The organism is Lentzea kristufekii (assembly GCF_033949925.1).
Taxonomy (GTDB): domain Bacteria; phylum Actinomycetota; class Actinomycetes; order Mycobacteriales; family Pseudonocardiaceae; genus Lentzea; species Lentzea kristufekii.
The window spans coordinates 1-456,191 of record NZ_JAXAVV010000003.1 but is presented as its reverse complement, the minus strand read 5'-3'; the positions used below and the strand labels follow the sequence as shown (position 1 = coordinate 456,191).

453 protein-coding genes, 5 tRNA genes, 5 pseudogenes and 1 riboswitch (1 of these 464 running past the window's edge) are annotated in these 456,191 nt (G+C 68.5%); of the genes and pseudogenes, 243 read left to right on the top strand and 220 right to left on the bottom strand.

Features of this window, described 5'->3' with window-relative positions; genetic code table 11:
- The 3 genes in view from SK571_RS09090 to SK571_RS09080 are tightly spaced (each overlapping or abutting the next) and all read left to right on the top strand, a layout consistent with a single transcriptional unit that may run on beyond the window.
- A protein-coding gene (locus tag SK571_RS09090; RefSeq protein WP_319983559.1) for a fumarylacetoacetate hydrolase family protein crosses the window boundary here: on the top strand, nt 1-835 show its 3' portion. It extends 329 nt beyond the left edge of the window; only the last 835 of its 1,164 coding nucleotides appear in the window; the start codon falls outside the window, past its left edge; its stop codon occupies nt 833-835.
- Nucleotides 835-1,467: an IclR family transcriptional regulator gene (locus SK571_RS09085; RefSeq protein ID WP_266036527.1), complete on the top strand. Its 633-nt coding sequence runs from the start codon at nt 835-837 to the stop codon at nt 1,465-1,467. Before SK571_RS09090 ends, SK571_RS09085 begins: the two co-directional genes overlap by 1 nt.
- On the top strand, nt 1,464-2,609 hold the full coding sequence (locus SK571_RS09080; RefSeq protein WP_319983558.1) for a VWA domain-containing protein: 1,146 nt from the start codon (nt 1,464-1,466) through the stop codon (nt 2,607-2,609). Before SK571_RS09085 ends, SK571_RS09080 begins: the two co-directional genes overlap by 4 nt.
- Here SK571_RS09080 and SK571_RS09075 read toward each other — a convergent pair.
- Nucleotides 2,606-3,058, bottom strand: coding sequence for a hypothetical protein (locus tag SK571_RS09075; RefSeq protein WP_319983557.1), 453 nt, complete (start codon nt 3,056-3,058; stop codon nt 2,606-2,608). The genes SK571_RS09080 and SK571_RS09075 overlap by 4 nt on opposite strands.
- Nucleotides 3,055-3,489 (bottom strand): hypothetical protein, encoded by a 435-nt coding sequence (locus tag SK571_RS09070; protein ID WP_319983556.1) that lies wholly within the window; start codon nt 3,487-3,489, stop codon nt 3,055-3,057. Before SK571_RS09070 ends, SK571_RS09075 begins: the two co-directional genes overlap by 4 nt.
- A 60-nt stretch (nt 3,490-3,549) precedes the next feature.
- Here SK571_RS09070 and SK571_RS09065 point away from each other — a divergent pair, with 60 nt between their 5' ends.
- The 4 genes from SK571_RS09065 (at nt 3,550) to SK571_RS09050 (ending at nt 7,574) form a co-directional block, all read left to right on the top strand.
- Nucleotides 3,550-4,362, top strand: coding sequence for a DUF2470 domain-containing protein (locus SK571_RS09065; RefSeq protein WP_319983555.1), 813 nt, complete (start codon nt 3,550-3,552; stop codon nt 4,360-4,362).
- Between the two features lie 73 nt (nt 4,363-4,435).
- On the top strand, nt 4,436-5,134 hold the full coding sequence (locus SK571_RS09060; protein WP_319983597.1) for a CPBP family intramembrane glutamic endopeptidase: 699 nt from the start codon (nt 4,436-4,438) through the stop codon (nt 5,132-5,134).
- A 147-nt stretch (nt 5,135-5,281) separates the two neighbouring features.
- Nucleotides 5,282-6,469: an arginine deiminase gene (locus SK571_RS09055; RefSeq protein WP_319983596.1), complete on the top strand. Its 1,188-nt coding sequence runs from the start codon at nt 5,282-5,284 to the stop codon at nt 6,467-6,469.
- Between the two features lie 544 nt (nt 6,470-7,013).
- Nucleotides 7,014-7,574, top strand: coding sequence for a ferritin (locus SK571_RS09050; RefSeq protein ID WP_319983554.1), 561 nt, complete (start codon nt 7,014-7,016; stop codon nt 7,572-7,574).
- Between the two features lie 69 nt (nt 7,575-7,643).
- Here the strand turns inward: SK571_RS09050 and SK571_RS09045 are convergent, their stop codons facing one another.
- From SK571_RS09045 to SK571_RS09015, 7 genes are all read right to left on the bottom strand, one after another.
- Nucleotides 7,644-8,777 (bottom strand): RNA polymerase sigma factor, encoded by a 1,134-nt coding sequence (locus SK571_RS09045; protein WP_319983553.1) that lies wholly within the window; start codon nt 8,775-8,777, stop codon nt 7,644-7,646.
- A 3-nt stretch (nt 8,778-8,780) separates the two neighbouring features.
- On the bottom strand, nt 8,781-9,188 hold the full coding sequence (locus tag SK571_RS09040) for a YciI family protein (protein ID WP_319983552.1): 408 nt from the start codon (nt 9,186-9,188) through the stop codon (nt 8,781-8,783).
- Between the two features lie 99 nt (nt 9,189-9,287).
- Nucleotides 9,288-10,097 (bottom strand): hypothetical protein, encoded by an 810-nt coding sequence (locus tag SK571_RS09035; RefSeq protein WP_319983551.1) that lies wholly within the window; start codon nt 10,095-10,097, stop codon nt 9,288-9,290.
- 3 nt (nt 10,098-10,100) lie between these two features.
- Complete coding sequence (locus SK571_RS09030) at nt 10,101-10,625, bottom strand: SigE family RNA polymerase sigma factor (RefSeq protein WP_319983595.1); 525 nt, start codon at nt 10,623-10,625, stop codon at nt 10,101-10,103.
- Nucleotides 10,626-10,712: 87 nt separating this feature from the next.
- Complete coding sequence (locus SK571_RS09025) at nt 10,713-11,048, bottom strand: DUF952 domain-containing protein (protein WP_319983550.1); 336 nt, start codon at nt 11,046-11,048, stop codon at nt 10,713-10,715.
- A gap of 39 nt (nt 11,049-11,087) precedes the next feature.
- Nucleotides 11,088-12,023, bottom strand: coding sequence for a DUF5926 family protein (locus tag SK571_RS09020; RefSeq protein ID WP_319983549.1), 936 nt, complete (start codon nt 12,021-12,023; stop codon nt 11,088-11,090).
- A 27-nt stretch (nt 12,024-12,050) separates the two neighbouring features.
- Entirely contained in the window at nt 12,051-12,791 is a 741-nt protein-coding gene (locus tag SK571_RS09015; protein ID WP_319983548.1) for a glycerophosphodiester phosphodiesterase family protein, read from the bottom strand.
- 89 nt (nt 12,792-12,880) lie between these two features.
- Here SK571_RS09015 and SK571_RS09010 point away from each other — a divergent pair, with 89 nt between their 5' ends.
- Both SK571_RS09010 and SK571_RS09005 read left to right on the top strand, forming a co-directional pair.
- Nucleotides 12,881-14,068 carry a cytochrome P450 gene (locus tag SK571_RS09010; RefSeq protein ID WP_319983547.1) on the top strand — a complete coding sequence of 396 codons (1,188 nt, stop codon included), beginning with the start codon at nt 12,881-12,883 and terminating at the stop codon, nt 14,066-14,068.
- Between the two features lie 207 nt (nt 14,069-14,275).
- On the top strand, nt 14,276-15,961 hold the full coding sequence (locus SK571_RS09005; RefSeq protein ID WP_319983546.1) for an MSCRAMM family protein: 1,686 nt from the start codon (nt 14,276-14,278) through the stop codon (nt 15,959-15,961).
- Here the strand turns inward: SK571_RS09005 and SK571_RS09000 are convergent.
- The 11 genes from SK571_RS09000 to SK571_RS08950 form a co-directional block, all read right to left on the bottom strand.
- Nucleotides 15,958-16,968: a glycerophosphodiester phosphodiesterase gene (locus SK571_RS09000; RefSeq protein WP_319983545.1), complete on the bottom strand. Its 1,011-nt coding sequence runs from the start codon at nt 16,966-16,968 to the stop codon at nt 15,958-15,960. The genes SK571_RS09005 and SK571_RS09000 overlap by 4 nt on opposite strands.
- A 66-nt stretch (nt 16,969-17,034) precedes the next feature.
- Nucleotides 17,035-17,940: a DUF4328 domain-containing protein gene (locus tag SK571_RS08995; RefSeq protein WP_319983544.1), complete on the bottom strand. Its 906-nt coding sequence runs from the start codon at nt 17,938-17,940 to the stop codon at nt 17,035-17,037.
- Between the two features lie 2 nt (nt 17,941-17,942).
- Nucleotides 17,943-18,281 (bottom strand): rhodanese-like domain-containing protein, encoded by a 339-nt coding sequence (locus tag SK571_RS08990; protein ID WP_319983543.1) that lies wholly within the window; start codon nt 18,279-18,281, stop codon nt 17,943-17,945.
- A gap of 59 nt (nt 18,282-18,340) precedes the next feature.
- Nucleotides 18,341-19,246, bottom strand: coding sequence for a hypothetical protein (locus tag SK571_RS08985; protein ID WP_319983542.1), 906 nt, complete (start codon nt 19,244-19,246; stop codon nt 18,341-18,343).
- Complete coding sequence (locus tag SK571_RS08980; RefSeq protein WP_319983541.1) at nt 19,246-19,737, bottom strand: SigE family RNA polymerase sigma factor; 492 nt, start codon at nt 19,735-19,737, stop codon at nt 19,246-19,248. Before SK571_RS08980 ends, SK571_RS08985 begins: the two co-directional genes overlap by 1 nt.
- 119 nt (nt 19,738-19,856) lie before the next feature.
- Nucleotides 19,857-21,449: a solute symporter family protein gene (locus SK571_RS08975; protein ID WP_319983540.1), complete on the bottom strand. Its 1,593-nt coding sequence runs from the start codon at nt 21,447-21,449 to the stop codon at nt 19,857-19,859.
- On the bottom strand, nt 21,446-21,796 hold the full coding sequence (locus SK571_RS08970; protein ID WP_319983539.1) for a DUF485 domain-containing protein: 351 nt from the start codon (nt 21,794-21,796) through the stop codon (nt 21,446-21,448). Before SK571_RS08970 ends, SK571_RS08975 begins: the two co-directional genes overlap by 4 nt.
- Nucleotides 21,797-22,054: 258 nt before the next feature.
- A complete protein-coding gene (locus SK571_RS08965) occupies nt 22,055-23,854 on the bottom strand; it encodes a sodium/solute symporter (RefSeq protein ID WP_319983538.1) in 1,800 nt (599 codons plus the stop codon).
- 1 nt (nt 23,855) lies between these two features.
- Nucleotides 23,856-24,284 carry a hypothetical protein gene (locus tag SK571_RS08960; protein WP_030480300.1) on the bottom strand — a complete coding sequence of 143 codons (429 nt, stop codon included), beginning with the start codon at nt 24,282-24,284 and terminating at the stop codon, nt 23,856-23,858.
- Complete coding sequence (locus SK571_RS08955; protein WP_266036481.1) at nt 24,281-25,147, bottom strand: LytR/AlgR family response regulator transcription factor; 867 nt, start codon at nt 25,145-25,147, stop codon at nt 24,281-24,283. Before SK571_RS08955 ends, SK571_RS08960 begins: the two co-directional genes overlap by 4 nt.
- A gap of 63 nt (nt 25,148-25,210) precedes the next feature.
- On the bottom strand, nt 25,211-26,071 hold the full coding sequence (locus SK571_RS08950; protein ID WP_319983537.1) for a S49 family peptidase: 861 nt from the start codon (nt 26,069-26,071) through the stop codon (nt 25,211-25,213).
- 98 nt (nt 26,072-26,169) lie between these two features.
- Between SK571_RS08950 and SK571_RS08945 the strand changes: the two genes are divergently transcribed.
- Complete coding sequence (locus tag SK571_RS08945; RefSeq protein ID WP_319983536.1) at nt 26,170-26,337, top strand: hypothetical protein; 168 nt, start codon at nt 26,170-26,172, stop codon at nt 26,335-26,337.
- 233 nt (nt 26,338-26,570) lie between these two features.
- Here the strand turns inward: SK571_RS08945 and SK571_RS08940 are convergent, their stop codons facing one another.
- Nucleotides 26,571-27,833, bottom strand: a complete 1,263-nt coding sequence (locus tag SK571_RS08940; protein WP_319983535.1) for a sensor histidine kinase — start codon at nt 27,831-27,833, stop codon at nt 26,571-26,573.
- Between the two features lie 111 nt (nt 27,834-27,944).
- On the opposite strand from SK571_RS08940, the gene SK571_RS08935 reads away from it, so the two are divergent.
- The 3 genes from SK571_RS08935 to SK571_RS08925 are packed head-to-tail and all read left to right on the top strand — an operon-like array spanning nt 27,945 to nt 30,623.
- Nucleotides 27,945-28,652: a (Fe-S)-binding protein gene (locus tag SK571_RS08935; protein ID WP_319983594.1), complete on the top strand. Its 708-nt coding sequence runs from the start codon at nt 27,945-27,947 to the stop codon at nt 28,650-28,652.
- Complete coding sequence (locus SK571_RS08930; RefSeq protein ID WP_319983534.1) at nt 28,634-30,052, top strand: LutB/LldF family L-lactate oxidation iron-sulfur protein; 1,419 nt, start codon at nt 28,634-28,636, stop codon at nt 30,050-30,052. The genes SK571_RS08935 and SK571_RS08930 overlap by 19 nt, the downstream gene beginning before the upstream one ends.
- Nucleotides 30,045-30,623, top strand: coding sequence for a LutC/YkgG family protein (locus SK571_RS08925; RefSeq protein WP_319983533.1), 579 nt, complete (start codon nt 30,045-30,047; stop codon nt 30,621-30,623). Before SK571_RS08930 ends, SK571_RS08925 begins: the two co-directional genes overlap by 8 nt.
- Here SK571_RS08925 and SK571_RS08920 read toward each other — a convergent pair.
- The 4 genes from SK571_RS08920 to SK571_RS08905 form a co-directional block, all read right to left on the bottom strand.
- On the bottom strand, nt 30,620-31,066 hold the full coding sequence (locus tag SK571_RS08920) for a hypothetical protein (RefSeq protein ID WP_319983532.1): 447 nt from the start codon (nt 31,064-31,066) through the stop codon (nt 30,620-30,622). The two genes, SK571_RS08925 and SK571_RS08920, sit on opposite strands and share 4 nt — an antisense overlap.
- A gap of 34 nt (nt 31,067-31,100) precedes the next feature.
- Nucleotides 31,101-31,967 (bottom strand): Fpg/Nei family DNA glycosylase, encoded by an 867-nt coding sequence (locus SK571_RS08915; protein ID WP_319983531.1) that lies wholly within the window; start codon nt 31,965-31,967, stop codon nt 31,101-31,103.
- Between the two features lie 15 nt (nt 31,968-31,982).
- Complete coding sequence (locus SK571_RS08910; RefSeq protein WP_191302239.1) at nt 31,983-32,420, bottom strand: DUF983 domain-containing protein; 438 nt, start codon at nt 32,418-32,420, stop codon at nt 31,983-31,985.
- 94 nt (nt 32,421-32,514) lie between these two features.
- Nucleotides 32,515-33,834, bottom strand: coding sequence for a sigma-70 family RNA polymerase sigma factor (locus SK571_RS08905; protein WP_319983530.1), 1,320 nt, complete (start codon nt 33,832-33,834; stop codon nt 32,515-32,517).
- Between the two features lie 159 nt (nt 33,835-33,993).
- On the opposite strand from SK571_RS08905, the gene SK571_RS08900 reads away from it, so the two are divergent.
- The 3 genes from SK571_RS08900 to SK571_RS08890 all read left to right on the top strand — a co-directional run bounded on the left by SK571_RS08900 (nt 33,994) and on the right by SK571_RS08890 (nt 35,134).
- Complete coding sequence (locus SK571_RS08900; RefSeq protein ID WP_319983529.1) at nt 33,994-34,392, top strand: DUF7674 family protein; 399 nt, start codon at nt 33,994-33,996, stop codon at nt 34,390-34,392.
- 33 nt (nt 34,393-34,425) lie between these two features.
- Nucleotides 34,426-34,501: transfer RNA gene (locus SK571_RS08895), tRNA-Gly, on the top strand.
- Between the two features lie 204 nt (nt 34,502-34,705).
- The gene (locus tag SK571_RS08890) at nt 34,706-35,134 is read left to right on the top strand and encodes an OsmC family protein (protein ID WP_285636284.1); all 429 of its coding nucleotides are present in this window, start codon (nt 34,706-34,708) and stop codon (nt 35,132-35,134) included.
- Here SK571_RS08890 and SK571_RS08885 read toward each other — a convergent pair.
- The gene (locus SK571_RS08885; RefSeq protein ID WP_319983528.1) at nt 35,109-36,155 is read right to left on the bottom strand and encodes a cytochrome P450; all 1,047 of its coding nucleotides are present in this window, start codon (nt 36,153-36,155) and stop codon (nt 35,109-35,111) included. The two genes, SK571_RS08890 and SK571_RS08885, sit on opposite strands and share 26 nt — an antisense overlap.
- Before the next feature lie 57 nt (nt 36,156-36,212).
- On the opposite strand from SK571_RS08885, the gene SK571_RS08880 reads away from it, so the two are divergent.
- Genes SK571_RS08880 through SK571_RS08865 form a run of 4 tightly spaced genes read left to right on the top strand, consistent with a single transcriptional unit; the run spans nt 36,213 to nt 40,494 of the window.
- Nucleotides 36,213-39,002 carry a BTAD domain-containing putative transcriptional regulator gene (locus SK571_RS08880; RefSeq protein ID WP_319983527.1) on the top strand — a complete coding sequence of 930 codons (2,790 nt, stop codon included), beginning with the start codon at nt 36,213-36,215 and terminating at the stop codon, nt 39,000-39,002.
- A 39-nt stretch (nt 39,003-39,041) separates the two neighbouring features.
- The gene (locus SK571_RS08875) at nt 39,042-39,671 is read left to right on the top strand and encodes a hypothetical protein (RefSeq protein ID WP_319983526.1); all 630 of its coding nucleotides are present in this window, start codon (nt 39,042-39,044) and stop codon (nt 39,669-39,671) included.
- Nucleotides 39,672-39,699: 28 nt separating this feature from the next.
- Nucleotides 39,700-40,092 (top strand): contact-dependent growth inhibition system immunity protein, encoded by a 393-nt coding sequence (locus SK571_RS08870; RefSeq protein ID WP_319983525.1) that lies wholly within the window; start codon nt 39,700-39,702, stop codon nt 40,090-40,092.
- A 45-nt stretch (nt 40,093-40,137) separates the two neighbouring features.
- The gene (locus SK571_RS08865) at nt 40,138-40,494 is read left to right on the top strand and encodes a septal ring lytic transglycosylase RlpA family protein (protein ID WP_319983524.1); all 357 of its coding nucleotides are present in this window, start codon (nt 40,138-40,140) and stop codon (nt 40,492-40,494) included.
- Here SK571_RS08865 and SK571_RS08860 read toward each other — a convergent pair.
- A complete protein-coding gene (locus tag SK571_RS08860; RefSeq protein WP_319983523.1) occupies nt 40,475-40,825 on the bottom strand; it encodes a hypothetical protein in 351 nt (116 codons plus the stop codon). The two genes, SK571_RS08865 and SK571_RS08860, sit on opposite strands and share 20 nt — an antisense overlap.
- Nucleotides 40,826-41,006: 181 nt before the next feature.
- Nucleotides 41,007-41,675: a peptide-methionine (S)-S-oxide reductase MsrA gene (msrA, locus tag SK571_RS08855; protein WP_319983522.1), complete on the bottom strand. Its 669-nt coding sequence runs from the start codon at nt 41,673-41,675 to the stop codon at nt 41,007-41,009.
- Nucleotides 41,676-41,799: 124 nt separating this feature from the next.
- Here msrA and SK571_RS08850 point away from each other — a divergent pair, with 124 nt between their 5' ends.
- The 6 genes from SK571_RS08850 (at nt 41,800) to SK571_RS08825 (ending at nt 51,544) form a co-directional block, all read left to right on the top strand.
- Complete coding sequence (locus SK571_RS08850; RefSeq protein WP_319983521.1) at nt 41,800-42,423, top strand: hypothetical protein; 624 nt, start codon at nt 41,800-41,802, stop codon at nt 42,421-42,423.
- The gene (locus SK571_RS08845) at nt 42,420-43,463 is read left to right on the top strand and encodes a hypothetical protein (RefSeq protein WP_319983520.1); all 1,044 of its coding nucleotides are present in this window, start codon (nt 42,420-42,422) and stop codon (nt 43,461-43,463) included. The genes SK571_RS08850 and SK571_RS08845 overlap by 4 nt, the downstream gene beginning before the upstream one ends.
- A complete protein-coding gene (locus tag SK571_RS08840; protein ID WP_319983519.1) occupies nt 43,460-44,554 on the top strand; it encodes an acyltransferase family protein in 1,095 nt (364 codons plus the stop codon). The genes SK571_RS08845 and SK571_RS08840 overlap by 4 nt, the downstream gene beginning before the upstream one ends.
- Entirely contained in the window at nt 44,551-46,917 is a 2,367-nt protein-coding gene (locus tag SK571_RS08835; protein WP_319983518.1) for a glycosyltransferase, read from the top strand. Before SK571_RS08840 ends, SK571_RS08835 begins: the two co-directional genes overlap by 4 nt.
- A 69-nt stretch (nt 46,918-46,986) precedes the next feature.
- On the top strand, nt 46,987-48,120 hold the full coding sequence (locus tag SK571_RS08830; RefSeq protein ID WP_319983517.1) for a hypothetical protein: 1,134 nt from the start codon (nt 46,987-46,989) through the stop codon (nt 48,118-48,120).
- Between the two features lies 1 nt (nt 48,121).
- Nucleotides 48,122-51,544, top strand: coding sequence for a glycosyltransferase (locus SK571_RS08825; RefSeq protein WP_319983516.1), 3,423 nt, complete (start codon nt 48,122-48,124; stop codon nt 51,542-51,544).
- Here SK571_RS08825 and SK571_RS08820 read toward each other — a convergent pair.
- Nucleotides 51,541-52,812, bottom strand: coding sequence for a glycosyltransferase family 2 protein (locus SK571_RS08820; protein ID WP_319983515.1), 1,272 nt, complete (start codon nt 52,810-52,812; stop codon nt 51,541-51,543). The genes SK571_RS08825 and SK571_RS08820 overlap by 4 nt on opposite strands.
- The gene (locus SK571_RS08815) at nt 52,809-54,032 is read right to left on the bottom strand and encodes a hypothetical protein (protein ID WP_319983514.1); all 1,224 of its coding nucleotides are present in this window, start codon (nt 54,030-54,032) and stop codon (nt 52,809-52,811) included. Before SK571_RS08815 ends, SK571_RS08820 begins: the two co-directional genes overlap by 4 nt.
- Before the next feature lie 355 nt (nt 54,033-54,387).
- Between SK571_RS08815 and SK571_RS08810 the strand changes: the two genes are divergently transcribed.
- On the top strand, nt 54,388-54,762 hold the full coding sequence (locus SK571_RS08810; protein ID WP_319983513.1) for a hypothetical protein: 375 nt from the start codon (nt 54,388-54,390) through the stop codon (nt 54,760-54,762).
- A gap of 9 nt (nt 54,763-54,771) precedes the next feature.
- On the opposite strand, the gene SK571_RS08805 is transcribed toward SK571_RS08810, so the two are convergent.
- A complete protein-coding gene (locus SK571_RS08805; RefSeq protein ID WP_319983512.1) occupies nt 54,772-54,951 on the bottom strand; it encodes a DUF397 domain-containing protein in 180 nt (59 codons plus the stop codon).
- Between the two features lie 17 nt (nt 54,952-54,968).
- Nucleotides 54,969-55,781 (bottom strand): helix-turn-helix domain-containing protein, encoded by an 813-nt coding sequence (locus tag SK571_RS08800; protein ID WP_319983511.1) that lies wholly within the window; start codon nt 55,779-55,781, stop codon nt 54,969-54,971.
- A 395-nt stretch (nt 55,782-56,176) separates the two neighbouring features.
- Between SK571_RS08800 and SK571_RS08795 the strand changes: the two genes are divergently transcribed.
- Both SK571_RS08795 and SK571_RS08790 read left to right on the top strand, forming a co-directional pair.
- A complete protein-coding gene (locus tag SK571_RS08795) occupies nt 56,177-56,521 on the top strand; it encodes a hypothetical protein (protein WP_319983510.1) in 345 nt (114 codons plus the stop codon).
- A gap of 87 nt (nt 56,522-56,608) precedes the next feature.
- Nucleotides 56,609-56,821 carry a hypothetical protein gene (locus SK571_RS08790; protein ID WP_319983509.1) on the top strand — a complete coding sequence of 71 codons (213 nt, stop codon included), beginning with the start codon at nt 56,609-56,611 and terminating at the stop codon, nt 56,819-56,821.
- 2 nt (nt 56,822-56,823) lie between these two features.
- Here SK571_RS08790 and SK571_RS08785 read toward each other — a convergent pair whose 3' ends face one another.
- Nucleotides 56,824-58,605, bottom strand: a complete 1,782-nt coding sequence (locus SK571_RS08785; protein ID WP_319983508.1) for a gamma-glutamyltransferase family protein — start codon at nt 58,603-58,605, stop codon at nt 56,824-56,826.
- A 335-nt stretch (nt 58,606-58,940) separates the two neighbouring features.
- Between SK571_RS08785 and SK571_RS08780 the strand changes: the two genes are divergently transcribed.
- Nucleotides 58,941-59,699: an SDR family NAD(P)-dependent oxidoreductase gene (locus tag SK571_RS08780; protein ID WP_090006670.1), complete on the top strand. Its 759-nt coding sequence runs from the start codon at nt 58,941-58,943 to the stop codon at nt 59,697-59,699.
- Between the two features lie 162 nt (nt 59,700-59,861).
- On the opposite strand, the gene SK571_RS08775 is transcribed toward SK571_RS08780, so the two are convergent.
- Nucleotides 59,862-61,505 (bottom strand): TM0106 family RecB-like putative nuclease, encoded by a 1,644-nt coding sequence (locus SK571_RS08775; protein ID WP_319983507.1) that lies wholly within the window; start codon nt 61,503-61,505, stop codon nt 59,862-59,864.
- A gap of 83 nt (nt 61,506-61,588) precedes the next feature.
- Here SK571_RS08775 and SK571_RS08770 point away from each other — a divergent pair, with 83 nt between their 5' ends.
- The gene (locus SK571_RS08770; protein WP_319983506.1) at nt 61,589-62,023 is read left to right on the top strand and encodes a DUF6474 family protein; all 435 of its coding nucleotides are present in this window, start codon (nt 61,589-61,591) and stop codon (nt 62,021-62,023) included.
- On the opposite strand, the gene SK571_RS08765 is transcribed toward SK571_RS08770, so the two are convergent.
- Nucleotides 62,001-63,650: a BCCT family transporter gene (locus SK571_RS08765; protein ID WP_319983505.1), complete on the bottom strand. Its 1,650-nt coding sequence runs from the start codon at nt 63,648-63,650 to the stop codon at nt 62,001-62,003. The genes SK571_RS08770 and SK571_RS08765 overlap by 23 nt on opposite strands.
- Before the next feature lie 59 nt (nt 63,651-63,709).
- Here SK571_RS08765 and SK571_RS08760 point away from each other — a divergent pair, with 59 nt between their 5' ends.
- From SK571_RS08760 to SK571_RS08745, 4 genes are all read left to right on the top strand, one after another.
- Nucleotides 63,710-64,225: a hypothetical protein gene (locus tag SK571_RS08760; protein WP_319983504.1), complete on the top strand. Its 516-nt coding sequence runs from the start codon at nt 63,710-63,712 to the stop codon at nt 64,223-64,225.
- 70 nt (nt 64,226-64,295) lie between these two features.
- On the top strand, nt 64,296-65,006 hold the full coding sequence (locus tag SK571_RS08755; RefSeq protein ID WP_319983503.1) for a YcnI family copper-binding membrane protein: 711 nt from the start codon (nt 64,296-64,298) through the stop codon (nt 65,004-65,006).
- On the top strand, nt 65,003-65,530 hold the full coding sequence (locus SK571_RS08750) for a copper resistance CopC family protein (protein WP_319983502.1): 528 nt from the start codon (nt 65,003-65,005) through the stop codon (nt 65,528-65,530). Before SK571_RS08755 ends, SK571_RS08750 begins: the two co-directional genes overlap by 4 nt.
- A complete protein-coding gene (locus SK571_RS08745) occupies nt 65,527-66,546 on the top strand; it encodes a copper resistance D family protein (RefSeq protein WP_319983501.1) in 1,020 nt (339 codons plus the stop codon). Before SK571_RS08750 ends, SK571_RS08745 begins: the two co-directional genes overlap by 4 nt.
- On the opposite strand, the gene SK571_RS08740 is transcribed toward SK571_RS08745, so the two are convergent.
- A complete protein-coding gene (locus SK571_RS08740) occupies nt 66,539-67,372 on the bottom strand; it encodes a LysR family transcriptional regulator (protein WP_319983500.1) in 834 nt (277 codons plus the stop codon). The two genes, SK571_RS08745 and SK571_RS08740, sit on opposite strands and share 8 nt — an antisense overlap.
- Nucleotides 67,373-67,459: 87 nt before the next feature.
- On the opposite strand from SK571_RS08740, the gene SK571_RS08735 reads away from it, so the two are divergent.
- Nucleotides 67,460-68,179 (top strand): SDR family oxidoreductase, encoded by a 720-nt coding sequence (locus SK571_RS08735; protein ID WP_319983499.1) that lies wholly within the window; start codon nt 67,460-67,462, stop codon nt 68,177-68,179.
- A 91-nt stretch (nt 68,180-68,270) separates the two neighbouring features.
- Here SK571_RS08735 and SK571_RS08730 read toward each other — a convergent pair whose 3' ends face one another.
- Together SK571_RS08730 and SK571_RS08725 are read right to left on the bottom strand one after the other, a co-directional pair.
- Complete coding sequence (locus SK571_RS08730; protein WP_086664898.1) at nt 68,271-68,552, bottom strand: hypothetical protein; 282 nt, start codon at nt 68,550-68,552, stop codon at nt 68,271-68,273.
- Between the two features lie 153 nt (nt 68,553-68,705).
- Entirely contained in the window at nt 68,706-70,088 is a 1,383-nt protein-coding gene (locus SK571_RS08725) for a helix-turn-helix domain-containing protein (protein ID WP_266036404.1), read from the bottom strand.
- 191 nt (nt 70,089-70,279) lie between these two features.
- On the opposite strand from SK571_RS08725, the gene SK571_RS08720 reads away from it, so the two are divergent.
- Both SK571_RS08720 and SK571_RS08715 read left to right on the top strand, forming a co-directional pair.
- The gene (locus SK571_RS08720; RefSeq protein ID WP_093595003.1) at nt 70,280-70,570 is read left to right on the top strand and encodes a hypothetical protein; all 291 of its coding nucleotides are present in this window, start codon (nt 70,280-70,282) and stop codon (nt 70,568-70,570) included.
- 13 nt (nt 70,571-70,583) lie between these two features.
- On the top strand, nt 70,584-70,943 hold the full coding sequence (locus SK571_RS08715; protein ID WP_030480258.1) for a hypothetical protein: 360 nt from the start codon (nt 70,584-70,586) through the stop codon (nt 70,941-70,943).
- A gap of 246 nt (nt 70,944-71,189) precedes the next feature.
- Here SK571_RS08715 and SK571_RS08710 read toward each other — a convergent pair whose 3' ends face one another.
- From SK571_RS08710 to SK571_RS08700, 3 genes are read right to left on the bottom strand one after another with little or no spacing between them, the layout of a single operon-like run.
- Complete coding sequence (locus tag SK571_RS08710) at nt 71,190-71,969, bottom strand: SDR family NAD(P)-dependent oxidoreductase (protein ID WP_319983498.1); 780 nt, start codon at nt 71,967-71,969, stop codon at nt 71,190-71,192.
- Nucleotides 71,969-73,129, bottom strand: coding sequence for an MFS transporter (locus SK571_RS08705; protein ID WP_319983593.1), 1,161 nt, complete (start codon nt 73,127-73,129; stop codon nt 71,969-71,971). Before SK571_RS08705 ends, SK571_RS08710 begins: the two co-directional genes overlap by 1 nt.
- A gap of 40 nt (nt 73,130-73,169) precedes the next feature.
- On the bottom strand, nt 73,170-74,417 hold the full coding sequence (locus SK571_RS08700; RefSeq protein WP_319983497.1) for a GH1 family beta-glucosidase: 1,248 nt from the start codon (nt 74,415-74,417) through the stop codon (nt 73,170-73,172).
- Nucleotides 74,418-74,530: 113 nt separating this feature from the next.
- Between SK571_RS08700 and SK571_RS08695 the strand changes: the two genes are divergently transcribed.
- Entirely contained in the window at nt 74,531-75,145 is a 615-nt protein-coding gene (locus SK571_RS08695; RefSeq protein ID WP_319983496.1) for a TetR/AcrR family transcriptional regulator, read from the top strand.
- Here the strand turns inward: SK571_RS08695 and SK571_RS08690 are convergent.
- Entirely contained in the window at nt 75,142-76,323 is a 1,182-nt protein-coding gene (locus SK571_RS08690) for an amino acid deaminase/aldolase (protein WP_319983495.1), read from the bottom strand. The genes SK571_RS08695 and SK571_RS08690 overlap by 4 nt on opposite strands.
- An 86-nt stretch (nt 76,324-76,409) precedes the next feature.
- On the opposite strand from SK571_RS08690, the gene SK571_RS08685 reads away from it, so the two are divergent.
- Nucleotides 76,410-77,690: a D-arabinono-1,4-lactone oxidase gene (locus SK571_RS08685; protein WP_319983494.1), complete on the top strand. Its 1,281-nt coding sequence runs from the start codon at nt 76,410-76,412 to the stop codon at nt 77,688-77,690.
- Here SK571_RS08685 and SK571_RS08680 read toward each other — a convergent pair.
- From SK571_RS08680 to SK571_RS08665, 4 genes are all read right to left on the bottom strand, one after another.
- Entirely contained in the window at nt 77,687-78,343 is a 657-nt protein-coding gene (locus SK571_RS08680) for an NAD(P)H-binding protein (protein WP_319983493.1), read from the bottom strand. The two genes, SK571_RS08685 and SK571_RS08680, sit on opposite strands and share 4 nt — an antisense overlap.
- Nucleotides 78,344-78,357: 14 nt before the next feature.
- Complete coding sequence (locus SK571_RS08675) at nt 78,358-78,975, bottom strand: hypothetical protein (RefSeq protein WP_266036389.1); 618 nt, start codon at nt 78,973-78,975, stop codon at nt 78,358-78,360.
- A 315-nt stretch (nt 78,976-79,290) separates the two neighbouring features.
- On the bottom strand, nt 79,291-80,076 hold the full coding sequence (locus tag SK571_RS08670) for an NADP-dependent oxidoreductase (protein ID WP_406601956.1): 786 nt from the start codon (nt 80,074-80,076) through the stop codon (nt 79,291-79,293).
- Between the two features lie 115 nt (nt 80,077-80,191).
- Nucleotides 80,192-80,274: transfer RNA gene (locus SK571_RS08665), tRNA-Leu, on the bottom strand.
- A gap of 127 nt (nt 80,275-80,401) precedes the next feature.
- Between SK571_RS08665 and SK571_RS08660 the strand changes: the two genes are divergently transcribed.
- The 7 genes from SK571_RS08660 to pknB all read left to right on the top strand — a co-directional run bounded on the left by SK571_RS08660 (nt 80,402) and on the right by pknB (nt 90,082).
- The gene (locus SK571_RS08660) at nt 80,402-81,661 is read left to right on the top strand and encodes a DUF3662 and FHA domain-containing protein (RefSeq protein WP_319983491.1); all 1,260 of its coding nucleotides are present in this window, start codon (nt 80,402-80,404) and stop codon (nt 81,659-81,661) included.
- A 50-nt stretch (nt 81,662-81,711) separates the two neighbouring features.
- Nucleotides 81,712-82,173, top strand: a complete 462-nt coding sequence (locus SK571_RS08655) for an FHA domain-containing protein FhaB/FipA (RefSeq protein ID WP_319983490.1) — start codon at nt 81,712-81,714, stop codon at nt 82,171-82,173.
- Nucleotides 82,170-83,591, top strand: coding sequence for a PP2C family protein-serine/threonine phosphatase (locus tag SK571_RS08650; protein ID WP_319983489.1), 1,422 nt, complete (start codon nt 82,170-82,172; stop codon nt 83,589-83,591). Before SK571_RS08655 ends, SK571_RS08650 begins: the two co-directional genes overlap by 4 nt.
- Nucleotides 83,592-83,594: 3 nt before the next feature.
- The gene (locus SK571_RS08645; protein ID WP_319983488.1) at nt 83,595-85,067 is read left to right on the top strand and encodes an FtsW/RodA/SpoVE family cell cycle protein; all 1,473 of its coding nucleotides are present in this window, start codon (nt 83,595-83,597) and stop codon (nt 85,065-85,067) included.
- A complete protein-coding gene (locus SK571_RS08640) occupies nt 85,064-86,536 on the top strand; it encodes a peptidoglycan D,D-transpeptidase FtsI family protein (protein ID WP_319983487.1) in 1,473 nt (490 codons plus the stop codon). Before SK571_RS08645 ends, SK571_RS08640 begins: the two co-directional genes overlap by 4 nt.
- Nucleotides 86,536-88,026, top strand: a complete 1,491-nt coding sequence (locus SK571_RS08635; RefSeq protein WP_319983486.1) for a serine/threonine-protein kinase — start codon at nt 86,536-86,538, stop codon at nt 88,024-88,026. The genes SK571_RS08640 and SK571_RS08635 overlap by 1 nt, the downstream gene beginning before the upstream one ends.
- Before the next feature lie 118 nt (nt 88,027-88,144).
- Complete coding sequence (gene pknB, locus SK571_RS08630; RefSeq protein ID WP_454780180.1) at nt 88,145-90,082, top strand: Stk1 family PASTA domain-containing Ser/Thr kinase; 1,938 nt, start codon at nt 88,145-88,147, stop codon at nt 90,080-90,082.
- Between the two features lie 61 nt (nt 90,083-90,143).
- On the opposite strand, the gene SK571_RS08625 is transcribed toward pknB, so the two are convergent.
- Nucleotides 90,144-90,785 (bottom strand): aminodeoxychorismate/anthranilate synthase component II, encoded by a 642-nt coding sequence (locus SK571_RS08625; protein WP_319983484.1) that lies wholly within the window; start codon nt 90,783-90,785, stop codon nt 90,144-90,146.
- Nucleotides 90,786-90,862: 77 nt separating this feature from the next.
- On the opposite strand from SK571_RS08625, the gene SK571_RS08620 reads away from it, so the two are divergent.
- Both SK571_RS08620 and SK571_RS08615 read left to right on the top strand, forming a co-directional pair.
- On the top strand, nt 90,863-92,206 hold the full coding sequence (locus SK571_RS08620) for an FAD-dependent oxidoreductase (protein ID WP_319983483.1): 1,344 nt from the start codon (nt 90,863-90,865) through the stop codon (nt 92,204-92,206).
- A gap of 100 nt (nt 92,207-92,306) precedes the next feature.
- Entirely contained in the window at nt 92,307-92,732 is a 426-nt protein-coding gene (locus SK571_RS08615) for a hypothetical protein (RefSeq protein ID WP_319983482.1), read from the top strand.
- 395 nt (nt 92,733-93,127) lie between these two features.
- Here the strand turns inward: SK571_RS08615 and SK571_RS08610 are convergent, their stop codons facing one another.
- Together SK571_RS08610 and SK571_RS08605 are read right to left on the bottom strand one after the other, a co-directional pair.
- A complete protein-coding gene (locus SK571_RS08610; RefSeq protein ID WP_090006645.1) occupies nt 93,128-93,283 on the bottom strand; it encodes a hypothetical protein in 156 nt (51 codons plus the stop codon).
- Complete coding sequence (locus SK571_RS08605) at nt 93,283-94,443, bottom strand: class E sortase (protein ID WP_319983481.1); 1,161 nt, start codon at nt 94,441-94,443, stop codon at nt 93,283-93,285. Before SK571_RS08605 ends, SK571_RS08610 begins: the two co-directional genes overlap by 1 nt.
- Before the next feature lie 212 nt (nt 94,444-94,655).
- Here SK571_RS08605 and crgA point away from each other — a divergent pair, with 212 nt between their 5' ends.
- Nucleotides 94,656-94,922, top strand: a complete 267-nt coding sequence (gene crgA, locus SK571_RS08600; RefSeq protein ID WP_030465604.1) for a cell division protein CrgA — start codon at nt 94,656-94,658, stop codon at nt 94,920-94,922.
- A gap of 234 nt (nt 94,923-95,156) precedes the next feature.
- Nucleotides 95,157-95,552 (top strand): PH domain-containing protein, encoded by a 396-nt coding sequence (locus SK571_RS08595; RefSeq protein WP_319983480.1) that lies wholly within the window; start codon nt 95,157-95,159, stop codon nt 95,550-95,552.
- Nucleotides 95,553-95,559: 7 nt separating this feature from the next.
- On the opposite strand, the gene SK571_RS08590 is transcribed toward SK571_RS08595, so the two are convergent.
- Entirely contained in the window at nt 95,560-96,477 is a 918-nt protein-coding gene (locus tag SK571_RS08590) for a rhomboid family intramembrane serine protease (RefSeq protein WP_319983479.1), read from the bottom strand.
- Nucleotides 96,474-97,022 (bottom strand): peptidylprolyl isomerase, encoded by a 549-nt coding sequence (locus tag SK571_RS08585; protein WP_319983478.1) that lies wholly within the window; start codon nt 97,020-97,022, stop codon nt 96,474-96,476. The genes SK571_RS08590 and SK571_RS08585 overlap by 4 nt, the downstream gene beginning before the upstream one ends.
- 93 nt (nt 97,023-97,115) lie before the next feature.
- Between SK571_RS08585 and SK571_RS08580 the strand changes: the two genes are divergently transcribed.
- Nucleotides 97,116-97,682 (top strand): hypothetical protein, encoded by a 567-nt coding sequence (locus SK571_RS08580; RefSeq protein ID WP_319983477.1) that lies wholly within the window; start codon nt 97,116-97,118, stop codon nt 97,680-97,682.
- Between the two features lie 237 nt (nt 97,683-97,919).
- On the opposite strand, the gene SK571_RS08575 is transcribed toward SK571_RS08580, so the two are convergent.
- A complete protein-coding gene (locus SK571_RS08575; RefSeq protein ID WP_319983476.1) occupies nt 97,920-98,453 on the bottom strand; it encodes a DUF2020 domain-containing protein in 534 nt (177 codons plus the stop codon).
- Between the two features lie 108 nt (nt 98,454-98,561).
- Between SK571_RS08575 and SK571_RS08570 the strand changes: the two genes are divergently transcribed.
- Nucleotides 98,562-98,954 (top strand): DoxX family protein, encoded by a 393-nt coding sequence (locus SK571_RS08570; protein ID WP_319983475.1) that lies wholly within the window; start codon nt 98,562-98,564, stop codon nt 98,952-98,954.
- 66 nt (nt 98,955-99,020) lie between these two features.
- Here SK571_RS08570 and SK571_RS08565 read toward each other — a convergent pair.
- The 11 genes and pseudogenes from SK571_RS08565 to dnaA form a co-directional block, all read right to left on the bottom strand.
- Nucleotides 99,021-99,093 (bottom strand) — tRNA-Ala (locus SK571_RS08565).
- A 40-nt stretch (nt 99,094-99,133) separates the two neighbouring features.
- Nucleotides 99,134-99,253, bottom strand: a pseudogene (locus SK571_RS08560) (DLW-39 family protein); the annotation flags it as partial.
- 123 nt (nt 99,254-99,376) lie between these two features.
- Nucleotides 99,377-99,450 (bottom strand) — tRNA-Ile (locus SK571_RS08555).
- Between the two features lie 70 nt (nt 99,451-99,520).
- Nucleotides 99,521-100,504, bottom strand: coding sequence for a DUF3566 domain-containing protein (locus SK571_RS46345; RefSeq protein WP_406601955.1), 984 nt, complete (start codon nt 100,502-100,504; stop codon nt 99,521-99,523).
- Nucleotides 100,505-100,538: 34 nt separating this feature from the next.
- Complete coding sequence (gene gyrA / locus SK571_RS08545) at nt 100,539-103,082, bottom strand: DNA gyrase subunit A (RefSeq protein WP_319983474.1); 2,544 nt, start codon at nt 103,080-103,082, stop codon at nt 100,539-100,541.
- A gap of 49 nt (nt 103,083-103,131) precedes the next feature.
- Nucleotides 103,132-105,102: a DNA topoisomerase (ATP-hydrolyzing) subunit B gene (gene gyrB, locus SK571_RS08540; RefSeq protein ID WP_319983473.1), complete on the bottom strand. Its 1,971-nt coding sequence runs from the start codon at nt 105,100-105,102 to the stop codon at nt 103,132-103,134.
- A gap of 227 nt (nt 105,103-105,329) precedes the next feature.
- Nucleotides 105,330-105,863 carry a DciA family protein gene (locus SK571_RS08535; protein WP_319983472.1) on the bottom strand — a complete coding sequence of 178 codons (534 nt, stop codon included), beginning with the start codon at nt 105,861-105,863 and terminating at the stop codon, nt 105,330-105,332.
- A 118-nt stretch (nt 105,864-105,981) separates the two neighbouring features.
- On the bottom strand, nt 105,982-107,088 hold the full coding sequence (recF, locus tag SK571_RS08530) for a DNA replication/repair protein RecF (protein WP_319983471.1): 1,107 nt from the start codon (nt 107,086-107,088) through the stop codon (nt 105,982-105,984).
- 5 nt (nt 107,089-107,093) lie between these two features.
- Nucleotides 107,094-108,008: a phosphogluconate dehydrogenase (NAD(+)-dependent, decarboxylating) gene (gene gnd / locus SK571_RS08525; RefSeq protein ID WP_319983470.1), complete on the bottom strand. Its 915-nt coding sequence runs from the start codon at nt 108,006-108,008 to the stop codon at nt 107,094-107,096.
- 43 nt (nt 108,009-108,051) lie between these two features.
- Entirely contained in the window at nt 108,052-109,176 is a 1,125-nt protein-coding gene (gene dnaN / locus SK571_RS08520; RefSeq protein WP_090006636.1) for a DNA polymerase III subunit beta, read from the bottom strand.
- Between the two features lie 775 nt (nt 109,177-109,951).
- Nucleotides 109,952-111,550, bottom strand: coding sequence for a chromosomal replication initiator protein DnaA (dnaA, locus tag SK571_RS08515; RefSeq protein ID WP_319983469.1), 1,599 nt, complete (start codon nt 111,548-111,550; stop codon nt 109,952-109,954).
- A 347-nt stretch (nt 111,551-111,897) separates the two neighbouring features.
- Between dnaA and rpmH the strand changes: the two genes are divergently transcribed.
- The 8 genes from rpmH to SK571_RS08475 all read left to right on the top strand — a co-directional run bounded on the left by rpmH (nt 111,898) and on the right by SK571_RS08475 (nt 118,411).
- Nucleotides 111,898-112,041 (top strand): 50S ribosomal protein L34, encoded by a 144-nt coding sequence (gene rpmH / locus SK571_RS08510; protein WP_030465619.1) that lies wholly within the window; start codon nt 111,898-111,900, stop codon nt 112,039-112,041.
- Nucleotides 112,042-112,067: 26 nt separating this feature from the next.
- A complete protein-coding gene (gene rnpA / locus SK571_RS08505; RefSeq protein WP_090006634.1) occupies nt 112,068-112,409 on the top strand; it encodes a ribonuclease P protein component in 342 nt (113 codons plus the stop codon).
- Nucleotides 112,406-112,663, top strand: coding sequence for a membrane protein insertion efficiency factor YidD (yidD, locus tag SK571_RS08500; RefSeq protein ID WP_030480223.1), 258 nt, complete (start codon nt 112,406-112,408; stop codon nt 112,661-112,663). Before rnpA ends, yidD begins: the two co-directional genes overlap by 4 nt.
- A 5-nt stretch (nt 112,664-112,668) precedes the next feature.
- Nucleotides 112,669-113,697, top strand: coding sequence for a membrane protein insertase YidC (gene yidC, locus SK571_RS08495; protein ID WP_319983468.1), 1,029 nt, complete (start codon nt 112,669-112,671; stop codon nt 113,695-113,697).
- Nucleotides 113,698-113,727: 30 nt separating this feature from the next.
- Nucleotides 113,728-114,291, top strand: a complete 564-nt coding sequence (locus SK571_RS08490; protein WP_319983467.1) for a Jag family protein — start codon at nt 113,728-113,730, stop codon at nt 114,289-114,291.
- Between the two features lie 1,536 nt (nt 114,292-115,827).
- A complete protein-coding gene (gene rsmG, locus SK571_RS08485; RefSeq protein ID WP_319983466.1) occupies nt 115,828-116,475 on the top strand; it encodes a 16S rRNA (guanine(527)-N(7))-methyltransferase RsmG in 648 nt (215 codons plus the stop codon).
- A 95-nt stretch (nt 116,476-116,570) separates the two neighbouring features.
- Nucleotides 116,571-117,446, top strand: a complete 876-nt coding sequence (locus SK571_RS08480) for a ParA family protein (RefSeq protein WP_245983842.1) — start codon at nt 116,571-116,573, stop codon at nt 117,444-117,446.
- Nucleotides 117,443-118,411, top strand: a complete 969-nt coding sequence (locus tag SK571_RS08475; RefSeq protein ID WP_319983465.1) for a ParB/RepB/Spo0J family partition protein — start codon at nt 117,443-117,445, stop codon at nt 118,409-118,411. Before SK571_RS08480 ends, SK571_RS08475 begins: the two co-directional genes overlap by 4 nt.
- Nucleotides 118,412-118,499: 88 nt before the next feature.
- Here SK571_RS08475 and SK571_RS08470 read toward each other — a convergent pair whose 3' ends face one another.
- On the bottom strand, nt 118,500-119,444 hold the full coding sequence (locus SK571_RS08470) for a D-alanine--D-alanine ligase family protein (RefSeq protein ID WP_319983464.1): 945 nt from the start codon (nt 119,442-119,444) through the stop codon (nt 118,500-118,502).
- A gap of 16 nt (nt 119,445-119,460) precedes the next feature.
- Nucleotides 119,461-120,777 carry an aminotransferase-like domain-containing protein gene (locus SK571_RS08465; RefSeq protein WP_319983463.1) on the bottom strand — a complete coding sequence of 439 codons (1,317 nt, stop codon included), beginning with the start codon at nt 120,775-120,777 and terminating at the stop codon, nt 119,461-119,463.
- A 134-nt stretch (nt 120,778-120,911) separates the two neighbouring features.
- Here SK571_RS08465 and SK571_RS08460 point away from each other — a divergent pair, with 134 nt between their 5' ends.
- Nucleotides 120,912-121,544 (top strand): GNAT family N-acetyltransferase, encoded by a 633-nt coding sequence (locus SK571_RS08460; RefSeq protein ID WP_266036318.1) that lies wholly within the window; start codon nt 120,912-120,914, stop codon nt 121,542-121,544.
- A 58-nt stretch (nt 121,545-121,602) separates the two neighbouring features.
- Here the strand turns inward: SK571_RS08460 and SK571_RS08455 are convergent.
- The 10 genes and pseudogenes from SK571_RS08455 to SK571_RS08410 form a co-directional block, all read right to left on the bottom strand.
- Nucleotides 121,603-122,822, bottom strand: a pseudogene (locus tag SK571_RS08455) (IS30 family transposase).
- Between the two features lie 75 nt (nt 122,823-122,897).
- Entirely contained in the window at nt 122,898-124,037 is a 1,140-nt protein-coding gene (locus SK571_RS08450) for an N-acetylmuramoyl-L-alanine amidase (protein ID WP_319983462.1), read from the bottom strand.
- 220 nt (nt 124,038-124,257) lie between these two features.
- A complete protein-coding gene (trxA, locus tag SK571_RS08445; protein ID WP_319983461.1) occupies nt 124,258-124,587 on the bottom strand; it encodes a thioredoxin in 330 nt (109 codons plus the stop codon).
- 33 nt (nt 124,588-124,620) lie between these two features.
- Entirely contained in the window at nt 124,621-125,601 is a 981-nt protein-coding gene (trxB, locus tag SK571_RS08440) for a thioredoxin-disulfide reductase (protein WP_319983460.1), read from the bottom strand.
- Nucleotides 125,602-125,678: 77 nt separating this feature from the next.
- On the bottom strand, nt 125,679-126,428 hold the full coding sequence (locus SK571_RS08435; RefSeq protein WP_319983459.1) for a hypothetical protein: 750 nt from the start codon (nt 126,426-126,428) through the stop codon (nt 125,679-125,681).
- Entirely contained in the window at nt 126,425-127,042 is a 618-nt protein-coding gene (gene sigM / locus SK571_RS08430; protein ID WP_167976507.1) for an RNA polymerase sigma factor SigM, read from the bottom strand. Before sigM ends, SK571_RS08435 begins: the two co-directional genes overlap by 4 nt.
- A gap of 79 nt (nt 127,043-127,121) precedes the next feature.
- Nucleotides 127,122-128,639 (bottom strand): protein kinase family protein, encoded by a 1,518-nt coding sequence (locus tag SK571_RS08425; RefSeq protein WP_319983458.1) that lies wholly within the window; start codon nt 128,637-128,639, stop codon nt 127,122-127,124.
- Between the two features lie 37 nt (nt 128,640-128,676).
- Complete coding sequence (murJ, locus tag SK571_RS08420) at nt 128,677-130,326, bottom strand: murein biosynthesis integral membrane protein MurJ (RefSeq protein WP_319983457.1); 1,650 nt, start codon at nt 130,324-130,326, stop codon at nt 128,677-128,679.
- On the bottom strand, nt 130,323-132,620 hold the full coding sequence (locus SK571_RS08415) for a DUF6049 family protein (protein ID WP_319983456.1): 2,298 nt from the start codon (nt 132,618-132,620) through the stop codon (nt 130,323-130,325). The genes murJ and SK571_RS08415 overlap by 4 nt, the downstream gene beginning before the upstream one ends.
- Entirely contained in the window at nt 132,617-133,132 is a 516-nt protein-coding gene (locus tag SK571_RS08410; RefSeq protein WP_266036302.1) for an NUDIX hydrolase, read from the bottom strand. Before SK571_RS08410 ends, SK571_RS08415 begins: the two co-directional genes overlap by 4 nt.
- 42 nt (nt 133,133-133,174) lie before the next feature.
- On the opposite strand from SK571_RS08410, the gene SK571_RS08405 reads away from it, so the two are divergent.
- Complete coding sequence (locus tag SK571_RS08405) at nt 133,175-134,611, top strand: CCA tRNA nucleotidyltransferase (RefSeq protein ID WP_319983455.1); 1,437 nt, start codon at nt 133,175-133,177, stop codon at nt 134,609-134,611.
- Between the two features lie 81 nt (nt 134,612-134,692).
- On the top strand, nt 134,693-134,962 hold the full coding sequence (locus SK571_RS08400; RefSeq protein ID WP_319983454.1) for a LuxR C-terminal-related transcriptional regulator: 270 nt from the start codon (nt 134,693-134,695) through the stop codon (nt 134,960-134,962).
- On the opposite strand, the gene SK571_RS08395 is transcribed toward SK571_RS08400, so the two are convergent.
- The gene (locus SK571_RS08395) at nt 134,891-136,231 is read right to left on the bottom strand and encodes an MFS transporter (RefSeq protein WP_319983453.1); all 1,341 of its coding nucleotides are present in this window, start codon (nt 136,229-136,231) and stop codon (nt 134,891-134,893) included. The genes SK571_RS08400 and SK571_RS08395 overlap by 72 nt on opposite strands.
- 238 nt (nt 136,232-136,469) lie before the next feature.
- Between SK571_RS08395 and SK571_RS08390 the strand changes: the two genes are divergently transcribed.
- A complete protein-coding gene (locus tag SK571_RS08390) occupies nt 136,470-137,048 on the top strand; it encodes a YqgE/AlgH family protein (RefSeq protein WP_319983452.1) in 579 nt (192 codons plus the stop codon).
- Nucleotides 137,049-137,075: 27 nt separating this feature from the next.
- Here SK571_RS08390 and SK571_RS08385 read toward each other — a convergent pair whose 3' ends face one another.
- Complete coding sequence (locus tag SK571_RS08385) at nt 137,076-137,480, bottom strand: SdpI family protein (protein WP_256334710.1); 405 nt, start codon at nt 137,478-137,480, stop codon at nt 137,076-137,078.
- A 250-nt stretch (nt 137,481-137,730) separates the two neighbouring features.
- On the opposite strand from SK571_RS08385, the gene leuS reads away from it, so the two are divergent.
- Nucleotides 137,731-140,508, top strand: a complete 2,778-nt coding sequence (gene leuS / locus SK571_RS08380) for a leucine--tRNA ligase (RefSeq protein ID WP_319983451.1) — start codon at nt 137,731-137,733, stop codon at nt 140,506-140,508.
- Nucleotides 140,509-140,529: 21 nt separating this feature from the next.
- On the opposite strand, the gene SK571_RS08375 is transcribed toward leuS, so the two are convergent.
- On the bottom strand, nt 140,530-141,144 hold the full coding sequence (locus SK571_RS08375) for a TetR/AcrR family transcriptional regulator (RefSeq protein WP_319983450.1): 615 nt from the start codon (nt 141,142-141,144) through the stop codon (nt 140,530-140,532).
- A gap of 92 nt (nt 141,145-141,236) precedes the next feature.
- On the opposite strand from SK571_RS08375, the gene SK571_RS08370 reads away from it, so the two are divergent.
- The gene (locus SK571_RS08370; protein ID WP_319983449.1) at nt 141,237-142,097 is read left to right on the top strand and encodes an SDR family oxidoreductase; all 861 of its coding nucleotides are present in this window, start codon (nt 141,237-141,239) and stop codon (nt 142,095-142,097) included.
- Here the strand turns inward: SK571_RS08370 and SK571_RS08365 are convergent.
- Complete coding sequence (locus tag SK571_RS08365) at nt 142,090-142,809, bottom strand: TetR/AcrR family transcriptional regulator (RefSeq protein WP_319983448.1); 720 nt, start codon at nt 142,807-142,809, stop codon at nt 142,090-142,092. The two genes, SK571_RS08370 and SK571_RS08365, sit on opposite strands and share 8 nt — an antisense overlap.
- Before the next feature lie 112 nt (nt 142,810-142,921).
- On the opposite strand from SK571_RS08365, the gene SK571_RS08360 reads away from it, so the two are divergent.
- A complete protein-coding gene (locus tag SK571_RS08360) occupies nt 142,922-145,045 on the top strand; it encodes an MMPL family transporter (RefSeq protein WP_319983447.1) in 2,124 nt (707 codons plus the stop codon).
- Here SK571_RS08360 and SK571_RS08355 read toward each other — a convergent pair.
- Both SK571_RS08355 and SK571_RS08350 read right to left on the bottom strand, forming a co-directional pair.
- Nucleotides 144,976-145,932 carry a YVTN family beta-propeller repeat protein gene (locus SK571_RS08355; RefSeq protein WP_319983446.1) on the bottom strand — a complete coding sequence of 319 codons (957 nt, stop codon included), beginning with the start codon at nt 145,930-145,932 and terminating at the stop codon, nt 144,976-144,978. The two genes, SK571_RS08360 and SK571_RS08355, sit on opposite strands and share 70 nt — an antisense overlap.
- Nucleotides 145,933-146,177: 245 nt before the next feature.
- Nucleotides 146,178-148,196, bottom strand: coding sequence for a DUF2339 domain-containing protein (locus SK571_RS08350; protein ID WP_319983445.1), 2,019 nt, complete (start codon nt 148,194-148,196; stop codon nt 146,178-146,180).
- Nucleotides 148,197-148,298: 102 nt separating this feature from the next.
- On the opposite strand from SK571_RS08350, the gene SK571_RS08345 reads away from it, so the two are divergent.
- Genes SK571_RS08345 through SK571_RS08325 form a run of 5 tightly spaced genes read left to right on the top strand, consistent with a single transcriptional unit; the run spans nt 148,299 to nt 153,377 of the window.
- Nucleotides 148,299-149,264 (top strand): LacI family DNA-binding transcriptional regulator, encoded by a 966-nt coding sequence (locus SK571_RS08345; RefSeq protein WP_319983591.1) that lies wholly within the window; start codon nt 148,299-148,301, stop codon nt 149,262-149,264.
- Complete coding sequence (locus tag SK571_RS08340; protein ID WP_319983444.1) at nt 149,261-150,670, top strand: sugar ABC transporter ATP-binding protein; 1,410 nt, start codon at nt 149,261-149,263, stop codon at nt 150,668-150,670. Before SK571_RS08345 ends, SK571_RS08340 begins: the two co-directional genes overlap by 4 nt.
- Complete coding sequence (locus SK571_RS08335) at nt 150,667-151,572, top strand: ABC transporter permease (RefSeq protein WP_319983443.1); 906 nt, start codon at nt 150,667-150,669, stop codon at nt 151,570-151,572. Before SK571_RS08340 ends, SK571_RS08335 begins: the two co-directional genes overlap by 4 nt.
- Before the next feature lie 30 nt (nt 151,573-151,602).
- Nucleotides 151,603-152,517 (top strand): substrate-binding domain-containing protein, encoded by a 915-nt coding sequence (locus tag SK571_RS08330; protein ID WP_319983442.1) that lies wholly within the window; start codon nt 151,603-151,605, stop codon nt 152,515-152,517.
- Complete coding sequence (locus SK571_RS08325; protein WP_319983441.1) at nt 152,514-153,377, top strand: ribokinase; 864 nt, start codon at nt 152,514-152,516, stop codon at nt 153,375-153,377. Before SK571_RS08330 ends, SK571_RS08325 begins: the two co-directional genes overlap by 4 nt.
- A 1-nt stretch (nt 153,378) precedes the next feature.
- On the opposite strand, the gene SK571_RS08320 is transcribed toward SK571_RS08325, so the two are convergent.
- Nucleotides 153,379-154,434, bottom strand: a complete 1,056-nt coding sequence (locus SK571_RS08320; RefSeq protein WP_319983440.1) for a right-handed parallel beta-helix repeat-containing protein — start codon at nt 154,432-154,434, stop codon at nt 153,379-153,381.
- Nucleotides 154,435-154,591: 157 nt separating this feature from the next.
- Between SK571_RS08320 and ptsP the strand changes: the two genes are divergently transcribed.
- Nucleotides 154,592-156,223 carry a phosphoenolpyruvate--protein phosphotransferase gene (gene ptsP, locus SK571_RS08315; RefSeq protein WP_319983439.1) on the top strand — a complete coding sequence of 544 codons (1,632 nt, stop codon included), beginning with the start codon at nt 154,592-154,594 and terminating at the stop codon, nt 156,221-156,223.
- 240 nt (nt 156,224-156,463) lie between these two features.
- Here ptsP and SK571_RS08310 read toward each other — a convergent pair whose 3' ends face one another.
- The 11 genes from SK571_RS08310 to macS form a co-directional block, all read right to left on the bottom strand.
- Nucleotides 156,464-157,303, bottom strand: a complete 840-nt coding sequence (locus SK571_RS08310; RefSeq protein WP_319983438.1) for a LysR family transcriptional regulator — start codon at nt 157,301-157,303, stop codon at nt 156,464-156,466.
- The gene (locus SK571_RS08305; RefSeq protein WP_319983437.1) at nt 157,300-158,310 is read right to left on the bottom strand and encodes a hypothetical protein; all 1,011 of its coding nucleotides are present in this window, start codon (nt 158,308-158,310) and stop codon (nt 157,300-157,302) included. The genes SK571_RS08310 and SK571_RS08305 overlap by 4 nt, the downstream gene beginning before the upstream one ends.
- Nucleotides 158,295-158,768 carry an RNA polymerase sigma factor gene (locus SK571_RS08300; protein WP_319983436.1) on the bottom strand — a complete coding sequence of 158 codons (474 nt, stop codon included), beginning with the start codon at nt 158,766-158,768 and terminating at the stop codon, nt 158,295-158,297. Before SK571_RS08300 ends, SK571_RS08305 begins: the two co-directional genes overlap by 16 nt.
- Nucleotides 158,769-158,797: 29 nt before the next feature.
- Nucleotides 158,798-158,965, bottom strand: coding sequence for a DUF397 domain-containing protein (locus SK571_RS08295; RefSeq protein WP_319983435.1), 168 nt, complete (start codon nt 158,963-158,965; stop codon nt 158,798-158,800).
- Nucleotides 158,966-158,978: 13 nt separating this feature from the next.
- Nucleotides 158,979-159,812: a helix-turn-helix domain-containing protein gene (locus SK571_RS08290; protein ID WP_319983434.1), complete on the bottom strand. Its 834-nt coding sequence runs from the start codon at nt 159,810-159,812 to the stop codon at nt 158,979-158,981.
- Nucleotides 159,813-159,896: 84 nt separating this feature from the next.
- A complete protein-coding gene (locus SK571_RS08285) occupies nt 159,897-161,075 on the bottom strand; it encodes a glycine C-acetyltransferase (RefSeq protein WP_319983433.1) in 1,179 nt (392 codons plus the stop codon).
- Complete coding sequence (gene tdh / locus SK571_RS08280; protein WP_319983432.1) at nt 161,075-162,106, bottom strand: L-threonine 3-dehydrogenase; 1,032 nt, start codon at nt 162,104-162,106, stop codon at nt 161,075-161,077. The genes SK571_RS08285 and tdh overlap by 1 nt, the downstream gene beginning before the upstream one ends.
- A 36-nt stretch (nt 162,107-162,142) precedes the next feature.
- On the bottom strand, nt 162,143-163,597 hold the full coding sequence (locus SK571_RS08275; RefSeq protein WP_319983431.1) for an SDR family oxidoreductase: 1,455 nt from the start codon (nt 163,595-163,597) through the stop codon (nt 162,143-162,145).
- A gap of 113 nt (nt 163,598-163,710) precedes the next feature.
- Nucleotides 163,711-164,247, bottom strand: coding sequence for a DUF1707 SHOCT-like domain-containing protein (locus SK571_RS08270; RefSeq protein WP_406601953.1), 537 nt, complete (start codon nt 164,245-164,247; stop codon nt 163,711-163,713).
- Nucleotides 164,244-164,906, bottom strand: coding sequence for a response regulator transcription factor (locus tag SK571_RS08265; RefSeq protein ID WP_319983429.1), 663 nt, complete (start codon nt 164,904-164,906; stop codon nt 164,244-164,246). Before SK571_RS08265 ends, SK571_RS08270 begins: the two co-directional genes overlap by 4 nt.
- On the bottom strand, nt 164,903-166,063 hold the full coding sequence (macS, locus tag SK571_RS08260) for a MacS family sensor histidine kinase (protein ID WP_319983428.1): 1,161 nt from the start codon (nt 166,061-166,063) through the stop codon (nt 164,903-164,905). Before macS ends, SK571_RS08265 begins: the two co-directional genes overlap by 4 nt.
- 116 nt (nt 166,064-166,179) lie before the next feature.
- Here macS and SK571_RS08255 point away from each other — a divergent pair, with 116 nt between their 5' ends.
- Entirely contained in the window at nt 166,180-167,382 is a 1,203-nt protein-coding gene (locus SK571_RS08255; RefSeq protein ID WP_319983427.1) for a GGDEF domain-containing protein, read from the top strand.
- Here the strand turns inward: SK571_RS08255 and SK571_RS08250 are convergent.
- The gene (locus tag SK571_RS08250; protein WP_319983426.1) at nt 167,379-168,530 is read right to left on the bottom strand and encodes an AI-2E family transporter; all 1,152 of its coding nucleotides are present in this window, start codon (nt 168,528-168,530) and stop codon (nt 167,379-167,381) included. The two genes, SK571_RS08255 and SK571_RS08250, sit on opposite strands and share 4 nt — an antisense overlap.
- A gap of 81 nt (nt 168,531-168,611) precedes the next feature.
- On the opposite strand from SK571_RS08250, the gene SK571_RS08245 reads away from it, so the two are divergent.
- From SK571_RS08245 to SK571_RS08235, 3 genes are all read left to right on the top strand, one after another.
- On the top strand, nt 168,612-170,789 hold the full coding sequence (locus SK571_RS08245) for a translocation/assembly module TamB domain-containing protein (protein ID WP_319983425.1): 2,178 nt from the start codon (nt 168,612-168,614) through the stop codon (nt 170,787-170,789).
- A gap of 150 nt (nt 170,790-170,939) precedes the next feature.
- On the top strand, nt 170,940-171,716 hold the full coding sequence (locus SK571_RS08240) for a hypothetical protein (protein ID WP_319983424.1): 777 nt from the start codon (nt 170,940-170,942) through the stop codon (nt 171,714-171,716).
- A gap of 192 nt (nt 171,717-171,908) precedes the next feature.
- Nucleotides 171,909-174,923, top strand: a complete 3,015-nt coding sequence (locus tag SK571_RS08235; RefSeq protein ID WP_319983423.1) for a beta strand repeat-containing protein — start codon at nt 171,909-171,911, stop codon at nt 174,921-174,923.
- Nucleotides 174,924-175,012: 89 nt separating this feature from the next.
- Here SK571_RS08235 and SK571_RS08230 read toward each other — a convergent pair whose 3' ends face one another.
- Both SK571_RS08230 and SK571_RS08225 read right to left on the bottom strand, forming a co-directional pair.
- On the bottom strand, nt 175,013-175,381 hold the full coding sequence (locus SK571_RS08230) for a nucleotidyl cyclase domain-containing protein (RefSeq protein WP_319983422.1): 369 nt from the start codon (nt 175,379-175,381) through the stop codon (nt 175,013-175,015).
- A 58-nt stretch (nt 175,382-175,439) separates the two neighbouring features.
- Entirely contained in the window at nt 175,440-175,571 is a 132-nt protein-coding gene (locus SK571_RS08225; protein WP_319983421.1) for a hypothetical protein, read from the bottom strand.
- 383 nt (nt 175,572-175,954) lie between these two features.
- On the opposite strand from SK571_RS08225, the gene SK571_RS08220 reads away from it, so the two are divergent.
- Nucleotides 175,955-176,107, top strand: a complete 153-nt coding sequence (locus SK571_RS08220) for a hypothetical protein (RefSeq protein ID WP_319983420.1) — start codon at nt 175,955-175,957, stop codon at nt 176,105-176,107.
- Between the two features lie 208 nt (nt 176,108-176,315).
- Here SK571_RS08220 and dnaB read toward each other — a convergent pair whose 3' ends face one another.
- From dnaB to SK571_RS08190, 6 genes are all read right to left on the bottom strand, one after another.
- Entirely contained in the window at nt 176,316-178,274 is a 1,959-nt protein-coding gene (gene dnaB, locus SK571_RS08215; RefSeq protein WP_406601960.1) for a replicative DNA helicase, read from the bottom strand.
- Between the two features lie 666 nt (nt 178,275-178,940).
- Nucleotides 178,941-179,396, bottom strand: coding sequence for a 50S ribosomal protein L9 (rplI, locus tag SK571_RS08210; RefSeq protein ID WP_319983418.1), 456 nt, complete (start codon nt 179,394-179,396; stop codon nt 178,941-178,943).
- 17 nt (nt 179,397-179,413) lie between these two features.
- Nucleotides 179,414-179,653 (bottom strand): 30S ribosomal protein S18, encoded by a 240-nt coding sequence (gene rpsR / locus SK571_RS08205; RefSeq protein WP_030480165.1) that lies wholly within the window; start codon nt 179,651-179,653, stop codon nt 179,414-179,416.
- 58 nt (nt 179,654-179,711) lie between these two features.
- On the bottom strand, nt 179,712-180,224 hold the full coding sequence (locus tag SK571_RS08200; protein ID WP_084401535.1) for a single-stranded DNA-binding protein: 513 nt from the start codon (nt 180,222-180,224) through the stop codon (nt 179,712-179,714).
- A gap of 29 nt (nt 180,225-180,253) precedes the next feature.
- A complete protein-coding gene (gene rpsF / locus SK571_RS08195) occupies nt 180,254-180,628 on the bottom strand; it encodes a 30S ribosomal protein S6 (protein WP_266036222.1) in 375 nt (124 codons plus the stop codon).
- Nucleotides 180,629-180,729: 101 nt separating this feature from the next.
- Nucleotides 180,730-181,662, bottom strand: coding sequence for a hypothetical protein (locus SK571_RS08190; protein WP_319983417.1), 933 nt, complete (start codon nt 181,660-181,662; stop codon nt 180,730-180,732).
- A gap of 131 nt (nt 181,663-181,793) precedes the next feature.
- Between SK571_RS08190 and SK571_RS08185 the strand changes: the two genes are divergently transcribed.
- From SK571_RS08185 to SK571_RS08175, 3 genes are read left to right on the top strand one after another with little or no spacing between them, the layout of a single operon-like run.
- The gene (locus SK571_RS08185) at nt 181,794-182,564 is read left to right on the top strand and encodes a deoxyribonuclease IV (protein WP_319983416.1); all 771 of its coding nucleotides are present in this window, start codon (nt 181,794-181,796) and stop codon (nt 182,562-182,564) included.
- Between the two features lie 23 nt (nt 182,565-182,587).
- On the top strand, nt 182,588-183,964 hold the full coding sequence (locus tag SK571_RS08180) for a glycosyltransferase family 87 protein (protein ID WP_319983415.1): 1,377 nt from the start codon (nt 182,588-182,590) through the stop codon (nt 183,962-183,964).
- 19 nt (nt 183,965-183,983) lie between these two features.
- Entirely contained in the window at nt 183,984-184,991 is a 1,008-nt protein-coding gene (locus tag SK571_RS08175; RefSeq protein WP_319983414.1) for a GDSL-type esterase/lipase family protein, read from the top strand.
- Here the strand turns inward: SK571_RS08175 and SK571_RS08170 are convergent.
- The 3 genes from SK571_RS08170 to SK571_RS08160 form a co-directional block, all read right to left on the bottom strand.
- Nucleotides 184,903-186,516 (bottom strand): glycosyltransferase family 87 protein, encoded by a 1,614-nt coding sequence (locus SK571_RS08170; protein WP_319983413.1) that lies wholly within the window; start codon nt 186,514-186,516, stop codon nt 184,903-184,905. The genes SK571_RS08175 and SK571_RS08170 overlap by 89 nt on opposite strands.
- A 95-nt stretch (nt 186,517-186,611) precedes the next feature.
- A complete protein-coding gene (locus SK571_RS08165; RefSeq protein WP_319983412.1) occupies nt 186,612-187,058 on the bottom strand; it encodes a hypothetical protein in 447 nt (148 codons plus the stop codon).
- Nucleotides 187,055-190,945 carry a GDSL-type esterase/lipase family protein gene (locus SK571_RS08160; protein WP_319983411.1) on the bottom strand — a complete coding sequence of 1,297 codons (3,891 nt, stop codon included), beginning with the start codon at nt 190,943-190,945 and terminating at the stop codon, nt 187,055-187,057. Before SK571_RS08160 ends, SK571_RS08165 begins: the two co-directional genes overlap by 4 nt.
- 395 nt (nt 190,946-191,340) lie before the next feature.
- On the opposite strand from SK571_RS08160, the gene SK571_RS08155 reads away from it, so the two are divergent.
- The 3 genes from SK571_RS08155 (at nt 191,341) to SK571_RS08145 (ending at nt 193,216) form a co-directional block, all read left to right on the top strand.
- On the top strand, nt 191,341-191,766 hold the full coding sequence (locus SK571_RS08155) for a peptidase inhibitor family I36 protein (protein WP_319983410.1): 426 nt from the start codon (nt 191,341-191,343) through the stop codon (nt 191,764-191,766).
- 80 nt (nt 191,767-191,846) lie between these two features.
- Nucleotides 191,847-192,737 carry a hypothetical protein gene (locus SK571_RS08150; RefSeq protein ID WP_319983409.1) on the top strand — a complete coding sequence of 297 codons (891 nt, stop codon included), beginning with the start codon at nt 191,847-191,849 and terminating at the stop codon, nt 192,735-192,737.
- A gap of 56 nt (nt 192,738-192,793) precedes the next feature.
- Complete coding sequence (locus SK571_RS08145) at nt 192,794-193,216, top strand: hypothetical protein (RefSeq protein WP_319983408.1); 423 nt, start codon at nt 192,794-192,796, stop codon at nt 193,214-193,216.
- Nucleotides 193,217-193,282: 66 nt separating this feature from the next.
- On the opposite strand, the gene SK571_RS08140 is transcribed toward SK571_RS08145, so the two are convergent.
- Nucleotides 193,283-195,724 (bottom strand): transglycosylase domain-containing protein, encoded by a 2,442-nt coding sequence (locus tag SK571_RS08140; protein WP_319983407.1) that lies wholly within the window; start codon nt 195,722-195,724, stop codon nt 193,283-193,285.
- 407 nt (nt 195,725-196,131) lie between these two features.
- Nucleotides 196,132-196,530 carry a DUF5318 domain-containing protein gene (locus tag SK571_RS08135; RefSeq protein ID WP_030480154.1) on the bottom strand — a complete coding sequence of 133 codons (399 nt, stop codon included), beginning with the start codon at nt 196,528-196,530 and terminating at the stop codon, nt 196,132-196,134.
- Between the two features lie 164 nt (nt 196,531-196,694).
- Here SK571_RS08135 and SK571_RS08130 point away from each other — a divergent pair, with 164 nt between their 5' ends.
- Nucleotides 196,695-197,231, top strand: a complete 537-nt coding sequence (locus tag SK571_RS08130) for a PadR family transcriptional regulator (protein WP_030480153.1) — start codon at nt 196,695-196,697, stop codon at nt 197,229-197,231.
- Between the two features lie 31 nt (nt 197,232-197,262).
- On the top strand, nt 197,263-198,348 hold the full coding sequence (locus SK571_RS08125) for an inositol-3-phosphate synthase (RefSeq protein ID WP_319983406.1): 1,086 nt from the start codon (nt 197,263-197,265) through the stop codon (nt 198,346-198,348).
- Between the two features lie 42 nt (nt 198,349-198,390).
- On the opposite strand, the gene SK571_RS08120 is transcribed toward SK571_RS08125, so the two are convergent.
- Nucleotides 198,391-199,125 carry an SDR family NAD(P)-dependent oxidoreductase gene (locus tag SK571_RS08120; RefSeq protein ID WP_319983405.1) on the bottom strand — a complete coding sequence of 245 codons (735 nt, stop codon included), beginning with the start codon at nt 199,123-199,125 and terminating at the stop codon, nt 198,391-198,393.
- 94 nt (nt 199,126-199,219) lie between these two features.
- Between SK571_RS08120 and SK571_RS08115 the strand changes: the two genes are divergently transcribed.
- Nucleotides 199,220-199,801 (top strand): hypothetical protein, encoded by a 582-nt coding sequence (locus tag SK571_RS08115; RefSeq protein ID WP_319983404.1) that lies wholly within the window; start codon nt 199,220-199,222, stop codon nt 199,799-199,801.
- Here the strand turns inward: SK571_RS08115 and SK571_RS08110 are convergent.
- Nucleotides 199,750-200,379 (bottom strand): HAD family hydrolase, encoded by a 630-nt coding sequence (locus SK571_RS08110; RefSeq protein WP_319983403.1) that lies wholly within the window; start codon nt 200,377-200,379, stop codon nt 199,750-199,752. The two genes, SK571_RS08115 and SK571_RS08110, sit on opposite strands and share 52 nt — an antisense overlap.
- Before the next feature lie 67 nt (nt 200,380-200,446).
- Between SK571_RS08110 and SK571_RS08105 the strand changes: the two genes are divergently transcribed.
- The 5 genes from SK571_RS08105 to SK571_RS08085 all read left to right on the top strand — a co-directional run bounded on the left by SK571_RS08105 (nt 200,447) and on the right by SK571_RS08085 (nt 207,178).
- Nucleotides 200,447-201,613 (top strand): MFS transporter, encoded by a 1,167-nt coding sequence (locus SK571_RS08105; RefSeq protein ID WP_319983402.1) that lies wholly within the window; start codon nt 200,447-200,449, stop codon nt 201,611-201,613.
- Nucleotides 201,614-201,677: 64 nt separating this feature from the next.
- On the top strand, nt 201,678-203,702 hold the full coding sequence (locus SK571_RS08100) for a PhoX family protein (protein WP_319983401.1): 2,025 nt from the start codon (nt 201,678-201,680) through the stop codon (nt 203,700-203,702).
- Between the two features lie 129 nt (nt 203,703-203,831).
- Nucleotides 203,832-205,931 carry a PhoX family protein gene (locus SK571_RS08095; RefSeq protein ID WP_319983400.1) on the top strand — a complete coding sequence of 700 codons (2,100 nt, stop codon included), beginning with the start codon at nt 203,832-203,834 and terminating at the stop codon, nt 205,929-205,931.
- Between the two features lie 121 nt (nt 205,932-206,052).
- Complete coding sequence (locus SK571_RS08090) at nt 206,053-206,592, top strand: DUF3455 domain-containing protein (protein ID WP_319983399.1); 540 nt, start codon at nt 206,053-206,055, stop codon at nt 206,590-206,592.
- A gap of 139 nt (nt 206,593-206,731) precedes the next feature.
- Complete coding sequence (locus SK571_RS08085; protein WP_319983398.1) at nt 206,732-207,178, top strand: DUF3455 domain-containing protein; 447 nt, start codon at nt 206,732-206,734, stop codon at nt 207,176-207,178.
- Here SK571_RS08085 and SK571_RS08080 read toward each other — a convergent pair.
- A complete protein-coding gene (locus SK571_RS08080) occupies nt 207,151-208,326 on the bottom strand; it encodes an MFS transporter (RefSeq protein ID WP_319983397.1) in 1,176 nt (391 codons plus the stop codon). The two genes, SK571_RS08085 and SK571_RS08080, sit on opposite strands and share 28 nt — an antisense overlap.
- Before the next feature lie 12 nt (nt 208,327-208,338).
- On the opposite strand from SK571_RS08080, the gene SK571_RS08075 reads away from it, so the two are divergent.
- Together SK571_RS08075 and SK571_RS08070 are read left to right on the top strand one after the other, a co-directional pair.
- A complete protein-coding gene (locus tag SK571_RS08075; RefSeq protein WP_319983396.1) occupies nt 208,339-209,016 on the top strand; it encodes an SDR family oxidoreductase in 678 nt (225 codons plus the stop codon).
- Nucleotides 209,017-209,061: 45 nt separating this feature from the next.
- Nucleotides 209,062-209,493, top strand: a complete 432-nt coding sequence (locus SK571_RS08070) for a hypothetical protein (protein ID WP_319983395.1) — start codon at nt 209,062-209,064, stop codon at nt 209,491-209,493.
- A 346-nt stretch (nt 209,494-209,839) separates the two neighbouring features.
- Here SK571_RS08070 and SK571_RS08065 read toward each other — a convergent pair whose 3' ends face one another.
- The 5 genes from SK571_RS08065 to SK571_RS08045 form a co-directional block, all read right to left on the bottom strand.
- Nucleotides 209,840-211,153 carry an amidohydrolase family protein gene (locus tag SK571_RS08065; protein ID WP_319983394.1) on the bottom strand — a complete coding sequence of 438 codons (1,314 nt, stop codon included), beginning with the start codon at nt 211,151-211,153 and terminating at the stop codon, nt 209,840-209,842.
- A gap of 429 nt (nt 211,154-211,582) precedes the next feature.
- The gene (locus tag SK571_RS08060; protein ID WP_319983393.1) at nt 211,583-212,746 is read right to left on the bottom strand and encodes a sensor histidine kinase; all 1,164 of its coding nucleotides are present in this window, start codon (nt 212,744-212,746) and stop codon (nt 211,583-211,585) included.
- A 295-nt stretch (nt 212,747-213,041) separates the two neighbouring features.
- A complete protein-coding gene (locus SK571_RS08055) occupies nt 213,042-214,148 on the bottom strand; it encodes a nitric oxide synthase oxygenase (RefSeq protein ID WP_319983392.1) in 1,107 nt (368 codons plus the stop codon).
- A gap of 132 nt (nt 214,149-214,280) precedes the next feature.
- Nucleotides 214,281-214,925: a tRNA (guanosine(46)-N7)-methyltransferase TrmB gene (trmB, locus tag SK571_RS08050; protein ID WP_319983590.1), complete on the bottom strand. Its 645-nt coding sequence runs from the start codon at nt 214,923-214,925 to the stop codon at nt 214,281-214,283.
- Nucleotides 214,926-214,993: 68 nt separating this feature from the next.
- Nucleotides 214,994-215,398, bottom strand: coding sequence for a hypothetical protein (locus SK571_RS08045; RefSeq protein ID WP_319983391.1), 405 nt, complete (start codon nt 215,396-215,398; stop codon nt 214,994-214,996).
- A 260-nt stretch (nt 215,399-215,658) separates the two neighbouring features.
- Here SK571_RS08045 and mycP point away from each other — a divergent pair, with 260 nt between their 5' ends.
- Complete coding sequence (gene mycP / locus SK571_RS08040; protein ID WP_319983390.1) at nt 215,659-216,801, top strand: type VII secretion-associated serine protease mycosin; 1,143 nt, start codon at nt 215,659-215,661, stop codon at nt 216,799-216,801.
- On the opposite strand, the gene SK571_RS08035 is transcribed toward mycP, so the two are convergent.
- From SK571_RS08035 to SK571_RS08025, 3 genes are all read right to left on the bottom strand, one after another.
- Nucleotides 216,767-217,669, bottom strand: a complete 903-nt coding sequence (locus SK571_RS08035) for an ABC transporter ATP-binding protein (RefSeq protein ID WP_319983389.1) — start codon at nt 217,667-217,669, stop codon at nt 216,767-216,769. The two genes, mycP and SK571_RS08035, sit on opposite strands and share 35 nt — an antisense overlap.
- Nucleotides 217,670-217,762: 93 nt before the next feature.
- Complete coding sequence (locus SK571_RS08030) at nt 217,763-218,524, bottom strand: hypothetical protein (RefSeq protein WP_319983388.1); 762 nt, start codon at nt 218,522-218,524, stop codon at nt 217,763-217,765.
- A 5-nt stretch (nt 218,525-218,529) separates the two neighbouring features.
- Entirely contained in the window at nt 218,530-219,441 is a 912-nt protein-coding gene (locus tag SK571_RS08025; RefSeq protein ID WP_319983387.1) for an ABC transporter ATP-binding protein, read from the bottom strand.
- 130 nt (nt 219,442-219,571) lie between these two features.
- Between SK571_RS08025 and SK571_RS08020 the strand changes: the two genes are divergently transcribed.
- Nucleotides 219,572-220,006 (top strand): PPOX class F420-dependent oxidoreductase, encoded by a 435-nt coding sequence (locus SK571_RS08020; RefSeq protein ID WP_319983386.1) that lies wholly within the window; start codon nt 219,572-219,574, stop codon nt 220,004-220,006.
- Here SK571_RS08020 and SK571_RS08015 read toward each other — a convergent pair.
- The gene (locus SK571_RS08015) at nt 220,003-220,791 is read right to left on the bottom strand and encodes an HAD family hydrolase (protein WP_319983385.1); all 789 of its coding nucleotides are present in this window, start codon (nt 220,789-220,791) and stop codon (nt 220,003-220,005) included. The genes SK571_RS08020 and SK571_RS08015 overlap by 4 nt on opposite strands.
- A gap of 159 nt (nt 220,792-220,950) precedes the next feature.
- On the opposite strand from SK571_RS08015, the gene SK571_RS08010 reads away from it, so the two are divergent.
- The 4 genes from SK571_RS08010 to SK571_RS07995 all read left to right on the top strand — a co-directional run bounded on the left by SK571_RS08010 (nt 220,951) and on the right by SK571_RS07995 (nt 223,345).
- The gene (locus SK571_RS08010; RefSeq protein ID WP_319983384.1) at nt 220,951-221,325 is read left to right on the top strand and encodes a hypothetical protein; all 375 of its coding nucleotides are present in this window, start codon (nt 220,951-220,953) and stop codon (nt 221,323-221,325) included.
- Nucleotides 221,326-221,434: 109 nt separating this feature from the next.
- The gene (locus SK571_RS08005) at nt 221,435-221,962 is read left to right on the top strand and encodes a TetR/AcrR family transcriptional regulator (protein ID WP_319983383.1); all 528 of its coding nucleotides are present in this window, start codon (nt 221,435-221,437) and stop codon (nt 221,960-221,962) included.
- Nucleotides 221,962-222,441, top strand: coding sequence for a pyridoxamine 5'-phosphate oxidase family protein (locus SK571_RS08000; RefSeq protein WP_319983382.1), 480 nt, complete (start codon nt 221,962-221,964; stop codon nt 222,439-222,441). Before SK571_RS08005 ends, SK571_RS08000 begins: the two co-directional genes overlap by 1 nt.
- A complete protein-coding gene (locus SK571_RS07995) occupies nt 222,425-223,345 on the top strand; it encodes an SDR family oxidoreductase (protein WP_319983381.1) in 921 nt (306 codons plus the stop codon). The genes SK571_RS08000 and SK571_RS07995 overlap by 17 nt, the downstream gene beginning before the upstream one ends.
- On the opposite strand, the gene SK571_RS07990 is transcribed toward SK571_RS07995, so the two are convergent.
- Both SK571_RS07990 and SK571_RS07985 read right to left on the bottom strand, forming a co-directional pair.
- Nucleotides 223,342-223,998, bottom strand: a complete 657-nt coding sequence (locus SK571_RS07990) for a response regulator transcription factor (RefSeq protein WP_319983380.1) — start codon at nt 223,996-223,998, stop codon at nt 223,342-223,344. The genes SK571_RS07995 and SK571_RS07990 overlap by 4 nt on opposite strands.
- Nucleotides 223,999-224,007: 9 nt before the next feature.
- Nucleotides 224,008-225,183 (bottom strand): sensor histidine kinase, encoded by a 1,176-nt coding sequence (locus SK571_RS07985; protein WP_319983379.1) that lies wholly within the window; start codon nt 225,181-225,183, stop codon nt 224,008-224,010.
- Between the two features lie 116 nt (nt 225,184-225,299).
- Between SK571_RS07985 and SK571_RS07980 the strand changes: the two genes are divergently transcribed.
- Both SK571_RS07980 and SK571_RS07975 read left to right on the top strand, forming a co-directional pair.
- The gene (locus tag SK571_RS07980) at nt 225,300-225,968 is read left to right on the top strand and encodes a hypothetical protein (protein ID WP_319983378.1); all 669 of its coding nucleotides are present in this window, start codon (nt 225,300-225,302) and stop codon (nt 225,966-225,968) included.
- On the top strand, nt 225,965-226,333 hold the full coding sequence (locus SK571_RS07975) for a GntR family transcriptional regulator (protein WP_319983377.1): 369 nt from the start codon (nt 225,965-225,967) through the stop codon (nt 226,331-226,333). Before SK571_RS07980 ends, SK571_RS07975 begins: the two co-directional genes overlap by 4 nt.
- On the opposite strand, the gene SK571_RS07970 is transcribed toward SK571_RS07975, so the two are convergent.
- Entirely contained in the window at nt 226,318-226,767 is a 450-nt protein-coding gene (locus tag SK571_RS07970; protein ID WP_319983376.1) for a hypothetical protein, read from the bottom strand. The two genes, SK571_RS07975 and SK571_RS07970, sit on opposite strands and share 16 nt — an antisense overlap.
- A 54-nt stretch (nt 226,768-226,821) precedes the next feature.
- On the opposite strand from SK571_RS07970, the gene SK571_RS07965 reads away from it, so the two are divergent.
- The 3 genes from SK571_RS07965 to SK571_RS07955 are packed head-to-tail and all read left to right on the top strand — an operon-like array spanning nt 226,822 to nt 230,503.
- Nucleotides 226,822-228,324: a dynamin family protein gene (locus SK571_RS07965; protein ID WP_319983375.1), complete on the top strand. Its 1,503-nt coding sequence runs from the start codon at nt 226,822-226,824 to the stop codon at nt 228,322-228,324.
- A complete protein-coding gene (grpE, locus tag SK571_RS07960) occupies nt 228,321-228,686 on the top strand; it encodes a nucleotide exchange factor GrpE (protein ID WP_319983374.1) in 366 nt (121 codons plus the stop codon). The genes SK571_RS07965 and grpE (SK571_RS07960) overlap by 4 nt, the downstream gene beginning before the upstream one ends.
- Nucleotides 228,683-230,503, top strand: a complete 1,821-nt coding sequence (locus SK571_RS07955; protein WP_319983373.1) for a dynamin family protein — start codon at nt 228,683-228,685, stop codon at nt 230,501-230,503. The genes grpE (SK571_RS07960) and SK571_RS07955 overlap by 4 nt, the downstream gene beginning before the upstream one ends.
- On the opposite strand, the gene SK571_RS07950 is transcribed toward SK571_RS07955, so the two are convergent.
- On the bottom strand, nt 230,465-230,596 hold the full coding sequence (locus tag SK571_RS07950; protein ID WP_319983589.1) for a DUF397 domain-containing protein: 132 nt from the start codon (nt 230,594-230,596) through the stop codon (nt 230,465-230,467). The two genes, SK571_RS07955 and SK571_RS07950, sit on opposite strands and share 39 nt — an antisense overlap.
- Nucleotides 230,597-230,653: 57 nt before the next feature.
- Nucleotides 230,654-231,490: a helix-turn-helix domain-containing protein gene (locus SK571_RS07945; RefSeq protein WP_319983372.1), complete on the bottom strand. Its 837-nt coding sequence runs from the start codon at nt 231,488-231,490 to the stop codon at nt 230,654-230,656.
- A 123-nt stretch (nt 231,491-231,613) separates the two neighbouring features.
- Between SK571_RS07945 and SK571_RS07940 the strand changes: the two genes are divergently transcribed.
- From SK571_RS07940 to SK571_RS07925, 4 genes are all read left to right on the top strand, one after another.
- Nucleotides 231,614-231,841, top strand: coding sequence for a hypothetical protein (locus tag SK571_RS07940; RefSeq protein WP_319983371.1), 228 nt, complete (start codon nt 231,614-231,616; stop codon nt 231,839-231,841).
- Between the two features lie 43 nt (nt 231,842-231,884).
- Nucleotides 231,885-232,571 (top strand): DUF6802 family protein, encoded by a 687-nt coding sequence (locus SK571_RS07935; protein ID WP_319983370.1) that lies wholly within the window; start codon nt 231,885-231,887, stop codon nt 232,569-232,571.
- Between the two features lie 311 nt (nt 232,572-232,882).
- Nucleotides 232,883-234,694 carry a phosphoenolpyruvate carboxykinase (GTP) gene (locus tag SK571_RS07930; protein WP_319983369.1) on the top strand — a complete coding sequence of 604 codons (1,812 nt, stop codon included), beginning with the start codon at nt 232,883-232,885 and terminating at the stop codon, nt 234,692-234,694.
- A gap of 75 nt (nt 234,695-234,769) precedes the next feature.
- Nucleotides 234,770-234,979 (top strand): hypothetical protein, encoded by a 210-nt coding sequence (locus SK571_RS07925; protein WP_319983368.1) that lies wholly within the window; start codon nt 234,770-234,772, stop codon nt 234,977-234,979.
- 285 nt (nt 234,980-235,264) lie between these two features.
- Here SK571_RS07925 and SK571_RS07920 read toward each other — a convergent pair whose 3' ends face one another.
- The 5 genes from SK571_RS07920 to SK571_RS07900 all read right to left on the bottom strand — a co-directional run bounded on the left by SK571_RS07920 (nt 235,265) and on the right by SK571_RS07900 (nt 240,119).
- Entirely contained in the window at nt 235,265-236,107 is an 843-nt protein-coding gene (locus tag SK571_RS07920; RefSeq protein ID WP_319983367.1) for a septum formation family protein, read from the bottom strand.
- A complete protein-coding gene (locus SK571_RS07915; protein ID WP_319983366.1) occupies nt 236,104-237,351 on the bottom strand; it encodes a hypothetical protein in 1,248 nt (415 codons plus the stop codon). The genes SK571_RS07920 and SK571_RS07915 overlap by 4 nt, the downstream gene beginning before the upstream one ends.
- Nucleotides 237,352-237,422: 71 nt before the next feature.
- Entirely contained in the window at nt 237,423-239,060 is a 1,638-nt protein-coding gene (gene mctP, locus SK571_RS07910) for a monocarboxylate uptake permease MctP (RefSeq protein WP_319983365.1), read from the bottom strand.
- The gene (locus tag SK571_RS07905) at nt 239,060-239,326 is read right to left on the bottom strand and encodes a DUF3311 domain-containing protein (RefSeq protein WP_319983364.1); all 267 of its coding nucleotides are present in this window, start codon (nt 239,324-239,326) and stop codon (nt 239,060-239,062) included. The genes mctP and SK571_RS07905 overlap by 1 nt, the downstream gene beginning before the upstream one ends.
- 106 nt (nt 239,327-239,432) lie before the next feature.
- Nucleotides 239,433-240,119, bottom strand: coding sequence for a GntR family transcriptional regulator (locus SK571_RS07900; protein ID WP_319983363.1), 687 nt, complete (start codon nt 240,117-240,119; stop codon nt 239,433-239,435).
- A 96-nt stretch (nt 240,120-240,215) separates the two neighbouring features.
- Between SK571_RS07900 and SK571_RS07895 the strand changes: the two genes are divergently transcribed.
- On the top strand, nt 240,216-240,995 hold the full coding sequence (locus tag SK571_RS07895; protein ID WP_319983362.1) for a LamB/YcsF family protein: 780 nt from the start codon (nt 240,216-240,218) through the stop codon (nt 240,993-240,995).
- Between the two features lie 229 nt (nt 240,996-241,224).
- Here the strand turns inward: SK571_RS07895 and SK571_RS07890 are convergent, their stop codons facing one another.
- The 8 genes from SK571_RS07890 to SK571_RS07855 all read right to left on the bottom strand — a co-directional run bounded on the left by SK571_RS07890 (nt 241,225) and on the right by SK571_RS07855 (nt 253,319).
- Complete coding sequence (locus tag SK571_RS07890; protein ID WP_319983361.1) at nt 241,225-242,124, bottom strand: ROK family protein; 900 nt, start codon at nt 242,122-242,124, stop codon at nt 241,225-241,227.
- A gap of 11 nt (nt 242,125-242,135) precedes the next feature.
- Nucleotides 242,136-244,304, bottom strand: a complete 2,169-nt coding sequence (locus SK571_RS07885; RefSeq protein ID WP_319983360.1) for an NEW3 domain-containing protein — start codon at nt 244,302-244,304, stop codon at nt 242,136-242,138.
- A 53-nt stretch (nt 244,305-244,357) separates the two neighbouring features.
- Nucleotides 244,358-246,466, bottom strand: a complete 2,109-nt coding sequence (locus SK571_RS07880; protein ID WP_319983359.1) for a hypothetical protein — start codon at nt 246,464-246,466, stop codon at nt 244,358-244,360.
- A gap of 9 nt (nt 246,467-246,475) precedes the next feature.
- On the bottom strand, nt 246,476-247,243 hold the full coding sequence (locus SK571_RS07875) for an amino acid ABC transporter ATP-binding protein (protein WP_319983358.1): 768 nt from the start codon (nt 247,241-247,243) through the stop codon (nt 246,476-246,478).
- Entirely contained in the window at nt 247,240-248,037 is a 798-nt protein-coding gene (locus SK571_RS07870) for an amino acid ABC transporter permease (RefSeq protein WP_189157426.1), read from the bottom strand. Before SK571_RS07870 ends, SK571_RS07875 begins: the two co-directional genes overlap by 4 nt.
- A gap of 70 nt (nt 248,038-248,107) precedes the next feature.
- On the bottom strand, nt 248,108-248,926 hold the full coding sequence (locus tag SK571_RS07865) for a basic amino acid ABC transporter substrate-binding protein (protein ID WP_319983357.1): 819 nt from the start codon (nt 248,924-248,926) through the stop codon (nt 248,108-248,110).
- 241 nt (nt 248,927-249,167) lie between these two features.
- A complete protein-coding gene (locus SK571_RS07860; protein WP_319983356.1) occupies nt 249,168-251,822 on the bottom strand; it encodes an MGH1-like glycoside hydrolase domain-containing protein in 2,655 nt (884 codons plus the stop codon).
- Between the two features lie 78 nt (nt 251,823-251,900).
- Complete coding sequence (locus SK571_RS07855; protein WP_319983355.1) at nt 251,901-253,319, bottom strand: M20/M25/M40 family metallo-hydrolase; 1,419 nt, start codon at nt 253,317-253,319, stop codon at nt 251,901-251,903.
- Between the two features lie 354 nt (nt 253,320-253,673).
- Here SK571_RS07855 and pdhA point away from each other — a divergent pair, with 354 nt between their 5' ends.
- The 4 genes from pdhA to SK571_RS07835 all read left to right on the top strand — a co-directional run bounded on the left by pdhA (nt 253,674) and on the right by SK571_RS07835 (nt 258,720).
- The gene (pdhA, locus tag SK571_RS07850; RefSeq protein ID WP_319983354.1) at nt 253,674-254,870 is read left to right on the top strand and encodes a pyruvate dehydrogenase (acetyl-transferring) E1 component subunit alpha; all 1,197 of its coding nucleotides are present in this window, start codon (nt 253,674-253,676) and stop codon (nt 254,868-254,870) included.
- The gene (locus tag SK571_RS07845; RefSeq protein WP_319983353.1) at nt 254,870-255,895 is read left to right on the top strand and encodes an alpha-ketoacid dehydrogenase subunit beta; all 1,026 of its coding nucleotides are present in this window, start codon (nt 254,870-254,872) and stop codon (nt 255,893-255,895) included. The genes pdhA and SK571_RS07845 overlap by 1 nt, the downstream gene beginning before the upstream one ends.
- Before the next feature lie 14 nt (nt 255,896-255,909).
- Complete coding sequence (locus SK571_RS07840; protein ID WP_319983352.1) at nt 255,910-257,304, top strand: dihydrolipoamide acetyltransferase family protein; 1,395 nt, start codon at nt 255,910-255,912, stop codon at nt 257,302-257,304.
- Nucleotides 257,305-257,418: 114 nt separating this feature from the next.
- Complete coding sequence (locus tag SK571_RS07835; protein ID WP_319983351.1) at nt 257,419-258,720, top strand: helix-turn-helix domain-containing protein; 1,302 nt, start codon at nt 257,419-257,421, stop codon at nt 258,718-258,720.
- 15 nt (nt 258,721-258,735) lie between these two features.
- Here the strand turns inward: SK571_RS07835 and SK571_RS07830 are convergent, their stop codons facing one another.
- From SK571_RS07830 to SK571_RS07820, 3 genes are all read right to left on the bottom strand, one after another.
- Nucleotides 258,736-259,893: an acyltransferase family protein gene (locus SK571_RS07830; RefSeq protein WP_319983350.1), complete on the bottom strand. Its 1,158-nt coding sequence runs from the start codon at nt 259,891-259,893 to the stop codon at nt 258,736-258,738.
- A gap of 105 nt (nt 259,894-259,998) precedes the next feature.
- Nucleotides 259,999-261,213: an acyl-CoA dehydrogenase family protein gene (locus SK571_RS07825; RefSeq protein ID WP_319983349.1), complete on the bottom strand. Its 1,215-nt coding sequence runs from the start codon at nt 261,211-261,213 to the stop codon at nt 259,999-260,001.
- 10 nt (nt 261,214-261,223) lie between these two features.
- On the bottom strand, nt 261,224-261,853 hold the full coding sequence (locus tag SK571_RS07820) for an SCP2 sterol-binding domain-containing protein (RefSeq protein WP_319983348.1): 630 nt from the start codon (nt 261,851-261,853) through the stop codon (nt 261,224-261,226).
- A gap of 98 nt (nt 261,854-261,951) precedes the next feature.
- Between SK571_RS07820 and SK571_RS07815 the strand changes: the two genes are divergently transcribed.
- On the top strand, nt 261,952-262,590 hold the full coding sequence (locus SK571_RS07815) for a TetR/AcrR family transcriptional regulator (RefSeq protein WP_266036061.1): 639 nt from the start codon (nt 261,952-261,954) through the stop codon (nt 262,588-262,590).
- On the opposite strand, the gene SK571_RS07810 is transcribed toward SK571_RS07815, so the two are convergent.
- A complete protein-coding gene (locus SK571_RS07810; protein WP_406601952.1) occupies nt 262,579-263,340 on the bottom strand; it encodes a MaoC family dehydratase in 762 nt (253 codons plus the stop codon). The genes SK571_RS07815 and SK571_RS07810 overlap by 12 nt on opposite strands.
- Nucleotides 263,340-264,575, bottom strand: a complete 1,236-nt coding sequence (locus SK571_RS07805; protein WP_319983345.1) for a 3-oxoacyl-ACP reductase — start codon at nt 264,573-264,575, stop codon at nt 263,340-263,342. Before SK571_RS07805 ends, SK571_RS07810 begins: the two co-directional genes overlap by 1 nt.
- A 53-nt stretch (nt 264,576-264,628) precedes the next feature.
- Here SK571_RS07805 and SK571_RS07800 point away from each other — a divergent pair, with 53 nt between their 5' ends.
- On the top strand, nt 264,629-265,834 hold the full coding sequence (locus tag SK571_RS07800; RefSeq protein ID WP_319983344.1) for an acetyl-CoA C-acetyltransferase: 1,206 nt from the start codon (nt 264,629-264,631) through the stop codon (nt 265,832-265,834).
- A gap of 76 nt (nt 265,835-265,910) precedes the next feature.
- Nucleotides 265,911-266,171 (top strand): hypothetical protein, encoded by a 261-nt coding sequence (locus SK571_RS07795; protein ID WP_319983343.1) that lies wholly within the window; start codon nt 265,911-265,913, stop codon nt 266,169-266,171.
- 5 nt (nt 266,172-266,176) lie between these two features.
- On the opposite strand, the gene SK571_RS07790 is transcribed toward SK571_RS07795, so the two are convergent.
- Together SK571_RS07790 and SK571_RS07785 are read right to left on the bottom strand one after the other, a co-directional pair.
- Entirely contained in the window at nt 266,177-266,356 is a 180-nt protein-coding gene (locus SK571_RS07790) for a hypothetical protein (protein ID WP_319983342.1), read from the bottom strand.
- On the bottom strand, nt 266,356-266,970 hold the full coding sequence (locus tag SK571_RS07785; RefSeq protein ID WP_319983341.1) for an SIMPL domain-containing protein: 615 nt from the start codon (nt 266,968-266,970) through the stop codon (nt 266,356-266,358). Before SK571_RS07785 ends, SK571_RS07790 begins: the two co-directional genes overlap by 1 nt.
- Before the next feature lie 154 nt (nt 266,971-267,124).
- On the opposite strand from SK571_RS07785, the gene SK571_RS07780 reads away from it, so the two are divergent.
- The 5 genes from SK571_RS07780 (at nt 267,125) to SK571_RS07760 (ending at nt 271,487) form a co-directional block, all read left to right on the top strand.
- The gene (locus SK571_RS07780; RefSeq protein WP_319983340.1) at nt 267,125-268,318 is read left to right on the top strand and encodes an ATP-binding protein; all 1,194 of its coding nucleotides are present in this window, start codon (nt 267,125-267,127) and stop codon (nt 268,316-268,318) included.
- 159 nt (nt 268,319-268,477) lie between these two features.
- The gene (locus SK571_RS07775) at nt 268,478-268,624 is read left to right on the top strand and encodes a hypothetical protein (protein WP_169746017.1); all 147 of its coding nucleotides are present in this window, start codon (nt 268,478-268,480) and stop codon (nt 268,622-268,624) included.
- A 229-nt stretch (nt 268,625-268,853) separates the two neighbouring features.
- The gene (locus tag SK571_RS07770; RefSeq protein WP_319983339.1) at nt 268,854-269,705 is read left to right on the top strand and encodes an NAD(P)-dependent oxidoreductase; all 852 of its coding nucleotides are present in this window, start codon (nt 268,854-268,856) and stop codon (nt 269,703-269,705) included.
- A 52-nt stretch (nt 269,706-269,757) separates the two neighbouring features.
- Nucleotides 269,758-271,128 carry a S28 family serine protease gene (locus tag SK571_RS07765; RefSeq protein WP_319983338.1) on the top strand — a complete coding sequence of 457 codons (1,371 nt, stop codon included), beginning with the start codon at nt 269,758-269,760 and terminating at the stop codon, nt 271,126-271,128.
- A 14-nt stretch (nt 271,129-271,142) separates the two neighbouring features.
- Nucleotides 271,143-271,487, top strand: a complete 345-nt coding sequence (locus SK571_RS07760) for an NTP pyrophosphohydrolase (protein WP_319983337.1) — start codon at nt 271,143-271,145, stop codon at nt 271,485-271,487.
- Here SK571_RS07760 and SK571_RS07755 read toward each other — a convergent pair.
- Nucleotides 271,484-272,257 (bottom strand): HAD family hydrolase, encoded by a 774-nt coding sequence (locus tag SK571_RS07755; RefSeq protein WP_319983336.1) that lies wholly within the window; start codon nt 272,255-272,257, stop codon nt 271,484-271,486. The genes SK571_RS07760 and SK571_RS07755 overlap by 4 nt on opposite strands.
- Nucleotides 272,258-272,278: 21 nt before the next feature.
- A complete protein-coding gene (locus tag SK571_RS07750) occupies nt 272,279-272,941 on the bottom strand; it encodes a TetR/AcrR family transcriptional regulator (protein WP_319983335.1) in 663 nt (220 codons plus the stop codon).
- Between the two features lie 97 nt (nt 272,942-273,038).
- Here SK571_RS07750 and SK571_RS07745 point away from each other — a divergent pair, with 97 nt between their 5' ends.
- Nucleotides 273,039-273,956, top strand: a complete 918-nt coding sequence (locus tag SK571_RS07745) for an SDR family oxidoreductase (RefSeq protein WP_319983334.1) — start codon at nt 273,039-273,041, stop codon at nt 273,954-273,956.
- 27 nt (nt 273,957-273,983) lie between these two features.
- Nucleotides 273,984-274,652, top strand: coding sequence for a dienelactone hydrolase family protein (locus SK571_RS07740; protein ID WP_319983333.1), 669 nt, complete (start codon nt 273,984-273,986; stop codon nt 274,650-274,652).
- Here the strand turns inward: SK571_RS07740 and SK571_RS07735 are convergent.
- Nucleotides 274,649-275,701, bottom strand: coding sequence for an NAD(P)-binding domain-containing protein (locus tag SK571_RS07735; protein ID WP_319983332.1), 1,053 nt, complete (start codon nt 275,699-275,701; stop codon nt 274,649-274,651). The genes SK571_RS07740 and SK571_RS07735 overlap by 4 nt on opposite strands.
- A gap of 78 nt (nt 275,702-275,779) precedes the next feature.
- On the opposite strand from SK571_RS07735, the gene SK571_RS07730 reads away from it, so the two are divergent.
- The 3 genes from SK571_RS07730 to SK571_RS07720 all read left to right on the top strand — a co-directional run bounded on the left by SK571_RS07730 (nt 275,780) and on the right by SK571_RS07720 (nt 277,111).
- The gene (locus SK571_RS07730) at nt 275,780-276,301 is read left to right on the top strand and encodes a hypothetical protein (RefSeq protein ID WP_319983331.1); all 522 of its coding nucleotides are present in this window, start codon (nt 275,780-275,782) and stop codon (nt 276,299-276,301) included.
- A 63-nt stretch (nt 276,302-276,364) separates the two neighbouring features.
- Nucleotides 276,365-276,673, top strand: a complete 309-nt coding sequence (locus SK571_RS07725) for a pentapeptide repeat-containing protein (RefSeq protein ID WP_319983330.1) — start codon at nt 276,365-276,367, stop codon at nt 276,671-276,673.
- A 12-nt stretch (nt 276,674-276,685) separates the two neighbouring features.
- On the top strand, nt 276,686-277,111 hold the full coding sequence (locus SK571_RS07720; protein ID WP_319983329.1) for a DUF4259 domain-containing protein: 426 nt from the start codon (nt 276,686-276,688) through the stop codon (nt 277,109-277,111).
- Here the strand turns inward: SK571_RS07720 and SK571_RS07715 are convergent.
- Nucleotides 277,104-277,676, bottom strand: a complete 573-nt coding sequence (locus SK571_RS07715) for a PIN domain-containing protein (RefSeq protein WP_319983328.1) — start codon at nt 277,674-277,676, stop codon at nt 277,104-277,106. The two genes, SK571_RS07720 and SK571_RS07715, sit on opposite strands and share 8 nt — an antisense overlap.
- A 3-nt stretch (nt 277,677-277,679) precedes the next feature.
- Nucleotides 277,680-278,171, bottom strand: a complete 492-nt coding sequence (locus SK571_RS07710; protein ID WP_319983327.1) for a helix-turn-helix domain-containing protein — start codon at nt 278,169-278,171, stop codon at nt 277,680-277,682.
- 46 nt (nt 278,172-278,217) lie between these two features.
- Between SK571_RS07710 and SK571_RS07705 the strand changes: the two genes are divergently transcribed.
- The 4 genes from SK571_RS07705 to SK571_RS07690 all read left to right on the top strand — a co-directional run bounded on the left by SK571_RS07705 (nt 278,218) and on the right by SK571_RS07690 (nt 283,313).
- On the top strand, nt 278,218-280,077 hold the full coding sequence (locus SK571_RS07705; protein WP_319983326.1) for an NHL domain-containing thioredoxin family protein: 1,860 nt from the start codon (nt 278,218-278,220) through the stop codon (nt 280,075-280,077).
- A 36-nt stretch (nt 280,078-280,113) separates the two neighbouring features.
- Nucleotides 280,114-280,407, top strand: coding sequence for a GroES family chaperonin (locus SK571_RS07700; protein WP_084401587.1), 294 nt, complete (start codon nt 280,114-280,116; stop codon nt 280,405-280,407).
- A 283-nt stretch (nt 280,408-280,690) separates the two neighbouring features.
- Nucleotides 280,691-282,475, top strand: a complete 1,785-nt coding sequence (locus SK571_RS07695; protein ID WP_406601959.1) for a VanW family protein — start codon at nt 280,691-280,693, stop codon at nt 282,473-282,475.
- A gap of 46 nt (nt 282,476-282,521) precedes the next feature.
- Nucleotides 282,522-283,313: a DUF1206 domain-containing protein gene (locus SK571_RS07690; RefSeq protein WP_319983324.1), complete on the top strand. Its 792-nt coding sequence runs from the start codon at nt 282,522-282,524 to the stop codon at nt 283,311-283,313.
- Here the strand turns inward: SK571_RS07690 and SK571_RS07685 are convergent.
- Nucleotides 283,303-283,749, bottom strand: coding sequence for a hypothetical protein (locus SK571_RS07685; RefSeq protein ID WP_319983323.1), 447 nt, complete (start codon nt 283,747-283,749; stop codon nt 283,303-283,305). The genes SK571_RS07690 and SK571_RS07685 overlap by 11 nt on opposite strands.
- A gap of 172 nt (nt 283,750-283,921) precedes the next feature.
- On the opposite strand from SK571_RS07685, the pseudogene SK571_RS07680 reads away from it, so the two are divergent.
- A pseudogene (locus SK571_RS07680) lies at nt 283,922-284,953 on the top strand (Cmx/CmrA family chloramphenicol efflux MFS transporter); the annotation flags it as partial.
- A gap of 67 nt (nt 284,954-285,020) precedes the next feature.
- Here the strand turns inward: SK571_RS07680 and SK571_RS07675 are convergent.
- Both SK571_RS07675 and SK571_RS07670 read right to left on the bottom strand, forming a co-directional pair.
- Nucleotides 285,021-286,856 carry an acyl-CoA dehydrogenase gene (locus tag SK571_RS07675; protein ID WP_319983321.1) on the bottom strand — a complete coding sequence of 612 codons (1,836 nt, stop codon included), beginning with the start codon at nt 286,854-286,856 and terminating at the stop codon, nt 285,021-285,023.
- A 239-nt stretch (nt 286,857-287,095) separates the two neighbouring features.
- Complete coding sequence (locus SK571_RS07670; protein WP_319983320.1) at nt 287,096-287,734, bottom strand: response regulator transcription factor; 639 nt, start codon at nt 287,732-287,734, stop codon at nt 287,096-287,098.
- A 242-nt stretch (nt 287,735-287,976) separates the two neighbouring features.
- On the opposite strand from SK571_RS07670, the gene SK571_RS07665 reads away from it, so the two are divergent.
- Entirely contained in the window at nt 287,977-289,485 is a 1,509-nt protein-coding gene (locus SK571_RS07665) for a sodium:solute symporter family protein (RefSeq protein WP_319983319.1), read from the top strand.
- Here the strand turns inward: SK571_RS07665 and SK571_RS07660 are convergent.
- On the bottom strand, nt 289,445-289,807 hold the full coding sequence (locus SK571_RS07660; RefSeq protein WP_319983318.1) for a hypothetical protein: 363 nt from the start codon (nt 289,805-289,807) through the stop codon (nt 289,445-289,447). The two genes, SK571_RS07665 and SK571_RS07660, sit on opposite strands and share 41 nt — an antisense overlap.
- Before the next feature lie 117 nt (nt 289,808-289,924).
- Between SK571_RS07660 and SK571_RS07655 the strand changes: the two genes are divergently transcribed.
- The 3 genes from SK571_RS07655 (at nt 289,925) to SK571_RS07645 (ending at nt 294,473) form a co-directional block, all read left to right on the top strand.
- Nucleotides 289,925-290,341 carry a hypothetical protein gene (locus SK571_RS07655; protein WP_319983317.1) on the top strand — a complete coding sequence of 139 codons (417 nt, stop codon included), beginning with the start codon at nt 289,925-289,927 and terminating at the stop codon, nt 290,339-290,341.
- 92 nt (nt 290,342-290,433) lie between these two features.
- Nucleotides 290,434-290,733 carry a hypothetical protein gene (locus SK571_RS07650; protein WP_319983316.1) on the top strand — a complete coding sequence of 100 codons (300 nt, stop codon included), beginning with the start codon at nt 290,434-290,436 and terminating at the stop codon, nt 290,731-290,733.
- A 194-nt stretch (nt 290,734-290,927) separates the two neighbouring features.
- Nucleotides 290,928-294,473, top strand: coding sequence for a tetratricopeptide repeat protein (locus tag SK571_RS07645; protein WP_319983315.1), 3,546 nt, complete (start codon nt 290,928-290,930; stop codon nt 294,471-294,473).
- A 68-nt stretch (nt 294,474-294,541) separates the two neighbouring features.
- Here SK571_RS07645 and SK571_RS07640 read toward each other — a convergent pair whose 3' ends face one another.
- The 4 genes from SK571_RS07640 to SK571_RS07625 form a co-directional block, all read right to left on the bottom strand.
- Nucleotides 294,542-294,913: a hypothetical protein gene (locus SK571_RS07640; RefSeq protein WP_319983314.1), complete on the bottom strand. Its 372-nt coding sequence runs from the start codon at nt 294,911-294,913 to the stop codon at nt 294,542-294,544.
- 159 nt (nt 294,914-295,072) lie between these two features.
- Entirely contained in the window at nt 295,073-295,441 is a 369-nt protein-coding gene (locus SK571_RS07635; protein WP_319983313.1) for a roadblock/LC7 domain-containing protein, read from the bottom strand.
- 47 nt (nt 295,442-295,488) lie between these two features.
- A complete protein-coding gene (locus SK571_RS07630) occupies nt 295,489-296,178 on the bottom strand; it encodes a hypothetical protein (protein ID WP_319983312.1) in 690 nt (229 codons plus the stop codon).
- Between the two features lie 392 nt (nt 296,179-296,570).
- Nucleotides 296,571-296,644, bottom strand: a tRNA-Gly gene (locus tag SK571_RS07625).
- A gap of 74 nt (nt 296,645-296,718) precedes the next feature.
- Here SK571_RS07625 and dcd point away from each other — a divergent pair.
- Nucleotides 296,719-297,300 (top strand): dCTP deaminase, encoded by a 582-nt coding sequence (gene dcd / locus SK571_RS07620; protein WP_266035997.1) that lies wholly within the window; start codon nt 296,719-296,721, stop codon nt 297,298-297,300.
- Here dcd and SK571_RS07615 read toward each other — a convergent pair.
- Complete coding sequence (locus SK571_RS07615) at nt 297,297-298,277, bottom strand: cation diffusion facilitator family transporter (RefSeq protein WP_319983311.1); 981 nt, start codon at nt 298,275-298,277, stop codon at nt 297,297-297,299. The genes dcd and SK571_RS07615 overlap by 4 nt on opposite strands.
- A gap of 212 nt (nt 298,278-298,489) precedes the next feature.
- Here SK571_RS07615 and SK571_RS07610 point away from each other — a divergent pair, with 212 nt between their 5' ends.
- From SK571_RS07610 to SK571_RS07600, 3 genes are all read left to right on the top strand, one after another.
- Nucleotides 298,490-299,041, top strand: a complete 552-nt coding sequence (locus SK571_RS07610) for a MarR family winged helix-turn-helix transcriptional regulator (RefSeq protein ID WP_319983310.1) — start codon at nt 298,490-298,492, stop codon at nt 299,039-299,041.
- A 157-nt stretch (nt 299,042-299,198) separates the two neighbouring features.
- Entirely contained in the window at nt 299,199-300,473 is a 1,275-nt protein-coding gene (locus SK571_RS07605) for an LPXTG cell wall anchor domain-containing protein (protein WP_319983309.1), read from the top strand.
- A gap of 34 nt (nt 300,474-300,507) precedes the next feature.
- A complete protein-coding gene (locus SK571_RS07600; RefSeq protein ID WP_319983308.1) occupies nt 300,508-300,888 on the top strand; it encodes a phage holin family protein in 381 nt (126 codons plus the stop codon).
- A 59-nt stretch (nt 300,889-300,947) separates the two neighbouring features.
- On the opposite strand, the gene SK571_RS07595 is transcribed toward SK571_RS07600, so the two are convergent.
- Nucleotides 300,948-303,209, bottom strand: coding sequence for a (Fe-S)-binding protein (locus SK571_RS07595; RefSeq protein WP_319983307.1), 2,262 nt, complete (start codon nt 303,207-303,209; stop codon nt 300,948-300,950).
- Nucleotides 303,210-303,353: 144 nt separating this feature from the next.
- Between SK571_RS07595 and SK571_RS07590 the strand changes: the two genes are divergently transcribed.
- The 9 genes from SK571_RS07590 (at nt 303,354) to SK571_RS07550 (ending at nt 310,536) form a co-directional block, all read left to right on the top strand.
- Nucleotides 303,354-303,677 (top strand): DMT family transporter, encoded by a 324-nt coding sequence (locus SK571_RS07590; protein ID WP_258946500.1) that lies wholly within the window; start codon nt 303,354-303,356, stop codon nt 303,675-303,677.
- 14 nt (nt 303,678-303,691) lie between these two features.
- The gene (locus SK571_RS07585; RefSeq protein ID WP_319983306.1) at nt 303,692-304,264 is read left to right on the top strand and encodes a TetR/AcrR family transcriptional regulator; all 573 of its coding nucleotides are present in this window, start codon (nt 303,692-303,694) and stop codon (nt 304,262-304,264) included.
- A gap of 4 nt (nt 304,265-304,268) precedes the next feature.
- Complete coding sequence (locus tag SK571_RS07580) at nt 304,269-304,823, top strand: hypothetical protein (RefSeq protein ID WP_319983305.1); 555 nt, start codon at nt 304,269-304,271, stop codon at nt 304,821-304,823.
- A gap of 82 nt (nt 304,824-304,905) precedes the next feature.
- The gene (locus SK571_RS07575) at nt 304,906-305,748 is read left to right on the top strand and encodes a DUF4097 family beta strand repeat-containing protein (protein WP_319983304.1); all 843 of its coding nucleotides are present in this window, start codon (nt 304,906-304,908) and stop codon (nt 305,746-305,748) included.
- Between the two features lie 184 nt (nt 305,749-305,932).
- A complete protein-coding gene (gene dnaK / locus SK571_RS07570) occupies nt 305,933-307,804 on the top strand; it encodes a molecular chaperone DnaK (protein ID WP_266035976.1) in 1,872 nt (623 codons plus the stop codon).
- The gene (gene grpE, locus SK571_RS07565) at nt 307,801-308,421 is read left to right on the top strand and encodes a nucleotide exchange factor GrpE (RefSeq protein WP_319983303.1); all 621 of its coding nucleotides are present in this window, start codon (nt 307,801-307,803) and stop codon (nt 308,419-308,421) included. Before dnaK ends, grpE (SK571_RS07565) begins: the two co-directional genes overlap by 4 nt.
- A 17-nt stretch (nt 308,422-308,438) precedes the next feature.
- Nucleotides 308,439-309,602, top strand: coding sequence for a molecular chaperone DnaJ (gene dnaJ / locus SK571_RS07560; RefSeq protein ID WP_319983302.1), 1,164 nt, complete (start codon nt 308,439-308,441; stop codon nt 309,600-309,602).
- A gap of 5 nt (nt 309,603-309,607) precedes the next feature.
- Complete coding sequence (locus SK571_RS07555) at nt 309,608-310,036, top strand: heat shock protein transcriptional repressor HspR (RefSeq protein ID WP_266035970.1); 429 nt, start codon at nt 309,608-309,610, stop codon at nt 310,034-310,036.
- Nucleotides 310,033-310,536: a hypothetical protein gene (locus SK571_RS07550; protein WP_319983301.1), complete on the top strand. Its 504-nt coding sequence runs from the start codon at nt 310,033-310,035 to the stop codon at nt 310,534-310,536. Before SK571_RS07555 ends, SK571_RS07550 begins: the two co-directional genes overlap by 4 nt.
- On the opposite strand, the gene SK571_RS07545 is transcribed toward SK571_RS07550, so the two are convergent.
- Complete coding sequence (locus tag SK571_RS07545) at nt 310,518-311,417, bottom strand: SDR family oxidoreductase (RefSeq protein WP_319983300.1); 900 nt, start codon at nt 311,415-311,417, stop codon at nt 310,518-310,520. The genes SK571_RS07550 and SK571_RS07545 overlap by 19 nt on opposite strands.
- Nucleotides 311,418-311,500: 83 nt before the next feature.
- Between SK571_RS07545 and SK571_RS07540 the strand changes: the two genes are divergently transcribed.
- Nucleotides 311,501-312,070, top strand: coding sequence for a TetR/AcrR family transcriptional regulator (locus SK571_RS07540; protein ID WP_319983299.1), 570 nt, complete (start codon nt 311,501-311,503; stop codon nt 312,068-312,070).
- A 296-nt stretch (nt 312,071-312,366) separates the two neighbouring features.
- Here SK571_RS07540 and SK571_RS07535 read toward each other — a convergent pair whose 3' ends face one another.
- Both SK571_RS07535 and SK571_RS07530 read right to left on the bottom strand, forming a co-directional pair.
- The gene (locus SK571_RS07535; protein ID WP_319983298.1) at nt 312,367-313,584 is read right to left on the bottom strand and encodes a serine hydroxymethyltransferase; all 1,218 of its coding nucleotides are present in this window, start codon (nt 313,582-313,584) and stop codon (nt 312,367-312,369) included.
- A 13-nt stretch (nt 313,585-313,597) separates the two neighbouring features.
- Nucleotides 313,598-313,682, bottom strand: a riboswitch (ZMP/ZTP riboswitch).
- 5 nt (nt 313,683-313,687) lie between these two features.
- Nucleotides 313,688-314,791, bottom strand: coding sequence for an FAD-binding oxidoreductase (locus SK571_RS07530; protein WP_266035960.1), 1,104 nt, complete (start codon nt 314,789-314,791; stop codon nt 313,688-313,690).
- A 317-nt stretch (nt 314,792-315,108) separates the two neighbouring features.
- On the opposite strand from SK571_RS07530, the gene SK571_RS07525 reads away from it, so the two are divergent.
- Together SK571_RS07525 and SK571_RS07520 are read left to right on the top strand one after the other, a co-directional pair.
- A complete protein-coding gene (locus SK571_RS07525; RefSeq protein ID WP_319983297.1) occupies nt 315,109-315,756 on the top strand; it encodes a pyridoxamine 5'-phosphate oxidase family protein in 648 nt (215 codons plus the stop codon).
- A gap of 163 nt (nt 315,757-315,919) precedes the next feature.
- The gene (locus SK571_RS07520) at nt 315,920-317,620 is read left to right on the top strand and encodes an MDR family MFS transporter (RefSeq protein ID WP_319983296.1); all 1,701 of its coding nucleotides are present in this window, start codon (nt 315,920-315,922) and stop codon (nt 317,618-317,620) included.
- Here SK571_RS07520 and SK571_RS07515 read toward each other — a convergent pair.
- Nucleotides 317,518-317,901 carry a VOC family protein gene (locus tag SK571_RS07515; protein ID WP_319983295.1) on the bottom strand — a complete coding sequence of 128 codons (384 nt, stop codon included), beginning with the start codon at nt 317,899-317,901 and terminating at the stop codon, nt 317,518-317,520. The two genes, SK571_RS07520 and SK571_RS07515, sit on opposite strands and share 103 nt — an antisense overlap.
- A gap of 156 nt (nt 317,902-318,057) precedes the next feature.
- On the opposite strand from SK571_RS07515, the gene clpB reads away from it, so the two are divergent.
- Nucleotides 318,058-320,640 (top strand): ATP-dependent chaperone ClpB, encoded by a 2,583-nt coding sequence (gene clpB / locus SK571_RS07510; RefSeq protein ID WP_319983294.1) that lies wholly within the window; start codon nt 318,058-318,060, stop codon nt 320,638-320,640.
- Nucleotides 320,641-320,703: 63 nt separating this feature from the next.
- Here the strand turns inward: clpB and SK571_RS07505 are convergent, their stop codons facing one another.
- Nucleotides 320,704-321,735, bottom strand: coding sequence for an aldo/keto reductase (locus SK571_RS07505; protein WP_319983293.1), 1,032 nt, complete (start codon nt 321,733-321,735; stop codon nt 320,704-320,706).
- Between the two features lie 111 nt (nt 321,736-321,846).
- Between SK571_RS07505 and SK571_RS07500 the strand changes: the two genes are divergently transcribed.
- The 7 genes from SK571_RS07500 (at nt 321,847) to SK571_RS07470 (ending at nt 326,462) form a co-directional block, all read left to right on the top strand.
- Nucleotides 321,847-322,668 (top strand): helix-turn-helix transcriptional regulator, encoded by an 822-nt coding sequence (locus SK571_RS07500; RefSeq protein ID WP_319983292.1) that lies wholly within the window; start codon nt 321,847-321,849, stop codon nt 322,666-322,668.
- Nucleotides 322,669-322,754: 86 nt separating this feature from the next.
- Entirely contained in the window at nt 322,755-323,489 is a 735-nt protein-coding gene (locus SK571_RS07495) for a type III secretion system chaperone family protein (protein ID WP_319983291.1), read from the top strand.
- Nucleotides 323,490-323,801: 312 nt separating this feature from the next.
- Entirely contained in the window at nt 323,802-323,924 is a 123-nt protein-coding gene (locus SK571_RS07490; protein WP_319983290.1) for an LPXTG cell wall anchor domain-containing protein, read from the top strand.
- 49 nt (nt 323,925-323,973) lie between these two features.
- Nucleotides 323,974-324,747, top strand: a complete 774-nt coding sequence (locus tag SK571_RS07485; protein WP_319983289.1) for an SDR family NAD(P)-dependent oxidoreductase — start codon at nt 323,974-323,976, stop codon at nt 324,745-324,747.
- 37 nt (nt 324,748-324,784) lie between these two features.
- The gene (locus SK571_RS07480) at nt 324,785-325,099 is read left to right on the top strand and encodes a hypothetical protein (RefSeq protein ID WP_319983288.1); all 315 of its coding nucleotides are present in this window, start codon (nt 324,785-324,787) and stop codon (nt 325,097-325,099) included.
- Nucleotides 325,096-326,013, top strand: a complete 918-nt coding sequence (locus SK571_RS07475; RefSeq protein WP_319983287.1) for a WXG100 family type VII secretion target — start codon at nt 325,096-325,098, stop codon at nt 326,011-326,013. The genes SK571_RS07480 and SK571_RS07475 overlap by 4 nt, the downstream gene beginning before the upstream one ends.
- Nucleotides 326,010-326,462: a hypothetical protein gene (locus SK571_RS07470; protein WP_319983286.1), complete on the top strand. Its 453-nt coding sequence runs from the start codon at nt 326,010-326,012 to the stop codon at nt 326,460-326,462. The genes SK571_RS07475 and SK571_RS07470 overlap by 4 nt, the downstream gene beginning before the upstream one ends.
- A gap of 6 nt (nt 326,463-326,468) precedes the next feature.
- Here the strand turns inward: SK571_RS07470 and SK571_RS07465 are convergent, their stop codons facing one another.
- The gene (locus SK571_RS07465; RefSeq protein WP_319983285.1) at nt 326,469-327,020 is read right to left on the bottom strand and encodes an LURP-one-related/scramblase family protein; all 552 of its coding nucleotides are present in this window, start codon (nt 327,018-327,020) and stop codon (nt 326,469-326,471) included.
- A 65-nt stretch (nt 327,021-327,085) separates the two neighbouring features.
- Between SK571_RS07465 and pyrE the strand changes: the two genes are divergently transcribed.
- Genes pyrE through SK571_RS07445 form a run of 4 tightly spaced genes read left to right on the top strand, consistent with a single transcriptional unit; the run spans nt 327,086 to nt 329,834 of the window.
- On the top strand, nt 327,086-327,640 hold the full coding sequence (gene pyrE, locus SK571_RS07460; RefSeq protein WP_319983588.1) for an orotate phosphoribosyltransferase: 555 nt from the start codon (nt 327,086-327,088) through the stop codon (nt 327,638-327,640).
- Nucleotides 327,641-327,699: 59 nt separating this feature from the next.
- Nucleotides 327,700-328,068 (top strand): DUF2784 domain-containing protein, encoded by a 369-nt coding sequence (locus SK571_RS07455; protein WP_319983284.1) that lies wholly within the window; start codon nt 327,700-327,702, stop codon nt 328,066-328,068.
- Nucleotides 328,028-328,711 (top strand): TrmH family RNA methyltransferase, encoded by a 684-nt coding sequence (locus SK571_RS07450; protein WP_319983283.1) that lies wholly within the window; start codon nt 328,028-328,030, stop codon nt 328,709-328,711. Before SK571_RS07455 ends, SK571_RS07450 begins: the two co-directional genes overlap by 41 nt.
- A 25-nt stretch (nt 328,712-328,736) precedes the next feature.
- A complete protein-coding gene (locus SK571_RS07445; RefSeq protein WP_319983282.1) occupies nt 328,737-329,834 on the top strand; it encodes a glycoside hydrolase family 76 protein in 1,098 nt (365 codons plus the stop codon).
- Here SK571_RS07445 and SK571_RS07440 read toward each other — a convergent pair.
- Nucleotides 329,824-330,555 (bottom strand): sugar phosphate isomerase/epimerase family protein, encoded by a 732-nt coding sequence (locus SK571_RS07440; RefSeq protein ID WP_319983281.1) that lies wholly within the window; start codon nt 330,553-330,555, stop codon nt 329,824-329,826. The genes SK571_RS07445 and SK571_RS07440 overlap by 11 nt on opposite strands.
- Nucleotides 330,549-331,526, bottom strand: a complete 978-nt coding sequence (locus SK571_RS07435; protein ID WP_319983280.1) for a LacI family DNA-binding transcriptional regulator — start codon at nt 331,524-331,526, stop codon at nt 330,549-330,551. Before SK571_RS07435 ends, SK571_RS07440 begins: the two co-directional genes overlap by 7 nt.
- Before the next feature lie 34 nt (nt 331,527-331,560).
- Here SK571_RS07435 and SK571_RS07430 point away from each other — a divergent pair, with 34 nt between their 5' ends.
- Genes SK571_RS07430 through SK571_RS07415 form a run of 4 tightly spaced genes read left to right on the top strand, consistent with a single transcriptional unit; the run spans nt 331,561 to nt 335,635 of the window.
- Nucleotides 331,561-332,406: a PfkB family carbohydrate kinase gene (locus SK571_RS07430; RefSeq protein WP_319983279.1), complete on the top strand. Its 846-nt coding sequence runs from the start codon at nt 331,561-331,563 to the stop codon at nt 332,404-332,406.
- Nucleotides 332,370-333,005, top strand: coding sequence for a nucleoside/nucleotide kinase family protein (locus SK571_RS07425; protein WP_045315649.1), 636 nt, complete (start codon nt 332,370-332,372; stop codon nt 333,003-333,005). Before SK571_RS07430 ends, SK571_RS07425 begins: the two co-directional genes overlap by 37 nt.
- Nucleotides 333,006-333,051: 46 nt before the next feature.
- A complete protein-coding gene (locus SK571_RS07420; protein ID WP_319983278.1) occupies nt 333,052-335,172 on the top strand; it encodes an ATP-binding protein in 2,121 nt (706 codons plus the stop codon).
- Nucleotides 335,173-335,218: 46 nt separating this feature from the next.
- Complete coding sequence (locus SK571_RS07415) at nt 335,219-335,635, top strand: peptidase inhibitor family I36 protein (RefSeq protein WP_319983277.1); 417 nt, start codon at nt 335,219-335,221, stop codon at nt 335,633-335,635.
- A gap of 4 nt (nt 335,636-335,639) precedes the next feature.
- On the opposite strand, the gene SK571_RS07410 is transcribed toward SK571_RS07415, so the two are convergent.
- On the bottom strand, nt 335,640-336,308 hold the full coding sequence (locus tag SK571_RS07410) for a DedA family protein (protein WP_319983276.1): 669 nt from the start codon (nt 336,306-336,308) through the stop codon (nt 335,640-335,642).
- 156 nt (nt 336,309-336,464) lie between these two features.
- On the opposite strand from SK571_RS07410, the gene SK571_RS07405 reads away from it, so the two are divergent.
- Complete coding sequence (locus SK571_RS07405; protein WP_319983275.1) at nt 336,465-337,835, top strand: FAD-binding oxidoreductase; 1,371 nt, start codon at nt 336,465-336,467, stop codon at nt 337,833-337,835.
- On the opposite strand, the gene SK571_RS07400 is transcribed toward SK571_RS07405, so the two are convergent.
- Both SK571_RS07400 and SK571_RS07395 read right to left on the bottom strand, forming a co-directional pair.
- Entirely contained in the window at nt 337,836-339,266 is a 1,431-nt protein-coding gene (locus SK571_RS07400; RefSeq protein ID WP_319983274.1) for an amidohydrolase family protein, read from the bottom strand.
- A gap of 65 nt (nt 339,267-339,331) precedes the next feature.
- A complete protein-coding gene (locus SK571_RS07395; protein WP_319983273.1) occupies nt 339,332-340,180 on the bottom strand; it encodes an alpha/beta hydrolase in 849 nt (282 codons plus the stop codon).
- A 106-nt stretch (nt 340,181-340,286) separates the two neighbouring features.
- On the opposite strand from SK571_RS07395, the gene SK571_RS07390 reads away from it, so the two are divergent.
- Nucleotides 340,287-340,871 carry a TetR/AcrR family transcriptional regulator gene (locus SK571_RS07390; RefSeq protein ID WP_319983272.1) on the top strand — a complete coding sequence of 195 codons (585 nt, stop codon included), beginning with the start codon at nt 340,287-340,289 and terminating at the stop codon, nt 340,869-340,871.
- A gap of 35 nt (nt 340,872-340,906) precedes the next feature.
- Here SK571_RS07390 and SK571_RS07385 read toward each other — a convergent pair whose 3' ends face one another.
- The 5 genes from SK571_RS07385 to SK571_RS07365 form a co-directional block, all read right to left on the bottom strand.
- Nucleotides 340,907-341,629 (bottom strand): DedA family protein, encoded by a 723-nt coding sequence (locus tag SK571_RS07385; RefSeq protein ID WP_319983271.1) that lies wholly within the window; start codon nt 341,627-341,629, stop codon nt 340,907-340,909.
- Nucleotides 341,630-341,646: 17 nt separating this feature from the next.
- Nucleotides 341,647-341,841, bottom strand: coding sequence for a hypothetical protein (locus SK571_RS07380; protein ID WP_319983270.1), 195 nt, complete (start codon nt 341,839-341,841; stop codon nt 341,647-341,649).
- Between the two features lie 4 nt (nt 341,842-341,845).
- Entirely contained in the window at nt 341,846-342,997 is a 1,152-nt protein-coding gene (gene nagA, locus SK571_RS07375) for an N-acetylglucosamine-6-phosphate deacetylase (protein WP_319983269.1), read from the bottom strand.
- Nucleotides 342,997-343,905 carry an ROK family protein gene (locus tag SK571_RS07370; protein ID WP_319983268.1) on the bottom strand — a complete coding sequence of 303 codons (909 nt, stop codon included), beginning with the start codon at nt 343,903-343,905 and terminating at the stop codon, nt 342,997-342,999. Before SK571_RS07370 ends, nagA begins: the two co-directional genes overlap by 1 nt.
- Before the next feature lie 141 nt (nt 343,906-344,046).
- A complete protein-coding gene (locus tag SK571_RS07365) occupies nt 344,047-344,610 on the bottom strand; it encodes a SigE family RNA polymerase sigma factor (RefSeq protein WP_319983267.1) in 564 nt (187 codons plus the stop codon).
- A gap of 40 nt (nt 344,611-344,650) precedes the next feature.
- On the opposite strand from SK571_RS07365, the gene SK571_RS07360 reads away from it, so the two are divergent.
- The gene (locus SK571_RS07360; protein ID WP_319983266.1) at nt 344,651-344,929 is read left to right on the top strand and encodes a YciI family protein; all 279 of its coding nucleotides are present in this window, start codon (nt 344,651-344,653) and stop codon (nt 344,927-344,929) included.
- Nucleotides 344,930-345,059: 130 nt separating this feature from the next.
- On the opposite strand, the gene SK571_RS07355 is transcribed toward SK571_RS07360, so the two are convergent.
- Both SK571_RS07355 and SK571_RS07350 read right to left on the bottom strand, forming a co-directional pair.
- Nucleotides 345,060-345,911, bottom strand: a complete 852-nt coding sequence (locus SK571_RS07355; protein WP_319983265.1) for an SDR family oxidoreductase — start codon at nt 345,909-345,911, stop codon at nt 345,060-345,062.
- A 45-nt stretch (nt 345,912-345,956) separates the two neighbouring features.
- Nucleotides 345,957-346,883, bottom strand: a complete 927-nt coding sequence (locus SK571_RS07350; RefSeq protein ID WP_319983264.1) for an aldo/keto reductase — start codon at nt 346,881-346,883, stop codon at nt 345,957-345,959.
- A gap of 37 nt (nt 346,884-346,920) precedes the next feature.
- On the opposite strand from SK571_RS07350, the gene SK571_RS07345 reads away from it, so the two are divergent.
- A complete protein-coding gene (locus SK571_RS07345; RefSeq protein WP_319983263.1) occupies nt 346,921-347,703 on the top strand; it encodes a TIGR03620 family F420-dependent LLM class oxidoreductase in 783 nt (260 codons plus the stop codon).
- On the opposite strand, the gene SK571_RS07340 is transcribed toward SK571_RS07345, so the two are convergent.
- Nucleotides 347,693-347,977, bottom strand: a complete 285-nt coding sequence (locus tag SK571_RS07340; RefSeq protein WP_319983262.1) for a DUF427 domain-containing protein — start codon at nt 347,975-347,977, stop codon at nt 347,693-347,695. The genes SK571_RS07345 and SK571_RS07340 overlap by 11 nt on opposite strands.
- A 157-nt stretch (nt 347,978-348,134) precedes the next feature.
- On the opposite strand from SK571_RS07340, the gene fbaA reads away from it, so the two are divergent.
- A complete protein-coding gene (fbaA, locus tag SK571_RS07335; RefSeq protein ID WP_319983261.1) occupies nt 348,135-349,169 on the top strand; it encodes a class II fructose-bisphosphate aldolase in 1,035 nt (344 codons plus the stop codon).
- A 50-nt stretch (nt 349,170-349,219) separates the two neighbouring features.
- On the opposite strand, the gene SK571_RS07330 is transcribed toward fbaA, so the two are convergent.
- Nucleotides 349,220-350,053 (bottom strand): SDR family oxidoreductase, encoded by an 834-nt coding sequence (locus tag SK571_RS07330; RefSeq protein ID WP_319983260.1) that lies wholly within the window; start codon nt 350,051-350,053, stop codon nt 349,220-349,222.
- Nucleotides 350,054-350,137: 84 nt separating this feature from the next.
- Between SK571_RS07330 and SK571_RS07325 the strand changes: the two genes are divergently transcribed.
- On the top strand, nt 350,138-350,518 hold the full coding sequence (locus SK571_RS07325; RefSeq protein ID WP_258946458.1) for a winged helix-turn-helix transcriptional regulator: 381 nt from the start codon (nt 350,138-350,140) through the stop codon (nt 350,516-350,518).
- Here the strand turns inward: SK571_RS07325 and SK571_RS07320 are convergent.
- A complete protein-coding gene (locus tag SK571_RS07320) occupies nt 350,489-351,613 on the bottom strand; it encodes a hypothetical protein (protein WP_319983259.1) in 1,125 nt (374 codons plus the stop codon). The genes SK571_RS07325 and SK571_RS07320 overlap by 30 nt on opposite strands.
- A 273-nt stretch (nt 351,614-351,886) precedes the next feature.
- Between SK571_RS07320 and SK571_RS07315 the strand changes: the two genes are divergently transcribed.
- Together SK571_RS07315 and SK571_RS07310 are read left to right on the top strand one after the other, a co-directional pair.
- The gene (locus tag SK571_RS07315; protein WP_319983258.1) at nt 351,887-352,297 is read left to right on the top strand and encodes a DUF3151 domain-containing protein; all 411 of its coding nucleotides are present in this window, start codon (nt 351,887-351,889) and stop codon (nt 352,295-352,297) included.
- A 425-nt stretch (nt 352,298-352,722) separates the two neighbouring features.
- Entirely contained in the window at nt 352,723-353,886 is a 1,164-nt protein-coding gene (locus SK571_RS07310; protein WP_319983257.1) for an FUSC family protein, read from the top strand.
- 159 nt (nt 353,887-354,045) lie between these two features.
- Here the strand turns inward: SK571_RS07310 and SK571_RS07305 are convergent, their stop codons facing one another.
- Together SK571_RS07305 and SK571_RS07300 are read right to left on the bottom strand one after the other, a co-directional pair.
- A complete protein-coding gene (locus SK571_RS07305) occupies nt 354,046-354,675 on the bottom strand; it encodes an HNH endonuclease family protein (RefSeq protein WP_319983256.1) in 630 nt (209 codons plus the stop codon).
- A 105-nt stretch (nt 354,676-354,780) separates the two neighbouring features.
- A complete protein-coding gene (locus tag SK571_RS07300) occupies nt 354,781-355,389 on the bottom strand; it encodes a hypothetical protein (protein ID WP_319983255.1) in 609 nt (202 codons plus the stop codon).
- 110 nt (nt 355,390-355,499) lie between these two features.
- On the opposite strand from SK571_RS07300, the gene SK571_RS07295 reads away from it, so the two are divergent.
- Nucleotides 355,500-356,789, top strand: coding sequence for an adenylosuccinate synthase (locus tag SK571_RS07295; RefSeq protein ID WP_030477761.1), 1,290 nt, complete (start codon nt 355,500-355,502; stop codon nt 356,787-356,789).
- On the opposite strand, the gene SK571_RS07290 is transcribed toward SK571_RS07295, so the two are convergent.
- Nucleotides 356,782-357,630 carry a hypothetical protein gene (locus tag SK571_RS07290; protein WP_319983254.1) on the bottom strand — a complete coding sequence of 283 codons (849 nt, stop codon included), beginning with the start codon at nt 357,628-357,630 and terminating at the stop codon, nt 356,782-356,784. The two genes, SK571_RS07295 and SK571_RS07290, sit on opposite strands and share 8 nt — an antisense overlap.
- Before the next feature lie 147 nt (nt 357,631-357,777).
- Here SK571_RS07290 and SK571_RS07285 point away from each other — a divergent pair, with 147 nt between their 5' ends.
- From SK571_RS07285 to SK571_RS07275, 3 genes and pseudogenes are all read left to right on the top strand, one after another.
- Nucleotides 357,778-358,593, top strand: coding sequence for an ABC transporter permease (locus tag SK571_RS07285; RefSeq protein ID WP_319983253.1), 816 nt, complete (start codon nt 357,778-357,780; stop codon nt 358,591-358,593).
- Nucleotides 358,478-358,927 (top strand): annotated as a pseudogene (locus SK571_RS07280) (ATP-binding cassette domain-containing protein); the annotation flags it as partial. The gene SK571_RS07285 and the pseudogene SK571_RS07280, both read left to right, overlap by 116 nt.
- Complete coding sequence (locus SK571_RS07275; protein ID WP_319983587.1) at nt 358,920-360,113, top strand: LLM class flavin-dependent oxidoreductase; 1,194 nt, start codon at nt 358,920-358,922, stop codon at nt 360,111-360,113. The pseudogene SK571_RS07280 and the gene SK571_RS07275, both read left to right, overlap by 8 nt.
- Before the next feature lie 71 nt (nt 360,114-360,184).
- On the opposite strand, the gene SK571_RS07270 is transcribed toward SK571_RS07275, so the two are convergent.
- Together SK571_RS07270 and SK571_RS07265 are read right to left on the bottom strand one after the other, a co-directional pair.
- Nucleotides 360,185-361,267: a glycerophosphodiester phosphodiesterase gene (locus SK571_RS07270; RefSeq protein WP_319983252.1), complete on the bottom strand. Its 1,083-nt coding sequence runs from the start codon at nt 361,265-361,267 to the stop codon at nt 360,185-360,187.
- A gap of 66 nt (nt 361,268-361,333) precedes the next feature.
- Nucleotides 361,334-362,890: a Na+/H+ antiporter gene (locus SK571_RS07265; protein ID WP_319983251.1), complete on the bottom strand. Its 1,557-nt coding sequence runs from the start codon at nt 362,888-362,890 to the stop codon at nt 361,334-361,336.
- Between the two features lie 20 nt (nt 362,891-362,910).
- On the opposite strand from SK571_RS07265, the gene SK571_RS07260 reads away from it, so the two are divergent.
- From SK571_RS07260 to SK571_RS07240, 5 genes are all read left to right on the top strand, one after another.
- A complete protein-coding gene (locus tag SK571_RS07260) occupies nt 362,911-363,171 on the top strand; it encodes a UBP-type zinc finger domain-containing protein (RefSeq protein ID WP_319983250.1) in 261 nt (86 codons plus the stop codon).
- 113 nt (nt 363,172-363,284) lie between these two features.
- Nucleotides 363,285-365,174 (top strand): TRAP transporter permease, encoded by a 1,890-nt coding sequence (locus SK571_RS07255; protein ID WP_319983586.1) that lies wholly within the window; start codon nt 363,285-363,287, stop codon nt 365,172-365,174.
- Nucleotides 365,164-366,141 carry a TAXI family TRAP transporter solute-binding subunit gene (locus tag SK571_RS07250; RefSeq protein ID WP_319983585.1) on the top strand — a complete coding sequence of 326 codons (978 nt, stop codon included), beginning with the start codon at nt 365,164-365,166 and terminating at the stop codon, nt 366,139-366,141. The genes SK571_RS07255 and SK571_RS07250 overlap by 11 nt, the downstream gene beginning before the upstream one ends.
- A gap of 16 nt (nt 366,142-366,157) precedes the next feature.
- The gene (gene purD / locus SK571_RS07245; RefSeq protein ID WP_319983249.1) at nt 366,158-367,414 is read left to right on the top strand and encodes a phosphoribosylamine--glycine ligase; all 1,257 of its coding nucleotides are present in this window, start codon (nt 366,158-366,160) and stop codon (nt 367,412-367,414) included.
- Nucleotides 367,411-368,319: an ADP-ribosylglycohydrolase family protein gene (locus SK571_RS07240; protein ID WP_319983248.1), complete on the top strand. Its 909-nt coding sequence runs from the start codon at nt 367,411-367,413 to the stop codon at nt 368,317-368,319. Before purD ends, SK571_RS07240 begins: the two co-directional genes overlap by 4 nt.
- Here the strand turns inward: SK571_RS07240 and SK571_RS07235 are convergent.
- Complete coding sequence (locus tag SK571_RS07235) at nt 368,309-369,157, bottom strand: AraC family transcriptional regulator (RefSeq protein WP_319983247.1); 849 nt, start codon at nt 369,155-369,157, stop codon at nt 368,309-368,311. The two genes, SK571_RS07240 and SK571_RS07235, sit on opposite strands and share 11 nt — an antisense overlap.
- A gap of 10 nt (nt 369,158-369,167) precedes the next feature.
- The gene (locus SK571_RS07230) at nt 369,168-369,347 is read right to left on the bottom strand and encodes a hypothetical protein (protein WP_319983246.1); all 180 of its coding nucleotides are present in this window, start codon (nt 369,345-369,347) and stop codon (nt 369,168-369,170) included.
- Between the two features lie 489 nt (nt 369,348-369,836).
- On the opposite strand from SK571_RS07230, the gene SK571_RS07225 reads away from it, so the two are divergent.
- The 9 genes from SK571_RS07225 (at nt 369,837) to SK571_RS07185 (ending at nt 377,320) form a co-directional block, all read left to right on the top strand.
- Nucleotides 369,837-370,289 (top strand): hypothetical protein, encoded by a 453-nt coding sequence (locus SK571_RS07225; protein ID WP_319983245.1) that lies wholly within the window; start codon nt 369,837-369,839, stop codon nt 370,287-370,289.
- Nucleotides 370,290-370,291: 2 nt separating this feature from the next.
- Nucleotides 370,292-370,882 (top strand): DUF3558 domain-containing protein, encoded by a 591-nt coding sequence (locus SK571_RS07220; RefSeq protein ID WP_319983244.1) that lies wholly within the window; start codon nt 370,292-370,294, stop codon nt 370,880-370,882.
- 9 nt (nt 370,883-370,891) lie between these two features.
- On the top strand, nt 370,892-372,193 hold the full coding sequence (locus SK571_RS07215) for a hypothetical protein (RefSeq protein WP_319983243.1): 1,302 nt from the start codon (nt 370,892-370,894) through the stop codon (nt 372,191-372,193).
- Between the two features lie 23 nt (nt 372,194-372,216).
- Nucleotides 372,217-372,954: an ESX secretion-associated protein EspG gene (locus SK571_RS07210; protein WP_319983242.1), complete on the top strand. Its 738-nt coding sequence runs from the start codon at nt 372,217-372,219 to the stop codon at nt 372,952-372,954.
- Between the two features lie 135 nt (nt 372,955-373,089).
- On the top strand, nt 373,090-373,395 hold the full coding sequence (locus tag SK571_RS07205) for a hypothetical protein (RefSeq protein ID WP_319983241.1): 306 nt from the start codon (nt 373,090-373,092) through the stop codon (nt 373,393-373,395).
- A gap of 1 nt (nt 373,396) precedes the next feature.
- A complete protein-coding gene (locus SK571_RS07200) occupies nt 373,397-374,563 on the top strand; it encodes a transglycosylase SLT domain-containing protein (protein WP_319983240.1) in 1,167 nt (388 codons plus the stop codon).
- Between the two features lie 605 nt (nt 374,564-375,168).
- Nucleotides 375,169-376,299 carry a pyridoxal phosphate-dependent aminotransferase gene (locus SK571_RS07195; protein ID WP_319983239.1) on the top strand — a complete coding sequence of 377 codons (1,131 nt, stop codon included), beginning with the start codon at nt 375,169-375,171 and terminating at the stop codon, nt 376,297-376,299.
- Nucleotides 376,300-376,406: 107 nt separating this feature from the next.
- The gene (locus SK571_RS07190; RefSeq protein WP_166049133.1) at nt 376,407-376,556 is read left to right on the top strand and encodes a hypothetical protein; all 150 of its coding nucleotides are present in this window, start codon (nt 376,407-376,409) and stop codon (nt 376,554-376,556) included.
- Between the two features lie 38 nt (nt 376,557-376,594).
- Nucleotides 376,595-377,320, top strand: coding sequence for a potassium channel family protein (locus SK571_RS07185; RefSeq protein WP_319983238.1), 726 nt, complete (start codon nt 376,595-376,597; stop codon nt 377,318-377,320).
- Here the strand turns inward: SK571_RS07185 and SK571_RS07180 are convergent.
- Together SK571_RS07180 and SK571_RS07175 are read right to left on the bottom strand one after the other, a co-directional pair.
- The gene (locus tag SK571_RS07180; protein ID WP_319983237.1) at nt 377,264-377,860 is read right to left on the bottom strand and encodes an HAD-IA family hydrolase; all 597 of its coding nucleotides are present in this window, start codon (nt 377,858-377,860) and stop codon (nt 377,264-377,266) included. The two genes, SK571_RS07185 and SK571_RS07180, sit on opposite strands and share 57 nt — an antisense overlap.
- Nucleotides 377,861-378,802, bottom strand: coding sequence for a threonine aldolase family protein (locus tag SK571_RS07175; protein ID WP_406601958.1), 942 nt, complete (start codon nt 378,800-378,802; stop codon nt 377,861-377,863).
- A 183-nt stretch (nt 378,803-378,985) separates the two neighbouring features.
- Here SK571_RS07175 and SK571_RS07170 point away from each other — a divergent pair, with 183 nt between their 5' ends.
- From SK571_RS07170 to SK571_RS07140, 7 genes are read left to right on the top strand one after another with little or no spacing between them, the layout of a single operon-like run.
- Complete coding sequence (locus tag SK571_RS07170) at nt 378,986-379,504, top strand: SigE family RNA polymerase sigma factor (RefSeq protein WP_319983236.1); 519 nt, start codon at nt 378,986-378,988, stop codon at nt 379,502-379,504.
- Nucleotides 379,505-379,527: 23 nt separating this feature from the next.
- On the top strand, nt 379,528-380,202 hold the full coding sequence (locus SK571_RS07165; RefSeq protein ID WP_319983235.1) for a hypothetical protein: 675 nt from the start codon (nt 379,528-379,530) through the stop codon (nt 380,200-380,202).
- A gap of 27 nt (nt 380,203-380,229) precedes the next feature.
- Nucleotides 380,230-380,811, top strand: coding sequence for a TetR/AcrR family transcriptional regulator (locus tag SK571_RS07160; RefSeq protein WP_319983234.1), 582 nt, complete (start codon nt 380,230-380,232; stop codon nt 380,809-380,811).
- A gap of 57 nt (nt 380,812-380,868) precedes the next feature.
- On the top strand, nt 380,869-381,402 hold the full coding sequence (locus tag SK571_RS07155) for a SigE family RNA polymerase sigma factor (protein ID WP_266035830.1): 534 nt from the start codon (nt 380,869-380,871) through the stop codon (nt 381,400-381,402).
- On the top strand, nt 381,399-382,157 hold the full coding sequence (locus SK571_RS07150) for a hypothetical protein (protein WP_319983233.1): 759 nt from the start codon (nt 381,399-381,401) through the stop codon (nt 382,155-382,157). The genes SK571_RS07155 and SK571_RS07150 overlap by 4 nt, the downstream gene beginning before the upstream one ends.
- Nucleotides 382,158-382,182: 25 nt before the next feature.
- Entirely contained in the window at nt 382,183-383,601 is a 1,419-nt protein-coding gene (purB, locus tag SK571_RS07145; RefSeq protein ID WP_319983232.1) for an adenylosuccinate lyase, read from the top strand.
- A gap of 2 nt (nt 383,602-383,603) precedes the next feature.
- Complete coding sequence (locus SK571_RS07140) at nt 383,604-384,392, top strand: MOSC domain-containing protein (protein ID WP_319983231.1); 789 nt, start codon at nt 383,604-383,606, stop codon at nt 384,390-384,392.
- On the opposite strand, the gene SK571_RS07135 is transcribed toward SK571_RS07140, so the two are convergent.
- Nucleotides 384,389-384,826 (bottom strand): hypothetical protein, encoded by a 438-nt coding sequence (locus tag SK571_RS07135; protein ID WP_319983230.1) that lies wholly within the window; start codon nt 384,824-384,826, stop codon nt 384,389-384,391. The genes SK571_RS07140 and SK571_RS07135 overlap by 4 nt on opposite strands.
- 88 nt (nt 384,827-384,914) lie before the next feature.
- On the opposite strand from SK571_RS07135, the gene SK571_RS07130 reads away from it, so the two are divergent.
- On the top strand, nt 384,915-385,790 hold the full coding sequence (locus tag SK571_RS07130; protein ID WP_319983229.1) for a phosphoribosylaminoimidazolesuccinocarboxamide synthase: 876 nt from the start codon (nt 384,915-384,917) through the stop codon (nt 385,788-385,790).
- 50 nt (nt 385,791-385,840) lie between these two features.
- Entirely contained in the window at nt 385,841-386,491 is a 651-nt protein-coding gene (locus SK571_RS07125) for a DUF2334 domain-containing protein (protein WP_319983228.1), read from the top strand.
- Here the strand turns inward: SK571_RS07125 and SK571_RS07120 are convergent.
- Complete coding sequence (locus SK571_RS07120) at nt 386,454-387,077, bottom strand: MBL fold metallo-hydrolase (RefSeq protein ID WP_319983227.1); 624 nt, start codon at nt 387,075-387,077, stop codon at nt 386,454-386,456. The two genes, SK571_RS07125 and SK571_RS07120, sit on opposite strands and share 38 nt — an antisense overlap.
- Before the next feature lie 264 nt (nt 387,078-387,341).
- On the opposite strand from SK571_RS07120, the gene SK571_RS07115 reads away from it, so the two are divergent.
- Nucleotides 387,342-388,268, top strand: a complete 927-nt coding sequence (locus SK571_RS07115) for a trypsin-like serine peptidase (protein ID WP_319983226.1) — start codon at nt 387,342-387,344, stop codon at nt 388,266-388,268.
- On the opposite strand, the gene SK571_RS07110 is transcribed toward SK571_RS07115, so the two are convergent.
- On the bottom strand, nt 388,252-389,232 hold the full coding sequence (locus tag SK571_RS07110) for an NAD-dependent epimerase/dehydratase family protein (protein WP_319983225.1): 981 nt from the start codon (nt 389,230-389,232) through the stop codon (nt 388,252-388,254). The two genes, SK571_RS07115 and SK571_RS07110, sit on opposite strands and share 17 nt — an antisense overlap.
- A gap of 104 nt (nt 389,233-389,336) precedes the next feature.
- The gene (locus SK571_RS07105) at nt 389,337-389,522 is read right to left on the bottom strand and encodes a hypothetical protein (protein ID WP_319983224.1); all 186 of its coding nucleotides are present in this window, start codon (nt 389,520-389,522) and stop codon (nt 389,337-389,339) included.
- A gap of 627 nt (nt 389,523-390,149) precedes the next feature.
- On the opposite strand from SK571_RS07105, the gene purS reads away from it, so the two are divergent.
- From purS to purL, 3 genes are read left to right on the top strand one after another with little or no spacing between them, the layout of a single operon-like run.
- Nucleotides 390,150-390,389 (top strand): phosphoribosylformylglycinamidine synthase subunit PurS, encoded by a 240-nt coding sequence (gene purS / locus SK571_RS07100; RefSeq protein ID WP_030477798.1) that lies wholly within the window; start codon nt 390,150-390,152, stop codon nt 390,387-390,389.
- On the top strand, nt 390,386-391,057 hold the full coding sequence (gene purQ / locus SK571_RS07095) for a phosphoribosylformylglycinamidine synthase subunit PurQ (RefSeq protein ID WP_319983223.1): 672 nt from the start codon (nt 390,386-390,388) through the stop codon (nt 391,055-391,057). The genes purS and purQ overlap by 4 nt, the downstream gene beginning before the upstream one ends.
- The gene (gene purL, locus SK571_RS07090; RefSeq protein ID WP_319983222.1) at nt 391,054-393,312 is read left to right on the top strand and encodes a phosphoribosylformylglycinamidine synthase subunit PurL; all 2,259 of its coding nucleotides are present in this window, start codon (nt 391,054-391,056) and stop codon (nt 393,310-393,312) included. Before purQ ends, purL begins: the two co-directional genes overlap by 4 nt.
- A gap of 60 nt (nt 393,313-393,372) precedes the next feature.
- Here purL and SK571_RS07085 read toward each other — a convergent pair whose 3' ends face one another.
- Nucleotides 393,373-394,167, bottom strand: coding sequence for a lysozyme (locus tag SK571_RS07085; RefSeq protein ID WP_319983221.1), 795 nt, complete (start codon nt 394,165-394,167; stop codon nt 393,373-393,375).
- Nucleotides 394,168-394,209: 42 nt separating this feature from the next.
- The gene (locus tag SK571_RS07080) at nt 394,210-395,049 is read right to left on the bottom strand and encodes an aldo/keto reductase (protein WP_319983220.1); all 840 of its coding nucleotides are present in this window, start codon (nt 395,047-395,049) and stop codon (nt 394,210-394,212) included.
- A 78-nt stretch (nt 395,050-395,127) separates the two neighbouring features.
- Here SK571_RS07080 and SK571_RS07075 point away from each other — a divergent pair, with 78 nt between their 5' ends.
- On the top strand, nt 395,128-396,021 hold the full coding sequence (locus SK571_RS07075; RefSeq protein WP_406601951.1) for a LysR family transcriptional regulator: 894 nt from the start codon (nt 395,128-395,130) through the stop codon (nt 396,019-396,021).
- Between the two features lie 871 nt (nt 396,022-396,892).
- Here SK571_RS07075 and SK571_RS07065 read toward each other — a convergent pair.
- A complete protein-coding gene (locus tag SK571_RS07065) occupies nt 396,893-397,759 on the bottom strand; it encodes a pentapeptide repeat-containing protein (protein WP_319983219.1) in 867 nt (288 codons plus the stop codon).
- A 71-nt stretch (nt 397,760-397,830) separates the two neighbouring features.
- Here SK571_RS07065 and SK571_RS07060 point away from each other — a divergent pair, with 71 nt between their 5' ends.
- From SK571_RS07060 to SK571_RS07050, 3 genes are read left to right on the top strand one after another with little or no spacing between them, the layout of a single operon-like run.
- Nucleotides 397,831-398,643: an SAM-dependent methyltransferase gene (locus SK571_RS07060; protein WP_319983218.1), complete on the top strand. Its 813-nt coding sequence runs from the start codon at nt 397,831-397,833 to the stop codon at nt 398,641-398,643.
- Between the two features lie 60 nt (nt 398,644-398,703).
- Nucleotides 398,704-400,869: a putative bifunctional diguanylate cyclase/phosphodiesterase gene (locus SK571_RS07055; RefSeq protein ID WP_319983217.1), complete on the top strand. Its 2,166-nt coding sequence runs from the start codon at nt 398,704-398,706 to the stop codon at nt 400,867-400,869.
- A gap of 20 nt (nt 400,870-400,889) precedes the next feature.
- Nucleotides 400,890-402,686 (top strand): glycoside hydrolase family 15 protein, encoded by a 1,797-nt coding sequence (locus tag SK571_RS07050; RefSeq protein WP_319983216.1) that lies wholly within the window; start codon nt 400,890-400,892, stop codon nt 402,684-402,686.
- Here the strand turns inward: SK571_RS07050 and SK571_RS07045 are convergent.
- The gene (locus SK571_RS07045; protein WP_319983215.1) at nt 402,683-405,322 is read right to left on the bottom strand and encodes a glycosyl hydrolase 2 galactose-binding domain-containing protein; all 2,640 of its coding nucleotides are present in this window, start codon (nt 405,320-405,322) and stop codon (nt 402,683-402,685) included. The genes SK571_RS07050 and SK571_RS07045 overlap by 4 nt on opposite strands.
- A 150-nt stretch (nt 405,323-405,472) precedes the next feature.
- Between SK571_RS07045 and SK571_RS07040 the strand changes: the two genes are divergently transcribed.
- The 5 genes from SK571_RS07040 (at nt 405,473) to SK571_RS07020 (ending at nt 410,363) form a co-directional block, all read left to right on the top strand.
- On the top strand, nt 405,473-406,066 hold the full coding sequence (locus tag SK571_RS07040; protein WP_319983214.1) for a DUF3558 domain-containing protein: 594 nt from the start codon (nt 405,473-405,475) through the stop codon (nt 406,064-406,066).
- 123 nt (nt 406,067-406,189) lie between these two features.
- On the top strand, nt 406,190-406,564 hold the full coding sequence (locus tag SK571_RS07035) for a hypothetical protein (protein ID WP_319983213.1): 375 nt from the start codon (nt 406,190-406,192) through the stop codon (nt 406,562-406,564).
- A gap of 15 nt (nt 406,565-406,579) precedes the next feature.
- Nucleotides 406,580-407,860, top strand: coding sequence for a hypothetical protein (locus SK571_RS07030; protein WP_319983212.1), 1,281 nt, complete (start codon nt 406,580-406,582; stop codon nt 407,858-407,860).
- Nucleotides 407,857-408,663: an ESX secretion-associated protein EspG gene (locus tag SK571_RS07025; protein WP_319983211.1), complete on the top strand. Its 807-nt coding sequence runs from the start codon at nt 407,857-407,859 to the stop codon at nt 408,661-408,663. Before SK571_RS07030 ends, SK571_RS07025 begins: the two co-directional genes overlap by 4 nt.
- A gap of 56 nt (nt 408,664-408,719) precedes the next feature.
- Nucleotides 408,720-410,363 carry a glycosyl hydrolase family 28-related protein gene (locus tag SK571_RS07020; protein WP_319983210.1) on the top strand — a complete coding sequence of 548 codons (1,644 nt, stop codon included), beginning with the start codon at nt 408,720-408,722 and terminating at the stop codon, nt 410,361-410,363.
- On the opposite strand, the gene SK571_RS07015 is transcribed toward SK571_RS07020, so the two are convergent.
- Entirely contained in the window at nt 410,358-412,058 is a 1,701-nt protein-coding gene (locus tag SK571_RS07015; protein ID WP_319983209.1) for an FtsK/SpoIIIE domain-containing protein, read from the bottom strand. The two genes, SK571_RS07020 and SK571_RS07015, sit on opposite strands and share 6 nt — an antisense overlap.
- Entirely contained in the window at nt 412,055-413,596 is a 1,542-nt protein-coding gene (locus SK571_RS07010) for a type VII secretion protein EccC (protein WP_319983208.1), read from the bottom strand. Before SK571_RS07010 ends, SK571_RS07015 begins: the two co-directional genes overlap by 4 nt.
- Before the next feature lie 90 nt (nt 413,597-413,686).
- On the opposite strand from SK571_RS07010, the gene SK571_RS07005 reads away from it, so the two are divergent.
- A complete protein-coding gene (locus SK571_RS07005; protein WP_406601957.1) occupies nt 413,687-414,034 on the top strand; it encodes a sterol carrier family protein in 348 nt (115 codons plus the stop codon).
- On the opposite strand, the gene SK571_RS07000 is transcribed toward SK571_RS07005, so the two are convergent.
- Complete coding sequence (locus SK571_RS07000) at nt 414,031-416,001, bottom strand: alpha/beta hydrolase (RefSeq protein WP_319983206.1); 1,971 nt, start codon at nt 415,999-416,001, stop codon at nt 414,031-414,033. The two genes, SK571_RS07005 and SK571_RS07000, sit on opposite strands and share 4 nt — an antisense overlap.
- Nucleotides 415,998-416,321: a type VII secretion target gene (locus SK571_RS06995; protein WP_319983205.1), complete on the bottom strand. Its 324-nt coding sequence runs from the start codon at nt 416,319-416,321 to the stop codon at nt 415,998-416,000. The genes SK571_RS07000 and SK571_RS06995 overlap by 4 nt, the downstream gene beginning before the upstream one ends.
- A 94-nt stretch (nt 416,322-416,415) precedes the next feature.
- Between SK571_RS06995 and SK571_RS06990 the strand changes: the two genes are divergently transcribed.
- From SK571_RS06990 to purM, 7 genes are all read left to right on the top strand, one after another.
- Complete coding sequence (locus tag SK571_RS06990; RefSeq protein WP_319983204.1) at nt 416,416-417,162, top strand: maleylpyruvate isomerase N-terminal domain-containing protein; 747 nt, start codon at nt 416,416-416,418, stop codon at nt 417,160-417,162.
- Nucleotides 417,162-417,479 (top strand): hypothetical protein, encoded by a 318-nt coding sequence (locus tag SK571_RS06985; RefSeq protein ID WP_319983203.1) that lies wholly within the window; start codon nt 417,162-417,164, stop codon nt 417,477-417,479. Before SK571_RS06990 ends, SK571_RS06985 begins: the two co-directional genes overlap by 1 nt.
- The gene (locus SK571_RS06980; RefSeq protein WP_319983202.1) at nt 417,479-417,799 is read left to right on the top strand and encodes a hypothetical protein; all 321 of its coding nucleotides are present in this window, start codon (nt 417,479-417,481) and stop codon (nt 417,797-417,799) included. Before SK571_RS06985 ends, SK571_RS06980 begins: the two co-directional genes overlap by 1 nt.
- Nucleotides 417,799-417,963: a hypothetical protein gene (locus SK571_RS06975; RefSeq protein ID WP_319983201.1), complete on the top strand. Its 165-nt coding sequence runs from the start codon at nt 417,799-417,801 to the stop codon at nt 417,961-417,963. The genes SK571_RS06980 and SK571_RS06975 overlap by 1 nt, the downstream gene beginning before the upstream one ends.
- Nucleotides 417,963-418,325, top strand: a complete 363-nt coding sequence (locus SK571_RS06970) for a hypothetical protein (RefSeq protein ID WP_319983200.1) — start codon at nt 417,963-417,965, stop codon at nt 418,323-418,325. The genes SK571_RS06975 and SK571_RS06970 overlap by 1 nt, the downstream gene beginning before the upstream one ends.
- 97 nt (nt 418,326-418,422) lie before the next feature.
- Nucleotides 418,423-419,928 (top strand): amidophosphoribosyltransferase, encoded by a 1,506-nt coding sequence (gene purF / locus SK571_RS06965; protein WP_090066113.1) that lies wholly within the window; start codon nt 418,423-418,425, stop codon nt 419,926-419,928.
- 30 nt (nt 419,929-419,958) lie between these two features.
- The gene (gene purM / locus SK571_RS06960; RefSeq protein WP_319983199.1) at nt 419,959-421,020 is read left to right on the top strand and encodes a phosphoribosylformylglycinamidine cyclo-ligase; all 1,062 of its coding nucleotides are present in this window, start codon (nt 419,959-419,961) and stop codon (nt 421,018-421,020) included.
- 70 nt (nt 421,021-421,090) lie between these two features.
- Here purM and SK571_RS06955 read toward each other — a convergent pair whose 3' ends face one another.
- Nucleotides 421,091-421,642, bottom strand: coding sequence for a hypothetical protein (locus SK571_RS06955; protein ID WP_319983198.1), 552 nt, complete (start codon nt 421,640-421,642; stop codon nt 421,091-421,093).
- Between the two features lie 110 nt (nt 421,643-421,752).
- On the opposite strand from SK571_RS06955, the pseudogene SK571_RS46340 reads away from it, so the two are divergent.
- Together SK571_RS46340 and arfB are read left to right on the top strand one after the other, a co-directional pair.
- Nucleotides 421,753-422,211, top strand: a pseudogene (locus tag SK571_RS46340) (SigE family RNA polymerase sigma factor); the annotation flags it as partial.
- 705 nt (nt 422,212-422,916) lie between these two features.
- Entirely contained in the window at nt 422,917-423,345 is a 429-nt protein-coding gene (gene arfB, locus SK571_RS06945) for an alternative ribosome rescue aminoacyl-tRNA hydrolase ArfB (RefSeq protein WP_319983196.1), read from the top strand.
- Here the strand turns inward: arfB and SK571_RS06940 are convergent.
- Nucleotides 423,328-423,999, bottom strand: coding sequence for a response regulator (locus SK571_RS06940; RefSeq protein ID WP_319983195.1), 672 nt, complete (start codon nt 423,997-423,999; stop codon nt 423,328-423,330). The two genes, arfB and SK571_RS06940, sit on opposite strands and share 18 nt — an antisense overlap.
- A complete protein-coding gene (locus SK571_RS06935; protein ID WP_319983194.1) occupies nt 423,996-425,534 on the bottom strand; it encodes a sensor histidine kinase in 1,539 nt (512 codons plus the stop codon). The genes SK571_RS06940 and SK571_RS06935 overlap by 4 nt, the downstream gene beginning before the upstream one ends.
- A 130-nt stretch (nt 425,535-425,664) precedes the next feature.
- Here SK571_RS06935 and SK571_RS06930 point away from each other — a divergent pair, with 130 nt between their 5' ends.
- The 3 genes from SK571_RS06930 to SK571_RS06920 are packed head-to-tail and all read left to right on the top strand — an operon-like array spanning nt 425,665 to nt 428,663.
- Complete coding sequence (locus SK571_RS06930) at nt 425,665-426,633, top strand: Bug family tripartite tricarboxylate transporter substrate binding protein (protein WP_245983175.1); 969 nt, start codon at nt 425,665-425,667, stop codon at nt 426,631-426,633.
- Nucleotides 426,630-427,148, top strand: coding sequence for a tripartite tricarboxylate transporter TctB family protein (locus tag SK571_RS06925; RefSeq protein WP_319983193.1), 519 nt, complete (start codon nt 426,630-426,632; stop codon nt 427,146-427,148). The genes SK571_RS06930 and SK571_RS06925 overlap by 4 nt, the downstream gene beginning before the upstream one ends.
- Nucleotides 427,149-428,663 carry a tripartite tricarboxylate transporter permease gene (locus tag SK571_RS06920; protein ID WP_319983192.1) on the top strand — a complete coding sequence of 505 codons (1,515 nt, stop codon included), beginning with the start codon at nt 427,149-427,151 and terminating at the stop codon, nt 428,661-428,663.
- A gap of 45 nt (nt 428,664-428,708) precedes the next feature.
- Here SK571_RS06920 and SK571_RS06915 read toward each other — a convergent pair whose 3' ends face one another.
- From SK571_RS06915 to SK571_RS06895, 5 genes are all read right to left on the bottom strand, one after another.
- Entirely contained in the window at nt 428,709-429,218 is a 510-nt protein-coding gene (locus tag SK571_RS06915) for a BTAD domain-containing putative transcriptional regulator (protein WP_319983191.1), read from the bottom strand.
- Entirely contained in the window at nt 429,215-429,481 is a 267-nt protein-coding gene (locus SK571_RS06910) for a hypothetical protein (protein WP_319983190.1), read from the bottom strand. Before SK571_RS06910 ends, SK571_RS06915 begins: the two co-directional genes overlap by 4 nt.
- 382 nt (nt 429,482-429,863) lie before the next feature.
- Complete coding sequence (locus SK571_RS06905) at nt 429,864-430,226, bottom strand: hypothetical protein (protein ID WP_319983189.1); 363 nt, start codon at nt 430,224-430,226, stop codon at nt 429,864-429,866.
- Between the two features lie 318 nt (nt 430,227-430,544).
- On the bottom strand, nt 430,545-432,038 hold the full coding sequence (locus tag SK571_RS06900; RefSeq protein WP_319983188.1) for a CoA-acylating methylmalonate-semialdehyde dehydrogenase: 1,494 nt from the start codon (nt 432,036-432,038) through the stop codon (nt 430,545-430,547).
- Nucleotides 432,039-432,053: 15 nt separating this feature from the next.
- A complete protein-coding gene (locus SK571_RS06895) occupies nt 432,054-433,166 on the bottom strand; it encodes a LacI family DNA-binding transcriptional regulator (protein WP_319983187.1) in 1,113 nt (370 codons plus the stop codon).
- A 134-nt stretch (nt 433,167-433,300) separates the two neighbouring features.
- Here SK571_RS06895 and SK571_RS06890 point away from each other — a divergent pair, with 134 nt between their 5' ends.
- The 11 genes from SK571_RS06890 (at nt 433,301) to SK571_RS06840 (ending at nt 444,619) form a co-directional block, all read left to right on the top strand.
- Nucleotides 433,301-434,431, top strand: coding sequence for a Gfo/Idh/MocA family protein (locus SK571_RS06890; protein ID WP_319983186.1), 1,131 nt, complete (start codon nt 433,301-433,303; stop codon nt 434,429-434,431).
- A gap of 2 nt (nt 434,432-434,433) precedes the next feature.
- Nucleotides 434,434-435,294 (top strand): TIM barrel protein, encoded by an 861-nt coding sequence (locus SK571_RS06885; RefSeq protein WP_319983185.1) that lies wholly within the window; start codon nt 434,434-434,436, stop codon nt 435,292-435,294.
- A 14-nt stretch (nt 435,295-435,308) separates the two neighbouring features.
- A complete protein-coding gene (locus SK571_RS06880) occupies nt 435,309-436,292 on the top strand; it encodes a sugar ABC transporter substrate-binding protein (RefSeq protein ID WP_319983184.1) in 984 nt (327 codons plus the stop codon).
- Nucleotides 436,293-436,307: 15 nt separating this feature from the next.
- Nucleotides 436,308-437,357, top strand: a complete 1,050-nt coding sequence (locus tag SK571_RS06875) for an ABC transporter permease (RefSeq protein ID WP_319983183.1) — start codon at nt 436,308-436,310, stop codon at nt 437,355-437,357.
- Nucleotides 437,354-438,124 carry an ATP-binding cassette domain-containing protein gene (locus SK571_RS06870; RefSeq protein WP_319983182.1) on the top strand — a complete coding sequence of 257 codons (771 nt, stop codon included), beginning with the start codon at nt 437,354-437,356 and terminating at the stop codon, nt 438,122-438,124. The genes SK571_RS06875 and SK571_RS06870 overlap by 4 nt, the downstream gene beginning before the upstream one ends.
- On the top strand, nt 438,121-439,053 hold the full coding sequence (gene iolC, locus SK571_RS06865) for a 5-dehydro-2-deoxygluconokinase (RefSeq protein WP_319983181.1): 933 nt from the start codon (nt 438,121-438,123) through the stop codon (nt 439,051-439,053). Before SK571_RS06870 ends, iolC begins: the two co-directional genes overlap by 4 nt.
- The gene (locus SK571_RS06860; RefSeq protein ID WP_319983180.1) at nt 439,050-439,955 is read left to right on the top strand and encodes a Cgl0159 family (beta/alpha)8-fold protein; all 906 of its coding nucleotides are present in this window, start codon (nt 439,050-439,052) and stop codon (nt 439,953-439,955) included. The genes iolC and SK571_RS06860 overlap by 4 nt, the downstream gene beginning before the upstream one ends.
- A complete protein-coding gene (iolB, locus tag SK571_RS06855; RefSeq protein ID WP_319983179.1) occupies nt 439,952-440,839 on the top strand; it encodes a 5-deoxy-glucuronate isomerase in 888 nt (295 codons plus the stop codon). The genes SK571_RS06860 and iolB overlap by 4 nt, the downstream gene beginning before the upstream one ends.
- Complete coding sequence (iolD, locus tag SK571_RS06850) at nt 440,836-442,689, top strand: 3D-(3,5/4)-trihydroxycyclohexane-1,2-dione acylhydrolase (decyclizing) (RefSeq protein ID WP_319983178.1); 1,854 nt, start codon at nt 440,836-440,838, stop codon at nt 442,687-442,689. The genes iolB and iolD overlap by 4 nt, the downstream gene beginning before the upstream one ends.
- Before the next feature lie 51 nt (nt 442,690-442,740).
- A complete protein-coding gene (locus SK571_RS06845; RefSeq protein WP_319983177.1) occupies nt 442,741-443,541 on the top strand; it encodes a pentapeptide repeat-containing protein in 801 nt (266 codons plus the stop codon).
- Nucleotides 443,542-443,623: 82 nt separating this feature from the next.
- Nucleotides 443,624-444,619, top strand: a complete 996-nt coding sequence (locus tag SK571_RS06840) for an NADH:flavin oxidoreductase/NADH oxidase (RefSeq protein ID WP_319983176.1) — start codon at nt 443,624-443,626, stop codon at nt 444,617-444,619.
- 73 nt (nt 444,620-444,692) lie between these two features.
- On the opposite strand, the gene SK571_RS06835 is transcribed toward SK571_RS06840, so the two are convergent.
- Entirely contained in the window at nt 444,693-444,881 is a 189-nt protein-coding gene (locus SK571_RS06835) for a DUF3073 domain-containing protein (RefSeq protein WP_030477845.1), read from the bottom strand.
- 173 nt (nt 444,882-445,054) lie between these two features.
- Here SK571_RS06835 and SK571_RS06830 point away from each other — a divergent pair, with 173 nt between their 5' ends.
- Nucleotides 445,055-445,915 carry a hypothetical protein gene (locus SK571_RS06830; RefSeq protein WP_319983175.1) on the top strand — a complete coding sequence of 287 codons (861 nt, stop codon included), beginning with the start codon at nt 445,055-445,057 and terminating at the stop codon, nt 445,913-445,915.
- Here SK571_RS06830 and SK571_RS06825 read toward each other — a convergent pair.
- From SK571_RS06825 to SK571_RS06805, 5 genes are read right to left on the bottom strand one after another with little or no spacing between them, the layout of a single operon-like run.
- Nucleotides 445,858-447,039 carry an MFS transporter gene (locus tag SK571_RS06825; protein ID WP_319983174.1) on the bottom strand — a complete coding sequence of 394 codons (1,182 nt, stop codon included), beginning with the start codon at nt 447,037-447,039 and terminating at the stop codon, nt 445,858-445,860. The genes SK571_RS06830 and SK571_RS06825 overlap by 58 nt on opposite strands.
- A gap of 43 nt (nt 447,040-447,082) precedes the next feature.
- On the bottom strand, nt 447,083-447,652 hold the full coding sequence (locus SK571_RS06820; RefSeq protein WP_266035715.1) for an RsiG family protein: 570 nt from the start codon (nt 447,650-447,652) through the stop codon (nt 447,083-447,085).
- A gap of 60 nt (nt 447,653-447,712) precedes the next feature.
- On the bottom strand, nt 447,713-448,537 hold the full coding sequence (locus SK571_RS06815) for a BKACE family enzyme (protein ID WP_319983173.1): 825 nt from the start codon (nt 448,535-448,537) through the stop codon (nt 447,713-447,715).
- An 18-nt stretch (nt 448,538-448,555) separates the two neighbouring features.
- Nucleotides 448,556-449,617 carry a CAF17-like 4Fe-4S cluster assembly/insertion protein YgfZ gene (gene ygfZ / locus SK571_RS06810; protein WP_319983172.1) on the bottom strand — a complete coding sequence of 354 codons (1,062 nt, stop codon included), beginning with the start codon at nt 449,615-449,617 and terminating at the stop codon, nt 448,556-448,558.
- A complete protein-coding gene (locus SK571_RS06805; protein WP_090009080.1) occupies nt 449,614-450,057 on the bottom strand; it encodes a Fur family transcriptional regulator in 444 nt (147 codons plus the stop codon). The genes ygfZ and SK571_RS06805 overlap by 4 nt, the downstream gene beginning before the upstream one ends.
- A gap of 27 nt (nt 450,058-450,084) precedes the next feature.
- Here SK571_RS06805 and SK571_RS06800 point away from each other — a divergent pair, with 27 nt between their 5' ends.
- Nucleotides 450,085-450,927: an aminodeoxychorismate lyase gene (locus SK571_RS06800; RefSeq protein WP_319983171.1), complete on the top strand. Its 843-nt coding sequence runs from the start codon at nt 450,085-450,087 to the stop codon at nt 450,925-450,927.
- Nucleotides 450,928-450,931: 4 nt separating this feature from the next.
- Here the strand turns inward: SK571_RS06800 and SK571_RS06795 are convergent, their stop codons facing one another.
- The 5 genes from SK571_RS06795 to SK571_RS06775 form a co-directional block, all read right to left on the bottom strand.
- Nucleotides 450,932-453,466 carry a glycosyl hydrolase family 18 protein gene (locus SK571_RS06795; RefSeq protein ID WP_319983170.1) on the bottom strand — a complete coding sequence of 845 codons (2,535 nt, stop codon included), beginning with the start codon at nt 453,464-453,466 and terminating at the stop codon, nt 450,932-450,934.
- An 84-nt stretch (nt 453,467-453,550) separates the two neighbouring features.
- Nucleotides 453,551-454,402 (bottom strand): 5-oxoprolinase subunit C family protein, encoded by an 852-nt coding sequence (locus SK571_RS06790; RefSeq protein ID WP_319983169.1) that lies wholly within the window; start codon nt 454,400-454,402, stop codon nt 453,551-453,553.
- The gene (gene pxpB, locus SK571_RS06785) at nt 454,399-454,986 is read right to left on the bottom strand and encodes a 5-oxoprolinase subunit PxpB (RefSeq protein WP_319983168.1); all 588 of its coding nucleotides are present in this window, start codon (nt 454,984-454,986) and stop codon (nt 454,399-454,401) included. The genes SK571_RS06790 and pxpB overlap by 4 nt, the downstream gene beginning before the upstream one ends.
- A gap of 55 nt (nt 454,987-455,041) precedes the next feature.
- Nucleotides 455,042-455,194 (bottom strand): hypothetical protein, encoded by a 153-nt coding sequence (locus tag SK571_RS06780; protein ID WP_319983167.1) that lies wholly within the window; start codon nt 455,192-455,194, stop codon nt 455,042-455,044.
- Nucleotides 455,195-455,289: 95 nt separating this feature from the next.
- Nucleotides 455,290-455,901 (bottom strand): FABP family protein, encoded by a 612-nt coding sequence (locus SK571_RS06775; protein WP_266035700.1) that lies wholly within the window; start codon nt 455,899-455,901, stop codon nt 455,290-455,292.
- Nucleotides 455,902-456,191: the final 290 nt, after the last annotated feature.

Here is a 456,191-nt window from a genome sequence, read left to right as displayed (position 1 = left end):
CTCCAGGCACCACGCGGAGAACGTCGGCAGGATGTTCCGCCCCGACGGCGACGCGCTCACGCCGAACTGGACGCACCTCCCGATCGGCTACCACGGCCGCGCGGGCACGGTGTACGTCTCCGGCACGGAGATCGTCCGCCCGAACGGCCAGAAGCGCGGCAGCGACGGCCCGAAGTTCGGACCGTCGGAGCGCCTCGACATCGAGGCAGAGGTCGGCTTCGTCTGCGGCGGCCCGCAGGCGGCCAAGGTGTCCACCAGCAGGGCCGCCGAGCACGTCTTCGGCGTCACGCTGGTCAACGACTGGTCGGCGCGCGACATCCAGGCCTGGGAGTACCAGCCGCTCGGCCCGTTCCTGGCCAAGTCGTTCGCCACGTCGATCGGCGCGTGGATCACGCCGCTGGAGGCGTTCTCAGTTGCACGCGTCCCGACGCCGCCGCTGCCGAACAAGCTGCACGACTACCTGACGTGCGATCAGCCCTGGGGCCTGGACATCACGATCACCGTGGAGCTGAACGACACGATCGTCGCGCGGCCTCCGTTCCGCGAGATGTCGTGGTCATTTGTGCAACAGCTGGCGCACATGACGGTGAACGGCGCTACGGTGCGCCCAGGTGATCTGTTCGCCTCCGGCACGGTCTCGGGACCGGAGAAGGACGAGCGCGGCTCGTTCCTCGAACTCAGCTGGGGTGGCAAGGAACCGTTCAAGCTCGACGACGGCTCCACGAGGTCTTTCCTGGAGGACGGCGACACGGTCAAGCTGACCGCGACCGCCCCCGGTGAAGGCGGCTCGGTGGTCGGACTCGCCGAGGTGGTGGGAACAGTTCGGAGTGCGTGATGGTCGGAGCGACGAAGGAGAGCTCGCTGACCCTGGAAAGGGGTCTGGCGCTGCTCCAGGCGGTCGCTGAGGCGGAGTCCGAGGCACCGTCGATCTCGGAGCTCGCCAACGCCATCGGCGCGTCCAGAGCGGCCGTGTACCGGCTTCTCGTGCCCCTGCAGGCGCGCGGTCTCGTGCGCCGCGAGGGCTCGAAGGTCAGGCTCGGCCTGGGCGTGCTGCGCCTCGCCTCCAACGTCCTCCCCCAGCTGCGCATGGCGGCCAACCCGGCGCTGCGCGAGCTCGCCGAGAAGGTCGGCGCCACCGCACACCTCACGGTCGCGGACGGCACCGAGGCCCAGGCCGTCGCCGTCGTCGAACCGTCGTGGACCGCTTTCCACGTGGCGTACCGGGTGGGTTCCCGCCACCCGGTGCACCGCGGGGCGGCCGGCAAGGCCATCTCGCATCCCGGCGAGCCGTGGGTCGTCTCGGCCGGTGAGCTGCAGCCGAACGCGTACGGCGTCGCGGCGCCTGTGCGCGGCGTTCCCGGCCTCAGGGCGTCCGTCGGTGTCGTGGCGCTGGAGAAGCTCGATGCGAACGTCGTAGGCCCTCACGTCGTGCGTGCGGCCGAAGAAGTGGCGGCCGCGCTCAAATGACCGAAGAGCGGCTACGGCGCTGGCGGTTGCTCCTGGGTCCGAGCGCGGAAGACGTGTCCGAGCTCGGCGAGGACGACCAACGGCGCGATGGCGCGCTCACGGGTCTGTACGGCGGCGGCGGTGATCGCGGTGCCGGCCTCGGCGCCAGTTCCCCGCAGCTGCACCGCTGGCTCGGCGACGTCCGCAAGTACTTCCCCACCTCCGTCGTGCAGGTGATGCAACGCGACGCGGTCGAGAAGCTGGGCCTCAAGCAACTGCTGCTCGAACCCGAGCTGCTGCAGTCGGTCGAGCCGGACGTGAACCTCGTCAGCACCCTGCTGCAGCTCTCGCGCGCCATCCCCGCCCGCACCCGCGACACCGCGAAAGCCGTGGTGCGGAAGGTGGTCGAGGACATCGAGAAGCGCCTGACGGACCGGCTGGTCGAGGCCGTCCGCGGCGCGGTCGACAGGTCGCGGCGCACCAGGAGGCCGCAGCTGCAGGACGTCGACTGGGCGACGACGATCAAGGCGAACCTCAAGAACTACCAGCCGCAGCACAAGACCGTGATCGTCGAGGACCTGATCGGGCACCGCAGGCGCAGCCGGACCGCGGCGATGCGGGACGTGATCCTGCTGGTCGACCAGTCGGGCTCGATGGCGGAGTCCCTGGTGCACGCGGCGGTGCTGGGTTCGGCGCTCGCGAGCATCCGGTCGGTCTCGACGAAGCTCGTCGTGTTCGACACCGAGGTCGCCGACCTGACCGACCAGCTCAGCGACCCGGTCGACCTGCTGTTCAGCGCCCAGCTCGGCGGCGGCACGGACATCAACCGCGCGGTCGCCTACGCGCAGACGCAGGTGCGCAGGCCCACCGACACGGTGCTCGTGATCATCAGCGACCTCTACGAGGGCGGTTCGGAGAGCGAACTGCAGCGCCGCGTCCGCGAGCTGGTGGCGAGCGGCGTCACGGTCGTGAACCTGTTGGCGCTCAGCGACTCCGGCACGCCCGCCTACGACCACGAACTGGCCGCGAAGCTGCACGCCCTGGGAGCGCCCGCGTTCGCCTGCACCCCGGACAAGTTCCCCGAACTGCTGGCGGCCGCGCTGCGCAAGGACGACCTCACGCAGTGGGCCGAGGCCGAAGGCATCGCGACGGGCGGCCGTTAGCGGTCGATGACCCGGCCGCGGGTGAGGAACGCGAGCCCGCGCGTCATCGCGACCACGCGCCCGCGGTCGTCCGGACCGGCGATCCACATCCGCCCGGTGTGCCGCACGAGGATCCGGGCCCGTTCGGGGAGTTCGGGCAGCCGCAGGTGCTTCTCCGAGTCCTCGACCCGCAGGTACGCCTGCCGCCCGATGCGCCGGCCCGGCACGAAGCTCACCGACACCGGACGCCACGGGAACCGCTCGATCAGCTCGAGGGTGCCGCGGCGGGTGAGGAAGTGCCGCAGCCCCGGCGCGGCGAGTTCCAGGACCACGGGCACGGACAGCACGATGAGCCAGATCCAGCCGATGAAGAGCACGACGCCGAGCGCGGCGAGCGCGAAGAAGATGTGGCCGACCGCGCGGCGGTCCGCCCGCGCGAGGCAGGTGTCGCTCCAGTTCTCGATGATCATCTCTGCACACGCGCCGGGATCAACCGCGGTACTCCTCGGAACGTGACGAAGGTGTTCCCGGCGGAATCCGGTGGCACGAACCACACACGCCGGTGACGTGCGATCCGTCCGCGAAGGAGAGGACCGACGCTCAAGGTCAGCAACAGAGGCGGCGACGACAACACGACCAGACGCCCTCCTTCCCACTTCACATGGGCGAAATGCCACGGTTCGCCTTCCGGTAAACGCACCGGACGCTTACGTGTCACCCACCAGAGCACGGCCGCGGCGAAGAAGAGCAGCACCAGCGCCACCGGTGAGGACCAGGACCACACCAGTACCAGCACGAACTGGAGCGCGAAGGCCGCGCCCGCGAGCACCGTCCACACCAGGGCACGACGACTCGCCCGGTCCACGCAGTGCCGGGTCCACCGATCGTCGAGCGCCGTCACCTCGGTGGACGGCTTGTTGGGCACGACCACGCGTCCAAGGTACAGGTGGTGCTTCCCTTGATGAGCAAAGCTAAGTTAGGCTTGCCTAACCTTCGAGGAGGTGCAGCGGTGACCGACACCCAGATCAAGCGCCCGCCGGCGCCGCACGCCGCAGAGCGCGCTCGCACGATCGCGGCTCGCCACGGTTCTGCCGCACTGCTTCCTCAGTCCGGATCGCGCACCAGCCCGTTGTTCCACCACGTGCACCCGTGCGGGACCACGATCTTGCTGCTCGCCGATGAACACCCGCTGGTCGGGCAGCTGTGGCAGACCCCGCGGACCGAGGTGACGGCGATGCTGGAGATCGCCGACCAGGCGCCCGTGCAGCTGCGCGAACCCGTGCGCGGCCTGCTGTGGCTCACCGGCTGGGTCTCCGCGCTGGACGGCAAGGAGGCGCGCGAGCAGATTCTCGCCATCGCCGACGTGCGGCCGGACCACCGGCTGCTCGACGCGGGCCACGGCGCTTCGGTGCTCAGGCTCACACCCGCGTCGATGGTGATCGCGGACGCCGAGGGCACCTCGTCGATCAGGCCGGAGCAGTTCGCGAGTGCGAGGCCGGACCCGTTCTGCCGCAACGAGGACAACTGGCTGCGGCACCTGGAGGCCGCGCACCGCGACGTCGTCGGCCAGCTCGCCCGCCACCTGCCGGAGGAGCTGCGGACCGGCACCGTGCGGCCGCTCGGGCTCGACCGGTTCGGGTTGCGGCTGCGGGTCGAGGCGGAGTGCGAGGACCACGACGTGCGGATCGCGTTCTCCAAGCCGGTCAGCACGCCGCAGGAACTCGCCGTGGAGCTGCGGCGGTTGATGGGCTGCCCCTTCCTGTCCCAGAGGTAGCGTCTGGCTGGTGACCTTGATCCCCGCCGAAGAGAAGCGCGGTTACCAGCTCGAACTGCTGATCGTCTTCAGCATGACGCTCGGGCTGTCCGGCCTGCGCAGTCTCGTGCGGCTGATCGACAGCCTGCTGCAGCCGACGCCGCTCAACCAGCAGTCCGTCGCGATCAACGTCCCGCAGGCGCGCGCCGACCTGCTGGACCTCGTGGCCCAGCTGCTGGGCGTGCTGCAGCTCGCCGCGTGGGGCGGCATCGGGCTGTACCTGTTGTGGCGCACGGGGATCAAGCTGCGCGTCATCGGACTCGACGGCACCCGCAAGCTCGCGGACTCGCTGGGCGCGCTGGGACTGGCCGCGATCATCGGCATCCCCGGGCTGGCGTTCTACTTCGCCGCCTGGGCGCTCGGGCTGAACCTCGCCGTCCAGCCGTCCACTCTGGACAACCAGTGGTGGATGAGCCTGGCGCTGATCCTCGCCGCCGCCGGCAACGCGTGGGCGGAGGAGGTGCTCGTCGTCGGGTACCTGATCACGCGGCTGCAGCAGCTGGGCTGGCGGCAGTACACGGCACTGTTCGCGGCGGCCGTGCTGCGCGGCTCGTACCACCTCTACCAGGGCTTCGGCGGGTTCGTCGGCAACCTGGTCATGGGGCTGGTCTTCGGCCTCTACTGGCAGCGGACCAGGCGGCTGTGGCCGTTGGTGATCGCCCACACGATCCTCGACGTGGTCGCGTTCGTGGGCTACACAATGTTGCGCGGCAAAGTGAGCTGGTTGCCTTAATGATTAGGGGTATGAACGTAAATTCACACCCCATTCGTTGCGTTTTGGAGCTCTGGAGCGACGATTTGTGCTGTTCAGGGTTACGCTCGATCGGTGACTGCGCACACGATCGCTGAGACCGAAGCACTTCCGGACGCCGCACCCCGTGTGGACAGTGAGGTGGGCCCGTTGCGCACGGTGCTGCTGCACCGGCCGGGCAACGAGCTCAAGAGGCTCACCCCGCGCAACAACGACCAGCTGCTGTTCGACGGCGTGCCGTGGGTCGGCAGGGCCCAGGAGGAGCACGACGCGTTCGCCGCGACGCTGACCGCCAAGGGAGTCGAGGTCCTGCTGCTGGCCGACGTGCTGGTGCAGGCGCTGGAGGACAACCGCGCGCGCATCGCGGGCATCCACAGCGCCGTCAACGAACGCCGCCTGGGCATCGACCTGGCCGACGCGCTGCGCAGCCACCTCACGTCGCTCGACGCACCGACGCTCGCGCAGGTGCTGATGACCGGCATGACGTTCGAGGAACTGCCGGCCGCCGAGGGCGCGTCGCTGGTGCGCAAGATGCACCTGCCGATCGACTTCGCCGTCGACCCGCTGCCGAACCTGCTCTTCACCCGCGACTCGTCGGTGTGGGTCGGCGACCGCGTGGCCATCACGTCGCTCGCACTGCCCGCGCGTGACCGCGAGACGACGCTGACCGACCTGATCTACGCCTACCACCCGCGGTTCCGCCGCACGGGCCGTGCGTACGGCGCGCACTCGGCACCGCTGGAGGGCGGCGACGTGCTGCTGCTCGCACCCGGCGTGATCGCCATCGGCGTCGGCGAGCGCACCACTCCGGCGGGCGCGGAGTCGTTCGCGCGCTCCGCTCTCGCGGACGGCCTCGCGCACACGGTGCTGGCGGTGCCGATCGCGCAGGAACGGGCCACGATGCACCTCGACACCGTCTGCACGATGGTCGACCGCGACGCCGTGGTGATGTACCCGGCGATCAGCGACGCGCTCACCGCCTACCCGCTGCGGTCCGACGGCGACGGCGGCGTGCGGGTGGACGGCCCGGTGCCGTTCCTGGAGGCCGCGGCCGAGGCGATGGGCATCGAACGGCTGCGGGTGATCGACACCGGCCTCGACGTCGTGACCGCCGAGCGCGAGCAGTGGGACGACGGCAACAACACCCTCGCGGTGGCTCCCGGTCTCGTCGTGGCGTACGAGCGCAACGTCGAGACGAACGCGCGCCTGGAGGACGCGGGCGTCGAGGTGCTGCGGATCGCCGGTTCGGAACTGGGCTCCGGCCGCGGCGGCCCCCGCTGCATGTCGTGCCCGATCGACCGCGCACCATTGGTCTAGTAGAGCGTCGCGGCTAAGTTGTGCTCCGTTGAGCAGGGCAGAGGGCTGGGCGGTGTGGTCGCTCGTTACCGAAAGCCCCGAATGGTCGCGCTCTCACGCACATTTGCCGCCGAGTTGGCGGCAGAAAACTGCCGGCGCAATCGTTTGCTGATCACCTCAAGTACCGCCAACCGTGCAGGTGACAGCCATGAGAGCGCGATCTTCATGATCGAAGCCCGGCCACCTGCCGGCGTCCCTCCCGCTCGTCACTAATCCAAGAGTTAGCCGCGACGCTCTACTAGTGGTGCGACTCGGAACGTTGGCGAGGTAATCCACGCTCAGCAGGGCGCCTCGCGGCGCCGCCCCCACGCCCCCGTACAACCAGTACGAGGACGTGGGGGCGACACCACGATGCACCCGTCTGACCGCGAATTCCCCCGGCAACCTTCCGAGCCACACCACTAAACCGTTAGGAATGCCTAACCTTTGTTTGGATTACCTTTCCAAACAAAGGTTAGCTTTTCCTCGAATGCAAATGACCGCGTTTTGGGTTAACGTACTCCTCATGGCCTCGAACGTGAAGAAGATCCTGTCCGGAAAGTCGAACTTCCACGAGCTGCTGCGCGCTCAGATCGGCAACGAGTTCTCCGCTTCGCAGCAGTACATCGCACTCGCCGTGTGGTTCGACAACGAGGACCTGCCGCGCCTCGCGTCGCACTTCTACAAGCAGGCCCTCGAAGAGCGCAACCACGCCATGATGATCGTGAAGTTCCTGATGGACAACGACATCGCGGTCGCCATTCCCGGCGTCGAGACGCCGATCAACGAGTTCAAGTCCCCGCGTGAGCTCGTCGCCTTGGCCCTGAGCCAGGAGCAGCAGGTCACCGACCAGATCATCGCGCTCGCGAAGGCCGCCCGCGAGGAGAGCGACTACATCGGCGAGCAGTTCATGCAGTGGTTCCTGAAGGAGCAGGTCGAGGAGGTCTCCTCGATGAAGACGCTGCTCACGATCATGGACCGCGCGGACGGCAACATGTTCTACGTGGAGACGTTCCTCACCCGCGAAAGCGTCGGTGACGAGGGTGGCGACTCCAGCGCTCCGACCGCCGCCGGGGGCACGATCTGATTTTTTCTTCGCACGATTGAGTGCCTGATCACAAAGGACCGCCTGACCCGTTCGGGGCAGGCGGTCCTTTCAGTTGTTGAGCCGGGCGGCCTGCCGGGTGAGGAATTCCCGTTCGGCTAGGTTCGACGCTTTCCCGGCGGCCTCGGTGTAGAGCTTGGCGGCCGTTTGCCGGTCACCGTCGCGCTCGTGGAGGTAAGCCGCCACGGCCGAGTAGCGGGGAAGCGTTTCGTTCAGTTCCGCCAACGCTTTCAGCCCGGCGCGCGGTCCGTCCGCCTCGCCCACGGCCACCGCGCGGTTCAGCCGGACGACGGGACTGTCCGTGAGCGCGAGCAGTTCGTCGTACCACTCGACGATCTGCACCCAGTCGGTCTCCTCGGCCGCGGGCGCGTCCGCGTGCAGTGCCGCGATGGCCGCCTGCGCCTGGAACTCCCCCAGCCGGTCCTGCGCGAGCGCCGCCTGCAGGATCTCGACGCCCTCGGCGATCAGCGTCGTGTCCCACCTGCCGCGGTCCTGCTCGGCGAGCGGCACCAGGCTTCCGCCCGCCGTGGTCCGGGAGGCACGGCGCGCGTGGTGCAGGAGCATGAGCGCGAGCAGGCCCGCGACCTCGGGGTGGTCGATCGCGGCCGCGAGCTGACGGGTGAGGCGGATGGCCTCGGCGGCCAGGTCGAGGTCACCGGAGTAGCCCTCGTTGAACACCAGGTAGAGCACGCGCAGCACGGTCGCGACGTCGCCGGGCTGGTCGAGCCGGACGTCGCCGACCGTCTTCTTGGCCCGGCTGATGCGCTGGGCCATCGTGGCCTCCGGCACCAGGTAGGCCTGCGCGATCTGACGGGTGGTCAGGCCGCCGACGGCCCTGAGTGTGAGCGCGACGACCGACGACGGCGTGAGCGACGGATGCGCGCACAGGAAGTAGAGCTGCAGCGTGTCGTCGGTGTCCGGCGCGAGCCCCTGCTCGGGTTCGGCGTCGACGAGGTCCTCACGCCGGCGCCGCGCCGTCTCCGCCCTCGTGGCGTCGAGGAACCTGCGCCAGGCCACCGTGACCAGCCAGCCTTTCGGATCCCGCGGCGGATCCTCCGGCCACACGCGGACGGCCTCGACCAGCGCGTCCTGCACGGCGTCCTCGGCCGCCGCGAAGTCAGCCCCGCGGCGGACGAGGATGCCCAGCACGGCCGGCGTGAGGCTCCTGAGCAGTGCCTCGTCCACTTCTCACTCCGTGATCGTCGGCGCGTGACCGTAGAACGGGCGGATCTCCAGCCACTCGTGGATCGGCTTGCCGTCCTTGCCGGGTGCCGCCGACAACTCCGCCGCCAGTTCGAGCGCGCGCTCGTAGCTGTCGGTGTCGATGATCATCCAGCCCGCGATGAGGTCCTTCGTCTCCGCGAACGGGCCGTCGGTGACCGGTGGCCGTCCCTCGCCGTCGTAGCGGACCCAGGTGCCCTCCTGCGCGAGCGCCCGCTCGTCGACGAACTCCCCGGTGCCCCTGAGCTTGTCCGCGAAGTCGTTCATGTACTTGATGTGCGCCGAGATCTCGTCCTGGCTCCACTGGTCCATGGGGACGTCGTTGATCGGGGCAGGCGCGCCGCGGTAGTGCTTGAGCAGCAGGTACTTGGCCATCTCGGTGATCTCCCTCGGTGCTGTCGCGACCCATCATGGCCGCTTTCACCACCGGGGACGGAGCCGGAACGGCGTTCTCGACATCGCCGAGCGTCTCGTTCAGACCGAGGAGCAGTCGTTGTCGGCAAGGCGCATCCGGACCACGGTCACCGTGGCGGAGTCGGTCTCGAAGACGTACACCCACCGGGGTGTCGCGGCCATGGGCACGATGACGTTGGAGCCGCTCAGCGTGGCGTTCGGGTAGGCCGTCCTCACGGCTTCGACCGTGGAGCCGGCGCCGACCTTCTTGGGCGTCTTGGCGGGAGTCGCGAGCGTCATCCGCACGATCCCCTTGACCGGTGAGACCACCACGGCGTCGGAGTCCGGCACCGACTGCGTGGCGTACGCCTTGCACCGGTTCTCCGGGTCGGCGGGGCTGCTCGGCACGACCAGCGATCCGGTCTTCAGCGCGTCCGCCTCCGACATCCCCAGCGCGAGCGATCCGTAGATGCCCGGCTGTGCGTCCGGCGTGGCCGGCGGTGGCGGGGTGGTGCTCTTCTTCCCCGTGCTCCCCGGGTTGGTGTTGGTGCCGGGATTGCCGACGCTGGAGTTCGGCGGCGGGTTGGTGGTGACCGTCGGGGCCGAGGGGACCGTGCTGGCCGAGATCGGCGGCGGGGACGTCGAGGTGCTGGGCGCGGCGGTCTGCAGGACCGGACCGGCCTGGTCGTTGGGGTTCGGCAGCCGGAGGTCGACGAGGCCGAGCCCCACGCCCGCCATGGCCACCACTCCGAACGCACTGGCGACGGCGGTGCGGCGCCGCCGGCGGCGGTCCGCACCGCGAACGACCGAGTCGGCCACCTCCGGCGCCACCTGGACGTCCAGCCGATCGTCGCTGAACAGCCTGCGCAGATCGTCGTCGAGGGCATCCACCGGTCAGTCCTTTCCCAGGCGTGTCCGCAGACTCGCCATCGCCTTGCTGCTCTGGCTCTTCACGGTGCCGCAGGAGATTCCGAGCGCGTGGGCGATCTCCGCCTCGGAGAGGTTCTCGTAGTAGCGCAGCACGACCACCGCGCGCTGCCGTGGCGGCAGGGCCCGCAGTGCTTGCCAGAGCGGTTCGTTTTCGAGCCTGTTCAGCTCGGGGGGTACGACACCGGAGTCCGGGAACTCCGCCACGAGACTCTCACGGCGACGGCGGCGCCAGATGCTGATGTGCGTGTTGGCCATCGCCCGCCGGACGTAGGCGAGCGGGTCGTCACCCTTGCGTTGCACGGTCGCCCAGCGGGAGCCGACCTTCTCCAGCACCGCCTGGACGAGGTCGCACGCGTCGTGCGGGTTACCGGTCAGCGCGTGGCCGTATCGCAGGAGGCCGGGCATGGAGACGCGCACGAACTCGGCGAAGTCCCCCACGGCTTCCGCGCTTTCCCCGCCGCTTTCGGCGGCCGACACCCGTCTCAGCACCGCCGTCACGGCGCACCCCCTCCCCGAACCAGCGAACTGGCCCCGAGGAGTCCACGCCCGAACACGCCGGACGGTTGCCTCACTCAATCACAGAACGGCAACGGCCTCCGGCAGAACGAACGAACCGTCTGCCTGGACGGGGAAGTCGTGCACCTCGGCCACCGCGGCGACCGGGATCGGTCCGTAGACGTGCGGGAACCACAACGGCGAGTCCGGCACGGCCTCCCACCGCACCGGCACGTCGAGCAGCTTGGGGTCGATGACGAGCAGCAGCAGCCCGCTCTGCCCGTGGAAGAACTTCCCGGCCGTCACGTGCACGACTCCCCGATCGGAGCAGTGCACGAAGTCCTCACCGGCGGGCGCGATCGAGCCGGCCGACCGGGCAGCTGCCCAGTCGGCCGTCGAGATGATGTGCAGCAGCACTTATCCACAGCTCCTTGTGGACAACCCTGTGGACAGGGTTCAGCGAAGCGTGATCTGACGACCGCGCAGGCCGTCGCGGGCGCGGCGCTCGGCGTCGGACAGAGGCTCGTCGGAGGCGAGGGCCTCCAGCAGGCGCTTGCCCAGTGCCTCGGCGGGCTCGGCCCACTCGCGGGCGTGCATCTCGCGGTCGAGGTCCCAGACTGGCACAAGCAGGCCGTGCGCGCGGAACGAACCGGCGTAGCGCGAGCCCTCGCCGAGGTCGAGCTCACCGCGGGCGGCCAGCCTGGCCATCGCGGGCAGCAACTTCTCCTCGGGCTCCGGACGGACCCAGCGCAGGTGCGCCTTGTCGCCGGCGTCGACCCAGTAGGCGGCCTTCACACCGGGGGCGTCGAGGCGCTCGGTCGGCAGGATCGCGGCGTTCGCGCGCTCCAGGGACAGCGCCACCTCACCGGTCGGCTCGGTGCCCTCCGGCATCCACCAGATGAAGTCGGTGTGCAGCACGGGCGTGATGTCGGCCTCGGGGTCGAGCAGGTCCTGCAGGCGGACGGGGTCCTCGTTGTTGTCGGGGCCCACCACCGGCAGCACGTCACCGGTCTTCGCGTGCTGCGCCCACCGCAGCGCCCGCGCCAGGTCGCGGCTGATGTCGCCGGACCGCGTCTGCACCTGCAGGCCCACGAACGGCACGTCGTCGCCGCGGATCAGACCGGCGGCGGCCATCGGCAGCACGGTGGCGAGCGTGACCTCGCGGCCCTCCTTGACCGGCAGCTTCACGATCGCGGAAGGTACGAACTCGCGCAGCGCGATCAGCTCGCACTCGGCGGCCAGGCCCTCGAACGGCCGGGACACGATCACGTCCGTCGCGCCGCCGGGCGCGCCGTGGCAAGCCTTGTAGCGCTTGCCGGACCCGCACGGGCAGGGCTGCTTCGGGTTGATGCCGTCCTTCGGTGCGTCCTTGACCGCGGTCCGCTTGGCCACCTTGGCCCTCCTCGTGCTCAGGCTTGTCTAGGTGGCCAAATTAGCCGTCAGCAGGCGGCGGGTGTTCGCCGGGGCATTGGTCGCGAGGTAGCGGACCCCCAGGTCACGGCACAGCGCGACGTCCTCGGCTCCGTCCACCGTCCACACGTAGGTCTCGTGGCCCGCGCGCCTGGCCCGATCGACGTAGCCGGGGTCGTTGCGCAGCACGTGCACGCCCGGCCCGGTGTAGTCGGCGAACGACGGCAGCGCACCGCTGCGGTACCGGCCCAGGCGGTCGAGGAGCAGCACCGTGCGGATGTCCGGGGCCTGCTCGCGGAACGCCTTCACCGCCGTCGGCGAGAACGACATCATGACGATCTGCGAGTTCAGCCCGTGCCTCTTCAGCGCCTCGGCGAGCTTGCGTTCGACCTCGTTGCGGTACCGGACCGGGTGCTTGGTCTCGACGAAGAGCTCCGCGTTCGTGCCCTTGACCAGCTCCAGCAGCTCGTCGAGCACCAGCAACCCGGCCGGCTGGCCGTGGCGGTGCCAGCTGCCGTAGTCGAACTTCTTCAGCTCGTCGAGCGTGAGAGCGCTGACCGTGCCACGGCCGTTCGACGTGCGGGCGAGCGTGCGGTCGTGCACACACACGAGCTCGCCGTCCCTCGACAGCCGGATGTCGCACTCAAGGCCGTCAGCGCCTTCTTTGAGCGCGAGCTCGTAGGCGCCGATGGTGTGCTCGGGACGGTCTGTGGACGCGCCGCGGTGCGCGACGATCGCAGGCTGCTGCACACCCCGAACGATAGTTCCTTGGCAACAATTTGAGTCATCAATCAAATCGACGTGGACGAAACACGGATCGCGACCTACCGTCCCGCCTTGTGACGTTCGACCAGCGTGATCCCGCGTTCATCGCCGACCCGTACCCGGCCTTCGCCGCCCTGCGCGAAGCCGGTGAGGTGCATCACCACGAGCAGATGGGCGTCGCTGTCGCCGTCTCGCACGCCGCCTGTTCGGCGGTCCTGCGGCACCGCTCGCTCGGCCGGATCTGGTCGGACGTGAAGCCGGTCGAGCAGTTCATGGCCTTCAACCTGCTGCACCGCAACTCGCTGCTGGAGAACGAGCCGCCCACGCACACGCGCCTGCGCCGCCTGGTCGCCGCCGCGTTCGGCCGCGGTCACGTCGAGCGCCTGCGCCCGTGGGTCGCCGACCTGGCCGACAAGCTCGTCGACGAACTCGTCGCCAAGATCGAGGACAACGGTCAGGCGGACCTGCTGGCCCACGTCGCCGCGCCGCTGCCGGTCGAGGTGATCGCGGAACTGCTCGGCGTGCCCGGTGAGGACCGTTACCTGCTCCAGCCGTGGTCGAACGCCATCGTGAAGATGTACGAGTACGGCCTGCCCGCCGACCAGCAGGCCCTGGCCGAACGCGCCGCCACCGAGTTCGTCGCCTACCTGCGCGAGCTGATCGCGTTGCGCCGCGTCTCCCCCGGCAACGACCTGGTGTCGGACCTCGTCGCCGTTACCGACACCGACGGCGCGAGACTCACCGAGGACGAACTCGTCGCCACCGCTGTGCTCCTGCTGATGGCGGGCCACGAGGCCACGGTCAACGTCATCGGCAACGGCGTCTACGCCCTGATGCAGCACCGTTCGCAGTGGGAACGCCTCTCCGCGGAGTTGATGCCCACGGCCGTGGAGGAACTCATCCGCTACGACTCGCCGCTGCAGCTCTTCGAACGCACCGCCACCGAACGCGTGGAGATCGCCGGCCACGTCGTCGAACCCGGCGAGAAGATCGCCGCCCTGCTCGGCGCCGCCGCCCGCGACCCGCTGGTCTTCGAGAACCCGGACGTCCTCGACATCGGCCGCGAGAAGAACCAGCACCTCGGCTTCGGCATGGGCATCCACTACTGCCTGGGCGCGCCGCTGGCCCGCATCGAGGTGGAGGCGGCGCTGTCCTCGTTGCACCGCAAGCTTCCCGGCGCGGTGCTGGCCGAGGAACCGAACCGGCGCGCGGAGTTCGTGATCCGCGGCCTGCACTCGCTGCCCCTCGGCAACGGAGCGTGACCGGCTGACCCGAGCACTTCGGCCAGTACATCGGCCTTGAATGAGTCAGTGGGTGGGCGGTTCACCCACCGGTGTGCCTACCCTGACGACTCGGCCTCGCTCGACCGTTGATAGCGACTCTCCCGCCCGGCCGTCCACCCGTCCATCTGGACGTCGGCGCACGGGGCGGGGGCCGCAGCAGACGTCCCAGCGCACCGGAGACCAACCATGCGCAGACGTTTGATGATCGCGGGCGCCGCGGTGTCCGCATTCGTGCTCGGCCTGCTCGGTCCGGCAGGCGTCGCGTCCGCCGGCCCGGTCGGAGTCGCCGCCGGGTTCGAGGACGACGACGCCAACCTCGCCCCGCAGGCACCGATCAACTTCGACTGGAACAGCTTCTCGCCCGCCACCTGGACGGGCACCGCCGGCACGAGAACGGCGAGCAAGGTCACCTCCGGCTGGACCTTCACGGGTCTGGAGGACCGGCAGGCGACCACCACCGACTCCGGTTTCGCCGGCGGCACCAAGCAGGACAACGTCTGTCCGGCCGTCGGCACGCAGAAGGCGTCCAACAAGGACGATCTGAAGCGCGTGTACGTCGCGAGCAAGACCGTGGGCGGCAACGTGTTCCTGACGCTCGCATGGGTCCGCATCCCGCAGAACACCACGTCGCCCTCGGCGCACATCGCGTTCGAGTTCAACAAGGGCACGACGTCCTGCGGCGCGTCCGGGCTCGTGCAGCGGACCGCGGGTGACATGTTGATCGTCTACGACTTCGAGGGCGGCGGCACACCGGTGCTGGAGCTCTCGCGCTGGATCACGTCCGGTTCATGCGAGGTCGGCAGCAACTCCCCGCCGTGCTGGAACGTCGCGACCACCCTGTCCAGCGGCGTCGCGGAGGCGGCCGTGAACACCGGTGGCACCCCGCAGGACACCGTCGCGCCGACGACCGAGACGCTCGGCCTGCACGAGTTCGGCGAGGCCGGCATCAACCTGACCGCCGCCGGCGTCTTCGCACCCGGCGTGTGCGAGGGCTTCGGCAAGGCCTACGCGGTCAGCCGCAGCTCAGGCCAGTCCTCGACCGCCCAGATGAAGGACCTGGTCGGGCCGGGCAACGTCAACATCCGCAACTGCGGTTCCGTCGCCGTCACCAAGCTCGGCAGCGACGGCGGCAGCCAGGCCGGCGCCGTCTTCACGCTGTACTCCGGCACCGGAACCGGCGGCACGGTGGTCGGCACCTGCACCGTGCAGGCGAGCGGCTCGTGCACCCCGCAGTTCGCCGAGCTGCCCGTCGGCACGTACACCCTCGACGAGACAACGGTTCCCGCCGGGTACGACAAGGACCCGACGCTGCCGTTCTCGTTCAGCGTCGCGGCCGGCGAGAGCAAGGCGCTGACGTTCACCGACCCGGCACGACCGGCGACCGCGAACGTGCGGAAGACCGACGACGCCGGAGCCGCGGTACCTGGCGCCGTCTTCACCCTCTACACAGGCGCCAACACCAGTGGCACCGCGGTCGGCACCTGCACCACGGACGCCGCAGGCGTCTGCCAGCCGCCGTTCACCGGCCTGGCCGCGGGCACGTACACGATCGACGAGACGACCACACCCACCGGCTACGCGAAGGACAGCTCACTTCCGCTGACCTTCACCGTCGTCCGCGGTGAGACGAAGAACCTCGCGTTCACGAACCCGAGGACCTTCAAGGTGATCGTGCTCGTCTGCCGCGAGGCCGGCAACACGCTGCACCCGAGCCCGGTCACGATCGACGGCCAGGCCGCGGGCAACACGCTGTCCTCGGCACAGGCGACCACCGCCGGCTTGAGCGAAGCCGCGCTGTGCGGCATCGCGACCGGTCAGCGCGGCGGCCTGCAGGCCGGCAACCACTCCGCCAGCCCGATCGGCATCAGCTAGCGCTTCGGATAGCGCTTGGGGAGCTTGAACCCGCGCTCCTTCACGACGGTGCGCAAGCGGTCCGGGTAGTCGGTGATGATGCCGTCCACCCCGTCGTCGATCAGCTTGTGCATCGTCGCCGGGTCGTTCACCGTCCACGGGATCACCTTCAGCCCGTGGCGGTGGGCGTCCGCCACGAGTTCCTTGGTGGTGAACGGGACGTAGCCCGGGTCGCCGACCTTGCCGTTCTGCGGGTTGCCGTGCACCGGTGACAAGGCCTTGGCACCGAAGCTCTTCACCGCCTTCGCCACGCTGCCGCCGAAGTCGGCGAGTTCGAGACCGCCCGTCCACGGCGAGCCCGGCCGCAGCATCTCCGGCTGCGTCAGCGCCACCAGCGGAATGCGCGGCTCGACCTCGCGCAGCCGCATCAGGGTGCCCCAGTCGAAGGACTGGACGGTGACGTTCGGCATGAAGCCCGAGCGGCGGATCTCGCGGACGGCGCGTTGCACGAACTGCTCGCGCGGCGCGGTCTCGTGCGGGGCCGCGGCCTCGACCTTGGTCTCGATGTTGAAGCGGATGCCCCAGGCGCGGTGCCTGCGCGCGAGGTCGAAGAGTTCCGCCAGGGTCGGCATGCGGGCGCCCGGCGAGAGTTCCTGGTCCGGGTACTGCGACCACCTCGTGCTGCCGCAGTCGAGCGTCCGCACCTGGGCGAACGTCAGGTCCTTCACGTACTTGCCGGCGTAGGGGAACTCGGGGTCGCCGGGGAACGCGGGCGCGGTGTCGAGGCACTTCGCCGGGTTCGTCCTGCGGTCGTGGGTGATGACTTCGCGGCCGTCCCTGGTGATCTGCAGGTCGAGTTCCAGGGTCGTCACGCCGAGTTCGAGTGCCTTGCCGAACGCCTTGAGCGTGCTCTCGACGGTCAGGCCGATGCCGCCGCGGTGGGCCTGGAGGTCGAAGTCCCGGTGGTGTGCCTGGGCGGCGCCTGGTGTGAGCAGCGCGATCACCAGAGCCCCGATGAGTGTCCGCATTCCTCCAACCTGGCACTCAGCGGGGAACGCGGGAAGGTCCGCCAGGGCGAACGTCGCCTGAACAGATCAGCGGGGCGAGCCGGACGCGCGGACCGAGCGCAGCGGCGGCTGGGGGGCGTCCTTGACCTCCACCACGCGCATCAGCCGGACGGACGCGGCGTCCACCGGCAGCAGCAGGGTGGTGATCCGGCGGACGACCAGTGCCGACGTCACCGCGACACCGGCGAGCAGCAGGTCGGCGAACGCGTGCAGCAGCACGCCGTCCGCGAGGGCCTGGGTGCTGGAGCGGAACGACCACAGGACCACGACCACGACCATCACCCCGGAGCCGGCCCAGAGACCCCACCACCAGCGCAGGAGCTTCGACGGGGTGGGACGTTCGCCGGCCGGCCTGCGGGCCACGGCGTGTTCGAGCTCGGCCAGCACCGAACCGGGCACCACGAGGTTCACGCCGGGCACGATCAACCCGATCAGCACGTCCCGGTCCGGGCGCGAGGGCCCGTAGCCCACGAGCGTCGCGGCCACGTTCCGCGCCCGCCGCACCCACAGCATGCTGAGGATCAGCGCCAGGAAACAGCCGCTGATCGTGATCGCCGAGGAGGCCACCACCATGGCGTCCGAGGCGCTCACGACCCCGGCCGACAACGCACCGAACCGGCTCAGCGCGACCAGCACGTAACGCCAGATCTCCGAGCACGCCGCCCACACGGCCACGGCGGCGAGCAGCCACAGCGAGTTCTGCGCGGTCCGGCCCAGCCGGCGCACGCCGTCGACGGAGTCGGCCTGCTCGACCGTGCCGGGCACGGCCGTGGGCCAGCGCCACGCGAGCAGCGGGAAGCCCCAGCGCGGCGGGACCGGGTAGTTCGGGGGGCCACCGTAGGACGGCCGCTGCGACCGGTGCGACGGCTGCGGGTACGCACCGGGTGGCGGAGTCGCCACCCAGTCCACGCGCATCGGCTGCAGCGGTTGCACGATCAGATGACCTCGGGTGCCATGCCGTCGGTGCCGCCCTCGAGCGGACGACCGGCTGCCTCCCAGTGCTGCATGCCGCCCTCGACGTTGACGGCCTCCCAGCCGTTCTCGTTGAGGTACTGGGTGACGCGGGCGGAACGCCCACCGGCACGGCACACGACGTAGAGCTGCACGTCGTTCGGCACCTCTCCGAGCCGGGCACCGATCTCGCTCATGGGGACGTGCAGCGCGCCGGGTGCGTGGCCGGCGTCCCACTCGTCCTGCTCACGCACGTCCAGCAGGACGGCGCCCTCGGGCAGCTGCACCGGCACGCCGGCGATCTCCACGCTTGGAACAGTCACGCCGTAGATGTTCCCATGCCGGAGGTTGCACTCACGTGAACCTCCGGCACGGGACACCCTCAGGCCACCTCCGCGATGGCGGGCCCGAGCCTCGAGAACTGCTCGTCGGTCAGCGGCATGGTCGCCCGGCCTGCACCGGTGCGCTCCCAGTAGCCCTCCTGCGCCGCGGGACGCAGGTCAGCGCTGCCGTAGTTGGCCAGATCCAGCTGCAGCATCAGGCCGTCCGGCCGGAACACCTCCATGACCTGCAGGAGCGTCTGGAACGGCTCCGCCGCGCGCACGCTGTGGAGCTGGACGATCGTGCCGTCCGGCAACGTGGTCCGGTACGGCGGCGCGCAGTCGCCGGAGGTCCAGAGGTTGTCGTCGGCGTACTCGAGCGGTGTGCCCGCGAACCTGCCCAGGCTCAGCCGGACGCTGCCCGTACCACCGGCATCGGTCAGGTCGACCGAGTAATCCAGGGCCGGCGCCTTGTCGAGCCTGGGCGACAGGTCGCTGACCCGCATTTCCGGCAGCTGCGCGCGCACGGTGCCGATCCACTTCTGGACGAATTCGTCCGTCGGCTTCACTCCCCCGACGGGCACCTTCATCGCCCACTTCCGCTGCCCGATGTTGCACCGCGGCATCGAGATGATCGCCCGTCCGGGGGGAGGTGGTGCGGTGGACGCGGGCGAATACGTCCCGTACGGCGTCTGCGGTGGCGTGTTGACCCGCGGCCAGGTCAGCGCGTGCTCCACGGTCGCCGGGCCCGCGTCCGGCCGGTCCGCCTGCCGTGGTTGCGGCGCGGCCTGGTTGAGCGTCGCGGCGCCGAACCCGATGCCCGCGACCACCGCGACCACGCCGAGCGCCGCCCCGACGCGCTGGGCGAACACCCTGCGGCGACCGCGCCTGAGCACGGTGTCCAGCGTGGTCGTCGGGGGCGGGGCGGGAACGTTGAGAGCTCCGCGCAGCTTCTCTTCGATGTCCATCAGGCACTCTCCGAATTCACCGGCTCGCCGTACGCCTCGCGGAGCGTCGCCAAACCCCTGGCTGTCTGACTTTTGACGTTGCCCACCGAACAACCGAGCTCTGCCGCGGTCTGCTCGATGGACAGGTCGTGCACGAACCGCAGCACGACCGCGGCGCGTTGTTTCGGCCCCAGCTGCTGCAGCGCCGCGTTCAACCGGGCGTCCGGATCGGTGAAACCACCGCCGACGCCGTGTTCCGGCAGGTCGGCGACAGGGCGTTCGCGCTCTCGGCCACGGCGCCTGCTGTCGAGGAACAGACGCGTCACGATGGTGCGGACGTATCCCTCCGCCGTTTCACGCCTGATGCCCGGCCATTTCGCATACGCCTTCACGAAAGCGTTCTGCGCGAGTTCTTCCGCCTCCGACCAGTCGCCGCACAGCGCATACGCCGTGCGCCGTGCCCAGTCGAATCTGCTCGTGAAGAACTCCGAGAACTCCTCGTCTCGTCGCACTCCGGTCCCCCAAGCTCGTGCCGCGTTCGCAGTGAGTACGCGGACAGCACCGGCAGGGTTGCACAACACGAAGAACGGGCCGCCCCCGTGAGGGACGGCCCGTTCTCGTCGAACAGGAACTAGTGCGCGACGGCCTTCTCGGCGCCCGCACCGGTGAGGGAGCGAACCTCCATCTCGGCCTGCTTGACGGGGTCGGCCTTCTCCTTGGACAGGATCGTGCCGACGTAGCCGAGCAGGAACGCGACGGGGATCGACACGATGCCGGGGTTCGACAGCGGGAAGAGCGCGAAGTCGGCGTTCTTGAACATCGAGGTCGGCGAGCCGGAGACGGCGGGCGACAGGACGATCAGGGTGATCGTGACGACCAGACCGCCGTAGATGCTCCACAGCGCGCCCGAGGTGTTGAACCTCTTCCAGAACAGCGAGTAGAGGATCGTCGGCAGGTTCGCCGAGGCCGCGACCGCGAACGCCAGCGCCACGAGGAACGCGATGTTCTGGCCGTTGGCGACGATGCCACCACCGATGGACACCAGGCCGATCACGATCGCGGTGAGGCGGGCGACCTTGACCTCGGAGTCCTTGTCCTCCTCCTTGCCCTTCTTGATGATGTTGGCGTAGATGTCGTGTGCGAACGACGCCGACGCCGTGATCGTCAAGCCCGCCACGACCGCGAGGATCGTCGCGAAGGCGACGGCCGCGATCAGGCCGAGCAGGATCGGGCCACCCAGTTCCAGCGCGAGCAGCGGAGCGGCCGAGTTGGCCTTGCCGGGCGCCGCGTTGATCGCGTCCGGGCCCACGAGCGCGCCGGCGCCGTAGCCCAGGACCAGGGTGAACAGGTAGAAGATGCCGATCAGCCAGATGGCCCACACGACCGAGCGACGGGCTTCCTTCGCCGTCGGCACGGTGTAGAAGCGCATCAGGATGTGCGGCAGACCCGCGGTGCCGAGCACCAGGGCCAGCGCCAGCGAGAGGAAGTCCAGCTTGCTGGTGCCGGTCTTGCCGTACTGCAGGCCGGGGCCGAGCAGCTTCTCGCCCGCCTTCGGCGCGGCGTCGACAGCGGCGCCGAGCAGGGACGAGAGGTTGAAGCCGTACTTGCCGAGCACCCAGACGGTCATGATGCCGGCACCGGCGATCAGAAGCACCGCCTTGATGATCTGCACCCAGGTGGTGCCCTTCATGCCGCCGATGAGGACGTAGGCGATCATCAGGGCGCCGACCACGGCGATGACGAGGGCCTGGCCACCGGCGCCCGTGATGCCGAGCAGCAGGGCGACGAGACCACCGGCACCGGCCATCTGGGCCAGCAGGTAGAAGAACGAGACGGCCATCGTCGACGTGGCAGCGGCCGCGCGGACCGGACGCTGGCGCATCCGGAAGCTCAGCACGTCGCCCATCGTGTACTTGCCGGTGTTGCGCAGCAGCTCGGCGACCAGCAGCAGCGCGATGAGCCACGCCACCAGGAAGCCGATCGAGTACAGGAAGCCGTCGTAACCGTTGAGGGCGATGGCGCCCGCGATGCCGAGGAACGACGCGGCCGACAGGTAGTCACCCGCGATCGCGATGCCGTTCTGCGGACCGGTGAAGGCACGACCGGCGGCTAGGTAGTCGGCAGCGGTCTTGGTGTTGCGGCTCGCCCGGATGACCACGAAGAGCGTGATCAGGACGAAGACACCGAAGATGCTGATGTTGAGGATCGGGCTGGACTCGTTCACTTGCCGTCTCCCTCGATCTCGTTGCGGAGCTTCTCCGCCAGCGGGTCGAGGTTCTTGTTCGCGTGCCGCACGTACAGCGTCGTGATGACGAACGTCGACACGAACTGCAGCAGACCGAAGATGAGCCCGACGTTGATGTTGCCGAACACCTTGGTGGACATGAAGCCGTGCGCGTAGTCCGCCAGCAGCACGTACAGCAGGTACCAGGCGAGAAACAGGCCGGTGACGGGAAATACGAACTTGCGCAGTCGGTGCTTCAGCTCGATGAAGTCATCGCTCGCTTGGACATCGACCCACTGTTGCGCGTCCGGGGCCGACTCAGACGGGGTGTGGTCAACGGAGCTCACAGTCCCCTCCTCGCGGTACTCGTCGTAGGTGTCAGCAACGTGACGTGCACGTAATGCCTCCAGGTGCGGTCTGTTCTTGGTCCGAGACCGTATGGAGACTTGAGTCACTCAGGTAAGTCCCCGATCGTGCCGTTGCGCCCAGCAGTCGGGTGATGCGACGAACGGTCAGTATGCGTAGACGAACAGCACTGTGCGTGACCTTGTTCACCGTTCACCGATTCGAGTGACCAATTTTCACCCATTTGAAACGGTGACTACCTACCGTGTCCGACCAGCTCCCCTGCGCTTGTCGTCCGCCAGGCGGGCCTTCTCCTCGGCGGTCCCGAAGCGGGCGATGGAGCGGTCCTGGATGAAGCCCAGCGGGTCCGGCGCGTGCAGCCGGAGCAGGATCTGGCTGACGTCCGTCGGCACCCGTCTGCGGGTCGCCTTGCTGACCACGATCATGATGACGAACGCGGCCGGCACGGTGATCAGCGCAGGCTGGGTGATGAACCCGGGCGCCCAGCGGCCGGTGTAGGAGCTCACGACGCTGACGACCTGAGCGGTGATGACCATGCCGCCACCGACCACGAGGCCGCAGACGGCGCCGACCCACGTGAGTCCTCGCCACCAGATGCCGAGGACCAGAAGCGGGCAGAACGTCGACGCCGCCAGGGCGAAGGACATGGCCACGGTCAGTGACGCGTCGGAGCGCGGCAGCAGCAGGGCAAGACCGATCGCGACGAGTCCGGTGAACACGGTCGCCCACCGGAAGTCACGAACCTTGCCCGGCATGATGTCCGTCGAGACCACCCCGGCGACCGACACCACGAGTCCCGACGAGGTCGACAGGAACGCCGCGAACGCGCCCGCCGCGACGATCGCACCGACGATCTGACCGCCCAGGTTCGGCAGCATCGTCTCGGGCAGCATCAGCACCGCCGCGTCGGTCTTGCCGTTCACCAGCAGCTGTGGCAGGTAGAGCCGCGACAGCACGCCCAGCACCGTCGGGAAGATGTAGAACAGGCCCAGCAGGTAGAGCACGTGCAGCGCCGTGCGGCGGGCCGCCTTGCCGTCCGGGTTGGTGTAGAAGCGGACCAGGACGTGCGGCAGGCCCATCGTGCCGAGGAAGGTCGCGAAGATCAGCGAGTACGTCTCGATCAGCTCGGAGATGCCGCCTGTCTGCGGCCGCGTCCAGTCGAAGTTGCTGGTCGGCGAGCCCTCGACCACCGGCACCGGGCTGCCCGCCTTGAACTCCATCGTCGTGCCGGGGCTCAGCTCGTAGACGCCGCGGCCCCAGAACACCGCCCCGTCCGCGTTCCTGCCGTCGATCTGGCCGCGCACCTCCAGCGTCAACGGCTCGTCGACGCGGACCTTCACGACCTGCTCGGCGATGGTGACCGACTCGGCCTTCGGGAACCGGACCACGCCGTCGTCGCTGATCGGCTGCGTGCCGCGGTCCGGCGAGGCCAGGAACACCACGAAGAGCACGAACGTGGGCGCGGCGATCGCGAAGAGCTTGCCCCAGTACTGGAACGCCTGCACGAGCGTGATCGCGCGCATGCCGCCGCCCAGCACGTTGATCACCACGATGACCGTGACGATCAGGCCGCCGAACCACGCGGGCAGGCCGGTGATCGTGGTCAGCGTCAGGCCGGCGGACTGCAGCTGCGGCACCAGGTACAGCACGCCGATGCACACCACGAAGAACGTGCTGAAGTGCCGCACGTTCGCCGAGCCGAGCCGGGCCTCGGCGAAGTCCGGCAGCGTGTACGCGCCCGACCTGCGCAGCGGCGCGGCCACGAAGAGCAGCAGCGCGAGGTAGCCGGCGGTGAAGCCGACCGGGTACCAGAGCGCGTCGACGCCGTCCTTGAGCACGAGTCCGGCCACACCGAGGAACGACGCCGCGGACAGGTACTCGCCGGAGATCGCGGCGGCGTTGCGGGTGGCCGGGATCGCGCGGCGCGCCACCAGGAAGTCCGGGGTGGTGTTCGCCTTGCGCGACCCGACGTAGCCGAGCAGGAACGTCACGACCGCAACGGCGACGATGGCGCTGAGGCTGTAGATGGTGGCGTTCACGTCAGCGGTCGACCATGTTCACGAAGTCGCGCTCGTGCCGTTCGGCCTGCCTGCGGAAGACCCACCCGACGCCGTAGAGGATCGGGAAGGGCGCAAGACCGAGCACGAGCCACGGGATGGGAATACCGAGGATCTTCAGTTCCCCGATCGAGGGAACCAGGTAGAAGGTGATCGGAAGCAGGCACATCCCGATCAGGACGGCGAACGCGAGCCCGAACGCGGACTTGAGCTGCTGCCGGATGAGGTCCCGGACCAGCTTCTCACCGACGCTGGTCTGCTCTTCCAGCTCGATGATCGTTCGTAACGCCTTGCCGCTCTTCTTCGTGGAGTCCGCGAGCACGACCCTGCGGCGGCGAGGCCTGCTGCCCTGCTCGCCGAGCCAGGCCTCCCGGGCGGGTGGCTCGGGCTTTCCCGCGTCGTGCCTGCTCACCAGCCGCTCTTCGGCGGTCGCACGATCCGTTCCTTGAGCTCCTTGGTGTGCCGGCGGCTCACCGGGAGCTCCTTGGCACCGTCACCGGTGCCGATGACGACCGCGTAGCCGTTCGCCGTCATCCGCAGCTCGCTCACCAGCGGCAACGCCACCAGGTACGAGCGGTGGATGCGCACGAAACCCGCGTTCGCCCAGCGTTCTTCGAGCTGCGCGAGCGGGATGCGGACGAGGTGGCTGCCGTCCTGCGTGTGCAGGCGGGCGTAGTCGCCCTGCGCCTCGACGTACCGCACGGACGCCCGCGGCACGAGCTTGATGGTGCCGCCGAGCTCGACGGGGATGACCTCGTCGTCGGTCGGTTCGGCGGGGTTCTGCGCGGCCGGGCCCGACGGGTTCGCCGGCGCTGCCGTGCGGCCCACCCGGTCCGCGACCCGCGAGATCGCCTTGAGGACGCGCTCCTCGTTGATCGGCTTGTTGATGAAGTCGAGCGCGCCGACGTCGAACGCCGTGACGAGCGCGTCTCGTTCCTCAACGCCTGTCACGAAGACGAGCGCGGGCGGATACCGGAACGCACTGAGCACCCGCGCGAGGTCCATTCCGGACAGTCCGGGCATGTTGATGTCCGCGAACACCGCGTCGACCGGCGGCAGGCCGGCCTTGGTCCGCGCCATGACCTCCTGCTCGTAGTCACCCCTCAGGATGCGCAGAGCCTCGGCGGCGTCGAATGCCGTGAGGACGCGCCTGATGTGAGGGCTGCTCTCGAGCAGGAACTTGATCTCGCTCAGGCCAGGAGCCTCGTCATCGACTGCGAGGACGAGGAGACCGGCGTTGTCTTGGGTACTCACTGTGTCGGGCATCTTGCCCATCAATGTGCGGTCATGTCTACGCCGGGGTAGGTCTCGACACGCCCTGTGAAACCGAACTGATGCTCACAGCCCGAATCGGGACCAGCGAGCACGTTCCTCGACACTCGCCAGCACCTGCGCCACGAGATCGCCCGATCGGGTGGACGCCCCGGTCAGTCCGAGCTTGGCCAGCAAGGGCTTGCGCGGCTCCGCGATCGTGAGCTCGGCGTCCGGGAAGCGCTTGGCGATGACGGTCCGGATGGTGCCGATGCCGTCGATCAGGCCGAGCTGCTGGGCCTTGGTGCCGGTCCAGATCTCACCGCTGAAGAGGTCTTCCTCGCTCTTGAGCTTGGCGCCGCGGCGTTCGGTGACCCACGCCTTGAACTGCTCGTGCAGATCCGCGTGAAGGCCCTTCAGCCACTCGACGTCCTCGGGCTTCTCGGCCTGGAACGGGTCGAGCCGGACCTTGTTCTCGCCCGCCGTGTAGACGCGGCGCTCGACGCCGGCCTTGTCCAGCAGGCCGTTGAGCCCGAACCCGGCGCTCACGACACCGATGGAGCCCACGAGAGAGGTGCCGTGCGCGTAGATCTCGTCACCAGCGCAGGCCAGCCAGTAACCGCCGGACGCCGCCACGTCCTCGCAGAACGCGAGCACCGGCACGTGCTTCTTCGTGGCGAGCTCACGGATGCGCTCGGCGATCAGTGCGCTCTGGGTGGGCGCGCCGCCAGGAGAGTTGATGAGCAGGGCCACGGCGATCAGGCGCTCGTTGTCGAACGCCCGGTTGATGGCCGACTCGACGTTCTGGAGGTTGATCGTGTTGCGCGCGACAGGCGAGGACTGCGGGGTGATGACCCCGTGCAACCGCACCGCCGCGACCACCGGCGGCCGCTCACCCCGGTCCATGACCCTCGGGAGCCGGGCCGCGATCTTGTCCGTGACGCTCATGTACTCGACAGTACGTGCGTTTCGCGGACACGCGGGAGCCCAACTGCGCTGTCGGTTGCTCCCGCGTGACCTGGAACACAAGATGCTAGGTTCGGGTTGTGACGTTCAACCCGATCCGCTGGCTCGAACGGTATGTCGAGTGGTGGGACGACCGGGGCAGGCAGAACGCCGCCGGGCCGACGCCGATGCACATCTACTGGATGTGGGTGAGCTGGAGCGTGTGCGCCGTCGTGCTGATCACGACTTTGGCGGTCGCCTCTCGCTGAGCCGGGTGCTCGTCAGCACTTGCAGCTGCTGAACCCCTTGGCGGTGCACTTGATGCAGACGCGGACGCGCTCGGGTGCTTGTTGTTCCTGCACTGGATGTGGCCTTTGCTCCCGGCCGGCCCCTGGTTGCTCAAACGGCCGGCAGTTCATTGGTCAACACCACAATCGGCACGTTCCACGCCGGGGTTGAGCATGATTGACCTTGCAACTTCTCACCCGGCCATCAGTGCAGGTCAGGCGCGGATTGCTGGTTGCTCCGCCGTCATCGGCTCGTCGGTCATCTGAGAACCGATGTTCAGGTTCGGCAGCACGTTGCGGGCGAACTTCGGCACCTTCAGGATGACCTTGGTGCCCGCGTTCGGCGCCGTCTCGACGACCAGCGCGTACTCGGCGCCGAACACCGTGCGCATCCGGTCGTTGATGTTGCCGATGCCGACGTGCGCGCCGGTCTGGTGGGCGTCCTTGATGTCGTCGAGGCGGTCGGGGTCCATGCCGACGCCGTCGTCCTCGACGCTGATCAGGGCCTCGCTGCCGTTGTCCTCGGCGGTGATGGTGAGCATGCCGCCGCCGGGCTTCTTGGCCAGGCCGTGGCGCACCGCGTTCTCGACCAGGGGCTGCAGCACGAGGAACGGCAGGACGACCTGCAGGACCTCCGGGGCGATCCGCAGCCGGACGCTCAGTCGCGCGCCGTAGCGGGCCTGTTCGATGGTCAGGTAGCGATGGATGTTGGTCAACTCATCGGCGAGGGTCGTGAACAAGCCGTCGGTGCGGAACGAGTAGCGCGTGAACTCCGCGAACTCCTGCAGCAGCTCACGGGCGTGCGACGGGTCGGTGCGGATCAGCGAGGAGATCGTGTTCAGCGCGTTGTAGACGAAGTGCGGCGAGATCTGGGCCCGCAGGGCCTTCACCTCGGCCTGGGCGAGCGCCTGGCGCTGCTTCTGGACGACTTCGAGTTCGAGCTGGGTCGAGACGAAGCGGGCGGTCTCCTCGGCCATGCGGATCTGGCGCTTCGAGGCGACGCCGGAGACCACGATCAACGTGCCGGCGACGTCTCCCTCGACGACCAGGGGCACCACGACGACGCTGTGCAGTGAGCACGGACCCTGCAGCTCGCAGCCGAGTTTGCGGTGGTCGACGTGCTCCTTGTGGCAGTTGTTGATGGCACGGGCCACCGTGTCGCGCAGGTACTCGTAGTGGTCGTTCGCGCCGCCGTCCCACGACAGGACGGTGCCCTCTTCGTCGGTGATGGCGACCGCGACGCACCGCAGCATCTCGCGCAGGTGGGGCGTGGCCTTGTCGGCGGCCTCCTGGGTCAGGCCCGCGCGGAGGTCGCTCGACGCCTTGGACATGCGGTCGAGCATGTCCATCACAGCATCCTCGACGGAGGTGCTGACTCGTCGAGCGCGGCACAGCATCACGAAGAGGCCCAGAACGGCCAGGGTCGCGATGACACCGAGCACGGCGCGCTCGGTCAACAGGTCGCCCACGGTGCACATGCTGTGCTGTGGGGCACCCCTATAGCAAGAGGCGCGCCCGGCGTACCCCCGTACGGTCCACCGGCCCGGGTAGACATCCGATGAATTTGGGGAGAGGGTGTGCCCGTGAAAGTGGCACTGTTCGCGACCTGCCTGACGGACACGTTCTTCCCGGAGACGGCCCGTGCCGTGGTGCGTCTGCTGGAGCGGCTCGGCTGTTCGGTTGAGTTCCCGCTCGACCAGACGTGCTGCGGCCAGATGCACTTCAACACCGGCTATCGGGAGCATGCGAAGCCGTTGGCCCGCAAGTACACCGACGTCTTCGGAAGTTACGACTACGTGGTTGCGCCATCCGGGTCATGCGCCGGCATGGTCCGGGAGGTCCATCCCGCCCTCGGTGAGTCCCCGCCGCGGACGTTCGAGCTCGCGGAGTTCCTGGTCGACGTGCTCGGTGTGACCGACGTGGGCGCCTGGTTCCCCCACCGGGTCACCTACCACCCCACCTGCCACTCGCTGCGCATGCTGGGTGTCGGCGACAAGCCGTTGGCGCTGCTCAGGGCCGTGAAGGCACTCGATCTGGTGGAACTGCCGGACTCCACGCAGTGCTGCGGCTTCGGCGGCACGTTCGCGGTGAAGAACGCCGAGACGTCCACGGCGATGCTCGCGGACAAGATGCGGTGCGTGCTCGACACCGGTGCCGAAGTGCTGTCCGCCGGTGACAACTCCTGCCTCATGCACATCGGAGGCGGGCTCTCGCGGCTGCGCGCGGGCGTGCGGCCGGTGCACCTGGCGGAGATCCTGGCTTCGACGGAGGAGGACCCGTGGCTCGCAACCCGGTGACGTGGCTGGGCAGCCCGACGTTCCCCAAGGCCGCGAAAGAGGCCTTGCAGGACACCCAGCTGCGGCAGAACCTGCGCAGGGCCACCGGCACCATCCGGGGGCGCAGGGAGGCCGCGGTCGCCGAGATGACCGACTGGGAGATGCTCAGGGTCGCCGGCGAGCAGATCAAGGACGACGTCCTGGCGCGCCTCGACACGCTCCTGGTCCAGCTGGAGGAGTCGGTCACGGCCCGCGGTGGCGTCGTGCACTGGGCGCGGGACGCCGAAGAGGCGAACCGGATCGTGCTCGACCTCTGCCGCGCCGAACAGGCGGACGAGGTCGTCAAGGTCAAATCCATGGCCACGGCCGAGATCGGGCTCAACGAGGCCCTCGAAGCCGGTGGCGTGCACGCGATCGAGACCGACCTCGCCGAGCTGATCGTGCAGCTCGGCGACGACCGGCCGTCGCACATCCTGGTGCCCGCGATCCACCGCAACCGCTCGGAGATCCGCGAGATCTTCCAGCGCCGCATGGGGGTCGAGGTCTCCGACGAACCGGCGGACCTCGCCGAGGCGGCGCGGGTGTACCTGCGCGAGAAGTTCCTGACCACCAAGGTGGCCATCTCGGGAGCGAACTTCGCCGTCGCCGACACCGGGTCGATCGTGGTGCTGGAGTCCGAGGGCAACGGCCGGATGTGCCTGACGCTGCCGGACACCCTGATCACCGTGATGGGCATCGAGAAGCTCGTGCCGACGTGGCAGGACCTCGAAGTCTTCCTGCAGCTGCTGCCCCGCTCGTCCACGGCGGAACGGATGAACCCGTACACGAGCGTGTGGACCGGCGTGACCCCTGGCGACGGCCCGCAGCGGTTCCACCTCGTGCTGATCGACAACGGCCGCACCGCGACGTTGACGGATTCCGTCGGGCGCCAGGCACTCCGGTGCATCCGCTGCTCGGCGTGCCTCAACGTCTGCCCCGTCTACGAACGCACCGGCGGCAAGTCGTACGGCTCGGTCTACCCAGGACCGATCGGCGCGATCCTGACGCCGCAGCTGGTCGGCGACCTGCACGACCCGCAGGCGGCCTCACTTCCTTTCGCCTCTTCGCTGTGCGGCGCCTGCTTCGAGGTCTGCCCGGTGCGGATCGACATCCCGACCGTCCTCACGCACCTGCGCGCCGAGGTCGTGGAGGCCAAGGGACGTACGGCGGAGTCCGTCGCGATGGCGGCCGCCGCGTGGATGTTCAGGGAGGCCTCGCGCTACGAGAAGGCGCAGAAAGCCGGTGCCCTGGCGCGGTTCCTGGCCAGGGACGGCAAGATCACGTCACTGCCGTGGCCGGGGTCGAGGTGGACGTCCTCCCGCGACGTGCCCGCACCGCCGGCCGAGTCGTTCCGCTCCTGGTGGAGGAAGAACCGTGGCTAGCGCACGAGAAGAGATCCTTCAGCGCATCCGCGACGCGAAGGTGCCGCCCGCCCGGCCTGTCGTCCGCGGCTACAACCAGACGGGGCCCGGCGGCATCGAGCTGTTCGCCGAACGGGTCGCCGACTACCGCGCGATCGTGCACGTCGTCAGCGATGTGCCCGAAGCTCTGGCTTCCCTCAAGGGCAAGAGGATCGTTGCGCCCCAGGGCGTTCCGGAAGAGTGGCTGATCGACGGCGTCACCTGGCTGCACGAACCGCTCACGATCGACGAGCTCGACCAGGCCGACGGTGTGCTCACCGGGTGCGCGGTCGCGATCGCCGACACCGGCACGATCGTGCTGGACGGCAGCGAGGGCCAGGGACGCCGCGCGCTCACCCTGCTGCCCGACCACCACCTGTGCGTGGTCCACCAGGACCAGATCGCGGCGTCGGTGCCGGAGGCGTTGCAGCGGCTGGAATCGACGCGGCCGCTGACGTTCATCAGCGGTCCGTCGGCGACGAGCGACATCGAACTCAGCCGGGTGGAGGGCGTGCACGGCCCTCGCACCCTTGAGGTCCTCATCGTCACCTAGCCGCAGTGGACTCCGACGGCGTCCTTGATGGCCACCTCGTCGTAGTAGTAGGTGATCGCGCGGATCGTCACGCACTTGCCCTTGGCGTACACCTTGACCGGCCCGGCGTAGTACTGGAACTTGCCGGAGTCGAAGTCGTTGTTGTAGCCGGGACGGTTGTTGTCGTCCTCGCGGAAGTCCTGGTTGTACATGGAGATGCTGGCCTGGTGCTTGAACTGCGAGTAGTAGGCCGTCTTCACGTTGGCCGCGCAGTTGTAGCCCGTGCTGGAGTTGTAGTAGAGCCGGATCGTGCTCAGGTGGTTCGGCACGCGCGACATCACCTTGTAGGTGTCGATCAACGTGCCGGTGCACCCGTACTCGGCAGCGTGGGCGTTCATCGGCGCGAGAAGGAGGGCCGCGGCAGCGGCCGTCACGACGGCGACGGCTTTCCTCAGACGTGTCATGAGCACAGGCTGAGGAACGCCGGTTAAGCCGTGGTTATTTGAGCAGGCGCGACAACCGGCGGTCGGCCAGCGGCTTGCCGCCGGTCTGACACGTCGGGCAGTACTGGAACGCCTTGTCCGCGAACGACACCTCACGAACCGTGTCACCGCAGACCGGACACGGCAGCCCCGTGCGCGCGTGCACCCGCAACCCCGACCGCTTCTCGCCCTTCAAGCGCGCGGCGTCCTGCCCGACGGACCGTGCGACCGCATCGGTCAGGGTCGTGAGCATCGCCTCGTGCAGGTGGTCGAGCTGCTCTGAGTTGAGCTTGCCCGTCGTCGCGTACGGCGAGAGCCGCGCCATGTGCATGATCTCGTCGGAGTAGGCGTTACCGATGCCCGCGATCAAGCTCTGGTCCGTGAGCGACGTCTTGAGCCGCTCGGTCCGCTTGTCGAACAGGTCTTCCAGCTGCGTGCGGGTGATCCCCAACGCGTCGGGGCCCAGCCTGGCGACGCTCGCGATGGTCTTCGGGTCGCGCACGATCCACGCCGCGAGGCCCTTCTTCGTGCCCGCTTCCGTCAGGTCGAACCCCGGCCCCTGGCCGGGTGGACCGAGGTGGACGCGCAACGCCAGCGGCCCACGGCCCTGCTTGGGCGGTGGCGCGGACATGGTGTCGGCCCAGCGCAGCCAGCCGGCACGGGCGAGGTGCACGACCAGGTGCAGGCCGTCCGCGACCTCCAGGTCGAGGTGCTTGCCGTGCCGGTGCGCGGCCACGACCTCCTGGCCGTGGAGCGCGGTCCACGGCGGGTCGAACGTCTTGAGCACCTGGAGTGATGCGACGTCGACGCGGTGCACCACACGGCCCACCGCGTTCTCACGCAGGTGGTGGACCAGTGCTTCTACCTCGGGTAGTTCGGGCACCGGTCCAGTGTCGCATCAGTCGACGGGTTGCAACGGGCCTTCGACGTCCGGCAGCGAGTGCATCTCGATCGTCCTGGCGACCCTGGAGGCCTCCTGACGCACCGCCATCGGGCCGCGAACGGACCCGATCCACCGCTCGGGTGGCAGCTCGTCGGCCGTGGCCTTGCTCTCCGCGACCAGCGTGTGCGGGCGGCGCAGCGCCCAGCGGACCGGGAAGAAGGCGAACAGGAAGATCAGCGCGAGGATCAGCCACGCCGGCACGACGACCTGCTCCGGCGTCCAGGCGATCAGCACGACCACCATCACGACGAGCATGCCCGCCATCATGATGCCGGGCAGAGCACCGCCGCTGACGTCGTGTTCGAAGTCGTCGGACTCCACCGGGTTGCGCCACTCGATGCGGCTGTGGACCGTCCACATCCGCCCGTCCGCACCGCGCACCAGCCGCGTCATGTACCCGTCTCCCACGCTCGGTCGGTCTTGGTGAAACCGTACCTGGCGCGGGCAGAGCCTTGTGGGTGAACTCGCCGGACCTTGATCGTCACCGTCAGTTCAGGCGCGGCTCTGTCGGGTAGAGCGTGGCCGTCGTGACCGTGGTCCGCGGCGACGAGCACGGCGCCGAGGACGGCGACGGCGGTTCGGACGACGTCGACTGCACGTTGAGCGACTTGACGTCACGCGACGTCGTCGACGCCGTGCTGACCAGGCCGGACGAATCCGATGACTCGACGATCGTCTCGGCCCGCTCGACCGGCGGGTCCTGGCGCTGCTCGCTGGTCGGCGGCGGCACGGACGAGGCGGTCCTGCGCACGGTCTCCTGGCGCTGCTTGCCGGGGTTGACCACGTTCTCCTGCGGCTCGACCCGCTGCTGCTCGGGAGCGGGCGGCTGGGCCACCACGAGTTCCTGGCTGTGCTCGGAGCTCGACGACCCGGACGTCTCCATGGCGATCACCGGGTTCTGGTCCGGCTGCAGCACGGCGACACCCGCGGCGCCGTTGAACACGGCGGCCATCGTCCCGAACAGGCCGACGGTCGCCACGCTCGCCGCCGCGACCGCCAGCTTCGCCTTGGTCAGGAACACCTTCCCGGCGAACGCGAGCCCCAGCGCCGACGGCACGATCAGGTACGCCGCGCTGGCGCGCAACGTCGCACAGACCTCGTTCAGCTCGGTGTAGAGCTGGGTGCAGGCGGAACAGGTGTCGAGGTGGGCGCGGATCCGGCGTTCCTCGACGCCCTGGACCCCGCCCGCGGTGTAGGTGCCGAGCTTCGACCGGATCGCCGCGCACGACGAACGCCCGTCGTCGGCCGCGAGGTGGGCCTGCAGGTACGCCGCACGCAGCCCCTCGCGCGCACGGCGGGCCAACGCCGACATGGCGTTCGGCGAGAGTCCGAAGTGCGGTGCCACGGAGGCCGGGCGCTCGCCCTCGACCTCGACGCGCCACAGCACGACCCGCCAGCGTTCGGGCAGGCTGGAGAAGGCCCTGGTGATGAGGTTGTGCTCGGCCCTGCTGTTCGCGTTGTCGCTCACCGGCTCGACGCGACGACCCAGCTCCTCGTCCTCCACCGGCACGTCACGGCGCCGCCCGCTCCACTCCCACGCCACACGGCGCGCGACGGTGAGCAGGTAGGTGCGCACGTGGTCGGTGGGCCCGCTGCCGCGGCGGATCGCCTGGAGCATGCGGAAGAACGATTCAGCGGTGAGGTCGTCGGCCTCGGCCGCCTCCCGGACGTGCCTGAGAGAAAAACGGCGGATCGCGTCCGCATGCCGGGAGAACAGTTCGCCGTAGGCCGAGTCGTCTCCCTCGCGCACCCTGGCGAGCAGGTCCCGGTCGACCTCGTTCTCGTCGACCATCACAGGCTTCAACATGCCACAAGGGGCCAGAACTGCTCCTCAACGAGAACAGGTCGATATACAAGACCATCCGTTCGGCGTGGGCTGATCAGCGCAACGCAATCGGTGACAGGACGGTCACAGGTGGGCGTCGGACGGTCGGCGCGACAAGATCGAGCGACTATCGTCACGCACGTGGTGGACTGGCGAGAACGTGCTTCGGCCTTGGTGCCGGAACTCCGGGCTGTCGCCGAAACCGAGGAGTGGTCCTGCCACGTCTTCTTCTCCGAGCTGTCCCAGCTGGCGCAGGAAGCGCATCGCGAGCAGGACGACGAGGTGCTGCGGCGCGCGTACGGCTTCGCGCACTGGTGCTTCCACCAGCCGGAGCAGTTCCTGGAGAACGCGGCACTGGTCAGCTTCTACGAGCACGTGTTCGACGACTGGGACCTCCGCGAGGAGGTGGCCGCGTGGCTGCCGGTCGACGTGCTGCCCAAGGTGCGGGCGTTGTGGGAGTGGCGCTGGCCGAAGGAGCAGTTGGACGAGGTAGATCAACTGCTGGCCGGTTTGGAACCCCCCTCGCAAGACGCTGTCTAAGGCCTGTTGTATAGTTCTCTCCCGTAAGGCAGTGCGGATGTAGCGCAGTTGGTAGCGCATCACCTTGCCAAGGTGAGGGTCGCGAGTTCGAGTCTCGTCATCCGCTCCACTCAGGGAAGGCCCATGCTCATGGAGAGCATGGGCCTTCTTCGTTTCGCCATGATGTTGGGGTGGGGACGACCCCCCAACCCCCCGGCGCGGTTGTCGAGGTTCACGCGGTTCTCGAGGTGATCTCGGGGCCCGCCCGTGAAAAGGTGGTCCCAGACCGCTCGAATCAACCTGATCGAGCCCGTTCGACAAGGACCTGGAGATCATGGCCATCAAGCAGACGGCAAACGCTCACTGGGAAGGCTCCCTCGTCGAGGGCAAGGGAAACGTCAGCCTCGCCACCTCCAACAGCGGCAGCTTCGACATCGACTGGAAGGCGCGCGCCGAGGAGGCGGGCGGCAAGACCAGCCCCGAGGAGCTCATCGCCGCCGCACACTCGTCCTGCTACTCGATGGCGCTCTCGCACGGCCTGACCGGCGCGGGCACGCCGCCCACCTCGATCGACACCAAGGCCGAGGTCTCGTTCCAGGCGGGCGTCGGCATCACCGGCATCCACCTGACCGTCCGCGCCAACGTGCCGGGCCTGTCCCAGGAGGACTTCGTCGCGGCCGCCGAGGGCGCCAAGGCGAACTGCCCGGTCTCCAAGGCGCTCGCGGCCGTCGAGAACATCACCCTCGACGCTGCCCTGGTCTGAACCGCAGCTCCGCAGGCCCGTGACTGATCAGGTGCCTGCGGTAGCGCACGTCGCCGGGCTGCTCGGCCACCTCGGACGAGCGGTCGAGCAGCTCGTCGGCGACGATCCGGCCCTCCAGCCGTGCCAGCTGGGCGCCCAGGCAGTAGTGCGGCCCGTGCCCGAAGCCGAGGTGCCCTGGCACGGACGGCCTGCCGGGGTCGAAGTCCTCGCCGAACACCTTCGGGTCGCGGTTGCCGGCCGCGTAGTCGAGGAACAGGTGCTCGCCCTCCTCGATCCGCATCCCGCGCGTGGTCACCGGGCACGTCGCCGTCCGGAAGAACCCGATGAACGGCGGGTCGAGCCGCACCACCTCCTCCACCACGCCGCCCAGCCGCCGTTCCTTCGCATTGAGCCGCAGGAACGTGCTGGCCAGCATGTTCGTCGTCGAGTCGGTGCCGGCCACGACGATCGCGAGGCACAGCGACAGCCGTTCCTGCTCGGACAGCTGCCCGCCCCGGAACGCGTCCGAGCGCGCGAAGTAGGCGCAGAACTCGTTCATCCCGGCGAAGTACGAACCGAGCGCGCGCTCGCTGACCTCCTCACCGCTGGTCAGTTCCAGCACGGGTGCCACGAACTCCCGGAACAGCGGGAAGTCCGCTTCGGGAACGCCGAGCACGTCACCGACGACTCCGAGCGCGAACGGTGCGGCGAACTCGCTGACGAACTCTGCTTCCGCCGGTAGTCCGTCGAGCAGCGTCCTCGCGCGTTCCCTGATTGAGTCAGCCATTTGGCGCACGGCCGTTGGGGTGAATTTCTGATTCGCCGCCGCGCGAATTCGGGCATGCCTCGTGCCGTCCGCCGCATTGAGCGACGACATCAATTCGAGTAATCGCCGCTGCTCCGGCGGCAGCAGCGCCGCCACGGCCGCGACCTGCGGTCCTGCCATGTTCCGGGAGGAGAACGTCACCGGATCAGCCAGCACGGCACGCAGGTCGGCGTATGCGGTGACGCGCTTGGCGTTGATTCTCGGGTCGAATTCCATTGCGCTATCTTTGCGCGGTTCCGGCCTTTGTCGGGGGCTGACGACAGGACCAACAACGTGATCATCCGCCTGCTCGGGCCGCTCGAACTCACCGGCCCGAACGGAGCAGTTCAGCTCAGCAGTGCGGGACAGAGAACCCTCGTGGCACGGCTGGCGCTGAACCCAGGTGAAACGGTGCCGAGGAGTGCGCTCGTGGACGCGCTCTGGTCGGACGAGGTGCCGGCGTCCGCCACGAAGACCCTGCACAGCCTGCTCGCGCGCCTGCGCGGTCAGATCCGCGACGCCGGGCTGGGCGAGCTGATCACCACCCGTGAGCCGGGCTACGTGCTGAACGCGCCTGCGGACACGGTCGACGCCGCACGGTTCGAGGCGCTCGTCACAGCAGCGCGGCACAGCGACGAGCCGTTGACGTCCGCGAAGATGCTGCGCGAAGCCCTCGCGTTGTGGACGGGCGATCCGCTCGCGGACTGCCGTCCCGGCGAGTGGACGCGGCACGAGTCCGCGCGGCTCATCGACCTGCGGATGGACGCGACCGAGGAGCTGATGGAGGCATCGCTCGCGCTCGGCGAGCACGCCGCGGTGGCGCCGCTGGTCAACGCGCTCGTGGAGCGGCATCCGTTCCGCGAACGGCTGTGGGAGCAGCTGATGATCGCGCTCTACCGGTCCGGGCGGCAGGCCGAGTCGCTGGCCGCGTTCCAGCGGGCGCGCAGCGTCCTGGTCGACGAGCTCGGCATCGAGCCCGGGCCCCGGCTGCGCGACCTCGAACAAGCGGTGCTGACCGCCGATCCTCGCCTCGACCTGCCGGAGCGCACGCCGGTCGTGGTGCGCGGCAACCTGCCCGCCGACCGGTCGAGCTTCGTGGACCGCCCGGAGACCGCGCACGTCGCAGACCTGATCAGGAAGCACCGGCTGGTCACCCTGACCGGCGTCGGCGGGGTGGGCAAGACGCGGCTCGCGATGCACGTGGCGCGCGGCGAGCAGCCACCGGACGGCGTGTGGCTGGTGGAGCTCGCGGCGTTGCGCGACAGGGCTCTCGTGCCGCACACCGTCGCCGAGGCGCTGGGCGTCGTGGACCAGACCGGGCGCGGGCAGCTGAGCGTGCTCACGGAGTTCCTGGCCGGCAAGGACGCGTTGCTGGTCCTGGACAACTGCGAGCACGTCGTGGACCACTGCGCGGTGCTGGTGGACACGCTGCTGCGAGTGGCACCGAACCTCCGTGTCATCGCCACGTCCCGGCGCGCGCTGCGCGTCTACGGCGAGCAGGTCATGTCCGTGGCGCCGTTGTCCGTGCCTTATCCGGCGGCGACGTTGTTCGCCCAACGTGCTGATGCGGCGATTCCCGGCTCGTTCGTCATCACGGCGGCGAACGAGCAGGCCGTCAGCGACCTGTGCCGGCGGCTGGACGGCATCCCGCTGGCGATCGAGATGGCGGCGATGCGGGTGCGCGCGCTGACTCCGGCGCAGCTGCTGGAACGGCTCGACGACAGGTTCCGGGTGCTGACCGACGGCGGGCGGACCGCGTTGCCGCAGCACCAGACCCTGCTCGCGACGATGGAGTGGAGCTTCGACCTCTGCTCACCGCGCGAGCAGCTGCTGTGGGCGCGCGCGTCGGTGTTCGCCGGCAGTTTCGACATGGCCGCGGCGGAGGCGGTGTGCTCGGACGACTCGCTGACCGCGGACTTCATGTTCGACGCGGTCGACGGGCTGGTCGACAAGTCCGTGCTGCTGCGCGAAGAACGCGCGGGCGTGGCGCGCTACCGGTTGCTGGAGACCATGCGTCAGTTCGGGCAGACGCGGTTGCGTGCGGGCGATGAAGAGCCACGGCTGAAGACACGCCATCGTGACTGGTACGCAGGCGTTGCCCTGCAAGGAGAACGGGCCTGGTTCACGCCCCGGCAGGCAGCGACCGTCGCGGCGATGGCGGCCGAACGCGGCAACCTGCGGGCGGCGCTGGAGCACTCGCTGACGACGCCGGGCGAGGCGGACTCGGGACTGCGGCTGGCGGCGACGCTGTGGTTCTACTGGGTCGGCTGCGGGCGGTTCGCCGAGGGACGGCACTGGCTGAACTGGGCGCTGTCCCTGGAGACCGAGCCGTCACGGGCGCGCTGCAAGGCGTTGTGGGTCACCGGGTACCTGGCGACGTTGCAGGGCAACACCTCCGCGGTGCCGGCGTTGCTCGAGGCCTGCCGCGCCGAGGCCGCGGCGCTGGGAGACGAGGACGCCGACGTCTACGCGACCTACGTGCAGGGCGCGGCGGCGGTGTTCGACGACGACCTGCCGCTGGGCGCGAGGCTGCTGGCCGAAGCCGATCGCAGACATGCCGAGCTCGGGCACATGGACAGCAACGTGGTCATGGCGCGGGTGGCGCTGGCGATCACCGTGGCGTTCGGCGGCGAACTCGACCGTGCGGCGGAGATCTGCACCGAGGCACGGGTCGTGTGTGAGGAGAACGGCGAGCTGTGGGCGCGCGCGTTCGCGTTGTACGTCCTGGCTTTCGTGGCGATGGGACGTGGCGACATCGCCGAGGCCCGCGAGCTGGCCATGTCTTCGTTGCGCATCAAGGAGAAGTTCAACGACCTGCTGGGCATCGCGGTGTCGGTGGAGCTGCTGGCGCTGATCTCGGTGGTCACCGGGTCCGCGTCGCACGCCGCGTTGCTGCTGGGCGGCGCGGACCGGGTGTGGCAGTCGGTCGGGTTGCCGCTCTTCGGGTCGGCGAACTTCGCGGCGTCGCACGACCGGTGCGTGGCGTTGTGCCGGCAGGCGTTGGGACCTGAGCTGTACGAGGAGCACTTCTCGCGCGGTGCGGCGATGACCGTGCCCGCAGTGGTCGCGGCCGCGCAGTCGTGACGCAGGTTCCGCGCAGCCGGGCACCGGGACGCTGTGCGGATGAGGACCAGCGTTCGCACACCTGACGCGGGAACCGTCGAGGAAGTGCTGAAACTCGCAGCCAGGGCACCGTCGTTCGGCATCGTTCCGCCGTGGCGATGGCGGAATGGCAACGAGTGTCTCGAGCTCGTGACCACACGCACGGACCAGACGGCGTTGCTCGCGTGCGGTGCGGTGCTGCACCACATGCGGGTCGCGTTGTCGGCGATGGGCTGGGACTGCCACGTGCTGCGGTCTCCTCAGCCGGACGGCCAGGTCGCGTCGGTGCACCCGCGCTGGGAACTGGACCCGTTCTCGTGCGAGGTGGCCTCCGCGGCGGCGATCTCGTTGCGCAGGGCCGATCCGCGTCCCTACCTGGGCGACGAGGTGCCGGACTCGGCGCTGACGTGGCTCCTGCACGCCGCCCACGCGGAGAACTGCGAGCTGGAGCTGGTGGCACGGCGCAGCGGGGTGCTGTTGCGGATGCTCGGGCACGACTGGCTGAGCGTGGGCGAGGCGGTGAGCGCCGTGCTGCTGGCGTCGACGGTGTGGGGTCTGGCGTCGCAACCGTTGCTGCACGAGGGCGAGGTGCTCGTCCGCGTGGGCTGGCAGTCGCCCAATGCCGAACCGTTGCCTCAGTCGGCCCGCTAGCGACTCCCTTTGCGGGGACTATGGGTGCGTGGACCGGGACAGAACGCTGGCGCACCTCAGCGAGGACGACTGGGGCAGGCCCGACTCGTCGTCGACCCAGCTCTACCGGGACCTGTGTGCGTTGCGCGATCTGCCGGTGAGGCAGCTGACGCCGACGTCGTTGCACCTGCTCGTGACGCACCAGGTGGGCCTGGACGTGACCGCGCTGCTGGCGCTGGAACACGTGGAATGCGACCCGTTGCGATCGGTCGCCCTGTACCCCGGTGACCTGCTCGCCGCTCTACTGAGAGTAGATCACTCGTTCTGGACCGATCACCCAGCGTTGCTGTCCAGGATGTCCGCTTTGCTTGATCGACTGCGCACCCTGCCGGACGGCGACTGGCACCTGCTGGTGTCCGCGGCCGAGCAGTTCCCCGGTTAGGCGCGCATTAGGCGGCTCTTTGCCGGTGCGTGAGTTGCTTGCACCATGGCAAAGACCCTCGCGGCGGCCGGCCTCACGCTGGCCTCTCTCGCCGCCACCGCTGTGCTCTTCTCCCCCGTGGCTTCTGCCGAGACCTGCAAGGCTTCCTACTACTCGGGCGGCGGGACGACCGCCAGCGGCGAGCGCTTCGACCCCAACAAGCTGACGGCCGCGCACAAGACCCTGCCGTTCGGCACCAAGGTCAAGGTGAAGAACCGCTCCAACGGCAAGACGGTGACCGTGCGGATCAACGACCGAGGCCCGTTCATCACCGGCCGCTGCGTCGACCTGACCCCCAAGGCCTTCAAGACGATCGCCCCGCTGTCACAGGGCGTAGTGGGCGTCACAGTGACAAAGGTGTGAACGAGTAGAAAAAGACCGGTTTGCTTGACCCAATCGAGTGAACGAGATAGTCAATCCGGGTGTTCGCGGCGATGAGTGGGCCTGCCAGGCTTGCAACCGGAGCGTTGATCGGCGCGGTCGTCGCGGCATTTTGCGTGCTGGGGACGTATGTCGGATCGCTCGTGGCGAGCGATCCGACCGGGCCGGACAGCGACGTTCCGGCCCGCGTTTCACTCATCAACACGCCTTCGCTGCTTCCCACGGAATCCGAACCTCCGTCACAGACAGTGGCGTCCAGCTCATCGTCCGCACCGTCGTCGAGCACCAAGACGACGACCACAACAACCACCACGACGACAACCGCGACAACGACAACAACTCAGGCGCCGCCGGCCGTGACGACGACAACGACCACGCGACCGCGGCCACCAACTACGACGACGACCACCACACGTCAGTGCGGTCTCATCTTCTGCTGATCAGGCAGTCCTGCGTCGTCCGAACATCGCGGTAACCGCTTTCAGCCTTGCGGCTCACTGCTCCGCGAGCTTCAGCCCCACCGGGCACGACACACCGGTGCCGCCCAACCCGCAGTAGCCGTAGGGATTCTTGGCGTCGGACAGGTACTGCTGGTGGTAGTCCTCCGCGTAGTAGAACTCCTTCAGCGGCGCCAGCTCCGTGGTGATCACCCCGCGCCCGGCCTCGCTCAACGCCCGCTGGTACACGGCCGCGGAAGCCTCGGCGGTGACCCGCTGCCCTTCGTCGGCGTACAGGACCACCGACCGGTACTGAGTGCCGATGTCCGCGCCCTGCCTCATGCCCTGCGTCGGGTCGTGGCCCTCCCAGAACACGCGCAGCAAGTCCTGGAACGGCAGCGCGGAGGGGTCGAAGACGACGAAGACGACCTCGGCGTGACCGGTGCGGCCCGAGCAGACCTCTTCGTAGGTCGGGTTCGGGGTGACGCCGCCCGCGTAGCCGACGGCCGTGGACCAGACACCGGGTGTCTGCCAGAAGAGCCGTTCGGCGCCCCAGAAGCAGCCCAGTCCGAATACCGCGGTGCGGTGGCCGGAGGGGAACGGTGGCGTAACGCGACGGTCCGGGAACACCGCGTGAAATTCGGCCACGGTGATCGGGTCCGGACGGCCTGGCAACGCGTCGGCGTCCGTCACCCGGTGGGCTTTGTCTCGACCGAACAGGGCCATGACCTGCATTGTATGGATCAGCCGGCTCCGATGTGACTTGGCACATGAAAGCATCCCAATCAGGCACCAAAGCAACTGACGATCAGCGAGAATTTCCGGACCGTCGTTTGCTGGGGGTTCTGTCATGTCCGCTCGCGCCCGCCGAGCCGTGCCCGTCGTGGCCGTGCTCGCGCTGCTCGTCGCCATCGGCGCGGGAGCCTGGGCGATCTGGGGAGACGGCTCCGGGAACGCCTATGCCAGCGATGTCGTGACGACTCCGGACCCGACGCCTCGGTTGCCGTACGTCGAGGCCACGGACCCACTGGTGGCACCGCCCGGCGACATCGCGTTCAAGAAGACCGGCCGCACGGACATCTTCGAACGTGACACCTTGTTGTCCGAGGACGAGCTCGAGATCGCCCGGGCGACCGGCGTCGCCAAGATCGACGCACGCGTGACCAGGCTGACGGACGGCACGGTGCTGGGCGTCTGGAGGTTCACGCTCCGGGACGGCGCGAACCCGTTCACCGCGCTGGACGAGTTCGACGGGCTCTACAAGCGCGGCAACCACCAGCTCGTCCCCGGTGGGGACGACGTCCTGCTCCGCCGTTTCGTCAACGAGGACCAAAGCGCGGTCTACCACGCGCACTACGTCCGCGGCCGGGACGTGCTGCGCGTGGACGGCTACGGTCCCAGCGCCGCGGACCAGGTCATGAACCTGCTCGAGCGGCAGCTCGCCCACTCCCCGGCGGAAGCCGAGCCGGAATGATCTCGACCGGGACCGCCGTGGCGCCGGGCGCCGAGGCGACACAGGTGCCGAGATCCGGCGTCGTACTGATCCGCGCGATCGCCGCTGTCCTCGTTTTGCACGGCTTTCTCGTCGGGTTGTGGACGACCCAGCACGACATCCGTCTCGGCTACCTCGACGCCGTGCGGCACGTGCTCAACCGGCCGCTGGGCATCGGCGAGGACTTCGGCGTGTTCGCCGTCATGCTGTTGCTGACGACCGGTGGCTACCTCGCACAACTCGACCGCGCACCGCTGCGGTGGCAACTGGTGCGCGGCTACCTCCCGGTCGGCGTCAGCTCGGTCCTCGCCACGATCGTCGCGGCGCTCGGCGCGCAGATCTGGACCGTTCCCCTGGCGCCGATGACCGACGTCCTCGCGGCCGCCGGCAACGTCACGCTCGTCAGTCACCTGGTGAACGAAGTCCAGCTGCTCGTGCCGCTGGCCTGGTTCGTGCTGCTCCTGCTGGCCGGCACCGCGGCCGCGGCGGTGATCAACGAGTACCGCGGCCTGGCGATGCTGGTCGTGCCTCTCGGGCAGATCGTGCTGTCGGCGGCCGTGGTCGCCATCGCGCCGGACAGCCGGCTGGCCGGGGTGATCGTCTTCTTCCCCCTGGTGGCCGTGGGACAGCTGATCGCACTCGCTCAGCGGGCAGGGCTCAAGACGGGATTCGTGGTCGCGTCCGGGTTCCTGAGCGTGTTCGTCATGGTGATGCTGCAGACGCTCAAGCCCGAGTTCGCCCGGTGGTGGTACCCGGTCCCGGCAGTGTTCACGATGCTGCTGGTCGGACTGGGTGTCGTGTTCAGCGGTGACCTGGCCGCACGACTCACGGGCCTCCGCGTGGTGCGCTGGCTCAGTGACCACGCCGTCTGGCTCGCCCTGCTCCAAGGCGTCGTGGGATACGCGGTGCTGGACGTGCTCGGCGGGTTCTTGCCCGTCGGCGTGGCGCTGGTGGTGGCGGTGGTCGCGACTGGTGCGGTCGCGTCGGCCTGCCATCGGCTCGTGCGGCGAGTACCAGCATGAGCAACAAGCCGGGATACATGCCCGGACTCGATTTCGTCCGCGTCGTCGCGTCGGTCGCCGTCGTCTACCACCACTACGCGGACTGGATCCACCTCGATCGCGAGCAGTACGCCACCGCCAACGAGGTCAACTCGCTCCTGGTCGACACCCTGCACCTGAACCCCACCCTCGGGTTCGCGGGCGTGGCGGTGTTCCTGCTGATCAGCGGCATGGTGATCACCGGAGCGTCGTTCCGGGAGAGCGGTCCCGAGTTCCTGGCGCGGCGGACGGTGCGGCTGCTTCCCGCGTTGTGGGTCGCGGTGTTCATCGCCTGGTCCGTGGTCAGTCTGGGGCTGCTGCCGGCCACTCTGCCCGCGGACTTCGACGACCTCTTCCTGAACGCGTTCCTGGTCAACTACCTGGTACCGGGGACGTCCGAGGTGCTCGGCATCGACTGGACGCTGGCACTCCAGTTCGTCTTCTACTTCTACGTCATCGCGACCATGCCGCTGCTCAGGCGCTGGCCGTGGGTGCCGCAGGCCGTCGCGGTCACGCTCGTGTCGGTGCTGATCTCCGTCGTGCCGCCCGACGGCGGGCCGCCGTTCAGCTTCCTTCGCCAGGTGGCGACGTTCCTCCCCGTGCTGTTCATCGGCCAGCTGATCGCACTCGTGCGGTCGGGGAGACTGCCGATGCTCGCCGGTGTCACTCTCGGCGCGATGCAGTACCTGCTGTTCATCCGGGCGGACCTGACCAGCGAGACCTGGCCCGGGAACGGTGAGGCTTATCCGCGTACGCTCGCCATCCTGTTGATCGTGGTGTTGCTGGCCAGCCGAGCCGACGGAAAGCTGGTGCGGGCGCGGTGGGTCGCGGTGGCCTCCAAGCGCACGTACGGCATCTACCTGCTGCACATCCCGGTCGGCATCCCGTTGCGTCGCCTGATCACCCCGTTCACCGGATACTGGCTGGCCATGTGCATCGCGATCGTCGTGGTGCTCATCGCGACAGAGCTGATGTACCGCTTCGTGGAGACTCCGGTGGAGCAGTGGTACCGAAAGCGGACGAAGGCACGCAGCACCAGACCGGCCATTGGTCAGGGGAACCGAGGGACATGAACGCGGTCGCATGCACGATCACCAGGGAGAGCGGGCTGCCGCTGGCGACGGTGCTCGCCCGGTCCTACCTGGCGCACCACCCCGGCAGCCGGTTCGTCATCGCCGTGCTCGACGCCGAACCCGGTGCCCGCTCCGAGGACGGCATCACGTTGCTGGGTCCGGGTGCGATGGGGGTGCCGGAGGACGACTACTTCAGCCTGGCCACCGCCTATCCGCCGGAACAGCTCGCCGAGGCGCTGAAGCCGTTGTTGCTGCGGGAGCTCCTTCTCGACGCCGACATCGCCGTGCACCTCACGTCGTCGAGTTTCGTGCTGGCGCCGATGGACGACCTGCTCACCGGTGAGCACTCGCTCGTGGTCTCGCCGCACTTCCAGCAGCCTTTCGACGACGTGAAGTCGGACGAGGGCCGGCTGGTCGGCACCGGGGTGTTCGACCCCGGTTTCGTCGTGGTCTCGCAGGGTGCGGCGGAGTTCCTGGACAGCTGGGCGGAGGCCGTCCGGACCTTCCACGCGATCGACCTCGGGCGTGCCGTGTGGGCCGACCAGGCGTGGTTCGACCAGGCCGTGAGCCAGCGGGCGCACCACGTGGCGCGCACGACGGCCGGGGTCTGGAACGCCTTCGAACGGCAGGCCGGCGCCGGTACGCAGGTGATCGACCTGCTCGGGTTCGACGCGACCAGGCCGTGGCTGCTGAGCACGCACCTCGCCGGGCGTCCGCGCACGTTGCTCTCCGCGCGTCCCGACCTGGCACCGGTGGTGGCCCGCTACGCCGCGGCGCTGACCGATGCCGGGTTCATCGCGCCGGAGGACGTGGCGCCGTCGTGGCTGAGCGAGCTCAGCGACGGCACCAAGATCACGCCGTTGCTGCGCGCGATCTACCGGAAGGCCTCGGCCGAGGACGACGAGCAGCCGCCGCACGCGTTCAGCGGCAAGCCGTTCCGCGACTGGCTGACCGAGCCCGAGCTCGGGACGCTGAACCGGTGGGCCGCCGCGATCTGGCGCGACCGGGCCGACCTGCGCGGCTACTACAACGACGCGGCCAACCCCGGCTACCTGGACTGGCTGCGGGCGTTCGGGGTGCCGGCGGGCGACCTGCCCACCTGGGCGATCCCGGCGCCGCCCGCGCCGATCGCGCCCGCGAACGACGAGCTCGGCGTCAACCTGCTCGGTCACCTCACCGCGGTGCTCGGCGTCGGTGAGCTGGGCCGGTCGCTGCACGACGCGCTCGCCGCGGCGAACGTGCCCACGGCGTCCGTGATCGAGGACGAGTTCGTGGTCAACGAGCTCGGCATCGACGCCCCGGAGGACGTCAGCAGGCCGCGGTTCCCGGTCAGCGTCCTCTGCGTGAACGCCGACCTCACCCAGGCAGTGCTGCGGGCACACCCCGAGGTCGCCGAGGGCCGGCACAAGATCGGCGTGTGGTCGTGGGAGCTCGACGAGTTCCCCGAGTCGATGCACGTCTACGACAGCCTCGACGAGATCTGGACGATCAGCGAGTTCTGCCGCGAGGCGATCGCCGCGCACACCACCAAGCCCGTGAAGGTGTTCCCCATCCCGGTCAAGGACCGGGCAGCGGTGTCGAAGAAACCGGGCGGCCGCACCAGGTTCCTCTTCGCGATGGACTTCAACAGCGTCTTCAAGCGCAAGAACCCGCTCGGCACCATCGAGGCGTTCCGGCGCGCCTTCCCCGGCCGCGACGACGTCGAGCTGGTGCTGAAGGTGATCAACGGCAAGCAGCACGTCCCGGCCGCCGAGCAGCTGCGGGCCGCCGTCGCGCTGGACGACCGGATCACGTTGATCGAGAAGTACCTGTCCGCGCAGGAACTGCACGAGCTCTACGAGAACAGCGACTGCTACGTGTCGCTGCACCGCTCGGAGGGTTTCGGCTTCACGGTCGCCGAGGCGATGTCCATGGGCATCCCGGTGATCAGCACCGACTACTCCGGCACGGCCGAGTTCCTGGACCCGGTGAACTGCTGGCCGGTGCCGTACGAGATCGTTGAGGTCGGACCGGATGCCGCGCCGTATCCGCCTGGCGCGCACTGGGCCGAACCGGATCTCGACGCGGCCGCACAGGCCATGCGCGAGGTCGCGGACGATCCGGCACGAGCCGCCGCACGAGGGCTGGCCGCGCGGGACCATCTGCGTCGCACGCGCAGCACCGAAGCGGCAGCGAAATGGATCGAGGACCAGGTCGGGAACGCGTTGCAGGCCTGGCGGGAGCTCTCTCACCCGGCCCCGGCCGTCGTTCCCGAACCGGAACCGGCGGCAGGGCGAGGTGTGTCACCGGTTCTGCGCAAGGCGATACTGCGGGTGGTCAGTCAGGTCGAGCGTTATAGGTCATCCGGACCAACGGTCCGATAGGCCGGATCACGACTTGGCGGTTGGCCGGTCAGCCCTCAGGCAGGACATGCACAATGGCCGGGTTCGCACATGGAGAAAGGGGCTGTCAGCGTGAACTGGCAGGACGAACTGCGCAAGCTGGACGACGAGCTTGCGAGCGGCCGGATCTCGGCTGACGACTACCGGGTTCGCCGCGACCAGGTGCTGTCCTCCAGCAACGCGGGCGGCCAGCAGGCTCCCGGACAGCAGCGCTGGCAGGCCCAGCCGCCGTCGGCGGGGCCCGCGACCGGTTCCCAGGCGACCCAGTACATCGCTCCGGTCGGCGAGCCGCCGAAGCCGCCGAACCCCGACGCCACGCAGGTCGTGACGCCGCGGCCGCCCGACGCCGACCGCACGCAGGCCGTGCCGAGCGCGGGCATGGGCCAGCCGAACTACGGCCCTCCCTCTCCCGCTCACGGTTTCCAGCAGCCCGGGCCTCCCCCGCCGCCGTGGCAGGTCAGCAGCGACCAGGCACCGCCGTGGCTGACCCAGTCGAACGACAGCTGGTCGCGCTCGGGGCCCGAGGTGTTCGACGAAACCTCGTCGGGCAAGGGCAAGAAGGTCTTCGCGATCATCGGCGTGGTGCTGGTCGTCGCGCTGATCGGTGGTGCCGTCTGGTGGTTCGGCCTGCGGGAGGGCTCCGGCGGTGGCGGGAACACGACCGCCGCCTCGACGGCGACGACCTCCACGACCACCAAGCCCAAGACCCCGCTCGAACTGCTGCCGGCGGCTCCCGGCACGGCCGACCCGAACAACGGTGAGGCGACGGCGGAGAAGCTGGTCACGGCCGGCTTCCTGACCGCGGACGACGCCGAGGCGCTGACCACCGCGGGCGTGCAGAAGATCGCGTTCAAGGGTGGCAAGGAGGACGCGTTCACCTACCACGCCGAGGTGTTCGAGACCGACTCCCCGGAGAAGGCGACGAAGCTCGCGACCGATCTCGCCGAGGCGGCGGGCAGGTCCGGCATGGTCGAGGGCGCTCGTGGCGCACTGCCCGCGAAGTCCAACGTGCTCCAGCTGATCAAGCCGAAGCAGAGCGGCTCGTACCTGGTCGTGTACGCGACCGGCAAGCAGGTCGTGCGCGCGATGACGGTCCAGGAGCCCATCGGCGACTCGGACACCGACCTGATCAGGAAGTTCCAGGAGTACAGCGTCGCGGTGTCGAAGAAGTTCCCGACCTCCTGACATGAGCAACGACGTCGTCGACTACGCGGACGGCGCCGAGGACGCCGTTCTCGAACGGCTCCGCGCGGCGGCGGACGTCAGCGCCGGTTCGGCTGAGCTCGCCACGAACCTGGGTGGTTCGTGGGAGCTCAGCTACCACTTCTCACCGCAGCGGCTCGGGCTGCTCGCGCCCCTGGACATCCGGCCGGGGCAACGGGTGCTCGACGTCGGCTGTGGAAGTGGCGTCCTGAGCCGCGCCATGGGTGAGGCGGGCGCGGAGGTCGTCGGTGTCGAGGGCGTGCCGTTGCGCGCGGCCGCGGCACGGGAGCGGTGCCGCGACCTGCCGGGTGTGCGGATCGTCGACAGCCCTGCCGTGGAGCTGAGCAAGCACGGGACGTTCGACCTCGCGATGGTCTGCGGGGTGCTGGAGTACTGCGATCCCGAGCAGCTGCTGGGTGACGTCGCCGAGGCGCTGGACACCGATGGTGCGCTGGTGCTGGCGATCGAGAACCAGCTCGGGCTCGGGTACCTGCTCGGCCGGGCGGAGGACCACCGCGGGAAGTCGTGGGTCGGTCCCGCCGGCTATCCGGGCTCCGGCGCGCGGACGTGGAGCAGGCAGCGGCTCGGCGAACTGCTCTCCGCCGCCGGCTTCACCGCCCAGCGCTGGCTGGCGCCCTACCCGGACTACAAGATCCCGCGGATCGTCGTGGACGCGTCGCTGCACGAGCGTCCCGACGCGCCCGAACTGCTCGACAAGCTCGTGCGCGACCCGCTGCAGGGCGCGTTCGGCGGCACCGTCGGCGCGGTCGCCGGCAGGCTGCCGCACCGCCTCGCCGTCGCGGACGGGTTCGGCATGGCGGTCTCGCCCTCGTTCCTCGTGATCGCGGCACGCACGCAGGAATCCGTCGACCGGACCATGCGGCCGGGCCTCGCCTGGATGGTCAACAACGGCAGGTTGCCGCAGTGGCGCCGTTCGCGGACGCTCACCGGCGACCTCGACCTGGTGATGGCCGACGGCCGCGAGAGCGCGGCGGGATGGCTGCGCCAGGTGCTCGTCGAGCGCGATCCGGTGCTACCGGGTGTCGCCCTGGACAGCCTGCTGCTCGACGCCTTGGCGGACAACGACCTCACCGGTCTGCGCGACCTCCTGGAGCGGTGGCGCCAGTACTGCACGGTGGACGCGCGACCTGCCACCGGCGCGGACGTGCGCCACCCGTTCCTGCCCGGCCGCGAGGGCGTCGCGGTGCTGCCGCCGGACTGCCTCGACGTGCACCCAGGCAACTTCATCGTCGCGGACCACGGGACGTACCACCGGATCGACCTCGAATGGCAGGCCGAGTCCGGAGTGGACTCCGAGCTGGCGCTCGTGCGGGCGCTGCTGGAGTTCGCCCGCGAGGTCCACCGCAGCGGCGCCGCGCACCCGTGGCCCGCGGAGTGGTCGATCCGCCGGCTCACCGAGGAGCTGACCGCGCTCGCCGCGCTGCCCGCCCCGAGGTGGGACGACCTGCTTCCGGCCGAGGCGACGTTGCAGGAACTGGTCAGCGGCACACCGGCAGACGAGGTGCTCGCCGCGTTGCGCAGCGAACTCGACGTGCCCGGCAGGCCGAGGCTCTGGGAAGGACCCGCGCTCACCGAACTGCAGGACGCCGCAGCCTCGGTGCCGCACCTGCACGCACAGGCAGCGGAGCTGAACGCGCGAGCGGTCGAACTGACCGAGCAGCTGCACGAACGCGGCGAGGAACTGGAGAAGCTGCACGAGCAGTCGAACTCGGCCGCCGCCGCGTTGCGCGAGGAGATCGGCCGGCTGGACGACCTGGTCGGCAACTCGTTGATGGAACTCGCCGACACCGACGCGCGACTCTCCGAGCAGACGGCGCTGGCCGAGCGGCTCGCCCAGGAGAACGCGGAACTGCGGGCACGCCTGGACAAGCTGGACTCGTCGTCCATCGTCCACATCGGACGCGACTACGTCTGGCCCGCCGCCCGTGCGGTGCGCGGCACGCGTGACCTCCTGCTCGGCAGGGGCGGCGAGGAGACCGACGCGGTGCTGCGCCGGCTGGGCCCGATCGCACCGCTGGTCGGTGGCCGGGTCCGCGAGGTGAGCAAGCACCAGCGCGCCGAACGGATGCGCTACGAGGTCGCGGTGCCCGCGGACGAGGTCGTGGTCGGCCGCGGCCAGGTCGTCGAACTCGAAGGCACGGCCGTGCACGAGGACCTGCCCGTGCACGCCGTCGCCGTCCGCGCCGACGGCAGGACCTGGCCCGGCACGACCGGCCATCCCGGTAACGGGATCCGGCTGCGCGTGCCGGTGCGCGCACGCACGTCACCGGGTTCCATCGCGCTCGAACTCCTGGTGACGCTGGCGGACGGCACGGTCTTCCGCGGCGACCTGCCACCGTTGCGCGCCCGTCCACAGTCGACGGTGGAGCGCGTCGAGGCGGTCTGGCCCGCCACCGGGCCGAAGGTCGCGATCTGCCTCGCCACCTACAACCCGCCGCGGCACCACTTCGCCGCCCAGCTCGACACGATCCGCGCGCAGACCCACCAGAACTGGGTATGCGTCATCAGCGACGACAACTCGGACGAGGCCGGCCGGGCCACGTTGCACGACGTGGTGGGCGACGACCCCCGGTTCGTCGTGGTCGAGCACGACCGGAACGCGGGCTTCTACGGCAACTTCGAGCGCGCGCTGCAGATCGTGCCGGCGGACGCGGAGTTCGTCGCGCTGTCCGACCAGGACGACCTGTGGGACGCCGACAAGATCGAGACGTTGCTCGCCGAGTTCGCCGACCCGTCGGTGCAGCTGGCGTACGCCGACATGCGGCTGGTCGACGACAACGACAGGGTGATCGCCGAGAGCGTGTGGACCGGCAGGTCGCGCCAGAACACCGACCTGGAGCAGTTGTTGCTGCTCAACACGGTGACGGGCGCCGCGAGCATGGTGCGCGCGGACGTGCTGGCCGAACGCATGTTGCCGCTGCCGCCGAGCACCCCGGCGTCGTACCACGACCAGTGGCTCGCCGCCTGCGCGCTGTCGATCGGCCGGATCGCGTTCGTCGACCGGGCGCTGCACTCCTACCGCCAGCACGGCGCGAACGTCACCGGCTGGCAGGTGCCCCGCCTCGCCGACGGCCTGCCCGGGCTCAAGGGACTGGCCAGGTACGCGCTCGGCCTCGACCAGGACTCGTTGGCGCACAAGCAACCCGAGCTCGACCACATCGTCGAGCACGAGACCCGCCGGATCGCGCAGTTCGCGACGGTGCTGCTGATGCGCAACCACGACCTCATGTCGCCGGAGGCGGTCCAGCAGATCTCGCGGCTGACCACGGCCGAACGCAGGCTGTGGCCGTTGGTGCGCCTGGCACTCGAAGGCGACCGCCCGGACACGGCAGGTGCCGAACGGAGGCTGCTCGCGGCCGCCTTGTTGCGGCGCGCCCAGCGCTAACGGGACTTCGCAGGCGCCAGACCGCAGTCGACGAGCACGTCGTCCAGACCGTCGTCCGCACGCACGACGGTCTGCGCCCACTCCTCGGCGCTCGCGAGCCGCGCACGTTCGACACCGGCCCGGATCGCGTCCTCGCGCTTGCGGTCCCGTGCGTACTTCTTCTCCCAGGAAACGTGCGGCAGGACGTCCAGGCGCAGCACCCGGACGGCCTGCGGCTGCCACTCGGTGATCTCCACCGCGGCCGTGCCGGGGCCGAGCGCGATGACGACGTCGTAGAGACCGACGCGCTCACGGCTCCACGGCTCGGGTTCGGCGCCGGACACGACCTCGATGCCCTCCGGCCGCCAGTCGTGCTCGGGTTCCTCCGGCACGAACAGCGTGACGGCGGCCTCGTGGTCACGGTCCCTGAGCTCGGTGAGCAGGGCCGCGTCGGGCTCCTCCTCGCCGGCGACCACCAGGATCCGCGCGGTCGTGGGGCGGTCGCGCAGCCACCAGAGCCGGTGGGTGTGCTCGTGGATGCCCAGCGACGGCGGGCGGGTCGCCAGGTCGTCGGCGTGACGACGGCGGAACACCTCGCGGTTGATGTCGGAGAGGCGTTCGGCCGTGGCCGTCGAACTCGTGCCGTGCCGGACGTGCAGCACCCGTGACGCGGGCTGGACCCACACCTGCCAGCCGTGCCGGCGCAGCATGAACTGCAGATCGGTGTCCTCGTAGTAGGCGATGTGGTACTCCGGCGAGAACCCGCCGACCTCGTAGAACGCCTTGCGCCGCATGACCAGGCACGCGGCGGAGGCGTAGTCGACGACGCGGGGGTAGAACGAGTCGACGTCGTACTGCCCGTCGCCCCAGCCCCTGCTGTACGCGTCACCGCCGAGGAGACTGCCCGCCTCCTGAACCCGTCCGTCCGGGAAGACCATCAGCGGTGCGACCGCGGCGGCCTCAGGCTTGCCGTCGAGGAACTCGAGCAGCGGCGGCAGCCAGCCCTCGGTCACCTCGACGTCGGCGTTGAGGAAGCAGACGAACTCGGTGCCCGCGTGCTCGACGCCCACGTTGCACCCGGCGCCGAACCCGAGGTTCTGGCTGAGCCGGATCACCGTGGCTGATTCGAGGTTCTCCTGCAGCCACTGCCCGGTGCCGTCGGGCGACGCGCTGTCGACGACCACGACCTCGTAGGGCTCGTCGGTGTGCTCGGCGAGGACCTCCAGGCAGCGTGCGGCCATCGGCCCGCCGCCGTAGGTGACCAGGACGAACGTGACGCGGGGGTTCACCGGCCGCGCAGCTTTCCGTAGACGACGCGCGGCAGCCGTGACCACCGGTAGAGCTTGGTGGAGCGCATCGCCGCCAGCTCGGCCCGTTCCGCGGCCAGCGCGGCGAGCACGTCGCGGTGCCGCTCGGCCAGGTCGGCGTGCAGCCGTCGCTCCGTGGCCAGGTCGGGCCCGATGTCGCCGCTGCGCAGGAGCATGTGCTCGACGAGCGCCTCCCGTTCGGCGATCAGCCGCGCGTGCAGCTGCCGGTGCGCCTTGCGCAGCGCCCGGTTCTCCGCGGCGAGCAACGCGATGCGCGGCTCGACGGCACCGGTCTTGGCGAACGCCTCCTCGGCCAGCCGGGCCACGGCGTTGAGGTGCTCGTCCAGCAGCCGGACCGCCTTGGCGGACCGCTCGACCTTGAGCGCCCGCCGCATGGCCGTGACCAGCCTGCTCGGGGTGGTGACGATCTGGTCGGGACTGCCGAACTGCTCGACGGCCTGCCGGTCTGCGCCCTTCGGGTCGAACAGCACCCACGTCCGGCCAAACGCTTGCGCGGCCGCCGCCACGTGTTCGTCGCAGGCCACCACCGCGGCCGCGTTCGCGATCACGGCCAGCCGGTCCTCGACGACGGCGTCGTGCGGCATCGCCGGCCAGCTGGACTCCTCCGGCTCGACGCCGGTCGGCAGCACCACGACGTGGTCGATGGCGAGCAGTTCGGCGGCCTTGGCGACGGCGGGCCTGAGCCGGGCGAGCGGCGTGGTCGCGGTGACGTGCAGGACCAGGTACCGGTGCTCAGGCAGTCTGCCGAGCTGCTGGAGGTGCTGCACGCGAGCGGTGAGGACCTCGGGCTCGACCAGCCGGTCGGCGAGCACCCCGAGGTTCGGCACGACGTCGGGACCCTCGTCCCGGGTCGAGAGCACCTCGATGCCGGTCCGGCCCCCCGACTTGACGGCGACCCCGACCGCGCGACCGGGCAGTTCGGAGATGTCGAGCGGCTCGGACAGCGACACGACGATCAGGTGGAAGTCGTCGGGGCCCACCGAACTGACCGGTGTCGCCCCCAGCCCGCCGTCGGCGCGATGCGAATGCTCCCTGCGCGCGAGCGCGGTGATGCGCCAGTCACCCAGCCGGTCACGCAGCTCCCGTTCGAGGACGCGCACGGGCAGCTGGTCGCCGAGCCCGTCCAGCTCGGTGCTGCACAGCAGGCCGAGTGCTCCCCCGACGGCGGTTTCTTCACGCACCGTCCTGACTCTACTGGCCTGACCTCGCGCAGAACGGCGAGTCGGCAAAGGTGCAACCCACAACGCGTGCTACACGTCTAATACGGGTGTAGGAGCCACTCGGAGGCGACACATGTTGATCACCGTGACATTAGTCACATTGGCTGGTTTGGCGTTCTTGGTGCGAACCGTAGCGGTGCTCCAGGCCGTTTCCTCTACCAAGAAGGCCAACGATTACCCTGCGCCACAAGCGTCTGCCAATTGAGATACTCGTTCGGAGTACGTCTTACGGCAGAACGTTGCCTTACCGTACGATCCTTTTGGGTCGTATGACTGATCAGTCACCCGAAGGGGACCTCACAGGGGTAGGTGCGCCATGGACCACGCACTGAACAAGGTCATCGAGCTGCGCGAGAGTGGCTTTCAGTTCCTCCACCTGAGGGACGACGCCGGGCAGCTCGACCGCATCATGGCGTTCAAGCAGCGCAGAGGCTTCATCGACTCGATCCTGTTCTGGTCGGAGACCGAGGCGCGCGCGGGACGTCTTCCCGCGGTTCGCGACTCGGCTCGCCCGGCACAGGCCGTGTGGATCTACGAGGGCCCGCTGATCGAGGCCGTGGACAGGCTGCTGGACCTGCCTGAACCCGGCTCGCGCAACGCTCCCTCGCTGATGAAGGCGACGGCCTCGGACCTGGCCGTCGTGACGACGCTGCCGTTCAAGCTGAAGCTGCCGCCGGGGGCCATCGCCTAGGCCGGCCCGTCAGTTCTCTTCCAGGTCGCCGCGCTTCACAGCGCTGATGAACGCTGCCCAATGGGGCGCGGTGACTTCAGGACTCGTCTGGTTCTTGGAGTCGCGCACGCGCGCGACTGAGCCGGTCAGAGCAATCTCGACGCAGCTTCCGTTTCCGCCGTTGTTGCTGCGGCTGCTCTTGCGCCACACAACAGACACTTCGACCCCTACCTCTCGGCAGCCAGCCTCTCGATCCACGCTGCGGACTCCTCGTGAGTCAACGCCAGCTTCGAGAGGTGCCTGAAGTTGAGGATAGTGGCCTTCACGCGTGCTGGATCGTCGATGTGAAGCGATCCGCCGACGTGCTCGACGTAGAGGATCTTCGGGTCTCCGCTGTACGGGAAGTCCAGCAGGTTGAAGCCGCCGTTGTGTCCGTCATGCAGTCCTGCTGTGTCCAATACGACCTGAATCGTGACGTTCGGTAGCAGGCCGGCCTGGTTGATGTGGAGAAGTTGATCGCGGTCCGCATAGCGGAGCGCCGCCTCGGTGATGATCGCGTGGTAGGAGATCCGTTTGTCACCGACAAGACGCTTCTGCCGCCGCTCGCGTATGGCGATCTGGTCATCGATCCACTTCTTCGACCGCTGAGCGCGCGACCCGGCGAACAGCGTCCGCATGTACCCCTTGCTCTGAATCATCCCCGGGATGTAGTTCGGCTGGAACTCCCGAACCGCCGAGGCGTCGTGTTCCAAACTGATGTAACCCTGATCCTCCAGGCGGTACTGCTTCCACCAGCCCTTCTCCTTGGCCAGTTTCCACATCTCCAGGTAGGGCTCCGACTCGTCGCCGATCACGCCGTAGACATCGAGCATCGTGCGCGGAGCGTGGATGTCCGGCACCTGGCCGTTCTCAATGCGACTGAGCTTCGGAACGTTGTAGTCGATCCGGTCGGAAGCCTCGCGCTGACTCAACCCGGCTCGCTCGCGCAGCAGCTTGAGCGCCTCGCCGAGGCGTCTCTGCCGGAACGTGGGTTCAGCCACGGTCCAAACGTTACGGGCAAGATCCGGAATTTGAGATTCTCACTCGTCGAGTGCGGTGAGGAACGTCCTGGTCATGGACCACTTCCACCGCATCGAGTACCACCGCCGCCTCCCGGACGGCGCAATGGTGCTCGAGCACACCGAAGAGGTCGTCGACCACGGTTGGTACATAAGAAAAGGCGGCGACTGGCGGCGCCGGTACACGCTGGAGTGCGCGTGCGACTTCATGTCCAGGGCCGGAACGAAACCGGGGCTCTACGCGATATCCGTGTGGCGGGGCGCGGATCGGGTTTGCACGACCACTGTGCGCTGGCGCCCCCTAAAGGATGAAGAACTTCCCTCGCCTGAGTTACGCAGCTTGATGTAGAGGGTCCGAACACGACACGTTCGCGCCTATGAACCTCAGGAAGACCGTCGCGGGGGCCGCTGTTGCCCTCGGCAGCGCTACCGTCATGCTCGGCCTGGGTGGTATCGCCAACGCGGACACCGGGTCCGCCGCCGTTCACACCGCGCCCGACCTCGGTGGCCAGCTGGGCGACATCGCCAGCGTCAGCGACCTCGCGTCCGTGAACACCGCCGACGCGACCGGCAAGATCCAGGCCATCAACGCGCAGGACCTCGACGCCAACGCGCTGGTCGAGAACGTCGACGCCGGTGCCACCGGTCTGCCGGCCTCCACGCTGCTCGGCCTGAACGAGCCGAACGGTGTGCCGACCGGCGCCGCGTCCGTCGACATCTGATCTGACCAGACCTTCCTGGCCGGGGCGGCGCCCGATTCCCTCCCCCTCGAATCGGGCGCCGTCCCACTTTTCTCGGAGCGGAAAGCCTTGAGCATCAAGAAGATCGTCGCCTCCGCCGGCATCGCCGCTGGTGCGATCGCCGCGATGGCCGGCACCGCGAGCGCCGCGCCGCAGCTGCCGGACGTCGACCCGATCGGCAAGGTCAGCGAGCTCGGCGACAGCGCCGGTGTCAGCACGCTGCACAACTTCGGTGGCAACGTGGAGATGATCCACGACGGCACCAAGATCATCGGCGGCTAGAACTACCGGCCTGCCGCATAGCCCTGGGCGCCGCGTGGATTCGCGCCGGCGCGCAGGAGTCCGTCGGAGGCGTCCCTCGCCACGGCGGACATGCGGCCCAGGGTCCACTCGCCGGCGTCCACGACCTGGTGGCCACGCGATCGCAACGCATCCAGGACGTCCGCGCCGGCGCGGGACTCGATGACGAGTTCGCCCGGCGTCCAGGCTCGCGGGTAGAACGAGCTCGGGAACGCGTTCGAGTGCCACATCGGCGAGTCGATCGCCTCCTGGAGGTTCAGGCCCGCCTGGAGCGCCAGCCAGAAACCGAGCTGCCACTGGTCCTGCTGGTCGCCGCCGGGAGTGCCGAACGCGAGTGCCGGGCGGCCGTCGCGCAGCGCCATCGACGGCGACAGGGTGATCCGCGGACGCTTGCCGGGAGCCAGTGAGTTCGGCAGACCCTTGTCCAGCCAGAACATCTGGGCGCGGCTGCCCAGGCAGAAGCCGAGCGACGGAATCGTCGGCGACGACTGCAGCCAGCCGCCGGACGGCGTCGCGGAGACCATGTTGCCCCAGCGGTCCACGACGTCCACGTGCACGGTGTCGCCGCGCGTCACGCCGGAGCGTTCCACGGTCGGCTCGCCGATCGCGCCCGTCGGGTCGGCCAGCAGGGTCGACGTCCCGCTGATGATGTGGTCGGGCAGCAACGGTTCCCGGCCGTCGGGTGAGCCGGGCCGGAGTTCGAACGAAGCCGTGGACGAGATCAGCGCACGGCGTTCTGAGGCGTACGAGCGTGACAGCAGCGTCTCCAGCGGCACGTCCGGAACGTCGCCGTACCAGGCCTCGCGGTCGGCGAACGCCAGCTTCGCGGCCTCGACGGCGAGGTGCACGGTCTCGGCCGTGGGCTTGCCGTCCACATAGGACAGGTCGTAGCCCTCCAGCAACCGGAGCTGCTGCGCCAGCACGGGTCCCTGCGTCCACGCGCCGGCCTTCACCAGCGACCACTCGCCGAAGTCCGCGACGAGCGCGTCCTCGTAGGAGGCCTCCCACGACGCCATGTCGGCACCGGTGAGCACACCCGCGTGGTCACGCCCGGAGTCGTCGCGGAACTCCGAACGGCAGAACTCGTCGATCTGCGCGGCGACGAACCCCTGCGACCACGCCCGGCGCGCGGCCTCGATCTGCGCCTCGCGATCGGCACCGGCGGCCTCGGCGGCGGCCAGCAGCCACTCCCAGGTGTCGGCGAGCCTGGGGTTGCGGAACCGGCCGCCGGGAGCCGGCAGGACGCCGTCGGGCATCCACTGCGCGGCGGACGTCGGCCAGTGGTCGCGGAAGAGGTCCGAGACCATTCCGATCGTGTGGGCGGCACGTTCGACGAGAGGGAAGCCGTCACGGGCGTAGCCGATCGCCCGGTCGAGCACCTCACGCAAAGTCTTGGTGCCGTGGTCACGCAGAAGGGTGAGCCACCCGTCCCACGCGCCCGGCACGGTCGCGGCCAGCAGTCCACTGCCCGGGATCAGCGACAGCCCCAGATCGGTGTAGTGCTCGATCGACGCTCCGGCCGGCGCCACGCCCTGCCCGCAGAGCACCTGAGGGGCCGCGCCGGCGGCCGAGAAGATGATCGGCACCTCGCCGCCGGGGCCGTTGAGGTGCGGTTCCACGACCTGCAGGACGAATCCCGCGGTCACGGCGGCGTCGAAGGCGTTGCCGCCGTCCTCCAGCACCGCCATGGCCGACGCGGAGGCCAGCCAGTGGGTCGATGCGACCATGCCGAAGGTGCCGACGAGTTCCGGGCGCGTGGTGAACACCCCATAAAGGTACGCGAGGCTAACTATTTTGCGTGACTCCAAGTGACCTACACCCCAGGCCCGAACGGAGCAGACCCTGATCCCCGTACGACTTTGGTCGTAGCGGACCGTGACAGATCTCCTACCAGAGGTCTACCGACGCGGACGATGTTTCGAACACCGTCGAACGGCACAGTTCTACACATGGGAATTCTGGGAATCGCGACGATCTTCATCGGCCTCGCGCTCGTGGCAGCGGTGCCGTTGGTGGCCCTGCTCCACTGGACCGACCGTTGAGTTCCAGGTAACGAGCGTTAACCTCCTCGCGAGCAGTTCGCTTCGAGGAGGATGAAGGCATGGAGATCTCGGGTACCGCGGCCATCGTCACCGGTGGCGCGTCCGGCCTCGGCGGCGCGACGGCACGCGCGCTGGCGGCGCGTGGAGCGCAGGTGTTCGCTCTCGACCTGCCCAGCGCCATCGCGAACGCCGACGCGATCGAGAACGTCACCTACCTGGCCGCCGACGTGACCTCGGGCGAAGAGGTCCAGGCCGCCGTCGACACCGCCGCGGGCTCCGGCGCCCCGCTGCGCATCACGGTGAACTGCGCGGGCATCGGCCCGTCGTCCCGCACCGTCGGCAAGACCGGCCCGCACGACCTCGACCTCTACCGCAAGATCATCGAGGTCAACCTGATCGGCACGTTCAACGTCCTGCGCCTGGCCGCCGCGGCCATGGGCAAGACCGAGGAGCTCGAGCACGGCGCGCGCGGCGTCATCATCAACACCGCGTCGATCGCCGCGTTCGACGGCCAGATCGGCCAGGTCGCCTACGCCTCGTCCAAGGGCGGCGTCGTCGGCATGACCCTCCCGGCCGCCCGCGACCTGAGCAACGTCGGCATCCGCGTGCTGACCATCGCGCCCGGCATCGTCGACACCCCGATGCTCGCCACGGTCTCCGACGAGTTCCGCGCGGGTCTCGCCGCCGGCATCCCGTTCCCGAAGCGCCTGGCCCAGCCGTCGGAGTACGCGCAGCTCGCGCTCTCGATCATCGAGCACGACTACCTGAACGCAGAGGTCATCCGCATGGACGGCGCTCTGCGCATGGCGCCGCGCTAGCGCGGCGATCGCTAACCGTTGCCGCGTTTGCCGCCGGTCAGACGGGTGCATCACGGCGCCGCCCCCCGCCCCTCATATCGGGCATATGGGGGGCGGGGGGGGCGGTGTCGTGAGGTGCCCTGCTGATCGCCGGCAAACGCGGTGACGATTGCGATCGCCGCGCTAGAGGTCTCCGGCAAAGGGCAAGCGGGTCATCGCGTCCGAGGTCATCCACTCGCGCAGGCGGTGGGTGGCCCGGACGTCGTCCTCGTTGTACCAGAGCAACCGCTGTCGCTGATCGACGTCGAGCTCGTCGCCGTTCATCCCGACCGCGGACCGGTACCAGCGCATGGAGTTCTCGCCACCGGCCTCGGGATCACGCCACGAGAACCCGGCGGCCGGCGCGATGACCTTCAGGCCCTTGCCGTGCGCGCACAGGAACTGCTCGCGGACGATCCCGAACAGGTCCACCCACGAGTCGGACCCGATGAACTCCTTGATCTGCGCGACCGTCGGGATTCCCGGCTTGCCGGCGAACCGTTCCGCCGACGCCAGCAGCCAGCGGTTCTCCGCCAGCTCGTTGTAGCAGTAGGCGCGGAACGACAGCCCGCGCGCCTTGGCCCGCAACCGGATCCCGGTCAGCCAGGTCCAGAACTCGGCGAACGAACGGGCCTCGTCGTCGCACGGCAGCGCGTCCCACGTCACGAACGCGCGGTAGCCGTGCTCCTCGTCGATGTCCTTTCCGGACAGCAGGCAGCCCCACATGTACGCGCCGAGGTCGCCGAAGCTCTCCATGTCGACGTCGACCTCGACGTCCGCGCGCGGCACGTTCATCTCGGGCACCCGGCGCACCAGCGTCAGGTCGCGCAGCCACGCCCGCGCCAGCACCACGGCGTCGCCGAACGGCATGCCGACGAGCTGGACCGGGCCTTCCGCCGACGGGTCGAGCTCGGCCAGCTTGTCCACAGTGGACAGGCCGATCTTGCGCAGCGCCACCGCGTCCTCGCCGCGCACGACGAGGCTGACGTCCCTGCCCTGCTTCAGGTCGCGGTCGCACGTCGGCCACCACGGGCACGTCTTGCAGTCGACGATCCGCGACGGGCGGGCCAGCGGGTCGTTCTCGTTCGCGGCCGCCAGCGCCACGGCCAGCCGATCGCTGAACCGGGCGTCGTACTCGGCCAGCGCGTTGCGGCCGCCGGGCCACGTCGGCGCCTCGAGGTCGTGCCACAGCACGACGTCGGCGTCCATGCCGATCACACCACCGGTGGCGCGCCCGTTGCGCGCGTAGCCGGCGGCCTGCAGCTGCCGTTGCGCGTGGGCCAGCCGCAGCTGGTCACGGGGCTGGGGACGGACCTTGCGGTGCGGGTCCGTGCGGCTGCCGTCGGGCAACGGCATCGTCAACGGGCTCGTGCGAGCGCCCTGGCCGGGATCGGTGATCTTGTGCCGGACCACCAGCACCGGCACGTAGCCGGTGGAATCCTTGACCAGCAGGTCGATTCCACCTCGACGGCCGCCGCGCGGGTCACGGGGCAGCGCGGCGCCCCAGATGTACTGCGCGCCCATCTCCATCGCGGCGAGCGTCACGCGTTCGCGGTCCGCGCTGCGCACGTCGGGTCCGCTCGGCACCTCGAAGAGGTTCGAGCCGACGATCCGGCCGAGCGCGTCCGCCACCGCGCGACGGTGGTTCGCCGCGTCCGCTTTCCGTTGTTCCGAAGCCGGATCCGGCGCCGCCTTGGGAGCGTCGCGCATTTCCGGATCGTTTTCGAGGTGCACCCGCCGCCGACAACGAGTGACCACGCCGGCGTCTAGCTGCACCTGGGAAGTCACAGGATGCAGGGTATGTCGCGCGTCGGGGAGATGTGTCGGCAACCTGGGCAGTAAGTTTCACGTGACGGAGGAGGTGTACCCGAATGGCGCGCAAAGCGAAGGCCGGCTTCACGCCCGGCCGAGCCAAGAACCTGGTCGGTGTCGCGAAGGTGGTGGCGCCCGCGCTCATTCCGGTGCTGGCTCCGGTGATCGCCCGCGGAGCTGGGGTTTTGAGCGAGCAGTACGACCGGTACCGGGCGCGCAGGCTCGGCATCGACGTCGCGGACATCGGCAAGTACTCCGGATACGGCGCCCGGCTGCACGCGCGAATTGTCGGCTTTTCGGAGTCGCTGGAGACATTGCGTGCGACAGATTCCGATTGGGTTTCGAAGACCGAGGCCCGGCTGACGCAGTTGCTCGCCGCCGTCCGCGCGTCCGAACGCATGCCGACGGCCCGGCGCAAAGCAGCGCACCGGGCCGTCGGGACTGATCTGGAGGTCCTGGAGCAGGAGTTGCTCAGGCGCCTGAACGTGCGGTGACCTCCGGCGTCTTGCCGGTCACCTCGGCCACGGCCTTGACCGCCGCCTCCTCGACCACCTGACCGGGGTCGAGGTGCGCGGTGACCTCCTCCATCACCTCGGCGACGCGCTCCTCACGCCTGATCATCGGGTCGGAGCGCAGGTCCTTGGCCAGCGAGACGCACAGCCCGACCATGACGACCATGAACGGCAGCGCCGCGATGATCGTCAGGTTCTGCAGCCCTGTCAGCGCGTTCGACCCGCCGACCAGCAGCATGACCGCCGCGACGGCACCGGTCAGCACACCCCAGAAGATCACCACCGGCTTCTTGGGCCGGATGGTGCCCTCCTGCGAGAGCGTTCCCATCACGATGGACGCGGCGTCGGCACCCGACACGAAAAAGATCGCCACCAGGACCATGACGATCACCCCGGCGATTCCCGCGAGCGGGAACTGTTCGAGCAGAGAGAAGAGCTGCGACTCGGGCGTCGACTGACCGGCGAGATCCACGCCGTTGCGCTGCTCGAAGATCGCAGTGCCGCCCAGGATCGCGAACCACACCAGAGACACCGCGGACGGCACCATGATCACGCCGGCCACGAACTGCTTGATCGTGCGGCCACGCGAGATCCGCGCGATGAACATGCCGACGAACGGCGTCCACGAGATCCACCACGCCCAGTAGAAGATCGTCCACCCGGACATCCACGTCTCGGTCGCGTCGCCACCGGAGGCGGCGGTCCGGCCTGCCATGTTCGCGAGCTCGCGGAAGTAGTCGCCCAGCGCGGTCGGCACCAGGTTCAGGATGAAGACCGTCGGGCCGACCACGAACAGGAACAGCGCCAGCACGACGGCCAGCACCATGTTGATGTTCGACAGCCACTGGATGCCCTTCGCGACACCCGAGACGGCGGACGCGACGAAGGCCACGGTCAGGATCGCGATGATCGCGACCAGCACGCCCTTGCCGACGCCACCGGCCCAACCGGCGGCCTCCAGCCCGCTCCCGATCTGCAGGGCGCCGAGGCCGAGGGAGGCGGCCGAGCCGAACAGGGTCGCGAAGATGGCCATCACGTCGATGGCGCGGCCCCAGCCCGACGCGGCACGACGGCCCAGGAGTGGCGTGAACGCCGAGCTGATCAGCGAGGACCTGCCGCGGCGGAAGCTGCTGTACGCGATGGCGATGCCGACGATGGCGTAGATCGCCCACGGGTGCAGCGTCCAGTGGAACAGCGTGGTGGCCATCGCGGTTTCGAGGGGATCACCCTCGGTGCCGGGCGGCGGTTTGACGAAGTGGGTCAGCGGCTCGTTGACGCCGTAGAACATGAGGCCGATGCCCATGCCGGCGCTGAACATCATCGCGACCCAGGACACGGTCTTGAACTCGGGTTTCTCGTCGTCCTGGCCGAGCGGGATCTTCCCGTACCGGCTGAACGCGAGCCACAGGGCGAAGACCACGAACCCGGAGGCCGAGATCACGAAAGCCCATCCCAGGTTCTGGATGATCCAGCCGAGCGCGGCCTTCGAGGCGGCGGCCAACGAGTCTGTTCCTACGATTCCCCAGGTCACGAACGCAAGCGTGAGACCTGCGGCAACGCCGAACACAACCCGGTCGGTACGGCCCGGCCTGTCGCATTGAACGGTCATGCGGCCCGTGGTACCCGGTCATGGACCTGTCCAAACTCCTCCGATTACCCTCAAGCCTCGTGAGCACACGGACGAGTGAGTTGCGCACCCTTCGGGGTGGCGCGCTCGCGTTGACGTCCGCCGCGCTCACGATCACCGCCCACGGGCTGGGCGGCGGCGAGCTCTCCGAGTTCATCCACGCGTTGCCGCTGGTGGTGCTGATCGCGTTCGCGGCGGCGTCACTGGCCGACAAGCGCACCGGCAGGCTCTCGGTCATCGCCGGCCTCGGCACGGCCCAGCTCGCGCAGCACCTGCTGCTGACCTGGGTCAACCACGAGCACAACAACACGCTCACCGGCCGGATGTTCGTGGCGCACCTCGTCGCCGCGACGCTGACCGGCATCCTGCTGTTCCACGCCGAGAACGCCCTGTTCAGGCTGATCGCCGCCGTCACCCGCCTGATCCCCCGCAGGCTCACGCCGCTGCCGGTCACGACGCCGGTGCGGACGTTCACCAGCACGCCGTACGTCCAGAACGCGCACCACCTGGAACTGTCGCGTGCGAACGGGCGGCGCGGCCCGCCCTGTGACTCCTGATCATCCGCATCCCTCTGCAGATCCCTTTGGCATCAGGAGCCACAACTTCATGTCGACAAATCGATTTGGCGTGCGCACGCTCGCCGTCCTCGCCGTTGCCGGAATCGCCGTCCTCGGCACCCCGACCATCGCGTCGGCGCACGTCAGCGCCCAGCCCGCGGAGTTCACCCAGGGCGGCCGCGCGACGTTCGCGTTCCGCGTCCCGAACGAGCGCGACAACGCCGGCACCACCAAGATCGAGGTGACGCTGCCGCAGGACACGCCGCTCACGTCGGTGCGCACCAAGCCGCTGACCGGCTGGAAGGCCGAGGTCGTCAAGGGCAAGCTCGACAAGCCCGTGACGATCGCCGGCAAGGAGGTCACCGAGGCGTTCACCTCGATCACCTGGACCGCGGAACCCGGCACGAAGATCGGGGTCAACGAGTACCAGGAGTTCTACGTCGCCCTCGGCACCCTCCCGGAGAAGGACACCCTGCTGCTGCCGACCAAGCAGACCTACGAGAACGGCGAGGTCGTGGACTGGAGCCAGGCTCCCGGCGCCGACGGCAAGGAGCCGGAGCACCCGGCGCCCGCGCTGAAGCTGGCCCCGAAGAAGGCCGGCGACGACGGCCACGGTGGCCACGGCACGACCCCGGCCGCCAACGGCACCGACACGCACGAGGCGTCCGCTGCCGGTTCCGACAAGACCGCCCGCTACCTCGGTGGCGCCGGTCTAGCCGTCGGCGCGCTCGGCCTGGGCTTCGGTGTCGGTGCGATCCTGCGTTCGAGGCGCAAGGCATGAAGCGCGCTCTGATCGCGTTCCTGTTCGCTGGTGCGGCCGTGCTCGTCACGGCCGCCCCCGCGGCGGCGCACAACGCACTGATCGCCAGCGACCCGAAGGACAAGTCATCGCTGGAGGCCGGTCCCTCGACGGTCACGCTGACGTTCGACCAGGACGTGCAGGGCGGCCAGGGGATCAACACGATCTCGGTGGTCGACTCGAACGGCGGCCACTACGAGGTCGCGGGCGACCCGACGATCAAGGACACCACGGTCTCCGCGAAGGTCAACGCCCTGGGCAAGGCCGGTGAGTACAAGATCGGCTACCGCATCCTGTCCGCGGACGGGCACCCCGTCTCCGGTGAGCTGACGTTCACGCTCACCAAGGACGGCACGGGCACGCCCACCGCGCCGGCGAACAACGCCGCGTCCGGTGACTCGGGTTCGAGCGACGGTCTGCCCATCTGGGTCTGGATCGCCGGCGCCGTGGTCCTGCTCGGCGGTGGCGTGTTCTTCGCCCTGCGCGGCGGAGGCGCGAAGGCATGAGCGACGTCCGGACCGCCGCCCCCACCCACTACCGCGTGCTCGCCGGACTCGTGTTCGGCGCACTCGGAGGCATCGCGCTCGGCCTCGTGCTGGCACCACCCGTCGTGGTCGCCGGGGTCGTCGACGCCGGGGCGGCGGTCCGGTACGGCCTGCCGATCACACGGGTGCTGCTCGACGTCTCGGCGACGATCGTCGTCGGGCTGTCGATCCTGCCGAAGCTGCTCGGCTTCGACCGGCCCACGCACACCGAACCCGTCATGCGCATCGCCCGGCCGGTCGCGGTCGTCGCCGCCGCCGTCTGGGTGATCACCGCCCTGATCGCGATCGTCCTGCAGGCCGCCGAGCTGCGGCCGGGCAGTGACGTCAGCATCGGCAACGCGATCGACTACATCGCGAACGTCGGCGCCGGCAAAGGCCTGCTGTTCAGCGCGGCCTGCGCGTTCGTCTACCTGGTCGTCGGCGTGATGGCGGTGCGCAGCGGCGAGTCCGTACCCGCTGAGCTGCGGATTCTCATCTCGATGTTCGGGCTGCTGCCGATCCCGGTCACCGGCCACGCCTCCAACTGGAAGTACCACGACTACTCGATGGTCTCCATGGAGCTGCACGTGCTGGGCGCCGCGGCGTGGACGGGCGGGCTCGGCGCGTTGATGGCGCTGGTCGCCTACCGCAAGGGGCTCCTGGCGATCGCGCTGCCGAAGTTCTCGAAGGTCGCGACCGTCAGCCTGGTCGTCGTCGCGGTCACGGGCCTGTTCAACGGGCTGCTGGAGCTGATCCTCAACCCGGTCGTGCCGTTCCCGCAGTCGCTGTTCACCACCGGCTACGGGTTGCTGTTCCTGGGCAAGGCCGTCTGCGCCGTGCTGATCGCGGTGCTCGGCGCCCACATCCGGTGGCGGCTGCTGCCGAAGATCTCCCAGCACAAGGTCACCGCGATCGTCCAGTGGGCGATCCTGGAAGTGACGATCATGGGCGTCGCCTTCGGGCTCGCCGTCGTCCTGAGCCGCGCTCCGGTCAGCTGAAGCCCGTCGCGACCCTGACCAGGTCGGCGAGTGCACGCGAGCGGCTGTGCGGAGGCCACGCGATCACCGTCGTGACCTGAGGTGCGTCGACGACCGGAATCGCGACCAGCCCCTCGGCCAGCCCGGTGCGGACGACTTCCGGCAGGACGGCGACGGCCCGGCCGAGCTCGATCAGCTGGAACAGCTGGGTCAGGTTGCGCACCTCGACCCCGGAGCCGTCCGGGTACGTGCCGTCCCGGCGGGGCCAGCGCGCGAGGTCCGGCAGGTCGCTGACGTCGGCCACGCGCAGCTGGGACCTGCCGGCCAGCGGGTGCGCGGCCTGCACGACCGCGACCTGGCCCTCGGTGCTCAGGACCTCCACGTCGAGGCCTGTCGTCGGGTCGTACGGCTCGTGCAGCAGCGCCACGTCGGCCCGTCCGTCGAGCAGCGGGACGTGGGTGTTCGACTCGCACAGCAGGACGTCGACGGGCACGGCGCCGGGCTCGACGGCGTACGCGTCGAGCAGCTTCGCCAGCACCTCACCGGAACTGCCGGCCTTGGCGGCCACGACGAGCGACGGCCGGTCGGCGGCAGCGGCACGGGTTCGCCGTTCGGCCGCCGCCACCGCACCGAGGATCGCCCTGCCCTCCGCCAGCAGCACCTCGCCGGCGCCGGTGAGCGAGACCTTGCGGCTGGTGCGGATCAGCAGTGCGACGCCGAGCCGGTGTTCCAGCTGGGCGATCGCCCGCGAGAGCGGTGGCTGGGCGATGCCGAGGCGTTCGGCGGCACGGCCGAAGTTCAGTTCCTCGGCGACCGCGACGAAGTACCGGAGCTCTCTCGTCTCCACGCCGCCACGGTATCCATACCGGCCGGGTATCGCTGCCGCACCGAAGTGGTGTTGGTCCTGACGGCGTTCCGGACCACGATCAAGTGCATGAGCGAACAGACGATTGCGCTGGTCACCGGCGCGAACAAGGGCATCGGATACGAGATCGCGGCAGGCCTCGGCGCACTGGGGATCAGCGTCGGAGTCGGGTCGCGGGACCACGAACGCGGCGAGGAAGCAGTGGCGAAACTACGCGCGAACGGCGTCGATGCGTTCGCTGTGCCGTTGGACGTGACCGACGACGAGAGCGTGGCTTCCGCCGTGTCACTGCTCGACGAGCGGTTCGGCCGCCTCGACGTGCTGGTGAACAACGCGGGGATCGCGGGGCCGTGGCCCATGGCACCCTCGGCCACGACGGCGGAGAGCCTGAGGCAGGTGCTGGAGACCAACGTGATCGGCGTTGTCAGGGTCACCAACGCGATGGTGCCGCTGCTGGGACGGTCGGTGCGGCCGCGCATCGTCAACCAGTCGAGCCATCTCTCGTCACTGACCCTGCAGACCACACCGGGCGTGGAGCTGGGTGACGTCAACGGGGTCTACACGCCGTCGAAGACGTTCCTGAACGCCATCACGGTCCAGTACGCCAAGGAACTCACCGGCATCAAGATCAACGGTGCCTGTCCCGGCTACGTCGCCACCGAGTTCAACGGTTTCCAGGGACACGAGACGCCGGAGGACGGCGCGAGGATCGCGATCAGGCTGGCCACGCTGCCCGACGACGGTCCGACCGGCGGTCTGTTCGACCACGCCGGGACCGTGCCCTGGTGAGAACGGGCCGAATGTTCAACGTGAAACATCCACGACTTCGACCACGCTCGACGAGTGGTCCGATCGGAGCGACGAGCTGTGCGCGAACGGACTAGTCGGTGATCAGTCGGGCCGAAGATTCTTCGCGCATCCGCGCCAGCCGGTTCATCGTCCGCTGACCGCGGCGGTCCAGCTCACGGCTGTCGATCCAGCCGTTGGCGTAGTAGCGGTAGTCCTGTGCCAGCGCCACGAGTTCAGCGAGGTAGTCGGCGGACCGTCGCCGGCGCTCCTCGTCGAAGCCCGCCAGCAGTGGTAGCTGGGTGTCCACCACCTCGTCGAGCAACTGCGCGGACCGCAGCGCTCTCTTGGAACGCCACCTCCGAGTAAGGCTCACGCGCCGCACCTCGTCCTTCGCCCCGACCTGCCGCACCTTAGGCGTGGATTTCTCGCCCGTCGATGCTGCATTCGTGTGCGAAGGTCCTGGCGTTACCGGTTCGTGTCCCACACCATTCAAAAGTGGTGCTATAGGACCCAAACGAGATGAGATCTAGGCGGCCGACTCGGCTCCGGTGAACCGGGCGACGCGGTCCGCGAGCTCGCGGGCCTCGGGGTTGTTGCGGCGCTTGTCGGCTTCCTGGCGAAGCGGCTCCATGCGCTGCTTGGTGCGGACCGACTTGAGGCTCTCCGACAGGTCGACGGCCTGGCGGCCGATCTTGGCGCCGTGGTCGATGTCGCCCTCGAGCAGGTGGTTGATCGCCATCGAGGTCAGGTTGAACGAACGGCTGCGCGCGTACTCGTCGCCGAAGTTGTTGATCGCCTTGGACAGCGCGGGAATCGCGGTCCTCGTGTACTTGGGGTCCACCGTCTGAGCGAGCTCCGTGTGCACCGTGCCGATCATGGACGAGAGGTCGATCTCGTTGAAGAACCGGGCCCACGCGGGCGCCTCGGCGATGTTCGAACGGGAGAACTCGTCACGGGCGCGGCCGAGCAGCTTGAGCGCCTGCTCGTCGGAACCCATCTTCGCGTAGGCCCAGGCCTCGTTGGCGCACAGGATGCCCACGGCCAGTTCGGAACCGGAGTTCTGCGCGGCCAGCTGGCCCAGCTGGAACACCTTCAGCGCGTCGTCGGGGGCGTTCTGGTGCAAGTAGACGCGGCCCATGCGGTACAGGATGTTCGCCATCAGCGCCTCGTTCTCGCCCTGCTTGGCGAGGTCGAGCGCCTGACCGAAGTGGTTGCGGGCGGAGTCCATCAGGCCCGTGTCGAACGACGTCCAGCCGGCGAGGTTGTGCAGGTCCGCCAGTGCGACGAAGAGTCGCTGGCGAACGATGTCCGTGGAGCTGGCACCGAGCATCTGCTGTCCCCAGGACAGCTGGGCGACCACCGCGTCGCGGCAGGAACCGCCGCCGTACTGGTAGTCCAGGGCACGCAGAGCCCGCGTCGCCGCTTCGACCTGGCGCACATCGGTCATGCCGATGCGTCCCGGAGCCGGAGTCTGTGTGGGGTGTGAAACCCACGACCCGGAGTCCGCTCCGAACACGGCCGCGCCCACTGTCACGGCGGCGGCGTGCGCGAGGAACTTCCGACGCTTCACCGACTCGTCCTCCTCAGGATGGGGTGAGTCCGCGGTCGCGGCCACCCGTACTGCCGTTGTCTCGTCATAGGCGAGACCCATGTATCCACGTGGGACACCCAAGCCGACGGCGATCCTCGTCAGGACGTCGTACGCCATCACCTGGCGTCCCTTGAGGATCTCCGAGACCTCGGACTGCGATTGCCCGGTGAGCGCCGCGATCTGGCGCTGGGACACGCCGTGCCTTCGGAGCAGCCGGTAGACCGAGCTGATCTCTCGTCGGGCCAGTGCGTCCCGCATCTCCTGGTGGTCCCACACCTCGGTGGGGATCGGAGAGCCCTGGGAACTCATGGTGTTCATCGCGCACCCTCACAGTCCGTTGGGCGTCATCGGCAGACTAGGGGCAGGTCCCCGAGCCCGAGAAGTCCTCTTCGGCGGAGCTGATCGGCTCTACCGAACACCGCTTACCGCTCACCGTAAGACTTCCACCGGTGGGCGCTGTGACGTCCCGTTCCGGCATGAATCATCGCAATCTGGACTCCGGTAAGCGAGTGAGCACGGAGAGGAACGACCTAATAGTGGACAGCTCCTCCTCAGGCTCCACCTCCATTGTGGAGACGGGTGACACCGACTCCACATGGCGCGGCATGACCGGGCAACGTCGGACGTGGCAGATCAGCTGCGGCGACGTGGTCGACCGGGACCGCCAGCTCACCGTGAAGGTCGTTCAGGGCCAAGTGGTCCTGGTAGGCCCTCCCGGGGAGACGGCAGTCTTGTCCCACGACCAGCTCGTACAGCTCAGGGCTGCGCTACGCGAAGCCGCCGACCAGGCGGAAAGGTGACGGTGACGTTTCGATGGACGCGATCCTCGGACAGGTTCTTCGCAACGCTGTGTGGGAACGCCTCGACCTGCTCACAGAGCTGGCGAGCCGCGCTGACGCCCCGTCCCTCCTGTCGGTGGCTCGATCCGAGCTCCCTCGGCTGACCGAGGGATGGCGTGCTCTGCTGGCAGCGCACGAGCCGGACGAGAAGGGCAACTGCCCTGAATGTTCCGGCCGTTGGCGCCAGCAGAAGTCACCTTGCTCGGTGTGGCGCGCCGCGTACGAACACCTGGTCGCGGGCGGACTCGCCCCGCGCCCGGCTCGCCATCTGCGCGAGGCCCCGGTGACTCCTCCTGTCACCCGGTCCCGCCGCGCGGTGGCTCGAGCCCACTAACGGGCGTTTGCGACTGACCTGGCGTCCCCCCGACACGACCAGGTCTGCAAACCGCCTACTGACCGGTGGCCCGCGATGTGCGAACCCCCGACCGCGACATCGCGGGCCCCGGTCAGCTTTACAACTCCACAGATTCCCGCGGGCCGGTGACGTGCACCTTCCCTCCCCGACCGTCGCCGGTCCGCGGTCACCAACCACGGCCCTCGCCTGCACCTCCCGCGCAGGTGAGGGCCGTTTTCACGTCTTCTACCTGTGGGTGCCGGTCTTCCACGTCAGGTACGAGGTCAGGCCGGGGAACAGCCGGCCGGAGATCTCGAACGCCTTGAGCTGCCAGGGGAACAGGTGCTCGGCGCGTTCCTTCTCCACGGCGTCCACGATCGCTTTCGCGCACTGCTGCGGCGTGACCGTCGGGATCATCCGCGCGATCGCCGGGATCCTTTCCTCCGCGCCGGGGTTGTTGTTGAAGTACTCGCTGGAGACCTTGCCGGGCACCACTTCGCTGACACCGACACCGGTTCCCCGCAGGTCGAGGCGCAACGACGCGGTCAGTCCGCGCAAAGCCCACCGCGACGACTGGTAACCCGCGCAGCCGGGAATCGGCAGCCGCGACACCGGCGAGTTCACGTTGACGATCCAGCCGGAACCGCGCGACCGCATGGCGCCCAGGTACTCCCTGGTCAGCAACAACGCCGCCATGTAAGGCACAGCGGTCATCGTGACCAGCTCGTCGGACGACGTGTCGTCGAGGAACAGCCAGCGCCCGACACCCGCGTTGTTGACCAGCACGTCAGGGGCCGGCACGTCCTCGGCGAGTGCGCGGATCTGCCCGGCGTCCGCGAGATCCGCCTGATGAGCGGTCGCCGAGCCGCCGAACTCCTTGATCCGTTCGACCTGCAGATCGAGCAGTTCGGCGCTCCGGGCCACAAGGTGGACGTGCGCGCCGTGGGCCGCGAACCGGAACGCGGCCTCGGCGCCGATTCCCTGGGACGCTCCCGTGACCAGAACCTTCTTGCCCTCGACCTGCATCAGACCACCGATCGCACTCGACTCATCAACACCGCCGCCAGCGTCGTCGCCAGCGCGGAGACCGCGAACAGACCGCGGTAACCACCCAGGTTGGCCAGGATCAACGCCGTCAGCAAGGGGGCGATGACCTGCGGCAACGCGTTGGCCACGTTGAGCACGCCCAGGTCCTTGGCCCGATCGGACGCGGTCGGCAGCACCTGCGTGAGCAGCGCGATCGCGACGGCCCAGTACGTGCCGAAACCGACGCCGAGCAGCGGGGAGGCGATCAGGACGGCGGTCCAGGTCGGCCAGATGACCAGGATCAACGCCGCCAGCGCCATCACGGCCGAGGCACCGTACACATACGGCTTGCGACGCCCGGAACGATCACTCCGTGCGCCGAACAGCACCGCTCCTGCGGCGAGCGCCACCCCGTAGAGCGCCATGAGCACCAGCAGCCCGTCCTCGGGTGACTCGTGGTGGACCACGTCGCCGAGGAAGTAGAGGAGGTAGAGCGTCCCGAACGCGTTGCCGAGGTTGATCATCAGGTGACCACCCCACGCCCACGCGAAGTCGGGGTTCTGCTTGGGCGAGATCCAGAACGTCGGCCTGACCGGCTTCACGACGAGCTGCGTGTCCGGCGTGCGCAGGACGAAGAAGATCGCGCCGACCAGCACGATGACCGCGCACGCCAGGTAACCCGCGGTCAGTCCGCTGACCAGCAAGGTCACCACGACCGCGCCCAGCACCGTGCCGAGCATCTGGCTGATCCCGATCAGCCCGCCGACCTGGGCGCGTTGCTCGACGGGCACCCGGTCCGGCACGGCCGAGGTCAGCGCGGCGAGCATGCCGCCGATACCGGCCTGCACGAGGCACCAGCCGATGGTCATCACGACGACCGACGGCGCGTTGGCCAGCACGGCGAGCCCGAGAGCACCGATGACGGCGCCGGCCAGCGTCCACGGGTGGCGACGGCCGAACCGCGAGGTCGTGCGGTCGGACAGGAACCCGATCAACGGCACGACGAGCAACGACACCAGGCCGCCGAACCCGGTGACGATGCCGAACACCAGCTCCTTGTCGGCCTTGTCCAGCATCTCGGCCTGTTGCGGCAACAACACCTGGATCGGTGCGTAGACCGCCAGCCACAACCCGAGGTTCGCGCAGAACAGCCAGGCCATCCAGCCGCGGCGAACCCGCACCACCGGCTCAGCGAGGGCTTCACTCACCGCTGATCACCTTTCTGTACCAGTGGAACGAGTCGCGCGGCGTGCGGGTCTGCGTCTCGTAGTCGACCTGGACCAGGCCGAAGCGCTGCGAGTACCCGGCCTCCCACTCGAAGTTGTCGAGCAGCGACCACACGAAGTACCCGGCGACGTCCGCTGCCTGCGCGGCCTTGAGGTGTCCGTCCAGATAAGAGATCCGCTCGGCGTCGTTGATCTCGTCGGGGAAGCTGCAACCGCTTTCCGTGACGTACACCGGCGGCAGGTCCGGATGCCGCTCGCGCAGCGCGTTGATCATCTCGGTCAGCCCGGCCGGCACGATCGGCCAGCCGAAGCCGGTGCGCTCGTACTCGTCGATCTCCACCAGTTCGAACGGCAGCGGGTTGCCCTCCGACGGCGCCTTGAGCCGCGTCGGGTTGTAGTAGTTCACGCCGTAGAAGTCGAGCGGCTGGTGGATCGTGGCCAGGTCACCATCGGCGATAGGCAGAAGCTCGGCGACTGCGTCCGGATATCGGCCCGACAACATGGGGTCCGCGTAGATCCAGTTGTGAATTTCGCTGTAGGCCTCGGCGGCTGCTACGTCATTCGGCCCAACCGGCCACGCGGGAGTGTGGTTGTTCGCCGTGCCAACGGCCTGCGCGTTGTACGAACGGAGCACTTCGACCGCACGGCCGTGAGCGAGGTTCAGGTGGTGGGCGGTCGGCAACGCGTCGAAGAGCAACGTCTTGCCGGGCGCGTGCTCACCGATCGCATAGCCCTGCAACATCACCATCGCGGGTTCGTTGATCGGGATCCACATCTTCACGCGGTCGGCGAGCCGGTCCGCGACCAGCGCCGTGTAGTCGGCGAACCGGTCGGCGATGTCCCGGTTCAGCCAGGCGCCCTCGGCTTCCAGTTCGAGCGGTGTGTCCCAGTGGTACAACGTCACCACGGGGGCGATACCGACGTCGACGAGCGCGTCGACCAGGCGGTCGTAGAAGTCGAGTCCCTCGGCGTTGACTGGTCCTTTGCCGGACGGCTGGATGCGCGGCCACGCGATCGAGAACCGATACGCGTTCACGCCGAGTTGCGTCATGAGCGCAACGTCCTCGCGCCACCGGTGGTAGTGGTCGCACGCAACGGAAGCGTTCTGGTTCTCGTGTACAGGAGAGAACTCGTCCCACACAGAGGGGCCTCGGCCGCCAGCGCTGAACGCGCCCTCGATCTGGAACGCGGACGTCGACACTCCCCAAAGGAAGTCGCTCATCGATCCTCCAAATGTGAAACTTGTTCGGATCGTAGGCGTGTTGACAGGTTCAGGGAAGTGAAAGAGCCGTGCAACAGGCAAGATGTGAAGTACCCGAACTACTGGGAGTCGCCGTGACGAGCACCACCCCGCTTCGCCGTCAGCCCGTCCAGCAGCGCAGCGCCAAAAGAGTCGAGCGAATGCTCGAAGCCTGCGCCACCCTGATCGACGAGGTGGGCTACGACGGCGTCACCACGACGTTGATCGCGGAGAGAGCGGGCGTCGCGGTCGGTTCGCTCTACCAGTTCTTCCCCGACAAAAGAGCCGTCGTGCAGGCGCTGACGCTGCGCAACGTCGACAAGTTCTCCCTCGGCATCACCGAACGGCTCGAGCAGGCGACACTCGAGCACTGGTGGGACGCCGTGGACACGGTGTTCGACGTCTACGTGACGATGCACCGCGAGATCCCCGCGTTCGGGAAGCTGCACTTCGGTGACGTCGTGGACATGCGCCTGCTGGACGACCGCCGCGACAACAACGCCGTCATCTCCGACAAGATCTCGGAGCTGATCTCGGGCAAGTTCGGCATCCCGATGGTCGAGGTCCAGCTGCCGATCGCGATCGCCGTCGAAGCCGCCGACGCCGTGATGAAGATGGCGTTCCGCAAGAACCCGACGGGCGACCAGGCGATCCTGACCGAGGCCAGGGCCCTGGTCAGGGGCTACCTGTCGTCACGCCTGCCGGTCTAACCGAAGTTCCGGCGCTCGCCGCGGTACGTGGGCACGGTGCGCTCGATGCGGTCACCGTGCACCAGGTGCACCTCGTCGAACCGCTCGAACAGCTCGCCGGCCTTGGCGTGCCGCATCCAGACGCGGTCGCCGATCTTCAGCTGCTCCGCCGCCTTGCCGGTGACCGGCGTCTGCACCTCGCCTGCTCCCTCGAGGCCGAGCGTCTTCAGCCCGGCCGGCAGGTACGGCGACGGCTGGCGGTCGGGCGTCGGCGTGCCGGACGCGATGTAGCCGCCGGCGAACAGCGTGGCCACCCGCTTGGTCGGCTTGCGCACCACGGACAACGCGAACAGCGCCGCCGGTTCCGGCTTGAACGCCTGGTAGCCGTCGAACAGCGTCGGCCCGAAGAGCCCGGACCCCGCCGCGAGCTCGGTGACCGACGGGTCGGACCCGGTGAGCTCCAGGCTCCCGGTGCCGCCACCGTTGACGAACTCCAGGTCGGCGACCTGGCGGACCGCGGTGACCACGGCCGTGCGGCGCTGGATCAGCTCAGGTCCGGACTTGCTCTGGATGAGCCGGATCCCGATCGCGCGAAGCGGCTGACCGGGCGGGTTGTCCCCCAGACCGGCGATCTGCCCCTCGTAGGCCATGACGCCGACCAGCGTGAAGCCCTGCCGTTGCACGATCTTGGCGGCGAGCGCCCTGGCCTGCTGCGGCGTGTGGATCGACGAACGGCGCGGTCCGATGTGCACACCGGGCAACGGCCGCCACGAGACGTCGAGCTCCAGGCAGACCCGGATGTCGGCGTGCGGACCGATCGCCGCGTCCACGAAGTCGAGGTGCTCGGTGGAGTCGACCATGATCGTGACGCGCTGACGTGCGGTCTCGTTGGCCGCGAGCTTCTGCAACGACGCGCGGTCCGCGGTCGGGTAGGCGACGAGCAGGTCCTCGCTGACGTTCTGCTCCGACAACCACAACGCCTCGGCCAGCGAGTAGCACATGACGCCGGCGTAACCGGGCCGTTCGAGCGCCCGGCTCACCAGTTCGCGCACCCGGATCGACTTGCTCGCGACCCGGATCGGATGACCGGCAGCGCGACGGGCGAGGTCCGCCGCGTTGTGGTCGAAGGCATCCAGGTCGACGATCGCGAACGGAGGATCCAGGTCCTTCGTCGCGGCATCGAGTCGAGTTCTGCGCATGTGCTGACGGTACGTCCTGAACCCTTGAAACGTGAAGAGCTTTCACTTACGTTACTCGCAGGTCACACTCTCTCGTGGAGGTTCGCGTGTGGACGAACTGGGCTAAAACGGCTTCGTGCACGCCTGCGCGCGTCGTCCACCCGTCCAGCACTGATGAGATCGCCGCAGCAGTCCTCTCCGGCGGCCGCGTCCGGGCACGAGGCAGCGGCCACTCGTTCAACGACATCGCCGTAGCCCCGGAAACCGCACTCGACCTGGACCGATGGACCGGGATCGTACGCGCGGACGCGGAGACCGGACTGGTGACCGTCCGCTCCGGCACTCCCCTGCGCGTCTTCAACGCGGACCTGCACCGCCTGGGCCTGGCGATGCCGAACCTGGGCGACATCGACGCCCAGACCGTCGCCGGCGCGGTCTCCACCTCGACCCACGGCACCGGCGGAAAGCTGGGCGTCCTGGCCACCGCCATCGAAGCGCTGGAACTGGTCCTCGCCGACGGCTCCGTGGTCACCTGCTCCCGGACCGAACGCCCGGACCTCTTCAACGCGGCCCGCGTGGGCCTGGGCGCACTCGGCATCATCAGCACCCTGACCCTGCGCTGCGTCCCGTCCTTCGTGCTGCAGGCCCAGGAGTCCCCCGGCCGGCTCGACGCCGTGCTGGAGCAGTTCGACGACCTCTGCGCCGTCGAGGACCACGTCGAGTTCCACTGGTTCACCCACTCCGACCGCGTGATCCTCAAGCGCAACAACAGGATCACCGAGCCGGCACGCCCGCTCTCCAAGCTCCGCCAGGCCTGGGAGTACGAGGTCATGGAGAACGCCGCGTTCGGCGCGGTCACCAAGGTCGCCAAGACCTTCCCCCGCTACACCAGGCGCCTCAACGAACTCTGCGGCTCGCTGATCTCCGAGCGGTCCTATTCGGACTACTCGCACAACGTCTTCGTGACGCCCAGGCGCGTGAGGTTCGTGGAGACCGAGTTCTCGATCCCCCGCGAGACCCTGATGGACGTGATCGGCGAGCTCCGCGCCGTGGCCGCCAAGCTGGGAGAGCGCGACCACCTGATCGTCCCGTGCGAGGTGCGCGTCGCCCAGGCCGACGACATCTGGCTGTCCACGGCGAACGGCCGCGACACCGCGTACATCTCGATGCACCAAGCACTCGGCATGCAGTACAAGGCTTTCTTCGACGCGTACGCGAGCATCGCGGCGTCGGTCGGCGGCCGCCCGCACTGGGGCAAGATGCACGACCTGACCGCGACGGAGCTCCGCCCGCTGTACCCGCACTTCGACGACTTCCTGCGGGTGCGCGACGAGGTCGATCCAGGCAGGACGTTCACGAACCCCTATCTGGACCGCGTGCTCGGCTAGAGGATCACGCGAACGGCGTCGGCGACCGGCGTCTCGCCGTTCACCAGCTCCAGCGTCTTGCCGATCGTGTTGGGAGCGTTGAGCAGTTCGGCCAGCACGGCGGCGACGTCCGCGCGGGTGACGGACGCCCGCGGCAACCGGGGTTCGGCCAACGTGACCAACCCGGTCGGCTCGTCGTTCACCAGAGGCCCTGGCCGCAGGATCGTCCAGTCGAGATCACGCGGCTTCAGGTCTTCCTCGGCCAGCTTCTTGGCCTTCAGGTACACCGCGAACTCGGGATCCACCGACGGCGAGTCAGCGGACTCGATCCCGACGGTGGACACCTGCAGGAACCGCCGCACCCCGGCCTCGACGCAGGCGGAGGCGAAGAGCGCAGCGGCCCCGTAGTCCACGGTGTCCTTGCGGGCGGCACCAGATCCGGCACCGGCACCAGCGGCGAACACGGCCGCGTCAGCGCCGTTCAAATACGCGGCGACCGAGTCCAGATCAGCGGACTCCAGGTCGCACAACACCGGAACGGCTCCGGCTTCCTGCACATCGGCGAAGTGATCGGGGTTGCGGACCAGTGCTGTGGCGGCGTCTCCTCGGGTGGCCAGCAGCTGCTCGAGAAGCAGCGCGATCTGCCCGTGTCCGCCGGCTATGACTACTCGCATGGCCCGACCGTAGATCAGGAAGCGGTGGCGAGCACCTGCTCGTAGACCAGTTCGTTGACCCAGCGGGTGATGGCGGTGTCCTCGGAGGGCACGTTCTCCTGGCGGCCGGACACGTCGACCGAGAGGTCCTTCTCGTCGTCGGCCAGCAGCACGGAGACGCCGTAGCGGCGCACGCGCGGCAGGCAGTTCGCGAGGTAGTCGTGCGAGAAGGCGACCGACTCGGGCAGGACGACCGCGGCGTTGCCGTAGCGGGCGAAGGGAACGGAGGAAGCCAGCGCCGTCCTCCAGTGACGGGCGACCGCCAGGACGCCGACGATCCGCACCGCGGCGGGGGGAACGCGGCCTTCCATCTCCGGCCACACCCACGTGGAGACGGTGGTCTTGTCGGCCTCGGGGCCCGCGCCCACGCACACGCGCTCGGCGTGGGCGTCGGCCAGGAGCTCGGCCACGACGACGACCTTGCGGCCCATCAGGACCATTTCGGGGAGAACCACGCCGTGCCAGCCGAGGCGGATCGCCGCAGCGGCTGCCAACTCCTCGACGGACGCGGGCAGTTCCGGAACCGGGACCGGGGTGGTCGACAGACCGTTCGAGCTGTCGAGCGCCGCGATCCTTGCTGGGGTGCTGCTCACGCCAGTGCCTCCTCGTCACCCGCGGCGGGAGATCCGCCGCGTTTCGACTCGTGCTCTGCATAAGAATTAGCAGGAAGCGCGCGGCCCGCCCCCAGGTCACAGGACCCCCTGCGATCGACGGCGCCGACCGGTCGGTGACCGGTCGAGGAGTGGCGAGGGGAATTCGGTCCTGCTGTGCTGCCGTCTGGGTGACGTTAATCCGGATGGACGCACCAAAAGAGCTGCTCAGGGTGTGTGCGCCAGGCGTGAGGGCAAAAAGCCGGTCAGCGGCGCCGGTCACCGCCCGCCGACCGTTCACCGTGCCAGAACGACCACCTACATGATGATCACGGTCTTGCCAGGCCCGTGACCTGCGAAAACGTCAGTCGCCTCGCGCAACGGCACGCGTCGGCCGATCGGCACTTCCAGATCACCCGACTGCACCATGGACGCCAGTCGCACCAACAGTTCCCGTGACCCCTTCAAGCCGAAGTTCTGCGCGGGATCAGCGGAAACGTAGTTGGTGTTGAAGGCCAGCGGGGCGTAGCGCGCGTTCGCCTCGAACGACGAACGGTCGGCGCTCACGAGGTCGATGAGCGCGTCGGCCTCGGCCAGGGAGTCGCCACGGCCGATCGGGATGACGCGCTTGCCGGCCGCGCGCGCGATCTGGACGGCGAACGACCCGACGCCGCCGGACGCACCGACGATCAGCACGGATTGTGCGGTGCCGAGTGACTCGACCAACTGCAAAGCGGTCATACCCGCGGTCGGCAATGCGGCGGCAACGGCGGGATCCAGGTCTTGCGGCAACGGCGCCAACGCGTTCGTGGCCGGAACTGTGACGTACTCGGCGTATGTTCCGCCGCCGACGGGACGGCGGAAGAAGGTGCCGAAAATCCTCTCTCCGGAACCTTCCACCTCACCCGCACCATCAGTTCCGGGAACCAGCGGGAACTGATGGGGGGCGGAATCGCGGAGCATCCCGTTCACCACTTTGCGGTCGAACGGGTTGACACTCGCCGCGAGCAGCCGGACCAGGAGCTGACCTGGCTCTGGCGTGGGCCTGGGAACCTCGACGAGCTCGAGTTCCGAGCCGAAGTCGGCAGCCGCTATCGCCCACATGGCGCCCCCCGAACGAGTGACAGACATCACCTGTTGGATCAAGGAATCCGATACTGCCGATCAACGAAAGAACCCCCCTCGCGATTCCGCGAGGGGGGTTCCATCTGTCTTTCGATGGGCAAGGGGGGAGTTGAACCCCCACGTCCTTTCGGACACACGGACCTGAACCGTGCGCGTCTGCCATTCCGCCACTTGCCCCTGGAGACGTTGGAAACACTAGCACGCGTCCAAACCAGGTTCCTAATCGCCCCCTGTAGGGCTGGTCGCACCCGGATACGATCGGTACAGGAGCCCGGGCCGAGCGGACCGAACGGAAGGAGTCGACATGGGCCTGCAACGCTTCGAGCGCAAGCTCGAAGGTCTCGTCGGCAACACCTTCGCGCGCGTGTTCGGCGGCAGCGTCGTGCCCCAAGAGGTGGCACAGGCACTGCATCGGGAGGGTGACAGCAACATCCGCGAGCTCGCGGGTGGCAGACTGCTAGCCCCCAACCACTACAAGGTGCTGCTCGGGCCTCAGGACCACGAACGTCTTGCGGGCGACGAGCAGGATGAACTACGCATCACACAGCTTCTCGCAGAGGGCCTGCGAGAGCACCTGGCCGAGTCCGGATGGGATACCTATGGTGACGTCGTAGTCTCCCTGGAGCGCTCCGAGGCGCTGCACACCGGACAGTTCCGAACCAGCTCGTCCGTCGACCCCGACGTGAAAGCGGCCAGCCGACGGTCAGCACCACCTCGCACCGCAGGAGACCGATCCATGAGCCAGCCACCCGGCTACGGACAAGGACAGGGCCAGCCCGGCCAGGACCCTTATGGTCAGGGCGGCTACGGCCAGCAGGGCTACGACCAGCAGCAGGGCTATGACCAGCAGGGTTATGGCCAGCAGCCGGGTTATGGCCAGCAAGGACAGGACCCGGCCTACGGCCAGCAGGGCTACGGCCAGCAGCCGGGCTACGACCAGGGCTACGGCGGCGCTCAGCCGGCCGGCGGCTACGACCAGGGCTACGGCCAGCCGCAGGGCTACGACCAGGGCTACGGCGGTGGCCAGCAGCAGGGCTACGGCCAGGACCAGGGTTATGGCCAGCAGCAGGGCTACGGCCAGCAGCAGGGCTACGACCAGGGTTACGGCGGCGCCCAGCCGGCCGGCGGCTACGACCAGGGCTACGGCCAGCAGCCCGCAGGCGGCTATGACCAGGGTTACGGCCAGCAGCAGGGCTACGGCCAGCCTGGCGGCTACGACCAGGGCTACAACCAGGGCGGATACGCCCCGCCGGCGACCCAGGGCGCGAACCGTCAGCTCAACGCGACGCTGCACCTCGACGACGGATCCAACCGGACGTACAACCTGAAGCAGGGTGGAAACGTCGTAGGTCGTGGGCAGGAAGCCGACTTCCGCCTCCCGGACACCGGAGTCTCCAGGCGCCACCTGGAAATCTCCTGGGACGGGCAGAATGCGATGCTCGCTGATCTCGGTTCGACAAACGGCACCACGGTGAACGGCACGCCAGTGCAGACTTGGCAGCTCGCGGAGGGCGACGTCGTCCGCATCGGTCACTCGTCACTGGTCTTCCGCACCGCGGGCTGAGGTCGATCGAGCGTCGGGTATGCAACTCAAGGCAGGAGCGGTTACAACCGGTGCAAGAGCTGGTGATGCAGCTGACCAGAGCGGGCTTTCTCGTGCTCCTCTGGCTCTTTGTGCTGGCCGCCCTACGTGTGGTCCGCTCTGATCTTTACGCAGCCTCAGGGCTCCGGGCGTCAGGTCTGCCCGGATTCCGGAGGTCCGAGAAGCCGGCGAGGGGAAGCAAGGCGCCTCGGCAACTCGTGGTCACCCACGGGGCGCTCACGGGCACCCGCATCTCGCTCGACGGCAGGCCGATCCTGATCGGCCGCGCTGACGACTCCACCCTCGTCCTGGACGACGACTTCGCGTCGACCAGGCACGCGCGGCTGTCCATGCGCGGTACCGACTGGTACGTGGAGGACCTCGGCTCCACGAACGGCACCTACCTAGACCGAGCCAAGGTCACCGCACCCCTGCGCGTACCTCTCGGCACCCCGATCCGCATTGGCAAAACGGTGATCGAGCTGCGCTCATGACCTTGGTTCTTCGATACGCGGCCCGAAGCGACAGGGGCCTGGTTCGTGCCAACAACCAGGACTCCGTGTACGCGGGCCCCCGCCTGCTCGCAGTAGCCGACGGCATGGGTGGCCACGCCGCCGGTGAGGTCGCGAGCAAGGTGGTCATCGCCTCGCTGGCCCACGTCGACGACGACGAGCCGGGCGACGACCTCCTCGGCAAGCTGCGCGACGCGGTCGCGAGTGGCAACGGCGCCATCTCCGAGCTCGTGACGAGCGACCCGGACCTGGAGGGCATGGGCACCACGCTCACGGCCATCCTGTTCGCGGGCAACCGCCTCGGGCTCGTGCACATCGGCGACTCGCGCGCGTACCTCCTGAGGGAGGGCTCCTTCGCGCAGATCACGCACGACGACACGTTCGTCCAGTCGTTGATCGACGAGGGCCGGATCACCCCGGACGAGGCCGCCACGCACCCGCAACGCTCGTTGCTGCTGCGCGCTCTCACCGGGCACGACTTCGAGCCCAGCCTCACGGTGCGCGAAGCGCGCGTCGGCGACCGGTTCCTGCTCTGCTCGGACGGCCTGTCCGGCGTCGTGAGCATGGAGACGCTCGACGAGGCGATCCGCATCCCCGACCCGCAGGCCTGCGCGGACCGGATGATCGAGCTCGCGCTCAAGGGCGGCGGCCCCGACAACGTCACGGTGATCGTGGCGGACGTCGAGGACGTCGACTTCGGCGACGACTACCCGATCCTCGGTGGCGCGGCCGGCGACGGCAGCGAGGACCACAACACCCCGCCGGACTCCGCGGCCTCACGGGCGAGCGCGCTCACGCAGCAGCGCCCGCCGATGCCGCAGCGGATGGACGCACCGCCACCACCTCCGCAGGACCCCAAGCGCAAGAAGCGCAACGCCATCAAGGCGTTCGCGATCATCTTCGTGCTGCTCCTGCTGACCGGTGTCGTGGCGGTCGGCGGCAAGCTGTGGCTCAACACCCAGTTCTACGTCGGTGCCACCGAGGACGGCCAGGTCGCGATCTTCCGCGGCCTGAACGGCACGGTGCTCGGCTTCAAGCTGTCGTCCAAGGTCGAGGACTCGTGCCCGCCCGGCTCCACGGGCTGCACCCCGATCACGTTGAACGACCTGCAGGAAGCCGGCCGGAAGACCATCACCGCGGGCATCCGCAGCGACAACGGACTCGACGGCGCCCGCGCCGCGGTCCGGTTGCTGCGCACCGAGCACATGCTGCCGCTGTGCAAGGACACGTCGTCGACGTCGTCCAGCACGACGCCCTCGACGACGCCGAGCACTCCGTCGTCCAGCACGTCCAGCACGCCGCCCGCCAACGGTTCTCCGAACCCGGAGACCGGTTCCACCGAGCCTTCGCTCGCCCCCTCCCAGCAAAAGCCGGGTGTGGAATGCCGGGAGGGTCCGTAGTTGATGGGCTCGCCCGTCCCCGCCGGGGAAGGTTCACCAGGCGCGTCGGTGGCGACCAACACGTCGCCGGGGCTGAAGGCGCCGACGCGACGCGGCACCGAACTGGTGATGCTGTCGTTCGCCGCCGGTCTCGTGACGCTGGCGCTGATCCTGGTCGAACTGAACCAGGAACGCTCGCTGAGCCTGAGGATCCTCTACCTCGGTCTCGCGTACCTCGCACTCTTCGCCTGCGCTCACCTCGCCGTGCGCAGGTGGGCGCCCTACGCCGACCCGGCGATCCTGCCGTGCGTCGCGCTGCTCAACGGGCTCGGACTGGTGGTCATCCACCGGATCGACCTGGCCCTGGAGGGCACCGTCTTCCCGGACGGTTCCACGTGGGACCCGGTGGCGTTCAAGCAGGTCATCTGGACCGGCATCGGCTTGTTGATGTTCGCGGCCACGCTGAAGTTCCTCCCGGACCACCGGATGCTCGCGCGCTTCGGCTACACGTTCGGCCTCGTCGGACTCGTCGCGCTGCTGCTTCCCGGTGTGCTGCCCGGCTTCATCGCGCCGACGATCAACGGCGCGAAGATCTGGCTGCGCGTCGGACCGCTGTCGCTGCAGCCGGGTGAGTTCGCCAAGATCCTCCTGATGGTCTTCTTCGCCGCGTTCCTCGTGTCGAAGCGGGACCTGTTCACGGTGGCGGGCCGCCGGTTCCTCGGCATGGACCTGCCCCGCGCCCGTGACCTGGGCCCGCTGTTCGCGGCCTGGGGCGTCACGGTCGCGGTCATGGTGCTGCAGAAGGACCTCGGTTCCTCGCTGCTGTTCTTCGGCATCGTGCTCGTGCTGCTCTACATCGCCACGGAACGAGCGGCGTGGGTCGTGCTCGGTCTCGGCCTCTTCGCCGGCGGCGCTGTCATCGCGTGGAAGCTCTTCAACCACGTGCAGCAGCGCGTCGCGAACTGGCAGGACCCGATCGCCCGCTACGACGTGATCGGCGGCGGGTACCAGATCTCGCAGTCGCTGTTCGGTCTCGCGACCGGTGGCATCGGCGGTGCGGGCCTCGGCGCGGGCCGTCCGGAGATGATCCCCGAGGCGAACACCGACTTCATCACCGCCGTGATCGGCGAGGAGCTCGGGTTCGTCGGCTTCGCGGCGCTGCTGCTGGTCTACATGGTCTTCGCGTTGCGCGGCCTGCGTGGCGCCATCTCGGTGCGCGACAGCTTCGGCAAGCTCCTGGGCGGCGGTCTCGCGTTCGCGGTCTGCTTCCAGGTGTTCATCGTCGTCGGCGGTGTCACCAAGCTGATCCCGATGACGGGTATCACCGCGCCGTTCCTGTCCTACGGCGGTTCGTCACTTCTCGCGAACTACATCCTGGTCGCGTTGCTACTGCGAATTTCTGCGGCGGCACGGGCCCCGCAACGGATCGCGAAGCCGAAACCGCAACAACCGGCTATCGCCGACCAGCACACTGTGATGGTGGAGCGTCCCAAATGAACACACCGCTCCGCCGCGTCGGCATGGCCATGATGGTGATGATCGTGCTCCTGCTGGGCAACGCCACGTGGGTGCAGGTGATCAACGCCGACGAGTGGCGCAAGAACGCCTACAACCGCCGGGTGCTGCTCGACGAGTACGCCCGCAAGCGCGGTCTGATCACCGTCGCCGACGGCACGGTGATCGCGGACGTCAAGGAGACGAGCGACCGTCTCCGGTTCCTGCGCACCTACAACAGCGGCCAGGCCTACGCCCCCGTCACCGGCTACCTGTCGGTCACGTACGGCACCTCCGGCATGGAGCGTGCCGAGAACGACCTCCTCAACGGCTCGGACGACAGGCTGTTCACGCGCCGCGTCTCCGCGTTGATCACCGGTCGTGACCCGGTCGGCGGCAACGTGCAGCTCACCCTGAACTCCAAGGTGCAGCAGACCGCGTACGACCAGCTGACGGCGAAGGGCTTCACCGGTTCGGTCGTCGCGATCAAGCCGGACACCGGCGAGATCCTCGCGATGGCCAGCACGCCGTCCTACGACCCGAACCTCCTCGCGAGCCACGACGTGAACGAGCAGGCCGCGGCGTGGAAGCAGCTCACCTCCAAGGACGCCGGCGACCCGCTGGTCAACCGCGCGACGCAGGCCCTCTACCCGGCCGGCTCGACGTTGAAGGTCGTCGTCGCCGCCGCGGCACTGGCGGACGGCAAGAACAAGGACACGCAGTACACCGCCAAGGGTTCGATCACGCTGCCCGGCAGCCAGACCCCGCTGCCGAACTTCAACGGCACCCCGTGCGGCCCCGGCGAGACGGTGTCGATGGAGACCGCGCTCGCCAAGTCGTGCAACACGGCGTTCGGTGAGATGGCGGGCCAGCTCGGCGCGAACAAGCTGCGCCGCCAGGCCGAGAAGTTCGGCTTCAACGACCCGGACCTCACCGTGCCGCTGGCCGTCGAGACCTCGACGCTCGGCCCGATCCCGGACGACGCGGCGCTCTACCAGACCGGCATCGGCCAGCGCGACGTCCAGATCACCCCGCTGGAGAACGCGGTGATCGCGGCGACGATCGCGAACAACGGCAAGCGCATGCAGCCGTACCTGGTGTCGAAGATCCTCGGCCCGGACCTGAAGTCGATCGACGACACCGAGCCGGACCAGGTCGAGACCGCGATGAGCACGGCCAACGCCAACGCCCTGCGCGACATGATGATCCAGTCGGAGATCAACACCGGTGGCGAGGGCCGCCTGCAGAACGTGCAGGTGGCGTCGAAGACCGGTACCGCCGAGCACGGTTCCGACGTGACGAAGAACAACCCGCACGCCTGGTACATCGCGTTCGCGCCGGCCCAGAAGCCGGAGATCGCGATCGCGGTCATCGTGGAGGACGGTGGCGACCGCGGTCTGGGCGCCACCGGTGGCAAGGTCGCCGCGCCGATCGGACGCGCCGTGATGAACGCGTACCTGGCAGGTCGCTGATGCTGACCACGGGCCAGCTCCTCGCCGACCGCTACCGCCTCACCAGGCGGATAGCGGTCGGTGGCATGGGAGAGGTCTGGGAGGCGGCGGACGACAGGCTCGACCGCCGCGTCGCGGTGAAGGTGCTCAAGGCGGAGCTCTCCGGAGACCCCGAGTTCCTGCACCGGTTCCGCGTCGAGGCGCGGATGACCGCGTCGCTCAACCACCCCGGCATCGCGTCGGTGCACGACTACGGCGAGACCGCGTCGATCGCGGACGGGCCGGAGGACACCGCGTACCTGGTGATGGAACTCGTCGAGGGCGAACCGCTCGCGACGATCATCTCCCGGGGCAGGCTGACCGCCGACGTGACGCTCGACCTGCTGGAGCAGACCGGGAACGCGTTGCAGGCGGCCCACGAACGCGGGCTCGTGCACCGCGACGTGAAGCCCGGCAACATCATGGTCACGCCGTCGGGGAAGGTGAAGATCACCGACTTCGGCATCGCGAAGGCCGTGGACGCGGCACCCGTGACGCGGTCCGGCATGGTGATGGGCACCGCGCACTACATCGCTCCTGAGCAGGCTCTTGGCGGCGAGGCCGAACCGGCGAGCGACGTCTACTCGTTGGCAGTGTGTGGTTACGAGTGCATGGCCGGCCATCGGCCGTTCCTCTCGGACAACGCGGTGACGGTCGCGATGATGCACATCCGCGACATCGCGCCGCCGTTGCCGCCGGACGTCCCGCCGGGTGCGCGGGCGTTGATCGAGGCCACGCTGGTGAAGGACCCGAGGCAGCGCTACCGGACCGGCGGAGAGTTCGCCGCGGCCGTCAGCGCGGTGCGGGTGGGCCAGCCGCTGCCGACGCCGTCCGGGTTCACGATGCCCCAGGTGATTCCGCAGCAGCAGGTCGTGCAGGCGCCACCGCCTCCACCTCAGGCGTCGCAGCCACTGCCGATTCCACCGCAGATGCAGCACCACCCGGGAGCGCAGGGCCGTCCCGGTACCCATCCGGCGATGCAACCGGCGCACCAGACCGGGATGCAGCCGGCGCACCAGACCGGAACGTTCACCCCCATGCCGACACCGCCGGGGAGAAACCGGACCGTCGTCTGGGTTATGGTCGCTTTCCTGGTGGCCGTGCTGCTGGTGGTCGGTGTGGTAGTCCTGTGGAAGTTGACCGCCAAGGAGAATGGCGGTACCGGGCAAGGTGGCCGGCCGACGACGACGTCCAGCACGGCGAACCCGAACGCTCCGGCGAGCGGTCAGGCGAAGCCCGACTCCGCCGATCGGATACCGGGCAGTCAGCCGATGCGGATCAACGAGGACGACTACATCGGTCGTTCCGGTGACGCGGTCAGCATCGATCTGATCGACCACGGTCTGGAGCCCAAGGTGCAGAGCGCGCAGGGCACAGCGCCGGGCGACTTGAAGAAGTGCCGGGTCACCGCCATCGCGCCGACAGGCGAGGTGCCGGTCGGCTCGCAGGTGAAGGTGACGTGCGCGCCATGAGCAAGACCAGAACCGAGTTCGGAACACCGTCGACGAGGAGCGGGACGAAGCACCGATGAGCACTCCGCGACTGCTCTCAAACCGCTACGAACTGGGTGAGACTCTCGGGTACGGCGGCATGTCCGAGGTCCACAAGGGGCGGGACGTCCGCCTCGGCAGAGACGTGGCGATCAAGGTGCTGCGGGCCGACCTCGCCCGTGACTCCCAGTTCCAGGAACGATTCCGGCGTGAGGCGCAGAACTCCGCCGCCCTGAACCACCCGGCGATCGTCGCCGTCTACGACACAGGTGAGACGCAGACCGAGTACGGCCCGTTGCCGTACATCGTGATGGAGTTCGTCGACGGACGAACGCTGCGCGACATCGTGAAGACGCAGGGCCCGCTGTCGGGCAAGCGCGCGATGGAGGTCATGGCCGACGTCTCGGCCGCACTCGACTTCAGCCACCGGCACGGCATCGTCCACCGCGACGTGAAGCCGGCGAACGTGATGATCACGAAGTCCGGCGCCGTGAAGGTGATGGACTTCGGCATCGCCCGTGCGCTGCACGACGGCCAGGCCGCGGTCACCCAGACCGCCGCCGTCATCGGCACGGCCCAGTACCTGTCACCGGAGCAGGCGCGCGGCGAGTCCGTCGACGCCCGTTCCGACGTCTACGCCGCCGGTTGTGTGCTGTTCGAACTGCTCACCGGCGAGCCCCCGTTCACCGGTGACTCGCCCGTCGCCGTCGCGTACCAGCACGTGCGGGAAGACCCGAAGGCCCCGTCGCAGCTGAACCCGAAGGTGTCGCCGCAGCTCGACGCGATCGTGCTGAAGGCGATGTCGAAGGGCCCGGCGAACCGCTACCAGTCGGCCGCGGAGATGCGCGGCGACCTGGTGCGCGTGCTGTCGGGTCAGCGTCCGTCCGCGCCGGCCGTGATGACGGCCGAGGACCGCACCGCCGTGATGAACGAGCAGGCGGCGGCGCGTCCCGCGCGGACGCAGGTCGTGTCCGGCGGCAGACACCGCCCAGCTGCGTTGAAGTCGGAGCCGGACGACGACTACGACCCGATCGCCGACGAGGAAGAAGAGCGTCGCGCGAAGCGCAAGAAGGCCATCATGGTCACGTTGGTGGTGATCCTGTGCGTGGCCGTCCTCGGTCTCGCCGCGTGGATCACCAAGAACGCGATGGACCAGGGCAGCGAGGCGACGGCGAAGGTCCCGGTCCCGTCGATCGTGGGCCTGAGTCCGCTGGAGGCCAAGGAGAGGATCCAGAAGGCCGGCCTCGTGGCCGTCCAGGAGGACATCGCCTGCGAGCCCGGCCCGAACGGCGCCGCCGCGAAGTGCAACGCCGACCAGATCAACAAGGTGATCGGCACCAACCCGCCGGAGGGCACCCAGCTGGCGAAGGGTGGGCAGGTCACCATCTCCGTCGGCGCGCCTCCCGGTGAGGGCACGGTCCCCGACCTGAAGGGCAAGACCGCGCTGGAGGCCCAGGCGATCCTGGACAAGGATCCCAACGGGTTCAAGCTGCAGCAGGGCGAGTCCATCGAGGTCGACGACCCGGCCAAGGCCGGCAAGGTCGCGCAGCAGAACCCCGAGGTCGGCCTGAAGCTGAAAAAGGGCGGCACGATCAACATCCAGCTCGGCAGGGCGCCGGACAAGGTGAACGTGCCCGGCGTCGTGAACGACGACCAGGACGACGCCCGCCAGACGCTGGAGGGTTCCGGTTTCAAGGTCGTCATCGAGCCGATCGACAGCTCCAAGCCCGAGGGCACCGTCATCTCGCAGAACCCGGTCGCCAACAGCAAGGCGGACAAGGGCGCGACGGTCACGCTGAGGGTCTCGAAGGGCAACCAGTTCGAGATGCCGGACCTGGTGGGCATGACCCAGAAGGAAGCCGAGCAGAAGCTGAAGTCGCTGGGCTGGAACGCTTCCTTCAACGTGCAGAAGGAGACGGTCACCGACCCGTCGAAGCGCGACCTGGTGCTGACGCAACAGCCGGCCAAGGGCACGTCGATCACCAAGGGCACCGCGGTGACCGTGACAGTCGGCCAGCTGGGCATCGGCGGAAGTTGATTCTCTGAACGTGTGAAAAGGGGCGGCTTCCGCGAGGAAGCCGCCCCTTTTTCGTTGCCTGCTACAGACGCGCGGCCGCGGCGAGCGTGCGCATGCCGTTCTCGAGCGTCGCGACCGTCGACTCGGGAACCTCGAAGCCGCAGACCTTGAGCCAGTTCGCAAGCATCCGGTGGCCACCGTCGGTCAGCACCGACTCGGGGTGGAACTGCACACCCTCGACCGGAAGTTCCTTGTGGCGCATGCCCATCACGATGCCGGTCTCGGTCTTGCCGGTGACCTCGAACTCGGCGGGGATCGTCTCCGGCAGCACCGTCAGCGAGTGGTAGCGCGTCGCGATGAACGGCTGCGGCACGCCGGCGAGAACACCCTTGCCCTCGTGGAAGACGATGCTCGTCTTGCCGTGCAACAACTCGGGCGCCCGGTCGACCGTGCCGCCCCAGACCACACCGATGGCCTGGTGGCCGAGGCACACGCCGAAGACGGGCTTGCCGGTGTCGGCACACTTCTTGATGACGTCGATGCTCGCGCCCGCGCGCTCCGGTGTACCGGGGCCGGGGCTGACGAGGACACCGTCGACCTTGCCGATCTCGTCGAGGTCCACCTCGTCGTTGCGCCGCACGACGCACTCCGCACCCAGCTGAGCCAGGTACTGGACCAGGTTGTAGACGAAGCTGTCGTAGTTGTCGACCACGAGCACGCGCATGGACAGAGCCTAGTCGGTCGAGTCGAGTGAGTTAGCTCTCGTCTCCATTGAGGTAAGGCTACCCTAAAATAGGTGTCATGAGTCGCTCCTTGCGCGTCGCGGTCGTCGGCGCTGGACCGGCGGGCGTCTACGCCGCCGACATCCTGACCAAGTCCGACGTCGACGCGCAGATCGACCTCTTCGAGAAGCTGCCGGCGCCCTACGGCCTCGTCCGCTACGGCGTCGCACCGGACCACCCGCGCATCAAGGGCATCGTCACGGCCCTGCAGAAGGTGCTCGACCGTCCGTCGGTCCGCTTCTTCGGCAACGTCGAGTACGGCGTCGACATCAAGCTCGACGACCTGCGCCAGTTCTACGACGCCGTCATCTTCTCCACCGGCGCCTCGGCCGACCGCGCTCTCGACATCCCCGGCATCGACTTGCCCGGCAGCTATGGCGCCGCGGACTTCGTGTCCTGGTACGACGGCCACCCCGACGTCCCGCGCACCTGGCCGTTGGAAGCGCGGTCCGTCGCGGTGCTGGGCGTCGGCAACGTCGCCCTGGACGTGGCCCGCATCCTGGCCAAGACCGCGGACGAACTGCTGGTGACCGAGATCCCCGAGAACGTCTACGAGGGCCTGTCGTCCTCCCCGGTCACGGACGTGCACGTCTTCGGCCGCCGCGGCCCGGCCCAGGCCAAGTTCACACCGCTGGAACTGCGCGAACTCGACCACTCGCCGAACGTCGAGGTGATCGTCCACGCCGAGGGCATCGAGTTCGACGAGGCCTCGATGCACGCGATCAGGACCAACAAGCAGGTCGAGATGATCGTGAAGACCCTCCAGGAGTGGGCGATCCGCGACGTCGGCAACCGACCGCGCCGCCTGCACCTGCACTTCCTGGAGGCACCGGTCGAGGTGCTCGGCTCTGATCACGTCACCGGCCTGCGCACCGAGACCCAGGAGCTGACCGGCGACGGCAACGTCCGCGGCACCGGCGTCTTCACCGACTGGGACGTCCAGGCCGTCTACCGCGCCGTCGGCTACCTCTCGACGCACCTGCCCGACATCCCGTTCGACCACGTCTCGGGCACGATCCCCCACCTCGCTGGCCGCGTGCTGGACCTCGACGAGGTGCCCATGCCCGGCATCTACACGACCGGCTGGATCAAGCGCGGCCCGATCGGCCTCATCGGCCACACCAAGGGCGACGCCCTGGAGACCATCACCAGCCTCCTGGAAGACGCCGCCGCACTCCCCCACGCCACGTCGCCGTCGCCTGCGGCAGTGGTCGAGTTCCTGGAGCAGCGCGGCGTGCCGTTCGTGACCAACGAGGGCTGGGGCCGGCTCGACGCGCACGAGATCGCGCTGGGTGCGGCACACGGCCGTGACCGCGTGAAGGTCGTGTCGCGCGAGGAGATGACCACGATCTCGAACGGCTGAGCTTGAACGGCTGGACGCCGTTCCCCGATGAAGCCGCCATCGCGTGTTCGCGCGATGGCGGTTTCACTATTTCGCTCGCGGCCGTGTGGACACTTTTCCCGTGAACACCGAGCTCCGCAAACGCTTGTTCCGCCTCAACGCCGACCTCGCCGGCAGCAGGTTGTCGGCCGAGGACGCGATCTGGCTCGCCTGCGACCTGCTCGTCGCCGAGGTGGACACACCCGCCGTGGTCGAGCTGGCCACCGCATCCCTCAAGTCCACGTACCCGCCCGAGGCGGCGGAGCTGTTCGAGCAGGTGCTCGCCGAACTGGGCATCGAGCCGATGACCCACCAAGAGGCCTCGTGGTGGTTCGCCCGCGACATCGCCGGACTGATGGCCGCCGGAGAACTCGATCGTCAGGACGGCGAGAACGAGATGCGGGCGATCGGCATCGAGCTCGGCAACATCGAACTCATGCCCGGCAGGCTGTCGCCCGCGGAGATCATCCGCGCCGCCGACGACCGGCTCAGGACGTGGACGGCATGAGTCCCGACCCGCGCAAGCTGCTGCTGCGCCTCAACGCAGACCTCGCCGACAACACGGTCGCCCGGAACGGGAGGGGTGGCTTGTGTGCGACCTGTTGGTCGTCGGCCTCGACTCCCCGCCGTGCACGAACTCTCCGGTGAGCAGCCCACCGGTCTCTGAAAGCGGGAGGACGGCGAGCCTGTGCCCGCTGCCCCCGCGCGCTTCCTCATGCGCAACGACGACGGCGGGATTTTGGTTCCTGCGGCTCCCGGCATCCTGTGGACAACTTCTCCGCCGTACGAGACCACGCTACCCGATCAGCGAGCTGAGCTGGGCAAACAGCGGGTTCAGCGCCATGATCGCAGCTGGACATCACCCGGTCAGGCGACGTGAACTGCAGCTTGCCGAAGAGCAGCTCACTGGGTGGTGACGTTGTTGAACGGCAGCTTCGGCTCCGCCCACGGGAACACCACGAACATCAGCAGCGCGACGATGCCGACGACCAGCACGACGGCCTCGATGACCCGCAGGAACAGCGGGCCCGGCAGGTGCCGCCAGATCCAGCCGTACATCAGCCCTCCGTCATCTCGGGCGGCACGAAGCCGTCGGCCACCGGGTAGCTCTTGGTCTCGATGGCGTGCACGATCAGGCGCTGCTTGTCGGAGAAGCGCGGGTGGCAGGTCGTCAGCGTGAGCAGCCGGGCCTGCTTGTCGGCGGGCACGGTCGCGCCCACCTGGTGCGGGATGGGGGCGATGACCTCACCCTGGGACGGCACGACGATCTCCTGGCCGACGGTCTTCGAGTAGGCCTCGCCGAGAGTCGTCGACAGCGGGGCGACGCCGGCGCAGGCGGCTTCCTTCGACTTCGGGTTCGAGGCCCAGCCGGCGACCTCGTTGCTCATCGGCAGCACCCGGTAGACGTACCACTGGGTCTGGGTCTGCACGACGATCGAGTTGCAGGACTGGAGCAGGTCGAGGTCGTTGAACGGCGCGCCCTTGCCCACGCGGTGGCCGGCGATGGAGAAGTTGCCCGCCTCGCCCGGCTGGGCGGTGTCCTTGTAGTGGCCGGGGCCGATTTCGAGGTGCTTGTCCGTGGTGCCCTCGACGACGGAGAACTTCCAGTCGTTGCCGAACACCGGGATGTACATCTTCGCGAAGGCCTTGCCCTCGATGAGGTTCAGCTGCGACTTGCGGTTCGGGTCGGCCGGGGGCGGCGTGACGACGTTCGAGCTCCATTCGGAGTCGAGCGCGGCGGTCGCGTCCTGCTGTTTCTCCGCGGAGAGCAGGTCGGTCACGTAGACCTCGTAGACGACGAACAGCAGCACGACGAGGCCCATTGTGATGAGGGCTTCGCCGACGCCGCGCACGGCCTTGCGCCCGAGGCTGTCCGGTGGCGGGGCGTTCTTCGCCGGAGGCTCGTCGACGTAGTACTCGTCATCGTCGTAGTACTCGTCGTCGTAGTCGTCCTCTACGCGCGGGATCACCTCGGTGGGCGGATCGACCGGGCGGGGACGCGGGGGTGGCATCGGCCTGCGGGGCATTCCGCCCGGCGGCGTTCCGGGAGGCGGAACGGGACGGCCGGGCTGGGGCATGCCGCGTGCGGGCGTGCCGGGAGGCGGGCCGGGGAAGGGCGGACGCTGCTGGGCGTTCGGAGGCAGGCTTCCGGAGAAAGCACTGGTGAACTGGGTTGCCTCGGGCGGCGGCACGGGGTGGGGGGTCGGTGTGGCCCGCACGTGCTGCAGGTCATCACGACGAGGTACAGGACGCCGTGGAGGCGGCTGCTGGGGTCCCGAGTTCACCTGAGAACCTCCGCGCGGACTGTGAACTGAAAACAACTGCGTCTACAAGGATGGTTCGCTGACCACCGCCGCTACGTTAACGTGTCTACTGAGTAGTGCACGTAAACTCGCGTCACTCACGGATATCCACGTCAGGCGAGGACAGCATGCCCAAGTCGAAGGTCCGGAAGAAGGCGGTCTACACCGCACCCACTGACCGCCGCACGCCGGTCAAGGTCAAGGCAGCGGGGCCGTCTCACCCGGTCTACGTCGTTGTCATGCTCGGCTTCATGCTGCTGGGCCTCGCGTGGCTGGTCGTCAACTACATCGCGGCCGAGAAGATCCCGTTCATGCTCGAGCTGGGCGCGTGGAACTTCGCCATCGGCTTCGCGCTGATGATCATCGGCCTGCTGATGACGATGCGCTGGCGCTGAGCGCTCGGCAAGTCACTGTTCGTACAGGTCGGCCCGGACGTCACACGTCCGGGCCGACCTTTGTTCGTGCCAGGTTCACCTGGTTCATCTGTGCGTCACCGAAGCACACGGCTGTAAGTCATCCCCATTGGGGACAAGTCCTGTGGACAACTTTGCACCAAAATGCACAAGCGACGGTTTTCCCTCATGCGGAGCCGTTCAGTTGTCCACATTTCATGCGGGACACTCGACAGTGTGACTCGAACCTGGTCGACGCCCGCCCCGCTGGTCGCCACCGCGTGGGTGGCCGCTCTCGCCCTCGCCGTCGCGACGTTCATCGCCGACGACAACGCGGGCCGTCTCCTCATCGGACTGGCAACGCTGCTGGTCACCGGCTTCGCGGCGTTCGCGTCGATCGCACGCCCGAGGCTCACCGCGGACGTCGACGGCCTGGCCGTGCGCGGGTTCACGGGCACGACGCTGCTGCCGTGGCACGAGGTGAAGGTCAAGCTGCAGACCACCCGCCGGCTCGGCAGGGAACAGCAGACATTGGAACTCGACGCCGACGACCGTCTCGTGGTGCTCACGAGGCTCGATCTCGGCGCCGATCCCGAAGAAGTCGCCGGAGTGCTGCACGCACTGCGGCCGTGAATCAGTTCTAGCGGCAGGTCCTGGCGTACTCGAGGATCACTTCGGCCGCCGTGTCGAGTTCGGAGGCACGCAACACGAACATGACTCCGAGCAACAACGCGGCCGCCGCCACAGCGCCGATCTGGTAGGCGTTGCGGTTCTTCGCGGGCGCCTTGACCATGGCGAGCGTCAGCAGGCCGCCGATCACGAACCCGCCGAGGTGCCCGAGCAGCGAGGCGTTGGTGAAGAGGTTCGACACCAGGTTGATGCCGACGACCACGAGGATCGTCGAGATGTCGCGCTTCTGGCGCTTGAACACGATCAGCAGCGCGCCCATCAGGCCGAACACCGCACCGGACGCACCGGCGAGCTGCTGGCAGACGGTGCCGAAGAAGAACGCCGCCGCACTGCCGCCGAGCAGCGACAGGAAGTAGACGGCGCTGTACCGCAGCTTGCCCAGTTCCTGCTCGACCACGGGGCCCACCACGAAGAGCGCGGCCATGTTGAGCGCGAGGTGGAGCAGGCCGAAGTGCATGAACCCCGACGTGAGGATCCGCCACCACTCACCGTTGGCGGTGAGCTCCGGGATCATCGACGTCGCGGTGAACAGGCCGGCCCGCGAGTTGTTCATCGGGCTGCCGGACTGGACGACGGTGACCACGTACGCGAGCACGTTCAGCGCGATCATGACCTGCGTGATGATCGGACGGCCGTTCGAGACCACCGCACCCGCGGACGTGCGGGCTTGGCGAACCGTGCGGGCGCCCTCGTTCACGCAGTCGACGCACTGCATGCCGACCGAGGCGTCGCGCAGACAGTCCGGGCACGCCGGACGGTCGCACCTGCTGCAGCGCAGCCGGGTAGGCCGATCGGAATGACGTGCGCAGACCGGGATGTCCGGCTGCGCTCCGATCGGCCCGTCCGGTGGCACGGGGGCGTTGCTCACGCGCGTTCGATCGTGATCCGCTCGATCTTGATGTCGTTGACCGGACGGTCGCCCGCACCGGTCGTGGTGCCGCCGATCGCGTCGACGACGTTGCGCGAGTCCTGGTCGGCGACCTCACCGAAGATCGTGTGCTTGAAGTTCAGCCACGTCGTCGGCGCCACGGTGATGAAGAACTGGGAGCCGTTGGTGTTGGGCCCGGCGTTCGCCATCGCGAGCAGGTAGGGCTTGTTGAACTGCAGTTCGGAGTTGAACTCGTCCGCGAAGCGGTAGCCGGGGCCACCGCGACCGGTGCCGGTCGGGTCACCGGTCTGGAGCATGAAGCCGGCGATCACGCGGTGGAACAGGGTGCCGTCGTAGAACGGACCCGTCTTGGTGCCACTCGCGTTCGCTTCGGTGTAGGTCTTCGTGCCCTCGGCGAGCCCGACGAAGTTCGCCACCGTCTTGGGGGCGTGGTCGGGGAACAGGTTGATGCGGATGTCGCCCTGCGTGGTGTGCAGGGTCGCCGTCACCTTGGTCCCGACGAAGGATTCATTGCTGTCAGCCACCACCCCATCGTGCCATCCACGGGCGGCGATGTTCAGAAAGGGGCACGATGGGTACCTCTATGACATCACCGGACGACAACGTGTGGAGCAGAGATGGACGAGGTGGACGTCATGACCCGTGCCGGCGAGAACGTTGGCAAGGCTGTCGGCACCGGTCTGAAGGCCGCGCGTCAGGGTGTCGTTCGCGCTGGTCACGCCGCTGAGGTCAAGCTCGCCGAGCGTGGCATCACGGCGGATCAGGTTCGCGGCGCACTCGTCGAGCGGGCTGACACGCTCATGGGCAAGGCCGAGGACTGGGAGAAGCAGACTCGTCGCTCTCGCAAGCGCCTCGCCAAGAAGAGCGCGAAGACTCGCGCCGACCTCATGGGCAAGGCCGAGGTCGTGCGCAAGGAAGTGAAGAAGGCGGCGAAGAGCGCGCGCAAGGACGCGAAGGTGCGCGCCAAGGAGATCCGCAAGGCCGCGGCCCAGCTCGGTGCCGACGCACCGAAGCGCCGTCGCTGGCCGTGGGTGCTCGGTCTTCTGATCGCAGCCGCGGCAGCCGGCTACGTCGCGATGACGCGTCGGCCGCAGGAGGTCCACCTGCAGGACGAGGAGCAGGTTCCGCACGCGGAGCCCGTCCTCAACGGGCAGGTGCCCTCCCAGAAGGAGCCGATCAAGTGAGCAACGGCGACCGCTGAAGTTCGCCGTGTCTTCCACCGCCCCCGTGCAGAGCTGCGCGGGGGCGGTGTCGTGCGCTGGTGGTGTGGCCCGGAACGTTGCCGGGCGAATTCGCGGTCAGACGGGTGCATCGTGGTGCCGCCCCCACGTCCTCATACTGGATGTATGGGGACGTGGGGGCGGTGCCGCGAGGCGCCCTGCTGAGCGTGAATTCGCCCGCCAACGGGCCGGGTCACGCCACTAGATCTTGAGGCCCTTGATCGCCTCTTCGGCGATGCGACGGGCCTTGATCGACTGTTTCTGGTTGCTGGTGACGACCACTGCGGCGTTGCTCTTCGCCACGGCGTAGACGACGCCGCCTTCGTTGCTCACGTACCCTCCGGTCCAGCCGGTGGGCGAGTTCGCGGGCTGTGAACCGTCCGGCGCCGCCTCGTTCACGATGCGCTTGGCGATGCCCTCATCCCCCACGTAGACCCGCACGGTCAGCTGGACCTCAGTCGCATTCGCGTAGAAGAAGCACGCCGGGTGAGGTTCGTCCGTTGACAGTTTCACTTTGGGAACGCGCTGTCCGTTGGCTTCCGCGACGAAACCGGTCGCCAGGTACGGGCACGTGCCGTCGTTCACGGGCTTGGGCGCGGGCGGCACTGTCGGAGCCGCGCTGGTAGTGGTCGTGACCTGCTGGGGCTGGGTCGTGGGAACCGGCACGTCCTGGGCGACGGGGGTGCCGCATGCGGCGAGGACGCCGAGCAGGGGCAGCAGCAGTGCTCGTTTCATAGGGGCAACAGTCAACCAGATACCAAAAGCGCCTCTAGCGGGACACTCTAGATTGGTCCATACCTTTTGTGCCCTGCCCCCCGTCTCCCGCCCTGGAAGGACCCGATCATGGAGTTCCTGGAACAACGACGAGAGCACGCTCTGGCTCTCTTCCGCATCATCATCGGTTTGTTCTTCGTGTTCCACGGCGTGCAGAAGCTGTCCAAGGGCGTCGACCTGCTCTCGTGGCCGTCCGGCCCGATGGCCCTCATCGAGTTGATCGGCGGTGGCCTCATCCTCATCGGACTGTGGACGCGCTGGGCCGCGTTGCTCAGCTCCGGCGCCATGGCCTACGCCTACTTCGTGGTGCACCAGCCGAAGGCTCTGCTGCCGATCGAGAACGGCGGCGAGCTCGCGGCGATCTACTCGTGGGCGTTCCTGCTGTTGGCGTTCACAGGTGCCGGCGCGTGGAGCATCGACGCCCTGCGCAAGGCGCCTAAGAAGTCACTCGCCTCGGCGTGACGTGATGTGCGGAATGCACTGAAGCCCTGTTCGCAACGGCGCGAACAGGGCTTCGGTGAAAGCGGATGGAGACGAGGGGAATCGAACCCCTAACCCCCGCCTTGCAAAGGCGGTGCTCTGCCAATTGAGCTACGTCCCCAAGCCTGGGGGCGGCGAACCGCCCGTCAGAGCGAAGATCAGTCGGTGGGAGCGGTGGCCTCGCGCCACAGGTCCGCGTCGGCCTTGGCCGAACGGCTGCGCTTGACGAAGAACAGAACCGCACCGGCGACCACGACGAGTGCGATGATCTTCTTAGCCACTGGAAACCCTCCAAGACTGTTAATGCCCCGACCTACCGCACCAGCCTACAGGCTTTGCGAGACTTGGGCCGGGGCTCTGGGACACGGTCCCAGACAAGAATGATGATTCGAAAGAAAATCGAGTGGGCCTAGGAGGACTTGAACCTCCGACCTCTTCATTATCAGTGAAGCGCTCTAACCGCCTGAGCTATAGGCCCTCGATCATCACCCCTTGGGGCAACGAGGAAGACCTTACAGGATCGTCCTCGTTGCTCCCAAATCAGGGGGTCACTCTCGTTCCGACAACGTGAGTTCCAGGCCGCCGGCCAGATCCGCGGACACGTTGTAGACGAACGCGCCAACGGTTGCGAGGGCCGTGAACAGCACGATGTTGACCGCGCCGATGATCGCCGAGACGCCGAAGACGCGGCCGGCGCTGATCAACGGTTCGCCCGGCTCGTTGGCCTGGAGCAGGTCGTTCGCGGTGCTGTTGATCTTGTCCCAGACGCCCATGCCGTGCAGGACGCCGTAGAGCACGCCGACCGCCACGAGCCAGACGAAGAACAGCGCGACGCCCAGCACCAGGGCGAGCTTGAGGACCGACCACGGGTCGACGCGCTTCACCTGGAGCGATGCGCGGCGCGGGCCACGGCCGGGGCGGCGGGCCGACGGGCTGGACGCGGCGGGGCGGGCTCCGCTGTTGCCCATGTTCACCGACGTGCGGCTGCTGCCCAGGCCGACCGGCACGGCCGAGCCCGTGACCACGGGCTTCTGCACCTTGACGGTGTCCGGGTCGGTCTGCGGGAAGGCCGGAGCCGGTTCGGCGGCGGACGGCACGGGCGGTGCACCCGGAGCCACGTACGTCTCCGTCGCGTCGCTCTGGGCGGCCTCCGTGTCGTTCGTCACCCGCTGCCAGGGCGGCGGCGCCGAGACGACGACCGGCTCGTCGGCGGGTGCCGGGGTGGCACTGCCGAGCGAGACGGTCTTCTCCTCAGCCGGCGCAGGAGCCGGGGTCGGCGTGGCAGCCGGAGCGGGTGTGGCCGAGGCCGCGGGTGCGGCCGGCTTCTCCTCGGCGGGTGCCGCGGCCTCGGCCGCCTTCTCCGCCGACACGGGCTTGGTCTTGTCCTGCGCGGTTCCACCCGAGGAACCGGAGGCCGCAGCCGAGTCCGCCTTCTTCTCCGCCGGCTTCTGCGCGGAGTTCTGCGGAGTCGGTTTGGTGATCACCGCGGTCTTGTCCGCGTCCCGACCTTCGCGGTTCTCGGGTGGAGTCACGAGCTTGTCCTTGACCTCTCGCTAGCGAATCCGACTACTCAGCCGAGTCGGTGGGGGTGGCTGCCTGGTCAGCGGCAGAGTCCTCCGCGGCAGACGCCTCACTGATGATGACGTCGCTGGGCTCGTCCGCGTTGCGTGCGACGGCGATCAAAGTGGTGCTCTCGCCGAGGTTCATCAGCCGCACGCCCTTCGTCTGCCGTCCAGCCTTGCGCACCTGCTCGGCCCGAGTCCTGATGACCCCGCCGCTCGAGGTGATGGCGTAGAGCTCGTCGTCGACGTCGACGATGAGCGCGCCCACCAGCCTGCCACGTCGGCGGTCGTGCTGAATGGTCAGCACACCCTTGCCGCCACGCCCCTGGACCGGGTAGTCCTCGATGGGCGTTCGCTTCGAGTACCCACCGTCCGTCGCGACCAAAACGAACAGCCCCTCTTGGACGACACCGACGGAAAGCAGCTCGTCATCGGCGTTGAACCGCATGCCCTGCACGCCTGACGTGGCACGACCCATCGGGCGCAGCACGTCGTCGGTGGCGTGGAAGCGGATCGACTGGCCGTCCGCGGACACCATGAGCAGGTCGTCATCTGCTGAGCACAGCACGGCACCGACCAGCTCGTCGTCCTCACGCAGGTTGATGCCGATTAGTCCACCCGATCGGTTGGAGTCGAAGTCGGACAGCTTCGACTTCTTCACCAGACCCTTTCGGGTGGCCAGCACGAGGTACGGCGACACGTCGTAGTTCTTGATCTGGATGACCTGCGCGATCTCCTCCTCCGGCTGGAACGCGAGGAGGTTCGCGACGTGCTGGCCGCGGGCGTTGCGGTTCGCCTCAGGCAGCTCGTACGCCTTCGTGCGGTACACCCGGCCCTTGTTCGTGAAGAACAGGATCCAGTCGTGCGTCGAGCACACGAAGAAGTGCGCGACGATGTCGTCCTGCTTGAGCTGTGCGCCCTGCACGCCCTTGCCGCCGCGCTTCTGCGCCCGGTAGAGGTCGGTCTTGGTGCGCTTCGCGTAGCCGGTGCGCGTGATCGTGACGACCACGTCCTCGACCGCGATCAGGTCCTCCATGGACACGTCGCCGTCGAACGGGATGATCTCCGTGCGCCGGTCGTCGCCGTACTTGTCCACAATGGCCATGAGCTCGTCGCGCACGATGGCGCGCTGCCGCTCCGGCTTCGCGAGGATGTCCTTCAGGTCCGCGATCTCGACCTCGATCTCGGCCAGCTGGTCGATGATCTTCTGGCGTTCCAGTGCGGCCAGGCGGCGCAGCTGCATCTCCAGGATCGCGTTCGCCTGGATCTCGTCGACGGCGAGCAGCTCCATCAGGCCCGTGCGCGCGATGTCCGGCGTCTGCGACCGGCGGATCAACGCGATGACCTCGTCGAGGTGGTCGAGCGCCTTGACCAGACCGCGCAACAGGTGCGCGCGTTCCTCGGCCTTGCGCAGGCGGAACCTGGTCCGCCGGACGATGACCTCGATCTGGTGCTTCACGTAGTGGCGGATCATCTGGTCGAGCCGCAGGGTGCGCGGCACGCCGTCGACCAGCGCCAGCATGTTCACGCCGAACGAGTACTGCAGCTGGGTGTGCTTGTAGAGGTTGTTCAGCACGACCTTCGCCACCGCGTCGCGCTTCAGCGTGATCACGATGCGCATGCCGCTGCGGCTGTTCGACTCGTCCGCGATGTTCGAGATGCCCGTGAGCTTCGCGTCACGCACGAGCGCGGCGATGTTCTCGACGAGGTTGTCGGGGTTGACCTGGTAGGGCAGCTCGGTGACGACCAGGATCGTGCGGCCCTTGGCGTCCTCGTCGACCTCGATGACGGCGCGCATCTTGACCGAACCACGGCCGGTGCGGTACGCGTCCTGGATGCCCGAGTTGCCGAGGATCTGGCCGTACGTCGGGAAGTCCGGGCCCTTGATCCGCTCGATCACGGCTTCGAGGGTCTCCTCGTCGGAGGCCTCCCAGTTGTCCAGCGCCCACACGACGCCCGACGCGACCTCGCGGAGGTTGTGCGGCGGGATGTTCGTCGCCATGCCGACCGCGATGCCCGAGCTGCCGTTGATCAGCAGGTTCGGGATGCGGGACGGCAGGACCGTCGGCTCCTGGATGCGGCCGTCGTAGTTGTCGCGGAAGTCGACGGTCTCTTCCTCGATGTCCGCGAGCATCTGCATGGCCAGCGGGGTCAGGCGGCACTCGGTGTAGCGCATGGCGGCGGCCGGGTCGTTGCCCGGCGAGCCGAAGTTGCCCTGGCCGTCGATCAGCGGGTACCGCATGGCCCACGGCTGGGCGAGCCGCACGAGCGCGTCGTAGATCGACGAGTCGCCGTGCGGGTGGTAGTTGCCCATCACGTCGCCGACGACGCGGGCGCACTTGTTGTAGCCGCGGTCCGGCCGGAACCCCGAGTCGAACATCGAGTAGAGCACGCGGATGTGGACGGGCTTGAGTCCGTCACGCACGTCCGGCAGTGCTCGGCCGACGATGACGCTCATCGCGTACGCGATGTAGGAGTTCTGCATCTCCTGCTGGATGTCGACCGGCTCGGTGCGGTCGTGCTCCGGCGGAAGGGTCGTCTCAGTCACGGTTCTTCTTTCCTCTTCGCCAGCCGTGGATGTCTAGAAGGGACCGGACTCAGACGTCCAGGAACTTCACGTCCTTGGCATTACGCGTGATGAACGAGCGGCGCGCCTCGACGTCCTCACCCATGAGCACGCTGAACAGCTCGTCGGCGGTGGCGGCGTCGTCCATGGTGACCTGGAGGAGCACCCGGTTCGCCGGGTCCATCGTGGTCTCCCACAGCTCCGCGGCGTTCATCTCGCCGAGACCCTTGTAGCGCTGGATGTTGTCGTCCTTGCCGAGCTTCTTGCCGGCGGCGAGGCCTTCCTTGATCAGGCCGTCGCGCTCGCGGTCGGAGTACGCGTACTCCGGCTCGATCCGCTGCCACTTGATCTTGTAGAGCGGCGGCTGGGCGAGGTAGACGTGGCCGTGTTCGAGGAGCGGCTGCATGAAGCGGAACAGCAGAGTGAGCAGCAGCGTGCGGATGTGCTGCCCGTCGACGTCGGCGTCCGCCATCAGGATGATCTTGTGATAGCGCAGCTTCGACAGGTCGAACTCGTCGTGGATGCTCGTGCCCAGAGCGGTGATCATGCTCTGGACCTCGTTGTTCTTCAGCACGCGGTCGATGCGCGCCTTCTCCACGTTGATGATCTTGCCGCGAATCGGCAGGATGGCCTGGTACATGGAGTCCCGGCCTTCCTTGGCCGAGCCGCCGGCGGAGTCACCCTCGACGACGTAGAGCTCGCACTCCTCCGGGTTGGTGGAGCGGCAGTCCTTCAGCTTGCCGGGCAGGCCGCCGATGTCCAGCGCACCCTTGCGGCGCACCAGTTCACGGGCCTTGCGCGCGGCCATGCGGGCCTGGGCCGACGAGACCGCCTTGCTGACGATCGTCTTCGCCTCGTTGGGGTGACGCTCGAACCAGTCGGCCAGGTGCTCGTTCGTCGACTTCTGCACGAACGACTTCGCCTCGCTGTTGCCCAGCTTGGTCTTCGTCTGGCCCTCGAACTGGGGTTCCTTCAGCTTCACCGAGATGATCGCGGCGAGACCCTCGCGGATGTCGTCGCCGGTGAGGTTCGTGTCCTTCTCCTTGAGGAGCTTCTTCTCGCGCGCGTACTCGTTGACCACTCGGGTCAGCGCGGCGCGGAAGCCTTCCTCGTGGGTACCGCCCTCGTGCGTGTTGATCGTGTTCGCGAAGGTGTAGACCGAGGCCGTGTAGCCGGTGTTCCACTGCATCGCGACCTCGACCTGGAGGTCCTCACCCTGCGCTTCGAAGCCGATGACCTTCTGGTGCACGGCATCGCGCGTGTGGTTGATGTGGCGGACGAAGTCCTCGAGCCCACCGGGGTAGTGGTAGACGCGTTCCTTCACCGCGGCCTGGTGGCCCTCGGCGTCGGCTTCCTCGTCCTCCTCCGAGACCCGCTCGTCGCGCAGGATGATGGTGATCCCCTTGTTGAGGAACGCCATCTCCTGCAGGCGGCGCGCGATCGTCTCGACGTTGTACGTCGTCGTCTCGAAGATCTCCGGGTCGGCCCAGAACGTGACCGTGGTGCCGGTCTCGTCGGTCGCCTCGCCCTGGCGCAGCTCGTGCGCGGGCTTGGAGGCCTCGTAGCGCTGGGTCCAGACGTGACCCTGGCGCCTGATCTCGAGGTCGACGGCGGTGGACAGCGCGTTCACCACGGAGATGCCGACACCGTGCAGACCGCCGGACACCGCGTAGGAGTCGCTGTCGAACTTGCCACCCGCGTGCAGCTTGGTCATGACGACCTCGACGGTCGGCACGTTCTCGACCGGGTGCATGTCGATCGGGATGCCACGACCGTCGTCGATCACCCGGACGCCGCCGTTGGCCAGCAGGGTGACGTCGACCTTCGTCGCGTAACCGGCCATCGCCTCGTCGACGGAGTTGTCCACAACCTCCTGGACCAGGTGGTGCAGACCGCGCTCGCCGGTCGAGCCGATGTACATGCCGGGCCTCTTGCGCACTGCCTCGAGGCCTTCGAGGACGGTGATCGAGGACGCGCCGTACTCATTCTTCTTAGCTGACACGGGCCTGGAGTCTCCTCGCTGATGCGGGCAGGACCCGCACGGTGATGGGTGACGCTCCTGTGATTCTACCGGTGCACCCCGACAGAACGGGGCCAAGGACACCTTTGATTCGGTCACAGAGCGCCTCAAGCGCCACCGGACGGGTCAGGACCGCTGAAAAGGGGGTTCAAATCCGCAGGTGAACGCTCATTGAGCCGCAGAATCGCCGCTGAGGCCTTGACAGGACCTCACCCGTAGGTGTCACGCGGACCGCGCCCAGGCGCGTGCCTGGGGCCGTGTCGCCAGCTGGGAGCGTCCGGTCCCTTGATCCTGAGCCTTTTGACGACGCCGTTGCCCACACCCGCGGCGATCCGTTTGATCAGCTCGCGCTGCAGAAGGCGCAGCTGGGTGGCCCACGCCGTCGACGACGCCTGGACCGTCAGTTCCCCGTCACTGAGAGCGATTGGCACCGCGTGCTCGGCGACGTCCTCACCTACTAATTTTGCCCAACGACCGAAGACCTGGCCACCCTGCAGCTGCTCGACCCAGCCGCGGTCCGCCGCGATCCTGGACGCGATCCGCCCGAGCGGCTGGGGGTCGCGGTCGTCCGGGCCCGGACCCGACCAGCGACGCCGCCGCTTGTTGACCGGACGGCCCTTCGCCTTGCTCCCCGGCACCCGTCCACGGGCCTTCGCGGCCGCTTTCGCCGCCTCCAGAGCAGCTCGGGCGAGGTCCGAACCCTTCAGCTGCTCACCCTCAGGTGTGAATGAACCTGTGGACAAGTCCGGATTTGTGACGGAGTTATCCACACCATCCACAGACTTGTCCCCAGATGTGTGGGCGGACACACCCGATCGAGCTGCATGTGGGGGCTTCGAACCCCGAGAGTCAGCCTCCGAGTCAGACACGCCGTACCTCCCCGCCCTGTACCTCGAACCGGGCACCGACCAGCTCGTCCGGAACGTCCTCGGCCACCGCCGCGGTGATCAGCACCTGCTCGGCGGCGGCCGCCACCTTGGCCAGTTGCCGACGCCGGCCGCGGTCGAGTTCCGCGAACACATCGTCCAGCACGAGCACCGGTTCGATGCCGTCGACACGCATCAGTTCGTACCCGCCGAGCCGCAGGGCGAGCGCGAAAGACCATGACTCTCCGTGACTGGCGTAGCCCTTCGCCGGCAGTTCGCCGAGCGTCAGGTCCAGGTCGTCCCGGTGGGGACCGACGAGGCACACGCCCCGTTCGATCTCCTGCCGCCGCACCCGGTCGAGCTCGGCCAGCAGCAGGTCCTCGATGCTCTCCCTGTCCTCCGGCAGGTCGCCGACGCTCGACCGGTACGAGATGAGCGCCGGACGCGACTCCGGAGCGACCTCCGCGTACGCCGAGGTCACGTGGTCCGCCATGTCGCGGATCAGCTTCAACCGCGCGGCCAGCAGCTCCGCGCCGTGCTTGGCGAGATGCCCGTCCCAGACGTCGAGCGTCGAGAGGTCCGCTGATCGGGAGTGCTTCACCGTCTTCAACAACGCGCTGCGCTGCTTCAGGACACGGTCGTAGTCACTGCGGACACCGGCATAACGCGGTGCGCGCAGCACGAGCATCTCGTCGAGGAACCGCCGCCGGTCGCTCGGATCGCCCCGCACCAGAGACAGGTCCTCCGGTGCGAACAACACGGTGCGCAGGATCCCGAGCACGTCACGCGGACGCGGCACCGGACCCCGGTTGATCCGCGCCCGGTTCGACTTGCCGGCCGTGATCTCCAGTTCGACGAGCAGCTCGCGGTCGTCGTTGACCACGGCCGCCCGCACGACGGCGCGCTGGGCGCCGTGCCGGATCAGCGGTCCGTCACTGGAGACGCGGTGCGAACCCAGCGTCGCCACGTACCCGATCGCCTCGACCAGGTTCGTCTTGCCCTGGCCGTTGCGGCCGACGAGCACCGACGCGCCGGGCTCGAGCTCCAGGTCGGCGAGCTCCCACGACCGGAAGTCGCTGACCTGGAGATGTCTGACGTGCACTCTCGCTAGCCCTGGGTGCTGCCGCCGCCGGACGACGGTCCGGCGAGGTGCACCGAGTGACCACCGAACTGGTTGCGCAGCGCGGCGACCGCACGCATCGCGGGCGAGTCCTCCTGCCGCGACTGGAACCTCGCGAAGAGCGCGGCGGAGATCACCGGGAGCGGCACCGCGTTGTTGATGCCCTCCTCGACGGTCCACCGGCCCTCGCCCGAGTCCTCGACGTACCCGCGCAGGTCGTCGAGCTCCGGGTCGGACTGCAGCGCGCGCACCAGCAGGTCGAGCAGCCACGACCGCACGACGGTTCCGCGCTGCCAGGCCGAGATCACCGCGGGCACGTTGTCCACGACGTCGGTCTTGTCGAGCAGCTCGAAGCCCTCGGCGTACGCCTGCATCAGGCCGTACTCGATGCCGTTGTGGACCATCTTCGAGTAGTGGCCGGCGCCGACCTTGCCCGCGTGCGCGAAGCCCTCCTCGCGCGGCCCCTCCGGACGCAGCGCGTCGAAGATCGGCATCGCCTGCTCGACGTGCGCGGCGTCGCCGCCGACCATCAGCGCGTAGCCGTTCTCGAGGCCCCACACACCGCCGGACACACCGCAGTCGATGTAGCCGATCTCCTTCTTCGCCAACAGGTCCGCGTGGACCCGGTCGTCGGTGAACTTGGAGTTGCCGCCGTCGACGACGAGGTCGCCCGGCGACAGGAGCTCGGACAGTTCCTTCACGGTGTTACGGGTGATGTCGCCGGCGGGCACCATCACCCACACCACGCGCGGCGCTTCGAGCTTGGACACCATGTCCGCCAACGACTCCGAGTCGCTGACCTCGGGGTTGCGGTCGTAGCCGATCACCTCGTGACCGGCCCGGCGCACCCGCTCGCGCATGTTGAAACCCATCTTGCCGAGGCCGACGAGTCCGAGCTGCACGGTGTTCTCCCCTGTGTTCTTCTGGTACCCGGTAAGGGTTTTCTCAGCCGGGAAGGCGAACGGGCATGAGCAGGTACAGGTAGCCCGGCGCCACGTTCCCATCCTCGTCCACCGGCTTCAGCAATGCCGGTCGGCTGGGTGTGGTGAAGGACAAGTGGACTTTCTGCGTGCGGACCGCACCGAGTCCGTCGAGCAGGTAGCCCGGGTTGAACGCGATGGTGACCGCGTCGCCCGTGTACTCGACGGGGAGCTCTTCCTCGGCCGAACCCTCGTCGTCGCCACCGGCGGACAGGCGCAGACCACCGTCGACGAACTCGAGGCGCACCTGCGTGCCGCGCTCGGCGACGAGCGACACGCGCTTGATCGCCTGCTGCAGCGCGTCGATGTCGATGATCGCCGCGGCGCTGTGCTCGGAGGGCAGCAACTGGCGGTACTTCGGGAAGTCCGCGTCGAGCAGGCGGGTGGTGGTCCGCTTGCCGGAGCCGGAGAGACCGAGCAGTCCGTCGTTGGCCGCGAGCGACATCTCGACCTTGCTGCCGGACGAGCCGAGCGTCTTGGCCGCGTCGCCGAGCGTGCGGGCCGGGACGAGGACCGCGACCTCGCCGAGGGTCGCGTCCGGCTCCCAGGGGAACTCCCGCATGGCGAGCCGGAACCGGTCGGTGGCGACGAGGGTCAGCTTGCCCTCGCCGATCTCGACGCGGACGCCGGTCAGCATCGGGAGCGTGTCGTCCTTGCCGGCCGCGACGGCGACCTGGCTGACCGCCTCGCCGAAGACCTCGCCGGGGAGCTCACCGATCAACTGGGGCATCGAGGGCAGGGCCGGGTAGTCCTCGACCGGCATCGTCGGGAGGCTGAACCGGGCACTGCCACAGCTGATCATCATCCGAGCGCCGTCGACCGCGATCTCGACGGGGTGGTTCGGTAGCGCCTTGGTGATGTCGGCGAGAAGACGCCCGGAGACCAGAGCTCGGCCACCGTCGGCGATCGTCGCCGGGACACCGACCTGAGCGGAGACCTCGTAGTCGAACCCGGACACCGTCAGCGAATCGTCAGACTCCGCGTCGAGCAGCACGCCGCCCAGCACGGGGACCGGCGGACGGGACGGAAGGCTGCGAGCGACCCAGGCGACAGCGTCGGCCAGGCCGTCGCGTTCGACGCGGATCTTCATGAGGCGTCCTTTCCTCGACAGTCGACAAGCCCAACCACGACAACGTGCCAGTGGGGGTTAGGGAGCCTCGACCTCGGCTGACCGAGGTGCGGAGCAACCACGTTAGAGCGTCCTGGCCCTTCCCGTCACTTCGGGGTTCGGGCACCGATCCCCGGGAGCTGTCCACCGCTGTTTTGCTTTTGAGTTCTTCCTAGAAGAGATCAAACAGCAGTAACAGTAAGGGTTGTGGATTGTGGGGACAGCCCTTGAACATGCAGGTCAAGGGGGCACCCACCATGTGGACTAAGGGGGGACAGCACCCGGGGACAGATCGACGCACCTGGGGACAACCAGTTGTGCACAGCTCTCGATCCACAGATCGTCCACAGTTGTCCCCGGGTGCGTCCCCGGGTGCGGGCCAGTTGTACCCGGGTGTTCAACAGGCTTCTGTGGCCAGATCGTGGCCGGGGCCACAGACTTTTCCAGTTGTCCCCACCCCTTCGAGTGCCGGGGGCGAACAGAAAGCCTCGCCGCGCGGCGGATCGAGCCTCGTCTACCCGGGTACGTGTGCGGCGCGTGGTGGTGGTTGGAGCCGCACGGACTGATGCAGTCCCATCGTTGCGCCGAAGCCGTCCCCGGGTGTTGGCCGTCGAGCCGCGGCCAACACCCGGGTGCTCGCCTCTCGCCCCGCCGGTCGCGTCCCCAGGCGCCGGGAGCCGGTCGCCGGCTCCGTCTCGGGCGTGCGAAAAAGGGGCCCTCCGCGATGGAGGACCCCTTCGTTGCCACCCGGGCGAGATCAGGGAGTGTGGCGGGCGCGCTGCTTGATGCGCGACGTCAGCTCCTGCACCTGGTCGTAGATCCGCCGGCGTTCGGCCATCTCCTTGCGGATCTTCTTGTCCGCGTGCATGACCGTCGTGTGGTCGCGGCCGCCGAACGTCTGGCCGATCTTCGGCAGCGACAGGTCGGTCAGTTCGCGGCACAGGTACATGGAGATCTGCCGTGCCTGCGCGAGCGCCTTCGTCTTGCCGGGGCCGCACAGGTCGTCGATCGAGACCTGGAAGAACTCGGCGGTGACCGCCATGATCATCGGTGCGGTGATCTCCGGCGCGTGCGAGTCGGGGATCAGGTCGCGCAGCACGATCTCGGCGAGCTGGATGTCGACCGGCTGCCGGTTGAGCGACGCGAACGCCGTGACGCGGATGAGCGCGCCTTCGAGCTCGCGGATGTTCCGCTCGATGCGGGAGGCGATGAACTCCAGCACGTCGGCCGGGGCCGCGAGCCGGTCCTGCGCCGCCTTCTTGCGGAGGATCGCGATCCGGGTCTCCAGCTCGGGCGGCTGGATGTCCGTGATCAGACCCCACTCGAACCGCGTGCGCAGACGGTCTTCCAGCGTCTCCAGCCGCTTGGGCGGCCGGTCGCTCGACACCACGATCTGCTTGTTCGTGTTGTGGAGCGTGTTGAACGTGTGGAAGAACTCCTCCTGCGTACCTTCCTTGCCCTCCAGGAACTGGATGTCGTCGACGAGCAGAACGTCGATGTCCCGGTAGCGGCGCTGGAAGGCGACCTTGCGGTCGTCACGCAGCGAGTTGATGAAGTCGTTGGTGAACTCCTCAGTCGACACGTACCGCACGCGCATGCCGGGGAACAGGCGCTGGGCGTAGTGCCCGACGGCGTGCAGCAGGTGCGTCTTGCCGAGACCGCTCTCGCCCCAGATGAAGAGCGGGTTGTACGCCCTGGCCGGAGCCTCGGCCACCGCGACGGCCGCGGCGTGCGCGAACCGGTTCGAGGCGCCGATGACGAACGTGTCGAAGTTGTACTTCTCGTTCAGCCGGGTCTGCGACGGCGACGGGTTCGCGGGCCGCGTGTACGGCAGGTTCGCGTTCGGCGCCGCGGCGACCGCCGCGTTGGCGGTGTTGAAGGTCGGCCAGATCTCGGTGACCGCGGCGAGCGCGTCTCCGGCCTCGTCGACCTCTTCCTCGGCACCGTCGGCGGCGACCGCGTCCTCCGTGATCACGGGGCCGGGCGTGTCGCCGTTCGTGATGCCGGGAGCCGACGGGATCTGGACCGGCGCCACGGGCTGGATCGCCTGGACCGGGATCGGCGTGGTGGGCGGGCTCATGGGACTCACCGGCTCCGGCGAGTCGACCTTCACCGCGAGCGAGACCGTGCGGCCCAGCCTGCGGGAGAGCGCCGCGGTGATCGGGTCGCGCAGTGCGCGTTCGATCGCCTCTTTCGCGAAGTCACTGGGAGCAGCGAGCAGTGCCGTTCCATCCAGCAACCCGATCGGACGGGTGACCCTCATCCACGCGCGCTGCTGGGGGGACAGGTGGCTGGTCGCCAGTTCCTGCACCACCTCGGCCCACACGAGACCAAGATCGACCTGCTGGTTCGACACCTCCGCGCTCCCCTCCCCTCCACCGGAGCCAAAGACTCCACACGTGGACACGGAGAATAGAGGTATCCACAGAGTTATCCACAACTGTGCACTAAAAGGTGCGTTGTGTTGCCGGTCGGTGGCGGCTCCCACGCCAGCCCCGGCATGCGCGAAGGACGAACGGTAACAAGGCCCGGCACGCGTCACAAGACGTGGCGTGGCCCACCCCGATTTGGTCGCCGCACCCGGGCATGCGTACCCTCGTACGAGTCTCCCGCTTGCGACGGGCGCCTTTCGCGCGCCTACGTCCACTGCCGTCGGGGACAACCACAAGGCTTTGTCAGCAGTGAAGCACCGGGAGACCGACCGTGAGCAAGGGTAAGCGCACCTTCCAGCCCAACAACCGCCGCCGCGCGAAGACGCACGGCTTCCGGCTGCGCATGCGGACCCGCGCCGGCCGCGCCATTCTGGCCGCGCGCCGCAGCAAGGGCCGTGCCACTCTGTCCGCCTGACCGCGGCTGGTAAGCGCAGCGTCGTCGTGCTACCACCGGCCGCCCGGCTCACCCGTAGCCAGGACTTCGGCCTGGTGGTCCGCCGAGGCCGCCGCGCCGGACGACCCCGGTTGGTCGTCCACGTCTTGAAGCCTGACGTGCCCACCTTGGATTCGTCCAAGGTGGGCTTCGTCGTGAGCAAGGCAGTGGGCAACTCGGTGGTCCGCCACCGTGTTTACAGGCGCCTGCGCCACGTGGTGCGTCCCGCGCTCGCAGAGATGCCGCCGGGAACTCTCGTCGTGGTCCGGGCGTTGGCTCCAGCAGCCGAGGCGTCGAGTTCCGAGCTCGCCGCCGATTTCTCTTCTGCCTTGCGCAAGGTGCTGCGATGACCACGTTGCCCGCGAAGGTCGCGCTGCTGCCGGTGCACTTCTACCGGAAGTTCATCTCGCCGCTGCTGCCGCCGACATGCCGCTTCTACCCGAGTTGCAGTGCGTACGCGGTGGAAGCCCTGACAGTCCACGGCGCACTTCGAGGAACCTGGCTGACCATCCGCCGGTTGCTGCGCTGCGGACCCTGGCACCCTGGAGGCCTGGACCCCGTTCCGCCGAGGCGGCAGGTCCCCGACGTATCCACCGAGGAGTAGCTCCCGTGCTCAACTTCATCTACTACCCGGTGTCCTTCATCTTGTGGTGTTGGCACTGGGTGTTCGGCAAGGTCTTCGGTGAGTCGAGCGGCTTCGCCTGGGCGCTGGCCGTGATCTTCCTGGTCTTCACCCTCCGCGCCATCCTCTTCAAGCCGTTCGTCGGCCAGGTGCGCTCCATGCGAAAGATGCAGGAGTTCGCGCCGGAGATGCAGAAGATCAAGAAGAAGTTCCCGAACGACCGCCAGCGCCAGGCGCAGGAGATGCAGAAGCTGCAGTCCGAGCACGGCGTCAACCCGCTCGGCGGCTGCCTGCCGATGCTGGTGCAGATCCCGGTGTTCATCGGTCTGTTCCACGTGCTGCGCTCGTTCAAGCCCGGCTGGGGCGAGGTCTACTTCTTCGACAAGCAGGGCGTCGACTCGTTCGTCAACGCCAAGCTCTTCGGCACGAACCTCTCGACGTTCATCACGATGCCGAGTGACCAGCTGGCCCAGTACGGCACCGAGCGCCTGAACGTCATCCTGCTGTCGGTGCCGCTGATGATCGTGGCGTCCATCGCGACCCACTTCACGGCCCGCCACTCGGTCGCCCGCCAGAACCAGGCCGCGCTGGACAACCCGCAGACGGCCATCATGAACAAGCTGACGCTCTGGATCTTCCCCCTGGGCGTCCTGGCCGGTGGCTTCTTCTTCCCCGTCGCGATCCTGCTGTACTGGCTGTCCAACAACGCGTGGACCCTCGGCCAGCAGCACTTCGTCTACAAGCGCATCGACTCCGAGGAAGAGGAGAAGAAGGCCACGGTCGTCGAGACCCGTCAGGCCCTCGCTCCGAAGCCCGGCGCGAAGCCGGTCAACCCGAAGAAGCCCGCCCCCGGAGCCAAGCCGGCCAACGGCGCCAAGCGCATGCCGACCGCAGGCCCGAGCGGAGCGCCGAAGGCTTCGCCGGACGCCGCCAACGGCAACGCGAACACCGAGATCCCCGGCCTGACCCCAGGCCGATCCACCAGCAAGAAGCCGGGCAGCAAGAAGCGCCGCTGATTTCGGGCGTTGCCCCGGAGAGGAGACATCGTGTCGGAGACCTTGCAGGCGACCGACGACGTGGAGGCGTCGTCGGAGGCCGCGGCCGAGTCCGAGAACACGGCCGAGCCGCAGTCGCAGAGCAAGACCGAGGACCTGCTCGTCCAGGAAGGCGACATCGCAGGCGACTACCTCGAGCGCCTGCTCGACCTGCTCGACTACGACGGCGACATCGACCTGGACGTGGAGAGCGGCCGGGCCATCGTCAGCATCGACGGCGGCGAAGACCTCGCCAAGCTGGTGGGCCCCCGGGGCAACGTCCTCGAGTCGCTCCAGGAACTCACCCGCCTGGCAGTCCAGCAGGAAACGGGTGTCCGCTCCCGCCTGATGCTGGACATCGCCCAGTGGCGAGCAGGCCGCCGAGCGGAACTGGCGGAGATGGGCAAAACCACTGCGGAAAAGGTGGCCGCCTCAGGCGAACGCGCCCGCCTGCACCCCATGACCCCGTTCGAGCGCAAGGTCGTCCACGACGCCGTTGCCACGGTCGCGGGCGTGCACAGCGAGAGCGAAGGCGAGGAGCCGCAGCGCCGGGTCATCATCTTCCCGAAGCCCTGACAGCTTCCGCATTCCACGGCCCCTGGTTCCAGCGGAACCAGGGGCCGTGTGCTGTCCCGGACAGAACGAGCAAGGACGGCGCGAGGAAGCAAGCGAAGCCAGGCGCCGAGCCGTACGGTCGGTCCCGCCTGCCGGTCGCCAGGATCAGTCGAGGGCGCGCTGACAACAGATGCTCGGCAACGAGACACCGCACCCAGTGGCGACATGTCGACACGACGACCGAATGCGATGACCGCAAGGAACCACGCGGCCAGGGGCAACGACGAAGCCGAGCCACCCCTGAACCCCAACGCAACGACGAAGCCGAGGCATCCGCTCCACGCGGCCAGGGCAACGGCGAAGCCGAGCCACCTTGCCACCAACGGCAATGGTGAAGCCGAGGCGTGTGAACCTCGGTCTGCCGGATAAGCGGTGGTGACGCAACCACCGCATTGCGATTGGGGTTTGACCTTGAGTAGACGGGATGCTCCCCTCATGGGCACGGCCGGGCGCTTTTCAGCCCGGCCCTTTTCCGGCCGTCACAGCATCCCGCCAGAGGCTCAAGGTCAAGCCCCAATCGCTATCGACGCGAAGCGGCGATGACCGGCACCGGCCCGGTCCTGCCTGAGCGACTACCCACGCAAGGCGACCCGAACGCATTGGCGACCACCCCGCTGGGACGCGACAGGCCAATGCAAGCCGACCCGCGCAGTGCCAACCCGACTGCCCTCAGAGGGCGACCGCTCGCACGGCAGGCGGCCACCCCGCTGGAACCGGCACAAGCCAACGCAAGCCGAACCGCCCGCTGTCGCCCCCGCCCGCCCGCTGCCACCCCGCCCGCCGACGGCAAGTCAGCCCGCCACGGGCAAGTCATCCACCCCCCACGGCACCCCACGTGTTCCACGTGAAACACCTACCCTCGCCCATCCCACCAAGCAGCCAACCACTCCCCCTGCTCCGCAGTGTCCGGCACCACCCGCCCCCGAGCCGCCGAGATCAACCCCCAAGCCTCCCCAGGCGAAACCCCATCCATCCCCAACAACAACCCAGCCAACAACGAAGACCGCCCAACCCCAGCCCAACAGTGGAACACCACATGCGCCCCACCCAGATACAAGGAGTGGAGCGGAGCGACCACATCAACAGCCACCCGAACCTCCGGCACAGACCGATCCGGAATCGGCAAGCAGACGTACCGGATCCCAGTCGCGACCACCGCCCGCTCCTCATCCACCAGATCGCACTCGACCCGCTCCTCATCGGTCTGCGCAGACACGAGCACATCGACCCCAACCCGACGCAGCCCGCGAACCTTGCCCTCCAGTAGTCCCCCGCCGGCCGGATGACCCATCGTCGAAACCGTCCCCGGACCAGACCGAGCAACGGTGTAGAGCGTCGGATGCAACTTTCCCCCAAGTTTCACGTGAAACGGCGCTCAGGATTTGGCGCCGCACGCGGTCGATCCGTCATGATGGTGCCCTGGCATTCGCCAGCTTTTCCACCGGCCGCTGGGAACACCGCCGCCGCGTGGTTTCACGTGAAACGCGGACGGAGAACATGGCCGGGGAGTTGCCCGACAGCGCGAAGCTCGTCTTCGGTGAGCACGTTGAGCGTGCCGCTGAGTTTGTTCGGCTCCTGGAGGAGCACGGCGTCGAGCGTGGACTCATCGGTCCTCGCGAAGTCGAGAAGATTTGGGATCGGCACGTGCTGAACTCGGCGGTGATCGAGGAGCTGTTCCAGCCCAACGAACGTGTCGTCGACGTGGGCTCGGGTGCCGGGCTGCCGGGAGTGCCGCTCGCCATTGCGCGGCCCGACCTGAGGATCACGCTGCTCGAGCCGATGGCGCGCCGCATCGCGTGGCTTGAGGAAGTGAAGGAACGGCTCCAGCTCGACAACGTGACTGTCCTCCGGGGACGCGCGGAGGAAGGGCCCATCCGCAAGCAGTTGTTGAACTGCGACGCCGCGACGGCGCGGGCGGTGGCTCCGCTGGAGAAGCTGACGAAGTGGTGCCTCCCGCTTCTCCGGGGCGGCGGGCGGATGGTTGCGCTCAAGGGCGAGCGTGCGCAGGAGGAGCTTGAACGCGACGGCGAGGCGGTGCTCAAAGCAGGGGGCGCCAACGCACACGTCGTCGTCGTGGGAGCGGATGTACTTGAGGTGCCTACGACGGTGCTCATCGTGGAGCGCCAGACGCGGAGGGATCGGTGAGCGTGTACCCGGAGTTCCAAGCTGCCGATGTTCCACGTGAAACGAAGCCCTCCAAACACCAAGCCAAGCCGACCAACAACGGAGATGACAGCGCCGTGGTGTGGACCCCGATTGCAGAAGAGGCGGCTCGTGCGGCAAGCGTGCTGCACCCCGACGAGTCACTGCTCCCCCGCCCGACCCATCGCCGGGTGATGACCGTCGCCAACCAGAAGGGTGGCGTCGGCAAGACGACGAGCACGGTGAACCTCGCTGCCGCGCTCGCCATTCACGGACTCAAGACGCTCGTGATCGACCTCGACCCGCAGGGCAACGCCAGCACGGCGCTCTCCGTCGAGCACCGCAGCGGCACGCCGTCCGTCTACGAGGTGTTGCTCGGCGAGATCTCCATCGCCGAGGCGGCTCAGGTCAGCCCGACGTCACCGAACCTCTTCTGCGTGCCTGCGACGATCGACCTCGCGGGCGCCGAGATCGAGCTCGTCTCGATGGTGGCGCGTGAGTCGCGGCTCAAGGAGGCGCTCTCCTCCGAGGCGCTCGACCAGCTGCAGCCGGACTACGTCTTCATCGACTGCCCGCCGAGCCTCGGTCTGCTGACCGTCAACGCGATGGTCGCGGCGCAGGAGGTGCTGATCCCCATCCAGTGCGAGTACTACGCGCTGGAAGGGCTGAGCCAGCTGATCCGCAACATCGAGCTCGTGCAGCAGCACCTCAACCCCGACCTCGCGATCTCCACGATCCTCCTCACCATGTACGACGGACGCACCAAGCTCGCCGACCAGGTGACCAGTGAGGTGCGCGGTCACTTCGGCGACGTCGCGCTCCGCACGGTGATTCCGCGCAGCGTGAAGGTCTCCGAGGCGCCAGGATTCGGGCAGACGGTGCTGACGTACGACCCAGGCTCGCGCGGGTCGATGAGTTACCTCGACGCCGCCAAGGAGATCGCGATCCGCGGGGCGAAGAAGGAGGGCGCATGACGGAGCAGCGCAAGGGCGGACTCGGGCGCGGTCTCGCCGCACTCATCCCGCAGGGTCCGCCGGCCGGTGCGCCGAGCACGATCCGGCCCGCGATGGGCGGCAACGGGGCCAGCAAGACCCAGGTCCAGCAGCCTGCCGGTGAGGTCGCGGGCGCCATCTACCGCGAGATCGCGGTCACGGCGATCAGGACCAACGCCAAGCAGCCGCGCCAGGTGTTCGACCAGGATGCGATCGACGAGCTCTCGTTCTCCATCAAGGAGTTCGGGCTCATGCAGCCGATCGTGGTCCGCGAGCTGACCGCGGACACCTTCGAGCTCGTCATGGGCGAGCGCCGGTGGCGAGCCACTCAGCAGGCCGGGCTCAAGACGATCCCGGCCATCGTGCGGCAGACCGCCGACGACGTCATGCTGCGGGACGCGCTGCTGGAGAACATCCACCGCGTCCAGCTCAACCCGCTCGAAGAAGCGGCGGCGTACCAGCAGCTGCTGGAGGAGTTCGGCGTCACGCACGAAGAACTCGCGGAACGCATCGGCCGCAGCCGCCCCGTCGTCACGAACACCATCCGGCTGCTGAAGCTCCCCCTCCCCGTTCAGCGACGGGTCGCGGCGGGCGTGCTGAGCGCCGGCCACGCGCGGGCGCTTCTCGGTCTGGACGACGCGGGAGCGCAGGAAGACCTCGCGGCACGGATCATCGCCGAGGGCATGTCGGTCCGCGCGACAGAGGAAGCGGTGACCGTCGCCAAGAACGAGAAGCCCAAGAAGGAGAAGGCCGCGCCGCGCAAGCAGCTGCACGCGCCCGGTCTGCAGGAGCTCGCCGAGCGCCTCTCGGACAACTTCGACACCCGTGTGAAGGTCGAACTCGGGCAGCGAAAAGGCCGGATCGTGGTCGAATTCGGGTCAGTTGATGATCTTCAAAGGATCATCGGCATGATGAGCCCAGAAACGACAATTCGGACATCGGAGTAGGCCCATAGGATCACCCACGGGCCTTATGTCACGGTGACGATGACGCCCCGCATCCATTCGGATACGGGGCGTCACCTATGAGCAGAGATCAACGAACGACAGCACGCTCGATCAAACCGGCGTAGATCTCGCCCAACGACTGCCCCGCCGCCTCGACGGCCATCGGCAGGAGCGATGTCTCGGTCAGTCCCGGCGACACGTTCACTTCGAGGAAGTAGACGGTTCCGTCCTCGGCCACGATGGCGTCGGTCCGTGACACGTCCCGCAGCCCGAGCAACCGGTGTGCCGCCACCGCGAGCTCCCCCACCGCCTTGGCCGAGGCCGCGTCCAACCGAGCCGGCGCGTGGAAGTCCGTCAGCCCCGCGGTGTACCGAGCGGTGTAGTCGTAGACCCCGGTCTCCGGAACGATCTCGACGGCCGGCAGCGCGTACGGACCCTCCGGGCCGTCGACCACCGCGACCGCCACCTCCACCCCGGAGATGAACTGCTCGGCCAGCACGGTGTCCCCGTACGCCAGGCAGCCGACCATCGCCGGCGGCAGCTCCGCGGCGTCACGGACGACCTGGGCGCCCAGCGCCGAGCCACCCTGGTCCGGCTTCAGCATCAACGGCAGCCCCAGCGTCGAGACCATCGCGTCGAGCACCGGCTTGGCACCCAGTTCCCGGAACGTCGCGTGCGGCAGGACCACCCACTCCGGCGTCGCCAGCCCGGCACGGGCGAGCTCGGCCTTCGCAGTCGGCTTGTCCCACGCCCGCCGGCACGCCCGCGAGTCGGTGCCCACGTACGGCACCCCGAACATCTCGAGGATCGCCTGGACCGATCCGTTCTCGCCCTCGCCACCGTGGAGCGCGACGACGACGGCGTCCGGACGGTTGTCCCGCAACCGCGTCAGCAACGACGAGTCGGCGTCCCACTCCTCCACCGTCACGCCCACGGACCGCAGGGCGGCCGACAACCGGCGGCCGGAGCGGATCGAGACTTCACGTTCGTGGGAAAGCCCACCGGACAGCACAGCGACCATGCGGTCAGCCACAGCAGAACTCCAAGGATCAGGCGGTGTCGGGCGACGGGGTCTGCGGGCCGGACAGCTGACGGCCCGGCGTCGCCCCGAAGGTCGCGGCCAGCTGCATCTCTTCCTCGATGACGTTCGCCAGGCGGCGGACGCCCTCGCGGATGCGTTCCGGCGTCGGGTAGCAGTACGAGATCCGCAACTGGCGGGAGCCGAAGCCGTCTGCGTAGAAGCCAGTGCCGGACGCGTACGCCACGCGGGCCGTCACGGCGCGGGGCAGCATCGCCTTCGTGTCGATGCCCTCCGGCACCGTCACCCAGACGTAGAAGCCGCCATCCGGAATGTTCCACGTGGAACCTTGCGGCATGTGCTGTTCGAGAGCGGAGATCGCCGCGTCCCGGCGTTCCCGGTACGCCTCGCGATAGGTCTTGATCTGGCCCTTCCAGTCCTGCGTCGACAGGTACCGGGACACGACCATCTGGTTCAGCGTCGGTGGGCACAGCGTGGCGGACTCGGCGGCCAGCACCAGCTTCTCGCGGACCGCGTGCGGCGCCAGCACCCAGCCGACCCGCAGACCGGCCGCGAACGTCTTCGAGAACGACCCGAGGTACACGACGTTGTCCGGGTCCATCGACCGCAGCGCCGGGTAGGTCTGCCCGTCGAACCCGAGCAGCCCGTACGGGTTGTCCTCCACGACCAGCACGCCGTAGGCCCGGCAGATCTCCAGGATCTCGGCTCGCCGCGACACCGCCAGCGTCACGCCGGCCGGGTTGTGGAAGTTCGGGATCGTGTAGAGGAACTTGACCCGCTGACCGTTGCGCTTGCAGGCCTCGAGGGCCTCTCGCAGCAACGACGGCACGAGCCCGTCAGCGTCCATCGCGACGTGCACGACCTGCGCCTGGTACGCGGTGAACGACCCGAGGGCGCCCACGTAGGAGGGCCCCTCGGCGATGACGACGTCACCGGGGTCGCAGAAGATCCGGGTGACCATGTCGAGGCCCATCTGCGAGCCCACGGTCACCACCACGTCGTCCGGGTGGCCGTTGATGCCTTCCAGCGCCATCACGTCGCAGATCTGCTCGCGCAGCATCGGGACACCGTGCGCCGAGCCGTACTGCAGGGCCACCAGGCCCTCGGTGGCCACCAGCTGACCGATCTCCGCGGACAGCGACTCCAGAGGCAGAGCGGCCAGGTGGGGCATGCCACCGGCCAGCGATACGACCTCGGGACGGGACGCGACTGCGAAAAGTGCCCGGATCTCCGATGCCGTCATCCCTGCCGTGCGCGCTGCGTAGCGGCGGAGGTGGGGGTCGAGGCTTCTGGGGCCCTGCTTGGCGGGCTGTCCGGGCGCAGTCATGTGGGACTCCTGTATAGGAAATGTCCCGAGCGAGTGTAACCGTCGTCCCGTTCAGGGCACGCGCCTTCCGGGTTCCGTCACATTCGCCTACCCTCGTATGGGTTCACTGTGTGTGTTAACGGGTGGAGGTCGGGGTGTCCCGTCGCGTCGTGGGCGTCACGCTGGACAACCTGGAGCATCTCTCCAAGCACAGCAGGACGTGCGTTTTCTGGGAGTTGGCCCCTCACCTGCGCGAACAGGCTGAGGAATACGGCGACACCGAGTTCGAGAAGGAAGCCTGGGTCTCCAGCGTCCTGCTCGAGTGGGGTTCGTGCGGCCGCATCATCTACTGCGACGGCATTCCCGCTGGTTCGGTCTTCTACGCACCACCGGCCGCCGTTCCGCGCAGCTCCGCCTTCCCGACGTCCCCGGTGAGCCCGGACGCCGTCCTCATGACGTCGCTGGACGTCCTCCCGGAGTTCCGAGGGGGCGGGCTCGCGCGAGTCCTCGTGCAGGCCGTGGCGAAGGATCTGACGCGTCGTGGCGTGAAGGCCATCGAGGCGTTCGGCGACATGCGCCCGGACGACGAAGGGGCCAGTTGCGTCACGCCGGCCGACTTCCTCACGAGCGTCGGCTTCAAGACCGTGCGGCCGCACCCGCGCTGGCCCCGGTTGCGGATGGAGCTCCGCAGCTCCATCACCTGGAAGGAAGACGTGGAGGCCGCTCTCGAACGGCTCCTCAACAGCGTCACCGTCTCCACCGCGGAACCCAGCTTCCGCCCGGTCTGAGACAGCGAAAAGGCCCCCTCGCCGAGGCGCTTTCAAGGGGTCGCTGCAACAGAAGTGATCAACTGGCTTCGGTCAGGAGCTTAGCGAGGCGCTCGGCTGGGTTGTCCCAGCCGAGCGTTTGCGTGGGCGGCCGTTGAGCCTGGCTGCGATCACGTTGAGGTGTTCGGCGGTGTGGACCGACAGGTCCGTGCCTTTGGGGAAGTACTGGCGCAGCAGGCCGTTGGTGTTCTCGTTGGAGCCGCGCTGCCAGGGCGAGTGCGGGTCGCAGAAGTAGACCGGCAGGCCGGCCGCGGTGCTGAACTGGTGGTGCAGCGCCATTTCGCTGCCTTGGTCCCAGGTCAGAGACCGTTTCAATTCGGCGGGCAGGGTCGCGATGGTCGCGGCCAGGGCGTCGCGGACGGTCTCGGCGGTCCGGTCCGCAGGCAGGTGCACCAGCATCACGTAGCGGGTGGCTCGTTCGACCAGAGTGCCGATCTGGGACTGCTGGTCCTTGCCGATGATCAAGTCGCCTTCCCAGTGCCCTGGCACGGCTCGATCGTCCGCGTCGGCGGGACGTTCGCTGATCATCACCATCGGCTCGATGAACCTGGAAGCGCGCTGATCAGGCCTGGTTTGCGGCTTGCGATAGGTACGGCCGGTGCGCAACGCCCGCGTCAACTCGCGTCGCAGCTCACCCCGGCCCTGCACATAGAGCGACTGGTAGATCGTCTCGTGCGACACCCGCATCTCCGGCCGGTCGGGGAACTCCCGCCGCAGGCTACGACTGATCTGCTCCGGGCTCCATTCCAGCCCCAGCCAGTCCTGGACTACCTCCCGCAACTCGGGGCAGGCCGCGATCTTCCCGCCTTTGGGCCGGGCCCGCCGGGCATCCGCACGGGCCTGCGCGGCATGCGGCCGATAGTCACCGCTCCCCTGATGAGAGTTCCGCTTGAGTTCCCGGCTGATCGTCGACACAGGCCGGCCCAGCTCGGCGGCGATCGCCCGCATCGTGGCCTTCGCCCGCCGCATATCGGCGATCACGATCCGCTCGTTCTCGGTCAGGAAACGAGACGAAGTCCCGCCCACCAGCGGTTTCCGTGCTGGTGGACGGGACTTCACCACACGACCTTCCGGCCGCCCATGACGCCACACATTGCCCGTGCGCCGGTTCACACCCACGACACGACACGCCTGGCTGTTGCTCATCCCCTGATCCACAAGGGAAAGGTAAAGCTCCCGCTCACGGACCAGCTTCTTCCGGCCCTGCGGTCCCCGATCGCTCCGGATCTCGAAGTCCATCGCAACCCCTCAACTCGGGTGTTGCAACGACCTCTTGAACCCAAGCGAAGCGGAGGGGCCTTTTTCGTCAGAACGTCAGCCCTTGGCCATCTCGTAGCGCAGCAGGTCGTTGAACGTGAAGGTGCCCGTCGGCTGGTCGTCCTTGCCGAGCAGGTAGAGACGCTTCACGGCCACGAGGATGCCCTCGGCCACGATGTCGCGGAACCCGGGGGTCGCCAGCCGAGCGCGGTCCTCCGCGTTCGTCAGGTAGCCCACCTCGACGCGGACGGCCGTGCAGCGGGTGAGCCGCAGCAGGTCCCACGTCTTCGGGTGCGAACCGCAGTTCGACATGGTCGTGCGGGCGGTGACCTCGCGCTGGATGAACCCGGCCAGCGCCTCACCGACCGTCGACGACGTTCCGTTGCCGGTGCCGTAGTGGAACGTCGCCACGCCCTGCGCGTTCGGCGACGAGTTGCCGTCGACGTGCAGGGACAGGATCAGGTCGGCGCCGGCCTCGTTCGCGAACCGGGCGCGCTCGTTCTCGTCCGGGCAGTTGTCCGGCCCGCGCGTGAGCAGCGCCTCCATACCGGTGGCGGCCATCTTGCCTTCGAGGCGACGGGCCAGGTCCAGCATCAGGTCGGCCTCGGACAGCCCGTCCACGACCACACCGCGGTCCTGGCCACCGTGGCCGGGGTCGATGACGATCCGCTTGCCGGACAGGCGTGACCCGGCGCCGCGGAGTCGTTCCTGCTCACGAAGCAGTTGGGGACGGCCGCCGCGAACCTTCGGCTGGAGCTGACGCAACGCGCGCACGGTGTCCGGACCGCACATGCCGTCCACGATCAGCCCGTAGTCGCGCTGGAAGTTCTTCAGCGCCTGCTCGGTCTGCTGGCCGAACACGCCGTTGGCGCGGCCGGCGTCGTAGCCGAGCTCCAACATGCGTTCCTGCAGTGCCAGCACGTCGTCGCCGGTCGTCGGCTGCGACATCAGGAACGCGAGCGGCCGGTCCCCCAACCGGAACGTCGCGTCACGCAGCGAACGGTAGGTCGCCGGGCCGACGATGCCATCGATGATCAGCCCCCGCTGCTGCTGGAACGCGCGCACTGCGTGCTCGACCTGCTGGTCGAACACCGGCGGCGCCTGTGGGTCGGCCGGCGGAAGCAGTCCGAGCCTGGTCAGGGTCGACCGGATCTCGGCAACATCACTTCCGACGTCCCCGCGGCGGAGCAGCTGCATGCACCCTCGCTCGACTAGGGCGCCGAACTTGGTCGGCGCGTCAGTTGGGAAGTCTTCATTGTGCCCTGCTGCGCTAAGTGATCGATGCAGGGCTACTCACTGTTGTACCGAGATCACGTTCCCGGCCGCAAAAACGAACGTGACCCGCTCGTCTTATCGATAGACGGGCGGGTCACGTTGCGCGTTGCAGAGAACTTCTCGTCCTCTGCAACTTCTCGGCTCAGGCCAGGACGTCCGACAGGTCGTTCAGCAGCGCGGCCTTGGGCTTCGCGCCGACGATCTGCTTCACCGGGCGGCCGCCCTGGAACAGGATCAGCGTCGGCACGGACATGATCTGGTAGTCGCGGGCGATCGACGGGTTGGCGTCGATGTCGACCTTGGCGATGGTGATCTTCTCGCCGTGCTCGGCCGCGATCTCCTCCAGCACCGGGGCGACCATCTTGCACGGGCCGCACCAGGTCGCCCAGAAGTCGACCAGCACGGGCTTCTCGCTGGTCAGCACGTCGTCCGCGAACGACTTGTCGGTCACCGTGACGGTGGCGCCTGCCATGTTGATCTCCCTAAAAGACTCGCAGAAGGAACTTCAGTTGCTCTTGCCGTAGCCGCCACCGACGGCCTCGGCGGCCATCTCGGCCTGCTCGGTGCCGTGCTCGGCGAGCCACCGTTCCGCGTCGATCGCAGCGCTGCAACCGGAGCCGGCGGCGGTGATCGCCTGACGGTATTCGTGGTCGACCAGGTCACCGGCGGCGAACACGCCGTCCAGGTTCGTGTACGAGGACTTGTCCTTGGTCAGGACGTAGCCCTCCGCGTCCAGGTCGACCTGGCCCTTGACCAGCGCCGAGCGCGGGTCGTGGCCGATCGCGAGGAAGAAACCGGTGACGGGCAGCTCGGACTCGGCGCCGGTCTGGGTGTCCTTGATCTTGATCGAGGACACCGTGCCGTCACCGAGGACGTCGGTGACCTGCGTGTTCAGCTGCCACTTGATCTTCTCGTTGGCACGGGCGCGCTCCAGCATGACCTTCGAGGCACGGAACTCCTCGCGGCGGTGGATGACCGTCACGGACTTGGCGAAGCGCGTGAGGAACGTCGCCTCCTCCATCGCCGTGTCGCCGCCGCCGACCACGGCGATGTCGTGGTCGCGGAAGAAGAAGCCGTCGCACGTCGCACAGGCGGACACACCGCGGCCGAGCAGCTCCTGCTCGCCGGGGATGTTCAGGTACCGGGCCGCGGCACCCATCGCGAGGATGACGGCCTTGGCCTCGTACTCGACGCCGTTCGCGACGACCTTCTTGATCTCCCCGGTCAGCTCGACCGACTCGACGTCCTCGGCGCGCAGCTCGGCACCGAAGCGGGTGGCCTGCTCGCGCATCTGCTCCATGAGCTCGGGGCCCATGATGCCGTCGCGGAAGCCCGGGTAGTTCTCGACCTCGGTCGTCGTCATGAGGGCGCCGCCGTACTGCGAACCCTCGAAGACCAGGGGCTCCAGCTGCGCGCGTGCCGCGTAGACCGCCGCGGTGTACCCCGCCGGTCCCGATCCAATGATGATCACGTTGCGCACGCTCACGGCTCTGCAACTCCTCGATCTCGTCGTCTGACTGGCTCAACGGATCGTAGGTGCAGCTAATTCCGTGACTTGAGCGACTACCTCTGGCCCACGGTCGTGTCCGCGAGAACGCCCTCCGGCTTGTCCGGTCCGCAGGTCGCCGGGTCCAGCACGACCAGCCGGTACTTGCCGAGCCCGGCGGGCAGGATCGCCATGACCGCGGACTTGCCCTCGAGTTCGACCGGGCTGATGCCGAGCGGGTTGCCCGAGCTGGTGATGCCGCCGCCCTTCAGGCAGCCGGCCAACCGGTCGGGGGTCTCCAGCGGGCCGTAGTTCTGCGCTTTGAGCACTTCACCGACCGCGGAGCCCAGTTCGTCGCGCTTGAGCGCGAGCGGAGGCGCAGCACTCGGCTTGCTCGTCTGCGCGGGCGCGGCGTCGTTCGCGGGCGGCTGCTGCGCGCCCGGCGACACGGCCAGCACGATGCCGAACGCGGCCGCGGCGGCGACCAGCACACCGGCACCGCCCATGCCGAGCCGCCGGTTGCGGCGCTTGCGCGCGTCGTTCAGCGACACGACCGGCGCGAGGCCGGGACGGGCCTCCGCGGCCAGTGCGGCCAGTGCGGCGTCGATCCGCGCGGCCACGTGGTCGGGCATCGGGACGGGCGGCAACGAATGCAGGTCCTCCAGCGTGGCGTCGAGCGCCCGCAGGATCTCACTGGCCTCGGCATCCGCCTCGACCCTCGGACGCAGCTGTGCGGCGACCTCAGGGGGCAGCACGCCCGCGTGCAGGTCCGCGATGAGGTCAACAGACCACGGCGGACCCATCGGCACGCGCTCCATGCCGGTCATCGGCCCTCCCACTGACGTTGCTCTTGCACATTCACACCGTCAGCTGGGACGTTCGCATCTGCGATTCGGTTCCTGAGGTGCCCGAGAACTTTGGCCAGCTTGGCGCGACCCCGCGCACACCGGCTCTTGACCGTGCCCTCCGCGATGCCCAGGAGCTGCGCCGTTTCGGCGACCGAATACCCCTCGACGTCGACCAGCACGATGGGCGCCCGCTGCTCTTCCGGCAGCTCCATCAACGCCTGCTGCACCATCAGGCTGGTCTCGCGGTCGCTCATCGCGTCACGGGGCGCGACGGGTTCGCCGGGACCGGCCTCGGGCAAGGGCACTGTCGGTCTTGTTTGTCGGCGTCTCATCCGATCGAGACACGCGTTCACCACGATGCGGTGAAGCCAGGTGGTGACCTGTGACTCCGCGCGGAACGACGACGCCGCCCGGAAGGCGGAGATGAACGCCTCCTGCAGCGCGTCCGCGGCCTCTTCCGGGTCACGCAGCGTGCGCAACGCCACCGCCCACATCCGGTCGCGGTGCCGTTTGACCAGCTCCGAGAACGCGTAGGGGTCACCTGCGGCGTGGGCCGAGATGAGATCGGCGTCCGAGCTGGCTGCGGCGGTCACGGGAGGAACTTTAGCGAGGGTGATCACAGATCACCCGGACAGGTCTACCCAGAGTGCCGACGTAGTTCTACTCGGCGTCCTACTGCGCTCGCGTGTAGAGGATCTCCCGGATCTCCGACTGGTTCTTGCCGCCGCCGGCGTTCGTCAACTGCGTGATCCAGATGAGCACGTGACCGGTCGGTTCGTGGTCGTTGAGCTGGATCTGCGTCTGCCCGTCGGACAGGTCGGCGACCCCGATGACCTTGGTCTCCTCGATCGGCGCGTCCAGCGCGGACGCGGACCGGATCTCGACGTGCGTGCCCTTGCTGGGCGAGGTGATGGTGACCGAGGCCAGCTTCACCGGCTCCGCGAAGGAGGCCATCAGCCCGATGCCGGGCTTCAGCGTCGGGAACGGCTGGAAGTAGTTGTCGGTCCGCCAGAACGTGCCCGCGTTGTTGTCGGCCGCCCGGCTCGCCTGGTTCGGGTTGTCGGGCTGGTTCGTCACGTCGTAGACGCCGATGGCCGCCGGCTGCACCGGCCCGGCGGGTGCGGGCGGAGGCGCGCTCTGGCCGTTCGACCCCGGCTGGTTGATCACCACGGTCGGGCCGCCGCCCTTGGACGGCTCGTCGCTGAAGAACCCGACGATCTGCACGCTCAGCCAGACGATCACGGTCAGCGTGGCCACGGCGAGCACGCCGACGCTGATCCACAGCTTCTTCTTCTGCTGCTTGTCCTGCCGCGGGCGCTGGGTCGTCCACACGACCTGGTCGTCGTCATCGCGGGTCGACGCCACGGCCGGGATCAGCGCGGTCTGGGCTTCCTCGGCCGCGATCTGGTCGAGGACCTGCAGGATCGCGGCGGACGTCCGGATGCCGCCCACCGAGGTATCCTCCAGCGACCGCACCGCGACGGACGACAGGTCGTGCGGCAGGTACGGGTGCAGCGCGTTCGGGGCGACCACGGACCCGTCCGGCCCGGTCGGTGCGACCGGCACGCCCTGAGGACCGCCCGGCAGTGCCCACCGGCCGGTGAGCAGCAGGTACAGGATCGCGCCGAGACCCTTGACGTCGTCGCGCGCGATCGCGTCCGGCCGCGGGCCGGGGAACGCGAGGCGCAGGCGGCCGTCCGAGGTGACCCGGATGCGCTGCGGGTGGTCGGCGCCCAGCACGAGACCGGCGTGGTGCGCGCCCTCGATGGCGGCGCCCAGCGGTTCGAGCAGGCGGGTCGCGGCGCCCGCCGGCAGCGGGCCCTCCGCGATGAGGTCCATCAGGTCGGTGCCCTGGGTCCACTCGGCGATGACGATGCCGAGGATGCCCTCGTCGGGACGGATGCCGGTGCCGGGCGTGAGCACGTCGATCACCCTGGACACGCCGGGGTGCGTGAACGACGCCGCGTGCATCGCCCGTTCGACCGTTCGGCGGGCACGGGCGGCCGCGTCGTTGTCCGCGAGATCGCCCAGCAGGACCGTCAGCGCCACGTCCCGGTTGAGCTGGCCGTCCCGCGCGCGCCACAGCTCCGCGTTGGACCGCGCGTCCGCTCCGGATTTCGCGAGCAGCCGGTAGCGGCCGTTGCCGATGACGCCCCCGGGATTCAGGGCGGCGTGAACTCCGCTACTCACGGACACGAGGGTACGGGACGGCGCTCACGGACTGGAGTCACCTTCGCCGCACCAAACGGTTGATCTTGGCGATCACCGGCTTCATCTCGGGCACCCGGAACGCCGCCAAAAGGCCGAACGCGAGCGGCAGGCCGATCGCCGTCACGAGCACGACCTCGATCCAGGCCGCCACGACCGGGCCGATGCCCCCCAGCATGCCCAGGACCAGCCAGTTCACGCCCTTGGCGACCGCGAAGGCCAGCGAGGAGGCGACGACGGTGAGGCAGACGGTCCAGATGGTGAAACCGGTGCGCAGGCGGCCGAGGCGGACCCGCAGCCACACCTGGCCGACGATCGCGCCGAAGACGAAGCTCAGCGACATCGCGAGCGACACGCCGACGGCGAGTTGCGACGCGTCTCCCTGCGTGGACACGCCGAGGAACAGGTAGAGCAGCCCGATGCGCACCGCCACGATCAACGCCTGGATGAGCGTCGGCGTGCGGGCGTCCTTCATCGCGTAGAAGACACGCAGCTGCAGCAGCGTCACGGCGTAGGGCACGAGACCGAACGCGGAGAGCGCGAGCGCGAGACCGATCCTCGTGCCGCCGTCGACGCCGGAGTTGCCCCAGGCGAAGGCCGCGAGGCCGATCGCCAGACCGGACACCGTCATCAACGCGCTGAACGGCATCAGCAGGATCGCCGACATGCGGTTGCCGAACAGCAGGTCGCGCACGATCGACTCGTTGTCGTTGTTCGCGGCCGCCCGGCTCATCTTCGGCATCAGCGCCGTCAGCAGCGAGACACCGAGGACGCCGTACGGCACCTGGGCGATCAGCCACTGGTAGTTGAACGCCGTCAGCGTGCCTTCGGCGCTCGTCGCCACGTTCGTCAGCACCGTCATGCTGGCCAGGCCGAGCCCGACGTAGAGCAGCACCCAGAACGCGAGGCTGCCGAACTCCGAGAGGCGCGAGTCCCAGCCGAACCGCCACTTGAAGCGGAACCCGGTCTTCTTCAGCGCCGGAAACAGCACGGACGCCTGCACGGCCACACCGAGCGCGGTGCCGAGACCGAGCACCAGCAGGTGCGTGTCGGTCATGCTGACCGGGTTGAGCGTGAGCTCACCGGGCAGCAGCGCGTAGACGACCAGCACGACGATCACGACGAGGTTGTTCAGCACCGGAGCCCACGTGGGGATGCCGAACACGTGCCGTGCATTGAGCACGGCACTGAGCAGCGCCGTCAGGCCGTAGAACACGATGCCCGGCAACACCAGGTAGGCGAACGCGGTGACCAGTTCTGGGTTCGCGTCCTGGGAGTCGGAGATGTAGAGGTCGGTCAGCAACGGCGCGCAGGCCATCGCGATGACCGTGCCGACCCCGAGGATCAGCGTGCCCATGGTGATCAGCCACTGGGCGTACGACTCGCCGCCGTCCCCGTCCTCCTTCTCGGCCCTGACCAGCAGCGGGATCGCCACGCTGGTCAGGATGCCGCCGAGGAGCAGCTCGTTGATCATGGTCGGCAGCGTCGACGCCGCCTGGTACGAGTCGCCGAGGACCTCGGCGCCGATCACCGCGATGAGCAGCACCTTCGACAGCAGGCCGGTGCCTCGGCTGACGATCGTGGCGATCGCCATCGAGCCGCTCGCCCTGGCGACCGACGGTGCTTGGTTCTGCTGCTCTGGCTGGGTGGTCGTGGCTGTCTCGCTCACGCGCTCGACTTCTCCGGTGTGACGTTCTCGATGGACGGTGCGCCGCCGTTCTCGCCGTTGCGAGCGCGGACCCGCTTGTAGATGCGCCGCCCGGAAAGCAGGACGAGCGCGATCCCGGCGATCACGGTGATGATCACCGTGATGGTGCCGTAGGCGGACGACGACACCTCCAGCTTGACAGTGTCACCGAGCGGGACGCCCTCGGGAGTGGTCAGCCGGACGTTGACCGGGAACCGGCCGGACCGCAGCACCTCGACGGGCACCCGCACGACGCGCTCGCCGCGGGCGGGGAGCACCTGGTCGGCGAGGTCGAGCTTGCGGATGCCGGGGGTGTCGGCGAGGTCGATCCGGACCGTCACGCGGACGTCGAGCTTGTTCGTGATCGTGACCGGGATCGGGCTGTCGCCGGAGCCGAGCAGGATCGGGCTGTTCGGCTGCGTCACGCCGACCATGCCGGTCAGCGAGTTCAGCTCGTTCTGGCTGACCTCGGCCGCGGACCGGGCGCCCTGCTCGTTGCCCCGCCACGCGCCGGACATCGCCCGCAGCAGTCCCAGCCACAGCGGGTCGGCCAGGTCGGCGGGCGACGCGTGCGCGGTGTCCTCCTGCTGCATGGCCGCGACGAGACCGTTGAGCTCGACGCTCTGGTTCGTCACGGAGTTCGAGATGATCGCCGAGATCTCCCGCGCACCGGCCTCCGGCGGGTAGGCGACCTTGGCGTTCGTCACCGCGGGCGTGGCCCCGGTGAGCTCCTCGAGCCCGGTCTGGGTCGCGTAACCGCCGGTCAGCAGCTTCTGGGCGGTGGTGAGGAACTCGGTCATCTCCGAGAGCGGCGCGTGCCAGCGACGCGGCGGCGCGACCAGCACGTTGCGGCCGTCGCCCTGCCAGCCGGCGCGGAACACCAGCACCGCCAGCGCGTTCTGCACGGACACCGGCTGGCTCTCGACCGGCGTGGTCACGCCGGACAACGTGCGCGGGCGCGACTCACTGCCCTGCAGCGCGTCCGAGACCATCGAGTCGATCTTCACCGCGGTCACCGGGTTCTTGCCGGCGACGGCGACGGGCGCGGTGCCCGGCGCGTCCGCGAGACCGGTCGGGTCGAGCAGCAGCGACTTCACGCCGGGGTAGCCCTTGTCCGGCTGCGGGGTGACCAGCTCGTCGAACGTCGACTGGTCGAGCACGCCGTCCTCGGGCCACACCAGGTCGGGCAGCGGCCGCACGGACAGGACGTCCTGGATGAGCTTGGGGCCGTCGGTCACCGCGAGCGTGCGCATGGTCGCGAGCTTCGCCCTGTTCAACGCCACGAGGTCGGCGTCGGCGTACGGCAGCGCGATGACGCAACGGCCGGTGACGGCGAGCTTGAGGCGGTCGAGCCACAGCTTCGCCTCGATCCTGCCCTTGCCCTCGGCGCCGCCGCGCAGCCTGTAACCGGTGCTCATGGCCTGCACGGTGCGCAGCAGATCGGGGTCGATGGCGAGGCACATGGCCGTGCTCATCTGCGGAACCGCCTGCTCGTAGGCCTGCAACAGGCCGTACAGCCGGCCGTTGACCGAGAGCGACGCCGCGAGCTCGTCGTCGATCAGCTCCGACTGGCCCTCACCGCCGAGCCGGACCAGCCGCGGGCGGTCCGCGATCGGCCACAGCACCGTCAGCTTCGAGCCCGCGCCCGGCTTGCCCTTGGTCTCCCCGCCGGGCACGCCCAGCACGGGCAGCAGCGTCGACAGCGCCGCGAGCCGCGCCTGGCCGCCGTAGTCCGGCCTGCCGTTGACGTTCGCGAGGATCGGGTAGATGCCCGGCCGCTCGACCTTCAGCGAGGTCGGCTCGGTACCGCGCAGCGGCACCTCCAGGGCGAAGTCCTTCTGCTGGCCGGCCTCGAGCTCGCCGGCGACAGGGGTGAACTTGGGCTGCACGGCCTCGGCCGCCGCCGGCTCCCGCAACGCCTTGCGCAGGTCGTCCTCGGAGTCGAGCGGCTCACCGCGCTCCAGGCGCAGCACGATGTCGGACACCTTGCGGTCGCCGACGTTGACGATCTTGCCGGTGATCCTGACGGTCGCCGGGGAGTCGCTCGTGACGAACCTGGGGGTGAGCTGGTCGATGTCGAGCCGCAGGAACTGCGGTTGCGCCTGACCAGGCTGGGCGGAGAGCGATCTGGTCGCCCACACCTGGGTGGCGGGAGCGGGCATGAACGGCAACGCGTCGACCTCGTCCGGCTGCGCCTGCTGCGCGCCGGCGGCCGGCGCTGTGATCACCACGAACGCGGCGACAGCGGCTGTGCAGACGAGCTTCTTCAGGCTCACGCCGACTCCGCCCCGTTGCGGCAGCGGCCGGCGAGCAGTTCGGCTGCTCGGCGGACCAGGCGGCGCTCGTCGGCATACGCGAGTCGCTCGTCCAGTTCGCCGAGTGGCACCCACGCCACCTCGGTGACCTCCACGTCTTCGTCGGAAAGCTCTCCCCCCGTCGCTTCGAGGAGGAAGTGGTGAACCGTCTTGTGCACCCGGCGGTCGTCAGCGACGAACCAGTAGTCGATCGACCCCAACGGGCGCAGCACCCTGCTATGAATACCGGTCTCCTCGGCGACCTCGCGCACCGCGGTCTGCTCCGCGGTCTCGCCGGCCTCGATGTGACCCTTGGGCAAAGACCACAGCAACCGGCCGCGCCGGTCAAGTCTGCCGATCACCGCGGCCCGCCGCTCTCCGTCGAGCACCAGGCCACCTGCCGACGTCTCGTCGACCGTCTCGAGCCTCCGGCCCCGGCGCCGCTTCCGGCGCCCCGGCTTGGGACTCCCGGAACGTGCGGCTGACGGGGGCATACGGCCGATCGTACTTACGAACCTTAAGTACGCTGGTTTCTCGTGTCTCGATCGCTCCAGCAGAATGCGGTGGTGGAACCACCCGCCATCACACCTGTCGTCGCCGAACTCGCCGCTCGGTTCGCCGCCGCCGGCAAGCGCCTCTACCTCGTCGGTGGAAGTGTGCGCGACGCCGTGCTGGGGCGCCCGACGAACGACTTCGACTTCACCACGGACGCGCGACCTGCGGAGATCCAGAAGCTGCTGAGCGGCTGGGCCGACGCGCAGTGGGACACCGGCATCGCCTTCGGGACGGTCGGCGCGTCGAAGAAGGGCGAGATCATCGAGATCACGACCTTCCGCGCGGACGTCTACGACGGCGTGACCCGCAACCCCGAGGTGACCTTCGGCGACTCCATCGACGGCGACCTGGTCCGGCGCGACTTCACGGTCAACGCGATGGCGTTCGACATCGCCGCCGGCGAGTTCGTGGACCCGACCGGCGGCCTGCAGGCCGCGCGCGACGGCGTGCTGGACACCCCGGCGACCCCGCAGGAGTCGTTCGGCGACGACCCGCTGCGCATGCTGCGCGCCGCCCGGTTCGTCTCCCAGCTCGGCTTCACGGCCGCGCCCCGGGTGATCGAGGCGATGCGGTCGATGGCAGGCCAGCTCACCCGCATCACGCCGGAGCGCGTGCAGGTGGAGCTCTCGAAGCTCCTGTGCGGCGCGCACCCGCGCCGCGGCATCGAGCTCATGGTGGAGACCGGGCTGGCCGACATCGTGCTGCCCGAGCTCACGGCCATGAAGCTGGAGATCGACGAACATCATCAGCACAAGGACGTCTTCGACCACTCGCTGGTTGTGCTGGAACAGGCAATTGATCTTGAAGAAGTTGATCAATCACCCGATCTGGTGCTGAGGATCGCCGCGCTCCTGCACGACATCGGCAAGCCGGCGACCCGGAAGTTCGAGCCAGGCGGCGGCGTCTCGTTCCACCACCACGAGGTTGTGGGCGCGAAGATGGTCCGCAAGCGCTTGCGGGCGTTGCGGTACTCGAAGGAGATCACCGAGGACGTCGCGAAGCTCGTCTACCTGCACCTCCGCTTCCACGGGTACGGCAACGGCGAGTGGACCGACTCGGCCGTGCGCCGGTACGTGACGGACGCCGGTGACCTGCTGACGCGGTTGCACAAGCTCGTCCGTGCCGACTGCACGACGCGGAACAAGCGCAAGGCGAACCTGCTGCGCAAGACCTACGACTCCCTTGAGGAACGCATCGCGCGCATCGCGGCCGAGGAAGACCTCGCGCGCGTGCGTCCGGACCTCGACGGCAACGAGATCATGAAGCTCCTCGGCCTGCAGCCGGGCCGCGAGGTCGGCGCCGCGTGGAAGTTCCTCAAGGAGCTCAGGCTCGACCGCGGGCCGCTGGACCGCGACGAAGCCGAGGCCGCATTGCTCGACTGGGCGCGCGAACAGGGCATCACGCCACCCGCTCCGTAACGCATTGTGAGCGAATGGAATCCCCGCGTTAGCGAAGTGTCAGCGCGGGGATGCACCATGGTCAGTGCGCCAGGGGGGCGCATGGGGGTGGTGCAGATGTTCGCTTGGGGACTTTCCGCAGGTCCTGCAGTGCGGGACCTGGACGTGCTGACCGACGACCAACGAGCCGTGCTGAGGTGTCTCGCGCGTGGTCACGCCGACCACGAGATCGCGCGCGTGCTCGGCATCGGGCAACAGCGGGTGGCCGACGAGGTGGCCGAGATCCTGGGGCGCCTGGATCTAACCGATCGAGTGGCGGCCGTCGTCTTCGCGCACGAGGCCGGGATGCTGCACCTGCCGTTTCCGCGCTGACAGGAGCAGGTAGGCGCCGAGCCCGACCAGGTACAGGCTCGCGGCGACGAGGAGGAGGGCGGGCGAACGCCCGTCCAGGGGGACCACCATCGCCGTGATCGACACCGCGGTGACCTGCGCGATGTTGAAGAGGGTGTCGTAGAGCGCGAACACGCGCCCGCGCACCTCGTCACCGACGTCGTGCTGCACCGCGGTGTCCACGCAGAGCTTGACGATCTGACCAGCGAAGATGATCACGAAGCTGGCCAGCAGGATCGACGGCAGCGTCATCGGCAACCCAAGCCCGACCTGGGCCGCGGCCGTGAGCAGCAACGCGCCGCAGATCGTGCGCTTGACGCCGAACCTGTCGACGATGCGGTCCGTCAGAATCCCGGCGAGCAGCACACCCGCGCCGCCGGCGACCGCGACCTCGCCGAGCCCGCCGATGCCCGCCTTGAGGATGCCGTAATCCTCCAGGGTGTAGCGCATCAGCAGCAGCGTGATCATCAGGCTCATGCCGAACGCGGCCCGGTGCGCGAGCAACGCGGCCAGCCCGGCCGTGACGCTCGGCGTGCGCCAGGTGGCCTTCGCGCCGTCCAGCAGACCGCGGGCCACGGCCGTGATGGCGTTGTGCGGCTCGTCGACCTCGTCCGGCCCGAGCACGCCCGCCTTGAACCGGCTGGCGATGAACGCGCTGAGCAGCAGGCCCACGACGGCGATGCTGGTGGTCCACCCCGAACCGCCGTCCCCGGCGCCGAGCAGCGTGCGGAACCCGATAGCGCAGGCCGCGCCGATCACGGCCATGACCGCGCCGGCCGTCGTGGTCAGCGCGTTCGCCTCGACCAGGTGATCTTCGTCGACGACGTGCGGCAGCGACGCGCTCAGGCCGGACCCGACGAACCTGCCGATGCCCATGACGACGAGCGCGGAGACGTAGAGGGGCAGCCCGCTCAGCCCTGCACCCACCGCCAGCGCCGTGAGCAGGACGAACGCGGCCCGCGTGACGTTCGCGACGACGATGACCTTCTTGCGGTCCCACCGGTCGAGCAACGCACCCGTGAACGGTCCGATCAGCGAGTACGGCAGCAGCAACACCGCGAACCCGGCAGCGATCGCCGCGGGATCGGCCTGGCGCTCGGGGTTGAACAGCACGGCACCGGCGAGCCCGGCCTGGAAGAGCCCGTCACCCCACTGGGAGGCGAGCCGGGTGGCGAGGAGCCTGCGGTAGGCGGGGATGCCGAGGAACCGGCGTGATCCCCAGTGGTGCTTCTCCACCGCAAGCGTTGTCACCGTTGCACTCTATGCGCGTGGTGGTGAAAACCACGAAAGCCGGACCTCGCGGTCCGGCTCCCCTGGTGCCGGATGCCAGGTCGCCTCACGGCGCGGTGCACTACGCGGCTCCAGCCGAACGGTATTCCGCGAAGGCGGTTGTCTGTTGAGCCCGGGGGACACAAAGACATCCGACACCTCAGTCTAACGGGACGCGGGCCTGAGTTGTTCCGGCGATCACGGGTGATTTCATGGTGACGTGCGTCCCGATGACGAAGTCGAAGTCGAGCCAGGTTCCCTGTTGGTTGCCGCTCCGAGCCTGAACGACCCGAACTTCACGCGCACCGTGGTCTACATCATCGACCAACGTCCAGAGGGGACCCTCGGCGTCGTGCTGAACCGCCCCTCCGACGTGGCGGTGCACGACGTGCTGCCGCCGTGGGGTTCGCAGGTCACCAAGCCGCAGTGCATCTACATAGGCGGCCCGGTCGAGCAGAAGACGGCGCTGTGCCTGGCAGCCCTGAAGGCGGGTACCGACCCCGCCGCCGTGGAGGGTCTGGTCAGCGTGCAGGGCCCGGTCGCACTGGTCGACCTCGACGCCGAACCGGACGACCTGATGCCGCTGGTGCGCGGCCTGCGGGTGTTCGCGGGCTACGCGGGCTGGGGCGAAGGCCAGTTGCAGGGCGAGATCGACCGCGGCGACTGGATCGTCGTGACCGGACTGGCCGACGACGTGCTGGCCGGCGCGAACGTCGACCTGTGGGGCAGGGTGCTGCGCCGGCAGGGCATGCCTCTGGCGCTGCTGTCGACCTACCCGAAGGACGTCCGAGACAACTGACCCGACTGATTCACGTGAAACTTCGAACTACAGCCCCGCGAGCGGGGAGCAACCGCCACCGCCGCAAGCGCAGCCGCCGCAGCCCTTGGGCTTGACCGGCTCCGGCACGAGAGCGGCCGCCCGGCTGCCCATCACGCCACCGGCGAGAGCGATCGTCAGCGCACCGATCAGTCCGATGATCCCAGCGGTCACCGCCAGGTCGGCCATCACGAACGCCATCGCGCCCGACACGACGGCGACGACACCCGCCGCGACGTTCGGCACGCCCGCGACTCGGTTGGCCAGTGCGAACGTCTCCTCGTCACGCAGGGCGGCGGCCGTGCGCACGCCTACGAAGCGGTTGCGGCGGAGCCTGCCCTGCAGACCCAGCAGACCGACCGCGCCGAGAGCGACGCCGAGCACACCCAGGACGACCGACAGCACGATGTTCACCCCATGAGGGTAAGACGGGACCGCGGTCAACCTCTCGGTCACCCCGGTCTGATGTGCCGCAGGCCACCGCCCGGTTCATCGTGCTTGCGCTGCGCTGATACCGTTGACGACATGAGCACGGCCCGCCTGCTCCTTATCTAGCCGCGACGACCTCTTCGGAAGACGGTCGGCGCGGCCACCCTCCATGCCCGTCTGGGCTGGGGGGTTTCGTCATGTCAGGGGCAGGAACAGACGTGAGAGGGACCTTGAAATGAGCACGGACGCGGCGGAGATTCCCGCCTACCGCTACACCGCCGAGCTGGCGAACCAGATCGAGGAGCGGTGGCAGCGGTACTGGGAGAACCACGGCACCTACCACGCGCCCAACCCCGTTGGCGCGCTCAAGGGTGACGTGCCCGCCGACAAGCTGTTCGTGCAGGACATGTTCCCGTACCCGAGCGGTGCCGGCCTGCACGTCGGCCACCCGCTGGGCTTCATCGGCACGGACGTCTTCGCGCGGTACCACCGCATGAACGGCCGCAACGTGCTGCACACCATGGGTTTCGACGCGTTCGGGCTGCCCGCGGAGCAGTACGCGGTGCAGACGGGTCAGCACCCGCGCAAGACCACCGAGGACAACATCAACACCTACCTGCGTCAGATCCGCAGGCTGGGTCTGGGCCACGACGAGCGTCGCCGCATCTCGACGATCGACCCCGAGTACTACAAGTGGACCCAGTGGATCTTCCTGCAGATCTTCAACTCCTGGTACGACCCGGACGCGCGCAAGGCTCGCCCGATCGCCGAGTTGATCTCGCAGTTCGAGTCTGGTGAGCGCGACGTCGAGGGCGGCCGCACGTGGTCTGAGCTGTCTTTTGCCGACCAGCAAAGGATCTTGGGCGAATATCGCCTGGCCTACATGTCGGAGGCGCCCGTCAACTGGTGTCCCGGACTGGGTACTGTCTTGGCGAACGAAGAGGTCACCGCGGACGGTCGCAGTGAGCGTGGCAACTTCCCGGTGTTCAGGAAAAGCCTGCGCCAGTGGATGATGCGCATCACCGCGTACTCGGACCGGCTGATCGACGACTTGGACCGGCTGGACTGGCCGGACAAGGTCAAGGCCATGCAGCGCAACTGGATCGGGCGCTCGCATGGTGCCCGTGTCCGATTTGCGGTGGGAGACGAGAACATTGAGGTCTTCACGACCCGTCCGGACACGTTGTTCGGCGCGACCTACATGGTCCTGGCACCGGAACACGAGCTGGTGGACCAGATTGCGGCGCCCGATCGCGTGGCAGACATCGCCGCGTACCGGCGCGCAGCGTCCCTGAAGTCCGAACTGGACCGTCAGGAGAACAAGGAGAAGACCGGCGTCTTCATCGGGGCGTACGCCACGAACCCGGTGAACGGCAAGGAAATCCCCGTCTACATCGCCGACTACGTCCTGATGGGCTACGGCACGGGCGCGATCATGGCCGTGCCCGGCCAGGACCAGCGGGACTGGGACTTCGCGAAGAAGTTCGACCTGCCGATCATCCGCACGGTCCAGCCGTCGGAAGGCTTCGAGGGCGAGGCCTACACCGGCGACGGTCCGGCCGTGAACAGCGGTTTCCTGGACGGCATGGCGATCGACGACGCCAAGAAGACGATGATCGGCTGGCTGGAGGAGAACGGCCACGGTCACGGCACCGTCCAGTTCAAGCTGCGCGACTGGCTGTTCAGCCGCCAGCGCTACTGGGGCGAGCCGTTCCCGGTCGTCTACGACGAGTCCGGCACGGCCATCGCGCTGCCCGAGTCGATGCTGCCGATCGAGCTGCCCGAGGTCGACGACTACTCGCCGCGCACCTTCGACCCGGAGGACGCGGACACCGAGCCGTCGCCGCCGCTGTCGCGCGCGACCGAGTGGATGACGGTCGAGCTGGACCTGGGCGACGGCCTGAAGACGTACCGCCGCGACACGAACACCATGCCGAACTGGGCGGGTTCGTGCTGGTACCAGCTGCGCTACGTCGACCCGGCCGAGACCGAGCGGTTCGTCAACCCGGAGAACGAGCAGTACTGGCTGGGCCCGCGCACGGCCGAGCACGGCTCGACCGACCCCGGTGGCGTCGACCTGTACATCGGCGGCGTCGAGCACGCGGTGCTGCACCTGCTGTACTCGCGCTTCTGGCAGAAGGTCCTGTTCGACCTGGGCCACCTGTCCGGCGACGAGCCGTACCGCCGCCTGTTCAACCAGGGCTACATCCAGGCGTACGCCTACCGCGACCCGCGTGGCGTGCACGTGCCCGCGGACGAGGTCGTCGAGGCCGACGGCAAGTACCTGTACAACGGCGAGGAAGTCACTCGTGAGTACGGGAAGATGGGCAAGAGCCTGAAGAACGTCGTCACGCCGGACGAGATGTGCGAACGGTACGGCGCCGACACCTTCCGGTTCTACGAGATGTCCATGGGTCCGATGGACGTGTCACGGCCGTGGGCGACCAAGGACGTCGTGGGCGCGCAGCGGTTCATGCAGCGTCTGTGGCGCAACCTGGTCGACGAGACCGACGGCTCGCTGCGCGTCACGGACGAAGAGCCGTCCGTCGAGGCGCTGCGGCTGCTGCACAAGACGATCGCCGGCGTCCACGACGACTACGCGAACCTGCGCTACAACACGGCGGGCGCGAAACTGATCGAGCTGAACAACTACGTCACCAAGCACTACTCGTCCGGCACGCCCCGTGCGCTGGCCGAGGCCCTGGTGCTGATGCTGGCTCCGCAGGCCCCGCACGTGGCCGAGGAGCTGTGGTCGAAGCTGGGCAACGAGGGCTCGCTGGCGCACGGCCCGTTCCCGAAGGCCGACGAGCAGTACCTGGTCGAGGACACCGTCGAGTACCCGATCCAGGTCAACGGCAAGGTCCGCTCGCGGGTCGTCGTGTCGGCGTCCGCGGCGCAGGACGAGATCAAGGCCGCCGCGCTGGCCGAGGAGAAGATCGCCGAGCTGGTCGCCGGTGGCGAGCCGCGCAAGGTGATCGTCGTTCCCGGCCGTCTGGTGAACATCGTTCTGTAACAGCGAGCAGAGCTGGCGCGGTCACGGCCGCGCCAGCTCTGCCAGCACCTGCTCCACCTCCAGCGAGGGGTCGGCCACGCCAGCCGCCCGCAACGCTCCCGCGAGCACGGTCATGAGCATCTCGACGACGAGGTCCACGCCGAACGGGTGTGCGCTCGTCAGGTAGTCGCGTGCCAGCTGATCGGCCGCTGTCGTGTACATCCGCAGCACGGCACGCACCGCCGGCCGGTCGAAGTCCAGCCCCAGGTTCTCGCACAGCCGGCGGTTTCCGTCGTCCCGCACCTGGTCGAACGGCTCCTCCGCGCCCCACGGCCGCAGCACCAGGTTCAGCGCCAGGTCGCGATGCGCCGCCAGGTACGTCAGGTGCGCCGCGTGCGACTGGCGGATCCGCTTCCCCAACGGCACGTCCGGGTCGTCGACGTGCAGGTCCAGCACCTCGCGCCCGATCGAGCACAGCACCTCGCCGTAGAGCCCCTGCTTGCTGCCGAAGTGGTGGAACACCAGCCCGTGCGCGACTCCGGCCGCTCGGGCGATGTCGGCTGCCTTCACGTCCTCGTACTTCGACGTGATGAACAGCTCTCGGGCCGCTGCCAGGACTTTCTCCTTGGTGGCGGCTGCGGTCGCGGCACGGGTCATGGCACCACGCTAACAGTTCGTTGACTCCGAGTCAGTGAAGGAGTAGTTCTTGATTAAGAGTCATTGACTCGAAGTCAACGAGGGGATGCAGGATGACGAAGACACTGATCATCGGAGCCACCGGCACCGTGGGCGGCCTGGTGCTCGCGGAAGCTGTGCGTCGAGGTGTGGACGTGCGCGCGTTGGTGCGGAACAAGGAACGGGCGAACCTGCCCGACACGGTCGAGCTGGTCGAAGGAGACCTCGCCGATCGCGACGCCGTGGCCGGTGCGTTGAGGGGCGTCGACTCGGCGTTCTACGTGTCGCCGCACGAGACCAACGAGGTCGAGATCGCGACGATCTTCGGTCAGGAGGCCGAACGAGCCGGCGCACGCCTGGTGTTCGGCGGCTTCCACATCGAGGACGACGCCGCGCGCGAAGCGGCTGGCAGCGCGATCCCGGCCTACATCCCGAAGCTGAAGCTGGCGGCGTTCCTCGCGAGCACCGACACCAGGCCCGCGATGGTCAGCATCACCAACTTCGCCCAGAACGACGAGGTCTTCCGCGCCGACATCGAGGCAGGGACGTTCCCGACGCCCCTGCATCCGGGCGGGGTCAACCGGATCGACCTGCGCGACGCGGCCGAGGTGCTCACCAACGCGCTGGTCGACGTGAGCTTCGCGGCCGGCTCCTACCAGCTCGTGGGCCCCGAGTCCTTGAACGGCGAGCAGTCGGCGCAGATCTGGGCGGAGGAGCTCGGCCGGCCGGTCGTCTACACCGGTGACGACCCCGAGTGGCGCAAGGCGTTCGAGCGCAGGCTGTCAGGTCAGAAGCTGGTGGACTGGATCCGCAGCTTCGAGTTGCTCAGCGCCGCGCCGATTCCCACGACCGAGGCCGAGGTCGCGACCATGACGAAGCTGCTCGGGCACGCGCCGCGCACGCTGCGCGACTACGTGCGGGACTCGGTCAACTGATCTCGGACTCCTCGAAGCCGATGTCCGTCAGCATCTGGTCGAGCATGCTGTCGAACATCGGCTCGGGGTTGCTCACCGCGAACGGGAACCGCCCGAACACCTCCAGCGCCACGTGCCCGTACAGCCGCACCCACGACTGGACGACGTGGTAGATCTTGCCCAGGTTCAGGACGTCGTCACCGATCGTCACGCCGTGCTCCGACACCGCGTCCACCAGGACCTGCTGGAACCTGACCAGGTCCTCGTGCAGCACCTCGGGCACGTCGTCGTCCGCGTGGGTGGCGACCAGGTTCGACGCGATCAGCTGCCCCGCGAGCTGCAGGAACACCGAGCCGAACTGGTCGGCGCCGATCGGGTCGCGCGGCGAGGCGAAGACCAGCGCGAACTCCTGAGGGTGGGCCAGCGCCCAGCGGCGGAAGGCGTGGCACACCGCCCTGACCTGGCATCCCACCTGGCCTGACGTGTCCGCGGCGAGGTTCGCGTAGAGCGCTGCCGCCATGTCCGCGCAGATGTCGTCGCAGAGCTGCCGCAAGAGCGCGTCGTGCGAGTCGTAGTAGCGGTAGAGCGCCGGCGCGGTGATGCCGAGTTTGCGTGCAATGGCACGCAGGGTAACCGCATCGCGGCCGCTTTCCACCAAGAGGGCGCGGGCCGCCTGCCGAATCTCACGCTCGGTCTCGGCGCGGAGCCGTTCTCGGCGAGTGGCCTCGGTCATATGTCACTCCATCGGGTTGTAGACCCCGCCCACGGCCCCGTACGGTTTCAGCGAACGGTGTTTACAAGAGTTCACGGGATTAACAGCACGGTAACCCAGGAGGCCGTCGTCGATGTTCGCGAAGTGGGGATCCATCGCTTATCGCCGCCGGTGGGTGGTGCTGATCGCGACCGTACTGCTCGCGGTCGTCGGCGGTGTGTGGGGCATCGGCGTGTTCGACAAGCTCAGCCAGGGTGGGTACGAGGCTCCTTCCAGTGAGGCGGCGCGGGCCGACAAGGTAGCCGAGGAGGCGTTCGGGCGGCAGAACGGTGACGTGATCGTCATTTATCGCGGTGATTTCGCGAACCCGCTCGAGCTGAAGAAGGTCGCCGACCACATCAGCGGCTTCCCCAAGGACGACGTGCTCAAGGCCGTCGGGCCGGTTCCGTCGGACAACCAGCAGCAGGCGCTCGTCGCGATCACGCTGAGCAGCGGTGACTCGAACGAGCAGATCAAGCAGTTCCAGGACATCCAGCCTCAGCTGAAGGTCGACGGTTTCACCGAGCAGATCGGTGGGCTCGTGCCCACCCAGAAGGCCATCAACGACATGTCCCAGGAGGACCTGACGCGCGCCGAGATGTTCTCGCTGCCGCTGGTCCTGCTGCTGCTCGTGATCATCTTCGGCGGGCTCGTGGCGGCGTCCCTGCCGGTCGTGGTCGGCGGCCTCGCGATCATGGGCTCGCTCGGCGTGCTGCACGGCGTCGCCCTTTTCACCGAGGTCAACTCGTTCGCGGTCAACGTCGCCTCGCTGCTCGGTCTGGGCATGGCGATCGACTACGGCCTGTTCATGGTCGGCCGGTTCCGCGAGGAGCTCGCGCAAGGCCGCACGACCGAACAGGCCGTCGCCCGCACCGTCGCCTCCGCCGGCCGCACCGTCGTGTTCAGCGCGACGCTGCTGGTCATCGCCCTGGCCGGGCTGCTGCTCTTCCCGCACGGCTTCCTGAAGTCCCTCGCGTACGGCGGCGTGTCCTCGGTCGCGATCGCGGCGCTGGTCTCGATAACGCTGCTGCCCGCGTTGCTCGGCGTGCTCGGCCACCGGGTCGACAAGCTCGCGATGCCGTGGCGCAAGAAGGAGCCGAGCGAACGCGGCTGGCGCAAGCTCAGCGGCAAGGTCATGAAGCGGCCCGTGCTGATCGCCGTGCCGATCGTCGGCGTGCTGCTGGCGCTCGGCTCGCCGTTCCTCGGCGTCCAGTTCGGCCAGGTCACCGAGAAGGTCCTGCCCGAGGGCAACACCGTGCGCGTGGCCACCGAGAACATCAACCAGAACTTCTCGGCGCTCTCCAACACCGGCTTCAAGATCGTCGTCAAGGGCGGTGACGAGGCTGCGGTCCAGGCCTACCTGGGCAAGGTCAAGGACGTCCCCGGCGTCGGCGAGGTCCAGCCGACGGGTGCCGACAAGGGCGTCACGGCCGCGATGGCCGGGCTGGAGAACGACGCGCTGAGCGAGGAGTCGAAGCAGGCGCTCAAGGACGTCCGCGCGTTGCAGCCCCCGGCCGGTGCCGAGGTGCTCGTCGGCGGCAACACCGCGGTGGTCAACGACTCGCTCGACGCCATCGCGGACGGCCTGCCGTTGATGGTCACGCTGCTGGTCGGCGCGACGCTGATCCTGATGTTCCTGGCGTTCGGCTCGGTCGTGCTGCCGATCAAGGCCGTGGTCATGAGCGCGCTGTCGCTGTCCGCGACGTTCGGCGTGCTGGTGTGGATCTTCCAGGACGGCCACGGCGCCGACCTGCTGGGCGTCACGCCGGGGCCGTTGGAGTCCGGCATCGTCGTGCTGATGGCGGCCATCGTGTTCGGTCTGTCGACGGACTACGAGGTCTTCCTGCTCTCCCGCATGGTCGAGGCCCGCGGCCAGGGCGCGACGACCGAGGAGGCGGTGACCACCGGCCTGGCCAAGACCGGCCGGGTGATCACGTCGGCCGCGCTGCTGCTGATCGTCGTGACCGGCGCGTTCGCGTTCTCGCAGGTCGCGATGATGCGGTTCGTCGGCGTCGGCATGATCCTCGCGCTGGCGCTCGACGCCACCGTGGTCCGGATGCTGCTCGTGCCGGCCGTGCTCAAGCTGCTCGGCAACGCCGCGTGGTGGTCACCCGGCCCGCTCAAGAAGATCCAGGAACGCCTCGCGCTTCACGACGAGCCGGTGGACGACCTGGACGACTTCGACGACGAGGTCCGCAGGCCGGTCTCCGTCGGCTGACCGGGCGGGAAGGCGATCATGGCCGCGTCGAAGTGGCGCGGCCTCGCCTCCAGTTCGCCCAGCTTCATCCGATACGTCGTGAGCACCGCGTTCGTGCTGTCCAGGACCGTCGTTGTCGCGCCGGTGGCGAGGAAGACCCTCGTGTCACCCGGTGCGATGGCGACGCTCGGCGAGTCGATGCGCAAGCGTTCGCGCACCTCCATGGTCGCCGCGTCGACGACCAGGACCGACCGTTCCTTCGGCAGCGTCAGGTAGACCGTGGCGCCGTCCGGGGTGACGGCGATGCTGCCCGCTCCCCTGCCGACCTCGACCGTGCCGACGACCTGGTTCGTGGTCGTGTCGATCACCGACAACGTGCCGGGCGTCCGGTCCCCGAGTCGCATGCTGCTGACGTAGAGGCGCTTGCCGTCCGGTGAGATCGCCAGGTGCTGCGGCAGTCCGCCGACCTGCACCGTCGAGGTCTGGAACGCCGTCGCCGTGTCGACCAGGCCGACCGTGCCGTCCTGGGAGTTGGCGACGTAGAGGATCTTGTTGTCCGGGTGGACGGCGAGGCCCTGCGGCTGCCCGCCGGCCTTGATCACCGCGACCATCTGGAAGTTCTCCGGATTCACCACCGCGACGCCGCCGCTGGCCGAGACGTAGAGCCGTTGGCCGTCCGGGCGCATCACCGCGTGCGAGAGCTGGACCTGGGTGAAGAGCCGGTCGAGGATCCCACCGGTGCTCGGGTCGACGACGGTGATCGCGCCGGTCCACCCGTTGACCACGTAGAGCCGCCGCCCGTCGGGCGACACCGCGACGCCCGTCGCGCGGCCCCCGGTGTCGGCCTGCACGAGAACGGCACCGTTGCGGGTGTCCACGACCTGGACGAGACCGGTCTTCCCCACCACGTACGCAAACGGTGCCGCTGAAGCGGAGGAAGTGGTCGTGTACTCGTGCCCTTGGTGAACACCCGTCGCCGCGAAGGCCGCTGAGAGCGCTATAACCGCGGCCACGAGGCGTGGCTTTGCCATACGCCCGATGGGAACACTTCCGGGTGCTTTCGATCCACTTCAGTCACTCGGCCGAGTGAAATCTTTGCCCGGACGTAGTACGGCTGTCGTCCGCGACGGCGGTGCGGACGACAGCCGTCCCACTAGTAAGAGGGCGGAGCCACTGGTTTGGATTCATATGACTCGGGATTCTTCGCCGATGTCACCAGTTTGGCGTAACGGGTGCCCGCGGTGAGCAGGACCAGACCGGCACCGAGGAACGCCAGCACGCGGGCGACACCGTCGAGCGCGGAGAGGTCGAACAGCACCAGCTTCACGACCGCGGCACCGACCAGGATCAGGCCGGAGATCCGCAGCGCCTTGTTGTTGATCCCCCTGACCAGCAGGAACAACGCGGCGATCGTCCACGACACCGTGACCATCGAGTGCCCGAAGAGGAACCCGGTCTCGTTCGGCGACATCAGCAGCGCCGCGCACAGCACCGCACCCGCCGCGCCGTAGAGCAGCACGAGCCCGGAGACGATCCACGGGAACGGGTGCCTGGCCGGCTCGCGCACCACCTGCATCTTCACCGCGGCCCACGGCAGGATCGCGGCGAAGACGCCCAGCACGACCGCCGTCACCAGGCCGGCCGCGTAGTCACCGGCCTTGATGTAGGTGAAGTAGCGCGGCTCCTCGACCAGCCACGTGATCGGCACGGCCACGCCGATGGTCATGATGAACCCGACGAAACCGAACGCGACCGAGCCCACGAGGGCGCTCTTCTTGTTCAGGCGTGCCGCGAGGAACGCCAGCAGCACCGCCTCGGCCAGCACGATCGCCGTGCGGACGTTGCTGTCGAGCGCGATCACCGTGGTCTGGAACAACGCGAGCATGCCCGCCGCACCGGCCGCCGTCGTGAACCCGCGCGGCAGGTCGGGCACCATCCAGATCGCCAGCAGCACGGCCGCGACCGCACCGGCGAGGATCGAGTTGGCCGGGTTCTCCAGCAGCGTCGTCGCGAACAACGCCGGCAGCGCCGAACCCGCGATCAACGCGATCGCGACGATGTCTTCAGGACGCTTGCGGATCGTCAGCAGGGCGACCGCGATGCCGACCACGGTCGTGGCCGCGGCGATGCCGACCACGGTCCACTCGTAGGAGCGCGGGATGGCGTTCGCGGTGGTGAGCAGCGAGGCGAGGATCGGCGGGAAGCCGCCGGCGATGGCGAGGCCCGGCCAGTCGCGCTTGATCTGGACCGGCGTGCTGGCCATCTTGAGCACCAGCAGGAAGCCGACGAGCAGGACCGTGAAGCCCTCGGTGATGATCGGCGAGCACACCGCACAAGCTGCGACGACGGTGACCGCGAGCGCTTGCGACTCCCACTTCAGCGCGAGTACGACACCGGCCGCGGCGACGGCCAGCCCGACGACGAGACCCACGCTCTCGGGCAGGTATCCGTACAGGCTCGTGGCAGCGATGACGTCCAGGTAGAGCCCGGCGAAACCGGTGAAGGCCAGCGCCATCGCGCCGGTGCGCCCGGCGGGGTTGCGGTGCAGCCACATGCCGATGCCGACCAGTGCGCCGCTGAACACCGCGCCGCCGATGACGCGCGGCATCGGGCCGAGCCAGCCGCGCTGGACGGCGAGGACCAGCAGCAGCACGAAGCCGAGCACGGTGATCGCGCCACCGACCCAGGCCAGCAGCTTCGCGCCGGCGCCGTCCTTGCCGAGCTTCTCGAACAGGGTCTCGCGCGGCTGCGGCGCGGGCCACTGCTGCTGTTGCTGCGGGTGAGGCCACTGCCCCTGCGGAGGCGGCGGGAAGCGGTGGCCGGGAGGCGGAGGCTGCTGGCCGGGGAACTGCCGGCCGGGAGGCGGAGGCTGCTGGGTCGAGGCAGCGGCGTGCTGCGACCACGGGTTCGGCTGCTGCGGCACGCTCACGGGTGGCGACGGCACACCGGCGGGCGGCTGCTGCGGCACTCCGGCCGGCGGCGTCGGGACGGTCGTGGCCGGCGGCTGCGGCACCTCGCCGGGCCGCGCCACCTCGGGTGCCTCGATCACCGCTGTCGCGGTCGAGGCGGAGCGCTCGCGCATCTCCGTGCTGATCGTCGTCAGCCGCTGCCCGATGGCCGCGAGCTCCAGCGCGAGGCGCTGCTCGTCTCCGAGGCGATCCTGTCCGTCCATGTGATCAGGGTGAGGCAGAGCACGCCCAGTTACATCCGTACACCTACTCATCCGCTTGACTAGATACATGTGTAATCGATTAACTACTGCTCCGTGACGACCATGAAGGACGTCGCGCAGCACGCCGGCGTCTCCACGGCCACCGTGTCGCGCGTGCTCAACGGCCATGCCGCGCCGACACCCGAGACCCGTGAGCGCGTGCTCGCCGCGATCGAGGAACTCGGCTACCGGCCCAACGCCCTGGCGCGATCCCTCAGGACCACCAGCACCCAGACCCTCGGTCTGGTCATCAGCGATCTGCTGAACCCGTTCTTCGCCGAGATCGCTCGCGCGGTCGAGGACGAAGCCCGGTCACACGGCTACTGCGTCGTGATCGGGAACGCCGACGAGAGCGCCGAGCAGGAAGCGACCTACGTGCGCACCCTGCTCGACCGCCGGGTGGACGGCCTCCTGCTGTGCCCCGCGACCGACGACCCGAGTCTGGTTCGCGAAGTGCGCGCAGGCGGCGTACCGCTAGTTCTGCTCGACCGGACGGTCAGGGGCGCCACATGCCCCGTCGTCCGCGCTGATGGCAGCGAGGCATTGACCGCGCTCGCCCGGCGGCTCGTCGGCGCCGGCCACACCCGCATCGGAGTGATCGCGGGTCCGCCGAACACCTCCACTGGAAGAGAACGAACGGACGTGCTCACGGGGGCGCTCGGCGGCCTCGCGCAGGTCGTGCACGGCGACTTCCGCCAGGAGAGCGGTAGTCAGGCCGCCGCGAGGCTCATCGACGACGGCGCCACCGCGCTCGTGGCGATGGACAACCTGATGGGTCTCGGCGCGCTGGGCGAGGTCCGGGCGCGCGGCCTGCAGATCCCGCACGACATCGCGTTCGCGGTGTTCGACGACCAGCCGTGGTTCCCGCTGCTCGACCCGCCGATCACGGTCATCGCGCAGCCGACCGTCGAGATGGGCCAGGCCGCCGCCCGCAGCCTGCTCGCCCTGATCGACGGCCGCCAGCCCGACGACGTCCGCCTCACCGCGAAGCTCGTGCTGCGCGGTTCGCTCGGGGAGGCCGAGCTGTGAAGACCCTCATCACCGCCCGCGGCATCACCAAGCACTTCGGTGCCACCAAGGCGTTGGACGGTGTCGACCTCGACATCTTCGCGGGCGAGGTCCACGTCCTGCTCGGCGAGAACGGTGCCGGCAAGTCCACGCTGGTCAAGGTCCTCGCGGGCATCCACGGCCACGACGCCGGCACGATCGAGGGCCACGCCAGCCTCGCCGTCATCCACCAGGAACTGGCGCTGGTGCCCGAGCTCAGCGTCGCCGAGAACCTGTTCCTCAACCGGCTCCCGCGCCGGTTCGGCTTCGTCGACCGGGCCGAGATGCGCCGCAGGGCACCGGAACTGCTGGACCGCGTCGGCCTGAACGTCGACCCGGACGCCAAGGTCAAGGACCTCGGCATCGCCCAGCAGCAGATGATCGAGATCGCCCGCGCGCTCGACAAGGACGCCGGCGTGCTGATCCTCGACGAACCGACCGCGGTCCTCACCGAGACCGAGACCGACCGGTTGCTGCAGATCATGGCCCAGCTGCGCCAGAACGGCGTCGGCCTCGTCTTCATCACCCACCACCTCGACGAGATCCAGCGCATCGCCGACCGCATCACGGTCCTGCGCGACGGCCGGAGCGTCGGCGTCCTCGGACCCAAGGCCACCACCCGGCACATGATCGAGCTGATGGTCGGCCGTCCGATCGACGAGCAGTACCCACGCGCACAACAACGTCCTGGTCAGCCGCTGCTCCGCATCGAGGGCCTGACCAAGCGCGGTGTCTTCGAGGACATCACCATCGAGGTCCACGCGGGCGAGGTCGTCGGCATCGCCGGCCTGGTCGGCGCGGGCCGGACGGAGGTCGCGCGGGCCGCGTTCGGCGTGGACGGCTACGACCACGGCACGGTCGAGGTCGACGGCAAGCCGCTGCGCCGGGGCGACGTGCAGGCCGCCATCAAGGCAGGTCTGGGCCTGGTGCCCGAGGACCGCAAGGGTCAGGGCCTCGTCCTCACCGCGACCGTCGGCCAGAACCTCGAACTCGTCACGCTCGACGACCGCGACCAGAAACGCCTGCACGACATCGCGGGCAAGCTCCGGATCAAGGGCCGCGTCGAGCAGCCGGTGAAGGAACTGTCGGGCGGCAACCAGCAGAAGGTCGTCATCGGCAAATGGCTGCTGGCCGACCCGAAGGTGCTGATCCTCGACGAACCGACCAGGGGCGTCGACGTCGGCGCCAAGGTCGAGATCTACGAGCTCATCAACCGCATGACCGCGCAGGGCCGGGCAGTGCTGCTCGTGTCCAGCGACCTGCCCGAGGTGATCGGGATGAGCGACCGCGTCGTCGTGATGGCACACGGCCGGGTGGCCGGTGAGCTGCCCAGGGGCGCGACCCAAGACCAGGTGATGGCACTCGCCGTGCAGGAGATCTCAGCGTGAGCACGATCAGCATTCGCAAGTACGCCAGTGAGAACGGCGCCCTCGCGGGCCTTCTCCTCCTCGCGCTGGTCATCGCGATCATGCAGCCGGCGTTCCTCAACGCGCAGAACCTGCTCAACGTCGGTGTGCAGGCCGCGGTCATCGCGATCATGGCGTTCGGCATGACGTTCGTGGTGGTCGCGGGCGGCATCGACCTGTCGGTGGGCAGCATCGCCGCCCTGGCCGCGATGGTCGGCGCACTCACCGCCGGGCCGATCGGCCTGGTCGTCGGTGCGCTGTGCGGTCTCGTCAACGGTGCGCTGGTCAGCTATGGCAAGCTGCCGCCGTTCATCGCGACGCTGGCCATGCTCAGCGTCGCCCGCGGTCTCACGCTGGTGTTCTCCGAAGGCCAGCCGCACGAGACCGACGCGCTGGTCACGTTCCTCGGCTCGAACCTCGCGCCGATGGTACCGCTGCCGCTGCTGCTGATGCTGGCGTTCTTCGGCATCACCGGCCTGATCCTCACGCGCACCAACCTCGGCCGCCGCATGTACGCGATCGGCGGCAACGAGGAAGCGGCCAAGCTCAGCGGCATCGACGTCCGGAAGCAGAAGCTCTGGATCTACGCGCTGAGCGGCCTCTTCGCCGCCGCCGCAGGCCTCGTGCTCGCGGGACGGCTCGGGTCCGCCGGTCCGCAGGCAGCGGTCGGTTACGAGCTCGACGCCATCGCCGCGGTCGTCATCGGCGGTGCGTCGCTGTCCGGTGGCGTCGGCCGCGCCACCGGGACGTTGGTCGGCGCACTTGTGCTCGCCGTCCTGCGCAACGGCCTCAACCTGCTGCAGGTGCCGCCGTTCTGGCAGCAGGTCGTCATCGGCGTGGTGATCGCTCTCGCCGCGCTGCTCGACTCACTTCGCCGTCGCTGAGAAAACCCGCAACAGGTAAGGAAGACACCAATGAAGGTGACCCGACGGATCGCGCTGACGCTCGGTGCCGCTGCTCTGCTGGCGACCGGCTGCAGCGGGACAGGGGCGTCCGGGGGCCAGATCACCATCGGCCTTGCGGTGTCCACTTTGAACAACCCGTTCTTCGTGGAACTGCAGCAGGGTGCGCAGGAGATGGCGGACCAGCTCGGCGCCAAGCTGACCGTGGTCGACGCGCAGAACGACGCGACGAACCAGGTCAACCAGGTGCAGACGCTGGTGACGCAGGGCGTCAAGGCGATCATCCTCAACCCGGTCGACTCCAAGCAGTCCGGGCCCGCCGCGAAGGCCGCCGAGACGGCGAACATCCCGCTGATCTCGGTCGACCGCGCGGTGGAGGGCAAGGTCGCCGCCGAGGTCGCCTCGAACAACGTCTCGGGTGGCAGCCTCGCGGCCATCGAGCTCGGCCGCGCCACCTCCGGCGAGGTCGCGCACCTCAAGGGCATCCCGGGCGCGTCGGCGTCGCGTGACCGCGGCCAGGGCTTCGAGCAGGGCCTGAACAGCGGCAACATCAAGGTCGTCGCCTCGGCCGTCGCCGACTTCGACCGCGCCAAGGCCCTCAACGAGACCACGAACCTGCTGCAGGGCCACCCCGGTCTCAAGGGCGTCTTCGCCGAGAACGACGAGATGGCGCTCGGCGCGATCAAGGCCCTCGGCGCCCGTGCCGGCAAGGACGTGCAGGTCGTCGGCTTCGACGGCACGCCGGACGGCCTGAAGGCGATCCAGGACGGCACGCTCGCCGCGACCGTCGCGCAGCAGCCGAAGCTCCTGGGCTCCAAGGCCGTCGAGCAGGCCGTGCACGCCGCCAAGGGCGAGCCGGTTCAGCAGGTCGTGGACGTCGAGGTCAAGGTCATCACCGCGAAGAACGTGGCAGAGTTCGTCAAGTGACGCAGACTTTGCTCGTTCTCGGGTCCGCCAACGCCGACCTCGTGGTCGAGGTCGGCAGGCGGCCCGCCGGCGGTGAGACCGTGCTCGGCGGCGACACCGTCGTGCTGCCCGGCGGCAAGGGCGCGAACACAGCCGTTGCCGCCGCACGCGTCGGTGCCTCTGTCGCGTTGGTCGGTGCCGTGGGTGGCGACGGGTACGGCTCGCTGTTGCGCGAGTCGCTGGAGTCGTCCGGCGTCGACACGGCGCTGGTGAAGACCTCCTCCCGTCCCACCGGGATCGCGTACATCACCGTGACCCCGGACGGTGAGAACTCCATCGTGGTGTCACCCGGCGCCAACGCCGACGTGTCACCGTCCGATGTGGACTCTCTCTCGTTCGACGGCGCAGCCGTGCTGACGTGCTCGCTGGAAGTGCCGCTGGAGACGGTGGTCCACGCGATCGGCGCCGCTTCCCGTGCCGGAGTCCGGACCGTGCTCAACCTGTCGCCGGTCGCGGAACTGCCCGCGGAGACGTTGCGGCAGCTCACCGTGCTGATCGTGAACGAGCACGAGGCCGCGCAACTCGCCTCGGACTGGCGTTCCCTGCTCGAACTCGGCCCCAGCTCGGCCATCGTGACGCTGGGCTCGCGCGGCGCCGCCGTGGTGCAGGAGTCCGGCGTCGTCGAGGTGCCGGCGATCGAGGTCTCCGAGGTGGTCGACACGACCGGCGCCGGTGACGCGTTCGCCGGTGCGCTGTCCGCTCGCCTGGCCGAAGGCGACGACCTGGTGCAGGCCGCCCGCTACGCCGCGAAGGTCGCCGCGCTGTCCGTCACGAAGGCGGGCGCGCAGCCGTCCTACCCGACCGCCGCCGAAGTCGGCTGACCTACGCCCGCACCGCCGCGCGGTCGTCGAAGAGGTCTTCGCTCGGCAGCGCGTACTTCTCGACGTCCGGTGCCCTGTCCGGCAACGGGTCCGACGGCATCTCCGGTTGCAGCGGCGGGGCGGCGACCTGGTTGAACGGGATTCCGCGCGGGGCCCTGACCTTCTTCCGCGGCCCGGCATCGTCATACCGCACGTCCTGGCCGTTGCCGACGATCACGTTGCCGGCCAGGTCCGCCGGTGCCGGGTCCTGGCCGCGGCTCAGCGCCAGCCCGGTGCCGGGGTTGCCGGTGATCAGGTTGCGGGACACCAGGTTCTTCGTGCTGGCCAGGAGGCTCATGCCGAGCCCGAACGCGCCGTCGGCCTGCGCGGGCGAGAGGGTCTCGTCGTTGTCGGAGACGAGGTTGCCGACGAGCACGACGTCCTCCTGGCGCTCGGCGGCCGAGGTCATGCCGACCCGGTTGCCGCTGAACCTGTTGCCCAGCACGAACATCCGGCCGGACGCGTTCGTGCCCTGGTAGCCCACGGCGTTGCGTTCGGCGACGTTGCCGCGCACGACGACGTCGCACGGCTTGCACCGGCTGACGGAGAACCCGGAGCCGGCGCTGCCGCTCGCGTAGCTCTGCTCGATCACGCCGTTCTGGGAGTTGAGGGCGTGGACGCCGAACTGCGCGTTGTTGCTGGCCGTCACGTAGGAGACGCGAAAGCCGCGCTGCTCGGAGATCAGCACACCGTCGGACGTGTGGTTGCGGACCGTCAGGTTCTGCACGGACACGTCCGCGGCGGCGACCACGATCCCGTTGGCGCGCTCGGTCTCGCCGTCGATGATCACGCTGCCGCGCCGGGCTCCCCTGATCGTGAGGCCCTTGGTCCTGACCTGCACCGACTCCTCGTACACGCCCGGCGACACGACGATGGTCGCGCCCTCCTTCGCCACGTCGACGGCGTCCTGGATGGTGCTCAGCTGCGCCGGGACGTTGATCTCGGGACCGAGGCCCGGTTGCGCCGACGAGCACCCGGCGACCAGGAGGGCTGCGGCGAAGACGGACGGAAGGCGCACGGCTGGCACCGTACTGGGCCGAACGGCCCAAGGTCACATCGCGGTCGGCTGCGTTTGTTAACCCATGATGACGAACTGGGCATCGCTGCGCGTTCCACCGCTCGATTGGTCACACTGAGCTGTCCCGGGTTTCCCGTCGGAGGGTATGGTCTAGACCATGTCGAGCGCGCGGCTGAGCGGTGTCGGTGTGAGCAGCGGTCGGGCAACCGGCCCCGTGGTGAGGATCGCCGAGGCCCTGCCGGAACCTCCTGCGGGCCAGCGAACAGCGGATACGAAGATGGAAGCCTCCCTCATCCGTCCCGCGACGGAGGTCGTGGCGCAGCGCCTGATGGAGCGCGCGAAGACGGTCGAGGGCGATGCCCGCGCCGTGCTGGAGACGACGGCGGCGATGGCCGGCGACCCGTCCCTCATCAAGGCCGCCGAGAAGCTCGTCGTCGACCAGTCGCTGACCGCTGCCCGTGCCGTGCACGAGGCCGCGCAGAAGTTCATCTCCGCACTGCAGGCCGCCGGTGGCTACATGGCCGAACGGGCCCGCGACGTCCAGGACGTCCGCGACCGCGTGGTGGCCGAGCTCCTCGGCCAGCCCGCGCCAGGAGTCCCCGACCTGACCTCGCCGTCCGTGCTGGTGGCGCGCGACCTCGCGCCCGCCGACACCGCGGGCCTCGACCCGGCGAAGGTCCTCGCCCTGGTCACGGAGGAGGGCGGCCCCACCTCCCACACGGCGATCCTCGCCCGTTCGCTCGGCATCCCGGCCGTTGTCGCGTGCCGCGGCATCCTGGCGTTCGAGGGCACCTCTCTCGACGTCGACGGCGACACGGGCCAGGTCCGCGAGTCGGACGGCAAGGTCCGCGCGGCCGGCACCGGCAAGAAGGCCGAGTGGAACGGCGTCGGTGTGCTCAAGGACGGCCTCCGGGTGAAGGTCCTGGGCAACGTCGGCTCGCCCGCCGACGCCCTGGCCGCTGCTCAGGCCGGTGCGGAGGGCGTGGGTCTCTTCCGCACGGAGTTCTGCTTCCTGGACGCAGCAGAGGAACCGACCGTTGCTGAGCAGACTGCTGCTTACGAGGCTGTGCTGGCGCCGTTTGCGGGCAAACCCGTTGTGGTGCGCACCCTCGACGCGGGCGCGGACAAGCCGCTGGCGTTTCTGAACCCGGACCCCGAGCCCAACCCGGCCATGGGCGTGCGCGGCCTGCGCGTCGCCTTCGACCGCCCCGAGATCCTCGACCGCCAGCTCGAAGCCATCGCTGCCGCGGCCAAGTCGTCGGGCGCCGACGTCTCGGTCATGGCACCGATGGTCGCCACCGCCGCCGAAGCCACCTGGTTCGTCGAGCGCGCCCACAAGGCCGGTATCGCTCGTGTCGGTGTGATGGTCGAGGTCCCGTCCGCGGCCCTGTCGGCCCGCGAAATCCTGCAGGTCGTCGACTTCATCTCCATCGGCACCAACGACCTGGCCCAGTACGTCTTCGCCGCCGACCGCCAGCTCGGCGGCGTGGCCGCGCTGAACGATCCGTGGCAGCCCGCGCTGCTGCGCCTGATCGCCCTGGTCGGCGAGGCGGCGACCGCCACCGGCAAGCCCGTCGGCGTCTGCGGCGAGGCGGCGGCCGACCCGCTGCTCGCGTGCGTGCTGATCGGCCTCGGCGTGACGTCGCTGTCGATGAACCACACGGCTCTCGCCGGCGTCGGCGCGAGGCTCGCGACGTCCAGCATGGACATCTGCCAGCTCGCGGCCCGTGGCGCGCTGGCCGCGGGCGACCCGGCCTCGGCCAAGCTGGCAGCCCGCGCCCCGCACTAGTAGAGCGTCGCGGCTTGGTTGTGCTCCGCTGAGTCAGGCAGGGCACGAGGCTGGGCGGCCTGGTCGCTCGTTGCCGAAGCCCGGGATGGTCGCGCTCACGTAGGTCGCCGCCGAGATGGCGGTAGAAAACTGCTCGCGCAAGCGTTTGCTGATCACCCCAACTACCACCAACAATGCAGGTAGCAGCCATGAAAGCGCGAGCTCCATGATCAGATAGCTGCGACGCTCTGTGTGACGCCACTAGCTTCGGAGTTCGTCGAGAACCGCCCTGATCAGGGGGTGGTCCTCCGAACCTGTGCGCACCGCCGCCACCACTCGCCGCAGCGGCGCCACTCCGGCGACCGGCACCCCGCGCACGGCGTTGCGCGGTGCCAGCGCCACCCCGGCACCGGCCGCGACCAGGGCCTGGATCGCGCGGAAGTCGTCAGACGTGTGCCTGATACGCGGCGTGAACCCGGCCTGCGCGCACGCCATCTCCACGACGTCGCGCAGCGGGTTGCCGGGCAGCGTGACCACCCAGTCCTCGTCGGCGAGCGCCGCCAGGTCCACCGGTCCGGTGGCCGGATGCCCCGGCGGCAGCACGACGTCGAAAGGCTCGGTGTACAGCGGAAACCGGGTGAACCGGTCCGTCGTGCGGTGCTCCTCGGTGATCGCCACGTCGATCTCGCCGTCCAGCAACAACCGCACGCTCTCGTGCCCCTCGGCGTCGCGCACCGACAGTTCGATCGACCGTTCCTTCAACGCGGCCAGCGCGGGCGCCACCACCTGCGTGATCGCCGAAGCGAACGCCGCGACCCCCACCTGCCCGGCCGAGCCGGAGGCGAGAGCGTCCAAAGTGGCCTGTGCGCGTTCCAGTTCGGCGGCGACGACATGGGCGTGCGTGACGAGCAGGTCGCCCGCCGGCGTCAGCGACACCCGTCGCCCTTTGCGCAGCAGCAACGGATGCCCTGCCTCGGACTCCAGCGCCGCGAGCTGCTGCGACACCGCCGACGGCGTGAGGTGCAATGCGGCGGCTGCGGCCGTCACGGTGCCGTGGTCAGCGAGTGCGCGCAGCACGCGGAGCCGTCGTGGGTCGATCACCGCTCAATGATGGGGGATTCCACTCCGCCGTTCACGGGGACGCCCAGCGGCAGGATCGGCTCGGCGTTCGTCCCCTCCAACAGGAGGTACCGCTCCTCCGCGATCGACGTCATCGAGGGAAGGCCGTGCTGGGACTTCGTGATGACGTTCCGTTTCAAGATCGGCTTGCCCGTCGCGGGGTTGATGACGAACTGGGTCTCGACGTCGCCGAACTGGAACTGCGGCAGCGCGGCGATCGCCACCCCGACGCCCACCCCCTTGTCGGGCAGGGGCACGCGGTCGAGGTACCGCACCCCGTCGAGCGACTTGAGCAGTTCGAACGCTCCCCGCCGCTGGTCGTCGCGCACGTCGGCGATCATCACCGCCATGACGAGGTCCGCGAGCTCGTAGGCGCCCTTCTCCTCGGGCTGCAGCTTCGCCCTCATGCCCGCAGGGTCCGCGGGCAGGTCGTCGAACGACTCCAGCCGCTCCCAGTAGGCGGACGTCAACGAGAGCCCGCTGACGTAGGACTCCTGCACCGCCGGTGCCATCGGACCGATGCGCACCGACCGGCTGCCGCCGAGCTGAGGCACGACCTCCGGCCGGCCCGCGGCTTCCCACGCGGTGTTGTCGCCCCGCGAGAACGGCTCGACCTTGCCGTCCTTCTGCACCACCGCGATCTCGCGCTTCCCGGCCTGCCACTGATCGGTCCTGGAGTCGAACCGCACGACGTACGGTTTCGTCGGCTCCCCCACGACCATCAACGACGACTGCTGCCGCAACACCCGCCACCACTGAGACGTGGAGGCCGGCTGCACGGGCTGAGGGGGTGAAGGCAGCAAGACGACCGCGAGCACGATCACGACCCCGATCACCAGCAACGGAGCGAACCGCCGCACGAACTGCCTGCGCACCGGCCTCTCTCGCGGCAACGTGACGATGCGTGCGAGGTCGCGTTCCATGCGGTCGGGGTCGACCTCGGGTGTCGGTGGCTTGGCCTGCGCCAGGTCTTTCAGGATGTCTTCCACGACGCCCTCGCACGGTCGAAGTTCGGTGTCCAGAGAGCGGCCTGCAACCGCCGACGAGCTCGATGCAGCCGCACGAAGAACGTCGCGGTCGTGCACCCGAGCACCTGTGCGGCCTCGGCCGCGGCCAGTCCGTGCCACGCGATGAGCGTCAGCACCTCCTGGTCCGCCTCGGACAGGCTCGCGAGGGCAGCCCGGAGTTCGATCACCGCGAAGTCGTCTTCCGCCGGGAAGTCGGTGAGCTCGATGTGCGTCGTCTGCCGACGGGCCGAACGCACCAGGTTGCGGGCGATGCCGAGCAGCCACGGCAGCGCGTTCGACGGCATCTGGTCGAGCTTGCGCCAGGCGACTGTGAAGGTCTCGCTGGTGATGTCCTCCGCGAGCCGAGGCCCCGCGTGGCTCGCCGCATAGGCGAGCACCCGCGGGTAGCACTCGCGGTAGACGCTCGAGAATTCCTCCACGTCAGGTAGTGCGCTGACCCGGCCGATTCTTACAGTTGAGTGATGCGGGTCACAGCTCGAAGGAACGCCGACCACGCCTCACCTGACACCGGCAGGTGCGTGGAGGGCGCCTTGCTGTCCCGGATGCCGATGCCGTGCCCGATCTCGACGCAGTCGCTCGCGTCTTCGCTGTAAGAGCTCTTGCGCCAGGTCGACATCAGGAACGCCTCCTCAGGCCAGCAGGCCGTTGATCAGTTCTTTTGATTGTTCCGGATCCAAGGCTTGAGCGTCGAGGAGCTTCATCACGCTGGCGTAGGTGGCGAGCGAATGCTTGTCTTCGAGGAAGATGCACGCGGTCTTGCTCTCGATGAAGATGACCGGTTCGAACTTCTCGTAGCCGAGGTGCAGGAATGAACCAGCGGAGCCAGCGTTTGCCCCTATGTCCGTCGGTACGACTCGTACCGTGACGTAGTAGCGCTGTGCCATCCCCAAGATGTGGATGAGTTGGTCCTTCATCACATCTGGCCCGCCAACCGGCAAGTGCAGGGTGTGTTCGCTGATGTAGAACACGAAAGTGCGGCTCGGGTGGAAGAGCTTCCGGCGTTCGGTCTTCGCCGCAATCACTTTCTCGTAGTCGACCGTCTTGCTTCGAGCCGCTCTCTCGATGACGGCACGCATGTAGTCGGTGGTTTGCAAGTGGCCGGGGATGAGATTTGCCGACCACGCAGTGATCTTGTCAGCGAGGCGCTCCTGGTTGAGCAGCATGCGCACCTGGTCAGGCGGCCCGTCCTCGTCAGGGATCTTGAGGTAGCCGCTCTCGCGCGTCTCGCGAAACAGGGCGAGCAGGTACTGGATCTCTGATGGCGCGACGCGGCAGTAGCTGAGCAGCTGCATCACGTCGGTCTCGGTCACGCCGCCTTTGCCGCGGACCATGTCGGAGAGCTTGGCTTCGTCCCAGCCGATTGCTGCGGCGAGCTGGCGGTGGGTCATCCCGGTCTTCTCGATGGCGCTTCGCACGCCCTCGCCGAACTCCCGTCCCACCACACTGGACTTTCGTCTTGGCATGCCGCTAAAGCTAGAAGAATGCTCGCACCGGCTCCACTTTTTCCTCGAAGGGAGTAGTTTTTGGAGCCGGTACAAGTCCGATGTTTACATCTTTGCGCGTGCGGCGATAAACGCGTCCACAGCGCGGTTAACGTCCTCGGTCGTGTGTGAAGCCGACATCTGCGTGCGGATGCGAGCCTTGCCGTGCGGCACCACGGGGTACGAGAAGCCGATCACGTAAATGCCCTGCTCCAGCAGCAGATCCGCCAACCGGCCCGCCTCGGCCGCGTCGCCGATCATCACCGGGATGATCGGGTGCTCACCGGGCAGCAGGTCGAAGCCCTCCTCGGTCATCCGCCGGCGGAACAGCTCCGTGTTCTCCCGGAGCCGGACCAGCAGGTCGGACGAGGTGGAGAGCATGTCGAGCGTGGCGATCGCGGCGGCGGTGATCGACGGCGCGAGGGAGTTCGAGAACAGGTACGGGCGCGAGCGCTGGCGCAGCAGTTCGACGATCTCCTTGCGGCCGGACGTGTAGCCGCCGGACGCGCCGCCCAGCGCCTTGCCGAGGGTGCCCGTGACGATGTCGACGCGGTCCTGCACGCCGAACAGCTCCGGGGTGCCGCGGCCGGTCGGGCCGGTGAAGCCGACGGCGTGCGAGTCGTCGACCATGACCAGCGCGTTGTAGCGCTCGGCCAGGTCGCAGATCTCGTCGAGCGGCGCGAGGTAGCCGTCCATCGAGAACACGCCGTCGGTGGCGATCAGCCGGTAGCGGGCGTCGGCCGCGTCCTTGAGCTGGCGCTCCAGGTCGTCCATGTCGCGGTTGGAGTAGCGGAAGCGCTTGGCCTTCGACAGCCGCACGCCGTCGATGATCGACGCGTGGTTCAGCTCGTCGGAGATGATCGCGTCCTCGGCGCCGAGCAGCGTCTCGAACAGGCCGCCGTTCGCGTCGAAGCACGAGCTGTAGAGGATCGTGTCCTCGGTGCCGAGGAACTCGCTGAGCTTGCGCTCCAGTTCCTTGTGCGGTTCCTGGGTGCCGCAGATGAACCGCACCGAGGCCATGCCGAAGCCCCAGTCGTCCAGCGCCTTCTTCGCGGCCTCGATGAGCTGCGGGTGGTCGGCGAGTCCGAGGTAGTTGTTGGCGCAGAAGTTCAGCACCTCGTCACCGGAGCCGACGCGTACGGAGGCGTTCTGCGGGGTGCCGATCACGCGTTCGGACTTGTAGAGACCGGCCTCCCTGATCTCCCCGATCGTCTTGAGGAGGTCGTTCTTCAGCTCGCCGTACATCAGGCTCCCGTCCAGTCGAGGATGACCTTGCCGCACTTGCCTTCGCGCGCGGTGGCGAACGCCTCCGCGTGCTGCGTGTGGTCGTACCGGTGCGTGATGACCGGCGCGAGGTCGAGGCCGCGCTGCAGCAGCACGGTCATCGAGTACCAGGTCTCGAACATCTCGCGGCCGTAGATCCCCTTGATGTGCAGCATCTTCAGCACGACGCTGCTCCAGTCGACGGAGAACTCGTCCGCGGGCAGCCCCAGCATCGCGATGCGACCGCCGTGCGCCATGTTCGCGATCATGTCCCGCATCGCCACCGGCTTGCCGGACATCTCCATGCCGACGTCGAAGCCCTCTGCCATGCCGAGTTCCCGCTGGGCGTCCGCGATCGTCTTCTCGGCGACGTTCACCGCGAGGTCGACGCCGACCTTGCGAGCGAGGTCGAGGCGGTGCTCGGAGATGTCGGTGATCACGACGTTGCGCGCGCCCGCGTGCTTGGCGACGGCGGCGGCCATGATGCCGATCGGACCGGCGCCCGTGATGATCACGTCCTCGCCGATGACGGGGAAGCTCAGCGCGGTGTGCACGGCGTTGCCGAACGGGTCGAAGATCGCGGCCACGTCCAGGTCGACGGCCGTGCGGTGCACCCACGCGTTCTGCTCGGGCAGCACGACGTACTGCGCGAACGCGCCGTTGGAGTGCACGCCCAGACCTCGCGTGTTGGCGCAGAGGTGGCGACGGCCGGCCTTGCAGTTGCGGCAGGTCCCGCAGACGAGGTGGCCCTCGCCGCTGACCAGGTCGCCGACCTTGACGCCGGTGACGCTGCCGCCGATCTCGACGACCTCACCGACGAACTCGTGGCCGAGGACGAGCGGCGCCTTGATGTTCTGCGCGGCCCAGTCGTCCCACGAGTCGATGTGCAGGTCGGTGCCGCAGATGCCGGTGCGCAACACCCTGACCAGCACGTCCGTCGGTCCCGGAGTGGGGTCCGGGACGTCGGTCAGTTCGAGGCCAGGCCCTGCGGCGACCTTGACGAGAGCCTTCATGCGGGAAGTTTCACCCTTTGCTGCTTGTGTAGTCCATCAGGACTTTCTGAAGTTCTTGTGCAGCTCAGCTTCATTGGCGATGTTGCGCACCATGCCGCCGAACACGATGCCGTGAAACGGCCAGACAGCCGCCCAGTAGAGGTGTCCGGCGAGCCCTTTGGGCACGAACACGGCGCGTTGGCGGTAAGTGGACCCGTGTCCCTCGTTGGCCGCCACTCGAAGCTCCAGCCAGGCCTTCCCCGGCACCTTCATCTCGGCCCGCAGCCTCAGCAACTTCCCGCGTTCGATCTCCTCGACACGCCAGAAGTCGAGCGCCTCGCCCACGTACAGCCGCTGCGGGTCACGCCGCCCGCGCCGCAGCCCGACGCCGCCCACAAGCCGGTCCATCCAGCCCCGGATCGCCCAGGCCAGCGGGAACGAGTACCAGCCGCGCTCGCCGCCGATGCCTTCGACGACCTCCCACAACCGTTCGGGCGTGGCAGTCGTGCGCCGCTCGCGTTCGTCGGTGTAGACCGAACCGCCGGACCAGCCGGGGTCGGTCGGCAGCGGCTCGCTCGGCGAACCCGGCAGCGTCGCCCCCGACCAGCGCGTCTCCACGTCGGCGTCGCGGATCTTGCTCAGCGCCAGCGCGACGGCCTTGTCGTAGCCGGTGTTCTCGCCCGGCAGCACCTCGCGGATGTCGTTCTCCCGGCACACCACCTCGTGCACCAGCGACTCGATCAACGGCCTCGCGATCGACTTCGGCACCGGCGTGACGACGTTGACCCAGTGCGAGGACAGGCCCGGCGTCAGCAGCGGCACGGGCAGCACGCGGCGCCTGGGCAGCCCGGCGACCTCGGCGTACCGGAGCATCATCTGCAGGTACGTCAGCACGTCCGGCCCGCCGATGTCGAACGTCCGGTTCTGGTTCTCGAGCGTCGTGGCCTCGACCAGGTAGCGCAGCACGTCCCGCACGGCGATCGGCTGGATCCGGTTGTGCACCCAGCGCGGCGTGACCATGACCGGCAGCCGTTCGGTCAGGTAGCGCAGCATCTCGAAGCTCGCCGACCCGGAGCCGATGATCACGGCGGCCTGCAGCACCACGGCCTGGACGTCCGAGTGCAGGAAGGCCTCGCCGACCTCCTTGCGCGAAGCCAGGTGCGGCGACAGCTCGACGCCGGCCGGGTGCAGGCCGCCCAGGTAGACGATCCTCCGCACGCCGGCCCGTTCGGCCGCCTTCGCCGTGTTCTCCGCGGCCTTGCGGTCGGCGTCGGCGAAGTCCTTCGACTGCAGCGAGTGCACGAGGTAGTGGACGACCTCGACGTCCCGCATCGCCTCGTCGAGATCGCCGAGCACGTCCCCGCGCACGATCTCGACGTCAGCGGCCCACGGGACGTCGCGCAACTTCTCCGGCGAACGCACGAGGCAGCGGACCTCGTGCCCTTCGGCCAGCAGCCTGGGCACGAGTCGTCCGCCGAGGTACCCGGTCGCGCCGGTCACGAGACACCGCATGCCTCGATCCTGCGTGCTCCGGCGCGTTCGTGCAGATCAGGCCACGCTCGCGCAGGGGTACCCCCGGCCTGGGATCCCCTCGCATCCCAACGTACTCAGCGGGTCCGACAAGATCAGCGCTTGCTCCGCTTGATCACCACGGTGCCACCGCGCACCGAGCCCTTGAGCTGGAAGTGCGGGTTGCCCGTGGTGTTCTGGACCTTGTCCTTGAGCTCGCCCGCCGTGACCTCGACGGCGTCGGCGTTGACCGACGACCCCGCCGGCAGCAGGAGCTTCACCGTGCCCAGCGACACGTCCAGGTCGACGTTGACGACCGGCGGCACCTCGGCGGCGGTGAAGTCGAGGTTCGTGGTGCCGAGGGTGTTGCGGATGACGAGCTCGTTCGGCACGACCCAGTGACCCTTGCGGGTCGTGGTGCTCATCGTGTTCTTCAGCTCGGTCCGCTCGCGGGCCAGCTCGTTGTTGACCATGCCGGGCAGGTCGAGCAGCACCACGTTCAGGTCGGCGCGGGTCTTCGCGCCGAGTGCGGTGTCCGTGCGGACGGTGAACTCGTCGAGCGTGATCATGCCGCGGCCCACCGCCTTGTTCAGGAGGGTGACGACGTGCTCGCGTTCCGCGTCGGACACGCGTAAGTCTCTGGGGTCTGTCATTTCTCTGCCTCCGGTTCGGCGTCGAGACCGTGCTCGATGGCATAACGCGCCAACTCCACCCGGTTGTGCAGTTGGAGTTTGCGCAATGTCGACTGAACGTGGTTTTCGACCGTGCGGTGGGAGATCACCAGGCGGTTCGCGATCTGTCGTGCGGTCAGGCCCTTGGCCACCAGCCGCAGCACCTCGGTCTCCCGGTCGGTGAGCTGAGGCTTCTCCTCCGAGTCGTCGGGCGCGGCGGCCATGCGCCGGTACTCGCCCAGCACCAGGCCCGCGAGCCCGGCCGTGAACACGGCGTCGCCCGCGGCCGTGCGGGACACGGCCTCGACCAGTTCCTCCGAGGACGCGGACTTCACCAGGTACCCGGACGCCCCCGCCTTCACGGCCTGCAGCACGTCGTCGTGCTCGCCGGACGCGGACAGCACGAGCACGCGCGTCTCGGGCAGCTCGCTGGTGATCATCGCGGTGGCGTCGACCCCGGAGAGTTCGCCGAGGTTGAGGTCCATCAGGACCACGTTGGGCCGCACGGCCTTCGCGATCCGCACCGCCGAGGGCGCGTCACCCGCGGTCGCCACGACCTCGAAGCCGCGTTCCTGCAGATCGCGCGCCACGCCTTCGCGCCACATCGGATGGTCGTCCACGACCATCACCGAGACCGTCATCTTGCCGCCCCCTTCCTGAACACCCGAACCTCCCATTCCGTGCCCTCCCCCGGCCCGGTCTGGAGCTCCAGCGTTCCGCCGAGCGACTCCACCCGGCCTTTGATCGACTTCTCGATCCCCATCCTGCCTTCCGCGGCGGCCGACGCGATCCGGCCTTCGGGGATGCCAGGCCCATCGTCCCTGACGCTCAGCACGATTTCTTCCCCGAGGTCTTCCAGCAGCACCCAGGCCCGTGCGTCCTCACCGCAGTGCTTGTCCACGTTGGACAGCGCCTCGCGCACCAGCGACGTGAGTTCGCCCGCCGCCGGGGCCTCGAACATCACCTGGGTGGCGGGCGTCGACACCTGGATCCTCGGCGTGGCGAGCATCTGCAGGCCGGGACGGAGGTCGATCTCTCCATCCACTGTGGAGTCGGTCGGCGCGGCGGCCACCAGGTTCCGCAGCGCCACCTCCTGCTCGCCCGCCATCTTGGCCAGTTCGGCAGCCTCGCCACCGACCTCCAGGCCGCGCTTGCGCACGCGGGCGAGCACCTGCAGCACGCTGTCGTGGATCGACCGGGCAAGCCTCTCGCGTTCGGCTGTTGCGGCTTCGGCTCTCAACGCTTGTGCGAGGAGCACCGCAGACCGCCGTGCCGTGGCGGACGCCATGCCGACGACCATGCCCGCACCGGCCAGCAACACCACGTCGCGCAGCAGGTCGAGGCTCGGCGAACGGTGGGACAGATAGGTGAAGAGGCCGACGGTCAGCCCGCCGCCGAAGCCCGCGGCCGCCCCGCCGAGCGCGCCCAGCGCGACCGCCGGCACGCACGCCCAGATCGTCGTGATCAGCGGGACGTGCAGGACCAGCAGCTGGTGGTCGGACATGATCAGCGGCGACAACGACATGAGACCGCAGGTCAGAGCGAGGTCGACCAGCACGATCGGCCACCGCCTGCCCCACGTCGTGCTGTAGGCGCGGCTCGTGAAGACGGACCACAGCGCCATCACCCCGAGCGTGGTCCACGCGAGCCACGGCCGTACGTAACCGGATTGGTTCGCGATGACGTTGGCCGCCGCGAAGAGGAATGTGACTATGCGTAGCGCAATCGTCCCGCGCCACAGGGGCGTGGCCGGGTCGTCGATCACCTTCGTCACACGTTCGGCAGGCTCTTTGGGCACGCTGTGCTCCTTTCGGGCACCATCCTGCCGCGTGAACGTGTGCTGGCTAACCCCCAGGTGGCCGTCTTCTGCCGAACGGAGGAATGTGCGACGCTCTCCGGGTTCGGGGGAGGGCGATGCGGGTGCGGGACTGGCCGGTGTGGAGTTTGCGGCAGCCTGCGCTCTACTACTGGTTGTTCATCGACGTCGCGGCCCTCGCCACCGTCACCTACGCGATCGTTTCCTCCGAAACACCGTCACCCTCCGAAATCGCCAAGTTCGCCGCGATCGCGGGCACGGCGGGCGCGGTGATCATCGGTAGCACCATCTACAGCCACCGCCTGGGCGAGACCGAGCGCAACCCGTGGGCCGCCCACCTCTGCTACCTGACGGCGGGCATCCTCGCCCTCCCGCCGAACCTGATGGTGCTGCTCCTCTTCGGCCCGGCCCTGCACTGCCTGCTGACCCAGCGCCCGGAAACCCACCGCTGGCTCTTCACGTTGAGCGCCACGACCCTGGCCGTCTTCACCACCCGCTACGTCCTCGGCTGGGCCGACCCGCACGCCAACCTCGTGATCCTCACCCTGGCCGCGACGCTGCTGCTGCTCCTGCGAGCGGGCCTGATCGCGCTGGGCCTGAAGCTGCGCAGCCCGTCCGCCACCTTCGAGGAGAACGTCGGCGAACCCATCGACGCCATCCTCGGCGTGGTCGCCGTGTCCATCGGCGGCCTCATGGGCTGCGTGGCGGAGTCGAACGCAGTCCACGTCCTCATCGCCGGCCCGTCCCTGGCCCTGCTGGAACGAGCAGCCCAACTCCCCCAATGGCGCCGCTCGGCCCAGCGCGACGCCAAGACCGGCCTCGCCAACGCGGTGCACTGGGACACCCGAGCCCGCTACGAACTGGGCAAGGGTGCGAGCCGCACCCGCCCGATGGCCGTGATGCTCCTCGACCTCGACCACTTCAAGAGGGTCAACGACGAGGTCGGCCACCTCGCAGGCGACGCCGCCCTGGCCGCGATCTCGTTGCTGCTGCGCGGCACCGTCCGCCGAGGAGACCTCGTCGGACGGTTCGGTGGCGAGGAGTTCGTGGTGCTCCTGCCCGAGGCCACCCCCGACGAGGCCGAGCACGTCGCCGAACGCGTGCGCAAGGCCGTGGCGGCCCTACGCGTGCCCACGATGGCCACGGACGGCAAGCCGCACGAGCTGCACGGGCTGACTGTGTCCATAGGGGTGTCGACGACGACTCGGTTCGGGTACGAGCTGCCGGACCTGTTGGTGGCGGCCGACGCGGCGTTGCTGGCGGCCAAGGCTTACGGCCGCAATCTCGTGTCGATGGCTTAGAGCTCTTTGACCCGTTCGCTCTTGTCGTCCTTCGGTGCCGTGTCCTGAGGATTCAGCACGTCCACCTTCTCCGGGTTCTGCGCAGCGTCCGAATCGGACACCAGCGACCGGATCCCGGAGTTCAGCACCGCCAGCAACGGCACGGCCAGCAACGCCCCGGCGATGCCCCCGGTCACCAATCCGCCGGCGATCGCCAGCACCACGGCCAACGGGTGCAGCTTCACCGCACGCCCCAGCAACAGCGGCTGCAGGACGTGCGACTCCAGCTGCATCACACCGATGAGCACGGCCAGCACGACCAAAGCGGCAATGGGCCCGTTGGTCACCAACGCGATCAACACCGCCACGGCACCGGTGAACACCGCACCGATGATGGGAATGAACGCACCGAGGAACACCAACGCGGACAGCGGCACCACGAGCGGCACACCGATGATCGCCAGACCGACACCAACGCCGACGGCGTCCACGATCGCGACCACGGCCGTAGCGCGCACATAAGAAACGAGAGAGCTGAACCCGCGCCGTCCCGCCACGTCGACGCGCTGACGCACGTCGCGAGGCACGGCGCGAGTGACGAAACGCCAGATGCCGTCACCGTCGTGCAGGAAGAAGATCAGCGTGAACAGCGCCAGCAGCAGCCCGGTGAGCAGCTCGCCCAGGGTCGCGGCGGTCGTCAGGGCGCCGGACGTGATCTCCGCCTGGTTCTCCTTGATCGTCTTCACGATCTCGTTGACGTAGTTCTGCAGCTGCTGGTCCGACAGGTGCGCGGGCCCGTCCTTCAGCCAGGTCTGGATGGTGTCGAGCGATGCCGCCACCTGCGACTGCAGCTCGGGCAGGCCCCGGGAGAACTCGCTGATCACGAACGTCAGCACGCCGCCGAGGACGCCGAGGCCGATGATCATCATCACGGTCACCGCCACGCCGCGCGGCACCCGCCACTCGACGAGCTTCGAGACGCCCGGTGACAGCAGTGCGGCGAGCAGCAGCGCGATAGCGACGGGGATCACTATCGACGCGAGGAAGCCGAACACGTAGGCGACCACGTACAACGCGGCCACCACGACGACGAACCGCCAGCTCAGCGCGGCACTCACCCGCAACAGCTTCGGAACGCGGCCGCTGATCTCCGACTCCGGCGTGCTCATGGACCTCACGTTAACTGTTCAGACCCTCGCCAAGGCGCAACCTCAGCAGGGATGATCCGATTCGTCAGGGGGAGGACGAACGTGATCAAGCCCGAAGACTTGACCGAGCTCGAACGCCAGGTCGCCGGGGCCTATGCGGGTGGCACCGAGATCGACCTGACCGGCCAGGGCGTGCGGGGTGAGGTGCTCACCGGTCTGCTGACCGGCATGTACCGGGTGCCGCGCAAGGGACTACCCGCTCTGCGCCTCCGCAACGCGCGGATCACCGGCCGGTTCGAACTGGAGGGCACCCGCGTCACGCGGGTCATCGACCTCACCCACTGCACGTTCGAGGAGTCGCTCGACCTCCGCATGGCCCGCCTCATCGGCCTGCGGTTGCGCGGCACCCGCGTTCCCGGGCTCCAGGGCCGCAACCTCAGGGTCTTCAGCGACCTGGTCCTCGAGGCCGGCTTCACCTGCACCGGCACCGTCGACCTCACCGACGCCGCGGTGGACGGGACGCTCCGCCTCGCCGGCGCCGTGCTGCGTTCGAACACCGACCACGCGCTGCTCGGCGCCCGGCTCAGGGTCAGCGGTTCCATCCAGGCCATCGCGATGCGCGCGAACGGCGAGGTGCGCTTGCGCGGTGCGGCGATCGGCGGCAGCGTCCACCTCGGTGGCGCGCGGTTGCTCAACACCGGCAAGGACGCGCTCGACGCGTCCGGGATCGTCGTCGCGGGCAACGTCTTCTGCAACGCAGAGGGCGGCCGCTTCACCGCCGACGGCCGCGTGCTGTTCGACGGTGCGCGCGTCAACGGGAACGTCGAGTTCACCGGCGCCCGCCTCAACTCCGCCCACCGCGTCGACAACCAGGTGCTGGTCCTGCCGCACGGATCGGCCGACGAGGCCGCGACGCTCGTGGCCGACCGCATCCGGGTCGAGGGCAACGTCGAGCTCGACGACGGCTTCATCAGCGAGGGCACGGTCCGGCTGCCGAACGCGAGCATCGGCGGCTACCTCCGGCTGTCCGGCGCGGTGATCGGGCCGCGGGAGATCGCCGAGGAGCTCGCCGGTGACGTCACGAACCGCATACCGGTCGCCCTGCACGCCGACGGCATGCAGATCCGCGGCGACGTCGAGGCCCGCAGTGCCGTCAACGGCGCGGGCATCCGGTCCAAGGCACTGCACACCTACGGCCAGGTCCGGCTGTCCAACGCGACCATCAACGGCAGTGCCAGCATGTCCGGCGTCTCGCTGCACGGGCCCGGCATCGACGTCCTGTTCGCCGACCGCCTCCAGGTCGGCGGCACGCTCTTCCTGCGCGAGCTGAAGGCCAAGGGCTCGGTCCGCCTGCAGAACGCGAACATCGGCTCCACCCTCGACCTCTCCGGCGCCGAACTCACTCTCCCGAGGCTCCGCGCGAACGGCACGCAGAAGCCGTCACTGGACGCCCGCGCCATCACGATCGGCAAGGACCTCCTGTGCAGCCGCGGGTTCACCGCGGTCGGCGGCGTGCGGATCCGGCTGGGCGAGGTCGGCAAGATGGCGACGTTCAGCGACTCGCACCTCGGCTCGACCGCCGCGGACATCGCGCTCAACGCCTACGGCCTCACCGTCCACCAGTTCCGCCTGCACATCCCCGAGGGCCAGCAGCCCAAGGGAAAAATAGTGCTGAGCCGCCTGAAAGCGGTGTCGGTGACCGACGGGCCCGGGCTGTGGGACGCCGAGGGCGGCGTCGCCGTGGACGACTTCGAGTTCGCCGGCATCACCGCCGACCCGGACGTGCCGGTGCAGACGCGGCTGAAGTGGTTGCTCAAGGTGCAGCCGGACTTCGCGCCCGGACCGTACGAACAGCTCGCCGCCGTCTACCAGCAGGGTGGCGAGGAGGAGCTCGCGCAGAAGGTCCAGCTGGAGAAGCAACGCCGCCGCTACTCCGAACTCGGCCGCGCCGGCCGGGTGTGGGGCGTCGTGCAGCGGTGGACGGTCGGCTACGGCTACCGGCCGTGGCTCGCGATCTGCTGGCTCGCCGTGTTCTGGCTCTTCGGCGCGCTGTGGTTCACCTGGCACCCGATGGTCAAGCTCAACTCCGACGAGGACCCGGTGTGGAACGCCGCGCTGCTCGCCCTCGACCTCCTGATCCCGATCATCGACTTCGGCCACGACGGCAAATGGCAGTTCACCGGTGCGTCGCAATGGATATCTTCGCTGCTCGTGGCCGTGGGCTGGGTGCTCGCGTCGACCGCGGCCGCCGGTGCGGCACGGGTGCTGAAGCGGGTGTGAGCCAAGGGAAGCCGTTCACACGATGTAGTTAAACGAGCGCTGAGAGCGTGCATTCGGGGTGGATGGACTGGCAGAGTCGCCGACGTCGACTTGATCACGTTGATCGTCGGCGATTCCCTTGAGCGCCACCGAGTAGCGAGGTTTCCTGCGTTGTTCTCCACTGAGCTGCGAGCGAAGACGGGAGCGAACGGCATCCGCCGGTTCGCCACCCGAGCGCTGCTCGCCGTCGGTGGAGCGATCGCGGGAACGGCCGTTGCCTGGGCGCTCACCACGACGTCGGCCAACGCGGCCGACACCGTGCCCGCTGCCGACGCGCAGCAGATCGACGCCATCAGCAAGCTCGTCGCCAAGACGGACGAGAAGCTGCCGGTCGTCGTTCCCGCTGCCAAGGCAGTGCACAAGATCGACGAGACCTTGCGCGCCGAGCAGGAGAAGGCTCGCGCCGCTCTGCCGGACGTGCAGGTCTCCCAGGCGGTCGAGCAGATCGCCGCTCGAATCCTGCCGCAGGTCACCAGGATCGGTCAGTCCAGCAGCGCCGCCAGTGAGCGGGCCATGGACGTGACGTTCCCGGAGATCCCGGCTCCCGCCACCGATGCCGGACAGTCGCCGGCACCGGTGGTCTCGCAGTTCACCGGCTCGTCCGGTGGCAGCTGGACGGATCTGCTGGAGCACAACGACTTCGTCGTGCCCTCCGAGCAGCGTCCGTCCCTGCCCAGCACCCCGTTCCCGAAGCTGCCCGTCCCGGCCCCCGCGCCGGTGCAGTGCTCTTCGTGCAACGACGGTTCTGGTTCTGCCAAGGGCAGCATGTTCGCTGCTCACGCTGCACCCGGTGACGCTCACGGCATCTCGTCGACGCGCGCTCTCGCGCCGTCCACCGACGAGGTCACCGTGACGCCGGGCAAGCAGCCCGGTATCAACCCCGACTGATTCAAGCGCGCGGTCCGCGGCAGCCTTCTCCCCTGGCTGTCCGGAAGTCGACCGTCGCGCTTTTTTCTTGCGCTCATACAGGTCGATCACCGCGTGCGACTCCCCCGGTGATGACGCGCCTTCCCCTGCGCGTTTCGGCCCCACCCCCTTGAGCCCCCGTCGCTTGGACGGGAAATCGATGAAGGAGATCTAATGCAGACCTGGGCAAAGCGCGGACTTCAGACCGCGTTTGTCACTGGTGGTTTGCTGATGCTCGGTACGGGCATCGCTTCTGCTCAGGAGAACGTCGACCCGGACGCTGCGCCTCCGGCTGTCGACGTCGCAGCCGCTGTTCCGATCAAGGCTGACCAGAACAAGCTGGCCACCCCGGTCAAGGAAATCACGGTCCCGAAGGTGGACCGGACGATCAGCACGGACCGCGCCACCAGCGCGGTGCCCACCCGCACGGCAGCGCCCGTCGCGAACCCGCTGGTCCGTCAGGCAGGCGAGCGCCTGCAGGGCACCCCGCTCCAGAACGTGGTGCGCGGCAACACGATCCAGGCGCACGTCGATGTGCCGATCAACATCTGCGGCAACGCGATCGCGGTTCTCGCCAACACCGAGGCGACCGGCGACTGCTCGCAGCACACCCACCGCGACGGCACGATCGTCACGGACGGCGCAGGCCAGGCTCTCGCCGGCAACGTCGTCGCCGTCAACCACATCCTCCCGGTCCAGATCACCGGGAACGCGATCGCGGCCGGCGGCAACGCCGAGACCAACACCGACGCCGAGCAGGTCTCGACGACCGGCGGCCCCATCACCACCAGCGGTGACAAGGGCGCCATCTCCGGCAACGTCGTCGCCGAGCAGGGTGCGACCCCGGTTCAGATCACCGGCAACGGTGTGGGCGCGGCGGGCATCGCCAACGCCAACTCCACCGCCGACACGTTCGCCTCCTCCGAGGGCGACGTCATCACCAGCGGCAAGAACGGCTCGATCTCCGGCAACGCCGTCCCGATCCCGCTGTCCCCGCTCGCCGAGGTCAACGGCAACTCGGCCGCCGGTGCGGGCAACTCCGCCACCGACTCGACCCAGACCGGTGCCGCGTACGCCGGTGGCAAGACCATCACCAACGGTGACCCCGCCACCCTCGCCGGCAACATCGTCGAGCCCGCGCTCGCCGGCCCGATCACGGTCGACGACAACGCCGCCGCCGTCGGTGGCAACGCCGCCGCGGTCAGCGACACGGTCAACGACTCGCGCGCCGGTGGCTCGCACCACACCACGGGTCACGGCTCCACGGGGTCCGGCAACATCGCCGGCGCGCCCATCTCGCTGCCCGTCGCCGCAGGCGGCAACGGCGCGTCCCTGGTCGGCAACGCGCTGACCGACCACGCGAACGAGGCGAACTCGACCGCGGGCGGTCAGAGCTTCACCGTGGGCGACAAGTCGGTCCTCTCCGGCAACATCGCCGACGTCCCGCCGGCCACCGCCGTGGACGTGTGCGGCAACGGCGCCACGCTCGCCGGCCAGGCTGCTGGTACCTGCGAGAACGACGTCAAGTCGGTCACCTCGGGCTACCAGGGCACGACGGGCAACGACTCGGTCGTCTCGGGCAACATCGCGTCGACCCCGGTCGCCACGCCCGCCGAGGTCTACGGTCTCGCCGCCGCTCTCGGTGGCCAGGCCTCCGGCTCGGCCGACGAGGTCAAGCTGGTCCAGTCCGGTGGCACCCCGAACACCGAGGACGACCGCGGCACGGTCTCCAGCAACATCGTGACCGCGCCGACCGCGGCCGCCCCGCAGGTCTTCGCCGTCACCGCCGGTCTCGTGGGCAACACCACGTCGGACTCGGCGAACGACACCACGGTCATCGCGGGCGACGCGCCCCACGCGACCGGCAAGAAGAGCTCGGTGTCCGGCAACATCGTCCAGGTCCCGACCTCGACGCCGGCCCAGGTCTTCGCTGACGGCGTCACCCTGGTGGGCAACAACGACACCAAGGGCGACAACGCCACCGACATGAAGGCCGGTGGCGACGCCATCACCACCGGCGAGGCGGGCTCCATCGCGGGCAACGCCGTGTCGGCTCCGGTCGCGACCGGCACCCAGGTGCTCGGCTGGTCGGTCGGCGGCGGCAGCAACGTCAACTCGACGGCCACCAACGACCTCAGCTCGGTCGCCGGCGGCGACGTCAACAGCAACGGCGACGGTGGCGCGGTCTCGGGCAACCTGATCGGCGCGCAGCCGGCAGTGCTCCCGGCGGTTCCGGGCAACACGGTCGCCGCGGCCGGCATCACCAACTCCGACGTGGTGTCCGCCACCAACGTCGTGTCCGGTGACGACAGCTACTCCTCGGCCGAGGACGCCTCGGTCTCCGGCAACCTGGTCAACGTCCCCGCCAACGCCTTCGCCGGCGTGTACGCGGACGCGGTGGCGGCTGCGGGCAACGCGACGACGGTCACCGACAAGACGTCGTACACCCAGGCCGGCGGCGAGACCCTCACCGAGGGCAGCGGCCCGCTGACCGCCCGCGACATGCACGTCCCGGTCGAGGCGGCTGCCAAGGTCGCGCGCATCCCCGTCGAGGTCGTCGGCCAGGCGACCACGCTGGGCACGAGCGACGACACGCAGCTCACCGGCGAGGACACCGAAGGCACCCTGCGGGCCACGCAGCTCAAGGGCCTCGAGCTCCCCAAGGGCGTCGACAACCTGCTGAAGGCCAACGAGGTTCCGGCGTTCCACGGCCTCGACAGCAAGCTGCCCGTCAACCAGCTCCCGAACCCGGCTGACCTGGCGGCTCTGACCGGCCAGCTGCCCACCCCGGCTCTGCCCGGTGTGGCGCAGGAGCGCTCCGCCCTGCCGCTGAACGGTGGTACCGGCAGCATCACGCCGAACGTCCAGGGCCTGCCCCTGGGCCAGCTGCTCGACGCCGCGAAGGGCCTGGTTCCGGCCGGCGCCACCGGGCGTTCGCTGCCGTCCCTCCCGGTGACCGCCCCGGCCCTGCCGGTGCCGGTGCAGCTGCCCGCGCTGCCCACCGAGCGCTCGCTGCCCGCGCTGCCCGTCGACGGCCCGGCCTCCCTCTCGGGTCTCAGCCTGAACCCGACCCGGGGTCTGGCCCCGCAGGCCGGCGAGCGCGCGCTGCCGCAGCTGCCGCTCAACGCCCCGGCGCTCGCCATGATCGACCCGGCCAACCTGTTCAAGACGGTGACCGGCTCGCTGTAACACCCCGCACCACGTAACACCCCGCAGTACGTAACACCCTCCCTCCTGTAAGAAGCTGAGCCCCAGCGACACGACTGTGTCGCTGGGGCTCAGTGCCGTTCAGGGGGAATTCGTGCTGTGGCGAGCATTTCCTGCGGCGCGGCATCACCGTCACTCGTCACCCAGTGGACCAGCGGACTCCCGCCGATCAGCCCCCTGACCAGCTCGGCGATGGGCGCCCCGTCCCCGAAGTCGTGCTCGGCCAGCACCGCCAGCACCGCGTCGCCGTACCGAGCGACCGTGAAGTCGGGCCGGAGGTTCCGCCGCAGGCTTCGCGCCGCGTCCAGCACGTCGTCCGGCCCGGTGATCAGCACCAACGTCACGAGCGTGCCGCGCGTGCGGGCGCGGATGAGCGACTGCTCCAGGCGGTCGAGCAGCAGCGCGTGTCCGGGCAGCCCCGTCAGCGGGTCGTGCAGCACCCTCCGGTTCTAGCCGAGCCCAGGTCGGTTGACCAGCACCGCGACCCGCACGGGTGAGTCACTCCAGCAGCGTTTTCGCCGGCACCCGCGCCCATCGCTCGCGAGAACTGAAGAAGAACGCTTCCACGCAGCACAGCGCGTTGGACAGCTCGCCGGAGACGTCGAGCCGGAGGACCAGCTCGTTTGGCACAGGCACTTTGCGTGACGAGGCTCCCTTTGAGGCGTTTCGATTCACCCGTCCGGCTCGCATCAGTCCACAACGGGCTGTGGGCGTCATTGTGAGGGTCGCTGCGCGCACATTTGCCAGGCCTGCAAGGCGCTTAGCTGATCATTAAATCAAGGGCCGTTCGAGTGGATTCAGACATCCACCCAGGTAGACCCATTCTTCTCTCAATCAGTGAATTTCGGGAATACTTGGCTTTCTGACCTCGCGCTTTACGTCAAGTCAAACGCCTCCTCGCGAGCGGCGGACTGGCTGCTGCTCATCGCAGGACGTGGAGGGCGAAGTTGCTCGAGGAAGAGGGGCCGCAGCCTCGGCAGAGCCGAAGGCAGTCGCTTGACCGTGTGAGAGCGGTGAAGCTGCTGACCGACACCGGCAACGTCGGTGCTGCGGCAGCGGTGCTGGGAACACTGGCTGGGGCGACGGTTCTGGCCTGGGCGGCCGGAACCGTCGCCGTGCTCGGTTACGCGAGCGCAGCAGTGCTCAACTTCATCGGAAACCGGTGACTTGTCACCACCGTGGTCGGTTCTCGTTGGAGCGGGAACCGACCCTTTCCGTGACTCAATGCTAAAGACCACAGCAACTGAGCGGCGAAATTGTCACCTGTACGTTGCAGCACGATCACAGGAAGTGATAGCTCATCACCCAGGTGATCCAGCATCCGTCAGCCTGTTGGTGCGCGGCTCGTCGGATCCGCACACGTAGTGCGTCGGCCTACGTCTGGGCCAGGTCGGTGAAGCGGCTGTAGTGCAGCTGGTGCGCCACGACGATGGTCGCGGTCGGGCCCGCGCGGTGCTTGGCGATGATCAGGTCGGCCTCGCCGGCGCGCGGGTCGTCGCGTTCCCAGGCGTCTGGGCGGTTGACCAGGATGACCATGTCGGCGTCCTGCTCCAGGGAGCCCGACTCGCGGAGGTCGGAGAGCATCGGGCGCTTGTCGGTTCGCTGTTCCGGGCCTCGGTTGAGCTGGGAGATCGCGATGACCGGGACGTGGAGTTCCTTGGCGATCAGCTTGAGGTTTCGGGAGAACTCCGAGACCTCCTGCTGGCGCGACTCGGTCTTCTTGCCCGACGACATCAGCTGGAGGTAGTCGACGACGACGAGCTTGAGGTCGTGGCGCTGCTTGAGGCGGCGGGCCTTGGCCCTGATCTCCATCATCGTGAGGTTCGGGCTGTCGTCCACGAAGAGCGGGGCTTCGCTGATCTCGCTCATGCGGCGGGCCAGGCGGGTCCAGTCGTCGTCGCTCATCGTGCCGCCTCGCATGTCGCTCAGGCGGATGCGCGCCTCGGCGGAGAGCATGCGCATGACGATCTCGGTGCGGCTCATCTCCAGGCTGAAGATGGCGCTGGTCATGCCGTGCTTGACCGAGCACGACCTGGCGAAGTCGAGGCCCAGCGTCGAGTTGTGGGTCGGGATCATCGTCTCGCCCGCGAGGTACAGGTGGTCGTGGTTGTCGACCTGCACGCACCTGACCGGGACTGAGGCGACCGGGCGGACCGCGACGATCTCCACCTGGTCGTGCTCGCCCAGGCCGGCGATCAGTTCGTCGACGTCGCGGCGCAGGCGGGCGAAGCGGCCGTCGATCTGCAGGGCGGCCAGCAGTTCCGCGCGCTGCTTGTGGGACGCGCGCAGGTATGCGGCCGGGATGTGCGGGTCGTCGGCCAGGTCGAGTTCCTTGGCGACGCGCAGTTCGTCGTCGGTCAGCTCCATGTCGCCCAGGCCGGACAGGAACAGGCCGAGCGCGCGGGGGGACAGCGGCAACGACGCGGTCGGCAGGTCCCAGGCCGCGGACATGCGGACGAACATGCGGCACAGGCCGACCCGCTCGAACAGCTGCGCGGTGGTGCGGATCGCCCAGAAGCCGCCGGTCTCGCTGCACGACTCCGTCAGCCACTGGTGCTCGGCGTCGGCCACGATCACGGTGCCGTCGGAGAACTCGACCTCGAAGCACGGGCGGCCCGTCATCACCTCGGTCGCGGCGACCACTCGGGTCGGACGGCCGTCGGCGCCGATCAGGAACTCGCCCACCGACACGGAGCCCATCGTCGTCCAGCCGGTGGGCGTGGGCAGCGGGGTGTCCAGGGCGAGCGCCTTGCCGACACCGGGGCGGGCCGCGACGATGATCATCTGGCCGCCGTGCAGGCCGTTGGTCAGGGCGTCGAGGTCGGCGAAGCCCGTCGGGATGCCCTGCGACATGCCGCCACGGGACGCGATCGCGTCGATCTCGTCCATGGTCGGCTGGAGCAGGTCTTCGAGGGCGACGTAGTCCTCGGTGGTGCGGCGGTCGGTGACCTCGTAGATCGCGGCCTGCGCCCGGTCGACGACCTCGTCGACGTCCGCGCCCTCGGCACCGTTGTAACCCAGCTGCACGATGCGCGTGCCGGCCTCCACCAGACGGCGCAGCACCGCCTTCTCGGCCACGATCTCGGCGTAGTAGCCGGCGTTCGCGGCCGTGGGGACCGTCGCGATCAACGTGTGCAGGTACGGCGCGCCACCCACGCGGAGCAGCTCGCCGCGGCGTTCGAGCTCGGCCGAGATGGTGATCGGGTCGGCGGGCTCGCCGCGGCCGTACAGGTCGAGGATGCAGTCGTAGATCGCCTGGTGCGCCGGGCGGTAGAAGTCGTTCGGCGCGAGTGCCTCGATGACGTCCGCGATCGCGTCCTTGGACAGCAGCATGCCGCCGAGAACGGACTGCTCCGCCGCGAGGTCCTGGGGCGGCTGACGCTCGAATGCGGGCTCAGCCATGCCCCGGTCGTCCACGAGCGCCACTGCCGAATCACCCCTGCGAGAAGTCGAGAGCCGGTGCCTGAACCACCTAGTTGTACCGCGCGGCACCGACAATTCCGGGCGGCCACGCTGTGCGATGGCCTTGCCCTGACAGCGACGCTAGAGGGACCCGTCCGGAGCAAGCAAACCAGTGTGTGGATCGCCCTGTGGACAACTGGGGGACAACCTGTGGATGGTTGCCCACAGGGGTCGCGGAGCTGGGGACAACCTGTTGACAACCAGTGGAGTGACAGAAGTAACTGCAGCTCAGGGGCTGTGCACAAGTTGTGGAAGAAGTTGTGCGCCACAGCCTCGGCGTGTCGCGAAAAACACCCTCTTCGGCGTGTCGCGGCCACGCTGAACATGCGGTTTATCCACAGGAAGTGGACAGGGCGACACTGCTCCGAACGAGCGAAAGCGCCACCCACCCGGAGCATTCCGGGTAGACGGCGCTTCAGCAAACCGAACCGTAGGCGAACCCCACCAACGAGTGGCATCGGGGTCTGCGGGGTCGCCCCCGCAACAGACACCCGGAGCCGAGCCCTGCGAAGCCGCGTCAGCGGCGAGCAGGGCTAGCTACTCGGCGGAGGAGGTGACCTCGAGCGGCAGGGCGACGGTGACCTCGGGGTGGAGGCGAACCGTGACCGAGTGCTTGCCGGTCGTCTTGATGTGACCCGGCAGCTCGATGGCGCGCTTGTCCAGGACCGGACCACCGGCGGACTTGACGGCAGCCGCCACGTCCGACGCGGTGACCGAGCCGAACAGCTTGCTGCTGCCGGCGGCGGCCTTGGCCTTGAGCGTCACGGAGAGACCCTCGAGCGCGGTCTTGATCTCCTTGGCGTGGTCCAGGTCGCGCACGCGGCGGGTGTCCTGCGCGCGGGTGATGACCTGGATCTGCTTCTGCGCGCCACGGGTCGCGACGATCGCGAGACCACGCGGGAGCAGGTAGTTGCGGCCGTAGCCGTCCTTGACCTCGACGATGTCGCCGGGAGCGCCAAGGCCGGAAACGTCAGCGGTGAGGATGAGCTTCATCGCGGTGTCTCCTTCTCTCAGCGAGCGGTCGAGGTGTAGGGCAGCAGGGCCATCTCACGGGCGTTCTTCACGGCAACAGCGACGTCGCGCTGGTGCTGCGAGCAGTTGCCGGTGACGCGGCGGGCACGGATCTTGCCGCGGTCCGAGATGAACTTCCGCAGCAGCGTCGTGTCCTTGTAGTCGATCAGGGACGCGCTCTTGTCCTTGCAGAAGGCGCAGACCTTCTTCTTGGGCTTGCGCACAGGCGGCTTGGCCATGTGTCTCTAACTCCTGGTTACGCAGTGAATGAAGTACTGGATGACCGGTGCAGTCGGTCTAGAAGGGGGGCTCGTCGGCGAAGCCGCCGCTGGAACCGGCCTGCGGGGCAGAACCCCACGGGTCGTCCGCGGGCGCGCCGCCGCCACCGCCGCGAGACTGCTGACCGCCGCCGCCGCCGAAGCCGCCGCCACCGCCGCCGTCTCCACGGCTGACCTTGTTGACCTTCGCGGTCGCGTAGCGCAGCGAGGGGCCGATCTCGTCGACCTCCAGCTCCACGACAGTGCGCTTCTCGCCTTCCTTCGTGTCGAAGGAACGCTGGCGCAGCCGTCCGGAGACGAGCACTCGCGAACCGCGGGTGAGCGACTCGGCCACGTTCTCGGCGACCTGCCGCCACACGTTGCACCGCAGGAACAGCGCTTCGCCGTCCTTCCACTCGCCCGACTGCTTGTCGAACGTGCGGGGCGTGGAGGCGACCGTGAAGCTGGCCACCGCCGCGCCGGACTGGGTAAAGCGGAGTTCTGGGTCGGCAGTCAGGTTCCCGACTACCGTGATCGTCGTCTCACCAGCCATGTCTTGGGAGCTCCCCTAGTCGAGGTTCGTCAGGCCCTGGCGGCGGCCCTGGCCGCCGACTTGGCCGACTTGGCGTCCGACTTGGCCGCAGCCTTGGCAGCCAACTTGGCGGCCTTGGCGGGCTCGCGGCGCAGGACCTTCGTCCGGAGCACCGTCTCCTGCAGACCGAGCTGGCGGTCCAGTTCCTTCACCGCGTCAGGCGTCGAGGTCAGGTCGAGCACCGCGTAGATGCCCTCGCTGTTCTTGTTGATCTCGAAGCTCAACCGGCGCTTGCCCCACACCTCGACCTTCTCAACGTTTCCGCCCGTGGTGCGGATGACGTTGAGGAACGTGTCGAGCGACGGTGCGACAGTGCGCTCGTCGAGACTGGGGTCGAGGATGACCATCACTTCGTAATGACGCATGAGGACCACTCACCTCCTGTGGACTCGCGGCCACGGGCTTTCCGTGGCAGGAGGGTCGTCGCGTCAGCAACTGACAAAGGTTAACAGAGCGCGTCCGGCGACTACGCAGGGGTGCGGCGCAGCGCCCAGGTCCGCACCAGCGCGCCCGTGACCAGGGCGAGCATCAGCACCGCGACCAGCACCGGAGCGCCGACCCCGCCGGGTCCGCTCAGCCTGGGCAACGCCGTGGCGCGGCCGGCGGCCTGCACCGAGTCGCCCTCGACGCCGGTGCCGCTGGACGCGCGGGGCACCGGCGAGCCGTACCGCACACCGGGCGACGGCGAGTAGAGGCCGGGCATCGCGAACGGCAGCGAGCCGTAGCTGAACAGCGGCACGCGGCCGAAGTTCGAGCCGATCGGGTAGAGCGAGAAGTCGCGGTTGCTGGGAGCACCCGCGCCCACGCCGGGAACGCCCGGCTGGGCGCCCGGCTGCGTGCCGGGGTTGGTGCCCGGCTGCGGCTGGGGCTGCTGACCGGGCGGCTTCGGCGCACCGGGGATCGCGCCGACGGCCTGCTGCGAGGCGTCCGCGACGGCCTTGGCGCCGTCCTGGACGGGCGCGACGGCCTGGTTCACGCCGACGACCGTCACCTGGCAGCCCTGCGTCAGCGTGGCGCGGACGGTCTTGTCGAGCGTGCCGAGGATCGGCCCGAGCAGCGGGATCTTGTTCACCTCGACCATCACGGCGTTGGCGATCGTGCCGCCGCTGATGGTCGTCGTGCCGACCTGCACCGCGCCGATCGGCATGGGCTTGGCCTGCGCGAACGCCTGCTTGAACGGATCGGCGAGCGGCGGCCCGAGCAACGGGACGGCGCGCACGAGGTCCGTGATCGGCTGCGTCACGGCGGCCGGACTCAGAGAGACGGGGGTGCCGGGCGCGCCCTGCACGGTGGTGGCACAACTGCCGACCACGATGGGATCAGCCGCGTGCGCGACCCCGCCCACCGAAGCGGACGCCAGGGCCAGCAGCGCCGTTGCGGCGACGCTCAACAGCCTCATGCGAACCCCTTTCCTACTCTCTAGTAACGACCGTAGGTCCTGGTGGTGACGTAGACCATCCCCAGTTTTTGCAATTACTCCTATCGGCGGCGGCTGCGATGGCGTTATGGGCGCCGACTACCCTCCTGCGTATGCGCATCGGGGCCCATGTACGCGACGACGACCCGGTCGGCGCCGCGGCCGAACGCGGGGCCGAGGTCGTCCAGTTCTTCCTGTCGGATCCCCAGGGGTGGAAGAAGCCCAAACCCCACCCGCAGACGGAGGCCCTGCTCGCCTCCGGCCTGGACGTGTTCGTGCACGCCCCGTACATGATCAACATCGCGTCGCTGAACAACAAGATCCGGATTCCGTCCAGGAAGAACGTGATCCAGCACGCGGAGGCCGCCGCGACGGTCGGCGCCAAGGGCCTGATCGTGCACGGCGGCCACGTCACCAAGGGCGAGGACCCGGCGGAGGGCTTCGCGAACTGGCGCAAGTTCTTCGAGCGCCAGGTCGCCGAGGGCGGCTTCGCGGTCCCGGTCCTGATCGAGAACACCGCGGGCGGCGACGGCGCCATGGCCCGCACGTTCGACTCCCTCAAGCTGCTCTGGGACGCGGTCGGCGAGTTCGGCGCGGGCTTCTGCCTCGACACCTGCCACGCGTTCGCCGCCGGTGAGGACCTGGTCGGCATCGTCGATCGGGTCAAAGCGATCACCGGCCGGATCGACCTGGTGCACCTCAACAGCTCGCGCGACGAGTTCGGTTCCTCGCGCGATCGGCACGACAACATCAAGACTGGCACCATCGACGCCGACCAGCTGGCGGCCGTGGTCGCCACGGCCGGATGTCCCGTCGTGGTGGAGACACCGGACGAGGGCCAGGCCGACGACATCGCCTTCCTGCGCGACCGCGCCGGCCGGTGAACACCGTGCACGAGGTGGTGAGCGTGACGCCCGAGCGAGGCGACGCCGGGCGTTTCGTGAACCGCTTCGGCAGCGCTGCCGCCGCCGTGCTCGTGTTGCTGTGCGGGCTCACGCTGCTGCTGGGCTTCGTCAACAAGGACCGCTGCACCGGTCCCGCGTTCGACCAGTGGGGCCGCACGCAGCCCGACTACGACGAGCGCAACAAGGAAGACGTCTGCTACTCCGACATCCAGCACCTCTGGATCGGGCGCGACATCGACCGGCACGTCTTCCCGTACGTCGACGGCAACATCAACGACAAGGGCATCCTCATCGGGGGCTCGGTCGAGTACCCGGTGCTCTCCGGCCTGCTCATCTGGGCGGGTGCGATCTTCGCGCACAACGACGCGGAGTACCTGCTCTACTCGTCGCTGCTGATGGCGCCGTTCGGCCTGCTCACGGGCTGGATGCTGGGCAAGCTGGCCCGCTGGCGCGCGTTGCTGTGGGCGATCGGGCCACCGCTGATCCTCTACGCCTTCCACAACTGGGACCTGCCCGTCGTCCTGTGCTCGGTCGCCGCGGTCTTCGTGGTGCACCGCTGGAACCGGCCGCTGGTCGAAAGAGCGACGGTCGCGTCCGTGCTGCTCGGGCTCGGGTTCGCGTTCAAGGTCTACCCGGCCGCCTTCGTGCTGCCGCTGATGCTCTTCGTCGCCACCGGCGGCTGGCGCGGCCAGGAGATGCCGGACGGCAAGAAGGTCGACGTGGCGGGCGCGATCAAGGTCGGGCTCGCGTCGATCGTCACGGTCGTGCTGGTCAACCTGCCGTTCGCGATCGCGGGCTACGACGGCTGGGCGGCGTCGTTCGAGTTCCAGCAGCTGCGCCGGGTCGACATCACCACGAACTCGATCTGGTACTGGGGCCTGCGGCCGTTCATCGGCGACGACGCGATGCAGTCGCTGGTCGGCGTCATCTCGCCGATCACGATCCTGCTCTCGTTCGGCATCGCCGCCGGCTACGGCTGGATGCGGTTCCGGCGCGAGGGCAGCTACCCGTGGATCGCCGTGTCCGGCGCGATGCTGTGCGGCTTCATGCTGCTGCACAAGGTCCACTCGCCGCAGTACACGCTGTGGCTGGTGCCGTTCCTCGTGCTGCTGCGCGTGCGGCTGGTGTGGGCCTTCGCCTACTTCGTGGTCGACCTGGCCATGGGCATCGGCATCTTCCGCTGGTTCTGGGCGATCGAGTTCGGTCAGCCGGCCGGGATCTACGACAGCTTCTCCGCGCAGGCCGTGATGATCGGCGTGTGGGGCCGGGCCGCGTTGCTCGTGGCGCTGTTCGTCGCCTTCCTCAAGGCCAGGGACGTCACCGAGGACGACCGGGAAGACGTGAAGTTCATCCGCGGGGCTGTAGCAGCGAAGAGCTGATTCGCCGCAGACTTCATCCGTGAGGGTGATCATCGTGCTGGCGTTGCTGCTGGCCTGCGGCGCCTCCGGCGTGCCCGTGCGCTCGGAGGTGATCCGGTGGCTGCCCGTGTGGCAGGCCGTGCCGACGCTGTCGGGTTCGGTGCCGGACCAGGGCGTGCGCACGACGGTCGACCTCGCGGCGGGCGGCACCTCGGTCCGTGTGCGCCTGTCGAACCTGATGGGCATCAAGCCGGTCCGCGTCGAGCAGGTGATGGTCACCGCGAACGGCGAGACGCGGCAACTCACGTTCGGCAGGTCCAAAGGCGTCACGATCAGAGCGCGCGCCGAGGTTTACAGCGACGCCGTGCAGCTCGAGGTCACCAAGACGCTGGAGATCAGCACGTACGCCCCTGCCGGTACGCCCTGCCAGGCCCGTGCACATCGCACGATCACGTCCACGCGTGATCAGATCTGCCTCGTCTCGGCCGTCGAGGTCGCGGGATTCACCGCGCCGGGCGCGGTGGTGATGTTCGGCGACTCGATCACCGAGGGGTTCTACGGAGACACCTGGCCGTCGTTGGTGCAGAGCGACTACGCGGTCCTGAACGCGGGCATCAACGGCAACGGCGTGGTGCTGGGCAACGCACCGATGATCACCCGCGTGCACCGGGACGTCCTGTTCAGCAACGAAGTCCGCAAGGTCGTGCTGCTGGGCGGCATCAACGACATCCAGAGCGGCGTCAGCGCCGAGAACGTCATCGCGGGCATCCGCGCGGTTCAGCTGCGATGCCGCAACGAGGGCGTGGAGTTCCACATCGGCACCATCACGCCGTGGCGCGGCTGGTACACCTGGACCGAGGAGAAGGAACAGCAGCGCCAGAAGGTGAACGCGTGGATCCGCGCCACCTTCCGCGACGCCATCGACTTCGACGAGGCCGTGCGCGACCCCGCCGATCCGCTCAGACTGCGTCCGGAGTTCGACTCCGGTGATCACCTGCATCCGAACGGGAACGCATTCGGTGCAATGGCTCGCCTCGTGCGGGTGTGATCAGCCGGCGGTCCGGCGCGTCGGCCAGCACGCCCGCCAGCGGGTCGTCGCCCGCCAGCCGCACGAGGTCGCGCTCCGGGTGGTAGATCTCCTTGAGGATCATCACGCACAACATGACGACGGCGGCGTCACGCAGCAGCACGGCGCCGAGGAACCAGTCGATCGGCAGGCCCTTGTTGTCCGTGCCGAGGTAGAAGTACATGCGCGGCACCCACACCAGCGCGTCGACCGTCATCCACGCCAGCAGCAGCTTCCAGCGCGGCAACGCCAGCACGGCCAGCGGCACCAGCCACAGCGAGTACTGCGGGCTCCACACCTTGTTCGTCAGCAGGAACGCCGCCACGACCAGGAACCCGAGCTGCGCGAGCCGTGGCCTCGTCGGTGCCGAGAGGGCCACGTAGGCGATGCCGGCGCAACAGACGAGGAACAGCACCATGCTGACCGTGTTGAGGATCGTCGGCGGCTGTCCCTGCGTCAGGCCGGGGTCGAAGCCCTGCCACCCCGTCCACTGCACGAGCACGTTGTAGAGCGTGTCCGGGTCCGCGTTGCGTTCGGTGTTGAGGCGGAAGAACTCACGCCACCCCGTCTGCGAGGCCGGGTTCAAGGCGATCGGCGCGTTTACGAGCGCCCACGCGCCTATGGCCGCGGCCGTGGTGGTGAGGCCGACCTTGATCCTGTTGGACCGCCAGCACAACAGCAACAACGGCCCGAGCAGGAACAACGGGTAGAGCTTCGCCGCACCACCGAGCCCGAGCAGCACTCCGGCGAGCACGGGCTTCTTCCGCGCCCACGCCAGCAGACCGGCCGTCGCGAATGCCGTCGCGATCGTGTCGAAGTTGGTGAACGCGTGCACGACGACCAGCGGCGACACGGCCACGATCGCCGCGTCCCACGTCCTGCGCCGCGCGATCCGGGCGACCGAGAACACCGTCACCAGCCACGCGACCGCCAGCCAGAACGCCGTGACGTTGAAGAACACGATCACGGTCATCGGCAGCCCTGGCACGAGCGCCACGAGCCCCTGCGCCACGCGCGCGTTGAGCCACATGAACAAGCCGGTGACCACCGGGTACTCCATGTACCGGACGTGTTCGGTCGGCTTGCCCTCGTCGTCCTTCCACGACGTGATGTACGGGAAGGAACCGCGCTGGTCGAGCCGTTCCGCGGTGTAGAGCGGCACCGTGTCGGAGTAGCAGAGCGCGGTGAACTGCTTGCTGCCCCGCCAGTCGAGCTGCACGACGCCCTTGTCGTCCGTGTACTGCTGGATGCACGGCGACTTCTGCACCCAACCCAGCAGCAACGTGACCACGGCGAGCATCAGGACCACCCGCAGCGCCGTCCAGAAGTAGTTCCGGCCGACCTGCGCGTGCTCCCCGAGCGGACCGCCGAACGGTCTGCTCAGGCCGCGCGCGAGGGACTCGGTCCACGTGGGTGCGACGCGTTCTTCGCGGGTGAGCGAGTCGGTTTCCTCGGCGAGGTCCGTCTCGGAGGCCTCGGCGGGACGCTCGGCAGGGCTGCTGGGCACGTGGCGGATGTTACGGGGATCAAGCAGCAGGGGTGGTCAAAAGGTCGTCGACGCAGGAAGAAGCCCGGTGCGGGTGCCGCACCGGGCCTATCGGGTCAGTCGTTCAACCGCACCGTGCGGTCGATCTCCCCATAGCCTTCGACCGTGTTCGGCAGGCTCGACGGGCAGTCGAGGTCCGACAGGTCCACCTTCGGACTGGGCCGCTGGTGCACCACGTACCGCACGCACAAACGCACGATCGTTTTCACGTAGGTGCCGCCTCCGCCCGCTTCGGCGTGGTCGTAGAGCACCACGTCGATCTCGAAGCCGTCTTGCGTGCGCTTCCTGCCGAGTTCCTGGTGCTGCTCGAGCGGGAGGACGACCTGCGTCTCGTCCTGGCCGTCGGCGACTGCGTGGCCGATGGAGTCACGCAGGTTGGCGGCCAGTGCGCGAACCTGATCGGTGGCCCGTTCGGAGGAGACCTCCGTGGGTGAGGGTCCGCACGCCGTCGTGCCGGCCGCGAGCGCGGCCAGCACGACGGTGAGAACGATGCGAGTGGTCACAGACCGATCTTCCTCAGTGTTTCGGTGAACACCTCGCCGTACAACGCGTGTCCTTCCCTGGTCGGGTGGAAGCTCTCCAGCCCGATCGGCAACCAGGTGCCGTCGTCGCCGTCGGTTTCCTTGCCCTTGACCTGGTTGATCCGCTCAGGGCTTCCGCACGCCCCCATGCCGTTGAACTTGGCCATCGGGTCGGCGAAGGTCACCGGGATGCGGTCCTCGCTGTTCATTCGCAGCTCCAGGAGCCTGAACTCGTCCCTCAGCAGGGCGCCGACCTCCCCCAGCCACGTGGGATTGTCCCCCGGAACCGTGCACACCGGGCCCTGTTCGACCAGCTTCGGATACCCCATGAGCACGATCTTCGCCCTGGGTGCCTTGGCGTGCACGGCCCTGATGGTGTCCCGCACGTCGGGGATCACCTTCTCCTTGATCAACTTAGGCACGGAGTCCTTCATCGGGCCGGGACCGACCTCGCTCGTCTCGCGGTCCTTGCACACGCGCCACAGCACGCACGTCCTGAGCACAGGGGTGAACTGGGCGTCGTTGCCGCCGATGGAGAGCGTCACCAGGTCGGTGTCCTCGTTGACGAACCCCCGGTCCAGCTGGGTGACTTCACCGTACTGCCCGATTCCACCAGGTTTCACGTCTTTCGTCTTCGCGCCGGAGCAGGCCAAGAGCTGGTAGTCCAGCCTGGAATCGCCGTAGTTGTCCGCGACCTCGCCGATGGTCCGCCCGCCCAGCGCGGCGAGCTTGCCCTGACGTGACCACGCGTGCTGCGAGCGGTGACAGGCGTTTCGCCACTGGGGTTCGGCGCCGTCGATGTTCGTCTCGCGGTAGTAGGCGGAGTTGCCGCCGCTTCCCTCACCCGACGAGTACGAGTCACCCAGGGAGACGATCGTCTGAGGCTTCTGGTTCAGCGGCTGGAACGCGACCGCGTCCCACGCCACGTCCTCGAATCCGCCCTCCCCGGACGAGCCCACGTGGTTGGTCCCGAAGTTCGACAACGACACCGAGGGCGTTCCGGAGAACTGCATTGCGCCCAGCGACACCCACTTGTTCGACTGGGTTCGTTGCAGGATCACCCGTTCCTTGCGCTGGGTGCCGGGACCGGTGTTGATCTCGTACTTGGCCTGCTGCGTGTGGGCGCCGTGGTCCGGTACGTGGACCAGCACCCGCCACCAGCCGCTGATCGGCCGGTTCAGCGTCCAGGTTCCGGTGGCCTTCATCTTCTGGGTCTTCTGGTTGTCCCGCCAGGCGTGGGCGAACCAGAAGTGACCGTTGAAACCCGCACCGATCTGGTGGAAGTCGATCTTCGACGCGTACCTGCCCTGCGCGTCGCTCGCGAACTGCAGGTTGAACGAGCCCGAGTTCGGCTGCCTGGTGCAGGATCTCGTCGCCGCCGCGTCCGTGTCGTCGACGATCAGCGCCCCGGTCAGGCCGATCGGGAAGCAGTTCGGCGGATAGCTGGTCCCGTCGGGCTGATAAGCGATGTCCGGCTCGCGGAACTTGTTGGTCGCATAACCACACTGTTCGGAGCAGTTCGCCTTCCAGGTGGAGGAGTGGTGCCACCAACACCTCAGGTCGTAGTAGCCCTGCGCGTCTCGGTGACCGCACGGACCGACCGGTTCACCGATCGTGCTCTCGTCCTCCGGTGTGCTGGGGTCATCCGGCTTGTCGGGCGTGAAGGACGAATTCTCGTCGCAGTCGTTCAGCGTCTTGACGCAGAAGAGGAAGTTGTCCGGTTTGACCTTGCGACGGTAGTCGTCGCTGTTCCACCACGTGTACGCGTAGCCGGAAGCGACGACACCGGGAGACACCACGGCCTCGATCGGGTGTCCTGCCCATCCCATGATCTTTTCGGGGTAGGACCACAGCTGCGGGTTCGCCGCGTCGTGGTACCCGCTCTCGAGGAACGGCGTGCGGTTTCGCGGGTAGTTCGGGTTCGCCGCGTTGTTGGCCCAGCCGAGGCCCCACGGTCCGGTGCCGTTCTGCGGCTTGAACCCCGAGTTGTAGGCCCACACCGCGAAGTACCAGTTCTCCAGCCACTGCGGGTCACCGTCGTTGACCTTCATGCCGGCCCGGCGGGTCTGGTTCCACTTGTCCTGCAGGATGCGCAGACCGGCGGCGATGTTGGTCGCGAAGTCGACGGCGGCCGCGCGCTGCATGTGGGCGGGCAGCGCGATCTCACCGGGCTTCTCGCGCCCTGCCTTGCGCATGCCGTCGGTGATCTGGGTGATGCCGTAGCCGCAGTCGGCGAGGCGCCAGTCGATGTCCCAGTCGTTGTCGGTGTTGCCGTCGTAGATGTTGACGCCGTAGAAGTTGCCGATCAACGGGTTGCCGGACACACCGGGCAGTGAGAAGCGCGAGGCCTGCCACAGGTTGGACTCCTGGGCGAGGATGCCCAGCATCACCTGTGGCGGAACCGAACCGCCGCCTTCGAGGGGAATCGGCGGGAACATCTCCTGCGGCTTCCACGCGGTGGTCATGCCGGAGTTCTTCCAGTTCGCCTCGCGCTGGATGTACAGCCCGTTCGTCACGGCGTAGTCCACGGCCCACTCGACCTGACGGGGAGTCGGTTGGTAGACCTGGGTGTTCACGTCGTTGCGCGGGATCGAGCACACCGACTCGTCGTCGAGCGGGGTGTTCGGCGAGCCGGCCGCCGTCATCTCACCACTCCTGGTGGGGAGCTGAGGGCTGGGCTCCAAGCCGCCTTCCGACTCGGCTGCGGGCAGCACGGTGAACGCCGCGTCCTTGCCGGTCGCCGCGACCTTCGCCTCGACGCGCACCGGCTGTGCGTCTGCCGGAGTGCTCTGCTCCTGCATCTTGGCGCGCTGCACCTTGGTCACCGCGAGCTGCCCCTGCACCGACATCGTGCTTTCCTTCGGCACGTCGGCACGGGCCACACCGGCGGGGAGCTTCTCGATCTTGTCGGTCTTGCCCGTGATGAACACCTTGCCGCTGGCACTCGCGGTCAGGCCGAGCTCGGTCAGCGGGCCCTTGGCGAGAGTGCTCACCGCAGCGTTCTTGTTGACCCGGTCGATCCGCCGCACGAGCGACGTCCCGCCTTCGGTGTCCAGGAAGACGACACCGCCGTCGGAGTCCGTCCGCAGGTAGAAGGGCAGCGAGGACGTCTTGGCGAGATGACGGGCCGCGCCCTTCGCGTCGACGGTGATGAGCCTGCCGTCATCCGCTGCGACGATGCCGTTCTTCGTCGGAATCGCCGACGTCACCTGACCGGCGACCTCGATCGGGCTGGCCAGGGTCGCCGCCGCCGCGTCGACCTGGAACAGCCGGGTCTTGCCCTTGGACTCCGTCGCCAGCTGGGTGATCACCGCGTTCTCGCCGTTGCCACAGCCGGGGCTGTAGTAGGCGAGGGTGCTGTGCACCGGGAGCTTCTTGACGGCGCCGGACTCCAGGTCGACGGTCGCGGTGAACGCGCCGCGCTCGAAGAGCTCCGGCTTGTTGGTGAACGTCCGCGGCGCGTACGTGACCACGAGCTTCTTGCCCGACGCAGTTGCACAGGCGTTGCCGATCCACTGGTCCGCCTCGAAGCCCGGCTCGGCCAGCGAGGTGACGGTGCGCCAGGTGTAACCGTCGCCGGCCCGCGCCGCGAGCACGTGGAACCCGGTGGCGTCACCCGTTGTCGTCCAAGCGATGTCGGTGGACTTCTGCCAGTCCTTGCCGATCACCTCGGTCCGCTTGTTCTGCGGAACGGATTCCGGCTCGGTGCTCACCGCGGTCGCCGGCGGTGGTGCCTGGTCTCCCGGCTTGTCGGGCGCGGCCGAGGCCGGTTGGGCGGTGGTGACCAGCAGCGCGGCCACCACGGCCGCCGCGGTCTTGGGTTTTTTGCGCAGGGTCCGGCCCCGCGCTCTTGCCTTGGGCAAGCGCATTTGAGTCCCCCAGGACTTTCGTGTTCAACTGTTTCCGGACGTCTGAATCGGATATCCGGCCGACGCTGACCGTCTTCTGGTTCCCCCATTTTCACGAATGCGCACGACCTCCCCATCGGTCGTGTCCGAGAATTGGTCTAACAGTTCACCCGCTGCGGCGTCAAGACGGCCGTTGGTGGTGTGGTCAGGCACCTCTGGACAAGGACGTGTGGTCTCCGTATGGTGCGAGACGCGGTCCTCACCTGGGAGGACCACTTCGCGCTGGGGGGCGTACATGAGCGTTTCGTTCACGCACACCTGATCAACTTTGATCCTTCGCAAAGAAGTCGATCTTCAGCGATCGGCTTCTTCGTGCTGCCCATCGCGCGGTTTTGGCGATGATCTGGGGGAAGTGAATGAAGAAGTTAATTCGTCTGTTCGCGGCGTTCAGCTTTGTTGTTCCGTTGGTGCTGGTCGGCATGGCGCAGCCTGCGTCGGCCGCGTTCGGCGACAGGAGGGACTACTGCGGTCAGGGCAACTACTGCCTCTTCAACGACGCCGAATTCCGTCTGTGCACCGCGGCGTTCGCGGGCAACGATGCCAACTACGCCGACGACCTGTGCTGGCAGGGCGGTTCGATCGGCTACTACCTCGACAACAACGCCAGCTCTGTCTTCAACAACGGTTATGCGGGTGCGCCCGATGACATCCAGTCGTTCCGGCACCCGAACTACGTCGAGATGATCTGGTTCGTCCCGCAGGGCACCTACTACGCGTACGTGGACCATTGGTGTGGCGCTTTGCCGTGCAACGACCAGGCGTCCTCGCACCGCTGGGTGTGACGCGCTGACGACATGAACGCCGACTCAGGCCGAAGTGGACGGACACCGTCCACTTCGGCCTGGCTCTCCTGGGGGAAGACATGGCCAGCAACCACCTCAAGGCGCTGGTGATCGGGACAGGCCTGTTCGCGATCGCAGCGTGCTCCGCACAGCCCGAACAACCCCGCCCGGAACCTCCTCTGGACGCGCTCCCGGTCATCAACGTCGACGCGGACGTCACCTTCCCGCTCGACGGCTACCTGATCTCACCGGAGAGCCGTGCCGCCGTCCGGAAGAGCCAGGACCTGCTGGTGCAGAAGTGCTTGCGCCGCTTCGGTTTCGAGATGGAACTGCCGGAGCGCGAGCCAGAACAGGTGCGGAGTCGTGTCATCGGTGTGGTCGACGACGCGGAGGTGTCCAAGCACGGCTACTCCGATCCGGAGACGCTCGCGTCCGTCCGCAGGGCCGAGGAACTCCGGAAACAACAGAAGCCCTGGTCGCAGGACATGGTCGCCGTGCTGAACGGGAAGGGCGCGAAGAACGAGGGCGTCCCCAGCGGTGGCTGCATGGGTGAGTCCCAACGGGCGCTCGGAATTTCGGTCAAGAGCCAGGAGAAGGCCGGCGACGAGAACTTCGTGATCGGCCTGTCACGCGACTCCACCACGTTCGCCGAGGCGGACAGCAGGTTGAAGGACGCCTGGGGGAAGTGGAGCGCCTGCATGAAGCAGGCGGGTTACGACTACGCCGACCCGTGGGGGCCCAACAACGAGAAGAAGTTCGGCGGTGACGACGCCTCGCCGGAGGAAATCGCCACGGCACGCGCCGACGTCGCCTGCCGCAAGAAGCACGACGTCAATGCGATCTGGGTGGCGGTGCGCACCGCGTACCAGAACCGGCTCATCGTGGACAACGCCGAAGTGCTGAAGAAGCACCAGACCCGTGTCGACGAACAGGTGCGCAAGGCGAAGGAGATCCTGTCGGGCAAGAACTGAGGCCACCTGTCGCTGAGCGACGAGTCGATGTCGTCAAAGATGATCGGGGGAAGTTGATGAAGAAGTTCATGCGCTTGTTCGCGGCGTTCAGCCTGGCTCTTCCGTTGGTGCTGGTCGGCATGGCCCAGCCTGCGTCGGCCGGGTTCGGCGACATGAGGGACCAGTGCGGTCTCGGCTACTACTGCCTCATGGGGGACGCCAACTGGCGGATGTGCATCGGAGGGTTCACGGGCAACGACTCCGACTACGCCGACAACGCCTGCTGGGACGGTGTGGTCGGGCACTACCTCGACAACCGCGCCACCTCTGTGTTCAACAACGGTTATGCGGGTGCGCCCGATGACATCCAGTCGTTCCGGCACCCGAACTACGTCGAGATGATCTGGTTCGTCCCGCAGGGGAACTACTACTCGAACGTGGACCAGTGGTGTGGCGCTTTGCCGTGCAACGACCAGGCGTCCTCGCATCGCTGGGTGTGACGCGCTGACCGCGTGCGTGACAACGGGAGAGGGCCCGGTGCGAAATGCACCGGGCCCTCTCACTCGTCAGCCGTCTCCTGGACTACCGCCTCTGGGGCGGCCACTGGTGGACGGATCGGGATCGATGGACGGATCGGGGCAGTTGAGGCCTGGGATGCAGCCGGGGTTCGGCGGCTTCGTCTGCGACGGCTTGGTCGGTTCCGAGGTTAGCGTCGGCTGGTTGTTGCTCGGCTGGCTGTTGCTGCTGGGCGGAGCCGACGGCGGGTCGGACTTGCGCGGCGGGTTGAAGTTGCCCAGCGGGACCGGCTTCGGGAACGACTCCTTCGCCACCCCCGCGAGTGCCCCGTCCATGAACTTCTTCCACATCTGGCCAGGAAGGCCGGAGCCGAAGATGGCCTTGCCTTCCTTGTTCCTGATGGCCACGTTGCCCTTGTCCTTGCCGACCCACACGGAGGCGGACAGCTGCGGCGTGTAGCCGACCATCCAGGCCTTCGAGTTCTCGTTCAGGCTGTCGGCGAGCTCGTGGGTACCGGTCTTGCCGGCGCACTCGCGGTTGCCCGCACACCCGATCTTCGAGAAGGCCGGGATCTCCTTCAACGTCTCGGTGACGTTGTCCGCGATGTCCCGGCTCTTCGTCTCGACCGGGTCGAACGCCGGCACCGGCTGGTCGACGTGCTGGTAGAGGACGTCACCCGTCGGGCCCACGACCTTCGTGACGAAGAACGGGGCGCGGTAGACGCCGCGAGCCGCGAACGTCGCGTACGCCGAGGCCATGTCGAACGGCCGCACCTGCGCGTTGTCCGCGCCGATGGCGATACCGGCGTTGGGCTTACCGCCGCCTTCACCGACCAACGTGGCCCTGTCCTGGCCCTCGATCCGCACGGTCTTCGGAATGCCGGCCTGGTGCGCCGCCTCCGCCACGGCCACCGTGCCAGTGCCCTGAGGGCCCGCCACCATGTCGTAGAACACGGTGTTGAGCGACTCCTTCATGGCCTGCTTGACCGAACACTCCTTGCCGCACGTGGTCGAGCTCGCGTTGCGGACCGGTTGGCCGGCGATCGTGCGCGGCGTGCTGTCGTACGTGTCGCCGATGCCCTTGCCCCGCTTCAGGTCGGCCACCAGGTCGAACGGCTTGAAGGACGAGCCGGCCTCCTGGATCGTGCCCTTGGCGTAGTCGATGCCCTTGAGGCCGTCCTTGCCCGGGTAGTAGGCCCTGACGGCGCCGGACTGCGGCTCGATCGCGCTGAGCGAGGTGCGCAGCTCCGGGTCCTGGCCCGCCATCACCGAGTTCACGGCGTCGAGCGCGGCCTGCTGCATCTTCGGGTCGATCGTGGTGGTGACGGTGACGCCGACCTTCTGCGCCTTCTCCATCGTGAGGCCGACGAGCTCGCTGTCGATCTCGTTCTGGACCTGCTGGCTCACGCGGGCCAGCGGGCCTTCGAGGCTCGCGGGCTGCGTCTGCTCGAACGGCAGCGGCTGCGGGAACTGCCGGGCGTCGTAGTCGGCCTGGCTGATCCACTTCTTCTGAAGCATCTGGTTCATCACGAACTCCCAGCGCTTCTTCGCGTACTCCTGGTCTTCAGACCACGAAGGCGTCTGGATCATGCCCGCGATGAGGGCGGCCTCGGAAGGAGTGAGCTCCGCCATCGGCTTGTTGTAGTAGACCTGCGCCGCGGCCTTCATGCCGTTCGCACCACGACCGAAGTACACCGTGTTCATGTACGCGGTGAGGATCGTGTTGTGGTCCGACTCGTTGCTCATCTTGAAGGCTTTGACGAGCTCCTTGAACTTGCGAGTCAGCGTCGCGTCCTCTTGACCGGTCGCTTTCTTGATGTACTGCTGCGTCAGACCGGAACCACCCGAGCTGCCGCCGGTCGCCTGGATCCAGACGGCGCGGACGATGGCCTTGGCGTCGAAGCCGGGGTTGTCGTAGAAGTTCGCGTCCTCCGCGGCCATGACGGCCTGCTTGACGGTGTCCGGAAGCTCCTCGTACGTCAGCAGCGTGCGGTTCTCGCCAGGCGAGGTGATCTTGCCCATCTCGGTGCCGTCGGAGTACAGCAGCGTGATCGTCTTGTCCTGGCTGGCCGCGATGTCGTTCGGGCGCGGCCACTCGACGAGCGGGTACGCGACCGCGATGGCGATCACCGGGCCCAGGATCATCAGGCCGATCGAGACGAAAGCGGCGATCCGGATGCGCTTCCAGATCTTCTTCTTGCGCAGACGACGCTCCTCCTCTTCGGTGAGCTCCGGCTCGTCGTCGTAGTACTCGTCGTCGTCATCGTCGTGCACACCGGCCATGAGGAACTCGTCGTCAGGCTCGCGGTGGGTGATGAGCTCGGGCTCGCGCTGCGTCGGCCGGTTGACCGGCGGCATCTGCGTGGTGCGGTCTTCACCGGGCTTGCGCGGGGGCATGGCGGGACGGCCGGGGCCGCCGGGACCGCCCTGCGGGCCACCGGGACCGGCCGGTCCACCGGGGCGACGGGCACCGGGAGGCGGGGCGATGGGCATGCCACCGGGAGGCGTCGGAGGACGGTTGCCCGGAACACCGGGACCACCGGGGCCGCCCATGGGGCCGGGCGGACGCCCCGGAGCACCCTGGGGCCCACCAGGACCGCCCTGCGGACCGCCTGGTCCGTTCGGGCGGCGTGGGGGCTGCTGCTGTGGGAAACCACCAGGTGGCGTGCCACCCTGAGGAGGGCGCGCGAAACCACCGGGTGGGGTACCCGGTCGCGGCTGATTCGGGACATCGCGCCTCGTGCCGCCGCCGTCCGGGTCGTCCCCGGTCGGCCACTGCGGCTCGCCTCCGCGCTGCCGGTCATCATGCTGGTCGTTCACGTGAAAAGGCCTCCCAGACCGGTGTGCATCAGCACACGGTTCGGTGGTCGTACTTCATTCGGAGCAGTGTCACCTGTGGGTCATTCCGCCGCAGTCCTCCTGCGTGGCTTTTCCAGCCCACGCTTCCCCAGGACGTATGACTGCACCAGGTGGTTCCAACTGCACGTGCGACAAACTTCAACTAGGTACACGGAGAACTCGTCGAAGAGGTTCGCCATCTTCACCAGTTCTTCAGGTGTCCGCGCCGAGCCTGCCGCGTGCTTGAGCTCGTCACCGTAGACCCACGACACGTGCGTGAGCGGTTCCTTGCGGCACACAGGGCAAGGCACGTCGGTCGCCGTCCCGTGGAACTTCGCAGCTCGCAGCAGGTACGGATTCGCGTCGCAGACCTCCATGGTGCCCGTGCGACCGGCATAGACCTCCGCCAGCAGCGCACGCCGCTGCAGCGAGTAGTCCACCACCTGCCGTTGGGTCAACACGTGACCAGAGTACGTGCCGGGCGCTTTTGGATGATGGGCCGTTCAGGGCAGCGCGGTCCGGCGCGGTATCACGGTGTGCCACATCCCACAGTTACGAGGAGCCATCGATGTATCGAGCCGATATAATCGCCTCACCTATCGGTGCAGGTGCGAGGAGGTGACTCGTGTTCGAGTTCGCGCTGCTCGGCCTGCTGCACGAGGCGCCCATGCACGGCTACGAGCTGCGCAAGCGCTTGCATGACCTGCTCGGAGCGTTTCGCGCGTTCTCGTACGGATCGCTGTACCCAACATTGCGGCGACTCCAACGTGCGGGCCTGATCGTGGAGGAGGGGCCGGAGGAATCGGCTCTTTCTTGGGGACGTCGGGCTCGCAAGGTCTACAAGCTGACGCCGGAGGGCAAGGAGCGGTTCGCCGATCTCCTGGCCAACGCGGGTCCGCAGACCTGGGACGACGACTCGTTCGGAGTCCACCTGGCGTTCTTCTCGCGCACGCCGGCCGACGTCAGGATGCGCATCCTGGAAGGCCGCCGGCGGTGTGTCGAAGAACGCAGGGAAGGGCTTCGCGAGCGGCTCACGCGCACGGGTGAGCAGATCGACCGCTACACCCGCGAGCTGCACAGCCAAGGCCTGGAAAGCACGGAGCGTGAGGTGCGGTGGCTCAACGAGCTCATCGCGCACGAGAAGTCCGAGCAGGACGAGTAGCACTTCACTGTTGATCAAGGAGGACTCGGCAATGGGCGAAAACCGCCGCACCGTTCGAGTGGCCATCGTCGGGGTTGGCAACTGCGCGGCGTCGCTGGTGCAGGGCGTCCACTACTACCGCGACGCCGATCCGAACACCCGCGTGCCCGGCCTGATGCACGTGCAGTTCGGTGACTACCACGTGCGCGATGTCGAGTTCGTCGCAGCGTTCGACGTCGACGCGAAGAAGGTGGGTGTCGACCTCTCGGAGGCCATCGGGGCCAGCGAGAACAACACCATCAAGATCGCCGACGTGCCGCCGCTCGGCGTCGTCGTCCAGCGGGGTCACACCTACGACGGTCTCGGGAAGTTCTACCGGGAGACGATCGAGGAGTCCGACGCCGAGCCGGTCGACGTCGTCGCGGCTCTGCGCGACGCCGAGGTCGACGTGCTGGTCTCGTACCTGCCCGTGGGTTCCGAGGACGCGGACCGCTTCTACGCCCAGTGCGCCATCGACGCCGGTGTGGCGTTCGTCAACGCCCTGCCCGTCTTCATCGCGTCGGACCCGGAGTGGGCGGAGAAGTTCCGCGCCGCCGGCGTCCCGATCGTCGGTGACGACATCAAGTCCCAGGTCGGCGCCACCATCACGCACCGCGTGCTGGCGAAGCTCTTCGAGGACCGCGGTGTCCAGCTCGACCGCACCATGCAGCTGAACGTGGGCGGCAACATGGACTTCCTGAACATGAAGGAACTGGAGCGACTGGAGTCCAAGAAGGTCTCCAAGACCCAGGCCGTCACGTCCCAGGTGGACCGCGAGATGGGCAAGCGCAACGTCCACATCGGCCCGTCCGACTACGTCGCGTGGCTCGACGACCGCAAGTGGGCCTACGTGCGCCTGGAAGGCCGCGCCTTCGGCGACGTGCCGCTGAACCTCGAGTACAAGCTGGAGGTCTGGGACTCCCCGAACTCCGCGGGCATCATCATCGACGCGGTCCGCGCGGCGAAGATCGCCCTGGACCGGGGCATCGGCGGCCCGATCCTCTCGGCGTCGTCGTACTTCATGAAGTCCCCGCCCGTGCAGTACTCGGACTCCGAGGCGCACGAGGCCGTGGAGAAGTTCATCCGCGGCGAGGTCTGATCTGAAGAAGGGCCGCCCTCGTCATGAGGGCGGCCCTTTCCTTCAGCGCTTCGAGAGCCGCAGCTTCTGCCAGCTGCCGTCCGCGGTCCACCCGCCGTCGACGGGCAGCGCGACCCCGTTGACGTACCGCGAGTTGTCGCTCGCCAGGAACCGCACGGCCTGCGCGATGTCGTCCGGCACAGCGAACCGGCCCGCCGGCACGTGGTCCGTGATGTCCTCGTCGACGTAGTACCCGCCGGCCTGCGACTCGACGTCCATCTCGGTCTTGACCCAGCCGGGACACACGGCGTTGACCCTGATCCCCCGCCCGCCCCACTCGACGGCGAGCGTGCGCGTCAACCCGATCAGCCCGTGCTTCGTCGTGTTGTACGCGGCCCGGTCCGCCACCCCTTGCAGCCCGGCGACGGACGCGATGTTGACGACGCTGCCGCTGCCCTGCTCGAGCATGACCCTGCCCAGCGCCTGCGTGAGCAGGAACGGCCCGGTCAGGTTGACCGCCATGATTCGTTCCCACTGCTCGAGAGTGGTGTCCTCGAACGGCACGATGCCCGCGATCCCGGCGTTGTTGACCAGCACGTCGACCCGGCCATAAGTGCTGGTCACGTGTTCGGTGAGCCGTTGGACGTCCGCGGCGCTCGCCACGTTGCCGACGATCCCGTCCTTGCTCTCCTGCAGGTCGAACCCGACGACGGCGAACCCGTCCTCGCGCAGCACGTCCGCGATCCGCAGCCCCATGCCCTGCGCCGTGCCCGTGACCACGGCAACTCGTTGCGTCATGGTCTCAACGCTAGGCAGCGGCGGCCGTGCAGGCACAGACACATTCGTGTGTTCGGAGTCTCAGCGAAAGCCCTGCTTCCGCTAGGTTCGGCCGGTGCGCACTCTGCTGGTCGCCCTCCCCGGCCTGGTCCTCGCCGGCATCGGCCTGACCCACCCCCACCACCTGGACGCGTCGACCGCGCAGTGGTGGCAGAACATGCACATCATCCTGGCGGTGATCTTCCCGCTGCTCGGTGCGGCGCAATGGGTCCTGCTCGCCGACACCCCCAAGTACGTCCGCTACCCGGGCCGGGTTCTCGCGTTCGGTTTCGTCGTCTTCTACGGCGCGCTGGACGCACTGGCGGGCATCGGCGGCGGGGCGATGACGCTGGCGAACGGCGGTCGCACCAGTGCCGACGAGCCGTTGTTCAAGATCGGCAACCAGCTCGGAACCGTTGGCGCGTGGTGCTTCCTGGCGGCCAGCGTCGCGATCGTGGCGTGTGCGCTGCTCAAGTACAAGCTCAAGGCCCTGCCCGGAGCCGTCTTCCTGCTGTTCGGCAGCTACCTGTTCCTCAGCAGCCACATCTACTGGCCGAAGGGCGTCATCGCCTGCACGTGCATCGCGATCGGCCTGGCCGCGATCAGTTACGCCAGCGCGTCCGGCAGGTCGGCGATCGAGGACAGCACCCGCACCTGAGCCAGCACGTCCTCGGCGGGCGGGAAGTGCGGGTTCGGCACGGCGAGCACGGTCATGCCCGCCGCCAGCGCTGCCTTCAGCCCGTTCGTCGAGTCCTCGATGGCGTAACAGGATGCCGGGGAGACCCCGAGCTGTGCGGCGGCCGCGAGGTAGACGTCCGGTGACGGTTTTCCGGCGGCACACGATTCCGAGGACACCGCGACGGGCACCGGCAGTCCGGTCACCTTCAGGAACACCTTGATCAGCACGGCGGGGGCCGAAGAAGCGATCGCGACCGGGAAGCGTGACGCCACCGCGCGCACCGCGTCCACGGCGCCCGGGATCACCGGCAGGTGCGCGGCATAGGCCTTCTCCATCTCGGCGATCACGCCGGCGGAGGCCTCGGCGGGCGTCAGCTGGACGCCCACGTCCGACACCAGGTACGCGCCCCACTCCGGCGTCGACATCCCCTGCATGGCGCGGGTCGCCTCGGCGGTCCACACCCCGCCGTGCGCGGCGGCGAAGGACTGGCGCACCTCGTCCCACACCTGCTCTGAGTCGATCAGCACGCCGTCGAGGTCGAAGATCACCGCATCCACGCCGTGAACGGTACCTTGTGGCGCAGGATACTTCGCCATGCTAATCAAAATCGGTTAGGATGGCGAAGTGAATTTCAAGGCTCAACCCAAGCAGGTGTGGATCACGGCGTTCGCCGCCGTGATCGCATTCATGGGGATCGGGCTCGTGGACCCGATCCTGCTGTCCATCGCAGAGGGTCTGCACGCGACACCGGCGCAGGTCACCCTCCTGTTCTCCTCCTACCTCGGCGTTCAGGTCGTGGCGATGCTCTTCACGGGGGCCGCGACGGCTCGGTTCGGGGCCAAGCGCACGCTCGTCGGCGGGCTCGCGCTGATCGTCGTCGCGACGCTGCTGTGCTCGGCGGCGGGGAGCATCGGTCAGCTCGTCGGACTGCGGGCCGTGTGGGGGCTCGGCAACGCGTTCTTCATCGCCACCGCGCTCAGCGTCATCGTCGGTGCCGCCAGCGGCGGGCAGAAGGCCGCGATCCTGCTCTACGAGGCCGCGCTCGGCCTCGGTCTGAGCGTGGGGCCGTTGCTCGGGGCGTTGCTCGGCAGCTTCTCGTGGCGCGGGCCGTTCCTCGGCACCGCGATCCTCATGGCGGCCGCGCTGATCCTTTGTGCAACGTTCCTGGCGAAGGACTCGCACCTCGAACGTCCGAGGATCAGCCTGCTCGACCCGCTGAAGGCCCTCAGGAATCCCGTCCTGCTGCGCACCTCGATCGGAGCGGCGCTCTACACGGCCGCGTTCTTCACAGTTCTCGCGTGGTCGCCGTTCGTCCTGCGGTGGGGTGCCGTCGAGATCGGACTGATCTTCTTCGGCTGGGGTGTGTTCGTCGCCGTCTCGAGCGTCTTCCTCGCTCCGCGGCTCGCGGACCGCGTCGGCGAGAAGAGCGCGATCATCGGATCCGTGCTGGCTTTCGCCGTGCTCATGCTGCTGATGGCGGTGCCCGGCAAGCCGCTGCTGGTGGTCGCGGTGATCGTGAGCGGCCTGGTGAGCGGGCTGCTGAACACGCTGTTCACCGGTGCCGCGATGAGCGTCAGCGACGCGCCGCGGCCGGTCGCGAGTGCCGGGTACAACTTCCTGCGCTGGCTCGGCGGCGCTCTGGCCGCGACGTTCGTCAGCCACCTGGCCCAGCCGTTCGTCGTCGCCGCGGTCCTCTGCGTCGTCGCCGCCGGACTGCTGACGCTCAACCGGACGGACACAAGGGACGTTCCGTCCGAAGCTGTCCTCGCGGGTGAACAACTTGTGGGTTAACAAAGCATGAACGGAAGCCTACGGTCGGTGCTGGTTCCCGCACCGACCGTAGGAGGCCACCACCATGATCCCTCTGCCACTCGTCAACCACCGCGTCGGCAGAGCAGCGGTGACATGCGAGTACCGCTGCGGGGACGCGTGCTTCCACGAGGTTCCGAACACCTCGGACAACCCCTACTTCGGCGATCTGATCAGCCGCCGCACCGCGCTCAAGGCCGGTGCCGTGGTCGCCGCCGCCGCGACGGTCGCACTGCCCACGACCGCTGCTGCCGCCGCCGAGCCCGAGACCCAGGGGCATCGCCCGCCGAAGGGACTCGACTTCAAGCCCGTCGAGATCAACACCAAGGACGAGGTCGTCGTCCCCGAGGGGTACGAGCAGGGCATCGTGATCCGCTGGGGCGACCCGCTGTTCCCCGGTGTCCCCGAGTTCGACTTCGACGACCAGACCGCGGCCAAGCAGGAGAAGCAGTTCGGCTTCAACTGCGACTTCGCCGCCATCCTGCCGCTGGACCCGTTGGAACTGACGGGAATCATGGTCACCAACCACGAGTACACCAGCGAGCCGTTCATGTTCCGCGGCTACGACCCGAACAACCCCACCGAGGAACAGGTGAAGATCGCCTGGGCCGCGCACGGGCTGTCCGTCTTCATGATCAAGCGTTCGCTGTTCTCCGGCCACTACAAGGCGAAGTTCAGCAAGTACAACCGCCGCATCACCCTGCACACGCCGTTCGAGGTGCGCGGCCCTGCCGCGGGCAGCGACCTGCTGAAGACCTCCGCCGACCCCACCGGCAAGAAGGTCTTGGGCACGATCAACAACTGCGCGGGCGGCGTCACGCCGTGGGGCACGATCCTGTCCGGCGAGGAGAACTTCAACCAGTACTTCGGCAACGCCGCCGGTCGCAACGACCCGAGGCTCACGAGGTACGGCGTCACCGGCACCGCGACCACCCGCAAGTGGGAGCGCTTCGACAAGCGCTGGGACCTCGCACAGGAACCCAACGAGGTCAACAGGTTCGGCTGGGTCATCGAGCTCGACCCGAACGACCCGGACTCCACGCCGATCAAGCACACGCACCTCGGCCGGTTCAAGCACGAGACCGCGAACATCCGGATCGCCGACGACGGGCGGGTGGTCGCGTACTCGGGTGACGACGAGCGGTTCGAGTACATCTACAAGTTCATCTCCACCGGCAAGATGAAGCGCGGCAACAGCAAGGCCGCGCGCCGGCACAACATGACGCTGCTCGACGACGGCACGCTCTACGTGGCCCGCTTCAAGGGCGACAGCCCCGCCTCCGAGATCGACGGCACCGGAAAGCTGCCCAGCGACGGCAGGTTCGACGGCACCGGCGAGTGGATCCCGCTGGCGGCGGGCAACAAGTCCTTCGTGCCGGGTATGACCGCCGAGGAGGTGTACGTCTTCACGCGCATCGCGGCGGACAAGGTCGGCGCGACGAAGATGGACCGCCCCGAGGACATCGAGTGCCACCCGCGCACCGGCACGGTCTACTGCGCGCTCAGCAACAACGTCGAACGCGGCGTCACCCCGGGCAAGGAAGGCGCGACCGAGCCGAACCCGCGGATCAACAACCGGCACGGGCAGGTGCTGGAGCTGACCGAACGCAGGGGCGACGCGCTCGCGCTGACGTTCAACTGGGGCCTGTTCCTGGTCTGCGGCTTCCCGGAGGACCCGAACACCTACTTCGGCGGCTACGACAAGTCGCAGGTCAGCCCGATCTCCAGTCCGGACAACGTGGCGTTCGACCGGCACGGCAACCTGTGGATCTCCACCGATGCGGACGGCAAGCTCGACGGGTTGAACGACGGCCTCTACGGCGTGCCGCTGGAAGGCCCGGAACGCGGCCACCTCAAGCTGTTCCTCACGGTGCCGCGCGGTGGTGAGACGTGCGGGCCGGTGATCGGCGAGCGGGTGATCACGGTGTGCGTCCAGCACCCCGGCGAGGTGGACGGCGCGAACGCCGACAAGCCCGTCTCGAACTGGCCGGACCGGGGTACCTCGCGGCCGCGTCCGTCGGTCGTCGCGGTGTGGCGCAAGGGCCGTCGTCAGCTGGGTGAAATCGGTTGATCACCCTGCGTGCTGTGATCGTTCGGGCGTAGTACGAGTTCGCCCGCCGTTCACCTTCTGGACGGCTGGCGAACTCGTTCGGCTCTTAGGTTCGGCCAGTTCCCACACTGACCGATCTCGGAGGCCTGCGTGTCCTCACCCACCGATCGGGGCCGTCGCCTGCTGCCCCTGCTCCCGACCAACCACCCGCTCGGGCGCCAGGCCGTCACCTGCGAGTTCCGCTGCGGCAACGCCTGTGCCCACGAGGCGCCCAACACGACGCGGAACGCGTACTTCGGTGACGTCGTCAAGGAGGTCGTGAGCCGCCGCGGCATGCTCAAGGCCGGTGCGGTCGTCGCGGCCGCCGGCGCCGGTGCGCTCGCGTTCTCCGGTGCGGCCGCTGCCGCCCCGGCGCACGCCGACCTCGACGTCGACCTGAAGTTCGGCGGCGGCAACAACAACGACGGTCTGAACTTCGAGCCGGTGCAGCCCAACACCCTCGACCAGGTCGCGGTGCCGAAGGGTTTCCAGCAGGACGTCGTCATCCGCTGGGGTGACGCGGTGCTGCCCGACGCGCCGAAGTTCGACTTCGACAACCAGACGCCCGAGGCGCAGGCCAAGCAGTTCGGTTTCAACAACGACTTCTGCGGCCTCGTCCCGGTGCCGGGCTCCTGGGACAGCTGGCTCATGGTGAGCAACCACGAGTACTCGTCCGAGTCCTTCATGTTCAAGGACTGGGCGGCGGACAAGGTCACCGAGCGCCACGCCAAGATCGCGTGGGCCGCTCACGGCATGTCGGTCGTGATGGTCGACCGCGAGCACCGCACCGGCAAGCTCGTCGTCTGCAAGGACGACATGAAGAAGTACAACCGCCGGATCACGGCCACCACGCCGTTCGAGGTGCGTGGTCCCGCCGCGGGGTCGAAGCACCTCAAGACCTCCGCCGACCCGTCCGGCAAGACGGTCCTGGGCACGCTGAACAACTGCGCCGGTGGCGTCACGCCGTGGGGCACGATCCTGTCCGGCGAGGAGAACTTCAACCAGTACTTCGCCAACGCGAACCAGGTCGCCGACCCGGACACGAAGGCCAAGCTCGCCCGCTACGGCATGAGCGGTGGCGCGACAACGCGCCAGTGGGAGAAGTTCGACAAGCGCTTCGACCTGGCCCAGGAGCCGAACGAGGCCAACCGCTTCGGCTGGATCGTCGAGATCGACCCGCTCGACCCCAGGTCGACGCCGGTCAAGCACACCGCGCTCGGCCGCTTCAAGCACGAGGGCGCGAACGTCATCGTCGCCAAGGACGGCCGTGTGGTCGCGTACATGGGCGACGACGAGCGCTTCGACTACATGTACAAGTTCGTCACGGACGAGCGCATGCAGAAGGGCGACTCGAAGCGCGCCCGCGAGCACAACAAGAAGCTGCTGGACAAGGGCACGCTCTACGTCGCCAAGTTCACCGGTGACAGCCCGGCCGCCGAGATCGTCGGCGACGGCACGCTGCCCAAGGACGGCGAGTTCGACGGCTCGGGCGAGTGGATCGCCCTGGCGCACAACGACAAGTCGTTCGTGCCGGGCTTCACCGCCGAGGAGGTCTACGTCTTCACGCGCCTGGCCGCGGACAAGATGGGCGCCACGAAGATGGACCGCCCCGAGGACGTCGAGCCCTCGACGCACAACCGCCGGATCTACGCCGCGCTGACCAACAACACCGACCGCGGCAAGGCGGGCAAGGAAGGCCCGACCGAGATCAACCCGCGCAACGGCAACAGGCACGGCCACGTGTTGGAGATCGAGGAGCGCCGCAGCGACAACACGGCGCTGACGTTCTCCTGGAAGCTGCTGCTGGTCTGCGGTGACCCGTTGGACCCCGGCACGTACTTCGGCGGCTTCGACAAGTCCCAGGTCAGCCCGATCTCCTGCCCGGACAACGTCGCGTTCGACACGCACGGCAACCTGTGGATCTCCACGGACGGCAACGCCTTGGGCTCCAACGACGGCCTGTTCGCGGTGCCCGTCTCCGGCAAGCGCCGCGGCCAGGTGAAGCAGTTCCTCACCGTGCCCCTGGGTGCGGAGACCTGCGGCCCGGTCATCACCGAGGACTTCGTGCTGGTGTCCGTGCAGCACCCCGGCGAGATCGACGGCGCCTCGGCCAACAACCCGCTGTCGCACTGGCCGGACGGTGGCACCTCGCAGCCACGTCCGTCCGTCGCGGTGGTGTGGCGCAAGGACCGTCGCAAGATCTGCGACTGATCGTGTGCCCTGGCTCACTCTGATCTTGTGAACCGGTGCGGCCACCCGTCCGTGTGATGGGTGGCTGCACCGCGGACAGCCAAGGGAAAGTCCACTTTGGCCGTCCACTTTGGAGTTAGTCGTGAATGTTCGTCTTGTTGCCGGTGTTGCCGCTCTTCTGGGCCTTGCTGCGTGTGGCACCTCCACCGCCGGCACCCCAACGCCCACTCCCGTCGCTCAGGCGGAGAACGTTCCCGTCGCGGCGGCCGTCCAGGTCCCGGCAGGCCAGAAGCTGGTCGGCGAATACCGGGCCGCGGGCGTCCAGACGTACTCCTGCACGGGCAACGCGTGGAAGGCTCTGGAGCCCACCGCGACGCTCGTGGACAAGAGCGACAAGCCGATCATCATCCACTCCCGCGGCCCCGTCTGGATCTCCACCGTGGACGGCAGCGCGGTCGAGGCGGCTCCGGTCGACGGAGCCAAGAACGACGTCAAGGGCGCCGTTCCCGAGCTCCTGCTGAAGACCAGGACGGCACGCGGCGACGGCCTGTTCGGCAAGGTCACCTACGTCCAGCGCCTCGCGACCGAGGGTGGCGTCGCCCCGTCCGGCGGCTGCAAGGCCGGCGAGCAGACGTCCGTTCCGTACAAGGCCCTCTACACCTTCTACGCGGCCGCCAACTGAGACGGTACTGAACCGGTCCGATAATGGGTCCGTACGACCTGAAGTGATGAAACGTGCTGGCTTAGTCCTGGTCTCATCAACTCTTCTGGGCATCCTCGCGGGAGGCATCGGCTCCACCGCCGCTCCGACCCCGGAAGCCATGAACGGATCTGACGCGAGGGTCGCACCCGCTGTTCAGGTCCCGTCCGGCAACAAGCTCGTCGCCAAGCTGTACGCCAAGGGCGTGCAGACCTACACCTGCACGGCCGGAGCGTGGAAGGGCCTGGAACCCGCCGCAACGCTGGCGGACCGGCTCGGCAGGGCGGTCGGACTGCACTCGCGCGGTCCGGTCTGGGTCTCCACCGTCGACGGCAGCGCGGTCGAGGCCGCCCCGGTCGACGGCGCTCGCAACGATGTCCCCGGAGCCGTTCCGGAACTCCTGCTGAAGGCCAAGTCGACCAGGGGCGAAGGAACGTTCGCCGGCGTCAGCTACGTGCAGCGCCTCAACACCAAGGGCGGTGTCGCACCCGCCGGCAGCTGCACCGAGGGCGCACAGACCTCCGTCCGCTACGAAGCCCTCTACACCTTCTCCGTTCCCGCCCTCTGAACGAGCGCGACCACCGCTGCCGTGATCATCGTGATGCCGACGACCCAGAGGCCGGTCTTCTGGGTCCCGGTGATGTCACGCAGCCAGCCGGTCACGTAGGGCGCCGCGAAACCGCTCACGTTGCCCAATGAGTTGATCATCGCGATCCCGCCCGCCGCGGCCGCACCGCCGAGAAAACTCGTGGGCAGCGCCCAGAACGTGGGCAGGGCGGCGCAGACACCGATGGCGCAGACCGAGACGGCGACCATCGCCGCGACGGGGTTGTCGAGGTAGAGCGCCACCGGAATCGCCGCACCACCCAGCAACATCGGCGCGGCGACGTGCCACTTCCGTTCTCCGGTGCGGTCGCCGTGCCTGGCCCACAGGATCATGGCGACCGCGCCGAGGACGTACGGGATCGCGTTGATCAGCCCGCGCTCGACGATCCCGGCTCCGGGAGCCAGCCCCTTGATGATGGTCGGCAGGAAGAACCCCAGCGTGTAAAGCCCGTAGACGATCCCGAAGTACACGAAGCTCAGCGCCAGGATCCGGGGATGCGTAAGGGCTTTCTTCAACGGCCAGTGCTCCTCGGCGGGTTCCTCCGGGGCGTCCTCGGGCTTGTCCGGCAGCCAGAACCACGTCACGAACGCCAGCGCGATCGCCGGCAGGCCCTCGATGAGGAACATCGTGCGCCAGTCCGTCCACTGGATCAGCAACGCGCTGAACGTGGACCCGAGCGCCGTCGAGATCGGCACCGCCACCATGAACAGCGCGACGATCCGCGCCCGGTCCTTCTGCGGGTAGAAGTACGTCAGGTACAGGATGATCCCGGGGAAGAACCCTGCCTCGGCCACACCGAGCAGGAACCGCAGCACGACCAGCACGGTCCCGTTGGGCACGAACGCCATGGCCGTGGCGACGATCCCCCAGCTGACCATGATCCGCGCGATCCACCTGCGCGCCCCGAACCTGTGCAGGGCCAGGTTGCTCGGCACCTCGAGGAGCAGGTAGCCGATGAAGAACACGCCGGACGCGAACCCGAACACCGTCGCCGAGAGCTGGAGCTCCTCCGACATGCCGTTCGGCCCGGCGAACCCGATGTTGACCCGGTCCAGGTAGTTGATGAAGTAGAGCAGGCACAGGTACGGCAGGATCAACTTCCTGGGCACTATGGTCCCCCCATGAGTGATCGTCCGGTCGCCCTCGTCACCGGGGCATCCAGCGGAATCGGCTCGGCCATCGCCAGAAGTCTGGCCTCGACCCACGACCTGCTGCTAGGCGGACGCGACGAGACGTCGTTGTCCCTGCTGGCCGCCGAGCTCCCACGCGCGCAGGCCTGGCCGTTCGACCTGACGAACGTCGCCGGCGCGGACCTGGCCGCCGTCTCACGCCTCGACGTGATCGTCCACAGCGCCGGCATCGCCCTGCTCGGCCCGCTGGCCGAGGCCTCCCTGGACGACTGGCGCCGCACGTTCGACGTGAACGTCTTCGCGGTCGCCGAACTGACCAACCTCGTCCTGCCGCAGCTGCGCGCGGCCTCCGGCCACGTGGTGCTCATCAACTCCGGCGCCGGTCTCAACGCCAACCCCGGCTGGGGCGTATACGCGGCGTCGAAGTTCGCTCTGCGCGCCTACGCCGACGCCCTGCGCGGCGACGAGCCGTCGTTGCGGGTGACCACGGTCTACCCCGGCCGCACCGCGACGCCGATGCAGGAGGACGTGCGGCGCCAGGAGGGCGGCGAGTACGACCCGTCGAAGTACATCGACCCGGCCTCGGTGGGACGGGCGGTGGCGTCGGCCGTGCTGGCGACGCCCGACGCCCACATCACCGAGATCAACGTGCGGTCCCGGCCCCACTAGCGCCAGCCCGGCCCAAGGCGCCCCACGACCTGCTTAGGTGCAGGAATGACGGAGGACGGGTTCGTCGAAGTACACGGGGCCAACCGGGGCAACAACGTGTTCCTGCACCTCTTCGCCGTGGCGTTGATGGTCACCGGACCGATCGTCTACGCGGCCAACGACGGCGGCGCCGTCGGCATCGTGCTCACCGTGGTGCTGCTGCCGCTGGGCATCGCCGTGTGGCGTGGTGTCGCGCGCGCCAAGCGGCGGCTGCTGCGCCTGGACGAGGTGGGTCTGCCCGCGACCGCCGTGGTCCTGTCCATGGAGCCGATCAGCGAGGACGCCACGGTCCGCGTCCGGCTCCTGATCAAGGGCCCGGACGTGCCCGAGTTCGTGGCCGAGCACGACGCCAGGTACGACCCCGGCCTGAGGCCGGGGAACAAGCTCGTCGCGGTGGTCGACCCGGACGACCACCACGACTTCGAACTGGACTACTAGTAGAGCGTCGCGGCTTAGCTGTGCTGCGTTGAGTCGCGCACGGGGCTGGGCGGCCTGGTCGGTCGTTACCGAAGCCCGGATGGTCGCGCGCTCACGCACGTCGCCGCCGAGTTGGCGGCAGAAAACTGCCGGCGCAAACGTTTGCTGATCACCCCAACTACCGCCAACCGCGCAGGTGACAGCCATGAGAGCGCGATCTTCATGATCGAAAATCAGCAACCTGCCGCCATCGCTATCCCAAGAGATAGCCGCGACGCTCTACTAGGGAACGCCGACCGGACCGATCACCTGGTCGAGGTGCGGAGACGCAGCAGCAGTTGTCCACAGGCTTGTCAACAGAATGTGGCTAGAGGTTGACGCTCCGCAGTCGGCGTGCGACCGTGGCGACTCCGGCCTGCGCCTCGTGCCGGTCCACCCGTGTGGACTCCCCACCTGCGACGACGTGGTCGCCGGCGACCCACACGTCGGTGACCCGGCGCGACCCGGACCCCCACACGAGGTTCGCCAGCAGCTGCGCGTCCGGCGCGTCCAGGCCGGGCGCGAACGCGGGGTCGTCGGCGGCGATGTGCACGACATCGCCCCAGCGCCCGGCCTCCAGCGAGCCGATGTCGTCGCGGCCGAGCGCGTCGGCCCCGCCGCGAGTGGCCATCAGCAGTGCCTGCGCGGCCCCGAGCACCGTCGCGTCCATCTTCGAGACGCGCGCGAACAGCCCGGCCAGTCGTGCCTCTTCGAACAGGTCCAGGTCGTCGTTCGACGCCGGCCCGTCCGTTCCCAGTCCGACGGAGACCCCGGCGGCCAGCATCTCCGGCACCCGCGCGATCCCCGAGGCGAGCTTCGCGTTCGACCCGGGGCAGTGCGCCACACCGACACCGAACGACGCGTACAGCGCGATGTCGTCGTCGGAGAGGTGAACGGAGTGCGCGGACAGCACGCGCCCGCCCAGCACGTCCGAGGCCTTCATCAACGCCGGCACCGAACCGAACTCGGCCCGCGCGGCCTCGTCCTCGAACGGCGACTCGGCCACGTGCACCATGAACAACGCGCCTCGCGCCCGAGCCTCGGCCGCGATCGACGAGAGCTGAGGAGCCGACAGCGTGTAGGCGGAGTGCGGCCCGTAGGCCAGCTCGACCCGCTCACCAGGCCCGAACCGCAGTCCGTCGGCGTCGATCCACGCGGAGATCTCACCGGTCAGCGCCTTCCAGTCCATCCCGGGCACGTCGAGGATCGCCCCGCCGAAGACCACCCGTGATCCGGCCGCCAGCACCGAGGACACCAGCTCGGGGCCGTGGAAGTACATCTCGGCGGACGTGGTGACGCCGTGCCGCAGCATCTCGACGGCGCCGAGCAGCATGCCGGTGCCGACGTCCTGAGCGGTCATCCGCGCCTCGTTCGGCCAGATCTGCTCCTGCAGCCACCGCAGCAGCGGCAGGTCCGAGCCCAGGCCGCGCAGCACCGTCATCGGGCTGTGCGCGTGGGTGTTGATCAGGCCGGGCAGCAGGATGCCGGTCAGCGAGCGGACCTCGCCGTCGAAGGCGGGGGCATCGGAGAGGGCACCCACGTAGGTGATCCGGCCGTCGACGACGTCCACGACCGCGTCGCGCAACACGGCGCAGGACGGGTCGCAGGGCAGAACCACCGGGGCGTGCAGACGCAATGACATGGGACGAATCCTGCCATTGTGACGCCGATCACGATCATGCATACATCCGGAGGCCAGGGGCATCCTCGCTGTGTCGGGCGCGGGCCGACCCCCAGGGTCCGCCCCGGCCTAAAACTTCTCCCCGACCAAGGGGCCCGTCACGCGTGATGCGACGGGCCCTTTGTGCATCCAGAGCAACCACGGGCAGGACAGGGGCGTCTCAAGATCATGTCGAAGAAGCCGTGCACGTCCAGTGGACAGTTCCGCCGCGCGCAGAAGCCCGCCACCCCCAAGCCGCCGACCCGTCGCTGAGTTGGCATGATCACACTCCACGACCGGGCGTGATCATGCGGAGGCAGCCAGTGGCCGACATCGACCCTCAGAACGACGACCAGCAGAGCGATGTCGAGATGACTCAGGAGTTCGAAGTCATTCGCGACGACATGTGAGCTAGCTGATCGGCAGATCGGCGCGGACCGTCCACCCAGTCGGTTCGCGTCGGCCTGCGGAGAAGGTGCCGCCCAGCAGTTCCGCGCGCTCGCGCATGCCGACGAGCCCGTAGCCTCCGGATCCGCCCACGGGCACACCCGACGCCACGCCGTCGTCGACCACGTTCAGGTGCAGCACACCGTCACTTGAGGACAGTGAGAGGTCCACAGAGGACACGGCTGCCGCGTGCTTCTGGGTGTTCGTCAACGATTCCTGCACCAGCCGCAGCACCGACCGCGCCAGCTCCTGCGGCACGGCGTCCTGCAGGTCGAACGAGAGCCGCACCGGGAGCCCGGACTCCTCCGCCAGCGACCGCACGTCGTCCACGAGGGACGAAGACGCGGCCGGTGTGGAGGACTCGCCGTCCCGCAACGTCCCGACCAGCCGCCGCATCGCGGTCAGCGCCTCGTGGCCGGACGCCTCGATGGTCGGCAGCACCTGCTCGGCGGCTGCGCGGTTGATCTGCCCTGCCTGCGCGTGCACGACGATCGCGGTCACGTAGTGCGCCACCACGTCGTGCAGTTCGCGGGCGAGCGCCAGCCGTTCGGAGTTCTGGGCCGCCGCAACGGAAGCAGCCAGCTGAGACGTGCGTTCGTTGTCACGGGCCCGGAAGTACAGGCCGGTCCCCACCGCGATCACGAACATGAGGACCGCGCCGAACAGGTAGCTGCCCGGGTCGGGTTCGTAGGTCTGGTAGTCCCGTGGCGCCACGACCGGATAGCCGATGACCTCCGCGGCCACCATCGCCGCGAGGACGATCGCGGTGCCCGACACCGCGTACCAGCGCGGTGCCTCGCGCACGACGATCGCGATGGTCGCCATGGCCGCACCCGTCACGGAGATCGACGCACCGCTGATGAAGAAGTGCGGCTGCATGGACAGGTCGAAGAACCGCAGGTAGACGGCGGTGAAGACGATCGCCGCGGCGAGGGCCAGGGTCGCGTCGAAGGGACGCCGGGGCGCCAGCACGGCGATCGCGCAGATCACCGCGACACCGGGGGCCTGCCACCAGGGGTTCGTGTAGTCGGCGGTGAACAGCTCCAAGCCCGAGATGAAGGCCAGTGAGAGCGCCAGCGGCCACTGGCGTTTGGCGAGCAACCGCCAGTTCAGTTCCTTGCTCTCCACCCGACACACGGTAAAGCCGGAAGGCTGATACCGCGTCCGACCGGGGTCTACCGAAGGGTCAGCCATAAGGCTGACTGGGCGACCTGCGGAAATACCCTCACGGCGGATGCCGGATCACGCCGCGGTCACGGACTCTGGAGGAGCGAAGTCGAGGAGTCGGAGGACGCCATGTTGTCAGTTGTGTTCACTTGGGCCGCCGCTGTGGTCGGCCTGTTGGTCCTCGCGCTCATGGCACTCTCGGGCGTGATGATCGACTCGAAGCACTAGGTCCCGGCCCCAGCGTGTGATGGGGAAGTCAGACGCTCGTCAGGGAATGTTGCTGGCGGAGGAGTTCCGCCAGCCTGCTCGTCGGTTGAGGACGGGTCTCGTCCAACGCGGCCGTGAAGCGCGCCGGAGAACCGTTCCGTGCGCGCGCCGCGGCTGCGGTGTCGAGCCGGAACGCGGGGCGCGCGGCCGAAGGCCGTTGGCGGGAACGCAGCCAGGCTAGGCGGTGCAACGCTTCCGCGTGGTGGTCGGTGATGGTGACGGCCGCCTTGTCGAACGAGTGCAGCACTGCAGCGTTCAGGTGAACGGTCGCGAAGTCCCGCCACAGCGTGCGTTCGGACGAAGTGTCCAAACCCAACGCATCGGCGACCTCACGCGCCACACCGTAAGCACCTTCCTCGGCCAGTGACCGCGTGCCGATCTCGGCGCCGACGAACCACGAGTTGAACGGCGCGGCTGGGTAGTGCACGCCACCGATCGACAGCCGCATGTTCGAGATGACCGGAACCGCGTGCCAGCGCAGGCCCATCTCCCCGAACCACGGCAGAGTCGGGTGCTCCAAAGGAACTTCGTGCACGATCTCGGACGGCAGCGTGAACAGCCGCGGCCCCTCGTGCTGCGTCTCCACCACCAACGGCAGCAGGTCGAAGCGTGAACGCCGCACCGGCGGACGCCAGCCCATGCCCTGCATGGTCTCGGTGAACTGGGTGTACCGGCGGTCCCCCATGCCGTCGGCGTACCCGGCGTACCGGATCAGCTGCTCGTTCCAGATCACCGGCCCGGGTGAGCCGGGCGCGTCCGGCGCGAAAACCGTTACCAGTGGCCGGATCTCGCCACCGTTGGTCGCGAGCCGCAGGTGTTCGACGCACTCGCCGGCGACAGCGGCGGCGTTGCGGTAGCCGCGCAGATCGCGGACTTTCAAGCGGCGCCAAGGCACACCTGAGGTGCACCAGCCGCTGTCTCGCAACGCGATCCGCGCGCCGTACGCGAGTTCGTTGGTGGTGTGGCGGTAGGTTCCGGTCTCGGCGATCTCGGCGCGCACCTGGGCGATGCGGGCGGACAGCGAGCCTGCGTCGGAGTGCGCCGCGTGGAACATGCGGACGAACTCCTCCGCGACGGGGAGGACGTCGGGGGTCACGGAGCGAGACGCTAAGCCCGGAACAGCCTCACGCGTCACTGCCACTCGGGGCATTTCGGGTGATCAACACCGGCCACTCCAACGAGTGAAGATTAGACCCAGGGTGCTCACCCGATCGGCTTGAGACCTCGATCAGGTGAGGTCGTTCCGCCGGAACATCAGGTCGTGCGAGACACGATCTTCGTTCACCGCACGCTGCTCGAACTTCGTGACGGGCCGCCAGTCCGGCCGCGGCGCCCAGCCGTCGTGCACGTTGGTCAGCAGCCGCTCGCCGGAACAGACCTCCAGCATCTGCTCGGCGTAGTGCTCCCAGTCCGTAGCGAGGTGCAGCACGCCACCGGGCTCCAGCCGGGACGCCAGCAGCGCCACGAACTCCGGCTGCACGAGCCGGCGCTTGTGGTGCTTCTTCTTCGGCCACGGGTCCGGGAAGAAGATCCGCACGCCGTGCAGCGACGCGGGTGCGATGTGGTCGGTCAGCAGGTCGACGGCGTCACCGCGCAGCACGCGCAGGTTGTCGAGCCCGCCGAGGTGCTCGGCGCGCAGCAGCAGCTGGGCGAGTCCCGGCTTGTAGACCTCGACGGCGACGTAGTTGAGCTCGGGCGCGGCGGCCACGAGCTGGGAGGTGGTCTCGCCCATGCCGGAACCGATCTCCAGCAGCACGGGCGCGGAACGGCCGAACCACGAGTCGAAGTCCAGGGGCCCCTCGGGCAACGACTTGACGTCGTTGCCCATCTTCTCCCAGTACGTGTCCCAGGCACGTTCCTGTCCCACGGTCATGCGCTCGCCGCGCTGGACGAAGCTGACGATGGAACGGGGGAACTCAGGCCTGGTCACGACGGGACATTCTAGGCAATGAGTTCGATGTCCTCGATCTGAGCACGCAGGTCAGCAACGGTGAAGTCGATCGCCTGGGGCTGGCCCGCCCCGCGATGGGCGGGAACGAGGTGCACGAACCCGCGGTGCGAGTCGGTGAACTGCACGGTTGTCGGGGTGGCAGGCCCGTAGACACCGCTCTCGGACGGCACGTACTCCCAGTACCCGACCTCGCCGAGGTCCACCCAGGGCACGAACACCCAGCCGGGGCGTGCGGAGAGCAGTTCGCTCACCGCGTCCTCGACGGCATGACCTTCGGCTCGGGAACGCAGCCGCCCCCGGTCCAGCGCGCGCAGCCACCACGGCGCGGGCGCGTTCTCGACGTCCCGCACGGAGCGGTACATCGTCAGGACTTCGCTTTCCGGGGCGCGGTTCACCCAGGAACGGCGCGCGTCTGCAGGGGTGAGGGCGATTTCGGCAGGGTTGGGGGCTTCGAGAGCACTGGACCACTCGAGGCCGAGCATTGCTTCCACACGGACCACTGGCCACCTCCGCAGCGGGGATAACCCCATTGAACGTGAACTCAAACGCCGGTGATGTCCAGATTGCGGCTTTTCACGGCTTGTTAACAGCACCCTTACGCAACGTGTGATGCCAGGCACGTTGCGGTGCGAGGTGGAAACACGATGTAGCTCACGTGCACCTGCTCTCCGCGCTCGCCGTCGCGCTGCCGTTGCTGCTCGCCGGGCAGACGATCGAGGAGCAGGAGTGGCACCTCGACGCGCTGGACGTCTACTCGGCGCAGTCCCAGGCCCGCGGGGACGGCGTGGTCGTCGCGGTGATCGACTCCGGTGTCGACGCCAAGCACCCCGACCTCGCCGGACAGGTCCTGCCGGGAACGGGCTTCGGCCGCTCCAAGGGCACCGACGGCACGACCGACGCCGACGGCCACGGCACCGGGATGGCCGGGATCATCGCCGCGACCGGCAGGAACGGCGGGGCGCTCGGCATCGCGCCCGGCGCCAAGATCCTGCCGATCGCCAGTGCCGACGAGAAGGAGCAGTTCGGGCTCGAGGTCGTCGCCGACAGCATCAGGTGGGCAGCCGACCACGGCGCCAAGGTCGTCAACATGTCGCTGGGCTTCTCCAGTTCGATGACGCCGACGCTGGTCAAGGCCGTGAACTACGCGATCGAGAAGGACGTCGTCCTCGTCGCCGCCACCGGCAACGACGGCAAGGAGGTCTCCGCGCCCGCCAACATCAACGGCGTGATCGCGGTCGCGGGCACGAACAAGGACGGCAAGCCCTGGGCGTCGTCCAACGTCGGCGCGGACACGGTGCTCGCGGCTCCGGCGGCGGGCATCGTGACGATCGCGCCGCAGAGCGTCTACGCCAGTGGTTACGCCGAGATGGACGGCACGAGCGCGGCGTCGGCGATCGTGTCCGGCGTCGCCGCGCTCGTGCGCGCGAAGCACCCGGACATGGCGGCGAAGGACGTCGTCAACGCGCTGGTCAAGACCGCGACCGACCTGGCGGACCCCGGCCGGGACGCGGCGACCGGGTTCGGCATGGTCAACCCGATGGGCGCGCTCACCGCACAACTCCCACCGGTGGAACGCAATCCGCTGCTGCCGCCGGTGCCCTCCACCACGCGACCGACTCCGGCGCTCGCGGCCCAGCGTCCCCAGCAGCCGGTCGACGTGGAGGACCGGCTGCCGTTCGTCGCCGCCGTCGCGGGCGGCACCGCCGTGATGACGGGACTGCTGATCGCGTTGCCCGCCATCCGGTCACGGCGTCCCAAGCCCGTCAGTGCGCGTGATACTCCACCGACTCCTTGGTGAGCTGCATGAAGGCCTCCTCGAGCGAACCGCGCTGAGGGCTGAGCTCGTGCAGCACGATCTGGTTCTCCGCCGCGAGCTCACCGATCCGCTGCGCCGCGATCCCGTGCACCACCAGGCTTCCGCTCGCCGAGTCGTCGGTCACCGTCGCGTGCGCCGCGAGGATCTCGCGCAGCTTCGCGGCGTGCGGCGACCGCACCCGGACGGTGTCCTGGGTGGCGTCGGTGATGAACTGCTCGGTCGAGGTCTGCGCGATCAGCTGACCCTTGCCGATGACGATGAGGTCCTGGGCGGTCTGCGCCATCTCGGACAGCAGGTGGCTCGACACGAACACCGTGCGGCCCTCGTTCGCGAGCCGGTGCATGAACTGCCGGATCCAGAGGATGCCCTCGGGGTCGAGGCCGTTGACCGGCTCGTCGAACAGCAGCACCTCGGGGTCGCCGAGCAACGCGCCCGCGATGCCGAGCCGCTGCGACATGCCGAGCGAGAACCCGCCGGCGTTCTTGTGCGCGACCTCGGTGAGGCCGACGATCTCCAGCACTTCCTGCACCCGGCTGACCGGGATCTTGTTCGAGACGGCGAGCCACTTGAGGTGCGACCGCGCGGAACGGTTGGGGTGCACCCACTTCGCGTCGAGCAGCGCGCCGACCTTGCGCAACGGCTGCTTGAGCTGGGCGTAGTGCTTCCCGTCGATCGTGACGTCGCCGCCGGTGGGGGTGTCGAGGCCGAGGATCATCCTCATGGTCGTGGACTTGCCGGCGCCGTTCGGGCCGAGGAAGCCCGTGACGCGGCCTGGCCGGACGGTGAACGACAGGTCGTCGACGGCCTTCGTCCTGCCGTAGTGCTTCTGCAACCGCACTGCTTCGATCATGGCCTCTCCCGGTTCGCTCGACAGAACTGACAGGGACCTGGGTCATCCCCCGACGGATGACCCAGGTCCCTCTCCCCCTTCATTCGGAACAGGTCACGCGTCCCGCCGCTTCGCGACGATCAGTGCGACCACCAGCAGCGCCACCGCGATGCCGGCGAAGTAGCCGAGCGAACCCCACTGGCTCAGCTTGAAGTCGATGCCCATGCCGGCCTGTTCCGCCCCCGCGGCTTCAGGACCGTTCAGCATCAGGAAGTGGTTGGCGTTCTGGAACGGCAGCCACGCCTGGATCTTCACGCCGGCCTTCGGGATGATCCCGATCAGGCCTTCGAGCAGCATGTTCCAGACGAGCAGGATCGCCACGGCGCCGGCGGTCTGGCGGACCAGGATGCCGACCGCGATCGCGAGGATCGCGCCGATGCCGTAGAGCAGGCCGACGCCCGCGACGTGCCGCCACTCGGCGCCGGAGTTGATCGCGAGGTCCGAGGCGGGCGACAGCAGCTTCGCCATGCCGACCGAGCCGAAGGCGATGATCTCGCCGAGGACAGCGGCGATGAACGCCACCACGACGGTCTTGGCGACCAGCGCGGACGTCCGGTTCGGCACCGCGAGGAACGTGGCGCGGATCGTGCTGAAGCGGTACTCGGTCGTGACCGCGAGGGCCGCCATCACCAGCACGACGGACAGCGCGAGCTGGCTGCTGCCGAACTGCGTGACGCCGAGGGACAGCTGGCCGTTGTCGGTGGAGGCCGCGATGATCGCGGTGAGGCCGACACCCAGGACCAGGGCGAGCGCGCTGCACCAGTAGGGCGAGCGGGTCGAGAAGAGCTTGATTCTCTCAACTGCCAACAGGGTCATCAGACTCACTTCCCGATCTCTGCGTGGTACTCGACAGCATCGCCGGTCAGCTGCATGAACGCCTCTTCGAGCGAACCGCGCTGGGGGCTCAGCTCGTGCAGGACGACACCGTTGGCAGCAGCGATGTCACCGATCTGGTCACTGGTTGCACCCGATACGGACAACGCGCCGTCCGCACCGTCACGAACGGTGAAGCCCTTGTCGACGAGCAACGGGCCGAGCTTGGAGAGCTGAGGGCTGCGCACGAGGACGGTGTTACCCGTCGAGCTGTCGATGAACTCCTGCGTGCTGCTCTGCGTGATCAGCTTCCCCCGGCCGATCACGATGAGCTCGCTGGCCGTCAGGGCCATCTCCGACAGCAGGTGGCTCGACACCAGGACCGTGCGGCCCTCGGCGGCGAGGTTCTGCATGAACGTGCGGATCCAGAGGATGCCCTCCGGGTCGAGGCCGTTGACCGGCTCGTCGAACAGCAACACCTTCGGGTCGCCGAGCAGTGCCGCGGCGATCCCCAGCCGCTGCGACATGCCGAGCGAGAACCCACCGGCGTTCTTGCCGGCGACCTGCGTGAGACCGACGGCCTCCAGCACCTCGTCCACGCGGTTCTTCGGCAGGTTGTTGGACTTGGCGAGCCAGCGCAGGTGAGCGCGGGCGGAGCGGTTCGGGTGAACCCACTTGGCGTCGAGCAGCGCACCGACCGTCTGCAGTGGACGGTGCAGCTCGGTGTAGGGCTTGCCGTCGATCAGCACGCGGCCTGCCGTCGGACGGTCGAGCCCCAGGATCATGCGCATGGTGGTCGACTTGCCGGCGCCGTTCGGACCGAGGAATCCGGTCACCCGTCCAGGTTGGACGGTGAACGACAGGTCGTCGACCGCGACCGTCCTGCCGTATCTCTTGGTGAGGCCGATTGCCTCGATCATTGTCTGTCCCCTCTCGGTGATGGGATTACTTTGACGCTCCGAGGGGTCCTGCCACATCGGCCTGCGGTCTGCGGTCGCGTCAACTTCCGTCGACGGGTGCCGCTACCTCCGTCGTAGTTGAATGAGCCACATGGGATACACGGAAGCCCCGGACGGCTGGTGGCGCGAGTTCGTCCTGGCCACACCCGCCCGCACCGGCAAGCTCGCGGTCACCCGCAAGGACGGCTCACCGCACGTCGCCCCGGTCTGGGTGGACCTCGACGGCCCCGACGTCGTCTTCCTCACCGCACGGGACACGGTCAAGGGCAAGTCGATCCTGCGCGACGGCCGCGTGGCCCTGTGCTTCGACGACGAGACTCCGCCGTTCAACTTCGTGACGATCACCGGCCAGGCCGTCGTCGACGAGGACCCCGAGCAGCTCAAGTACTGGGCCGGCCGCACCGCGGCGCGCTACATGGGCGCCGGCCGCGCCGACGAGTACGCCGAGCGCAACGGCGTGCCCGGCGAGATGGTCGTGCGGGTCAAGGTCGACAAGGTCGTCGCCGTGCAGAACGTCTCCGACTAACCGGGGAAGAAGCGGTTGAGCACCTGGGCGGCGCCGTCCTCCAGCACGGTCGGCGCCACCTCGTCCGCCACCGCCTGCACGTGCGCCGGCGCCTGGCCCATCGCGACGCCGAGCCCCGCCCACTTCAGCATCTCGACGTCGTTGGACCCGTCGCCGATCGCGAGCGCGTCCGAGGCCTCGATGCCCAGCTGCGCAACGAGTTCGTCGAGCGCCGAGCCCTTCGAGACGTCCGGAGGCACTGCGGTCAGCCACGCCTCGGTGTGGTCGACGGACCATTCGATGCCGGGCAGCTCCAGCTCGCGAACGGCGAACGCCAGCTCGGCCGGCGTGTGGTCCAGCCAGCGCATGACCAGCCGGGAGGTGGGCACCGCCGCCATCTCCTCGAACGTCACCCGGGTCGTCACGCCCCACAGGTCGCCCGGCAGGAACTCGCCCAGCGACAGGTTGCCGACGCCGGTCTGCTCGACGGCGAACACGGCGCCGGGCAGCAGCGCCTGCAACGTCTTGACGGTCGGTCCGGGGTCGAACGTCACGCGCTTGGTCACCTCGTCCAGCGCCGGGTCCCACCACACCGCGCCGTTCGAGCAGAGGGCGTAGGAGGCGGGCAGTTGTGGGGCGACCGCGCCGATGCCGACGAGGCTGCGGCCGGTGCAGAGCACGACGACGGCACCGTGTTCGGTGGCGCGGGTGATGGCCGCTTTCACGGCGGGCGAGATGTCGTTCGAGCCGACAGCGGTCAGGGTTCCGTCGATGTCCAAGGCCACCAGACGCGGTCTCCAGTTCACGTGAAGCCACCCTACGGCGGTCATCGACCGGCGTGGACCGGAGTTCCCCGGTGACCCTTCAGTACCAAGTGCCCCAAGGTGTGCCGTAGGTCCGTGCCCGACTCGTGGCGCCACAATGAGTGACGCCGGCGCCGCAGGTGATCTGGGGGAAGGTGCGGAATGACGAAGCCGGATGGGTGGGAGTGGCTGAACGAGCTGCCCGACGAGTGGAGGCCGCCCCAGGAGTTGGAGGTGCCTACGAGTGATCCTGGCGCGAACCTGGCGATCAGGTTGCTGTCCGACGAGAGGCTCGGCCACGACGTTCGAGTGTTGCTCGGGCAGTGGATCGCCGAACGTTCCTTGTTGACGTTGTGGTTCATGGGCGACAGCGGCGGAGCTTGGGTGAACCTGCGGCGGGAGGCGGAGTTGGCCATCCTCGACAGCAATCATCAGCACGCCGTGTACGACGCCTGGATCAGTCGTTCCGGCTTGGCGGAGGCACTACAAGGGGCAGTCAGGGCACTCGCCACGGCCAGGGGCGCGGAACCCCAGTAACTGGTAGGGCCTATCCCAACGGTAGTTGTTGGTTGACCCACCAGACGCGGTCTCCAGTTCACGTGAGCCACCCTGTGCGAGAGTTAGTGAATTGTGGTTCACTAACGACGTGGCACGACCTCGCACCATCACCGACGAACGGATCCTGAACGCCGTCGCGGCCGTCATCGACCGGCGCGGACCGGAGTTCACCGTCGCGGACGTGGCGGCGGAGGCCGGGGTGTCGGTCGGGGCGGTGGCGAAGCGGTTCGGGTCCAAGAGCGGGCTGCTGCAGGCGCTCACCAGGGCGGGCACCGAGGAGGTCGTCCGCCGGATGCGTGAGGCCGGCACGGTCCGCGACGCGCTGCTGACCTGGTTCGACCGGCTCGCCGACCCGGTGGTCGCGACGAACAACCTGGCGCAGCTCGGGGTCGACCTGATCGACCCGGAACTGCGCGCGCTGCTGGCACGGCACTACGCGGTGCTGGAACAAGAACTGGAAGTCCTCTGCGCGGCCGAGGCGTTGCCGCCCAACGCGGCCCGCGTCCTCGCCGCGCTGGTCTACGGGATCTCGATGGACTGGTCGGTGCGGCCGCGCGGCGACCTGCTGGCACGCACGGCGGAGGACATCGATCTGGTGTTGGAAGGGATGCGCTGATGGCTACCTGGGCGGAGTTCGCGGCCGAACAGCCCGACATGGCCGCGTTCGTGCAGGGCAGGTTCGCCGCGGACCGGCACGCGTTGCTCGCGACGCTGCGCAAGGACGGCTCACCGCGAATCAGCGGTGTGGAACCGGACTTCGCCCGCGGCGAGCTGTGGGCGGGCATGATGCCGGACTCGTTGAAGTCGAAGGACCTGCGGCGCGACCCGAGGTTCGCGCTGCACTGCACCACCACGGTGGCCTCGATGACGGAGGCGGGCGACGCGAAGATCAGCGGCACCGCCGAGTTCTGGACGGACAAGGACACCTATCTGAAAGACCTGTTCGACCGCACGGGGTGGCAGCCGAAGCCGGAGGAGATCGACCTGTTCCGGTTCGACGTCACCGAGGTCGTGCAGCTCACCGTCGAGGGCGACGGAATGGTCGTCCTCTCCTGGCACGAGGGAAGGGGAACTCACCGTGTCAGCAAGAAATGATCCCGATCTGAGCGGGAAGGTCGCGGTCGTCACCGGCGCCACCCGCGGTGCGGGGCGGGCGATCGCCGTGGAGCTGGGGGCGGCGGGGGCGACGGTGTTCGTCGCCGGCCGGACCACGCGCACGCAGCAGTCCGAGGTCGGGCGGTCGGAGACGATCGAGGAGACCGCCGAGCTCGTGGACGCCGCCGGTGGCAAGGGGATCGCGGTCCGCTGCGACCTCACCAGTCCGTCCGATGTGGACGCTTTGGCCGCGAGGATCGACAAGCTCGACATCTTCATCGACAACGCGTGGGGCGGCGAGAACCTCGTCGAGTGGGGCAAGTTCTGGGAACACGACCTCGACAAGCAGCTGCGCATGTGGCGCAACGGTGTCGAGACGCACCTCGTGGCGTTGCACAAGCTCATGCCGATCCTGATCAGGTCCGACGACGGGCTCGTGGTCGAGGTGACCGACGGGGAGGACGGCGAGGCCTACTTCGTGAACCTCTCCTACGACGCGGTGAAGAGCTCGGTGCGCCGGTTCGGTGAGGTGCTGGCGAAGGACCTGAAGGACCACCCGAACGTGACGGCGGTCGCGGCCACGCCGGGGTTCCTGCGTTCCGAGCAGATGCTGGAGGGTTTCGGCGTCACCGAGGCGAACTGGCGCGACGCGATCGAGAAGGTGCCGGACTACGCGTTGTCCGAGACGCCGCACTACCTCGGCCGCGGTCTCGTGCACCTGGCGGCGGACGAGGACCGCAAGCGGTTCGCCGGGCAGTGCCTCTCGTCGTGGAAGCTCAAGCGCGAGTACGGGTTCACCGACCTCGACGGCTCGCAGCCCGACTGGGGCCGCTGGTACGACGAGGTCCTGAAGCCGCGGATGGCAGGGCAGACCGTGGACGCCGATCCGGAGAAATATCGCTAGGCGTCGCCGGGGCGGACGAGACCGGTCTCGTAGGCCAGCACCACGGCCTGCACCCGGTCTCGCAGCTCCAGCTTCGCGAGGATCCTGCCGACGTGCGTCTTCACCGTCGCCTCGGACAGGAACAGCTTGCGGGCGAGCTCGGTGTTCGACAGGCCCTTCGCGATCAGCACGAGCACCTCGCGCTCGCGTTCGGTCAGCACGTCGAGCACCGAGGCGTCCCGGAGCTCACCGCCGCCGTCACCGAGGAACCGGCTGAGCAACCGCTTGGTCACCGACGGCGAGACCACCGCGTCGCCGGAGGCCACCGCGCGCAGCGCCGACACGAGGTCGGACGGCGGGGTGTCCTTCAGCAGGAACCCGCTGGCGCCGTTGCGCAACGCCGACAGCGCGTACTCGTCCATGTCGAAGGTGGTCATGACCAGCACCTTCGCGGAGTCGGCCTCGGCGATGCGCTTGGTCGCCTCCACGCCGTCCATCACGGGCATGCGGACGTCCATCAGGACGACGTCGGGCCGCAGCTTCTCCGCCATCTGCACGGCGTCGAGGCCGTCGGCCGCCTCGCCGACCACGTCGATGTCCTCTTGCGCGCCCAGCACCATGCGGAAACCCATCCGCATCAGTTCCTGGTCGTCCACCAGCAGCACCCGAATCACTTGATCACCCTATGCGGCTAGCGGGAATGTCGCGCGCACGCGCCAGCCCCCACCGGGGTTGGGACCCGCCTCGAACTCCCCACCCAGCACCGCTGCCCTTTCCCTCATGCCGATCAGTCCGTTGCCGCCGGAGACCTTGACCACGTCGTGGGGCGTGCCGAACCCGTTGTCGGTCACTTCCAGCCGCAGTTCCTCGGGCGAGCGCGCCAGACGGACCAAAGCGGTGGTGCCTGCTCCGGCGTGCTTGATGATGTTCGTCAGAGCTTCCTGCACGATCCGGTACACGCTCAGGCCGACGCCCACGGGCAGGTCGTCCACGTCGCCGTTGATCTCCAGGCGCACCGGGACGCCGGCGGCCCTGGTGTTCTCGGCGAGTTCGACCACACCTCGCGCGTCGGGCTGCGGAGCCCACTGCGTCTCGGACTCCTCGCTGCGGAGAACGCCGAGCAGGCGGCGCATCTCGGTCAGTGCGAGGCGGCCGGTGTCGGCGATCGTGCGGACCGCGTTCTCGGCGACCTCCGGCTGGGACCTGATCGTGTACGCGGCGCCGTCGGCGTGGACGATCATCACGCTCACCGCGTGGGCGACGACGTCGTGCAGTTCGCGGGCGATCCGGGAACGCTCCTCGCCCACGGCGATCTTGGCCTGCTGGTCGCGTTCGGTTTCGAGCAGCACCAGGCGTTGCTCCATCTCTCGCTGGTAGGCACGGCGTGCGCCGATGAACTCGCCCATCGCCCAGCTGAAGCCGAAGATCACGAAGACCAGGAACACGAGGAACACGGCCTGGAGCTCGCCGACCTGGAAGATCGCCCAGAGCAGCGTGCCGGCGACCAGCCAGCCCAGGTAGATCAACGCCGTCTTGCGGTTCGTGTTCGCGACGAGCGTGTACAGCGCGATGGCCAGCGCGAAGTCGGACATGCGGACCGGGATGCCGTCGATGCCGCCGTGCGAGAAGAGCTGCAGGAACCCGCCCGCGAGGATCAGGTAGCTGGTGCCGAGCGGGTGGTGCCGGCGAAACGGCAGCGGTCCGAGCATCAGCAACGTCACCGCGAGGTAGGCGGAGAACGACACTCCCTGGTCGACCACTGTGACCGCGATGCCCATGTCGAAGAGCAGCAGAATCCCGGCGATCAGGGAGTCCCCGAACGCCGGATGAGCCTTCATCCACAGACTGAACCGCCGCACTGGACAAGGTTAGGTGCGGGCCGAACTTCCGCGCGTCGCGCCACGGGCTGACGCTGCGTACGACTTCAGTGTGAGTTATTGTGTCGAGGGGTTGATACAAAGTTCGGGGGTTCGCCATGTACGACGTTCTGTGGGCCGCTGGCGTCGGGTTGTTCCTGCTGGTCGCTCTGTGGCCGACGCAGTCGACGGGCAAGCGCCTGCTGAAGAGCTGGAAGGTGTCCGATCCGACGCCCGCGCAGGTCGACGACGCCATCCGGTACCTGAAGCGGCGGAGGTTGCTCTACCCGTGGCTCTTCGTCGGGATGTCGTTCGTGCCGTTCGCCAGCGGTCGTGGCCTCGGGTCGTTCGCCGCGGTCGTGCTCGGGGGCACCCTGCTGGCGGAGCTGATCGCGTTGTCACTTCCCCGCGAAGGCCGGCAGCGGGTGGCCACGCTCGCCCCGCGCGGCCTGTTCGACATCGGGTCGCAGTACGTGCTGATCGCGTACGCCGCGATCGTGCTGTTCGGGCTGGCCTGGTTGCTCGTGCGGCTCCAGATCGCGCAACTGCCCGTGTTCGTCGTGTCCGTCGCCGCGGTCGCGGTGGTCATGTGGGCGGCGGTCGCTCGCCCGGCGGACGGTGACGAGGAGGTCGACCGGGCGCTGCGCACCCGCAGCGTGCACGTGTCGGCGGGGATCGGGGCCGCGATGGTCGGCGCGCTCGCCGGCGGCCCGTTCCTGTTCGCCGGCATCGTCGCCTGGGTCCTGATGGCCAACACGAACGTCGTGTCCAAGAAGATTGCCTGGTGACCGCACCCCGCATCGTCGTCGACGTCGAGAACGGTGTCCCGCCGTGGCGCCAGGTCCGGGACCAGCTCATCCGGTTGATCAACGGTGGTGTGCTGCCGGTCGGGTCCCGGCTGCCGACGATCCGGCAGCTCGCCGCGGACCTCGGCCTCGCCGCCGGCACGGTCGCGCGGGCCTACCGGGAGCTGGAGACCAGCGGGGTGCTCACGACAGGACGAAGGCAGGGCACCGTCGTGGCTGCCCTGCCTTCGCATGCACCGGACCCGCTCTCCGCCGCCGCGGCGGAGTTCGTCGCCATCGCTCGGTCACTCGGCGCCAGCGAGGGGGAGGCGCTGAACGCCGTGCGAGCCCATTACTTGGGTGAGTAAGGCGACTCGATCTTGGGTGCGGGTCGCGGTTCGTTTATGTGAGCCTGACGTTCCTCGTGCCGTTCCTCGTAGATGCGGTGTTCCTCGGCCATCTGGTCAGCGAGTTGCTGTTGCATCTGGCGATCCCGAATCCTGGCCAGGATCGCCATCGTCGCGCCGTGGGCCAGTGCCAGTAGCAACAGCACGATGCCCAGCTTCACGACCACGTTCTTCACCGGGTCACCGGTGTCGACATTGATGATCGACACCAGCGCCAACAGGCCGAGCACGACGAGGTGGAACAGCACGGCCGTCAGCTTCATCATGCCGCCGACCTGCTCGTCGTCGTACGCAGCGCGCCTCAGGTATCCCTTGCCGCTGTGGTAGATCAGCTGGCCGTCGACCACGACCAGGACGATCCCCAGCACTAGGAACGTCACGTAGCTGTCACCCATGCGCTGTGGCTACCCGCGCACGGACGCACACAAACCGTGGCACGATCAGTGCCTGTGACGGCGTTGCAGGGACAACAACTGGCCGGACCGCTGTGCGCGGCGGTGGCCAACTTGTGCGTTGCCCTGCAACCGCAGGTCTCCCCGCAGACCGCCGCCGGATTCCAGGAAGTGCTGCGCCGTTTGCACGCGCCGCTGCAGGTCGCGGTCGCCGGCCGGATCAAGTCCGGCAAGTCGACGTTGGTGAACGCCCTGATCGGGCGCCGGGTCGCGCCCACCGACATCGGCGAGTGCACCCGCCTCGTCACGCGCTACCAGTACGGCACGGTCGACCGCATCGAAGTCGTGCTGCGAGACGGCCGACGGCAGGTGCTGCCGTTCGACGCGAACGGCATGATCCCCGCCTCCCTTGGCGTGGAAGGCATTTCGCACATCGAGGCGTACCTGACGAACGCCGTGCTGCGCGACATCACCGTCATCGACACACCGGGGCTCGGTTCGCTGGACTCGGCGTCGGTCGCGCGCACCGAGGAACTGCTGGATCCCGTGTCGCGCAACGCGGTCGCCGGTGCCGAGGCCGTTCTCTACGTCGTGACGCAGGGCGTGCGCGCGGACGACCATTCGACGCTGGCCGCGTTCACCGCCGCGACCGCCTCCCGCGAGGCGGGCCCGGTCAACGCCATCGCCGCGCTGAACAAGGTCGACGCCGTCGCGCCGGAGACCGTCGAGGGCTCGGAGGGCGACGTCTGGAAGGCCGCGCAGATCCTCGCGGCGAAGCAGGCCGAACTGCTCAGGCCGCGGGTCGCCGACGTGCTGCCGGTGATCAGCCTGCTCGCCGAGTCCGCGGAGACCGGGGAGTTCACGTCGGCCGACGCGGAGGCGCTGAGGGCGTTGGCGGCCCTCGACGCGGACACCCGCACGATGATGCTGATGTCCGGAGACCTCTTCACGTCGTGGGACTGCGACGTCGCCGCCGGTGTGCGCTCCCGGTTGCTGGAAAAGCTCGACCTCTACGGCATCGGCCAGGCGCTCCAGGCACTGGACGCCGAGCCCGCGCTGCCCGCCGGGGCGTTGCGGCGGGTGCTGTTCGACGCGTCCGGGTTCGCCGCGGTCCGGGGCCGGCTGGACGCGGTCTTCCGGGCTCGGTCCGACGGCATCAAGGCAGCGGCCGCGCTGGCCTCCGTCACGTCGCTGGCCTCGGGCGAACCGGGCGAACGGCAGCGCGTGCACGACGCGATCGAGGTGCTGCTGGCCCGTCCCGAGGCGCACCAGCTGCGGCTGCTGGAGGCGTTGACGCTGGTCTCGTCCGGCGCGGTCGCGCTGGCCCCGGACCTGACGGAGGAGGTGCTGCGCGTCGGGAGCACCCCGGACGTGGCCGCTCAGCTGGGCATGCCGGGCAGACCGGGCGCGGAACTGGTCGCGTTCGCGCTGGAACGGGCCGGGTGGTGGCGTTCGTTCGCCTCCTTCGGCGCGACTCCGGCGCAGGCTCGAGTGGCGCATGTCGTCCACCGGGCGTATTTCCTCATTTGGCAGCAACTACGTGCTGGGGGGCACCGATGAGCGTGAACGGAACCGAACCCGCCGATCTGGCGTCGGATGACGGTGTGGAGACCATTGCCGACGAGCTGCTCGACCAGGCGCTGGCCGAGCGCCGCGCGCTGGTCCAGCTGTGCCTGTACGCGCTGGACCGCGCCAGTGCGGGCGTGGTCGCACGCATCGAGGAAGGCCTGTCGTCCATAGGCGTCGTGGCGCTGCGGGTGGACGGTGAGCGGTTCGACCCGTCGCAGCACGAGGCCGGTGGCGCCGTGCCGACCGACGACCTGTCGTTGCAGGGCCTGGTCGCCGAGACCGAGGTGCCCGGCTTCTGCGACCGCGGCCGTCTCCTGCGGGCTCCGATCGTGACGGTCTACACGTCCCGATGAGCAACCTCTCGCAGACAGTCCGGCAGACACGCGAACGTCTCACCGCGCTCGTGCGCGAGCTCGACCCGTCGATGGCCGACTGGGTGACTCGTCGCGCGGCGCCCGAGGTGTCGTCGGTCGTCATCGTCGGTGAGACGAACCGCGGCAAGTCGTCACTGGTCAACGCCCTGCTGTCGGCTCCGGGTCTCTCGCCGGTCGACGCGGACGTGGCCACCTCCACCTACCTCGTCTTCCAGCACGGCCCGTCCTGGGCGGCCCGTGCCTGCTATCCCGGCCTGCTCGCGCCCGTCAGCTTCCCGCTGCCCGCGCTGATCAGCTGGGTCTCCGCCGCCCACGACCTGCCGGAGGGCGAGCTGCCCCCGCGTTACGTCGAGGTCGACGCCCCGATCCCGCTGCTGGAACGGATGTCCGTTGTGGACACCCCCGGCGTCGGCGGTCTGGAGTCGGTGCACGGCGAACTGGCGCTGGAGGCCGTCACGTCGGCCACCGCCCTGATCTTCGTCGTGGACGCCTCGTCGCCCTTCACCCGCGGTGAGCTGGACTTCCTCAAGCGCGTCGGCGACCGCGTCGAAACCGTCGTCTTCGCGCTGACCAAGACCGACCAGTACCGCGGCTGGCGCCAGGTCCTCGACGCGAACAAGGCGTTGCTGGCCCAGCACGCCCCGCGTTTCGCGGACGCCCCCTTCTACCCGGCGTCGTCGCGCATGTTCGGCATGGCCGCGCAGGCTCCGAACCCGGACGCGGCCTCGATGCTCCGCGAACGCTCCGGCATCTCCGCCCTGCAGACCGCCCTGCAGGAACTCGTCACGGGCCGCGCCGGCATGCTCGCCGAGGCCAACGCCCTGCGCGCGCTGTCGACCGTGCTGGCGGAGCTGGAAATCCGCCTCGAACACGAGAAGCGCGCTCTGTCCGTGGGCGAGGACGAGGCTGCAGTTCTCCGCGCCCGCCGCGAAGAACTGCAGACCGAACGCCGTTCCTCGACCCGCGGCTGGCAGGTCCGGTTGCGCGGCGAGGTCCAGCGAGCCCGCATCGAGAACTCCCACGAGATCTCCCGCCAGATGCGTGACCTGCAGACCTGGTACCGCCAGGCCATCGACGCGGCCGATCGCACCGCCCTGACCACGTTGCCGCAGCAGGTGGACACCGCACTGCAGGTCGTCTCCGGCCGCATCTCCACAGCTCTGTCCGTGCGTCTCTCGCACGTCACCGACGCCGTGCTCGCCACGCTGTTCAGCGCCGAGGAACTGACCATGATCCGCGGCCAGTTCGCCCGCGGCGAGCAACCGCCGGTCGTGTTGCGCCCCAAGGAAAAGCGCCCGCCGACCGCCGAGGACAAACTCCTCGTGTTCATGGGCGTCTCCGGCGGTCTGGGCGCGGGCAAGCTCGCCGTCATGCCGCTGGCCGGCCTCGGCATCGCCGCGCTGAACCCGATCGTCCTGCCCGTCACCATCGCCCTGGGCCTCGGCGCGGGCTGGTGGATGGCCCGCACCCGCACCCACACGGCCGAGAAGCAGCACGTGAAGCAATGGCTCTCCGACGCCATCGCCGACGCACGTTCCACAGTGGACCAGCTGGCCGCCGAGCAGCTGATCGAGGCCGAACAGGCCCTGTCGCTCGCGTTGGACGAGGCACTGGCCAAGCGCATCGAGGCCATCGAGGCCGAACTGCGCGAGGTCGACCGCGCGTTGCGGATGGAGGCAGGCGAACGTGGCCGCGAGCTGCAGGCCGTGACCAGGCAGCTCGCGGAGGTGGAGCAGGGACGCTCGAAGGCCGAGGAGCTACTGGGCCGGATCAGGTCCGTGCGAGACCGAGCCTAGGAACGCGAGCCACGCCTTCGGCGACACCTCGAACCGCGGCCCGTCAGGATTCTTGGAATCCCGTACGCTGACAAAAGCGCTGGTGAGGAGCATTTCCACACACGCGTTGCTGTCGGCAGAGCTGCGGCTGCTCTTGACCCACCGGCTCAACTAAGAGCTCCTCGCCAGAAAGTTGATCATGGCCGCCCGGCTGGCCGATCGACCTAGCGCGATCTCTCTCACCCGTGCGAAGAGTTGGATCATAGTCTTGGTGTCTGCGGGCTGGTCGTAGTAGGTGGCAGGGCCGTACAGAGCAGAGGCGAAGGTGATCGGGTTCGCGTTCTTGAACCCCAGGGTCACCATGCCACCACCCAAAGCCGGGTTGTCGCCCGCCGTGAGCGGCACGATGCGGATGCTCAGGTGATCGTTCTGCTCGGCCAGCTGAAGCAGGTGCAACACCTGCTCGCGCATCACGGACGCGTCGCCGACGACCCTGAGGAGTGACTCCTCCGTGAACACGATCTCGATCTCTTCGGCGTTGCCCGATTCGAGCACACGGCGCTGAAGATCCAGCCGAAAGGCGATCCGCTCGTTTGTTTCCGCCTCTGGCCGAATCGACCCGCCGGCGCGCATCAGCGCATTGATGTACGCGTGGCACTGCACCAGTCCGGGCATGATTCCGCACTCGTACCAACCGATTCGCTGTGCCGCGGCCAGGAGGTCCATGAAGCGCGGATAGGAGTCGGGCAGGTTGTCGGTGTACCCGAGTCTCGGCTGCCTGCGCCTGCTCGCCTTGCCCAGCGCGAGCACGGTGGAGCGCTCTTCACCGGTCACGTCGTAGAAGTCGAGCAGTCGAGTGAGCTCGTCGACTCCCAGTGCTCCCTTGCCGTTCTCGACCTGGCTGAGCCTGCCCGCGCTGCGGCCGATCAGATCGGCGGCTTCGTGCTGGGACTTCCCGGCGGCCAGACGCAGGCGCTGGAGTGTGAGCCCCAGCTGGAGGCGCTCCACGGTCTGCCGGGCTTGACCCACTTGGTTGCCGTCCAATCATTCGCTTAGGCGAGCGACTTTAGCCTCAAGTAGCTCTAAAGTTAAGTCTAATACAGGCAGCCTGGGGCGAAGATGAGGTTGACCATGGGCGTCAAGCGCGAGTGGCTCCTTCGCTGCAGCGACAGTTACGCGGACCGTGCCGTGTGCGAGATCAGCGTGAGCGCGGGTGCCGTGGAGATCGCCGGCCCCGACGGCCAGGCCTTCACGTTCGCCGGCCAGCAGATCCAGGAGTTCCGCGCGGCCCTCGACGCCGCGATCAGCCAGAGCGAGATCGACCGGCGCGAGGTTGGCGACGGAACCAAACCGGCATAACGTGGGTCATACCGGTACATGAGCAAGTAGGAGGTGTGTCCCGGTGTACATCGACGAGAACGGTGCGGCCGACGCCGAGCTGAAGGTCACCGTCGAGGATGAGGAGTACACCGCCGACGTCACCTTCGACCTCGACCACGACGGCGTGAACGACTCCGCCGTCGTCGAGACCGATGACGGCGGACATCTCGCGTTCACCGACACGAACGGCGACGGTGACGCCGATCTGATGAGCACGTTCGACAAGGACGGCAATCTCCTGAGCCAGGCGCGGTTCGAGGAGAATTCCGGTGAGTGGGTTGCCGTCGACCCGAACGACCCTCGGCAGGAAAAGACGAATTCTTCGCCCACGCAGGCGATTGTCGTGGACACCGACGACGGTGAACGAAACGTCGGGCAGGCCACCGAGGACACCGACGGAGACGGCAAGGCCGACACCGCCGTCGTCCGGGACGACGCCGGCGACACGTGGTTGTTCACGGACAAGAACGGCGACGGCAAGGCCGACGTGGCGACCGAGATCACACGATCCGGCGAGGTCACGATGTCGGAGCACCGCGGTGACGACTGGGTCGAGGTCGAGCACGGGCACATCGAGTCCGACGGCCGGTACGTGACCGACTCGAAGAGCGGCATTTTGGACGACTCGGACGACTGGCTGGAGGAAGAACGGTTCGACGGAGTCGTCCGAATCGATTCCACGACCGGCCAGTGGATCAGTCCGAACTGACGTCCTAACTGAAGCGCAGGTCACAGGCCCCGGTGTGGTGAGAACCGCACCGGGGCCTCTTGTGTTTTTCCCACCTCAAGCCGGCCTTAACGCCGTCCGGGTGCTGAATCGATTACAGAATCGGTTTTGTGAGGGAACCGACAGGCTGGGGGTGCTTTACCTGCCATTCACCGGGCTAACCTCGGTCCATCCCACTTCACACACGCCCGGCCCCACCGGGCGTGTGGAGCTATTCCCGAGGACGACGAAGTCCTGCACCGGACCACCACGTGCTCGGGTTGCCGAGGCGTTCAGTCAGGAGACGAGACGAGATGACGGCAGTGACCATTCCCGGTCTCGAACAGGCACCTACCAACCACGCGCGTCTGCTCGCATGGGTTCAGGAAGTCGCTGAGCTGACCTGCCCCGACGAGGTTGTTTGGGCTGACGGGTCTCAGGGCGAATGGGACCGTCTCACGAAGAAGCTCGTCGACGCCGGCACGTTCGTGCCGCTCAAGAAGAAGCCGAACTCGTTCTGGGCGGCCTCGGACCCGACCGACGTCGCGCGCGTCGAAGAGCGGACCTACATCTGCTCCGTGCGCGAGGAGGACTCGGGCCCGACGAACAACTGGATGGACCCTTCAGAGATGAAGGCCATCATGACCGAGCTCTACCGGGGCTGCATGCGTGGCCGCACGATGTACGTCATCCCGTTCTGCATGGGCCCGCTGGACGCGGAGAAGCCGATGCTCGGTGTCGAGATCACCGACTCGGAGTACGTCGTCGTCTCCATGCACATCATGACCCGCATGGGCAGCAAGGCCCTCGCGCTGTTCGGTGAGGACGCTCCGTTCGTCCCCGCACTGCACTCCCTCGGCGCTCCGCTGGAGCCCGGCCAGGAGGACGTGCAGTGGCCGTGCAACGACACCAAGTACATCTCGCACTTCCCGGAGACCCGCGAGATCTGGAGCTTCGGCTCCGGCTACGGCGGCAACGCCCTGCTCGGCAAGAAGTGCTACTCGCTGCGCATCGCCTCGGCCATGGCGCGCGACGAGGGCTGGCTCGCCGAGCACATGCTGATCCTCAAGCTCACCTCGCCGGAGAACAAGGCGTACTACATCGCCGCCGCGTTCCCGTCGGCCTGCGGCAAGACGAACCTCGCCATGCTTGAGCCGACCATCCCCGGCTGGAAGGTCGAGACGCTCGGCGACGACATCGCCTGGATGCGTTTCGGTGAGGACGGCCGCCTGTACGCGGTGAACCCGGAGAACGGCTTCTTCGGCGTCGCGCCCGGCACCGACTACCACACCAACCCGAACGCGATGCGCACCATCGCCAAGGGCAACTCGCTGTTCACGAACGTCGCGTTGACCGACGACGGCGACATCTGGTGGGAGGGCATGGGCGAGCCTCCGGCCCACCTCACCTCGTGGAAGCACCAGGACTGGACGCCCGACAGCGAAGAGCTGTCGTCGCACCCGAATTCGCGCTACTGCACGCCGATCGAGCAGTGCGACATCAAGGCGCCGGAGTGGGAGGACCCGAACGGCGTCCCGATCTCGGCGATCTTCTTCGGCGGCCGCCGCGCCACGACGATCCCGCTGGTCACCGAGTCGCGCGACTGGCAGCACGGCACCTTCATGGGCGCCACGCTCTCGTCCGAGACCACGGCCGCCGCGGTCGGCAAGACCGGCGTCGTGCGCCGCGACCCGATGGCGATGCTGCCGTTCATCGGCTACAACGCCGGCGACTACTTCCAGCACTGGGTCGACCTCGGCAAGCGCGCCGACGCCGACAAGCTGCCGAAGATCTTCTACGTCAACTGGTTCCGCCGGGGCGAGGACAAGCGCTTCCTGTGGCCTGGGTTCGGCGAGAACTCGCGCGTGCTGAAGTGGGCCATCGAGCGCCTCGAGGGCAAGGCCGCCGCGCAGGAGACGCCGATCGGCTACGTGCCGACCGCCGACGACCTCGACCTCGAGGGCCTGGACGCGTCGCGTGAGGACATCGAGGCCTCGCTGGAGTTCAACGCCGACGAGTGGCGTGCCGAGATCCCGCTGGTCGAGGAGTGGTTCGCGAAGATCGGCGAGAAGGTCCCGACCACGCTCCGCGACGAGCTGGCGAACCTGAAGCAGCGCCTGGGCTAGTCTGCTCGAGGTGTTTCGAAGCCCCAGCGGTCAACGGCGACCGCTGGGGCTTCTCTTTGGGGTACTACTGGTGGTGTGACGCAGGACGACTTCCTCGGCGGACTGAACTTCGACGGTTCGAAGCGCGATGTGGAGGTCGGCCCGTCGACGGGCATCGTGCGCTACTACCCGGTGCCGACCGCCCCGCCCGTTCACCCGTCGCGGTGGCGTTACGTGCTCGTGTTCGGCCTCGGTTTAGCCGTCGGCGTGGTCGCCGGCGTGGTCCTGTGCAGCAATTTTCTCTGAATCACCGCAGCTCATCGTCCACAAGAGACGAAGTTGTCCACAGGTGTGGACGGCTTTGTGCACATGTTGTGGATAGCTGTGGACAAGCCTGGGGACTTCTCCGCAGCTTCTAGGAACGGTCTTGCTCCAGGAATGAACCTGGCCCTCTCCGGGAACGTCTTAAGTACGTGATGGCGGTCACAAAGATCGTCACTGAGGCGGAGAGGGAGGTGTGCCGTGGGGATCGCAGGAATCGCGATGCTGGTGCTGTCCCTGGCCGCCGTGCTGATGGTCGTGATCGCCGGATCAGTTCGGGAGCGGGTTGTCGCGGATGCCGAGGAGGGTGCCGTTGAAGGTCTTGGTGGCCTCCGCGTAGCAGACGGCGTTCGTCCAACCCTCTGACCAGGCCTGGGAGCCGGGGTTCCGCCACGCGGGGAACACGTCCGAGCGCTTGGTCGAACCGAGGTAGTCGTGCACGGCCTTGGTGCACTTCTCGTTCGCGATCAAGTTCATCTGCTCCTTGGACGGAGCGGGGTCGGTCGACTTGCCGAGCGACACGACACCGGCGGGCACGGCCTCGGCCATGTGCGCGGTCGTGCAGGCGACGACCTTGACCTCCTGGTCCTTCGACGGCGAACCCTGGGTGCAGGTCTGGAAGGTGCCGAAGCCGTTGCTCTTCAGCACGTCCTTCACGGAACCCTTGCGCGCCAGCGGCTTCTCGTCCGGGCTGATCTCCACGACGGTGCACAGCCGCCAGCGCTGGCCGTCCTTCCAGCCCTGCTCGTTCGGCCAGAACGCCCAGACCCGCAGGCGCGTCGAGTCCGCGTCGCCGCTGCCCAGGTACTCGGTCAGCGTCTGGCGGCACGGCGGGAGCGCCGCCTTGCGCAGCGCCTGCGTGTCCGGGTAGGTCGTCGGCAGGCCGGTGAGCTCACCGACGCTCATGACCTCGGCCTCGTGCGATTCGGTGCACTGCAGCACCTTCAGCTCGTAGGCGTTCATGCACTGCCCGGCCTTGGGCAGGGCGGGTGCGGAGGCGGAAGCCGTCGAAGGCAGGGGTCCGGGGACCGCCTGCCCTCCCACCTGGATCGCGCACGCGGACAGGGTCAGCGTGCTCAGGACAATTGCCACCGCCAGCCGCACACGAGTCACACCACAGAGACTAGGGCCTTCACCTGATCGGCGATGTCCCGACGCTGCTTTTCGAACGCCGGATCGGTCAGCGCGGCCGGGACGACCGGCTGCCCGAGCACCGGCGTGTGCAGGTGTCCACCGAGGACGTTCGTTGCGCCGTAACCGATTCGCAGCCGGTTGGCCCGGTACATGCTCTCGTTCGAGAGGTAGTCACCGCCGCCACCGGACGCCGCGACCCTGCCGGGAGTGGGGTTGTCCGTGCGGCACGACTGCTGCGAGCCGACGACGATCCACTCGCAGAAGCTGAGGTTGTAGTTCACCGCGAACGGGCCGGTGCCCGCGTCGATCATCTTCTGGAACGGCAGGCTCGTCTCGATGAACTCGTCGACGGGCTGCGGCCAGCCGGCGGCGTTCGGGACGCTGCCGAACGAACCGACGTTGTTGTTGTCCCCGAACCCACCGCGCCAGCGCGCCGCCCACCGCTCGACGTCGAACCGGCCGGGCCGGCCCTGGCTGATCGTCACGAACGCGTCGGGTTTCTGCTGCAACGCCGATCCGTAGAACTGCTCGACGATCCCCTCGTCGAAACCGCCCCACAGCACCGGGAGCACCGCCGCCTGCAGGACGACCTTGCCGTTCGGCGTCGAGATCTCCCGGCCGTCGAGCTGCAACGCCGCCGCCCCGGCCGGGTTGGCGCGCCGCACGTTCACGCCGGAGAGCTGGAACGGGTCGAAGCCGGTGACGGCGATCTTGCGCACGCCGGGCCTGCTGGGGAACGCCGAGTCGCTCAGACCCCGTGAGGCCCAGTCGAACCGCTGGATGAGCTTCGCGCGGTCGTTCGGCGGCATCGCGAACTTGGGCTTCCACTGGCGCAGCGCGGAACTGAGCTGCAGCCGGGCCCAGTAGAGCGGGCGGTCGTCGTAGGCGTCGTGTGTCACGGGTGTTGTGCTTTGCGCACGGGCGACCGCGGCCTTCCACAGCGCGTTGCCTTCGCGTTCCACGAACTGCTGCGCCTGCTTCGGCACGACCTGGCGGCACAGCTTGGTGGTGAAGTCCGTGACGCGGCCGTCGAATCCGGCCAGCTCCACCAGCGAGGGGCCGACGGCGGGGCCGCCGATGACGAGCGTGTCGTCGAGCCGCTGTTCCTCCACGGTGAGCGGCGCGGTGGTGTCGTAGCAGTTCGCGTCCTGCGCCTGGGCGACGGCAGGACTCAGGGTGAGGGCGATCGCGGTCAGCACGACCAGTCCGGCGATGGTTTTCACGTACTCGATCCTCAACGCAAAGGGCCACCCGTCGTAACCGACGGGTGGCCCATAGTGCCGACGACTGCGTCTCAGTGGGCAGCGATGGGCTTGACCCTCGGGTTGTCCTCGTCGACGTGGTAGTCGGACGGATCGGTCTGGTCCGTGCCGTTGAACCACTTGGCCTTCTTGGCGATCAGCGTGATGACCACCGCGACCAGGAGATTGACGAACAGCGCGACGATGCCGACGTAGATCTGCGTCGTCGAGGCGCCGAACGGGTGCCACCCGAAGATCGAGATCTTGCCCAGCGGCAGCGCGGAACCGGCGAAGTGCTGCTTGCCGCCAGGGACAGGGCTGGCGATGTTGTACAGCAACCACATGCCGTAGCCCATGCCCGCGACCCAGCCCGCGACCAGGCCGTACACGTGGAACCAGCGCGTGTAGAGCGCGATCGCGACCGCCGGCAGCGTCTGCAGGATCATGACACCGCCGATGAGCTGCAGGTCGATCGAGAACTGCGGGTCGACGAACACGATGAACGCGACGGCGCCGAACTTCACGACCAGCGACGCGAGCTTGGCCTGCTTTGCCTCCTCCGCCGGGGTGGCGTTCTTCTTGACGTACTCCTTGTAGACGTTGCGGGTCCACAGGTTCGCCGCCGCGATCGACATGATCGCGGCCGGCACGAGCGCGCCGATGCCGATGGCCGCGAACGCGATGCCCGCGAACCACGACGGGAAGTTCGCGCCGAAGAGCTCGGGCACGATCGTGTTGGTGTCGGGACGGCCGGTCGCCTGGTTGACGAGCGGCTTGGTGCCCGCGCTGATCGCGACGAAGCCCAGCAGCGCCAGCAGACCCAGCAGCAGCGAGTACGCCGGCAGCGCGACCATGTTGCGCTTGATGACGTTGCGGCCGCGGCTCGCGAGGATGCCGGTCAGCGAGTGCGGGTAGAGGAACAGCGCGAGTGCGGATCCCAGAGCCAGCGTGGCGTACTGCAGTTGGTTCGTGCCGGTCAGCAGGATGCCGTCGGTCTTGCTCTCCGTGGCGTCGAACTTGGCCTGCGCGTCGTTGAAGATCTCGCCCCAGCCGCCGAACTTCGCGGGCAGGTAGACGATCGCCACCAGGATCACCAGGTAGATCAGGATGTCCTTGACGAACGCGATCAGCGCCGGCGCCCGCAGACCCGACTGGTAGGTGTAGAGCGCGAGGATCAGGAACGCGATGAACAGCGGCAGGTGCCCGAGGATGCCGGAGCCGTTGAGGCCCATGCTGCGCAGCACGGCCTCGAGACCGACGAGCTGCAGCGCGATGTACGGCATGGTCGCGACGATGCCCGTGATGGCGATGATCAGCGCCAGCCAGTGCGAGCCGTAGCGGCCCTTCACGAAGTCGGCGGGTGTGACGTAACCGTGCACGCGGCTGACCGACCACATCCGCACCAGCGGCAGGAAGACGAGCGGGTAGAGGATCACCGTGTACGGCAGCGCGAAGAACCCGGTCGCGCCCGCTCCGAACATCAGCGCCGGCACCGCGACGAAGGTGTACGCGGTGTAGAGGTCACCGCCGACCAGGAACCACGTGATCCAGCTGCCGAACTTGCGGCCGCCGAGACCCCACTCGTCGAGGTGTTCGAGGGTGTCGCCCTTCTGCCACCGCGCAGCCAGGAACCCCATCACGGTGACGAGCAGGAAGAGAGCGCTGAAGACGATCAGCTCGGTCCACTGCATCAGTTCGCTCCCTCGTCCAGGTCGTCAACGCCGAGCTTGTCGGGCTTGCCGGTGACCACGGGCTCGTCCTTGGTCTTGACGTAGACGAGCCCGACGCACAGGACGCCGAGCGGGACGAACAGGAACTGGTACCAGTAGAAGAACGGCAGCCCGAAGATCCGGGGCTCGTCCTGGTTGAACCACGGCGTGACGAGCATGAACAGCGGGAGTATCAGCAGCAGGTTCCAGTTGCTCCAGCGCAAGCCGGTCTTGTGATCCGACGGCATGGTGGCCCCTCCGTGTACGCGGTGTTGCGCGGATGTTAGGCCTGATGAACGGTGCCGTCAGCCTCGTGATCGGAATCGTTGCCTTCGACTTAACGTTCTCTTTGGACTAATCCGCCACCAGGCGGCTGGCGAGGTCCTGTTCGGCGGCGTCGAAGTACTCGTCGAGCTGCTGGACCGCCTGTTCGACCGTGCCGTTGTTCAACAGTTCTACGATCTTGCGGTTCCACGGCAGGTAGGTCTGGTGGAACGCCTCGACCTCGTGGGCGACGCGGAAGGCGAGCATGAGCTCGGCGAAGAGCCGGTCGGACTCGTCGCTCAGCCGGGCACTGCCCGCGAGGCCGACGATGCCGCGGTGGAACTGGATGTTCGCGCTGCCGGTCTTGCTGAAGTCCTTCTTCTCGGCGCGTGCCACGGCCTGGCGGACCGGCGCCCGCACCGCCTCCCGCTGCGCGTCGCTCACGTCGTTCCAGAGCCTCAACGCGCCGCACTCGATCACCCGGCGCGCGGCGTAGAGGTCGCGCACGTCGTCAGCGGTCGGGCGGCGGACGAAGACGCCGCGGCTGTGCTCGTGCACCAGGATCCGGTCGCGGGTGAGCAGCCGGAACGCTTCCCTGAGCGTGTTGCGGCTGACGCCCAGCGCCCCGCCGATCGCTTCCTCGCTCAGGCGCAGGCCCGGCTCCAGCTCACCGAGGAGCACCCGCTCGCGCAGCATGTCGGCGACCTTCTGCGCGGTGCTCGCGCGCTCCAGATCAGCCTTGTTCTGGGCCAGCGTCGACACCCACGTCTCGGTCACCTCGGCAGTCTATTTGCAGGATCGTTCCATTGCACTATCGTAGAATCGTTCAACAATCCCACAATCCACCGATCGAGCGCGCATGGGAGGACGGCCATGGACCTGAACGCGGACCTGGGCGAGGGCTTCGGCCACTGGACCCTCGGCGACGACAAGGCCCTGCTGGCCGTCGTGACCAGCGCGAACGTCGCCTGCGGCTACCACGCCGGCGACGCCGACACGATGCGCGAAACCTGCGCCCTCGCCGCCGCCACAGGAACAGCGGTAGGCGCCCACGTCGGCTACCGGGACCTGGCAGGCTTCGGCCGCAGGTTCATCGACGTAGCCCCGGACACGCTCACCAACGAGGTCCTGGCCCAGCTAGGAGCTTTGTCGGCGTTCGCACGCGCCGCCGGCACCCGGATCTCCTACGTGAAGCCACACGGCGCCCTCTACAACACCCTGGTCCGGCACGAAGCCCAGGCAGACGCCGTGGTCGACGCGGTCCGCCTGTTCGACCCGACGCTGGCGGTACTGGGCCCACCGGGCGCCGTCTGGCTGAAGCGAGCCTCGGTGGCGGGCCTGCGCGTGTGGCACGAGGCCTTCGCGGACCGCGCCTACACCCCGTCCGGAACGCTGGTGCCCCGCGGCGAACCGGGGGCCGTCCTGCGCGACCCGGCCGAGATCGCGGCCCGCTGCGTACAGCTGGCGACCGAGGGCTGGATCCGCAGCGTCTCCGGCCGCCCGGTGCGAATCCAGGCCGACTCGATCTGCGTGCACGGGGACACCCCAGGCGCGGTCGAGATCGCCCGCGCGGTTCGTTCGGCCCTGGAGGCGGCGGGCATCGCGGTGGCCAGGGGCGAATCGCCACTCCGGCACACCCGCCAGGCGGTCTGACGCTCCCGCAAGGCGCCGACCAAGCATCCGGCTGACCAGCGCGTCCGCGGACCAGTCAGCCTGTTCGGCCACGTCCTGTCCAGCCGATCAGCGTGACACCGCTCGCCCTGCCTGCCGCCCAACCGGGCCTGCCCGTCCAGCCTGACCTGCCCGCCCGGCCAGCCCAGTCAGCCCTGCCGACCGCCTGCCCGTCAGCCAGTCAGCCCTGTCCGTCAGCCCGGCCCACCGTTCACACGGACTGGCGGACCAGCGCAGCCGCCCCCACCAGCCCGGCCTCCCCACCCAGCTCAGCCGCCCGCACCTCGAGCCCGGCCAGGTACGACAGCCCGGTGTGCGTCTTCAACGTCCGCCGCACCGGCTCGAACAACAACTCCCCGGCCTGCGCCACCCCACCCCCGATGACGGCGAGCTCCAGGTCGCACACCGCGGCGGCCCCGGCGATCGCCATCCCGACGGCCTGACCGGCGCGTTCGAAGGCCGCCAGCGGGATCTCCTCACCGGACAGTGCGGCGGCGGCCAGCAGGGCGGCGTCGGCGTGGTCCGGTGCCGGCCAGCCGGCGTGGCGTGCCCAGGCCACCATGCGCGGGCCACCAGCGACGGTCTCCACGCACCCGCGGCCGCCGCACGTGCAGGGTTCGCCGTCGGGTTCAACGACGATGTGGCCGATGTGGCCCGCGTTGCCGGTGCGGCCGCCGAACGGCCGTCCGTCGAGCACCAGGCCGCCGCCGACGCCCGTCGACACGACGAGGCCGATCATGAACGTGCTGCCCTGGCCCGCGCCGCGCCAGTGTTCGCCGAGCGCCATGCACACGCCGTCGCCAGCGAGTTCCACCGGAACGCCGGGGAACAGCGACGCCACCGACGACCGCAGCGGGAACTCCTGCCACGACGGCACGTTGATCGGCGAGACGGTGCCGGCGATGGTGTCCACCGGGCCCGCCGAACCGATGCCCACGCCCGCGACGGCCGCGTCCCCGACCACCTCGGAGATCACCGCAACCACTGCGTCCCAAGGGTTTTCGGACGGCGTCGGCACGCGCGAGGAGCGCACCACCGAGCCGAAGGGGTCCACCAGGGCGGCGGCGATCTTGGTGCCGCCGAAGTCCAGTGCCAGCACCAGATCAGTCACGGTGACGCAGCTTAACCAGCCACTTCGAGACGGATGGGCGCAGTGGTGCGGACCAGGTCGCCCGCGGCCACGCGCACGACGGCCGGCCACGTGCCCGGCGTGGCCCAGGCAGGCGCTGCGAGCGTGAAGTCGAGCGGCAGCCGGCCCTGCCCCGGCAACAACCCGCCCACGCAGAACGGCCCGACGAACTCCCACGAGGAGCGCGGCGACAGCAACCGGGCCTGAACCGGCAGGTCACCGTGTGCACCGGAGGCGAGCACGACCCGCACCGTCGCCGATTCCCCCGGTCTGACCGACACCACGGCCGGCGCCGAGGCCACCCACAGCACCTCGACGGGGTCGTCGCCGTCCCACTCGGGCACGGTCAGCAGCACGACGTCGTAGACGTCGAAGGGCAGTCCCTCCAGCGTGGCGCGCACCGGGTGGCAGCCTGGGGTGCGCGGTGGCACCAGGCGCACCTCGGCCGACACGTAGCCGCCCGCCGGCAGCGACACCGGCAGCGAGTCCCACGACGCCGACCAGCCGTCGGGCAGAGAAAGCCGGACAACGCCGGAGAACGCAGGACCGTCCGACACGGCCACCACCCGCAGCCGGGTCGGGCCGAGCACCTCCAGGTGCACGTTCGCGGCCAGGCCGCCCAGCGGTGCGGGCTCGTGCAGCCAGTAGCGCGCGAACACCGGGGTCACGGCAGGTGAGACGGGCCCCAGCGGTGGCCCGGCCAACGCCAGCCGCGGCGCCACGGACGGCAAGGTGCCATTGGAAGGGCTGCGGGTGCCGAGCACGGCGTACAAAGAGGAAGGTCCCAGGTGCCCGACTTCGTTCCACAGCGTGAATGTCGTGGAGCCGACCATCTTCTCGCCGACCTCGCTGTGCCACACGGTCACCGGCCCGACCAGCCGGGGCGCTTCCAGAGCAGGGCCGTCGACGGCGACGAGAGAGGCGATCGGGTCGTACGACAGGACGTGGTGAGTGGACGCGATCTCGGTGCCGTAGCCGCGCTTCCAGCCGTGATCGGTGTCGTCCTCGACCAACGAGTAGGTGCGCCATCCGCGTGCGGGCACGTCACGTGCCAGGAACGTCACGGTCACGCCGTCCACCAACGTCGGCAGCACGACGCCGTCGAACTCCACGTGCACGTTGCGCTCGAACGGTAGATGCACGGACACGATGTCGGTGCACGCCGAGGACAACGGGTTCCACACGACCACCGACGAGTCCACAGTGGACGTCAAGGCCGCGAGCGACCGCGAGATGACGTCTGACTGCAGGTCGAAGGCCTCACGCGGGTGCGCCGCAGCAGCGCGTGAGAGTGCAGCGGTGGGATAAGTGGCCCCGGTCAGCCGAGCCGCGTGCGAAGCGAGCACGGCAGCAGGCGAGTCGTCCACAGGCGCAGGAGGCACGGGCGCGGACCCGCGCACGTAGTAGTCGCGCGGCAACGAGCAGATGATCCGCGGCCACGTGTAGCGCGCGCTCCAGTCGTGGTGGATCGCGGTCACCCACGGGTTCGGAGCCTCGCGATTGGAACCGACCGGCAGCATCACGTGCGGCGCGGCGGTTCCGGACCGCGCCTCCAGGAACGAGGAGTAGACCGACCGCTCGGCCTCGTCCAGCGACGAGGCCGCCAGCGACGGCCCTGGCGGCAGCGAGGACAACAGCGGCGGCACACCGACCACACCGGACTCGGACCCGACGACCTCGACCCGGCCCTCGGAGATCAGCCGCAGCAGCAACGAGCGGTGCTGCGGGAACGTGTCCCAGTACGGTTGCAGCAACTCGACCGACGTCACCGCGAACCGGTAGGCGGGATCGGTCAGCGCCAGGTCCAGGTGGGCGCGGAAAGCAGCGAACGGCGCGTCGCCCGCGACGTGCCCGACGAGGTGCACCGTCCACCCCGGCGAGCCCACGACCAGCGAGAACGTGCACGACTCCTCGCCGGAGGCCGACCGCACGACGGCCTGGGCGGGCACCACCGCACCGGGCGGGTGCTCGGACACGTCGACGGCGAGTTCGTAGCCGAACGGCCCCGGCACCAGCGAACCGCCGTGCCGCGGCGAGTGCAGGCCCGGCCCGGACACGTGCGCGTGCACCGGTCCAACCAGCGTGGGCGAGGTCAGCCGCACCACCTGCAGCAGTGCGGTCCGCGGTCCGACGAACAGCTCGGTGGACTCGGCGGCGATCACCGGACGATCGCACCACTGTTCACCAGGCGGCGAAATACCCCGATGGTGGCGTTCTACCTCTTCAGCATCCGGGTCAGACCGGCGGCCACGGTCGTGGCCAGGAGCCAGCCCGTCACGATCAGCCCGGACGCGATCCACTGCGACGCGCCCGGCGTCTGCCAGCGGTTCTTGTTGCCGAAGTCGACGATCGGCACCACCAGGTCGATCGTGTAGAGCCAGGCGTTCCACGGCAGGTGGTCGTCGTCGTTGATCTCGATCAACGGTCCCTTGACCTGGAACCAGATGCTGCCGACGACCCACGCCGCGATCAGCCACCCCAGCGCACGCGCCGGCCGGTAGCCGTAGCCGACCATCGACCGTTGCAGGAAGCTCCACACCAGCACCAGCGGACCGAAGAACCGCATGCCCTCGGCGACCGCGCGGTACCGCAGGCGCTGCTTCTCGATCAGCACGGTCGAGGCGTGCTCCTCGTTGCCGGCCGCGGTCAGCATCTCGGCGAACTGGTCGTACGGGCGGGGACGGTAGCTGCGCCGCATCGCCTGCCGCAGCCACCGCAGCCGCTGCTGCACCTGGTCGTCGTCGCGCAGGTCGATCGGATAGGCGAGCGAGTCGTACCGGAAGTCGTCGAGGTCGATGAAACCCGTGGTGTTCCAGAAGTTCTCGTTGTCCTCCAACGACGTGCAGCGCGCCTGCCGCAGCGTCACGAGGCCCTTGGGCGGCGACACGACGTTGAGCATCAGCTCCTGCACCTGCATGCCCATGGCGTTCAACGCGTGGCTGTCGAGCTTGTAGCCGAGCACCGCGCCGTTGAAGTTCGCCATCCGGCCGATCATCGCGCGGCGGCACCGCACGCCGCCATGCGCGACGAACTCCTTGTCGCCGCGCGCGCAGATGAGGTCGCGGCCGATCGTGGCGCCACCGATGTCGAGCGACGGCTTCTCGCGCGGCTGGTGCCGGTACTTGCCCGGCTTGATCAACCGGGTGCCCCGCAGGTCGAGGTTCGCGCCGACGGTGATGCCGCGCAGCTCCAGCCCGCCGGCGATGTCCGACTCGCGCACCACGAAGTTGCTGCCGATCTGGGAACGGTTGGCCAGCACGGCATCCGCGGCCGGGTTGTCCACAGTGGCCCGCTCGATGGTGATGCTGCCGCGCACGTGGGTGTCGACCATGCGCAGCTGGCCCTTGATCCGCACACCACGGCCGACGACGTCGCCGCCGATCTCCGCGCCGTCGACGTGCAACGCGCGGCCCGAGCCGGTCGGGTCGGTGCCGACCGACGGTGGCGACACGGCGTCCAGCACTGCTTCTGCCAGCGAGAACGTGCCGCCGATCTTCGCGTTCACGGCGCGGATCGTGCCCATGCTCGTGAAGCCGCGGTCGAGCGCCAGGTCGCCGGACACGTCCACGCGGTCGAGGAAGAGCGTGGCGGACGGGTCGGCGTGCGGGTCGTTGGAGGCCGTGAAGTCCGACCCGCGAGAGAGCGTCGCCCCACTCAACGACAGCGTCGAACTGATCCGGGCGTTGGCCAGGAACACCACGCCGTGCGAGGTGAACGCGCCGAGGAAGTTGCCGCCGACCTGCATGCCGTTGCCGTTCAACGTGAAGCCGTCGGCGTTCTCCAGCACGGCGCTGCCGAGGTTGACGTTGCCGCCGATGCGCGCGCCCGCGAGCCGTACCTCGCCCTCGGTGACGATGCCGAACCCGAGCAGCGCGCCCGCGACCGTCAGCCGGTCACCGTGCACGCACAGCCCGCCCGGCACGCTGAACCTGGTGTCCCGCAACAGGACCGAGCCCGCGATCTCGGCGTCGGTGAAGTCGGTCAGGCCCGAGACGCGGCAGTCGAGCAGCGACACGTCGTTGCCGCTGCTCAGGTTGCGCGCTTCGAGACCGGGCAGGTCGCAGTCGGTGAACGAGATGCCCGCCAGGTTCGCCTGCCGCAGGTCCGGCGCCGCCTCGAACTGGCAGCGCTCGAACTCCAGCACGTACGGCACCTCGACCGCGCGCAGGTCGAGCACGTCGGTGACCACCCGGTCCACCACGCGGATGACGGGTGGGGTGCTCGGCTTTCGCCGAGGCAACCTCCACCCGCCGCCACCAGAGTTGTCGTTCTCCCCCAACAGCCCCCGCAGCACGTCCGCCGCGGCGACTTTCCCCCTCGCCACCAGACCAGGCTAGGCCGGGTCGCGCGGACCGTGGTGCGTCGGGTCGAGCACGCGCGCCAGGAACTCCTGGGTGCGCGGCTCCTGCGGGTTGCCGATCACCTCGGCCGCCGGGCCCTCCTCGACGATGTAGCCGCCGTCCATGAAGATCACCTTGTCGGCGACCTCGCGGGCGAACTGCATCTCGTGCGTCACGACCAGCATCGTCATGCCCTCGTCGGCGAGCTGGCGCATCACGCCGAGCACGTCACCGACGAGCTCGGGGTCGAGCGCCGAGGTGGGCTCGTCGAACAGCATCACGTCGGGGTCCATCGACAGCGCGCGGGCGATCGCCACGCGCTGCTGCTGGCCGCCGGAGAGCTGCGCGGGCATCGAGTTGGCCTTCTCCTTCAGGCCGACCCGGTCCAGGTTGCGCAGGGCGATCTCCTGCGCCTCCTTCTCGCCTCGCTTGAGCACCTTGCGCTGCGCGACGGTGAGGTTCGCGAGGACGTTCAGGTGCGAGAACAGGTTGAACGACTGGAAGACCATGCCGATCTTCGTGCGCGCCCGGTCGATGTCGACGTCGTGGTCGGTCAGCTCGACACCGTTGACGACGATCTTGCCGTCGTTCGGCTCCTCCAGCAGGTTCACGCAGCGCAGCAACGTCGACTTGCCGGAACCGGACGGGCCGATGATGCAGACCACGTCACCGCGGTTGACCGTGACGTCGATGCCCTTGAGGACGTCCAACGAGCCGAACGACTTCTTCAGCCCGGTGATCTCAACGGAAATCTCGCTCACAGGACGGACACCTTCTTCCCGCCGGAGCGGCGCTCCAGGTACCTCGACAGGTATCCGAGAGGCAACGTGATGATCAGGTAGCACAGACCGACGACGAGGATCGGGGTGAGCGACGGGCTGCGGCTCAGCGTCTCCCGCCCGAACTTCGTCAGCTCGTACTGGTCACGGGCGAGCCCGATGATGTAGATCAGCGAGGAGTCCTTGGTCAGCAGGATCAGCTCGTTGGTCAGCGGCGGCAGGATGATCCGGAAGGCCTGCGGGATCACGATGGTGATCATCGCGCGGCCCTGCGACATGCCCAGCGAGCGCGCCGCCTCGACCTGCCCCTTCGGCACGGCCTGGATGCCGGCGCGGATGGTCTCGGCCATGTAGGCGGCACCGACGATGCCGAGCGCCAGCATGACCGTGGAGTAGATGTCGAACTGGATCTGGAACGCGAGCGGCACACCGAACGCGAGGCCGATGAACACCAGCAGCGCCGGGATGCCGCGGAAGAACTCGATGTAGATCGTCGCGATCCACCGGTACGGCGCGATCGACGAGAGCTTCATCAACGCGAGGACGAGTCCGAGCGCGAGGCCGAAGGCGAAGCCGAGTGCGGTGTAGATGAGCGTGTTCTTCAACGCGATGGTGATGACGTTGGGGAACATGTCCCCCATCGTCTTGAAGTTGAAGAACGCCGTGCGGATCTGCTCCCAGTCGGCGAGGAACGCGATCACCACGGCGATGACGACGAGCAGCGTGTACTGCGAGTACCGGAAGTATTCGGCCCGCTTGCGCTTGGACAGCGCCATGTACGACTCCTAGCGGATGTGGTTCGGACGCCAACGGGGCGGCGCCTGCGCCGCCCCGTTGGCTAGAGAGCTACTTCTTCTCCGGCTTCTTGCCGAACCACTTCTCGTAGATCTTGTCGTACTCGCCGCTGTCCTTGGCCTTCTTCAGGACCTCGTTGACCTTGGTCAGCAGCGCGGTGTTGCCCTTCTTCACGCCGATGCCGTACTGCTCGTTCGTCTGGAACTCGGCGGAGACCGCGGTGTCCGGGAACTCCTTGACGTAGTCGAAGAGCACGCCGTTGTCGTTGATCGCGGCGTCGACGGCGCCGGTGCGCACGGCCGTCTCCATCAGCGGAAGGTCTTCGAACTGGATGACCTCGTAGCCGTTGGCGGCCTTGTTGTCGTTGGCGTAGATCTCACCGGTGGTGTCCTGCTGGACACCGATCTTCTTGCCCTTGAGATCCGCCAGCGACTTGATCGGCGAGTCCTTCTTGACCAGCAGCGCCTGCGTGGCCTCGAAGTACGGGTCGGAGAAGTCGATCGACTGCTTGCGCTCCTCCTTGATGGTCATGCCCGCGGCGGCGACGTCGCACTGGTTCGCGTTGAAGCTCGCGCCCGACGTGATCGTCTCGAACTGGGTGTCGAAGATTTCCTGCTGGACACCCAGGTCCTTGGCGATCAGGTCGACCAGATCGACGTCGAAGCCGACGGTCTTGTCACCATCGGTGTACTGGAACGGCTTGTAGGACAGGTGGGTGCAGGTGACGAGCTTGCCTTCCTTGACAAGCTTGATCCCACCATCGGTGGTGCCACCGCCGCTGTTGGTGCTCGTCGCGCATCCGGCGAGCGCGGTCAGCGCAAGGGCCGCTGCGGGCAGTAGGGCGAGCACGTGCCTGGGTCGACGAGCCACTGCGTCACTCCTCGTAACTGTCGCGGACGAGTGAACGGGATCCTGCCACTCGGGTGACGCGGTGGACAGCACGTGGGTGTTACAGGCCACTGCCTTGCAATGATTTTGCGTCAAATCGGTCTATCGGGCACAGAATCTTGCGCGATTTGGCTCAGATCACACAACGTCTTCACGTATTGCACACGAATGATAACCATCTGCGAGCGTGTCCTTGATCAGGATTTGATCACGACGGTGCTGGTCAGCGTGTTCTTTCGGCCAGCAGACCCGCCACCAGAGCGGTCCAGCCGGTCTGGTGCGTGGCCCCGAGGCCTTCACCCGTGTCCCCGTCGAAGTACTCGCTGAAGGTGACGTGCCTGCGCCAAAGAGGTGACTCGGAGGCCTCGATCCGCTTGCCGTCCGACGGCCGGCGCCCGTCGTGGTCGGGCAGGAACAGCCCGACGAGCCGGTCGCTCAGCTCGTCCGCGACGGTGCCCGCGGTGACCCAGCGTCCGGAGTGCGTCGGCATCTCGACCTGGAACATGCCGTCGTGGAACGCGCAGACCGTGCGCAGCGCCTCCACCAGCAGCGCGTTGGTGGGCAGCCAGACCGGGCCGCGCCAGTTCGAGTTGCCGCCGAACATCGGCGTGTGCGACTCGCCCGGCTCGTAGCCCATGCGGTGGTCCTGGCCCGCGACCTTGACCTCCAGGCCCTCGCGGTGGGCCGCGGAGAGGCTGCGGATCCCGTGCGGCGACAGGAACTCCTGCTCGTCGAGCATCCGGTGCAGCACGCGCTTGAGCTTCTGCTCGTCGAGCAACGACACGAACGCGCCGCGCTCGTAGTGGAACGTGATGAACTGCCGCAGCTCGGGCCGCCGCTTGAGCAGGTGCTCCAGTCGGCTCGTGAACCCCTGCAGCTCTTCGAGCACCCACGGTTCGAGGACAGCGCCGGCCAGCAACGGGATCAGGCCGACCATCGACCGCACGCGCACCGGCTCGGACTCGACACCGCCGTCGGGCCGGCGCCGTGAGACGCGGTCGTAGCAGAAGCCGTCCTCGTCGTGCCAGATGCCGCCGCCGTGCGAGCCGAAGTGCGTGAACGCCTCCGCGATCGACAGGAAGTGCTCGACGAACTTCGTCGCGACGTCCTCGTAGGACTCGTCGTCGCGCGCCAGCTCCAGCGCGATCTGCATGAGGTGCAGGCTGTACGCGGCCATCCACGACGTGGCGTCGGACTGCTCCAGCCGCCACTCGCCCAGCATCGGCTCGGACCGGTTGACCGGCCCGATGTTGTCCATGCCGAGGAACCCGCCCTCGAACAGGTAGCTGCCGTCGGCGTCCTTGCGGTTGACCCACCAGGAGAAGTTGAGCAGCAGCTTGTGGAAGATCTTGGCGAGGAACCCGCGGTCCCTGCTGCCGTCCGCGCGGTAGACCTGCAACGCCGCCCACGCGTGCACCGGCGGGTTGACGTCGCCGAACTCCCACTCGTAGGCGGGAATCTGGCCGTTCGGGTGCATCATCCACTCACGGCAGAACAGCAGCAGCTGCTCCTTCGCGAACGCCGGGTCGACCAGCGTGAACGGGATGGTGTGGAACGCGAGGTCCCACGCCGCGAACCACGGGTACTCCCACTCGTCCGGCATCGAGATCACGTCGGCGACGTCGAGATGCCGCCAGTGCACGTTGCGCGCCTCGGGCGTGCGTCTGGAACTGGGCGCTTCGGGCTTCGTCGGATCGCCGTCGAGCCAGTCGCGGGTGCGGAACCGGTAGTGCTGCTTCGTCCACATGAGACCCGCCAGCGCGCGCCGCAGCACGTGCTTCTCCTCGGGCCTGGTCTGCGGCGCGATGGCGTCGTGGAACTCGTCGGCCTCGGCGCCGCGCTGCCGCATCGTCTCTTCGAAGCTCGGCCCGAACGGGTCCAGGTGCCCGTCGCCGCCGATGAGCCGCAGCCGGATCGTCACCGTCTCGCCCGGCTCCACGGGGTCGAACGAGTACCAGGCCGCGAACTTCGTGCCCGCCACCCCGGCGTCGTCCGGCCCCACGACCTGACAGGTGCTCGTACTGCCGCGCACCACGTAGTCGCAGATGCCGTCCTTGGTCCTCGGCGACGGGTTGCGCTCGGCCCCGAAGAGCGACACCTCGTTGGTCTCGTTGTCCGTCATGAGCATCGACGGCGAGTCGTCCAGATGCAGCGTGTACCGGCCGAGGTTGCCGTGGTCAGCGGTGACCTTGCGTCCGGCCGTGGTGCTCGCAACGAGCTGACACGGCCGTTGGTCGCGGCCCCACGCCCACGTGTTGCGGAACCACAGCTGCGGCAGGAGGTGCAACGGCGCGTCCTCAGGGCCGTGGTTCGTCGCACTGATCTCGATGCAGATGTCGTCCGTCTCGGCCTTCGCGTAGGTGACCTGGACGTCGAAGAACCGGTTCTCGTCGAGCACCCCGGTGTCGCTCAGTTCGGGCTCGCGGTTCTCCCGGCCTGCGTTGCGCGCCATCTCGCGCAGCTGCTCGTAGGGGAACTCGCGGTGCGGATACCGGTAGACGACCTGCATCCAGGAGTGGGTGGGCGTCCCGTCGGTCACCCACCAGTGCTCCTTGACGTCCTCACCGTGGTTGCCCTCGTCGTTGGTGAGGCCGAAGTACCGCTCCTTGAGGATCGGGTCCTTGCCGTTCCACAGGGCGACGGCGAAGTTCATGAACCCGTGCACGTCGCAGATGCCGGCGATGCCGTCCTCGCCCCAGCGGTAGGCGCGCGAACGGGCGTGGTCGAACGGGAACGACGCCCACGCGTCACCCTCGGGCGAGTAGTCCTCGCGGACCGTGCCCCACTGGCGACCCGAGAGGTACGGCCCCCACAGCCGCCACGGCGAAGTCGGTGTGTCCGACTCCGCGAGACGCGCCCGTTCCGCATGTTCGCCCATCACCCCAGTGTGGGACACCAGGTAGGACGGCCGGTCGGGCCCGGGTGTGGTCTGAGTCCTACCTCACTAAAAGCAGGGTCAGGACCGCTTCGAGTGCGAGTCGAGGACGAGCGCCACGGCCTCGGTGATCCGAGCAGCGTGCGCCAGGTGCAGCCACTCGTCGGGCACGTGGCAGTTGGAGTCCGGCCCGATCGCCCCGGTCACCACGAACTGCGCGTCCGGGTAGGCCTCGTGCAGCAGTCCCATGAACGGGATCGAGCCGCCCAGCGACACGGTCCGCCAAGGCGCGCCGAACACGTCCTTGCCGGCCTCGTCCAACACCTGCGAGAGCCAGGGCGCGAGCTCAGGCGCGTTCCAGCCGTCCGCGAACTCGACCCGCGAGAGCTCCACGGTCGCGCCGTAGGGCACGTCGGTGGTGAGCTTCTGCTTGACGGCCTCCAGTGCCGCGGCGGCGTCGGCCGTCGGCGGCAGGCGGAACGAGAGCACCAGCGTCGTGAACGGGCGCAGCACGTTGCCCGCGTCGTCCGGCAGGGGCAGGCCCTCGGCGCCGGTCACGGACAGGGTCGGCCGCCAGCCCGAGTTCAGCGCCAGCTCGACCTCGTCGTCGGACATCGGCCGCAGGTCGCCGACGCGCGGCACCGCACCCCACAGGGCACCCGGCGCGGCCTCGACGGCCTCGCGGACCTCGGCCAGCCGCCCCGCCGGGATCTCGACGTGCATCTCCGGCACGAGGACCTCGCCGGTCTCCGAGTTCTCCAGCCGGTCCAGCAGCACCCGCGCGATCCGGAACGACGACGGCACGATGCCGGACGCCATGCCGGAGTGCAGGCCGCCGTCGAGCACCCGCACGGTGGCCGTGACCTGCACCAGGCCGCGCAGCGACGTCGTCAGCCACATGCGGTCGTAGTCGGAGCCGCCCGAGTCCAGGCAGACGACGAGCGACACGCGGCCCAGGCGATCGGACAGGTGCTCCAAGTACGCGGGCAGGTCGGGCGAACCCGACTCCTCGCCGGTTTCCAGCAACACGACGCAACGGGCGTGCGATCCACCGGCGGCGCGCACGGCCTCGATAGCGGCGATTGCGGCATATCCGGAGTAACCGTCATCGGCCGCGCCACGGCCGTAGAGACGTCCGTCACGCAGGACCGGGGTCCACGGACCGAGGCCTTCGCTCCAACCGCCCACCGGCGGCTGCTTGTCGAGATGTCCGTAGAGCAACACCGTGTCGTCGGACGAGTTACCTGATGCGGGCACGTCGACCATCAGCAGCGGCGTACGTCCCGCCAGTTGGACGACTTCCAGCACCGCTCCGGGAAGGTCGCGTGACTCGATCCAGAGGCGCACGTGCTCGATCGCGGCGGCCAGTTCGCCGTGCTCTTCCCAGGCGGGGTCGAACGCGGGCGAGATCGCCGGCACGGCGACGAGCTGAGACAGGCTCGGGACGATGTCGTCGTCCCAGAGCGTCCTGACGGTGCTGGTCACAAGTGAGCGGTCCACCTCTCGATCCTGTCACGACTCCGCCTCCGCTCGCGTCCGTAGCCTCTACTCAGAGACCCGCAGCTAAGTTAACGATCGGTAACCGGGACATCGGCGTCCGGTAATCGGACGGCCTAGTCGGAGGACAAAAGGTCGAACCTCCGACTGTTGTCGCTGATCAGAACGTTGACTCGTGTGTTACGAAGTGGGACGGGTCTCACCAACTCGGGTGAGGCCGTGTCAGGATGTGGTCGTAAGCCACCGTCACCGTCGACGGCTGCCTCCGGCCCCACAGGGTTGGCGGCGACCGCCGACGTCGCCGCACGAGGTCGTCACGAGCGATCAGGCGGTCGGAGTAGACAGAGGAGAAGGCGCATGTCGTCCCCTGAGCAATGGACGCACCCTGAGCCGGATGCAGCGCCGGCCGCCACTGCCGCAAAACCGACAGCGGAACAGGTGATCGCAGGCTTGCGAGCGACAGACGAGGGCGGTGCCGACCTGGTGCAGCTGCTCACCCCGGAGGGTGAGCGGGTCCAGCACCCGGACTTCGACATCGACATCACGCCGGAGGAACTGCGCGGTCTCTACCGCGACATGGTCCTGATCCGCCGGGTCGACCGCGAGGCGAACGCCCTGCAGCGCAAGGGCCAGCTCGGCATCTGGGTGCCGCTGCTCGGCCAGGAGGCAGCGCAGATCGGCGCCGGCCGCGCGATGCGCCAGACGGACATGGCGTTCCCGAGCTACCGCGAGCACGGCATCGCGTGGACGCGCGGGATCAACCCGACGGAGCTGCTCGGCATCTTCCGCGGCACCGACCAGGGCACCTGGGACCCGGTCGAGAAGCGCTTCCACCCGTACACGATCGTCATCGGCAACCAGGTCCTCAACGCGGCCGGTTACGCGATGGGCCAGAAGTTCGACGGCAAGGTCGGCGACGACGAGGGAGAAGCCACCATGTGCTTCTTCGGCGACGGCGCGACCAGCCAGGGTGACGTGCACGAGGGCTTCGTGTGGGCCGCGGTCTACGACGCGCCGCTCGTCTTCTTCTGCCAGAACAACCAGTGGGCCATCTCCGAGCCCACCGAACGCCAGTCGCGCCTGCCGCTGTACCAGCGCGCCCGCGGCTACGGCTTCCCCGGCATCCGCGTCGACGGCAACGACGTCCTCGCGACGCTCGCCGTGACGAAGTGGGCGCTGGACGAGTGCCGTCACGGCAACGGCCCGATCCTGATCGAGGCGTTCACCTACCGGATGGACGCGCACACCACCTCCGACGACCCGACGCGCTACCGGCTGTCGGACGAGCTGGAGATGTGGAAGCTCAAGGACCCGATCGAGCGCGTGAAGGTCTACCTGGTCCGCCAGCAGTGGGCCGACCACGAGTTCTTCGAGAGCGTCGAGGCGGACGCCGACAAGCTGGGAGAGGAGCTGCGGGAGTTCTGCACGAACATGCCCGATCCGCCCGCTGAACGGATCTTCAGCAACGTGTACGCGGAGGGCAGCCCCGTCCTCGACGCGCAGCGCGACGAATTCCTCGACTACGTCTCGGGTTTTGCTGGAGGTGAGCACTGATGGCTGCTCCGACCATGGACCGTTCCTCGGCTGCTGCTCCGGCGTCCCCGGTGCAGACGCTCACGATCTCCAAGGCGCTCAACATGGGCTTGCGGGCGGCCATGGAGGCCAACCCCAAGGTCATCATGATGGGCGAGGACATCGGCAAGCTCGGCGGCGTCTTCCGGATCACGGACGGCCTGCAGAAGGACTTCGGTGAGCAGCGCGTGCTCGACACGCCGCTCGCGGAGTCCGGCATCATCGGCACCGCCGTGGGCCTCGCGATCCGCGGCTACCGCCCGGTGTGCGAGATCCAGTTCGACGGCTTCATCTTCCCGGGCTTCGACCAGATCGTGTCGCAGGTCGCGAAGCTGCACTACCGCACGCAGGGCAAGATCAAGCTGCCCATCGTGATCCGCGTGCCGTTCGGTGGCGGCATCGGTGCGGTCGAGCACCACTCGGAGTCCCCGGAGTCGTACTTCGCGCACACCGCCGGCCTCAAGGTCGTCTCGTGCTCGAACCCGGCCGACGCGTACTGGATGATCCAGCAGGCGATCGACAGCGACGACCCGGTGCTGTTCTTCGAGCCCAAGCGCCGCTACTACGAGAAGGGCGAGGTCGACACCACGGCCCAGCCCGGCAAGCTGTTCGAGTCGCGCGTTCTGCGTCCCGGCACGGACGCGACGCTGGTGGCCTACGGCCCGATGGTCCGCACCTCTCTCGACGCCGCGAACGCGGCCGCTGAGGACGGCACGTCGCTGGAGGTCATCGACCTGCGCACGCTGTCGCCGCTGGACCTCGCACCGGTCTACGACTCGGTGCGCCGCACCGGCCGCCTGATCGTCGTGTCCGAGGCGCCGTCCGAGTCCTCGATCGCCAGCGAGATTGCAGCCAAGGTCCAGCAGGAGTGCTTCTACTCGCTGCAGGCACCGGTGCTGCGGGTGACCGGTTTCGACACCCCGTACCCGCCCTCGAAGCTCGAGGAGGAGTTCCTCCCCGACCTCGACCGGGTGCTGCACGCCGTCGACCGCTCTCTCGCCTGGTAAGGGGACAACCGGAAATGCCGCAGTACAAGCAATTCCCCCTGCCCGACACGGCAGAGGGGCTGACCGAGGCCGAGATCCTCACCTGGCACGTGAAGCCGGGTGACACCGTCAAGGTCAACCAGATCATCGTCGAGATCGAGACGGCCAAGGCCGCCGTCGAGCTGCCCTGCCCGTGGGCGGGCGTCGTGACCGAGCTCCTCGCGGAGCCCGGTCAGACCGTCGAGGTCGGCGTCCCGATCATCACGATCGACACCGACCCCGGTGGCGCGGCCGCACCTGCCCCCGCTCCCGTCGCGGCGGAGGCGAACGGCACCTCGTCCGGCAAGATCGGCGAGGAGATGCCGGGCGGGCGCATCGCGACGCTCGTCGGCTACGGCCCGAAGTCGGGCACCGCGAAGCGCCGTGCCCGCAAGGACTCGCCTGCCTCGGCTCCGGCTGCGGCGGTCGTGGCTCCGCCCGCTCCCGTCGCGGCACCTGCACCGGTACCCGCACCTGCGCCCGCTCCGGTCGTTGTCGCGGCTCCGGTCCAGACGCCGGGTGGGTACGTGCCGCTGGCCAAGCCGCCGGTGCGCAAGCTGGCCAAGGACCTCGGCGTCGACCTGCACGCGCTCACGGGCTCCGGCCCCGGTGGCGTGATCACGCGTGAGGACGTCGAAACCGCTGTCTCCGCACCGGCTGCCGCTCCTGTGCAGTCCGTTGTGGACAACGGCTCGCGCGAACGCCGGGTGCCCATCAAGGGCGTCCGCAAGGCGACCGCGCAGGCGATGGTGGACAGCGCGTTCACCGCACCGCACGTCACCGAGTTCCTGACGGTCGACGTGACGCCGATGATGGAACTGCGCGCACGCCTGAAGAACGCGCCGGAGTTCCGCGGCGTGAAGCTGACGCCCCTCGCGTTCTGCGCGAAGGCCGTCATCCTCGCGGCCCGCCGCACGCCGGACGTCAACGCGACGTGGGACGCGGCGGCGAACGAGATCGTCTACAAGGACTACGTCCACCTGGGCATCGCGGCCGCCACGCCGCGCGGCCTGGTCGTGCCGAAGGTCCGCGACGCCGACCGCATGTCGTTGAAGGAACTCGCGGTCGCACTGGACGAGCTCGCCACGGTCGCCCGCGACGGCAAGACGTCACCGGCCGACATGATGAACGGCACCATCACGATCACCAACGTCGGCGTCTTCGGCGTCGACACCGGCACGCCGATCCTCAACCCCGGCGAGTCCGCGATCCTCGCGCTGGGCGCGATTCGCGACATGCCGTGGGTGGTCGACGGCGAGATCAAGATTCGCAAGATCTGCCAGCTCGCGCTGTCGTTCGACCACCGCGTGGTCGACGGCCAGCAGGGCTCGCAGTTCCTGGCCGACGTCGGCGCGCTGCTGGCCGAGCCGGGTATCGCGATGACCTACTGAGGTAGCTCGCTCGAAGGCCCCCGTGCTCCGGCGCGGGGGCCTTTTCGCTGTTCAGCCACCCGTTCGGTTATTCAGGTTGACTCTCCAGCAACTGGAGACTGCACAGTTGTCCCCGTGACGCGCTACCAGATCGGCGAGCTCGCCAGGATGACCGGACTCACCGTCCGCACCATCAGGTTCTACTCCGACTCGGGCCTCATCCCGCCCACGGACAGGACCGCCGGCGGCTACCGCACCTACGACTCCGACGCGCTGGCGAGGCTGAAGCTCGTCCGCACGCTCAGGGACCTGGGCGTCGACCTGCCGACAGCCGGCCGCGTGCTGGCCCGCGAGGTGTCGGTGACCGACGTGGCGCGTGCACACGCAGACGCGATCGACGCGCAGATGAAGACGTTGCGGTTGCGCCGCGCCGTCTTGCGCGCCGTCGCCAAGGGAGGGGAGATGGAACTGATGAACGAGTTGGCACGCATGTCGGACGAGGAGCGCCAACGGATCCTCGACGACTTCTTCGAGGAGGTGTTCGGGCCCTACGAGCTGGATCCGCAGTTCGAGCAGCACATGCGATCCGTGCGGATCGAGCTGCCGGACGACCCGTCGACCGAGCAGCTGGAGGCGTGGGTCGAGCTCGCGAAGCTCGTGCAGGACACCGACTTCCGCGCCGCGGTCAAGCGGATGTCCCAGCAGCACGAGGAAAAGCGTCGCGAAGGCGCCGACCTGAGCCCGCCTCAGGGTGACCAGATGGCGGCGTTCAACTTCGCGATCGCCCAGACACGGGAGGCTCTCGACGCGGGCATCGCGCCGCAGTCCGACGAGGCTCGCGAGGTCGTGGACCGCGTGAACGCCAACTGGGCGGAGGCGCTGGGCCTGCCGAACGACGACAGCCTCGTCGAACGGCTGCGCGAGCTCTCCGACTTCGCGGACCCGCGGGCGGAGCGGTACTGGGTCCTGATCGCGAAGATCAACGGCTGGCCCGCCATGCCGGACCACTCGCGCGAGCGCGCCTGGCTGCGCGAAGCCGGCCAGCCGTTCGGCTGGACCTCTGAGATCCTGCGGGAACCAGCTGGGCGCCCAGCTCGTTCCTGTGGCAACGAAGGGGGATCGTCATGTCTGCTCTGTTCGAAATTCTCGGGGGCGTGCTCGGCGAGGCGTTCGGCCCGTCCGGCGACGACCACACGCGCGGCGACGCCGACGTCTTCCTGGACGGCGAGTGGCAGGAGGGCGAGCTGTTCTTCGGCCCCACCAAGATCATCTGGTCCGAGCGGATCGTCTTCAGCGACGCGGAGGGCCGCGTCGAGCAGATCGTCGACCAGGACCCGCCGCACCCGAACTTCGTGGTGCTGCACTTCCGCCGCCCGAACGACACGGTGCTGCTGGCCGTGCACCATCGCGAACTCAAGCGCGTGGGCGCGGTCCTGACCCTGCCGCTCAGCCTCAGGCGTTGACCGGGACCGGAGGAACTTCCTTGGTCGGCGGGTTCACCGGCGCCGACTTCTGCGAACGGCGCGCGATGATGCGGCGGCCCAGTTCGATCGCCGGGTGCTCGACCCAGCGGTAGACGACGTCCGCGAGCAGCAACGACACCAGCGTCACCACGACGGCGGTGAGCGTGCCGTAGACCGCGAAGCGCGGCAGCATCCCCGCGACCATGAAGCCCGCGATGCCCTGGAACAGGTACAGCGAGTAGGACCGGTCGCCGACGAAACGCGCCGGCGCGGTCGACAGCACCCACGTCACCGGATTGCGGTTCATCAGCGACACGATCAGCATCGCCGTCAGCACCGCGTAACCCAGCAGCAGCACCACGGCGTTGCTCGTGGAGTGCCAGAGGGTCTCCATGTTCACGTGCAGCACCGCGAACGCGATCATCGCCAGCGGCGCGATCAGCGGGTGCGTCAACGGCTGCACGAACGCGTAGAGGCGCTTGCTGTTCATGATGATCGCCAGCAGCGCACCGACCAGCAACACCACGTAGTGCACCGACGACGTGTAGAGCGCGCTCATCGAGTAGCTGGTGTACCAGCCACCGGTCAACGGGATGAGGGCGACGAGCACGGCCATGGCACCCACCGCGATGTAGACGCGACGACGGGCCGCGGCAACCCCGGCGACGACCATCAGCGCAGGCCACACCAGGTAGAACTTCTGCTCGATGCCGAGCGTCCACGAGCCGGAGAAGTAGTCGTTCGGTGCGCCCGCCATGCCCGCCGGCAGGAACTCGTTCATGAACGGCAGGTAGTACTTCAGCGTCTCCGGGTACCGGATCGTGAAGAAGTCGCCGCGCAGGTAGAAGAACGCCATGATGAACGCGAAGATCACGAAGTACGGCGGCATGATCCGGAAAACACGCCGGATGTAGAAGTTCTTGAGCGAGATCCGGCCCTTGAGGTCCTGCTCGCGCAACAGCAGCGTGGTGATCAGGAAGCCGGACAGCACGAAGAACAGGTAGACGCCGACCCAGCCGGAGAGCCACTTCCACTCGGCGCCGCCGAAGTGGAAGACCACCACGATGACGGCCGCGAACGCCCGAAGTCCGTCGAGCGCGGGAAAGCGCCGCATCTCCATGAACTCGGCATGGGTCAACGTGCGCACGACGTTCCTCCAAGATGGGGCTCGCCCAGACCACCGGGGCGCCCGGCACGTTACCAAACGCCGCTGATCGCGGGCCGGGGCGCACGTCCCGGCCCGCGTCCGGTCCTACTTGATCTGCATCCCAGAGATCGCCCGCGACACGACGAGCCGCTGGATCTCCGAGGTCCCCTCGAAGATGGTGAAGATCTTGGAGTCCCGGTGCATCCGCTCCACCGGGTGCTCCCGCGTGTACCCGGCCCCACCGAGGATGTGGATCGCCCGCTCGGTGGCCCACACCGACACCTCGGACGCCTTGAGCTTCGACATCGACCCCTCGCCCGCGGTGAACGGCACGTTGTTGCGGCCCATCCAGGCCGCACGCCACACCAGCAGCCGCGCGGCGTCGATCTCCATCCGCATGTTCGCGAGGTCGAACGCGATCGACTGGTTCTCGATGATCTTGCGCCCGAACGCCTCGCGGTCCTTCGCGTAGTCGAGCGAGTACTCGTAGGCGGCGCGGGCGACGCCGACGGCCATGGCGCCGACGGTCGGGCGGGTGGTCTCGAACGTCGCCATCGCGGCCTGGCCGCCGGACTTCTGGCCTTCGCGGGCGCGGGCGAGACGTGCTTCGACCCGCTCTCGGCCGCCGAGCACGCAGCGTCCGGGCACGCGCACGTCGTCGAAGAACACGTCGGCCGTGTGGGAGGCGCGCATGCCGTGCTTCTTGATCTTGCCGGGGGACGACAGGCCCGGCGTGCCGGGCGGGATGATGAAACCGGCCTGGCCGCGAGAGCCCAGTGCCGGGTCCAGCACGGCGGTCACGACGTGGACGTTCGCGATGCCGCCGTTGGTGGCCCAGGCCTTCTGGCCGTTGATCACCCACTCGTCGGTGGCCTCGTCGTAGCGCGCCCTCGTCCGGTACCCGGCGACGTCGGAGCCCGCCTGGGGTTCGGAGGCGCAGAACGCGGCGAGCTTCGGGTCGCTCTCGTCGCCGAAGCACTCCGGCACCCACTCGGCCAGCTGCTCCGGCTCACCGGAGGCGAAGATGCCCGCCACGGCGAGGCCGGTGCCCATCAGGGCCAGCGCGATTCCGGCGTCGCCCCAGAAGAGTTCCTCGGTCGCGATCGGCAGCGAGAGACCGATCGGGTCGGCGAACCAGGTCGCGAGCGCCTCGAAGCCGTAGAGGCCGATCTTCGCCGCCTCCTGGATCACCGGCCACGGCGTCTCCTCGCGCTCGTCCCACTCGGAGGCCGCCGGCCTGATCACGTCACGAGCGAAGCCGTGCACCCAGTCGCGCAGGTCGGTCTGGTCTTCGTTCAGTTCGAGCGAGAAGCCACCCACAGGAAGTCTCCTAAGCCTTCGGGATGTTGAACAGGCTCATGAACCCGGCCGCGAACCCCAGGTCGCCCTTCACCTTCAGCTTGCCCGTCATGAACAGCACGGGCGCGGAGGCGTTGCCGGTCGCGAGCTTCAGGAAGTCGGCGGGCGTCAGCGTCACGATGGCACGGGCCTCGCGCGTCACTCCCTTGTTGATGGTGCATTCGGCGTTCTCGATGATGGCCTCGTAGACGTCTTCCAGCACGTGGAAGTGCACGACGGCCTTGGTCGCGCCGGCCCGGTCCGAGCGGAAGTGGACCTCCATGCGGCGGAACACCTCGTCCAGCACGCGCGTGCGCAGTGCGGGGTCGGCGACAACGGCTTCGATCTGGTCCTTCGAGGCGCGCGAGATGATGCGGGCGAAGTTGGACGGGTCCATCTTCGACAGGTCGAGGTCGGCGCCGCCGTCGGCCAGCGCGCCCAGGGCGTTCAGCAACGCCGCGAAGTCGTCCTTGCCGAGCTTCTTCGGATCGATGCCGCGGGCGATGACGTCGATGTTCACCTCGGCCAGTGCCGGGTCGTCCGGCGAGATCTGCTGCAACGTGCTGATCAGCTCGGCCGGGCTGAGCTTCGCGATCGCCTCGGTGGTGAGGTCGAGCGTCATGGACACACCTCCTGGTACCTACTCGTGAGTAAGACTACTGGTGAGTAGATAGGGCGGCAAGCCGATCGGATAATCTTGCCGCTCCGAACCGAGGGGTAATGATGCGCACAGAAGGTCGCGCCAAGCGATTGCCACGCGCCGTGCGTGAGCGGCAGATCATGGACGCCGCCATCGACGTGTTCTCGCGGCTCGGCTTCCACTCGGCCTCGATGGACGAGATCTCCGAGGTCGCGGGCATTTCCAAGCCCATGCTCTACGCCTATCTCGGCTCGAAGGAGGAGCTGTTCGCGACGTGCATCCGGCGCGAGGCCACCCGCATGATGGAGGCCATCGCGACGGGCGTCGAACCCGATCAGGAACCGGACGTGCAGCTGTGGAGCGGCCTGCGGGCGTTCTTCGGGTTCGTCGGCGAGAACCGGGCGAGCTGGATGGTGCTGCACCGGCAGGCGTCCACGCAGGGCGGGCCGTTCGCGATCGAGCTCACGGACATGCGCGGCCGGGCGGTGTCACTGGTCGCGGCGCTGCTCACCCAGTCCACGAAGGCGCCCGCGACCAAGTTGGAGGCCGAGTCCCTGGCCGCCGCGCTGGTCGGGGCCGGCGAGTCGCTCGCGGACTGGTGGCTCGACCACCCCGAGGAACCCGCCGGCGTCGTCGCGGCCCGCCTCATGAACCTCGTCTGGATGGGCTTCGGCGACCTGGTCGACGGCAACGTGTGGCATCCACCGTCACGTCGTTGAGCCGATCAGGTGGGGTCCCTTGCCCCACACGGCGAACTCCCAGCCCGTGCCGTTCTCGGCCGCCGAGAACTCGACACGACCGGGGATGAGCAGCGGCTTCTTGAACCGGACGGCGACCGTCACGGCCTCGGGGAGCCGCCCCTCCAGCGCCGCGAGGCAGCGCGCCTTCGTCCACATCCCGTGGGCGATCGCGCGCTTGAAGCCGAACAGCCTGGCGCTCAACGGGTGCAGGTGGATCGGGTTGCGGTCGCCCGACGCCGCGCCGTAGCGCCGTCCGATGTCCGCGGGCACGCGCCACACGGCCGACCCGACCGGCCGCTCCAGGTCCTCGCCCGCGCCGGAAGCGCCGCCGGTGCGCCGCAGGTAGGTCGAAACGCCTTCCCAGACACCGGAGACCGACGTCACGACGTCGACCTGGGTGCCCTGCGGATGAGGCCGCAGATCGCGCGCTGACACCGTGATCTCCAGCGGTTCGTCCAACGTCAGCGGACGCGACTGCGTGATCCGGTTCGCGACGTGCACGAGGCCTGGCAACGGGAACGGGAAGCCGGCGCCGGACATCAGCTTCATCTGCAACGGAAAGCCGAGCACGTGCGGGTAGGTCAACGGCAACGCGTCGCGCAACCCGAACCCGCACACCGCGTTGTACGCCGCCAGGTGCTTCAGCGACACGTCGACAGAAGCCGAAACCGGTTGCGCGGCAAGCGTTTCCCCGCGCCGAAACGACGTCAGGGCGGCACGCAGCAACATCAGGCCCCCAGCAGCATCTGGCCGCACACCCGCACGACGTTCCCGTTCACGCCACCGGATCCCGGCGACGCGAACCACGCCACGGTCTCCGCGACGTCGGAGGGCAACCCGCCCTGCGACAGGCTGTTCATCCGCCGACCGACCTCACGCGTCGCGAACGGCACCGCCGCGGTCATCTTCGTCTCGATGAAACCGGGTGCGACGGCGTTGATCGTGGCCCCGCGAGCGGCCAGCACGGGCGCGAGCGTCTGCACCATCCCGATCACACCGGCCTTCGAGGTGGCGTAGTTGGTCTGGCCGACGTTGCCCGCGATGCCGGCGATCGACGACACCCCGATGATCCGCCCGCCGGCGCGCAGCACGTCGCCGTCCAGCAGCGCGTCGTTCACCCGCTCCTGGCAGGCGAGGTTGACCTCCAGCACCGAGTCCCACTGCGAGGAGTCCATGCGCGCCAACGTCTTGTCGCGCGTGATGCCCGCGTTGTGCACGACGACGTCGACGCCGCCGTGCCGTTCCATCAGATATGAGGTGAGTCGAGCGGGATCGCCGGTGATGTCGAGCTGCAACGCCGACCCGCCGGCGGAGTTCGCGACCTTCGACAGCTCGTCGCCGGCGGCCGGGACGTCGAGGCACACCACGTGCGCGCCATCACGGGCCAGAGTGGCCACGATCGCCGCGCCGATGCCCCGCGACGCACCCGTGACCAGCGCGACCTTGCCGTCCAGCGTGCCGGTCGGCGAGTTCCGGGACACGTGGACGACCTGCCCGGACACGTATGCGGACCGCCCGGACAGCAGGAACCGCAGCGTCGACTCGACGCCGTCCTCCGCGCCTTCGGCCACGTGGACGAGGTTGGCCGTGCCGCCGCGGCGCAGCTCCTTGCCGACCGACCGCACGAACCCTTCGAGGGCCCGTTGCGCCACGGAGTCCGGCGACCGCCCGATGACGATCACCCGCCCACACGGCCCGAGCTGCGTGATCGCCGGGTGGAAGAAGTCGTGCAGCTGCCGCAGGTCCGCGACGGCTGAGATCTCGGACGCGTCGAACACCAGCGCGCCGTACGGAGCGGGGCCTGTTTCCAGCTGCTTCAGAAAGGGCAGCCGGGAAGCGCCGCCGACCAGCACCGGTGTGGCGAGTGCGGCGTCGCGGCGAAGTGGATACGGGTTCGGCAGGCCGAGCCTGCGCACGAGCTGGCGCCCCAGCCCCGACGTTGCGAACTTCTGGTACCTGTCCACGTCACACAACCTACTCGCTAGTAAGTCTACCCGCTAGTAGGTAGTATGGCGGTATGCGAGTAGCGATCATCGGCGGCAACCGCATCCCGTTCGCCCGCTCGAACGGCCCGTACGCCACCGCGTCGAACCAGGACATGTTCACGGCGGTGCTGGACGGCCTGGTCAGCCGCTTCGGCCTGCAGGGGGAGCGGCTCGGCGAGGTGGTCGCGGGAGCGGTGCTCAAGCACTCGCGCGACTTCAACCTCGTCCGCGAGTCGGTGCTCGGCAGCAGGCTCAGCCCGGAAACGCCCGCGTACGACCTCCAGCAGGCGTGCGGCACCGGTCTGCAGGCGATCGTCGCCGTGGCCAACAAGATCGCGCTCGGCCAGATCGAGGCAGGCATCGCAGGCGGCGTCGACACCACCAGCGACGCCCCGATCGGCGTGAACGAGAACTTCCGCAAGCTCCTGCTGGAGTTCAACCGCACCCGCAAGATCAGCCTGCTCACGCGGTTGCGTCCCAGCCACGTCGTGCCGCACCTGCCGCGCAACGGCGAACCGCGCACCGGCATGTCGATGGGCGAGCACGCGGCCGTCACCGCCGCGCAGTACGAGATCACGCGCGAGGACCAGGACGAACTGACCGCGCGCAGCCACCAGAACCTCGCCCGCGCCTACGACGAGGGCTTCTTCGACGACCTCGTCACCCCGTACCTCGGCCTGACCCGCGACCAGAACCTCCGTCCGGACAGCTCCGCGGAGAAGCTCGCGAAGCTCAAGCCCGTCTTCGGCGACACGATGACCGCCGGCAACTCGACCCCGCTGTCCGACGGCGCCTCCGCGGTCCTGCTCGCCACCGAGGAGTGGGCCCGCGCACGCAAGCTCCCGGTCCTCGCCTACCTGACGTTCGCCGAGACGGCCGCCGTCGACTACGTGCACGGCGACGAGGGCCTGCTCATGGCACCCGTGCACGCCGCACCGCGGATGCTTGACAAGGCAGGCCTCACGCTGCAGGACTTCGACTTCTACGAGGTGCACGAGGCGTTCGCGTCACAGGTGCTCGCCACGCTCAAGGCCTGGGAGAAGGAGCTCGGCGAGATCGACAGGTCCAAGCTGAACGTCAACGGCTCGTCGCTCGCGGCAGGCCACCCCTTCGCCGCCACCGGGGCCCGGATCGTGGCGACCTTGGCGAAGTTGTTGCACCAGCGGGGAAGTGGACGCGGATTCGTGTCCATTTGCGCCGCCGGAGGTCAAGGGATCACGGCGATTCTGGAACGGTGACGCAGTTGGGCTTGCCGAACTCGGCAGTCCCTCATGCACACTCACAGTGTCGCGTCGCAGCGACACTGGGGGTGGGATGCAGGACCTGCAGGTTGATCCCGAGAAAGATCCGGTGCTGGCACGTGCACTCGTCGGCGCACTCCGCGACGAGTGGCGGCCTGCCGCCGACGCGATGCGGTCGGCGCACGAGTGGGAGCGCCGCGCCTACATCACGCTGACGCTGGCAACGGCGGCCAGGCGCCGCGTCGAGTGGCTCAAGAAGTGGCTGAAGGCGCGTCCGGGCGACCGCGATGCCGTTGCGGTGCACCACGCGATGGAGGCGCTGAACGGGCAGTAGTGGGGTCACCCACCGCCGGCGGCCGCGCAGGAGGACGAGTTGTCGTAGGTGCCGTTCGGCTTGGCCCGGTACTGGCCGAGTTCGCGCCCGCGCCGCACCCGGCGGGCGAGCAGGGCGATGACGGCGACGATGCTCAGGAAGAGCACGGACACCCCGCAGACGAGCAGGATCAGTGCTGTCTGCATCAGTCCAGCAGCGACCAGGCGGCCGTGCACGAGGCCGACACGGTGATCTGCTGCGCCTTCAGGTTCAGCTGGTCGACCATCCCGGCGGGCCCGGCCATCTCGAACGACGCGGCGCCGCTCATCATGCGCGGCTGGTAGTGCGAGCCACCCTCGGTGTCGCCGATCCGCAGCAACGGCCCGAGCCGCCGCCCCAACGCCGTGGCGTACCCCTCGGCGCGTCGCAGCGCGTCTGCCACAGCCTCCTTTTGTGCCTCACGGATCGCCTCGGTGTCGTCGACAAGCGTCCACGACGGTCCGTTGATCCAGGACGGCTCCGCCTGCACGAGTTCGGCCAGCAGCGCGTCGAGGCGGTCCAGGTTCTTCACCCAGATCACGTACTGCTGGGACGCCCGGCTGCCGACGCGCTGGTTGTTGTCCCAGTTGTCGTGCGCGGACAGCTGGCGCGACCGCACCTCGAACTCCTCGAGCAGCGGCTCGATGGCGGAGATGCGCTGGTTGAGCGTGCTCACCGCCTCGGAGCGTTCGGCGCCGAGAGCCTCGAACGTCACGTCCACCTGGGCGCGGTCGGCAGTGCGCTCGACCTCGCCCGTTCCCTTCGTCACGACTTCAGCCACGTGGGCCAGCCAACCGGCACGGGGGTTCATCCGCAACTATTAGCTTGTATTGCTCAATCACTAGATAAACGAATACAGCGGCATCCGGCCGCACTTCGAGGTTGGTCTGCGCGTCTCTACGGCGAGCACTAGAAACGCGGATACGGTGCGAGCCATGGACCCGGTGCGCAACCCGTTCGCTCCCGGTGCAGGCCAGCGGCCTCCTGAGCTCGCCGGCCGGGACAAGGAGGTCGGCGCGTTCGAGGTGGTGCTCGAACGCGTGGCCCGCGGCCGTCCCGAGCGCAGCCTCGTGCTGACGGGGCTGCGGGGAGTCGGCAAGACCGTGCTGCTCGGCGAGCTGCGGTCGATGGCCGTCAAACGCGGCTGGGGCGCGGGCAAGGTCGAGGCCCGGCCCGACGCCGATCTCCGCAGGCCGCTGTCGGCCGCGCTGCACCGGGCGATCCGGGATCTCGCGGTCCGGCACCGCGCGCCGGACCGGGTCGAGGCGATCCTCGGCATCCTCAAGGCGTTCGCGCTCAGGGCCGCACCGGACGGTGCCAAGCTGCGCGACCGCTGGCAGCCCGGCATCGACGTGCCCGCGGCGTCCGGCCGGGCTGACTCCGGCGACATCGAGATCGACCTGGTCGAGCTGTTCACCGACGTCGCCGAGCTCGCGCAGGACGTCGGCACGGGTGTCGCGCTGCTCATCGACGAGATGCAGGACCTGAAGCCGGACGACATCAGCGCGTTGTGCGCGGCGTGCCACGAGCTGTCGCAGATCGGTGCGCCGCTGGTGGTCGTCGGCGCCGGCCTGCCGCACCTGCCGGCTGTGCTGAGTGCGAGCAAGTCGTACTCGGAACGCCTCTTCCGCTACGTCCGCATCGACCGGCTCAGCCGCGAGGACGCCGACCGCGCCGTGCTCGCCCCCGTCGAACGCGAGGACGCGGGGATCACCGACGAGGCGCTCGACGCGTTGTTCGACGCGTCCGGGGGCTACCCGTACTTCATCCAGGCCTACGGCAAGGCCGCCTGGGACGCCGCGCCGGCCGACCCGATCACCGCGACGGACGTCTCCGTGGCCGCTCCGGAGGCCGACACGGAGCTCGCGGTGGGCTTCTTCGGCTCCCGATACGAGCGTGCAACGCCCGCTGAACGCGAGTATCTCCGGTCGATGGCCGAGTTGACCGACGGAAAGGATGCGGGCGTCAACACCGCCCAGGTGGCCGACCACCTGGGGCGCAAGCCCTCGTCACTGTCGCCCGCGCGGGACTCGCTCATCAAGAAAGGCCTGGTCTACAGCGCGGAACGGGGTCAGATCGCCTTCACCGTGCCGCACTTCGGACGCTTCCTGCTCGGCCGCGAGGAGTGACCTGAGGCACCCTGCCGTTGTCCGGCTGTTCACGTGGTCTGCCGATGATTCATCGGCATGTGCGCCACCTCACCGGATAATCACGTGCTTTCATGCGCGTGTAGGTGCATACTTGGGTTACCAGCCAAACAGACCTCACAGAGGGAAGTGCAGACCGAGATGAACTTCGCAGCGAAGCTCCGCGCCCGTCGTGCCGAGGCGCGCAACCGGAAGGCCGTGGCTCGCGCGATCGACATGGCGACCACCCCGTCCATGCGTCACGAGCTCATGGCCATCGCCCAGGCTCAGGTCACCACCCTCCGCTGACTCTGACCCGGCACTCGCGCGGCGCCCCGTCGCGAGTGCCTCCCTACGGGAACCCCTGGAGCACCTCCCGCGCTCCAGGGGTTTCATTCATTCTGTTAAACGTGATCCACGCCACAGTGCGATGGCGTTGTAACAGCGCACGTCGGTCCGCCGATGTCACTGTTGACCTCGCGGTGCTGTCGGACCCCCGACCTGGCAGCACCGCGAGGTTTCTTGTTTGCTGGGGGACATGAAGATCGCCGTGCTCGGCACCGGCCTCATGGGTGCCCCCATCGCAGCCAACCTCGCCGCAGCCGGACACACCGTCCGCGTCTGGAACCGCACGCGAGCCAAGGCCGAACCGCTCGCCGCGAAGGGTGCGACCGTCACCGGCAGCCCCGCTGAGGCCGTCGAGGGTGCCGAGGTCGTGCTGACGGTCCTGAACGACGGCGCCACGGTCACCGCGGCCATGCAGGACGCCGCGCCTTCCCTGCCGCACGACGCCGTGTGGATCCAGTCGTCCACGGTCGGCGTCTCGTACACCGAGGACCACATCGCCCTGGCGCGGTCGCTCGGCCTGGAGTTCGTCGACGCTCCCGTGCTCGGCAGCACGAAGCCCGCGGCCGAGGGCAAGCTCGTCGTGCTCGCCTCCGGCGCCGGCGAACTGCGCGAGCGCGTCCAGCCCGTGTTCGACGTGATCGGTGCCCGCACGATGTGGGTCGGCGAGGCCGGGGCGTCGTCCAGGCTGAAGCTGGTCGCGAACAGCTGGGTGCTCGCGCTGACCGCCGCCGCCGGCGAGGCCGTGTCGCTCGCGGAGGCGTCCGGGATTGACCCGAAGCTGTTCCTCGAAGCCGTGTCCGGTGGCGCGATGGACTGCGCGTACCTGCAGATGAAGGGCAACGCGATCATCGAGCGGTCCTTCCCGCCCGCGTTCACCGTGCAGAACGCGCTGAAGGACGCGCTGCTGGTGAACGAGGCCGCGGTGCGCGCCAACGTGCACCTCGACGTCGCGCAGGCGTCGAGCGCGCGGCTGAACCGCGCCGTCACCAAGGGGCACGGCGACGAGGACATGGCCGCGTCCTACTACGCGAGCTACCGATAAGCCCGACGATCGGCCGGTCTGGCGGGACGTGCGGGCTCAATAGCTTGGCCTGGTGAACAGACTCGCACGCTCCCTGCTGGCGTTCGGCCTGGCATCGGCGCAGGTCGTGGCCACCGCCGCAGTCGTGTCCGCCGCTCCCGACATCAAAGACCGCATCGCCGCCATCCCCGGCGTGCGGATCATCAGCGAAGGGACGTCCGGCGCCGCCCGGACGTTCGTCCTCGGCATCCAGCAGCCCGCGGACCACCGCAGACCGCGCGGCCTGAAGTTCGAGCAGCGCTTCTCGTTGCTGCACAAGGCGGAATCGAAGCCGATGGTGCTGCACACCAGCGGCTACAACCTGTCCGGCACGATCAGCCCCTCCGAGCCCGCCCGGCTCGTCGACGGCAACCAGATCAGCGTCGAACAGCGGTTCTTCACGCCGTCGCGGCCCGCCCCGGCCGACTGGGACGACCTGAACATCTGGCAGGCGGCCAGCGACCACCACCGGATCGTCGGCGCGTTCAAGAAGATCTACGGCGCGAAGTGGCTGTCGACGGGTGCCAGCAAGGGTGGCATGACGTCGATCTACCACCGCCGGTTCTTCCCGCGCGACGTCGACGCGACCATCGCGTACGTGGCGCCGAACGACGTGGTGAACGACCGCGACGTCTACGGCGAGTTCATCCGCGAGGTCGGCGACGACCCGACGTGCAACCGCCGCCTGGAAGGCGTGCAGCGGCAGATCCTGCAGCACCGCGACGAGTTCGTCTCGCGGCTGGAGGCCAAGGGCTACACGTACAAGCAGTTCGGCAGCGCGCACAAGGCGCTGGAGATCCTCGTGCTCGACACGCCGTTCACGTTCTGGCAGTACGGCACGCAGGCGCAGTGCGCGCTGGTCCCCGGTGCGGGTGCCTCGGTGGACGACCTCTGGAAGTTCATCGACGCGACCGTGGGCTGGGACTTCTACACCGACGCCGGCGTCGCGCCCTACACGGCGTACTACTACCAGGCGGGCACGCAGCTCGGCTGGCCGGAAGCGGACGAGTCGGCCGTGCGCGACCTGCTGCGCCACCCCGGTTCCTCCGTGCCGCGCTCTATGGTCTCGCCGGACATCAGGTTCCCGCGGTTCGACCGCTCGGCGATGCGTGACGTGGACTCGTGGGTGCGCCATCAGGGTTCGCGGTTGCTGTTCGTGAACGGGCAGAACGACCCGTGGAGCGCGGAACCGTTCCGCCTCGGCCGGGGCACGCGCGACTCGCTGTCGTTGACGGTGCCCGGTGGCAACCACGGCGCGAACATCGCGAAGCTGCCCGAGAAGGAACGCGCTGCCGCCACCGCCGCCGTCCTGCGCTGGGCCGGCGTCGCGTCCGCTCCTGTTGCGGCACTTGCCGTGGACGAGGGCCCGGACTCGCTGGACGCGCTGCGGGCTCGCCGGGGCTGAGGCACGCTGGAGGCGTGAAGCCGTTGCTCGTGGTCGACGCAGCCAACGTCGTGGGGTCGGTCCCCGACGGGTGGTGGCGCGACCGGGCGGGCGCAGCCGAACGCCTCCGCGACGCCCTGCGCGGCCGCGACGAGGAAGTCGTCCTGGTCGTGGAAGGCAAGGCGCGCAACGTGTCCTCGGTCGACGACGTCCGCGTGGTCTCCGCTCCCGGTGATGGCGACGACACGATCGTCGAGGTGGTGCGCGCCGAGGGCACGGGACGTCCGGTGACGGTGGTTACCGCCGACCGCGAGTTGCGGCAGCGGGTGATGGCTCTGGGCGCCGAGGTGGCAGGTCCCACCTCGGTGCCCCGTCGTTAGAGCCTGAAGAGGCTTTCGAGGATCTGCGCCACGCCGTCCTCGGTGTTCGGCGGAGCGTGGTTGCTGCAGGCCTGCTTCACGAGCGGGTGCGCGTTGCCCATCGCGTACGCCGTGCCGGCCCACCCGAGCACCGACAGGTCGTTCGGCATGTCGCCGAACGCGATGACCTCGTGCTTGCCGATTCCCCTGGTGTTGCACAGGGTTTCGAGCGTGGCGGCCTTCGAGACGCCCGGCGGGCTGATCTCCAGCAGGCCGAGCCCGCCCGAGTGCGTGACCGAGACGTGCTGCCCGACGGCCTCCCTGGCGATCTCCATCATGTGGTCGACCTCGGCGTCCGGTGCCCACGCGAGCATCTGCACGACCTGGTGCGCCTCCTCGAAGACGTGGTCGAGCAGCTCCAGTGTCCTGTGTGGATTCTTCGGCCCGAAGCCCTGGAAACCGGGCTCCGACAACACTTCCAGCCCGGTCTCGACCGCGATGCCGACGTTCGGGATCACCTCGGCCAACGCCTCGGACACCTTCCGCACGACGTCGAGCGGCACCGTCTGCGCGTGCGTCACCTCGCGGTTCGTCAGGTCGTAGATCATCGCGCCGTTGGAGCAGATCGCGGTGCCGGTCAGCTCCAGGCCCTGCACGAACCTCGGCGGACGCGCCGTGACGACCACGACGTCCGCGTCGACGGCGTGGAGCGTGGCGCGGGTCCGATCGCTCAGCACGCCGCCTGGTTGCAGCAGCGTGCCGTCGAGGTCGGTCGCGATCAACCTGATCATCGGCTGATTATCGGTCAGGAACTACTGCCTGCGGGCGAGAAGCCCGGAAGCCGTCACCTCGACGGTGTGGCGCACGACGTCCTCGAAGTCGATCTGCAGGGCGGCCAGGGACGGGTCCGCGGCGTAGACGGCGAGCAGCGCCTCCGGGGGACGGCTGCTCGGCCAGGCGGAGCCCACCACGATCAGCACCGTCCGTACCAGGGCGGAGGCTCCCTCGTCGCCCAGTTCCGGCAGGTGCCGGACGATGAAGCGGACGAGTGCCTCCAGTTGCCCGCGGACGGCGTGCTTGTGCCGTATCGCGGTCTCGACGGAGATGTTGTGCTCCAGCACGGTGGCCTGCGCGCTGACCAGGTCGCACAGCACCGGGCGGCGTGCCAGCGAGGACGCGAGGAGCTCGGCCAGCCGGTTCTCGCGCTCCCGGACTTCGCCGCCGCCGGGCACCGCCTCGCGTTCCAGTTCGGCGATCCAGTGCGCGCCCTCGGCTTCCAGCAGCTCCAACAGCACGGCTTCGCGCGACTCGAAGTAGCGCAGCACGTTCGCCTTGGCCAGGCAGGCCCTGCGGCTCAGGCCGTTGAGCGTCAGCTCGGACACCGGCATCTCGGTGAGCATCGAGGCCGCGGCGCCGAGGATCTGCCGGCGGCGCTCGTTGCGCTGCTCGTCGGTGCGCGCTCGCTGAAAACCCATGCGCGCATGTTACAGACCGGCGGTACTTTACTAAGAGACCGATGGTCCGTTATGGTGGCGAACATAAGAGACCGCCAGTACTTGATGAGGTGTCGCCTTGTACGAGGTTCCTGACCAGCGAGGTAAGCGCGTCGTCGTCACGGGCGCGAACAGCGGAACCGGCAAGGAGACGGCCAAGCGACTGGCCGGTGCCGGGGCCGACGTCGTGCTCGCGGTGCGCACCGAGGCCAAGGGCGAGCAGGCGAAGGCGGAGATCCTCGCCGCACACCCCGGCGCCCAGGTCGAGGTCCGCCGGCTCGACCTGGCGGACCAGGCGTCGGTGCGCGCGTTCGCCGACGGCCTGTTCGCCGACGGCCGTCCGCTGGACGTGCTGGTGAACAACGCCGGCGTGATGAACGTGCCGGCGCGGACCGAGACCGTCGACGGCTTCGAGCTCCAGCTGGCCAGCAACTTCCTCGGCCCGTTCGCGCTGACCGTCCGGCTGCTGCCGTTGCTGCTGGCCGCTCCCGCGCCCAGGGTCGCCACGATGAGCAGCGGAGCCGCTTTCCGGGGCAAGATCGACTTCGACGACCTGCAGTCGCGCCGCCGGTACAGCCCGACGCTGGCCTACGCCAACTCCAAGCTGGCCGACCTGCTGCTGACGGTGCGCCTGGCGGACCTGGCGGAGGAGCGGGGATGGCCGCTTCTGTCGGTGGGCGCGCACCCCGGCTACACCCGCACCAACCTGATGACCTCCGGTCCGCGTCTGAACGGAGGACGGCCCGGACTTGTCGAGTCGTTGGTGTACAGGGTTTTTCCGTCCCAGGGCGTCGAGCAGGGCTCAGAGCCCCTGCTGCACGCGGCCGCAGATCCCGCAGCGGTTCCCGGCGGCTACTACGGACCGCGCTGGGCACTCGTCGGCCCGACCAGGCCCGCCTCGCTGCCGCGATCTGCCAGGGACAAGGCGCTGGCCGCCCGTCTGTGGACCGAGGCCGAACGTCTCACCGGCACGCCGGTGGAGGTCGTGGGGCACTGATCTCACGTGCTCGGGCAAGATCGGTCCATGACCCATCGAGTTGACGACATGCCGTTGCCGGTTTGGCTCCCGGAGTCCGGCTCCGGCCCCGGCATCGTGCTGATCCAGGAGATCTTCGGCCTGGACGGGTACCTGCGCGGCATCGCGGAGAAGCTCGCCGCGCTCGGCTACGTGGTGGCCGTGCCCGAGCTCTTCCACCGCTTCCAGCCGGGCTGGGTCGGTGAGCACGACGAGGCGGGCATCGCGAAGTCGATGGAGGTCGTCGGCAACCTCGACTTCCCGCTCGCCGTGCAGGACGTCGTCAAGTCCGTGCAGTACCTGCGCGGCCTGCCCGAGGTCACCGGCGGTGTCGGCGTGCTCGGCTTCTGCCTCGGCGGCACCCTGGCCTACGCCGCGGCCACCGCCTCCGACCCGGACACCGCAGTCTCGTTCTACGGCTCCGGCGTGCCGGACCAGATCGGCACGCTCGACCAGGTGTCGTGCCCGATCCAGTTCGTCTTCGGCACCGAGGACGCGTTCATCACCGGCTACCAGAAGGTCGTGGACGCGGTAGCGGCGCACGAAGGCGCCGAGATCCACCTGGAGGCCGCGGGTCACGCGTTCCTCAACCACCTCGGCCCCTGGTACGACGAGGACGCCGCGGACCGCGCGTGGGACGGCGCCACGCAGTTCCTCGCGCGCACGCTGCCCGTCTAGGAGATGCACGGCACCGCGAGCTGCTGCGAGAAGAACCTCTCCAGCGGCTTGCGGTGCAACCGGCGCTCGACCGCGATCAGCTCGTTGCGGCGGTAATGCCTCACCTGCGTGCTCGTGACGACGAACCCATTCCGTTCGGTGGTGGGCATCTCGTCGTAGAGCAGAGCGTGTTGTCCTTGCGTCACAACGACGTCCGCCAGCCCGTCCGGGATCTTGCTCGCCCGCGTCGCGATCGTGGCCGCCAGCGCGTCAGGCCGGCTGCGCAACCGTCGATGCGGCCACGGCACCCCGTGGTGCTCGGCCTCCAGCGACCGGTGCAACGCCCTGGCCGCGTGCCGGATCGCCTTGATCGAGTCGCCCCCGAGCACGTGCACGCCGGGACCGTCGAGCGCGGTGTCCCTGCGGAACCCGGTGCACACGACGACCTTGTCGTACCGCAGCTCACCGGTGCCGTCGATCGTCGCGACGAACTCGTTGCCGTCCTTGACGATCCGTTGCACGGACCGCCCGACGGTGTGCGTGACCCGTGCCGTGGAAGCGATGTTGTCGGCCGTCTCGAACGCGCTGGGCCCGCGTCCGACGATCAGCACGCGCTTGCCCGCGTACTCGGTCGGATCGGTGCTCGCGCTCGCATACGTCTCAGCGTGCTCGAAGCCGGGAACGCCCGGCACGTGAGGCTTCTTGCCGGTCGCGACGATGACGTGCCGAGCCTGGTACTGACCCAGGTCGCCGACCGGCGTGCGGTAGCGGATGTTCAACGGGCGCGCGAAGTCCTCCAGATAACGCACCAGATCGTCCGCGCTGGGAAAGGAACGCTTGCTGTAGCGCGCGAACGGCACACCCTCGAACAGCGAGTTGTCGTCCGTCGAGAGCACGCGGTGCCGCGGAAACGTCCGGAAGAAGCTCGCCGGCCCGGGTTCGTTCTCGACGATCAGGTAGTCGCGGCCCGCACGGTGCAGAAAGCGCCCCATCTGCAAGCCCGCCGGACCCGCACCGATCACCAGGTACTCCACCATCACGCACCTCCCGGCGTCCTCTACGCCGAACACGGCGAAAAGGTTCAGACGGGCGGTCTGAGTTCCATGATGAGGGCTACCGGTGGGTTCCGGTCAACTAGCGTCCACCTCGTGGATTCCGGCCTGCTCTGGTCAGTCAAGAGGCACATCGTCCTGGTCGTGGTGATCGGCCTAGCGGTCTTTGCGTCGTCCGCCGTACTTCTGTGGTCCGCCTTGGGTTTTCCGGCGCCCGTGTCGTCCAGGCTGGACATCATCAAGGTCGCCCTGACCGTGGTGGCGGGCGTCGGCGGCGTCGTGGCACTCGTCGTCGCCTACTGCAAGCAACGCATCAGCGAGTCCGCCGAGACTCGCGAACTGACGAAGCTGCGCAACGAACGCTTCGGCGCCGCCCGCAACCAGATCGGCAACGAGTCACCGACAGTCCGCCTCGCCGGCATCTACGCACTCGCCGCCTTGGCCGACGAATGGACCGCGCAACGCCAGGTGTGCATCGACGTGCTCTGCGCCTACCTGCGCATCCCGTACGAGCCGGAGCTGGAGTCGGAGTGGTACATCGACGCCGAGTCCGAGGTGCGCCTGGCGATCACCAACGTGATCTCCTGCCACCTGCGCGACGGCGCGCCGGTCAGCTGACAGGGCCACGACTTCGACCTGGTCCGCGCGATACTGCGCTCAGCCGAGTTCTCCGGCATCCAGATGTCGTCCGGCAAGTTCTTCCTGAGCCTGGCGCGGTTCCCCGCCGGCTGGATCTCGTTCGACGGGATGGTGGTGAGCGGCGGCGAGGTGTGGTTCGGCGGCGCCTCGTTCGACGGCGCAAGGGTGACGTTCGACGGCGCCGAGTTCCGCGCCGGACGGGTGCGGTTCGAGGGGGCGGAGTTCAACGGCGGCGAGGTGTCGTTCCGCGGTGCCCGGTTCTCCGGCGGCGAGGTGGACCTGTCCGAAGCGGTCATCTCCGTGCCGCCGGTGTTCGACGAGGGCGAGAAGCCGGGCCTGAAACTGCCCTGAGCGTTTTTGTCGGTGCCGGATGTCAAGATCACCGCCATGGGCACCTGGGACATCGGACACTTCGACAACGACAGCGCCGCGGACTTCTCCGGCTCGCTGGACGACGCACTCGAAAGCGAGCGCGAGAACATCATCCGCACCACCCTGATCCGCACGATCGAGACCGAGGACTACCTGGACAGCGACGAAGCGTGCGCCGTCCTGGCCTCGGCAGCCCTGATCGCCGCGCAGTGCCCTGGCGGAACCCCGATCACCACGGCGTACGGGCCGAAGAAGCCGCTGCCGGTCTTCTCGGCAGACCTCCGGCCGCTCGCCGTCAGCGCGCTGGACCGCGTGCTGGCACCGGAGTCGGAGCTCACCGAGCTGTGGGACGACGCCGGTCACGGCCCGCTGTTCCGGAAGGGCGTCACCGATCTCAAGGCCGTCCTTCTCACGTGATGGACGTGCCGAACGAGTCGACGTTCCGGAACGCCTCGGTGAACTTCGCACAGCGATGACCGTCGTTGGCCAGGACGTCAAGCAGGTCGTCGACAGAACGGGGTGCCTTCCGGTACCGGGACACCTGTCGCCGAAGTGCTGCGATCACCAGCTCCGGCGCAAGATCCAGCTGGTCGAGCAGGAACTCGTCCTGGTGCAGGACTTCGATGCCGAAACGGCTGACTGCCGCGTCGGGGAAGTCCCTCAGGTTCTCTGTGACCAGCAGCTCGGCGCCACCCCACACGGCTGCCGCGAGAACGTGTCGATCCTTGGGATCGTTCTCCATCGCGCCGATCAGGTGCTGGTAACCGGTCACCTCGGCATCCGGGAAGTGTCGTCGCATCTGATCGAGCCGGTGAGCCACCTGGTGCTCAGACGCGCCTCGCTTGCGCAGGTTCCGGTCAAGCTCGACCAACACGTCACCCGACCACAGCGGACGGTAGACGCCACATTCGCTGATCGTCAGCAGCGTGTCGCACAGGTAGGGCTTGAGCAGAACGCACGTGTCCATGAAGACGGGGAGCACTGATCACCTGGAGTCGTCGTGCGTCGGCATCCGCTCGAACGGCGTGTCCAGCGGAAGGTCGTAGAGGCCACTGTCCTCACCGGCCCGGACCATCTCGTCGAGTCCTGCGGCGCGCGCCCTGCGGGAACGGTCCTGGTAGGCGAGGAGGTCGGCCAAGCGGACTCGGCGATGCCTGTTGGGCTGTTCGTACGGGATCTCGCCCGCCTCGAGCAACCGCACCAGGGTCGGCCGGGAGACTCCCAGCAGATGTGCTGCTTCGCTCGTGGTGAGAATGGTGTGTTGCGGGGCAACGGTGATCGCCAAGCCCCGCGACATCGCGAACACGACTTCCCGCAGCACGTCGAAGACCTCTGCGGGCAGTTGGAGATGCGTGCCGTCTGGCGCCACCAGCGCGGCCGGCTCGTTCCCCGACCGTGCCAGCGCGGCGATCCACGGCGACAAGCTCTCCGGCCGGGCCGGAGGCAGCACCGTTCGTTCGCTCGCGCCTGCCGTCATGACTTCATGCTAGCGCAAAACGAACAAAACGAAAGCCGTCCACCTGATGGACGCCGGAACAGGACGACCGTCCACAGTGTTGGATACGGCCGTGACGACTGTGAAGCGCCGTGCCCGCGTCCGTGCCCCTGAGCTGGTAGGACGCGGCTGGCTGAACACCGGTGACGCCACGGTCAGCCTCAAGGACCTGCGCGGCAAGATCGTGCTGCTCGACTTCTGGACGTTCTGCTGCATCAACTGCCTGCACGTCCTCGACGAGCTGCGCCCGCTGGAGAAGGAGTTCGAGGACGTCCTCGTCACGATCGGCGTGCACTCGCCGAAGTTCGTGCACGAGGCCGACCCCGAGGCGCTCAAGGCCGCCGTCGAGCGGTACGGGGTGCACCACCCGGTCCTGGACGACCCGGAGCTCACCACCTGGCAGAACTACGCCGTGAAGGCGTGGCCGACGCTGACCCTGGTCGACCCCGAGGGCTACGTCGTGCACGTCGCCGCTGGTGAAGGCCATGTCGAGGCACTCAGGACCATCATCAGAGAGCTGGTCGAGGAGCACGACGAGAAGGGCACGCTGCACCGCGGCCAAGGTCCGTACCAGGCGCCGGAGCCGGAGAACACCACGCTCCGCTTCCCCGCCAAGGCCATCGTGACGCCGAGCGGCACGATCCTCGTCAGCGACTCCGCCCATCACAGCATCGTGGAGCTCGAAGCGGACGGTGAGACCGTCATCCGCCGCATCGGCACCGGCGAGCGCGGCCGGCAGGACGGGCTGAACCCCACCTTCTCCGAACCGGCGGGTCTCGCGCTGGTTCCCGGCACCAACGACGTCGTCGTCGCCGACACGGTCAACCACCTCCTCCGCACTCTCAACCTCGAGACCGGCGAGGTCACGACCCTCGCCGGCACCGGTGAGCAGTGGCGCGACGGGGAGACCGACGGGCCGGCCGACAAGATCGACCTGACGAGCCCGTGGGATGTGGCGTGGTGGAACGGTGGTGTCGCGATCGCGATGGCCGGCAACCACACGCTGAGCTTCTTCGACCCCGGGACCAACACCGTCAGAAGGCTGGCCGGCACCACCGTCGAGGGCATCAACGACGGACCGGCCGAAGGGGCCTTCTTCGCGCAGACGTCCGGGCTCGCGGTGGACGGTGACCGGCTGTGGATGGTCGACTCCGAGACGAGCGCGCTGCGCTACCTCGAGAACGGCGAGGTGCACACCGTCGTCGGCAAGGGGCTGTTCGCGTTCGGGCACAAGGACGGCGACGCGGACGAGGCCCTGTTGCAGCACCCGCTGGGCGTCACGGTCCTCGGCGACCACTCGGTCGTCATCAGCGACACCTACAACAACGCGATCAGGCGTTTCGACCCCGAGACGAACACCCTGACCACGATCGCCACGGATATCGCCGAGCCGTCCGACGCGCTCCTCGTCGACGGTGAGCTCGTCGTCGTGGCGAGCGCGGCTCACCGGCTCGAACGGTTCGCGGCGGCCGCCACGAAGATCGACGGCGCGGCCCACGAGGTGAAGCGGCCCTCCACCGACATCGCGCCGGGCGAGTTCGAGCTCGCGGTGGTCTTCACTCCGCCGACCGGGACGAAGCTGGACGAGAGGTATGGCCCCTCCACCCGCTTGGAGATCACCAGCTCACCCCCGGAGCTGATCCTCGAGGGTGCGGGCGTCGGTACCGAACTGGTACGGGCGTTGCGGATCAACGATCAGGTCACGAACGGCGTTCTGCACGTCGTAGCGCAGGCGGCCAGTTGCAGTGACGATCCTGCCGACGAACACCCGGTGTGCCGCCTGACCAGGCAGGACTGGGGGGTGCCGGTTCGAGTTGTTGCCGATGCACCTACCCGTCTTCCGCTGCTGATGGGCGGTATGGACGAGGAAGGTCGTCAAGGCACGTAGACTCTGCTGGTGCCTGATGTCAAGCTCGAGATCCAGATGCTGTACGACCGTGTGATGGTCCGCATCTCGCCCGAGGACGGCGAGCGGCGTTCCAGCGGAGGCATCGTGATCCCCGCTACGGCCCAGATGGCGAAGCGGTTGGCGTGGGGTGATGTGTTCGGAGTCGGTACCAGCGTGCGCCACGTGAAGGTCGGTGACCGGGTGATGTTCAACCCGGAAGATCAGCTTGAGGTCGAGGTGCACGGCACCACGTATCTCGTGATGAGGGAACGCGATCTGCACGCGGTTGCGACCGAGCTCACCGAGCACGGTACTGGTCTGTACCTATGAGCCGCCGGTTCGTGATCGACGCCTGATAGCTGCACACATATGCCACCTCAGGAGAGACAGGGCAACGGGGAGAGCTGTGCCGTACGACGCTGACAAGACGAGAGCGATGCCTCCGGTGGGTCCCGGAGGCACGTCCTCGGAGCAGACGACCAAGATCGCTCCGGTCCAGGTGGACGCCTCGACCGAGGCGTGGCCGTCTGAGGAGCCGGACTCGAACGAGCCGACCGTCACCGCGGCTGTGCCCGGTGTCGGCTTCCCGGCCGGCGAGGACGCCACGGAGTACATGAGGCCGGTGGCGCCGCCCGAGCCGCAGCCGGAGGACTCCGGCGTCTACGGGCCCGTGATGATCGAGCCGGGCGAGGACGAGGCCAAGCCCAAGAACACGAAGAAGAAGGCGCTGATCGTGGCCGCGGCCGTGGTCGGCGCCTTCGGCCTGCTCTACGGCCTCGACATCCTCGTCTCCAGCGGCAACGTGCCGCGCGGCGTGACGGTGGCGGGCGTCGACGTCGGCGGCATGAGCCACGACGAGGCCGAGAAGAAGCTGCGCGACGAGATCGGCCCGCGGCTGGACAAGCCCGTCGCGCTCAAGGCCGGCGACGTCACGTCCGAGCTCGACCCGAAGTCCGCGGGCCTGGAGCTCGACTGGAACAGCACGATCGAACGTGCCGGCAGCCAGCCGCTCAGCCCGTTCACGCGCGTCACCTCGTTCTTCACCAGCCGCGAGGTCGGTGTCGCGACGAAGGCCGACGACGCGAAGGTCTCCGGCGCGCTGGAGGCCCTGCGGCCCAAGCTCGACCACGAGCCGATCGAGGGCACCATCAAGTTCGAGGGCGCGAATCCCGTCGCCGTCGAGCCGCACGACGGCCAGAAGCTCAAGGCGGAGGACGCCGTGAGCGCGGTCGTCGCGAACTGGGCGTCCGGCAACCCGGTCGAGGTCCCGATGGACTTCACCCCGGTCAAGACGACCAAGGAGGGCGTCGAGAAGGCGCTCAACGACGTCGTGAAGACCGCGGTGTCCGGTCCGGTCGTCATCAAGGGCGAGGGCAAGGACGCGACGCTCACGCCGGAGCAGATCGGGGCCACGCTGGCCTTCGCTCCCGGTGAGGGTGGCGCGCTGAACGTCACGCCGAACAAGGACAAGCTCGCCGAGGTCACCACGCCTCAGCTCAAGGACACGGTCAAGCAGGGCAAGGACGCCGAGATCGTCTTCGAGGGCGGCAAGCCGACCGTCAAGCCGTCGGTGGACGGCCTCGACCTCGACTGGGACAAGAACCTCCAGCCCTACTTCGACACGCTGAAGAAGACGGACGCGCGCGAGGTCAAGTTCGAGTACAAGCACACGCCCGCGAAGGTCACCACCGAGCAGGCGAACAAGATGGGCATCAAGGAGGTCATCGGCGAGTTCCAGACCGGTGGCTTCGCTCCCGCCTCGGGCGTCAACATCCGGGTCGTGGCCGAGAAGGTCAACGGCGCGATCGTGAAGCCCAAGGAGACGTTCAGCCTCAACAAGCACACCGGCCCCCGCGGTACCGCGCAGGGCTACGTCGAGGCGGGCATCATCGAGAACGGCATCCCCGGCATGGCGGTCGGTGGCGGCATCTCGCAGTTCGCGACCACGCTCTACAACGCGTACTACTACGCGGGCATGAAGGACGCGGGCCACAAGGAGCACAGCTACTGGATCACGCGGTACCCGAAGGGCCGCGAGGCCACCGTGTTCATGGACGGCGCGGGCAACAGCCTGATCGACATCGCCTTCACGAACCCGGACGACACGGGCGTCGCCATCCAGACGATCTGGACCCCGGGGTCCATCAAGATCGTGCTCTGGGGCACCAAGAACTACGACGTCACGGGCTCCACCAGTGGTGACTTCAACCCCACCCAGCCGCAGGAGAAGAAGGTCAACAAGGCCGGTTGCTCGCCGAGCAACGGCGCTCCGGGCTTCTCGGTGACGGACACCCGCACGATCACGGACCGCCGCACGGGCCAGTCCCGCAGCGAGTCGCGGACGGTTCGCTACGACCCGCAATTCAAGATCATCTGTGAGCCGCCACCCGGCGGTTGAGCAAGTTTCAGGTTGACAGTGGCCACGCGCGGGTAGTCACCCGTTCGTGGCCACTGTTGCGCAAGAGGCGCGAAGACACCCCGTCGTCCAGACGCTCGGACGGGCTGGAATGGTGCTGTACGGGGTCGTGCACGTCCTTGTGGCGTGGCTCGCGATCCAGGTCGCGTTCGGTGGTTCCGAACAGGCCGACTCGAAAGGCGCGCTGAGCGACATCGCTCAGGGCGGCGCGTGGTTGCTGTGGACGCTCGCGATCGGGCTCGTGTGCTTCGCGCTGTGGCAGCTGCTGCTCGCCTTCGTCGGGTACACCTACATCGGCAAGAAGCGGAAGCGCATCTCCAAGCGCATCGGCTCCGCGGCCCGCGCCATCACGGCGACCGGTATCGCGCTGGGTGCCTTCAAGTACGCGACGGGCTCGGGCGGTTCCGGTGACCAGAGCCAGCAGCAGCAAGAACTCACGGCGCAGGTGCTCGCCCTGCCCGCCGGCCAGTTCCTCGTCGGCGCCGTGGCGATCGGCATCCTCTGCATCGCCGGCGTGATCATCTACAAGGGCATCAAGAAGTCCTTCGAGAAGGACCTCGACATGAGCCGCGCTCCGAAGTGGATCGAACCGGTCGGCAGGATCGGCTGGATCGGCAAGGGCACCGCGTACGGCGTGATCGGCGTCCTCGTCGGACTCGCCGCGGTCAACGCGGACCCCCAGCAGTCCGGCGGCATGGACAAGGCGCTGAAGACGTTGGCAGCACAGCCTTACGGCATGTTCCTGCTGTCCGCCGTGGCGATCGGCATCGCCGCGTTCGGCGTGTACTGCTTCGCTGCGGCACGCGCTCTCAAGGAGTGACGGCGGTGGCCGCGAGCCTGTGTCGATGCCGGGCCGCGGCCGCCTGCGCCTCCACCGTCATCGACGACAGGACCTGTCCCGGCGCCACGTAGAGGACGTTGGGGCTGGCGGAGTCCGGCCCCCAGCCTGGACTGCCGCGCAGCAGCAGGAGGTCGCCGGGACTCGGGTTCATCCCCTCGAACCACGAGTCCTGCTCGACCCCGGTGCGCTCCCACGCGATCACGGCTTTGGTGCCGCTCTTCGCCCGTTGGTACACCTGCGCGACCCTCGCCAGCTCCGCTTCCGGCGACACCTCGCGCAGCGCGTTCATGTGCTGCTCGTACCCGGACCACAGCTCGTCCTGGCGCACCTGCCGGTTCTTCAGGCGTCGCAGGACGATCGTCGCGAGCGCCACGACGCCGACGACCGCGCACAGCATCAGCAGGTACAGGAACACCGGCCAATCTTTGATTCCGAACGAGGGACTGTCAACTGACAACGAAATCAAGCTGCATCGTGTGAGGTGATCGCGCTACCGTGCCGGTCATGTCGAGTCCTGAGGCATCCAGGGTCGGGTCTGCGGTCTAGCCGTCAGCCCCGGTAAACCCCTCGTTCCTCGGAGCTCCTCCGTGCCTTTTTCGCTGTACCTGCTCGCCCTGGCCGTGTTCGCCATGGGCACGTCTGAATTCATGCTCTCCGGGCTCTTGCCCGCCGTCGCCGCCGACTTCCACGTGTCCGTGGGCACCGCCGGCACGCTCACCTCGGCCTTCGCGGCAGGAATGGTCGTCGGCGCACCGCTGATGGCCGCACTCGCCCGCAACTGGCCACCGAGGCTCAGTCTGTTCGCGTTCGTCGCTGTCTTCCTCACGGCACACCTGATCGGGGCCGTCACCGAGAGCTTCGCCGTGTTGCTCGTGACCAGGGTGGTAGCCGCGCTCGCGAACGCGGGTTTCCTCGCCGTGGCGCTGACGACCGCCACGGCATCGGTGCCGCCGCGACAACGTGGACGGGCGCTCGCCGTGCTGCTGTCCGGCACGACGGTGGCCATGATCGCCGGTGTGCCGGGAGGATCGCTGCTCGGCACCGCACTCGGTTGGCGCGCCACGTTCCTGGCCGTCGCGGTGCTCTGCGTGCCGGCCGCGGCCGGTGTCCTGAAAGGGATTCCGTCCCGGCGGCAGCACACCACCGTCGCGTTGCGACGCGAGTTGACGGAGCTGCGGAAACCGCGGCTGGTGCTGGTGATCGTGCTCGCGGTGCTGGTGAACGCGGTGACCTTCGGCCACTTCACGTTCCTGGCCCCGGTCGTCACCGACGTCGCCGGGCTGGGTGAGTGGTGGGTTCCGGTCGTGCTGGTGCTGTTCGGCGCCGGTTCGTTCGCCGGGGTCGACATCGGTGGACGCCTGTCCGGCTTCGCGGCACGCCCGGTCGTCGCGATCGGCGGAGTGCTGGTGCTCGCCGGGTGGTTCAGCCTCGACGTGCTCGGCCGTGAGCCGGTCGTGTTGCTGCCGTTGGTCTTCGTGCTCGGCGTGCTGTCGTTCGCGGTGGGCAGCACGTTGATCGCGAGGGTGTTGCACCACGCGGCAGGAGCGCCGGCGATGGGCGGCTCGTACGCGACCGCCGCCCTCAACATCGGCGCCGTGGCCGGTCCGCTCCTCTTCGCGGCGCAATGAAAAACGGGTCCTCGCACCTCAGGCAGGAGGTGCGAGGACCCGTAGTCCGTCGAGACGCTCAGAAAACGCTCTCGTCGATGTCCATCAGCGCGTTGTCCGTGGACTCCGCGATCTTGCGACGGGCGGTGAGCTCCGGCAGCACGGTCTTGGCGAAGAACGACGCCACCGCGATCTTGCCCTCGTAGAACGCCTTGTCCTTGGCGGACGGCGTGCCACCGAGCTTCTCCAGCGCGACCTCGGCCTGGCGCAGCAGCAGCCAGCCGACGAGGACGTCGCCCGCGGTCATCAGCAGGCGGACCGAGTTCTGGCCGACCTTGTAGAGGTTGCGGACGTCCTCCTGCGAGGTGGTCAGGAACCCGACCAGCGCGCCGAGCATGCCCTGCAGGTCTTCGAGACCCTGCTTGAGCAGCGCCCGCTCCTCCTTCAGGCGACCGTTGCCGCCCTCGTTGTCGAGGAACTTCTGGATCTCGCCGTTGATGAACGTGAGCGCCTGACCCTTGTCGCGGATGATCTTCCGGAAGAAGAAGTCCAGCGACTGGATGGCCGTGGTGCCCTCGTACAGCGAGTCGATCTTCGCGTCGCGGATGTACTGCTCGATCGGGTACTCCTGCAGGAAGCCCGAGCCGCCCAGCGTCTGCAGCGACTGCGCCAGCTGCTCGTACGCGCGCTCCGAGCCGACGCCCTTGACGATCGGCAGCAGCAGGTCGTTGACCTTGGCCGCGAGCTTGGCGTCGTCGCCGCCGAGCATCACCTTGTCCTGCAGCGTCGCGGTGTACAGGTACACGGCGCGCAGGCCCTCGGCGTACGCCTTCTGCAGCATCAGGCTGCGGCGGACGTCCGGGTGGTTGGTGATGGTGACGCGCGGCGCGGTCTTGTCCGTCATGCGCGTCAGGTCGGCGCTCTGCACGCGCTCCTTGGCGTAGGACAGCGCGTTCAGGTAGCCGGTCGACAGCGTCGCGATGGCCTTGGTGCCGACCATCATGCGGGCGTACTCGATGACGTCGAACATCTGCGCGATGCCGTCGTGCACCTCGCCGAGCAGCCAGCCCTTGGCGGGCACGCCGTGCTGGCCGAAGGTCAGCTCGCACGTGGTGGACGCCTTGAGGCCCATCTTGTGCTCGACGTTGGTGACGAAGGCGCCGTTGCGCTCGCCCAGCTCACCGGACTCCGGGTCGAAGTGGAACTTCGGCACCAGGAACAGCGACAGGCCCTTGGTGCCGGGCTTCGCCTCGATGCCTTCGCCCTCGGGACGCGCGAGCACCATGTGCATGATGTTCTCGGTCAGGTCCTGGTCCGCGGACGTGATGAACCGCTTCACGCCCTCGATGTGCCAGGAGCCGTCCTCCTGCTTGAAGGCCTTGGTGCGACCGGCACCGACGTCGGAACCGGCGTCCGGCTCGGTCAGCACCATGGTGGCGCCCCAGCCGCGGTCGATCATCAGCTGAGCCCACTGCTTGTCGCGCTCAGTGCCGTTGTTGTAGACGACCGTCGCGAAGCTCGGACCCGCCAGGTACATGTAGACGGCCGGGTTCGCACCGAGCAGCAGCTCGGAAGCGGCCCACGTGACCGACGGCGGGGTGCCGAAACCGCCCAGCTCGTTCGGCAGGAACAGGCGGTACCACTCGCCGTCCCACACCGCCTGGTACGACTTCTTCAGCGACTCCGGCAGGGTCGCCGAGTGCGTCGCCGGGTCGAACACCGGCGGGTTGCGGTCGGCGTCCACGAAGGAGTCCCCGAGGACACCCTCCGCGAGGTTCTTCACCTCGGCCAGCACGCTGCGCGCAGTGTCCTCGTCGGACTGCTCGAACGGCCCCTTGCCGAGGTGGTCCTGCACGTTGAAGACCTCGAACAGGTTGAACTCGAGATCCCGGACGTTGCTCTTGTAGTGGCCCATCTCGTCAGCTCACTCCTCAGGGTCGCGGCGGGGTCGCCTACTGACCGGTAACAACAGAGTATTACTCGACAGTAACCCCGGCAAGGCCGACCACCCACTGGTGGCGAAGCAGACAGTCCTCCGAGTGACCTGAATCGGGCATGAGGGCCGGTCAGACGCGTGCCGCAGGCGCGGGGGGCCAATTTTCGGCAGCGCTGGGTTCGTCTGCTCGCGAAGCTGGGTCGGGCTGGGTGTTCGGGCTACTCGAACACGGCCGGACAGCCGATCAGCAGGCCCGACCGATAGGCGAGCGACACCGCGTGCGTTCGGTCGCGTGCGCTGAGCTTGCGCAGGATGCCTTTGACGTGGGTCCGCACGGTCTCCACGGACACGATCAGCTCGTTCGCGACCTGCTGGTTCTCCAGGCCGTCCGCGATCAGCGTGAGCACCTCGTACTCGCGCCTGGTCAGCGTCGGTCGTTCCTTCGGTCGCAGGTCGGGGTGCACAAAACCGCGCGAGCGGACCGTCTCGGCGATCACCCGCACGATCTGGCCGGACTCGGCACTGCGCGGCACGACCCCGCGGACCCCTGCTTCTAACGCGGACGTCACGTAGTTCGCGTGCGAATGCGCGTCGCGGACCAGTCCGATGACCAGCAGAGCCGGGTCGCGTTCGGCCAGCAGCCGGGTCAGGTGGCCGACCGGGTCGAGCACGGAGTCGATGAGCAGCACGTCGGGACGCAGTTGTTCATGCAGGCGAACGGCAGCGTGCGGATCGCCGGTCGAACCGAGCCAGCGCAGGCCGGGAGTCCGTCTGATCAGGGCGGACAGGCCTTCGCGGTAGAGCGGCACGGGATCGATCAGCGCGACGCCGGGGGCAGGCCGGCCGGGCGGGAGCATCAGCACCTCCGTTCGTGCTTCTGGAGGAGAGACGTCGTTCCCTCGGACGTGTGACGCGGAATAGTCGGTTCATGTGTATGAACAAGGATCACGAATGTGATTCAAGACGGCCGAAGGTCTTCCATCCCACCGCAACAGTCTCGTAAGACCTACGTCACATATCCCGTGCGGATGTGCCAGGTTCCGCCGCCATGAGGCCTGGTGCTCTCGCGGGCACACGTGTGTGCACGCAAGGAGGTCACATGGGCACCCTCGATTGGATCGTGGTTGTCGGCTATTTCTTCGTGATGGTCGGGATCGGGCTCTGGTCGCGCGGGCGAGTCCACAACATCGCCGACTTCTTCACGGCAGGCGGCAAGATGCCGTGGTGGTTGTCCGGCATCTCGCACCACATGTCGGGCTACAGCGCGGTCATGTTCGTCGCGTTCGCCTCTGAGGCGTACCGGCTCGGACTCACCGTCTACGTGTGGTGGTCACTGACCATCGGCATCGGCGTCGGCATCGGTGCGTTCCTCTTCGCGCCGCGCTGGAACCGGCTGCGCGCGAAGCACGACGTCAAGTCGCCGCTCGAGTACCTGGCGAAGCGCTACAACGTGCCCACCCAGCAGGTCATGGCCTACGCGGGCGCGTTGCTCAAGGTCGTCGACATCGCCGCCAAGTGGGCGGCCGTCTCGATCCTGCTCCGCGGCTTCGCAGGTGTCCCGATCACCTGGGGCATCATCATCATCGGCCTGGTCACGATGATCTACTCCGTGCTCGGCGGCCTCTGGGCCGACGCGCTCACCGACTTCGGTCAGTTCATCATCCAGGCCGCCGCGGGCTTCGCGATGTTGTTCGCCGTCGCCGGCACCCTCGGCTGGGACTTCCCCGTGACGATCTGGGACAAGCTCCCGGACAGCCACAGCGACCCGCTGGCGGGCCCGTACACCTCGACGTTCCTGATGGCGCTCTTCCTCATCAAGACGCTCGAGTACAACGGCGGCATGTGGAACCTGGCGCAGCGCTACATGGCCGCGCCGTCCGGCTTCGCGGCCAAGCGGTCCGCGCTGCTCTCGTCCGCGCTGTGGCTCGTGTGGCCGCTCGTGCTGTTCTTGCCGATGTGGGCCGCGCCGCTGATCGTCCCGGGTCTCCAAGGAGCGCAGGCGGAGAACGCGTACATCGAGATGGGCAAGGAGATGCTGCCCGCCGGCATGATCGGCCTGGTCCTGGCGGGCTTCTTCTCCCACACCATGGCCATGGTGTCGTCGGACGCGAACGTCATCGCCGCGGTCATCAACCGCGACATGCTGCCCCACCTCTGGAAGAAGGTGAAGACGTTCTCGGCGGACAACCAGTTGAAGCTGGCCCGCATCACGACGTTCACCTTCATCGGCGTCAGCATGATCATCGCCATCGCGTCCGGAGGCCAGGGCTTCGTGCTCAAGGTGGTGGTCGACCTGGTCGCCGCCACGATGGGCCCGATCGCGATCCCGCTGATGCTCGGCCTGCTGCCGTGGTTCCGCAAGGTCGGTTCGACGGCGGCGATCGCCTCGGTGGTCGGCGGCCTGGGGATGTGGGCGTTCCTGTACATCGAGCAGATGAACAAGGCGGCCTGGGTCACCAAGGGCGTGCTCGTGTCGTGGCCGCTGCTGCTCTCGCTGGTGCTCTACCTGTCGATCGGTTTCCTGAAGAAGGAGCCCTCCACCGAGCGCGACGTCCTGCTCGACTCGCTCAACTCCGACGAGCCTGAGCCGGCGCGGGTGAAGGCGTAAGCCGTTCGTTCCTCATGATCCTCGCGGCGGCGCACCCGAACAGGGTCGCCGCCGCGAGCCACACGTAGGGCATCGGTGTTCCGGTGTAGGTCTGCGCCGTGCTCGCCAGCACCACCGTCGCACCCGCGACCAGCCCGGTCGTGTGCGTGACCGGGTACTCGCTCCTCAGCACCGTGACGACCGCGACGGGCACGAGCAGGAAGCCGTACGCCAGCACGCGCGTCAGCAGGTTGGCGTGATCGGCGATCTCGTACTTGAGCGCGGGGAGGGCGAGCATCGTGAGGACCACGCCCAGAGCGAGCCCTCGTGCGAGGCTCTTCACGCTTTGCCCTTGCCAGGAACGCGTCATGCGCTACAGGACGTATGTGTGGCGCATCGGTTGCCGTGGCGTGCGTCATCGTCACGAGACTCTTCCTGCTCCCACATGCACAGTGGATGCATGGGTAAGTGGTCTCCTGCAGACGACGCGGAACTCGCCACGGGCTGGCGGCTCTGGCTGGAGCTGAGCGACCGCGTGTGGCCGGACCCGTCGTGGGACGGCACGCCGGCCGACGCCATCCGTCAGGTGCGGTCGTTGCTGGCCGTGTGCGAGGAGATCCGGCTCTCCTACCTCACGGAGACTGCGCGGCCGTCTGTGGCTCTGCTGCAACTCCTGCAGTCGATGTCGTTCGTCGCTTCGTTCGCGGTCGACCTGTGGCACGACGACACCCACCCGTTGGACGTCGAGCGCGCCGAACTGCTGCACGGGGACTTGGCGTCGTTCGCTGAGCACGTGGCCGGTGTGCGCGCTGCGCTCGCACGCGGTGGCGGCTGGGTGGAGCTCGACCGCCGGCCGTGGGGCCTACCGGTCGACTGATCGTCGAGATTAACTCGATCGGGTGACGGGGCGGAGAAGTCCGGAACAGACCGTTTCGCCCCGAAGATACTTGCCGCCTCGGAGGTGAGCAGGTGACCGGAAGCAGATCCGGAGGTCGGGTGATCGTGCCGACCGCGGCGGTGGCCGTGGTGGGCTCGGCCATGGCGGTCGTGATCAACTTGGCGACCGAGTGGAAGACGGAACCGTGGGCCTGGGTCGCTGTCGCCCTGCTCACCGCAGTGGCGGCGGGAGTGGGCTTGTGGCTGTCCCGCGCTCAGACACGGCCCCAGCCGGGCCTGCCCGAGTCCGGTGGCGACGTGAGCAGGTCGGCGATCGGGACGTTCGAGGGCTCCACGGTCATCACCGGTGACGGGAACCAAGTCCAGCGATGACGGAGGATCGTTCCTCGCGTCTGGACAGGTCTGTCGCCGGACGCGTCACGAAGAGCATGGTCATCACCGGAGACCGCAACACCGTGACTCTCTCCTCGGAGGGACGGCGGCCGCGGGTGAGCACGCCACGAACACGGCAGGCCGCGGAGAAAGCGCTGTTCGGGCCAGAGCGTCGATCCGTCGGGGGCAGGCCGATGACGTGGTTGCGGCCGGAAGCGGGGATCGTGCCGCACCAGCCGCGTCCCGAGGACGAGCAGTTGCTGTCGTGGTGCCAGAACGAAGACCAGTTCAGGGTTCAGCTGCTGTGCGGCCGCGGCGGGCAGGGCAAGACGACCTCGGCCCTGCACCTGATTCGGACCCTCGGGGAACGCGGCTGGCTCGCTGGTCTCGTCGACCTGACCGAGGCGCGGCAGGAGGGGGCTTCTCGCCGGCGTTGGGCCGAACTGGAAGCAGCGGTCGGCAGCCGCCCGGTGCGGCGATCGCGGGTGCTGCTCGTCGTGGACTACGCGGAGCACGAGCCTTTCGTGTTGCAACGGCTGTTGACCGTCATCCGCGGCGCGCCCTCGGTGCGTTTGCTGCTGCTGAGCCGAAGCGAAGGTGCCTGGTGGAGCGATCTCGTCACGGATCCGGTGTGGTCGAGTCTGGTCGACCCGGCTCCGCTCAGGCTGCGGTCGCTGACCGAGCACGTCAATTCCGAGCGACTCGGCGAGATCCACTCCGAAGCTGTGCGCTGCTTCGCCTCGCAAATGTCCCAGACGGTGGTGGTGCGCGACGCCTCGCCCGCACGGAAGTTCACGACAACGCTCGACCTGTACGCGGATGCGCTGCTGCGGGTGCTGGACGCCGAAGCGGAGAGTCGCGGCAACGGTCCGGTTCACGGAACCGGCGATCCGATCACCGACCTGATGGCGCACGAGCTGAGGCATCTGCACACAGTTCTTTCCGCTCACAACATCGAACTGGGTTCGTACGACCGGCAACTCGTCCTGTTGGCGCCGTTCCTCCTGCCGGCACCGACGGTGGAGGACGCTGCGCGAGCGATCCGTGCGCTTCGGCTGGAGGCGAGTCTCGAAGAGCCGGTGGTGCACAGGTTGGCCCGCCTGCTCGGTGAGTTGTACCCCGACGACGAGGGCGCGGTGTGGGCCGCGCCACGTCCGGACCGGCTGCCGGACTCGCACGTGCTCACCGTGGCAGCGCAGGCCGCGTCCGACACGGACTGGGTGCGGTTGCTGACGAGACTCTGCGCCGCGGAGGACGAGTTCCACGCTGCGGCCGTGACACGGTCGCTGCTGCGAGTTCTGTCCACGCCTGACCTGACCGGTGGTCTCGGCAACGGAGTGCGGCGCGTGGCCGCAGGCTTCGAACAGTTGGTGCGATCGGGGAACTTCGGGTTCGTCCTGGGCGCGATCCTGCTTCGCCCTGGTGAGTTCACCCACGCGGTGGGGGAAGCTCTGTCAGACCAGGGAAATCTGTCAGCGGAGGACGTCGCCCGGCTCGACAGCTTTCTGGGAGTGTTCGGATTCTCCACGCGCAGAGCCCTGGACCTCGTGCTCGTCTCGGCTCGCCGGGTTCGCGACACGGTTCCCGACGAGGAAGCCAGCCTTGAAGCGGTCGACCTGCACGCGGACGAACTGAACTGGCACGCGACCCGCCTCGCGGAGGTCGGGCGACGAGAGCAGGCCGTCGAGGCCGTGCGCGCGGCCGTGACGCTCAGAGAACACCTGGCGGAGATCGATCCGGCCAGGTACGAGCCGGATCTCGCGATGTCGCTGAGCAACCTCGCCCTCGTACTCAACGACATCGGCGCCAGCAGGGAGGCCCTTCCGTTCGTCGAACGTGCGGTCGCCCTGCGGAAGAGGCTGCTTGAGGAGGACGAGTCCCATCTCTGCGGGCTGTCCTCCTCGCTGAGCAACCTTGGCACGATTCTGCATGCGATCGGCCGCCGAGAAGAAGCGACGGACGCGTTGAGGACGGCCGTCGACATCAGAACCCGTCTGGCCGATGAGGACTTCGGAGCCAATGCTGAGCTCCTGGGCGGCTTGCTCAACAACTACGCGAACGCCCTGGCAAAAGCGGGCGAGGTGGGCAAGGCACTGCAAGTGGTCCAGCGCAGTGTTCAGATCTTCGCGTTCCTGGTCGACAAGAACTGCGACGCGCATCTTCCGGACTACGCCACGGTGCTCTCCAGCTACGGCGGAGTCCTGGGCGACGCGGGTCTGTTCGCGCAGGCTGTCGAGCCGATCCAGGAAGCCATAGAGATCCTGGAGTCCCTGGCGCCGAAGAACCCCGAGGCGATCCTCCCGGTTCTGGCGCTGACAGAGGTCAATGTCGCGAATGCGCTCTGGAAGGCCGGACGCAGGACCGAGGCGTTGCCGCACGCCCGGCGTTCTGCCGAGCTGCGAGATCAGCTTTGCCAGACCGGTCCTGATGTTCGCCGGCTCGAGTTGGTCGAGTCCCTGTCGAACCTGGCGGTCATGCAGGGTGGGCTGGGGCAGAAGACGGAGGCGAGCAGGTCCGCTAGAGCCGCTGCCGAGATCGGTGAGGACATCTTCAAGTCACGGGACGACGCGGCGGTTCGCGTCGTCCTGGCCAAGGCGTTGTTGACCTATTCCGGGTGCTTGCGAGACGAAGGAGATAGGAACGAGGCTGTTGTGCAGGCCAAGCGGTCCGTGTTCCTGCACGAGAGTCTCGTAGACACGCAGTCGCAGGCGTACATGGATGCGCTCGCGATGTCGCTGACCACCTTCGCCGTGGTGCTTTCAGATGTGGGCAGGTTCCGCGAGTGCCGGCAACCGGCCGAGCGCGCTGTGGAGATTTTCGAGGAGCTGGTGGAGCTCGGTACGGCCGAACACCGGCCGGGACTCGCACTCGCGGTCAGCAACGTCGGCGCGCTGTACCTCGACCTGGGCATGGTCGAGGAGTCGACCGCCGCAGCCCTGCGGGTGGTGGACCTGTGGGAGCAACTCGTCGACATCGACGCGCAGGCGCATCAGGCAGAACTGGCCCGTGCCCTGGACCGCCTGGCTGATCGCTTGTCCGGTCGCGGTCGGCCGGAAGACGCGTTGCGGCACGGTGAACGGGCGGTACAGCTTTGGAAGTCGCTGGACTCAGCGCATCCCGGTGCCGGGCATGGGAGCGACCTCGTCGACTCCCTGTTGAAGAGTGCCGACGTCCTTTCGGACCTGGGGAGGCACGAGGACGCGGTTCAGCGTTCGCGCACTGCCGTGGAAACCGCTCGATCGCTCTGTCCGCCCGACTCGCCGCAGGTACGGGTGGGACTCGCGTTGGCGTTGAACAGTTTGGGAGGCCTGCTGTTCGACCTGGGTCAGTCCGACGAGGGAACGTCGCACGCCCGCGAGGCCGTCGAGATCATGAGGTTGCTCGACGAGATCAACCCCGACGTGTACAGGCTGAAGTTCGCCATGTGCCTCGCCACTCTCGCCGGGACCCTGGCGGATGTGGGTGAGGACGACGCGATGGAGGAAGCGTTGCGAGCGGTGGCTCTCAATGAGTGGCTCGTCGAACGCGACATCGACGCGCACAGCGGAGGGCTGGCGTTGTCGCTGGCGCTGGTGGGTGGTCTTCTGGCCATGGCGGACCGCGTCAACGAAGCAGTGGTTCCGATGCGCCGCGCAGTCGCTCTGCTGGAGCAGTTGGCCGAACGAAGGCCCGGTGTGGCGACCCAACTCGCCAGAACGAGGGACAACCTCGCCGTGCTCGAAGACCTGCTGGTCGATTAGTTCCTGAAATGCTTTGGGGCCTTCTCATGCGAGAAAGCCCCAAAGCATTTCTGCGGTGTTGACCTGGCCTAGATGATCAGGTCCATCTCGATGCGCTTGAGTTGGTGCCGGGCCAACGCGAGGTTCGCATTGTCTCTTTCCAGCACCAGGTACAGGAAGAGCGAACCCCTGTTCTTCACGCCACCCATCAACCGGATCAGGTGGTACTGCCGGTGCAGCGTGATCAGGATGTCCTCGATGGTGTCGCTGAGCCCGAGCGACTGCATCACCCGGAGTTTCGAGCGAATGACCTCGGTGTTCCCGGCCGCCGCGATCTCCAGGTTCAGCCAGTCACCTCCGCCGCTCGTGCCGAGCGACATCCCGCTGTCGTAGTCGACCAGTGCAACACCGACAGCGCCGGAGATGGACATGGCTTCTTTCAACGCGGTATCGATGTTCATCAAACTCCACTTCCCTATGTCTACTGGTGATCGAGGCGGCGCATCCGAATTGCCGTGGCTCGGTCGAGTGTGGAAATGTCTCCAGAAAGAGGACATCATTGACGAGAGTCGTGAGCCGAGCGTGGACATTGGCGGCGACCATTTTTCGCACTGGTGCGTCTACGAGGAAAGGATCACGCCGACTCGCTCGATCACGGGCCGGGTCTCGTGCAGAAGGCGGCCGAGGTTCAGGCCTTTGTCCCCGAGCACGACCATCAGGGACAGCCTGCCGATGGCGTACACGGCCATGTAGCCCTCGGTGCCGAACACCACGGTCTGGCTGAGGGTGCCCAGGCCGATCACCTCCGCCGCCTGACGTGCGATCCCGAGGTCGGCGGCGGCCAGGGCCGAGATGTGGGCGGGGTCGATGTTCTTCGCCACGTCGGCGACGATGGGGATCCCGTCGGACGCGGCGATGACGGTGTCGGTCACTCCGGCGACGTTCTCTCGAAGCTTTCGCAGTTCGGCGCTCAGAGCGTCGTAGTCCAATTCACTCCCTTTCAGAATCGGAAATGTCGAACCGTTCAGGACAAACATCACACCTCCGAAGACCTCAGGGAGATTTCGAAATCCGGTCCGGCTTGCGTCCGCGGACGCAACGCAGCCAACCCCCAGTGCGAACATCGGAACGACGTCGCGGGCGGGGCGATTTCCAGCAGTCCGTCCTCGATCATCCGGGCGATCTCGACGGTGACCGGATGAAGACTCCGGCCGAGCGCGAACGCCAGGTCCCGCGCGGTGCGCCGCCCGTCGGCGTGCGCGACGATCTCCCGTCGTTCCGCCGTCAGACCGGCCGGCTCCGTCGCGCGGCCGGGCATCAGGCGGTCCCGGTACGGCGACAGGGAGAACGCGGCGATCGTGTCCAACCGGCGGGCGGTCTCGGCCAGCAGCAGGTCCGGCGCGACGCCTTGCTCCGCAGGTAGCAGCGGCGGATCGATGCACTCGTCGACGACGTATCGCTCGATCTCACCCGCGGCCGTGGCGAACGCCCCGTCCTGCACAGCGACCATCACCAGGCTCTGAAGCTCGGCGGCGCCGAGCCCGCGAGCGACGAGCGCCGCCTGCAGGGACCGCGTCTCGACGCTCTCCACCAGAGCCGCGGTCCAGTCCCCTTCCTCGATCCGGCCCGAACTCAGCAGCAGCATCTCCGCACCGGGCGTGCCGGGACTGTCCACCGAGATCACCAGGCCGTCGCGGAAATGGAACAGCCCGCCCGCGTTGCCCACAACGCGCAATGTTCCGGTGACTCGATCCGCGTGACACCGCGCCAAAGCTTGTGCGAGGACGTCGAATGCGGCTCGATTGTCGCGTCTCAGGGGTGACTCCGGGTTAAATCGAACTTACGGAGAGGGACTGCCTGGCGAACTGATCATCCGATCGAGTGCGGTACTCGAATCGAAAGAGCGAACGCCAGGGCTACTTCTTACCTTCCGATAGTCCCGATCCATGCCAAGCGTCACCTGATCGAGTGAAGCATTCCAATTGAGACGGCAGAGGTTTCATCTTCGATGGATGAACCAGCAGAAATGGAGTGCCCGCTGCGACGTCGCGAGACGTACCCGGAGAGATCGAAGCGAAGGCCCCGGCGAGTCGGAGTGACTCGCCGGGGCCTTCGGCGTGGAGCGGGTGACGGGAATCGAACCCGCCTCTACAGCTTGGGAAGCTGTCGTTCTACCAATGAACTACACCCGCGTGTGTGCAAGCTCGTCGCCGATCATACACAGCGCGGGAACCTGCGGTGCGCCCGCTTCGGTTAGCCTGTCCGGGTGCTGCTGAGTGACCAGGATCTGCGCAAAGAGGTCGAGTCAGGCCGTCTCGTCCTCGACCCCTTCGACGTCGAGATGCTCCAGCCGTCGAGCTTCGACGTGCGGCTGGACCGGTTCTTCCGGGTCTTCAACAACACCAAGTACACCCACATCGACCCCTCGCAGCAGCAGGACGAGCTGACGAGCCTGGTCGAGACGCCGGAGGGCGAGCGGTTCGTGCTGCACCCCGGCGAGTTCGTGCTCGGGTCGACCTACGAGATGGTGACGCTGCCGGACGACCTGGCCGGGCGGCTCGAAGGCAAGTCCAGCCTCGGCAGGCTCGGTCTGCTCACGCACTCCACCGCGGGCTTCATCGACCCCGGCTTCTCCGGCCACATCACGCTGGAGCTGTCGAACGTCGCGAACCTGCCCATCACGCTGCACCCCGGCATGAAGATCGGGCAGCTGTGCCTGTTCAAGCTGTCGAGCCCGGCGGAGCACCCGTACGGCTCCAAGCAGGCCGGCAGCCGGTACCAGGGCCAGCGCGGGCCGACGCCGAGCCGCGCCTACCTGAACTTCCACCAGACCGACACCCGCCGCTAACCCAGGTCGCCGTACCGCTCCAGCACCCGTCGGCGCAGTTCGGGATCGGTGCGCGGGACGGGTTCGAGGAAGATCTCGTCCAGGTCCGGGAACCGCGTGCGCAACTCCGCGGAGATGCGCACGCACGCGTCCTCCAGCTGGTGTGCCGTCAGCGCGTCGTCGAAGTCGAGCCGCGCGCACAGCAGCACGCGGTCGGTGCCGATCGACATCGTCAGGACGTCCACGACGGCGTCGACCTCGGACACCCCGGCCAGTCGGCGCCAGATCGACTTCACCATCACCGGGTCCGCCTGCTGTCCGATCAGCAGGCCGCGGTTCGTGCGCGCCAGGACGTAGGCGACCAGCGCGAGCAGCACGCCGATGGCCAGCGACGCGAGGCCGTCCCACAGCGACGAGCCGGTCAGCTGGTGCAGGCCGAGGCCCGCGAACGCCAGCACGAGGCCGATCAGGGCGGCCGAGTCCTCCAGGAACACCGTCTTCACGGTCGGGTCGTCGGAGACGCGCAGGAAGTCCCAGAACCCACGCCCGTGCGCGGCGGACTCGGCGCGGACCTGCCGGAACGCCTGCGTCCACGAGACGGACTCCAGGACGAACGCCAGGCCCAGCACGACGTAGCCGACCAGCGGCCGGGTCTGCTCCTCCGGCTCGCCGAAGACCGTGCGGAAGCCCTCGTAGAACGCGAACATCGCACCCGAGGCGAAGATCGAGACCGCGGCCAGCAACGACCAGAAGTAGCGCTCCTTGCCGTAGCCGAACGGGTGGCGGCGGTCGGCCGGCCGGTCCGAGCGGCGCAGCGCGGTCAGCAGGAGTGCCTCGGTGAACGTGTCGGCCACCGAGTGCGCGGCTTCGGAGAGGATCGCGGCCGATCCGGTCAACACGCCCGCGACGGCCTTCATGACCGCGATGGCCAGGTTGACCAGCAGTGCGAGGACGACGGTCAGCGTGCTTTCGCCCGAGCCCTGCGGCTTCTCGCTCATGTCGATCAGCCTAGGCGGCAGGCCGCGAAGCACCCGTCCACTACTGCATTCGAGTGACATTCGGCGCCGGGAGCAACATCGACCGCGGCTGAGGTGTCTTACAGGCGGGATCCGCACCGGGGGGACGCTGATCACCAGGGGGTAAGACGGAACGGCCCGCGTCCGGGAGAGACGCGGGCCGTTCTGCATGCGGGCGCAACTACCATTGCGGGATGGGCAACCGTGGTGTGGACGACACCGATGCCGAGGTCGAGTCGTGGAGGGCCATGGTTCCGGCGATCGATCCGGTGGTCGAAGGCGTGGTCGACCGGGTGCACCAGATCAGCAAGTACCTCGACTTCCTCGCCACGGAGATCGCCGCGCCGCACGGGCTGAACCGCGCGGACTACGAGATCCTCGCCCGGCTCTTCTGGATCGGGCCGCCGCACCGGCTCACGCCCAAGCAGCTCGCGAACGGCACGTTGAGCCCGGCCACCACGATCACGAGCCGTCTCGACCGGCTGGAGAAGGCGGGCCTCGTGGTGCGCGCGCTCGATCCGAGCGACCGCCGTTCGTTGCCCGCGACGCTGACCGACGCCGGTCGCGAGATCTTCCTGCAGATCGTCGCGGGCCAGGCGGAACGGGAACGCGACCTCTTCACCGTGCTGCCCGGTGCCGACCTGGAGCACCTGCGCGACCTGTTGCGCCAGGTGATGGAGGTGCTGTCCGGCGAACTCGGGCCGGCTCACCGTCGCACGAGGCTCGCACTCGACAGCAAGGAGTAATTGCTACGAACTCGTACTATCCGATATCGTGCTAACTGGCGCGAGAGGGAGGGGTGCGAGATGGGTGGCTATCCGCTGTCGGAGTGACCGTTTTCACGCAACGCTGACCCCTGGCGTTCCGATGTCCTGATTGGAGCAATCGAACGCTGGGGGATCAGTGAAGAAGTTCTTCGCCGTCGCGATGACGGCCGCACTCGTGCTGCCCGCTGTGGCCACTTCCGCCGCTGCACAGGACGACACGATCACCGTCGAAGGCGTGGTCTTCTTCGACCGCAACGAGAACAGTGCCTTCGACCCCGGCGAGAACGTCCGCGCGACCGCGCCCGGCGTCCGGGTGATCAACGTGGCCACGCAGGAGCAGGTCGCCGACGTCGCGGCCGAGAACGGCCGGTACCGCGTCGTGCTGCCCAAGGGGCCGCGCTACCAGGTGGCCGTCAAGCCGGTCGTCGGCTTCGCCATGCCGTACATCGGAAAGCCGTTCGACGGCGACACCACAGTCGATTTTCCCTTGTGGGGCAACGTCATCAGCGGGTTCAGCTTCGTCGACGCCAATGGTGACGGGGTGAAGCAGGCCGACGAGAAGACGCACGACGGCCGCGTTGTGGTCACCGGTGAGGCAGGCACCGAGCCGCGCGAGCAGATCAGGGTCGAGACGGCGGTCGCGGCCGACGGCTCGTACAGCTTCGAGCTGCCGCTCGGCGACTACACCGTCACCGCGCCGGACCTCAAGAAGCAGCGCCTGGCGCTGGCGAAGCCGTTGCGCGCCTACGACATCGACTGGGTGACCGGTCAGGGCAGGGCCAACGGGGAGGGCCGGCAGCAGCGGCTCGACCTGCGCTACTTCGAGCCCAAGGCCGATGCCGCCCTCGAAGACGTCGTGATCAGCCCCGCCAAGGATGCCTACACCGTCGGCGAGCAGATCGACTTCAGGTTCAAGCTGGTCAACAAGGGCGACGTTCCCGGCACCATGTCGGTCGTCCTGTTCCAGCTCGCCGAGACCGACGTGAAGGTCATCTCACGCAGTGACAACGTCATCGGCAGGACCGAGAGCTTCGAGACCGTGCGGAAGGTTCTGCCCGGCGAGTCGATCACCGTCGAGATGAAGCTCGAGTTCGCCAACACCGAGCTCGGCGAGCTCTACGCGTTCGTGCGCCCGTCCGTCGGTGGGTTCGCCGACATCGACACCAAGAACCAGGGGCAGGACTTCCGCAAGGTGATCAAGGTCGTCGAGAAGGGCGCGGAGACCACCGCCCCGTCCGCGTCGCCGACCCAGGCCACTGCCGCGCCGACCACCCCGGTCGTGGCCCAGGCGGGCACCCGTTCCGGTCTCGCCTCGACCGGTGCCTCGGTGCTGGGCCTCCTGGCGCTGGGCGGCGTGCTGCTCGCCGGTGGCCTGGGTGCGTTCTTCGTGGCGCGCCGCCGCCGGTCCTGACCACATAGGACCCGCCACGGCTAGTCTGCGCGGCATGGGCATCTTGGTGCATGTGCTGCTGACTGCCGTGGCGGTGTGGGTGTCGACCGCCCTCCCCGGCATCGACCTGGGCGAGGGTTCCACCGGGTCGAGGATCCTCACGCTGATCGGCGTCGCGGTGATCTTCGGCCTGGTGAACGCGATCGTGAAGCCGCTCGTGAAGTTCTTCGGCTGCCTGTTCTACCTGGTCACGCTCGGCCTCATCGGGCTCGTGGTGAACGCGCTGCTGTTCATGCTCACCGGGTGGCTGGCCGAGCAGTTCGACCTGCCGTTCCGCGTCGACGGCTTCTGGCCCGCTTTCTGGGGTGCGATCATCGTCGCCCTGACCGGCTGGGTGCTGAACGTGGTCTACGACAAGATCACCGACAAAGACTGACAGCTCAACGAAAAAGGCCCTCGGTCCACAACGGACCGAGGGCCTTTCGCTCGTCTCGACTAGGCCTTCGCCTTGTCCTCGTCCGGCAACGGCGTGCCGGTCGGGACCTCGTCGGTCGGCGTGTCCGGCTTCTCCGTACCGCGCTTCACGGACTCGAGCAGCATCTGCGCCACGTCCACGACCTCGACGTGCGCTCCCGCCAGGCCGTCGGACTGGCGTGCGGTCACGCCGTCGGTCAGCATCACGCGGCAGAACGGGCAGCCCGTCGCGATCTTCGACGGCGCGGTGGACAGAGCCTCGTCCACGCGGTCGACGTTGATGCGCTTGCCGATCCGCTCCTCCATCCACATGCGAGCGCCACCGGCACCGCAGCACATGGACCGCTCCTCGTGCCGCGGCATCTCGCGCAGCTTCGCGCCCGACGCCCCGATCAGCTCACGCGGCGCCTCGTAGACCTTGTTGTGGCGGCCCAGGTAGCACGGGTCGTGGTACGTGACGTCCTCGGTGACCGGCGCGACCGGCACCAGGCGGCGTTCGCGCACCAGCTTGTTCAGCAGCTGCGTGTGGTGCACGACCTCGTACGTGCCACCGACCTGCGGGTACTCGTTCGCCAGCGTGTTGAAGCAGTGCGCACACGTCACGACGATCTTGCGCTGACCGGCGGGCCGGTCCTCGAACACCGAGTTGAGCACCTCGACGTTCTGCTGCGCGAGCATCTGGAACAGGAACTCGTTGCCGGCGCGACGGGCCGGGTCACCGGTGCAGGTCTCCTCCGGGCCGAGCACCGTGTACTTGACGCCCGCGGTGTGCAGCAGTTCGGCGACGGCACGCGTGGTCTTCTTCGCGCGGTCCTCGAACGCACCGGCGCAGCCGACCCAGAACAGGTACTCCGCGTCGCCCAGTTCGCCCTCGAACACCGGCACCTCGAACTCGAGGCCCTCGGTCCACGCCAGGCGGTCCTTGGCGTTCTGCCCCCAGGGGTTGCCCTTGTTCTCCAGGTTCTTGAACATGCCGCCGAGCTCGGACGGGAAGTTCGACTCGATCAGCACCTGGTAGCGGCGCATGTCGACGATGTGGTCGACGTGCTCGATGTCCACGGGGCACTGCTCGACGCACGCGCCGCAGGTCGTGCAGGACCACAGCACCTCGGGATCGATGACGCCCAGCTCGTCGGGGCCGCCGATCAGCGGGCGCTCCGACTCGGCCATCGCCAGCACGTCGATGGACTCGAGGCGCTTCTTGTAGTCCTCGTACTTGTCCTCGGTCAGGCCGACCTCGTCACCGGCCATGTCGCGCGAGCCACCGGCCAGCAGGTACGGCGCCTTGGCGTACATGTGGTCGCGCAGCTGCGTGATGACCAGCTTGGGGGACAACGGCTTGCCGGTGTTCCAGGCGGGGCACTGCGACTGGCAACGGCCGCACTCGGTGCAGGTGGAGAAGTCGAGGACGCCCTTCCAGGTGAAGTCCTCGACCTTGCCGACGCCGAACACGTCCTTGTCCGGGTCGGCCTCTTCGAGGTCCAGGACCTTGCCGCCGGACATCATCGGCTTCAGCGCGCCCAGAGCGACGCCACCGTCGTCCTCGCGCTTGAAGTAGATGTTGAAGAACGCGGAGAACCGGTGCCAGGCGACGCCCATCGTGAGGTTCCGGCCGACCACGATCAGCCAGATCATGCCGCTCAGCAGCTTGACCAGCGCCATCACCGACACCCAGATGGGCGCGGCGGGCAGGATCTGCGCGAGCGGCTGCGTCACGAACGACGTCCACAGCGGGGCGACCTCCAGGCCGCTCGACTGCTTGAACGCCTTGACCATCAGGATGCCGACGCCCTCGATGATCACGACGGCCTCGACGAAGTACGCGGACTTGAAGTCGGAGCCCAGGAACCGGGAGACCCTGTCGGCGCGGCGCGGGTGGTTGCGCTGGCGGATGATCGCCAGGGCCACACCGCCGACGACCGTGCCGAGGCCCAGCAGTTCGATCAGCAGCAGCCACACCGACCACGTGCCGATGATCGGCCAGTGGAAGTGCGGGTCGAACACCTCGCCGTACGCCTCGAACAGCACGGCGGAGCCGATGAGGAAGCCCCACATCACCATCCAGTGCCACGGGGCGACCGAGCGGAACTTCGCCATTCTGGTGTGCGCGACGAACTCGACGATCATCGTCTTCATGCGCGGCACGAACGGGCCCATGCGGGTGCCGTCCGGCTGGCCGAGCCGAATGATCTTGATCTGCTTCAGCACACCGGCGACGAACACGCCCCAGGCGACGACGCTCACCGCCACGGCGACGAGTCCGAGAACCAGCTGGAGGGTCATGGCGGGATTCTAGGCCACGTTACTGGTGAGTAACCACTTGGACGTGGCCGGTGTCTCTTCACGTACCGGTCAAGTATCCGGAAATTGATCAAAAAGTTGTGGAACACTTGTTCAGGTAGTTGTCCTGAGCAGCCGGAGGCCGCCGTGTTGTACCTGTACCTCGCCGCGGCGATCGTGGCGGAGGTCGCCGCCACCGTCTCGTTGAAGTTGTCCGAGGGCTTCACCAGACTCTGGCCGTCCGTGGTCGTCGTCGTCGGTTATGCCATCGCCTTCACCGTGCTTTCGCGCGCGTTGAAGTTGGGTATGCCCGTGGGCGTCGCATACGCCGTATGGTCCGCCATCGGCGTTGCCTCGGTCGCGATCATCGGTTGGAAGTTCCTCGGCGAAACCCTCAACCCCACGATGGTCATCGGACTGGTCCTGATCATCGGAGGCGTGGTGACGCTCGAACTCGGGAGGACGCACTGACCGCGACAGCGGAGTTGCAGAAGGTCGACGGCCGCAAGGCGCGCGGTGAGAAGAAGCGGCGCGCCATCGTCGAGGCCACCCTGCGCGTGATCGAACGCGACGGCGTCGCGGGCGTGACGCATCGCAGCGTCGCCCGTGAGGCGGGCGTGCCGACGACGGCACCCACCTACTACTTCGCGACACTCGACGACCTGCTGATCGCGACGCTGCTGTGGTCGGCGGAAGAGCTGTGCGACGACATGCTGAAGATCGTCGGGAGCGGCGGCAGCGCCCGCGAGATCGCGCGGAGCCTGGCGAAGGCGGTCAACGAGAACCGCTGCCGCACGCTCGCCGAGTACGAGCTGTACCTGCTGGCTGGCAGGCGTCCCGAGCTGAAGCCCGCCGCCCGCCGGTGGCTGGACCTGGCCGTGGAGGTGGTGCGGCCGGCGGATCCCGTCGCGTTCCGGGCGTTCCTCGCGGCCATCGACGGGCTGCTGATGCAGGGCCTGATCGCCGACGTTGCTCCGAACGAGGACGAGCTGGAGCCAATCGTGTCCTTCTTGATCCGCGGCCGCGACGATTTCACGGCCGCCCCGCGGGAAGAATGAGTTCATGAAGTTCGCGCGAGAGGTGTCCGGCATCAGCCACGGGGTGAGCCTGGGGCTGCTCGCCGCGCTTTACGTGCGCGACTCGCTGGCGTTGTCGGTCGACGTCGAGCCGCACGTGCCGGGCCTGGACCCGTCGTTGCCGGTGCAGGTGCCGCTGGGCACCGACCGCGCCGCGGTGACCGCCGAGTGGCCGGGCTGGTGGAACGACGCGCTGGACGCGTGCCGCCGCGGAGCCGAACCCCTGACCGCCGAGGACGCCGAGGCGTTGCTGACCCGCCCGGCCAGCCGTGCCGTGGTGGTCGCGCTGAAGCCGGGCATCGAGAAGTTGCACCAGGTGCAGAGCCCCGCCGCGTTGCCGATGGGTGACGTGCTGCGCGGCATCGAGTCGCGCATCGGCCGGTGGGCTCAGAGCGTCGAGCTGCACATCGCCGAGGTGCCGGTCGACGGCCTGCTGTGGGAGCGGATCGCGCCCGCGCACGTGCTGGCGTCGACGAGGTTCCTCAACGACCCGGCGCGCACGGCTCCCGCGTTGCGCGCGGTGCTCGAAGACCTGGTCTGAGAACCGGGTAGGGACAGCCCCACCCCCGCTCCGGGGGCTTGCAGCCGTGTAGCCGAGCGCCGCCACCTCTAGTTTTGTGCTCATGATGAGGACGGCGCTGGTGGCGTTGGTGGCGGGGGCGGTGCTCACAGTGTCGACCGGCTGTGGCATTCGCATCATGATGTACGAGTTCTCCGACGACCACGCCGTCGCGGAGAAGATCACGTCGGTGAAGGTCCGCAGCGACCAGGACTCCGGGGACGTGACGATCCGGTTCCAGGAGGGCCTGACCGAGGCGAAGATCCACCGCAGGGTCGAGCACGAGCGGGACAACAAGCCGTCGGGTGTCGCACACCGCGTCGAGGGCAACACGCTGGTGCTGGACGGCTGCGGCAGGGACTGCGAGATCAACTATGAGGTCCTGGTGCCGTCCGCGGCCACGACGGTGGTCGGTGACATCGGCTCGGGCGACGTGATCATCGAGGGGCTGGCCTCCGTCGAGTTCAAGACCGGCTCCGGCAGGATCACCACCCGCGACATCGCGGGAGACGTCAAGGTGAAGACCGGGTCCGGTGGCTTCGAGGGCACCAGGATCGGCGGCGCCGTCACGGCCGACATGGGGTCCGGCCGGATCGCGCTGGACGCGATCAAGGGCAAGGCGCTGCTCGACACCGGTTCCGGAGACATCGAGGGCACCTCGCTGGAGAACGAGGTGATCGCCAAGGCCGACTCCGGGGACATCGCCCTGACGTTGTCGGCGGCGAAGTCGGTGCGGGCCAACAGCGGGTCCGGCAGCGTCACAGTCCGAGTGCCGGGGGGCCCGTTCAAGATCACCGGATCGTCGGGCAGCGGTGAGCGTGCGATCCACGTCCCGACCGATCCGAGCGCATCGCTCGAACTCAGCCTGACCGCCAGCTCCGGGGACGTGCAGGTGTTCGCGGCTTGAGTCCGAGAGGCGCTGTGTCGAGGGCCACTCCACAAGGGGTGGCCCTCGGGGCGTTGTGAGGGAACAAGCAGACCTTGTCGGCCGTTGGGACAGTCAGAAAGCTTGAGTCGGGTAGGCTCAATGTTGGGTGAGATGGCAAACTTGAGCCAGCAACGCTCAACAAGTACTAGCGGAAGGAACTCCAATGGCGCGTGCAGTCGGCATCGACCTCGGGACGACCAACTCGGTCGTCGCAGTCCTCGAAGGCGGTGAGCCGACGGTCATCGCCAACTCGGAGGGCTCCAGGACGACCCCGTCCATCGTCGCGTTCGCCAAGAACGGCGAGGTCCTCGTGGGTCAGCCCGCGAAGAACCAGGCCGTCACCAACGTCGACCGCACCATCCGGTCGGTCAAGCGTCACGTCGGCACCAACTGGCAGACCGACGAGATCGACGGCAAGAAGTACACCTCGCAGGAGATCAGCGCGCGCGTGCTGATGAAGCTCAAGCGCGACGCCGAGGCGTACCTGGGCGAAGAGATCACCGACGCGGTCATCACCGTCCCCGCCTACTTCGAGGACGCGCAGCGCCAGGCCACCAAGGAGGCCGGCCAGATCGCGGGCCTCAACGTGCTCCGCATCGTCAACGAGCCGACCTCCGCCGCTCTGGCGTACGGCCTCGACAAGGGCGAGAAGGAGCAGACCATCCTGGTCTTCGACCTCGGTGGCGGCACGTTCGACGTCTCGCTGCTCGAGCTCGGTGACGGCGTCGTCGAGGTCCGCGCGACCTCCGGTGACAACCACCTCGGTGGCGACGACTGGGACCAGCGCGTCGTCGACTGGCTGGTCGACCGCTTCAAGCAGGCCAACGGCATCGACCTGACCAAGGACAAGATGGCCCTCCAGCGCATCCGCGAGGCTGCGGAGAAGGCCAAGATCGAGCTGTCGAGCTCCAGCAACGCCTCGATCAACCTGCCCTACATCACGGTCGACGCGGACAAGAACCCGCTGTTCCTCGACGAGACGCTGTCCCGCGCCGAGTTCCAGCGCATCACGAACGACCTGCTCGAGCGCACCCGCGCGCCGTTCAACAACGTGATCAAGGACGCCGGCGTCTCCGTCGGCGACATCGACCACGTCGTGCTCGTCGGTGGCTCGACCCGCATGCCCGCCGTCGCGGAGCTCGTGAAGGAGCTGACCGGCGGCCGCGAGCCCAACAAGGGCGTGAACCCGGACGAGGTCGTCGCCGTCGGCGCCGCCCTGCAGGCCGGTGTCCTCAAGGGCGAGGTCAAGGACGTCCTGCTGCTCGACGTCACCCCGCTGTCCCTCGGCATCGAGACCAAGGGCGGCATCATGACCAAGCTGATCGAGCGCAACACCACGATCCCGACGAAGCGTTCCGAGACCTTCACGACGGCGGACGACAACCAGCCGTCCGTGCAGATCCAGGTCTTCCAGGGTGAGCGCGAGATCGCGGCGCACAACAAGAAGCTCGGCATGTTCGAGCTGACCGGCCTGCCGCCCGCCCCGCGTGGCGTGCCGCAGATCGAGGTCACCTTCGACATCGACGCGAACGGCATCGTCCACGTGTCGGCGAAGGACCTCGGCACCGGCAAGGAGCAGTCGATGACGATCACCGGTGGCTCCGCGCTGCCGAAGGACGACATCGACCGCATGGTCAAGGACGCCGAGGCCCACGCGGAGGAGGACAAGCGCCGCCGCGAGGAGGCCGAGGTCCGCAACCAGGCCGAGACGCTCGTCTACCAGACGGAGAAGGTCGTCAAGGAGAACGACGACAAGCTCCCGGCCGAGATCAAGGACAAGGTCAACGCCGCGATCGCCGAGGCGAACGAGGCGCTCAAGGGCACCGACATCAACGCCATCAAGACGGCGGTCGAGAAGCTCGCGACCGAGTCCCAGGCCATCGGCCAGGCCATCTACGCCAACGCTCCGGGTGCCGCCGGTGCCGAGGCCCCCGGTGCCGACGCTCCGGGTGCCGCTGGTGCGGGCGCCGGTGCCAAGGCCGGCCAGGACGACGTCGTCGACGCCGAGATCGTGGACGAGGACGAGAAGAAGTGACCGAACCGAGGCACGCCGCCCCTGACGAGGAGCAGCCTCAGGTAGTCGTGAACGACCGGCGCCGGATCGACCCCGAAACGGGCGAGGTCCGGGCGCCGGCCCACGCTGCCGGCGAGGAAGGTGCTGCTCCGGACGAACCTCTGGTCGCCGAGGTCGTGGACGAGGTGGCCGCCGAGCTGAAGACCCAGCTCGACGAGCGCACCGCCGACCTGCAGCGGCTCACCGCCGAGTACGCGAACTACCGCAAGCGGGTGGAACGCGACCGGGAAGCGGTGATCAACAACGCGAAGGCGTCCGTCGCCTCCGAACTGCTCTCCGTGCTGGACGACATCGAGCGGGCCGCCGCGCACGGCGACCTGACCGGTGCCTTCAAGGCGGTGGCGGACAAGCTCGTGTCCGCGCTGCAGAAGACCGGCCTGGAGCCGTTCGCGCACGACGGCGAGGCGTTCGACCCGTCGGTGCACGAGGCCGTGCAGCACAGCACGTCCCCGGACGTCGAGGGCCCGACCGTCACGGCCGTTCTGCGTCGTGGCTACACGTTCGGCGACAAGCTCGTCCGGCCCGCGCTCGTCGCGGTGACCGACCACGAGCCCGCCGCACCGTCCGAAGAAGCCTAGGGAGGAGGAGCCGTCCGGTGAGTCAGAGGGACTGGATCGAGAAGGACTTCTACCGCGAGCTGGGCGTCTCCTCCGAGGCGACCGCGGACGAGATCAAGAAGTCGTACCGCAAGCTCGCCCGCGAGCTGCACCCCGACGCGAACCCCGGTGACGCCAAGGCCGAGGCCCGCTTCAAGGCGGTCTCCGAGGCCTACGGCATCCTGTCGGACCCGGCCAAGCGCAAGCAGTACGACGAAGCCCGTCGCCTGTTCGCGGGCGGCGGAGGGTTCCCCGGCTCCGGTGGCTTCGGCTCCGGCGGGTTCGACGTCAACGACCTGTTCGGCCGCGCCGCGCAGGGCACCGGTGGCGGTGGCCTCGGTGACCTGCTCGGCGGGCTGTTCAACCGGCGCGGCGGCGCGGCGGCGGGTTCGCCCACGCGTCCGCGCCGTGGCGAGGACGTCGAGACCGACGTCCGCATCGACTTCACCGAGGCGGTGAAGGGAGCGACGGTGCCGCTGCGCCTGTCGTCCCCCGCCGCCTGCACGACGTGCAACGGTTCCGGTGCCAAGCCGGGCACCACGCCGCACACCTGTGCGACGTGTTCGGGTTCCGGCCTCGTCACGCGGTCGCAGGGCGCGTTCGCGTTCAGCGAGCCGTGCCGCGACTGCCGCGGCACCGGCCGGATCATCGACGACCCGTGCCCCGAGTGCGGTGGCGACGGCGTCAGCACCCGCACCCGCACGCTGACCGTCCGAATCCCCGCGGGGGTCGCCGACGGCCAGCGGATCCGCCTTGCGGGACAGGGCGAACCGGGCCGCAACGGTGGGCCGAACGGTGATCTGTTCGTGCGTGTGCACGTCAACCCGCACGGCATCTTCGGCCGTCAGGGCAACGACCTGACGCTGACGGCGCCGATGACGTTCTCCGAGCTCGCGCTCGGAAGCACGTTGACCGTGCCCACGCTCGACGGCAAGGTTTCCTTGAAGGTGCCTGCCGGCACCGCCTCCGGGCGGGTGCTGCGGGCGCGGGGCAAGGGGATCACGAAGCGGGACGGGACCGCGGGCGATCTCCTGATCACCCTGGAGGTCGCGGTGCCGAACAACCTGTCGTCCGAGGCCCGCAAGGCGCTCGAGGCGTACGCGGACGCGACCAAGGACCACGACCCGCGCGGCGATCTGAACGCACTTCTTGAAGGGCGGTGAGTTCGGTGGGTTTTCCGTTCCCCCCGGGGACCGATGAGGACACGCCGTTCTTCGTGATCTCGGTGGCGGCCCAGCTGTCGGGCCTGCACGCCCAGACCCTCCGGTCCTACGACCGGATGGGCCTGGTCTCGCCGGGCCGCACGTCCGGCGGCGGCCGCCGCTACTCGATGCGCGACATCGTGCTGCTGCGCGAAGTCCAGCGCCTCTCGCAGGACGAGGGCGTGAACCTCGCCGGCATCAAGCGGATCATCGACCTGGAGAACCAGGTCGACGCCCTGCGGTCGCGGGTCGCCGAACTCCAGCAGGAGCTCGCACAGGCGATGGCGGCAGCGGACTCCGCGGCCGCCGCGGTGCACGCCTCCTACCGGCGGGACCTGGTCCCGATCCGGCAGGAGACCGCGCTCGTCGTGTGGAAACCCAAGCCGCGCAAGTGATCGAGCGTGTTTACGAGGTCTTCGCGACGCCGCGCCCGCGAGTGGTCGCCCACTGCGACCACTGCGTGGACGCGGCGAGCGTCGCGCCCTTCACCACCGTGCCGTTGCGCGAGCTGACTTCCGGCCAGGTCGAGAAGTTCTGGCTGAAGTCGGGCACGATCGGCGACGAGACCTTCGTGCGGTACCTGCTCCCGCGTGTGCTGGACCTGATCGCACTCGGCGAGCTCGAAGCGGACTTCTTCTGGCTGCGCCTGGCGGCCGAGGTCCACGCGAAGGGTGATCCGCAGGAGCGGTCGGCCTTGCAGGACTACTTCCTCGCCACGCCGATCGCGTTGGCGGGGCTGGTGCGGGAGGGGCCGGACCAAGGCCCGTTGGCCGAGTGGCTGCGCCAGCCGGAAATCCTTGCCGTGCTGGAAGAATCCGCACTGGCCGGACCGGATCCCGACGGCGTCCTGTCCGAAGCCCATTCGAAGCTCGAAGCTCAGCTCTCCTCGAAGTAGAACCCGGCCTCCAGGTCTTCCAGGACGCCGGGTTCCTTCGGTTCCCAGCCCAGCAACGCCTGCGTGCGCGCACCGGACGTGGGTGCGTCCCGCGAGACCATGAACGCGAGTGGGCCGAAGTGCTCCTGGGCGCGCTCCGCCGGAATGCTCTCGACGGGCACGTTCAGCTTCCGGCCGATGACCTCGGCGATCTCCCGCATCGTCACGGCCTCCTCCGCGACCGCGTGCAGCACCGAGCCGGCGGGGGCCTTCTCCGCGGCCAGCCGGTAGAGCCTCGCCGCGTCCAGCGTGTGCGTGGCCGACCAGCGGTTCGTGCCGTCGCCGGGGTAGCCGGAAACACCGGTGGCGCGGGCGGTCCTGACCAGGATCGGGATGAAACCCGCCGTGTCCAGTGCACTGTGGACGGTCGGGGGCAGCACGACGACCGAGCCCCGGACGGCCTGGGCGCCGATGATCAGGTTGCGTGCGGCGCCGCGCGGGCTCTCGCTCGAGACCCGCTCCTCCTCGGTGGCGGTGCGGCCCAGGCCCGAGTACGACAGCGTGCCGCCGGTGCCGATCAGCGGCTTGCCGGTGCCGGAGAGCTCGTCGAGGAACGCCTGGACGACGGCGAGGTCGGCGTCGGAGGCGCCCTGGTAGTCGCCCGCGTACATCTCGTCGTGCTTGAACGCCAGGTGGATCACCGCGTCCGCCTCGGCCGCCCCCTTGCGCAGACCGTCGAGGTCGTCCAGGTCGCCGAGCCGGACCGTGGCGCCCTGGGCGTCGAGCTTGGCAGCGGAGGCGTCGGAACGGGCCAAGCCGACGACCTGGTGTCCCGCTCGCAGCAGTTCCGGGACCAGTGCCGAGCCGACGTGGCCGCTGGCACCCGTGACGAAGACCTTCATGGCACTTCCTTCAAGTGATGGGACTTGGTCTCATCACCGTAGCAGAGTGATGGGACTTAGTCGCATCACTTAGGATGTGGGCCATGGGTCGATGGGAGCCGGACGCGCGGGAGCGGTTGGTGCGCGCCGCACTCGACCTGTTCAGCGAGCAGGGGTACGAGAACACCGCGGTCGCGCAGATCGCCGAGCGCGCGGGCCTCACGAAGAGCACGTTCTTCCGGCACTTCCGGGACAAGCGCGAGGTGCTCTTCGGTGGCCAGGACGTGCTGGCCGAGCTGATGACCGGCGCGATCTCCAGCGCCCCCGCGGAGGCGGGGGCGGTCGAGGCGGTCGAGGCGGCGCTGGTGGCGACGGCCGAGACGTTCACCGACGAACGCCGGGCGCACGGGCCGCAGCGGCTCGCGGTGATCGCGGGCAACGACGAGCTGCGCGAGCGGGCCGCGTTGAAGATGGTCGGGTTCGCCGTCGCGATGACCGATGCGTTGAAGCAGCGCGGTGTGCCGGAGCTGGAGGCCGCCGTGGCCGCGGAGCTGGGCGTGCTGGCCTTCAACCACGGCTACGAGCGCTGGCTGGAGACCGGCGGGGACTTCGCGGAAGTCGCCCGCCGGACGTTCAGCGACGTGCGTGCGGCCGTCGGCTCACTAGTGGCGTGACCCGGCCCGTTGGCGCCCGGCAACGTTCCGGGCCACACCACTAGTAGAGCGTCGCGGCTCAGTTGTGCTCCGCTGAGTCGGGCGGGCAGGGTACGAGGCGGTCTGGCCGCGCTCTCACGTTAGGTCGCCGCTGAGTTGGCGGTAGAAAAGTACTGGCGCAAGCGTTTGCCGATCACTCCAACTACCGCCAACTCTGCAGGTGGCAGCCACGAGAGCGCGATTTTCACGATCGAAGCGCGGCCACTGTCGGCATCACTCCCACCCGTCACCATCCAAAAGATGGCTGCGACGCTCTACTAGAGGGAGCCCAGTAGTTCCTCGACCTCGGCGGCGATGCGGTCCAGCGCCTGGTCGTTGTCGTGGGCGGCGATCGCGCGGTCCATCCAGTCCGCGATCAACGGCATCTGCTCGGGCCTGAGGCCGCGCGTCGTGATGCCCGGCGTGCCGAGCCGGATGCCGGACGGGTCGAACGGCTTGCGGGTGTCGAACGGGACGGCGTTGTAGTTCAGCTCGATGCCCGCGCGGTCGAGCGCCTGCGCGGCCGGCTTGCCGCCGATCAGCTTGGACGTCAGGTCGATCAGCACCAGGTGGTTGTCCGTGCCGCCCGACACCAGGTCGAACCCGCGCTCCAGCAACGCCTCCGCGAGCGCCTGCGCGTTCTTCACGATCATGTGCGCGTAGTCGCGGAACTCCGGCTGCGAGGCCTCCTTGAGCGCCACGGCGATGGCGGCCGTCGTGTGGTTGTGCGGGCCGCCCTGCAGACCGGGGAAGATCGCGCGGTCGATCGCCTTCGCGTGCGCGGCGTCGGTGAGGATCATGGCGCCACGCGGGCCCCTGAGCGTTTTGTGCGTGGTCGTGGTGATCACCGGCGCGTGCCCGACCGGCGACGGGTGCGCGCCACCGGCGACGAGCCCGGCGATGTGCGCGATGTCGGCGACCAGCAGCGCGTCGATCTCCCGCGCGATGTCCGCGAACGCCGGGAAGTCGATGGTGCGCGGGATCGCCGTGCCACCGCAGAAGATCACCTTCGGGCGTTCGGCGAGTGCGAGCGCACGGACCTCGTCCATGTCGACGCGGCCGGTGTCCTTGCGGACCTCGTACTGGACGCTGCGGAACCACTTGCCGGTGGCCGAGACGCTCCAGCCGTGCGTGAGGTGGCCGCCCATCGGCAGGGCCATGCCCATCACGGTGTCGCCCGGCTGCAGGAACGCCAGGTACACGGCGAGGTTCGCCGGGGAACCCGAGTACGGCTGGACGTTCGCGTGGTCGACGCCGAAGAGCGCCTTCGCGCGGTCCTGAGCCAGCAGCTCGACCTGGTCGATGACCTGCTGGCCCTCGTAGTACCGCTTGCCGGGGTAGCCCTCGGAGTACTTGTTCGTCAGCACCGAGCCCGTTGCCTCGAGCACGGCAGCCGAGACGTCGTTCTCGGACGCGATCATGCGCAGCTTGCGGGCCTGGCGGTGTTCCTCGGCCTGGATCAGGGTGGCGATCTCGGGATCGACTTCGCGCAGCACGGCATCACTCCGTGCCGGGCACCCAGGCGTTCGGTGCGCTCGGCCGTCGCTTCCCGGTGGTCACTTCCACCCTCGGCACGCCAGTCGCTTCGACGTGCCGAGTTTAGTCCAGCGTGAACGGGTCGTACTTGATCCGGTCGAGCGGCGTTCCGGCGACCAGCATGCGGGACACCGTCGATCTGATCATGGCCGGGCTGCCGCAGACCAGGACGTCGCGCTCTTCCCACGCGCCGTAGCGGGTGACCACGTCGGCGAGGCTGCCTTGCTCGACACCTCGGACGCCGGGGTCGGACTCCAGCACCGGCACGACCGTGAGCCACGGGTTCGTGGTCGCGATGCGCTGCAGGTTGTCCAGGTCGTAGAGGTCCTCGCGGGTGCGGCCGCCGTAGAACAGGTGCACGCGCGGGTTCTCGCCGTACTGCGCCATCTCGTCGATGATCGCGTGCATCGGCGCGACACCCGTGCCACCGGCCACCATCAGGATGTCCGTCCCGGCCGTGCGGTCGACCGAGAGACGTCCCATGGGCGGTCCGATGCGCCACGTGTCACCGGCCTGCGTGTGGCCGACCACCGAGCGGGACACCCAGCCGCCGTCGACGGACCGGATGTGGAACTCGATGACGCCGTCCTCGCGCGGTGCGTTCGCCGGCGAGTAGTACCGCCACAGGCGCTTGCGCTGCGGCGTCTCCACGCTGACGTACTGACCGGCCTTGTAGCTGACGGGGTGGTCCGGTTGCAGGCGCACGACGGCCAGGTCCCACGAGACGCGCTGGTGCTCCAGCACCGTCGCGTGCCAGTAGGCGGGGCCGTTGTCGGCGTCGGCCGCCTCCTGCATCGCCCTGGCCATGAGGGTGTAGGCCTCGGCCCACGCCATCTCGACCTTGGGCGTCCAGGCGGCGCCGGCGAACTTCTTCACCGCGGACAGCAGTGCGGTCCCGACCGCCTCGTAGTGGACGTTGATGACACCGAACTTCCGGTGGTCACGACCCAGCTGACGCAGGAAGGGGATGAGGTCGTCCGGGCGGTCGACCATCTGCACCACGTGCACGAGGGCGCGCAGCAGACGGCTGCGTTGCACCTCCATGTTCGCGGGGAACATCTCGCGTGTGGCAGGCGAGAGCGAGAAGAGCATTCCGTAGAAGAACTTCGCCACTTCTTCGGAATGCGGCTCCACCACCGCGAAGCTCTCCCGGATCATCCGCACCATCGCGGTGACACCAGGCGGGGGCTCTCGGTGGGGCGGGGTAGGGATGGGGCTCAGCACAGCGTTCGCAGTCATGGTCCGCGCGCAGTCTCCACGTTCTTCATCGTCGTTCTGGGTGGCGCCGGCAAGGCACCGTTCGTCCTCGTCAAGCATCCGTCCCCCGACAGGGTGGACAGTAACCCCTGATCGGGCCGTTTGACTCCTTGATGCCACCTTCGAGCGAAGCATGGTCACTCTAGGTGAGTAGTTGTTACCGCAACAGTGTGAATGTGAGGGTCCGTCTGTACCGGGTTGCGTGCTTGCGTGCTTGGGTTGGGCGCGTGTCCCTGCCTGAGCTGACTGAAACCACCTCACCCGACCGTGTCGAGCTCCCCGGCTCACGCGGCGAGCACTTCCTCCAATGTGCCCTGGAGACGTCCGACCGCGCCACGCGCTTCTACTCGGACCAGGTTCTCGATCACCTCAACCCCGCGATGGCCGAGTTCGTGGGCCGGATGGAGATGGCGTTCATCTCGACCGCTGATGCGGACGGGGAGTGCGACTCCTCGCTGCGCGCGGGGCCGGCCGGGTTTCTGCGGGTGATCGACTCGCGGACCCTCGTCTACCCCGAGTACCGGGGGAACGGGGTGATGGCCTCCCTCGGGAACATCATGGAGAACCCGCACGTCGGGATGCTGATGGTCGACTTCGCCGACGATCTGATCGGGCTGCACGTGAACGGGCGGGCTCGGATCGCTCCGCTCGAGGAGTTCGCCGTTGAGGGGGAGGCGGAGAGTGGTCCTGGGGGGAAGAAGGTCGAGCGGTGGGTGGTGGTCGACGTGCAGGAGGCCTACATCCACTGCCGCAAGCACATCCCGCGGATGGTGCCGGTCGACCGCGTCCGGAACTGGGGCACCGATGACGTCAAGAGCAAGGGCGGCGACTTTTTCGGGGTCAAGGCGGACAGGATGAGCGACGCGAAAGACTGAGCTGCTGCTCGCGGCCCCCGTCCTCCGTGCCTTCGCACGGGGTGGCGGGGGCTGTTTCATGAGGTCGGCGAGACCGCGGCTCGAGTGCCCGGCGCGACGCTCGGGTGTGACCCATCAGCCACCGAATTAGTTGGCCTAGCTAACTATCTCCAGATATAGTTGTATGACATCAACTAATCACTGGAGGTGTGCCGGTTTGACTCGGCCCTCGTCGCATCGGGAGATCCTCGAAGCACTGTCCGGCATCTGGGTGGCGTTGCTGGTCGCGATCCTCAGCTCCACCATCGTTTCGAACGCTCTCCCGACGATCCTCGCCGAGCTCAAGGGCACGCAGACCCAGTACACGTGGGTCATCACGGCGATGCTGCTCGCGTCCACGGCCAGTACGCCGTTGTGGGGCAAGCTCGCTGATCTTTTCGACAAGAAGAAGTTGTTGCAGGCGGCGATCGTGTTGTTCGTCGTCGGCTCGGTGCTGTCCGGGTTCAGTCAGAACATGGAGCAGCTCATCTCGTTCCGGGTCGTGCAGGGGCTCGGCATGGGTGGGGTGCAGGCGCTGGGGCAGGTTGTCGTCGGTGCGCTGCTCAGTCCGCGGGAGCGTGGGCGGTACAGCGGGTACACCGGGATGGTGATCTCCGCCGCGACCGTTGGGGGGCCGTTGGTCGGTGGGTTCCTCGTCGACTGGCCCGGGTGGCGGTGGTGTTTCTTCGTCTGCGTGCCGTTGGCGCTGGTGGCGTTGGCCGTGTTGCACAAGACGCTGCACCTGCCGGTCAAGAAGCAGCGCGTGAAGATCGACTACCTCGGTGCCACGCTGATCACCGGTGGGGTCAGCCTGGTGCTGATGTGGGTGTCGTTCGCGGGTAAGGACTTCGCCTGGATCAGCGGGGAGAGCGCGCTGTTCGTCGGTGGGGCGCTGCTGGCGATCGTCGGGGCCTACTTCGTGGAGCGGCGGGCCAGTGCGCCTGTCATCCCGTTGCACCTGTTCAAGAACCGGACCGTGGTGCTCGCGATGCTCGGTGGTGTCGCGGTCGGTACGGCGATGTTCGGGGCCTCGGTGTTCATGGGGCAGTACTTCCAGATCGCGCGTGGGTTCTCGCCCACCAAGGCCGGGCTGTTGACGGTGCCGTTGGTGCTCGGGCTGAGCATCTCGTCCACGGTCAGCGGGCAGTTGATCGCCAGGAGCGGGAAGTGGAAGAGCTACCTGGTGTGGGGGTCGTTCTCGCTGGTCGTCGGGCTGGCTTTGCTCGGGACGATCGACCACCGGACCAACCTGGTGCTGATGGGTGCCTACCTGGCGCTCGTTGGTGTCGGGGTGGGGCTGACCATGCAGAACCTCGTGCTCGCCGTGCAGAACGGGGTCGGGATGGCCGATCTCGGGGCGGCCAGTTCCACGGCCACGTTCCTGCGGTCGCTGGGCGGGACGGCCGGCGTCTCGGTGCTCGGGGCGGTGCTGGCCGCCTCCGTGAGCACCAAGACGCTCGACCCCGGCTCCCTCTCCCCCGTGGTGCGGGACTCCTACGGCGACGCGATGGGTGAGTTGTTCCTCATCGCCGCTGGGCTCGCGGTGTTCACGGTCATCGCGGTCCTGCTGATCAAGGAGCAGCCGCTGCGGGACTCGGTGGAGGACGAAATTGTCACTCCAACGGGTTCTGGTGCACAGACGGTCGCCACTGAAATCGGTTCACCTGTGGATACTGACCAGCGGGTTGTGGACAACTCGGCATCCGCTGTGGACAAGCTGTTGGTGCTTTCGAGTGACAGCGATCAGGAGGTTGCGGCGCGTTCGGCTGCGCTGCGTTCAACGCAGAACTCGTTGCCCTCCGGGTCGCGCATCGTGACCCAGCCGGTGCCGTCCGGCCTGCGCTGATCGTCGAAGATCGTCGCGCCGATGCCGACGAGGCGTTCCACCTCCTCGTCGCGGGTGCCGTCGGTCGGCTGCAGGTCGAGGTGCAGGCGGTTCTTGAGCTCCTTGTCCTCGGGGACGTTGATGAACAGGTAGCGGATGCCGCTCGGCAGGTGGATCAGGCACTCCGGGTCGCCGGGGTTGTCCTCCGGGTCGAGCGGCAGGTCCAGGACCTGGCCCCACCACGACGCGATGCCGTAGGAGTCCCGCGCGTCGACCGTGATGTTGTGGATGATTGAGGTCATGGCGGTGATCTTCGCCCAACCCGTGCGAACGGCGGCCTGAATTTCGGGTCGGACGTGTGATCTGAGCCGAGTTCAAGGTTGAGCGGAACACACTCAACTTTTCTGACGTTGTGCGGGATGATGGTCCATGCTTGAGGCTGACCACGAGGTGGAGGAATGGACGCTTTCAACCCGACGACCAAGACGCAGCAGGCCGTGTCCGCGGCGGTGCAGGCCGCGACGCTGAACGGGAACCCGGACGTGGGTTCCGTGCACCTGCTCAGTGCACTGCTGGCGCAGACGGACGGGTTGACCGCGCCGTTGCTGTCGGCGGTGGGTGCCGACCCGGCGCAGGTGCGCAAGGAGCTGGAGCAGCTCTCCCGCTCGTTGCCCAGCGCTTCCGGCTCGACCGTGTCCGCCCCGCAGTTCTCGCGCGACGCCGTGCGGGTGATCGGCAAGGCTCAGGAGCTCGCCACCGAGATGGGTGACGAGTACGTGTCCACCGAGCACCTGCTCGTCGGGCTGGCGCAGCACGGTGGCCAGGTGGCCGACCTGCTGCGGCGGCACGGTGCGACGCCCGACGCGCTGACCGACGCCTTCGCGAAGGTGCGCGGGTCGGCGCGGGTGACGTCGGCCGATCCCGAGGGCACCTACAAGGCGCTGGAGAAGTACGGCGTCGACCTGACCGAACGTGCGCGCAAGGGCGAGCTCGACCCCGTGATCGGCCGTGACGCCGAGATCCGCCGGGTCGTGCAGGTGCTGTCGCGGCGCACCAAGAACAACCCGGTGCTGATCGGCGAGCCCGGTGTCGGCAAGACGGCGATCGTCGAGGGCCTGGCGCAGCGCGTCGTGGCCGGCGACGTGCCGGAGTCGTTGCGCGGCAAGAAGGTCGTCGCCCTGGACCTCGGCTCGATGGTCGCGGGCGCCAAGTACCGCGGTGAGTTCGAGGAGCGGCTCAAGGCCGTGCTGAAGGAGATCACCGACTCGGCCGGGCAGGTCATCACGTTCATCGACGAGCTGCACACGATCGTCGGTGCCGGCGCGACCGGTGAGTCGGCGATGGACGCCGGCAACATGATCAAACCGATGCTCGCCCGCGGTGAGCTGCGCATGGTCGGTGCCACGACCCTGGACGAGTACCGCGAGCACATCGAGAAGGACGCCGCTCTGGAACGCCGCTTCCAGCAGGTGCTGGTCGGCGAACCCTCGGTCGAGGACACGGTCGGCATCCTGCGCGGGCTCAAGGAGCGCTACGAGGTGCACCACGGCGTGCGCATCACGGACGCCGCCCTCGTCGCCGCCTCGACGCTGTCCGACCGCTACATCACCGCGCGCTTCCTGCCGGACAAGGCCATCGACCTCGTCGACGAGGCCGCGTCCCGGCTGCGCATGGAGATCGACTCGCGGCCCGTCGAGATCGACACCGTCGAACGTGCCGTGCGGCGCCTCGAGATCGAGGAGATGGCGCTGGCCAAGGAGTCCGACCCGGCGTCGATCGAACGGCTGCACGCCCTGCGCGCCGAGCTCGCGGAGAAGCGCGAGGAGCTGTCGGCGCTGACGGCCAGGTGGCAGAACGAGAAGAGCTCCATCGACCGCGTGCGCGGCCTGAAGGAGCAGCTGGAGTCGTTGCGCGGCGAGTCCGAACGGGCCGAGCGCGACGGCGACCTCGGTCGTGCCGCCGAGCTCCGCTACGGCCGGATCCCCCAGCTGGAGAAGGAACTGTCCGTCGCCGCGGAATCCACACAGGACGCCGCGATGCTGAAGGAGGAGGTCGGCCCCGACGACGTCGCGGACGTGGTGTCGGCGTGGACCGGCATCCCGGCCGGCCGCCTGCTGGAGGGCGAGACCGCCAAGCTGCTGCGGATGGAGGACGAGCTCGCCCGCCGGGTCGTCGGCCAGGCCGAGGCCGTGCGGGTCGTGTCGGACGCGGTGCGCAGGACGCGCGCCGGAGTCGCCGACCCGGACCGCCCGACCGGCTCGTTCCTGTTCCTCGGTCCCACCGGCGTCGGCAAGACCGAGCTGGCGAAGGCGCTGGCGGCGTTCCTGTTCGACGACGAGCGGGCGATGATCCGCATCGACATGAGCGAGTACTCCGAGAAGCACTCGGTGGCCCGCCTGGTCGGCGCGCCTCCCGGGTACGTCGGCTACGACCAGGGCGGTCAGCTGACCGAGTCGGTCCGCCGCCGCCCGTACTCGGTCGTGCTGCTCGACGAGGTCGAGAAGGCGCACCCGGACGTGTTCGACGTGCTGCTGCAGGTCCTGGACGACGGCCGCCTGACCGACGGTCAGGGCCGCACGGTCGACTTCCGCAACACGATCCTGGTGCTCACCTCGAACCTGGGCTCGCAGACCATCGTGAACCCGTCGCTGACCGAGCTGGAACGCAAGGACGCCGTGATGGCCGTGGTGCAGCGGCACTTCAAGCCGGAGTTCCTGAACCGGCTGGACGACGTCGTGGTGTTCCACGCGCTCGCCACCGAGGAACTGACTTCCATTGTGGACATCCAGATCGCCCGCCTGGCGGACCGGCTCGCGGCTCGCCGCCTGACGCTGGAGGTCACGCCGTCGGCGCGCGACTGGCTGGCCCTGAACGGCTTCGACGCGATCTACGGGGCCCGGCCGCTGCGGCGGCTGGTGCAGTCGGCGATCGGTGACCAGCTCGCGAAGGAGCTGCTGGCCGGCGAGGTGCGGGACGGCGACAAGGTGCGGGTCGACGTGCTGGACGACAACTCGGGGTTGATCGTGGGCCGCGAGGTCTGAGCTCGTCCGCAGCTGCGGGAGGGGGATCCGAGCGGGTCCCCCTTCTGCGTGTTTCCGCACCCGTCAGCGGCTTTCGATCGTCAACCCACCCGACATCACCGCGCGGATGTGGTCACCCGTGAGCAGGTCGTGCGGGTAGCCCAGGTCGATCGCACTCACGTCGTCGAGCCTCGCTGTCTGCTCGTCGGTCAGCTCGACCTCCAGGGCGGCGAGGTTGCCCAGCAGCTGTTCCGGTGTGCGGGCGCCGACGACGGGTGCCGTCACACCGGGCCTGCGCAGGTTCCACGCCAGCGCGACCTGGGCCGGCGTGCGATCCACTTCGGAGGCCACCTCCCGCACGACGTCCGCGATGCCGAGCGTGCGGGAGGTGACCATGCCCAGGCCCTCGTTGAAGCTCCTGCGGTTGCTGCCGGGCTCGGGTTCGGGGGCGGAGTACTTGCCGGACAGCACGCCGCCGCCCAGCGGTGAGTAGGGGGACACGCCCAGCCCCAGGGTCCGCGCCATCGGGATCAGGTCACGCTCTCCGCCCCGGTTGATGAGGCTGTACTCGATCTGCAGTGCGACCAGCGGTGACCAGCCGCGCAGGTCGGCGACCGCCTGCATGCGGGAGATCTCCCAGGCCGGGGTGTTGGACATCCCCACGTGCAGGACCTTGCCCTGCCGGACCAGGTCGTCCAGGCCGCGCAGGACTTCCTCGAACGGTGTCAGCACGTCCCAGACGTGCACGTACAGCAGGTCCGCGTGGTCCGTGCCCAACCGGCGCAGGCTGTTCTCCACGGACGCGAACAGGTTCTTGCGGTGGGAACCCCCGGAGTTCGGGTCGCCCGGCGTGCGCAGGGTCGAGTACTTCGTCGCCAGCACCAGGCTCTCGCGCCGGTCGTGGATGAGCTCGCCCAGCAAGTCTTCGGAGCCGCCGTAGGAGGCCGCGGTGTCGATGAAGTTGCCGCCGCGCTCGACGTAGATCTCGAACAACTTGCGGGCGTCGTCCTGTGCGGAACCCCAGCCCCACTCGTTGCCGAAGGTCGCCGTGCCCAGGGCCAGCGGTGAGATCCGCAGCCCGGAGCGGCCCAGCAGCCGGTAGGTGTCGAGCGACATGGTGTTTCTCCCGTGATCGTGGTGTGGCACCAGCCTGTGCTCACCGGGAGCAGGGAGTAAGGGAGGAGATTTCCTGGGAACACGAGTCCTACCCGGACTGTTGAACGGGCCATGCTCACCAGCGCCGTGGACGTGACGCAGGAGTTGGCCGCGTTCCTGAGGAGCAGGAGGGAACGGCTGGATCCGCAGGACTTCGGCCTGCCGTCGCGCAGGCGGCGGACTCCGGGGCTGCGCCGCGAAGAGGTCGCCGAACTGGCCGGGGTCAGCGTCGACTACGTCGTGCGGTTGGAGCAGGCTCGCGGGCTGCGGCCCTCGGCGGACGTGGTGGAGGCACTGGCCGGTGCGCTGCGCCTGACCCGCGACGAACGCGCCTACCTCTTCGGACTCGCCCGGCGGCGGCCCCGTGCCGAGGACCAAGCCGCCACCGAGGCGGCGCCGTCACTGGTCCAGTTGGTCGCCGACCTGTCGCCGAGGCCGGCCATGGTGATGAACCACCGCTTCGACCTCCTCGCGTGGAACAGCGAGATGACGAAGGTGCTCCTGGACTTCGACACGCTGCCGCCGCCCCGGCGAAACGCGATCTGGTTGTGCCTGCTGCACCCGGAGATCCGTGAGCTCTACGTCGACCGCGACCGCGTCGTGCGGGACGGCGTCGCCCACCTGCGCGCCGCGTGGGCCGCGCATCCGGAGGACGGGGTGCTGGCCGGCCTCATCGCCGAGTGCGCCACCGGCGACGAGCAGTTCGCCCGGCTGTGGGACTCGCAGGACGTCAGGCTCAACGGCCGCGGGGAAAAGGTCGTGCGGCATCCGCGGGCCGGTGAGATCGCCCTGCGGTTCGAGACGCTCACACCCCTCCAGAATCCGGACCAACTGCTGGTGATCTACCGCGCGGCGGACGTCGCGAGCCAGGTGGCGATGGACGGGTTGCGATAGCTCCTCGACCGGTGGAAAGGCACGCGCAGGTCACGACGCGCGGAAGTGATCTTCGTTCCTCGCCTCCGACCCACTAGGCTCTGGCTGTGGGCATACCGGCGTGGGTCTGGTTCACCGTCGCCGCGGTGGCGGGCGTGGCGGGGTTCGCCCTGCTCGCGACCGACCGGGCGCAACGAACCGCGCGTAATCGTGAACGGCGCCGTTGGGCTGCTCTGAGGGGCTGGCAGTTCGAGGAGACAGACCACGTGCTGCCGACCCGGTGGGAAGCCGGGGCCATCGCGTACTACGGCACGGGTCTCGCCCGTGACGTCGTGGCGGGCTCCACCTTCACCGCGGACGGCCGCAGGCAGGTCTACGTGCTCGATCACGAGACAGGCGGCAAGGTCAACTCGGTGCTGGTCGGCGTGCGCTGCCGCAGGGCGCTGTCGGTGGTGATCGAGCTGTGGCTGTCGACGGTCCCGTTCCAGCGCGACAACGACAAGATGCCGATGCCCGACCTGCTCGGGCCGGTGGGGTCGCGGTACGCGTTCGTCACGGACGTGCCGGCGGCTCGCAAGATCATCACTCCGGACCTGATCGACGCCGCCGAGGAGATCGGGGGCGACGTCACGGTCGTCTGGATGGAGAACGACTGGGTGCTGGCCGCCGCGCCGCCGAACTCGTCGCCCGCACGCCTCGAACGGCTGCTGCGCGACGTCGGTGAGCTCGCGGACGTCATCGACCCGTTCGACCCGGACCCGTCCGAGCGCGAGGAGCCGGTGGCCGAAGAGGACGAGGGCGGCGAGGTCTACCGCCCGTCGTTCGGCCGCAAGCAGCCCTGACGAAAACCTTCACCTAAGCCGCTGCCGAACACTCGGCAGCGGCTTTTTCATCGCCCGTGCACGCCTGAATCATGTGACTTTCGGTGATCAACAGTTTTATGTACCGCCTGTCGTGCCGCCTCGACCAGGGCTATTCCAGACCGCATCCAAAGTCATGTGAGCTACATCACACTTCGCTCCGTGTAAAACATTGGCACGCGATTCAGATACTCCGTGCAGCAAGTCCGTCGTGTCCCCGAACCCCCGGAGGGAAGCACGATGTACGGAGGAAAGATTGTCCCGCCCGCAGCCGTGGCAGGTACGGCGTCCGTCGTGACGCTGGCCAACACGGGTGCGTCTGTTGGTTGGCTGCTGTTCGGCGGTGTGGCGCTGGTCGTTTCCGGCCTCGCCCTGCGCCTGTTCGTGCTCCGTCGTCCGGCGAAGCACGAAGCGTGATCATCGGCGGCCTTCGGCCCCGGCGACTTTCCGACTACCGTTCGGTGGCATGCCAACCGCACTGGTGACCGGATCGACCGTCGGGATCGGGGCCGCCTTCGCCCGCAGGCTCGCGGCCGAGGGATACGACCTCGTGCTGGTCGCGCGCACCGCGTCCGCACTCGAAGAACTCGCGAAGCAGCTGCACGACCGCCACGGCGTCAACGTGGACGTCCTGCCGGCCGACCTCAGCGACCACGACGACCGCCTCAAGGTCGAGCAGCGGCTGGCCGAGTCGGCCGTCGACCTGCTGGTCAACAACGCGGGCTTCGCGAACACCGGCGAGTTCTTCGCCGCGGACATCGACAAGCTGCAGGCCCAGCTCGACGTCAACGTCACCACGGTGCTGCGACTGTCCAGGGCCGCCATCCCCGCGATGATCGCGCGCGGCAAGGGCGACGTGATCAACGTGTCCAGTGTCGCCAGCTTCCTGCCCGGCCGCGGTACGAGCTACAGCGCCGACAAGGCGTGGGTGACAACGTTCTCCGAGGGCATGTCGCTCGCGGCGGAGGGCACCGGCGTGCGGATCATGGCGCTCGCCCCCGGTTTCGTGCGGACCGAGTTCCACAAGCGCGCGAAGATCGACATGTCGAAGACGCCGAACTGGCTCTACGTCGACGCCGACAAGCTCGTCCACGAGGCGCTGCGCGACCTGCGCCGGGGCAAGCCGCTGTCGATCCCCGGGCTGCAGTACAAGGCCATCGTGACCATCACGAGGCTGCTGCCGCGCCCGCTCGTGCGCAAGATGGCGTCGCGGTTCGCCGGTGGCCGCGGCCGCACCTGATCGGAACCGTTCGGCCTAATGGTGCGTCGGAGCCGTCGTGAGCGAACAGTTCAAGGTCGAGCCGGACGAGCTGCGCGGGTACAGCGAGCTGCTGGACCGCAACGCCCAGCACTTCCTGACCATCAAGGACCACGCCATCTCCAAGGGCGGCGACACCAGCGGATTCACCGGCCTGCTGACCTTGCTGCATCCCGTCGTGACCGGCGTCGCGCGCCTCTACGGCGAGACGCTGGACTTCGCGAACAAGACGATGCTCAAGGACGCCGACGCGCTGCGGAAGACGGCCGACTCCTACGAGAAGGTCGACCTGCAGGGCGTGCAGCTGATGCAGCAGGCCGGAGGTGGCCGATGACCACCGCGTACGCGGACGTCCAGGACCCGTCGGTCGCGCTGAACGCGGCCGCGGAGAACCGTCCTGGCCGGCAGACCACCAAGGAGCTCATCGAGGCCGCAGGGTGGAAGCTGCAGGGCGTCAACTGGATCTACGAGAAGGTCACCGGCGAGAACCTGATCGAGTCGCTGATCAGCCCGCTGGTCGGCGACTTCGAGAAGATCGACGCCAACGCCAACGCGTGGGACCAGGTCGCCAAGGCCCTGGACGCCGTCCGGCACAACGTCGGTGACGGCGTCGGTCAGCTCAACCCGCACTGGAACGGTGGCGCCGCGCAGGCGTTCGAGCGCCGCATGGACACCATGTGGGTCATCGCGATCGAGGCGGACTCCCAGGTCGCCCGGATCATCGGCAACAAGTTCCAGTCCATGGCGTCCGCGTGCCGGTCGGCCACGAAGGTCGCCCTGTTCCTGCTCGACAAGCTCTGCACCATGCTGCTCGAAGCGGCGATGACCGCGGTGATCCCGGTCGTCGGCTGGGGCCGCGCGGTGTGGATGGTCTACGACGCGATCCAGATCGTCGACGCGATCCGCAAGATCATCCAGTCGATCATGACGCTGATCGAGGGCGTGCAGGGCATGGTCGACGGCATCGTGGCCATGGGGACGGCGCTGATGAAGCTCAAGGACGTCCGGGACGTGAACGACGCGCTGGACGTCGTCGACGGCGTGCAGGACGGCAAGCAGAAGTACGACAACGGCGTGGCCGCCGCGAAGTCCGGTGCGATCGGTGTCGGCCTCGGCGCCTACAGCCTCGGCAAGGCCGGTTCCGCGGCCTCCGGCCGGTACAGCACCCCGAGCTCGGGCAGCGGCGGCGGAGCCGCCGGTGGCGCTCCTGCCCCCGCCCCGGCACCCACCGGTGGGGGTCAGCAGTGACGTTCCCCTACGACCAGGCACGGCTGCAGGCGCTGTTCTCCGAGGTCGACTCCCGGGTCGACGACCTGGGCAAGGTCGCGACCGCCGCGTCGCAGGTGCAGCGCAGGTCGCGCGGGCTCTCCGAGCAGGACCTCCGCGAGATCGAACGGTTCGCGAAGTCGCCGGGCGCGCCGAAGGAGCTCAAGGACCTCCAGCGGCGCGTGGACGCCGGCGAGATGTCGTGGGCCGACGTCGCGTCCGGCCGCGCGATGAACGACGAGGGCGTGCAGAAGGCGCTCGCGGTCGGCGTTCCCGACCTCCAGCGCGCCTACCGCGCGATCGAGGAGGGCCAGGACATCGACGACATCATCACCTCGGGCAACCCGGCCGCCCAGCAGCCGCCCCGCCCGCGCCGTGATGACGACGACGAGGACGACGGCCCGAGCCACTTCCGCAAGGACGCCTGGTAGCAGGGCCTAGACGGGCCAGTCCACCCCGCCACTGCTCGTGTGGCTGGTCCCGGTACCGCGGACGACGTCGAAGGCGACCGCGCAGGCGGTCGCCAGCGACCGCAGCGGTTCGGTCACCTGCGGGTTGATCTGGACGACGTCCCGGCGGACGCGCCTGCCGCCCCGCTTGGCGCGCCTGCCGGTCTCGATCCGCGCGATGTCGCCGAAGAGGCAGAGTTTCTGACCGTTCGCGTCGTGCAGCGACTGCTGCCACGCGCCGTGCGTCTTGATCGTCCCGATCAACTGGCCCTGAGGGGTGCTGACGCGCACCTCCGGCCGCCGGCCGAACCCCTTGCTGATGTGCATGATCGGCTGGCCGTGCGGCGCGACGACGTCGAGGTCGAACGTCGTCCAGCCGGAGAACCCGGTGTGCCGCAGCGGTCGTTGCAGGCCCGGTCCGGTGCGCTCGCGGACCACCGCGACCGGCGCGTCCTGCTCGTCGAACACCTCCACCCGGTAGTGCGGCCGGAACAACAGGCTCATCGCGGTCCACGGCTGTTCGACGTAGAGGGTGCTCACGGTGATGCAGCGTACGAGGCGTCGAGCGCGCGGGTGTGCGAAGCTTGCGACCCGTGCGAACTGAAGTGGTCTTGGACGCGAACGCTAAGTCAGAACTCGCTCGTCTCGTGAGCGAATTGGCCGTGGTGCACGGCAAGGTGACTCTCTCCAGCGGCAAGGAAGCCGACTACTACGTCGACCTGCGGAGGGCGACGCTGCACCACGCGGCGGCCCCGTTGATCGGCAGGCTGCTGCGGCAGCTCACGTCGGACTGGGACTTCGTCGCGGTCGGCGGTCTGACCCTCGGCGCGGATCCCGTCGCCTACGCCATGATGCACTCCGCCGGCGCGGACGGTGACGTGCTGGACGCGTTCGTCGTGCGCAAGGCGAACAAGGCCCACGGCATGCAGCGCCAGATCGAGGGCATCGACGTGCGCGGCCAGCGTGTGCTCGCGGTCGAGGACACCTCCACCACGGGCGGTTCGGTGCTCACGGCCGTCAACGCGCTGCGCGAGCACGGGGCCGACGTCATCGGCGTCGCCACGGTCGTCGACCGCGGCACGGGCGCCAAGGAGGCCATCGAGGCCGAGGGTCTGCAGTACCGGTACCTGCTCGACCTGAACGACCTCGGGCTCGCCTGAGGTTTTATCGAGAGCGCTTCGAGCCACCCCGTCCTAGGCTGGAGGACGGGGTGGTGCGAATGGCCAGATGGTTCGCGGAAGCGGTCATGACGCTGCACTTCGCGGTGCTGGCGTTCCTGCTCGTGGGCGGGTTCCTCGCATGGCGGTGGCGCGGCGTGATCTACCCGCACCTGGCGATCGGTGCGTGGGCGATCCTCAGTCTGCTGGTGCCGGTGACGTGCCCGTTGACGACCGCGGAGGAGTACTTCCGCGCCCAGGCGGGCATGCCGCCGCTGGGCACGGGTTTCATCGACCACTACATCGACGGCGTCTGGTACCCGGAGAGCGCGTCGACGCTGGTCCAGCTGGTGCTGGGGTCGATCGTGATCATCTCGTGGATCGGCTTCTATGCTGGTCACCGTGCTGCTCGAAGGCTTTCACGCTGTTAAGCACGCGTTGCGCTTCGGCGCCGACGTGCAGTCCTTGATCACGACGGACCTCGCCGCCACGATCAGCCTCGCCGAGACGCACGCACCGGATCTGCGCGAGCGGTTCGCGGCGGCCACCGAGGTCGACGAGGAGCAGTTCAAGCGCAGGTTCCTGATCGGCCGCATCCATCCGACGGGCGTGGCCGGGCTCGCGGACCGGCCGAACCTGCCGTTCGACCGCGGGACCCCGCTCGTACTGCTCGACAACCCGCGCAACCTCGGCAACTTCGGTGCCGCCATCCGGGTGGCCGCCGGCCTCGACGCGGGTGGCGTGATCTCCACCGGTGACGTCGATCCGTGGCACCCCAACGTGCTGCGCGGATCGGCCGGGCTGCACTTCGCGCTGCCGGTCGCCAGGGCCACGAGCCTCGACTTCGCCGGTGAGCTCATCGCGTTCGACGCGGGCGGTGAGCTGCTGAAAGGCCCGATCCCGGACGACGCCGTGCTGGCGTTCGGCTCGGAGCGCCACGGGCTCTCGGCCGAGGTCCGCGCGAAGGCCTCCCGGATCGTCAGCCTGCCCATGCGCGAGACGATCAGCAGTTACAACCTCACAACTTCTGTGGCCATGGGCCTGTACCACTGGGCGATTCACCGAGCTTCTTGACCGGTCAAGCGCTCACCATGACCAGGTGGTGATCGCGAAACTGCTGGCGGCACGCGCGGGTGTCGCGGAGCGCGCGGTGTACTCCAGGCACCTTCGGCGGGTCTGGGGTGTGCCGGGCACGCTTCTCGGAGCGCGGGCGTGGCCCCCGCTCTTCAAGGACAAGATCCACACCAGCTTCAACTACTGGTGGCAGGCGCACCTGCTGGACTGCATGATCGACGGCTACCTGCGCTCGCCCAACGAGCTGCGCAAGACGGCCATCGCGAAGGTCGTGCGGGGCATCAGGGTGCGCAACGTCCTGGGCTGGACCAACGACTTCTACGACGACATCGCGTGGCTCGGCCTGGCCCTGCAACGTGCCCAGCACGAGGTCGGCATCGCGAAGCCCAAAGCGCTTGACGCGATCGCCGTGCGGCTGCGCGACGGCTGGACCGACCACGCCGGTGGCGGCATCTGGTGGAAGCGCAACGACGACTTCAAGAACGTCCCCGCGAACGGCCCGGCCGCGATCTTCCTGGCCCGCCAGAACGAACGCACCGACCTCGCCCGCGCACGGTCCATCGTGGACTGGGTCGAGGAGCACCTCGTCGATCCCGGGAACGGCCTCGCGTGGGACGGTCTGCACGTCCACCCGAACGGCGAGATCCGCGAGTACGAGAAGAACATCTACACGTACTGCCAAGGAGTTCTCATCGGCGCGTGCGTCGAGCTCGCCCAGCACGGCCAGCCGGACAAGTGGCTCGACAAGGCCGCTCGCACGATCACCGCGGTGCACGACGACCTCGCCACCAACGGCGTGATCCGGGGCCAGGGCGGTGGCGACGGCGGCCTGTTCGCGGGCATCCTCGTCCGCTACCTGGCCCAGGCCGCGCTGATCATTCCCGACCTCGACCCCGAACGGCACGAGACCGCGGACCTGGCCAGGGAACTCGTGGTGCAGTCGGCGGAAGCGGCGTGGAACAACCGCGTGATGGCGGTGAGCGGGCCGCTGTTCGGTCCGGAGTGGACTGCCCCGGCCGACGAGGAGGAGGGCCGCGACCTGTCCGTCCAGCTCGGTGGCTGGATGTGCCTGGAAGCGGCCGCCCTGCTCGAACGGAACGGTCTGGACGTCGCTACGGCTTGAGCCAGCCGAGCAACGTCTTCGCGTCCTCGCGGAACTGCTCCGGCGAGTCGTCCAGCACGAACTCCAGCAGCGCGTTGCGCTCGACGCCGTCGCGCGCGAGCTCGGTCAGCACCGGCTTCCAGAGATCACGGCGCTCGGCGAGCGGGAACCGTTCGTTGAAGCCACCGGTTCCCCACGAGAAGACGTGGGCTGTCACGGGTTCCAGCGTTCGCACCTCGTGCACGGCGGAGAACACGTCCTGGCCTCCGCGCGGCTGCCAGTACGACACCACGCCGTCGACTTCGTCCAGCAGCTGCACCGTCGAGTCCAGCGTGTCCGTCAGCGTGTTCCGGTGGTACTCCAGCGCGATCTTCGTGCCCATCGCCTCGGCGTGTTCGACGGCGTGTTGCAGTGCCTCGATCACCGGTGTGCGGTCAGGGCATTCCTCCGAGCCGGACGTGCCCGCCCAGACCCGCACGAACGGCGCGTCCAGTTCGGCCGCGGTCTCCAGGATCGGCGCCAGGTCGGTCCGGTCCGAGACGCCCGCGCGGTAGTACGACCCGTACGCGGCCACCTTCAGACCGGTGTCCAGTGCCCGTCGTGCCGCCGCGAAGTCGCCGGGCGGCACGTGCACGTCGCCGCCCCACTCGACGGCCTGCAGCCCGCACTCCGTCGCCAGCGCGCCGATCTCTTCGATCGTCAGCTGCCGGAACGTCACCGAGACCAGTCCCGGGATCAGCATCCGCAGGACTGCCTGTGCCGGAGCGAGGGCGCGAGCCGGATCGTCTCCGGCGGCCTCTGCGGGTCGGCGATGCGGGAGAGCAGCAGCTTCACCGCGGTCCGGCCGATCTCCTCGACCGGCTGCGCCAGTGTCGTGAGCGGCGGTTCGATCAGGGTGGCCCACTCGACCTCGTCGTAGGCGACGACGGCCAGGTCCGTGCCGAGCTTCAGGCCGCGGGCCCGTGCCTCGTGCAGCATGCCGACCGTGACGAGGTGGTCCGCGGCGACGACGGCCGTTGCCGGGTCGTCCTGGTCGAGCAGCGGTGCGAGCCAGCCGCTCTGCGACACCAGTGCCTCGTCCCACTTCAGGCCCGCGCGGCCGAGGCCGAGGCGGTAGCCGAGGATGCGTTCCTCGGTCGTCGCCACGCCCGCCTGGCCGCAGACGATGCCGATCCGGCGGTGCCCCAGTTCCGCGAGGTGTTTCACCAGACCCGACGTGGCCTGCACGTTCTCCGGCCCGACCTGGTCGATGTCCTTGGCCACGGTCAGCCGGTCGACCAGCACCGTGGGAATGTTCAGTCTTTTGAGCTCCGGCAGCACGAGGCTTCCCCCGGTGCCGGCGGACGGTGTGAGCAGCAGCCCGTCGACTCTTCGCGAGCGCAGTGTTCTGACCGCGGTCTGCTCGGATTCGGGGGTGTCCCTCGTGTCGATCAGCACGAGCGAATAGCCGTTGCGAGTCGCCTCGGACTCGATGGCGGCGATCAGCTCGGCGAAGTACGGGTGGGAGACCAGCGACACGGCCAGGCCCAGCGACTTCGTGCCGCCCATGACCAGCGATCGCGCGATGGCGTCGCCCGTGTACCCGGTCTCGTCGATCGCCTTCTGGACGCGCTCGCGCGTGTCCCCGGCGACCGGCCTCGTCTCGTTGATCACGTGTGACACCGTGGTGATGGAGACCCCCGCGAGAGCCGCGACATCCCGCATGGTGACCATGACCTGGGACCCTACCCGTTTGGAGGAAGGCCAGATGGCAGCCGTGCTGTGTGTCGGGCTCACAACTCTCGACGTGACCCAACGGGTGGACGAGTTCCCAGATCCCGGGCAGAAGATCCGCTCGCTGGGCGCGGTGCTGTCGCCCGGCGGTCCGGCTGCCAACGCGGCCCGCGCGGTCGCGGCACTGGGCGGTAGGTCCGCGTTGCTCACCGCACTGGGTGCCGACGCATTGGGTGAATTCGTCAGGGCCTCCTTGGACCCGGTCCAAGTGACGGCGGTACCGGGCACGACGCCCGTGAGCATGGTCGTCGTCAGAGACGCTGATGGGGAGCGCACGGTCGTTTCCCGGAACGCCTCGGTGCCGGTGACAGCGCCGGATTTGTCTGATCTTCTGGCTGCCGCGGACGTGGTGCTCTTGGACGGACACCACGAAGGCCTGGCGATCCCCGTCGCCCGGCAGGCGAAAGCGCTGGGATTGCCTGTGGTGCTCGACGCCGGGAGCTGGAAACCTGTCCTCGATCACCTGTTGCCGCTGGTGGACGTGGCCGCCTGCTCTCACGGGTTCGAGCGGTCCGAGGCCGAGGTGCACTCCTGCGGGGTGCCGCTGGTCATTCGCACGCACGGTGCGGAGCCGGTCACCTGGTCGCGGAACGGCTCGGCAGGAGAGCTGCCCGTCCCCGCGGTGGCGGTGAAGGACACGAACGGTGCCGGCGACGTCTGGCACGGCGCGTACGCCTACGCGCTGGCGTCAGGCGCGGACCCGGTGGGTGCCATCGGCTTCGCGTCGGAGGCGGCCGCCGTTCGCGTCGGTGCGGTCGGGGACTGGGTTGAGGAGCTGGCACGGTGGCAGGACAGCAGGTCAGGTTCGACGAGCTGCTAGAACGGGCTCGGGTTCTCACCGATCAGGGTGAGCGCAAGATTCTCGGCATCGGCGGCGCACCCGGTTCGGGCAAGTCGACACTCGCGCGGCGGCTCGTCGAGGCACTCGACGGCCAGGCCGTGCTCGTCGAGATGGACGGCTTCCACCTCGCGCAGAGCGAGCTCGAACGGCTGCGGCTGGTCGAGCGCAAGGGCGCGCCCGACACGTTCGACATCCCCGGTTACGTGGACCTGCTCGGCCGGATCAAGGCGTGCGGCCCGGACATGATCTACGCGCCGGAGTTCCGCCGCGAGATCGAGGAACCGATCGCCTGCGCCGTGCCCGTGCACCCGGACGTCCCGCTCGTCGTCACCGAGGGCAACTACCTGCTGCTCAACTACGACAAGTGGAAACGCGTCCGGATCATCCTGGACGAGGCTTGGTTCCTGTTCATCGACGAGGACGTGCGCGTGCAGCGCCTGATCGACCGGCACCTGCGGTACGGGCGCACCTTGTCGGAGGCGGAGGAACGAGTGCTGCACGGCACGGACCACGTCAACGCGTTGATGGTGAACTCGTCGAAGGGATCGGCGGACCTGCTGATCACCGAGGTCCTGTAGGCAACCGGATCGGCGGCGTGCGCGTGCTTCCCGCGGGGGGATGAACATGGACTCTGCGCTGGGAATCCTGTTGCGCCATCACCGGATCGCCGTCGGACTCACCCAGGAGGCGCTGGCCGAGAAGGCGGGCCTGAGCGGTCAGGCCGTCGGCTCATTGGAACGGGGCGACCGCCGGCATCCCCATCGCGCCACGGTGCTCCGGCTCGCCGACGCGCTCGGCCTGTGCGCGGACCAGCGGGCCGAGTTCGCCGCGGCCGCCGCCCGCACGCCCAGACCTCGCCACATGCCGTGCGCACCGGTCCGGCAGCTGCCCGCCGCGCCGGTGCGGTTCTCCGGGCGGGAGGCCGAGGTCGCCGAGCTGACCGGCCTGGTCGAACGGTCGGGCGTGGTGGTCGTCGCAGGCATGGCGGGCGTCGGCAAGACATCGCTCGTGTTGCACGTCGCCCATCGCGTCGGTGAGCTCTTCCCCGACGGCCAGCTCTACCTGGACCTGCGCGGAAGCCTGCCGCCGCAGGACGCGCTGGGCCAGCTGTTGCGCGCGCTCGGCCGGCCCGACCACGGCGGAACGCTGGCCGAGACCGCCGCGCGGTTCCGGTCCGCACTGGCCGGAAAGCGGGTGCTGCTCGTGTTCGACGACGCGGCGACGGTCGGCCAGATCCAGCCGTTGCTGCCCGGCACCGCGGGCTGTGCGGCGGTCGTGACCAGCCGCCGGGCCATGGACACCCTGCCGCAGGCCCGTCACCTGAGGCTGGACGTGCTGCCCGAACGCGAGGCGCTCGAGCTGCTCGCGGCCTACGCGGGCCCGGAACGGACCGGCGCCGACCCCGAGGCCGCGGCGCGGGTGGTGGAGCAGTGCGGCCGGCTGCCGCTCGCCGTCCACCTCGCCGGTGCCCGGCTCGCGTCCCGCCCGGCCTGGCCGCTCGCCCACCTCGCGCGCCGCCTGGCCGTGCGCAGGCTCGACGAACTGGACCGCGACGACGCGGGGATCCGGGCGGGCTTCGCCGTGTCCGTCGACCAGCTGGACCCGGCGGACCAGCGCGCGTTCACGCTGTTCGGCGTCTTCGAGGACGTGTCGTTGCCGGTCGCCGCCCGGCTGCTCGACGTGGACGGGCTCGCCGCAGAGCTGGTGCTGGAACGGCTGGCCGACCTGCACCTGCTGCGGGCCACGACGCCCGGCCGCTACCGGATGCACGATCTCGTCCGGACCTACGCGCGCGAACAGCCCGCGGACCCCGCGGCGCTCGGCAGGGTCGCCGGCCTGTTCGTCGCGGTGGCGTGGCGGTCGGTGGCGCTGGCCGTGCCGCACAGCTTCCGCGGGACCTGGGCCGATCCGGCGTGGGCGGAGGGCGCACCGGACTTCACCACGGCCGCGGCGGCCTTCGCGTGGCTCGACGAGCACCGCCCGCACCTGATCGGCCTCTGCCGGACGCCCGGTGTGCCGGCCTGGGCGCTGGTGCGGCTCGCGACCGGCCTGTTCCCGTACTACCTGAGCCGCGGCCATCGCGCGGACTGGGCCGAGATGTGCGGGCTGGCGTTGCCCGCGGCGAGCGACCCGCCGGCGCACGTGATCGTCGAGATGGACCTGGGTGTCGCGCTGCGCGACGCCGGCCACCTGCGCCGTGCCCTGGCGGGGTTCCGGGAACTGGGCGACACCAACGGCGTGGCGGTCTGCCTCACCAACCTCACCGAGGTGGTGGAGACCGTCGAGACCGGTGAGGAGAGCCTCGCTCTGGCCCGTGAGCTGGGACTGAAGTGCGTCGAGGCCGCGGTCCTGGAACACCTGGGAAGTGCCTACGGCAAGAGTGGAGACCACGCGCGCGAGCTCCGTTGCTACCAGGCCAGCCTGCGGCTCAGCTCTCTCGAAGGCGACGAGCGCGGGTGCGCGGGCGTGCTGCACCGGATCGGCGCGCTGCACCGCCGGTCAGGCCGGGCCGAGGAAGCCGCGACGGCGCTGGCGCGGAGCCTGCACCTGTTCCGCGAGGGTGCGGACGCGGCGGGCGAGGCGGCGAGCCTGGAGGAGCTGGGGCTGGTGCACCTGCTGCGCCGGGACCGGGCGACGGCGGCCGAGACGTTGCGCCTCGGCCTCGGCATCGCCGAGCGGCACGGCGACCTGAGACGGCAGGCGAGCCTGCGGCAGCACCTCGCGAAATGTGGAGGTTCGTCGTAGAGGTTGTCGCTGTTGAGGTCCTTGCGTTCTCGCAACCATCAACGACATGAACAACTTCTCGAGGAAACTCGCCAGGACGGTCGTCGCCGGCGCACTCGCAGCCGTGGCCGTCGCCGTCGCCACGCCCGCCGCCTCGGCCGCGGGACGCGACGGCGCGTGCAACAACAACGAGTTCTGCCTGTACTGGGGCCCCGGCAAGTTCGGGTCGCTGTCGGACTTCACGACGTCGATCGACACCTACGGCGAAACGCAGCCGACGTGCTACGAGTACCGGACGCCGGGCCGGCCCGGCTATCGGGAGTGCGTCAAGAACAACGCGATGTCGGCGTGCAACAACAGGTCACGAGCCGTGCGCGTGTATTTCAACAGCTACCACGAAGGTCCGTACGACACGATCCCCGCGAAGGCCTGCCGAGACCTCGTCAACACTGAGAACCAGAACGCGTCGCACCTGTTCCTCTGACGGATCAGCGTGCCTGCGGGTGGCTGATGTGCTCCAGGTCGTCACTGGATTCGTCGATCGGCTTCGCCATCTCCTGGCGGTAGCGCCAGATGCCCCAGCCGGTGCCGCCCAGGAAGAACGCGACGCTGACGACGATCGCCGCGGTCTCGAGCCACGGGAGCTGCTGCAGGATGCCCGCGCCGTAGTAGCCGGCCAGCACCAACGTCGGCACCCAGGCGATGGCACCGATGGTCGTGGCGAGGGTGAACCTGCGGAGGTCCATCCTGGCCGCGCCCGCGATCATCGGTGCCAGCGTGCGGATCCACGGGATCCAGCGGGCGAGCACGACGGCCCAGAACCCGCGGCGGTCGAGGAACTCGCCCGCGCGTTTCAGGTTCTGCCGGTTCAGCACCTTGCCGCCCTTGCGGGCGAGCACGCGCGTACCGGTGCCCCGGCCGATGAAGTACCCGACCTGGTTTCCGACGACGGCGATGATCAGAGCCGCGAGGGACAGCAGCCACGCCGACAACTCGCTGTTGTGCGTCGCCAGCACCACGCCGGCCGCGAACAGCAGCGAGTCACCGGGCAGGAAGAGCCCGAAGATGAAAGCGCACTCGACGAAGATGAAGCTCAGCACGATGACCCAGACGGCCACCGGACCCGCGGTCTCCAGCGAGGCGAAAGCATGCGCCACGGTGAACCAGCCTACGTCGTGCTGCGCCGGCGGCACGGCGACATCGGGCTGACGGGTGGGCCAAATCTGGATTGAGCACGCCGAGTCAGCACGTGAACTCCCTTCGGTCGAGATCACCGTCGAGTGAACCAGTCGAATCGGACTAGCGTGGGAGATATGGAGAGCTTGCTCGCTGAACTCCGCACCGCCGTGGGTGATTCCGGCGTCCTGACCGATGCCGACGTCACCGCGAGCTACCAGCGCGACATGATGCCGCTGGCGCCGCACGGCAGTCCGCTGGCGGTGGTGTTCCCGCTGAACACCGAGCAGGTCCAGGCGGTGGTGAGGGCCTGCGCGAGCCACCAGGTCCCGATCGTCCCCCGTGGCGCGGGCAGCGGTCTCTCCGGCGCGGCGAACGCCATCGAGGGCTGCGTCGTCCTGGTCACGACCAAGATGGACGCGATCGTCGAGATCGACACCGACAACCGCCTCGCCGTCGTCGAGCCGGGCGTGGTCAACCTCGACCTGCGCGGTGCCGTGGAGAAGCACGGCCTGTTCTACCCGCCGGACCCGAGCAGCTACGACTGGTGCACGATCGGCGGCAACCTCTCCACCAACGCAGGCGGCCTGTGCTGCGTGAAGTACGGCGTGACCACCGACTCCGTGCTCGGCCTGGAGGTCGTGCTCGCCGACGGCGAGGTTTTGCGCACGGGCCGCCGCACGGTCAAGGGCGTGGCGGGCTACGACCTCACCAAGCTCTTCATCGGCTCCGAGGGCACGCTCGGCGTGATCACCAAGGCCACGCTGGCGCTCAAGCCCCTGCCGCAGGCCCCGGCCACGCTGGTCGCCGCGTTCAGCAGCACCGCCACGGCGGGTGCCGCGGTCAGCCGGATCGTCCGCGAGGGCCTGGTGCCGTCCCTGATGGAGATCATGGACCGCACCTCGATCGAGGCCGTCGAGCAGTACCTGAAGACCGAACTGGGTGCCGGGCCGGGCTGCGCGGCGTTGCTGATCTGCCAGTCCGACGCCGGAGGCGAGCAGGCCAGGCACGAGCTGCAGAAGATCGAGGAGATCTGCCTGGAGGCCGATCTCGTCTACGCGACCCACGACGTCAACGAGGGCCGTGACCTGCTGACCGCGCGCCGGGCCGTGCTGACCGCGCTGGAGATCTACGGCTCGTGGCTGACGGACGACGTGTGCGTGCCGCGCACCCGCATCGCCGAGCTCATCCAGGGCTGCGAGGACATCTCCGCGGAGGTCGGCCTCAAGATCGCCGTCGTCGGCCACGCCGGCGACGGCAACATGCACCCGACGATCGTCTACGACCCCACCGACGCGGACCAGTTCGCCCGCGCGCAGAAGGCGTTCGACGACATCCTCGCGGTCGGGCTCGCGCTGGGCGGCACGGTGACCGGTGAACACGGCATCGGCAAGATCAAGCGCGAGTGGCTGGCGAAGGAGATCGGGCCGGTCGGCCTCCGGGTCCACCGCGAGATCAAACGCGCGCTGGACCCGGAGAACCTGTTCAACCCCGGCTCGATGTTCTAGTCAGCAGCACGTCTGCTGCTGAACCGGTGGGAACGGTTCCTGAGCTGCCTTCTCCACGTCGGCGAGCATCTGCCGCCGCACGTCCGGGCCGAGCACCCGGCCCCGCGTCAGCACGGTGTGGATCCGTTGCGTGTTGCGGATGTCGGACAGCGGGTCGCCGTCCAGCACGACGAGGTTCGCGGCCTCACCGGGTTTGATCGCGGCGCCCCGCGTACCGGCCTTGAGCGCCGCCTTCGGCGACAGGCCCGCGTCGACCAGCAGCTCCAGTTCGTCGTGCACCGAGAAGCCGGAGAACGAGTACGGGTTGCCCGCGTCCGTGCCGAGCAGGATCTCGACGCCGTGCGCGTGCATCTCGGCGACCTGTTCCTGGCGGCGCCGGAAGAACTCGGCCTGCTGCCGGATCTCCTGCGGTGTCACCGGAACCCACCGCGTCAGGCCGTCGCGCCACAGGTCCCGGTAGAACGCCGGCATGTACTTCATCCGCGGGTCGTTCGCGAACCTGTCCGCGGGACTCGAGTACACCCGCATCGCGACCATCGTCGGGCACAACGCGGAGTTGTTGCGCTGCAACCGCTTCGCCAGCTGAAGAGCCTTGCTCCGGCTGTGCGAGAGCGTCGCCTGCCGTTCGAACTCCAGCACCCGCTTGAACCACGCGAACGGGTCCGCCGGGTCGAGCGGCAGGTCCGCGATCGCCTGGCGCAGCTGGGTTTCCCGCGTGCTGGTGGCGAGCGGCAGGCCGTACATGTGCTCGAACGTGCGCTGCCCCAGGTCACTCGCGTCGCCCAGCGGCACGTGGTTCGAGCAGTGCCCGGCGAACGTGATGGCCTGCCGGGAGCACTCGTCGGCGATGGCCGCGAGCGTCGGACGATCCAGGTAGGAGTACACCTTCACGAAGTCCGCGCCCTTGGCGTCCCGCACGGCCTGCCGGCCCTCGTCGGGAGTGCTGACGATCATCGCGCCGGGCAGCGTGGAGTGCGGTCCGTCGATGATCATGCTGCCGACGACCAGCCGGGGGCCGAACACCTCGCCGCGCTCGATCCGTTCGCGCAGCTCGTAAATGGGCGGGAAGCCCCACATCTCACGGATGCCCGTCACGCCGTTGACCAGGCACAGCGGCAACGTGACCCGGTCCAGGAACGCGCCGTGCACGTGCATGTCCCACAGTCCGGGGATGACGAACTTGCCGTCGAGGTCGAGCACCGTGGAACCGCGCGGCAACGGCAGGTCGCACGAGCCGACGGCGAGAATCCTGTTGTCCGCCAGCACGATGGTCGAGCCGGGCCGGACGCCGGACGAGTCGATGAGCGTCACGCCGCGCACCGCGGTGACACCGGCCGAAGCCTGTGCCCGGCCCGGTAGCAGGCCCGCGCCCGCTGCCGCACCGAGCCCGGCCAGCCATCCCAGCAGTTCACGTCGAGTGGTGTCGGTCATGCCGTTCAACCAACACCTTGACGTTGCGTGAGACTCAAATCCTTTCGAGCGGCGTGTTCCGGCGGTCACGCGGCACGGCAGGTCCTGAGGTAGCTGAGGAACGAGGCCTGCAGACCGGTCACGTGCGTGTCGCGCAGCACCTCGCTGGTGACGGCCGCGCCGCGGGAGGTGAGGCGGTGCAGGACGGTGGCCGCGTTCTTGGTGAGGTTCTGGTAGATGGGCACGTTCCCGAGGATCTCCCGGTCGTTGAAGGTCAGGTGGAGCTTGGCCGGCTGGTCGCCCAGCTCCTGGATCTGCGCGAAGATCCGGCTGTCCTCGCTGGCGACGCCCGGGCTGCCCGCTCCGATGCTCTCGAAGAGAGTGGTGCCGGTGAGCCAGGCGTAGAGGCTGAAGAGTCCGCCGTAGGAGTAGCCGAAGAGGCCGTGACCGCTCGTGGCCGTGCCGTAGTCGCGTTCGATCCGAGGGTGCAGTTCCGAGGTGAGGAAGTTCAGGAACGCATCGCCCCTGGTGTCCCGCAGCTCGTCGAGATAGGCGTCGGCTTCATCGCGGGTCATCGCACCCGTCCGGACTCCCATCTCCACGGCGTCGAGGAACTCCTGGGCGACGGGCTCGCCGGGTGGCACGAGGTCCCTGTTGCGCAGCCTCGCCCAGTGCTCCGCATCCTCACCCGCGTAACCAACGCTGACCTGGATGTACGGCTTGATCCGCTGCATGGGGTCCTGCTGGGTGACGATGAGCGGGGCCGTCATGCCCACCGCCCAGTTGCCGTCGAGCACGTACACGACGGGTGCCTGCGCTGTGGCGGGGTCGTAGCGCGGCGGCGTGGTGACCCAGACGCCGTAGTCGTGCCCACCGCTGGAGCGCATCTCGAAGTAGTCGGTGTCGGCCAGGCAGCCGTGCCACATGGTGCTCATCGGAGATCCTTCACAACACGTCCGGCTTGGACGAGTACAGCGTCGAGCCGCTCACCGGACCGTTTTCCATTGGATAAATGCCTTGTCCAATGGATAAACTGTGGGGGTGGTCCTGTCAAGCACGGCACGCAACGGCGATGCACGCGAGCGCCTCCTGACGCGTCTCCTCGACGTCTTCGACGACGGCCTCCCGCCACCGGAGACCTCGCTCCGCGAGATCGCGGCCCGGACCGGGACCAGCCACGCGCTCCTGCGATACCACTTCGGGTCGCTCACGGGAGTCCTGGCGGCGATGCTCGCGGCACAGCGGACCCGCGACAACGAGGCGCTGTTCCGGGACGCCGGGCAGGGCACCTTCGCCGACCTCGTCCTGGCGATCTGGCGTGCCTACACCCGCCCGGAGCAGCTGTCGCGCATCCGCGGGTTCTTCCACGTCGTGGGGCTGGCCGCGTACAGCCCGGACGACTTCCGCGAGTTCATCTCGTCGCTGGACGACCTCACCAGGATGCTGGCCTCGCTGGCGGAGCGCGAAGGGCTCGCCACCGGGGAGGCGCTGACCAGGGCCACCGTCGCCGTCGCCGCGATCCGCGGCCTGCTGCTGCAGGAGGTGCTGACACCGGGAGTGTGCTCGGAGGACGCGGTCGCGCTGATCCTGGGCATGGGCCCGAAGCAAAAGGCCCGCCTGTCGTAACAGGCGGGCCTCGCTGTGTTCGGTGATCCGGTGGGTCAGCGCTCCACGCGGGGGATGATCTGCGTCGAGTCGTCCTGCAGCGTTGCCTGCATGACCTGCGTGATGTCGTCCGCCTCTTCCTCCAGCAGCGACTTCTTCTCCCTGCGCGCCTTGATCACCTCGATGATGATCGGCACGATCGACAGGAAGACGATGGCCAGCAGCGTGATCTCGAGGTTCTCCTTGATGAAGGAGACCTGGCCGAGGAAGTAGCCCAGGATCGTCAGACCCGCGGCCCATGCGACGCCGCCGATCGCGGAGTACGTGAAGTACTTCTTCGGGTCCATCTTGCCGACACCGGCCATCGCCGTGATGAACGTGCGGACGATCGGCACGAACCGGGCGAGGACGATGGCGCGCGCGCCGTACTTGTCGAAGAACTCCTGCGTCTTGTCGACGTACTCCTTCTTGAAGATCTTCGACTCGGGCTTGCTGAACAGCGCGGGACCGGCCTTCTGGCCGATGTAGTAGCCGACGACGTTGCCGACGAACGCGCACACCGTCAGCAGCACGCAGACGAGCCAGAGCGGGGTGTCGATCGTGCCCGCCGCGACGAAGAGACCCGCCGTGAACAGCAGCGAGTCGCCGGGCAGGAAGAAACCGACGAGGAGCCCGCACTCCGCGAAGATGATGAGGCACAACCCGATGAGCATGTACGGGCCGAGCCCGTTCAGCAGAACGGTGGGGTCCAGCCAGTCAGGGCCCAATGCAATCGTCACGGCGACAACGGTACAGGTCAGCTCAGGGTGATCACTGCGGCCACCGCGCCCGCTGCCAGGCCCAACAACAACGCGAGACCCAGGATCCACCAGACCGGCATCGGCGAGGGGGGTTCATCGGCAATTGGGGCATGCGCGACAAATCCGGCATTCGTGCTGGTCGCCTGCGCTCGCAACGCGTCGGTCACCAGTCGTTCCGGATCGTCCGCCATGCACCTAGTCCTTGACCCACTCGCCCCTGACCATCACGTCCCTCGGCTTCAATTCTGCATCCAGGACGACGATGTCCGCCGCACAACCCGGCTGAAGCTTGCCGGTGTCGAGGCCGAGCAGTTCGGCGCCACGGGTGGACGTCGCGTGCACGGCCTCCATGAGCGTCAGCCCGCAGGAGTTGACGGCGTTGCGGAACGCCACGTCCATGGTGAGCGTGCTGCCGGCCAGCGCGGCGCCACCGGCCAGCGTCGGCACCCCGTCGACGACGCGCACTTCGAGGCCGCCGACGTCGTACACGCCGTCACCGACACCGGCGGCCGCGATGGCGTCGGTGATCAGGATCGTGCGCTTGCTGCCCGCGTGCCGCGCGGCGAGACGGACCGCGGTCGGGTGCAGGTGCACCAGGTCGCAGATGAGCTCGACGGTCACGCGGTCGTCGTCCAGCAGCGCGCCGATCGGGCCGGGCTCGCGGTGGTGCAACGGGCGCATGCCGTTGAACAGGTGCGTCGCCACCGACGCGCCGGCGTCGACGGCCGGGCGGACCTGCGCCTCGGTCGCGTCGGTGTGGCCGATGGCGGCGATGACGTCGTTGTCCACGAGCTGGTGCACGGCCCGGACCGCGCCCTCCAGCTCGGGTGCGATGGTGATCATGCGGACGGTGCCCTTGCCCGCGTCGAGCAGCTTCGTCACCGACGTCTGCTCCGGCGGGCACAGGATCGCCGGGTCGTGCGCGCCGCAGCGTGCGGCGGACAGGAACGGGCCCTCCAGGTGGATGCCCGCGACCACGCCCTCCTGGGTCAGCTCGGCCAGAGCGGACACCTGGTCGGCCAGTTCCGGCACCGGACGCGAGACCAGCGAGGCCAGCAACGTCGTGGTGCCGTGCCGGCGGTGCGCCGACGCGGCCTTGCGAACCTTCGCCGGATCGCTGCTGGTGAACGCGTCACCGCCACCGCCGTGGCAGTGGATGTCGACGAATCCGGGCACGATCGTGCAGCCGCTGACGTCGGTCACCGGGCCTTCGGGTGCCACTCCCTCACCGACCGCGGCGATCCTGCCGTCGCGAACGCTCACCCACCCGTTCTCGAGCACTCCACCAGGCGTGACGACCCGACCACCGGTCAGGATCACGTCGACCGGTCCACCCCACGTGCTCATCACGCCTCCAGCGTGTCGATGGCCAGCAGCGCCGCGCCGAGGAAGCCCGCCTCGTCGCCGAGCGCCGCGAGCCGAAGCTCCGGTCGGCGCTGGAAGGCGATCAGGCCGTCCAGCCTTTCCCGCAAGGGATCCACCAGCAGGTCTCCCGCCAGTGCGAGCCCACCGCCGAGCACGACGGCCTCCGGACCGAGCAGCGTCGCCAGCACCAGGATCCCCCTGGCGAGCGCGTCCACGGCCTCGTGCCACACGGCGACGGCGTCCTGCTCCCCGTCCCTCACCCTGAGTGCGACCTCAGCGGCTCCCTTGACGGGGGTGCCGGTACGCGCGGTGTACCGGCGGGCGATCGCCGCGGAGGACGCCACTGTCTCCACGCAGCCGATCTGGCCACAGGCGCACGGCACGCCGTGGCCCACGTTCACATGTCCGATCTCACCGGCGTAGCCCTCGCCGCTGTAGATCCTGCCGTCCAGCAGCAGCGCGCCGGCGATCCCGGTGCCGATCGGCATGATCACCGCGTTGCGCAGGTCCTTGGCGGCACCCATGCGGCATTCGGCGAGGCCTGCCGCGCGCACGTCGTGGCCGAACGCGACGGGCACGCCCAGCCGTTCGGTCATGACCGCGCTGAACGGGAACTGGCTCCACGGCAGGTTCGTCGTGTAGACGCCGACGCCGTTGGCCTCGTCCACGATGCCCGGCGCCACGATCCCCACGGCGTCGATCTCGTGCTCGGAGGCGTTGCGGAGCTCGTCGACGAGCTCGGCGATGACGTCGAGGAGGGGCGCCAGCTCACCGGGAGTCGCCCGGCGCGCGTGCTTCTGCGCCGCGACCGACTCCGAAGTGCCGGTGACGAGCGCCGCCTTGGTTTCGGTGCCACCGATGTCAACGGCGACCACGTGTCTGCGTGCCACGGGAACTGATCCTGCGGCATGGGAGGCCTATTGGTCTATACCAAGTACCGATTTGGGCGCGTGGTCTTACTGGCTGAAACCGCCCGCATCGGGCAAAACGGCCTCAACTGGGGAAACGGTGAAGTTTGTTGCCTGGTGGGCTCAGCCCGCCATGATCTTCTGGAGGGCGTCCAGAGCACGGGAAGCCGTCGACTTCACGGTGCCCTTCGAGATGCCGGTGGCCTCGGCGATCTCCGCCTCGGACAGGTCGCCGTAGTAGCGCAGCACGAGCACCTCGCGCTGGCGCGGCGGAAGCTGCTGCAACGCCTTGACCACGGCCTGGTGCTCCGCCGTCAGCATCGCGAGCGATTCGGCCGAACGTGCGTTCGCCACGTGCGGCGGCGTGTAGTCGCGGGCCGTCTTGCGCCGGCGCAGCACGCTGCGGGAGCCGTTGACCACGGCCGTGCGGAGGTAGCCGACTGCCGCCTGGGAGTCGCGCAGACCCTTCCAGTTGCGGTGCAGGCCGGTGAAGGCCTCCTGGACCACGTCCTCGGCCGTCGAAGGCTCGTCGACGAGCAGCAGCGCGAGCCTGACCAGGCGCATGCGGTGCTGCTTGTACAGGTCTTCGAGCGTGAGGGGCCCTGCGGGAGGTCCTGCGACGCCGTCCTTGATTCGCAGGTTGGTCAGGGTGTCCTGCACGGTGCGCGGAGTTTCTTCGCCAACCACAAGGTAGGACGGTACCGGTCAGCTTCACTACGGTGGAGGCATGGCCCGCTTTGCAGTGGAATTGGTGTTCGGCCCGGATCGCGAGAAGCGCCTCGCGGTGCGCCCCGAACACCGCGAGTACATCACCTCTCTCGCCGAGAAGGGCGTGGTCCTCGCCTCAGGTCCGTACGCGGACGACACCGGCGCGTTGATCATCTACGAGGCGGCGGACGAAGCCTCCGTGAAGGAGATCATCGCCGCCGACCCCTACACGCCCGCGAACGTCGCGGAGTGGCGCATCCGCGAGTGGAACGCGCTGCTCGGCTCCTGGGTCGCGTGACATGGCCGCGCCTCCGGCGCGGCGGCGAGTTCGTCCTGAAGTCGGTCGTCCGGCCGAATCGCTCACGCCGAAATGGGCTTCGCCGATTTCGGCGTGAGCGGTTGACCGGACGACCGACACGAACTCGCGATCAACGACTTGCGGCCTGCCCGCCCGGCCCGACCAGGCCTGACGTGTCGCTCGCGGCCATCTGCCGGTCGGCGTCGGCCACCTCCTCGACCGCCTGGCGGTCCACGACCACCGGCGTGAACGCGCGGAAGTACTTCAGAACGCCGACCCAGCCGGGGACGTGGACCGCCTTAGCCCGCTTCTCGATGCCCTTGACCACGGCCCTGCCGACGTTGCGGACGGGGTACTTCTTGCCGGCGACGCCCGGCATGCCCTGGCGCAGCTTGCCGAAGACCGGGTGCTCGTCGGCGCTGTTGACCATGTCCGTGGAGATCCACGAGAAGTACGCCGTGCCGACGTCCACGCCCAGGTGCCTGACCTCGGCCCGGAGGCTGTCCGCAAACGCTTCGCAGCCCGCCTTCGCCGCCGAGTAGGCCGCGTTGCCGGGGATGTGGACGATCGCCGCGAGCGACGAGACGACCAGGCAGTAGCCGCGGCTCTTGATCAGGTGTGGCAGCGCCGTGCGGACCGTGCGCCACACGCCGAGCAGGTTGACCTCGATGACGCGTTCGAACGCCTTCGGGTCCATCGAGCGCACGAACCCGGTGGCCGCGATGCCCGCGTTCGCCACCACGACGTCGATGCCGCCGAAGTGGGCCGCGACCTCGTTCATGACCCGGTCGAGCACGTCCCAGTCCGTGACATCGGCTTCCCACGCCTTGCCGCCGGTCTCCCGCGCGACCTCTTCGAGCTGGGCTTTCTCCAGCCCGACGAGCGCGAGACGAGCCCCGCGCCCGGCCAGTTGCCTCGCCACCTCGGCGCCGATGCCCCTGGCCGCGCCGGTGATCAGTACCACCTTGCCCGTGACGTCCATGCTCGTCACGGTAACGCAACCTACTCCCGGTAAGCTACTGGCAAGTTAAATTGCGCTCAGGCGGTCCACCTCGGCCTGGGTGAGCTCCAGGGTCAGCAGCGGAAGCAGGTCGCTGAGCTGCTCCGACGTGCGCGCGGACGCGATCGGCGCGGCCACCGTCGGCTGCTGGGCGAGCCACGCGAGGGCGACCGACGCGACCGTGGTCTCGTGCGTCTCGGCCAGCTCGTCGAGCACTTCGAGCACCTGCAGACCGTGCTCGTCGAGGTACTTCGAGGCCGCACCCGCCCGTGCGCTCTCGACCTCGACGCCCGGCCGGTACTTGCCGGTCAGGAAGCCCTTCGCGAGCGACCAGTAGGGCACGGTCGCCAGGTCGTGCTTCGCAGCGGTGTCCTGCAGGTCGCCCTCGAACTTGTCGCGGCTGACCAGGTTGTACTCGGGCTGCAGCGCCACGAACTTCGCGAAGCCCTCGCGTTCCTGGATCTCCAGCGCCTTCGCCAGCCGTTCGGCGGAGAAGTTGGACGCGGCGAGGTACCGGACCTTGCCGTCGCGGACGAGCTGGTCGTAGGCGGCCAGCGTCTCCTCCAGCGGCGTGTTCGGGTCGTCGAGGTGGTTGTAGTAGAGGTCGATGTGGTCGACGCCGAGCCGCTTCAGCGAGCGTTCCGCGGCGGTCAGCACGGTGTCGCGCTTCTGGTTGTTGAAACCGGTGAGCATGCCGACCTTCGTGGCCACCACGACCTGGTCGCGGTCGCTGCGCCCGGCCAGCCACCTGCCGATGATCGTCTCCGACTCGCCGCCGGAGTTGCCGTCGGCCCAGGCCGAGTAGGCATCGGCGGTGTCGAGGAAGTTCCCGCCCGCCTCGACGTAGGCGTCGAGCACTGCGAACGACTGGTCCTCGTCTGCGGTCCAGCCGAACACGTTGCCGCCCAGGCAGAGGCGGGACACGGTCAGCTCGGTGGTGCTCAAGATCGGCATACTGCGAAAGGTAGTCGCCACGACGATTGGGGTTCGGATGCTGGGAACGTTCGGGGTCTGGGGTTCGCACTACGAGTGGGCCGGGAAGATCGGCGAGGTCGCGGAGCTCGAAGCGCTCGGCTACGGCACCTTCTGGATCGGCGCCTCGCCGGACATCGCCCTGGTGGAGCAGGCGCTGGACGCCACGACGTCGATGACGATCGCCACCGGCATCACCAACGTCTGGCAGACCGAGCCGGAGGCGATCTCCGCCGAGTTCCACCGGCTCGCGAGCGACAGGTTCCTGCTCGGCGTCGGCGCGGGCCACCGGCAGCTCGACCAGGCCTACGAGAAGCCCTACGACAAGCTCGTGTCCTACCTCGACCGGCTCGACGTGCCGGCCGACCGGCTGGTGCTCGCCGCCCTCGGCCCGAAGGTGCTGAAGCTCGCCGCCGACCGGACCGCGGGCGCGCACCCGTACCTGGTGCCGGTCGAGCACACCGCCGAGGCGCGCAAGGCGCTCGGCGACAAGCTCCTCGCGCCCGAGGTGACCGTCGTCGTCGACGAGGACCCGGACGCCGCGCGGGCCATCGCGCGCGAGAAGCTGGCGATCTACTTCACGCTCACCAACTACGTGAAGAACTGGCGGCGGTACGGGTTCAGCGAGGAGGACGTCCAGGGGTCGGACCGCCTCCTGGACGCGCTGGTCGCGCACGGCAGCCCGGATCAGGTGGCCGCGAAGCTGCAGGCGCACGTCGACGCGGGTGCCGACCACGTGGCCGTCCAGTCGCTGAACGGCCACTACGCGGAACTGGCGTCGGCCCTCGGGCTCAGGCGCTGATCTCGACGCCCTTCCAGAACGCCACGTGGCCCTTGATCTGCTTCGCCGCTTCCTTCGGCTCGGCGTAGTACCAGGCCGCGTTGGTGTTCTCGGCGCCGTCGACCTGCAACGAGTAGTAGTTCGCGTCGCCCTTCCACGGGCAGTGCGAGGTGTGGTCGGTCGGCTTCAGGACGTCCGGATCCACGGACTCCAGGGGGAAGTAGTGGTTGCCCTCGACGACGACCGTGTCGTCGCTCGAAGCGATGATCTTGCCGTTCCACTGAGCGGTTGCCATGTCATCCACTATCCCCCTACCGGCCGGTAGCGCAGATCGGCTGGTCAACTGCTACTTGATCGATCACTCTGTGATGGCGGCCACCGCGCCGGCCCCGTGACACAGCCTCGTAGGATGCGAGTCGACACCCGTTCAGGGCGCCTGAGGAGGACCACCGATGCCCATCGCAACTCCCGAGGTCTACGCGGAGATGCTGGACCGGGCCAAGGCGAACGAGTTCGCCTACCCCGCCATCAACGTCACGTCGTCGGAGACGCTCAACGCGGCTCTGCGCGGCTTCGCCGAGGCTGAGAGCGACGGCATCATCCAGGTCTCGACCGGCGGTGCCGAGTTCGCCTCGGGCACCAAGGTCAAGGACATGGTGACCGGCGCCGTGGCGCTTGCGGAGTTCGCGCACGTCGTCGCCGCGAAGTACCCGGTCAACATCGCGCTGCACACCGACCACTGCCCGAAGGACAAGCTCGACGGGTACGTGCGTCCGCTGATCGCGATCAGCCAGGAGCGGGTGGACAAGGGCGGCAACCCGCTCTTCCAGTCGCACATGTGGGACGGCTCGGCCGTCGCGCTGGACGAGAACCTCCAGATCGCGAGCGAGCTGCTCGACCTCTCCGCCAAGGCGAAGCTCGTCCTCGAGATCGAGGTCGGCGTCGTCGGTGGCGAGGAGGACGGCGTCGACAACGAGATCAACGACAAGCTCTACACGACGCCCGAGGACTACCTGAAGACCGTCGAGGCGCTCGGCGCCGGTGAGAAGGGTCGCTACCTGCTCGCCGCGACGTTCGGCAACGTGCACGGCGTCTACAAGCCGGGCAACGTGAAGCTGCGCCCGGAGATCCTCAAGCAGGGTCAGGACGTCGTGGCGGAGAAGCTCGGCCTCGCGGCCGGCTCGAAGCCGTTCGACCTGGTCTTCCACGGCGGCTCCGGCTCGCTGCTCGAGGAGATCCACGAGGCCGTGTCGTACGGCGTCATCAAGATGAACATCGACACGGACACGCAGTACGCGTTCACCCGTCCGATCGCGGCGCACATGTTCGCGAACTACGACGGCGTGCTGAAGATCGACGGCGAGGTCGGCAACAAGAAGGCCTACGACCCGCGCAGCTACCTCAAGGCCGCTGAGCAGGCCATGGCCGCCCGCATCGCCTCGGCGTGCGAGCACCTCAAGTCGTCGGGCCGCATGATCGCGGGCTGACACCGGTTGTGAGGAGGGCCCCGGCTTCGCTGGCCGGGGCCCTTCTGCTTTCAGCGGAACGCCTCCACGTTGCTCACGGCCCAGCCGGCGAACGACCGCGGGGCGCGGCCCAGAACCGCCTGGACGTCCGGGCTCACGCGCAGCTCGTCCGGCGTCGGCGAGCTGAGGATGTCCAGGGTGTCGTCGGCGAGCTCGCCGGGCATCAGCTGTTCCATGCCGGCCTTGGCCTCGGCGCGGGTGAGCTCGTGGAACCGCACCGGTCCGCCCAGTGCCGCCGCGATGGCCGCGGCCTGCTCGCGAGGCGTGATCACCTCCGGGCCGGTCAGTTCGTAGATGGCGCCGTTGTGCCGGTCGTCCGTGAGGCAGGCGGCCGCGACCTCCGCGATGTCGGCGGGGTCCAGGATCGGCACCCCGGTGTCGCCGAACGGTGCGGCGACCACCCGGTTCGTGCGGACGGACTCGGCCCACCACAGGGCGTTGGACGCGAAACCGCCCGGCCGCAGGATCGACCAGTCCGTCCCGGACTCCCGCACGACGTCCTCCAGCGCGCTCATCCCGATGCGCGTGGCGCCGAACGGCCTGGTCTTCACCCCGAGCGTGGACAGCAGCACGACGCGCCGCACCCCTGCCGCGACCGCCTGCCTGACGACGTCCGCCGGGTCGGCCCCGGCGGCGTGCAGGTCGCCGGACAGCAGCAGGAACAACGCCTTCGCACCGGCCAGCGGGAGGGTTTCGGGACGGGCGAGGTCCGCGACCTGGTGCCGCACCCCGTCCGGCACCTCGGCGACGTGCCGCGACACGGCCGTCACCTGTTCGCCCGCCTCCGCCAGCGCCCGTGTCAACGGCCGGCCGATGTTCCCGGTAGCCCCGGTCACCACGATCATGTCCAGCTCCTTCGTCGATGTGGGCACGACGCTAGGAACCGGGCTTACTTTTCGTAAGGACGTACCTGAAGGTAAGCTCCGGACATGGTGGTCGGAACTCAGTTCACGCGGTCCGGCGCGACGGAGCGGTATGAGGTGTTTCACACCGACTGCCCCGCGCGCGAGATGGTCGGCCACGTCACCAGCCGGTGGGGCATCTGGGTGCTGATCTCCCTGCAGACCAACGACCTCAGGTTCTTCGAGCTGCGCGAGAGCATCCGCGGCATCAGCGAGAAGATGCTGTCCCAGACCCTGCGCGGGCTCGTCGAGGACGGCCTGATCTGGCGCAGGGTGGAGCCGACGACCCCGCCCCAGGTCACCTACGGGTTGACCGAGTTCGGACGGGACGTCGGTGAGCCGCTGGCCGACCTCTTCGGCCGGATCACCAGCCGGCTGTCAGCGGAGCTGGCCGAGCTTCGGCCCTGACGCGAACAGCTGCGTCCTCGGCCGGTGGACCACCATGTCCCCGACCGTCCACAACACCGCCAGCAGCACGGCCGTGACCGCCGCCGACGAGAACGAGATGGGCGGCCCCCACAGGTACTCCTGCTGGAACCAGATGCCGACGTACCCGACCGTCGTGACGGCCGCCGACCCGAGCACGGCGGCAGCGGGAGTGGGCATCTTCACCGCGTGCGCAGCGTCGACGGCGACCGCGACGAGGATCAGGAACAGCGGCACCGCGGACTTCGGGAAGTCGATGCCCGCGAGCAACGGCCAGATCAGGCACCGGTACGCGACGTACCCGGCCGCGACCGCCGTGGCGGCCCACCGCCGTCCGATCGTCCGGCGGGCGATGACCAGCACGAGCGCCGCGGCGACCAGCCCCCACACCGGGTAGACCCAGTCCGCGATGGGCAGCGCGAAGTGCACGACCGCCTCCCGCCCGACCGGCACGCCGAGCTGGTCGGCGGCGAACTGCAGGAGGATCGGCTCGGCCTCGGCCTTGCCGTCGTCGTAGGCCTGCAACGCGCGCACGCCGTACTCCTGGTGCTGGTTGGGGAACCAGACGTTCTCCAGGAAGAAGAACCACAGCGCCACGAGCCCGAACGTCCGTGCGTTGCCCTCGGGGAAGTACTTCATCCACCCGCGGATCGCGCCGGCGAGCATCACCGCCGTGCCCAGGTAGAGCAGCGCGTGCGACCCGCTCCAGCTCGTGATGTCGAGCCCGTTGATCCGGTGGTTGATGATGTCGATCGGCAGGGCCACGAGGAAGATCCCGCACCCGACCTGCATCAACCGGATGGTCGGCTTGTCGCCGCCGTACCCGGTGAACGTGTGGAACAACGTCAGCCCGACCACGATGACGGTGCCGACCGTGTTGATCAGGTGCGGCGGCGCGAGGTCGTCACGCAGCCACTTGAAGTGCCACGAGACGTCCCACGACGACCCGATCAACTTGAGCAGGAGACCGACGAGCCACAGCTGGTAGAGCTGCTTCGTGAGTGCCGCCGGTGTCTCCCTGCCGGGCTCGCCCCGCTCCCAGTACTGGTCGCGGAACTGCCTAACCCCCTGAACCATCCGCACATCATGAGCTGACCGGTGGTGTCCAGGTAGGCGGAACGCCCCTGGTTTTACCCTGATGTTTCCAATTCGTGTGCACGATGGGGTGAACGAAGTTGAACTTCGGTGGGCGGGCTCGGCAAGGTGCACGGCCATGAGCTCTGACGCGACCGACAGTTACAAGGCGACCACGAAGCAGCGGATCATCGCCGGAGTGCTCGTCACCGTGCTGATGCTGGCCGTCGTGGCCACCGTGATGAGGATGTTCATCTAGCTGGCACGATGGGCCGCATGGTTGAGAACCTCCTCGGGCCCGAGCCGACTCGTCTTCCCGAACGTCCTGAGGCGCAGGCTGCCGCTGATGGCGGTACTGATCCTGCCAAGATCGTTCGGGCTTATCCGGATTTTTCTGAGGCTTGGGCTTTGTTGGCTGAGCGTGCGTTGCACTCTGGGGATCCTGTTGCTGCTTATGCGTACGCCCGGACTGGGTACCACCGTGGGTTGGACCAGCTGCGGCGGTCTGGGTGGAAGGGGTTCGGGCCTGTGCCTTGGTCGCACCGGCCCAACCAGGGGTTTTTGAGGGCTCTTGCTGCGTTGGCGTTGGCTGCTCGGGAGATCGGGGAGGACGAGGAGTGGGACCGGTGTTCCAAGTTCCTCGCTGATTCGGATCCTGAGGCTCCTGGGGCGCTTGGGCTGGTCTGATCCGTTCCCTGGCCTGCGGGCGGCCTGGTTGCGGTTGCGTGCGTTCCCTGGGGGCTCTGCCCCCAGACCCCCGGCAATCTGATCGGGGGGTTGGCGCCGCCCGTAGGTAGATGGCACGCCTGTTGCTTTGGGCGGCCGCCGGTTGCTCAGAGGGTGCGTTGGCGGTGGGGTCCCGTCACGAGCCGCACCAAGAGCGGGCTGCATGTGAGTAGGGGTGTCAACTCGACGAAGCGTGTCGAGTTGACACCCCTACTCACATGCAGCAAGGGCTATGGCGCGACTCGTGACGGGACCCCACCGCCCTTGCCTTTTGGAAGGACGGCTCGCCTTCGGCTTCGCTTGGGTGGACGCCTCGCCTTCGGCATCGCTTGCGGTTGTGGTGTGAGACTGGGCGGCATCGGTGTACTGCTAGCGGGTCGGGGTGAGTGGTGGGCGCGGTCAGGGACGCGGTCGGGCGTGGGTTCGGGCGGTGGCGCGGGGCCGCGTTGCCGATCGTCCAGTGTGCTCTGTCCGCTGGCCTTGCCTGGATGTTCGCGACGCTGGTCATCGGGCACGCGCATCCGTTCTTCGCGCCGATCGCCGCCGTCGTCTGCCTCGGCGTCTCGTTGGGACAACGGCTGCGGCGGGTTGGTGAGCTCGTTGTCGGTGTGTCCGTCGGCGTTGGGGTTGGGGACGCGCTGATCAGCTGGATCGGTAGTGGGCCCTGGCAGATCGCGCTGGTTGTGGCGTTGGCGATGTCTGCTGCCGTGTTGCTGGACGGTGGGTCTGTCATCGCCCTGCAGGCCGGGTCGTCTGCTGTGCTCGTGGCCACGTTGCTGCCGCCGAGTGCTGGTGGTGGGTTCGATCGGATGATCGACGCGTTGACCGGTGGTCTTGTCGGGTTGGCGGTGGCTGCGCTCATTCCGGCCAATCCTGTGACGGTGGCGCAGCGGCAGTTGAAGGTGCTGACGAACACCCTTAGCGGGGCGTTGCGGGACCTTGCTGGTGCGCTTGACGAGAAGGATTCGGTCAAGGCTGCCGGGGTGCTGGCCGAGTTGCGGACCAGCCAGACGACCATCGACGACTACAAGGCGGCGTTGCAGACCGGGCGTGAGATCACGCGGATCGCGCCTATTCGGTGGCGGTCCAAGGACGAGCTCAAGAGGTATCAGACTGCTGCCGGGCCGGTGGACTACGCGATTCGGAACACTCGGGTGCTGGCTCGGCGGAGCATGGCGGCGTTGAAGGCCGATGAGCGGATTCCGGACGGAGTACCGGACGTGCTCAAGGACTACGCGGACGCTGTGGACTGTCTGAAGGGCGAGTTGGAGAAGAACAAGGAGCCGAAGCTGACCCGGGAGGCCGTGCGGGACGCCGCGCGGGTGCTCACCGCGCGGCGTCTCGGCGGGGACGGGTTCTCGTCCAAGGTCGTGCTGGCGCAGATCCGCAGTGTCGCGGTGGACCTGCTGCAGGCGACCGGGCTGAGCCGGAGTGAGGCCATGGAGGCGTTGCCGCCCCTCAGCCCTCCGGCCGATGCAAAAGCCCGTGCAGAAGAGAGTGCACCTGCTCGTGATCGCGAGGATCGGCCAGGACGCACGAAGCGCCCGTGATCGCGTACCACTCCTCCGCGCCTTCGTAACGGACCTGCGCGCGTAGTTTTCCGTCCTCGGAAAGTTCCGTGCGCAGTTCCAGGTCGCCTGTCACGACGCCGACCTCGTCGGTCATCACGCCGCCGGGACCCGCTGCGAAAAGCGAGGAGAGTGGCGTCATCAGCACCTTCCGAGCATGCCCGTCAGTTCCGTCTTCTCCGCCGAGTTCACGCTGAGTTTCCAGCGGTACTTGGTGTGTACCCACATCTTCGCGTAGGTGCACCAGTACGTCGTCAGCGGCGGCTTCCACGTCGCCGGGGTCTGGTCGCCCTTGGCCTGGTTCACGTTGTCCGTCACCGCTATCAGCTGCGGGCCCGACATGTCGTTGGCGAACGCCTGGCGTTGTGCGGTCGTCCACGATGCCGCTCCTGACCTCCAGGCCGCCGCCAGAGGCACGATGTGGTCGATGTCCACGTCGGAGGCCGCGGACCACGTCGCGCCGTCGTAGGGCGAGAACCACCTGCCCGACGTGGCGGCGCAACTGGAGTCGGTCACCACGTTGGTGCCGTCCCGCTTCAGAACGGCCTCACGAGTGTTGCAGGTGCCGGACTGGGTTACCCAGTGAGGGAACTTGTCGCGTGAATAGCCCGTCATCGAGCTGTCCGCGCGCACCGTGAGGCCGGCCAATTCGGACTTGGCGGTGGTGGCGGTGGGGATGTTCGGCGGTGTCGCGAGTGCAGGGGAAACAAAACCAAAGGTGAGAGCTGCGGTGGCAACTAAAACACCAATGGTTCGGTTAACTTTTGACATCGGCCCGACCTTCCTTGTTGGAAAGTGATCGGGACCTACCCTCAGTCACATTATGAAATTAGGCAATGCCTTCGTGTGACACTCAAGTGAATGACAGGCGCACGGCTAGAGGCCTCGTACGAGCCTCAAGTCCTCGGTGTGGCGGTACCAGGTCCACTTGTCGACCGGTCGGGGGTGCTTGTGGCCGTCCAGGACCACGGTCGTGGGGAGGCAGCCGAGCTGGAACGCGCGCGGGCGGCTGATCCGGACCTTGGAGCCGATGAGGCGCTTGTTGACGATCCGGATCTGCAGGCCCAGGCCGCCGTCCGGGTCCGGCGTGCACTCGATCCGCGAGGCCTGGCCGCGCAGCACGTTGTCCGCGTCGCTGTAGCCGACGCCCCGGACGGGTGCCAACACGCCGAGACCCATCAGCACTCCGCCGACGTCGTCGCGGACGAGCGGGACGGGATCTACGTCACCGTTCAGGGCGATGTCGAGGGCCCGCGCGGGGTCGGTCGAAAGCCCCCAAAGCGCGGCAACGGACGAATCGGCGAGGGGTACGTAACCCAGTGCCACCGAACCCAGCTTTTCCTTGCGCAGCAACCGCAGCGCCACTGCCGCGAGGTCGGCGTCGGTGCCCGCCACGACCAGCCGGTCGGCGTCCAGATGTGGATCTACGTGGTCCTTGCCGGGCCTCGCCGGGACGACGTGGACGTCGTCACGTTGAGCGATCATTGGCAACTGCGTGTTTCCGCAGGCCAACACGATTCCGCGCACGGTCATCTCCTGGTCTACCCTCACTTACCGGCATTCGCTCGAACCAGTCCAAGTGCTTGGAGTTTCACATGCCGGCCGTCGTGCTGATCGGTGCCCAGTGGGGCGATGAGGGCAAGGGCAAGGCCACCGACATCCTCGGTGAGCGTGTCCAGTGGATCGTTCGTTACCAGGGCGGCAACAACGCGGGTCACACCGTCGTCCTCCCGGACGGTCAGAAGTTCGCCCTGCACCTCATCCCGTCCGGCATCCTCACGCCCGGCGTGAAGAACGTGATCGGCAACGGTGTCGTGGTCGACCCCGGCGTGCTGCTCACGGAGCTCGCGGGCCTGGAGGAGAAGGGCGTCGACACCAGCGGTCTGCTGATCTCGTCGGACGCGCACTTGATCATGCCGTACCACGTGGCCATCGACAAGGTGACCGAGCGCTACCTGGGCAAGGCCAAGATCGGCACGACCGGCCGCGGCATCGGCCCGGCCTACCAGGACAAGCTGGCCCGCGTCGGCGTCCGCGTGCAGGACCTGCTGGACGAGAAGATCCTCCGGCAGAAGGTCGAGGCCGCCCTGGACTTCAAGAACCAGGTGCTGGTCAAGGTCTACAACCGCAAGGCGCTCGACCCCGAGCAGGTCGTCGACCAGGTGCTGGAGCACGGTCAGCACTTCGTGCACCGCATCGCCGACACCCGCCTGCTGCTCAACCAGGCGCTCGACCGCGACGAGATCGTCGTGCTGGAGGGCTCGCAGGGCACCCTGCTCGACGTCGACCACGGCACCTACCCGTTCGTCACGTCGTCGAACCCGACCTCGGGTGGCGCGACCGTCGGTTCCGGTGTCGGCCCGACCCGCATCAGCACCGTGATCGGCATCCTGAAGGCGTACACGACCCGCGTCGGCTCCGGTCCGTTCCCGACCGAGCTCAACGACGACCAGGGCGAGTACCTGCGCAAGCAGGGCGGCGAGTTCGGTGTCACCACCGGGCGCTCGCGCCGCACCGGCTGGTTCGACGCCGTGATCGCCCGCTACGCCTCGCGCGTCAACGGCATCACCGACTACTTCCTCACCAAGCTCGACGTGCTGTCCGGCCTCGAGAAGGTGCCGGTCTGCGTCGCGTACGAAGTGGACGGTCGCCGGGTCGACGAGATGCCGATGACGCAGACCGACGTGCACCACGCCGTGCCGGTCTACGAGGAGCTGCCGGGCTGGTTCGAGGACATCTCGCACTGCCGCTCGTTCGACGAGCTGCCGGCGAACGCCAAGTCCTACGTCGAGTACCTGGAGAGCATCATCGGTGCCCGCGTCTCGGCGATCGGCGTCGGCCCCGGCCGCGACCAGACGATCGTGCGCCACGACGTGCTCAGCTGACAGCTCGCTCCTGGGCCTCGGCCAGCGCGGTCCGCGTGACCTCCAGCTGGTCGAGGCCCTTCAGGAACTCCTTCGTCATCGAACCGTCGTCAGGGCCTTCGTCCCGGAACACGACGAGGCACGACCGCGTGCCGTTCTCCAGCGCCCGCAACGCCTCCGCCCAGCTCGTGGCGATCTTCGGGTCCGGGGGTGCCGGGAACGGTTCGCGCAACACCGGTCCGAGCGCCTCGCACCCGGCCGCGATCGCCGCCGGGTCCGCGGCACGCACGCCCGTGAACACCTGCTCGCTGGCCCGTACGACGGCCGTCACCCGGTCCCGGCCGCCGCCGTACATCCACGTCCCCACTGCCACGTCCTGGTCGCCCTGAGGCCGCCCTGCGGCGGTTCCCAGGACGACGATCGCGAACGGCACCAGCACCGCGACGACGAAGGCGCGGAACACCGCCCGTGTGGCGGAGTCGAGCGCGAGCCGCTCGGCCGGTTCCTCCGGAACAGGAGCCGGGTTGCGCCGGTAGCGCGTCCAAGCCGGCTGAACCGCGTAGAACAGCAGCGCCACCACCAGGAGCAGTGCCGGACCAGCGGCGAGCCACCACAGCCGGTCGCCGAGGAACGCCGCCATGCACTCCCGGTAACTGTCCTGTGTGGACTCACCGGCGTCTTGGGCGAGGTAGAAGCCTGACCGCACCTGGCATCGGGCGTCGTCGAACGGAGTAGCCGTCGTCCACGCGTGCGCGTACCGGTCGAAGATCAGCAACGTGGCCGCGACCGCCAACAGGGTCAGTGACGCGAACCTGAGCGTGGTGCCGAGAGGCACCCCCGGTCTGTCGCCTTCCGGATCCATGGCTTGAATCGTGATCGCCACGAGCCCGGCTGTCACTAAGCCGTTGGCAGGAAATATGTCCGTGCGGGGAACATCTCGATGTACGACGCGTTTTCACGATCTGGGCGTCGTTGACTCATTCCGCGGGCTCGCCTGTACTTCCTGCCCATGACCTTGTCCATAGCAGGAGTGGCCGCGCGGCCGAAAACCGCGACGCCCGTGCAGGCGCGGAAGTTCAAGCCGCCGCTGCGGTGGATCAGCCCTGTCGCGCTGGTCCTGCTGTGGCAACTGGCCAGCTCAACGGGTGTGCTGTCACCCGACGAACTCGCTTCTCCGCTCACCGTCGCGCAGTCCGCCGGTGAGATGATCGCGGACGGCCAATTGGGCGAGGCGTTCGCGGTGTCCATCACGCGCGTTCTATTTGGATTTCTCATCGGCGGCTTTGCCGGAGTTGTTCTCGGGCTCGCGTCCGGTCTTTCCCGCTGGGGCGAGACATTGCTGGACCCGCCCGTGCAGATGTTGCGGACGCTGCCGCACCTCGGCCTGATCCCGTTGTTCATCCTCTGGTTCGGCATCGGCGAGGAACCCAAACTCGCGCTGGTCGCGGCCGGGGTGGCGTTCCCTCTCTACCTCAACCTGCACGCGGGCATCCGGCAGACCGATCCCGGCCTGGTCGAGGCCGCTCGCGTGCTCGGCTACAGCCGGTTCGAACGGGTCGTGCACGTCGTGCTGCCGTCCGCCGTGCCGCAAACCCTGGTGGGACTGCGGATCGCGTTCGGCACGGCCTGGCTGTCGCTGATCAGTCCCCGGCACGGTGTCGATCGCGTTCCAGCAGCCGCGTCTGCTGCCGTGGCGCAAGGTCTGGCGCAACATCTCTCTGGGCCTGCACAAGCGGGACGGCCGCGCGGTCGCCCTGAAGGCGCTGGAAGAAGTGCGGCTGACCGACCACGCCGACGCGTGGCCGCTGACGTTGTCCGGCGGTGAGGCGCAACGGGTCTCGCTCGCGCGGGCGTTGGTGCGCGAGCCGGACGTGCTGCTGCTCGACGAACCGTTCGGCGCGCTGGACGCGTTGACCAGGCTCGCCATGCACCACCTGGTGGAAGACCTGTGGACCAGGCACAAGCCCGCCGTGCTGCTCGTGACGCACGACGTCGACGAGGCGTTGCTGCTGGCCGACCGGATCCTCGTGCTCGACGAGGGCCGGATCGTCGCGACCCACCACGTCGCCCTGCCCCGCCCGCGCCGCCGGGCATCCGTTGTGGAGCAACGCACCCGCGTACTCGCTGACCTTGGAGTGGACGTTGAAGAAGCTGCGTGACAGAAGCCTGCTCGGCCTGCTGGCCGCGATCCTCTTCGCCACCGGGTGCTCGACGGCCACGCAGTCCGCGGACACGCCCGCCGCCGACGTCGTCCTCAAGTTCGGCGACCAGAAGGGCGGCGCCAAGTCGGTGCTGACCGCCGCCGGGCTGCTGAACGACTTCCCGTACAAGATCGAGTGGTCGACTTTCACCTCCGGCCCGCCCCTGCTCGAAGCGGCCTCCGCGGGTGCGATCGACGTCGGCGCGGTCGGCAACACACCGCCGATCTTCGCCGCGGCCGCGAACGCCAAGATCGCCGCGATCGGCGTCTCCAAGGGCCAGGTCGAGGCGGACGCGATCCTCGTGCCGGAGAACTCGCCGCTGCGCACGGTCGCCGAGTTGAGGGGCAAGAACATCGCTGTGGCCAAGGGAAGTTCGGCGCACGGCCAGATTTTGCTGACGTTGCGTTCGGCCGGTCTCACGACCAAGGACGTCACGCTGAACTTCCTGCAGCCCGCCGATGCGTACGGCGCGTTCACCCAGGGCAAGATCGACGCGTGGGCGGTCTGGGACCCCTACACCGCGCAGGCGCAGCAGGAAGCCAAGGCGCGCGTGCTGGTCACCGGCGAGGGGAGGTCGAACGGCTACGGCTTCCAGGTCGCCGGCAGGAAGGCCTTGGACGACAAGGGGAAGAACCCGGCGGTCAGCCGGGACACGTCGGCCGAGGCGTGGGCGTCGGCCGCGAAGCTCCTCGACGCGCTGGACCCGGCCGCGGTCGCGAAGGCGCAGGCACAGTTGGGCGCATCGGAATCGGTTGGCCAGCAACGGATGCTGGCACTGCACGGCGGCGACCTGAGTCGCGGTGTGCGCGGGTTGGAGATCTACCCGAACCTGTGGGCCGGCGTCGGGCTCGTGCGTGGTGGCGCGGGAACGGCGTTGGTGGGCTCGCACTCCGAGGTGGCGGATCTCATCGAGGAGTACCACTCCATCGGCATCGACGAGTTCGTGCTGTCCGGCTACCCGCACCTGGAGGAGGCCTACTGGTTCGGCGAGGGCGTGCGGCCCCTGCTGAAGCAACGCGGGTTGCTCGACGGGGACCGCACGCTCGCGTTGGCCAGTGCCACGACCGGCAACTTTCACCGCGCCTTCGACGCTCAGCAGGGCGCCTCGCGGCACCGACCCCACGCCCACAGCCAACCAGGATGAGGACGTGGGGCCGGCACCACGATGCACCCGTCTGACCGCCGAAGACGGGGCAAAGGCTGCCGGTCGCGGCACTACCGCTTGACCTTGGCCTCCACGGCCGTGTCGGGGTTGTCCGCGAACACACCGTCGACGCCCTGCTTGAAGAACAGGTCGTACTCCTCGAAGGCCCGGCCGTACGCGGCCGGGTCGGCCGAGGACCGGAAGTCCGCGGGCAGGAACGAGTTCTCGTTGCGGAACGTCCAGGAGTGCACGATCAGACCGGCCCGGTGGGCATCCTTCACGACAGTCGTAGGCGCCTTGAGGAAACCGTTGGCGTCACGCGGGATGATGATGTCCTTGGTGAGGCCGACGCCGTCCGCGTAGGAACGGACCTCGCGCAGACCCGCCGGGGTGACCAGGTCGGCGTAGGTGCGCTTGTCCCCGGCCACGACGAAGTCGTACGGCGCGCCGGAACCGTTGACCAGCTGCACGATCGGCACGCGCAGCGACCTGTTGAGCTCCTTCAGGTTCGCGACCTCGAACGACTGCACGTAGACCTTGGCGCTGCTGCGGTTCAGGCCGTTGCGGTTGAGGACGTCGACGAGCTTCGGCTCCAGCGCGAGACCGATCGACTTGAAGTACGTCGGGTGCTTGGTCTCGGGGTAGATGCCGATCTCGCGGTGCAGCTCGCGGGACAGGCGCTTGGAGAGGTCGATGACCTCCTGCAGCGTCGGCACCTCGAAGCGGCCGTCGTAGAGCGTGTTGCGCGGACGGACCGCCGGGATGCGTTCCTTGGCGCGCAACGTCTTCAGCTCGGCGAGCGTGAAGTCCTCGGTGAACCAGCCGGTGACGGCGACGCCGTCGATGGTCTTGGTCTTCTTGCGGTCGGCGAACTGCGGCTTGGTGGCGACGTCGGTCGTGCCGCCGATCTCGTTCTCGTGCCGGGCGACCAGCTTGCCGTCCTTGGTGGGCACCAGGTCCGGCTCGATGAAGTCGGCACCCATGCGCGCGGCCAGTTCGTACGCCGCGAGCGTGTGCTCGGGCCGGTACGCCGAAGCGCCCCGGTGCCCGATGACGATCGGACCCTTGTCGTCGTGGGCGGACGCGGAGGGCAGGGACGCCACCACCGCACCCGCGAACACGAGGACTACGGCGGCTAGACCTCTCCGATACATCGTTCGACCTCCCGTTTTGTGTTGAGAGCGCACCCAAGCATCGCAACACGAAATGCAGGTGAACGGTTACTCACGGGACAGTGCGGCTTCTTCCAAGTCCAGCTCGCGCAGCACCCGGAACAGCACCTCGTCGTCGATCTCGCCCTTGTCCCTGGCCTTGACGAACTCGTCACGCTCCGCGCTGAGCATCACCCTGCGCAGCCTGCGGTACGCGGCCGCCGGGCTCTCCTCCTCCTGCCGCCCGAGCCGTTCCCACGCGGCGTTGCCCCGGTGCTCCGCGAGCGATCGGAGCTGGTCGCGGACGTGGTCGGGGACTTCGTCGGTCTCCTGGTCGAGCCTCGTGACCGCGGCCTGCGCGGCCCGGTGCTGCACCTGCGCCTCGGCCAGCGCGTCCTTGCGGGCGTCGTCGCCCTCGAAGCCGATCTTGTTGATCAGCCACGGCAACGTCGTGCCCTGCAGCAGCAGCGTCGCGACCGTGACCACGAACGCGCAGAACAGGATGATGTCGCGGCCCGGAACGTCCTGCGGGATCGCGGCTGCCGCGGCCAGCGTCACCACACCCCGCATGCCGGCCCACGAGATCACCGTCACCTGGCCCAGGTGCGGCACGCCCTCACGTTCTCTGATGCGTTTGTTGAGGTACACCGGCAGGTAGGAGGCCGGGTACATCCACACGAACCGGGCGAGGATCGCGGCCAGCAGCACCGCACCCGCGCCGAGCAGCAGGCGCGGGCCGAGCTCGACGTCGCTGATGATCGACGACACCTGCAGCCCGATGAGCGCGAACACGAACGACTCCATCAGCGCGTCCACCGAACGCCACACCGCCCCGTCCTGCAGGCGGGTCGTGTAGCTGCCGCGCGGGGCGTTGTGCCCGATGTACAGGCCGGCGACGACGACCGCGAGCACGCCGGAGACGTGGAAGCCCTCTTCCGCGAGCAGGTAGGCACCGAACGGCACGAGCAGGCCGAGCGCGCTCTCCAGCACGCCCTCGCAGAGCCGTTTGCGCAGGAAGCGGACCACGACGCCGACGATCAGGCCGATCGCGATGCCACCGATCGTCACCTTCACGAACATCCACACCCCGTCGAGCGGGTGCATCGCCGCGCCCGCCGCGGCCGCCACCGCGACCTTGAACGCCGTCAGCGCCGTCGCGTCGTTGATCAGGCTCTCGCCGACCAGCAACGTCATCGCGCGGCGCTGCAACCCGAGCTTGCGGCCGATCGCGACGGCCGCCACGGCGTCCGGCGGCGCCACGACCGCGCCCAGCACGAGCGCGGCGGCGAACGGCAGGTCCGGGAAGACCAGCTTCGCCGTCACGCCCACCACGAACGTCGTGAACAGGACGAGCCCCACCGCGAGGAACCCGATCGGCCGCAGGTTCGCGCGGATGTTGAGGTAGGAACTGTCCAGCGCCGCGCTGTAGAGCAACGGCGGCAGCACGACCAGCAGGATCAGGTGCGGATCGAGCTCGAACTCCGGCACGCCCGGGATGAACGAGACGATCAGGCCGACGGCCACGAGGACCAGCGGTGCCGACCAGTTCAACCGGCGTGCGACGGCCGTGACGATCAACGCCCCGAGGAGCAGCAGCAGAAGCTCAGGCCCGTACATGCCGCTCATTCTGCGTAATGATGGAAACCATGACCTGTTCGCACGTGGGGGCGCTGCCCTCGCCGGTGGCGCCGGAGTCCACCGAGGGTTGTGTCGACTGCCTCGCTCTGGGTGAGCGCAACTGGGCTCACCTGCGGATGTGCCTGTCCTGCGGGCACGTGGCGTGCTGCGACTCCAGTCCTCACAAGCACGCGACCGCGCACTTCCGGGCGTCCCGGCATCCGGTCATGCGCTCGTTCGAGCCGGGCGAGGACTGGCGCTGGTGCTATGTGGACATTGCCATCGTGTGAAGTCTTTGCAGTTCCTTTGGATTGATCCTCTGCTGCTGTGATCGCGCCCACAGTACGGTCGGTCCGTGGCCAACCCCGACCTCGCCCGCATCGTCGCGGAGCACGACGAGGAGATGCCGTCGCGTTCGCTCTCACCGCGGTGGGAGCGGGCGCTGTGGATCGCCGGCCTGCTGATCGCACTGCTGGTGCTCAAGCAGGTGTTCTTCCCGTTCGCCAAGGGAAGCCAGTACTACCTGATCATGTTCCTGGCGGTGACCCTGCCGCTGGTGTTCCTCGCATACGGCCGCGGGCACGCGCCGCCCTGGTGGGACTGGGTACTGGCTGCTCTGGCCTTCGTGGTCGGCGCCTATCCGCTGTTCGGGGGCTTCGACGAGTTCCTGGACAGGCAGGGCCAGCTCTCCACGCTCGACGTCGTCGCGGGCTCGGTGCTGCTGGTGCTGATCCTGGAGGCGTGCCGGCGCACGACCGGCTGGGTGCTCCCGGTGGTCTGCCTCGCGTTCATCGCCTACGCCTACTACGGCGGGTTCCTGCCGCCGGCGTGGTCGATCGCGCACTCAGGCGTCGACTTCCCGCAGATCATCAACGGCTTCTTCAACGACGCCAGCGGGTTCTACGGCACACCGCTGGACGTCGCGGCGACCTACATCGTGCTGTTCACGATCTACGGTGCCGTGCTGAACGCTTCAGGTGCGGGCAAGTTCTTCGTGGACGTCAGCTTCGCCGCTTTCCGGAAGTCGCGGACCGCTCCCGGTCGCACGGCGGCGACCGCGGGCTTCCTGCTGGGCACGGTGTCGGGCTCCGGCACGGCGACCACGGTGTCGTTGGGTGCCGTGACGTGGCCGATGCTGCAGAAGGCCGGATACCCCAAGGAGAACGCGGGCGGCCTGCTCGCGGCGTCCGGCATCGGCGCGATCCTGTCGCCGCCCACGCTGGGCGCGGCGGCGTTCATCATCGCCGAGTACCTGCAGGTCTCGTACCTGTCGGTGCTGATCTGGGCGATCATCCCGACGCTGCTCTACTACCTGGGCATCGCCCTGGCCGTGGAGGCCGACGCGCGGCGGTTCGGAGCACGGCCGGTCGACGTGGACGCGCCGCGGTTCTGGGACGTGTTCAAGCTCGGCTGGTACCACTTCCTGTCGCTCGGGATCATCATCGTGTTCCTCGCGATGGACATCCCGGTCTACAAGGCCGTCGTGTACGCGACGGGCGTGGCCGCGCTGTTCGCGTTGATCAACCACCGGCACGAATGGCTGCGGTTGATCGCGGACGCGTTGTCCGTCGGCGTGCGCTCGGCGTTCCCGGTGATCGCGGTGTGCGCGGCGGCCGGTGTCGTGACCTCGACGATCACCAAGACCGGGCTGGGGCAAGCGCTTGCGGGTTCGTTGGTCGACCTCGCTTCGGCGTTGACGTCCGAGCCCGTCGTGGTGCTGATGCTGACGGCGGTGCTCGCGGCCGTGGCGGTGTCGGTGCTCGGGCTGGCCGTGCCGGTGACGGCGTCGTTCATCATCTCGTGGGTCGTCATCGGACCGGCGTTGATCACGCTGGGGGTCGAGCCGGCCGAGACCGCGATGTTCATCTTCTACTACGCGGTGTTGTCCGAGGTGACGCCGCCGACCGCCCTCGCTGCCGTCGCGGCGGCGGCCCTGACCGGCGGCGACGTGATGAAGACGATGTGGCAGACGTGGAAGTACACGCTGCCCGCGTTCCTGGTGCCGCTGGCGTTCGTGCTGACCGACGCCGGCGCCGCTCTGCTGTTGCGCGGGCCGTTGCTGGACTCGGTGTGGGCGTTCGGAGCGTCCGCGCTGGGAGTGGCCGCGCTCGCCGTGCTGACGGGCGGCTGGTTGTTCGGTCCCGCGCGCTGGCCGGAACGGATCTTGTGCGTGCCGGCCGCGTTGTTCCTGCTCTATCTGCAGCCGTTGACGATCGCCATCGGGGCCGGGTTCCTCGTGGTGGCCGTGGCGGTACACCTGGTGACCCGTGGGAGGGTTCGTGATGCTGCGTAAGTACGCGATCGGTGCGATCGCTTTGGCGCTCGTGGTTTCCGGGTGTGGCGGCAAACGCACACCCACCACGCCGGACGCGGGCGGTTCCCAGACGTCCTGCGAGGCCTCGGACGGCCGGATCACGATCGCGACCGGCAACTCCGGTGGCGTGTACTTCGTGGTCGGCGGCGGTCTGGCGAAGCTGATCTCCGACAACTCGAAGCTCAAGGCGTCGTCCGCCGAGACCGGCGCGTCGGTGCAGAACATCCAGCAGCTCGTCGCCGGCACCTACGACATCGCGTTCTCGCTGGCGGACACCGCGGCGGACGCCGTCAACGGCGCCGGGGCGTTCAACGGCAAGAAGGAGAAGATCGCGGCGCTGACGCGGATCTACCCGAACTACACGCAGGTGCTGGTTCGCGCGGACTCCGGGATCAACTCCGTGGCGGACATGAAGGGCAAGCGGATCTCGACCGGTTCGCCGAAGTCCGGCACCGAGGTGATCGCCGGACGGCTGCTGAAGTCGGCGGGTCTCAACATCGACTCGGACGTCCAGGCGCAGCGGCTCGACCTGACCAAGACCGCGGACGGCATGAAGGACGGCAGCATCGACGGCCTGATCTGGTCGGGTGGGTTGCCGACGCCGCAGATCACGGACATCACGACGTCCCTCAAGGACAAGGTGAAGTTCATCGACATCACCCCGCTGCTGCCGGAGATGAAGAAGATCAGCCCGGTGTACGACACCGCGCCGATCCCGGCGGCGACCTACGGGGTGGCCGAGGTTCCCACGATCGTGGTGCCGAACCTGCTGCTCGTCCGCGAGGACTTCGCGGCCAACAACGCGTGCGCCGTCACCAAGCTGATCTTCGACAAGAAGGCTGACCTGGAGAAGGTCCACCCGGCCGTGAAGGACATCGTTCGGGACAAGGCCGCGGCCTCCGACCCCGTCCCGCTGCACCCTGGGGCGAAGCAGGCACTGGGCTGAACTACTCTCAGGCCTCGTGCGCGTCCTGGTCATCGGGTCTGGAGCCCGTGAGCATGCCCTTGTCCTCGCGTTGTCGCGCGACCCGCAGCTGACTGCTTTGGCGTGCGCGCCGGGCAACGCAGGCATAGGCGGGCACGCCGAGATCTACGGCGTCGACGTCGCCGATGCCTCGGCCGTCGCCGGCCTCGCGAAGGAGTGGAAGGCCGATCTAGTCGTCATCGGCCCCGAACAACCTCTGGTGGTCGGGGCCGCTGACGCGGTCCGGGCCCTCGGCATCCCGTGCTTCGGTCCTTCGAAGGCCGCCGCCCGGATCGAGGGTTCGAAGGCGTTCGCGAAGGACGTCATGAACGCGGCGGGGGTGCCGACCGCGCACAGCGAGGTCGTGGACAACCCGGCCCGCCTGGACGCCGCTCTCGCGCGTTTCGGGCCGACGTGGGTCGTGAAGGACGACGGTCTTGCCGCCGGCAAGGGCGTCGTCGTCACCTCCGACCTGGCCGCGGCCCGTGCGCACGCCATGACGTTGCTCGACGGCGGCCACCCCGTGCTGCTGGAGTCGTTCCTGGACGGTCCGGAGGTGTCGCTGTTCTGCGTCACCGACGGCGAGACCGTGGTGCCGCTGCTCCCCGCGCAGGACTTCAAGCGCGTGGGTGACGGCGACGCCGGCCCGAACACCGGCGGCATGGGTGCCTACGCGCCGCTGCCGTGGGCGCCGGAGGGCCTGGTCGCCGACATCGTGTCGCGGTGCGTGCAGCCCGTGGTCGACGAGCTGCGCGCTCGCGAGACGCCGTTCGTCGGCCTGCTGTACGCGGGCCTGGCGCTGACGTCGTCCGGCGTGCAGGTGATCGAGTTCAACTGCCGCTTCGGCGACCCGGAGACGCAGTCGGTGCTCGCACTGCTGAAGTCGCCGATCTCGGCTCTGTTCCTGGCGGCGGCCAACGGCTCGCTGGCCTCGTTGCCCGCTCTGGAGTGGGAGAACGGCTACGCCGTGACCGTCGTGATCGCGGCCGAGGGCTACCCGAACCTCCCGCGCACCGGTGACGTGATCACCGGCTCCGAGGCCGACGGCGTCCTGCACGCCGGCACGCGCCGCCGTGAGGACGGCGCCGTGGTCTCCGCGGGCGGCCGCGTCCTGTCCGTCGTCGGCACCGGCAAGTCGCTGTCGAAGGCCCGCGAGCGCGCCTACAAGCGCATCGCGGACATCCACCTCACCGGCTCGCACCACCGTTCGGACATCGCGTCGAAGGCCATCGACGGCAAGATCACCGTACCGTGAGCCTTCTCGGGTGTGTGCTGGGCGGGGCCGTGGGAGATGGCCTGGGCGCGCCGATCGAGTTCTCGTCGATCGACACGATCCGCCACCTCCACGGTCCCTCGGGTGTCGTCGACCTGCCGTCGCTGGAGATCACCGACGACACCCAGATGGTGCTCTTCACCCTCGAAGGTCTCCTCCTGGCCCGCCAGCACGGTGTGGACCCGCGGCTGACCGTGCGGGCCGCCTACGGGCGCTGGCTGCACACGCAGGGCGGCCCACTGGTCGCCTCCGACGGCTGGCTGATGGCGGACCAGCGCCTGCACTCACGGCGGGCGCCGGGCCACACGTGCATCACCGCGTTGAAGCACAACGAGAAGAACAACTCGAAGGGCTGCGGCGGCGTCATGCGCGCCGCCCCCGTTGCAGTCTGGTCACCCGACGTGCGCGAGGTCTTCTCGCTGGCCGCGGACACCGCCCGCATGACGCACCACCACCCGAGCGGCTACCTGTCCGCAGGCGCTCTGGCAGTGATCGTCCAAGCCCTGCTGGCAGGATCGGACCTGGTTGCGGCGGTGGCCGTGGCACGAGCGGAACTCGTCCGCTGGGAAGGCCACGAGGAACAGACCTCGTTGCTGGACAAGGTGATGGGCCTGGGCCCGTTGACCCCGGAGGAGATCGAGTCCGAACTCGGCGGGGGCTGGGTGGGCGAAGAAGCCCTGGCCATAGGCCTGCACGCCGCCCTCGTCGGCGCGAACTTCGCCGACGCCGTCCGAATCGCCGTGAACCACTCGGGCGACAGCGACTCGACGGGCTCGATCTGCGGCAACATCCTCGGCGCCCGCGACGGCACAGACGTGATCCCCGACGCGTGGCTGACCGTTCTGGAACTACGAGACGTGATGGAACGCCTCGTCCTCAGCTGGTGACAGGAATCCACAACTCGGCCGTGGCCTGATCACCGTCGATCTGCGTGCGCAACATCGACGGCCCCTCAACACTCTCGTAGCTGTTGGACGGGAACCACTGCGTGTAAACGTCCCGCCACATGTGCTGAATCGTCTCGGGATACGGCCCAGCAGCAGTGAACACCGCCCACGTGTTCTTCGGCACCTCAAGGGTTTCCATGTCCTCCGGCGCTTCCCGGCTGGTCACCACCCCCTGGAAGTAGTCGAGCATGTCACCCTCCTCGACTCCTTCCTGGTTGAAGGTGAGCGCCAACATCCCCGCGGGCTCCCCGTCGCTGAGCTCCTTCATCCTGTCGAGCGTCGGCATCCCGATGCCCTTCACGAACTCGACGATCGCGGGATTCATCCCCAAGTGCACCAACGGCACCCGCGTCCCCCGCCCGACAACCCGGAACGCGTCCTTCTCGACAACCCGGTACTCCATGCTCGTACTCCCCTCCACAACCAGTCTGAACGTGAGAATCTGCTGCGACTGCAACGCCTTCTTGCTGGCCCGAGCCTCCTGAGGCCCAACCCCGTGCATCGCCTTGAATGCCCGCGCAAAGGCCTCGTTGGACCCGTAGCCCCACCTGACGGCGATGTCGAGCAACGACCTCTGTCCACTGAGGACCTCGTTCGCCGCCTTGGTGAGCCGCCGGCGCCGGACGTACTCGCTGAGCGGAATCCCCGCCAGCGCACTGAACATCCGGCGCAGGTGGTACTCACTCGTCCCCGCGATCCGCGCGAGCACCTTGACGTCGACCTCACCTTCGAGGTCGTCCTCGATGCGGGCCATGGCCTCGTTGAGTCGCTCCAGCACGTGCCCAACGCTATTGGGCTCGCGGCGTTCTCACCCGACTTGCTGTGCCCTGTCCGATCGCCTCCCGCACCTCGTCCGCGATCTTCTGGGCGACCGGCGTGAACGTGCCGATCGGGAAGCCGCAGGCGTCCGTGTCCCCGACCTTCTCCCGCACCGGCGTGGCTTGACCGAGCGTCTCCGTCCTGCTCATGGGGGAACCGCGTCGGGCAAGTCGTCGCAGGCAGGCGGCTCGTCCGGTAGCGGCCGGTGTAGACAAACCTCCAGCAGCGGCTGGCTTCCCCGCGCCTTTGACCAACACAGCCGCCGTGATGCCACCCCGCTCAACATCAGCGTGGTGATGACGAGTGATGATCAATCCGACCGCTTCTTCTTCGGCGGTTGCTTGAATGGTTGTTGCGGGTCCTGCTGAAACGGATAGGGCTGTTGTGGCAGGTATGGCTGTTGTGAATACGGCTGACTCGGATCGTTCACGTGTACCCGCAGGTGGTCGACTGCGTGCGTCCCTCCCAAGTCGCGGAAGGTGCCCGCATCGACGCTCCGCGCTACGAGGAACGACACTCAGCGTGATGCGGAACCAACGAGGGGTGGTCTTCGTCCAACCACAGGTACGTCTTACGCAGGCGTTGGTAGCCTGCGAAGCGGGACCGAACCGTTACCAACCGTACGGGGGTAGGACGTCGTGACACAGGAGAGCGCGGGGGCGGATGCCGCTCTCAGTGCCGTCGCGGGTGTGGCCGGGGGCGCGGTAGCTGGAGCGGCGATGGCCTTCAGGGCCGCGTCGTCGATGATGGACAGGCTGACCGCCGGTCCGTCGTCGCAACAGTTCAACGTGGACAAGGACACCGTCTTGAAGGCCGGCAAGGTCATCCATGACCAGCTCGACCTTTTGGAGAGGGCGTACAAGCGCAACGTTCCCAAGCTGCGAATCCCTGGCAGTGACGACAAGGTTTCTGAAGACGTCGTCAAGGCGTGGAACGACAGGCTCGTCTACCACGAAGACTCGTACGCAAACAGGATCACCCTGTACATGGAAAAGCTTCGGAGCCTCTCTGAGCAGCTGCAGTCCTCGGCGCAGCAGTACGGTTACACCGAGGGCGAGATTCAGGCCGTGTTCAGCAAGTCGAAAGAGTGAAGATGCGTATCTCCAAGCTCGCCGTCGCGGTTTTTTCCGTGATGGTCGCCTCGGCTTGCACGACCGGCGGGGAAAAGGGGAACCCGACCCCTGCTCCACAGTCGAACACCTCTTCCGGAAGCGATTCTGGAAGCAAGATTCCTGAGCGCCCGCAGGCGCTCAAGTTGGACTCGATCGATACCTGCAAGCTGCTCACTGCAGAACAGATGAAGCAGATCAGCGCTGTTTCCGCCGATCCTGTGCAGCTGGATCTCGTGGAGGGCAAGGAGTCGCCCAGCTGTGATTACGGCAGCGACGGCGGATTCGGCTACCAGGTCGGCGCGGTGACCCACGACGGTGTTTCTTATTGGCTGAAGGGTGGCGGCAACGTTGACGCGAAAGTGATCAAGGTTGGCGACTTCGGCGCGGTGGAGGTCAAGCTAAAAGGCGGATCTGGATTCGACTGCTCAGTGGCGATTGACGTTGCCGATGGCCAGCAGTTGATGGTCAGTTACATCCCGACCACCACCAAGGAAAAAGACCAGGCCGTGCTGTGCGGGAAGGCTGAGAAGGCCGCTGGTCTCGCGCTCTCGACGCTCAAGACATTGAAGTGAGGGGGAGCCATGTCCGGTTATCGGCAGCTCAACGACTGGAACTTCGACGGCTGGTCCAACCAGGACTTGGCTGACGAGGTCCAGAAGCTCTCAGGCACCACGATCGCGACGCAGTTCAGCGAAGCATCCGAGGCGCTGCGAACGTTGGCCAACACCATCGACGGTATCGATCAGACGATTCGCGCGCAGCTGAGAGAACTCAAGATCGAATGGGGCGGCGCGGCTGCTCAGAAGAGTCATGAGGAAACCGACGTCGTTGCCGCTGGTCTCGACGACAGCACCCAGGCGTCGAATGAAAGCTCTCATGCCATAACGCAACAGGGCGAGAGCACCAGCCATGCTCGCTACAGCACGCCCCCGTCGCAGGACCTGCGTGGCGACACCGAGCAGAACCTCAAGGACAAGGTCGGCGGCTTCTTCGGCATCGAGACCGACCACGCCAAGGAGGTCGAGGCGACCAACAGGGCTCGCCAGCAGGCCATCGACAGCCTCAACGGCTACGTCTCGAACAGCCAGAACTCGCTCGACGGCTTCCGCGCTCCTGCTCAGGCACCGGACATCGTCGTGGCCAGTGGCGCCGTCACCACGCCCGTCGGCCCTCAGGTCGGCATGCCCTCAGGCGGCCCTCCCGGCATCAACGGCGGCGGCCCCGGCTTCACCGGCTCGCCCGGCAGCCCCGGCACGCCCGGTGTTCCAGGCGCCCCCATCCCGAGCACGCCCGGCAACACCACCGGCGTCATGCCCGGCACCGGCACGCCGAACCCGCTCGCCGCAGGCCCCGGCCTGCCCAAGTCGTTCGGCACCCCGTCGATCGGCCTCGCCGCCGCGACGGCTGCGGCTGCCGGTCTCGCCGGCGGCACGGCCAGCGCGCGCGGAGCGCAGGTCGTCGGCGGTGGACGTGGTCCGAGCCAGGCTCCCAAGACGCCTATCGCGCCCACCGGACCGAAGGGTGCGCCCAGCACGATCGGCGGCACCAAGGCCGGCGGCGGCGGTGCTGGAGGCGGCGCCGGTGGTGCTGGTGCCGGCGGTACCGGTGCTGCGGGCAAGGGACCGGGTGGCGCCATGACGCCCGGCGGTGCCAGCGGCGTCGGACCTGAGGCGAATCGCGGTGGCGCTGCGGCTGCCGGCAAGGCCGGCGTTGGCGGCAAGGGTGCCGGTCCGCTCATGTCGCCCGCGGCCAGCGCTGCCAGGGGTGAGGGCGAGGAGGACGGCGAGCACGTGCGCAAGTACGGCGTCGACTCCGACGAGATGTTCGGTGATGACCGCATGGTGGTTCAGTCCGTCATCGGCGAAGACCCGAAGGACAAGTAGATCCCTTGAGCTCACCAGGTTCTGTGGTTCTGTCCACAGTGGAGTTCGCCGTGGTCTGGGAGGCGCAACGCCTCCCGGCCGCGCACGTCGCGCTCGACACGCGGATTCCCTCCATCACCCACACCGAGAAGTCCGAGGTGGTGAAGCGGGCCTGGGAGTCGCTGGAGGCGCGCGGTCTCGCCCGCAACGGGCGGGTCGTGCCCGAGCTCGCCGACGGGTTCGCGTTGCTGGCGAACCACCAGGTGTCGATCGACCTGTGGATCTGGGCCGACCGGCAGATCAGCGGACTCGCGGCGGCGATCGGGGACGAGGCGATCCTGGCGGTGCAGGATCGCGACGAGATGTGGTTGATCGAGGCCCGCGGCACGGCTCTCGCCGAGGCCGCGGTGTCGGTCGCCGGGGAGATGCCCGCCGGGTTCGGGCGGTCGACCAGCATGCCCTACGACGAGCTGGTGGCCGCCGCCAAGAACGTCGGCCTCGACGCGCAGGCGATGATCACCTCGCTGGAGCGGCGCGGAATGCGGCTCGGTGACGCCCAGGAGCTCGCCGGCATGCTCGACGGCATGTCCACGCGCGGTCAGTTCGGCGCGCAACGCAACGGACGGCGTGCGGATCGTGTCGTTTCCTTCCACGACACGCACAACGGGCGCTATCTCCGTCAGCTCAAGCCGAGCAGCGACGGCCGCAAGTGGTGCACCATCACGCCGGTCGACAACCATCGGCTCGCCGGGGCGATCTGGGAGCTTTTGCAGGAAGTCTGATCACGGAACCCTTGTACGTGCCCGCCCGTCGAACTCGACGGGCGGGCATCGTCGTCTCGAAAGAGCGAATCGGCGCACTGCCCGGCGCAATTCGTTCTAAAGTCGGTGAGCAGACGTTGAGGGGGTAGGGCGCGCATGGCTGCGACGAAGTTCAACACTGAAGCCATGGAACAGTGCCGAACGACCGTGAGCAGTCAGGCCGGACAATTCGGCGCGATCGGTGACGGCTTTTCCGGCCACTACGGCAATCCGGACATCTTCGGAAAACTCGGTTCTTCCGGTGCGATCTCCGCGGCGGTGTCCGCAATGGACCAGACAGGCACGCAGGAGTTCGAGGCGGCCGAAAAGGTGCTGCGCAAGGTCGAGGGTGCGCTGGACGCGATCCAGACCAGCGTCGCGGACGTCGAGGAAGCCAACAAGAACTCCTTGAAGGCGGTCTGACATGAGCGCGATGGACGAAGTCGCGGCGCTGCCCGGCGGCACCGAACTGGCCGCGCTCGCGGACAGGATCGAGACCGCACAACCCCAGGCCGTGCGCGACATCGCGAACCGCTGGAAGCAGGCCGCGGGCAAGTGCGGCGACCAGACGAACGTCCTGCAGCGGTCCGTCACTCAACTCGACGGCGCCTGGGAAGGCAAGTCCGCCGACGGTTTCGCCGCCTACATGGCCAACGCCACGAAGTGCGGCACTTCGATGGCCGAAGCGCTCAACAGCGCCGCGACCGACCTGGAGGCGGCCGCGAACGCGTTGGAAACCGCGAAGACCTCGATGAGCCGCATCTGCGAAAACCTCCTGAGCCGCGCCCGCCAAGCGCGCCAGCAACTCCACAACCAGCCACAAGAGGACGTCGACAGCCTGATCCGCAGCTACTGCGCCGAAGCCACCAGCGACGCCCAACCCGTTGTCTCCCAAGCAGAAAGCGCGGTCAACGCCGCCGCCGGCACCTTGAAGTCCCGCCCCGGCGCCTTGACCCCGAAGTTCTCGTCGCTCCCTGACCCGAACACCCAGTCCTTCACCCCGGCCCCAGGCAAGCCCATCGAGTGGGCCCCGACCCCACCGCCGGACGAGTCGACCAAGACGTCGTCCACATCGGACCCACAGCCCGCGCCCGCCACCACGTCGAACCACGGCGGTGGCGGAGGAGGTGGCGGCGCCTCAGGTGGAGGCGGTGGCGGTGGCGGAGGAGGTGAGGGCGGCGGCATGGGCGGTCTCGGCTCCAGCGGCGGCCCGCCTTCCGGCAGCCCGCCTCCCGGCAACGTCGAGGAGTGGATCCGCGAGGCCATCAAGATCCTCCAGGCCAACGGGATTCCGGTCACCGACGAGAACATCGACGAGATCTGGAAGATCATCGAGAAGGAGTCGAGCGGCAACCCGCACGCCATCAACCTCTGGGATTCCAACGCCCAGGCGGGAACGCCCTCCAAGGGCCTCATGCAGTGCATCGACTCGACGTTCAACGCGCACAAGCTGCCCGGCCACAGCGACATCTGGAATCCGGTGGACAACATCATCGCCGGCGTCCGCTACACGTTCTCCCGCTACGGCGGCTTCGAAGGACACCCTGGTCTGAAGGCGATGTCCCAGGGCGGCGGTTACCAAGGGTATTAGTGCGCTCGATCGGGTGGGCTTTGTCCGGAATCCGGCGCTTCTTCGTCAAGTATCTCGTGACGGAGATGTGCCGGATTCCGGTTATCCACACCCACACGGGTAGCGAATGTCCTGAAACACTGTTTTCTGCGCCCGCATATTGCGGAAGCGCGGGGGGTGCGACCGAAGGTATTGCCCCCAGGGGCGTTGTGAGTCGATGTGACGGGAGCTGACGCTAGGCACTGGGGTGGGGCGCTGGGCTGGTGGGAACTCGGGGTGCAGGGGTGCGGGGACGGTGGGACTTGAGGTGCTGGGATGGCGGGACTTGGGGTGGCGGGGAGCTGACGTGGGGAGTTGGAGCGCTGCGGCGGTCGGTCCTGGGGTGGTGATTCGCTCGGGCCTCGGGCCTCGGGCCTCGGGCCTCGGGCTTCGGGCCTGGGGCCTGTGAGTTGCGACGGGGACCTGGGACCTGGGGCCGGGGAGTTGGGACGGGGCCTGCAGATCTGGGGCGGGAGCTGACACCGTGGGGGCCGACGCGGGGATCCGAGGTACAGCGCGAACCTGGCAGACGTGAGGCGCGAGACGGACAGAGGTGTGGCGAGGTAGTGGGCAGTTAGCCTGACGGCATGCTGACCGTGGCTGCCCGCGCCGACGTCCCGCCCTTCCACGTCATGGACGTGCTGTCCGCCGCCGCGCAGAGGCAGCGGACGCACGGTGACGTGATCTCCCTGGCCGCCGGCCAGCCGTCGAGCCCCGCGCCGCGTCCGGTGCGAGAGGCCGCGGCGCGGGCTCTGGACGAGCACGCGCTGGGTTACACCGAGCAGCTCGGGATTCCGGAGCTGCGGCAGGCCATCGCCGGGCACTACAAGCGGCAGTACGACCTCGACGTGTCGGCGGACGACGTGGTGGTGACCACCGGGTCGTCGGGGGCCTTCACGCTCGCGTTCCTGGCAGCCTTCGACGCTGGTGATCGGGTCGCTCTGGCGCGGCCGGGGTATCCGGCTTACCGCAACATCCTCAAGGCGTTGGGGTGTGAGGTCGTCGAGTTGCCGTGCGGGCCGGAGACGCGGTTCCAGCCCACGGTCGAGATGCTCGATCCTGGGCTCAAGGGTGTGATCGTGGCCAGTCCGGCCAACCCGACCGGGACCGTCGCCGACGTCGAGCCGATCGCGGCGTGGTGTGCCGCCAACGGGGTTCAGCTGATCAGCGACGAGATCTACCACGGGATCAGCTACGGCGAGCCGCTGAAGTGTGCTTGGGAGACGTCGCGGGACGCGATCGTCGTCAACTCGTTCTCCAAGGCTTTTGCGATGACCGGGTGGCGGCTCGGGTGGATGCTGTTGCCGGAGCGGTTGCGTCGGGCCGTGGACTGCCTGACGGGCAACTTCACGCTGTGTCCGCCCGCGTTGGCGCAGTACGCGGCGGTCGAGGCCTTTCACGAGGACGCGTACGCGGAGACGGCCGAGCACCTCAAGCGGTACAAGGTGAACCGCGACCTGCTGGTCGAAGGACTCATCGACCTCGGCATCGACAAACTCGCGCCGGCCGACGGGGCGTTCTACGTGTACGCGGACGTGCGGCATCTGACCGACGACTCGATGGGGTTCTGCAAGAAGCTGCTCGACGAGACCGGGGTTGCGATCGTGCCCGGGATCGACTTCGACCCCGTGGACGGGCACCACTTCGTGCGGATGTCGTTCGCGGGCGCCACGCAGGACATCGAGGAGGCCCTGCGGCGGCTGAAGGCCTGGCTCTGACCCACAAGACACACCAGACCCAGAAGATACCCGTGCCACCCCGAGCGGAACCAAGAGCAACAAATCCGGGCGGCCGGACGTTCACGATGCGAGGAACGGGAGGTCCTATGTGGGCGATCATCGGGTGGCTCGTGGCGATCTGGATCGTGCTGGCCGTCGTCGGGGCCGTGGTGAAAGGCCTTTTCTGGCTCGCTGTGATTGGAGGACTACTCCTCGCAGGCACGGCGGCTTACGGTGCCATCAAATCCAAGCGATGACTCTGGATTAATGCGAACGCACCGCTCACCATGAGGCGGTGTTGTTAGCCAACGAGGCCCGCCTCGAGCGGTGGGAGCGAAAGGTCGAGTGGCCGATGACGGCGCTCGCCGTGGTGTTCCTCGCCGCCTACGCGTGGCAGGTCTTCGATGATCACGGGGCGATGCACTTCACCCTGGAGATCGTGTTGTGGCTGGTCTGGGCTGTGTTCGCGGCCGAGTTCGTCATGAGGCTGACCCTGGCGCAGAACAAGCTGAAGTTCTTGAGAACGCACATTTTCGATCTTGCGGCAGTGATCTTGCCGATGGTGCGGCAGCTCAGGGTGCTCCGGCTCATCACGGTCATCAAGTTGCTCAACAAGAAGTTCCAGCACAAGATCAGGCAACGCGTCAGCATTTACGTCGCGGCCGTGACGGTGATCGTCATGTTTTGTGCGAGCCTCGCGGTGCTGGATGCGGAAAGGCACGCGGAGAACGCCACCATCACCACGTTCGGCGACGCGCTGTGGTGGACGATGACCACCATGTCGACGGTCGGGTACGGCGACCGCTACCCCGTCACGGGTGAGGGGCGGCTCGTCGCCGGGTTGTTGATGGTCGGCGGCATCGCGTTGCTCGGTGTCATCACCGGCACGATCGCCAGCTGGCTCGTGGAGAAGCTGCGCGGTGTCGAGGAAGCCGAGCTCGAGACCGCGCAGGAACTCCGGAACCTACGGGCGGAGATCGCCGAACTCCGCAAGGAGCTCGGCACGCGCAGCGGCGGCTGACGTCCACAGCCGCGCGTCCCAACCCGCGGCCAGTGCACCCTCCACGTTGGACGCGCGGTCGTCGAAGAAGATCACGTCCGACGAACCGAGCACGGACGACGTGTGCTTCCAGATCGCCGCGTCCGGCTTCGCGCAGCCGAGGTCACCCGAGAAGATCAGGTGCCGGAAGTGCTTGGCCCACGGCACCTTCTCGGCCAGCCGCCCGAACGTCGAGGGCGCGTTCGACAGCAACGCCAGCGGCACCCCGAGGGACGCCAGGTCCTCGATCAGCGCGACGGTCTCCACCACCGGGTCGTCGAGCCAGCCCGCGTTGTCCATGGCGGTCAGTTCGCGGACCAGGGCCTCGTCGAGGCTCAGCCCGAGCGCGGAACCGATCCGCGCCCAGTAGTCGGAGTCCGATCCGCCGCGGTCGTAGGCGTCGCGGTCCCAGTACGCGGTCTCGAAGACCTCCAGTGTCACCCCGAGCTTCGCCGCCATGGCGGGCCGAGCCGGGTTCCGCTGGCTGATCACCTCGCCGAAGTCGAACACGATCCAGCGCATCTAGATGTCCTCTCGCAGCCGGCGAAGCACCTCGGCGACGTCGGACGAGTCCACGTCGCCGTGCGTCACGAACCGAACCTTGCCCGACATGGGACTGGCCAGAACTCCGACATCACGCAACGACAGCAGCGTCTTCTCCAGATCGGGTACCGACGCCAGCACGATGTTCGTCGAGGGCTCGTCCACCTCCCAGCCCAGCGCCCTCAACCCGGAAGCCAATCCATTGGCATTGGAATGATCGGCGGCCAGGCGGTCGATCCGGTCGAGAGCCACTAGACCCGCGGCCGCGAGCACACCGCCCTGCCGGACTCCACCACCCAGCATCTTTCGGACGCGACGGGCCTCCACGACGAACGACGCGGAGCCGGCCACGACCGATCCGACCGGCGCGCCGAGCCCCTTCGACAGACACACCTGAACGGTGTCGACCCCGGCCGTCAGCGAGGTCAGCGGCACCCCGAGAGCGACGGACGCGTTCCACAGCCGCGCGCCGTCGAGGTGCACCGCCAGCCCGATCGACCGAGCGGCGGCGACCAGGGCAGCGTGCTCGTCGACGGAGGTCACCGTGCCGCCAGAAGCGTTGTGCGTGTTCTCCACGCACAGCAACGTGGTGCGCAGCCCGTAATAAGGAGACTCACCACCACCGGCCGCGATCACGGCCTCCGGAGTCAGCACGGGCAACGCGTGCGGCATCCCGCCGGCCAGCCACGCGGCGGTGCCGAGCTCGGCGTCCAGCACGTGCGCTCCCAGCGGGGCCAGGAACCGGTCACCGCGCCGCAGGTGCAGGAACAGGGCGATCAGGTTGCCCATGGAGCCGGAGGGGACCCAGAGCGCGGCCTCGACCCCGAGCAGCCCGGCGACCCGCTCCTCCAGGGCGGCCATGGTCGGGTCGTGGTCCAGCACGTCGTCGCCGACTTCCGCCGCCGCCATCGCGCGGCGCATGGCCTCGTCGGGCTGGGTGACGGTGTCCGAGCGCAGGTCAATGGGGGTCACAGCCTCGATCACATCACATCAGGTGAACGACCGAGGGGGTGATGTAGCTCTCGCCGGTGGTTCGTGCAACCGTTGGTGCCTCAGTTTCCGTCCAGTCAGTGCAACTCGAGGAACGAGCGGAGAGCAGTCCGCGTGGATCAGCGCGACGAGCAGGAGTTCGCGGAGTACTTCGTGGCTCGCCGTGAGGCCGTGCGCCGAACGGCATACCTGCTGTGCGGCGACTGGCACCGCGCTGACGACTTCGCGCAGACGGCCTTCGTGGCGGTGCACAGGAGGTGGCGGAAGATCCGGGACAAGCAGGCCCTCGACGCCTACGTCCGACGTACCGTCGTGCGTGCGGTGATCGACGAGTCACGCCGTCCGTGGCGGCGCGAGAAGTTCACCGACGAGATGCCGGAGTCGCCGACGACGGACAACGAGATCGGTGACACCGTCGCGACGCGCGAAGCGTTGCTGAAGGGTCTGCGCAGAGTTCCGCCCAGGCAACGGGCGGTGCTCGTGCTGAGGTTCCTCGAGGGCCTCGATGTCACGGCCACGGCCGAGGCGCTGAAGTGCTCGGAAGGAACTGTGAAGAGTCAGACCGCCCGAGGGCTCGCCGCACTGCGGGAAGCTCTGGGTGACGCCATCGACGACCTGCGACCGGCGTCGTGACCAGCGAGAGGAGGACGACGTAGATGGACGAGCAGAAGCTCGCGGACCTGTTCCGCGACGCCGCACACGACGCTCCGCCGGCGTCCTTCGACGCGGGCGACGTCCGCAAGGCCTCGCGCCGCGCCACGCTGCGCCGGCGCAACTCCATCGCGGCCGGCACCACCCTGGTCGTCGTGCTCGGTTTCGGCGGGGTTTTCGCCGCCAACGGCTGGGTAAGCCAGGACACGAAAACTTCGAACAGCGCGGGTTCTGGGCAGAAGCAGGACAACGCGGCAGAATCCCCGATGACTCCACTGCAGGCGCAACCGCCCACGAACTTCTCCGGTGAAGGCAAGTCCACGCAGGGGGACGGGTCGATGCCGGGAAGCACTGGTCTTTCGGCCAGTGAAAGCACAGTGCAGGGCTGTGCAGGTGTGGACCGAGAGCTCGCCGACGCCCTCGCCGTCGAGCTTTCGGTCTCACCGGACTTCGCCGTGGCGCCCACGCAGACCTGCTCGCCCGACTCCCGCTCGGCCGCGTTCACGATCGACGGGCTGACGATCACCGCGATCGTCACGCCACAGCCGTTCGACGCCCCGTCCGGCGCGGAGAAGCTGAAGACCCCCAAGGGGCAGGACCTCTACGTGTTCACGCAGGGCGACGGCGAGCTGAAAGGCCAGGCCAAGCGGGTCGCGGACGCACTGGCCCCGAAGTTCTGATCGTTCGCCCAGTACTCTGGCTCGACTATGACGGCAGCAACTCCCAAGGGTGAGCGCAGGCGGCAGGCGCTCGTGGAGGCCGCGTCCGGCCTGTTCGCGGAGGGCGGGTTCGACGCGGTCAGGCACCGCGCGGTCGCCGAACGCGCAGGTCTGCCGCTCGCGTCGACCACGTACTACTTCGACTCGCTGGACGAGCTGATCACCGCGGCCGTCGAGCTCCACGGCCGCAGCGAGCTCGCGAGCTTCCGGCAACGGCTCTCCTCGATGCCGGAGAAGATGACCGACGACGTGCTCGTCGAGTTCATGCTCGACCTGCTCGTCGGCGAGGACGCCACCGACATCGAGGCCGTGCTGCTGCGCTACGAACGCCTCGTCGCGACCGGCCGCCGCCCGTACCTGAGGCCGTTGATGCGCACGCTGTCGACCGAGCTGCGCGAGCTGATCGCCGACGTCTTCGCCCGCTCGGGCCGTGACATCGACAGCGACCGGGTCGAGGAGCTGATCGCGCTGGTCGACGGTTCGGTGGTCAACTCGTTCATCGAGCTCAAGTCGGATCCGCGGGGCGTGGCGGCCAGGATGCTCCGTTCGGCTCTTTCGCGTCACGCGTGATGCAACCCCGCGTTCCTCCGATGCGTTCCCCTGGTTGAGGACGCGAGAGGGGTACGCATGCGCAAGGCCGACGAACAGGGCTTTCGCGAGTTCGCGGCAGCCAATGCCGCGTCTTTGCGACGTACTGCGTACCTCTTCTGTGGCGACTGGCACACAGCGGAAGACCTGATGCAGTCGAGCCTCATGAAGATGTACCTGGCGTGGAAGCGCATCAAGGACCTGGACAACCTGATCGCCTATGCCCGCAAGGTGCTGTTGCGCACCTGGCTGGACGAGAAGCGCAGGCCGTGGCGCAGAGCCGAGCAGCGTGACGGGGAACTGCCCGACGCCGCCGACGCCACCGTGGATCCGGACACGACCAGCGCCAAGCTGTGGGCACGTGAGCTGGTGCACACCGCGTTGCTGCAGGTGCCGCCGCGTCAACGGGCGGTGCTCGTGCTGCGTTATTTCGAAGACCTGTCGGTAGCCGAAGTGGCAGTGGCCATGGGGTGCACCGAGGGAACGGTCAAGAGCCAGACGGCGCGTGGTCTCGCGACGCTGCGCACCATCGTGGAGAAGCTCGACAGCAGTTCGGGGAGGGTCGCGTCGTGAGTGAGCAGGAGATCCGCGAGGGAATGCTGCTGGCCGTCTGGGACGAGCCGCCGCTCGACTTCGACCCCGACACCCTGATCAGGCGGGTAGAGCAGAAAAAAAGTCGCCGACGAGCGCTGGTCGCTGTGGGCGTGGCTACGGCGATGATCGCCGTGGCGTCGTTGTCGCTGCCCGGCCTGCTGCCGCGCGACCGGGACACCCAGCTCGGCGCCGAGACCCAGACGAGCTCGTCGCCGCCGTCCACCGAGTCGGCGGAGAAGAAGGCCCAGCGCATCGGCGACAAGCTCGTGGAGTCGCTCGGGGTCCGGATGACGAACTTCAAGGAGCTCTACGCGTCGTTCACCCCCGGCCGGAACCCGACGTACGCGGCGTCCCAGACGAAGGCGCCGGAGTGGAAGCAGGACGAGACGGACTACGCGGGCTTCCTGTACCTGACCGACGGCATCGGACCGACCGCGTTGCAGGTGAGGGTCTCCAAGAAGACGTTCTCCAAGAACGCCTTCTGCGGCGAGGCGACGACGTGCCAGGAGGTCAAGCGGGAGGACGGGTCGGTCGTCCACTCGGTCGAGCAGCTCTACGGCTCCCCCCAGGTCCAGCAGGCCGGTGTCGTGCGCGAGTTCGAGAGCGGGCTCGTCGTGGAGATCACCGCCTACGCGTACAACCCCTCGAACGGCAACGGGCAGCGCGAGACCGTCCCGGTGCGCGTGGGAGTGCTCACAGAGCTGGTCACGGAGCCCGGCATCAACTGGGAGTGAGTCCCGTGTGCACTAATCTGAGGGCGTGACGAAGCCCCGCATCGCCAACGTCCTCGCAGGTCGGTACGCCTCCACGTCGCTCGCGACGCTCTGGTCGGCCGAGCACAAGATCGTGCTGGAGCGCCAGCTGTGGCTCGCGGTCCTGCGGGCACAGGCCGCCGCGGGCATCGACGTGCCGGCCACCGCGGTCGCGGACTACGAGCGCGTGCTGGAGCAGGTCGACCTGGAGTCGATCGCGGCGCGCGAGCGGGTCACCCGCCACGACGTGAAGGCGCGCATCGAGGAGTTCAACGCGCTTGCGGGCCACGAGCAGGTCCACAAGGGAATGACCTCGCGCGACCTGACCGAGAACGTCGAGCAGCTGCAGGTGCTGCGCTCGCTGGAGCTGATCCGGTCCAAGGTCGCCGCCGTCCTCGGCCGGCTCGCGCGCCTCGCGGCCGAGCACTCCGACCTCGTCATGGCCGGCCGTTCGCACAACGTGGCCGCGCAGGCCACGACGCTGGGCAAGCGCTTCGCGACCGGTGCCGACGAGCTGCTGGTGGCGTACAGCAGGCTCGACGAGCTGATCGCGCGCTACCCGTTGCGCGGCATCAAGGGCCCGGTCGGCACGGCCCAGGACATGCTCGACCTGCTCGGCACGCCCGAGAAGCTGCAGGAGCTGGAGCAGACGGTCGCGGGCCACCTCGGCTTCGAGCGCGTGCTCACGAGCGTCGGCCAGGTCTACCCGCGCTCGCTCGACTTCGACGTCGTCTCGACGCTCGTGCAGCTCGCCGCGGCGCCGTCGTCGGTGGCGAAGACGATCCGGCTCATGGCGGGCCACGAGCTGGTCACCGAAGGCTTCAAGCCCGGTCAGGTCGGGTCCAGCGCCATGCCGCACAAGATGAACACCCGCTCGTGCGAGCGCGTGAACGGCTTCGCGGTGATCCTGCGCGGCTACCTGTCGATGGTCGGCGAGCTCGCGGGCGACCAGTGGAACGAGGGCGACGTGTCGTGCTCGGTGGTCCGCCGGGTCGCGCTGCCGGACGCGTTCTTCGCGTTCGACGGGCTGCTGGAGACGTTCCTGACGGTACTCGACGAGTTCGGCGCCTACCCGGCCGTCGTCGCCCGTGAACTGGACCGCTACCTGCCGTTCCTCGGCACCACGAAGGTGCTGATGGCGGCCGTGCGCGCGGGTGTCGGCCGCGAGACCGCGCACGAGGCCATCAAGGAGAACGCGGTGGCCGTCGCGCTGGCGATGCGCGAGCAGGGCCTGGCGCAGAACGACCTGCTGGACCGGCTCGCGGCGGACTCCCGGCTGCCGCTCGACCGCGCCGCCCTGGACGCGCTGCTGGCCGACCGCCTGTCGTTCACCGGCGTGGCGTCGGCGCAGGTCGCGTCCGTCGTGGAGCAGGTCGCCGCGGTCGTCGACAAGTACCCGGTCTACGAGCCGGAGCCGATCCTGTGATCGTGTCCGACCTGGTCGTCTACCCGGTCAAGGGCTGCGGCGGGTACTCCGTCGCAGCCTCGGCCGTGGAGCCGACGGGGTTGCGCGACGACCGGATGATGATGCTGGTCGACGACGACGGAGTGTTCCTGTCGCAGCGCAAGGTTCCGGAGATGGCCGCGCTGCGTCCGTCCCTCGTGGACTCGGTGCTGTCGATCGGTGGTGAATCGTTCCCGGTCGTCGTCGACGGGCCGCGGGTTCCCGTGGTCGTGCACGTCTGGCACGGCACCGGGATCGACCAGGGTGACGAGGCCGCCGCGTACTTCTCCGACGTGCTCGGCAGGTCCGTGCGGCTCGTGCGGACACCGCCGGACATCCACCGCGAGACGACGGGCGAGACCACCGGAGTCGTCGGATATGCCGACGGCAACGCGTTGCTGGTGCTCTCGCTGTCCTCATTGGACGGGTTGAACGAGCGCATCCTGGAACGCGGCGGGGAGCCGGTGCCGATGAACCGCTTCCGCCCCAACGTCGTCGTGTCCGGCTGGCCGGAGCCGCACACCGAGGACCGGGTGCGGCGCGCGGCGATCGGTGACGTGGAACTGGCCTACGCCAAGGACTGCGTGCGTTGCGCGGTGCCGATGGTCGACCAGGAGACCGGGCTGAAGAACGGTCCGGAGCCGATTCGTTCGCTGGCGACCTACCGCCGTGACCCCGACGGCGGCGTCACGTTCGGCATGAAGGCACAGGTCGTGCGCACCGGCACGGTCAGCGTCGGCGACAAGATCGACGTGCTGGAGTGGCGCGCCTAGGCCTTCTGCCAGCGCAGCCTGTCACCGCGCTGGGGATCCTTGCGGCACACCAGTTTCTCGCCGATCAGACCGATGCCGTTGGCGCCTTCGGGATCGCATCGCGCGCCTTCGTTGACCAGGAGCCCCTGCTGCGGGGGCTCGGTGGTCGTCGGCTGCTGCGCGGGCGGGGGCTGCTGGGCCGGTGGCGGCTTCGGCTGCGTGGTCTTCGTCGTGGTGGTGGTCGTCGCCTCGGAGGAGGAGCCCTTCACCGTGATGTCGGCGACGTCGGGGGTCGGCACGATGCTCACCGACTGGGTCGTGCTCGTGTTCAGCGAGCCGCCCGACGAGGGGGATGAGATGGGACTGGAGTCGAAGCTCCACCCGGCCACGCCCAGCACGATGAGCAGTCCCAAGCTTGCCAAAGCCGGGATCCACAGGGCCTTTCTAGGGAGCACGGGTGCACCTTAAGCTTCTTTGCCCTTGATCTGTAGAGGTGGCGGGGTGTACGTCGGTTTCAGGACAAGGCCCCGTAGGCTGACCAGCGTGCCTACGCTCGCTGACTACCAGCACGTCGCCCGCGGCAAGGTTCGCGATCTGTACGACGTGGACGACGAGCTGCTGCTGTTCGTCGCGTCGGACCGCATCTCGGCGTACGACCACATCCTGAGCTCGGAGATCCCCGACAAGGGGCGCGTGCTCACCGCGATGAGCGTCTTCTGGTTCGAGCGGCTCACCCCGAACCACCTGGTCGCGTACGACGACCCGCGCATCCCCGCCGAGGTCCGCGGCCGCGCGTTGCTGGTGCGCAAGCTGCAGATGGTCGACGTCGAGTGCGTGGCGCGCGGGTACCTGACGGGCTCCGGCATGGCCGACTACACCGCGACCGGTGCGGTGTGCGGGATCGAGCTGCCGGCCGGGCTGGTCGAGGCGTCCGAGCTGGAGCCGCCGATCTTCACGCCCGCGTCCAAGGCCGAGATCGGTGCGCACGACGAGAACGTGTCGTTCGACGTCATCGCCGAGAAGCACGGTGTCGAGCTGGCGTCGAAGCTGCGCGACCGCACGATCGAGCTGTACAGCGAGGCGCGCGCGTACGCGTTGACGCGTGGCCTGATCCTGGCGGACACGAAGTTCGAGTTCGGGCTGGACGCCTCGGGCGAGCTGATCCTCGCCGACGAGGTGTTCACGCCGGACTCGTCGCGCTACTGGCCGGCCGAGGGCTACGAGCCCGGCCGCGTGCAGCCGTCGTTCGACAAGCAGTTCGTGCGCGACTGGCTGACGTCCTCCGCGTCCGGCTGGGACCGCAAGAGCGACGTTCCGCCGCCTCCGCTGCCCTCCGACGTCGTCGAGGCGACCCGTCAGCGCTACGTCGAGGCGTACGAGCGGCTCACTGGCCGGTCCTTCGCTGACTGGCTTGCGTGAGTTAGCTCCGCTTTCACGCGGATGTCACCACGGCGTGGCGCACTCATACCGTGCACTCACAGCTCGTGGTCTCCCTGTCCGGCATCGGTCCGCAGACACTCGACCGATGCGCTGATCTCGCCGCCGCCCTTGATCCGCGGCAGGTGCCGTTGTCGCTGCTCGTAGCACCACGCGAGCTCGGCAAGGCGCAGGAATGGGTGCGGCACCGCACCTCGCTCGGCGATGCCGTCGTGCTGCACGGTCTCGGTCAACGGCGGCTACCGGCCTACGAAGCCGGGTTGTTGTTGATGGGCGCGCGTCTGCAGATGGACGCCATCGGGCTCAGCGCCGACACGTTCGCGCCACGGCGTTGCGTGGCGTCGCCCGGCACGTTGATCGCGCTGGCCAAGCACAAGTTCAACCGCTGCGCCGACGCGCACGCCGTCCGCGAGGTCGGCAGCGGGCTCGCGACCCTGGGCCGCCTGCACGCGCTGACCGAACGCACCAGCTTCGGCGAGCTGCGGTCGCTGGCGCTGGTCTACGCGGCGGCCAGGTCCGCGCGCCGCGGCGGGCTGACCCGGATCACCGTCGACGCCCGTGACCTGCACCGTCCGGGTGCGCGGCAGGCCGTGCTCGACGCCGTGGACATCGCACTCGCCCACGACGCCGCGCCGACCACCTACGTCAGACTGCCGTCTCCTCGCCTGGCGTCAGCGGCCTGACCTCGGTGCCCTCCGGCTTGAGCATCTCGAAGAGCCGGTGGGCCATCTGCGGGCTCGCGAGCGTCTTCTCGTGGATCGGCACGGCGACACGCGGCTTCACGGCGCGCATGAAGTCGACCGCCTCGCCGGTGCGCATCCACGGCGCGCCCGCGGGCAGGCCGAGCACGTCGACGTCCTCGTCCGGCACGAACAGCGAGTCGCCGGGGTGGTAGAACGCTCCGTCGCCGACCACGTAGGCGGCGTTCGGCACGATCGGGATGTCCTCGTGGATCATCGCGTGCTGCCCGCCGACGACCCGGACGGTCGTGTCGCTGATCTTGAAGGTGTCACCCGGCCTGGCGACGGTCGCGTTCTCGACGGTGGGCGCCGTGCCCTCGTCGACGATGAGCTGCGCCCGCGGGTTGGCTTTGAGCAGCGCGGGCAGCTTCTCCAGGTCGACGTGGTCGAAGTGCTGGTGCGTGATCAGCACCGCGTCCAGGTCCTCCAGGCCCTCGAAGCCGGCGGAGAACGTGCCGGGATCGATCAGGATCCGCGTCGACCCCGAGTCCAGCAGCACGCAGGCATGACCGAAATGGACAAGTTGCACAGATTCCTCCATTACCGACGTTCGGCGGGCTGACACGGTCAGGTGACGTCGGAAGTATCAAAAGGCATGAGGAAAACCCTGCAACTCCTCACGGCACTGGCTCTTGCCCTGCCGATGACGTCCATCGTCCCTGCTACCACCACCTCTACACCTGCTCAGGCTGCTTCGCCGCAGACTCAGGAAATCGGAACTGAGGAATCGGTCTCAGTCCGCGTGGGTGGCGCGAATCGTTCGACGGTGATCGAACGACCGGGGTCGGGTTACGTGAAGCTGCATTTCACGGACCTGCGGATCCTGCCCGGTGACGTGCTCACGGTGTCGAGCCCTGACGGCACCGAGAAGTACACGTACACGAGAGACCTGAAGGCCTCGCTGACCGCCACGCTCGACGCGTCGGGCTTCTGGGCCATGTCGATCACGGGCGACCGGGCCGTGGTCTCGGTGACGAACCCGCTGTCCCGCGTCCGGATCGACAAGCTCACGCGTGGCTACACCGAGGCCGAGATGTCCTCGCAGCCGTCCGTGCAGAGCATCTGCGGCACGAACGACTACAAGGACGCGGTCTGCTACCAGTCCAGCAACCCGACCGAGTGGGGCAAGACCGCGTCCGTGGCGAAGCTGCTGCGCAACGGCAGTTCGCTGTGCACGGCGTGGCGGGTCGGCCCCAACAACCGCATGCTGACCAACGAACACTGCTTCACCAGCACCAGTGGCATCGAGGTGTGGTTCAACTACCAGTGCCCGACCTGCGGCGGAACCACTTCGGCCACCGTCACGAAGGTGCTGGCGGCCCAGGTCCTGAAGTACAGCGCGGCGCTGGACTACACCCTCTTCACCGTGAACAACTTCGCGGCTATCAGCTCGTTCGGTTACCTCGAACTGGACGCGCGCGTTCCGGCCGTGGGTGAGGAGATGTACATCGTCGGCCACCCGGCCGGGAAGCTGAAGAAGTTGTCGTTGCGCGACAACAACAACGGCGGCGGCTACTGCGTCGTGCGCGCGGTACGGGTGAACGGCAGCTCGTCGCAGTCCGACATCAGCTACATGTGCGACACCGAAGGCGGCTCGTCCGGCTCACCCGTGCTGTCGAGGCGCACGCACAAGGTGATCGGGCTCCACCACTTCGGCGGCTGCCCGAACCAGGGCGTGCGCATCGACCTCGTCGCCGCGCAGATCAACTCACTGCTGTGAGGATTTCCTGCTCCTCCTGCTGAGTGAGTCCCGCCTTGCGGGGCCGGTCCAGCCCGAGGCCGCGCTCGTACTCCAGCGAGTCGAGCGCGGTCTCGGCCAGCGGCCTGACCCGCAGCCCGTTGGCCAGCGCGTTGCTGACGTCGCGGCCGACCATCTTGGCCCACTCCTGCGGCAGCCACAGCGGCAGCGACCGCGGCCCGGCCCACGGGTTGATGCCGAGCTCCTTGAGCACGCTCTCCGGCACCGGTACGAGCTGCGTTCCCGGCTGAGCGGTCGCGCCGGCGATCTCGCCGATGGCCATCTGGAACGGCATGACCGGCCCGGTCGAGTCGTACGTGCCCGTCACCCGCTCCTCGGCCGCGAACACGATCCACTGCGCCAGGTCCCGCGCGTCGATGTGCTGGAACCCCAGGTCAGGGCTGTCCGGCACGACCACGCGTCCGCCCTGCGCCATCCGCGCGGGCCAGTACCCGAACCTGTCGCTGGGGTCGTCCGGCCCGGTGATGAGCCCGGCCCTGACGATGAACTCGCGGCTCGCCACGGCCTCCCGGACGGCGTTCTCACTGGCCACCTTGACGCTGCCGTACCGCTCGGCCGTGAACTCCTCGGCCGGGTCGTCCTCCAACGGCGGCAACAGCTCGTCGCTGCCCGTCGAGTGGTCGGCGTAGACGGAGATGCTGGACACGAACGTCCAGTGCGGCGTGGTCGTGCCGAACGCCTCCAGCGCGTCCCGCACCCAGTTCACCGAGTACTTCGACACGTCGATCACCGCGTCGAACTGCTCCCCGGCCAGCGCGTCGAACGCACCGGGCCTGTTCCTGTCGACCGGAACGAGCGTGGCTCCCTCCGGCACCCCGCCGGAGGCACCGCGGGCAGCGCAGACCACGTCGTGGCCGCGGCGGACCGCCTCCGCCGTGACGGCCTTGCTGAGGAACACGGTTCCGCCGAGCACGAGGATCTTCATGATCTCCAGCATCCGTCCGATCGGGCTCGGCTGCCAGTGGTCTCGCTTTGGGCGAAATAGCTTGTTGGAATAGGTCCAATACTTGATCGTTCGGACCCGATCAGTTAGAGGTGGTGAACTGCTGGCCGCCGCTGACCGATGAACGTTTCGTGAGTGTGCACGCCTTCGTCGACGAGTCGCGGCGAAACAACACGTACCTGCTGGCGGCTGCCGTGGTTCTCCCGCGCGAGCTGAGCAAGCTTCGCAAGTTGCTCATGAGCTTGCGCATGCCGAACCAGCGTGAGCTCCACTTCAAGAAGGAGACCCTGCCCGGCGCAAACAGATCTTGTCGGCCCTGGTCCGCACGTCAGTTCAGGTCGATCTGTACCTTGCCTGCTGCCGGAAGGGCGAGGAGCGTGCGAGGCAGGTTTGCGTTGCGAGGCTGACCGGAGACTTGCTCGATGTAGGAGCCGGGCGCCTTGTGCTCGACAGTCGCGAGGCTCGTGACGAACACGACCTCTTGACGATCAGAACTCGCCTCGGCAAGTACGCACGTGGCACCGGCTTGGTCTACGAGCACCTACCCAGCGAAAACGATCCGTTGTTGTGGATCCCTGACATCGTTGCGTGGTGCTACGGCGCTGGAGGCGATTGGCTGCGCCGGGTTCAACCGCTGATGGGCAACGTCATCGACACGAGGTTGCCCTAGAAAGCGCGAAGCACGGCGGCCGACCGTCCGGACGGGCACCGTGCTCACTTCTCCGGCTTACGGGCCGAAGCTGACACCAGATTACCAAACGGTCCCGCCGAGGCAAGCTCGTTCACCCGAAGGTGGACCGCCGACGATGTGCCCCCGAACACGTGCCGGGAGGATGAACGCACAGGTCAGATAGGCTCTCGAGGTACCGCCAGCCCCTCAATCCCGGGAGCAGTCTGTCGTGGCCCGAGTCGTCGTCGACGTCATGCCGAAGCCCGAAATTCTCGACCCCCAAGGCCAGGCGGTGGCGAATGCGCTGCCCCGTCTCGGTTTCGACGGCGTCACCGCCGTCCGTCAGGGCAAGCACTTCGAGCTGGAGGTCGCCGACGACGTCGACGACGCCACGCTCGCCAAGATCGCCGAGACCTTCCTCGCGAACCCCGTGATCGAGGACTGGACCGTGCGCAGGGTCGAGGCATGAGGGTCGGTGTCATCACCTTCCCCGGCACTCTCGACGACGTCGACACGCAGCGGGCCGTCCGGTACGCCGACGGCGAGGCTGTGCCGTTGTGGCACGGGGATCACGACCTCAAGGGCGTTGACGCGGTCATCGTGCCCGGTGGGTTCTCGTACGGCGACTACCTGCGGTGCGGTGCCATCGCGCGGTTCGCGCCCGTCATGCAGGAAGTGATCGAGGCCGCGAACAAGGGGATGCCAGTTCTCGGCATCTGCAACGGTTTCCAGATCCTCGCCGAGGCCCATCTGCTGCCCGGCGCGCTCACCCGCAACCACAAGCTGCACTTCGTGTGCCGCGACCAGTGGCTCGCGGTCGAGAACAACACCACGGCCTGGACCACCCGCTACGACAAGGACGCCGAGATCCTCGTGCCGTTGAAGTCGGGCGAGGGCGGCTACCAGGCCGACGAGGCCACGCTCAAAGAACTCGAGGACAACGGCAGGGTCGTCTTCCGGTACGTCGGCGACAACCCCAACGGCAGCCGCAACAACATCGCGGGCATCACCAACGCCAGGGGCAACGTCGTCGGGCTGATGCCGCACCCCGAGCACGCCATCGACGCGCTCACCGGCCCCACGGACGACGGACTGGGCATGTTCCTGTCCCTGCTCGACACGGTGGTGAAGGCATGATCGACACCGTCAAGAACGCCGAGGCGACGCCCGACCAGGAGCAGCCCTACAAAGAGCTGGGCCTCAAGGACGACGAGTACGCGCGCATCAAGGAGATCCTGAAGCGCAGGCCGACCGACGCCGAGCTGGCGATGTACTCGGTCATGTGGAGCGAGCACTGCTCCTACAAGTCGTCCAAGGTGCACCTGAAGTACTTCGGTGACACCACGACCGACGAGATGCGCAGCAAGATGCTCGCGGGCATCGGCGAGAACGCCGGCGTCGTCGACGTCGGTGACGGCTGGGCCGTCACGTTCAAGGTCGAGAGCCACAACCACCCCTCGTACGTCGAGCCCTACCAGGGCGCCGCGACGGGAGTCGGCGGCATCGTGCGCGACATCCTCGCGATGGGCGCGCGGCCGCTCGCGGTCATGGACCCGTTGCGGTTCGGCAGGCCCGACGCCGAGGACACGAAGCGCGTCCTGCCCGGCATCGTCGCGGGTGTCGGTGGCTACGGGAACTGCCTCGGCCTGCCGAACATCGGCGGAGAGGTCGTGTTCGACGAGTCCTACCAGGGCAACCCGCTGGTCAACGCCCTGTGCGTGGGTGCGATGCGCGTCGAGGACCTGCATCTCGCGCACGCGAGCGGCACCGGCAACAAGGTCATCCTCTACGGCGCGCGCACCGGCCTCGACGGCATCGGCGGCGTGAGCGTGCTGGCGAGCGAGACGTTCGACGACACGGCCGGCAAGCGCAAGAAGCTGCCGAGTGTGCAGGTCGGCGACCCGTTCACCGAGAAGGTGCTGATCGAGTGCTCGCTCGAGCTCTTCGAGAAGGGCATCGTCGCCGGCATCCAGGACCTCGGCGGTGCGGGCCTGTCCTGCGCGACGTCCGAGCTGGCGTCCGCGGGCGACGGCGGCATGCACGTCCGGCTCGACCGGGTGCCGTTGCGGGCCACCGGCATGACGCCGGCCGAGATCCTCTCCAGCGAGTCCCAGGAACGCATGTGCGCGGTGGTCGAGCCGGCCAACGTCGAGGCGTTCATGGAGGTCTGCGCGAAGTGGGACGTCATCGCCACCGAGATCGGTGAGGTGACGGAAGGCGACCGCCTGGTCATCACCTACCACGACGAGGTCGTCGTCGACGTGCCTCCGCGCACGGTCGCGCACGAGGGCCCGGTCTACCACCGGCCGATCCAGCGGCCCGCCGACCAGGACGAACTGCAGGCGAACACGCCGGACAGCCTTCCGCGGCCGGGCAGGGACGAGCTGCTCGCGTTGATCAAGACCATGGCGGCCAGCCCCAACCTGGCCTCCAAGAAGTGGGTCACGCAGCAGTACGACCGCTACGTCCGCGGCGGCACGGTCCTCGCGCAGCCGAGCGACGGCGGCATGATCCGGATCGACGAGGAGACGGGCCGCGGCGTGGCGCTCTCCACGGACTGCAACGGCCGCTACACGTTGCTCGACCCGTACGAGGGCGCGAAGCTGGCGCTGGCCGAGGCCTACCGCAACGTCGCGGCCACGGGTGCCACCCCGGTCGCCGTCACCAACTGCCTCAACTTCGGCTCGCCGGAGGACCCGGCGGTCATGTGGCAGTTCGAGCAGGCCGTGAAGGGCCTCGCGGACGGCTGCGCCGAGCTGGGCATCCCGGTGACCGGCGGCAACGTCAGCTTCTACAACCAGACCGGCTCCACGGCGATCCTGCCGACGCCGGTCGTGGGCGTGCTGGGCGTCATCGACGACGTGCGCCGCCGCATCCCCACGGGGATCGGGGCCGAGGCCGGCGAGACGCTGCTGCTGCTCGGCGAGACGCACGACGAGTTCGGCGGGTCGGAGTGGGCGCACCACGTCCACGGCCACCTGGGCGGACTGCCGCCGAAGGCGGACCTGAAGCGCGAGAAGCTGCTCGGCGAGATCCTCGTCGCGGGCTCGCGCGACGGCATGGTCTCCGCCGCGCACGACCTCTCCGAGGGCGGCCTGGCGCAGGCGCTGGTCGAGACGTGCCTGATCGGTGAGGTGGGCGCGCGGGTCTTCCCCGAGGGTGACCTGTTCACCGCGTTGTTCAGCGAGTCCGCCGGCCGCGTGCTGGTCGCCGTGCCGCGCACCGAGGAGCAGCGGTTCACCGACATGTGCACCGCGCGCCGGCTGCCGTGGCGCAAGATCGGCGTCGTGGACCCGGAGTCGAACGCCCTGGAGGTCCAGGGCCTCGGCGAACTCCCGCTGGACGAGCTTCGCGAAGCCTGGGAGGGCACCCTCCCGGCGCTGTTCGACTAGCTGAAAGGCGTCTGCAAGTATTACCAACTCAGAGTTGGTGGTACTTGCAGACGCCGTTAGTCAGCTCGACGCGATGCGCTGCAGCTGCTCGAACCTGCCGTTGAACAGGTTCTGGTCACCGGGGAAGAGCCCGGCCGCCTGCCACTGCCAGATCGTGTGGAAGTCGAACCCGACCGGCAACGGGCCGAGCTTCGAGTTGTAGTGCGCGATCCACAGCGGGTTGTCGTCGCCGAACTTCACCGAGCCGCCGACGCACTTGTTCCACCAGTTCGTGGACGTGTAGATCACCGGATAACGCTTGGTGCGCGCGTAGACCGTGTCGCTGAACTGCTTGACCCACGCCGTCATCGCGGCCTGGTTCATGTTGTAGCAAGTCTCGCCGTACGGGTTGTACTCCATGTCGAGCGCGGGCGGCAGCGTCTTGCCGTCGGGTGACCACCCGCCGCCGTTGTCGACGAAGAAGTTCGCCTGCTGCACGCCGTTGGCGCGGTCCGGCAGCGCGAAGTGGTACGCGCCGCGGATCATGCCGATGTTCAGCGAACCGTTGTACTGCTGGGTGAACTTCGGGTTCAGGTAGTGGGTGCCCTCGGTCGCCTTGACGTAGGCGAACCGGGCACCTTTGTCCCAAGAGGACTTCCAGTCGACGTCGCCCTGGTGGCTGCTCACGTCCATGCCGGGCACCTTGCCCTCGGTGGGCGGGGACTCCGAGGCCGAACGAAGGTCACCCGTGCCTTCGTGTTTGAGGATCTGGGAACCCGCCGTGTGGTCCGCGGAGCCCTCGGGCAAGGGCGCCGCGGACGCGGGTGCCGGCGTCATGCCGGCGACGATCGCCACGATGCTGATCAAGGTCCGCATGGACTAGATCGTGCGACCATTTGTCGCAATTGGCTACCGGGGTCACCCGTCCAGGCGGGACAGCTCCTCGGCGGACAACTCCAGGTGGGTGGCCGCGGCCGAATCCCGGATGCTCGCCGGTCGAGAAGCACCCGGAATGGGGACTACCACTTCGGACTTCGCGAGCATCCACGCGAGGCAGACCTGGTGAGCGCTCACGCCGTGGGCGTCACCGACCTCCTTGAACGGACCGCTCAGCTCGCCCGCCTTGCCGATCCCGCCGAACGGGCTCCACGGCAGGAACGCGATCCCGAGCTTCGCGCACAGCTCCAGCTCGGGCTCGCTCGACCGGAACACCGGCGAGAACTGGTTCTGCACCGCCGCGAGCCGTCCGCCGAGGATGTCGTTGGCGAGCACGATCTCGTCCGGGTTGAAGTTCGAGACACCGGCGTAGCGGATCTTGCCGTTGTCCAGCAGCTCCTTCAACGCCCCGACCGAGTCGGCGATCGGCGTCTTCGGGTCCGGCCGGTGGAACTGGTAGAGGAAGATCTGGTCCACGCCGAGCCGCTGCAACGAGCCGTCGACGGCTTTGCGCAGGTACTCCGGCCGGCCGTCGAGCGCCCAGCCACCGCCCGGCACGCGTGTGTGCCCGCCCTTGGTCGCCACGAACACCTCTTCGGAACGGCCGCGCAGCCCTTCGGCGATGAGCGACTCGTTGTGCCCGAAGTCGGTGTCGTCGAGCGAGTAGGCGTCGGCGGTGTCGATGAACGTCACGCCCGAGTCCAGTGCGGCGTGGATGGTCTCGATCGCCTGCGCGCGGTCCGGCCTCCCCTGCACGGAGACGGGCATGCCGCCCAGGCCGATGGCGCTGACTTCCACTTCTCCGATACGACGCTTCTGCATGCACTCCACTCTGGACCCTGGCGATTAAGCTGTCCAACGCGGAGAACTGATCTCATTGAGCACTGCGGGTGATGAATCGTGGAACTCAGACAACTCGAACACTTCCTCGCGGTCGCCGAAGAGTGCCACTTCACGCGGGCCGCGCACCGTCTGCACATCGCCCAGTCCGGCCTCTCGGCGTCGATCCGCGCGCTGGAGGTCGAGCTGGGCGCGCCGCTGTTCCTGCGCACCACCCGCCAGGTCGAGCTGACCCAGGCCGGACGGGCACTGCTGCCCGAGGCGCGCCGGGCGTTGAGCAGCGTCTCCGCCGCCAAGGACGCGGTCGCCGCCGTCCAGGGGCTGCTGCGCGGCACGTTGTCCGTCGGCAGCCTGCAGTGCCTGCACGTGGTGCACCTGCCCGCGGTGCTGGCCCGGTTCCACGAGCTGCACCCCGGCGTGGAGATCAGGATGCGCCAGTCCGGCAACGCCGAACTGGTCGAGGAGGTGCGCGCAGGCAGGCTCGACCTCGCGTTCGTCACGCGGCAGCCGAAGATCGCCGACGACCTGCGCGTGTCCACTTTGGCCAGTGAACCGCTCGTGCTCGCGTGTGCGCCGGGAAGTCCCTTCGCTACAAGGGAGTCCATCGAGCTGTCAGAGCTGGCCGGTCAGCCGTTCGTCGACTTCAACGCCGACTGGGGCACCCGCGACGAGGCCGACCGCGCGCTGGCCGCCGCCGGGGTCGAACGCAGGGTCGCCGTCGAGGTCAACGACGTGCACTCGCTGCTCGACTTCGTCGTTTTCGGCCTCGGTGTCGCGTTAGTCCCGCAGTCCTTCACCCTCAAGACCGACCGCGCGCACTTCGTCGGCCTTCGAGGGACCGCGCCCGTTGCCGAGACCGTCGTCGTCACGGCGAACACCGTCGGCGCCGCCGCGAGCGTCCTTCTCGACATGGTTCTGGAGGCCAGGTCGGGCCGCCTCCGCGTCGCAGGTTAGGTGCCAGCCGGTCGCGGGCTCGCGGAACTCGGTTCCCTCCAGGACCTTCATCTCGCCGTCCTGAGCGGCGGGTGGCTGCGGGGACGGGTGGAAGAACCTGCCCACCTCGGCGAACCCCATCTTCTCGTTGCCCAGGTTGACCACACCGGCGAAGGCCGTCTCCTGGAAGGAGATCCCGCCCGTGAACTCGGCGTTCTCCAGCTGCAGCCTGCCGTGGAACTTGCCACCGGAGAACAGCGTCACGCTCTTGACGTGGACGTTGCGCAGGTTCGTGATGCCGTAGAACTGCGCGCGCCGGGCGACGAACCGGTTGACGTACCGGCCGTCCAGCGAGAAGTACTCCAGGACAGCGCCGGTCAGGTCCAGGTCGAAGGACTCGTGCCTGCGCTTCTTCCCCCACGACAGGGTGTCCTTGATCAGCCGTTGCGCGGTCAGCCGGACCTGGTGCTCCAGCTGGGTCTCCGTCGGCACCTCGCCGAAGTGCTGGTCCGGGTCTTCCGGCCGCGCCTTGTGCGCGGGGTGCTCGAAGGGCCGCCGCAGGTACGCGCACAGCACGTCGAGCACGGTCTGCTGGTAGCGGGGCGTCGACCTGGCGAGCGACACCAGCGCGTGCATCGCGCCCACCCGCACCTGGTCGGCCTCGTTGCCGAGCAGCTCCACCGCCCGCGCGAACCGCTCGTCGGCGACCTTCTCACTTTCCAGGAGGTGCTTGCGATCGTTGAGCCACAACGCGTACAGCGCGACGATGGCACCGCCCGCGACGCCGGCGGTCTTCACGATCTCCACGGCCGGCGCCTTGACCAGCCAGAGCAGGACCGCGGTCGCCCCGGTCACCACGGCCGCGGACAGAACTGCGAAGAACCACTTCACGTCAGTTCCTCCACGCTTCGGGAAGCTCGGCTTCCGCCGCGAACGCACAGCCGTCCGCCTTCACGTCGGCCCACTCCGAGTCCGCGAACTTGGTCTCCCCGCCGAACTTCGTCTCCGTGAAGACCGCGAGCCCGCGCGCCTTGACCCTGCTGAACCACGCCTTGCGGCGGAAGTCGTTGTGGTGCATGTACAACCGGCCGGTCACCTCGGCGTCGGTGAGGTAGACGTCGCCGTGGACCACCATGTGGTGGAAGGCGTTGGACTCGTTGAGGTGCGCGACCCGCATGATCAGGTCGCCGACCTGCCGGTACGACAGGTCCATGTACTCGAGATGGGCCTTGGTGAGGTTGAGGTCGTAGATCGGCGGGGCCTTCTCCTCCAGGCGCGGCAGCAGGTCCTCGATCAGCCGCTGCGAGGTGAGCCGGACCTCCAGCTCGATCTCCTCGGGGTCGTTCTTCGTCTTCCGGTACGGCTGGCGCAGGTACGCGCAGAGGATGTCGAGCACGGTCTGCGTGTACTCGGTCCTCGACTTCGCGAGGCCGGCGAGCGCGTGCATCGCGCCCACCCGCACCTGTGCGGTCTCGTGGCCCAGCAGCTCGACGGCGCGCGCGAACCGTTCGTCGGCCACGCGGGACCGGTCGTGGTCGATGCGCTGGCTCTCGAGTTCCTGGCGCGCCTCCTCGACCTTGCGGCGCCGGTCGTTCAGCCACAACGCGTAGAGGGCGATGATCGCGCCGCCCGCGAGACCACCGGTCTTGATCGCCTCGTGCTTGGGCGCGCCGGGGTCCACGAGCAGCAACGCGCCGCCGACCAGCACGAACACGCCGATGGACGCGAGAACGGTCGACAGCAGCAAACTTTTCCTCACGAGGTCGGCATTCTGCCAAGGACCGGGTGCATGATGGGCTCGAACGGTTCGAACGCGGGTGGGGTGAGCGAGTGGAGCGGCCGAACTGGGCGCCGGCGGACATCGACCTGGAGCGACCCAGTGTCGCGCGGGTGTACGACTACTGGCTCGGCGGCGCGCACAACTTCGCCGCGGACAGGGCCGTCGCCCAGAAGACCCTGGAGACCATGCCCGAGTTGCGCGGGGTGGTCCTCAACCACCGCGCGTTCCTGCGCCGGGCCGTCCGCTACCTGCTCGGCCGTGGCGTCCGGCAGTTCCTCGACCTCGGCTCCGGCATCCCGACCGTCGGCAACGTGCACGAGATCGCGCAGGCCGCCGACCCCGAGGCCAGGGTCGTCTACGTGGACGTCGACCCGGTCGCCGTCGCGCACAGCCGGTCGTTGCTGGCCGGCAACGACCACGTGAGCGTGCTGCACGCCGACGTCCGCGACTGGGCGGGCGTGCTGGCCTCGGACGAGGTGGACAAGCAGCTCGACTTCGACGAGCCGGTCGCCGTGCTGATGGTCGCGCTGTTGCACTTCGTGGCGGACGAGGAAGACCCGTGGGGCGTCGTCGGCGGGTATCGCGACCGCCTGTCGCCCGGCAGTTTCCTCGCCATCTCGCACGCCGGTTACCAGGCGGACGAGGAGACGGAGGCCTACCGGCAGGCCCGCAAGATCTACAACCGCGACGTCACGCAGATGACGTTCCGCGACGCGACCGAGATCAGCCGCCTCTTCGGCGGGTTCGCGCTGGTCGAGCCCGGTGTCGTCCGGGTGCCCGCCTGGCATCCCGAGTCACCGGCCGACGTGGAGGAGTCCGGGGAGGGATTTCCCGGGTTCGCCGCGTTGGGCCGGAAGGCTTAGAGATGACTCCGGACGGCGACCGGCCGTATGCTGCGCGTTCGTGGCGTTAGGGCCGAGAAGATGACCGATCGGGTTGACCAGCGGGTGCGTGAGAATCGCTCTCCTTTGAGCCCGGCCGTACTGGCCGGTGCCGAGTCGTTCGCGCGCAGCTGGGCCACGGCCGTCATCGGGTCGAGTTACGTGCCGATGACCAGGGCAGAGGTCGCCCAGCACCTCCAGGACCTCACCGAGCTGCTGGTCGAGGCGCTGTTCGCGAACCCGTTCCGCCCGGCACCCGGCCACGAGATCGGCTCACGGCTGGTCGACGCGCACTTCACCGGCACCGACACGCTCGGCCGCACCGTCCAGCTGCTCGGCGACGACCTGCTGGTCGAGCTCGGCTTCCCCGGCGACGCCCGGCTGACGTCCCGCCTGAGCGCCCTGCAGGGTGCGCTGGCCGCCGGGTACGCCCGCGCGCTGCGGGAACGCACGCTCGCCGAGCAGGAGGCCATCAGGGCGGCCGTGCTGGACGCCCGCGACCAGGCCGAGTCGATGCTGCGGGCCTCGGAGGCCCGGTTCCGCGCCATGTTCACCGAGGCCGCGATCGGCATCGGCATCGCGGCCATCGACGGCCGGATCCTGGACGTCAACCAGGCCCTGCAGGACATGCTCGGGTTCAGCGTCGAGGAGATGCGCCAGTACAACGTGCGCGACCTCATGCACCCCGAGGACGCGGGCAGCGTGTGGCGGCTCTACGACCAGCTCATCGCGGGCGAGTGCGACCACTACCGGGCCGAGAAGCGGTTCCACCGGGCCGACGGCGAGCAGGTGTGGACGCACCTGACGTTGTCGCTGGTCCGCGACGACCACGGCGAGCCGCAGTACCAGGTCGCGATGATCGAGGACGTCACCGACCGGCACCTGCTGCAGAACCGGTTGCGCTACCAGGCGTTGCACGATCCGCTCACCGGGCTGCCGAACCGCGCGCTGTTCCTCGAACGCCTCGGGCGCGTGTTCAACAACCGGGCCAAGCACGTGCGGGCCGGTCTCTGCTACCTGGACCTGGACGGTTTCAAGGTCATCAACGACTCGCTGGGCCACGACACGGGGGACCAGCTGCTGGTCGAGGTCGGCCGCCGGCTCGACCACTCGGTGTCCGGCGAGGGCAAGCTGGTCGCGCGCATGGGCGGCGACGAGTTCGTGATCCTGGTCGAGGGCTCGTCCGGCGAGCAGGACATCGTGGACGTCGCGGACCGGGTGCTGACCGAGCTGGAGGCACCGATCCGCATCGCGGGCCACGAGCTGTCCGTGTCGGCGTCGATCGGCATCGTCGAACGGCAGCTGTCCGGCACCACGTCCGCGGACCTCATGCGCGACGCGGACATCACGCTGTACTGGGCCAAGGCGGACGGCAAGGCGCGCTGGGCGTTGTACGACCCGGAGCGCAACGCCCGCGAGGTCGCCCGGTTCACGCTGTCCGCGACGATGCCGCGTGCGTTGGAACGCGGCGAGTTCTACGTCGAGTACCAGCCGCTGGTGCGCCTGGAGGACTCCAAGGTCACCGGCGTCGAGGCCCTCGTGCGCTGGCAGCACCCGGAGTTCGGGCGGCTCGCGCCGGACCGGTTCATCGAACTGGCCGAGGAGACCGGCCTGATCGTCCCCTTGGGACGGTGGGTGCTGCGCAAGGCCTGCGAGGAGGCGCGGCGCTGGCTGGAGGAGTTCGGTGACGCGGCGCCGTTCGTGTCGGTGAACCTGGCCGTGCGGCAGTCCCGCGACCCGGAGCTGGTGCGCGACGTCAAGCAGATCCTGGACGAGTGCGCGCTGCCGCCGCACCACCTGCAGCTGGAGCTGACCGAGTCGGCAATCATGGGCACCGCCGACGAGCCGCTGGAGGCGCTGCGGGCGTTGTGCGACATGGGTGTGCGCATCGCGATCGACGACTTCGGCACCGGCTACTCGAACCTGGCGTACCTCAAGCACCTGCCCGTGCACGAGCTGAAGATCGCCGGCTCGTTCATGGAGGGGCTGCGGGCCGAGAACGAGGAAGACCCGGTCGACGCGCAGATCGTCGCGACGCTGGTGCAGCTCGCGCACGCACTCTCGTTGGGCGTCACGGCGGAGGGCGTGGAGACGCCCGCTCAGGCAGCTCGGTTGCTGCGCCTGGGATGTGACACCGGCCAGGGCTGGTTCTTCGCGCGGCCCGGTCCGCCGGAGAACATCGACAGCCTGTTGCGTGGTGATCTCTAGCTCGGGGAACACCCCAGGGCATGAAGCCGTTGGCCCTGGTCGTACTCCTGCTGATCATGTCGGCCCCGGTCGCCCGTGCGGCCGAAGTGGTTCCCCTGCCCGCGGACAAGCAGGCGTTCGGCACGGCCAGATCGGCGGCCAGCCCGGTGTGGTTCACGCTCGGCCACCAGGGGCTGTCCGAGATCTTCTTCCCCGACCTCAGCACGCCCGCGACTCGCGAGACGCGGCTGCTCGTCGACGGGAAGCCTGGTCAGGCGCACACCGAGCCCGCCGACGACAGGTCGCTGACCTTCCGGCAGCACCTGCGAGGTGACGGCTGGCGCGCCGAGATCACCTACGTCACCGATCCGCAGCGCGCGGCCGTGCTCGCGGACGTGACGGTCACGGCCCAGCGGCCGGTCCGGCTCTCGGTCGAACACGTGCCGATGAAGGGTTCCAGCGAGGTCAGGACGACCCTGCCCACCGAGCCGGTGCGCCGCGCCCACGGGATGTTCGCGGTCGGCTTCGGTGAGGGCGTCGCCCAGGCAGCGCTGGACCGGGGATTCCGTGCCAGCGCGAAGGAGTACGCGCGGGGCTGGCACACCTACCTCGACGCGCTGAAGCGTCCGAGGTCCGCGGACCGGCGGCTCTACGACATGTCGGTGATGGTGCTGGCGGCGACCGAGGACAAGACCCACCCCGGCGCGTCGATCGCCTCGCCGAGCTTCCCGTGGGCCTTCGGGTTCGACCGGGAGCTGGCGCCGGAGCTCGGCCCCTACGCCCTGGTCTGGCCCCGCGACCTCTACCACGTGTCCACGGCCATGATCGCCGCCGGTGATCGCGGGTTCGCTGAACGGTCGCTGGACTTCATGCTGCGCGAACAGCAGGAGCCGGACGGCCACCTGCCGCAGAACACGCGCGTGGACGGCACCCCGGTGTGGACCAAGGTCCAGCTCGACCAGACCGCGGCACCGCTCCTGCTCGCGTGGCACCTGGGCCGGAGCGACAAGTCCACAACGGACGCGTTGCGCCGATCGGCCGACTACCTGCTGAGCTACCCGAACTCGCCGTTCAGCGAGCAGGAGCGCTGGGAGAACCAGGACGGCTACTCACCCGCCACCATCGCGTCCGTCGTCGCAGGCCTGGTGTGCTTCGCGGACCTGGTGCAGCGCAACGGGGAGAACGCCGACAAGTACCTCCGGGCCGCCGACGAGTGGCAGCGGAAGGTGGAGGGCTGGACCGCGACGAAGACCGGGCCGTACTCGCCGAAGCCGTACTACCTGCGACTGACCAAGGACGGACAGCCGGACCAGGGCACCAAGTACGACCTCGGCGACAACAACCCCACCGACATCGACCAGCGCGCCGTCGTCGACCCGAGCTTCCTCGAACTGGTGCGGCTCGGTGTGAAGCGCGCCGACGACCCGGTCATCCGCAACACCGTGCGAGTCGTGGACCAGCAGTTGAAGGAGCAGGGCTACTGGCACCGATTCACGCAGGACGGCTACGGCGAGACCGCGGACGGCAGGCCGTGGGGCATCAACTGGCCGACGCCGACGCGCACCTACGGCAGGTTGTGGCCGTTGCTCAGCGGTGAACGCGGTGAGTACGAACTGCTCGCCGGCGACAAGGCCGGTGCCGCCAAGCGGTTGCGCGAGATCGCCGCGACCGCCAACAGCGGCCTCATGCTGCCCGAACAGGTGTGGAACGGCCGGGGAACGGGCTCGGCCACCCCGCTCGCCTGGACGCACGCGCAGTACGTGCGGCTGGCGTGGTCGCTCGACGCGGGCCGTCCCGTGGAACGACCCGCCGTCGTCGCGAACCGCTACAACAGCTAGCGCCTGCTCACGTTGTGCCCGGAGAGCTGGACGACCGGCTGAGCGCCGCCCAGGTCGGACGTCCGGTACTCGGCCCGGATCGTCTGGCTCTCACCGGGGAACAGCGTGATGTAGTTGTCGCTCCAGTCGACCGGCAGCACCTCGGCGCCGCCCTGACCCTTGCGCAGCGACGCCCGCATGAAGAACGCCACGGAGGTGCCGGTGTTCTTCACCGTCACGCTCGTGGTCTGCCTGCCGTTCGCACCCGGCGTCGTCGTGGAGGTCACCGACACCTGACCTGCCCTCAACGAGCTCAACGACTTCAGGTCCGTGTACTGGGCCTGCGGCGTGTAGTACCAGTCACCGGCGTTGTAGTTCAGCGTGTCCGCCTTGGTGGACAGCCAGTAGACGTTGCGGTCGATCTCCTTGCCCGTGGAGTCCTTCAGCAGCAGCCGCACGAAGTACGCGGGCGTCAGCCCGGACGGCTGCGGCAGGGTGCCGACCCGCACGGAACCGTTGGCCTTGGCCGGAACCGGACGCGTCTCGTTCGCCTTCTGCGTGCCGTCGGAGTTGAAGACCGTCACCTGGAGGTTCATGCCCTGCTTGGCCTCCAGGCCCATGTTCACCACGGCGAGCGACTTGTCGTCGTAGGAGTACTGCGCGTGCAGCGCCTTGTTCGCCGTCTTGGCGCCGAAGTACGACCCCGCGGTCGCGAGGTTGTAGTTGTAGAGGTGCCAGAAGAGCTTGGGCCACGGGTCGTTCTGCATCCAGTAGATGACGCCCTGCGCCTGGTTCGCGCCGGTGTCGGAGAAGTCGCGGCCGAACGCCTCGAACTGCGCGCGGTTCGTCTCGTACTGCTGCAGCTGCGACTTGTTGACGAAGTCGTCCACGCTGGACGGCTTGCCGTAGCGGTTGTCGAGCGCCGTGCCCCAGAAGCCGATCTTGCTGAAGTTGCCCGACGGCGACAGGTGGTACTGCGCCGCGTTGTAGTCCGTCAGCTTGGCGATCTCGGCCGGGCTCAGGAACTTCTTGAGCTCGTCCATCTCCGGGATCGCGAGGCCGGGGCCGATCTCGGACGCGAAGCCCGCGCTACCGCCCTTCTGGTTGTTGTACCAATAGACCGGCGGCTCCCACCAGTACGGGCCCTCCATCTTCATGCCCGAGTCACCGAGCTGCGGAGAGCTGCGGCGCGCGGCCGCGGTGACGATCGGCGTCTGCCAGTCGGCACGCTTCAGCGCGTCCAGGTAGATCTTCTCGACGTCGGCGACCGGGGCCTCGTCCGAGCCGATCAGGAACGTGAACACACTGGGGTGGTTGCGGATCCGCTTGGCCTCGCCCTCGGCGGACGCGCCGGCGACCCTCTTGTCCTCCGCGGTGAACCCGCCGGTGTTCTGCCACTTCGAGCAGCACTCCCAGCCGGTCATCAGCAGGATGCCCATGCGGTCGGCCAGGTCGTAGATCTCGTCGTTCTCGGGCTTGCCCTCGAGGCGGATCGTGTTGAGGCCCATGGACTTCGTCAGCTGCATCTCGTCGGCGATCTTCTGCGCGTTCGTGCGCAGGAAGAGGTCCGACGCCCAGCCGCCACCGCGGATCAGGATCGGCTTGCCGTTGATCTGGTACTGGAGGTTGCCGCTGATCATCTTCGAGGTGACCTCGCGGATGCCGAACGTCGTCTTCTGCTCGTCCGACCTGGCGCCGCTCACCGTCGCGGTGGCCGTCGCGTCGTACAGCGGCTGCGCGCCCATCTGGTACGGCCACCAGATCTGCGGGTTGGCGACGTTCAGCGTGAACGCGACGGTCTTCGTCTCGTTCGCGGCCAGGCTCACGTTCTGGCTGTAGTTCTGGCCCGCGGCGCTGCCGGCGACGGTCGTGGTGACCGCGCTGCCGGTGTTGTTGCGCGCGTCCACCTTCACCGTCACCGTGGCGGTGTTCAGGTTCGGCAGCGGCAGGTCGCTCAGGACGTGCAGGCCGCGCAACGAGACCGCGCCGCTCTGCACGAGGTCGACGTCGCGGAAGAGGCCCTGGTTGCGGTCGGGCGGGAGCTGGGCCCAGTCGATGAAGTGGATCACCAGGTCCTTGGCGGGATCGGACGGCGACGCCTTGATCGCGAGCGCGTTGTCGCCCTTGCGCAGCAGGCCGGTGACGTTGAACTCGAACGTCGGGTAAGCACCGATGACGGTGTCCGTGCCGGCGACCTTCGTGCCGTTCAGCCACACCTCACCGCGGGAGATCACACCGCCGTTGAGCTTGAGGAACGTGTTCACGCCCGGCTGTGGATCGGCCTGGAAGACCTTGCGGTACCACCACGGCACCTTGAAGTCGCCGGGGTTGGCCCTCTTCAGGTTCTCCGAGTAGTTGACGTCCCCGTACTTGCCGTTCGCGATCAGGCCGGCCATCACCGTCGACCGCGCGGGCACGGTCAGCCACCCGGCGTCCGAGTAGCCGGTCCCGGAGATCACGCTCCCGGCCTGCGTGGCGGTGGTGCTGGTCTGCATGCGCCAGTCCGGGATGGTGGAGGTCTGTCCGGGGACGGCGGCCACGGTGAGCGCCGTTCCGGTGCCGGGCACGGGGCCCGCGTTGGCTGAGGTGCCTGGCACGAGCAAAGCCAGACCCACCGCCGCCACGACCATGGTCGGTAGTGGTCGGTTGCGCAGCATGTCGCTCCTCGACGCATCGGGGCGGCGGCGCTTCGGGGTATCGTAAAGAAGGTTTCCTTTTGGCGAGGTCACCGGCAATGGGCCTTGCGGGTGATGCGAGACACGCCAATCACCACCCTCCGTGCCCGGTGATCCGATATTTTGGCCCTCATGCGCCGACTTGCCGTCCCGTTCCTGCTGGCAGCGGTCCTGGCCGGGTGTTCAACGCCCACACCGGGCAAGCCCTCCGCGAGTGATCAGACGGGCTCCGCTCCGGCGACCGGAACTTCGGCCGGTACCGCCCCGGTGAACAGGCCCAAGTCCGTCGATCTGTTGACGCTCGACCCGTGTTCGCTGATCACGCCGGAAAAGAAGGCGGCATTGGGTTTGCGAAAGGTGGAACCGGGTACTCCACTGCCCGTTTACGGGGAGGGGAGCAAGCGGTGCAACGGTGTCTACGCGGAAATCAAGTACCTCGCGGACATCCACACGCTGGTCAACGGTGGCGTGGACAGGTTGAAGCGGACGACGGGTGAGTCGAAGCTCACCTCTCTGCAGGTCGCCGGGTACCCCGCGTACCTGACGCAGCGGGAGGCACCGGGTGGTGCCCCGGTCTGCGAGGTCTACATCGACGCCCACGAAGGCCAGTTGTTGCTGGTGGACGCCGGTGGGATGTTCAGCGAGAAGAGCGCCACCCCGGAAGGTGCGTGCACCCAGGCGAAAGCGCTCGCCGAGGCCGTCGCCACCGAGTTGGCGACCAAGTGAAGGTTGAGTAGAACTACGCGGCTCATACCGGGAACCGGTCACTCGCGTAATGCATCAGAGCTACAGTCGTCCCAAATGCACACACGGTCCATTCCCTGAGGGCCGTACTGAGGAGGGTGTGCCGTGTTTCTCGCGGATGGTGGAGGTGGAGGCGCTTCGTCGCCGCCCGAGTTCGGTCAGCGCAAGCTGAAGGTGGACCCATCAGCCATTCCCCAGGCCAGGAAGGCTTTCGAACACGCGCTGGCGGAGTTCGAGGAGAAGATCGGTCGGTCCCTTCTGGACTTGCCCACGCAGCCGTGGGCGGGAGACCCGGTCAGCAGCGAGACCTCGAAGGCGTTCAACGACCAGACCTCCGACAAGGCCATCGCCGCGCTCGACTCCTACAAGAAGCAGCTGATCGGCGTGATCGACCAGCTCAAGATGATCGAAGAGCAGTACCGCATGACCGAGGGCGACAACGCCGCCATGTGGGGCAAGCACCTTCGAGACCAGGACTGAGAGGGGGACTGACCGATGACTGAACACCGCTACCAGGGCTATGCCCACCCCGAGCTGTACAAGATGATCAACTCCGGTCCCGGCGTCTCCGCCTCCATCCCGGTCGAACAGGGCTGGAAGCAGATCGCCGCGACGCTCGCCCAGATCGACGCCGACCTGCACGCAGGTCTGGCCAAGATGGGCGCGGACTGGGAGTCCGACGCCGCCGACGCCGCCCAGGGCGCGCTGTCGCCGCTGGCCCAGTGGGCCGGTCTCGCCGAGTCCGGCGCGACGACCATGGAGAGCTCCGCGCGTCTGCAGGGCGAGTACATCGCCGAGGCTCGCAAGAAGATGCCCGAGGTCGTCCCGGTCACGACCGAGAAGCCCGGCTTCCTCGACTACGCCGGTGGCGCGCTGACGGGTCCGCTCGGCATGGCCCACGTCATCGGCCAGCAGCAGGACCACGAGCGGCAGGAAGCCGCGGCGGACAACGCCGCCGCCCAGGCCGTCAAGGTCATGGAGGACTACCAGTCGGACAGCCGCTGGAACTCCTCGACGCTCGGTGACTTCCCGACGCCGCCGCAGGTCGTGATCGACACGCCGCCCCCCGGCGACACGGGCACCGGCAGCACGCGTGCCGGCTTCACGTCGACCGGCTCCGGCATGCCGACCGGCCACAACACGACGACCCCGTCGTGGAGCGGCACGCCGACGCCGACCCCGCAGCACCAGGTCTCGACCGGCTGGACACCGCCGCCCACCGACACCACGCACACGTCGTGGACGCAGCCTCCGACGACCACGCCGCCGCCTCCCACGTACACCCCGCCTCCCACGAGCCTGCCGCAGCCGACTCCCACTCCGACGCCGGTCCCCGGTGGTCCGGTGTTCACCCGGCCCGGTCAGGGCGGTCCCGGTGGTGGCCCCAACGGTCCCAACGGCCCCAAGGGCACGGGCGGTTCCACCGGCGTTCGCGGTGGTCAGCTCGGTTCCGGAGCCGGCAAGGCGTTCGGGCCGATGTCCGGCTCGCTCGGTGCGTCCGGCCAGGGCGCGATGAAGCCCGGCGGGATGCCCGGTGGCATGTCCGGTCTGGGTTCCGGTCCTGATGCGCTGCGCGGCGGTGCCGCGGGCGCTGGTGCCGGCGCGGGCAAGGCCGGTGCGGCCGGTGTCGGTGCCGGTGGCGGCGCGCACGGCCAGAAGGGCGAGGGCGAGGACGACATCGAGCACAAGGCGGCCGACTACCTGGTCGAGACCGACGACGTGTTCGGCGACGAGCGCATGGTCGCGCCACCGGTCATCGGTGGCCTGTCAGAGTGAGCCTGTTCGGCGCTCCGGCGGAGAGGGAACCGATCACCCTCTCCGCCGAGGAGTTCGACGTGCTGTGGGAACGCATGAACGTCGGCCCCATGCCGCTCATTCTGAAAGTTCCCACGCCAGGTAAGACGCGGGACGAGCGCATCCAGCTCGAGAACCGCGTCTACCAGCAGTTGGACCACCGGCGCCTGGGCAACTCGCGCGGGCTCTCGTCCGAACTGGACGGGCTCCTGCGCATGTTCGTGAAGCCCGAGCGGGAGGCGGACGGTCGCCTCTGGCTCGGCCACAGCCTGCGCGTCCTCGCCGTGGCGAACGGCGACTGGGGCGCGATGGCGACGTTGCGGGACGACCAGCTGACGTTCCAGCCGTGGGCGGGCTCCGGGCTCGCCTCGGCGGTGCTGTCGGTACTGCCCGCACACCCCGCCGGGACGGGTCTCTCGGTGACGCTGCCGAGCGCGGACATCGAGAAGGCGATCGCGCAGACCGACGGCTCGCCGAAGTCGATGGAGGCCGCGTTCCGCGGTGTCGGGCTGCGCGAGGACGACGCGAAGGCGCTGGTGAAGATGTTCACCGGGCTCGTGCACACCGGGAACTTCGGCGCGGCCGCCCGTGACAAGTACGGCAAGCGCTGCCGGCCCGAGCGCGTGGTGGCGTTCTTCGACACCGAAGAGGGCCGCTACCTGCAGCAACGCCGTGCGTCGAACGGCCAGCCGCCGTGGAGCACGTTCACGCCGACCGACGCGCGCCGGATGATGCACCAGGTCGAAGAGCTGATCTCCGAGGCGGTCCGTTCCGCGGGCGTCTGATCTCTGGTTTGATCTGACCACCGCCGCCGTGGCCAAGACCCCTTGGAGACGGCGAAATGAGCATCGACAGAAGGCTGTTCCTGCTGGCTACAGGGGCTGCACTGGTCGGGACGTCAGCGATGACGGGGACTGCCACCGCGCAGTCCTCCGCCTCGCTGTGGCAAGAGTTCGTTGCCAACCCGTACAACCACCCGCAGATCCCCAACGTCGCCTACGCCGGCTACCGCACGGGCGAGAAGCCCGCCCGTCGCCCAGTGCTCGCGAACGTCCTCTTCTTCGGCGCCAAGCGTGATGGCTCGGCCGACGCCTCCGCCGCCATCAACAAGGCCGTCGAGTTCGTCGGCAGGCTGGGTGGCGGCACCGTGCACGTGCCGCCGGGCCGCTACCGGATCGACGACATCATCCGCATCGGCTACGACAACGTCGTGCTGCGCGGTGCGGGCAGCGCGAAGACGACCTTCTACGCGACGAGGTCGCTGGAGGAGATCGTCGGCATCAACCGCAGCCGTTACGGCTCGGAGAACTCGGCGTGGAGCTGGTCCGGCGGCCTGGTGTGGGTCTGCCACCGCGACCGCTACCAGCCGCTGGTGGACGCGATCAAGGCTCGCAGGTGGCCGTTCGAGGGCTGGACGGGCAACGAGCTGGAGCAGGGCTCGACGCTGACGGGCGTGACCGGTTCCGCCGCAAGGGGTTCGTTCGTCGTGACCGTCGAGAACGGACGTTCGCTGCGGGCGGGCCAGCGCGTGCTGCTGCGGCTCGACGACTCGAACTACTCGCTGCCCAAGCACATGTGCGGGGACGTTCCCGGTACCGCCGCGTACAGGTGGGACGACAAGGACAAGCTCCTGTCGTACTTCCCGTTCCTGTGGCCGGTGCGGGTGGAGTGGGTGCGCGGCAACAGGGTCAAGCTCGCGCAGCCGTTGCCGCTGGAGATCCGTCCGGAGTGGAAGGCCCGCCTGACCACGATGGCGCCGGTCGTCACGGGCGCGGGTGTCGAGGGCATCAAGATCGAGATGTTCAAGGTGCCGACGCCGAAGCACCTGCAGGACAAGGGGTACAACGGTGTCGCGTTCCAGTGCGCGTGGGACTGCTGGGCCGACGACGTGCACGTCCAGGACGTCGACAACGGATTCCTCCTGGTGTCCTCCAAGGGGATCTCGCTGCTGAACACGCGCGTGTCCGGCCGCGGCCACCACCACGCGTACGCGGTGCGCGAGCAGTCCCACGACAACCTGACCGACGGCTTCGTGATCGAAGCCCCGTCCGAGCCCTCGCAGGCGGGCGCCGGCAACCACGGCCTGAACGTCGAAGGCCTGTCCTGCGGCAACGTCTGGACCCGCGGACGCATGGACCACGACGTCTTCGACACCCACCGCGGCCTGCCGTTCGCGAACGTCCGCACCGAGATCACCATCAACAACGTCGGCGCGCACGGTGGCAGCGCGAACGCGGGCCCGTTGTACGGTGCCCGTTTCGCGCACTGGAACGTCACCGTGACCAACCAGCGCGCCGGCAACGTCCGCATCGACCAGGTCGCGCCCTGCAGCGCCACGGTGGCGATCTCCGAGGTCCGCGACTTCGGCCAGATCGACAAGCCTGACTTCACCGGCGAGCTGAACTCCCGCCTGGAGCTCTACGGCACGACCGACGTGACCCCGCGCAACCTCTACGACGCACAACGGAAGTTGCGCCGCTCATGAGTTAGCCATCGCCACCGGCAGGGACCACGCCACGTCGTTGAGGTCGGTGGGGAGCAGGAGCCTCTCCACCGACCTCCCGATGCGCCGCGTCCAGCCCTGGTCGGTGAGCTCCAGCCGGTACGACGAGTGCTCGCTCGGTGTCGTGCCGGACAGCAACAGGTGCTGGCCGTAGGTGCGTCCTGCTGTGGCCAACGTCCGCAGGACCTCGCGGAACTCCGGGCGTTCCTCCAAGAGCCCGTGCACACCGTCGATGCAGATCAGCAGCTCGGGCAAGGTGCGTCCCGCAGCGCGGTGGTCCCAGATGTTCCGGTGACGACTGTCCGCCAGCGTTCTCGTGCGCTGTTCGTGGTCTTCCAGCAGGTCCACGATGCCGTGCCGCACGTGCGGTGCGCCGTCCAGGCCCGCGAACACACCGTTGCCGTGGAAGTCGATGAGGACGACCTGGAGTTCGTCCGGTGAGTGCCGCAGCATCTGCCCGAGGACCAGCGCACGGATGCCCTCCGCCCGTCGTCCCTCCGGCGCGACCACGTCGCCGTGCGGCCCCATCCCGTCCTGCAGATGCTTGGACTTCAGGTCGATCTCGACCGGTTGTCCGTACTCGTCCACCCCGACCGCGACCCGGTACTGCAGCTTGACCGGTCGCGGCCGCCACACGTGCTTGTTCGGCATCTCGTGCAGGGTGAAGAAGTCCGGCACCGGCTCGTCCCGGAGCATCAAGCGCGGCAACGACTTCGACACCTCGTCGAGGTTCGCGGGCACGGCGCAGTCGTCGATCCGCAGGTCCGCCACCTCGTGGGGACCGTCGAGCAACAGCTGCACGCCGGACTTCCCGACGTCCTGCGCGATGGTCAGCAGCGCCGCACCGAGCTCGGTCGCTTCGAGGTCGGCGAAACCGCTGACGCAGACGAGGAGCTGCGGCAGCACCTGGTCGAAGCCGCGGTGATCGAAGATCGTCCAGGTGTTGCCGACGACTTCGAGCCGGCGTTCCGACTCGGCCAGGAGTTCTTCCGCGATCCTCTGCGGGGCTTGGGATGCGTGACGATGATGTGCCAGCACGTGCGGAGCCTGATCAAGCCCGGCGAACACGCCCGTGTCGTGCGCGTCGATGAAGACCGCCTGGAACAGCTTGGGCGAGTGCGTGGTCATCAACCCCAGCACCAGACTCCGGAACGCTCCCGGCGCGGTGACGCTCAGATGCGATCCCGTGCGCCACTTCCCGTCGGCGAAGTGCGTGAGCTCCGCGACCACCGGCGTGCCGCTCGCGCTGACACCGACCGGGACCTTCCACCACCGCCCCTTCCACGCGAGCGCCTTGGTGAACCGCCCCAACCCGTGCAATGAAAGGAAGTCCAGCACCTCGACCCGCAACGGCAGCCGCTCCGGCAGCTCGTCCACGGCTCGTGCGGTGATGACCACCCGCACGTTCCAGGCCGCCGCCGCGATCCACCGGACGGAGTCGGCCAGCCCCGGATCGGTGTCGCTGCAGAACTTCCAGTCGTCGATCAGCAGCGTCGCGCCGGGCTCGGCACCTCGCTCGAACCACGCCAGCAGGTTCTGCCGCCGCCGCTCGTCGGAAGGCTCGAAGCTCACCGCGACCCCGGCCGCCTCGCCCCGCCCGATGCGGTAGATCCCTGGTATCGCGGCGATCCGGCGCGTGACCAGATCGGGCGGCCCGATGAGGGCGAGATGGTTCACGGGAGAGCGATCTGCGCGGGGAGGCGGTGGGGCACGGAGAGGCCGAAGCCGGGCCGGTCCGGCACGCGGGCGGCCTGGCCGGGGTCGACGAGCGAGGTGGCCGGGTCGTCCAGGCGGAACTCGACGGCGAAGGCCAGGCTGTTCCTGATGAACGGCGGCACCTGGTCCCACGTGCGGGCGGTCACGACGATGTGGCGTTGCGGATCGAGCGGCTCGCCGGGGCCGTCGAGGAGCTGGTAGCGGCCAGGATCACCGAGCACGCCGGCGAGGGTGCGCAGCGTCGTGCTCTTGCCGGTGCCCGGTTTGCCGACGATGGCGCCGTGGCGGAGTTCCTCGGTGAACGTCGGAACCAGCACGTCACGTCGTTGCTCGGACGGCTTGTCCACCAGGCCGATGGCGCCGGGCGGCAGCATCTTCAGCGTCAGGTCCGCCTGGCTCTGGCGCTGTGGCGGCACCATCTTCAGCGTGACGTCAGCGTGGCTCTGGCGCTGTGGCGGCAATGCGAGGACATGGGCGGGCGGAGCGGAGCCGATCAGCATGGCCGGCAGCAGTTCCGCCCAGTCCTCCAGGTCGTGCGGAGGCACCGCGGAGGGCCATTCGGGGATCTGGAAGGGCAACGAGGACGGGAACGCGTCACCGGAGTAGAGCAGGTGGATGCCCAGACCGCGGCCTGCTCGGGTGAGGGACTCCAGGACGTGCTGGAAGCCGGGGTGCCGCTCGATCAGCACCTCGGCGCTGTCCACGCAGATCAGCAGCACCGGCAACGGTTCGTGGCCGAGGAGCCGTTGCCGCCGGTCGAGCTCGCCGGCGAGCCCGTCCTGGAACCGTTCGAACAACTCGTCACCGGCTTCGCCGCTGAGCGCGAACGACACGTGGGGCGCCGTGTCCAGACCGTCGAAGACGCCGATGTTCTTCATGTCGATCAAGCCGAGGTTCAGGTCGTTCGACGAGTGGGTGACCATGAGGCCCAGCAACGCGGCGAGGAGCCGCTGTTCACGAACAGCGGCAGGGCCGAGGTAGGTGCCGTGCGGCCCGTCGGCGCCGATGTCCAGGTACACGGGCCATCCGCCGGCGTCCCCGCCGACGGCGGCCCTGAGGTCGTGGCGCTGGTGCTTGTCGCTCAGGTCGGCCTCGATCTCGTGCAGGCCGAGGAAGTCCGTGGCTTCACCGTGCAGGTGCCGCCGCAACCGGTCCGGCACGTCCGCCCAGTTCCGCGCCGTGACGACGACCTGCACACCCCTGGAGGGTCCGAAGGCGGCGATCCACTCGACGGTGCCGACCAGGTCCGGGTCGTACCCGGCGCACAGCGCCCAGTCGTCCACCAGCAGCACCGCACCCGACGGCGCGCCGCGCTCGAACCAGTCCAGCACGCTGCGGCAGCCCGGCTGGTCGGAGGGGTCGAAGGTGGCCGAGACGGGCAACGGGTCCGCGCCCCGCCCGATCCGGTAGGTCGAGATGTTCGGTGCCGCCGCCAGAGCCGCCGTCAACCGCTCCCTGGTCGCCTGCCCGGGACCGACGACGGCGAAGTTCCTGATCACAGCCCAGAGGTATACCAACAGCCCGGGGAGCGCCGCTGCCCCTTCGCTAATGTGGGCGACGTGCCAGCCAAAGCCGTCGACCCAGCCGAGATGCGAGCCGCTGTGCAGGCCGTGCTCCCGTGGTTGCGAGGCGAGGCTGACCAGCCAGAACGTTCCGCGCTCGCCGCCGCCGTCCGGCTGAGCCTGCGCACCCTCGAACAGATCGCGCCCGGCCGCAGCGTCGAGGTGCGCGTTCCCCCGTTCGCCGCCGTGCAGTGCGTCGAAGGGCCGCGGCACACCCGCGGCACGCCCCCGAACGTCGTGGAGACCGACGCCCGCACGTGGCTCGAACTGGCCACCGGCGCGCTCGCCTGGACCGACGCGCTGGACGGTGCCCGGGTCACCGCCTCCGGAACCCGGGCCGACCTCTCACCTTTGCTGCCAGTCGTGAAGTTCTAGAACCAAGACCCGATCGTCTTCACAGCGCCGCCAACACCCTCGACGACGTCGCGCCCGAGCTCCACCGCGTTGCCCACGGTGTCGACCACGACGTCGCCGGCGTCGCTGGCGACCTCGCCCACGGTGTCCACCGCGTGCCCGGCCGCGTCACCCCAGCGGCCGTTCGAGATGTCGTCCACGACCTGACCACCACCGCGCCAGACGTCCTCGCCCATGTCGACGACCTCCTTGCCGGTGTTGACCCCCCAGTCGATGACCGGCCCGACCCCGGGAAGGTCCGAACCGGGCACCTCGACGGGCACCGGCGAGTCCTGCCAGCGCTGCTCGGTGACCTCGCCGCCCTGACCGGTAGCGATCTTGGCCAGGTTGTTCAGCGACTCGGAGTCCTTGTCGTAGTAGGCGGAGTGCGCGTGACCGATCCAGTCCTCGCCGGACGTGCCGAACTGCGTCGCGCCGAACGACTTGTCGTACGGACCGGTCGATGACCCGTCCTTGGTGAACCAGTCGCCACTGGTCCCCTGGATCACGGGGTCGTGTTCGGTGCCGCCGACGTACACGTGCCCGGCACCCGGCCCCAACTGGTTCACGTTGGACGCACCGACGCCCGGCGAGCCGACGAACGCGATGTCGTCCGCCTTCAGGCCGTTGTCCATGGCGGAGTAGCCGACGACCGTGCTGCCGTAGCTGTGGCCGATCACCGTGACGTGCGCGTTGGGGTTGGCGACGCGGTAACCCTCGACGTCCGCGGCCAGGATCCGGCCGCCCTCGATGGCCTGGGCCGGGTCGTTGACCTGGCCGAGCGCGGCCGCCGGGGCGTCGTAGCCGAGCCACTGGATCGCGGCCCCGTCCGGCCCCATGGCCTGACTGAGGTTCGCGGCTTGTGCCTGGCTGAAGCTGCTGAGCTCGGAGGTCGTGCCCGGCACGCATACGGCGAGGTTCTTGGCAGTGTCCGGGTTGCCGTACGAGATCGCCAGTGCGCCCTGCTTGGCGCCCGGACCGTCCGGGCTCCAGTAGAGGACGTACGGCCGCTTGCCATTTTCGTTGCCGAGATCCCTGGCATCTCGCAATGCTTTGTCCGCGTCGTTGGCGTTCTTCTCCCTGCGGGCGGCTTCGTCGAACTCGGACATCAGCTGCGATCCCTGCGGATCGTTGCGCAGCGCCCGTTGTCCTTCTGAAGACGTCGGGTCGACGCCCAGCTCACGTGCCCGTTCGGCGAGCTGTCGCTCGAGATCTTCCCGCTGTGCCTTGAACCGGCCCTTGTCGTCGGAGATGCGCTGGCGGTTGGCTTTGTCCAGCACCTCTGCCGGCAGGCCGCGCAACTGGCCGAGTTCCTGGTACTTGCTCGCCAGCAATGCGTCCTTCTCGGACTGGCTGAGCTTGTTCCACCAGTCGGCGACGGCCTTCGGGTCGGTACCCGGCGGCGGCACCGGCGGCAGGGCGCCGCCCGCACCACCACGCTGGGCGGCTCGACCCCAGCCGCCGTCGGTACGCGCGGACTCCTCGAAGCCCGGCGGAATCTTGGTGAGCGCGCTTGCGTACGAGCGCAGGACGTCGTTATATCCCGACTTCACCTTGTTCAGGTGCTCGTTCACCTGGTTGGCGAGCGTGCGGGTCTGCTCCTCGTCCATACCGGGAGGACGGCCACGCCACACGCCGATCGCCTGGTCAGCGGCACCGCGCATCTGGCCGTAGGCACGCGAGGCGGCCTGCACGATGTCGACACCCGCGCCGAGCCGTTCGGCAGCGGTCTTGGCGGCGGTCGCGGACAACTGGGCGCGAGCGGTGAACTTGGAGGCCGCGTCACCGGTCCAGTTGCTGACAGCGGTCTTGCCGCCGCTGGCGACGGACTCGCCCGCACGGCCGACCGCGCTGATCGCACCGGTGATCGGGTCGGCGGCGGCAGCGATGCGGCCGACGTCACCGGACGCGAGCCTGCCGTACAGGCTCTCGGGATCCGTGTAGCTCACTGTCCGCCCCCAAGTCCCTGCAAGAGCTTCTTCAACGCGGACGCGTGGTCGTCGTCCGTGCGCTGGTAGGCCTCGGCGTTCGACACGAGACCTTCGGCCGCGTCGGTGAACCACGAGGAACCGCGCTGGAGGTCCTGGGAGTGCGTGCCGACGAACTTCGACAAGGCGTCCGCGAACTCCGCGGCGGCGTCGACCTCGCCGAGCGCACCCGCGTCGAGCCTGAGCATCGAGATCATCTCCGCTGCCTCGCGCACCGCGTCGGAGCCGTTGCCGAACTCCTTGGACGCGGTGCGCAGCAGCTCTGGCTCAACGCCGAACATCGCCACCCCCTGTTGGTCCTCGATCACTGCGACGCAGATACATCATGGCCGGTTCCACACTCGCCGATGGACTGTTTCGGGCACGATGTCGTTCATGGTGCAGACAGGGTGGACGGCTCAGCGGTGGACCGCTGTGTTCATCGAGCAGGCGGAGATGTTCCGCAAGGCAGTGGCGGACGCGGACCCGGCGGCCGAGGTGCCGACACGTCCGGGGTGGACCGTGCAGGACCTGGTCATCCACGTCGGCCGGTTCCTGGAGACCTCCACCGAGTACCTGCGCACCGGCAGCCGCAACCCGATCAAACCGACGCCTCCGCAGAGCGGGCTGTCCCCGCTCGAGTACCTCGACCTCCAGCTCGTCGGCGCGAGCGAGATCCTGACCGCTGTGCCGGGTAACCGGCCGGTGTGGACCTTCTCGCCGTCCGCACCCGACCTCGCGTGGGTGTGGCACCGGCGGATCGCGCACGAGACGGTTCTGCGCCGGTTCGACGCTCAGACGGTCGTCCGGCAGGTCGCCGCCACGGATGCGGACCTCTGCGTCGACGGCATCGACGAGGTGCTGACCACGATTGTCGCCGCGAAGCTGGACGGGGACTCGCCGAGCACCGTCTCGGGTACCGCCGTGGTGCGGTCGACCGACGTGCCGGAATCGTGGTTGATCTCCCTCACCGCTGGTGAGGTGCCGGAGGTCCGTGCCGCCGCCCCCGGTGAAGAAGGGGACGCGCAGGTGACCGGTGAGGCCGAGCTCGTCTACTTCTGGCTCTGGAACAGGATGAACCTCAAGGAGATGACCGGCGACCGGCAGGTGCTGGACGTCCTTCAGGTCGGGCGGGGGCACTGATGCGCAAGCTTGCTGCGGTCCTGCTCGGCTGCCTCCTGCTGACCGGGTGTGCGGCGTCCTGGCAACAGGAGCTGCCATACAAGATCATCGCGGTGGACAACAGCACTCCGACCGAGTTCTTTGATCTGGAGTTGGTGGGCGACGCGCCCAACGGGTCGCTGGAACCCGAGAAGTTGAAGCGCAAGTCCATGCAGACGTCCGAGGTCGAAGGGGCCCGAGTCGGCGACGTTCTGCTTTGCGTCGCTGAGCAGAAGAAGGGGAACGCGTTCGGGGACTCGAACGTCGTGACGAGCCTGCAGAGCTGCAAGAAGGCCTGATGCGCAAGGTTGTCGTGGTAGTGCTCGGTTGTCTGCTGCTTGCCGGTTGTGCGGCGAACTGGCAGGGCGAAGAGGTTCGATACAAGATCGTCTCGCAGGAGAGCCAGTCCTCATCCGAGTTCTTCAAGCTGGAACTGGTCGGTGATGCACCCAAGGGCGCGCTGAAGCCCGAGGACCTGAAGAGCAGGTCTCTGCTGACGTTCCGGGCCGAAGGCGCGCAGGTCGGCGATGAGCTGCTGTGCGTGGTCGAGCAGAAGAAGGGGAACGCGTTCGGGAACTCGAACGTCGTGACGAACCTGCAGAGCTGCAAGAAGGCCTGATGCGCAAGATCGTTGCCTTCACCGGCAAGATCCTCGGCTCCGAGGAGATCGACGGCGATGTGAAGGCCGGTGACGAGGTCGTCTGCATCGCGAAGCAACGCACGATCGGAGCGTTGCAGACCAACACCATCCAGACCGAACTGTTCCAGTGCAGGAAAGCTTGATGCGCAAGATCATCGTGGCGCTCGCGGCCTGCCTGGTGCTGTCCGGCTGCGGCCTCGGCCGCTGGGAAGGCGAGATCCGCTTCCGGGTCTCCAGCATCAACACCTGCTACGACGGCTACAGCGATGTCATCTGCGCCACCCGCATCTACCTCGACCTCGTGGGAGACCTGCCGGGCGGCGCCCCCGAGCCGAGCGCCTTCAAGGGCGCCTTCGTCGAGCCGGACGACTTCGTGGACGAGTCGAAGGTGCGCGACGAGGTGGCGGTGGGCGACGAGATCATCTGCGTGGGCGAGGAACAGTCCGAGGCCTTCGACTACCTCAACGGGAACCCGCTGCAGCTCTCGAAGTGCCGGATGGCATGAGTTTCATCACCTCACCAGGGGTCTGGAGGGGGTGGTTGGCCCCCTGCTCCACTTACACTCGGGTTGAAGCCAGCCCCATCGTGAGGGAGCCAATTCGGTGGTCGACGACCATTCCCAGTCCGAACAGGAACCCCGTGAGGAGTGTGGCGTCTTCGGCGTCTGGGCTCCGGGTGAAGACGTCTCCAAGATGACCTACTACGGGCTCTACGCCCTGCAGCACCGCGGCCAGGAGGCCGCGGGCATCTCGGTCGGAGACGGGGCGCAGGTCGTCGTCTTCAAGGACCTCGGACTCGTCAGCCAGGTGTTCGACGAGCAGGTCCTGCAGAGCCTCAAGGGCCACGTGGCCGTCGGGCACTGCCGCTACTCCACCACCGGGTCCACGACCTGGGAGAACGCGCAGCCCACGTTCCGCACCACCGCCGCCGGTTCCGGGCTGAGCCTCGGCCACAACGGCAACCTGGTGAACACCGCCGAGCTGCTGGAGAAGGCCAAGAGCCTCGGCATCGTCGAGCGCAACGGCGCCACCACCGACTCGGACATCCTTTGCGGCCTGCTCGCCCACGCGGCGGCCGACAAGGGCATCGAGCAGGCCGCGCTGGAGCTGCTGCCGACGGTCAAGGGCGCTTACTGCCTCACGTTCTCCGACGAGTCCACCCTTTACGCCGCACGCGACCCGCACGGCGTGCGCCCGCTGGTCCTGGGCCGGTTGGAACGCGGCTGGGTCGTGGCGAGCGAGACCGCGGCGCTCGACATCGTCGGTGCGAGCTTCGTGCGCGAGGTCGAGCCCGGTGAGCTGATCGCGATCGACGGTGACGGGCTGCGGTCCACCCGCTTCGCGACCCCCGAGCCCAAGGGCTGCATCTTCGAGTACGTCTACCTGGCGCGGCCGGACACGACGATCTCCGGGCGCGGCGTCCACGCGACGCGCGTCGAGATCGGCCGCCGCCTCGCCAAGGAGCACCCGGTCGAGGCCGACCTGGTGATCCCGGTGCCGGAGTCCGGCACGCCGGCCGCGATCGGCTACGCGCAGGCCAGCGGCATCCCGTACGGGTCGGGCCTGGTCAAGAACGCCTACGTCGGCCGGACGTTCATCCAGCCGTCGCAGACCATCCGCCAGCTCGGCATCCGGCTGAAGCTGAACCCGCTGCGCGACGTCATCCGCGGCAAGCGCCTGGTCGTCGTCGACGACTCGATCGTGCGCGGCAACACCCAGCGCGCGCTCGTCCGCATGCTGCGCGAGGCCGGTGCGCTCGAGGTGCACGTGCGGATCGCGTCGCCGCCCGTGAAGTGGCCGTGCTTCTACGGCATCGACTTCGCCTCGCGGGCGGAGCTCATCGCGAACGGCCTGGACGACGACGGCATCCGGCGTTCGGTCGGCGCCGACTCGCTCGGGTACGTGTCGCTGGAGCAGCTCGTGGCGGCCACGGAGCAGCCCAAGTCGCGGCTGTGCTCGGCGTGCTTCGACGGCGAGTACCCGATCGAGCTGCCGCAGGACGCGCTCATCGGCAAGCACCTGCTCGAGGGCCTCAAGGGCGTGTCGGGCTCGGCGGCTCCCGTTCTGGCGAGCGGCTATGGTGCCGAAGACGCACTCCGTCGTCCCTGAGCACCCGATATCCAAGTGGAAGAAGTTGACGTGACCGACAGCGCCAAGGCCACCTACGCCGCCGCCGGAGTCAGTATCGCCGCAGGTGACGAGGCGGTGGAGAAGCTCAAGCCGTGGGCGGCCAAGGCGCACCGGCCCGAGGTGCTCGGTGGCATCGGTGGCTTCGCGGGTCTGTTCCAGCTCAAGCTCGACCGCTGGAAGGAGCCGATCCTCGCCTCCTCCACGGACGGCGTCGGCACCAAGATCGCGATCGCGCAGGCGCTCGACAAGCACGACACCGTCGGCATCGACCTGGTCGCCATGATCGTGGACGACCTGGTCGTGTGCGGCGCCGAACCGCTGTTCGTGCAGGACTACATCGCCGTCGGCAAGGTCGTCCCGGACAGGATCGCCTCGCTGGTCAAGGGCATCGCCGAGGGCTGTGTCCAGGCCGGCTGCGCGCTGCTCGGCGGCGAGACCGCGGAGCACCCCGGCCTGATGGGCGACGACGACTACGACATCTCCGGCACCGGCGTCGGCGTGGTCGAGCAGTCCAAGCTGCTCGGCCCCGACCGCGTCCGCGACGGTGACGTCGTGATCGCGATGGGCTCGTCCGGCCTGCACTCCAACGGCTACTCGCTCGCCCGGCACGTGCTGCTGGAGATCGCGCGGATGCCGCTGGAGGGCCACGTCGAGGAGTTCGGCCGCACCCTCGGCGAGGAGATGCTGGAGCCGACCAAGATCTACGCCAAGGACTGCCTGGCGCTGATCGCCGAGACCGAGGTCCGCGGGTTCTCCCACGTCACCGGTGGTGGCCTGGCCGCGAACCTGGCCCGCGTGCTGCCGGAGGGCCTGCACGCGACGCTCGACCGCGGCACCTGGACGCCCGCGCCGGTGTTCCAGCTCATCGCCCAGCGCGGCCGCGTGGAGCGCGAGGAGATGGAGAAGGCGTTCAACATGGGCGTCGGCATGGTCGCCGTCGTCGCGCCCGAGGACGTCGACCGCGCGCTGGCCGTGCTCACCGCCCGCCACGTGCCGGCGTGGGTGCTCGGCGAGATCACCAAGTCCGAGCAGGGCGGCGCCGCACTCGTCGGCGACCACCCGCGATTCTGACGGTCAGCCCAGGGACGGTGCCGGCGATCTCGCCGGCACCGTCACTGCTCGCTGCGGAGCGAGACCGCTCTCACCGATTGTCGAACTGCTCGTACTCCCAGTCCGTGGGCTCGACCATCGGAGGCTGCTTCACCGCGCCGAGCAGTCGATGTTCCTTCAAGGTCCACCGCCCGCCCGCGGTGTCGAACTCGAACTCCACCGGGCCGAACACCGACCCCGTGAAGCTCCCGGTTCGCTGGTACAGCCTCGTTGTCGCGGTGGCCTCAGCGACCACGGTGTTCTCACATGCGGACACCGAGTTCACCTTGACGTCGTTGATCTCGTAACGCACGTAGCCGGCTTTCGCATTGGACCAGGACAGCACGTTGTAGGCGCGTTCGGCGGTCTTCGCCGCGTCAGGCGATACCTGGACAGCGTCGTCGCTCAACACGAGCGACGCTGATCCTTCCGCCGCGTTGATGATCGCGCGTGTCCGGTGTTCGGCCACGTCCCGTACCACCGTGACGATCCGCGCGCTGACCACCGGATCGGTGACAACCGGACAGCCGGGCTCGGCTTCACCGGACGAGCAGCCCGCGGACGCAACGGCCACGGCGCTGAGGGCCAGTGCGAAGAGTTTCATCCGAACCTCATGCCGCCTTCCAGGTTGTTGCTCGTGTCGTAGCTCGCGAGTGCTGAGGCAACCTTCCACCACAGTCGCCGCGTACTAAGCGGCGACCGAGGAGGGGGCACTTGGACCGCGACCGCGAGTTCGGGGAGTTCGTCGATGCCCGTGCGCTCGTCATGCGCCGCACGGCCTACCTGCTGTGCGGCGACTGGCACCGCGCGGAGGACATCGTGCAGACCGCGCTGATCAAGATGTACGTGGCCTGGTCGCGCGTGCGCAAGGACAGCGTCGACGCCTACGCCCGCAAGGTGCTCGTGCGCACCGCCATCGACGAGACCCGGCGCGGGTTCTTCCAGCGCGAACGCATCGTCGACGCCGTGCCGGAGAGCGCCGTCACCGACGCCGCCTCCGACCTCGACCTGCGCAGGGCGCTCGATGCGTTGCCTCCGGGGCAACGCGCCGTCGTCGTGCTGCGGTACTGGGAGGACCTGAGCATCACCGAGACCGCCCGCATCCTCGGCAGGACGGAGGGCACGGTGAAGAGTCAGGCCGCCAAGGGCCTCGCCGCGTTGCGCGACCTGCTGGAGAACGAACCGGCGTCGCGGATCTACACCTCAGAGGTGATCCGCAAGGGCAGGACCAAGCTCGTCCGCCGGCGCACTACCATCGCGGCGGCCATGTCGTTCGTGCTGCTGGCCGGGGCCGGCCTGACCGGATACCTGGCGAGGCCGCACGAGACGTCGGCGCCGGCGATGTCCCAGGCGGACTCCGCGGCCGACCGCAACGCCGTGCTCACCCAGCTGTTCCGGACCTCGTACCGGCTGCCGCCCGGCATCACCGCCGAGGACGTTCCCGAGATCCAGGCCAGGGCCTTCGTGTTCTTCACCCGCAACACCAACACACCCGACGGCAAGCGGCGGGCCGTGGCGCGGCTGCGGGACGCGCAGGGAGTCGGCGGGGTCACCATCTCGATCGGCTTCGACGCCAAGAAGGACCTCGGCAACTGCGACGACCCCACGTGCCGGATCGAGGTGCGTGACGGCCAGCAGGTCCGGGTCATCCAGCTGCCGGTGCCCGGCCGGCCCGACTCGCAGGTCCTGTCCGCGAACGTCGTTCGGCCCGACGGCACGACCATCTCGGTGACCAGCGACAACATCGGCCGGTTCAGCGACGCCGTGTGGGGTGAACCTGACGTCGGCGGCGCACCGCAGCGGTCCGCGCCGCTGCTGGACCGCGAGGAGCTGATAAAGATCGCGACATTGCCGGGCCTCACCTTCTAACCTTGAGGCATGAACGACGTGACCGTGACGAGGACGCTGGTGGTGCCGGCGTCCGAGCTGCGCGAACGTTTTTCCAGGTCAGGTGGGCCGGGCGGGCAGGGAGTGAACACGGCGGACAGCCGCGTGGAGCTCTCGTTCGACCTGGCTGCCTCGCCGTCGATCCCCGATCACCTCAAGCAGCGGATGCTCGATCGGCTGGCCGGCAGGCTCGTCGACGGCGTGATCACGATCGCCGCCTCCGAGCACCGCGCGCAGCTGCAGAACCGCGCCGCCGCCCGCGAACGCCTCGCCGTGATCCTGCGCGAGGCCGCCGCGCCACCGCCTCCGGTGCGCAGGGCGACCAAGCCCACCAGGGGTTCGCAGGAACGCCGCATCGCCTCGAAGAAGCGCCGCGCGGACACCAAACGAGGCCGCGGCCGGTCAGGCTCCTGGGACTAGGGCATAGATCCGCTCGGGCCGGCCGGTTCCGCCGTACCGCAACCGGACCTCGGCCCGTCCCATCGACACGAAGTGCTCCAGGTACCGGCGCGCGCTCACCCGTGCGACGCCCGTCGACGAAGCGCACTCCGACGCCGACAGCCCTTCCGGGTGCGAGCGCAGCGCGTTCTCCACGAGCCGCGCGGTCTCCGGCGTCAACCCCTTGGGCAGCAACGGTTTCGAGGTAGGCCGCGCGCCGAAGACCTGGTCCACGTCCGCCTGCCCGGCCGAGTCGAGCCGGTGCAGCTTCTCCCGCAACGACGCGAAGTGCGCGAGCTGGTCGCGCAGGGCCGAGTAGTCGAACGGCTTGATCAGGTAGTGCAACACCCCGCCGCGCATCGCACTGCGCACCGTCTCGACGTCGGTCGCCGCCGTGATCACGATGACGTCCACGTCCTCGTTGGCGCGCAACGACTTCAGCACTTCGAGCCCGCTCATGTCCGGCAGGTAGATGTCGAGCAGCACGAGGTCGGGCTTCAGTTCCCGCACCAGCCGCAGCGCGTCCCCGCCGGTGTGCGCGACCCCGGCGATCTCGAACCCGTCGGTGCGCGCGACGTAACCGCTGTGCACCTTGGCCACCATGAAGTCGTCGTCGACGACCAGCACCCGGATCACCAGGGCAGCCTTGCCGTGAAGACCGAACCGGACACGCTCACCGAACCGCCGCGCCGCAGGCACGCCCGCCTGATCAGCGCGAGCCCGATGCCGCGTTCACCGTGCGATGCCGCCTTGGTCGTGAACCCGTGCCGGAACACCTCTTCCGCGAGTTCCGGCGCCACGCCGGGACCGGAGTCGCGCACCACGACCTGGACCTCGTCGTCCAACTGCGTCACACCTACCTCGATCCACTTCCCCGCGCCGTTCGTGTTCAGCGAACTCAGCGCGTCCAACGCGTTGTCGACGAGATTTCCCAGCACCATCACCAGGTCCGCCGACAGCGCCTCGTCGACCCTGCCCAGCACGCTGTCCGGGCCCATCCGCAGCGCCGCCCCGCGTTCGGCCGCGAGCGACGCCTTGGCGATCAGCAGCGCGGCCACGGCGGGGTCGCCGATCGACGAGCCGACCTCGGCCCGCCACTGGTCCTGCGCCGAGCTGATCTGGTGAATGTAGTTGGTGACCTCGTCGTACTCCTTGAGCGCGATCAGCCCGGCGATGGTGTGCAGCCGGTTCGCGAACTCGTGAGCCTGCGCCCGCAGGGTGTCCGTCGCGTGCTGTGAGGCGTCGAGTTCGTGTTGCAGCGCAAGGAGTTCCGTGCGATCTCGCAACGTCACGACGGCGCCGTCGCCGCCCTCGATCGGCATCCGGTTCAACGTCAGCACGACGCCCTGCCGCAGCACCAGCTGGTCGACGCCGGTCGCGCGTCCGGTCAGCACGTCGCGCAGGCGGTCGTTCAGCTCCAGCTCCTCGACCGACCGCCCGACCGCGTTCTCCGGCAGCGCCAGCAGGTCGCTCGCGTGGTCGTTGACCAGCGTGATCCGGTGCTGGCCGTCGAGACCGACGACGCCCTCGCGGATGCCGTGCAGCAACGCCTCGCGGTTCTCGACCAGCGCGGTGATCTCGTGCGGCTCCAGCCCGAGCGTCTGGTTCTTCACCCGGCGGGCCAGCAGCAACGACCCGGTGACGCCGATGATCAGCGCGATCGCGAGGTAGCGCAGCACGTCGACGGGCTGCTCCAGCGCACCGGCGAAGATGCCGGGGTCCTCCGCGCCGGCGACCACCATGCCGTTGACCTGGCGGCTCGTCGGGTCGAACACCGGCACGTGCGCCTCGATGGAGTCGCGGACCGTCCCCGTCCAGGACCTGCCCTCCAGCGCGGTGGTGCGGGTGTCCGAAGTGGTCCCGATCTGGGCCGGGTCCGGCGACGCGATCACGAGCCGCTTCTCGTCGAGGATCAGCACGTAGGAGGCGCCGGACAGGCTGCGCGCGGTCTCGGCGGGCGCGGACAGCAGGCGCCAGTTGCCCATCTGCTCCTGGACCAGCGAGTTCGCGGCGACCGTCTCGGCGACCGACAGCATCCGGCGTTCCTCGTTGGAGCGAAAGTTGCTGCCCGTCTGGACGACTGTCAGCGCGCCCACCGCGCCGAGTAGCAACGTGACGACTACCAGTTGCCATGCGAGGAGCTGACTGGCCAGGGAACGGCGGCGACGCATGTGACCTCCCGTGACCAGAAAGACCGAAAGAAACCTTAGAAGCGCAAGAGCGACATCAAGGTTTACACCAGAGCAACATGTCCAACCACGCGGACGAGAGGCGGGGATCACAGTGTCGGTGAAGGTGTGGGTGGCGGTGGCGGCGGCGTTGCTCGCCGTCCTGCTCGTGCCACCGCTGCTGACGCCGGGTGCGGACAGCGGCGAGGGCAGTCAGGTGCGGGCGCTGCGGGTGCTGGTGCCGAACGCGCCAGGCGGCGGTTACGACATCACGGCGCGCACGGCGGCGAAGGCCATGGAAGACGCTGACCTGCTGCGCAACGCCGAGGTGTTCAACCTCCCCGGCGCCGGCGGCACGGTCGGACTAGGCCGCACTGTCGGGGAGCGCGGCAACGGCAAGCTGATCATGTCGATGGGTCTGGGCGTCGTCGGCGCGGTGTACACGAACAAGTCGCCGAACTCGCTGCTCGACACCACCCCGATCGCGAAGCTGATCGAGGAACCGGACATCGTCGTGGTCGCGAAGGACTCGCCGTACACGTCGATGCAACAACTCGTCGACGCCTGGAAGGCCAACCCCGGCACGGTGACGGTCGGCGGCGGCTCGGCTCCCGGCGGCCCCGACCACCTGGCGCCGATGCTGATCGCGAAGGCCGTGGGCCTGCCTCCCAAGACCGTCAACTACATCCCGTTCGACGGTGGTGGCGAGCTGCTGGCGAGCGTTCTGGGCGGCAAGGTCGCGTTCGGCGTCTCCGGCGTCGGCGAGTACCGCGACCAGATCCAGGCCGGCACGCTGCGGGTGCTCGCGGTGACGAGCAAGGACCGCATCGAGGGCGTCGACGCGCCGACGTTGCAGCAGTCCGGTGTGGACGTCGAGTTCACCAACTGGCGCGGCATCGTCGCTCCTCCCGGCATCTCGCCGACCGACAAGGCGAAGCTCGTCGAGGTGTTCCAGAACCTCCAGAAGACGCCGCAGTGGAAGGAAGCGCTGCAGCGCAACGGCTGGACGGACGCCTTCGCGCCGGGAGACGAGTTCAGGACCTTCCTGGAAAACGAGAACAAGCGGGTGGCAACGGTGCTGAAGGACTTGGGGCTGGCATGACGACCGTGACGAAACCGGAGCGCAGGAGCTGGCTCCGCGACCACTCCGAGCTGGGCATCTGCGCCCTGCTGGTCGTGCTCGGCGTGCTGGTGCTCACCGACGCGCTGCGCATCCCCACCGACTTCGCCCAGCGCGGCCCGGTCGGCCCCAAGGCCGTGCCGATCCTGGTCGGCTCGCTGCTGCTGATCGTCGCCGCGCTGCTGGCCCGTGACGTGCTGCGCGGAGGCAGGGGCGAGGCGGAGGCAGGCGAGGACGTCGACCTGTCCGCACCCGCCGACTGGCGCACGGTTCTGCTGCTGTGCGGGGCTTTCCTCGCGAACGCCGTGCTGATCGGCGTGGTCGGGTTCCCCATCTCCGGCGCGATCCTGTTCTGGGGCGCGGCCTACGCCCTGGGCAGCCGCAACCTGGTGCGCGACCCGTTGATCGCGGCCGGCCTGTCGATCTTCACCTTCGTGGTGTTCAACAACCTGCTCGGCGTCCCCCTGCCCGGTGGCCCGTTGATGGAGGTGTTCTAGGTGGAACAACTGCTCGACGGCTTCGCGACCGCGCTGACGCCGACACACCTGCTGCTCGCCGCGATCGGCGTGCTCCTGGGCACCGCGATCGGCGTCCTGCCGGGCATCGGCCCGGCCATGGCGGTGGCCCTGCTGCTGCCCGTCACCTACGGCATGGAGCCGACCGGTGCGTTCATCATGTTCGCGGGCATCTACTACGGCGGCATGTTCGGCGGTTCGACCACGTCGATCCTGCTGAACACACCGGGTGAGAGCGCCGCGGTCGTGGCCGCCTTCGAAGGCAATCCCATGGCCCGCAAGGGACGGGGCGCGCAAGCGCTTGCCGCCGCTGCCATCGGCCACTTCACCGGCGGCATCATCGGCACGATCCTGATCGTCCTGCTCGCCCCGTTCGTCGCCAAGCACGCCGTCGACATCGGCGCGCCCGACCTGTTCGCCGTCATGGTGCTGGCGTTCATCGCCGTCACCTCGGTGCTCGGCGCGTCCCGCATCCGCGGGTTCGCCTCGCTGCTCATCGGCCTGACGCTCGGCCTGGTCGGCCTCGACGAGATGACCGGCCAGCAGCGGCTCACGTTCGGCTCGCTGCACCTCGCCGACGGCATCGACATCGTCGTGGTCGCGGTGGCGCTGTTCGCGGTCGGCGAGGCCCTGTGGGTCGCCGCCCACCTGCGCCGCAAGCCGTTCGAACCGATCCCGGTCGGCCGTCCGTGGCTGTCGAAGGCCGATCTCAAGCGCACCTGGAAGCCGTGGCTGCGCGGCCCGGTGATCGGGTTCCCGTTCGGCGCGATCCCGGCCGGCGGCGCGGAGATCCCGACGTTCCTGTCGTACGTGACGGAGAAGCGGCTCTCCAAGCACAAGGACGAGTTCGGCAAGGGCGCCATCGAGGGCGTGGCGGGCCCCGAGTCCACGGCCTCCGCCTCTGCGGCGGGCACCCTGGTCACGATGCTGACGCTGGGCCTGCCGACCACGGCGGTCGCGGCCGTCATGCTCGCGGCGTTCCAGCAGTACGGCATCCAGCCCGGCCCGTTGCTGTTCCAGCGCGAGTCCGGCCTGGTGTGGGCGCTGATCGCGTCGCTGTTCATCGGCCTGACGCTGCTGCTGGTGCTGAACCTGCCGCTGGCGCCCCTGTGGGCGAAGCTGCTGCGCATCCCGCGGCCGTACCTCTACGCGGGCATCCTGTTCTTCGCCTCGGTCGGTGCCTACGCGGTCAACGCGGACATCTTCGACCTGCTGCTGATGTTCGTGATCGGCCTGCTGGGCTTCGGCATGCGCCGCTACGGCCTGCCGGTGCTGCCCGCGATCATCGGCGTGATCCTCGGCCCGGCCGCGGAACAGCAGATGCGCCGCTCGCTGCAGCTCTCCGACGGCTCGCTGACCGGCCTGGTCAACAGCCCGATGGCGATCATCGTCTACGTGGTCGTCGTGGTGATCCTGTTCTTCCCGCTGCTCAAGCGGTTCCTGCCGAAGCCTCCGGCGGCGGCTGCGGAACCGGAACGCGAGAAGATCGACGCCTGATCGCACGAGGAAGGCCCCCGCTCAGGAACTTGAGCGGGGGCTTTCTCATGCGCTGCGCACGATCAGGATCGCGAACGGTTTCTCGTCCTCCGGCCCGCGCACCGTGAGCTCGGTCTGCTCACGCAACATCGCCCAAAGCTCCATCACGCGGGCCACCTGCGGTTCGGGCATCCCGCAGATCGTCACGAACGCCCGCACCTGCTCGGGTTTCGTCGGCAGCTTGCCGCGCTTGAACAACGAGTAGACCTGGCTGCGCGGCAGCCGTCTGCCCGCCCGGCGGTGGATCTCCGGCAGGGTAAGGCCAGACCTGACCTGGATCGTCCTCAACAGCTCGATGAACTCGGCCTCGGTCGCCGCTCGCAGTTCGGCGGTCGAGGTCGCGATCAGTGGCTGCACGGGAGGCGGGTCGATGCCGAGTTCCGCTCCGAGAATCGTGCTCATCTCGCGGTACGCCGCGATGGCCTCCGCGCGCCTTCCCGATCTCGACAGGCCGAGCAGGAGCTGCGGCCAGAGCCGGTGCAGGCGTTCGAGCGGATCGCCCTCCGGGTAGGTCATCGCTGCTCTTCCGGCCAGATCACCATCGGGTTCACGGGAGGCAACGGGCCGAACCTCGCGGTGAACGGGCGGCTGCGGCCCAGCGTGACCGTCACGGCCAGCACGGCGGCTGTCGTGGACACGGCGACGACCGGCGAGTGGTCGTGCGCGAGCATCCACGCCGTGAAGATGAACGCGGCCGTCGCCAGCATGACCGTGCTGGTGCCGGAGGTGGAGCACCGCCGGCGCGGGTGAAGAGCCCCGTTGTAGGGGGTGGTGGTCATCAGAAACTCCTGGATGGGGTCGGCGCAGGCGTCACCGCGCGCCGGGTGGACCAGCTGATTTGCGAACAGCGAAAGCCGGATGTGTGGAAAGCGTCCGTGCGGGCAATTGGCGTTGCCGCCGGACCCGGCGACATAACGGCTTGACCACGAGCATGTCACTCACACGGGTGATTGCCAACTGAATCGTCGTCCAGGTTTTTCATGTCCCCTGTGCAACGGTGTCCAACTCCGTCCAATCAGGTCCAACTGGCCAGTTTCTGTCCACTTTTTCGCAGTCGCTGACCACGAGGTGGTCGATTGGTCGTAATGTCCGCGTCCAATGCGGTCCAACTCTCTGGCCGGAGCTGTGGGTGACCGTTAGGCTCGCGAGCGCACCGGAATGCTATTCCGGTGGTGAGAAACCCCTGGCCGAGCTCTGGACCAGCTGAGCAGCGGGGTGCGGCCTCCTGTTGGCGCGGGAGGCCGTCACGCGCCGCCACTGCGCCACCCAGCCGTCGAGCGCCTCACACGGCTCTCCGCAGCCGGTCAGGAAGGCTCTCAGCGGTTCTTCGTGCTTCGGGGGCCGATAGGTGCACATCGCGTGCGCGCTGCTCTTCGCCAACGCCAGGTCGCCCGCGTTGATCGAGACCTGCCGGCACGACAATCCTCTCGAGGTGCGCAGCTGGTTGAGCGCGCGGACGAATTCGGTCCGGGTGGTGGCGCGGCATGCCGTCGCGAACGGACTGTCGTCCTCGCTGGGCGACATCGTGTTCGTCCTCCTGCTGAGGCGTTCTTCTCCCTTTGTGCGGGTGTAACGAACGGGGCGGCGCCCGCGAGAAAGGGAGCGGTGTTCGACTGTGTGAACGCGGATCTTACCTCCGTGTCCAGCACCTTTGTCGAACCGTTCAGTCGTGTCCGGATATTCCAAGATCGGCGAAACTGAAGTCGATTTCAGCAGGACAATCGTTCGCTTAGTTCGTTTGTCCAGATCAGCGAGTCGTTCGGGCTGTTATTGGTTCGTACCAAATGGAAAAGACCGCCCTGTTCGCTCGAGGCGGACAGGGCGGCCGTTGCTCCGAACGTCTCAGCCGTGCGTCGGGAAGCCCAGGTTCACGCCGTGCTGCTGCGGCCACCGGGCCGTGACGGCTTTGGCCCGCGTGTAGAACTTCACGCCCTCGGCGCCGTGCACGTGCGTGTCGCCGAACAGCGAGTCCTTCCAGCCGCCGAACGAGTAGTAGGCCATCGGCACGGGGATCGGGACGTTGATGCCGACCATGCCGACGTGCACGCGCCGCTGGTACTCGCGGGCGGCGAGCCCGTCACCCGTGTAGATCGCGGTGCCGTTGCCGTACGGGTTGGCGTTCACCAGCTCCAGCGCGTCCTCGAACGTGTCGGCGCGCACGACCGTCAGCACCGGGCCGAAGATCTCGTCGGTGTAGATGGTCATGTCGCGGGTGACGTGGTCGAACAGCGTCGGCGCCAGCCAGAAGCCGTTCTCCGCACCCTCCGGCGCGTACCCGCGGCCGTCCACGACCAGCGACGCACCGGCGGCCTCACCAGCGTCCACATAGGACCGAACCTTGTCCCGGTGCACACCGGTGACCAGCGGCCCCATCTGGGCTGCGGGATCGGTGCCCGGCAGCACGGACGGGTGCAGGTCGCGGGTCCGCGAGGCGATCTTCTCGACGAGCGCGTCACCCGTCTCACCCACGGCCACCACGACCGAGATGGCCATGCAGCGCTCGCCCGCGGAGCCGTAGCCTGCGGAGACGGCGGCGTCGGCGGCCACGTCGAGATCGGCGTCGGGCAGCACGACCATGTGGTTCTTGGCGCCGCCCAGCGCCTGCACGCGCTTGCCGGCCGCCGTGCCGCGCGAGTAGACGTGCCGCGCGATCGGGGTCGAGCCGACGAACGACGCGGCGGAGACGTCCGGGTGGTCCAGCAGCGCGTTGACCGCGAAGGCGTCGCCCTGCAGCACGTTCAGCACGCCGTCGGGCAGCCCGGCCTCCGCGAACAGCTCGGCCAGCCTGATGGACGCCGACGGGTCGCGCTCGGAAGGCTTGAGCACGAAGGTGTTCCCGGTCGCGATGGCGATGGGGAACATCCACATCGGCACCATCACGGGGAAGTTGAAAGGCGTGATGCCCGCGACGACGCCCAGGGGCTGCCGCAACGAGTACGCGTCGACGCCGCGCGAGACCTGCTCGGAGTGTTCGCCCTTCAGCAGCTGCGGGACGCCGCACGCGAACTCGACGACCTCAAGGCCGCGCTGCACCTCACCGGCCGCGTCCGAGAGCACCTTGCCGTGCTCGGACGTGATGATCGCGGCGAGCTCGTCGCGGTGGGTGTGCAGCAGGTGGCGGTACTCGAAGAGGATCCGCGACCGCGTCGACAACGACGACTCCGACCAGGACTGCGCCGCCTTCAGCGAGGACGCGACCGCGAGGTCGACGTCGGCCTGTTCGGCCAGCACGACCTGGGCGGCGACCTCACCGGTGGCGGGGTTGAAGACGTCGGAAGTCCGGGACGACACCCCGGTGGTGCGGGCGCCGTCGATCCAGTGCGGAATGGTGCTCAACGCGATCCTCCGTGTTTATTGGTCGCGGCTTCGCCGCTCCGGCGACTTCGCCTTGAAGTCGGCCGTCCGGCCCCCGCTTCCCGCCGAATCGCCTCCGGCGGTTGACAGGAAGAGGGAGCCGGACGACCGACGCGAAGTCGCTGGTGGAGCGGTCGTGCTGCGGACTACGAGCGAGGGATTGAGGAGATGGCGCACGGGTTCGGTGCGCTCTTCGCGAACGCGCTGCAGAAGCGCGTCGGCGGCCAACCGGCCGAACTCAGCACGGGGCTGGTCGATCGTGGTCAACGAGACGTGCCGCAACGCGGCAAGCGAAGTGTTGTCGTACCCCACGACGGACACGTCCTGAGGCACGCGCAGCCCGGCGTCCTCCAAAGCGGAGATCGCGCCGACGGCGTTGAAGTCGTTGCAGGAAAGGATGGCCGTGGGCAGGGCATCGTCAGCGATCAACCCACGGATTGCCCGCGCACCCGCCGCGTCCGTGTACTCGGACGACACGACCTGCGGCACGAGCCCGTGTGCCTCCATAGCGGCGACGTACCCGCGCCGCCGAGGCCCGGCCTGAGTGCCTTCACCGCCGTCTAAATGCGCAATGCGCGTGTGTCCCAACGAAACGAGGTGGTCGACAGCCAGGCGCGCACCCGTCTCCCCGTCGTCGTTCACAGTATCCACAGTGGACACGCGCGACGACCGGGCCACGAGCACGATCGGAAGTTGTTCGGCGGCCTTGCCGATCGCGGTCGCCGGCACGACGGGCGACAACAGGATCAGTCCGGCAGGGCGGAAGGACAGCAACGATTCCAGGGCCCGGCGCTCACGAGCGGGAGAGCGGCCACCGGTGTTGATGATGATGTCGAACCCCTGGTCGCGCGCCACCTCGTCGATGCCGTCCACGACCTCCGCGAAGAACGCGTTGTGCAGGTCGGACACCATCACGCCGAGAACGGTCGACGTGCGCGAGGCCAGCGACCGCGCCATGGCGTGCGGGGAGTACCCCAGCTCCTCCGCGGCCTTCAGAACAGCGGTGCGTCGCATCTCGCTCACCTTGGGTGAACCGCGCATCACCAGTGACACCAGTGCGCGGGACACGCCCGCCCGCAGAGCGACGTCTTCCATCGTCGGCCTGACCACCTGGAACCACCTCCCCTCACGTCACGAGCTGGAAACCCACCCTTGACACCCGTGTGACGGAAGCTACAGCATTAGAGCGCTCCAACCAATAGAGCGCTCTAACACTTCTCGGCGATGAACAGGGGAAACCTGCGATGCGGATCGGAGTAGCGGGTGTCGGCAGGATCGGCACCATGCATGCGACCAACCTCGCCGGACTGGATCGAGTCGACGAGGTGCTCCTCTTCGACCCGGTGCCCGGCAGGGCGTCGCAGGCGTCGGCGGAACTCGCCGGGACCAAGGCGGTCGACGACCTCGGCACGCTGCTGGACAACGTCGACGGCGTGCTGCTCGCCACCCCGACGAACACGCACCCCGAGATGCTCCGCGCGGCCATCGCGAAGGGCGTCCCCACGTTGTGCGAGAAGCCGATCGCGAGTGACGTCGCCGAGATGGCCGCGCTGATCGCGGACGTCGAGAAGTCCGGCGTCGAGGTGCTCGTGGGCTTCCAGCGCCGGTTCGACCCGGCCATCTACGAGCTGAACCGCCGCATCCGCGCGGGCGAGGTCGGGGACGTCTACCTGGTCAGGGCCGTCGGCAACGACGCGAACCCGCCGGACTTCTCCTACCTGCCCGCCTCCGGTGGCATCTTCCGCGACCTGCTGATCCACGACCTCGACTGCGTGCCGTGGCTCGTCGGCGAGCCGGTCGTCGAGGTCTACGCGAGCGGTTCCGTCCTCGTGCACCAGGCGTTCGCGGACGCCGACGACGTGGACAACGCCGTCGTGATGCTGAAGTTCGCGGGCGGCGCGCACGCCACGCTGGCCGGCGGACGGCACGACCCGGTCGGGTACGACCACCGCATCGAGGTGCTCGGCAGCAAGGACTCCCTGGTCGCGGGCGTCGACCCGCGCACCCCGCTGAACTCGCTGGAGCCCGGCGGCCACGTCGCCGGACCGGACGCCTACCCCGGCTTCCCCGAGCGCTTCCACCGCGCGTACGTCAACGAGATGAACCTGTTCACGCAGGTCATCAAGGGCGAGGTCGCGAACCCGTCCCCGGCGCGAGAGAGTTTGATCAGCCTCCGCCTGGCCGAAGCCTGTGAGCAGTCGCGCCGCAGTGGCGCACCGGTGCGGATCGAGGAATCGCGTCGGTCGTCCGGTCACCCGCTCCCGTCGAATTCGGCGGAGCCCAACTCGGCGGGAGCGAGTCGGCCGGACGACCGACTTGAAGGCGATTCCTCCGCGACGCCGGAGGCGGCGCCGTTCAACGCAGAGGGGAACTAGGCATGGCGAAGATCGCTGGGGCACCGATCTCCTGGGGCGTGTGCGAGGTGCCGGGCTGGGGCGAGGTGCTCCCGTCCGAAACGGTCCTGGCCGAGATGCACTCGCTGGGCCTCACCGCCACCGAACTCGGCCCGCCCGACTACCTGCCGGCCGACCCAGAACAGCTCAAGACCCTCCTGGCGGGCCACGACCTCACGCTGGTCGGCGGCTTCCTCGCGGTCACGCTGCACACCGACGTCCAGTCCACTCTGGACGAAGCCGGCCGCGTCGCCGCGATCCTGAAGGCCGGTGGCGCCGAGGTCCTCGTGCTCGCCGCCGCCACCGGGCTCGACGGCTACGACGAGACGCCGAAACTCACCGACGACGAGTGGAACACCCTCGTCGGCACCTGCGCGAAGATCCGTGAGATCGCCGCCGGGCACGGCCTCAAAACCGTGCTGCACCCGCACGTGGGCACCCACGTCGAGCGGGAGGCGGAGGTCGACAGGTTCCTCGCGGACTCCGATCTCCAGCTCTGCCTGGACACCGGCCACCTCCTCATCGGTGGCACGGACCCGGTCGAGCTGGCGCGCCGCTACCCGGACCGGATCGGTCACGTGCACCTCAAGGACGTGCGTGACGAGATCGCGGCGAAGGTGCGCAGCGGCGAGCTCAGTTACACCGATGCCGTGGAACAGGGCATCTACGTGCCGCTCGGGGACGGCGACGTGGACGTGGAAGCGCTGGTGAAGCTCGTCCAGGAGGCGGGTTACACCGGTTGGTTCGTCCTGGAGCAGGACACCCAGCTCAAGGGCGGAAGTCCAGTGGACAAGCCACTGAAGGACACCGCGCGCAGTCTCGCGCACCTCAGCAAGATCCTCTGAAGGGACTGGAGACGATGAAGTCTCGTCTGGTCATCCGCGCGGGCGTCGCTCTCGCCGGTGTTGCTCTACTCGCCGCCTGCAGCGGTCCCACGGGAACCAACACCCAGAACACGCAGAACAACAGCTCGCAGGCCTCCGGAGACCTCAAGGTCGCCGTCATCACCCACGGCACCGCCGGCGACGCGTTCTGGAGCGTCGTCAAGGTGGGCGCCGAGGACGCGGCCAAGCAGCTCAGCGTCGGCGTCACCTACAACTCCGACGGCGACCCCGGCGCCCAGGCCAAGCTGATCGACAACGCCGTGTCGCAGAAGGTCGGCGGCATCGTCGTGTCGATGGCGAACCCGGACGCGCTCAAGACGTCCATCGACAACGCGGTGAAGGCCGGCATCCCGGTCATCACGATCAACTCCGGCAGCGCGAAGAGCGCGGAGTTCGGTGCCATGGCGCACGTCGGCCAGGAGGAGTCGATCGCCGGTGAGGAAGCCGGCAAGAAGCTCAAGGCCGCCGGCAAGACCAAGCTGCTCTGCGTGATCCACGAGGCCGGCAACTCGGGCCTCAACCAGCGTTGCGACGGTGCCCGCAGCGGCTTCGGCGGCGCGGTGGAGAACCTCCAGGTCGACATCTCCAACCCGACCGACATCGAGGCCCGCATCAAGGCCAAGCTGCAGTCCGACACCGCCGTCGACGGCGTGCTGGCGCTGAACCCGCAGGTCGCCGTGAACGCGGCCTCCGCGATCAAGGGCGCGGGCTCGAAGGCGCAGGTCGCGACGTTCGACCTGAACGCCGACGTGGTCAGCTCGATCAAGGCCGGCGACGTGCTGTTCGCCGTCGACCAGCAGCAGTACCAGCAGGGCTACCTGCCGATCGTGATGCTGAAGCTGTTCAAGGACAACGCCAACACCCTCGGTGGCGGCAAGCCCGTCCTCACCGGTCCCGGCTTCGTCGACAAGTCCAACGTGGACAAGGTCGCGGAGTACGCCAAGAACGGCAAGAGGTAAGGAGGAGGCGGGGAGATGACCGTGACGGCCACAGCTCCACCGGCTGCCGACGAACGGCTGGGCAAGCCCAGGGCGATGGATCAGCTGATCAAACGCCCGGAGATCGGCGCCATGCTCGGCGCACTGCTGGTGTTCCTGTTCTTCTCCGTGGTCACCGAGCAGTTCCTGAGCGTGGGTGGTGCCGCCACCTGGCTGGACGACGCCTCCATGCTCGGCATCATGGCCGTCGCGGTGGCGATGCTCATGATCGGTGGCGAGTTCGACCTGTCCGCCGGTGTCATGACCGCGTCCACCGCGCTCGTCACGGCTCTCCTCGCCACCCAGCTGGGGCTCAACGTCTGGCTGGCGTTGCTGGTGTCGCTCGCCTTCGCCCTGGCGGTGGGCGCGCTGAACGGCTGGCTCGTGATGCGCACGGGCCTGCCGAGCTTCATCGTGACGCTGGGCAGCTTCCTCGCGTTGCAGGGCCTCAACCTCGGCATCACGCGCCTGGTGACGGGCAGCGTGCAGGTGTCGGGCATGCGCGAGGCCGCCGGGTACGAGTCGGCCGGGTTCCTGTTCGCGTCGACGTTCCAGATCGGCGGCACGAGCTTCTACGTGTCGATCATCTGGTGGGTCCTGTTCACCGTCGTCGCGTCGACGGTGTTGATGCGCACCAGGTTCGGCAACTGGATCTTCGCGATCGGTGGTGCCGCGCAGAGTTCACGCGCGGTCGGTGTGCCGGTCGTGCGGTCGAAGATCCTGCTGTTCATGACGACGGCGTTCGCCGCGTGGCTCGTGGGCTCGATCAACATCCTGCGGTACGCGAGCGTGCAGGCGAACCAGGGCATCGGCCTCGAGTTCCAGTACATCATCGCGGCGGTGATCGGTGGCTGCCTGCTCACCGGCGGCTTCGGTTCCGCGGTGGGTGCGGCGATCGGCGCGCTGATCTTCGGCATGGCCCGGCAGGGCATCGTCTACGCGGGCTGGAACAGCGACTGGTTCCAGCTGTTCCTCGGCGTGATGCTGCTGGCCGCCGTGCTGGTGAACAACATGCTGCGCCGCCGAGCGGAAAGGGTCCGGCGATGACGCCCCTCATCGAGACCGAGAACATCGGCAAGACCTACGGCAGCGTCATCGCGCTGAGCGAGGTGTCCACCGTGGTCAACGCGGGTGAGGTCACCTGCGTGCTCGGCGACAACGGCGCCGGGAAGTCGACCCTGATCAAGATCCTGGCCGGTGTCCACCAGCACGACCAGGGCTCGTTCAAGGTCGAGGGCGAGGAGATCAAGTTCTCGTCGCCCCGCGAGGCGCTGGACCACGGCATCGCGACCGTGTACCAGGACCTCGCGGTCGTGCCGCTGATGTCGGTGTGGCGCAACTTCTTCCTGGGCTCCGAGCCCACGACGAAGTTCGGCTTCCTGGACCGCAAGAAGGGCAAGGAGGTCACCAAGAAGGCGTTGTCCGACATGGGCATCGACCTCCGGGACGTCGAGCAGCCGGTCGGCACGCTGTCCGGTGGCGAACGGCAGTGCGTCGCCATCGCCCGCGCCGTGCACTTCGGCGCCAAGGTGCTGATCCTGGACGAGCCGACGGCCGCGTTGGGCGTGAAGCAGGCAGGAGTGGTGCTGAAGTACGTGGCCCAGGCGCGTGATCGCGGCCTCGGCGTCGTGCTGATCACCCACAACCCGCACCACGCCTACCCGGTCGGCAACCGGTTCCTGCTGCTCAAGCGCGGCCGCGCGCTGGGCAGCTACGAGAAGTCCGAGATCGACATCGGTGAGCTGACCCGGCAGATGGCCGGCGGCGCCGAGCTGGAAGCGCTGGAGCACGAGCTGCGGGGTGTCGAGGCGTGACGTCGCTGGAAGTGCTGACCGTCGGCCGGGTCGGGGTCGACCTCTACCCGGAGCAGTCCGGGGTGGCGCTGGCCCAGGTCGGCACGTTCGCCAAGTCGCTCGGCGGGACCGCGACCAACGTCGCGGTCGCCGCCGCGCGGCTCGGCCGTCGCGCCGGCGTGCTGACGAAGGTCGGCCCGGACGGCTTCGGCACCTACGTCCGCGAGGCGCTGGAAGGCTTCGGGGTGTCGTCGGAGTACGTCGGCACCTCGCCGGACCTCCTGACACCGGTGGTGTTCTGCGAGCTCAACCCGCCCGCGGACCCGCCGTTGCTGTTCTACCGGCTGCCGATCGCGCCGGACCTCACGATCGGCGAGGACGACGTGCCGTGGTCGCTCGTGCGCGACGTCCCGCTGTTGTGGGTCACCGGCACCGGAGTCTCCGCCGAGCCCGCCCGCACTTCGCAGCGGATGATGCTCGCCAACCGCGCCCGGCACGGCCACACCGTGCTGGACCTGGACTACCGGCCGATGTTCTGGCCGGACGCCGAGACCGCGCGCGCCGAGATCAGCTGGATGCTCGACCACGTGACGGTCGCCGTGGGCAACCGGACCGAGTGCGAGATCGCGGTCGGCACGTCCGACCCGGACGAGGCCGCTGATCGGCTGCTGGAGCGCGGAATCTCGCTGGCCTTGGTCAAAAAGGGTGCTGAGGGCGTTCTCGTCGCCACGCCCGAGGGCCGGTGGACCGTCGAGCCGAACCCGGTCGAGGTGGTCTGCGGGCTGGGCGCCGGTGACGCGTTCGGCGGGTCCCTGGTGCACGGCCTGCTGTCCGGCTGGGACCCGGTGAAGATCGCCCGCTACGCCAACGCGGCCGGTGCGATCGTCGCTTCCCGCCTGGCCTGTGCCGACGCGATGCCCGACCAGAAAGAGATCGAGGAACTGCTGTGATCACCGACGGCCAGTGGCGCGAACTGTTGTGGCGGCGGGCTGAGGACCCCGGCTCGATCAGACGGGCCTACCAGTCGCGCAAGCGGCGGAACTCGTTGCTGAACGGCAAGTCCACGCTGTTCCTGGTCGCGGCGGACCACCCGGCGCGCGGTGCGCTCGGCGTGGGCGGCGACCCGATGGCGATGGCCGACCGGCGCTCGCTGCTGGCCCGTCTGCTGACGGCGCTGGCGAATCCCGACGTCGACGGTGTGCTGGGCACGCCGGACGTGATCGAGGACCTGCTGCTGCTGGACGGCCTGGACGAACGCGTGGTCATCGGCTCGATGAACCGCGGTGGCCTGGCCGGTGCGGACTGGGAGATCGACGACAGGTTCACCGCGTACGACGCGTCGTCCATCGCGACGTTCGGGCTCGACGGCGGCAAGATGCTGCTGCGCCTGGTCGACTCGGACCCCGGCACGATCCCGACGCTGGAAGGCTGCGCGCGAGCCGTCACGGAACTCGCCGAGCACGGCCTGATGGCGATGGTCGAGCCGTTGCCCTACAAGCGTGATCACAACGACAAACTGGTGCTGCAGAAGGACTCCGCGGCACTCTCGCGTGCGTCGGCCGTGGCTGCCGGACTGGGCTCGACCTCCGCGTACACCTGGCTGAAGCTGCCCGCGCCGCAGGAACCGGAGATCGTGCTGGACACCACCGCGTTGCCCGCCCTGGTGCTCGGCGGTGTGCCGTCCGCGAATCCCGAGGACGACCTCGCGTCGTGGGGCCGTTCGCTGCGGCACCCGACCGTGCGTGGCCTGGTCGTCGGCCGTGCGTTGCTCTACCCGCCGGACGGCGATGTCGCCGCGGCCGTCGCCGCTGCCGCCGAAATCCTGCGCACCGCGAAGGGGGTCACGGAATGACCTTGCACCGTCCACACGGGACTCTCTCGACCGCGACCGACGTCATCCACCTGACGCCGGAGGACGCGAGCTGGACGTACACCGGTCTGCGCGTGCTGCGGATCGAGGCCGGATGGGTGCGCACGATCGAGACCGGCGAGTACGAGGCGTTCGTGCTGCCCCTCGCCGGGTCGCTGACGGTCGAGGTGGACGACGAGCGGTACGAGCTGCAGGGCCGCGACTCGGTGTTCACCCGCGTCACGGACTTCGCTTACGTGCCGCGCGACGCGTCGGTCACGCTGTCCTCTGTGGACGGCTGTGAGATCGCACTTCCGATGGCACGCTGCGAGAACCGCCTGACGCCGAAGTACGGTCCGGCCGACGGTGTTCGCGTCGAGGTGCGCGGCTCCGGCAACGCGACCCGCCAGGTCACGAACTTCGGCGTGCCGGGCGTGTGGGACCACGCGGACAAGCTCAACGCCTGCGAGCTGATCACCCCGGACGGCAACTGGTCCTCGTACCCGCCGCACAAGCACGACGAGTCCGAGCCGTGCGAGGTGAACAACGAGGAGATCTACTACTTCCGCATCGCCGACCGAGACGGCGTGACACCGTCCCGCAACGGCTTCGGCTTCCACCGCACGTACACCGACGACGGCACGATCGACGAGGACGTGACCGTGCGGGACGGCGACGTCTTCCTGATCCCACGCGGCTACCACGGTCCGTGCGTCGCAGCGCCGGGATATCCCATGTACTACCTGAACGTCCTGGCCGGTCCGGGTTCCGAGCGCTCGATGGCGTTCTGCGACGACCCGGCCCACACCTGGATCCGCGACAGCTGGGCGACGCAGGAACTCGATTCCCGTTGCCCGGTCACGACCGCAGAGGGACGGGTCAAGTGAAGCTCACGACCGCTCAGGCACTGGTCCGCTGGATGCTGGCCCAGCGCACCGAACTCTTCGACGGCACCGTCGCGCCGCTGTTCCCCGGCGTGTTCGCGATCTTCGGCCACGGCAACGTCCTCGGCCTCGGCAACGCGCTGGAGGAGGTCCGCGACCGGCTTCCGGTGTGGCGAGGCCACAACGAGCAGGGCATGGCCCTCGCCGCCGTAGGCATCGGCAAGGCCACCCACCGCCGCCAGGTGGGCGTCGCCACGTCGTCCATCGGGCCTGGCGCCCTGAACATGGTCACCGCGGCGGGCGTGGCCCACGCCAACCGCCTGCCGCTGTTGCTCCTGCCGGGCGACACCTTCACCGGCCGCGCCCCGGACCCCGTTCTCCAGCAGGTGGAGCACTTCCACGACCCGACCGCGACGGTCAACGACGCGTTCCGCGCGGTCAGCCGCTACTTCGACCGCATCACCCGTCCCGAACAGCTGCTCTCGACGTTGCCCCAGGTTGCCCGGGTCCTGACCGACCCGGCCGACTGCGGCCCGGTGACGCTGGCCCTGCCCCAGGACGTCCAGGCGGAGTCGTACGACTTCCCGGATGCCCTGTTCGCCCCCGTGGTCCACCGCCCGCTGCGCCAGCGCCCGGACCTGCTCGCTCTGGCCGAGGCCGCCTCGGCGATCCGCAACGCCTCCCGCCCGCTGCTGGTCCTGGGCGGTGGCGTCCGCTACTCGGGCGCTGCGGGCCGCGCCCTCCGCTTCGCCGAACAGCACAACATCCCGGTCGTCGAGACGACGGCGGGCCGGACGCTGGTCCCGCACGACCACCCGCTGCACTCGGGCCCGCTGGGCATCACCGGCTCGACCTCGGCGAACGTCCTGGCCGGGGAGGCGGACCTGGTCATCGCCGTGGGCACCCGCCTGCAGGACTTCACCACCGCGTCCTGGACCGTCTTCTCCCCTGACGCGCACCTGCTCTCCCTGAACGCGGCCCGCTTCGACGCCGTGAAGCACGGCTCGTTCGCCCTCGTGGCCGACGCCGACGAGGGCCTGCGCGAACTGACGGACCTGCTGGCGTCCTGGCAGGCTCCGGCCTCCTGGTCGGCGCGGGCGCTGGCGGAACGCACGAAGTGGGACGCCCACATCACCTCGCTGCGCGCTCCCGGAAGCGGCCTGCCGACGTACGCCCAGGTAGTAGGCGTGGTGAACGACGTCAGCGAACCCACCGACTACGTCATGACCGCGTCCGGCGGCCTCCCCGGCGAACTGATCGGCGGCTGGCGGGCCACCGGTGAGTCCACAATGGACGTCGAGTACGGCTTCTCCTGCATGGGCTACGAACTGGCCGGCGCCTGGGGAGCCGCGATCGCCCACACCCAGGGCGTCGTCACCACCCTCCTCGGCGACGGCTCGTACCTGATGCTGAACTCCGAACTCTTCTCGGCCGCCTTCGCGGGCCACGGCTTCGTGGCCGTCGTCTGCGACAACGACGGCTACGCGGTGATCCACCGCCTGCAGACCGGTCAGGGCGGCGCGGGCTTCAACAACCTCTACGCCGACTGCACGACCGGCCACTCCGAACCCCCGCGCACCGACTTCGCCGCCCACGCCTCGGCGATGGGCTGCGCGGTCTTCCCCGTCGACTCGCTGGCCGACCTGGAAGGCGCTTACCGCAAGGCCCGCGAGGTGGCCGTCGCCGAGAAACGCCCTGCCGTGGTCGTGATCCGCACGCACCCGTCGTCGTGGACCGAGGCCGGGGCCTGGTGGGAGGTCGGCGTGCCCGAGGTGTCGCACCGGTCGGAGATCGCGGCGGCCCGTGAAGAAGTGCTGGAGGGCAAGGCCAGGCAGGTCCGCTACCTGAGCTGAACTCCAACAGCGGATACCGCCGGACGGTGGCCATCACGAGGATGACCCTCCGTGGGGAAGCGGATGTTCAGGCTCGGGGCGGTCACCCTGTTCGTGCTCGGTGTCGCCCTGCTGGTGCCGCAGAACGCTCCGCGATCGACGTCGCTGCTGCTGTTCGGCGGGGTGCTGGTCGTCGCCGGTGGTGCGCTGGCCTGGCGTCAGGCCAGGGACGGCCAGGTCGTCGAGCGGTACCGCCGCGCCGTGGAGCACCTCGGCAGCGATGAGTCCGAGGTCAGGCTCGGCGGGCTCCGCGCGCTGGAACAGATCGCGAAGGACTCGGCGAGGAGCAGGCGGCTCGTCGACGACACCATCGGGGACTTCCTGCGCCAGCGATCTCCCTGGACGGGCGCGGACCAGCCGTCGGGCCTCGCCGTCAAGAACCCGGGGTCCGACGTCGAGACGGCTCTGGCGATCGTGACCCGGCCTGGCGCGGTGATCGACCTGTCCCACGTCGACCTGCGCGGCGCCGATCTGGGGAAGCTGGCGCTCGCGGGAGCGGTGATCCGCCGGTCCAACCTCGCCGGTGCGCGGCTGTTCGGAACCTGCCTGGACGACGGCGTCCTCGACGCCACGGACCTCCGCGACGCGGACCTGCGGGGAGCCTCCCTGCGCCAGGCCTCCCTGCGGGTCGCCTGCCTCGAAGGCGCCGACCTCCGCGCCGCCGACCTCACGGACGCGGACCTGCGCGGCGCCGACATGCGCGCCGTCAACCTGGACAAGGCGGTCCTGACCGGGGCGCGCGTCAACCGCGGGACCCTGTGGCCTCCGGACTTCACCCCGGCACGTGTCTCCGCGTCGCTGTTCAGCGACTGAGATGCCTCACAACCGGGAACAACACGCCGACCTGCGCCTCTTGAACGATTCGTAGCCCAACGAACGTTCGAGGGAGCTTTTCGTGAGCCTGTTGTTCTCCCCGCTGACCCTGCGCTCGGTCACACTGCCCAACCGCATCGCGGTCAGTCCGATGTGCCAGTACTCGGTGACGAAGGAAGACGGCGTGCCGACCGACTGGCACCTCGTCCACCTGGGCTCCCGCGCCGTCGGAGGCGCCGGCCTCGTCATGGCCGAGGCGACGGCGGTCGAGGCGCGCGGCCGGATCTCACCGCAGGACGTCGGCATCTGGAACGACGAGCAGGTCGAGGCCTGGAAGCCGATCACGAGGTTCATCAAGGAGCACGGCTCGGTGCCGGCCATCCAGCTCGCGCACGCCGGGCGCAAGGCGATCGGTGACTGGGTGCCGGTGGCGCCCACGACCGAGCCGTTCCCCGGCGGCAACCAGCCGGAGAAGCTGACGAACACCACACAGATCGTCAAGGCGTTCGTCGACGGCGCGCTGCGGGCGATCGAGGCCGGTTTCGAGGTCCTGGAGGTCCACGCGGCCCACGGCTACCTGCTGCACGAGTTCTACTCGCCGCTCACGAACGAGGGCAGCATCGAGGAACGCATCGCCCTGCCCGTCGAGGTCACCGCCGCCGTGAGGGCAGCGGTCGGCCCGGAGGTGCCCGTGATCGTGAGGATCAGCGGCACCGACTGGGTCGACAACGGCTGGACTGCCGACGACAGCGTTGTGCTGGCACAGGCGCTCAAGGCCGCGGGTGCGGACCTGATCGACGTGTCCAGCGGTGGCAACACCGCGCAGGCGGACATCCCGATCGGGCCCGGCTACCAGGTGCCGCTGGCCGAAGCCGTACGACGCAAGGCAGACGTGCCCACGGGTGCGGTCGGCCTGATCACCGAGGCGACTCAGGCCGAACAGATCTTGACGGACGGTTCCGCCGACCTGGTCCTGCTCGCGCGCGAACTGCTCCGCGACCCGTACTGGCCACTGCACGCGGCACAGCAGTTGGGTGTGGAGATCCACGCGCCGAAGCAGTACGCCAGGGCGTTCTGAAAGAGCCCTCAGAGTTCAAGGGCTGGGCGCCGGGATGACCGGACGCCCAACCCTTGAACTCCGAAGGCTGAATTCAGCGACGGTAATCGTCGTAGTCGTCGTACGGGTCGTCGTGTGGCTCGTCGCCACCACTACTCCCGTTCGGCGACCTTTCATCAGTCGACAGCTCGCGCTGCAACGCAGCGAAGTCGGTCTCATGAGAGCTGTATTTGAGCTCCCTGGCGACCTTCGTCTGCTTGGCCTTAGCTCGGCCGCGCCCCATGGCTCGACCCCCTCGCACAGGGACGGGGGCGGCCGGGGGAACGGCGGCCCCACTCGTCTCGACAACTGATTCCTGGTAACTACCGTACCGTGCCGATGGGGTTCCTCGCGACGCGGTAGGCGTGACACGTACCGCCAAATCTCGCGGCCGCCCTCGCGTGGAAGGATGCACACGTGCCAAGACCGTTCGTCGCCTACCTACGGGTGTACGAACCGTTATCGGTGTTGGACGCAAAGCTAGCTTCCAAGGTCGAAAAAGCCCTGGAAGCGGGCCCTGTCCCCCGGTCGGAGGTAGGAGACCGGGAAAGAGAGCTGTGGTTGCGATCACAGTTGGGACAAAAGCTCCTCCCGGGCGAGTCGCACGACGTCATGACGATCAGTCCGGCCGAGGTTCCGACCTCCGAAGCCGCCCGTGTCGGTCCGGGCCCGCTCGTCTGCCCGCTCGACCTCAGGGCCCGCTCCGCCGCCGCTCTGGTGGGCTTCCTGGCCTCCGCGCCGCGGATCCTGCAGGACGAGGCCCTCGACCTCTCGTCGGAAACGGTCCGGGCGCGCGCGTCCGCCGTGATGGCCGAACTCTCCGCAGGGGCGGTCCACGTGATCTCCACGACCTGGACGATCCCGCTGCCGTGGTTCGCCCTCGTCGACCCCGCCCAGCGCCGCGTGGTGCTGGCCAGCGCCCAGGACGACCCGGAGCGCCAGGTGTCGTGGCGGGTGGCCATGGCCGACGCCAGGCGCCGGATCGCGCGGGCGCTCAAGGTCGTGAAGCGCTCGCTGGGCGACGACGGGCCGGCCAAGGTCCTCGCCGACACGGGCCGCTGGCTCGAACACTTCCACCCGCACTCGGCCGTCGAGCTCGACTACGGCGGCCTGGTGCAGCTGCTGGGTGACAAGGACCTGCTGGAAGACACCTCGGCGGCCGACGTGAACGCCATCATCGACGCCCTCGAAGCGGACGACGCCGAGGAGGTCGCGCTGCGCTACGAGACGCTGCGGGAGTTCTGGGGCGAGCTGGCCCGCAGGGAACGCCACGGCTGAAGCAGGACCCGCGCGGTCACGGCAGCCACCGCTGCCAGGACCATCGCCGCGGGCCACGCCACGTGCACCGCGACGAAGCTCGCGACGAACGGGGTCAGCGCCGCGCTCAGGTAGTTCGCCGAGTTCTGCATGGCGATCGCGGTGGCGCTGCGGCCCTCCGGCGCGAGCTCACCGGCCTCGGTGACCGCCAGCCCGTTCCAGCACAACGCGCACAGCGAGGTCGGCACGAGGACCGCGACCAGCAACGGCAAAGGCGCCTGGTCCAGTGCCGCGACCAGCACGAACCCGCCCGCGGTGAGCACGGAGACGATCTTCAGCGGCCCGATCCGGCTGCGTGCGCGGTCCGACCACACGCCGACCGCCAGCCGTCCGGCCCCGCCGAGCAGCTGCGCCACGGCGAAGACGGCCGCTGCCGCCGTGACGCTCATGCCGCGGTGTCCGTGCAGAAGAGGCACCAGCAGGGCCGTGGCGGTGAACTGGGGCACCACCAGCAGCCCGCTGGCGAGCGACAGCCGCAGCAACCGCGGGTCCTTGAGCACCAGCCCGTGGTCCGTGCTCGCCCGGATCGCGCCGGGCGGTTCCCGGACCAGCAGGGCCACCGCCAGTGCCACGAACGCCGTCACGCCGGCGAGCACGACGAACGCCGCGGGGATCCCGGCCGAGATCGCGATCCCGGGCAGGACGGCCGCGGTGAGGGCCGCGCCGAGCGGGGTCGCCGTCTGCCGGACGCCCATGGCGAGGCCACGCGACTCCCGGCTGAACCACGACATCACCGCACGGCCGCTGGCCGCGTTGATGCTGGCCCCGAACAGTCCGGCGCCGAGCAACGCGAGGCCGGCGATCCAGGCGTTGCCCAACGCAGCGGCGAGGAGGCAACCTGCGGCACCCACGCCGCCGATGGTCATCACGAGCCGTTCGCCGCGCCGGTCCGCGACGACTCCCCACGGCACGAGGGCGATCATCGTGCCGAGGTTGACCGCACCGAGAAGTAGCCCGACCTGGGGCAACGTGAGGGAGAAGTGCTGCTGGAGCTGCGGGCTGATCGCGGGCAGACCGAGGAAGATGGCCGCGTTCGTGCCCTGCGCCAAAGCTCCGACGGACAGCACGACCCAGCGATACCCCATGAGGGCACGCTAGGTCTGCTGCTCAGAAAGTGGAAAGCTCGTCTTACCTCTTGGGACGGTGGTGTCCGCGCTCCGCAGCCAGCAGCTCGTCCACCGAGGCACTCCCGCGCTGGTAGCGCGAAGCGATCTCGGCGTTGAGCTTGTCCACGACCACCTGCACCTCGCGCCGCCGCACCGACACGGACGCCTCTTCCGAGATGAGCGTCTCCAGCACGTCGCCGAGGCGATCGTCGGTCAACGAGCTCACGTCGGAGAGGTCCACGTCGGAGATGAGCGCCTCGACGTGCCGTTGATGCGCATCAGCACGTGACGGCTCATGGGTCTGATACCGGCCGAGACCGGTCGCGGGACCCACGGCGTTCGTGGAGAGGATTGTGGCCAGCTGCTCGACCACGGCCGAGCCACCCGAGCTGCGGCGCTCTTGCTCCGCGCGCACGATGTCGATCCGCGCGTGCAACAACCGCCGCAGGTAGGACAGATCTGTCTCTTCCTGCGCAGCCTCGTCGCGGAGTTCGCGCACCTCGACGAGCGGGCGCTGCTCGACGCCCTCCGTGTAGTCGGGGGCGAGCACCCTGTCGATTCGGCGGCGCCCGCCAGGACGCACCTCGATCACGTGTCCATCCTGCGGTAGATCCTCCTCACCCGCCAACACATCCCATGCACCAAACTTGTCTCAAATGTGCACGCCCAGCAGCTTTCGCGCCTCGTCCGGGGTCAAAGCGGGTCGCTGGGCGATCTTGGAGAGACCTGCGGCACGTGCCACGAGCTGTGCGTTGTCCCGCACCGGCACCCCCCGCGAGTAGCTGATGGTGTCTTCCATACCCACTCGGAGGTGGCCACCCGCACCCAAAGCGGTGAACATCACGGGCAGGGTCGTCCGGCCGATCCCGGTGGCGGAGAACGTTGCTCCGTCCGGCAGAGCGTTGACGGCCGCGACCAGCGTCGCCGCGTCGCCGGGCATCCCGCCGGGCACGCCCATCACGAAGTCGACGTGCACGTGCCCGCCCGCAGGCAGGCCGTGCTGGTCCAGCAGGCGCTTCAGCGACGCGAGCTGCCCGATGTCGAAGATCTCGTACTCCGGGACGATCGAGCGCTCCTGCATGCCCTTGTGCAGGGAGACGATGAACTCCCAGCGGTTCATGAACACGTCGTCACCGAAGTTGACAGTGCCCATCGTGCAGGACGCCGAGTCCGGCATCGCCTCGAGCACGCGCAGCCGGTCCGACTCGGGGTCGTGCACCGACCCGCCCGTCGAGAGCTGCACGACGAGGCTGGTCTCGGAGCGCAACGCCTCGACGGTGGCCTTCAGCAGACCCAGGTCCAGCGACGGCTTCGCGTCCTCGCCACGGATGTGGACGTGGATCATCGCCGCGCCGACCTGTTCGCAGCTCTGCGCCGTCTTGACCAGCTCTTCCAGGGTCACCGGAAGCTGCGGGACGTCGGCTTTGGCGTGCTCCGCTCCGGTGGGAGCGACAGTGATCAGCGTGCCCAGTGACATAGGCGCGACTCTAGGGGGTCATCCCCGCAGGTTGCGAACAGCTTCCCGGCCCAGACCAGGGGTGTCCGGCGGCACCGAGTCGGGGTCGATCCGTGCGGGAACCGCGCGTTCGGGAGTGCCCGCGATGAGCTCCGCCTCGACCGGTACAGACCGCTTGACCAGAGCCAAGGCGATCGCGCCGAGCTCGTGGTGCAGGGTCACCGTGCCCACCCGGCCGACCACGCGCCCGTCCAGGGTCACCGGGTCACCGGTCTCCGGCTGGGCGTCGGCAGAACCATCCAGGTGGAGTAGGAGCATCCGCCTGGGCGGGCGTCCCACGTTGTGGACCTTCGCGACCGTCTCCTGGCCCCGGTAGCACCCCTTGTTCAGGTGCACGGCCGGGTCGACCAGGCCGACCTCGTGCGGGATCGTGCGTTCGTCGGTGTCGACGCCCTGCCGGGCGCGCAGCGACTCGACCCGCAGCGCCTCGAACGCGTAGCTGCCCGCCGGGCGTGCGCCCGCGTCGGTGATCCGCTGCCACCAGTCGGCGAGCTCGGCGCGCGGGACCAGCAGGTCGACCGCGTTCCGGCCCGGCCACGAGGCCCTGCGCACAAAGCCCTCGCCGAGCGCGTCGACGTTCGACGGCATCGGGATGCCGAGCTTCTCCAGCAGAGCTGGGGTGTCCGGCCCGGTGATCGTCAGCAGCGCGAACTCCGCCGTGGCGTCGCGCGGCTCCACCTTGGACCAGAAGACCATCTTCTTCAGGTACGCCAGCAGGTCGTCGACCTTCTCGACGTCGAGGAACACCGTGCCGCCGACGTTCGCGACGACCATGTGGTGCTCCAGGCGGCCCTGGGCGTCGAGGATCAGCGCCTCGGTCGCCGCGCCCTCACCGAGCTGCTCGAAGTGCTGGCTCGTGAGCTGGTGCAGCCACTTGAGCCTGTCCTCGCCGGGGATCGCGATGACACCGCGGTTCGAGCGGTCGACCACGACCACCGAACGGGCGGCGGAGCGCTGTTCGGCGAACGGGTCGCCGTAGTGCCAGGCGACGCCGGCATCCGTGGAATCGTCGGGCGGCGGGACGGCTCCGGGGAGGGTCACTCGATCTCCTGCTCCTGCTTCAAACAGTCGCGGCAAGTGCCGGACAGCGCGAGATGGCTTGCATCAAGTTCGAACCCGTCGCGCTCCCGCAATGTTCCGACCAACGGGTCGAGAAGCTCACACGGGATTTCCTGGATCGAACCGCACACGTGGCACACGAGGTGCACGTGCTGGTGATCTTCGACCGAGTAGCTCGGCGCACCGTGGCCAAGGTGCGTGTGCCGAACCAGTCCGAGCCGGTCGAGAAGATCGAGCGTGCGGTAGATGGTGGTGATGTTGACCGTCGGCGCCGTCTCCTGGACGCGCTGACAGATCTGCTCGGGTGTCGCGTGTTCCAGCGACCTGACCGCGTCCAGCACGAGCTGACGCTGCGGCGTCATCCTCATACCGCGGTCGTGCAGCGTTTTGCGCAGGCCTCTTGCGGTCTCCACACCAGCCATGTTAGTTGCTGCTAGTAGGCTCCCGACATGCGCGTGCTGGCACTGCTCGACGGAACCCTCGCTGACCCCGACTCGCCGCAGATCCGCGTCGAGGACCTCGGGCTCATGCGCGGCGATGGCGTGTTCGAAACGATCCTCGTGGTCGACGGGAAGCCCCGCGAACTCACGCCCCACCTCGACCGGCTCGACCGGTCCGCGGCCATGCTCGACATGCAGCCTCCTCCGCGTGCGGAGTTCGAGCGCGCGGTCGAGCTGGTCATCGGCAACTGGACCGGCGGCAGCGAGTTCGCCCTCAAGCTCGTCTACACCCGCGGCGTCGAGGGCGGCGACGGCACGCCCACCGGGTTCGCGCTCGGCATGGAGATCGGCGCGAAGGTGCTCAAGCAGCGCGTCGAGGGCCTGTCGGCGGTGACCTTGGACCGCGGCATCGACGCCGACCTCGCCGACCGCGCGCCGTGGCTGCTGCTGGGCGCGAAGTCGCTGTCGTACGCGATCAACATGGCCGCGCTGCGCGAGGCCGAGCGCCGCGGTGCCGCCGAGGTCGTCTTCACGACGTCCGACGGTTCGGTGCTCGAGGGCCCGACCTCGACGCTGATCATGGTGCGCGGCAAGACCCTGGTCACGCCGCCGTCGAAGCTCGGCATCCTGCCCGGCACCACGCAGTACGCGTTGTTCCGCGCCGCCGAGCGCGCCGGCTGGACCGTGCTCGTGGAGCCGATCCAGACCGACGAGCTCTACGACGCCGAGGGCGTGTTCCTCGCGTCCAGCGTCCGCAAGATCACGCGGGTGACCGTGTTGGACGGCAAGCAGCTGCCCGACTCGTCGGCCCTGCTGACCGAGCTGCAGGGCCTGTACGAGTCGGAGTACTGATTTTCTAGCGGAGTCCGGCGTCGACCGCGGCCATCAACGGGCCGCGGTCACCCGACATCTCCCAGAACATCGCGCCCAGCAGGTTCTTCGACTTCAGCCACGCGGTCTTCTTCTGGATCGACCACACGTCGTCGAAGGTCCACCACTGGTTGCCGGTGTAGCAGGACGTCGCCACGGCGACCTCGTCGTGGAAGACGGTGCAGTTCGGCACGGACGCGACGAGGTTGGCGTACCCGCGCGTGCCCGACTCCTCCGGGAACTGGCCGGGAGCCGCACCTCCCGCGGTCTGCCACTCGCCGTTCTTGCCCCCGTTGACCACGTTCTGCCAGCCGCGGCCGTAGAACGCGAGGCCGAGCGTGATCTTGCGCGACGGCACTCCCGCGTCGAGGTAGGCCTGGACGGTGCTCTCGACGCTGAACTTGGTCGTGTACGGGTCGTCCGGGTCCGGGTAGAGGTTGCCCTGGTGGCCGGTCCGGTTGGGCTCCCACGAGTTGTCGCTGCCGGAGCCGTGGAAGTCGTAGCCCTGGACGTTGAAGATGTCCATCGACTGTGCGACCCGTCCGAGCTCCCAGCCCGCCTCGATCTTGGCCGGGTCGGCCGGCGTGAACGCGGTGAGCTGGTAGCGCTTGCCGGTCGTGGTGCTGAGCGCGTCCATCTGCCGGCGGAACTCCTCGATCAGCAGCGTGTTGTTGACCTTGTCCTGCGGGCCGAAGTGGTTGCCCGCGTGGCCTTCGGCGCCCGGCCACTCCCAGTCGAGGTCGATGCCGTCGAAGATGCCCGCCGCGCTGCCCGGACCGCCGGCGCCGTTGTACACGGGCAGGTTGCCCTTGATGTAGACGTCGAGGCAGGACGCCACGAACTTCTTGCGCGCCGCGTCCGTCGCCGCGACGTCGGAGAAGTACTTGGAGTAGGTCCAGCCGCCGAGCGAGATCAGCACCTTGAGGTTCGGGTGCTTCGCCTTGAGCTTCTTGAGCTGGTTGTAGTTGCCGCGCAACGGTTCCCAGCCGCTGTCCGCAACGCCGTCGACGGACTGCGCCGCGCTCATCGGCCTGCTGTAGTCGGCTTCCGCGTCACCCGCGCCGTCGCCCTGGTTCGGGTCCTGCGGGTTCGGGCTCGTGCCCTTCGTGACGCCGTGCAGACACGTCAGGTTGACGGGGTCGATGTTGCCGAACGCGTAGTTGACGTGGGTCATCTTCGCGGCGTCCATGTCCTTCACGAAGTACTGGCGTCCGTAGATGCCCCACTGCACGAAGTACCCGACACGGGCGTAGCCGCCGACGATGTCACCAGTGCGCTCGTTCAGCGCGTTGCTCGCGGCCGACACGTTGTCGTAGAGGTCCCGTGCCTTGACGGTGAAGGTGTAGTTCGTGGACGGCGAGAGACCGGAGACGACCGCTGTGGTGCCGGAGACCGTCGTCTTCACGGTCGTGCCCACGTAGACGTCGTAGTTCGCGATCCCGCTGTTGTCCGTGGAGGCGTTCCACGCCAGCGTGATGCTGCCCGCGTCCTTCGCCGTCGACCGCAGGTTGCCCGGCGCGGTCGGGGGCGTGGTGTCGTTGGCGGGGTTGTTGGTGGTGACGCTCAGCGCGGAGCTCGGCGCCGACTGGGTTCCCTTGGTGTCCTTGGCCCGCACCGTGAAGGAGTACGCGGTGTTCGGGCTCAGGCCGGTGATGATCGTCGACGTCGTGGTGGAGCTGCCGGCGAGGCTTGAACCGTTGTAGACGTCGTAGCCGGCGACCGGCAGCGAGCCGGGCGTGGAGACGTTCCACTGCAGGCTCACCGTGCGCGTGGTCTTCGTCGGTGCCGCGAGACCCGTTGGCGCACTGGGCGGGGTGTCCGCGCTGCCGTCGCAGTTGGCGTTGTTGATCCGGCACGTCACCGGGTCGACGTTCTGGCTGATCGAGAACGCCGGGCTGTACGGCTCAGTGGTTCCACCGGCGTTGATGGTCTTGTTGTAGTGCGCAGGGGCGACGGTGACCTGGTTGCCGTTCTGGGAGATCGTGCCGTTCTGGCCGTTGCTCACCGTCACACCGTTGGGCAGCGTGAAGGAGATCGACCAGTCGGAGACGGCCACGGCGGAGTGGTTGCGGACGACGAACTTCGCGGCGCCACCGGCCACCGAGTACTCGGCGGTCAGCCCTGTCGGTGCCGGCGGTGCGGTGCCGCTGCCGTCACACGCCATGTTGTTGATCGTGCAGGTGGTCGGGTCGGCCGCGGTGCTCAGCGAGAACGTCGGGCTGTAGGGCTCGGTGTTGCGTCCCGGCGGGAGGTTGTTGATGTAGAAGGCCGGAGTGAGCGTCACTCTCGTGCCGTTCTGGGTGATCGTCGCGTTCTGCGGGGCGCTGGCCGTGACACCGGCCGGCAGGTCGAACTTGATCGACCACCCGTTGAGCGCGGTCGTGCTCGCGTTGGCGACGACGAACTTGGCACTCGTGCCGGTGCGGGAGAACGTCGCGGTGATGCCCGTGGCGGCCTGTGCAGGGACCGCCAGGGCTAAGACCGCGAGCAGAACTGCTAGGAGGGCAGGGATCCGGCGCATGCGGAACTCCAGTTTGGTAGAGATTCCGCGGCGGCTGCCAGTTACGGTATTTGGTCTGGACCACTCCGTCAACGGCGTGCGCGCTCAGTCGATCGGGCGGAACCTGACCTCCGTGCCCGGCCGCGCCTGCCCCAGAAAACCCAGGTAATCGTTGTCCACCACACCGATGACGGGGTAGCCACCCGTCGTCGGATGATCGTTCAGGAAGATCACGGGCTGCCCGTCCGGCGGCACCTGAACCGCACCGGTGATCATCCCCTCGCTGGGAATCTCCCCGTCACGACGATTCAGCTTGGTGCCGTTGAGTCGAGCGCCCACCCGGTTGCTGCGATCCGACACCGTCCAGGACCCCTGCCGCAGCTGGGTTTCCGCCTCGTCGAACCAGTCGTCCCGCGGCCCGAGCCGAATCGGGATGACCAACGTTTGCAGCGCGTTGTGCGGCGGCACCACATCGGCACCTTCGGGCAGATTTGGCGTCCCAAGATGCAGGACGTCGTTGTCCCGCAACGGTTCTGGACCGATTCCGGAGAGCAGGTCGGTCGAGCGGCTGCCGAGTTCCTCGTCGACCTCGATGCCGCCCGACAGCGCGAGGTAGTTGCGCAGCCCGGTCTGCGGGATGCCGATCTCCAGGACCTCGTCCTGCTTCAGGTGGATCGGGTGGTGCGAGTCGGCGAGCCTGCCGTCGACGCGGACCTCGGTGGCCGGCCCGGTGACGGCGACCGTGCAACTCGCGCCGGCCTTGAGCGTGAGACCACCCAGCAGGAGCTCCAGTCCGGCCGCGCCCTCGGGGTTGCCGACGAGACGGTTGGCGAGCTTGAGCGACTCCTGGTCCAGCGCACCCGACGGAGGCACGCCCAGGTGCGCGTTGCCGGGCCTGCCGAGGTCCTCGACCAGCGCCTGCGGTCCGGTCCTGATGATCGTGACGCTGCGCCTCATGCGACCACGAACCTGACCTGGTCGCCCGGCTGCAACAGCGCGGGGGTCTCGGCCTTGGCGTCGAACAGCGTGATCTCGGTGCGGCCGATCAGCCGCCAGCCGCCCGGTGTCGGTCTGGGGTAGGCGGCGGTGAACTCGCCCGCGATGCCGACCGAGCCCTGCGGGACCTTGGTCCGCGGGGAGTCGAGCCTCGGCTGCTGGAGTGGTTCCGGGAGGCCCGTGAGGTAGCCGAAGCCCGGCGCGAAGCCGCAGAACGCGACCTCGTAGGTGGCGGTGGTGTGGAGTCGCACGACTTCGTCCGGGGTGGTGCCGGCTGTTTCGGCGACGAGGGCGAGGTCCGGGCCGTCGTAGATGACCGGGATGGTGATCTCGCGCGAGTGCGTCGTGGGGGCCTTGGTGAGGTCGATCGTTTTCAGCGCGTCCCTGACCTGGGTCAGTGCGCCCTTGACCAGCACCGTTCGCGCGGCCGGGACGAGCTCCTCGATGCCGTCGAGCTGTTCGAGGGCTGCGCGGACGGCCGCGACCTCGCTCAGTGAGTCGACCTCGACCAGGAGCGCGTCGGTTCCGCAGCGCCGCAGAAGCATGCACCCATGTTACGGGGAATCGTGGGATTGTTGAACAATCCGACACGCGAATCGTTCAACAATCCCTCGGTGCGGCGGTGCGGCGGTGCGGCGGTGCGGCGGTGCGGCGGTGCGGCGGTGCGGCGGTGCGGCGGTGCGGCGGTGCGGCGGTGCGGCGGTGCGGCGGTGCGGCGGTGCGGCGGCGCGGCACGTTGGGGATGCCAGGCATGTTCGGCGCAGCGCTTGTTGGATCGTTGAACAATCCAGCGATGCTTCTGTTGAATCGTTCAACGATCCGACAAGCCAACAAGCCAACAAGCCGAGCTAGCCGACGACGCGCTTCAGGTGCGCCGACGCGTGCGGCTGCATCTCCTGGCCCATCATGGCGCGCTCCTCGACGTACGCGAGGTCGCCGTTCACCACGCCGTACAGGCGCTGCGAGGCCTTGACGTCCTTGGCCGTGGCGGAGCGGATGACCGCGTCCGTCTCGAACTCCCAGGAGGTCTGCGTGCGCACCTTGCCGTAGTACAGCTCGACGATGCCCGTGTTGTGCGTCAGCAGGAACTCGATCGTGTCGTCTTCCTGCGGGCGCCAGAAGCCCTGCTCTCGCGCCGCCGGGCGGATGACCTCGCCGGCCTCGTTCAACAGCCACGACCGCGCCTCGTAGACGAGGAACGGCCGGCCGTCGTGGGCGAACGTGATCTGCTGGCCGAAGCGGAACGGGCCGTCGATCGTCGGGTAGACGATCTCGCCCTCGCCTCGCCACACGCCCACCAGCGGGAGGACGCCCAGGAGAGCGTCGTTCAGGTTCGCGCCCTCGCGCAGGTTCGCCGTGTCGCCCGGGACGGGCATGTCGTCGAACTGGGGGAGGTTGCGCGCCCTCGTGGCGGCTGCTCGTTCCTCGGCCAGGCGGATGGCCTCGTCGCCGCTGGTCATCGCTGGTCGGAGTAGAGGCGGTAGACGACGTAGCCGGCGAACCACATTACGGCGATCGTCACTAGCACCAGGAGTCCGGTGAAGATGTGTTCCACGGTGGAGAGGATATCTCGCTGGTGATGACGTGCAGGGTTGTGGTGGTGGAGGACACCGGGGGCCTGCCGTTGGCGTGCGCGTCGGGGTCACTTTGCGGGCGCCACCTTGCGTTGATCCCTGGGGCTCCGCCCCAGACCCAGCCAATCTGATCCAAAGCCGGGGTCCACGCCGTACGCGGGTAGATGGCACGTCTG

Excerpts from the sequence above, each read along its gene's own strand:
- SK571_RS09085 (WP_266036527.1), top strand. The coding sequence starts at position 835 with ATGGTCGGAGCGACGAAGGAGAGCTCGCTGACCCTGGAAAGGGGTCTG.
- SK571_RS09080 (WP_319983558.1), top strand. The coding sequence starts at position 1,464 with ATGACCGAAGAGCGGCTACGGCGCTGGCGGTTGCTCCTGGGTCCGAGC.
- SK571_RS09075 (WP_319983557.1), bottom strand. The coding sequence starts at position 3,058 with ATGATCATCGAGAACTGGAGCGACACCTGCCTCGCGCGGGCGGACCGC.
- SK571_RS09065 (WP_319983555.1), top strand. The coding sequence starts at position 3,550 with ATGAGCAAAGCTAAGTTAGGCTTGCCTAACCTTCGAGGAGGTGCAGCG.
- SK571_RS09060 (WP_319983597.1), top strand. The coding sequence starts at position 4,436 with ATGACGCTCGGGCTGTCCGGCCTGCGCAGTCTCGTGCGGCTGATCGAC.
- SK571_RS09050 (WP_319983554.1), top strand. The coding sequence starts at position 7,014 with ATGGCCTCGAACGTGAAGAAGATCCTGTCCGGAAAGTCGAACTTCCAC.
- SK571_RS09040 (WP_319983552.1), bottom strand. The coding sequence starts at position 9,188 with ATGGCCAAGTACCTGCTGCTCAAGCACTACCGCGGCGCGCCTGCCCCG.
- SK571_RS09005 (WP_319983546.1), top strand. The coding sequence starts at position 14,276 with ATGCGCAGACGTTTGATGATCGCGGGCGCCGCGGTGTCCGCATTCGTG.
- SK571_RS09000 (WP_319983545.1), bottom strand. The coding sequence starts at position 16,968 with ATGCGGACACTCATCGGGGCTCTGGTGATCGCGCTGCTCACACCAGGC.
- SK571_RS08985 (WP_319983542.1), bottom strand. The coding sequence starts at position 19,246 with ATGGACATCGAAGAGAAGCTGCGCGGAGCTCTCAACGTTCCCGCCCCG.
- SK571_RS08955 (WP_266036481.1), bottom strand. The coding sequence starts at position 25,147 with ATGGGCAAGATGCCCGACACAGTGAGTACCCAAGACAACGCCGGTCTC.
- SK571_RS08950 (WP_319983537.1), bottom strand. The coding sequence starts at position 26,071 with ATGAGCGTCACGGACAAGATCGCGGCCCGGCTCCCGAGGGTCATGGAC.
- SK571_RS08940 (WP_319983535.1), bottom strand. The coding sequence starts at position 27,833 with ATGTGCACCGTGGGCGACCTGTTGACCGAGCGCGCCGTGCTCGGTGTC.
- SK571_RS08920 (WP_319983532.1), bottom strand. The coding sequence starts at position 31,066 with ATGACACGTCTGAGGAAAGCCGTCGCCGTCGTGACGGCCGCTGCCGCG.
- SK571_RS08910 (WP_191302239.1), bottom strand. The coding sequence starts at position 32,420 with ATGACGCGGCTGGTGCGCGGTGCGGACGGGCGGATGTGGACGGTCCAC.
- SK571_RS08905 (WP_319983530.1), bottom strand. The coding sequence starts at position 33,834 with ATGTTGAAGCCTGTGATGGTCGACGAGAACGAGGTCGACCGGGACCTG.
- SK571_RS08890 (WP_285636284.1), top strand. The coding sequence starts at position 34,706 with ATGGCCATCAAGCAGACGGCAAACGCTCACTGGGAAGGCTCCCTCGTC.
- SK571_RS08885 (WP_319983528.1), bottom strand. The coding sequence starts at position 36,155 with ATGGAATTCGACCCGAGAATCAACGCCAAGCGCGTCACCGCATACGCC.
- SK571_RS08875 (WP_319983526.1), top strand. The coding sequence starts at position 39,042 with ATGAGGACCAGCGTTCGCACACCTGACGCGGGAACCGTCGAGGAAGTG.
- SK571_RS08865 (WP_319983524.1), top strand. The coding sequence starts at position 40,138 with ATGGCAAAGACCCTCGCGGCGGCCGGCCTCACGCTGGCCTCTCTCGCC.
- msrA (WP_319983522.1), bottom strand. The coding sequence starts at position 41,675 with ATGGCCCTGTTCGGTCGAGACAAAGCCCACCGGGTGACGGACGCCGAC.
- SK571_RS08850 (WP_319983521.1), top strand. The coding sequence starts at position 41,800 with ATGTCCGCTCGCGCCCGCCGAGCCGTGCCCGTCGTGGCCGTGCTCGCG.
- SK571_RS08845 (WP_319983520.1), top strand. The coding sequence starts at position 42,420 with ATGATCTCGACCGGGACCGCCGTGGCGCCGGGCGCCGAGGCGACACAG.
- SK571_RS08840 (WP_319983519.1), top strand. The coding sequence starts at position 43,460 with ATGAGCAACAAGCCGGGATACATGCCCGGACTCGATTTCGTCCGCGTC.
- SK571_RS08835 (WP_319983518.1), top strand. The coding sequence starts at position 44,551 with ATGAACGCGGTCGCATGCACGATCACCAGGGAGAGCGGGCTGCCGCTG.
- SK571_RS08830 (WP_319983517.1), top strand. The coding sequence starts at position 46,987 with ATGGAGAAAGGGGCTGTCAGCGTGAACTGGCAGGACGAACTGCGCAAG.
- SK571_RS08825 (WP_319983516.1), top strand. The coding sequence starts at position 48,122 with ATGAGCAACGACGTCGTCGACTACGCGGACGGCGCCGAGGACGCCGTT.
- SK571_RS08810 (WP_319983513.1), top strand. The coding sequence starts at position 54,388 with ATGGACCACGCACTGAACAAGGTCATCGAGCTGCGCGAGAGTGGCTTT.
- SK571_RS08795 (WP_319983510.1), top strand. The coding sequence starts at position 56,177 with ATGAACCTCAGGAAGACCGTCGCGGGGGCCGCTGTTGCCCTCGGCAGC.
- SK571_RS08780 (WP_090006670.1), top strand. The coding sequence starts at position 58,941 with ATGGAGATCTCGGGTACCGCGGCCATCGTCACCGGTGGCGCGTCCGGC.
- SK571_RS08770 (WP_319983506.1), top strand. The coding sequence starts at position 61,589 with ATGGCGCGCAAAGCGAAGGCCGGCTTCACGCCCGGCCGAGCCAAGAAC.
- SK571_RS08765 (WP_319983505.1), bottom strand. The coding sequence starts at position 63,650 with ATGACCGTTCAATGCGACAGGCCGGGCCGTACCGACCGGGTTGTGTTC.
- SK571_RS08750 (WP_319983502.1), top strand. The coding sequence starts at position 65,003 with ATGAAGCGCGCTCTGATCGCGTTCCTGTTCGCTGGTGCGGCCGTGCTC.
- SK571_RS08745 (WP_319983501.1), top strand. The coding sequence starts at position 65,527 with ATGAGCGACGTCCGGACCGCCGCCCCCACCCACTACCGCGTGCTCGCC.
- SK571_RS08735 (WP_319983499.1), top strand. The coding sequence starts at position 67,460 with ATGAGCGAACAGACGATTGCGCTGGTCACCGGCGCGAACAAGGGCATC.
- SK571_RS08725 (WP_266036404.1), bottom strand. The coding sequence starts at position 70,088 with ATGAACACCATGAGTTCCCAGGGCTCTCCGATCCCCACCGAGGTGTGG.
- SK571_RS08715 (WP_030480258.1), top strand. The coding sequence starts at position 70,584 with ATGGACGCGATCCTCGGACAGGTTCTTCGCAACGCTGTGTGGGAACGC.
- SK571_RS08710 (WP_319983498.1), bottom strand. The coding sequence starts at position 71,969 with ATGCAGGTCGAGGGCAAGAAGGTTCTGGTCACGGGAGCGTCCCAGGGA.
- SK571_RS08705 (WP_319983593.1), bottom strand. The coding sequence starts at position 73,129 with ATGGCCTGGCTGTTCTGCGCGAACCTCGGGTTGTGGCTGGCGGTCTAC.
- SK571_RS08700 (WP_319983497.1), bottom strand. The coding sequence starts at position 74,417 with ATGAGCGACTTCCTTTGGGGAGTGTCGACGTCCGCGTTCCAGATCGAG.
- SK571_RS08690 (WP_319983495.1), bottom strand. The coding sequence starts at position 76,323 with ATGCGCAGAACTCGACTCGATGCCGCGACGAAGGACCTGGATCCTCCG.
- SK571_RS08680 (WP_319983493.1), bottom strand. The coding sequence starts at position 78,343 with ATGCGAGTAGTCATAGCCGGCGGACACGGGCAGATCGCGCTGCTTCTC.
- SK571_RS08670 (WP_406601956.1), bottom strand. The coding sequence starts at position 80,076 with ATGTGGGCGATAGCGGCTGCCGACTTCGGCTCGGAACTCGAGCTCGTC.
- SK571_RS08660 (WP_319983491.1), top strand. The coding sequence starts at position 80,402 with ATGGGCCTGCAACGCTTCGAGCGCAAGCTCGAAGGTCTCGTCGGCAAC.
- SK571_RS08650 (WP_319983489.1), top strand. The coding sequence starts at position 82,170 with ATGACCTTGGTTCTTCGATACGCGGCCCGAAGCGACAGGGGCCTGGTT.
- SK571_RS08645 (WP_319983488.1), top strand. The coding sequence starts at position 83,595 with ATGGGCTCGCCCGTCCCCGCCGGGGAAGGTTCACCAGGCGCGTCGGTG.
- SK571_RS08640 (WP_319983487.1), top strand. The coding sequence starts at position 85,064 with ATGAACACACCGCTCCGCCGCGTCGGCATGGCCATGATGGTGATGATC.
- SK571_RS08635 (WP_319983486.1), top strand. The coding sequence starts at position 86,536 with ATGCTGACCACGGGCCAGCTCCTCGCCGACCGCTACCGCCTCACCAGG.
- pknB (WP_454780180.1), top strand. The coding sequence starts at position 88,145 with ATGTCCGAGGTCCACAAGGGGCGGGACGTCCGCCTCGGCAGAGACGTG.
- SK571_RS08625 (WP_319983484.1), bottom strand. The coding sequence starts at position 90,785 with ATGCGCGTGCTCGTGGTCGACAACTACGACAGCTTCGTCTACAACCTG.
- SK571_RS08620 (WP_319983483.1), top strand. The coding sequence starts at position 90,863 with ATGAGTCGCTCCTTGCGCGTCGCGGTCGTCGGCGCTGGACCGGCGGGC.
- SK571_RS08610 (WP_090006645.1), bottom strand. The coding sequence starts at position 93,283 with ATGTACGGCTGGATCTGGCGGCACCTGCCGGGCCCGCTGTTCCTGCGG.
- crgA (WP_030465604.1), top strand. The coding sequence starts at position 94,656 with ATGCCCAAGTCGAAGGTCCGGAAGAAGGCGGTCTACACCGCACCCACT.
- SK571_RS08580 (WP_319983477.1), top strand. The coding sequence starts at position 97,116 with ATGGACGAGGTGGACGTCATGACCCGTGCCGGCGAGAACGTTGGCAAG.
- SK571_RS08575 (WP_319983476.1), bottom strand. The coding sequence starts at position 98,453 with ATGAAACGAGCACTGCTGCTGCCCCTGCTCGGCGTCCTCGCCGCATGC.
- SK571_RS08570 (WP_319983475.1), top strand. The coding sequence starts at position 98,562 with ATGGAGTTCCTGGAACAACGACGAGAGCACGCTCTGGCTCTCTTCCGC.
- dnaN (WP_090006636.1), bottom strand. The coding sequence starts at position 109,176 with ATGAAGATCCGCGTCGAACGCGACGGCCTGGCCGACGCTGTCGCCTGG.
- yidD (WP_030480223.1), top strand. The coding sequence starts at position 112,406 with ATGACCACGTTGCCCGCGAAGGTCGCGCTGCTGCCGGTGCACTTCTAC.
- rsmG (WP_319983466.1), top strand. The coding sequence starts at position 115,828 with ATGGCCGGGGAGTTGCCCGACAGCGCGAAGCTCGTCTTCGGTGAGCAC.
- SK571_RS08475 (WP_319983465.1), top strand. The coding sequence starts at position 117,443 with ATGACGGAGCAGCGCAAGGGCGGACTCGGGCGCGGTCTCGCCGCACTC.
- SK571_RS08465 (WP_319983463.1), bottom strand. The coding sequence starts at position 120,777 with ATGACTGCGCCCGGACAGCCCGCCAAGCAGGGCCCCAGAAGCCTCGAC.
- SK571_RS08450 (WP_319983462.1), bottom strand. The coding sequence starts at position 124,037 with ATGCAGCTGCTCCGCCGCGGGGACGTCGGAAGTGATGTTGCCGAGATC.
- trxA (WP_319983461.1), bottom strand. The coding sequence starts at position 124,587 with ATGGCAGGCGCCACCGTCACGGTGACCGACAAGTCGTTCGCGGACGAC.
- SK571_RS08435 (WP_319983459.1), bottom strand. The coding sequence starts at position 126,428 with ATGACCGGCATGGAGCGCGTGCCGATGGGTCCGCCGTGGTCTGTTGAC.
- SK571_RS08410 (WP_266036302.1), bottom strand. The coding sequence starts at position 133,132 with ATGCCCCCGTCAGCCGCACGTTCCGGGAGTCCCAAGCCGGGGCGCCGG.
- SK571_RS08400 (WP_319983454.1), top strand. The coding sequence starts at position 134,693 with ATGGGGGTGGTGCAGATGTTCGCTTGGGGACTTTCCGCAGGTCCTGCA.
- leuS (WP_319983451.1), top strand. The coding sequence starts at position 137,731 with ATGAGCACGGACGCGGCGGAGATTCCCGCCTACCGCTACACCGCCGAG.
- SK571_RS08375 (WP_319983450.1), bottom strand. The coding sequence starts at position 141,144 with ATGACCCGTGCCGCGACCGCAGCCGCCACCAAGGAGAAAGTCCTGGCA.
- SK571_RS08370 (WP_319983449.1), top strand. The coding sequence starts at position 141,237 with ATGACGAAGACACTGATCATCGGAGCCACCGGCACCGTGGGCGGCCTG.
- SK571_RS08365 (WP_319983448.1), bottom strand. The coding sequence starts at position 142,809 with ATGACCGAGGCCACTCGCCGAGAACGGCTCCGCGCCGAGACCGAGCGT.
- SK571_RS08360 (WP_319983447.1), top strand. The coding sequence starts at position 142,922 with ATGTTCGCGAAGTGGGGATCCATCGCTTATCGCCGCCGGTGGGTGGTG.
- SK571_RS08350 (WP_319983445.1), bottom strand. The coding sequence starts at position 148,196 with ATGGACGGACAGGATCGCCTCGGAGACGAGCAGCGCCTCGCGCTGGAG.
- SK571_RS08345 (WP_319983591.1), top strand. The coding sequence starts at position 148,299 with ATGAAGGACGTCGCGCAGCACGCCGGCGTCTCCACGGCCACCGTGTCG.
- SK571_RS08330 (WP_319983442.1), top strand. The coding sequence starts at position 151,603 with ATGAAGGTGACCCGACGGATCGCGCTGACGCTCGGTGCCGCTGCTCTG.
- ptsP (WP_319983439.1), top strand. The coding sequence starts at position 154,592 with ATGTCGAGCGCGCGGCTGAGCGGTGTCGGTGTGAGCAGCGGTCGGGCA.
- SK571_RS08295 (WP_319983435.1), bottom strand. The coding sequence starts at position 158,965 with ATGTCGACCTGGCGCAAGAGCTCTTACAGCGAAGACGCGAGCGACTGC.
- SK571_RS08290 (WP_319983434.1), bottom strand. The coding sequence starts at position 159,812 with ATGCCAAGACGAAAGTCCAGTGTGGTGGGACGGGAGTTCGGCGAGGGC.
- SK571_RS08285 (WP_319983433.1), bottom strand. The coding sequence starts at position 161,075 with ATGTACGGCGAGCTGAAGAACGACCTCCTCAAGACGATCGGGGAGATC.
- tdh (WP_319983432.1), bottom strand. The coding sequence starts at position 162,106 with ATGAAGGCTCTCGTCAAGGTCGCCGCAGGGCCTGGCCTCGAACTGACC.
- SK571_RS08275 (WP_319983431.1), bottom strand. The coding sequence starts at position 163,597 with ATGCGGTGTCTCGTGACCGGCGCGACCGGGTACCTCGGCGGACGACTC.
- SK571_RS08270 (WP_406601953.1), bottom strand. The coding sequence starts at position 164,247 with ATGACAGACCCCAGAGACTTACGCGTGTCCGACGCGGAACGCGAGCAC.
- SK571_RS08265 (WP_319983429.1), bottom strand. The coding sequence starts at position 164,906 with ATGACGGTCTCGGTGATGGTCGTGGACGACCATCCGATGTGGCGCGAA.
- SK571_RS08255 (WP_319983427.1), top strand. The coding sequence starts at position 166,180 with ATGCGGGTGCGGGACTGGCCGGTGTGGAGTTTGCGGCAGCCTGCGCTC.
- SK571_RS08250 (WP_319983426.1), bottom strand. The coding sequence starts at position 168,530 with ATGAGCACGCCGGAGTCGGAGATCAGCGGCCGCGTTCCGAAGCTGTTG.
- SK571_RS08235 (WP_319983423.1), top strand. The coding sequence starts at position 171,909 with ATGCAGACCTGGGCAAAGCGCGGACTTCAGACCGCGTTTGTCACTGGT.
- dnaB (WP_406601960.1), bottom strand. The coding sequence starts at position 178,274 with ATGCTGCTGTCCAAGGACGCGATCGCGGACGTCATCGAGGCACTCGCG.
- rplI (WP_319983418.1), bottom strand. The coding sequence starts at position 179,396 with ATGAAGCTCATCCTCACCGCTGACGTTTCCGGCCTTGGCGCTCCCGGC.
- rpsR (WP_030480165.1), bottom strand. The coding sequence starts at position 179,653 with ATGGCCAAGCCGCCTGTGCGCAAGCCCAAGAAGAAGGTCTGCGCCTTC.
- SK571_RS08200 (WP_084401535.1), bottom strand. The coding sequence starts at position 180,224 with ATGGCTGGTGAGACGACGATCACGGTAGTCGGGAACCTGACTGCCGAC.
- rpsF (WP_266036222.1), bottom strand. The coding sequence starts at position 180,628 with ATGCGTCATTACGAAGTGATGGTCATCCTCGACCCCAGTCTCGACGAG.
- SK571_RS08190 (WP_319983417.1), bottom strand. The coding sequence starts at position 181,662 with ATGAGGCTGTTGAGCGTCGCCGCAACGGCGCTGCTGGCCCTGGCGTCC.
- SK571_RS08185 (WP_319983416.1), top strand. The coding sequence starts at position 181,794 with ATGCGCATCGGGGCCCATGTACGCGACGACGACCCGGTCGGCGCCGCG.
- SK571_RS08160 (WP_319983411.1), bottom strand. The coding sequence starts at position 190,945 with ATGCGCTTGCCCAAGGCAAGAGCGCGGGGCCGGACCCTGCGCAAAAAA.
- SK571_RS08155 (WP_319983410.1), top strand. The coding sequence starts at position 191,341 with ATGAAGAAGTTAATTCGTCTGTTCGCGGCGTTCAGCTTTGTTGTTCCG.
- SK571_RS08150 (WP_319983409.1), top strand. The coding sequence starts at position 191,847 with ATGGCCAGCAACCACCTCAAGGCGCTGGTGATCGGGACAGGCCTGTTC.
- SK571_RS08145 (WP_319983408.1), top strand. The coding sequence starts at position 192,794 with ATGAAGAAGTTCATGCGCTTGTTCGCGGCGTTCAGCCTGGCTCTTCCG.
- SK571_RS08140 (WP_319983407.1), bottom strand. The coding sequence starts at position 195,724 with ATGCCCATCGCCCCGCCTCCCGGTGCCCGTCGCCCCGGTGGACCGGCC.
- SK571_RS08125 (WP_319983406.1), top strand. The coding sequence starts at position 197,263 with ATGGGCGAAAACCGCCGCACCGTTCGAGTGGCCATCGTCGGGGTTGGC.
- SK571_RS08120 (WP_319983405.1), bottom strand. The coding sequence starts at position 199,125 with ATGACGCAACGAGTTGCCGTGGTCACGGGCACGGCGCAGGGCATGGGG.
- SK571_RS08100 (WP_319983401.1), top strand. The coding sequence starts at position 201,678 with ATGATCCCTCTGCCACTCGTCAACCACCGCGTCGGCAGAGCAGCGGTG.
- SK571_RS08085 (WP_319983398.1), top strand. The coding sequence starts at position 206,732 with ATGAACGGATCTGACGCGAGGGTCGCACCCGCTGTTCAGGTCCCGTCC.
- SK571_RS08075 (WP_319983396.1), top strand. The coding sequence starts at position 208,339 with ATGAGTGATCGTCCGGTCGCCCTCGTCACCGGGGCATCCAGCGGAATC.
- SK571_RS08070 (WP_319983395.1), top strand. The coding sequence starts at position 209,062 with ATGACGGAGGACGGGTTCGTCGAAGTACACGGGGCCAACCGGGGCAAC.
- SK571_RS08065 (WP_319983394.1), bottom strand. The coding sequence starts at position 211,153 with ATGTCATTGCGTCTGCACGCCCCGGTGGTTCTGCCCTGCGACCCGTCC.
- trmB (WP_319983590.1), bottom strand. The coding sequence starts at position 214,925 with ATGACCGTGGGACAGGAACGTGCCTGGGACACGTACTGGGAGAAGATG.
- SK571_RS08035 (WP_319983389.1), bottom strand. The coding sequence starts at position 217,669 with ATGATCGAAGCAGTGCGGTTGCAGAAGCACTACGGCAGGACGAAGGCC.
- SK571_RS08030 (WP_319983388.1), bottom strand. The coding sequence starts at position 218,524 with ATGACCCTGTTGGCAGTTGAGAGAATCAAGCTCTTCTCGACCCGCTCG.
- SK571_RS08025 (WP_319983387.1), bottom strand. The coding sequence starts at position 219,441 with ATGATCGAGGCAATCGGCCTCACCAAGAGATACGGCAGGACGGTCGCG.
- SK571_RS08020 (WP_319983386.1), top strand. The coding sequence starts at position 219,572 with ATGGGATACACGGAAGCCCCGGACGGCTGGTGGCGCGAGTTCGTCCTG.
- SK571_RS08010 (WP_319983384.1), top strand. The coding sequence starts at position 220,951 with ATGACGAAGCCGGATGGGTGGGAGTGGCTGAACGAGCTGCCCGACGAG.
- SK571_RS08000 (WP_319983382.1), top strand. The coding sequence starts at position 221,962 with ATGGCTACCTGGGCGGAGTTCGCGGCCGAACAGCCCGACATGGCCGCG.
- SK571_RS07980 (WP_319983378.1), top strand. The coding sequence starts at position 225,300 with ATGTACGACGTTCTGTGGGCCGCTGGCGTCGGGTTGTTCCTGCTGGTC.
- SK571_RS07970 (WP_319983376.1), bottom strand. The coding sequence starts at position 226,767 with ATGGGTGACAGCTACGTGACGTTCCTAGTGCTGGGGATCGTCCTGGTC.
- grpE (WP_319983374.1), top strand. The coding sequence starts at position 228,321 with ATGAGCGTGAACGGAACCGAACCCGCCGATCTGGCGTCGGATGACGGT.
- SK571_RS07955 (WP_319983373.1), top strand. The coding sequence starts at position 228,683 with ATGAGCAACCTCTCGCAGACAGTCCGGCAGACACGCGAACGTCTCACC.
- SK571_RS07950 (WP_319983589.1), bottom strand. The coding sequence starts at position 230,596 with ATGCTCCTCACCAGCGCTTTTGTCAGCGTACGGGATTCCAAGAATCCT.
- SK571_RS07940 (WP_319983371.1), top strand. The coding sequence starts at position 231,614 with ATGGGCGTCAAGCGCGAGTGGCTCCTTCGCTGCAGCGACAGTTACGCG.
- SK571_RS07930 (WP_319983369.1), top strand. The coding sequence starts at position 232,883 with ATGACGGCAGTGACCATTCCCGGTCTCGAACAGGCACCTACCAACCAC.
- mctP (WP_319983365.1), bottom strand. The coding sequence starts at position 239,060 with ATGCAGTGGACCGAGCTGATCGTCTTCAGCGCTCTCTTCCTGCTCGTC.
- SK571_RS07905 (WP_319983364.1), bottom strand. The coding sequence starts at position 239,326 with ATGCCGTCGGATCACAAGACCGGCTTGCGCTGGAGCAACTGGAACCTG.
- SK571_RS07895 (WP_319983362.1), top strand. The coding sequence starts at position 240,216 with ATGGACCTGAACGCGGACCTGGGCGAGGGCTTCGGCCACTGGACCCTC.
- SK571_RS07870 (WP_189157426.1), bottom strand. The coding sequence starts at position 248,037 with ATGGCGCTGTCCAAGCGCAAGCGGGCCGAATACTTCCGGTACTCGCAG.
- SK571_RS07860 (WP_319983356.1), bottom strand. The coding sequence starts at position 251,822 with ATGGGCGAACATGCGGAACGGGCGCGTCTCGCGGAGTCGGACACACCG.
- pdhA (WP_319983354.1), top strand. The coding sequence starts at position 253,674 with ATGTCGTCCCCTGAGCAATGGACGCACCCTGAGCCGGATGCAGCGCCG.
- SK571_RS07845 (WP_319983353.1), top strand. The coding sequence starts at position 254,870 with ATGGCTGCTCCGACCATGGACCGTTCCTCGGCTGCTGCTCCGGCGTCC.
- SK571_RS07840 (WP_319983352.1), top strand. The coding sequence starts at position 255,910 with ATGCCGCAGTACAAGCAATTCCCCCTGCCCGACACGGCAGAGGGGCTG.
- SK571_RS07820 (WP_319983348.1), bottom strand. The coding sequence starts at position 261,853 with ATGACGCTCGACCTCACCACCGAGGCGATCGCGAAGCTCAGCCCGGCC.
- SK571_RS07815 (WP_266036061.1), top strand. The coding sequence starts at position 261,952 with ATGATGCGCACAGAAGGTCGCGCCAAGCGATTGCCACGCGCCGTGCGT.
- SK571_RS07810 (WP_406601952.1), bottom strand. The coding sequence starts at position 263,340 with ATGTTGCTGCGTGCCGCCCTGACGTCGTTTCGGCGCGGGGAAACGCTT.
- SK571_RS07800 (WP_319983344.1), top strand. The coding sequence starts at position 264,629 with ATGCGAGTAGCGATCATCGGCGGCAACCGCATCCCGTTCGCCCGCTCG.
- SK571_RS07795 (WP_319983343.1), top strand. The coding sequence starts at position 265,911 with ATGCAGGACCTGCAGGTTGATCCCGAGAAAGATCCGGTGCTGGCACGT.
- SK571_RS07790 (WP_319983342.1), bottom strand. The coding sequence starts at position 266,356 with ATGCAGACAGCACTGATCCTGCTCGTCTGCGGGGTGTCCGTGCTCTTC.
- SK571_RS07780 (WP_319983340.1), top strand. The coding sequence starts at position 267,125 with ATGGACCCGGTGCGCAACCCGTTCGCTCCCGGTGCAGGCCAGCGGCCT.
- SK571_RS07775 (WP_169746017.1), top strand. The coding sequence starts at position 268,478 with ATGAACTTCGCAGCGAAGCTCCGCGCCCGTCGTGCCGAGGCGCGCAAC.
- SK571_RS07770 (WP_319983339.1), top strand. The coding sequence starts at position 268,854 with ATGAAGATCGCCGTGCTCGGCACCGGCCTCATGGGTGCCCCCATCGCA.
- SK571_RS07755 (WP_319983336.1), bottom strand. The coding sequence starts at position 272,257 with ATGATCAGGTTGATCGCGACCGACCTCGACGGCACGCTGCTGCAACCA.
- SK571_RS07750 (WP_319983335.1), bottom strand. The coding sequence starts at position 272,941 with ATGGGTTTTCAGCGAGCGCGCACCGACGAGCAGCGCAACGAGCGCCGC.
- SK571_RS07740 (WP_319983333.1), top strand. The coding sequence starts at position 273,984 with ATGACCCATCGAGTTGACGACATGCCGTTGCCGGTTTGGCTCCCGGAG.
- SK571_RS07725 (WP_319983330.1), top strand. The coding sequence starts at position 276,365 with ATGTCGTCCGGCAAGTTCTTCCTGAGCCTGGCGCGGTTCCCCGCCGGC.
- SK571_RS07710 (WP_319983327.1), bottom strand. The coding sequence starts at position 278,171 with ATGACGGCAGGCGCGAGCGAACGAACGGTGCTGCCTCCGGCCCGGCCG.
- SK571_RS07705 (WP_319983326.1), top strand. The coding sequence starts at position 278,218 with ATGGACGCCGGAACAGGACGACCGTCCACAGTGTTGGATACGGCCGTG.
- SK571_RS07700 (WP_084401587.1), top strand. The coding sequence starts at position 280,114 with ATGCTGTACGACCGTGTGATGGTCCGCATCTCGCCCGAGGACGGCGAG.
- SK571_RS07695 (WP_406601959.1), top strand. The coding sequence starts at position 280,691 with ATGAGGCCGGTGGCGCCGCCCGAGCCGCAGCCGGAGGACTCCGGCGTC.
- SK571_RS07675 (WP_319983321.1), bottom strand. The coding sequence starts at position 286,856 with ATGGGCCACTACAAGAGCAACGTCCGGGATCTCGAGTTCAACCTGTTC.
- SK571_RS07670 (WP_319983320.1), bottom strand. The coding sequence starts at position 287,734 with ATGCTCCCGCCCGGCCGGCCTGCCCCCGGCGTCGCGCTGATCGATCCC.
- SK571_RS07665 (WP_319983319.1), top strand. The coding sequence starts at position 287,977 with ATGGGCACCCTCGATTGGATCGTGGTTGTCGGCTATTTCTTCGTGATG.
- SK571_RS07655 (WP_319983317.1), top strand. The coding sequence starts at position 289,925 with ATGGGTAAGTGGTCTCCTGCAGACGACGCGGAACTCGCCACGGGCTGG.
- SK571_RS07645 (WP_319983315.1), top strand. The coding sequence starts at position 290,928 with ATGACGTGGTTGCGGCCGGAAGCGGGGATCGTGCCGCACCAGCCGCGT.
- SK571_RS07640 (WP_319983314.1), bottom strand. The coding sequence starts at position 294,913 with ATGAACATCGATACCGCGTTGAAAGAAGCCATGTCCATCTCCGGCGCT.
- SK571_RS07615 (WP_319983311.1), bottom strand. The coding sequence starts at position 298,277 with ATGAGCGAGAAGCCGCAGGGCTCGGGCGAAAGCACGCTGACCGTCGTC.
- SK571_RS07610 (WP_319983310.1), top strand. The coding sequence starts at position 298,490 with ATGGGCAACCGTGGTGTGGACGACACCGATGCCGAGGTCGAGTCGTGG.
- SK571_RS07600 (WP_319983308.1), top strand. The coding sequence starts at position 300,508 with ATGGGCATCTTGGTGCATGTGCTGCTGACTGCCGTGGCGGTGTGGGTG.
- SK571_RS07595 (WP_319983307.1), bottom strand. The coding sequence starts at position 303,209 with ATGACCCTCCAGCTGGTTCTCGGACTCGTCGCCGTGGCGGTGAGCGTC.
- SK571_RS07580 (WP_319983305.1), top strand. The coding sequence starts at position 304,269 with ATGAAGTTCGCGCGAGAGGTGTCCGGCATCAGCCACGGGGTGAGCCTG.
- SK571_RS07575 (WP_319983304.1), top strand. The coding sequence starts at position 304,906 with ATGATGAGGACGGCGCTGGTGGCGTTGGTGGCGGGGGCGGTGCTCACA.
- dnaK (WP_266035976.1), top strand. The coding sequence starts at position 305,933 with ATGGCGCGTGCAGTCGGCATCGACCTCGGGACGACCAACTCGGTCGTC.
- SK571_RS07545 (WP_319983300.1), bottom strand. The coding sequence starts at position 311,417 with ATGAAGGTCTTCGTCACGGGTGCCAGCGGCCACGTCGGCTCGGCACTG.
- SK571_RS07540 (WP_319983299.1), top strand. The coding sequence starts at position 311,501 with ATGGGTCGATGGGAGCCGGACGCGCGGGAGCGGTTGGTGCGCGCCGCA.
- SK571_RS07530 (WP_266035960.1), bottom strand. The coding sequence starts at position 314,791 with ATGGTGCGGATGATCCGGGAGAGCTTCGCGGTGGTGGAGCCGCATTCC.
- SK571_RS07520 (WP_319983296.1), top strand. The coding sequence starts at position 315,920 with ATGACATCAACTAATCACTGGAGGTGTGCCGGTTTGACTCGGCCCTCG.
- SK571_RS07515 (WP_319983295.1), bottom strand. The coding sequence starts at position 317,901 with ATGACCTCAATCATCCACAACATCACGGTCGACGCGCGGGACTCCTAC.
- clpB (WP_319983294.1), top strand. The coding sequence starts at position 318,058 with ATGGACGCTTTCAACCCGACGACCAAGACGCAGCAGGCCGTGTCCGCG.
- SK571_RS07505 (WP_319983293.1), bottom strand. The coding sequence starts at position 321,735 with ATGTCGCTCGACACCTACCGGCTGCTGGGCCGCTCCGGGCTGCGGATC.
- SK571_RS07500 (WP_319983292.1), top strand. The coding sequence starts at position 321,847 with ATGCTCACCAGCGCCGTGGACGTGACGCAGGAGTTGGCCGCGTTCCTG.
- SK571_RS07485 (WP_319983289.1), top strand. The coding sequence starts at position 323,974 with ATGCCAACCGCACTGGTGACCGGATCGACCGTCGGGATCGGGGCCGCC.
- SK571_RS07475 (WP_319983287.1), top strand. The coding sequence starts at position 325,096 with ATGACCACCGCGTACGCGGACGTCCAGGACCCGTCGGTCGCGCTGAAC.
- SK571_RS07455 (WP_319983284.1), top strand. The coding sequence starts at position 327,700 with ATGGCCAGATGGTTCGCGGAAGCGGTCATGACGCTGCACTTCGCGGTG.
- SK571_RS07450 (WP_319983283.1), top strand. The coding sequence starts at position 328,028 with ATGCTGGTCACCGTGCTGCTCGAAGGCTTTCACGCTGTTAAGCACGCG.
- SK571_RS07440 (WP_319983281.1), bottom strand. The coding sequence starts at position 330,555 with ATGCTGATCCCGGGACTGGTCTCGGTGACGTTCCGGCAGCTGACGATC.
- SK571_RS07435 (WP_319983280.1), bottom strand. The coding sequence starts at position 331,526 with ATGGTCACCATGCGGGATGTCGCGGCTCTCGCGGGGGTCTCCATCACC.
- SK571_RS07430 (WP_319983279.1), top strand. The coding sequence starts at position 331,561 with ATGGCAGCCGTGCTGTGTGTCGGGCTCACAACTCTCGACGTGACCCAA.
- SK571_RS07420 (WP_319983278.1), top strand. The coding sequence starts at position 333,052 with ATGGACTCTGCGCTGGGAATCCTGTTGCGCCATCACCGGATCGCCGTC.
- SK571_RS07415 (WP_319983277.1), top strand. The coding sequence starts at position 335,219 with ATGAACAACTTCTCGAGGAAACTCGCCAGGACGGTCGTCGCCGGCGCA.
- SK571_RS07405 (WP_319983275.1), top strand. The coding sequence starts at position 336,465 with ATGGAGAGCTTGCTCGCTGAACTCCGCACCGCCGTGGGTGATTCCGGC.
- SK571_RS07400 (WP_319983274.1), bottom strand. The coding sequence starts at position 339,266 with ATGACCGACACCACTCGACGTGAACTGCTGGGATGGCTGGCCGGGCTC.
- SK571_RS07395 (WP_319983273.1), bottom strand. The coding sequence starts at position 340,180 with ATGAGCACCATGTGGCACGGCTGCCTGGCCGACACCGACTACTTCGAG.
- SK571_RS07380 (WP_319983270.1), bottom strand. The coding sequence starts at position 341,841 with ATGGCGGACGATCCGGAACGACTGGTGACCGACGCGTTGCGAGCGCAG.
- nagA (WP_319983269.1), bottom strand. The coding sequence starts at position 342,997 with ATGAGCACGTGGGGTGGACCGGTCGACGTGATCCTGACCGGTGGTCGG.
- SK571_RS07360 (WP_319983266.1), top strand. The coding sequence starts at position 344,651 with ATGGCCCGCTTTGCAGTGGAATTGGTGTTCGGCCCGGATCGCGAGAAG.
- SK571_RS07355 (WP_319983265.1), bottom strand. The coding sequence starts at position 345,911 with ATGGACGTCACGGGCAAGGTGGTACTGATCACCGGCGCGGCCAGGGGC.
- SK571_RS07350 (WP_319983264.1), bottom strand. The coding sequence starts at position 346,883 with ATGCCGATCTTGAGCACCACCGAGCTGACCGTGTCCCGCCTCTGCCTG.
- SK571_RS07345 (WP_319983263.1), top strand. The coding sequence starts at position 346,921 with ATGCTGGGAACGTTCGGGGTCTGGGGTTCGCACTACGAGTGGGCCGGG.
- SK571_RS07340 (WP_319983262.1), bottom strand. The coding sequence starts at position 347,977 with ATGGCAACCGCTCAGTGGAACGGCAAGATCATCGCTTCGAGCGACGAC.
- fbaA (WP_319983261.1), top strand. The coding sequence starts at position 348,135 with ATGCCCATCGCAACTCCCGAGGTCTACGCGGAGATGCTGGACCGGGCC.
- SK571_RS07330 (WP_319983260.1), bottom strand. The coding sequence starts at position 350,053 with ATGATCGTGGTGACCGGGGCTACCGGGAACATCGGCCGGCCGTTGACA.
- SK571_RS07325 (WP_258946458.1), top strand. The coding sequence starts at position 350,138 with ATGGTGGTCGGAACTCAGTTCACGCGGTCCGGCGCGACGGAGCGGTAT.
- SK571_RS07320 (WP_319983259.1), bottom strand. The coding sequence starts at position 351,613 with ATGGTTCAGGGGGTTAGGCAGTTCCGCGACCAGTACTGGGAGCGGGGC.
- SK571_RS07315 (WP_319983258.1), top strand. The coding sequence starts at position 351,887 with ATGGTTGAGAACCTCCTCGGGCCCGAGCCGACTCGTCTTCCCGAACGT.
- SK571_RS07305 (WP_319983256.1), bottom strand. The coding sequence starts at position 354,675 with ATGTCAAAAGTTAACCGAACCATTGGTGTTTTAGTTGCCACCGCAGCT.
- SK571_RS07300 (WP_319983255.1), bottom strand. The coding sequence starts at position 355,389 with ATGATCGCTCAACGTGACGACGTCCACGTCGTCCCGGCGAGGCCCGGC.
- SK571_RS07295 (WP_030477761.1), top strand. The coding sequence starts at position 355,500 with ATGCCGGCCGTCGTGCTGATCGGTGCCCAGTGGGGCGATGAGGGCAAG.
- SK571_RS07290 (WP_319983254.1), bottom strand. The coding sequence starts at position 357,630 with ATGGATCCGGAAGGCGACAGACCGGGGGTGCCTCTCGGCACCACGCTC.
- SK571_RS07285 (WP_319983253.1), top strand. The coding sequence starts at position 357,778 with ATGACCTTGTCCATAGCAGGAGTGGCCGCGCGGCCGAAAACCGCGACG.
- SK571_RS07270 (WP_319983252.1), bottom strand. The coding sequence starts at position 361,267 with ATGTATCGGAGAGGTCTAGCCGCCGTAGTCCTCGTGTTCGCGGGTGCG.
- SK571_RS07265 (WP_319983251.1), bottom strand. The coding sequence starts at position 362,890 with ATGAGCGGCATGTACGGGCCTGAGCTTCTGCTGCTGCTCCTCGGGGCG.
- SK571_RS07260 (WP_319983250.1), top strand. The coding sequence starts at position 362,911 with ATGACCTGTTCGCACGTGGGGGCGCTGCCCTCGCCGGTGGCGCCGGAG.
- SK571_RS07255 (WP_319983586.1), top strand. The coding sequence starts at position 363,285 with ATGCCGTCGCGTTCGCTCTCACCGCGGTGGGAGCGGGCGCTGTGGATC.
- SK571_RS07250 (WP_319983585.1), top strand. The coding sequence starts at position 365,164 with ATGCTGCGTAAGTACGCGATCGGTGCGATCGCTTTGGCGCTCGTGGTT.
- SK571_RS07230 (WP_319983246.1), bottom strand. The coding sequence starts at position 369,347 with ATGAGCAGGACGGAGACGCTCGGTCAAGCCACGCCGGTGCGGGAGAAG.
- SK571_RS07220 (WP_319983244.1), top strand. The coding sequence starts at position 370,292 with ATGCGTATCTCCAAGCTCGCCGTCGCGGTTTTTTCCGTGATGGTCGCC.
- SK571_RS07215 (WP_319983243.1), top strand. The coding sequence starts at position 370,892 with ATGTCCGGTTATCGGCAGCTCAACGACTGGAACTTCGACGGCTGGTCC.
- SK571_RS07205 (WP_319983241.1), top strand. The coding sequence starts at position 373,090 with ATGGCTGCGACGAAGTTCAACACTGAAGCCATGGAACAGTGCCGAACG.
- SK571_RS07200 (WP_319983240.1), top strand. The coding sequence starts at position 373,397 with ATGAGCGCGATGGACGAAGTCGCGGCGCTGCCCGGCGGCACCGAACTG.
- SK571_RS07195 (WP_319983239.1), top strand. The coding sequence starts at position 375,169 with ATGCTGACCGTGGCTGCCCGCGCCGACGTCCCGCCCTTCCACGTCATG.
- SK571_RS07190 (WP_166049133.1), top strand. The coding sequence starts at position 376,407 with ATGTGGGCGATCATCGGGTGGCTCGTGGCGATCTGGATCGTGCTGGCC.
- SK571_RS07180 (WP_319983237.1), bottom strand. The coding sequence starts at position 377,860 with ATGCGCTGGATCGTGTTCGACTTCGGCGAGGTGATCAGCCAGCGGAAC.
- SK571_RS07175 (WP_406601958.1), bottom strand. The coding sequence starts at position 378,802 with ATGCGCCGCGCGATGGCGGCGGCGGAAGTCGGCGACGACGTGCTGGAC.
- SK571_RS07165 (WP_319983235.1), top strand. The coding sequence starts at position 379,528 with ATGGACGAGCAGAAGCTCGCGGACCTGTTCCGCGACGCCGCACACGAC.
- SK571_RS07160 (WP_319983234.1), top strand. The coding sequence starts at position 380,230 with ATGACGGCAGCAACTCCCAAGGGTGAGCGCAGGCGGCAGGCGCTCGTG.
- SK571_RS07155 (WP_266035830.1), top strand. The coding sequence starts at position 380,869 with ATGCGCAAGGCCGACGAACAGGGCTTTCGCGAGTTCGCGGCAGCCAAT.
- SK571_RS07110 (WP_319983225.1), bottom strand. The coding sequence starts at position 389,232 with ATGAAGATCCTCGTGCTCGGCGGAACCGTGTTCCTCAGCAAGGCCGTC.
- purQ (WP_319983223.1), top strand. The coding sequence starts at position 390,386 with ATGAGGGTCGGTGTCATCACCTTCCCCGGCACTCTCGACGACGTCGAC.
- purL (WP_319983222.1), top strand. The coding sequence starts at position 391,054 with ATGATCGACACCGTCAAGAACGCCGAGGCGACGCCCGACCAGGAGCAG.
- SK571_RS07085 (WP_319983221.1), bottom strand. The coding sequence starts at position 394,167 with ATGCGGACCTTGATCAGCATCGTGGCGATCGTCGCCGGCATGACGCCG.
- SK571_RS07080 (WP_319983220.1), bottom strand. The coding sequence starts at position 395,049 with ATGCAGAAGCGTCGTATCGGAGAAGTGGAAGTCAGCGCCATCGGCCTG.
- SK571_RS07055 (WP_319983217.1), top strand. The coding sequence starts at position 398,704 with ATGACCGATCGGGTTGACCAGCGGGTGCGTGAGAATCGCTCTCCTTTG.
- SK571_RS07050 (WP_319983216.1), top strand. The coding sequence starts at position 400,890 with ATGAAGCCGTTGGCCCTGGTCGTACTCCTGCTGATCATGTCGGCCCCG.
- SK571_RS07045 (WP_319983215.1), bottom strand. The coding sequence starts at position 405,322 with ATGCTGCGCAACCGACCACTACCGACCATGGTCGTGGCGGCGGTGGGT.
- SK571_RS07040 (WP_319983214.1), top strand. The coding sequence starts at position 405,473 with ATGCGCCGACTTGCCGTCCCGTTCCTGCTGGCAGCGGTCCTGGCCGGG.
- SK571_RS07030 (WP_319983212.1), top strand. The coding sequence starts at position 406,580 with ATGACTGAACACCGCTACCAGGGCTATGCCCACCCCGAGCTGTACAAG.
- SK571_RS07020 (WP_319983210.1), top strand. The coding sequence starts at position 408,720 with ATGAGCATCGACAGAAGGCTGTTCCTGCTGGCTACAGGGGCTGCACTG.
- SK571_RS07005 (WP_406601957.1), top strand. The coding sequence starts at position 413,687 with ATGCGAGCCGCTGTGCAGGCCGTGCTCCCGTGGTTGCGAGGCGAGGCT.
- SK571_RS06995 (WP_319983205.1), bottom strand. The coding sequence starts at position 416,321 with ATGTTCGGCGTTGAGCCAGAGCTGCTGCGCACCGCGTCCAAGGAGTTC.
- SK571_RS06990 (WP_319983204.1), top strand. The coding sequence starts at position 416,416 with ATGGTGCAGACAGGGTGGACGGCTCAGCGGTGGACCGCTGTGTTCATC.
- SK571_RS06985 (WP_319983203.1), top strand. The coding sequence starts at position 417,162 with ATGCGCAAGCTTGCTGCGGTCCTGCTCGGCTGCCTCCTGCTGACCGGG.
- SK571_RS06980 (WP_319983202.1), top strand. The coding sequence starts at position 417,479 with ATGCGCAAGGTTGTCGTGGTAGTGCTCGGTTGTCTGCTGCTTGCCGGT.
- SK571_RS06975 (WP_319983201.1), top strand. The coding sequence starts at position 417,799 with ATGCGCAAGATCGTTGCCTTCACCGGCAAGATCCTCGGCTCCGAGGAG.
- SK571_RS06970 (WP_319983200.1), top strand. The coding sequence starts at position 417,963 with ATGCGCAAGATCATCGTGGCGCTCGCGGCCTGCCTGGTGCTGTCCGGC.
- SK571_RS06955 (WP_319983198.1), bottom strand. The coding sequence starts at position 421,642 with ATGAAACTCTTCGCACTGGCCCTCAGCGCCGTGGCCGTTGCGTCCGCG.
- arfB (WP_319983196.1), top strand. The coding sequence starts at position 422,917 with ATGAACGACGTGACCGTGACGAGGACGCTGGTGGTGCCGGCGTCCGAG.
- SK571_RS06935 (WP_319983194.1), bottom strand. The coding sequence starts at position 425,534 with ATGCGTCGCCGCCGTTCCCTGGCCAGTCAGCTCCTCGCATGGCAACTG.
- SK571_RS06925 (WP_319983193.1), top strand. The coding sequence starts at position 426,630 with ATGACGACCGTGACGAAACCGGAGCGCAGGAGCTGGCTCCGCGACCAC.
- SK571_RS06915 (WP_319983191.1), bottom strand. The coding sequence starts at position 429,218 with ATGACCTACCCGGAGGGCGATCCGCTCGAACGCCTGCACCGGCTCTGG.
- SK571_RS06910 (WP_319983190.1), bottom strand. The coding sequence starts at position 429,481 with ATGACCACCACCCCCTACAACGGGGCTCTTCACCCGCGCCGGCGGTGC.
- SK571_RS06905 (WP_319983189.1), bottom strand. The coding sequence starts at position 430,226 with ATGTCGCCCAGCGAGGACGACAGTCCGTTCGCGACGGCATGCCGCGCC.
- SK571_RS06890 (WP_319983186.1), top strand. The coding sequence starts at position 433,301 with ATGCGGATCGGAGTAGCGGGTGTCGGCAGGATCGGCACCATGCATGCG.
- SK571_RS06885 (WP_319983185.1), top strand. The coding sequence starts at position 434,434 with ATGGCGAAGATCGCTGGGGCACCGATCTCCTGGGGCGTGTGCGAGGTG.
- SK571_RS06880 (WP_319983184.1), top strand. The coding sequence starts at position 435,309 with ATGAAGTCTCGTCTGGTCATCCGCGCGGGCGTCGCTCTCGCCGGTGTT.
- SK571_RS06875 (WP_319983183.1), top strand. The coding sequence starts at position 436,308 with ATGACCGTGACGGCCACAGCTCCACCGGCTGCCGACGAACGGCTGGGC.
- SK571_RS06870 (WP_319983182.1), top strand. The coding sequence starts at position 437,354 with ATGACGCCCCTCATCGAGACCGAGAACATCGGCAAGACCTACGGCAGC.
- iolB (WP_319983179.1), top strand. The coding sequence starts at position 439,952 with ATGACCTTGCACCGTCCACACGGGACTCTCTCGACCGCGACCGACGTC.
- SK571_RS06835 (WP_030477845.1), bottom strand. The coding sequence starts at position 444,881 with ATGGGGCGCGGCCGAGCTAAGGCCAAGCAGACGAAGGTCGCCAGGGAG.
- SK571_RS06825 (WP_319983174.1), bottom strand. The coding sequence starts at position 447,039 with ATGGGGTATCGCTGGGTCGTGCTGTCCGTCGGAGCTTTGGCGCAGGGC.
- SK571_RS06815 (WP_319983173.1), bottom strand. The coding sequence starts at position 448,537 with ATGTCACTGGGCACGCTGATCACTGTCGCTCCCACCGGAGCGGAGCAC.
- SK571_RS06805 (WP_090009080.1), bottom strand. The coding sequence starts at position 450,057 with ATGGCTGGTGTGGAGACCGCAAGAGGCCTGCGCAAAACGCTGCACGAC.
- SK571_RS06800 (WP_319983171.1), top strand. The coding sequence starts at position 450,085 with ATGCGCGTGCTGGCACTGCTCGACGGAACCCTCGCTGACCCCGACTCG.
- SK571_RS06795 (WP_319983170.1), bottom strand. The coding sequence starts at position 453,466 with ATGCGCCGGATCCCTGCCCTCCTAGCAGTTCTGCTCGCGGTCTTAGCC.
- SK571_RS06790 (WP_319983169.1), bottom strand. The coding sequence starts at position 454,402 with ATGAGGCGCAGCGTCACGATCATCAGGACCGGACCGCAGGCGCTGGTC.
- pxpB (WP_319983168.1), bottom strand. The coding sequence starts at position 454,986 with ATGCTTCTGCGGCGCTGCGGAACCGACGCGCTCCTGGTCGAGGTCGAC.
- SK571_RS06780 (WP_319983167.1), bottom strand. The coding sequence starts at position 455,194 with ATGCCTGGCATCCCCAACGTGCCGCGCCGCCGCACCGCCGCACCGCCG.
- SK571_RS06775 (WP_266035700.1), bottom strand. The coding sequence starts at position 455,901 with ATGACCAGCGGCGACGAGGCCATCCGCCTGGCCGAGGAACGAGCAGCC.